This window comes from Thermoanaerobacterium sp. R66, assembly GCF_028895185.1.
In the GTDB taxonomy this organism is placed as follows: domain Bacteria; phylum Bacillota; class Thermoanaerobacteria; order Thermoanaerobacterales; family Thermoanaerobacteraceae; genus Thermoanaerobacterium.
The window spans coordinates 115,343-576,715 of sequence record NZ_JAEUWW010000001.1 but is presented as its reverse complement, the minus strand read 5'-3'; the positions used below and the strand labels follow the sequence as shown (position 1 = coordinate 576,715).

Genomic DNA, 461,373 nt, shown 5'->3' with positions numbered 1-461,373 from the left:
CTTCTCTCTTCCTTGACAGAATTTTTGATTTGGTCAGGGTAGTCTGCCGCTTTTGTGCCTGCCCGCCTTGAATACTTAAAGACATGCATCTTGCTAAATTGTATGTCTTTTACAAAATTATAAGTTTCATTAAACTCCTTCTCAGTCTCTCCTGGAAACCCTACCATTACATCAGTTGTTATCGCCACGTCCTTGATGTACTTTCTTACTCTCTCTATGATCGCTTTGTATTCGCTTGTTGTGTATCTTCTACCCATTCTTTTAAGAACACTGTCCGAACCGCTTTGCAACGAAATATGATAATGTCTGCAAAATTTAGGCAAAAGAGAAACTTCTCTTACGAAATCTTCGGTTAAAAATGTAGGCTCAATTGAACTTAAGCGTATTCTTTCAATGCCTTCGATTTCGTGTATCATCTTTATTATATCAAGCAAATCTGCATTTTCCAAGTCTTTGCCATATGATGCAACGTGTATACCTGTCAATACTACTTCTTTATAGCCATTATCCTTAAGTCTTTTAACTTCATCCAATATGTCATTGGGCTTTCTGCTTCTTATAGGCCCTCTGGCATACGGTATAATACAATAAGTGCAGTATTGATTACATCCATCCTGTATCTTTAAATACGCCCGCGTATGACCTTCTTGGGCCGATATTTTAAGTTCTTCGAATTTTCTATCTTTAAATATATCTTCAACGGCATTTACCTTATTAGCATTTGCCGCTTTCTCTACTAATTTAACTATTTCCCCTTTGTTTTTAGTGCCTAAAACAACATTGACTTCGGGTATATTTAAGACTTCATTTGAAGCCACTTGCGAATAACAGCCAACCACAGCTACTACAGAATCTGGATTGATTTTTTTAGCCTTTCTTATTTCCTGTCTTGATTTCATATCACCTCGACCAGTCACAGTGCATGTATTTATGACATACACATCGGCATATTCATCAAACCCTACAACATCATATCCTGAACTCTTGAAAATCTCAGCCATGGCTTCCGTTTCATATTGATTTACTTTACAACCTAAGGTAAAAAATGACACAATTTTTTTGCGGCCATATATATCATAAAATTCATCAGCGTCTAAAGCTATGTTTGCCTTTGCCACTTCGTAATATTCCTCCCATATTGTTTGTTATAAAGCTCAAGATTTATTATAACATTTAACGAAATATAAAAAAATAAGCCTCGAAAATATTTAAGAGGCAAAGTAAAAATCGTCTATCCTAAATCTCCCAACTCGTACAAAATTATAGAACCAGCCACAATACCGGCCGTTTCTGTCCTTAAAATCCTTGGACCCAATGTGACAATCACAGCACCATTTTCAGTCGCCATGGCTACTTCACTGGGCGAGAAGCCACCTTCAGGCCCGATAAAAATGCAAATATTTTTTGCACCATTATTCTCCTTTAAAACATCTTTTAATCTAACATTGGTCTCTCTTTCATATGGCATTACACATAAATCAAACTCATGGATGTAATTCACAGCAATATTAAAACTTATCGGCTCCAACACTTCTGGCACTATCAATCTTCCAGATTGCTTTGATGCTTCTTGAGAAATTTTATTCCACCTGTTTATTTTGTTTCCTATGCTTTTTTCTTTAATCTTTATAATAGAATATTCGGTTTCAACAGGCACAATCTTTTTTATTCCAATTTCTGTGCATTTCTGAACAATCAAATCCATTTTGTCAGACTTTGGCAGTCCTTGAAATAAAGTCACATTTATAGAACTTTCTACGACTTGATGCAACTCATCGACTATCTTTAATAAAACAGATGTGCTTTCTATAGAGAGAATAGAAGCATTGTACTGTTTTACTCCATTAGAAACCACCAAATCAGTTCCAATCTTTAGCCTTAATACATCCTTTATATGATGAACATCATCACCATATATCCTGACTATGCCATCTTTTATATCCTCATCTTTTATAAAAAGTCTTCTCACGGCACTCACTTTTTCCTTGATAATATTGCAACCCATTCCCCATCTTCTTTAACCTCAATAACGTCAAAATATTCGGAAATAGCATTTAAAACATCATCTTTACGATCTTTAATTATTCCGCTTGATATGAACAAACCATTTTCTTTAAGTTTTTCGTGTATATCAAAAGTAGCTTTTATTATTATATCAGCTATAATATTTGCGACTATTAAATCCGCCTCACCATTTAGCTCTTTTAAAAGATCGCTTTTCAAAACCTCGATATTATCCAGTTTGTTTAATTTTACATTTAGAGAAGCCACTTTTAATGCAACTTCGTCAACATCAACTGCAAAAACTTTTTTTGCACCTAACTTAGAGCTGACAATTGACAATATACCTGTACCGCATCCAACATCAAACACGGTATCGCCACTTTTAACATTGTCTTCTAAAAATTCTATGCACATTTTTGTAGTCTCATGACTGCCTGTGCCAAAAGCCATGCCTGGATCTAACTCAACTACTATCTCATTTTCTTCTGGGTTATAATCTTCCCATGATGGTTTTATGACAACACGCTTGCCAATCTTAAAAGTCTTATAATACTTTTTCCAACTGTTTGCCCAATCTTCATCATCGACTTCAGCCGTTTCAAACGTAAAATCTCCAATGTCCAAATTATATTCTTTAAGTCCTGTTATTCTATCCTTGATTATGCTTAATTTGTCAATTGTACTTGGGGTAAGAGGGAAATAAGCTGATATTACAACCTTATCACTATCTACAATCATATCAGGATCTACATAATCCCATTCATTGCTATCATTTAATATCTTCAAATCATTGGGATCTTCTATGACAACACCGCCCGCACCAACTTCATGCATTATATTTGTTATAGCTTCCTCAGCTTCCACTGAAGTCGTAATTTTAACTTCAAGCCATTTCAATCATATCACCCTTTTTTTTATGCTCCAAAAGCATCTTTTACTTTTTGAAAAAATGATTTACTACCGCTATCATTGCTAAGTTTGTCAAACTCCCTCAATAGCTCTTTTTGCCTTTCCGTCAATTTCTTAGGAACATCGATATATACCTCTACAAATTCGTCACCACGTCCTCTTCCATTGATATGAGGTATTCCTTTGTTCCTAAGCCTAAACACCGTTCCAGTCTGAGTTCCAGGCGGAATATTGTATATAGCTTTGCCATCAAGAGTAGGAACTTCTATCTCTGCACCAAGTGCAGCATCTACAAAACTTATAGGCATTTTAAGCAAGACATTAAATCCATCACGCTTGAATATCTTATGAGGTTTTATGCTTATTACAATAAAAAGATCTCCATTAGCTCCTCCTCTTTCTCCTGGTTCACCTTCACCTCTTAATGATACCATTTGTCCTTCATCAATTCCAGCAGGTATATTAACCTTGAGTTTCCTTAGTTTTCTTATCCTTCCAGTTCCATGACACTTTGAACATGGATCTTTGACTATCTTGCCTTCTCCATGACACCTAGGACACGTTCTTACATTGACTATCCTGCCAAACGGCGTATTTTGCGTTATTCTGACCTCACCTGTACCATGACATTCGGGGCATGCCTCTACTTTCGTTCCTGGATTTGCACCTGAACCATTGCATCTATCGCATTTTTCATACCTTTCAACTTCAATCTCTTTCTCGACGCCAAATGCAGCTTCCTCAAAAGACAAACTCAAATTAATCCTTATGTCATTTCCTTTTTGAGGGCCAGTTTTTCTTCTGGTACTGCCTCCAAACATATCACCAAATATATCACCAAAAATGTCGCCAAAGCCGCCAAAATCAAATCCACCTTGGCCAAAACCACCAAAGCCACCAAAATCTCCTTGGTTGAAACCACCTTGATTAAATGCTGCATCGCCAAATTGATCATACTGAGCTTTTTTCTGAGGATCAGACAAAATTTGATATGCTTCATTTATTTCTTTAAACTTTTGTTCTGCCTCTTTATTGCCAGGATTTAAGTCAGGATGATACTTCTTTGCAAGAGTTCTATAAGCCTTCTTTATATCTTCATCACTGGCATTTTTATCAAGGCCTAATATTGCATAATAATCTTTTGCCATACACATCACCTGCCTTTCTCAACATGAATGAGAACCAGGATTGCCCTGGTTCTTATTTATTATCTTTGTTGTCATCTTCCATCCTATAGTCTGCTTCATATACATTCTCTTTATTAGATGCTCCATCACTGCCACTATTATAGCTATTTGTCTGACCTGTGCCGCCTGCTTGTTGATATATGCGGGAAGATACGTTATAAAATGCTTGTGACAATTTTTCTGAAGCACTTTTTATAGCGTTAATATCGCTACCTTCAAGAGCTTTTCTTACATTTTCTATCTCTTTATTTATATCATCTTTTTCTTGTTGTGTCATCTTGTCCGCCAAATCTTTCATGGTCTTTTCGGCTTGGTATATCAATGAATCTGCATTGTTTCTTACTTCTATCTCTTCTTTTCTCCTTCTGTCTTCTTCTTCATGCTGTTTCGCTTCATTCATCATTCTGTTTATCTCTTCTTCGCTTAAGTTAGAAGAAGAAGTGATCGTTATGTTCTGAGATTTTCCTGTACCCAAATCTTTTGCAGAAACATGGACAATGCCATTAGCATCAATGTCAAATGTAACTTCTATCTGAGGCACTCCTCTTGGAGCAGGTGGAATTCCAGTCAATGTGAATCTTCCAAGTGTCTTGTTGTCGCGAGCCATAGGTCTTTCACCTTGCAGAACGTGTATCTCAACAGATGTCTGCCCATCTGCCGCAGTCGAGAATATCTGGCTCTTCTTTGTAGGAATTGTAGTATTCCTCTCAATTAATTTTGTGAATACACCACCAAGTGTTTCAATGCCAAGAGAAAGCGGTGTGACATCCAATAGTAAGACGTCTTTAACTTCGCCTCCTAATACACCACCTTGAATTGCGGCCCCAATTGCAACACATTCATCTGGGTTTATGCCTTTGTGCGGTTCTTTGCCCATTATCCTTTTTACTGTCTCTTGAACGAATGGTATTCTCGTCGAACCACCGACTAATATCACTTTATCAATGTCTGAAGGGCTAAGTTTCGCATCGCTTAATGCACGGTTTACTGGTTCAACAGTAGATTGCACCAAATCATTGATAAGTTCCTCAAATTTTGCTCTTGTAAGATTTACATCTATGTGCTTAGGGCCTGTAGCATCAGCTGTTATAAAAGGCAAGTTTATGTTAGCTGTCATAGCAGAAGAAAGTTCTATCTTCGCCTTTTCTGCTGCATCTTTAAGCCTTTGCATTGCCATCTTGTCGTTTCTCAAGTCGATCCCATACTCTTTTTTGAAGTTGTCTGCCAACCAATCCATGATCCTCTGGTCAAAATCATCACCGCCTAAGTGGTTATTACCACTTGTAGCCAATACTTCGAATACTCCATCGCCTATCTCAAGTATGGATACATCGAATGTGCCACCACCTAAATCGTACACCATTATCTTTTGATTGCCTTGCTTATCAAGCCCATATGCCAATGAAGCCGCAGTAGGCTCGTTTATAATTCTCTTTACATCAAGTCCAGCTATCCTACCTGCATCTTTAGTTGCCTGCCTTTGGCTGTCATTGAAATACGCAGGAACTGTTATTACAGCTTCTGTAACCTTCTCCCCTAAGTACGCTTCAGCATCAGCCTTTAATTTCTGCAGTATCATAGCTGAAATCTCTTGCGGTGTATAATCCTTTCCATCAATAGTTACTTTGTAGTCAGAACCCATATGTCTTTTTATAGACATAACTGTCCTTTCAGGGTTTGTGATAGCTTGCCTTTTTGCAACTTGACCTACTAATCTTTCACCTTCTTTTGTAAATGCTACAACAGATGGAGTTGTCCTGGCTCCCTCTGAGTTTGGTATAACTACCGGCTGTCCTCCTTCCATCACAGCTACGCACGAAAAAGTTGTGCCAAGATCAATTCCTATAATTTTTCCCATGATCTACTCCTCCTATTCCTATACTTTATTTTGCTACTTTGACCATACTTGGTCTTATTACTTTATTATTAAACATGTATCCTTTTTGAAAAACTTCAATTATCTCATTTTCCTTCTTATCCTCTACCTCTTCCTGCATAACAGCATGATGTTTGTATGGATCAAAGATTTGACCTAAAGACTCTATCTCTTTAACACCCAGTTTTTCCAAAACACCTTTAAACTGCCTGTATATTAAATTGACACCTTCTTTAAAGGAAGCTATTTCTTCACTGTCACCATGAGATGCTTCGAGAGCTCTCTCAAAATTATCTACAACAGGCAGTATTTCCAAAATCACTTGCTCTTTGCCATACTCAACCAGATCAGCTTTTTCCTTTTCTGTTCTTTTTCTGTAATTTTCAAATTCTGCTTTCAACCTCTGGGCCATCTCTAAGTATTCATTGGCTTCGTCTTCTTTCTGCTTAAGCTTATTTTTCAATTCTTCAATTTCTCCTTCGTCAATTTTTTCTTCACCCTGATCAGAATTTTCTGTACCGATACTGCCTTCACTGTCATCTTGAGGTCGGTCAGCATCAGATACATTGTCTTTTAAATCTTCGTCTAAATTGTTTTTGCTTTCCATTGTATCTTTTTCTCTGTCCAATTGTTTCACCTCTTATTTTCTTGATATATATATGATAAGACTTTTGACAATTCATTTGACATAGTATTTATTTCATTTATAAGCCTCTTGTAATTCATCCTTGTAGGTCCAATAATGCCAAAAGTTCCCACAACCTCACCGTTTATCTTATAAGTAGATTTGATTATGCTTAAATCCCACATCTCTTCAAACTTGCTTTCACTTCCAATAGTAACATCGATGGAATCATCTAAAGGCTCCAACACTGAATTCATAATGTCTTTATTGTCAATTAGATCGAAAAACATCTTGGCTTTTAACAGATCCTTGTACTCAGGAAAGTTGAGAATATTTGAAATACCTTCCGAATACAAGTCTGTTTCATCCATTTGCTTTAAACCATTTATGATAGTATCTGTAATCTTGTCTATGATTCCGATAGCACTGCCAGACTCTTTTTTTATCTCATCTCTCAATGTCTGATCCATTTCTCTTTTTCTTTTTCCTATCATTTTATTGTTGATTAGGTTGTTTAAAAACTCAAACAAATTATTGTCAATATTGTCCTTTAAACTTATCAAATAGTTTTTCATAATACCTGATTCTGTCATAACAAGAAGTATCAATTTGTTTGCATCAACAGGCAATATCTGTATTCGCTTAATCGTGTTTTCATCAATTCGAGGCATTTTAACCACTATAGTATGGTTAGTAACGGTAGATAATAGCCTGGCATACTTTTTCACTATATCATCTATCTCAGCAAACACCTCATCAATTGTCTCTACTTCATCGTCACGGCTCTCATTCAAATAATGTTCTAATATATTATTAACGTAAAATCTATATCCTTTGTCAGATGGTATTCTACCTGCAGATGTATGAGGTTGTTCAAGGTACCCCATCTCTTCAAGGTCAGCCATCTCATTTCTGATCGTTGCCGAACTTACACCAAGGTTATATCGTTTTGCGATTGTCCTAGATCCAATTGGTTCTGCCGTCAAAATATAGTCGTTAATCACAGCTTCTAAAATCTTTTTCTTCCTATCATCTAACGGCATATTCACCACCCCAAGTTCTATTGTTAGCACTCTTAGCTTGAGAGTGCTAATTACGATTTAAAAATACCACTATTGTGGATATTTGTCAATACTTTAAAACAAAAAATCCTCAAACACATTATTGGATATATCCACACCTTTTGATGTTAATTTAAGGACATCTCCTTCTTTAACTAATAAGCCTAATTCCATATTTTTATAAATAGCATCTTTAAACACAGAAAACATGCTTTTCCCAAATCTCTCTTTAAAGTCATTATCATTTACTCCATCCATCATCCTAAGGCCTAAAAACATAAACTCGGACATTTGATCTTCTAAAGACAGCTCATCAACATCGTCAACCGCATGTCCATCATTATAAATCATGTCTATGTACTTTTTAACATTTTTTATATTGCCAAATCGCTTATTTCCTACAAATGAATACGCACCAGGTCCAAAGCCCAAATAGTGTAAATCCATCCAATACAGCTTGTTGTGTCGGCATTCAAATCCAGGCAATGCGTAATTCGAAATTTCATAATGTCTGTATCCACTATTCTCTAAAAGCTCTGCACCATAGTGGAACATCATCAATTCGTATTCATCATCAGCAAGCTTAACTTCATTTCTTTCATACATATCGTAAAGCATCGTTCCTTTTTCTAATATAAGTCCATAACAAGAAATGTGTGATGGCTTTAATGCAATTACGTTTGTCAATGTTTCTTTAAAATCTTCAAAAGTCTGATTTGGCAGCGCATACATTATATCTATGTTTATGTTGTCAAAATATTTAGATGCCAAACCATAATTTTCAATAAAATCACTTACTGTATGTATTCTGCCGATAGCTTTTAATAAATTGTTTTGCCAAGACTGCAAGCCTATGCTTATTCTATTTACACCTGCTTTTTTATATGACTTAAGTTTTTCTTCATCTATTAAGCCAGGATTTAATTCAATCGTGATCTCTGCATCTTTGCTTAAGCTGTAGTTTTCGTAGATTTCACTCAATATTTCTTCGATGTATGAAGGAGGCAAGACATTCGGCGTACCTCCTCCTATATACACAGAAGTGTATATATCTTTAAGCTCCTCTTTTCTCGTTTTAATCTCCTTTATTATTGCTTCTTTAAACGAAAAAAAACTATCTTCCATGTTTGCATAAGAATTAAAATCACAATAATAGCATTTTTTCTTGCAAAACGGAATATGAACGTATATACCAGATCTAATCATTGTCATCATCAAGCTTTAAGATTGACATAAATGCCTCTTGCGGAATCTCAACCTTCCCTATTTGTCTCATTCTCTTTTTGCCCTCTTTTTGCTTTTCTAACAATTTTTTCTTTCGCGTAACATCTCCGCCATAGCACTTTGCCAAAACGTTCTTCCTCAATGCTTTGACAGTTTCCCTTGCTATTATTTTTGAACCTATAGCGGCTTGTATAGGAATCTCAAAAAGATGGCGCGGTATATTTTCTTTTAACCTTTCTGTCATCTTTCTGGCTCTTTCATAAGCCTTATCCTTATGGACTATCATAGACAAAGCATCCACTATCTCACCATTTATAAGTATATCCAATTTCACAAGATCTGATGTCTTGTAGCCTTTTAGCTCATAATCTAATGAAGCATACCCTTTTGTCCTGGATTTTAAAGCATCAAAAAAATCATATATTATTTCGTTTAACGGAATATCGTATTTAATAAGCACTCTAGTAGGCTCAAGGTAATCCATTCCTTGATAAACGCCCCTTCTATCTTGACAGAGCTCCATTATGGGTCCTACGTACTCTGTAGGAGACATTATTGTAGCAGTAATTATAGGTTCTTCTATATGATCGATCAACGTGGGCTCCGGCAAATTTGCTGGATTATCCAGTTCAATTACTTCTCCGTTTGTCTTGTAGACCTTATAGATAACGCCAGGTGCAGTAGTCACCAAATTTAGATTATATTCCCTCTCCAACCTCTCCTGTATTATGTCCATGTGCAAAAGACCTAAAAAACCGCATCTAAAGCCAAATCCAAGAGCTGCAGATGTATCTGGCTCAAATGTCAATGACGCATCGTTTAATTGCAGTTTCATAAGTGCATCTTTTAGATTTTCATAGTCCTCGCCCTCCGCTGGATATATTCCACAAAAAACCATTGGTGTGACTTTTTTATATCCAGGCAAAGGTTCAGATGCCGGAAATTGTGCATTTGTTATGGTATCTCCTACACGAGTATCGCTGACATTTTTTATGCTGGCAGCCACATACCCAACATCACCAACAGAAAGAAAATCGACCGGACTTAAATTAGGCCTAAATATGCCTACTTCTGTCACTTCAAATTCTTTCCCGGTGGACATCATTCTTATCTTATCGCCTTGCTTTAATGTGCCGTCAAAAACCCTTATAAAACTTATAGCACCCTTATAATTGTCGTAAAACGAATCAAATATCAATGCTTTAAGCGGTTTTTCTTGGTCTCCTGATGGTGGCGGTATCCTCTTTACTATTGCTTCCAAAACATCTTCAATACCTATGCCTTCTTTCGCAGATATAAGCAAAGAATCTTCGGCATCGATGCCAATAACATCTTCGATCTCTTTTTTTACAAAATCAGGATCTGCAGATGGAAGATCTATCTTGTTTATAACAGGCACGATTTCAAGATCGTGCTCTAATGCCAGATACAAATTTGCCAGCGTTTGGGCTTCTATCCCTTGCGTTGCATCAACAACCAACAAAGCGCCTTCACATGCCGCAATACTCCTCGAGACTTCATACGTAAAGTCAACATGTCCAGGAGTATCTATAAGATTCAATTCATACTCCTCTCCATCATTTGCTTTGTATATGAGGCGGACTGGCTGAAGCTTTATGGTTATACCTCTTTCCCTTTCCAAATCCATGCTGTCTAAAACCTGCTCTTCCATTTCTCTTTCTGTCAATACACCAGTCTTCTCAATCAATCTATCCGCCAGAGTAGATTTACCATGGTCTATATGGGCTATAATGCAAAAATTCCTCTTGTTTTCTTTTCTAACTTTAGACATTTCAAACCTCCTTCACATATATTAATATTATAGCATAAAAAATTACTTGTACAGAGATTTGAAAAGACCATCAACACCTTTTAATGGCACATGACTATGTTGTCCCAAAAAAGTTATGTTGAGAAAATCTTTGCTTATAGCAATCTTAAATATGCTTTGACTTGCAATACCTGTTGTCAAAGCATTAAACGTGTAATCCACTTGAAATATGCATAACATGATAAAAATTATGTAGATGGATATGAATAAGTATAGCATTCTCAGCTTTCTAAGCCTTTCTTTTTTCTCTTTTACCCTGCTCAAACTTTCATTTCCTCCTAAGTTCATCGTACAAAAAATCCAATTCTTTTATCATCTTTTCTTTCGAAAAATTGCTTAAAATATATTCTTTGCCTTTTTTTGAAAATTTATTTCTCAAATCTTCATTTAATACAAGAACTTCAATAGCATTGGCCAAATCTTTAGGAGCCTCAGATTTTACGATGATTCCATTTTCATCATTTTTAACTATCTCAGGTATTCCTCCAACATCTGTAGCAATGACAGGTACACCTAACGCCATAGCCTCAGCAACCGATATACCAAAGCCTTCGCTGTGAGACGGCAATACAAAGATATCTATGCTGCTTAAAAAATTGAATATATCTTCTATAAACCCCAAAAATTCCACATTATCAAGCTTTAAATCCCTCGCCATATCTTTAAGATGTTCCATATATGGTCCATCACCTGCTATAAAGACAAATGCTTTAACTTTTCCCCTAAGTATATTCAATGATTCAATAAGATCTTGAACACCTTTTGACGGTATAAGCCTTGCAACACAACCGATTATAAGAGTATCTGAAGCTATGTCGTATTTTTCTCTCAATTTTAAAGGCTCTTTAATGAATTGTGGCACATCAATGCCGTTGTACACTATACGCACTTTATCAGACGGTATGCTTTCTTCATCTACAATGGCATTTTTAAGAGCGTAAGACACTGCAACTACTGCATCTGTCTTTTTATTTAAATACTTATTGATTGTCAGATAAAAATACTTTTTTATCTTATTCATATTTTTGTAATTAGGAAAATTGTGTACTGTCACAGCGATCTTTAAATTGTATCCCAGTGAAGCCAGTCTTCCAACTAAGGATGCTTTTGCTCCATGAAAATGAATAATATGTGGTCTAAAATCATCTATAATAGCTCTAAGCTTCTTTATCGCAGCAAAATCTTTCTTAAAATTTATTCCATCGCAAATATCAACACGATAAACAGATACACCATCTTCTATCAAGTCATCCGTTGTTTTTTTGTCAAAAGAACAGCCAACAGCTAATTGATACTTGTCTTTATCAAGTCCATTAAGAATCGACAGCAGATGCTTCTTCATGCCGCCTTCTGCTTCCCTTACAACATGTAAAACTCTTATTTTTTCCAATCTATTTCACTCCTTTATAAATTTATTTTCATCAATGATAATGTCAATAAGCATTGGCACAGCATAGACCATCGTTGTAGCCGCCGCAACAACACCTGAATCGTTAAAAACTAAAGCAAAAATACTTCCTACTACGGTGGATAAAAAGCTTATGTATACAAATTTTCGCTCGTTAAGAATCTTCTTTAAAGCGCCAACTGGTTTATAAAAAAGTACAAAGAGTACCAACACCAGCGTAACTAAAGCCCTGCTCCAGACAGAATACTTGAAAAGCTTCAAATTCATGCTAATCTTTCTTGCAAATATCTGAATAAGAGGGTAAATCCCATTATTTTTCACTAAATTGAATGTCTGCCCTATGTGCGTTTGCTCTGATACAGGTCTTAAAGAGTCAACATAAAACAGCAAAAATAATAATACAACGATACTTCCACCTACAAACAAAATATTTTTAATGTTAAGTTTTTTGCCAAATAAGTACATTGACGCAACTGAAAATGCTGCAAATGCGGCTATACCACCGCCTACATTTGTTCCCAAAGACGGCGATGCTATAAAGTAGAGGACAATAATGTAAATCAATATATTTGCAAATATTAGATATCTTTTGTCAATATTCCTAAATGTCTCAAATGACAAAAGTGGGAAGCACAAAACGGCTCCTATGAAAATCCCCATGTACTCATTTCCGATACCGTAGAATCTGGCACCTGCGATTACATCGTAACTTAAAAATGAATTTTTCAAAAGATTATATCCTGTAAGCATGTCCAGCATCAATATAGCAGCAGTGAAGGCTGCAATTAAAAAGTATCTAAAACTGCTTTTTTTGGCTAACTTATATGTAACCAATGTAAAGACCGCCGAAACAACAACAATGCCTAAAACGCTATTTACGATGTTTGTATAATCAAATAGAGGCAAAAGCAAGAAACTTATAGGCATAATCGGTATTAAAAGCAAAAAAGGTTTTACTAAAGTGGAGTATTCTTTGAAGAACAGCAGTATCACCAAAGACAAAATCAGTATAAATATTTGCAACATCACATAAGTTTTTAAAAAGTACGGTCTATACGTATAGTTAAATGTAAGTTGCTTTTCTAAATTTTCAAGCTTCATTAAATCTCCATTGACATCTGATGAATACAAATTATGTCCAGTTACAAACGCAGGTACATCTAAGCCAAAATACGTTAATATAGTTGGAAGCAAATCTGTATTTGTAACAACACCCATCCTTTTCGTCGTATCAGATGTTATAAGCTTACCTTTTGCAATACCATTTCCATACATTACAACAGGCGCCAAAAAATCATTTTGACCCATTTTTTGAGAAGGCGGCAAAGGAGTGACAATCATAAAAAGAGTGTTTCCACTATCAGAACGTAAAATTTTCCCGATGAATTCATCAGCATTCCTTAGTGCTTTTTCTTTGTTCTCTTTATTTATCTTATCTAATCCGCTGTTTTGGTAATCATTTGCTCTTGCAGTGTCGCCTAAATCAAATATGGTTAGAGCCACATTATCTTTAATATTTAGATACTCCTTGTACATGGTATCATAATCTGTCGATAAGCCATAAGGCATCAATTGATCCCTTTTATTCGTCATATAACTGACATCTCCATAAGGCACGATGCCTCTGTAATTCATACCTATTAAAGGAGCATATCTTTTGTAATCAACATCTGTATCTTCATTGCCAAAAACAGCCACATTAAGCCCACTATCCTTAAATTTATCCCCTAATAAGCCAGGCCTTATAATATGATTTCTTTTAGAGTTGTTTCTGATTATCTGGGCTATATCTAGATTTAAAATTTGTCCTTCCGAAGGAATTTTCCCTGTATTCCTCTCATAAATTGTGGACGCCAATTCATGGTTGTATGTTTCCCATGTGTTGAAATTCAAAGAAGCACCATTAGAACCAACAGCACGAGTGCCTGTACCAAGTGTCATAAAAACACTTTCCAAGGATCTGCCACCATCAGCATTGACAGTCATAAGGCCATAAGTACCATTTTCTATCATCTTGTTAATATTTTTTAAATTAACATTTAAAAAATCATCGATAGCAACTCTATTTAATATAAATACTACGGCCTTTTTCCCATCCTGTGCAGTTTGTGCATAAGAAAAAGAAATTGCACTCAAAAAGAAAAGCAAAACTAAAAAAAATAAAACAAACTTGTTTTTCATCGTTACCTCCTAAATAACAGTTTTATACATAAATCATAATTATATACAGTATAATAAGCCTATTTTTATCTAAATATAAAACTAGATTGGGGGCATCAAAATTGAAAAAATCATTTAAATTCATTTGTATATATTGTACCATATCTTTGGTACTATTATCCACAATTTTACCGTTGATATTAAGCAATAATAAGGCATTTTCAGCAACAGACAATCCATTAAAAGGCAAAATCATACTAATCGATCCTGGCCATGGAGGAATAGATGGTGGCACAAACTCTGGAAATATACTTGAAAAAAACATCAATTTAGAAGCATCATTGATCTTAAAAGCAGAATTGATAAATCGCGGAGCAAAAGTAATGATGACAAGAGATAAGGATGTTTCTTTAGAAAATCTATGTAAAGACAATGACTACAGACATAGGCGAGATTTGAAAGCAAGAGTAAATATGATAAACAACTATAATATAGATGCATATATTAGCATACACGTCAACGCTGTCAACAATGCTCCGTATGTAAAAGGTCCAATGGTTTTTTACTCAAATACTAATATAAACAGTAAAACATTGGCATCATATGTGCAAGATTCTTTAAATACCTTTGCTGGAACAAATAGAAATCCAAATGTTGCAGACTACTTTTTGCTGACAAATGCAAAAAAGACAGGAATCTTAGTAGAACTGGGCTTTATCACAAACAATGACGACAAAAACCTACTCGTCAAAAAAGACTATTTAAAGAAACTATCAACTGGCATTGTAATTGGCTTAGAAAAATACTTTAAAAACAAATAATGAGGCAAAACCTCATTATTTGGCAAGTCCATCATCTTTCAGCACTAAATAAATTGCTTTAGCTAGGTATGGAGTGGAATTTAAAGCCTCCTCCAAAGTATTGTAATTGCTGCCTAATTCAATAAGTATGCCTTTCTCTGAAAAGTGTTGGTTGTATTCAGCGTATTGATGAATCTCTATTCCTAACGATATACCTGGATATAATTCATTCAGTTTATCGCTAATCTGTTTCGCAAACTCGTAATTCTTTTTCCAGTCTTCATTCATATCTGCAGTCCTTCGAGAGCCAATTATGAACATTATTTTTGCAACTGTCTGTCCGTTTATTTCCATCGTATATTTTTTTCTGTAATCTTGATTTGGTAAGCTGCTTAAAACAGGTATTGTATCAACCCCTGGCTGCATTACACTTCCATATCCATCACGGTGCAAATCAATAGTCACCTTGATAGAAGGATATTCCTCCAAATATTTTTTTACTGATAAAGAAGAATTGTAGTATGACTGATCGTAATTGTAATCGTGTATTGTTCGATCATGCAAAACGCTAACACCATAATCTTTAGTCAAATATTCTGTCAAACTGTCTCCTACTCTTACCATATTGTAATTTAGATTATTTGTTCTATCATATCCATATGCAGCTACATATTTGTTTTTTAAAGTCGCAACGTACGATTCCATCGTATGTGTATGGTAAAGCAATATAAGTGGTTTGCCAGTATCAACGTTACTGACATTTGTCACACTTGTATTCGTCTCACTTTCTTTTGATGCTTCATTTGCAACTTCGTTATTTTTATTTTGATTAGCATTGCGATTGTCTGCAACTTGCGTATTAGATGTATTATCTTTTTCTCCTTTGTCTATTTGAGCAATAATGGGAATTTGATACTTTAATATTTTAAGAGGATCTCTTTGATTTAGATTAAACATTGAAGCCATAGTCAAATCTCTATCGTAAAATCCTTCAGCTTTATAGCCAACATCAACAGTTGGCATCGTATAATTTAAAGCAGTTATAAACATGCCATTAATGCTATTGTACTCTTCGGCAAAAGTCTCTGTTTCAAAATTTATATTGGCAGCTTCTATGTCATTTGTCATAAGCCATCTATAAAATAAAATATTAAAAAGCAATAAAATCACAAAAGACACCTTTTTAAGGCGATAATACCTTAACGAACTTCTGTACAATGAAAGCACCTCTCTTTGGTTTTATACTATAAATTATTCACAAGAGAAGTGCTTTATTACTAATTTAATGTACAAGTTGGTTCATCTCATCTACTGTCAAATTTGGTTGTAAAGCTAAATTAATTCCTCTTGACAAAATAGATGAAATATTTTTAATAAGAAGATCAATCTCCTTTGGCGTAACTATGAGGTTTTCTTCTGGACTTAATACCTCTTTTATTAAAGCGTATTTATCTTCATCATTCATGTTTTTCAATACATCGTATAAAGGGCTACCGCTTTCAACATTGTTTTTTAACGCACTTTCAAGATGTTCTATAGCATCATTAGCAATTGTAGCTGCATCTACTACGGTTGGAACACCTATTGCAATAACAGGAACACCTAAGCTTTCCATGTTGATAGCAGATCTTTTATTACCTATTCCCGATCCAGGGCTAATGCCTGTATTTGAAATCTGTATTGTTGTAGCAAGCCTTTCAACTCTCCTCGATGCAAGAGCATCTATTGTGATGACTAAATCAGGTTTTATCTTATCAACAACGCTTTTAACGATTTCTGCCGTCTCAATGCCTGTTATACCTAATACACCGGGAGCCATGGCGCTTACAGCACATATATTTTCACCAAACTGCAGAGGTGCTAATTCTTTCAAGTGGCGAGTCACAACAATATTTTCAATTGCTTTTGGTCCAAGTGCATCTGGCGTCACATTCCAATTGCCTAAACCTATTACAAGGACTTTCATATTGACATTAACATTAGAGATTTTCTTTATTACATCGGCAAGTTTTTGTGCTACTTTGCCTTCAAGTTCAATATCCCTGTACCTTAAATCAGGAGCTTCTATAGTTATATAATCTCCTATAGGTTTTCCCATCGTTTTAGCACCGTCATCGTCCAAAATGGTTACTTTAACTATTTTTATGTTGTCATCTTGGCTTTCATCTACTAAAACGCCTGGGATCTCTCCCGCATGTCCACCTTTATACATTTCACGGGCCTCAACAGCAAGATCTGTCCTTATATTGAACATAATCTCACCTCAATTCTGTGGGTATAAAAGCATCAACAAGCCCGATTACAAAAGCAGCTATTATTGAACCCAATATAGTAGCATGTATTGTTGGAACTATAAATTGAGATACGTATATTACTATTGCTGCAACTATGAAGCCAACAACACCTCTACTTCTAGGAGAAATATTTTGACCAAGCATTGCCTCAACTATATATCCCAGCAATGCAATCACAATTGCTGATATCAAAGCACCCCAAAATCCAGCCACACTAAATCCTGGGACAAGATAACCTACGATCATTAAAACAATCGCTGAAACTACAAATCTAATTATCGCTTTTAACATAAAATCACCTCCTAAAAATATAATTGACATTTTAAAAAATATTATTCGCATAAGGTTGTACTAAACTGCTTTCCTGAATTGTATTGCAAAAAATGCTTTTTCGTGGTAAAATTACTTTTGATTGATTTGAGGAGGTGAATGGTTTGGCAAACATAAAATCAGCTAAAAAAAGAATACTTGTAACAAAAAGAAGGACATTGGAGAATAAAATAGTAAAATCAAAAGTTAGAACAGCTATTTCTAAATTCGAAAAGAGTTTAGCAGAAGGTAACATAGATAATACAAAAGCAGCTTTAATTAATGCCATAAGAGAACTTGATAAAGCATATTCAAAAGGCACATTGCACAAAAATACAGTTGCAAGAAAGAAATCAAGATTATATGCAAAATTTAATGCATTAAATGCTTAAAAAGCGTACGACGTACGCTTTTTTAATTGCAAAGCTTTCTTATCAATGATTCCAAAGCTAAATTGCCATCATAACTTGACTTTAATTCCCTGTCACATTTTACGCACAGTTTGTATGCATTTAAAAGCTCTTTTTCTTTAAAACACTTTGATTGCTGTATAATATCATTAATTGAAAAATAAGGTATTCCTAAGCTTTGCTGCAGTTCCTTTTTATCAATTTTTTTCATCAACAGATATTTAGCTTTTATGAGAATTCGAAACTGTCGTGCGATCATAGCTAATATCCCAATCGGATTTTCTTCATTCGAAATCATTTTGTTCAATATGTATATAGCTACTTTTTCCTGTCTTAAACCTATTGCGTTTACCAATTTGAATACATTCTCAGCAGTTGATGCTGACATAACGTCTTTCACATCATCTATAAGCACTTCTTTGCCATCACTGTAAGACACAATTTTTTTGATTTCATTTAAAAGGGTATATAAGTCCACACCTACGCTTCTAACAATATATTCTGCGACAGGTTTTTTTATGACCTTTCCATAGGTTCTTACGAAAAATCCTACATAATTGACTGCTTCATCAAATTTTAAATGTTCGAAATTTACGATAGCACCATGTTTACTTATTGCTTTGAATATTCTTTTTCTTGTGTCGATTTTATCCTTAAACACAAACGCAATACAACTATCTGTGTTTCCACCTTCAATCCGCTTGATTATAGCATCAACGGTGTCATCATTTATCTTTTTTAAAACATCATCATCTTTTATTAAAACAAACCTATGTTCCGACATAAATGGAAGAGTTTCTAAACTGTCTATTATATTTTTATCATTAGCATCTTCAATTATGGTGTAATTCATGATTTCAGTTCCTTCAGCTATTAGCTTGTTTTTTAATTTTTTAATAGCTTCATCGATCAAAAATCTTTCCTCACCGTAAAAAACATAAGCAGGCAAAAAGCCTTTGTTTGTAATCTCAAGAAATTCTTTGTAATTCACTGTCATCAGTCCTCGATCATTTTTTTGACATGTATAAATGTGCCATTCGTTTCAACGATAATAGCACCATCTTTATCTGTCCTGAAAAGTTGTGATTTGCTTTTTAAATATTTTACTACTTCTCCATCTGGCTGTCCATAATTATTTTTACCTACCATTATCACGCTGATTTTAGGATTTACCTCGTCCACAAATTTTTTTTGCGATGACGTATTAGATCCATGATGTGGAACTTTTAATATATCTGATGATATATTATCATCTAATAGCGCATTTTCCGCTTCTTTCTCTATATCTCCAGTGAATAAGATGCTTACATTTTTATATATCATTTTAAAAACCAGCGCATTATTATTTATGGGATTCTCAGCAATCACGTAAGAATCGGGGCTTAAAATATCATATTTTATTCCAGATATCTCAACCCAATCGCCTTTCGACAATTGAAAAACTGGTATTTGCTTTTTGCTGGCAATAGCCATTAATTTTTTAAAATTTTCGCTATCCGCCACTTGTCTGCCAATAAATATCCTTTTCACATCTACATCGTTTAAAATCGACAATATGCCACCTACATGATCATAATCTGTATGAGATATAAACACCGCATCTAACGATGTAGCATTCTTATAAAGCAAAAATGGCATCAATATATCTTGTCCAACATCAAAGGAAGAATTGCCGTATTCAGGTCTTCCCCCGCCATCTATCAGTATGCTTTTGCCATCCGGAGTCATTAAAAAGGTGCTATCACCTTGTCCAACATCGAGAAAAATTATTTCAAGGTTTTTAGGTGTAAATGAATTTATAGCAAACACTGCCATCAAAAGAAACAGCATCGTTGAAACAACACTGATTTTAATTTTTCTGCTGAGATTGCTGGTCAATAAAATCAGTACAGCATAATAACATAACATCATGTAAACTGGCGGTTGAGATACGCTTATAGATGCATGCGGTATCTGGGAGAAAATCCTTGTAAGATGCAAAACAATCTCTACTACCGGTATATTTATAAGATTTAAAGGAATAGAAAGGGGCATATATATAAGACCTAAAATTGCAGACAAAAACCCCAACACTACAGCAACGCTTACAATCGGTACAATCAATATATTTGGCAATAGTGAAATAATCGAAATACTGTGAAAAAAATATACAATGATAGGGATTGTGCCAATTTGTGCTGCTAAAGTGACGGAAAGAGCTTCTTTCATTTTTTCACTTTTTATATTTATTATATCTTTTATCGGCTTATACAAAAGCAAAATAGACAATGTCGCTATAAACGATAGCTGAAACCCAATGTCAAACAACATCAAAGGGTTGAAAAATAGTATCATAGTTGCTGCAAAAGATATGGCATTAATAGGATTATTGTCTCTTCCGATTGACACAGCAATCAAAGCCATGCAAGCCATTATGACAGCTCTTACGGCTGATGGTGGTGCGCCTGTAATAAAGGTATATATTAAAAGCAGTGGAATTATTATAAAAGGAGAATATCTCCTAATGTGTAAAATATTCAAGACAAACATCATAAATAAAGTCAATATTCCAAAGTTAAATCCTGACACCGCAATTATATGTGTAAGACCTGTAACCCTAAAAGAACTAAGTACATCTTCTTCAATATTGTATTGACCCAGTATGACAGATGAGATAAAATCAGCATCATTTTTGGGCATCGAATTAGAAAAAATCTTTATTATTTTTTCTCTTGTTTCTCTGATTATTTTATCTATATGGCTGTCTGCATCGCTTTTTATGATTTTTACAGAATAACCATTTACATTCATCAAAGCTTTGATGCCGCTTTTTTTAAGATAAAGCCTATAATCAAATCCACCAGGGTTTCTCTCGCCTTGAGGCAGCTCTATTATTCCTCTTACCTCGGTTAAATCGCCTTCTTTAGGATAAGTACCACCATACTGCGTTACTAAAATCTTATCTTTGTTTTTAGGACTTAAAACGTATTTTGCAAATCCATCTTTCAAAATGACATTTGAAACAACTCCATCAAATGAAACCAATCTGTTGCTTAAATCATCGTACACACCTTTTGAATATAGTGCATTTTCTCCTAAAGTCAATCCTAAAACAAATACTGCCAGAAGCAACAAGTAAATAGCATTTTTTTTGGACAGATATATGTATATGCCGGCAAAAAGAACAACTAAAAATGTTAAAAACAAAAGCACAATATTTATCTCGAGAAACCTGCTTATTATGATGCCTACAGATAATAATACTGCTATGTACAAAAATGGCTTATCCATATCAATTATACGCAATATACTTCAAAAGGCTTGGCTATACTTGCATCATTTATCACTTCTGACACTTCTTTTTCATATTCTTCTATAGAGTGTTGTGGCCAAAGGTGTGTAACGACAAGCTTTTTGCAATGAGCAGCCTTTGAAATCTCTGCTGCCTGTTTTGCAGTAAGGTGTGGGCCTTTCTCGCCATTTAGTAAATTGCCATCGCACAAGAATAAATCGGCATTATTTGCAAAAGAAACAAGCTTATCATTGTAAATCGTATCACTGCTAAAGACAAAGGTTTTATCTCCATTATTGAATTTTACGGCAAATGTCTTAACAGGATGAACCATTTCTTTAAATGTTATAGTAAAATTTTCAATATCAAGTTTCAATGTCTCATCTATGTGTTTGATTTTAAACACATCATTAAATCCTAATTCTTCAATAACTTTTGAAGGTTCATCTGGGCAATACACGTTTACAGGTTCATTTATATAACCTTTTTTCATCATTATATCCAACGCATATCTTAAAACCAGCATATCTGCCATGTGGTCTGAATGCAAATGGGTTAATATTATGTATTTTAGATCTTTTAAATCATGATACTTTTGGTATCTGCTGATAATACCGCTACCACAATCTACAAGCACATTTACACCATTATCTTCCACCAAATAACCTGAACAAGCTCCATCTGCACCCGGATAAGGTCCATGCGAGCCAAGAATTGTCAATTTCACTTTAATCATCTCCTATCTAATAGCAGGCAATCTTTTAATATACTCATACAAGTCTTTATAATTTCCATGTTCAAATGCTGAAATGTCTTTTGATGTTCTATTAATCAAAAACTCATCCAATAGATATGTCTTAAAGCCAATAGTCCCAGCTATTACATCTTCATCAACATCATTGCCAATCATGATGCAATGTTGAGGCTTTTTCTCGAGTCTTTCTACGATTTCCTTGTAATATTGTATGTAAGGCTTGCAAAAGTGCATGTGCTCATAAGATGTGATAAAGCTAAAGTACTTATGGTCAATTCCGGCCCATCTCAATCTCTCTTTTATGGCTATACCTGGAAAAATCGGATTTGTTGCGAGCACAACATCATATCCTTTATCAACCAGCAGTTCTACACAGGCCTTAGCGTACTCGTTTTTACATACATTAGCTCCAAGGTTCTTATAGTCATTTTCATAGAAATCATTAAAAATCTCCATGATTTTATCTTTTGGGTATTCCACTAACTTCAAAAACGAATCAAAAAAGGCTTCTTCATTTGTCTTATCAGGATCCAAATTGTTTATCATGTCCATGCTGGCTGAATAAAGAGCTTTTTGGAAGTAATACTTATCGAAATAATCTGAGATTTTATTTGAAATAGCTTCAAAATACTCCATGATCATTTTGTCCGTGTCAACAGGAAGTAAAGTGCCATCAAGGTCAAACATCACTGTATCAATCATATTTCTTTCACCTCAATGCAATTCTCATATAAAATAATACATTTTTAAAAAGAAAAAAGCAAGGATATCTAACCTCGCTTTATATCTTTAAAGTATTTAACTTTTGACAACGAACCTACAAGCACAGAACCAATGATTACGCTTCCTATCCCTTGAAGTATATTTCCTGGAACATCAGCAAGAGCAGCTTTTGAACCGTACATAAAAGCACCACCAATATAATACCCAAGCACCATCCACAATGCAGCTAATGCAAAAACAGCTACTTGCACAATAAAACTAAAACTTTTATCTTCTTTTTTCAATAAAACAGCCACAATAAACCCTTCCAATCCTTTTATGGCCAATGTCCATGGGGCCCATAAAGCATATCCTGAAAGAAGATCAGCTAATGCCGAACCAATGCCTCCAGATACGAAACCTGCAAGAGGTCCCAAAATAGTAGCAGAAAGAAAAATAAAAGAATCGCCTATATTTATATATCCTTTCGTGTATGGCGTCGGTATTTGTATTACCATAGTACCAACAGCAATAAGAGCCGTCATAAGTGCGATGTAAACAAGTCTTTTTAAGCTATTTTCTTTCACACTCGATACCTCCCATATTTTTTAAAATTATTATAACATACAATTGTTATAATTCAATAAATACAATATACAAACAATTTATAATTTCTTATAACATGAAACTTTTGACATTAGGCGCAATATGTAATATAATAATATTACGGTTTACGAAATATTAGGGAGGCTGATATAATGGATGCCGAAATAAACTTATTAGAATATTTACTTCGGGAAATCAATCACAGAATGAATCTTGTGACTAGAAATTACTTAAACAATAAAGAAATTACCATGTCTCGGTTTTGGGTCTTAAACAAATTAAGCCAAGATGAAGCAATAACTATGAAACAACTACAGTCGCAACTTTTACTGTCTTCCAGCACACTGACAGGGCTAATCGACAATCTCGTTGCTGATGATTTGGTATACAGGTGGAGAGATGATAAGGATAGACGCCTTGTGTTTTTAAAGCTTACAGAAAAAGGTGCTGTGCTTCTAAACGAAATTTTAGAATACCGCACAAAGATGCTAAAAAAAATAGTCGATATGTGTGATGACAGTATAGACATTGGTACATTGAACAAAAATCTCAAAACCCTATTAAACGCATCAGGTGATGCTGCAATATTTTAAAAAATTTCAAGAAGGTGATTTTATGGACTTTGCAATCGAAATAAAAAATTTAAAGAAAAGATTTAAAGATTTTGAAGCAGTAGGTGGAATCACGTTTGACGTCAGAAAAGGAGAAATATTTGGCTTATTAGGTCCCAACGGTGCAGGAAAAACTACTACCATAAGAATGATAACAACATTGATGCCACCTACTTCTGGCAAAATACTTGTTGCCGGTTTCGATGCAAAAAAATACAGTGCAACAATAAGAAGATACATTGGATATGTGCCACAAGCTCTTTCTGCAGACTCCACCTTAACTGGATATGAAAATATGCTATTTGTGGCTAAGCTTTTAAGGCTTAACAAAAAAGAAAGAGAAGAAAGAATTGATTACATTCTTGACATTTTAAATTTGAATGATGCCAGAAACCGCTTAGTCAAACAGTATTCAGGTGGAATGATAAGAAGACTGGAAATAGGCCAAGCAATAATACACAAACCTGAAGTCTTAATACTTGATGAACCGACAGTGGGACTTGATCCTGTAGCAAGGCAAAATGTTTGGAACGTAATAGATACTTTACGAAAAGAAACCGGTCTTACAATTTTAATTACTACCCATTACATGGAAGAAGCAGAAGCTATATGTGGAAGAATAGCAATAATGAACAGTGGCAAAATTGCTGCCTTAGGAACTCCTGATGAATTAAAATTAAAAACCGGAAATCCAAACGCAACATTGGACGATGTATTTACATTTTTCACAGGAAATCAATTAGAGTCTGGAGGGAATTATCGTGAAACAAGTCAATTACGTAAAAGAATCCAAAGATTCAGTTAAGATGAGTTCTCCTATAAAAACAATTTTAGACTATATTTTGAATTCTTTTACAATCGCAGAAATAGAGATACGAAAACTGAAACATGATCCAACCGAATTACTTACAAGAGCAGTCCAACCAGTTTTATGGCTTCTTATCTTTGGTCAGGCATTTTCTAGAATACGAGCCATACCTACAGGAAATGTCAACTATCAGACATTTATGGCTCCAGGCATTTTAGCTCAATCAATGATGTTCATATCCATATTTTATGGTTTAAGCATAATTTGGGATAAAGATCAAGGAATACTTCAAAAGCTTATAGCAATGCCTGTTCCTCGAGCAGCTTTTGTCACAGGAAAAGCCTTTGGAGCAGGAGTCAGAGCAATAAGTCAAGTAATAATAATATTGTTTTTGGCGTTTTTGCTAAGACTTGACATAAAGTGGAGCATTTTAAACATAGTTATGAGCATATTGACAATTGTTTTGGGTGCCGCATTTTTTTCTTCTTTGTCAATGGCTTTAGCAGCCATAGTAAAAAGCAGGGAAAGATTTATGGGAATAGGACAGGTTATAACAATGCCATTATTTTTTGCCAGCAATGCAATCTATCCAATACAAATAATGCCACATTGGCTTCAAATAGTAGCGAGAATCAATCCTTTAAGTTACGTTGTTGAACTTTTGCGAGGATATCTAATAAATGGCAGTGTATCACAAGCAGGCATTTCATGGATGATACTTATATCTGCCACTGTCATAATTCAGATAATATCAGCAATTTTATATCCCCACATAGTAACATAAAATCGCTTTACACTTGATATGCCATGGTAGAGTAGCAAAATGCTACTCCATCATGCAGCATATCCTGCAAAGCGATTTTTATTTATCTATTTTTAAATAATGTGGCTTTTACTATCTCCATAATTACTAAAGGCAAAAGCGATAGCGCAATTACTACATCCCAATCGTATATGTTTATATTTTTTATATCAAAAATTGTATTCAATGGAGTCAATATGACTACAAGCTGAAGGAATATGGAAACCAATAGTGCAAGCACCATGTATTTATTTTTAAATAAGCCCACCTTAAAAACTGATTTAATTGATCTTGCATTCATCGCTTGTGAAAGCTGTGAAAAAGTCAAAACGGCAAATGCCATAGTTCTTGCATTAGTGATATTTTCCCTAAGCCCCAGCAGAAATGCTATAAAAGATACTAAACCTATCATGATTCCTTCGATTGGTATTCTGTACATAAGTCCATCTGAAAAGATGTTTTCATCCTTTGGTCTTGGTTTCTTAGACATTATATCTTTTTCAGCAGGTTCCACACCTAAAGCAAGAGCAGGTAGGCTATCTGTCACTAAATTCACCCACAATATATGAATGGGCTTAAGAGGCATTGGCATACCAGCCAATGTGGCAACCAAGAGAACAAGTATTTCGCCAATATTGCACGATAAAAGGTAATGTATAGATTTTTTTATATTCTCGTAAATGGTCCTTCCTTCTTCTACAGCAGCTACAATAGTTGCGAAATTATCATCTGTAAGCACCATATCAGCAGAATCTTTTGCTACATCTGTGCCTGTAATACCCATTGCAGCACCTATATCAGCCTGCTTTAGCGCCGGAGCATCATTTACACCATCGCCAGTCATAGCCACCACCGCATTGTTTTTCTGCCAAGCTTTTACTATCCTCATCTTATGCTCCGGAGAAACTCTTGCATACACTGATATGTTTTTTACCTTTTCGTAAAGCTCATCGTCTGTCATGGCTTCTAACTCTCTGCCATCTACAGACATATCATCTTTATCTAAAATGCCTAAATCTCTTGCAATAGCTACAGCGGTAATCTTATGGTCACCTGTTATCATGACAGGCTTTATACCAGCATTTTTGCATATTCTAACAGAATCTCTGACTTCATCTCTCGGCGGATCTATCATTCCTAAAAGTCCAACAAATACAAGATCTCGCTCAACATCCTGGCTTTCCAATCTTTCTGGTATATTATCAATATCTTTAAAAGATATGGCCAAAACTCTTAAAGCATCTTTCCCCATATTTTCATTTTCAATTCTAATCTTTGCCTTATCGTCATCGCTCAATTCTAATATTTTGCCATCTTTTAATATGTATCTACACCTTTCAATGACACTGTCAAATGCTCCTTTTGTTATAACCTTATAATTTTTATCATTTGATTTGTGGATGGTAGTCATCATTTTTCGTTCAGAATCAAATGGAATTTCGGCAACTCGCGGAAATTCTCTTTCTAATTCCGATTTTTTGGATACATATTTTTCACACGCTGATACTATAGCGACTTCAGTTGGATCTCCAAAGCTTTTACCTGACTCATCAATAAATGCATCTGTACAAAGTACCCCCTGCTCCAAAATAAATCCTGCTTTGCTGTCATATCTTTTAGTTAAGTCTATCTCTTTAAAATCAACAAAAACTTTCACTACAGTCATCTTGTTTTGAGTCAAAGTGCCTGTTTTATCAGAACATATCACATTTGCACTGCCTAATGTCTCCACCGCAGGAAGCCTTCTTAATATAGCATTTCTCTTTATCATCTTCTGTACGCCTAATGCCAAAGTGATAGTGACTATTGCTGGCAGTCCTTCAGGAATTGCAGCAACAGCAAGGCTTACAGATGTCATAAACATGTCAAATACCGGCCTTTTTTCCATAACACCTATCCCAAATATTATGCCACAAATGATAAGTGCTCCTGTACCCAGATATTTCCCCAGTTGCTCTAACTTTATCTGAAGAGGCGTCATCGTCGTCTCATCATCGTCTAACATCTTCGCTATTTTTCCCATCTCTGTGCTCATACCTGTCTCAGTCACCACAAATGATCCTCTCCCATAAGTTACAACTGTACCCATGTACACCATGTTGTGTCTATCGCCAATATTGAGATTTTTGTCTTTTAACTTGTCAGAAGTCTTTTCTGATGGAACAGATTCACCTGTAAGAGCTGACTCATCTATCTTCAGATTTGCAGACTCTATTATCCTTCCATCAGCAGGCACAAAATTTCCTGCTTCTAAAAACACTACATCACCTGGAACAATATACTGTGACTCTATCTCTACAACTTTTCCATCCCTTAATACACGGGACACTGGTGCAGACAATTTTTTAAGTGCTTCGAGAGACTTCTCAGCATTATTTTCTTGTATCATCCCTAAAAAAGCATTTAACAAGATTATGAATAAAATTATTACTGCATCTGTAATTTCACCCAGAAAAAACGAAACAATAGATGCAATTATCAAAATAATCACCATGTAATCTTTAAATTGGTCCAAAAACATGGACAAAATGGTTCGTTTTTTCTTTTCACTTAAAATGTTGGCACCATACTTTTCTAACCTCTCTTTAGCATTTTTTGATGAAAGCCCCTCCTCAGCATCCACATTTAATTCATTTAAAACCTCTTCTACATCATAAATCCAGCTTTCCTTCATCTTATTCCTCCTTGTTTCTTAATTTATGGTATAAATAAAGACCTTTATTTTGTATTATTCCACAAAATAAAGGTCTCACTCGCAAATTTGCTTAACCAGCCGGGTGTTTCTCACCGTACTGACGACTGATTAACGAAGAGTTACTCCCCTTTAGATTATTATAGCATATTTATTGGACAATATCACCATTTGTGCGATATTTTTTCGATTTTGTAGTACAGTATAGCACGATTAGATCGTCGAGTTTACGGCTTAGGTCAAGAATCATCTCGTATTTTACTTCTTCTTGCTTTATCAAATCATCAAGTTCATCTCGTAAATTGCTAATCTGCTCTTCCAATACAGATATCTTATTGTACATCATTAGTTCCCCTTTTCTAAAAATCGCATATACAATTTTATCATTAGGAACCAAAAAATTCAATAGGATAATGTAGAAATTTCATCTAATTTTTTCCACTAATTTTGACAATTTCTTATATATATCTACTATATCCCGTCCATATTCTATCTCCCAATCTTCACATCCCTCGCTAACTGTCAAAATTTCGCCATTATTAATGCATCTTAATATGTCATCATTTGAAATTTTTTGCTTGATTTTTTCCAACAAATCTTTTAACGATGACATTTCAATGTTTTCCATTTTAGCTCAACTCCTATAGAATATTCTAACTATAGTTATATATTCTATAAATGTTATTATTTTCCTGCATGTTTCTTAAATTTTTTTTAATATTTTGATATCAAGTTAACTGCTTTGTCTAACGCCAATCCCACTTTCTCCACTTTGCCACTTCCTTGGCATGTTTTTTGATTGCCTCCACCACTTCCCTCTATGACATCCAATATCTCTTTGAAAAATGAATTAATATCTATATCGACATCATCTGATCTTGATATGACAATATTACCGCAACCCATAGTGCTACACAAAATACAAATAATCCCCTTTTCTTTGGTAATTATCTGAGACAAAGCTCGCAGTTCTTTCATGTCTCTATCATTAAAAATTTTTGTCACCAACTTAAAGTTTTTTAAATTTACTGATTCTGCGACTAATTTTTCAGCTTCATATTGAAGTATATTATCTCTCATTCTGTTTAATTCCTTTTTTAGCTCTTTATTTTCATCCAATAATTTATGGACTTTTTCTAAGATTTCTTCTTCCTTTGCAGACAGCGTTGTTGTTAAACTATTTATGCAATTATTTTTCTTAAAATAATCATTAAGCGCCCTAAAGCCACAGACAAATTCAATTCTTAAGCCCTTTTTCGTTCTTTCAAATTTTTTTATCTTTACAACCCCTATTTCGCCCAAATTTTTCACGTGAGTACCACCACATGGTGAATAGTCAAAGTCTTTAATTTCTACTATTCTTATATTTTCGTCAACTTTAGGCTTTTTTCTTAAGGGTAATTTTTTCAAATCATCGTCTTTTACAAAGTACGAAATAACAGGTAAATTTAAATATATAAGCCTATTTGTTTCAATCTCGACTTTTTTAAGGTTATCTTCGCTTAGATCGCTGTTGGTCAATGTAATATGTGAGCTATCATCTCCAATGCTAAAGCTTTCTGTTTCTGCATTAAATAACTTATAAAATACTGCTGACAAAAGGTGCTGACCGCTATGCTGTTGCATATTGTCAAATCTCTTTTCCCAATCTATCTCACAACTTACCAAATCATTTTTAGGAGGCGTCTTCAAGGCATGGATGACTTTATCATCTCTTAAAAAGACATTTTCAACTTTTATGCCGTCAATAAATCCGCTATCTGCTGGTTGTCCACCGCTTTCAGGATAAAAATACGTCTTATCAAGTATAACTTCACAATATTCATTAGTATCATTAATATCAATGACTTTTGCAATAAATGAGCTTTTATAACTGTCATAATAGTACAATTTATCCATCTCATATCCTCCTTAAAGTTTAAAACGCATGGACTAGCCATGCGTTTTTTTAATATACCTTTGTTCCATACAAGGTTCTCACATTTTTAAATTCCTCAATGATCTTTTTCGTAATCTCGCCAGGCTTACCGTCACCGATGACTCTCTTGTCAACTTCAGTAACAGGAATTGCTTCCGCTGCAGTACCAGTCAAGAAACATTCATCTGCAGTGTACACATTAAAAAGTGAAAAATACTTTTCCACAACTGGTATTCCAAGTTTATTTGCTATATCTATGACAGTAGCTCTTGTAATGCCACCTAAAGCTCCAGCCGCAGATGGTGGTGTGTATAAAATACCGTCAGATACAATAAAAACATTGTCACCTGTACATTCCGCAACATACCCTTCTAAGTTTAATAAAAGAGCTTCTGGATATCCCGCTTTCACGGCTTCAATCTTTGCCAATATATTGTTAAGATAATTTAGAGATTTAATCTGTGGGTCTAATGTTTGAATGGAGTTGCGCCTAAACGTAGATGTGATAATTTTTAGTCCATTTTGGTACATCTCATCGGGATATAATGTAATCTTATCTGCAATGATAACTACTGTAGGCTTTGAACATTTATAAGGATCAAGCCCTAAATCGCCTTTCCCTCTTGAAACAACTAATCTTATGTATGCGTCTTTTAAGTTGTTTCTCCTTACAGTTTCTAAGACCTTATCGGCCATTTCTTCTTTAGAATATGGTACATCTAAAAGAAGTGCCTTAGCCATGTTGTAAAGTCTCTTTAAGTGATCATCCAATTTGAAAACAACACCATCATACGCCCTTATACCTTCAAAAACACCATCGCCATAAAGAAATCCATGGTCAAAAACCGAAACAGCTGCTTTTTCACTGTCTACAAAATCACCATTTAGAAAAACTACAGGCATTATGACTCCTCCTAATCTATCTAAAATATATTATTGTAGATTATACCACTTTGAAATTTTTAAGTCAATTAAACAAAAAGCCCCGAAAGGGACTTTTCGTTAATCTTATTCAGCTTTAATAGCTCCTGTTGGACATACTGGTTCACATGCACCACAATCTATACATGTATCAGCATCCACTTCGTATTTTCCTGTGCCTTCGTGAATAGCATCTACAGGGCATTCTGCAGCGCAAGCACCACAGCTTATGCATTCGTCTGTAATGATATGTGCCATTGTCATATCCCCCCTTTTATGTATACAGTATATAACTTCAAAGGATATTATATAGCATTTATATTAATATGTAAACACTTAAGGCAAGTTGATTTTTTATAAATTTTTTTAACACCCCCTTGTCAAAAATAAAAACCCATGCTATAATAAGTTCTGTCAGTTGATGCCGAATGGTGTAACGGTAGCACCGGTGACTCTGGATCATCTAGTCTAGGTTCGAATCCTAGTTCGGCAGCCAATATTTGGCCTTATCGTCTAGTGGCCTAGGACATCGCCCTCTCACGGCGAAGACAGGGGTTCGACTCCCCTTAAGGCTACTTCTAAAAGCACCGCTTTAAAAAGCGGTGCTTTTCTTACGTTTAACGCTAAGTAAATTTTAGAAGCAAAAACACCATTTATTGCATTTGACTATATACAACGCAATAAATGGTGTTTTACAGTTAAAAATCACTTTTCGCTTAAAAATTTGTGTATTGAAGCTGCAGCTTTTTTACCAGCTCCCATTGCAAGTATTACTGTTGCCGCACCTGTGACAGCATCACCACCTGCAAAAACTCCTCTGCGGCTTGTCTCCAATGTTTCTTCGTTGACTATTATTCCGCCCCATCTTTGCTTTTCTAAACCTTCTGTTGTTGATGTTATAAGCGGATTTGGACTTTGTCCTATTGCTACAATAACCGTATCTACATCTATTATGTGTTCAGAGCCTTTTTCTTCTACAGGTCTTCTTCTTCCTGATTCATCTACTTCGCCTAAAACCATGTTCACACATTCGATTCCTTTTACATTGCCACTTTCATCACCAATGATTCTTACAGGGTTTGTCAATAACTTAAATATGATTCCTTCTTCTTTTGCATGGTGTATTTCCTCAAGCCTTGCAGGCATTTCTTCTTCAGACCTTCTATATACGATGTACACTTCTTCTGCTCCCATGCGCTTTGCAGATCTTGCTGCATCCATCGCCACGTTTCCGCCGCCAACAACGGCAACTTTCTTGCCTACTTTCACAGGAGTAGGACTGTTAGGGAAATCATAAGCTTTCATTAAATTAATCCTGGTCAAAAATTCATTTGCCGAGTAAACTCCGTTTAAGTTTTCTCCGGGTATACCCATAAATTTTGGCAATCCTGCGCCTGTTCCGATGAACACTGCTTCATACCCCATATCGAATAAATCATCGATTGTAAGTATCTTGCCTATGACCATGTTTGTCTCTATTTTTACTCCCAATTTTTTCAACGAATCAATTTCCTTTTGCACTATTTCTTTTGGAAGCCTAAACTCAGGAATGCCATACATTAAAACACCGCCTGGTGTATGAAATGCTTCAAAGATGGTTGTGTCATATCCCATTTTTGCAAGATCACCTGCACATGATAGTCCTGCAGGCCCAGATCCTATAACAGCAACTTTTCTGCCATTTGTCACTGTTTTCTCTATTTTATCTTCTTTATTTTTCATATGCCAATCTGCTGCAAATCTCTCCAGTCTGCCGATGGCTACAGGCTCTCCTTTTTTGCCTCTTGTGCATACTGATTCACACTGGCTTTCCTGTGGACATACTCTTCCGCATATTGCAGGTAAATTATTCGTTTCTTTTATCTTTTGATATGCTCCTTCAAAGTCCCTATTTGCTATCAGTTTGATGAACTCAGGTATTTTTACGTGAACAGGGCAACCTTCTACACATGGCTGATTCTTGCATTGAATACATCTTTCTGCTTCCTCAACAGCCATGTTTTCTTCATATCCTAATGCAACTTCTTTGAAATTTTTGTTTCGCTGATTTGGCTCCTGCTCAAGCATTGGTACTTTTTTTAGCGACATGTTAGCCATTTAAGATGCCTCCTAACTTGCATTCATGTTCATAATTTTCTAATACTTTCTTCTCCATATCTTTATACATGTTCTGCCTTCTCATTGCTTCATCGAAGTCTACTTTAAGACCGTCAAATGCTGGACCATCGACACAAGCAAATTTTGTCTCTCCGCCAACTGTAACTCTGCATCCCCCACACATTCCTGTTCCGTCTACCATTATAGGGTTCATGCTGACCATAGTTGGTATGTTGTATTCTTTAGTTATATTGCATACCATCTTCATCATTATCAGTGGCCCAATTGCAATTACTTCATCGTATTTGTTGCCTTTTTCTATCAACTCTTTTAATACATCTGTTACAAATCCTTTACGGCCTTTAGTACCGTCATCTGTCGTTATATAAAGGTTTTCACTAACTTTTTTCATTTCGTCTTCTAATATTACGTATTCTGCGCTTCTGCCACCTATTATGCTATCTACTGAAACTTTCATCTCATTTAGCATTTTTACTTTTGGATAAAGCGGCGCGACTCCAACACCACCACCGATTGCCAAAACTCGCTTCGTATCTTTTGAAAATTCAACAGGTTTTCCCAAAGGTCCTACAAAGTCATGCAATCTATCTCCAACATCTAACGTACCTAATTTCTTGGTGCTCATTCCGACTTCTTGAAATATTATAGTAATCGTGCCTTTCTCCCTATCATAATCTGCTATTGTCAAGGGTATGCGTTCACCCTTTTCATCTACTCTCACTATGACAAACTGGCCGGGTTTTGCCTTTTTTGCCATCAAAGGAGCATTTATAACCATCATTTTGACAGTGGGATTCAATTGCCTCTTCTCTAAAATTTCGTTCATTGCTTTCGCACCTCCAAAGTTTAGTAATAAATTATGTCTGGCTTTATACCAGACATAATTTTTCACTTAATGATATATTATATATTTATATAACTAATGTCAAATATTTTTACATTAAAAACAACGAATTGTCTAATCATTTAACAAAATCGTAATAAATTTAACAAAACAAGACATTTTTTTATCAAAGTTAAAGAGATTCTAAATAAATCTTTTCAATGACAGATTCAGTAGCTTCAACAGGTGCAATAGATAACAATCCATCCAGGGAAGGAGTTGTTTTAGCAAGTTTCACAAGATTAGGAATATCATCTTTCGTAAACCCAAAATCAGATAACTTTTGAGTGCACCCCACATTAAAAAGCCATTCCTGAACTTTTTCTGCAACATGCTCCGCCTCAGCAGGCAGTCCTTTTAAACCAGGAACTATAGGACTATATACATCAGCCAACACTTCTGCTGTAGCTGGATAAATAGCTTTTACAACTGCTGGCAATATTGCTCCAAGTCCTAACCCGTGAGCGATTTCAGGTTTTACAGCACTTAAAGGATGTTCTAAAGCGTGAGTAAGATGTAAAAGGCCATTGTCAAAAGATATACCAGCTAATGCAGAAGCATACAGAAGGTAATATCTTGCCACTATATTTAAAGGATCATTTACAGCAGCAGGAAGATAACGAACAATCAATCTTACTGTTTCCTTAGCCGTAAGAATGCTATATGGAGATGCAACAAGTGTTGTAGCGGCTTCCGTAATGTGATTTAAAGCATCAACGGTAACTGCTATCGTCTGCTTTTTGTCAAGCTTTGTCATAAGCGAAGGATCGTCTATAGCATACATGGGGTATAAGCAATCATAAGCTATAGCTGGCTTATAATTTTTCTCAGGTATAGTAGCTACTGCAAATCTGTCTACCTCTGTTCCTGTACCATGTGTAAGATTTATAGCTATGATGGGAACAGCCTTGTCAGGAATAAATTTTTGCTCATAAAGTTCTCTTGCATTTTTATCAGTATATTTTAAAAGCACAGCCACGCTTTTTGCAGTATCTATCGGACTACCACCGCCAATTCCAATTACGGCTTTCGCTCCAGATTCACGTCCAATTTTGGCTGCTTCGTCTATCATGTCAACAGTAGGATTTGGGCCAACTTTATCGTAAAGTGAATATTTTAAATCAAGATCATCTAATACAGGTTTTACGACATCCCAAGCTCCGCTAGTCTTATATGAGCCTTTTCCTGTTATAAAAATAACATTATTAATGCCATTAATTTTTAGATTTTCTAATATATCCTTTATCTTATGTATACTGCCAACGCCAAAATAAGTCGTATTTTTACAGCGAAGTTCAAAAATTTTGTTAGGATTCACCTTTGTTTCCCACATTTTTATAACCTCCTATTAGTTAAATTTATAACAAATTTCATATTATATTATAGTACCTTTCCATCGAATAGTCAAATTCAAATCAAAAATATCAAAAATTCTTTATCAAAAAAACATAGCTATTAATGCTATGTTTTTTTGATAAAATTCTATATTCTGCTTATTTTAATGTTTTGTTGTAATTTTCAAGTGCACTATTGACACTCTTTTCGGCATCATCGAGAGATTGTTTTGGTGTAGCCTGATTATTTAAAACTTTTTCTATATTCTGCTCTATTATTTGCCTTGCCTCAGGGAAAACTCCTATTAATGCTCCTTGTGTTGCTCTATTTATAGGTGTCGAATGAAGCTGTTCGATTGCTGTTTTAAATTGCGGATACTTTTCCAAATGTGCACTCATTTCATGTAAATCATAAGCTTCCTTTGTCACTGGAAAATATCCTGTGTTTTCATTCCAAAACATTTGTTCTCCTGGAGAAACCATAAATTTTACAAATTCCCACGCTGCTTTTTGGTATTCTTTCGGCTTATTGTTAAGTATCCACAGCGATGCACCACCAATTATTACTCCGCCATCTTTACTATCATTTAATGCTGGTAAATACGCTGTTCCAACTTCAAATTTATTTCCTACACCGTCCAATATTGATTTCAATGAAGCTGTTGATTCTATAATCATAGCAGTTCGACCTGCAATAAATGCATTTTTAGTATCGTCTGTTTTTCTTCCAAAATTACCCGCAACGCCTTCATCAACAAGCCTCTTCCACCAGTTAATGATATTTAAGCCTGCATCATTGTTAAATGCTACTGCTGTCGCTACCCTATCTCTGCCATTGCCATTATTGGCATACAATGCACCTTGTTTTGCCATGAACTGTTCAAAAAACCAACCATATATCGCCATTGAATATCCGTATTGTGTAACTTTGCCAGATGCGTCTTTTTTCACAAGTTTCTTACCGTATTCTTCTATCTCATTAAAATTATTAGGAGGACTATTAGGATCAAGACCAGCTTCTTTAAATGCATTTTTATTGTAATACAATATTGGTGTTGAAGAATTGAATGGCATAGAATACAACTTGCTATTGACTGTATAATAACTTAAAAGATTTGGTTCGAGTTTAGATGTATCAAATTTGTCTTCATCGATAAATTCTTGTACAGGCGTTGTCCAACCACTGTCAATCATGAATTTAGTTCCTATATCATACACTTGCATAATATCTGGTCCTGATTTTGACTGTTCTGATGTTTTCAATTTGTTTAACGCATCATCGTAGGTTCCCTGATATTGAGCAGTAACTTTGATATTAGGATGTGTTTTATTAAAGTCGTCTACCATCTTGTTTATTGCTTCTCCCCCTTTTCCACCCATTGAGTGCCAGAATGTTATCTCTATAACTTTGTCTTTATTTTGTTGGATATTGGATGATGTCAATGGTTTTGTGCCATTGGAACATGCTGTGGCTGAAAATAATACACTTCCAATTAATGCGATAGATAAAATTTTTTTCAGTCGTTTCATTTTTAAAATCATTCCTTTCTTTTAATGATTTATTTAGCCTTTCAATGCACCGGCGTTTAAGCCATCTACAAGCTGCTTTTGTCCAAAAATAAATATCATGATAGAAGGAATCAAAATCATGATTACGCCAGCCATGATAAGCCCAAACGATTGTGAGTCTGACCATTGTAACATGCTTATGCCTATTTGTACTGTCCTCATATCATCAGTATTAGTTATCAAAAGCGGCCACATGTACTGATTCCACGTAATCAAAAAAGAATATACAGCCAAAGAACCAATTGCCGGCCTTGAAAGAGGCATCACCACTTTTATTAAAAATCCAAATCTCGTACAACCATCCAGCTGAGCAGCTTCATAATAATCTTTTGGAATAGTTAAATAAAACTGTCTCAATAAAAATATTCCTAATGCTGAGCTTAAATATGGTAAGATGAGCCCTGCATAAGTATTTAATAGTCCCAACTGCCGTATAGTAAGATAATTTGCTATTATTATAGCTTCCGCCGGTATCATCATAGTCGATAGAAATATGGCAAAAATTATATTTTCCCCTTTAAACTCGTAAAATGTAAATGCATATGCAGCTAAACTTGATGTCAATATTTGGCCTATAGTGATGATTATCGAATCAATAAAGCTATTTGATATAAACCGCAGTATCGGAACTGATTTAAGTGCCTCAATATAATTGCCTAAATAAAATGAATCTGGTATTAATCTTGGTGGATATTGAAAAGCTTCACTATCAGGCATAAAGCTTACAGATATGGCATAAATAATAGGAAATACCACAACAAATATTAGAATAATGTTAACTAAATATAGCAAAACTCTCTTAATTAACCACCTCACATAGTCTGTCATTTATAAAACACCTTCTTTTCACTTGAAGCAAATTGTAATAATGTGAATATTAAAAGCAGTATAAAAAGGATTATCGATTCCGCCGCTCCATTTCCATATCTGAAATTAAAAAACGCATCTCTATATATCGAATAAACCATGACGTTAGTAGAATTGACTGGTCCGCCTTGTGTCATAATATTTATTACTCCAAATTCTTGAAAGGCGTTTATAAAATCAACAGTAATTAGGAAAAACAATGTAGGAGAAAGCATTGGTATAGTTATCTTAATATGCTGTACAAAAATGTTGGCTCCGTCAATCTGAGCACTTTCATAAAGGTCTTTCGATATACTTTTCAATCCTGCAAGCATAAAAATGAAATTTATCCCTACATTAAGCCATACATTTACTATTGATACTGAAATCATTCCGTATTTTACATCGGTTAGCCATCCTATACCGTGTATCCCAAAAAAACTGAGTATGTAGTTGATAAATCCTATACTGGGATTAAATAATAGCATCCATATTACTGCGGCTGATGCCGACGATATAGCAATAGGCAATGTGTATATTGTCCTAATAACTTCAATACCTTTAAGTCTTAGATTAGCAAAAACAGACAAAATGAATGCAACAATCATTTCTAAAGGAACAGTCATAGTTACAAATTTTAATGTTAAATAAATGCTATTTAAATAATCAGCAGATTTAAAAATGTTTATATAATTTTGTAATCCAATAAATTTGCCTAAGTTCCCTTGTGGATCTGTTAAAAACAAACTTATGTAAACAGTCTTTATAAATGGATAAAAAACAAATGTCGCAAAAACTATAGCAGATGGTAAAAGGTATAAATACGGTTCAATGTTGTTTTTGAATTTTATTACATCATCTTTTAGGTCACTATTATCCTCTATTGCATTACTAAAGTTTGCAATTGATTCCGTTCTCTCCACTTCGACACCTCCTCATACATTTTTGATACATCTACATTCCATAATCTTGGAGTGCCTGTTGAAACAGCAATCGCGCCATTTAACAAAGCATTTATCATTTGTTCACTTGTTTTAATTAGCCCTCCACTTATGACAGGCTCATTTGTATTTTCAGTAAATTCTCGAATTACATTCGGCATTAAAGCTGGCATAAGTTCAACAAAATCAGGTTGTGTTTCTTTCGAAATCTCTATCGCTTTTTTCAATGCATCTGTATCTATCATAAAACATCTTTGAATTGTCAACATATTAAGTTTTTTTGCAATCTTTATAAGACTGTTTTTTGTGGTAATTATCCCATCTGGCTTTACATAATTAGCTACAAATTCAAGCCCCTCTTTATCGAAACTTATACCTCCAATTTTCTCTATGTGAACAAATGTAAACATATCATTTGATTTAAAAAAGTCTACATACTTTTTTATTACAGCAATATTTCCTGTAAGTAAGAAAACACCACTTAAGTTTTTATTAACTGCTCTTTCAATATGTCTTTCTTCTTTGACGGCAGCGATCATTTTTTTGCTGTCAAGCCTTCTCAAGAACTCATCTTTCTTCAATACTTCACCTCCTCACATCTAAATATCAGTAAATATCAAAAAGAGAAACCATTATAGATTAACAATTAATCTATAAAATTGTTAATCACATTAACGGTTTCTCTTCATCTCCAACCTAAAAATTTATATCTACTTGTCAACATCTATATTACAAGAAAATTGTTATGTCCATATTAAATACATGTAACGTTTATGTTAATTTCTTAAAATATTCTCTATAAGTTCAACGTCAAAACCCGCATCTATGTAACCTTGCTTTATTACATTGTAATACCTTTTGCTAGGTTTTCCTACATCATTTCCCGGATTCATTATATATGTCATGGCTTTTATTGATTTGCCTTCGCAAATTGCTTCTACAATCTCTTTCCTATAAAGATACGGATAATCTTCATATTTATCCAAAGCATCCTCGTCTTTCTTTCCTATTTCCCACAAAAGAGACGGTACAAAACTGCCATTTGACGGTTCAATTGTGGCATAAGCAAAACCGTCTTTACCTTTGAATACCAGTTTCCAATTTTCGATTATGGCAGGGCCAATTAATTGTGCATTTGGACATCTTTTCATCATTTCCGTAAAATTCATATTACTGCCATAAGCCAAATAAAGCTTTCCCATAGGTTCATCTCCTAATTAAGTTTACCGTAAAAGTTATATTTAAGCAAAAGTAAGAGAACAGAATATCCTCTTACTTTTGTTTAATGCTTTCAATATACTTTATCGCTTTTTCTATCCTTTCAACAGTCTTCTCTTTGCCCAATAGCTCCATTATATCAAACAAACCTGGTCCAAACGTTCTGCCAGATATAGCAAGCCTTGTTGGATGAAACAAATCACCGCTTTTTATGTTCAGCCTTTCTATCAAATCACGGTAGGCATTTTCAGTTTCAATCAAATTAAAATCATCTACTGCCTTAAGTGCTTTGATGGCTTCTCTAAGTATGTTTTCGACTCCATCTTTTTCAAAATACTTTTTAACGCCTTTTTCATCGTATAAAAAGTCATCTTTGAAGTAGTATGACATAGCATCTGCTATTTCACTTAAAGTCTTTTCTCTTTCTCTTACAGCACTTACAATCTTTTTTATATAATCATAATCGTATTCATCGCCTATTAATCCTTTGCTAATCAAAAACGGTATAACTTCTTTTGTCAATCTATCTATATCGCAATCCCTTATGTAAATGCCATTTAACCAAGTAAGCTTTTTTGTATCATATATAGCCGGATTTTTAGATACTCTGTCTAAAGTAAATTCTCTTACACTTTTTTCTGTAGTAAACACTTCTTCGCCATCTGACGGCACCCATCCTAAAAGCGTGATATAGTTTATGATTGCCTCAGGCAAGTATCCTAAATCTCTAAACTCCTGTACAGACGTAGCCCCATGTCTTTTGCTGAGTTTACTTCTATCAGGCGCCAATATCATCGAAACGTGTGCAAATTCTGGTTTTTCAAACCCTAATGCTTCGTATATGAGGATCTGCTTTGGAGTGTTTGATAAATGCTCCTCTCCTCTTATTATATGGCTTATCTTCATTTCATAATCATCTATTACCGTCGCGAAATTATATGTAGGCATATTATCTGACTTCATTATGATAAAATCGTCAAACGTTGAATTGTCAAACTCAACATCACCTCTGATTATATCGTGCACTACCGTTTTTCCTTCCTTTGGCACTTTCAGACGTACGACGTATTTTTTGCCTTCATGTATGTACTTTTTTACTTCCTCAGACGATAAATTCCTACATTTACCTGTATACATAGGTGGTTTTCCAGCCTTTTGCGCTTCGCTTCTCATTATATCAAGCTCTTCTTTTGTACAAAAACAATAATAAGCTTTGCCTTGTCTTACCAGCTCATCAGCATACTTTTTATACAGCTCAAGTCTTTTTGACTGGTATACAGGCCCTTCATCCCAATCGATGCCAAGCCACTTAAGTCCGTCTAATATGGCCTTCATTGAGTCACCAGTTGAACGCTCTAAATCTGTATCATCAACTCTTAAAATTAACTTTCCATTGTTGTGCCTTGCAAAAAGCCAATTAAATAACGCTGTTCTGGCACCGCCAATATGTAAATTGCCTGTTGGGCTTGGTGCAAACCTAACTCTTACCTCGTTCATATAAACATCCCTTTCCTGCTGTCTATTGGATTTAAAACTAATTTAGATTATACTTTAATATATAATATTTTTCAACAATTGCACATAATATATGGTTACACGACATTAATATTTTAAGGAGGCGCAAAATGAAGGATATAATCGTAAATTTGTTAAAAGAACGTGGAGTAGATATTGAAGACATGGCTAAACTTGTATTAGAGCTTCAAAAAAAATACTATGACTTAACTATGGATGAAGCGATAGAAAGCTTAAATGCAGTTTTAGACAAGAGAGAAGTTCAAAATGCCGTATTGACAGGCATAACCCTTGACAAACTTGCAGAGAAAAACATGCTTGAAGAACCACTTCTATCAATTCTTAAAAGAGATGAACCGCTGTATGGCATTGATGAAATCTTAGCCTTAAGCATCACCAACATCTACGGATCCATTGGACTTACTAACTATGGCTATTTAGATAAAGTAAAACTCGGCATAATAGGAACATTGAATGAACATAAAGACGAAAGGTGCAATACATTTATAGATGATTTAGTGGCTGCAATAGTTGCTGCAGCATGTTCCAGAATAGCTCACTCCATCAAAAGCGGAAAATAGATTAAAAAGGGGCTTATTAAAAATGCCCCTTCATTTTACCTTTTTTCAAAAAGTTCTCTTGGTATATGGCAATAACCATTTGGATTTTTCTTAAGGTACTTCTGGTGATATTCCTCAGCGTCGTAAAAATTTTTAAGCGGTTCAATTTCAGTCACTATTGGCTTTTCATACTTTTTCTGCTCTTCTTCCTTAGACCGTAATATCACATTAAGATCACCATCATCTATGTAGTAAATCCCCGTACGGTACTGCGTACCTATGTCATTGCCTTGCCTATTCTTAAGTGTAGGATCTACGATCTTCCAATAACTTCTCAGTAAATCTTCTAACGATATAATACTTTCATCGTATTTTATATAACAGGCTTCAGCAAAACCTGTCGTATTTGTGCAGACTTCTTCGTATGTTGGGTTTTCCTTGTTTCCATTTGCATATCCAACTTTCGTCTCAATTACCCCGTCTATGGTGTCAAAGTAGGCTTGGACACCCCAAAAACATCCACCTGCTAAAACTATTTCTTTCATAGCTACTCCTCCTCATAAGAATCTAATATAAGTCTAACATACTAAATAGCCAAAGAAAAATATTTTTATTTTATTCTTGACAATGTAAACTTCACTTCACCCGCATTTGTCTCAACACTCACTAATTTATATTGTTTTAATGGACTTTCAAAATCCAAAACAGTATTGTAGTTTTTTATAAGATTGTTTAAGTCTTCCCCCGTTATCTCCACACCTTTTACATTAATTGACGTAACTTTGAAATCAATTTTTCCATCATTCACCTCAAAATTTCCATATAAAGTGTATTTATCCCCATCAGATAAAGTAAATCCGCTATCATCGAATATGATCTTTACATTTTTTAATACATCATTATAATTGTCAATCATATTGCTTATTGATTCATCGCTAAATGATGCTGATACCGAATCAATTTGAATATCGAAGTTATCAGGCTGAAGGCTGTTCCAAGGCAGCTTTGAAAAATTATTTAGCAAAAAATCAAGAGATGGTATGCCGCTTTCCACCGACGCGCTTATGTCTAATATTCTTTGGTAATCACTAATTTGCTTTTTGATATTGTCAAGCATTGCACTTTTTTCGCTTTCTAATTTATTTAAAGTCAAAATCGCATTTTTTTGTTCTTCTATTTTTTTCCTCAATTCATCTCTCTGATGGCTTAATGCCTCTTCTTCAGTTTTTTTATTTTTTAAGAGGTGATTTATGTGATCTAATTTGTTGTAAAAGTAATTAGTAATTATATCTATGTATATCAATCTGTGCAAAAGCTCTGATGCGTTGTTTGACATCAGTAAAAGAGATAATATGGTGTTTGTACCATTCATATACAAAAACCTAAACCAACTTTTTATATTATTTCTCTCATTCACGATTTCTCTGCTTATGCCTGATATCTCTTTTTCCATTGAGTCGATTTGTTTTGTGGTATCTGCGATTTCAGAATTGAGTTTTTCCAATAAATTTGATGCTCTTACTTTTTCCATGTCTAAATTAAATAGCTCAATTATGATTTTTTGTTCCTCAACCTGAGCATTTTTTAAATCTGATGCAGGGTCAGAATAAATCGTTTTAATATTTGAAAACAGCAATAGAAATATCAAAAGTATTGACACGTATTTCTTCATAATTTCTCCCCATTATGTTCTATATGGAACAAATTTACATTTCAATCAACTGTTATCTTATCTTTTATTTGTTCAAAAAGCTTTGGCCCAATCCTTGAAACATTCATAATATCCTCTATTCTTTGAAAATTACCATGTTGCTCTCTAAAATCTATTATGCGCTGTGCAGTGACTTCGCCAATTCCCGGCAGCGTATCAAGATCTTCTTTTGTAGCAGTATTAATATTTATCTTTCCATTTGTTGCATTGGAACTGCTGGATTTATCGTTAGAAGCATAATTTTCTCCTATTTTCGGCACTTTTATCATCTGCTCATCTTTTAACTTTTCGGCTAAATTTATATCTGAAAGATCTGCACCATCCAAAGCTCCTCCTGCCATTTTTATAGCATCATCGATTCTATCGCCTTCTCTCATAGTGTATACTCCAGGCGATTTGACAAGACCGGTTACATACACTTTTATTTCTTTGGACTTTTCATTTTCTATTGTTTCACCTGTATTGGAATTGTTTATTAAATTCTTATCGCTTTTAATGTTGACAATATCATCATTCTTTTGAGCTTTACTTTTTTCAAAGATAAAGTATCCTGTCAATAATGAAGCTATTATCAATAAAACGATAATTCCATATTGTTGACTTTTGGTTAATTTAAACATACTCCACCTCTTTCGATTTTGCTATATAAATATTTCTACATTTTTATATAAATTCCTTTTTAAATTTCATATTTTTTTGATATACTAAAATTATAAGCATATATGGAGGCAAAAGCATGAAAAGAATAGTTTCTATTATTACGGTTATTATATTTTTGATTAATTTTATACCAAAAGTATACGGAATGGAAAATCCGCCGCAAATTGTAGGGCCTACAGCGGTACTTATGGATTTCACTACTGGTCAAGTCCTTTATGACAAAAATATGAATCAAAGAATGTATCCTGCCAGCACGACAAAAATTTTAACGGCGATTATCGCCATTGAAAAAGGAAAATTAAGTGATGTAGTAACTGTAAATGATGATGTTAAAAATATCGATGGAAATTCTATCTACCTTGTACCAGGAGAAAAGCTTACATTAGAGCAATTGCTTTATGCTATGCTTTTAGAGTCTGCTAATGATGCTGCAATTGCAGTAGCTGACCACATTGGCGGCAGCATACAGGGTTTTGCAAATTTGATGAATGATAAGGCAAAAGAAATTGGTGCTAAAGACAGCCATTTTGTCAATCCAAATGGATTGCCAAATACTGATCATTATTCGACACCATATGATATGGCATTAATAGCAAGGTATGCGATGGAAAATGCTACATTTAGAAAAATTGTAAGCACTATACATTACCAGATACCGCCAACCAACAAATTTGATAAACCGAGAGATCTCTGGATAAGTAATAGATTGATAAAACCCACAAGCTTTCATTACGACGGGGCAGATGGGGTAAAAACCGGTTACACTATTGCCGCTAACCAAGTTTTTGTAGGATCTGCCACAAGAAATGGCCACAGATTGATATCTGTAATCATGGGTGATGAAGGCACAAATATATGGACAGATACAATAAAATTATTGAACTATGGTTTTAATAATTTTGACCTTGTAAATCCTTTAGAGAAAAATTCAATCGTAACATACGCAGACATTGGAAAGGTAAAGTTTAAATTGCCTCTTATTGCAAAAGACTCATTCTACTATGTAGTGCCAAAAGGACAAGAAAACAATATTAAGTCATCTATTTCGGTCGATAAAAATATAAATGCACCTGTAAAAAAAGGGACTACGTTAGGCATGATTAATTTCACACTAAACGGAAAACCTATTGGAAGCATACCACTTATAGCAGATGAGTCGGTTTATAAAAATTACTTAGGAACATACTACAATGGAAATAAAACTACTGTAATTAAAGATTACAGCACAATCAGATCTTACGCTGAACTTTTACTTGGGTTGGCAATAGTGATGATATCAATTCTGCTATGGCTTAAAAAGAGGGCGAGAAATAAATTTATCTTCATAAAATAAAAAGGGTGAACAACCCTTTTTTTATCTATAAAACAATTTTGCAATCGATGGTTTTTTTATGCTTACTGCTTTATGAGGACACAGCTCTTGACAGCAAAAACACCTAATACATGTTTTAAGATCTACAACTGGTTTATTTCCAACCATTTTTAGCGCTTTAGGAGGACAATTTGACACACATATTCCACAACTTTTGCATATATCATGATGAAAAATCGGATACGGCTTTACATGTCTATCTAAATATCTCGATAAAAATGGGGGAATCTTTTCAGTCACGCTAAATCCTCTTAGTGTCGGTATGTCAAAATCATCTATTGTCACATCTTCTATATTCATACCTGCGATTATTATATCTTCCATACGACCCAAGCCACGCCTTTGCGCCATAAAAACTGTCGGCACATCTTGATGTTTTAAACCGATGATTGACGTAGCTACTGTATCAAGGGCAAAAACATCATCCGATGAAATAATTAATCCGACTTTTTTTGGATGTCCAGCAGACGGACCATTTCCTTCCATAGCAACTACAGCATCCATTATCGCCAATACTGGCTTTAAAATTGTATTTATGTCTATCAACATGTCTGAAAAATCTTTCACATCCGGCATTGAAAGGTGATAACCAGCTTTTACAAGACCTGGTATAGCACCAAACTGGTTCTTCACAGCTCCCGTGTAAACCGTCAAACCATGTGTCTTCAATTTTGGCATTGACACAATAGCATCACATTCCATAAGGGCTTTCATAAAAGTAACTTGTTTGATAATCTTTCCGGACGGTATTTTTACTTCTACTTCTTCTGTGTCATAATTTAATTCAGCACCAGTTCTTGCTGCAACATCTGCCATGCCTGTCGATTCATAAATCGACTTTAAAGCTCTATAAGAAAAAGGCCCTGCTGGACTATCACCTATGACAGGTATAGCTCCAATTGCTTTAATAGCATTTGCAACTGCTTCAACTATTGAAGGATGTGTCGTTACAGCATCATCAGGTCTGTTTTTCTTTAGAAGGTTTGCTTTAAGAAAGACTCTCTGTCCTTTTTTTATGTACTTTTCAATCCCACCTAAGTTTTTAAAGGAATTTTCCAATGCAACCTTTACATCATTTTGAGAATAAGAAGGACAATTTTCAATAGACACGGTATACAAGATATACGCCACCTTTAAAAATATATTTTAGACCAAAATATTAAAGGAATGCAGCTTATGCACATTCCCATAATCAATTTTAATATTTGCCAAGGTCATCCCCTACTCTTATCTCATCAAGGTAATTGTATATGGTATATCTGGATACGCACAGTATTTTTGCAACATAGTCTATCGCACCTCTTATCAAGAAAGTGCCTTTAGCATCTAACATCTTAACCATATTGACCTTTTCCTCTTTAGACATAAAGTTGACAGGTTTACCGTAATTCTCTATCGTAGTGTTTACAATGTTCTCCAGCACTTCGTTTACGCTTCCTCCATAAGGCTCAACCGGAGCTTCTTCCCCATCGCTTATCTCACAGAGATCTTCTAACGTATTCTTAACCATTATATATTCTGAAATGTCGATATTTATGCACAAACATCCTATCGGTTTTCCAGCATCATCTTTAATGTATACAATGGTAGACTTTAGTATCTTTCCATCTCTTCCCTTAGTTTTGAAATTGACTTCGTTGTCAGTTTTATTTGCCTTAAGCGATTTTAGAATAGCTTCTGGTATAGGGTTTCCAATCTCTCTGCCTGTAATATGTCCATTTCCAACAGCAATTGCAGAACTTTGCAAATTTGAAAAATCGTAAAGAACGACTTCACAATTCTTGCCAAACGTTTTGGCGATGCCATCTACAACTGGTATAAAATTTTTTAATAGTGGATGTACTTTTGTAGGCACTTATATCCCCCCTAAAACTTCAAATATAAATTAAACTAATTTAAAGATTAAATAATTTATTGAATACAAGATTACAAAAAAACCTCCCTGCCTTCTCTGCAGGCCACGGAGGTTTATATTAAATTCATTATACTAATCTGATAAAGCATTGTCAAGAGCTATTTCTTTGGCATCACCCCAAAGCCTTTCCAATGAGTAAAAGTTTCTTTCATCTTTAGTAAAAATATGAACTACAATGCTACCGTAATCCATCAGTATCCACGTAGCCGAATTGTAACCTTCTATGTGATTTACATATACACCATCTTCAGCAAGTTTTTCTGAAATTTCATCACATAAAGATTTTACATGAGTTGTAGATGTACCACTGGCAATCACAAAATAATCGGCAACTGTAGTAAGCTCTCCCACATATAGTCCTTTAATATCAAGTGCTTTTTTATCATCCAGTATTTTTAAAATTTTTAATGTTAGCTCAGTGCTTTTCTTATCCAATGTAATACCTCCGAACATAAAATTTTATCAAATATACTTTGTCTTTATTATCATATCATTGCGAGCAATTACTGTTTTCTGGTATAAAAGCTGTCCTTTCTCGATCACATATTTTATTGTTTCGTCTAATGCCATAATTACTGCTTCATCAAGGTTTTTATATGCCATCTCTCTCAAGTTTTCTACTCCATCAAAATTCCTGTTTGGCTCTATATAATCAGCTAAAAATATTATCTTATCCAAAAGCGTCATATCTCTATCTCCGGTAGTATGAAGCATTATGGCGCGTTTTATTTCATCGTCATGTATGCCAAAGTAGTCTTCTATCATATATCCTCCTACAGGTCCGTGAAGCAATGTTGGCGATTTTTCTAAGACGTCATCTATTTGAATTCCGTACTTGTTTGCTAAGGCAACAAGCTCATCTTCTCTTAAATTTTTTGCGCAGTCATGAAGTAATCCTGCAATTTTTGCCTTTTCCACATCTATGCCGTATCTTACAGCCAATTTTTCAGACGTCTCCATAACACCTAATGAATGATTAAATCGCTCATCACTTAATAATTTTTTCAATTTATCAGCAAAAAATTCAAAATCCACACTATCAACCTTTCTTATAAAGTCCAGCTTTTTCAATGTACCTTTCTACAGACTCTGGCAGCAAATACTTGATTGGTCTGCCTTCAGATACCCTATTGCGTATGTCTGTGGATGATATGGCTAATGACGGTACAGTTACCTGAAATATATCTTTATTGTATATTCTCTTGATGTAATCAATCTTTTCGCTTATGCTATCGCCAGCATAACCCGGCCTTGTGGCAGCGACAAAATTGCACATCTTTAAAAGCTCTTCAGCGTTTTTCCATGTCAAAATTTCTAGTATGGCATCAGCACCTGTTATGAAAAATATCTGTGTTTCTTCTCCGTATATTTTTTTAAACTCTTTCAGAGTATCAATAGTATACGTGTACCCTTCCCTCTCTATTTCAATAGCAGATACTTCAAAATACGGATTTGTAACGGTAGCAAGGATAGTCATCAAATACCTTATTCTCTTATCAGTAATGTTTCTTTTGACTTTATGTGGCGGATTGCCTGACGGGACAAATATAACTTTGTCCAAATTAAATTGATCTCTGACAGCCTCCGCTGTGACAAGGTGGCCAAAATGTATTGGATCAAAAGTACCACCCATAATGCCAATCCTTTGTAAGTTGTTAGTCATCTAAATATCCTCCACTTGAAATTCAAAAACAATTTTCATACGTAAATTATACAATAATAAACTTTTAGAGACAATATTAGATAAACAGCATATCTTTTATTCATAATACTCGAATTCAAAATCCCTCACATTTATTGCATCTCCATCTTTAAATCCTTTCTCTTTAAGCATATCTATCACACCGGACTTTTTTAATATCATTTCAAAATATCTAAGTGAATTTTCATCTTGAAGGTTTACTCTTTTCAACAATCTATCTATTTTCGTTCCACTTAAATAGTAAACACCATTTTTTACTTCGATTTCAACAGTTTCTTCTTCCTTTGGCATATTGTAGATAATGACGTCTTCTGTATTTTCCTCAACATCTACCTTAAACTTGTCAAGCATCTCTATCGTCTTATCAAGAAGTCCGTCAATACCATCACCTGTCATAGCAGATATTTTAAAGACATCATATCCAAGATTTTTCATCTTTGCAATGATATCATTTAAATTAATCGATGACGGATCAACTGCATCTATTTTATTTAAAACAGCAATTTGCGGAATTTCTTTTAATCTGTCGCTGTACAAATACATTTCATCATTTATTTTCTTAAAATCGTCTATAGGATCCGACATCGGATCTGATACATCCACAATGTGCAATATCAACTTTGTCCTCTCAATATGCTTTAAAAAATCATATCCAAGACCTTCACCTTTATGGGCGCCTTCAATAAGTCCTGGTATATCAGCCATGACAAAGGACTTTCCTTTATGGTATACGACACCTAAATTGGGATATAAGGTCGTAAATGGGTAATTTGCTATTTTAGGCCTTGCATTTGTACATGAAGCAAGCAATGTGGACTTTCCAGCATTAGGAAACCCTACAAGACCTACATCTGCTAATAACTTTAGCTCCAATCTCACATAAAGCTCTTTGCCTTCCTCACCGCTTTCTGCAAATCTTGGAGTTTTTAAAGTTGCTGAAGCAAATTTTGCATTCCCTCTTCCGCCTCTGCCACCTCTCAACACTATCGCTTTTTGCCCAGGTTTTGCAAGATCTGCTATCAACTCATTGGTGTCATCCCTTATTATTTGAGTTCCAACAGGAACTTTAATATATAGATCATCACCATCTTTGCCATATTTGTTATTTCCGCTGCCATTCTCACCACTTTCTGCAACGTATTTCCTTTTGTATTTAAAGTCCATCAAAGTAGAAATATTAGGATCGGTAATAAATATCACATCACCGCCTTTTCCTCCATCACCACCGTCAGGACCACCATACGCTACATATTTTTCTCTTCTAAATGATATAACACCATTTCCACCATTTCCCGACTTTATATAAATTTTCGCACTGTCTATAAACACATCATCACCCACTTTAAATTTATTTCTCTTCTATCTTATTTTTAATAAAATTCATGATACTATCCATATCGCTATTAAATACATTGCGCTCATTGTTGCACTCATCAATGATTTTTTGAATGTAGTCATAAATCTTATCAGACTTACCAAGCTGTGCATATCCTAGCAAAACTTGAAGGTCATTTATGTACTCATGCCTTTTTAAATTTATGTATTTTATCAAAAATTCATCTTCCCGTTTAGACATCTGCATCAGCTCCTTAAGCTAAATTTCGATTTACCTATATTATACCATACATTCCACCACAAAAAAGAAAATCCCGGCTTATGCCAGGACTTCTTTCCTTTTCTCATATACGCTTACCTGTTTTTTGTCTTTGCCTTTTCTCTCAAATGTTACATATCCGTCAATTAATGCAAACAGAGTGTCATCTTTTCCTCTGCCCACATTAGCACCTGGATGAATCTTTGTACCTCTCTGCCTTACAAGAATATTTCCTGCTAAGACAAACTGTCCATCAGCTCTTTTTACACCAAGCCTTTTTGCCTCGCTATCACGTCCATTACGGGTACTTCCCATACCTTTTTTATGAGCAAATAACTGCAGCTTCATCCATCACACCTCCTATCAAAGACCTTTACGTACGCTGGATAGTCTCTTTCAATGTCTTTAAGCCCTAGCACCATCGCATCTACAATGGCACAAGACTTTATAACATCTTCACCAGCACCGTAATCTTCTATTTCAACATACATATAGCCATCTTTTACTTTCTTCTTTAAAGATACTGTGTCAATTGATTCCAATCCAAGGACAGCCGTCTGTGCCACTGCCGTAACACCGGCACATACTATGTCCCTATCATAGACATCATAACCAGCATGTCCTTTAATTTCAAATTTTTTTACTTTATCATCATTTCTATATATACTGACTTTAATCATTTTTACATGATCTTCTCAATCTGAACTTTTGTATATGGCTGACGATGACCATGTTTCTTTCTTTCATTCTTCTTTGGCTTGTACTTAAAAACGATTATCTTCTCACCTTTACCATGTTCAAGAACTTTTGCTTCCACCTTAGCATCTTTAACATATGGCTTCCCGAAATTAACGGTTCCATCGTCCTTTGCCACAGCCAAAACCTTATCAAAGGAATATACGCTGCCAGCTTCACAATCAAGCTTCTCAATATTGAGTATATCGCCTTCTTGAACCCTGTACTGTTTGCCACCAGTCTCTATAATTGCGTACATTAGGGCACCTCCTCTTTACCAGTCTCGCCGGAAACCAAGGTACTTCAATCGAAGTATTTAAACCCGTTCCGAGCGGCTACAAAGTGTATTCTAACACAACAACATGAAAATGTCAATTACAACTGATAATCTACGTAAAATTCATCAGTATCAAGCTTGCTGTTGCAGATGGTGCTTATTTCCACACCGTATTTTCCCATGTACTTTTCTATTATATTGCTTTTCTCAATTATGTTTTGTACTCTGCGATTTGAAGTTATAGTTATTTTTTTAGCATTTGTATTCCTTAAGATTCTCTCTATAGAGCGATTTATTCTAAGTTGCATCATATCGCTTGACACGATACACCCTGTGCCTTTGCAGCAATCGCACTTCTCTTGCAAATATTCGCTTACGTTTGACCTGACTCTCTTTCTCGTCATCTCTACTAATCCTAAACGTGTAAAGCCAAGTACGCTGCACTTTGATCTATCGCTTTTTAAAGATTCTTCAAAAACCTTTAAAAGTTTCTGACGGTCATTGTCGCTATCCATGTCGATAAAATCTACAACAATGATGCCACCAATATCCCTTAGTCTTAATTGCAATGCAATTTCCTTCGCAGCCTCTATGTTCGTTTTTAAAATTGTCTCCTGCAGTGAAGACTTGCCTGTGTATTTGCCTGTATTAACATCTATTACAGTCAATGCTTCTGTCTCATCAATTATTATGAAGCCACCGCTTTTAAGCCAAACCTTTTTGCTTAAAAGTCTTTCTACTTGTTTCTCAATCCCATATAGGCCTACTAAATCTCCATCCTCATATTTTACTGAAATTTTTAAACCTTCCTTTTTTATATAATCAAAAATCCTTTTGTATTCTTCAGCATCATTTACAATTATTTCATCCACCATTAATGATGACAAATCCCTTATGTACTTTGTGATGAAATTTTCTTCTTCGTAAATTAATCCAGGTGAACCGGCAACTTTAGATTTATTCAATATATCTTCATACAATTTGCACAAATCAGCTATGTCCCTTTCAAACTCCTCTTCTCCAACATGTTGCGCTGCCGTTCTGATTATTATGCCTACATTATCCGGCTTGACTCTTTTTGCAATATTTATCAGTTCCATTCGCTTTTTCTCATCTTCTATCCTGTGAGAAATGCCAACATGATCAGAATCAGGCATAAGCACTACATACTTTCCTGGCAGCGATATATTTGTCGTAACTCTCGGATTCTTAAGTCCTATAGAATCTTTTAAGACTTGAACAATTATATCTTGTCCAGGTTTCACATATTTAGTTATTGAGGAACTTGATTCAGGAATTCCTTTAACATCATTCACAAATAGGTACGCATTTTTATCTATTCCTATATCAATGAAAGCACTTTGCATACCTTTTATAGTATTTTTTACTTTTCCTTTGTAAATATTTCCTACTATGCTTTTTTTATCAGAATTCTCAACATGATATTCAATTAACAAGCCATCTTCCAAATATGCCACTTGATAAAATTTATCGCTTATATCAAACAAAATTCTCTTCAAGCAAAACACCTCAATTTAAAATAAGGTTTCTTCTGTCTACTAAGACTCTCTCCACATCAAAAACATGCCCTAAAAAATCATCAAGAGCTTTTATAACATATATAGGTCCTGGAGAACCTTCAGAAATCTTTAGCTTAACGTATAGAGTGATTTTGCTGCCTTTTGAATCAAGCATTTTAAGATCCAAAATGTAATTTTTTAAGTCAATGACCTTACTGCCACTTTTTGACTCTTTTTCTATAAATATCTCACTTCTGCCTAAAAATCTTGTAATTTCAAAAGCAAGGTTAGTCACACGACTCATCAAATATACATCTACAGTGTACTCAGCTTCTTTCACCTTGTTTGACAGCAAATCCTTATCATCGACAATATAGCAATCGATGATCTCTAAACCATCAGGCAATGCTTTGTTTAAATCGTCTTTAAATCTTTTAGGATCAATTTCGCCTTCTACCACTACATCGAAATAGTCCCCATGAGTTGTGGCACCCATGCTAAGCGCTGGCCCAAAAGATATCAATGGATGTGGATTGAACCCTTTTGACAGTGAAAATTTTATTTGCGCCCTTCTCATAGCCCTTTCTATAGTCCTCATAAGGTCTAAATGAGAAATGTACTTTAAATCCCCATCTTTTTTAAATTTAGCTCTAAGCTTCAAAGCATACAACTCCTTCATCAAGATCTTTTATACCACATCCTGTGCAATGCAACCTGCAATCGCCTGTAAGTTTTCCTTCAATGGCTTTTTTGTATTCCCTTTTAAGATAATCTTTCCTTACGCCTACGTCCACAATATCCCAAGGAAAAACTTCATCAAAATCCCTATTTTTATAAGCGTAAAATTTAGGATCCACTCCGACGCTCTCAAATGCTTCCAGCCATTTATCAAATTTAAACTGCTCATCCCAACCATCAAACTTACATCCACTTTCCCATGCTTTAATAATTGCTTGTCCTACTTTTCTATCTCCTTTAGAAATTACAGCTTCTAAAAAGCTCATATTTGGTTCATGCCAGTTGTAACTGAATATTTTTCCTCTAAGAAGCTCTTTTAAATAATTTTGTTTATTTATTATAGAGTCCATATCGTCTTGAGGATACCATTGAAATGGTGTAAATGGCTTTGGCACGAAAGTTGAAGTGCTTACAGTTATCTTAAGACCCTTTGTGCTGCCATTCACATCTTTGTATACATCAGCTACTAAATGAGCGAGATCTGATATGCCTTTTACATCTTCCATCGTCTCAGTTGGAAGACCTAACATAAAGTACAACTTTACGCTTTTCCACCCTGCCTTAAATGCTTCTTTAGTAGAATTTACCAAATCTTCTTCAGTTACGCCCTTATTAATGACATCTCTAAGTCTTTGTGTTCCAGCTTCAGGTGCAAGTGTAAGACCAGTCTTTCTGACTTTTTGAATCTCATTTAAGAGATTGACAGAAAAAGCATCTATCCTGGTAGATGGCAACGCTACACCAGTTCCCATATCTTTGTACTTCTCTATAAGATCATATACTAAACTTTCTATCTGCGAATAATCGCATGTACTCAAAGAAGTCAATGAAATTTCTTCATATCCAGTTGATTTTATCAATTTATCAGCTAACTTCAACAATGTTTCTTTTGACCTTTCCCTTACAGGCCTGTAAATCATACCTGCTTGGCAGAACCTGCAGCCTCTTGTACAGCCTCTAAAAACCTCCAGAACGATTCTGTCGTGGACAATATTTATAAACGGTACAATCTGTTTGTCTGGATGGTATGTCTTATCTAAGTCTTTCACAATTCTCCTCTTTATTACCGCAGGTACGCCTTCTTCAATAGGCTTTATGCTTTTGATAGTATTATCATCATTGTACGTTTCTACATATAATGATGGGGCGTAAACACCTTGAATTTTAGATGCTCGCCTTAAAAAATCTTCTTTCGGTACATTGTCCTTTTTACAAGATGCTACCAAATCTAAGATTTCATTTATGATTTCCTCTCCGTCACCTATGACAAACAAATCAACAACATCAGACAATGGTGCAGGATTAACTGCACAAGGTCCACCTGCTATAATCAGAGGATATCCTTTCCTATCCTTGCTTCTTATTGGAATTTTAGATAAATCAAGCATGTTCAATATGTTTGTGTAGCTTAATTCATACTGCAAAGTAAACCCTATTACATCAAACATATTAAGCGGCGTTTTTGTCTCAAGTGAAAAAAGGGGTACGTCCTTTTCTCTCATTAGGTTTTCCATGTCCACCCATGGTGCAAATACCCTTTCACAATATGTGTCATCTCGTTCATTCATCAAACTATAAAGTATTTTAAGTCCAAGGTGGGACATGCCAACTTCATACACATCGGGAAAAGCAAATGCAAACCTTATTTTAACTTTATTTGCATCTTTAATCACAGAATTTATTTCACCACCAGTGTATCTGGCAGGTTTGTTCACTTTCATCAGCAAATCATCTATCTTGTTTTTTAAATCTGACATTGTTACCTCCTATTTTACCTTGCTTAAGATTTCGCCAATGGGTAAGTAAAGTCCATTTTCAATGGCAAAATCAAAAAGCTCTGTCTCTGTAAGTCTTTTTTTCTCTTTCAAATTTTTATCCAACACAACTATTATATGATATTTTAAGGGCAAAAAACAATTGATTATTTTGATTAATTTTTGATCATCCATTACTGCAATCGTCCTGACATTCATAATTCCTCTTTTAAATAATTCTTCTTTTTTGTATATTAAATCTCTCAAGTTAAAATACTGAGATAGTTTTCGTTCATTTCTGGCAGATATTATGAGAAATACAGCCATAGTAATCAATACATAATTTTTATTCCCATTTACAAACATAAGTATACTGCCGTACATGAGCAATAAAGATAACACGTATGAAATCTTGACTGCTACGTTATTAGCTCTGGTTAGACCTATGAAGTTGGACAAAACAGACTTTAAAGCTCTTCCTCCATCTAAAGGCACACCAGGCAGAAGATTAAATGCACACATCAGAACATTTATCCTTATAAGGTAGTCCAATTGAGTACCTATGGTTTGGCTTACTATTATAAGCATCATGATAAAAACGGCATTTGACAAAGGTCCCGCTAATGCGATGATGATTTCCAGATCAGGCCTTATAAAAATCTCACTATCGAAAACAGCCGCTCCGCCAAAAGGGAATATTTCTATCTGAATCATATTTATGTTCAACTTTTTCGCCACCCAATAGTGGCTTGCTTCATGTATGGCTACAGTCAAGATTATATCAACAAGTTCAATGTAGAGACCGGACAGTACAAGAAGCAATATAAAAACCCACGTAAATGGGTTTATCTTTACTTTAACATCGTCAATTTTCATTTTTGACATCACTTATTGCTGAATTAAAATCTATTTTTGATTGTGGATCTATCGGCTTTCCGTTTTCCCATATTTCAAAATGCATTGGAGTACCTTTGTTGCTGCTAACGTCAACTTTTCCAATTGTCTGACCTTTAAGCACTTTATCTCCAACTTTCACGTCTACTTCAGAAAGGTATGCGTAAACAGAGCGGACGTCCCCATCGTGCTTTATTACAACCACTTTACCCCAATCAGGGTTAGAATTATCCGCTATCATGACTTCTCCATCCAATACAGCAACTACTGGCTCATCGCTGGATACGCTTATGTCAATTCCATCGTTTTTCACTTCTTTTGAAGTAGAAGAATCTACTTTTGTGCCAAATGTGGATACCACAACTCCATCAACAGGTCTTACCATTCCACTACTTACAACTTGAGCTGTAGTATTTTTTGAATCATCCGTTTTGTTTGAAAACACTTTTACAACGTCGTCTTTTAGCGAAGGTATACTGCTCATTACCAGTTTAAGCCCTTTTTTAGTATTTTCATAGTTAGAATTATAATTAAGGACTGATTTCACTTCGTCTACAGTTTTATTTGTAGCTGGAACATTTATGGCCTTAAAAAGCATGACTACTCCCAAAATCAAAAGACAAACTATCAATTGGTTTTCCAGAAGGCCAAAATACTTTTTAAAATTGCTGATGCGATTTTTTGAATAGCTAACAGATTGCCATTTGTTAGGTTTCATAAGATAAACCTCCTTTGCTATATTTATATTACATAGAAAGGAGGTTTATGATTGTTTTATTTAACCGCATCTCTCCATTCCAAAAATCCTGCATCTAAACCTTTTATCAACACTTCCGCGGTAGCCAAATTTGTCGCAAGAGGTATGGAGTGAACGTCGCAAACCCTTAAAAGAGCCAGTATATCAGGCTCATGGGGCTGTGCAGTTAATGGATCTCTTAAGAATATGACTAAGTCCATATTGTTTTCTGCAATCATTGCGCCAATCTGCTGATCACCACCCATAGGGCCTGGCAAGAATTTATTGACTTTGATGCCAGTAGCTTCCTCTACCAGTTGACCTGTAGCACCTGTAGCGTATATGTTGCATTTTTTTAATATTTCTTTGTAGGCAATGGCAAAATCTACCATTATAGATTTTTTCATGTCGTGCGCAATAAGAGCTATATTCAATCATATCATCCTCTCATTTAAAAATTGATCTTTCGCCTTCGCATTCCAATATTTAGCAATAGTCCAATAGCAATCATATTCGCAACCAGTGAACTACCACCATAGCTCATAAAGGGAAGCGGAATTCCTGTAATTGGCATAATTCCTACAGTCATACCAATGTTTTCAAATATGTGAAATGTAAACATGGAAATTATTCCTACAGCTATCAAGTAACCGTACTTGTCCTTTGCCATAACCGCAATTCTAAAGCATCTATAAAGCATATAAGCGTACAACAGTATCAAAGCTGTAGCACCAATGAAGCCTAATTCTTCTCCTACAACCGAAAAAATGAAATCAGTCCAAGCTTCTGGTAGATAGTAAAGCTGCGTCTGACTACCGTTGTAAAGGCCTTTCCCCCAAAACATACCGGAGCCTATGGCTATCTTAGATTGTATTACATGGTATCCTGACCCCATCGGATCAAGATTTGGGTTTATAAACGATAAAAGTCTGTTTCTCTGATAAGGCTTTAAAATCTTGTACGCTACAGGCATCATAGCCATACCCATCGCAATAAGCCCAGCAAACACCTTTGGTTTTACACCAGAAATAAAAAGCATCCCTATAAAAATAGCTAAGAAAACCAGCGCAGTACCGAGATCCGGCTGTAGCATTACAATTACAAAAGGAATGAGAACGTGAATAAGTGGATTCACCAGATCTTTGAAAGTCTTGATTTCACCCATCTCATTAAATAAGTTTGCTAATGTCAACACCAGCGCTATTTTCGAAAACTCTGACGGCTGAATATCAATTGGCCCTATGTGAATCCAGCTCTGAGCACCGTTACTTACTTTACCGATAAAAAGAACGGAAATAAGGACTAATATATTTAATACGTAGATTACCTTTGAGAGCCTGGCAATCTGATTGTAATCAAAAAGCGTTATGGCAAATAAGAATGCCAATCCAAATAAAACAGCTACAATCTGAACAATCACATTTTTGTATGAACCAGTCTCAACCGCATGTGAGGCACTAGAAATGACTACAGCGCTAAATGCGCATATCAATAAAACAGTAATCAGCAAAGCAAGATCAAAATTCTTCCACAACTTCTTGTTAAACATCAACTTCTATTTCCCTTCTATAGTGAGTATTCATTACTACAATAGTATTATATCATACAACATATCATTTAACTATACATTTGATTATGGATATAATTTCACCAAATTTAAAATAACCGGCTTTTCACCGGTTATCTTAAATTTTTTTTCATCTTTTTTATAGGAATATTTGCATGCAATGCTGGAACAAACGTATCATCTGTCTTTCTTTCTTTTGTTATTTCAACATTCAAGCCATCCTCATCTATCTCAACATAATTTGATATTACATTCATTATCTCGCCTTTTACCATCTCTAAAAATTTTGGAGAGACATCGGCTCTGTCATGAACAAGCAATAACTGCAATCTTTCCTTTGCTACGTTTTTACTGTTGCTTTTTCCTCCAAACGATTTGAATAAGTCCATCCATTACACCTCCTGAAACTACCTATTGGATGAAATTTTAAATAAACTTTTCAATCTGTCGATTAAACCATAATTTGTGTCTAAGTTTATTATAGGAACATCTTCTCCAACCAATCTTTGCGTCAGATTTCTGTAAGCCTGTCCAGCCAACGATTTTTCATCTACAACTATTGGCTCTCCCTTGTTTGTAGATATGACTATATTTTCATCATCAGGAATAACGCCTAATAGATCTATTGCCAATATATCCATGATGTCATCAATGTTCATCATGTCGCCTCTTTTTACCATGTCCATCTTTATCCTGTTTATGATAAGCATGTGATCTCTTACATCAGAGGCTTCCAAAAGGCCTATGATTCTATCAGCATCTCTTACCGCTGATACTTCTGGCGTTGTAACAACTAATGCCCTGTCAGCACCAGCTATAGCATTTTTAAAGCCTTGCTCAATACCTGCAGGACAATCAATTAAAATGTAGTCGAAATCTTGCCTCAGCTCATCCGTAATTGCGCGCATCTGCTCTGGATTTACGGCTGTTTTATCTCTTGTCTGCGCCGCTGGCAATAAGTAAAGCCCATCAAACCTTTTGTCTTTTATAAGCGCTTGTTTTAAGCGGCATTGGCCTTCTACTACATCAACTAAGTCGTACACTATCCTATTTTCCAATCCCATAACTACATCAAGATTTCTAAGACCTATATCTGTATCTACTAATGCTGTTTTAAATCCTTTCATCGATAGATATGTACCAATATTAGCTGTTGTTGTAGTTTTTCCAACTCCGCCTTTCCCAGACGTTATTACTATGACTTCGCTCATTTCCTTCACTCCATTTCTCATTTCTTCTAATTGTTTATTTTACTATATTTTTCCATACAAGTAAAGTGGTTTAACTATTATCTTATTTTTTTTAACTAAAGCAATTTCTGGATACAATGCCTCAATATCATTATCGGGTGAACGTGAAATAATGTTAGATATTCGAAGCTGCATCGCGTTTATCTTAGACGCCGCAATTATTGAATCAAGATTTCCAGACATACCTGCATGTGCGATTCCTCTCAAAGTCCCCATAATTATTATGTTGCCTGACGCTTGTACAATTCCACCAGGGTTCACATCACCTAATATAACTAAATTTCCGTAATACTTAACAACTTGACCTGATCTTACAGTGCCATTGTAAAATTTCGTCATACCTTCTTCCAAACCATCAAATATATCATTTTCACTTGTAACATTTTTTAGATGCCTTTCCTGAATCTTTTTAAACCTTACATTTACACCGTAATTTTCTAAAACAAAGTCCTTTAATTCATCTAAACTTTTTTCATCTACGCTCAAATTTCGAAATTTTACCGTAAGCTGTGCACCTTTAAAAAATGTCAGTGACCGCTCTATGCGATTTATTATCTTTTCTTTTAAGGCATCTATATCAGAAACATCTGTTGCTATTATCACAAGTCCATCTTTTGAACCATGGATCTTTACATAATCATTTAACATTGTTTGCCCTCCCAATACAGTCTTAATTATAATATTCTCCACAACTTAAGTTTTTCCTTCTTAAAAAAACAAAAGAGGACAAAAAATCCTCTTTAATGATTAATGATTGCTGGCATTTGTATTTGACGCTGTATTATTATTTGAATTTGTAAAGCCAAAATAAGCATCCATTATGTCTCTACCTACCTGAGCTGTATATGCGCCAGAACCCCCCTGGTATATAAGTGCTGTTACCAAAATCTGCGGCTTGTCGTATGGCGCAAAGCCAACAAACCATGCATAGTTCTGCATGACTTTCGTACCATGTGAACCTACTTCAGCAGTACCAGTCTTGCCACCAACAGGTATTGGAAAATTAGCAAATGCTGCACTGGCAGTACCGCCTTCTTCTGTGGCACCTTTCATTCCCAACTTTATAGCATCCAAGTATTTCTGAGGTATGTTTATCTTGTCTAATACCTCAGGCTTTTCCTTTTCGATTACCTTCCCATCAGGGGAGACAATTTTGTCGACCAAATGCAATCTGTATCTTGTTCCTCCGTTTAACAATGTTGATAAATAACTTGCAATCTCTATAGGCGTAAATTGATTGCTACCTTGACCTATGGATGCGTTGGTAGTATCTACCAAAGTCCACTTAGTCGCATCCATCAACTGCCATATGGTCATCTGCAATTTAGGATCTGTTATTCCCATCTTCTTAAGCTGTAAAAATGTGGAGTAATCGCTAAAATTGCCTTTGTCAATTAAGCTTACTATCTTATCGTACTGTTCCTGTGTTATCTTGCCATTTGGATTTGAGTCAGATTTAACCATCGATTTTAAAATCGACAAATTGTAATCTCTTTTAAATTTCTTACTGGAAATTATTCCAGTCGTTTCATAGAGTTCTATGCCCGTCTTTTGATCTAAGCCCAGCATGTGAGCATACTCATCAATTTTGTCTATACCCATTCTGCGGCCCATCTCGTAAAAATACGTGTCTGTAGAATACTTTATTGCGTCTGATACATTTACTGCACCTTGCGTCCTTCCGTATTCGCCGTACAGCCAGTTTTCTTGGCCTGTAGGAGCATATATACCTGTATCAACATACTTTTCATTTACAGTCGTTACACCAGATTCCAAGGCTGCCAACGCTGTTACCATTTTAAATGTTGAACCAGGAGGTGCTGCACCTTGTGTGGCGTAATTAAATATAGGACTTGGGTCAATAGTGGCATTCCTCGGCTTGAACAGTTCATTTACAATGCTGCTGGGCGGATTGCCTGAAGCAAATATATTTGGATCATAACCTGGCACACTGGCAAGAGCTAAAATTTCACCTGTATTTATATCTGTAACGACTACTGCACCGATATTTGCCGGTAGGTATTCACCATGTGGACCTCTTTTAGTTTGCCTTATGCTTTCCATGGTCCTCTGCAATGATTCTTCGGCAACCTGCTGCAACTTTTCATCTATCGTAAGGTACACAGTATCTCCAGGTTTAGGACTGATCTCATCTAATTTTTTTATCAATCTGCCATAATTGTCTACTTCCACTTGCTGTTTACCGTCAGTTCCCCTTAGGTACTTCTCCAAATAGCTTTCAAGTCCATAATGCCCAACAAGATCTGTTATTTGATAGCCTTCTTGGCTGTATTTTTTCCATTCCTCAGCAGTCATGCGGCCTATATATCCTAATGTCTGCGACAACAGCGTCTTAAATGGGTATAACCTTATTGGCTTAACTTCTATTATGACTCCAGGCAAATCCAAATGATTTTCCTCAATCTCTGCCACCGTCTGTTGGTTGGCATCGGTAGCTATCTCTACAGGCTTGTACTGTGTATACCCTTGTTCTAACATCAGCTCTTGAACAGCCATTATGCCTCGAATATCCTGTGGAGACAGCGATTTTGATATTTTGAATTTATTTATCAACATCTGCCATGCTTCACTGGCTGTAGCATTTGAAGGAATGTTGTTATTTTTCTTCCACTGCAATTCCCTTTGTCTTAAAACCGATTGTGACACATTGCTTTCATCAGGATTTTGAAAATTGAAATAAGGATTGTTGTTGCTGTCTAAAAATATAGGCAAATCGTCTTTATACTTTACACCATTTTTATTGAGAATGTTTAGCAATTTTAAAATGACATCATTTAGATTAACTCCTTTAGCATCGCTTCTTAGAAGCTCTACAGAATAGCTGGGCCTGTTTGTAGCAAGCTTTACTCCGTTTCTATCTACTATATCTCCTCGAGGTGCTGTGATGATTATGGATCTTATGGCATTGCCTAATGACTGCTCTTTGTAGTAGTCACCTTTTATAAGCTGCAGATAAACTAATCTTCCTATAAGGGTAACAAGCATCAAAGCTATTACCCATCCTAATACATTGAACCGTTTTTTCAAACCTTCATTCAATTTGACCACCTAAACTTTAAAAAAAAATTTTTTCGATTTTACAAAACTATTAAACCGCACTATATACCTGTATATGAAAATAGTTATTATGGAATTGTAAACCGACTGAATTATTACTACATTTAACAAATACGATGGATTTAACTCATATTTCATGAGGAGCATGGAAAAAATCATGATAAGATTGTAAAGGATCGTTCCTAAAAATACAAATACGAAAGCTACAAATGTACTTTCTCTAAAGACATTTTTGCTAAGTATACCTGTCAAATACGCCACAATAAGAAGCGAAATTGTCACAAAGCCAATAGCGTTGTTAAAAAGCACATCTACTAAAATTCCACCAAAAAGGCTTAAAGTGATGCTTTCACCAGTGCCATTTAAAAGAGAAAAAGCAATAACTAAAATTAATAAGGCGTCAGGTTTAACGCCTAATATAGCAATGTACTTCATCAACGTAGCTTGAAGAATTATTGCAAGTATAATTAAAAGGTATTTATAAATGCTCCTCATTTTAACCTCCGTAAACCTTCCAAATGTCCTAATCAGTTTCCAGTCGTCTTCATGTTTGTCACAACCTGCACAAATTCCAATCTTTCAAAATCGGCCTCTGGCTTTATAACTGCCTGTTTCAAAAGAGAACCTTCATCTTTTTCTACTTTTTCCACCTTGCCTATTATAAGCCCTCTCGGAAACATGCTCATATCGGATGTTGTTATAACATCGCCTTTTTCTATTTTAGAATCTATTGGTATATATATCATGTTTAGATTTCCATTAGAATCTCCCCTGACGATGCCGTTGTCCCTTGTCCTTACGTCTAAAGCACTTACCGAACTATCCACATCAATTATAGATAAAACTTTCGACCAATTATTGCCGACATCTGTGACTATGCCAACCAAATTGCCTTTCTCATCCAAAACTGCCATTTTAGGCTTTATTCCATTGTCTGAGCCGACATCAATATTAAATGTATTAAACCAGTTTCCAGGATTTTTGCTTATTATATTGGCAGGCTTTGTCGTTATATTCGTATTATTATCTTTAAAATTAAGCATGTCTCTCAATCTATTGTTTTCGTTTATATACTCCTGAAGCATGATGTCATTTTTGCTCAACTTAATTACTTCTTTTTCTAATTCAGCATTTTTTGCTCTAAGTGTTCCAATCTCTTTTATTGAAGTGAAAAAGTTGGAAATACTGTTACCTATTGAATTAAAGGCCTTTTCCACAGGAGATAAAATACCGCCTATAGCTGATTCAATAGGTGTCACATTGCGTCCACCGCCATAAGTATATGCCATGGCGGATATAAGTGCCACGGCTATAACTATAACAAATATAAATTGTTTATTTTTGAGAAATCGTGGCACTTTACCACTCCTCTCAGTTTAACTTGCTGGTAGGCGTTAAAACCCTTTTAAACAGAGAACTTTCTTCTAAAATCTTCCCTGTTCCTAATGCAACACAATCCAATGGCTGATCGGCAATTTGAATCGGCATACCTGTCTCTTGCCTTATAAGCCTGTCTATGCCGCTTAATAAAGCGCCACCGCCTGTAAGCATTATACCTCTATCCATAATATCTGCAGCCAACTCTGGCGGAGTTTTTTCAAGTGTCAATTTGATAGCATCTAATATGCTGGAAACAGGATCTTTTAATGCTTCTAAGATTTCTGTCGATGTAATTTTTAATGTCTTTGGAAGCCCTGATACCAAATCTCTTCCTCTTATGTCCATTGATTCTTCTTTCGCCTTTGGAAAAGCTGATCCTATTTGAATCTTCACTTCTTCTGCCGTTCTCTCACCTATCATCAAGTTGTACTCTCTCTTAATGTAGTTTATTATTGCCTCATCCATCTCATCTCCGCCGACCCGCAGTGACTTGCTGGTGACTATTCCACCTAAAGATATGATAGCTACATCAGTAGTACCACCACCTATATCTACAACCATGCTTCCTGTAGGTTCTTCTACAGGCAAACCAGCACCAATAGCTGCTGCCATCGGTTCTTCCACTGTATGAGCTTCTTTTGCACCTGCCTGCAGAGATGCTTCTATTACGGCCCTCTTTTCAACTTCTGTAACACCGGATGGAATTCCAACTATTACTCTAGGTCTAAATAAGCCCTTCCTCGGATTTACTTTGCCAATAAAATGATCCAGCATCATCTTTGTTATGTCAAAATCTGCGATTACGCCATCTCTCATGGGCCTTATGGCTACGATATTCCCCGGTGTTCTTCCAACCATTTTTTTAGCTTCTTCACCTACAGCCAAAACTGTATGCGTGTCATTTTTTATAGCTACCACAGACGGCTCTCTTAATACAATTCCCTTTCCTTGAACATAAACAAGTGTTGTTGCAGTTCCAAGATCAATACCTATATCCCTAGAAAATCCTTTCATCCTTTTTATAACTCCTTCCTTATTTATCAAAATCATAATAGCCTTTTTCTTTTAAACTTATACCTATTCCATCACCAATAATAATGTGATCTAATACTTTTATTCCTATTAAATTGCCACCTTTATAAATCCTATCTGATACTTCTACATCTTCTCTACTGGGAGTGGGATCACCGCTTGGATGATTGTGAACCATTATTATAGAAGACGCTGACCTTTCGATAGCAGCTTTAAATACCTCTCGCGGATGAACTATAGAAGTATTTAAACTCCCTATTGAAACAGTGTCAACAGCAATTACCTTATTTTTTACATTAAGCAAAACAACTTTAAAGTGCTCTTTATTTAAGTATCTCATTTCATCCATAAGCAAACTTATCACGTCGTCAGGTTTCTTTATGATATAACCGTCACTGTAGCCTGCAAGGGCTATCCTTCGCCCCAGCTCAATAGCAGCCTTAATTTTTGCGGCTTTTGCCAATCCTATGCCTTTTATCTCTGAAAGCCTTTCGACACCTGTGTCTAACAGATATTTAAGCCCGTGGCCTTCGCTTAAAAGCCTTTGTGACAGCATTATAGCACTTTCATCTTTATTTCCCGTCCCTATAATTATAGCCATTAGTTCGGCATTTGACAATACAGATGGCCCGTACTTTATAAGTCTTTCTCGTGGTCTATCATCTTCTGGCAAATCTTTAATCGTTACGCGAGATTCCTCTCCCATACATTACCCCCCTAAAGCAAATGCACGTTAAATTCTCTCGATAAAATATCATGTAACTTCGATATAGGAAGCCCTACTACATTGTAGTAGTCGCCATTTATCTTATCAACAATAAGCGAGCCATAACCTTGTATGGCATATGAACCTGCTTTATCAATGTACTCACCTTTTTCTATATAACTAAAGATCATTTCATCGCTTAAACTTTTGATGTAAACATCTGTCTTTTCATATTCTGTAACTATTTTATTCTGTTTCAATGATATGACTGTAACACCAGTATAGACTTGATGCCATCGCCCTGACAACACCTTTAGCATATTAAATGCATCACTTTTATCTTTAGGTTTACCAAGGACAATTCCATCAGCAAAAACTACTGTATCAGCTCCTATAATTAAAAAATCACCACTTAATTTTTCTGCGACGAATGATGCTTTTTTTATGGATAAATCCATGACAATCTTCTCTGGTTCTTTTTCATCTGTCACTTCTTCTACGTCACTTATCATTACAGAAAAATCCACACCAATATTTGATAGTATTTCTTTTCTCCTGGGTGAACCAGATGCAAGTACAATTTCCATATCTGCATACTCCACTTTCAGTTTTATCTGTTATCTTATCTTGTAATACGAAAATATAGCAATTATAAGTCCTATTACAGTTCCCAAGTTGAACCTAAAAGCCAACAGGAACGATACTTTTATAAAATTTAGGTCGATATTTATTGGACTGTTCATTCCTATCATCTGTTGGTACGAAAAAGCATGAACGTACTTAGCAAGAAAGTCTCCAACAAATCCACCAAAAAGAAGACCTACTAAAAGCAAAAAGCACAACGTACCAATTCCCTTGCTTCTCTTCATCTTCCCACTCCTTCTGTTTATTTTATCCCAAATCACTTGTTTTAAAACTTTTCCTTTTAATTATAACATAAATATCTTGTATTTCGACATAATCTAATCTTTTTTTAATATGTTATTTATGGCAAAAAAAATCTCCCTAAAGGGAGATTTTTAATCATTCATGGGATAAAGATCTTTCTTGCTATAGGTTGTATGAAGCAAATGATGCGATTTTTCCCCCAATGGGCTTATTAAGAATTCTTCGTACAACTTTGTTATCATTGGATTTTTGTGAGACTTTCTAATCGGCAAGTCTTTATCTGCTTCATATATAGCTTTTAATCTACTTTTCCTTACCAAATCTTTTTCATTTGGATTGTGTATAGGCTGTCCACCGCCCATTATGCAGCCGCCAGGACATCCCATGACTTCTATGAAATGATACTCTGCTTCGCCACTCTTTATCTTATCTAAGAGTTTCTTAGCATTTCCTGTACCATTTGCTACAGCTATTTTTATTTCTTTTCCGCCTATATCAATCTTTGCTTCTTTTATTCCTTCTAATCCTCTTACTTCTTCGTACTCAAAATTCTCAATATCCTTGCCTTCAACTATATCTGCAACAGTTCTTAAAGCCGCTTCCATAACACCGCCTGTAGCGCCAAATATGACACCAGCACCAGATGATTCGCCAAGCGGATTGTCGTATTCGCTGTCAGGCAAATTGACAAAGTCTATACCCGACTGTTTTATCATGCGAGCAAGCTCTCTCGTCGTCAAAACAGCATCCACATCTTTCATGCCGTCTACTATCATTTGAGGTCTGTCTATCTCATACTTCTTGGCAGTGCACGGCATAATTGATACGACGAAGATATCCTTTGGATCTATACCTTCTTTTTCTGCAAAATAACTCTTTATTATTGCACCCATCATCATGTGAGGTGATTTGCAAGTGGAAAGATTGTCTATAAATTCAGGATAATACCTCTCACAATAGTTTATCCATCCAGGGCTACAGGATGTTATCATAGGAAGCTTGCCACCTTCGTTAAGCCTCTTTAAAAGTTCATTGCCTTCTTCTATTATAGTTAAATCTGCAGCAAAGTCTGTGTCAAATACTTTGTCAAATCCAAGCCTTTTTAAAGCTGACACCATTTTACCTGTGACTATTGAACCATAAGGCATTCCAAACTCTTCGCCAAGTGCAACTCTCACAGCAGGCGCTGTCTGAACCACAACGTATTTCTTCTCATCCAAAAGCGCATCGTAAACCATCTTCGTATGGTCTTTTTCGTAAATCGCTCCAACAGGGCATGCCTCTATACACTGTCCACAGCTAATACATGGTGATTCATTTAGACCTCTGCCAAATGACGGTGCAACGATAGTCTTAAATCCTCTGTTGACCATGCCTATGGCGAAAACATTCTGCACATTGTTGCATGTAGCAACACACCTTCTGCACAATACACATTTATTAGGATCTCTTACGATGGAAGGTGACGACTCATCTTTTTGATATTTTATATTTTCGCCCATAAACCTTATTTCATCTATGCCAAACTTTCTGCTTAAATCTTGCAATTCGCAGTTTCCGCTTCTTACACATGTAAGACAGCTTCTGTCGTGTGCAGACAGTATAAGCTCTAAATTAGATCTCCTTGCCTCTCTTACACGAGGAGTATTCGTGTATATTTCCATTCCGTCGCTTACAGGATAGACACAAGATGCCTGTAAATTTCTAACGCCTTTTATCTCAACAACGCATAGCCTGCAAGCACCTATTTCGTTTATCTCTTCAAGGTAGCATAATGTCGGAATCTCGATGTTTGCGTATTTTGCAGCTTGCAATACTGTATAGTTAGCAGGTACTTCTGCAGGAATTCCATCAATAGTTATTCGAACTTTATCCATGTTTTGCACTCCTTTCATTACTATTTCTTGTATATAGCATCAAACGGACATTTATCCATACATGTTCCACATTTTATGCATTTATCTTGATCTATTACATGAGGCTGCTTTATTTTTCCAGATATAGCGTTTGTAGGACAATTCTTAGCGCATATGCCGCATCCTTTACATTTATCTGGATCAATTCTAAATTTCAGAAGTGCCTGGCAAACACCTGCAGGACATCTTTTCTCCTTTATATGTGCCTCATATTCATCTCTAAAATATCTTATAGTAGAAAGAACAGGGTTAGGAGCTGTTTGGCCTAATCCACACAAAGAAGACGCCTTAATGGAATTAGCAAGAGTTTCAAGTTTCTCAATATCTCCTTCTTCGCCTTTTCCTGATGTTATCTTATTAAGCAGTTCCAACATTCTTCTCGTACCTATGCGGCATGGTGAGCATTTGCCACATGACTCATCAACAGTAAATTCCAAGAAGAATTTTGCGATATCAACCATACAGTTGTCTTCGTCCATTACGATAAGTCCACCTGAACCCATCATGGAACCAATATTAAGAAGTGAATCATAGTCTATAGGTGTATCTAAATGCTCTGCAGGAATACATCCACCAGATGGTCCACCAGTCTGGGCTGCCTTAAATTTCTTGCCATTTGGTATTCCTCCACCTATTTCAAATATGATCTCTCTTAGCGTTGTACCCATCGGTATTTCTACCAGACCAGTATTGTTGATCTTTCCACCAAGAGCAAATACCTTTGTGCCTTTAGACTTTTCAGTGCCTATACTTGCAAACCATTCAGCACCATTTAATATGATTGCAGGAATATTTGCATAAGTTTCAACGTTATTTATAATAGTCGGTTTTTCCCACACGCCTTTTACAGCAGGAAATGGAGGTCTTGGCCTTGGCTCACCGCGTTTTCCCATGACAGAATTTAAAAGTGCAGTCTCTTCACCGCAGACAAAAGCACCTGCTCCAAGCCTTATCTCTATATCAAAGTCAAACCCAGTATTGAAAATATTTTTACCTAAAAGTCCGTACTCTCTTGCTTGATCTATAGCAATTTGAAGCCTCTTTACTGCAAGAGGATATTCAGCCCTTACATAAATATAACCATGGTTAGCACCAATTGCATATCCTGCTATAGCCATAGCTTCCAAAACGCTGTGAGGATCTCCCTCTAATACGCTTCTATCCATGAAGGCACCAGGATCACCTTCGTCAGCATTGCAAACGACGTACTTAGGCGTCTCTTTTTGGTTGTAAGCAAATTCCCACTTTATACCTGTAGGGAAGCCACCGCCACCTCTACCTCTTAATCCTGACTTTTTGATTTCCGCTATAACTTGCTCTGGAGTCATCTCAGTCAACACTTTTGCCAATGCTTTATAGCCATCAAATGCAATTGCCTCTTTTATATCCTCTGGGTTTATAAGTCCACAGTTTCTTAAAGCAACTCTCTGCTGTTTCTTGAAAAATGCTGTTTCCTCTAAAGGCTTAATTCCTTCCTCTGTGACGCTTTCTCCGTAAAGATACTTTTTAACAACTCTTCCTTTTAAAAGGTGTTCTTCCACGATTTCTGGAACATATTCTTCTTTGACGCGGCTGTAAAACACGCCTTCTGGATACACGACAACAACCGGACCCAATTCGCACAGTCCAAAGCATCCAGTTCTTACAACCTGAACCTCTTTGTCTAAACCTTTATTTGTAATCTCTTCTTCAAAGCATTTTGCTATTCTATCTGAATTTGACGATGTACATCCAGTACCACCGCACACCATAACATGTGATCTATATAACATCTACAGCCCTCCTTTATTCAACACTACTAATAGTCCATTCTTTAATCGGATGTCCATTAACTACATGTTCCGCAACTATCTGCCTTGCCTTGTTTTCATCAACCTTTATATACGTAACTTTTTCTTGTCCCGGAACATAAACATCCACCATAGGTTCATATTTGCACATGCCAATACAACCAGTCTCAGCAACAACCACATCCGTAATATTTCTTTTGCCAAGCTCATCCAATATAGCCATCATAACAGGCCTTGCACCAGCGGCTATGCCGCATGTAGCCATGCCGACAGTGATCCTTATGCCATTCCGATCTTTACGAAGATTTACCTTTTCCAATGTCTCTTTTCTTATCTTTTCTAATTCCTCTATAGATTTCATATTTACACCTCCATGACACAATTTATGTTTTCTTCAAGATACTCAATTAACCACTGCAATACAGAAGGCTCTGTAATCTTTACGCCGTTTAGCAATTTTTTAATATCCAAAGTATTAAATGAAAATTTTCTACCATCTGATATAATTTCAAACAAAACGTCAACATCACTATCAGAGACTATAAGCGAAATTAAAGTAGAAGGTATATCGCCAATTGGAATCAAATCGATACTTGAAAGTTTAAAAGTCCCTTCCACATAAGTGCCAACGCCCTTTTGAGACTTTATTTTTGCATCTCCGCCGCATTGAAGGGCTAATTCTTTAAAAAATGGCAAACCTAATCCGACTTTTCGCTCTTTCCTCGTTGTTGTAAATGGATCAAAAGCTTTCTCTAAAAGTTCTTCGTCCATTCCACATCCGTCGTCTTCAATGCTTAAACGCATAAAATCCTTTTTATGATCAATTTCTAACTTGATCGATATATTTTTTGCACCGGCTTTTATGCTATTTTGAGCAATATCTAAAATGTAAAGCGACAACTCTTTCATATCTAGTCAAATTTCTTCAATATATCTTCAACATCATCAGGTGTCAATCTGCCAAAAACTTCTCCGTTTATCATCATTACAGGTGCAAGACCGCAAGCGCCTAAACAACGAGTGGCTTCAAGAGAAAACTTGCCATCACCTGTCACATCACCTACGCTTATGCCAAGCTTCTCTTTTAATTTGTCAAGAACCATCGCGGAACCTTTTACGTAACAAGCAGTACCAAGGCAAACACCGATTTTGTACTTCCCGGACGGTTTTAATGTGAAGCGGGAGTAAAAAGTCGCAATGCCAAATATCTCTGTCAACGGTACATTCATTTCTTCTGAAATAAATTGCTGAACCTCTATAGGCAAATAGCCAAATATTTCTTGAGCTTCATTCATGACAGCAATTAAAGAACCGTCTGTATCTTTCAACTGGTCTATAACTTTTTTTAACTTGTTTATATTTTCTTCACTGAATTTTTCGTAGATTGCCTGCATCTAATACCCTCCTTTTAAAAAAATCTTTAAAATTGCAAAATAGGACATAATTATTATACCATATGTTAATTATTTTTTTAACAGGTAAAAATAAAAATTTTTTTATTTTCTGATAAATCCCGACTAATTTGATATGTTTTCTTTACTTGCACATCCAGTCAACTACCATATCCAAGTCATCTAAATCAAAGCAATTTACCCTTTCGCTTATATGTCCTAAATGATGAGCATCAGAAGAAGTGAGCACTTTATACTTTTTTATACATTCATCTACAATGCGATTGTCAATCGATGTCGAAGACACTTCGACAGTTTTAAGATTTGGTATATCTGGTATAAAACCGAGATTTGAAATGATGCTGTAAGAAGTGCGATTTATGTGAGCAGGCACAACAGCACCAATGCCATCCATCATTCTAAAGATTTCATCAACAGAAAAGCTGCTGGAAGATAGAAGCAGCTTTTCTGCTTCATCCACAATATTGTCGTCTTTATCCATAATCAATTGATTTCCAAAAAGATATTTGTTATTTTTTACGCAGTCTAAGCTGTTATAAATCATTTCGCCAAAATTCAAACAGTCAAGAATATCAAAAAAATAACATAACACATGAACTTCTTCCTTTGTCTGAACTTCTATGCCTGGTATAAACTTTATTCCCTTTTGCCGGCATAATTCATGGACGGCTTCTACATTTTTAGTTGAATTGTGATCTGTCAAAGATATTACATCAAGCCCTTTTATTAAAGCCATATTGACGATATTATTAGGCGTCATATCATCGTCGGCACATGGCGATAATGATGAATGAATATGCAAGTCATAGTAAAACTTCATTTAATCATCTCGCTCAATTTAATCGCTGCTTCATATGAACTGCCATTAAACGCTATAACAGGTATGTTCTCATCATCAGCCTTTTCTTTAGCATTTTCATCAAGTTTTTCGCCTTCACAGATGATGATGCAGCTTATCTCTGTCATAACAGCAACCGCAATCACATTCACATGCGTCTGAATCGTCACCCATGCACTTCCACTTTTCACATGTGACATAACAAAGCTTAATAAATCACACACATAGACATTGCTTACTTCCTTTTCTATGCCTCCCTCACCCGCTACCAAGGTAAATTCATGGCTTAATATATCCTTTACTTTCAAGGTTTTACCTCCTTATCACTGCCTATTACAGGCGGAATTTTAATAGAAAGCTTGTTTATTTCTTCTGCCAGTATTTTTATCCTGTCTTTTAGTTTAAAGATACAGTCATATTCGCTGGCAAATCCTTTTACTATATCTTCTGCAAGAGCTCTACACCCAGGGGAGCCACAAGAACCGCAATCAAGTCCTGGCAAACTTTTGTAGATTTCATCAATTGAGTTCATCATGTCAATAGCTTTGTCTATGTCTTCATCTAAATTTAAGACATCGCTTTTTTTAAGTTTGACATTTAGCATAAACTCATTAAAATCAACTTCTATATATTTTTTTGTAGCTTCATCCTTGTTTAATTTTTCTTTCAATTTCATTATCCTGTTTCTAGCAACAAAATTATTTGCGACAGTCAAAGGTCCTCCTACACATCCACCAACACAAGCAAGACCTTCAAAAAAATCAATGTCGTCTAATTTTCCTAATTCAATATCCTCCAATACACCTATGACATTTTGAATTCCATCTACAAAAAGACAATTTTCCAATGATGTACCGTACGATTCACCGCCAGCATTTGCCCATCCGACGCCTATCATCGATGAAGTATGATCGATTTTCTTCTCAACAAATTTTCTTTTGTCTAATATCATGCTGTAGACATCCCTCATAGAGAAAACACCATTTATATACGACTTTTCAATGCCTATAGGATTTTTTACGCTAGTGACTTTTGCAGCACACGGCGATACGAAAAACACCCCTATTTCTTCATCTTTTAACCCTGTTTTCTTTTTAGCTTCATCTCTGGCAATCTTCCCAGCCACCTCAACAGGCGGCATTATGTCTAAAATGTTATCCATCAGCGAAGGAAATCTCTGTTGAATAAGCCGGACAATAGCAGGACATGCGGATGATATAATAGGTCTTTTGTAATCTTTCGTCTTTACTATATTCCTCGTTATATACGATACGATGTCAGCAGCATAAGCAACCTCAAAAACTTCGTCAAACCCGCATGACTGCAAAGATGTCAGTATGTCACCTATTGTCATGTCTTTAAATTGTCCGTAAAGAGAAGGCGCAGGAAGAGCGATTTTATACTTGTAATTTTCCATCATGCCTATATCATCTGTCACCACGACTTTAGCATGATAAGGACACACCCTTACGCACTCTCCACAGTCAATACATTTCTCTTTTATTATCTTTGCCTTTCCGTCTCTTACACGTATCGCCTCAGTAGGACATCTTTTTATACAATTGGTACAACCTTTGCATCTATCTCTATCAAGAGTCACAGAATGAAAATACATTGAAAACAACCACCTTAGAATTTAAAAATTAATCGTCATTACGATCTTCGTTCCGCTTTCATCGTGATTAACTATTTCCATAGTGTCGGCATTTCGCTTCATGTTTGGAAGACCCATTCCTGCGCCAAATCCCATCTCAATCACCTCTTTTGGCGCTGTGGAATATCCTTCTTTCATAGCCAGCTCTAAATCTTTTATGCCAGGACCTGTATCCTCAGCAATTATCACAATCTTGTCAGAATATATTTCAAAATGCATTTTGCCTCCGTAAGAATGAATGACTATATTCATCTCGGCTTCATAAGCTGCAATTGATGCCCTTCTAACTATGTCAGACGGTATTGAAAGCATAAGCAGCGTCTTTCGGAACTTGCTTGACGATTCTCCTGCGGATGAAAAATCTCTTGCTTTGACATCAAAATCCATTGTATACGGCTTCACGATTAAAATTCACTCCCACAATTAAGTCCATTTTTATATAAAAGACCACAAGCGATAAAAAGCGGATAATCTGTCTTCATAATTACTATCGATGCGGAATCTGCCATTTTTAAGATCTCAGGTCCAGGCTTTTTACCTCTCACAAAGACGATGCACACTATATCGCCTAAGACCTCCGCTGTCCTAACAACTTGAACATTTGTAAGTCCTGTTAAAAGCAGAGATTTTTCATCTTTTGAAGCCAAAACATCGCTCATCAAGTCTGCACCACATGCCGTGTTTACTTCTTCAGATAATCTATCATGGCCGCAAAGCACTTCCGCATTTAATATTTCTTTCACTTCCTCAAGTTTCATACTACACTCCCCTATTTTAAAGAACTCATGCTGTCATAATACTGTTTTATGGAATCCATAAGAAGCTTCTGAGTTAACCTGTAAGCATTTCCGTCATTTAATTCAAACGATGTCTTTATATCACCAAAATTGTTTAAAATTTGACTATTAATCACCCTTGTATCATCTAAAATCTTTTTTAAATTTTCATCTATATTTATATTATAAGTCATATTGCTATACTTTTTAAAGTACTTTTCTGTATCGTCAATATCTTTTTCGCTGACAGTTCCAAAAGCTATTTTATACGAAAGCTGTGATAAATGTGACAAACTGTTTAAAAAAACATTTAACCTATCAATTACTTCCTTTACATTCTTTTCTGAATTTTTTTCATAATATACCTGATAAACAGGTCCATAGTACAAAGCCACAGATGAATTAATGCCACTTTTATTAAGCTTTAAGCTGAAATCATCGGCATCTTTTTTGTCCATAAATTGTCCCAAACACAAAATATAATTTTCACCATCTTTAAGGATTTCTCCGTAGATTCCTTTCATGGTAAGCAAATTCAAATTATATGAAGCATCTTTTTCATCGCTGTACTGGCCTATTTTTACAACGTAATAATTAAGCTGTGGCACTTTCACAGAATAAGAATAAACATTTTTTTCAGACAGCTTAGCCAGATATGGCTTTATAGCATACTGAGAAATTGCAAATCCTATTCCGATAGATGCTACTATTGATAAAGCCAATAGCAATATAACCCTTTTAAAACCTAATCTTGCATTTTTCTTGTTTTCTTCGTCTGTATACACATAAATCACCTAATTATATATTCTACACCGATCACTAAAATCCTTTTTACAAATCATTCATTATTTGAGACTATATTCTCATTTTTTAAAACGAAAAAGGATTTTTAAATTTTATGTCGAATTATAAAAAATATGAGGAGGTTTTTGAAAATGGACTATGTAGATTCGATCATCGAAAGCAGATTTAGCGATATACAATCGCGATTGCCTGTAAAAATAAACCTCGTGGATAAAAGCAATTCATTTCAGAACATCTTAAATGAATTGATAAGCGAAGGCACTGCTTCAACTGAAGATATAAAATCAGAAACAATTGATTTTAATAATAAAACGCCAGATATGACTGGCGTATCAAAAGACAAAATAGAAAGCTATATAGATGAGGCTTCAAAAAAATACGGCGTCAGCAAGGATTTGATAGATGCTGTCATAAAAGCCGAATCAGACTACAATCCTTATGCTGTATCAAGCGCAGGTGCAATGGGCCTAATGCAGTTAATGCCGTCAACAGCTCAGTATTTAGGTGTGACAAATCCTTTTAACCCAGAAGAAAATATCGATGGTGGGACAAAACTGCTGAGCCAATTGCTTAATAAATACAACAATACTGCATTGGCTTTAGCAGCATACAACGCAGGAGAAGAATCCGTAAATAAATACAACGGCATACCACCCTATGAAGAAACCGTAAACTACATAAGCAAAATATTGAATGACACATCCGATGGTTCAAAATAAGTATGACCACCCGTAAAACGGGTGGTTTGCTCTGGTGTCGTTACTTTTTTGCTTTTTCGTTCTACTACAAAAATTTTTCTTTTAGCCATTATAACTATTATATTCTAATATATTCTAATCTGTTTTTTATTTTTGTCTGTTTGTTTTTAATATCTATATTATAAGAAAGTTATACGTCAAAAATTATAAAATTTACGCAATTCCGATTTGATAAGTTCTTTAATGTCCTCATTTACATCTACTAAAGGCAATCTTACTTTGCCACCTAAATTTAGACCTAATATATCCAATGCCGCTTTGATTGGTGCAGGATTAGGGGCTTTAAACATGCTCTTTTGAAGTGTATATATATCAAATTGAATCTCTCTTGCCCCTATTATGTCTCCAGCTTTATATTTATTTATCATTTCTTTTATTTTTTTGCCAGCAACATGTCCTGTCGCAGCAACCGCACCATTACCTCCAAGACATAGATTAATAAAGATATTAGTATCTTCGCCTGTCAAAATAGAAAATTCTTTTTTTAATTTACTTCGACATACCCTTATCATCTCAGAAGTATTTGTAATATCGTTAAAACAATCTTTTATACCAATTACATTGTCAATATTTGCTACCTTAATAATTGTATCAATACTCATATTAACTGCTGTCCTAAATGGTATATTATAAATCATAATTGGTAAATTTGTGTGTTTAGCTACAGCCTTAAAAAATTGATAAATACCATCCTGATCTGGTCTAATATAATATGGAACAACTATTAACAGACCATCGGCTCCAATATTTTCAGCATATTTAGTCAAACTTATTGTTTCATCTAAGTTTGCACCCCCAGCACCGACAAAAATAGGTACTCTTTTATCAGCTTGTTTTACTGCTCTTTCTATAACTAATTCCTTTTCAAGATGTGATAATGATGTCGATTCCCCAGTTGTTCCAATTGGAATTATAGCATCTGCACATTGTTCTTCTATTAAGTAATCAACGAGTTTGTCAAATTTTTTAAAGTCGACTTTACTCAGATCATCAGTAAATGGTGTAATACATGGAATAACTAATCCTTCCAACTTATGAATATTACTCAATTACCACACACTCCTTGTTAAACTTTATTAAACTTGTGCATACCTCAAGAGCTTTAATTTAAGCCGTTTTATGATATACTTTTTTCATATCACAATAAAAATTTTTATTTGATGTGTAGTCTGTCTACCTTATTAAACATTAAATGAAAAAAATCCTACGTATATAACTTCAACAAGTTTTAATATTATTGACCTTCTTATCTTTTAGACTATTATTCTCATCATGATAGTTATAAATCATAAACGCTGAAAAATTTAGAAAAATTTCCGTCCTCATTGATTATCTTAATATATTCTTAATAGTCCTCTCAATGTATATGCAGAAATTTCTAGTAAACAATTATATGATTGGCTAAATTCACTTTGAGTACAGACAAAAAAATCTGTCAGGATTTTTAAAGAAAAATTAAGATATCAGATTAAACCACTCTTATTCATGTAAAGTGTCACAATTAAAAGCAAAAAACACTTTGGAATTTGCAATTATTGATTGCACATCAAAAGTATTACGATTACAAAAAACAATTATAGCGACAGTAAGAATATCCTTTAAAACATTACTCAATACATTAAAAAATACGTTATGTCGAATCGTTTTAACTATCAACGTTTCTATAATAGAGATTACATCATTTAGAATAAATTGTCAATCATTTTTTGAATCAAATTTTAAATTAAAATTAAAACCACAAATTGTAATATTAAAAGAATTAATAAGCAAAAACGCCCACAAAGCTGAATATATAAATGTAAAATCGCAAACATAATAAAAAAGGGGTCATACCCCTTTTATTGTTTATATTTAGCATTTTTATACCTTTGTTGCGAGCTTAATATCTTTTTTCTAAGTCTTATACTTTTAGGCGTAACTTCCACAAGCTCATCATTAGCGATGAATTCCAAAGCCTCTTCAAGAGACATCTCTCTTATAGGTGAAAGTCTTAATGCCTCATCTGCAGTAGCAGAGCGCAAATTAGTAACATGCTTTTTCTTACATACATTGACATCTATATCGTCACTTCTGGAGTTTTCACCAACTATCATGCCTTCGTACACTTCGACGCCTGGACCTACAAAAAGAGTTCCTCTTTCTTGTGCATTGTAAAGTCCATAAGTCGTTGTAGTGCCAGCTTCAAAAGCCACTAAAGACCCTCTCGATCTTGTAGGTATATCCCCTTTGTACGGTTCATAGTCATAGATTATAGATGTCATTATCCCATTTCCCTTGGTATCAGTAAGAAATTCAGAGCGATATCCTATGAGGCCTCTTGTCGGTATCTTAAATTTCAGCCTTAATGTACCAGGTTTTAAAGTGTGCATATCCATAAGCTCTCCTTTTCTTGAGCCCATCTTTTCCATGACTACACCCATGTAATCTTCTGGTATGTCAATAGTAACAAGCTCAATAGGTTCGTGCTTGACACCATTTATCTCCTTTATAATCACAGATGGCTTAGATACCTGAAGCTCATATCCTTCACGCCTCATAGTCTCTATCAAAATGGATAAATGCAGCTCGCCACGTCCAGACACCTTAAATGCTTCTGTCGTTTCTGTCTCCTCAACCCTTAATGCTACATTCGTTTCAAGCTCTTTAAAAAGCCTTTCTCTTAAATGCCTTGATGTTACGTATTTGCCTTCTCTACCTGCAAACGGACTCGTATTTACGCCAAATGTCATGGAAATGGTTGGCTCTTCTATTTCAACAAAATCTACAGCCTCTGGCTTTTCTGGGTCGGCTATCGTCTCTCCAATCTCAATGTCGCTTATGCCTGATACAGCTACTATATCACCTAATTTAGCATCATCAACCTGCACCCTTTTCAAACCTTCATATTGATACAGATTGCTTAATTTAACATTTTGCAAAGACCCATCTCTCTTGCATATTGCCACATTTTCACCTGATACGATTTTACCTCTAACCACTTTTCCAATGGCGATTCTTCCAATGTAATCATCATAGTCAAGTGTGGTAACAATAAGCTGCAGTGGATCATCTATATTACCTTCTGGCGCCGGAATCTCTTTTAAGATAGTATCAAAAAGAGGACGCAAATCTACTGATTCATCCTTTAAACTTAACTTAGCAATGCCTTCTCTGGCAGAAGCATATACTACAGGAAAATCAATCTGATCATCATCAGCACCCAATTCAATAAAAAGATCAAGGACTTCATCGATGACTTCCTCTGGCCTTGCATCAGGTCTATCGATTTTGTTCACAACTACTATAGGTTTTAAATTAAGCTCTAAAGCCTTGCTTAATACAAATCTGGTCTGAGGCATTGGTCCTTCGAAAGCATCTACAAGCAATAATACACCATCAACCATTTTTAGTACCCGTTCTACCTCGCCGCCAAAATCAGCATGTCCAGGCGTATCGACTATGTTTATCTTTACACCATTGTACCTTATGGCAGTATTCTTCGAAAGAATAGTTATTCCTCTTTCTCTTTCCAATTCATTTGAATCCATTACTCTTTCTTCGACTTTCTCATTCTGTCTAAAAATGCCACTTTGCTTAAGCATTCCATCTACTAAAGTTGTTTTCCCATGATCAACATGCGCTATTATAGCTACATTCCTTATATCGTCCCTTACAAACCCCATTTAGGTTAACTCCTTCCATACAAATGCAAATTTTATACAATATATAATGATATATTAATATGCTTAAATAGTCAACAAACTATAAATATCACCTAAAAATGCATCAAAAAAAGACACATGAAAGTGCCTTTTTGTCTTTATGCATATTTACTGTATAACTCTTCTGGCTGTAGCATAATGAGCGCTGTAGTAGTCTTCATACAAAGAGCTTATCATGACTTTTCCAGCACCAGATGAAGCGTGCATAAACTGTCCATTTCCTATGTATATCCCAGCATGGTTTATTATGCTGCTCCCTAATGTCTTAAAAAACACCAAATCTCCAGGCTGCAAATTAGCTTTGTCAACGTACGTACCTACTGTAGCTTGATCATCAGCTACCCTCGGCAAAGTAATTCCGACGCTTTTAAAGACGTATTGAGTAAAACCGGAACAATCAAAACCCGATGGAGATTCACCACCGTAAACATACCTCGTTCCTAAAAACTCTTTTCCAAAGTCAATAAGCCTCGAGGCAATGCTTCTATCAACATCACCCCTTGACACCGTACTTGAAGACCTTAATGAAAGGTACTTGCCGTATATCCAGCCTACAGTTCCATCTGAAAGCTTTATGTTGTACCAGCCATTATCCTGTCCAATCACTGTAACCACATCGCTATAGTTTAACTGTGTAATAACCTTTGACGACAAGCTTCCGCCATTTCTGACATTTACACCGTTTCCAATGACAACGCCACTTCCCAGATCTGCTGCATAAATATGTGTAAGCATCGAAGAACCCACCATCGTCATACCGAAAACGGATACACCAAAAATAAATTTACCTAATTTGCTATTCATAGCTAATCTCCTTCCTTTTGCCTCCGGAGTTAGTTGACGGGTGCGGGATAGAAGGTACCCCTACTGCATATGGCAGATTAACCCCAAACATGAAAAATCCTCCGTACCTAAATAGGATTCGGCAAGATTGCTAATATGTACAAGTTTCTTTTATTTTATCAAAAACGATTAATAAAGTCAATGTTTTCATAATAATTTTTTAAGATTTTTTTAATAAACTCTTAATATATTTTATAAAAAATTTATAAATTTGTTACAATCTCTATAAACAAGCGGCTTATTGTAGTATAATTTTACTTGATGTACGAAAAGGAGGATATAAATGAGCCAAATAGTCATACTTCAAAAAATCGCAATAAGCATCATCATAATATTTTTTGGTTACGCAGTAAAGAAAATGAAATTTTTACCTGCGGAAACAGGAAAAGTCCTGAATAGTTTTATAATCTACATAACATTGCCTGCCAGCATCGCAAAAGTTTTCTTGACTACAAAAGTAAATACAAACTTATTCGTTTTGACATTATCAGGCTTTGCTTTTGGTTTCATCACTTTTATTATAGGCTTTTTAGCCTTTAGAAACGCAAATTTAAAAAGAGAAACAAAAGGTACTTTGATCATATCTCTCTGCGGATACAACATAGGTCTTTTTGCTTTCCCGTTTGTCCAACAAATCTATGGCAACAATGGTCTTTTGCACATCGCAATGTTTGACATGGGAAATTCATTTAATGTCTTTGGAATCGCATATATCGCTGCATACGCATTTTCTCAGAGTGATAAATTAGATCTGAAAAAAGTATTTAAAAAGATCTTGTACTTTGTACCTTTTGACACTTATATAATAGCCTTCCTTTTGAATGTCATGGGTGTTAAATTCCCAAGTTTAATCGTCAACCTGGCAGAGCAAATTTCGATGCCGAATACAACATTAGCTTTGTTTGTAATAGGGTATTTTCTTGATTTTAATTTAGAAAAGGATGAAATTTTATCACTAGTTAAAGGACTTGCCATAAAATATGCGCCAGGCATAGCACTGTTTTTTGTCTTGCCTATGTTTTTCAATACTGCATCGATGACAATTAAAGCTATAATGTTAGGGACCATCATGCCGACAGCGCTTGTAGCAGTCATATATTCTGATGAGAGAAATCTAAACACCAAACTGGCATCGATCTTTATAACGACAACGACGATTGTTGCGATTGTATTCATGTCAATTATAATGGTAAAATGGCATTAAAAAAAGCCTTTTGAAAGGCTTTTTTTATGTAAAATATTTATTTTCATTTTGGTGCGGAGGGCGGGACTTGAACCCGCACGGAAAACTCCATACGCCCCTCAAACGTACGCGTCTGCCTATTCCGCCACCCCCGCGTCACAATATCGTCAGCACATTAGTCATTATATAATGTTTTTTTGTTTGTGTCAATACCTTTTTGCATAAATTGCGATTCAGTAAGTATTATATAGACAAATATGAATTCATGCCTGTCTATATTATCCTTTTTAATTTTGCATTCTCTATCCTTCCAGGAATTCGGCCTCTTTTTGCAATAGGTTCTCCTTCTACTTCTTTAATATCCATCGTCATGTCTATAGGAGATGCATCTGATATATAGCTGCCAACGCCAAATGCATCTGCACCGCTTAATGCAAGCTCTTTTATCCTTTCTGGTGTAAGCCCACCAGACACAATGATCTTGACATTGTCAAATCCTTTTTGATTAAGCCTCTGCCTAAGCTCATACACAAGACTTGCCGTTACGCCTCCTCTCTCAGACGGCGTATCCAATCTTATGCCATACAACCTATCTCCTAAAAATTCAGCCACCCTCAATGATTCTTCAATTTCATCTTTAAATGTATCTACTAAAATAGTTATTTTCTCATCTTTAGGCGTTATCTCACTGTAAGCTTTAGCTATAGTAAGAGTGTCGCCAGCTATCAGAAAAGCCGCATGTGGTACTGTCCCCTTTGGCTCGCGTCCTAAAAGCTTCGCGCCTAATATGCAACTGGCATCATCAGCGCCACCTATTAGTGCTGCCCTTTCCATGACAGGAGCCACTGCAGGATGCACATGTCTTGCACCAAAACAAAGTAAAGGCTTGTCTGGAATAACTTCTTTAAGCTCTCTTGCTGCAGTAGCCCATCCGCATGAACTTGCCAACATACCCAATATCACAGTTTCATACGTACCAAACTCGCTGTACGGTCCAATGATTCTCATAACAGTCTCTTTTGGTTCAAAAGTCTCTCCTTCATCTATAGACCACACTTCAATGTTTTTATCTTTTAAGACATTTTTTACTTCAGGCAACCCTGCAAAAACACCACTTTTTCTTGCAAATATCTCTGCCGTAACGACTTTCCCGTCTATTCCTAAATGCTTTAAAATATCTTGCGTCCTTAGAAAATAAACGTCTGTAGTCGCGCCATTTTTTATTTCGTCATGTGTGGCAGAAAAAAATTCCCTATCGCTACTCACCTTAACTTCCCTTAAGTCTTCAAGATGCTTTATAATTTTCATATGTATTCTTCTCCCTCTCTATAATCTAAATATCCTAAGTAAGATTGTCGTAATGCCAAGGGCTATCATTGGTCCAACCGGTGCTCCCTTAAAGAAGCTTACACCAATCACAGTACCCAGCAAAACACCTACAACACCATTTGTATCTACTTTCATGGCATTAAGGCCTATAGATGCCAATACAGCTACAATTATCCCAGCAATAACTGTAATAACCCCTTCCATGCTTTTTGCAGCATTTAAAAAATCATCAACTGATACTTTGCTCATTGCAAGAGGTGACAAGGCTCCCATAGTCAATACTATTATACCAAGATTCATGCCATTTTTCGATACAAATTGATTAATTATTTCCAAGTTCATAAGTTTAATAAAAAGAAGCATTAGAATAGCAGCCGCAACATTGTTGTTTTTTCCTATAATGCTGAAAAACAACATGATGGATAGAATCAAAACCCCAAAATCCATTTATGATCCCTCGCAACATAATGTTGTGCAATGTTTCAAACTATCTGTATAAATTTGTGTAAATCTTATAATACTTAAGCACCTTTTTAATGTACTTATCCGTCTCTGAAAAAGGCACTTTCTTGAGATTGCTGCCATTTTCCGAGTACCTCTTGTCCTTTAACCAATTTGAAACATTGCCACTTCCTCCATTATATGCGGCTACTGCCAAAGTGACATCATTATTAAATTGTTTTAAAAGGTATTTTAGATACCATGTTCCTATATTTATATTGTAATCTGGATTAAAAAGCATATTAACGCTAAAATTTTTAATGCCTATGTAATTAGCAACCCAAGTTCCTGTCTCAGGTATCACTTGCATAAGGCCTATAGCCCCTTTGCTTGAAACGCTGTCAGGATTAAAATTGCTTTCTGCCTTTATCATGGCAAAAATCAAATTAGGGTCTACTCCATACTGATTTGAATAGAAGTACACCTGTTGACTGTATTTTTTAGGATATAATTGCTTTAGAAACCAATTTGTCTTAACTCCATATACCGTCAAGACAGTAATCGCTGCTACTATCACCAATATGACTTTTTTAAACTTCAATATAATACCTCCAGATGTTCTATTTTGAAAAGCGCCCCCACAACAGCTCAACTTGTCTTTTTATGGCATTAAAATCCTTGCAGTTATTAATTATAAAATCTGCGTACTTCATTTTGTCCTCTATAGACATCTGGCTTTTAATACGGTTCAGTGCGTCTTTATAGCTTAAATTGTCTCTTTTCATAAGCCTTCTAATCTGTGTCTTTTTATCAACAACCACAAGCCATACTTCATCTACCATATTAAAAAGCTTCATCTCAATTAACAATGCTGCATCAAGCACGATGGCTTTCTCTTTGCCTTTTTTTCTCTCTTCCTCTATTATATCTTTTATCCTTTTTATTATTTCCGGATGCGTAATTTCATTTAATTTATTCAATTTTTCTTTATCAGCAAAAACAAGGTTACCCAGTTTTCTCCGGTCTATCTCGCCATCTTTTCGCAAAATTTCTCTTCCAAACACACTTACTAATATATTATATGTGTCAGTACCCTTTATCATAATCTCTCTTGAAACTACATCCGCATCAATTATTACTGCTCCAAGGCTTTTTAATATGGATGAAACGGTGCTTTTCCCTGACGCTATTCCGCCTGTCAATCCGATTACCCTCACCATCGCACCTCCAATCTATATAATTTAAAAGTGTCCAAAAGACACTTTTATTTTGCATCATACCAATTTTTCCCTTGCCCTATATCTACGACCAAAGGAACTCTTAACTTTATGACATTTTCCATTATCGATTTTAAAAGCTCCTTGACTATTTCAACTTCATCAGGATGTGTGTCAATTATAAGCTCATCGTGCACCTGAAGAATGAGTCGCGATTTCAATCCTCTTTCCTTTAATTCATTGTACACTTTAACCATCGACATCTTTATTATATCCGCAGCACTGCCTTGAATAGGTGTATTCATCGCCATTCTCTCACCAAAAGACCTTTGGTTAAAATTTTTTGAATTGATTTCCGGTATGTATCTTCTCCTATTTAAGATTGTCGTAACATACCCATTTTCCTTTGCAAATTTGACTATTGAGTCGATGTAATTTTTGACGCCCTTGTACCTATCAAAATAATTATCTATGTATTCTTTCGCTTCTTTTCGCGATATCTTTAAGTCTTTAGACAAGCCGTAATCGCTTATACCATATACAATACCAAAATTGACAGCTTTTGCTCGCCTTCTCATTTCATTTGTCACTTCTTCTTTTGAAACCTTAAAAACTTCTGATGCCGTCCTCAAATGTATATCCTCATTGTTCAAAAATGACTCAATAAGTTTTTCGTCCTCAGAAAGGTGTGCAAGAACCCTAAGCTCAATTTGAGAATAATCAGCAGATATTATAAGCCCATCTTCATGGCTCGATACAAATGCCTTTCTTATTCTTCTGCCAAACTCTTCTCTTACAGGTATGTTCTGCAAATTAGGCTCTGTTGAACTAATTCTCCCTGTCGCAGCAACAGTTTGTTTGAACGTAGAATGAACCCTGTTATTTTCATCCATGATAGGAATGAAGCCATCTATGTACGTAGATTTAAGCTTCATAAGCTGTCTATATTCTATTATTTCTCCTACTATTTCGCTATATGGTATAAGCTCTGCAAGAACTTCCATATCAGTTGAATACCCTGTTTTAGTCTTTTTTATTGCTGGCAAATTTAATTTGTCAAACAAAAATTCTGACAACTGCTTTGTAGAATTAATATTAAATTCGTATCCAGCAACATCGTAAATATCTTTTACAATTTTATCTGTCTTTTCATCTATTTCTTTAGAAATACTTCTAAGTACATCCTTATCTAAAGTAAAGCCGTATACCTCCATAGATTTTAACACTTCAATAAGCGGAATTTCAACATTATTTAAAAGATCTTCCATATCCATCTCTCTTATAAACAACATGAGCTTATCTTTTAACTTGGATAAGTTTGATGCAATTGAACACATATAATCGATTAAAAGCCTTTTGTCAATATCGTCATAGTTCTTTTTATTTCTGCCCTTACCCACTATGTCATCTATGCTTTGCAAATCCTCTTTCAAGTATTTTTTCAATACCCGACTTATGTCATAATTTGACTCAGACGGATTTAAAAGATATGTCATTATGGCCGTATCGTAAATCTTGCAATTAATTTCAATGCCGCAGTATGAAATGTTCACCAAAAAATCTTTTAGATCGTGTCCTATCAAAGTAAGTTTCTCGTTATTAAGCAATTTAAAATTGTCATAATCATCAATCTCTACAAAAAATGATTCATCACCACAAGCAAACGATACTGCTTTTATCTTTCCCTCATATATGAACGGATACAGTGACAAAACATCAAACTTTTCCAAAGCATTTTTAACGTATGTAAAATCTCTCACAGGCCATTCTCTAATATCCTTTGCATCACGACTATCGTCCTTTAAATCTGCAATGAGGCTTGAAAATTCCAACTTTTCAAACATCTCTTTAAGCTTATTAACATCGTAATTTTTTACCACATATTCATTCAAATCAATATCAATAGGAACATTTCTCTCAATCGTAGCAAGCCGTTTGCTTAAAGCAGCTAATTCTGCATTATTTTCTATATTTTCCTTTACTTTCCCTTTTAACTTATCTGTATTCATTAATAAATTTTCAATTGATCCAAATTCCTTAATAAGCTTTATGGCCGTCTTTTCCCCTATATTTGGTACACCGGGAATATTGTCTGATTTATCTCCCATAAGCCCTTTTAGATCTATGAATTGAAGTGGCGTTACTTCGTACTTTTCAAAAACTGCCTTCTCATCATACTCGTCCATCTGTGTTATGCCTTTTTTGCATATTTTTACTTTTACGTTTGTCGATACAAGCTGAAGCGCATCTCTATCGCCTGTGACGATAAGCACATCCATCCCACTCTCCGATGCAATGTTTGATACTGTTCCGATGATGTCGTCCGCTTCAAATCCCTCTATCTCGATGGTTTTTATATTAAACGCACTTATCACATCTTTCAGAGTATCCACCTGCTCTACAAGCTCCTCTGGCATCGACTGACGAGTTCCTTTATAAGCACTGTACTCCTTGTGCCTAAATGTAGGGGCCTTTTTATCAAAAGCTATTGCTATGTAGTCAGGCTTCTCCTCATTCAGCAATTTAAGAAGCATCATTGAAAAACCGTATATTGCATTTGTATGCATTCCTTCACTATTCATCAAATCAGGCAGAGCAAAATATGCCCTGTACATCAAGCTATTACCATCTATGATCAAAAATTTCGACATACACTCACTCCTATTTAACTTCTTGTAATCTAATATACCGCAAAAAAAAGAGGATGTAAATTGTCCATGATTATTTTTTGAACAATCTATATCCTTTATATGCAAGATATATAAGTATTGCAAATGGCAATAGGTATATAATAATCACAATTACATACTTTATAAATTCGAAAAATACATTGAGGCTTTTTGCTCCTGCATTTAAAACATCTTTAAAAAAACTTTCATCAAAGATTTTACCTATCGCAGATTGAGGGACAACTGACAGGAAAGTTAAATTAATAGTGCTCATGTTTGTCATGCTATCCCACAGCTTTATCTGACTTTTGTACGAATCAATCTGGGTCTGCACATCATTTAATTTGTCTTCAATCTGCAGTATGTCTGAAATATTTGAAGCTTTTTTCATCAAGCTTTGTAGGCTTTCCTCTTGTATCTCTAAATTTTTTATTCGTGCTTGAACATCGTAATATTGCTCTGTAATATCGCTGCTGTTTATCCTTATTGTCTTGACATGGCCTAAAGACTTAATGTTTGATATGGCATACTCAAAATCATCAGCAGGAATCTTTAGCACGATGTTGACTGTCTTTTGTCCATTTTCTGAAGTATTTTCACTTGTACTTTCAATATACCCGTTGTACTGTTTGCTTATGTTTAAAATCTTGTCATAACCTTCATCTACTGAATTCGTCTCAATGGATATCACAGCATCTTTTGTTATTTTTCTCTCGTAGCCTGAGTCTAAGCCCCTATTTATCTGATTTAAACCGTTGTAAACATCATTTTTCAGATTTGGCGCAGCTTCCTTTCCGCCTGTAGAAGCCTCCGTTGAATAATTTGCAGCACTTTTCGTGTTTAAAGATGTCTCAGATGATCCTTTAAAAGCTCTATCATTTATATTATTCATCAAAAAATTAAATCCAAATGACAATACAAATATTGAAGTGATAACGGCAGCAGCAATTGCAAAAATCCCTTTCGGAGACCTTCGACGGTTATGCATGATATCCAATTTTTTCTTTTCTTCAACCAATTTACTATGCAATGTTTCGCCAAAATTATCTGGCAACTCTAAAGGAGGCATATTTTCCAAAAGCCTTTTTGTATATAGAAGCTCGTTGTACTCCAATCGGCATTTTTCGCATGAATCTAAATGTACCTGTATACTATTCATCGACTTTTCCTTTAGTTCTTCATCTATATATAGATTTAATAGCTTTTTGACTGTATAGCATTGCATCACACTTGCCTCCTTTCCTCAAAAACATTTATAAAGCCCGGAATCTTTTTGAGATTTTCTTTCAGGGCGCTTCTGGCTCTTGATATCCTGGACTTTACCGTGCCAATGTTTGAATTTGTTATCTTTGCTATTTCGTTATATGTAAGCCCTTCTATATCTCTAAGTATTATTGCGATCTTGTGATCATTTTTAAGCTTATTCAATTCATTCATGATTATTTCTCTGGTCATCTTGTCATCGAAAATATCTTCAGGCGTTTTAAAATCACCTATGTCATCCAATTGCTCTTCAACACTCTTTCTCTTCCTAATAAAATCAAGAGAAGTATTTACAGCGATCCTGTATAGCCACGTCTTAAACTCGCTTTTCCCTTTAAACTTTTTTATGTTTACAAACGCTTTGATAAACGTCTCCTGTGTTAAATCTAACGCATCTTCCTTGCTTCCAACGATCCTGTATATGACATTGTAAATGTAATTCTGATAAGATACTATAACATTTTCAAATGATTCAATATCTCCTTCCTGCGCTTTAAAAAGGAGCTGTCTTTCATCCAACAATAAAACCTCCCCTCGATATGATTTGACGAAAAAAGCAGTGATAAGTTCCAAACGATCTGTCATTTTTATTCTAACAGATTTATTAATAAGCACAAAAAAAGCGCTAATCGCGCTTAATGTATATTTTATTTGATGATGAATCTATAATGATATTTAACCCATATAAACTTTTCAAATCTTTTTGGTTTATGTACGATTTGCTTTCGTATATTTTGTATTTAATACTTTTGCCATCTACAGTAACTCCCTTTTGCGAATCCCATTCCACTGTATGTCCTGCTGCAGTAAAAAATTCTTTGATTGGAATGTAAATATCTCTATTTTGATAATCTACATAATTAGTAGTGGACAAAAACTTGCCATCATAGTAAATCACATTGCCAATCATTTTAATCGTATTTGTATCATTGTCTACAACGAACTTTAAACCCGTCAAGTTTGCTATATCATCAATGTTTACATAGCTTACATTGTCTACTGAAACAGATTTTAAATCCTTAATTTTCTCGTCATCAATGTTTAAATAACCTTTTAGATCACCCACATCCATATAAAACTGGCCATCCTGGGATCTGTACACATCGCTACTGACAAGCTCGTTGCTTTTGACAACTTTATATCCTTCCGAAAACACCAATGGGTCTTTCACATTTATGTATTTGTACAATTTCTCAAATGTATCATAGCTTACTTTTATACCGTAATTTTGCAATTGGCTTTTAATGGATTGTCTCGTATTTAAGCCTTTCTTATAAAAGTCTGGATACACAAATAACGCTTTGCCACCAGTTGGAGAAGTCTTTATAAACATCGTTTGATATACGATATTTACAATGTCGCCGTAGTTTACCATATCAAAAAGTTCTTCAACATCTGCCTCATACATCCTTATACATCCCGATGATGCCAAAGTACCTATAGATGAAGGCATGTTATTTCCATGTATTCCATAATCACTGTAAAAGCCCATCCACCTGTATCCCAAAGGATTGTCAGGTCCTGATGGTATCACTTCACCAGTCCACGGCGATATCCATTTAGGATTGACTTGCTTATTTATGATTCTGTATGTTCCCAATGGTGATGTAGAAACGATTTTGCCAACTGCTATTGGATAAAGTTTTGACATCATTTGTGATACAAAATAAATAGTCCTTGACGGTATATTGACTGTTATATTATTTGTAAAACCGTAAGATGTTGTTGTATTAAAAGCCAAAACAATAAAAATTACAAATACTATGACAAATCTGTTTTTTGCTTGCAATGGTTGCACCTCTTTTCACAAATTTTATCGATATAAAGCACATGCTCTTAAAGGCGCGCTTAATACTTTATCTATGATAAAATTTGTGAAAATATGAATCACATTTTTTTGTCTATTTCTTTCTTTAATATCTTCAAATTTGGTGCTGAAAAGACAACGTTACTTGCATATCTGTCAAACAACAAAAAGTAATAAATTTTAATGGGTGATTTTAATTTCACTTCTAATAAATCTTTTTTCGAAATGATCAAACTGCAAACATCGTTCTTTACGTTAATACCTCTTTTATAATTGGTTATTTTCTCTACCTCATTTATTTCAGCAATGTTGTCGTATCTTATTCTGGTAAACCCCATGATGCCCAATGATACGACAAAATAATCTTCAAGTAAAATGACTTGAGAAATCCCGATAGAAAATAGTGCAACTGATAATGCCATAGACAAGACTATGTAAAGTATCCACCACAATACAGACAGCTCCACATTGATACCTTTCATGTTGACATCTACAAAGACGAGGACAAACAATATAGCTACACTTAATAAAGTGATAAATGTAACAAAATACAAAAATAGTCTTTCAAATCTATTTAACATGTAATACTTCATGGCTTTCCTCCAGAATAATTTTTGATAAATGAAATTTTACATCATGTATAACCAAAATTCAAGTTAATAAAACGCATGATAATTACAAATAATAAAAAGTAAGTCTAGAATGAATTGTATAATGGAGGTATTGCTTTGGAAAAAGGAAATCTATCTGTTAACGAACTTGTATTAGTAGGAGTAGGTGGAATACTGGGAGCGGGATTTTTTTTAGCAAGCGGCATAGCGATTCATACGGCAGGGCCAATAGTCCTCTTGGATTATCTGATTTCAGCTTTTATAATGTCTGAAGTCTTTTGTGCCCTTTCTGAAATGATCGTCGCAAACCCTGTTGACGGCTCTTTCAGGGTATATGCTGAAGAAGCCTTAGGCGACATAGGCGGATTTTTAAGTGGATGGGTCTACTGGACAGCAGGTGTATTCATCATGTCTAGCGAAGTTACGGCATCAGCAATCTTTACTAAGTTTTGGTTCCCCAAAGTTCCACTGTGGATATTCGCACTAATTTATTCCATCATGGTAATCTGTGTAAACGCATTAGGCACAAAAAATTTTGGCACTGTAGAAGCTTGGTTTTCAACTATAAAAATATCTGCTTTATTCATAATTACTATCATCGGCGTATTCGCACTTTTCGGAGCATTTGGCAATAAAGGCAATATTGGCTTTAAAAACTACTACATCAATGGAGGCATCTTGCCAAATGGCATTAAAGGATTTTTAGGTGCGATGCTTATGTCTTTAATACCATTTGGTGGTATAGAAGTCACCGCCATGACAGCATCAAAAACGAAAAAGCCAAAAAAATATGTGCCTATAGCGAGAAGGTACATCGTGCTTTTCTTATCGATATTGTATCTATCATCTATCGCCGTGCTTTTAGGGGTAATCCCATGGTATGAAGTGTCCACAAAAGAAAGCCCCTTTATCAAGCTACTTTCTTTCACAAAGATACCATATATCGATTCAATTATGAATTTCATCATACTTACAGCGGCACTGACTACTATGAATGGAGCCATGTACGGAGTGACGCAAGTCATGTATTCTTTAGGAAAAGGAAGATTTGCGCCGACTTTTTTAAGCAAGCTAAGTAAAAGAGATGTACCTATCTACGCCCTCTTGATAAGCAGTTTCGGACTTCTTGTTGCCGTCGTGCTTTCATACATCCTTCCTAAAGATGTTTACGAATATATAACGAGCGCAACAGGATTCATACAATTTTTTAACTGGATCATCATCTTGTACACTTTTATCAAATACAGGCCTATGCTTAAAAAGAAAAACCCGGATTACTTTGAATGCCAAAGGCGCGGGTTTCCATTAAGACCATGGCTCACCATAATTTTATTGGCAGCCGTCCTATTATCGACGCTAACCGTTCCAAAACAGGCAATAGGTTTTTTCGGCGGGCTTATACTGCTTATTGCCATATTTATCTTTTACTTAATAGCAAAAAAGCTGAATTTATTTGATAAATGGTAAAATATCGGAAATCCGATAGTTTTACCATTATTTTTTAAATATAAATAAAAGTCCAAATGCTATAAGGAGCACCGGCCAAAAAATCCTCAAATCAAACCATGGCATAAATATCCTGATGAGAAGAAATAATCCCAAAGCGATCAAAATCCATCCAAATACTTCACTGCTTTTCCTGCCTGAAGAAATCTTTGGCCTTTCAACTTCATGGTCATTATTGTTTCCAACATTATAATCATCATCTTTTTGCTGATATGGATTTTCCGGAACGACGATCCAGGCAATTATATAAAGTAAAACGCCAGAACCTCCCACCAAGGCAATCAAAGCCCATATAAGCCTCACTATCGTCACATCTATATCGAAATACTCTGCTATGCCACCACACACGCCTCCCAAGATAACCTGGTTTCTCGAGCGGTACAATCTTTTATCCATGCTGAGACCTCCTTAAATATCTTAAATTAATTTACTTTGTCAACATTAGGTGAACTTACTCCATCCTGTAAATGATTGTAAATCTTTCAAATCTTCGTTAAAAATCTAGCACCCCCTATTTGCTACATTTGACGATTTATTAATCATTGTTAATTAAATACAAACACTTACTATAAATTATACTCAATGCAATGTCTTTTTGGAAGCAAAATTTTGCAAATCGTCATAAATCACAAAGGATATATAATAGCGTATTATGAAATATAATATTTCGGGAGGTATTGTTATGGATAATAAATGGTATTTTGATATTGCACCAGGTGCTATAGATGATCTGAGAGAACACATATCTCAGATCACGACGCTTATACCTTTCTGGTACGGCGTTAAGCCAGACGGCACACTGGCAGATATGTCATCACAAGACGTCAAAAATATAGCATCTCAGAATAATTTGCCTATATTTCCTATTGTGCATAACTACTCTGATCCAAAGAAATCACAGCTTATACATGACTTAATATCTAATGCTTCTTTAAGAAACATATTAGTAAATAACATAGTAAACATGGCATTATTAAATAACTATCCAGGAATAAATATAGATTTTGAGTTTGTACCACCAGAAGACAGAAGCAATCTTAACGCATTTATGGAAGAGCTTTATAATGCCTTAAAAAGTATTGGCAAAATTGTCACGATTTCATTGCCGGCAGAAACAGAGGACAACCCAAGGCATCCTTTCTCAGGCGCATTTCAATACACTGTCTTAAGCCAATTTACAGATCAAGCATACGTATTAGCATACGATGAACACTTCTCGAAGCCTGGACCTATTGCATCAATAGGGTTTGTCCGCGGTGTATTAGATTACGCTGCAAAATCTATTGAACCTAAAAAAATTTGGCTTGGCATGGCAGTCTACGGCTACGACTGGGCAGAAGGCTCAAACTACCCAAGGACATTATCTTACTTTCAAGCCATAGAGACAGCTAAAAATCTCGGCGTCAAAATCGAATACGACGAGACGGCTCAAGAATCCACGTATACTTATACAGTGGACTCCATAAAACACACCGTATGGTTTGAAGATGCCAGAAGTTTTCAGGCAAAACTGCCATTAGTAACTCAATACGGCATATCAGGTATAGCTGTCTGGAGGCTTGGTCAAGAAGACCCTAACGTTTGGAATATTTTAAGCAGAATTTAATATTTTTGGGGAACTTTTTTTGCGGATAAAACGTCTAATAAGTTGATATAGAATACTAAGAATAAAGAGGAGGTTTATTCATGAAAAAGCTCTTTGCTATTTTAATTGCTGCTATGTTTATCTTAATAACAGCTGTTCCTCATGCCGTATTGGCCCAGACAAACAGCAAAATTGAGCTTAAGCAGGCCATTGAAATTGCCAAAGAAAAGTTAAATTTACCAACAGATGGGTACAGCTTTAACTCCAATTACAATGAAGGTGATGGCAACAAAACATGGTATTTAACATGGACATCCAGCACAAATGGCAACATCACTGTAAATATAAACGCAGACACGGGAGAGATAACAGGCTACAGCTTTTATAAGCCTGACAACAGTCCAAATAGCGTCATACCTAAATACTCAAGGGATGATGCCAAAAAAGTGGCAGTCGACTTTTTAAACAAAGTTATCCCAGAAAAATTTAAGGAAACGAAAGAGCAGGAAAGCGACGATTACCTGGACCTAAGCCCAAAAATCGCCTACAGTAACGCGTATTCTTTCAATTTTGCACAAGTGGTAAATGGAATCACTTTTCAAGGAAATCACATAGTAATAGAAGTAAACAAAAACACTTTAGAAGTTCAGTCTTACTACTTGACGTGGAATGACAATTACAACTTCCCCGATCCTAAATTAGCTATTTCAAAAGATAAAGCAATAGAAATATACAAAAGCAACAACAGCCTTAGATTGCAGTACAATGTGGTCTACAAAGATGTTTACAGAAACAACGACCCAAAACCACAAGCAATATTAGTTTACGCACTTGTAAACAATCAGCCTATTGATGCCATTAGCGGAGCAATCTTACCACAAAATTATTACGGTCCCTTAGCCGATGGAACAGGTGGTATGGCTACAAAATCAGCTAATTCGCAACCGGTCTTGTCTCCTGAAGAACAAAAAGCCGTAGACGACATTTCAAAATATATCTCAAAAGACAAGGCCATTCAAATGGCAAAAGAAAAACTTCCATTTACAATAGGATCTCAATACAGCCTTACATCTTCCAATCTTTTCAAAAATAGCTCAAACTCTGACAGCGCAATTTGGGATTTTGCTTGGTCATACTCTGATGGAAGCAACTACAACTATATAACGGCTTCAGTTGATGCTACAACAGGTGAATTAATGACATTTACAAGAAGCGACAGCAGTGAAAATAATATTCAAGGGAAAACGCCGAAGTACACGAAAGATCAGTTAAAAGACATAGCCGAGGAATACTTAAACAAGATACTGCCAGATAAATTTAAACAAATGGAATATCAAGACGTTCCAACATCTCCTTATGATAATTCTCCGTATATGTCATTCAATTACGTATATACGGCAAATGGCATACAATGTCCTTTTGATTCAATATATATAGGTGTCAATAAGTACACTGGTGACATAGTATCATACAATTATAGCTGGATAAATGTAAATTTGCCAGACAGTAAAAACATAATAAGCCTTGATGACGCATACGACTCTTTGTTTAAAAATAGCGACTTACAGCTTACCTACATCATCTACTACGCACCAGACAAAGTATATGATACACCTCCACAAGATGTAAAACTTGTATATCAACTGAGCAACTTCAATGGATTAATAGACGCAAATACGGGAGATTATGTCGATTTCTCAGGAAATCCAATTAAAAAGGATAAAAGCAATCAATTTACAGATATAGCTGGAAATTGGGCAGAGAAAGACATACTACTTCTATTACAGTACGGCATAGTAGATGGAAAAGATGGCAAGTACATGCCAAATGACTATATACTGCAAAAAGATTTTATAAAGATGCTGGTAAAATCCTATCAGCCAAATAGCATAATAATACCTCTTAGCTCCAACGATGATGAAAACTACGATAATTACTACAACGTAGCAATTAACAACAAAATCATCACAGAAAGCGAGATAAAACCTGATTCTAAAGTAACTCGGCAAGAAGCATCAAAATTCATCGTAAGAAGTCTTGGCTTAAAATATGTCGCTGACATAAATAGCATCTACACATTAGATTTCTTAAAAGATGCCAATAGCGTAGACAGTTCTTTAAAAGGATACGTGGCAATCGCTTATGGACTGGATTTGATGAAGGGCAATAATGGATACTTTAATCCAAACGGCGATCTTACAAGAGCTGAAACAGCGTCAATATTAGTCAGATATTTGAAAATAGAAAAATAGTATAAAGGGCGCTCACTTGAAGCGCCCTTTATACTTCATTAGTCTCATGGCATTTAACGTGACTATAAATACACTTGCTTCATGTACAAACATCCCAGATGCCAAAAATACATCACCATAAATAACACCTAATAGAAGTGATAATACTACAAATACCGAAAAGTATATATTTTGCTTCATATTTCTTAACGCAGCCCTGCTTAAACCTACGGCAAAAGCTAATTTCTTTAGATTGTCATCTGTAAGTGTAATGTTTGAAACATCGTTAGCCACATCCGTTCCACCTAACCCCATTGATATGCCTACATCGGCGTATGCCAGCGATGGAGCATCATTTACACCATCGCCTACCATTGCAACAATTCCTTCTTTTTTCAAGGATTTTAATATCTTTAACTTTTCATCAGGCAAAAGTTCAGAAAAATACTCGTCCAAATCAAGTTGTTCTTTCACTTGCCTTGCAGTCCTTTCATTATCTCCTGTAAGCATGACAGTCTTTTTAATCCCCAATTTTTTAAGCTCTTTTATAGCATCAATAGAAGAACCTTTCACTTTATCAGAGATAGAAATTATGCCGATAGCACCGCCATTCTTAGCCACAACAATAGGTGTTCTGCCCAAACTCTCTTCTCTTTCCATGTGATCTTTGATGCCATCAATGTTTACTCCATTATTTAACATCAATTTTCGATTTCCTGCATAATACATATCACTATTTATCTTGCCTTTTACTCCCTCACCAGTGACTGAAACAAAATCATTCACGTCAAAAATTTCCTCATCGGTAATATACGATGTAATAGCTTTTGCAATCGGATGTTCCGATCTTATCTCCAAGCTTTTAGCGATCTTTAAAAGTTCATCTCTATTTGCTCCAGCCGATATGACATTTACAACGAAAGGCTTTCCTTCCGTCAATGTACCTGTCTTATCAAAAGCCATTATATCTACTTTGCCAAGGTTTTCAAGATATTCTCCACCTTTAATTATGACACCGTGCTTAGCTGCATTTCCTATAGCAGATACTACGGATATAGGTGTGGATATGACCAAAGCGCCAGGGCAAGCTATCACAAGAAATGTAAGCGCCATCATCAGATCCCTTTTTACCAAAAAAGTAATGATCGATGCTAATATGACTGAAGGAGTATAATATTTTGAAAATTTTTCGATGAATTTTTGAGTAGGCGCTTTTTCTCCTTGCGCTTCTTCAACAAGATATAAAATTTTAGAGAAAGTCGTATCCTCGCCAGAATTAGCTGTTTCTACTTCAATATAACCATTTTCATTTATAGTGCCACTGTACACAAAACTTCCAACATTTACATCTACCGGCATAGATTCACCTGTTATAGCAGACTGATTTACCGATGCATTCCCTTTTACGACAAAGCCATCTACAGGTATTTTCTCTCCAGATTTTACAGCTACTATATCTTTAACTTTTACATCATCTGCAGGCACATCTTCCACAATACCATCTTTCACAACATGGGCCATCTTTGGTGCCATATCGATCAAATATTTAAGAGCATTTCTCGTCTTTTGAAGGGTATATGATTCTAAAAAGCCTCCAAGCGAAAACAGAAATGTCACTGCTGCAGCTTCCCAATATTCACCAATTATTATTGCCCCTATTGCTGCAATAGATACAAGCAAATTTATGCTTATGATCTTGTACTTTAAAGATAATAAAGCGCTTTTTAAAACCTTGTATCCAGAAACAACCGCTGAAGTTAACATCAATATATTTGACACAATTTTATAATCAAAAAGTTTAAATCCCCAGCTTAAGATTATCAAAATTGCAGCTAACAAAAGTGGAAATAGTTTCTTACCCTTCATGTATACTAATTTGCACCTCCTTTTTAAAAATAAGTCGAGCATAAGCCCGACATTATAGTTAAATCTTAGATATTGTATCCAAAATCTTTTATGACCTTCTTTATATCGTCAAGTGTTATGACTTCATCGTCAAACTTTACCTTAACAGAGCCAGTTGTAAAAATCACTTTGGCTTCTTTTACACCTTTTTGCGCGGCTAAAGCCTGTTCGATTTTTTTGCTGCAATCCGGGCAGCTAAGTCCTTCAACGGTAAATTTTACTTCTTTCATCATTAAAATCATCTCCTCTTAATTTTTATTACACATTAATAATAAAACTTTTCCTCAAAATTTTATGTGATCCTGATCAAATTTCTTTGAAATCATCAATATCTTTAATTAGTATTTCCCTATTTGATAAAAACTCTATTAGCCCTTCATGTTCTAATTCTCTTAATTTTCTGCTGACGGTCTCCCTGGTGGTACCGGCTAAATTCGCCAGATCTTCTCTGCTTAAATAAAGTCTTAATTTAATACCATTTGCATCATTAATACCATCTTTTTTTGCAAGCCTATAAATGATAGACATCAGGCGCTTTTTAACATCTTCTATGGTGAGATCTTTAAGAAGCAACTCAAGGCTTTGAAGCCTTTCATTCAAGTAATTCATGATTTTAAAGGCTATATCTGGATTTTTCGATATTATCTTCACAAAGTCATCTTTTGACAAAATGCACATACTTACATTTTCCATGGCTTCAGCGTAAAATGTGGACTTTTGCTCTTTAAATATACTATTTTCTCCAAAAGTATCACCATCTTTTAAAATATACAATATCTGTTCTTTGCCATCTGAATTTATCTTGTAAATTTTTATCTTCCCGCTGTGAATTATGTATATTTGCTCTAAAATGTCGCCTTCATTTAGTATGATGTCTCCCTTTTTATAAAAACATTCCTTTGTCAGATCGGATATGACTTTTAATTCTTCGTCATTTAGTTCATTAAAAATATGTACCACCTGAGCACAATATTTACATTCCATACCAACACCTCCACATTTAGTATAACAAAATCAAGATAAAATTCTGTGATTATAATCAATTTTCATAAAAAAATCGCTCTTAAATTCCAGAGCGACTTAATAAATTATTACTTTTTATATATTGCCCGTTCTCCGCCGATTAACTTAGGCCGCGTCTTAGCAGCCACTATCGTAGCATCGCCTATTTTACTGTGCTTTAACCTAACTGGAACAACCACAGGCCTTAAGTGCATGCCAATTAATACAAGTCCTATGTCAAGCCCCGCATGTCCTAATCCCTTCAAGCTCTCCACCATAACTGGTCTTTCAAATACGCTGTAAGAATAAGTCTGCAATGAACCACCTGCATGTACCTGAGGGATCACAGATACTTCATCAAGATTGTACTTTATCATAGCTTCTTCTTCCACAAGAAGGGCCCTATTTAAATGTTCGCATCCTTGTACAGCCAAATACAAATTTCTCTTTTTTACAGATTCCAATATCGGGTCAACAATCGCTTTTGCTATATCAAGACTTCCAGACGTTCCAACTTTTCGGCCTATGACCTCACTCGTGCTGCCACCTAATACAAAAAGACCACCGCTTTTTACATCGGCTATATCTAAAAGCTCTTCAATGACTTCCTTCGTCTCAATCTTTATTTCGTTTATATCCAAGTAAAACACCTCCGTTACATTTCCACGTTTTAATTTATTGTATCACAGTATACATCAAAATCATATAATATTGGCAGAAAAAGTTTAACGGGAGGTAAGATAATTGAAAAGGTTGATACCTAAAAAGTATAACTTAGTGTTAAATGGCATATCGCAAAAGGCGTTGCAAGAACATTATAAACTGTATGAAGGATACGTGTCGAAGACAAATGAAATTTGGGAGAAACTAACCACATCTGATAGAGAAAAAGCAAATGCAACATACAGTGAATACAGAGAACTTAAGTTGGAAGAAACGTATGCATTAGATGGCGTAAAACTTCACGAACTTTACTTTGAAAATCTTGGTGGAACTGGTGGTCCTGCAACAGGAATAATCGCATCTATGATAAAATGCGATTTCGTATCTTATGAAAACTGGCTTAACGACTTTAAAGCATGTGCACTATCGTCAAGGGGCTGGACAGTTCTTTGCTTTGACCCAATTGACTTAAAGCTTCACAATTATTTGCAGGATCTTCACAATCATGGCATCATTTCAAGGTCGATTCCACTTTTAATAATCGATACTTATGAACATGCATATTTCATAGATTATGGAACAGACAAAAAAGGATACATTGACGCTTTCATGAACAATGTCAAATGGGATGAAGTAAATAAACGTGTATACAATTGGATCGATACAAAGAAAATTTAGCAGGATTCAAAATTTCATCCTGCTAAATTTTCCTTAGGCAGTATTATCGTACTAGAACTATATTCATCAAATTTTAATCAAAACATTGTCAGCTATGCTATATCCTGTTTCAAGAGCCTTTTCATTTAATTTCACTGTGTCTTTTGGGACTTTTTGAATAATAGCCTTTATAAGCGATTCTTGCGACACGATATTGGTAAGCTTAGCAACAACCCCAAGCAAAACTATGTTTGCCGTAAAAAGGCTCCCCACTCTGTTTTTTGCAGTTTCTATTATAGGAAGTGAAAAAACTTTATTCATTGCATTATCATCTACAACAACCGAATTATCGGTTATTACAATTCCATCGCTTTTTAAATCTTTTTTGTACATATTGTATGCTTTTTGGGACATCGCTGCCAATATATCTGGTCTTTGCACTTTTGGGTAATCTATAATATCATCGCTTATTATTACCTCAGACTTGCTTGCACCACCTCTTGCTTCAGGGCCATACGACTGCGTCTCTACACTGTTCTTTCCATCTAATAATGCAGCTTCTGCTAATATTATGCCTGCCAAAATTATTCCTTGTCCTCCTGTACCTGCAAATCTCATTTCAAATTTATTTATCATCACTGTTCACCTTCAATGAATTAATCATTTTATCATATTTTTCAGTAAATTCCGGCTCGTCTATGTTTAAAAATTCTCCTATCAAGAATTTATCTGAAAGCTCTTCTTTTAAAAATTTTTTCATATTGTCGACTGAAACAGCGTGCTCTTTTTGCCACTTTAACATCTCTTTACCATCGCCTTTCTTGTTTTTTCTTCCATAATACGTAGGGCACATGGTAATCGCCTCAATAAACGAAAAACCTCTATGCATAATTCCCTTTTCTATTAATTTGATTAATTGCTGCACATGGTACGAAGTGCTTCTGGCGACATATGTGGCTCCTGCGGCCATTGCAAGCTTACACATATCGAAATCTTTATCTATGTTTCCATAAGGCGTAGTTGTAGATTTATCCATAGATGGTGTAGATGGAGAATACTGCCCACCTGTCATTCCATAAATGCTATTATTAAACATTATGGTAGTCAAATCTATATTTCGCCTACATGCGTGGATGAAATGATTACCACCTATCGCAGCACAATCTCCATCGCCAGTAATGACTATAACTGTGAGAGATGGATTAGCCACCTTTATGCCAGTAGCAAATGCCAATGCTCTACCATGTGTAGTATGAAGCGTATTAAAATTAAGATATCCCGAAGCTCTCGATGAACATCCAATGCCTGATACAATACAGACTTTATCGCGATCTAAGTTTAAATTGTCAATTGCTCTTACAATTGCTGATGTTATTATTCCATTGCCACATCCTGGACACCATATAGTAGGCAATGTATCGGTCCTATAATATTTTTTAATGAGTTCAGATGCCATCATAAAGACTCCTTTACCTTTTCATATATATATTGTGGCGTTAGATATTCTCCATTAAATTTATTTACTTTAATCACTTTTCCAAAGCCTTTGACTAAGCGGTCGATCTCCAAATATAGTTGTCCATTATTCATTTCAACTACAAAAATATATTTGAATTTTTCACTTATTTCTTTGAAATGTGCTTCAGGAAAAGGCCAAATCGTTATTGGTTTAAAAAAAGATGCATTAATCCCTGCTTCGCCAAGCATTTTCATTGATTCCTTGCACGCTCTTGCAGAAGAACCGTAAGATACAATAAGCACATCACTATCTTTTCTTATTTTCTCATCGTAAACGCAGATATCATCCCTGTTATTTTCAATCTTGCCTAAAAGCCTCCTCATTAATCTTTCGTTTACATCAGTACTATTTGTAGGATATCCTTTTTCATCATGGGCAAGCCCTGTCACATGATATTTATACCCCAACCCAAATGGTATAAAAGGTGAAACACCATTTAATACATTTTTATAAGGTATATATTCATTTACATCAGGTAAATTAAATTTCTCATTTGTGACATTTGGGTCGTCCTCGATTTCGATTCTTTCCCTCACATGGCCTATGACTTCGTCTAACAACAAAATAACAGGTGTCCTGTATTTATATGTAAGATTAAATGCTTTAATCGTTATTTCGTACGCCTCTTTTACTGATGAAGGCGACATGACTATTATGGGATGGTCTCCATGGGTCCCCCATCTCGACTGCATCACATCGCCTTGTGATGGCATTGTTGGCATTCCTGTGCTAGGCCCGCACCTCTGCACATCGACAATGACACATGGGATCTCTGCCATAGACGCAAAGCCAATATTCTCCTGTTTCAATGAAAATCCTGGACCAGACGTTGCTGTCATGGCTTTTGCTCCTGCTAGCGATGCACCAATGACAGCAGCCATGCTGCTTAATTCATCTTCCATTTGTATAAACTTGCCACCGATTAACGGAAGCTTTTCTGAGCAAAGTTCTGCGATTTCTGTAGAGGGAGTAATTGGATAACCTGCAAAAAAATTTAAACCTGCCTTTATAGCAGCATCTACAACTGCTTCATTTCCTTGCATCAATTTTACCGTCATCATCTATCACCTCTAAATAAATTGCATAATCTGGGCATCTTAGCTCACAAAGGCCACAGGATGTACACTTTTCTGGATTAATTAGTGAAACTTTATTATCCTTCATGGTTAAAGCATTTGTAGGGCAAAATTCTACGCAAATTCCGCACCCTTTGCACCAGCTTTCGTTTATACATATTTTTTTATTTTTCACAATATCACCTTCGAAAATCTAATGAATTTACCCTTGCTTAACTTATCAAAATGCAATTTATTGTCAGTCTGAATAAAATTTAATTAACTCCCAGTATTGTTAACATCATTCCACCTGCTATGGCAGTGCCAAAAACACCTGCTAAGTTAGGACCCATGGCAAACATGATTAAAAAATTATATGGATTTTCTTTAATAGCAACATAGTGTGAAACGCGAGCTGCTATTGGTACAGATGCAATACCTGCCGATCCTATTAGAGGATTTATCTTTCCTCCAGATAATTTATTTAAAAGTTTTGCGCCTAAAATGCCTCCAGCCGTTCCTGTCATAAACGCAACAAGCCCTAAAACTATTATTTCTAAAGTCTTAATTGTAAGAAAAGTGTCAGCTCTCATTGTTGAACCGATAGATATGCCTAATAGTATTGTTATGACATTCATCAATTCTCCGCTGGCAGTTTTAGCCAATCTATCCACGACACCCGACTCTTTTAATAAGTTCCCCAGCATCATCATCGTAATAAGCGGTGCTATTGGCGGCAATAGCATATCTATCAATACGGTAATAACAATAGGAAAAACAATCTTTTCCGTCTTCGAAACTTCTCTCGGTTGTTTCATAATAATTCTTCTTTCTTCTTTTGTAGTTAAAAGCTTCATAATAGGCGGTTGAATAAGCGGCATCAATGCCATATATGAATATGCTGCAACAGATATTTGTGCCATCAGATTAGGGGCAAGTTTTTGTGTGACGTAAATTGCCATAGGCCCATCTGCCCCACCTATTATTCCTATTGCCGCTGATTGCTGAATGGAAAACCCTAAAATTTTCGCCCCTATCAATGCGATAAATATTCCTATATGAGCAAATGCACCAAGTATTACAAGGCTTGGATTTGCAATCATTGGTCCAAAGTCAGTCATGGCTCCGACACCTAAAAATATAAGTGGCGGATATATGATCTTTTTAACGCCAAGGTAAAATATTCCAATAAGCCCATTTGGCAGAAGCAAATTAGTAGATGGTATGTTTGCAACAATGCATCCAAACCCTATCGGAAGCAATAGATATGGCTCGTATTTTTTGACAATGGAAAGCGAAATAAAAGCTATTCCTAAAGCTATCAATATTGCATTTCCTAATGTCAAATGAACTAAACCTGTTGATTTAAACATTTCCTTTATAATGTCTAAAATAATCATGTTTTATCTCCTACTTTTTAAGTATTTAGATATTTTATTTAAAAAAGGAAATAGCCTTAATATGCCATCAATCAAAAATAGAAATACTATTAATAAAATCATATCAAGCAAAGACAAGTAAATTGCACCTAATACTGTATTTCCTACCAATTGACTGTCCCCCTCAGCTTACAAATTTAAGTCATGTCACCTCTGACATAGTTCTAATAACACGCCGTTAGTGCTTTTAGGATGTACAAACGCTATCTTTGAACCTCCTGCACCAGTCTTAGGTGCCTCATCAATTAATCTAATGCCTTTAGATTTTAATTTTTCTAAGGACTCCTCAATATCATCCACTTCCAAAGCTATATGCTGGATTCCTTCTCCTTTTTTCTCAATAAATTTTGCTACAGGGCTATCAGACGATGTAGCCTCTAATAGTTCTATATCAATATCTCCAATTTTTATAAAAGCGGTTCTTAGATTTTCAGAACTTAAAGTTTCAATTCCAACAACTTTTTGTCCTAAAACGTCCTCATAAAATTTGGATGCCTCTTCTATGCTTTTTACTGCTATACCTATATGATCAATTTTTTTTATCATTTGAAGCCCCCCCTTTGAGATTTTTGTATATACCTTCTGCGATCATGTATGGATTTGTCAATCCAGTATATTCTGCATTAATCAATTCTTTGATGCTTTCCTGACTTATTTTCTCGTTTAAAGCTTTCATAAAATTGTCTATTAGTATCTCTAAAACTTCCCATCTTAAATTTTTAAGCCGCCTTTCTTCAAGACCACCTGTTTTTTCGAGATAATATCGATGCTCCATTATTTTAGAAAGAAGCGTATTACAGCCTTTGCCATACAATGCGGAAACCTCTAATACAGGCGGTCTCCAATCAGATTTATCATTTAAATCCAGCATAAAATTAATTTCTGCTGCCGTTTTATCGGCTCCTTCTCTATCTGATTTATTGACTACAAATATATCGCCAATCTCCATTATCCCAGATTTAATAGCTTGTATATCATCACCCATACCTGGAGATAAAACCATCACATTTGTATCTGAAGTTTTCACGATGTCAATTTCTGATTGACCCACTCCAGATGTCTCCACAATAATATAATCCATACCGACAATATCCAATATGTGAATCGCTGCTCTTGTTGCTTTCGCTAATCCACCAAGCTTGCCTCTCGTTCCCATGCTCCTCATATATACATTTTTATTAAGCGCTATATCGCTCATTCTAACCCTATCCCCAAGTATAGCTCCACCAGAGAAAAAGCTGGTAGGGTCTACTGCAAGAACTCCAACTGAATAATTATCTTTTAGAAGAAATTTTGCTATTTCATTTGTAAGAGTGCTTTTTCCTACACCTGGAGGTCCGGTTATACCGATTACATAAGCTTTTCCAGCCTTATTATAGAGATTTTTGATTATCTCATAGACTTTTTCATCACCACTTTCTGCCATGGTTATAGCTTTGGCTATGGCTCTCTTGTCTTTCTTTAATAGCAAGTTTTCTAAATCTATATCTCTCATTTTTAAGCCTCTTTTCATCAAGCTTAAATTTATTAGACTTTCACATTTTCTATTACATATTCAACAGCCTTTGATGTTGGTGTACCTGGTGTAAATATTTCCTTTATACCTAAAGACTTTAGAAATGGTATGTCTTCATCAGGAATTATGCCGCCAGCAATTACCATAATTTCCTCTGCTGCCCTATCCTTTAGCAAATTCATTATTTTAGGAAACAATGTGTTGTGAGCACCAGATAAAATGCTTAATGCGATGACATCAACATCTTCTTGGATTGCTGCTTCTACAATCTGTTCGGGTGTCTGCCTCAATCCTGTATATATGACTTCCATCCCAGCATCTTTAAATGCCCTTGCAATCACTTTTGCACCTCTGTCATGTCCATCAAGACCTGGCTTAGCCACAAGAACTCTAATTGGCCTTTTCATTTTCTCACCCCTTATAAGACTATGTTCTCTCTGTATTCTCCAAACACAGATCGTAGCACATCGCATATCTCGCCAAGTGTTGCATACGCTCTAACTGCATCTATTATTTGAGGCATAATGTTTTCTTGACTACAAGCAGCCTCTTTAAGGTCTGATAATCTTCTCTTTACTTCTTCATTATCTCTTTCAGCCCTAAGTTTTTTTAGCTTTTCTTTTTGCATCTCTCCAACTTGAGGATCAACTTTAAGCAAGTTGCCGTAGTATTTTTCTTCAGTTTTAAACTTGTTCAAGCCTACTATAATCCTCTCACCTTTTTCAATCTCCTTTTGATACCTGTACGCGCTATCTTGTATTTCCTTTTGAATAAATCCACTCTTTATTGCACAGGCAGCACCGCCAAGCTCATCAATTTTTTTTATGTATTGTAAAGCTTTCTCCTCTATTTGATTCGTTAAATACTCTACGTAGTAACTGCCTGCCAGCGGATCAGGTGTATCACATACGCCGCTTTCGTATGCTATTATCTGCTGAGTCCTTAATGCAATCTTCACCGAATCTTCTGATGGCAGCGCCAATGCTTCATCGCGGCTATTCGTGTGAAGTGATTGAGTTCCTCCTAACACTGCAGCCAATGCCTGCAGCGCAACTCTTACAATATTATTATCAGGTTGCTGAGCAGTTAACGTAGAACCGCCAGTCTGTGTATGAAATCTAAGCATCATTGATTTTGGATTTTTAGCATTGAATCTTTCCTTCATTATCCTTGCCCACATCCTTCTGGCAGCTCTGAATTTCGCCACCTCTTCTAATAAATCATTGTGAGCGCTAAAGAAAAATGAAAGCCTCGGTGCAAAGTCATCAACATCAAGTCCCGCTTTTAATGCGGCATTTACGTATTCTATCCCGTTTGCCAATGTAAAAGCTACCTCTTGCACCGCCGTAGCTCCAGCTTCCCTTATGTGATAACCACTTATACTTATCGTGTTCCACTTTGGAATGTATTTGGAACAATATTTGAATATGTCTGTTGTAATCCTTAATGAAGGTTCAATTGGAAAAATGTATGTTCCACGAGCAATGTACTCTTTCAATATATCGTTTTGAATAGTTCCTTCCAATTTGTCTAAAGGAACTCCTTGCTTTTCTGCAACAACGATGTACATTGCTAAAAGAACTGCTGCAGGGGCATTTATCGTCATGGATGTGCTGACTCTATCGAGAGGTATTCCGTCAAACAAAATTTCCATATCTAAAAGGGAATCTACAGCAACACCAACTTTACCTACTTCACCTTCAGCCATCGGATGATCCGAATCATATCCTATCTGCGTCGGTAAATCGAATGCTATGCTTAACCCTGTCTGTCCCTGCGAAAGTAAGTATTTATACCTTTCATTTGATTCCTTAGCAGTACCAAATCCAGCATACTGCCTCATAGTCCAGAACTTTCCTCGGTACATGGTTGGCTGAACACCACGGGTAAATGGATATTGGCCCGGAAAGCCTAAATCATTTAAATAGTCCAAATCAACTACATCATCAGGCGTATATATGCTTTTTATTTCTACACCTGATGAAGTCATAAACTTCTCTTTTCGTTCTGGATATTTTTCTTTGACTTTGTTGGCACATTGATATAACCATTTGTTGCTTTCCTCTTTTATCTTATCGATATACTCTTCATCTTTCATTTGAAAATTCCCCCATCAATACCGCAATCATCATACCCAACCACGCATTTCCATAGCTTCATATATTCTATTTAGAGATGTAATATATGCACCTGTGCGCATGTCTACTTTGTAGGTTTTTGAAGTTTCGTAAACTTTTTTAAATGCCTCTATCATAATCTTCCGCTGCCTATCTTCAACTTCCTCCAATGTCCAATAATAATTGTCCAGATTTTGAACCCATTCAAAATATGAAACCGTCACACCACCCGCATTTGCTAAAATGTCTGGTACCACAAATATACCTCTTTCATATAAAATTTTATCTGCTTCAGGTGTTGTGGGACCATTCGCTCCTTCGCATATTATCTTCGTCTTTATTGATCTTGCAATATCTGTAGTTATCTGATTCTCCAAAGCTGCCGGCACAAATATATCTGTTTCAAGTTCAAACAATTTATCTTTTGTTATTTGTTCAGCATCGTCAAATCCTGCCACACTTCCATTTTCTTTTACATATTCAATTAATTCATTAACATCTATTCCTTCTTCTTTGTATATACCGCCCCTTGAATCAGACACCGCTATAATCTTGGCACCCAGTTTTTGAAGGTTAATTGCTGAATAGCTGCCCACATTTCCAAAACCTTGAATGCTTACAGTACAATTTTTTATATTCAAACCTAAATATTTAGTTGCTTCATAAGCCATTAGCGCAACTCCATAGCCGGTAGCCTGTGTTCTTCCGAGAGAACCTCCACATATAATCGGCTTTCCAGTAATAATTCCAGGGCTATTTTTCCCTGACAATTTGCTGTATTCGTCCATCATCCACGCCATAATTTGCTCATTTGTATTTACATCTGGTGCTGGTATGTCTTTATCAGGTCCAATGATGCTGTATATTTCTCTTATATAGCCTCTGCTTAATCTTTCTAACTCACTTTTAGACAATGTGCTTGGATCTACTATTACTCCTCCTTTGGCTCCCCCAAATGGGATACCTACAACACTGCATTTAAAGCTCATCCAAATTGAAAGTGCCTTTACCTCATCAATATTTACATCTGGATGAAATCTAATTCCTCCCTTTGTTGGACCAACAGCATCATTATGCTGTGCTCTATAGCCTTTGAAGATCCTTATCGTACCATCATCCATCCTTACTGGTATAGAGACTTCCAAAAATCTTATAGGCTCTTTCAATATTTGATAAGCAGAATCACTGACTTTTAATAGCTTACAGGCATTTTCTATCTCTTTCTGAGCATTTGTCAATGGATTTAAACATTCGCTTTTCATATTGTTAGATCTCCTTTCATAAGAAAAAAATTATTATGTTGTAATTTATCCATCAAATTTTTAAATATTGTAATTTTTGCATCATATATTTGCATAAAACATATCATAAATCCTGTAATTACAGGTTTATGATATGTTTTATATACTATTTGACTATTCTTAAGTTTCTTTTACAGGACTATCGTTAACTACATTCTTACTTTTCTCGTATCTTCTAAACATTAGTAAAGCTACAACTGTGAAAAACAATGGTCCAGCAATCATCCAAAGTGTTGAAGCTATATCTTTTGAAAATGCTGGTTCGATTATAGTGAAAATATTTGCAAATCCTACTGTGACTGACGTTAATACAGTCGCAATTATTACAGATGTTCTGCTTTTAAAGATTTCAAACGGTCTATTGATCTTTTTGTTATTTTTAAATGACGGATATGCTAAGCACAAAAATACATACGGCAATGTCATTGCTACATTCGTCATTAGCACTATGCGAGCAAAGAAAACTTTTGCTATGTCTCCTCCAAATGATATGAGGAACAACATAACAGCAACTAACAGACATTGTATCCACATTGCATATTTCGGAACACCTTTATCATCTATTTCTGCTGTCTTTCCAGGCCATAATTCAGCAGGTGTGCCTTCAATCAGTTGTCTTAATGGGGCATAGCTAAGTGTAAAGAATGCACCCATTAATGATAAGAACACAGATAACGCTACTATTCTAGCAGACCAATTTCCAATGATTATTGCTGTGCTTTTGCTTGCGCCTAAGCTTAATCCAATTTGATATCCAAAATTATTCATTATTACATACTGGGCATTTGCCATATTGACATTGTTAGACGCTAAAACACTATTCCACTTTGTAAATATTCCAACCAGGAATATTCCTAAAGAATACCCGATTGCGATTATTATAGCTGAAAACAATACGCCTTTAGGAAATGTCTTCTCTGCATTTTCCGTTTGATCTACGACACCGCCAACTACCTCTGTTCCTCCATACGCAAATATTGCAAATACTATGAATGACAAAACTGCAATCGGTGATAAATATGACGGATTCGGTGAAACTGTGAAGGATTTTAAAGATGTAATGGGCTCAGCTAATTTTCCTCCATTTGCTATCAATACAACAATTGAACCAAGTAAGAATATGACGTTTATAGCTAATACTGATGTTCCACCGATTGAAGCAATTTTCGATACCCAATTTAAACCTTTACTTGCTACATAAGTAATCAATATGATAAGCAATATTCCCATTAATCCAATAACTTGAGTAGAATTTAGTCCAAACAATCTAAGAGAAGAAGTTCTATCAGTTCCAAAAATTATATTTGAGATGTTTATAAAAATCGTTGAACAAATGCTGACCATCCATACAACATATGATGCATACCACATGAAAGTACCTACAAAAGCGTATTTAGGGCCAACCGATCTTTCCATCCACGTGTATATCCCGCCGCTTTCTTCTTTAAAAGCCGCGCCAAATTCCGCCATCATAAAAGCATAAGGCAAGAAAAATGTTATTCCTGATAAAATGTACCACGGTATTGCACTGTATCCCATCAAATAAAATGCTCTTGGCATATTGTTGAAACCAAAAACAGATGTGAAAATCATCAAGATAAGTGGCACCAGTGTCAACTTTTTCTTTGATTCATCGTTCATAATAACACTCCTTTCCTTTTGATTAAACTTTTATTTTATTTATTAAAATTTTTTAATTCAACTAAATTATAATACCTTCCCCGGCTAATTGCAATACTATTTTGAATTGAATTATTAATTTTAATTTATGCAATTTTCTGTCTAAACTATCTAACCTTAATGGAATTTTTGTGATATGAAAAATATCTTCCTTGATTGCTTGAATAAGTTGTAATAGAAAATTTCAATAAGTTTTTAGATAAAGAGAAGATAAATAAAAATAAATTGTTAGGAAAGGATATATAACGTTCATCATATATCCTTTCCAGAATATTTACCATCTATTCTGACAATATTTCTATTGGATCCACATATTCAAGTCCATGAGCTTCTGCTACTGCCTTATACGTCACATTACCATTTATAACATTAAGTCCTCTCATAAGCGATTTATTCTCTAATAGCGCTTTCTTATAACCTTTATCTGCAATCTGCAATGCGTATGGCAAAGTAACATTTGTCAATGCAAATGTAGATGTCCTCGGAACTACACCGGGTATATTTGGAACAGAATAATGCACCACATCGTATTTTATAAAGTATGGATTGTCATGAGATGTTATTCTGTCCATCGTTTCGACAGAACCACCTTGGTCTATAGCTACATCGACGATTACAGATCCTTTTCTCATGTTCTTTACCATTTCTTCTGTTATTATTTTTGGTGTCTTAGCCCCCGGAATAAGCACCGCTCCTATTACTAAATCAGCTTCTTCAGTACATTTAGCTATATTATAACTGTTTGACATAAGAGTCGTTACTTTTCCTCCAAAAACGTCATCTAAGTATGCAAGCCTTGAAGCATTTACATCAAGTATTGTAACATTAGCTCCCATTCCAACTGCAATCTTTGCTGCATTTAGTCCTACCGTTCCACCACCGACTATGACAACATTCGCCTTTTCAACACCTGGAACACCGCTTAGTAGAACTCCTCTGCCATTATTTTTGCTAAGCAACAAATAAGCACCTATCGTAACTGATAGTCTGCCTGCCACTTCACTCATAGGACTTAATAGCGGTAGCATTCCATCATCTGTCTGAACTGTTTCATATGCTATACCTACTACTTTTTTCTTTAAAAGCGCTTCTGTTTGCTGTCTATCTGGAGCTAAATGTAAATAGGTAAACAAAATCTGTCCTTCTTTAAAATAATCATACTCGGAAGGTTGTGGTTCCTTGACCTTTAATATCATATCAGATTCATTAAAAACGTCTTCAGCCCTGTTAATGATTTCAGCTCCAGCCTTTTTATATTCTTCGTTAGTTATCCCACTGATTAAACCAGCATTATTTTCAATTAATACTCTATGTCCTTTACTGCAAAATGCATGAACACCGGCAGGTGTAATAGCAACTCTTCCTTCTTCTTCTTTTATTTCTTTTGGTACTCCGATTATCATTGTGATCGCTCCTTTGTAATATATTTTATTAAAATCATTCTAATCCGACAGCTTTTAAACCATCGGATTAGAATGATTTTTTACCCATTCACAGCTAATTAGTCTTTTTGCTATCTCTCACTGTATATCCGTATAGGTAAATTCCTAACAAGACAAACATCAAAAGTGAAATCCATGAAGCAAATTCTCCGCTATTTGTAAACCAATTAGCACCAAAACCTATATTTATTTTAAGGCCTGCAAATATGGCTATTACTAATCCCATCAAAGCATCTCCAGCGACTAATCCTGAAGAAATCAATATACCTTTTTCAGTCTTTTCTTTATACATCTTTTCATCATTCTTGTATTTCCTGTCAATTATCCATCTGATGATTCCTCCAACCATAACAGCCGCACTTAACTCAAATGGCAAATAAAGTCCAAGTGCAAATGGCAATACCGGAATATGCATCATCTCTATCATTATTCCCATAAAGACACCAGCAATGATTAATATCCATGGAAGGTGTCCTGTCATTATTCCTTTTACAACCATTGACATTATAGTTGCTTGTGGCGCAGCAACATATTTTGAACCAATTCCATAAGAATTATTAAGCATAATAAGCACTAATCCCGCGAAAATTGATGATGCAACTATTCCTGTGTAAAGGTATGACTCTACCTTTTTAGGCGATCCACCTATAATGTAGCACGTTTTTAAAGACTGTGCATTGCAGCCTGCCGTTGCTGCTGCAATACAAACTATGCCTCCAATCGTAATTGCCAATATCATACCACTGTCTCCGACAATGCCTGTAAGCTTTAAAATAGACGTAACAACAAGCAATGTAGCTATTGTCATACCTGACACTGGGTTATTGGATTCACCAACAATTCCTGTCATTCTCGCTGAGACAACAGCGAAGAAGAAAGAAAATAATATCGTTAAAAGACTTCCTATAAATGTCATCTTAAACATAGGCAGAAGCCATGTTAAAAGGAATAGAAAAATCGAACCAATAATCACTATATTTATCGATATATCGCTGTCAGTTCTTTTTTGACCTTTGGCACTCGTTCCAAACCCAGATAATGAGTCTTTAAACGCCTTTATAAGTGTAGGGAATGTCTTGAATAAAGTAATAAATCCTCCTGCCAATACTCCACCAGCACCTATATACCTTATATAGCTGCCCCATATTTGAGAAGCTGACATATCTTTTATAAGGGTTGTGGCTGGATATATTGGACTTGTAAGACCATCTCCAAAAAATTTTATCAATGGTATAAGACCAAGCCATGCCAATATACCACCTGCCAGCATGTATGAAGAAATCTCTATTCCAACTATGAAGCCAACTCCTAATAACGATGCTAACACATTTATTCCAACTTGAGTCCCTTTAAACCAATTTAGATTCCATGCAGGCTCTTCTGACCATATAGAAAAACCGCCTGATAGAAGTTTGTATATGCCACCTGTAAGCATACCGGACAAAACCGTCATAAATCCCGAACCGCCTTGATTGCTTGTTACAAGGACTTCAGAAGCTGCCATTCCTTCTGGATACAGAAGTTTCCCGTGTTCTTCAACCGTTAAATACCTTCTTAAAGGTACGACGAATAATACGCCAAACAATCCACCGATTAATACCGCAAATATTATTCTTTCAAGCGTAAACTCATTTTTAAAGCCCCAAATAGCTATAGCTGGAAAAGAAAACAAAAGTCCAGCAGCAACACTTTCACCCGTTGCAGCTATTGCTGTAGCCATATTAGCTTCTAATATGCTATTTCTTCTAAAAATCGTCTTTAATATACCAGTAGACAAAACAGCAGCAGGAATCGCTGCACTTATAGTCATTCCAGTTTTAAGACCTAAATAAGTATTAGCTGCCGCGAAAACAATCGCAAATATCACACCTATAACTAAACTTAAAAACGTAGATTCTGGAAGAACCTCTTCCGCTGGAACAAATGGCACATACTTGTCGCCACTTATACCGCCATAAGCGCCATCTGATAACTTTCTTCCATGTTCAGCTTTTCCACTTGCCATATCTCTTCTCCTTTCGTCCTATAGTTTAAATGACATTTAATTTAAGCTTTTTATCGCTTTAATCACCTCCTCCAACATTTTAACTAATATTAAAATATTTTAATAGTATAAAGTAATAAAATGTTTTGGCATTGTTTTAAACTCTTTGTAAAACGATACATCGTTTTCCACTTTTATTATATTCGACGCACATTTCAAAAATCCTTCAAAAATGCAAAATATGCTTCATGAATATTTTCACTGCATTTCTTTCATTCATAATATAGTGTTTATTTCTTACTGAAAGCATCTATAAGTTCTGCTCCTTTTTCTAAGGCTTTTTCATTTATTGACACAAGATGCTCTTTACTTGGTCCTAAAACTTCTACAAGTGCCTTTAATGTAGATTCAATTTTTGTAATATTCGTTGCTTTTATTAGAGCTCCTAAAATCACCATATTCGCAATTTTTAAATTTCCTATTTCATTTGCAATGTCATTTGCCGCGATTTCGTAAACTTCTATATCATTTCTTTTCGCTTTCTCTTTAATCAGCGATGTATTTATAAAAAGCTTTCCACCAGGCACAACATATTTTTCATACTTCTCTAAAGAAGGCCTATTCATAGCAACAACTACAGTTGCCTCGTTTATTATGGGTGAACCTACTGGTTCATCAGATATGGTAACATGGCAGTTGGCTGTGCCTCCTCTCATCTCTGGTCCATACGACGGCAGCCACGATACGTTTTTTCCATCCATCATTCCTGCGTATGACATTATAAGCCCCATCGACATGATGCCCTGTCCGCCAAATCCTGCAAATATTATCTTTTCATTCATTTTATTTTTCCTCCTCTAAGGTGTTTTTGTATACACCTAATGGATAGTATTGCTCCATCTTGTCTTTTATCCATTTTAATGCTTCGTTTGGTGACATGCCCCAATTTGTTGGACAGCTTGACAGGACTTCTATCATTGAAAATCCTTTTTTGTCTATTTGGGCTTTAAATGCGTTTTTGATTGCTTTTTTGGCATTTAATACGTGTTTTACGTCATACACTGATACTCTTTCGATGTATGCTGCTCCTTCTAATGTTGATAGCATTTCACACATTTTTATTGGGTATCCGTTTGTTTCTGGTTTTCTTCCGTATGGGGTTGTGAGGGTTTCTTGCCCTATCAGTGATGTTGGTGCCATTTGGCCTCCTGTCATGCCGTATATGGCGTTGTTTATGAATATTACTGTTATGTTTTCTCCTCTTGCTGCTGCATGTACTGTTTCTGCTGTTCCTATTGCTGCTAAGTCTCCATCTCCTTGGTATGTGAATACTATTTTGTCGGGGTGTACTCTTTTTATGCCTGTTGCTACTGCTGGTGCTCTTCCATGGGCTGCTTCTTGCATGTCGCAGTTGAAGTATTCGTAAGCGAATACGGCGCATCCTACTGGTGCTACGCCTATTGCTTTGTCTAATACTCCTAATTCTTCCATTGCTTCTGCTACAAGTCTATGGACTATGCCGTGTGTGCAGCCTGGACAGTAGTGAAATGGCGCGTCTGTTAGTCCTTTTGTTTTTTGAAATACTACTGCCATTATTTTTTCCCCCTTATTTTCTTGATTTCTTCTAATATGGCCATGGGTTCCGGTACCATTCCTCCTACTCTTCCGTAGAAGTGGACTTCTTTTTGTCCGTTGACTGCTAATTTTACGTCTTCTACCATCTGTCCCATGCTCATTTCTATGGTTAGGTAGGCTTTTACGTGGTCTTTCGTTTTTTTGAATGGTTCTTCTGGAAATGGCCATAGTGATATGGGCCTTATTAAGCCTACTTTGATGTTTTCTCTTTTTGCTAATTCGATTACGTTTTTGGCGACTCTTGCTATTGTGCCGTATGCTACAAGTATTATTTCTGCTTCTTCGCAGTTTGTCATTTCGTATCGTACTTCTTCTTTTGCTGCTTTTTCGTATTTTTTGAATATTTCTATGTTGTGTTTTTCTAATACTTGTGGGTCTAATTCTAATGAGTTTATGATGTTTCTTTTGTTTCTTGTTCCCATGCCTGTTGTGGCCCATGGTTTTTCTTCTATTTTGTTTTCTTCTTTTTTTAGGATGTCAAAGTCTACTGGTTCCATCATTTGGCCTAACATGCCGTCTCCTAATATCATTACAGGGTTTCTGTATTTGTCAGCTATGTGGAATGCTTGTTGTACTAGTTCTGCCATTTCTTGTATTGTTGATGGTGCCAAGACTATGAGTTTGTAGTCTCCATGTCCTCCGCCTTTTGTGGCTTGAAAGTAGTCTGATTGGGACGGCTGTATTCCTCCTAATCCTGGTCCCCCTCTCATTATGTTGGCTATTACGCATGGTACTTCTGCTCCTGCTATATATGATATTCCTTCTTGCATCAGGCTTATTCCCGGGCTTGATGATGTTATAAGGACTCTTGCTCCTGCTCCTCCTGCTCCATATACCATGTTTATTGCTGATACTTCGCTTTCTGCTTGTAAGAATACTCCTCCTACTTCTGGCATTCTTTTTGCCATGTACGCTGTTACTTCGTTTTGTGGTGTTATTGGATATCCGAAATAATGCCTGCAGCCGGCTTGTATTGCAGCTTCAGCCAGTGCTTCGTTTCCTTTCATGAGTACTTTTGCCATATCTATCCCCCTCTTATTTTATAACTGTTATGACTGTGTCTGGACACATTATTGCGCAGAATCCGCAGCTTATGCATTTTTCTATATTTTCTTCTTTTATCATGGCAGGGTGGTACCCTTTTACGTTTAATTTGTCTTTGTCCATTTCTATTATGTGTTTTGGACATGCTTCAACGCATAGTTCGCAGCTTTTGCACAAGTTTTCGTTAAATATGACTTGCTTCAATCTCATCATCTCCATCATATTTATATTACCTCATTCATAGACTTTTGCTTCTTCTTCACCGTTTAAGACACGGTATGCACCTTCAGCAAGTGCTTGCATCTCATCTTCTCCTGGATAGACATACACAGGAGCGATAAAATTAACTCGACTTGAAATGTGCTTTACAAAATCTTCATTGTATGCTATGCCGCCTGTTATACCTATAGCATCCACTTCTCCATTTAAAGCTACAGCCATCGCTCCAATCTCTTTTGCTGTCTTATACGCCATTGCATCAAGTATTAATTCCGCACTCTTATTGCCATTTTCTATCATTCTGTATACTTCTTTCACGTCATTTGTGTTAAGATGTGCTACTAAACCGCCGCCACCTAATATCTTCTTTTTCATTTCTTCAAAAGTATATCTGCCACTGTAGCACAATCTCACAAGTTCCAATGATGGAAGTCCTCCTGCTCTCTCTGGTGAAAATGGCCCTTCTCCATTTAAAGCATCATTTACATCTATTACATAACCATGTCTATGAGCTCCAACCGAAATTCCTCCGCCTAAATGTGCAATTATAAGGTTGACATCCTCGTATTTCTTTTTTAAATCAGAAGATAAACGCCTTCCAATGGCTTTTTGATTTAATGCATGAAATATGCTGGATTTTTGGATTTCAGGCATTCCCGTTATTCTGGCGACATCGTCTAATTCATCTACGACAACTGGATCAACAATAAATGCAGGTATACCGTGATTTTTAGCTAATTCGTATGCAATAATTCCTCCAAGGTTTGAGGCATGTTCACCTCTTTTAGCTTCTTTTAAATCTGATATCATCCTTTCGTTTACAATGTAAGTACCACTTTTTATCGGCTTTAATAGACCGCCTCTTCCGACAATTGCATTCAATTTTTCCATGGAAAAATTCTTTCTATGAAGCATTTCTAAAATAGCGTTTTTTCTAAATTCCAACTGTTCAAATATAGTTTTATATTGACTAAGCTCAGGAACGCTATGTCTCAATATTTCTGTAAACAAAACTTTTTTATCTTCAAAAACTGAAATCTTTGTTGATGTAGAACCAGGATTTATTGCAAGAATTAAAAACAAAAGAATTCCCTCCATAAGCTTAAACTTTTTTTATGAAATTATCTCTAATTCCCGCTATAGTTTTAATTCTTTCTTCAGCTACCATATCGGCAGCAATACAAGTTGGAATATTTTCTTCCTTTGATTTTTGTATGACTTTTTTTACATTGTCATATACCATAGAAACTTTTCTCATTGCCCGTTCTTTGTTATAACCAGATGGATGTAATTCCTCAGCTACATTTATAACACCACCTGCATTGATAATAAAATCAGGTACATAGAGTATTCCTTTTTCTTGTAGGATTTCTCCATGTTTTTCTTCCTTCAATTGATTGTTTGAAGACCCTGCGACAATTTTACATTTTAGATGCGGTATTGTCTCATCATTTATTACAGCACCAAGTGCACATGGTGCAAATATGTCACAATCAACACCGTATATATCATCAGGTTTTACATACTCAGCATTAAATTCACTGACGGCTCTTTTTACATTATCTTCAAAAATATCTGTGATTATTAATCTCGCTCCTGCTTCATGCAAGTATTTTGCTAAATTATATCCAACATTCCCAACACCTTGAATAGCAACTGTTTTACCGCTTAATTCAGTTGTTCCAAACACTTCTTCACAAGCTGCTTGAATGCCTCTAAACACCCCGTATGCTGTAAAAGGAGACGGATCACCACTTTTCTCAGCAAGTCCCGCAACATAATTTGTCTCCATACTTATATAATCCATGTCTTTCATATTTGTCCCAACATCTTCGGCGGTTATATACCTTCCATTAAGCCCATCTATAAACCTGCCTAAGCTTCTAAATAATGCTTCACTTTTATCCTTTCTTGGATTTCCAATTACAACAGTTTTTGCGCCACCAAGATTTAGACCAGCAGCCGCATTCTTGTAAGTCATGCCTCTTGCAAGCCTTAATGCATCATTTATCGCGTCTTCTTCTGTATCATAAGTCCACATCCTGCATCCACCTAATGCAGGACCCAATGTTGTATCATGTATTGCTATCACAGCTTTTAGATCAGATGTTTTATCATAACACAATACAACGTTTTCATAGTCAAACTCTCTCATTGTTCTGAATAATTCCATAAAAACACTCCTCTTTTTAATATTTTAGGCAATTATATGTTTTTATCTGATGCCACAATTGAAGCAAGCAATATTGAATTAAATTTAGATTCTTTAGAGTCAGATCTTGATGTTAAAATAACCGGTTTTTTTGCTCCAACAATTATTCCCGCTATTCTTTTATTCGCAATAAATGTGATAGCCTTGTAAAGCATATTGCCAGCTTCTATATCAGGTGCGATGAGAATATCGGCATTACCTGCAACAGTGCTATTTATACCTTTGTGGTAAGCCGACTCAATAGAAAGCGCATTATCTAATGCCAACGGTCCATCTACTATCACGCCTTTAAACTGACCTCTATCGCTCATCTTTGCCAAAATTGCAGCATCAATTGTCGCCTGCATAGCTGGATTTACCATCTCTACAGCAGCAAGTACAGCTACCTTTGGATCGCTTATTCCTATCTTTTTCGCCACGTAAGCTGCATTGTATATTATGTCGATCTTTGCTTTTAAATCAGGTGATATATTCATTGCTGCATCACTTAAAAGCATTAATCTATTAAATGGAGATTCAAAAACAGCTACATGACTTAATAACCTATCTGATCTTAGATCAAATTCCTTGTCTAAAACGGCTTTTAATATTACCGATGTTGGCACTAATCCCTTCATAATCATGTCTGCTTGCCCATCACTTACAAGCTTTACTACCGCTTCACACGCTTTTACATCATCTTTTACATCTATAATCTCATGATCTCTTAAAGGCATCGATATAGAAAGTGCAAGTTTCTCTATCTCTGACTTATCCCCTACTAAAACAGATTTTATTATTCCTTTTTCGTAAGCATCTTTCACAGCTAAAAGCACATCGACATCAGCCGCTTGTGCAACAGCCACGATTTTAGGATTCAAATCTTTAACTAATTCATACATTTCTTTAAAACTTTTCACCGAAAGCACCTTCCATATTTTCTTATCTTATATTTTGAAATAGTGAGAAAAATTATTATTTTATAAAAGTTTATTGCTTAAAATTTTTTAATGCTTACAATTTATATTTAATATATTCTCCATTTATTCTAAAATTCCTTCTTAGTTTCACAAAATTTTTTTGACCTTTATAATGCAAAAATGGGATTCCATCTCATGGTACGTCACCACCATTTAACGTATCAATGTCATCATTTAAAGTAATGTATCTCACACCGTGGAAAAACTTTTTCCAAATACCTTCTATTTCAATATAATCTCTCTAAAGACAAGAAAGGTCTTTAGTGCCTATGCATAATTTGCTTTAATAAATCATTTAAGCTTTTCCCTTTTTCATTAAAAATCCTTTAAACAACAAAATTATCATCATACATCTTATCTGATTTTTTTCTTTCTATCCAATTGAACTGCTTTCTTTAAATTTATCTTATACAATATATGAATCAATAATTTTTTAATTTCGGAAAGAGCTTCCGTAATTCTGTCTCTTTCATAATGTTGAAAAAAATCGTCAATCGTGTTATCATAATAAGCGGTATATACCCACCCGGGTATATAGGGTTTATTAGCAATAAGGAGGATACGTCATGAAAAGCAAAGATAAAATAGCAATAATGCCATGTGCAGGTATCGGGCAAATTTTTGGGCAAATAACAAGGGAAGTTGGATACAATCTTGTTGATGATTTATACCCTGAAAACACAGTTTTAGTGTGTCCACCAGCTTTAGCAGTAGATATTCAGGAAGATATAGATTTTATAAACGAATATCCTGTATTGGTTTTAAATGGATGTAAAGATCGATGCGCGACAAAATTGATTTTGCAAAAAGGCGGCCAAGTCGAAGCAGAAGTTTATCTTCCTGACATACTGAAGAAAGAAAAGATCTCGCTGAAAGATGAGAAAAGAGGAAGATTAGGTGAAAAATCTAAATTGGCCATTCAAAAAATGACTGAAGATGCCAGTAAGTTGGTAAAAAATCTTTTAATTAGGTAGATAAATAGGCATAGCAAACTAAGTTTATTCATTAGTTTCTATGCTTATTTTTTTATTTTCAAATTTTAAATACATTGAATGTTACATAGAATTATTTATTTTATTTGTACATATTATTTACTATAAATGATAGGCAGGGAGGGATATTTTTTGCTATTTAAAGGGTATCATAAAATAGCAATTCCTATTTTGTTGTTAATAGCCACAAGCATCTGGGGAATATTGTTTTTCAATAAAACATTATCTACTGTAGCAGACAACAAAGAAGAAATAAAGCCCTTTTTAGATGCTTTCTTTGAGTCAAGAGGAAGCGTACTTTTAAGCGGAAATATTAAAGACATAGAAAAATATTACGATGTTGCTAACACAAATGGCAAATGGGCTCTTGAACATGAAAAAAGAAGAATTGATTACGTAAAAGGATGGTCTGAAAAAAGAAATCTTAAATTCGTAGAAGCACAATCAATTTACAGAATCAAAAGTTTGAAAGTTGGCGAACAGTCTATATGGCTCTATTTGGTAGAGACGATGAAGATGGGCTACGAGTACAATGTAAAGCCTGGCTTGATAAATTACATGGGGCTGGGGATTCGGCATTCCATTCAGTTGGTTAAAATCAACGGCAACTGGGTGATACGCCGCGATTGGTACTACGATCCATTAGATGAAGATTCAGCATTTATAGATATTAGCCCTGCTGACGGAATAGCCACAGAAATATCGCCAACCAATACCACTCCTGCAGGTGATAGTCAAAATCAGAAAAAAGGAAATTACGATAGAGAAGGCGCTGTAAGGTATGCTGATACATACGCTGGTGCTGCATGGGGTAGCGGAAATAACTATGAATACAACAAAAAATACAGAGATTATAATGGCGTTGGTGGCGACTGCACAAATTTTGCTTCACAAGTCTTGCATGAAGGTGGTGGACTAAAGATGGACTACATCTGGAACTTTAATGGCCGTGACTCTAGTACAGCATGGGCACAAGCTCCTGCACTCTTTAACTACCTTATATACAATGGAAAAGGAAGGCTTATTGCGCAAGGTACATACATAGACATGGTAAAACCATCGGATTCACACCCTGCAGGAGCGATACGGGAACTAAAAAAAGGTGATCTCATTTGCTATGAAGAAAAAGGTACAATTGTTCATTTTGGCGTTGTAACAGGTTTTGATTCTTACGGAATTCCTGTTGTAAACACACATACATCTGACAGATACCATGTTCCATTTGATTTAGGATGGGATAAAAAGGTTATTTATAGATTCATTCACATAAATGATTAAAGAGAGGCGAAATCCTCTCTTTAATCATTTATGTCTGATCAAGGCTCGTAAGAACATCATCAAAAACGTCTATCCTGCATTTTTGATTTTTTACATCCCAATGTGTACATATTTCGCAGCTTCTTGATGATGAGTTTGCCATGGATATCATTGAAGCCTTGCCTAAAGAATCATCATAGCTAAAATCAGGACACGCTTCACCCACCGCTTTTAACTGATCTTTATTAGCCATCTGTATCACCGCCTGTACTTCTTTTTATTGCACTTTCTATGTCTTCTGGTGTCATCCCAGTTGCATCAATTATTGGCGATTTTGTATACGTATTTTCAAATCCAACCATGTCTTTGTGCTGTCCTGTTATTACTATTGCATCATAATCATTGACGTTAATACCGCTTAAATTGCTATCTTGCTCAAGATTTACTACATCATATCCTTTACCAGTAAGGTATCTTTTTACATTTGAAAGCTCTCTTTCAACGGCTATCTTTTTCCCCATTAAAAACACCTCCAATAGCGAATACATAATTATTATTAGTTTAATGTACCTTTTTATTCGCATAGGAGGACTATTAAAAGCGATAAAAACATTAAAAATGCTGATGCCATCAATAGCACTTTTCCCCATTGTGTCATATAAATAAAATCATATCTTTTTTCAGGAAGTTCAAGGTTTCTAAATATTCTACTTATAGTCCTCATATCGTTAAACCAATATGATACATACAAAAAACCTCCAATAAGCCCCACAACACATCCGACAATAAAAAAATAATTGCTGTAACTTACATACGTAGAATGTATTCCATTTAAGGCAATATTTATAACAACAGTAATAAAAGATAAAATTATACCAAGTAAAATACCTTTCAAGCTAACAACTCCTAAATATCTTAGTATCTACCTTTTTCTCTTTTGAATAATTATATCATATTTTTCTCGAAGATTATTACCTCATTTAATCTTTAACAAATGTATAAGTCAAATCGAATTTATTTATATACCAAATAATATCTTATGATTCTATCAGCGTATTCTGCTCTTTTATCCCATGAATTTTCTCGCGCTACTTCCATAAGCTTTTCCTTTTTCACGACGCTAACATTTTCGATGGCTTTTTTTATCAAATATGCAAATTCTTCCTTATCATTGGCAGAGTAAATGCCATCGCATTTTATGATAGATGGCAATTTGGAAGAAACGATTTGTTTTCCGGCGCTTAAATATTCATACATTTTTATTGGATCGGCACCTTCAGTCATTGTTGTAACTTTAAAAGGAATTATAGTCACATCAAAATACTGTAAATAATTTGGTAGGACGTCATATTTTTTCTCTCCTAAATAAAAAATATTCTTTCTAATAGGCACTTTTTTTGTATTCAAATTAGGACCAATGTACACGAAATTATACTCAGGACATTTTAAAGCAATATAATCCACTAAATCCCAATCTATCCACGTCGCCAATGCTCCTATATATCCAACTATAGGTTTATCACCAGGTAAATCAATAGGTCTTTCTGAAAAAATTTTGCTTGCTTTCTTAAAATGTTCAAAATCCGCACCGTTTGGCAGCAAAAATGTCCTTTTATTGACTTTAATATTTATATTAAATAGTTTTTCAGATGAAGCAAATACTATGTTGGCAGCTTTCTGCACTTCTTCAAAATTAAGCTTCCATTCTGTAAATTCTTCTGAAGGATAATCTATAGAATCAAATATCACATATTTTTTCTTGAACATTTTTAGAAAATTGTAATTTGGAGGATATGATATCCATACTATAGGAATTTCTCTAAATTTTACACTACCAATATCTACACCATTTACAATGTATAAATTTTTCCTTACCTCTATTATCCCTCTATTGTAGCTGTCATCAAAAGATTTATTAACGTAGTAAACTGTATAATTCCTTTCAGACATACGACTCAATAGCTGCTGTGGCCTCTGATAAAGCCAGTTAAAATTAATAGTAGGTGGGTATATAATCGTCGCCATGCAAATACCTCCTGTGAAATTTTTATTTTGTACTCATAATATTCAAAAAAACTATATTTCGCTAATTTTAAAAACCCTCAAATTGATTGTTAATTTATTATCATAGCAGGAATTTTGAACTTTATGTAGAATATAGTTAATTGGCTATTTTATGAAGGAGGTGTTACTGGATTAAATGCATATAAAAAATAAAGATGAGTACATAAACATAATGGTTGTACCAAATTCTAAAAAAGACATAAAAAGCTTTAAAATAAAAAGATCTGCTTTAAAAGCTTATATATTTGCAGCGGCAGTGCTTTTGATAGGCTTGTTTTCAACCTTTTTTTATTTTGCAGGGAGATATGCATATCTTTACGCCGCAGTTCATGAAAAAGACAAGATAATTGCAGAAAAAAATCAAAAAATAGCAGAAATGCAGGACTTAAACCAATCTCAAGACAAAAAGATCGCCATGCTTAATGATAATGCTAAGAAGTTAAGTGACAAGATGAAAAGTCTTGACGAGTTAGAGCAAAAAGTCAGGCGAATGGTAGGACTAAGTTCACCAGAAACGAGCCGTGGCGGCATAACACGTGATTCAAGGGATTTAACTTTAGATGAAAAAACCACAAATGAGCTTTCAAGCGAAATAGATAATAAAACATATGAATACAAAACTCTGATAGATGATATAAGCAAAAGATTGGATTATCTCGCATCGCTGCCATCATCATATCCTGTTGTAGGACCTATAACATCACCATTCGGAAGTCGCACATCCCCTTATGGCGAAAGCTCGGAGTTTCACCCTGGAATAGACATTGCCGTAGGATACGGTACACCTGTTAAAGCGGCGGGCAAAGGCATTGTAACTTATGCAGGATGGCTTTCCGGATATGGAAATGTAGTCATGATAAATCACGGTTATGGAATCACTTCTGTCTACGGTCATAATTCTCAACTGTTAGTAAGAGTGGGACAAACTGTAAACAGGGGTGATGTCATAGCAAAATCAGGTAGCACAGGTCGCAGCACGGGGCCACACGTGCATTTTGAAATAAGGCTAAATGGCAATCCAGTCGATCCTTTGAAATATCTTAGCAAGTGACGTATGATAGTTGCCAAAACCCAAAAGGAGGTGTACTATGTTTCAAAGAAAAGATGCTAATACATTTGATGTAAATACTGATAAGATCGATACAATAATTGGCAAAAACACAAAAATAGAAGGAAACATTTCTTCTCAGGGCACTATGAGAATCGACGGATTAGTTACTGGAAAAGTTGAAGTAGAAGGCAATTTAATTGTCGGTGAAAATTCAAAAATAGAAGCTGATATAAAAGCTGATAATATTTCAGTTTCTGGAGAGATAGTTGGAAATCTTACAATAAAAAATCAAGTGCAGATAACATCCACTGGAAAAGTATACGGTGACATAGAGGTTCAAAATCTCATTATTGACGAAGGCGCAATATTTGATGGAAAATGCAAAATGAATAAAAAAGCAGAAAAGAATGCCGAAACTCAACAAAAGAAAAAAGATGTAAAATAAGGAGCTAAAGCTCCTTATTTTTTTAGAAGTCTATGAAGTATCGCTGTAGCTTCTGCCCGCGTCGCAAAATTTTTCGGCATAAAGTGATATGTATCGTATCCAGATATAATCCCCCTATTTGACAAAGCGATGATATCGTATTTGGCAAAACTGTTGTTTATGTCAATAAATGAACTATTGGAATACGGTTTGTAACCGTAAGCTTTAGCAATTATAGCGGCGATTTCTTCTCTTGTTATGTAGTTATTAGGCCTAAAGCTGCCATCGTCGTAACCACTTACTATTCCAAGTTTTTTCGCTGTCGCTATGGCATCTCTTGCAAAACTCTGCTGCGTATCCCAAAATCCTTCACCAAGCTCTTCACTAATTCCCATTACTCTTAAAAGCAATGTAACAAATTCTGCTCTTGTTATGTAATTATTAGGTCTATATGTACCATCACCATACCCGGAGACATATTTAAGCATCGCCATATCGTTGATATCATCCCTCGCCCAGCTTGCAAATATGTCTCCAAAATAATCAACTGTATTGCCTTCAATAGCTGCCCAAAAATCCTGGCTTTCGTAACCAAGCCTCCAGAAAGATATGCTGTTTATCCCCACTGATGAAAGATAATCTAATTTTAGCTTAAAACTATAAGAATTTTCAAACCATACTGTGTGCTTTACTCCATTTTTGTAGTATATATAATATGGTTCTTTATATACATTATCCCATAAGGCATTGCCACCATACATACCAATCAAATTTTTTACATCGTCTTCCGTAACGGAAGTCGTTCCAGTTGAAGACCAGTCATATCCATATGCCGGAAGTCCCATAACTATTTTATCCTTATCAATCGTCGATAAAGCATAGTTAGTTACATTTTGAAGCCAATCAAACGAGCAAATTGGGCCGCTGCTTCCACCTGACCAATGTTGATCATAAGCCATTATGATAATTTTATCAGCTATTTTAGATATTGCCGCATAATCAAAACCTCCCGCCCAAAAACTCGATGGACTATCCGCAGTCATGGCAGGTATAGCAACAGTAAGCATCAAATTATCAGCGGCCAATTTTGATTTCAAATCTGATAAAAATTGATTGTAGTTTTGTCTGTCGTTGTATCCAACATTTTCAAAATCAATATTAACTCCTTTGTACCCTCCGTTTTTTACTGCACCTACAATGTTATCAATCAAATTATTTCTTGCAGATACATTATTTAAAACGGAATGTATCAGGCTATTGTCGAATGTACCTCCACTCATGTTGTGAATAAGTAAAAGAGGTGTCACGTTGTCTTTTAATGCTTCATCTTTTATCACATCATTTTCAGTACCGTTTAGATTTCCATTTTCATCAATTCCGTAAGTAAACGTTATTACATAATTGATATTTGATTCATTTTGTATAAAAGAGTCGTAAGAACTATTATCTGCATCGTAATCATGTGTCGCATAAGCATACACAATCCTCTCTGATGCGCTGGTTTTAGCGAAATTAAATAAAAACAAAGATAGAACTATAAAAGCTGCTATAAGCATAAAAAAAGCTTTTTTTATACGCATGCCAAAATCCCCCTTGTGCATTTTCAATATATATGATAACATTGGCAAGCATATATCTTCAACCGTATAAATTTCCCACAAAAGTAAATGAGGCCCATAAAGGCCTCATTTATCCTTGAAACATATTTCTGGTATTAACGATATCCTGTTGATTTGCATTGCTTACAGGATACCACCCTTTTTGTTTCATCAAATTGAATATCTCATAGTGGACATCATGTTCTTCATTTAGTATATTCTTAATGCTAGAATATACATTTTGATTTGCACTTTCTATACAAGCACTGTTGTAAGATTGTAGTAAGAGTATTTCTGACTTTAAACAGTCTGCAGTTATATCTTTATCCGTAAGAGTTGATGTTTGAGATGTGCTTGCTGTGTAAGTTTGATTCTTACCGCTTGCACTGCTTAGATTCTGCATCGTTGCATTGTCGATCGCCCTGCTTATGCTACCTGCCGGCGAATAATCATTAGGCATACCTGTAGCATTTATGCTGCCAGTTGCAGTAGCATTTGTCGACACATTTTTTAAATTGGAATTTGTATATGAATCTATCTGTTTGCTAATACTGCCACCTGACATATCCGGCATAGCTGCTGAATTCATGGCAGTAGTATTTACCTTTGCACTTTTTCTACCCATCTATATCACTCCTATTTCAATAAATTTAATAAAGAGTTGTAATGATTTTGATGCACGTTTATATTTTTTTGAAACACATTTTTAAGCTGTGGATCTGTCACTTGATTCACAGCCGTCTGATACTTCTTTATTATCAATTGCTCTGATGCAAGTTCATCCGAAATATATCCAAGTTCTTTTTGAGTTAATGCCATATTTTTACCTCCTCCTCAGTTATTTTTGCATATTTATTATTTGTAGTTGCTTTTTTTTAATTCAAAAAAAAGCGCATTAAAGCGCTTTTAAACGATTGGAATATATTCACTATTTCCCGCCTCATCAATATCTTTAATGACTTCTTCAATAGTTAGTATGCCTTTTCTTATTTTATCTACTTCACACGACGCGTAGCTTAATCTTATATGCGAATCATCTATTTTATTAGAAAAGAATATACTTCCTGGAACAATAGAAACATTTCTTTCAATACATTTTAAATATATCATTTTTGCAGAAATACTCTCTTTCAATTTTATCCAAAAATAAAACCCTCCATCTGGAATATTAATCTCAAAATAGCTATTGTCAAGCAAAAGGCGTTTCATCTCATCAAACCTATTCTTCATGGTATTTTTAAATACTTCTACATGTTTTTCCCACATTCCTTCTTTCAAATAGATCTCAAATGCTCTTTGCATCAAACCGGATGTTGATAAATCCGTAACATATTTTGCTTCAGCAAAAGAATTTATAAGATTTTTAGGAGATAATATAAACCCTAATCTCAATCCCGGCATATATATCTTAGAAAAACTTTTTATATATATTACCCTATCGTATTTGTCATAGGCTTTTAATGGCAAATGCTTATTATTGCTGAAATTTAACTCATTTGAAAAATCGTCTTCCACAATATAAGTATCATACTTGTATGCAATCTCGATGAGTTTTTTCATCTTTTCCACGCTGTACGAAATTCCAGTTGGATTTTGAAAAACCGGCATTGTGTAAATCAATTTTGGTTTGAAAATCTTCAGTTTCTCCTCCAACATATCTACATTAATTCCATCCTTCTCAAGTTCTATATCTACAATTTCGGCTCCTCTTGATTTAAAAGATGCTATAGCCCATGAATACGTAGGTGACTCAACAAAAACACAATCACCAAAATTTATCAACGCTTTTGATACAACATCTATCCCCTGTTGTCCGCCTGAGATAATTTGTACATCTTCGTAATCGATGATTACCTCATCTTTCTTTATGAACTCTGCAATGACTTTTCTAAGTGGCATGTACCCCTTTGTATCTTGATATTCAAATGCGTATCCACCATCTCTCTCCAAAACTTTGTTTATAATTACTTTAAAATCTTCAACCGGAAACAGCTCAGGGTTTGGAGACGATGAAGAAAAATTTATCATGTTTTTATTTACAAGTATCTGTCCATGTTCCAAAGCTTTTATATCTTCGATAGGCATTTCTGATTGTCTAACAGTTTCAGATACATACGTTCCACTACCGACTCTTTTTTCTATATACCCATTTGCCTCAAGTAGCCTATATGCATTTATGACAGTAACATTGTTTACACCCAACTCTTTAGCTAATGAACGTATGGTTGGCAATTTGTAACCTGGTGGGATACTGCCATTTTCAATGTATTTTTTAAATTGATTAAAAATCTGTATATAAAGTGGAGTAGACTTATTTTTATCTACTGAAAAATTCACCATCTTCAACACCTCTCAATTTGTTTCGATACAATTTAATGATAACATAAATAATAACGATTTTGTACAAACTAATTTGCAAGAAAAAAACTGTAAAGAAGGTGAAAAAAATGTTCTTATTATTAAAAGGTGCAAAAGTTTATGCACCAAAATACATCGGCAAAATGGACTTACTTACATGTAACGAAAGGATTGTCAAAATAGCGAAAGACATCGATATAAGAGATTTTCCCGAACTTTCAACCATCGACTTAAGCGGGCATATAATTGTGCCTGGTTTTATTGATCAACATGTGCATATTGCAGGCGGCGGTGGCGAAGGAGGTCCTGCAACAAGAACCCCTGAGATAAAGCTAACAGAACTCACAAAAGCTGGAATCACAACAGTTGTGGGGCTTTTAGGTGCAGATGGCATAACAAGAAGCATGACAGAATTGCTGGCAAAAGCAAGGGCATTGGAGGAAGAAGGCCTTACCACGTATATATACACAGGTGCTTATGAGCTTCCTACGAGAACACTTACTAATAGCGTCAGATCTGACGTAGCGATAATTGATAAAGTGTTAGGCACTGGCGAAATTGCCATTTCTGATCACAGATCAGCTCAGCCAACAGTACAAGATCTAACAAAACTTGCAGCAGAAGCCAGAGTCGGTGGGCTCTTAGGAAATAAACCAGGAATTGTACATTTGCACGTCGGCGATGGCATAAGAGGTCTTACACCTATTATAGACATCGTCAAAAATACTGAAATACCAATCACACAGTTTATTCCAACTCATGTAAATAGAAATGGTCATCTTTTTTCACAAGCAATGGAATTTTTAAAGATGGGAGGCCGTATCGACTTAACATCAGATATAAAACCTGATGAAAACTCCAAAACTGCACTTAAGCCAATAGATGCAGTAAGAAAGATTGTAGAAAACAATCTACCGTTAGATAACGTGACCATGAGCTCTGACAGCAATGGAAGCATACCTGTATTTGATGAAAACAAAAAACTTATTAAAGTAATGGTTGGCAGTACAATGACACTTTACAGAGATTTAAAAGAAATAATTGCAAATGGTGTCTTGCCACTTGAAGCTGCCATAAAAATAATAACCGAAAATGTGGCCAAAGTGCTTCTTTTATACCCTAAAAAGGGCTGCATAAAAGAAAATTCTGATGCCGATTTTGTAGTTCTGGACAGAAATTTAAACATTTCATCAGTCATAGCAAAAGGCAAATTTATGATTAAATTCAATGAAATCGTAAAAAAAGGTACATTCGAGTAAAAGGACATTTTTTTGAAAATGTCCTTTTATCATGCTTATCAAAAATCAATGATTCCTCTTCAATACATCATCAGCAATATCCATCATTAAGCTTTTCTGCTCACAATCTGGTATCACTTCCAAATACTTGATAGCTTTTTTTACATATTTAAGAGCAAGTTCTTTTGCATAGTCTATGCCACCACTCAACTTTACTTCTTTTATTATGCGGTTTACATCTCTTCTACTTAAATCTCTCTTCCTCAAAATCCCCTCAATTACCTTCTTGCGATCCGTTTTAAGCGCATAGATAAGAGGCAACGTGTATATTCCGTTTAATAGATCACTGCCTAAAGGCTTTCCTACAACTCTTTCTACACCTTCGTAATCAAGAATATCATCGACAATCTGAAATGCCGTACCTATTTCTAAACCAAAATGCCTCATGGCTCTTATCATTTCTTTTGGAAGTCCTGCCTGCGATGCACCAGATTCACAGCTAATTGCAAATAATAAAGCAGTTTTTCTATAAATTCTTTTTAGATATTTTTTAATGCTCAAATCCAAATTATATCTATTATCAAATTGTTCAATTTCTCCCTCACAAATAGCCTTAACGCCCTTCGCAATTAATTTTAAATTTTCTTTTGAAATAATATCAGCTATCAAATTAAATGCTTGGCTAAATAAAAAATCGCCAGTAAAAACCGCTGTTTCTTTACCATATTTGCTTTGAACCGATTTTTGTCCACGCCTCATCTTTGAATCATCAATGATATCGTCATGTATAAGCGTGGCCATGTGCATTATCTCTATAGAAGCTGCTATTGGAATGATTTTCTCCTCACTGTATTCGCCCATTCTGGCAATAGCGATTACAAGAAGTGGCCTTATCCTTTTGCCCCCAGACAAAACCAAATCGTCAATCGCTTTTTTTATAGTTGGAGAGTTAGTCTTGACATTTGCCAAAATAAATTCATCTATCTTTTTCATATCTTCTTTTATAAACTCATATTTGTCAAACAAAACAAACACCTACCACTTAGAATCGTATTTAAAATTTTTGATGTATTTTTTAAAATAATTAGCCACAAGTCCTGTAAAGACGCCCATTATGATTCCAGCAATCATAAGCACAGGTAAATAGGAGAATATAAGAAAATTGTTTATAATTAATGCCGCAACAAATAGCTGACCTACATTGTGGGCAACAGAACCAAAAACACTTACACCAACTAAGCTAAAGTATTTACTGTATCTCTTGTAAACAAAAAACATAATACATGCACTCAAAATACCACCGGATACACTGTACAAAAATGACGTTAAATTTCCAACAAGCAATTGTGCCAACAATGTCCTCAGAATGACCACAATGAGGGATTCTTTAAATCCAAACATCAATATCGTTACTAAAGTAACTATATTAGCAAGCCCGATCTTTATCCCTGGAACAGGGATAGGGACGGGAATAAAGCTTTCAACTATATTCAGCACCAATGCCTGTGAAATCAATATAGAAACATATACAATTTTCTTAGCAGACAGTTTTATGCCCTCCAATCCTATAAAACACATCATAATTATTATATTTGTTTTTTAACATTTAATCAACTGATATCATTTACTAAAAATTTTTGTTTGTTAAATAATTATGCTATAATCAAGATGGAGATAAATTATAACAGGAGGTTTTTATATGGGTACTAAAGTAATAGTGTTAGGCGGAGGATTCGGAGGAGCTACTGCTGCACAAAAACTTGATAAATATTTGCTTAACAACGATGTGGAAATAATGCTTATCGAAAAAAATGATAGTCAGACATACCTTACAGAGCTACATGAAGTAGCTGGAAATAGGATAAAACCTGAAGGTGTAAAAGTTTCATTAAAAGAGGCATTGGAGTACACACGCGTTAAGATTGTACAAGATGAAATAACCAAAGTTGACATAGAAAACAAGAAGTTGTACTCAGAAACATCTGAATACGATTATGATTACCTTATAATAGCTTGTGGAAGTGAACCAGCCTATTTTGGAATTCCTGGCATGAAAGAGCACGCTTTTACATTATGGTCTTTAAAAGACGCTGAAAAAATAAACAAGCACATTCGCGAAATGTTTAAAAAGGCACAATATGAAACTGACAAGCAAAAGAGAGCGAAAATGCTTACATTCATAGTCGGTGGCGGCGGTTTTACCGGAGTTGAAATGATAGGTGAACTCATGGAATGGGTAGATAGGCTGTGTAAAGAATACAAAATCCCAAGAAATGAAGTTAAACTATCTCTTGTGGAAGCATTGCCTAAAATATTACCTACAGTCAGCAGAGAAAATCTAGTTCAAAAAGTAGTAAATTTCCTCAACAAAAACGGAGTAGAAGTCAAGACAAATTCCATGATCACCAGCGTTACACCAGATGGCATCACATTAAAAACAGGAGAAGAAATTCCTACAAAAACGCTAATTTGGACAGGCGGCATTCAAGGAAATAGCTTCGTTTCAAATATTGGGCTTAATACAGATAAAAAAGGAAGAATCGTAGTAAATAAATACATGGAATCATCTAATCCGTACGTATATGCCATCGGCGACAGCGCCTCATATGTAGGAGAAGATGGAAAACCTATGCCTGCCTTGGTGGAATCTGCTTTGCAGTCTGCAGATGCCGCCGCATACAATATTGCCGCTTCCATTAAAAATACGCCAAAGAAAGAACTTAAACTAAATCTTCACGGAAATATGGTATCCGTAGGAAGAAGGTTTGCGATTGCCGAACTATCTGGCATAGGTGGACTCTCCGGATACCCAGCTACATTTATGAAGCACATTGTAAATATGCATTATCTATTTGGCTTAAGTGGTCTCGGCATGTGTGCTCAATATATAAGAGATCAGTTTATAGATGTGCCTGATAAAGGCAAATTAAGCATAATTGAAAACCATGTAGCTGTTACTACAAACATGTTTTGGCTATCACTTATGAGGGTTTTCTTAGGTTTAATGTGGATCATAAGTGGTATCCAACATATACAAGAAGGATGGCTGTCATCAGTTAAATTATCTGCTGGTGCGTCTTCAGCTCCGATGCAAAATGTACCTGCCTGGTATGGCTGGTTTATGGAAAAATTCATATTTCCTCATGCTATATTCTTCCAGTCACTAATAACATTGTCTGAAATAGGCATTGGTCTTTTGCTTGTTGCAGGACTATTTACGTTTATTGCTGCACTTGGAACCATATTCCTTCATATTAATTTCTATCTATCAGGTATGGCGACATTCAACAACTGGTGGTACGTCATAACTGCCATAGCCATAATGGGCGGCGCTGGAAGAGCATTTGGTCTCGACTACTATGTAATGCCTTGGCTTTCAAAAGTATTAAAGCACTGGGTTAGAAGGAAAAAACTAAAACTTAATGTATTTTAATAAAGGCTGTAGGATTTCTCCTATAGCCTTTTTGCTATTAAAAACATATTTGTGCTTAAGCTTTTTTTACGAGTATTTAGTTAATATCCTCTCTGCTATGACTTCCATAGGAAGAGTTGAGTCCATGCTCATCTTCCTCATCAGTGTGTAAGCTTCATCTTCATCTAATTTTTTTACTTTCATTAAAAGACCTTTAGCTTTCTCTATTTTCTTGCGGGCTTCTATTTGCTTTTTTAAGCTTTCTATCTCATTTTTTAAAGATAAATATTTTTTGTGATTTTCTATAACAAATTCAGTCAAACTTAATAACACTGCTTTATCGATTGGTTTTAGCAAATAAGCAAATACCGAATAGTTTTTTACTTCCTCGATAAAGCCCCTTTGAATGGTCTGCGTCATCAATATGACAGGTGCCACATTGTCGCTATCTATAATATGCGCTACTTCATAAGCATTCATTCCCACAATACCCATATCTACCAAAACAAGATCAGGCATCAAGGAGCGAGACAGCCTAATTGCGCTTCCACCATCTCTCGCTTCATAGACTAGATGTCCACTGGACAAAAGCATTCCTTTAAGTGTGCTTCTGCTGTAGTCATTGCTATCAGCTATTATGATGCGCCACTGACTCATGAAAACACCTACCTTAAAACTTAGTAAGGTATTGGTCTATCTCCCACCTTGTGACGTAAGTCCTGTAGGAATCCCACTCAGACCATTTTGCCTCAACATATTTATTGTATATATGCTCACCCAATGCATTTTTTATAACCTCATCTTCTTCTAAGATGACTAAGGCTTCTTCTAAAGATTCAGGTAATTTTTCTATATTCAATTCGCTTAATTCACTTTCACTCATTTCGTAAATATTTTTATCAACTGGCAACGGCGGCATTATCTTATTTTTTATGCCATCAAGTCCTGCAGCTAAAGAACAAGCTAATGCTAAGTACGGATTATTGGAAGGATCAGGTGATCTAAGCTCTATCCTTGTTGAATTTCCTCTTTTAGCAGGTATCCGTATGAGGGGACTTCTATTTCTTCCAGACCACGCAATGTATACAGGAGCTTCAAAGCCTGATACAAGCCTTTTGTATGAATTTACTGTAGGATTTGTTATGGACGTTAGCGCTTTTGCATGTTTCAAAAGGCCTCCAATGTAGTAATAGCAATCTTTGCTAAGGCCCATCTGGTCGCTTGGATCGTAAAATGCATTTTCACCGTTTTTCATGAGTGACTGATTCAAATGCATACCAGAACCTGCAATGCCGTACACAGGTTTAGGCATGAACGTCGCATGAAGTCCGTGCTTTTGCGCTATTATCCTTACTACCATTTTAAATGTCATGACATTATCTGCCGTTGCAAGCGCATCATCATATTTAAAATCTATTTCATGCTGCCCCGGTCCTACTTCATGGTGTGATGCCTCTATTGCAAATCCCATTTCTTTTAGTGTAGAAACCATTTCCTTTCGAGCGCTTTCTCCTAAATCAACTGGTGCCATATCAAAATATCCTGCTGCATCCTGAGTGATTGTAGTAGGATTTCCTTTTTCATCTGTCAAAAACAGATAAAATTCACATTCTGGTCCCACATTCATAGTGTAGCCTAATTTTTTTGCTTCTTCTAAATTTTTCTTAAGAATATACCTTGGATCACCTTCAAAAGGCGTACCATCAGGATTGTATATATCGCAAATAAGCCTTGCCTCCACACCACTTGTTGTCCTCCATGGGAATATTACAAATGTATCGGTATCTGGCCTTAAATACATATCAGATTCTTCGATTCTGACGAATCCGTCTATTGATGATCCGTCAAACATTATTTCGTTATTTAAAGCCTTATCAAGTTCTTCAATAGGAATCGAGACATTTTTCATGACGCCAAAGATGTCGCTAAACTGCAAATGAATGAACTCAACACCACGTTCTTTAGAAATCCTCAATACGTCTTCTGCACTGTATTTGTTTCCCATAGCAATCCTCCTTAAATTAAAAATAGGTGTACTCAATTAAGGACTCTATCTTCCTTCATTGAGGACACCATTGCCCATCTAAAAGTATGACTTTACAAAATTATAACACATGAAATTCAACATAACAATATCATTCGTCCTTTTTTTCAAGCTCAATATCTATTCCATCTATAACACCAGATATGAGATTGAAAATCCATGTCCCAAAAGCGCTAATTAGCGCCAGCATCACCCCATAAATTATGCCAAATATGAGTCCTCCAAATACACCTAAACCAAAGAATCTAGCATCTCCTATACTCCCGAATAGACCCCCAATTAAACCTAAAACAGCTCCAATTATAACACCGTATAACAATGTGAACTTAAAGACAGAAAAAACAGACACTTTTTTGATTTTATAATTCCACATACGCACTCTCCTTTCATGTAGCCTTTAGCTACTACGTTATAATTATATTATACCATAATTTTCTTATGCAAGTACAAAAATTTACAACCTTACAAATTTTAAAAAAATTATCTGTTCATTAAATTAAAACATCCTGGCAATACTATCTATTGAGGTGATTCTATGAAAAAATATCGTAAAATTGTCTGTCTATTATTGATATTTATTTCAGTATTTCAGCTTTCTGCTTGCAAGAATAAACAAAAAAAGCCCATTCCGCAGAAAAAAACCAGCACGACTCAAAAAATGTCTACACCGAAAGAGCTTGCCAAAATCGAAAGCGACATCGACACAATAATAAAAGAAGCTAAAAAACTTAAAGAATCCCAAAGTGGTAAAAGCGCTCAACAATCAACCACAACATTAGCGCCTCAGGATAAAAAGCAAAGTTCATCAAAAAGCCAAGGAGGCGGAAAATCTAATGAAAAAGGTGCTAATAAAAAACAGCAAAAACAGTCACCAGAAGAAAAATCGTGGAGCACAATAGATAAAACTGTAAAAGATATACATACAAATTGGAATGTTTTAAGCCCTATTGCTACAAAAGCTGGAGCCAGTACCGATTTGCTGAACAATGTAGGCACAGCGATAAATATTCTAACGACAAAGTCTTCCAGTAAATCATTAGATGAGACAATGATCGCTGCAAATAATGTCTACAAATTTGTGCCTGAAATCGAAAATTACTTTAAGACGACATCACCTCCTGACATTAAAAAGCTCAGATTTTACAGCAGAGACATTGAGTTTAATTCAACTTTAGGCAAGTGGGCTATTGCACTAAAAGATATAAATGAGATAAAAGCGATTTGGAAAAACATAAGGATAAAATTGCCTAAAGACGCTAAAAACGCATCAGATAAATTTGATGCAGGTCTTAGTGAATTAGAAAAAGCTGTACAATCAAAAGACAGCACTATCACCAAAATCAAAACAAGCGTTTTAGAGACAGATATTAAATCGCTTGAAAAAGCATCAAAGTCGCAAAAATAACCTCTTTTAGGGGTTATTTTTGTATAACCTTATTTTATTGACTTCATATAATAATAATGATATATTTTAAATAACAAAATTACTTTATTGCACTATATCATTGAATTTTTATTTTTAAGGAGGATAATAATGGGAGTCAATGTAGCAATCGTAGGTGCAACAGGCCTCGTAGGAAGAACGTTCATTAAAGTTTTAGAAGAGAGAAATTTCCCGGTGGACAATTTATATTTGTTTGCCTCAAAAAGAACTGCCGGCCAAAAGCTTACATTTAAAGGAAATGAATACACTGTAGAAGAATTGACAGAAAAAAGCTTTGATAGAGATATAAAGATAGCATTATTTTCAGCAGGCGCTACAGTAAGTAAAATGTACGCTCCTATAGCAGCAGAAAAAGGAGTAACAGTCGTTGACAACTCCAGCGCATGGCGAATGGATGATAATGTACCACTGGTAGTTCCTGAAGTAAATCCACAAGATATTAAATGGAATAAAGGCATAATAGCAAATCCTAATTGTTCAACGATTCAAATGGTGGTCCCGCTAAAGCCCCTTCATGACAGATACAAAATAAAGAGAATTGTCGTCTCAACATATCAAGCAGTATCTGGTGCAGGCAAAAAAGGCGTTGATGACCTTGAAAGAACATTAAATGGCGAAAAAAATCAATGTTTCCCTTACCCTATAGCAAATAACTGTATTCCTCATATAGATGTATTTTTACCTGATGGATATACAAAAGAGGAGCTTAAAATGATCAATGAGACAAAAAAGATAATGGGTGACAATTCTATAAAGGTATCACCTACGACGGTTAGAGTGCCCGTTAAGAATTCACACAGTGAAAGCGTCAATATTGAATTTGAAAAACCTTATCAAATGGAAGACTTAAAGAACATTTTAAAAAATGCTCCTGGAGTAGTTTTAATGGACGATCCAGAAAATAACATATACCCAGTTGCGACAATCGCAACAGGTCACGATGAAGTATTTGTGGGTAGATTAAGACGTGATGAAACAGTATACAGCGGATTAAATATGTGGATTGTTGCAGATAATATCAGAAAAGGCGCCGCATCTAATGCTGTGCAAATTGCTGAGCTTTTGATTAAATGATGTCTTTATGATCTGAGAAAGGATGGTTAATAATGCCAGTATTTAAGGGTTCAGGTGTTGCCCTCGTTACTCCATTCACTGAAGATGGAGTTAATTTTAATAAGTTAGAGGAACTTTTAGAATGGCATATAAAAGAAGGTACAGATGCCATAATAATATGTGGCACAACTGGTGAATCGTCAACGATGACAGATAAAGAAAGAATGGATACAATTAAATTTGCAGTTGATAAAGTAAATGGTCGCATCCCGGTCATAGCTGGGACTGGCAGCAATGATACGCGTCACAGCATTGAACTAAGTAAATATGCTTCATCTGTCGGTGCTGATGCTCTGCTTGTCATAACACCATACTACAATAAGACTACTCAAGCAGGACTTGTCAAACATTTTACAGAAATCGCCAAAAATGTCGATAAGCCAATAATAATATACAATGTTCCAAGTAGAACAGGAATGAACGTGAAACCAGAAACATACTTAGAAATATGCAAATACGTTGACAATGTTGTTGGTGTAAAAGAGGCCAGTAGCGATATAGTTCAGATAGCTGAGATAGCCAGGATAATGGGCGATAAATTTGAAATATATTCAGGAAACGACGATCAAGTCGTGCCGATACTTTCATTAGGAGGCATAGGTGTAATTTCTGTCACCGCAAATATCGTGCCTCAAAAAATACACGAAATGGTAATGCTATTTTTGAATGGAGATATAGAAGCCGCAAGAAAGTTGCAATTGGAATTAAATCCTTTAAATAGCGTCATGTTCATAGAAACTAATCCAATTCCAGTCAAGACGGCAATGAATTTAATGGGTTTCAATGTCGGACCATTGAGGCTTCCTTTAGTCGATATGTCCGAAAAGAATTTAAATGCACTGAAAACTACGTTAAAAGAATTTGGACTGATATGAGGAGGCTGTATTAATGATAAGAGTGATAATAAATGGTTGCTGTGGAAAAATGGGCAAAGTAATCGCAAGCATGGCTTCACAGAATCAAGACTTTGAAGTTGTTGCTGGAATCGATCAAAATCAGTGTCAATGCGGATTTCCCGTCTACAAAAGCCTTGATGAAGTAGATGTGGATGCCGATGTAGTGATAGATTTTTCATATCACACCGCTGTGCCGCAATTGTTAAAAGCCGCTGTAAGCAAAAATTTACCTGTTGTCGTTGCAACAACAGGGCTTGACGAAGAAGAAATTAACTCTTTAAAAGAAGCATCTAACCATATTCCTGTGTTTAGGTCTGCTAACATGTCATTAGGCATCAATGTACTTATAAGTTTAGTCAAAGAAGCCGCAAGAGTTTTAAGTGATAATTTTGACATAGAAATACTTGAAATGCACCACAATATGAAAAAAGATTCGCCAAGCGGAACAGCTTTGCTTATTGCGGATGCCATCAACAGCGTTTTAGGTGATAGAATGGAATATATGTATGGAAGACACTCAAATGTAGATAAGCGAGATAAAAATGAAATAGGAATCCATGCTTTAAGGGGTGGCACCGTAGTAGGCGAACATGAAGTGATTTTCGCTGGTCACGACGAAATCATTAAAATCAGCCATTCTGCAAGATCAAGAGAAATATTTGGGAATGGCGCGCTTTTAGCCGCTAAGTTTTTAATAAATCAAAAACCTGGACTTTACGACATGGAATCACTTGTCAAGAAAGGATGATGACTTTTGAATTCAAAAGATGAATTGACAAATCCTTATGAAATAGCAAAATTCATAAAGGAATCTAAAAAATCAACACCAGTAAAAGCCTATATAAACGGAAACATAGATGTAGACGAAAAGATATTTAAAGTTTTTGGCACTGACAATTTTAAAATAATTTTTGGAGAATTAGAAGATGTTAAAAAACTTTTAGATGAAAACAAAGACAAGATTAAGGATTATCACCTTGAATACGATAGGCGAAATTCAGCGATACCATTACTAGATATAAAAGACTTAAATGCCCGTATCGAACCAGGCGCCATCATAAGAGATAGAGTAAAAATAGGAAAAAATGCAGTAATCATGATGGGTGCTATCATAAATATAGGTGCTGAAATTGGTGAAAATACAATGATAGACATGAATGCCGTTATCGGTGCAAGAGGAATAATCGGGAAAAATGTCCATGTTGGCGCTGGTGCAGTCATAGCAGGCGTGCTGGAGCCACCAAGCAGTATACCTGTTATAGTTGAAGATAATGTGCTTATAGGAGCTAATGCCGTCCTTCTAGAAGGTGTCAGAGTTGGTCACGATGCTGTTGTGGCAGCAGGGTCTGTCGTCACAGAAGACGTACCGCCAAACACTGTCGTAGCTGGCGTCCCTGCTAAAATTGTCAAAATCAAAGACGAAAAGACCAGAGAAAAAACTAAACTATTGGACGATTTAAGAGGTTAAAAAAACCCGGCTTAGCCGGGTTTTAAAATTCTATTCCATATCTAGCGGAAATACCTTTTTCAAAAGGATGTTTAACTAACTTCATCTCTGTCACAAGATCTGCATTATCAATAAGCTCTTTAGGAGCATTTCTGCCTGTTAAAATCATCTCCATTGTATCTGGCTTTTCCTTCATGAGTTTAAGCACATCTTCCACAGAAAAAATATTGTTCTGTATTACCCCCATTATTTCATCTAATATAAGCATATCGCACTCTTCATTTTTAATGACATTTTCTATAAATTTATAAGCCTCATGCATCTCATCTCTAAGTACATTTTTTTCGTTCTCATCCATCTGAAAGAAGAATTTTTCACTTGACTGAAATCTAAAAACCTTGAAATTATCTATGTTTTTTAAAACATAAAGCTCTCCCGTATCTCTCCCTTTTAAAAATTGAACCATATATACCTTAAAGTCTCTGCCTAAAGCTCTTATGCCAAGGCCTATAGCAGCAGTCGTCTTGCCTTTTCCATCGCCTGTGTATATTTGGATCAAACCGTTTTTCAACGACAATCTCTCCTTTTGTATGTAAAATATCTATTGCTGTGTCAAAATCAAATCCTCTTTATTGACTTTTTCCATTTTTGTTATGGATACTTCATAGGCTGTTCTCGTTATAATCTCGTTATTATCTCCTTTTTTTTGATATTCTCTGCTTTGTACCCTTCCCCACAATTTTATGCGATCGCCTACTTTCAGCTTTTCGCAAAATCTGGCATTTCTCCCCCATGCGATTACTGGAATATAGTCTGACTTGCTGTATGGTCTATTGACAGCCACAAGCAAATCTGATATTTCTCTCCCAAATGGTGTTGTTCTATAAACAGGCTCTTTACATATAAATCCGTCCAAAAAAATCTCATTAGGATTTTTAATGCTTTCATCATCACTTACGACTATAATATCCCTTGCAAAAATAGTCAATATCAGCCTATTTTTACCACCATTTGGCGATTGCCTATTATAAGATCTAAGCTGTCCTTCTATTTTCACTTTAGTGCCTGGAGTTAAGTTTATGCCTTCAAATAGTCTATTTGAAATAGTAATCGGAAGCATATCTTTTGCGTCACTTAGTCTTGGCACTTCAAGCGTAAAATTATAAAACTGCTCCCCATAAAGCTCGTGACTAAACTCCAATTCGCTTACAATTTTACCAGATACATTAACCATATTATTCCCCAATATATTACCTGCCATCTGTTTACTCTCCCTTCCATCATGTGTATCTTCTTAAAATATAGATATTAACAAAGAAGAGCATTTATGACAGGTTTATTAAAATATTTAATCGTTTTACATAAATAAACTTCATTGAACCACCCAACCTCAATACGAAGTATTGCAAAAAATTTGATATTATTTTTCTCAACATTATCAAAATAATATCATTAATTTTATTTTTTTGCAATTATTATTGCATAACTTAATAAAATTTTATTGTTCTTTATGTTGCCTGCCCTCATGATCAATATAGTAATTTTCTTTATATATCAACTGACTTATAGGAACTATTTGATATCCATTTTCTTTCAGTTTATCAATGATGTACGGTATCGCCTCAGGTGTAAATTGACCATTATTGTGAAATAGAATAATGGAACCTTTTTTAACGTTCGGCAATACCCTGTTTATTATCGCTTCCGTATCAAGGCCTCTCCAGTCAAGCGAATCTACATCCCATTGTATAGTATAATATCCTAAACTCTTTGCTGTCTCAATGACTCTATCGTTGTAGTCACCGTATGGAGGTCTAAATAAATAAGGCTTTTGTCCAGTGATCTTTACAAGTTTCTCCTCACAAGCTTTTATCTCATTTGCCATTTCCGAATCGCTTAACTGCGTCATGTGTGGATGTGTATTGCTGTGGTTTTCCACATCATGACCTTCTTCATAAATTTTTTTTACAAGTTCAGGATATTTATCAATCCAAAGCCCCGTCAAAAAAAATGTGGCCTTTACATTTTTATCTTTTAATATCTGCAGAAGTCTTTCTGTCTTATCACTGCCCCATGATGCGTCAAACGATATGGCAACCCTTTTATCAGGAATATCAACACTGTAAATCGGAAGCTGTCTGTTTATATTAAATAGCGTACTTATAACAGATGGAACACCGTAATTTGTGTATAAAATAGATATAAATGCTAGTACGAAAACCGCTAACAAGTTTATGATGACGCTTTTTTTGATATAATATATCTTCACAAAAAATAACCTCCCAACTACGAATCTATAATAAATTTATTCCTTTGGGAGGTTATTATTACTATTTTATAGTAAGTTTAATATTGGCAATGGATCGCTTAAGTCCTTTAAGACAATATCTGCCCCTTTCACTGTTTCATAATTGCCAACTCCAATAGACACCATTCCTGCTCTATTTATGGCTTCAATACCAGCTTTAGAATCCTCTATTCCTATACATAATTTAGGTTCAACGTCAATTCCTGCGGCAGCGTTTAAGAAAATTTCCGGATCTGGTTTGCCATTTTTTATTTTTTCTGCATCCACAATGTAGTCAAATGTCTCAATAAGGCCAAGATTTGAAAGAACGGTTTTTGCATTCTTGCTTACAGAAGCCACAGCTATTTTTATTCCTCTATCTTTTAATTCTTTTATTAAGTCTACTACACCAGGAAGTAAATCCTTAGGTGTCATTCTCTTTATCATCTCTTTGTAGTATTCATTTTTTTTATCTGCCAGATAATACTTTTCTTCTTCACTAAAGAATTTATCGCTTTTTTTCAAAATTATCTCCAATGACTCAATTCTGCTAATGCCTTTCAAATTTTCATTTATTTCTCTGTCAAAATATACATTTAATTCATCAGCCAACTTTTTCCATGCCAAATAGTGGTATTCAGCAGTATCCGTAATCACACCATCTAAATCAAATATCACGCCTTTATGTTTAACACTTTTGTTTATCAACTTTTTTCACCTCTTTTTCAACTTTATCACCATTCAAAAGCGTTATTTCTTCATCGTAAACATGAATTTTCAACATCTCACCTTCAAGCAATAAAAATGACGCTTTTTCTTGGGTAATGCTCACATGTATTTTACAATTTTTATATCTAATGTTGTACGATAAAGACTTCCAACTTTTAGGTATATTAGGCATAAAATGAAGTCCATCAGGATATGTCATCATTCCACCAAATCCACTTATGATTGCGCTCCAAGCACCAGCCATGCAAGCAGTGTGTATCCCATCTTTCACATTCCCATTGTAATCATCAAGATCCATTCTTGCCGTCATCATAAAATATTCATAGGCTTTATCATAATATCCGATCTCATTTGCAAGAATACTAAATATGGCTGGTGAAAGCGATGAATCATGAGTCGTTATTGGCTCATAGTAATCGTAATTTCGTTTAATTTCATCAATGCTAAATAATTCTCTTCTTAGGTACATAAGCAATAGGACATCAGGTTGTTTGCATATCTGATATCTGTATATATTTAAATAGTGCCTGTGAAGCAAAAGCGGCTTTTCATCTTCTAAATCTTTAGCATTCAATCTCTCTTTATAAAGAAAGCTATCATCCTGTGGAATAATTCCAAAATCATCTGAATAAGGCAAATACATGTTCTGTGCTGCGTAATTCCATTCATTTAGCTCTTCATCAGCAAGTCCAATCTTTTCTTTAATGTTAGCATAATATTCCGGAGCTTTTTTAGCCATTTCCTTGGCAACAAAGTATGCGTACTCTAAGTTCATTTGTGCCATATAGTTTGTATACGCATTATTGTCAACCAATGCCGTATATTCATCAGGTCCTGTTACGCAATTCAAGCAAAATTTATTATTTTTCAAAGGAATATATGCACCTATGCTTATCCATAGCCTTGCAGTTTCAAAAACAATCTCCGCACCGTACTTGTACAAAAATTCGTAATCTAAAGTTGCTTCAACGTATTTTTTTATAGCCAAAACTATATCAGAGTTTATGTGATATTGAGCTGTTCCAGCGGGAAAATAAGATGAACATTCCGGTCCATCTATCGTCCTCCAGGGATAAAGGGCACCTTTATATCCCAATTCCTTCGCCCTTTTTCTGGCCGCATCTAACAATTTGTATCGAAACATTACAAAGTTTTTGGCGATCTCTGGTTTTGTGTAGAGAAAAAATGGCATGATATAGACATCAGAGTCCCAAAAATAGTGTCCTTCATATCCTTCACCAGTAAGACCTTTGGCACATATATTCGCAATATCATTTTTGGCTACAGACTGCAACAATTGAAATTCGTTGTACCTTATGCCTTGTTGCATAGAAATATCGCCGTCTATTTCCACATCTGCATCCGTCCAAAATTCATTTAAATAATCAAACTGCTCCTTAAAGATGATATTTACTCCATCCGATTTAGCATTTATGACCTCATGGACCGAACTATCAATAAGCTTATCCTCTAAACATTCTCTTGATGTATAGTACGAAATAAACTTATCAAGCTGAAAAATTTTATCTTTTTCAGCATCAATAGAGAATTCAAAACCTATTTTATCATCTGAGTTGTAATTTTTAAGTTCATAATGGCAATCAGTTTTTACATCATGGTTTACAGAACAAATGTATTTTAGCTTACTTCTTTTTGTAGTTTGCATTAACCATCCCATATATCCATCAATGTGACTGTCAATGGTATTTACGACTTTTCCTCTCATGTTGTTTCCTACTCGCATGTCATCTGTCTCATTCCCGTAATATACATTTCCATCAATTTCGGAAATCAATTTTATCTTCCCACTAAAATTTAACGGTCTAAAGCTAAAAACTATAACACCTAAATGTTGCCTTTTAAAAGAGATCAATCTTTTTACAGTTATATCCAGCTTTTTCCCTTTTTCAGTCTCCCAAACAATCTTTCGCTCTGTAAAACCTTCCTTCATATTCAGTGTTCTTTCGTATTGAATTAGATTGCCTTTCAACAAGTCAAATGGCTCATCATCTACTAACAATTTTACAATTTTGCTATCAGCAACATTTACCATTGCTTCACCGTAAGTTGGAAAACCATATCCGCCTTCTGCATAATTGATATCATAGATTTCATAAAATCCGTTAATGTATGTTGCATTAAATGATGTACCATTAGGACCTGAATAACCTTCTTCAAATGTGCCTCTCATACCAAAATACCCATTTCCTAAAGAAAAAATAGTTTCATTGCGATAATTTGTTTCTATATGGAATTTGCTTTCTATTATCTTCCATTCATCATAAGGATATATTGATTTTTTCATCTGAACCTCCACGCTTTCTAAATAAAGTCGACAAACCTATTTTATTGCACCAGCCATGACACCTTTAATGATGTATTTTTGTGAGAACAGGTAAAATATAATTACCGGTATTATCGTCAGCACTAAACCTGCTAATGCCAAATTCCACTCTATAGTAAATTCTCCAAAGAAGAAAAACGTCGACAGCGGAATAGTCCTAAGGTTAGGACTGCGCAATACCAACGACGGAAGCAAATAGTCATTCCAAAGTGATATAACATTCAATATAGCTACAGTCACAATAATAGGCTTAAGATTAGGAAAAACTATTCTCCAAAACAATTGAAACTTATTGCATCCATCAATCGTAGCAGCTTCCTCCATTTCAAGCGGAACATTTTTAATAAATCCATGAAACAAAAATGTAGACATGCCTATGCCAAAACCTATATTCATAAAGATAAGCCCATATCTCGTATCAATCAGCGAAAAATTCGTCCCCGAAATCTGCCATTTACTTAAATACTGCACTAATGGTATCATGACAGATTGAAATGGTATCAGCATTGTTGCAACAAATGTATAAAATATAATATTGGAAATAGTCGTTTTATTCCTTTCGAGAACCCATGCCGCCATCGATGACAGCACGATTATAAACACAACACTTGTAACTGTTATAAACAAAGAATTGCCCAAAGCAGTCAAAAAATCCATCTTTTGTATTGCCTGAATATAATATGTGAAATTTAAGGCCTTAGGTAGACTTAATTCACTTGTAAATATTTCTTTTCTATCTTTAAAAGAATTAATAATCATAATATAAACAGGAAATATAACAAATAGTGTCAATACCCAACCGAATATTTCTAAAATAGTCATATTCTTCTTGGCTTTTTCCATCACATCTCAACCTCTCTTTTCTTTGTTAAATACACCTGAACAAGTGTAATAGCCATGATTACGACAAAAAATACAACAGCTTTTGATTGAGCTATGGCATATTGATTGTGCTTATATGCCGTTTGCACAATATTCATCGTCAATAATTCTGTCGTACCATAAGGTCCGCCGTTTGTAAGCGATAAATTTGTATCATATTGCTTAAATGAATTTGACAAAGTTATAAAAAGGCTTATGGTAAAAGAAGGAACAGTAAGTGGTAGTATGATGTTAAATAGCCTTCTCACAGGTCCTGCACCATCAATAAGAGATGCTTCGATTATGTCTGGATTAATGCTTTCCAATCCTGCAATATATATGATCATTACGTATCCTGACATTTGCCATGCTGATACAATCACAATGCTCCAAAAGGCCATATTAGGATCATTTATCCAATTAAAGAATATATTTGAGGCGTGTAACACAGTCCCCAACTGAACAAACAGTTTTGTAAATATAAATTGCCATATAAATCCTAATATCAAGCCACCTATTAAATTAGGCATAAAGAAAATCGATCTTAAAATATTTCTAGTCTTCATTTTTCTTGTCACAAGAAGCGCTAAAGAGAAACCAATTATATTAGAAACTATTACCATAATAATCGCATATTTAAAAGTCAATAAAAATGCACTTAAAAAATTCTGATCTCTAAACACCTTTAAATAGTTGCTAAATGCTACAAATTTTGAACCAAAAAACGAAAAACCATCCCAATCTGTAAAAGAATAAATTATACCTAATATAAAAGGAATTATTACTACATTTATAAAGATAAATAGTGATGGTATTAAAAATAGCCAAAACGTCAATGTATTGCTATTTTTTTTCATATTTTCACTCCTATCGTATACACATTGATTTAAATTAGGACATACTTCTCGACCATGTGCAAAAGAAGTATGTCCTATAAGCTAATTACTTGCCAGCATCTTGAACCCAAACATTTGTCAATTCTGATAAGAATTGATCATCATTTTTTATAAGTCCAGCATAATACTTTTGAATGACATTAGAACCATCAACATCTATTCCATTAGGGAAATAATTGTTGTACACCCATGGAATGATTTGACCTTTATCAACATACTGAGCAACTTCCGCTGCCAGTGGAGCCTTTGGAGCCTTTACTCCTTTGTATGCTGGAATAAACTTCAAAGTATCTGCAGAATATTCTTGTCCTTTATCGCTTGTAATCAACCAATCCAAAAATTCAATTGCAGCTTTTTGTTGTTCTGGCGTTGCATATTTATTTACACGCCATGCAGTAGCAGTACCAACAGCTAATTTTGTATTTCCACCTGTCGGGAATGGAATAATTCCATATTCAAAATTTGGTTTATCTTGATCCAAGACTGATTGTACCCAGTCACCTTGGTGTATCATAGCATATTTGCCACTTGCAAATCCCGCCACTTGATCATCGTATGAATCAAGTGCATTGTTTGTATATGGTTTTATCTTATCCATATCTTTTATCCATTGCACTACACTCGGTATGTCTTTCATAGTAATTTGCCCTTTGTCAAGTTTCTCTATATCTGTCTTGTAATTTGGATCAACTGCAAAAGCCCAGTTAAAAGGATGTATAAATGAGAAATATGTCTCTTTCGCAAAAGCAATAGGTTTAACAACTCCATTTAATTTTGACAATTTTTCACACGCATTAACTAATGCATCGATGCTTGTTATTGATGCTGGATCTATGTTTGCTTCTTTAAACAAATTTTTATTGTAAATCAAACCATAGCCTTCAACTGCTGAAGGAAGACCATATAACTTGCCATCAACAGTAACATCGTCCTTTACTCCATCTGCCAACATTTCAGCCGCTTTTGAATTTTTTATTTCAGCCATATATGGTTGAAATTTAGGAGTATCTGGTCCTGCAATAGTAAATATCGTAGGTGCTTTTTCTGGTGATGCAGAAAACTGCGATTGTAATACAGTAGCAAAATTATCTCCTGAAGTACCTAAAAGTTTCACTTCTACTTTATCCTGTGATTTGTTGTAGTCATCAATTATAGTTTGGAGATCAGACTGTATCTCGGTTTTGCTTTGCATCACTGTTATGGTTATCTTGCTATTTTGGCTGGAAGCTGTTCCATTTTGACTAGTTTTGCTATTATTGCTTGATGAACATCCTGTCACTAAGGCAATTATTAAGATCGTCGAAATTAATAAACTTAATATTTTTTTCATACAAACGCTCCTCCTATTTTTTAATTTTTATGATGATTGTAAAATCACAATTGAAGTTTTTTTAGCACCTCCTTTTAGTTTTTCCAAGATGAGCAATATCGACTTATTATACATAAAGTAAAAATTTGACTTAAATTCAGCAAGCATTGATACAACAAATATTCTATTAAAAAATATATTTAACAATTTTAATGTTTTACTTGATTGCTTGCCATATTTAAGCTTAATAAAGCATAACTGTAACCGCTTACAGTTTCTTGACAAATAAAAGCTACAGTTTTTATATCATCCAATCTAAAATAGACTGTCAATAAACACAATCTGTAACCGCTTACAGTTATATTGTAACATCTTTTTTAAAAATAATCAATAGTTTTTAAATTATTTTTTTAATTTTTTTGTGCATTTCTTTAAATGCAGGACTGGCGAATAATCAATCTGTGCTTTAAAATAACTCTCTTTTCAGATATTTTTTTATTGTCTATTATCTTTATCAACATGCGAGCTGCAACAGCGCCAATATCGTACATAGGCTGCGCAACAGTAGTTAAAGCTGGCCTCGTCACCTCTGCCAAGTCGAGATTATCAAATCCTATTATCGAAACATCGTCCGGACATCTTAGACCAGCATCATAAATGGCATTAATAGCACCCATAGCCATTACATCACTGAAGGCAAAGATAGCATCTGGTTTAACACTGCCTTTTAGCATTTCTTTTGCAGCTATATAGCCACCTTTTGCTTTAAAATTACTTTCTTTTATCAACTCATCATATACTTTAAGACCAGCTTCTTTCATAGCATCGAGAAATCCGTAAAGCCTATCAACACTATCAACAGTTTCTTTCATACCGTTCAAATCGCCATGGATGACACCTATTTTTTTGTGACCTTGCGATATCAAATATTTTGTAGCGTCATAAGCAGCTTTTTTATTGTCTATTACTACATACGGCACATCATAATTCGTCGCTCTTCCAGCTAATACTAACGGTATTTTTCTGTCTTTGAAAATATCATATATTTCATCCGAAAAATAATCGCTATGGAATATTATGCCATCCACCCATCTGCTTTTCAACATATCAATGTACTGTATTTCTTTATCTCTGGAGTTATCGGCATTGCAAAGAATTATATTGTACTTATATATATTGCATACATCTTCTATTCCGCGAACAACTTCACTATAATACGGGTTAGATATGTCAGGAACTATTAAACCTATAGTGTTTGTCTTCTTCATGGCCAAACTGCGAGCCAATATGCTTGGCTCATAGCCAAGCTCTTTTGCCGCTTTCAATACACTTTCCCTTGCCTTTTCGCTGACGTATGGACTATTATTAAAAACTCTTGAAACAGTTGCTGTTGAAACGTTCGCCAGTTTTGCTACATCATCTATATTTGCCATACAGACCACACATTCCCTTCGCAATTAACTTAGAGTCATAATGCATATAAAATAGTAACCGCTTACAATTATATCACATTCATTTTAATACATCAACACAAATCATTTAAGACCTGTTGTAGAAATCCCTTTGACAAATTGTTTTTGGAATACGAGAAATATAAGTATCATCGGCAACGTCAAAAGTATAGCGCCTGCCATTACTTGATTCCAAAATTGATAATACTGTCCGTAGAATGAATTTAATCCAACTGGCAGTGTGTACATATTATCGCTGGACGTCAAAAGACTTGGCCACAAAAAACTATTCCAATTGCCTGTAAACATGAATATAAACTGTGTTGTAAGAGCAGGCTTCGACAATGGTAAAACTATTTGCAGAAAAATCCTAAATCTAGACAATCCATCTATCGTTGCAGCTTCTTCCATCTCTTTCGGAATAGATAAAAAGAATTGTCTCATTAAAAATATTCCAAAACTGCTGGTTAAAAACGGTATAGTAAGCCCCCAATAAGTATTCACCCATCCTAATTTGCTTAATAAAATATACGTTGGCACCATTACAACCTGTCCAGGCACCATCATAAGCGCCAACACAATAATGAATAGGAAATTACGTCCTGCAAAATTAATTCTGGCAAGAGCGTATCCAGCCATTGAATTAAACAATAAATTTCCAAATGTAACTGCGATAGCAACAATCAAACTATTAAAGAACCACTTCAGAAATGGAAACTGACTTATAATCATGTTATAGTTACCAAACGTTAAATTCCTCAAATTAACGCTTAAACTATCTATTTCGCTTGTAGGTTTAAGCGAAGTTATTATAGACCAAATGAAAGGCCCTAATGTGATTGCAGCATAGACTATGGCTATCAAATAGAGAATAAATCTGAATGCTTTAGACATAATATATTTACCTCCTAATACATTTCTTCTTTAAATAATATTCTTTGCAATAGTGTTAAAAGCAAAATAATTAGAAATAGTACAAAAGCCATAGCTGATGCGTAACCCATGTTAAAATCTTTAAACCCTGTTTTATATATGTCAAGAACCACCGTCATCGTCGCATCAAGAGGTCCTCCACTTCCTCCTGACACAACGTACGCCTGATCAAAAATTTGAAAAGTGCCTATCAATGAGACTACAAGGTTAAAGAATACAACGTGTCTCAACAATGGAAGAGTTATATTTACAAATCTTTGAAATTTATTTGCGCCATCTACTTCTGCCGCCTCATACAATTCTGCAGGAATGTCTTGAAGCCCTGCCAAGAATATTACCATATAGTTTCCAACTGATGACCAAATAGCCATCATCATGATTGACGGCAAAGCAAAATTGACATTGTTAAACCATGCTTGACCATGTATACCGATTTTTGACAAGATTATATTGACCAATCCATCTGCTTTAAATAAATACAAAAAAATAACTGACACAGCAACTGTCGATGTCACAGTAGGTATATAATACGCAACTCTAAAAAAGGTTTTTCCTTTAATGTCTGAATCAACGACTAATGCAAGGATTAATGCTATAAATAATTGCGTAGGTACCACAAACAATGAATATATCGTTGTATTAAGCAAAGCCCTTTTAAATGTTTGATCATTTAACAATCCTATATAATTTTTAAACCCTATCCAGTGGCTTGATAAAGGATTTAAGTATGAAAAATTTTTAAAGCTTATTATAAATGCATAAATTAATGGTCCAATAATAAATACAGAAATAGAAATAACAAAAGGCATCATAAAGGCATATCCCGAAATAGCTTCGTTTATATATCTTTTCTTTGAAATTGAATGAGCTTTCATACTGAGACTCTTCCTTTCAATCCATTAATTGCAAAAAATCAAACATCAAAATCTTTATGCAGCACCATTAAGGTGCTGCATAGCATCATTGTCCAAGCTGCTTCTGTGCATTATCAAGTGCTTCTTGAGCATTATTTGCCTGCTTCATTATAAGCGAATCTGAAGCTTTATTTGCTGCATCAGATACTTTTGTACCAAGAAGTCCAAACTGCCATGGGTATGAATAAGCTGCGCCATCGATAAATGCCACTCTATCTGGATATTTTGCTCTAAATCCTTCTTCCATAGACTTCCTTGATGGAAGGGCAAGACCTGAATCAACCACAAATTGTTGCCCTTCTTTTCCAGTTAAAAACTCCAATAATTTAAATGCATCATCTTTATTTTTGCTGTTTTTATTCATTACATAAGCAACAGTAAAAGCTAATGTTGCCTTTTGTTTGCCTCCAGGAAGCTCAGCTATTCCGTAATTGAGGTTTGGATCTTTATCCTTTAAAAATGGTATCATCCATCCTCCTTCAATGGCCATTGCAGCTTTTTTAGCAGCAAATACATCGCCATTCCACCCTCCACCTAAATTCTGTGGTGTATCCGCCACTTTATCTTTAGTAATAAGCCCTGTGTAAAAGTCAAGTGCTTGAGCATTTTCTGGAAGATTTAAAGTTACCTTTCCATCTTTATATACTGAGCCACCATTTTGAAGCATAAAAGCTTCGAACCTTGCAAGATCTGACGACAAAACCAAGCCTTTTACCCCATTCTTGGTCAATTTTTGAGCATCTGCTTTTAATTCATCCCATGTCTTTGGAGGTTCACTTATACCTGCAGCATTAAACATGTCTTTATTATAGAAAAGCGCTAATGTGTTATAATCCTTTGGAAGACCATATGTTTTTCCTTCCCACTGAAATGCTGAAAGCAACGATGGTTCGAAATCATTTACATCTACGTTGTACTTTTTGATATAATCATCTAATGGTTCTAAAACACCTGACGACATAAGCTGCGGCGCCGGCATGCTATCAAGATAGAAAATGTCCGGAGCTACATTCGCAGCAATTTCTGTTTGCAATTTTTGCATGTAATCGCCTACTATTGTTTCAATTTGCACATTAATATTAGGATATTTTTGCTTAAACGCAGCTAACTGATCATTTACAATTTTTGTTTCAGCAGGTGAAGAAGACCACATGCCAAGTTTTAAAGTTACAGGTTTTGCAGTGTCTTGTTTTTGAACAGAGCTAGTTTCATTATTGCTGCTATTGGAAGCAGTGTTTTGCTTTGTCGAGCATCCGGAAAGCAATGCGGCTATCAAAAGTATTGTAACGACAAAAATGCTTATAAATTTTTTACCCATTTTATTTTCTCCTCTCTTGATAAATTATGATTTTAAGCAAACTAAATATTCACCAATTTAAAGTAATCCTGAATCCCCCCTTATTCACAGTTATTTATCTTTATAGGCAAAGCAGCAATTTCTGCTTATGCCTATTGCACATCTAATTAACTTCAATATCTTTTCCTTTTATTTTTACTTTTACCTTTCTTCCGTTGCCTTCAAGAAGTTTTACATCTACATTATCTTTATAAATATTGATTTGAAGCAGATTGCCTTTCCAATAGACTTGATATGATAATTTATTCCATTTTTCTGGCAACCATGGATTGATATTCAAAACGCCCTCTTTATCAATGTTCAAACCGCCAAATCCAAATACAGCAACCTGCCATGTGCCTCCGGCAGAAGCGGCATGGAGACCCTCTTTTGTGTTGCCTTGATTATCTACAAGGTCCACATTAGCACTCCTTATAAATGAATAATACGCGTTCTTATAATCACCAACTTTTAAACCCATGATAGAATACATACTTGGACCTAACGAAGATTTATGCATCGTCCTCTTTTGATAGTATTCATAGTTTATCCTTTTCGTCTCATAGTCAAATTCTTCACCTAATAAGAGCATAAGCATCACTACATCAGCCTGTTTTACAAGTTGCGTGTCATTTAATTTTGTGACATCTACGTCATCAGGCCATATCGGCATATTATTCTCATCAAACTTATCTATTACGTAATCTTTTCTCTTGAAATAGCCTTCAAACTGCTCTAAGATCTTTTTTTCTCTATCAAACGGTATATAAATTTTAGAAATAATACCTTTCCAGTTTTTCAGTTCATCTTCTGTTAAACAAATCTTAGATGACAACATTTCATATGTTGATGGATAGTCCTTTTTCAAAATTTCAACGAATTCAATTGCTTTTTGAATATTCCACCTCGCAAGATAATTAGTATATGAATTATTATTTACATGCTCGTGAAACTCATCAGGGCCAATCACATCATTTATTTCATACCTATCTAACGAATCATTGTACTCGCATCTTGATACCCAAAACCTGGCAGTTTCTAATATCATTTCTATCCCGTATTCAAGCATAAAATCTATATCATCTGTGGCTCTGTAGTACTCAAAAACAGCGAAAGCAATATCGGCAGTTATGTGGTATTCTATATCTCCAGTCCATATCCTTACAGGATTGCCTTTATAATCAACACCCCATTGTGGTGTCTCTTCATTTCCTGTGTCAGCAGATTCCCATGGATATTGAGCCCCTTTATATCCATTTCGTATGGCATTTTGTCTTGCCGCATCCAAAAGATTGTATCTATACATAAGAAGTGTTTTAGCTGCTTTTGGATACACGTATATAAAAAATGGAAGCATAAATATTTCTGTATCCCAAAAAACATGGCCTTTGTATCCTTCCCCGTGGAGAGCTTTTGCTGCAATGCTTACCCTATGGTCACTTTCGTTAACAGAGCTCATCAGATGAAATACATTGAACCTCAAAGCCTTATCTGCCTCATTATCACCATCTATCTTAATGTCCGCAACATTCCAAAGCTTTTCGTATATTTCAATGTGCTTTAGAAGTTCATTATCTATACCCTCTGAAGCAAAATTGTAAACATCTTTCTCAACTTTGCTTTTAATCTTTTCCTTTGCTATATCCCTTGATGTGTAAATTGAAACAAATTTGTCTACTTCGACAGTTTTATTTTCAGCCACATCAAACTCATAGTATTCTGAAGATATTTCACCTAACGGAGCAAATCTTTTATGCTTTACAATATTATCTCCATCATCGCTGCGATAAATTTTTACATAGAAGCCTGTTCCAATTCTTGCATCATCATCTCTTGTGGCTGTTTCAAGATAACAACCACCATTGACAAAGTCAGTATTTTCAACAACACGTAAATGTTTTGTTTTATGTGCTGGATTTTCTTTTGAATTTAACACAGATCCATCAATTATGCTTTCTACAGCAATGGTACCACTATAATTCACAGGTGTTATAAATAGCTTTATAGCAGCACGATGAACGTTATGTTTGCTTAAAAATCTGTACCCTTCTATATGGGTAATCATTCCAGAATCATCTTTTAATGTAATGCCTCTAAACAGGATTCCATGTTTCATATCTAAAATTCTGATAAAATCTAAGATTTCACATTTATCAGGATTTAAATTTTTTCCATTAACATATATCTTTATGCCAACCCAATTTTGTACATTGACCAATTCCCTTACTTGAGCTTCTGACTTATCAAAAATTCCAGCAATAAAGTTACCTGGGCACTCATCATCAGCGCCTTCTTCAAAACTTCCTCTTACTCCCATATATCCATTTGCAAGAGTAAAATTTGTTTCATACCTTTGATTTAATTTTTTGTCATATCGGTCCTGCGAAATAAGCCATTTATCATCGCTTAACAACTTATTTATATCGTCAATAAATGTGTATCTAGTCACACGTATACCTCCTGCCAAATAATGTATCCGAAACGTTTTGGTGACTTCCTAAAAAAATTATATTTTTTTTGCAGATTGCCGAATAACAAGCCTATGGGGTACTACGATATGTTTTGGTTTTTCACCTTTTATTATCGACACAAGATGTCTGGCCGCCATATAACCTATTTTATAATTTTCCTGCCTTATTGTTGTCAAACCTGGAGTTATCAGTGATGATAATTCAATGTCGTCAAAACCAACTATAGATATATCGTCAGGAACACGCATGCCAAGATCTTGTGCAGCCTTTAATGAACCTATAGCCATCAAATCTGAAGCGTGAAAAACTGCAGTGATTTCTGGATTTTCAAAAATCATCTTTCTGAAACAATTATATCCTCCATCTTGAGTAAAATCATCAAAAACAACATATTCGTCTTTATAAGGAATATTGTTTTTGTAAAGCGCTTTTTTATATCCTTCCAACCTTTCAAAACTCACTGCAGCATCATTATGCCCGTTTATAAAACCGATATTCTTATGCCCCAATTTTACTAAATAGCTTGTTGCCTCAAAAGCAGCTTGCACATTATCTGAACTGACATAGCCTACTTTATCATTTAATATAGGAATATCTATCAACACAGTTGGAATATCTGTGTTTTTTATCTCCTCTATATACGGATCGCTTAATTTTAAACCCTCCACAATAGCGCCATCAACTTTCCTGTCATTGCATAATTTTTCATAAGGCGTCACATCTTGTGAAGCCGGATCAACCGTATACAATATAAGGTCGTATTTATCTTTTCTTAAACCCGCCTTTATACCTGCCAATATCTCCAGAAAAAACGGATGGTACGCACCTGGTTTAATAAGTTCTGAAACAACCAGACCTACTGTGTGAGTCTTATTGGTCACTAATCCTCTTGCAATAGAATTAGGAGAGTAGTTTAACTCCTCAGCTATTTTCTTGATTTTTTCTCTTGTTTCTTCACTTACATCCGGATATCCGTTTAAAGCTCTGGAAACCGTAGTTACAGAAACACCTGCGTATTTTGCAATATCTTTTATAGTAACTGCCATTACATATCCACCTTTTCCAAAACGTTTTGGTTTAATTTTATTGTATACCATTTCTTTTTATATGTCAAGTGAACGTGACTTAAATTTTTTAATACAATTCCAATTGTCAAAAGCAATTATTTACCTTTCGACAATTGAAATATTTGTTTTTTCAATTCTCTCTCATCGATACTGCCATCTGCAATGCGTCAACAGGTTTGAAATTGTAATTTATATAGTATACACTTGATTCTTTTGTCCAGTAAATGTTAGTTGTAGTTTTATTTTTAGATACATTTACAACAATCAAGCCTTTGTTTAGCGGAACAGGTAAATTGTAATTTTGTAAATATTTTACCATCTGCTTTGCCAAATCGATCTGAGGCTTGTCAGGTGAATTAACTTCAACAGTCCATCTGCCCTCTCTCCATTGTACGCTGTACTTACCTTTCCCTTGATAAACCTCTCCCCATATAAAATCTTTATAATCAAGCTTTTGACTCTGTTTATCGACTATAAAACCATTATTCTGCCGAATCGCATTTACATAATTTTCCGCATCAATATCTGAGGCGAAAAGAAAACCTCCAAAATCGCCCAAAATATCGTTAGCATCAATATTGGCCGAATCTATCTTAGTATTTTTTAAATCATATGTTTTATCAGATATAATCAAATCAACATTGTAGCTATCGTTAAACTTCCCCATTTCAGGCACAGCAGTTACATACATATTTTTTTTATCCTCTGGCAAAGGCACAACCGTAGGAGCATAAATCTTAATTATTGCATTGCTTTCAATGTCCTTTAAAGCATCTATGATAATCGGATTTACATATTCAATATTTTTTTGATTATTGTCCTTTCTTATAGGATACTGCTGCTGCCACGTTTGCCCCCCATCAAGTGTGTTTAATATTAGCCCATTGCCATTTTTCGTCGATGCAATCCAACCATTGTAAGTATCTACGAACGTCATTGGAATAGGCCCTTCAATTATGCTTTCTAAGTCAAATTGCGGAACAGGATAACTGCTCCACGTATTTCCGCCATCGGTAGTTCTCGATATCAAAATCTTGTCACTGTCATTTTTCGGATTTAGCCCAATGGCAAAAGCAGTTTCTTTATCAACAATATCTATCGAGCTTAAATATGAACCTAAAAAATTATTGGTTTTATGACTACCGTAAAAACTACTAAAATTTTTTTCTTCAGCCAAAGCAGTCCAATTTTTCCCACCATCTGAAGTTTTTAAGACTAAATATGGCTGTTCCTCTGCCGATGTCCATTTTCCTCTATAAACGGCCCATATATTGTTTACATCTAATGCATAGATCTCTACGGTCCATTGTCCTTGCAAATATGGATTGTAAACAAAATTCCACGAAATTCCACCATCTCTTGTATAATATATACTATTATTGTACGATGCAAATCCATGGTATTGATCGACAAAATCATAGGAATCAATTTTTATTTTAGTGTTTATACTTTCCCACGTCTGTCCTCCGTCGTTAGTAATATAAAGTTTACCTTCGTGGGTACCATAGCCTCTATCCACCGTTACAAACTTTATGTTTTCAATATTCACATTCATTTTAGGCAATTCAATCCACGTCTTACCACCATCTGTAGTCTTCAAAATAGATCTGTCAGATGATATGGCCCAACCATAAATAGAATTGGCAAAATCAAATCCTATTATATTAAAAGAGCCCGTATGTTCAACTGTCCAGTTTTTACCTCCATCATTTGTAGACAAAATAATTCCTTGTCCACCAGCCCATCCATCTTTTCCATTTATAAAGTAAATCGCCTGAAGACCAAATTTGGGCGCATTGTTTAGATTATAGCTAAATTCAACATTTCTATTGATTTTATACGTAGTATCGTTAATGCCATTTTCCTGATTTTTGTTTATGCCACAACCAGTCAAGAAAAATATTAATATTACAAATAGCACTGCAAATCTATACGATAATCGCCACATAGTCGTGACTCCCCTTTTTATCTTTCTAAATAAATTTTAGCAGACATTTAAAAGGATTTTATAAAAAAATTATTAAATTTTAATGCCGTACGGGCATACCCTAATACATATTCCGCAAACAGACCCTCGTCCTATGTGTTTAAAATTTTTGTTCATGTACTCACTGCATGCATGTGCATCAACAATTTCCTTTCTATCCATTCCAACTTTCCACAATCTGCCGTGCAGTGCCATTGCTGGACAACTTGTTACGCACAAATTGCAATCACCGCATCTGCTTTCAGTAACAGGAATACCTGGATTTAAATTAAAATCAGTCAATACCGTGCCTAACCTTACTCTTGGCCCATATTTTTCAGTGACCAAAAGTCCATTTTTCCCGATCCATCCCAATCCAGCCATTGTTGCAGCAGTTTTATGCTGAAATAACCCTCTGTACTCTCCAAGTTCTTTTATGGACTGAGATGCAGGCACAGCCAATGCATTGTAGCCCCATTCCTCCAGCAAAAGCACAGTTTTTAATGTGATTTGGTCTATCAATGTATTCACAGAACGGTAGTGATGAAAATACGTATAAGTTGGTTTATCATCAATTTCATTAATTATCCTATCCGACAATTTTATTAAAACAGTTATACCATATTTTAAATCTTGCAAACTTTCAGGAAGCACATCACCAAGATAAGAGAATCCAACATCCGATGCACCCCATTCTTTAATTTTTTCTAAAATAATCATTTGTTTGTCCATTCACATCACCTTTTTAGTTTTATTCCAAAATAATTTTAACATATTGTTGTTAAGTAAAAAAAGAATAAATCATATATTTTTACGCAAAATTAGATATGGGAATAATTTTGAGGAGGTAAAAACATGGCAAGAGGAAGTTGGAATGATAAACCAAAAGTAGTGCCTGAAGCACATCAAGCACTGGATAATTTAAAATACGAAGTAGCAAAAGAATTAGGTTTGCCCGTAAAACAAGGATCTGAAGATTATTGGGGCACACTTACATCTCGCGATTGCGGTGCTGTCGGAGGACATATGCTAAAAAGAATGGTACACTACGCTGAATCCGCCATGTCAAATGGTGTTAGCATAAGCGGCGAAAAGACGACAAAAATTGGAAATGGTGCAGCAGGCAGTGAAGCAGAATACATGAACAAATGATGCTTTGGAGAGTATTTAAAATACTCTCTTTTTTTAATATATATTTTGTGGTAGAATATAAATAGCATACAACATGTTGTGAGAGGTGTGAAAGTTGAGTTATGAGATTCAAGAATTAGCAGAAAACAAATTGATAATTTTGTACATTTTAAATAGAATAGATATGCCTATTACAGGTGAACAGATAAACAGAATAATTTCTGATAACAACCTTATGAATTATTTCTATCTTCAGCAATACCTAAACGAATTAGAAGAAAGCAATTTTGTAGATCTTAGGGAAAATAAATACGTATTAACTGAGTTTGGTTTAAATGCATTAAAGTTATTCTTTAAGCACATTCAGGAAGAAACTAGAAAAAAAATAGATGAATACATAGTTATAAATAAGGAAAAATTCAGACAAGAATCACAGTATGTAGCCACATATTATAAGAAGTCTGACAGAGAATACATCGCAAATTTACAAGTTGTAGAAAACGACATTGTCCTTATAGAGATAAATCTAAATTTAGTCAATGCACAACAAGCAAAGATCGTTTGTGATAACTGGAAGCAAAAATCAAATGACGTATATAATTATATTGTAAAAGCCCTTACGCCTCAAAAATGAGACCATCGGGCTCTTTTCCAACTTCTATCTTTCTTTCAATTTTGAGATTTTCTATATCTACTAAAATCAACTTATTTTCACCAGAAATTGTTATTAATGCATGATTCTTAAATACCCTTACATAAACCGGCATATAACCACAAAAAAGTTCTGTACGTTTTTTTGTATGCAAATCAATTTTCATCAAGGTATTAGAGCATGAATTTACAACAAGTATATACTTTTTGAAAAATGCAACAGATATTGGTAATTTCCCACATTTAATATCATCGGCAAATGTATCATTAATTATGTCATATACGGATATTGAACCATCAAGTCCCGTCTCTAAATATGAGTTTGCCACGAATAAAAATTTTTCATCGTCTGATAAGCACATTCCAAATGGCTTTGACTTAACAGACAATGTTTTTTCTACATGTAGATCAATTGGATCTATCAATGAAATTGAATCAGAATTTGTATTTGATACAAAAATTTTATTATGCTTTTCGCTATATACTATAGATTGTGGCTGAAATCCCACATTAACCTGCTCTACTATCTTACCTACCATTATGTCAAATACGCTCAGGCAATCTGCATCACCATTTAAAACATATATACGATTATTTAAAATCATACCATCGTTGGGAGAAGGTCCAATATATACAGTATCATGCAATCGAAAGTCATCAATGCCAATAATACTCATCGAATCATCAAACACATTTAGAGAATAAAGTTCTTTTCTTCTGCTATCAATAAGCAATCTATGGGGTCCTTTTTGCGGTATGTGGAATTTATCACTCTTATAAATAAAATCATCATTAATCAATTTAAGAAATGACTTTGTGTGATTGTCGCTTATATAGCTTATGGTGTCATCACCTTTGTTGGCAACGAATATTTTCAATGTTCATCCCCCCATGCATATGCTAATTTATAATATGCACAGAAGGCATTAATGTCACAAAAATGGTCGGGGCAACAGGATTTGAACCTGCGACCTCACGGTCCCGAACCGCGCGCGCTACCTCTGCGCCATGCCCCGACGCATCTACAATTTTATCATAAACAAATTATTATATCAAGTACAATTTAAGAATTCGAATTCTCATCTTATCAAATATCTATGATCTTTTTATATAAGTCCTTTATATCGTACTTTATATGTTCGTCTCTGGCAATTCTCAAAAGCCTTAAGTATTCTTCCCTTGCAAAATCATATTTTAATTGTGCAAGCTTTGTTTTAAGGTAGTTGTCTTTTTCCACCCTTTCAAGGTATAATTCGCTTTCTTTAAGCCTCTTTAGTGCATTGTCTATCTCCTGTAAAAGATCTGCACTATTATATTCCATACAACCACCTTCTAGAGACTGTAGTTTTTTATATTATATTATAGTCTTTATTATTTTATTACCTTTTTTAAATATGTTCTGACATGCCCTATCATATAAAGTGAACCGCAAAAAAGTATCAAATCTTTTTCACCGGCTTTTTTCAATGCTTCATTAATAGCATCATCTATGCTTTCAAAATATAATGGATTCACGTCTTTGATTTTTTCAGCTAATTCTTCTGCCGTATAAGCTCTGTCGCTTACAGGTTTTGTCGTTATCACAATATCTGCCAGAGGCACTATTAACTTAAGCATTTTGTCTGTGTCTTTGTCCTTCAACATGCCAATGACAAGCACCAATCTTTCATAAGAAAACAGATTTAAAGCTTCTTTTAATACCGACATTCCTTGAGGATTGTGGGCACCGTCTATCACGATAAATGGGCATCTGCTTAATACTTCGATTCTGCCAGGCCATCTTGTATCAGCAAGCCCTACTCTTATAGCATCTTCACTTATAGTTATACCTTGAGATCTAAGTTTTTCTACAGCCATTAAAGCCAATGAAGCATTGTAAATCTGGTGTTTGCCAATTATACATATCTTAAGATTTTTATAATCTCTGTAATTAAAAATCTGATATTCGCTGTTGGACTCTATTATTTCGACATCATCGATATCTAAAATATCCAAAGACGCTTTTTTAAGGTTTGCCACTCTTTCAATCACTTGCAATGCTTCATTTTTTTGGTAAAAGCTTACTACAATCCCATTTTCTTTTATTATTCCAGCTTTCTCATAGGCTATCTTTTCTAAAGTATCTCCTAATTTGTCCATATGGTCATAATCTATTGTCGAAATCACAGAAACCAAAGAATTGTCAATGACATTAGTCGCATCAAAGCGTCCACCTAATCCTACTTCCAGCACCACAAAATCGACATTTTCATCGCGAAAATACTTAAATGCAATTGCAGTAATCAATTCAAATTCTGTCGGATGATGATACCCGTCAGCCAACAGCCTGTCAACAACATCTTTTACATATTCAACGTAATCTGTCAATTTATCCTTTGGAATATTTTCATTGTTTATCCTCATTCTTTCTTCAAATTCTTCCAAATATGGAGAGGTGTAAAGTCCTACTTTATATCCAGCATTGATTAAGATGCTATTTATAAAGGCACATATAGAACCCTTTCCATTTGTACCTGCTACATGAATAAATTTAAGATTTTTTTGAGGATTTCCCATATATTCAAGAAGACGCCTTATGTTATCAAGCCCTAATTTTATGCCAAATTTATTAGTGTTGTGAATGTATTCTATTGCATCACTGTATTTCACATTATCATCCTCCGAAATTCAAAACCCCAGACAAGACATCAATTGTCTGGGGATGTTTTATAAAAATAATCCCATCATTATTTCATCTACGTATTCATTCCCGATTTTAAATTGTTTCTTTCTGCGTCCTTCTTCTTCAAAGCCGTATTTCTGATATAGATGGATGGCATTGGCATTAGAGCTAAATACACTTAAACACAGCTTTGAATAACTTCTCTTTTTGGCCCAATCAATAGCGTATTCAAATAGCTTCGAACCAATGCCTATATTCCTGTATTTAGCATCTACGCTTATGCCAATCTCACCTACGTGTTGAACTTTAGAAGATCTGCCGCCATAATATCTAAAAAGCGTAAGGCAACCAACTATTTGTCCACCATAATCAGCAACCAAAATCAAGTCTTTCCCACGATCAAGCCGCTTTATCATCTGTCTTTCCTCTTCTTCCGTCCATCCCGGCTCTTCTGAGACCATGTATATCTTCTCTTTTCCAACACTCTCGATTAGTTTCACTATTCCTTTGGCATCTTTGATATTTGCTTCTCGTATTGTTAAAGTCGGACTTTTTTCTATCCTTTTGAATAGTGTAAACACCATATTACCTCCTTTAGAGGCATCAAAATCATTTCATCAAATACTCAATACGCTCATCAAGATTTTTAAGCATTTCACTGTATTTTTCGTACTTTTCTCTTTCAGCGTCTACAACATGCTTTGGTGCCTTACCTATAAACTTTTCATTTTTAAGCATACCTTCAGCTCTCTTTATCTCGCTTAAAACTCTCTCTCTTTCAGATCTAAGCCTTTCTATCTCGTCTTTTATATCGATTAAATCTTCAAGAGGCATTACGACTAATGCGCCTTCAATTGACCCTGACATGGCTTTTTGAGGCAACATATCTTTATCTTTAATATACATCACTTCGCTGGCACCAGCAAGTTTAGTAATATAATTCTCTCCATCTTTAAATATTTTTATAACATCCTCTTTGTCTGTATTGATTATAACCCTCGCCTTTTTTGACGGTGTTACAGAAGCCTCTGCCCTTAGATTTCTTATTGTCTTTATTGCGTCCATTATTAATATAACATCTTTTGCCTCTTTTTCAAAGATCAAATCTTCTCTGTATTCAGGCCATTTGCTAAGCATAATCGTATCGCCTTCATGTGGTATATTTTTAAATATCTCTTCTGTTATAAACGGCATAAAAGGATGCAACAATCTCAATGTATTATCAAGCACATATCTTAATACAGACTTCGTTATCTTCTTTGCTTCCAAATCATCGCCATAAAGGACAGGTTTGCTAAGCTCTATATACCAATCGCAGAACTCACTCCAGAGAAAATCGTACAATTTTCCGGCGGCTATCCCTAATTCGTACTTCTCCAAGTTTTCTGTTACTTCTTTTATTACATCATTCAGCCTTGTTAAAATCCATTTGTCAGCAATGTTGAGATTTTCCAAGTAAAGCGTCGTATCGTCACTTGTAAGGTTAAGCATCACATACCTTGATGCATTCCAAAGCTTGTTGGCAAAATTTCTACTGGCTTCCACTTTATCATCGCTAAATCTCATATCGTTTCCTGGAGCATTGCCAGTTATAAGCGTAAATCTCAACGTATCAGCACCGTACTTGTCTATTATTTCCAGAGGATCAATGCCATTACCTAAAGATTTGCTCATTTTCCTTCCTTGCGAATCCCTTACAAGGCCGTGTATCAAAACTCGTCTGAAAGGCACCTCTTTCATGAATTCTAAGCTCATGAAAATCATCCTGGCCACCCAGAAGAATATTATGTCATATCCAGTCACCAGCACATCGGTTGGGAAGAAGTATTTTAAGTCTTCAGTATCATCAGGCCAACCCATAGTTGAGAAAGGCCATAATGCTGAACTAAACCATGTATCAAGCACGTCTTCATCTTGATGTATGTTTTTGCTACCGCATTTTTCGCAACATACAGGATCGTTTTTAGAAACATTCACATGCCCACAATCATCGCAATACCATGCAGGTATCCTATGACCCCACCACAGCTGCCTTGATATGCACCAATCCTTGATGTTTTCCAACCAATTAAAATATATCTTTTCAAATCTTTCAGGTATGAATTCTATTTTCCCTGTCCTTACAGCTTCAAGTGCTGGCTTTGCAAGTGGTTCCATCTTGACAAACCACTGCTTCGATAAAAATGGCTCAACCGTTGTGTGGCATCTATAACAATGGCCTACACTATGATTTAGATCTTCTATCTTTACCAAAAGTCCCATATCTTTTAGCTTTTCGACTATCTTCTTTCGCGCCTCATATCTATCCAGTCCAGAGTATTCTCCACCATTTTCATTTATCGATGCGTCTTCATTCATTATATTTATGAAATCAAGGCCATGTCTCATTCCTATTTCAAAATCATTTGGATCATGCGCAGGAGTAACTTTTACAGCTCCTGTTCCAAATGTAGGATCTACGTAATCATCCCCTACGACCGGAATTTCCCTCTCAACAATTGGCAGTATAAGAACTTTGCCTATAAACTGTTTGTACCTTTCATCATTCGGATTGACAGCTACCGCCACATCTCCTAACATTGTCTCAGGCCTTGTAGTAGCTATTGTTATGTATCCCTCTTCACCTTTTACAGGATACTTTATGTACCAAAGATGTCCTGACTCATCTTCATGCTCTACTTCCGCATCTGACAATGCAGTTTTGCAACTGGGGCACCAGTTTATTATTCTGTCGCCACGATAAATAAGACCTTTCTCGTAAAGGGAAACAAAGACTTCTCTTACGGCTTTCGACAGCGCTTCATCCATTGTAAACCTCTTTCTCGTCCAATCGCATGAAGAGCCTAATTTTTTAAGCTGATCTAAAATCCTGTTTTCATACTTTTCCTTCCATTGCCATGCTCTCTCTAAAAATATTTCTCTCCCTATATCTCTTTTGGTAAGCCCTGTTTCTTCTCTGATTTGGTCGAGAACTTTAACTTCTGTAGCGATGCTGGCATGGTCTGAGCCTGGTATCCATAAAGTGACAAAGCCCTGCATTCTTTTCCACCTGATTATTATGTCCTGCATCGTATTGTCTAAAGCGTGACCCATGTGCAATTGCCCTGTGATATTTGGAGGTGGTATTACAATAGTAAATGGCTTCTTGTTTAAATCAATCTTTGGCGTAAAATAACCTTTTTCCATCCATTCTTTGTATATTCTATCCTCAAATTCTTTAGGATTGTACGTCTTAGAAATTTCCATCTTTATCTCCTTTCGATTTTATGTTTTGATAAAATAAAAAAACCTTTCCCAAAAGGGCGAAGGTTTTCCGCGGTACCACCTTATTTTATAACTTAAGCTGTATCGGGCATACCCGTTTAAGCCTACTTATGTTTCAGCCTACTTGCTCCAGTGCTACCTTCAATGTACTCAACAATAAGGAAACCTTTCAGCCTTGGGAATCCATCTCTTTTATCTGGTACACTTACTCCTCACTATCATAGCAAAATATTTTATTAATATTAATATATACATTAACTTACAAATTGTCAATATCACTTATTTGTCAACCATATCAAAATATTTAGTTGACAAATAAGTGCCGTATTTTGTATAATACAGATAAATTACGTTGGAGGTGAATCTTTTGAACTACCATTTAAAAAAATTGACATTATCATCTATGTTTGCATCAATCACTGTAGTACTAAGCTTCATAAGCATACCACTTCCTTTTTCGCCTGTGCCAATAACAGGTCAAACACTGGCATTAATGTTGTCTGGAAGCCTTTTGGACCCAATAACAGCTTTTTTAAGCATGGCTATCTATCTTGCACTCGGTGCAATAGGAATACCTGTTTTTGCAGGATTTCACGGTGGTATAGGAATACTCTTAGGTCCGACAGGTGGATATTTATTGGCTATGCCAATCGCATCATTTGTCACATCTACAATATTAAAAACTGAAAAGATAAACTTTTTAAAGCTGATTATTTCTAATATAATCGGTGGCATAGTGATAGTCTATCTTTTGGGAGTTCTGCAATTAAGCATTGTAGCACAATTAAATTTAAAAAAAGCAGTTCTATTAGGTGCACTGCCTTACATACCAGGTGATTTCATAAAAGTTTTACTATCTTCATACTTGGCGTTAAAATTGATGCCAATATTAAAAAAAACACATAAAAACTGAAAGGTAGCACTTTCAGTTTTTATGTGCCATCATATTGACGCAAAATCTTTAGAACATCCTGCACAGAAAGTCCTGTTTTTTCAGCTATTTTTTTTACATCATCTGACTCGATATGAGATTTTAAAAATTTGCCATTCAGATAACCCATTTTGACTCTTACATCTCCAAATGGAGTCCTAACGACTTTAAAATCTCTATCAAGAGCATATCTATCAACTTTATACTGCCTTAAGCCAAATGTAGATGTTTCTTCGAAAATTACTTTTCTTAAGTTCTCTAAATTTTCTTCCTTGCAAAGCACAGAAAGCATATTAGCAGGTCTTTGTTTTTTCATAAATATTGGAGTAATATAGACATCCAACGCTCCGTTTTTTAGAAGTCTATCAAATATGTACTGATAATACTCCGGACTCATGTCATCGATATTTGTCTCAAGGATATAAATGTTTTCTACTTTTTTTTTAGTTCTACAGTACCTACAATCGTCCTTAATACGTTTGGCACTTCAAAATCTTTATGTCCTGCGCCGTATCCTATAGATTCAAATTCACATTCCGGTATCGCTCCAAACTCATGAGCCAATGTTTTAGCTATTGCCGCACCTGTAGGCGTCACAAGCTCACCACATACTCCGTTGTCGTAGACAGGTATGCCTTTTAACAATTCTGCCGTAGCTGGTGCCGGAACAGGTATTAAGCCATGCTGGCTTTTCACAAACCCAGACCCTAAAGGCAGCTTCGAAAAGATGATTTTATCAGGTCTTATCATGTCTACAAGCACAGATGTCCCAACTATATCAATGATGGAATCTACTGCTCCTACTTCATGAAAGTGAACTTCATGAGGCGGCAAGCCATGGATTTTTCCCTCAGCATCTGCTAAATTGCGAAATATTTTAAGGCTCATCCCTTTTACATCATCATTTAGCAAACTGCCATTTATTATGTCCTCAATGTCCTTCATAGTCCTGTGATGGTGATGTCCTTCATCAAAGTCGACTTTAAAGGTATTTGCAGTTATCCCATTCTTCGTAGTTGTTCCAATTTTTAAGCTGTATCCGCTTAATGAAAGCTTATTAAGCTCCTCTTTAAATTTATCTACATCTATGCCATGTCCTAAAAGAGAGGAAATTGTCATATCGCCTGAAATTCCCGCAAAACAATCAAAGTACAAAAGCTTCATAATAGCACTCTCCTATCTTATTTATTAGACTTGCAGAATACGCTGCGCCAAACCCATTGTCAATGTTGACTACGCTGACACCACTGGAACATGAGTTAAGCATAGCGAGAAGCGCCGAAAGCCCGTGAAAATTAGCGCCATATCCAACACTTGTCGGCACTGCAATGATTGGACATGCAACAAGTCCGCCTACAACTGTAGGCAAAGCACCTTCCATACCTGCAATACATATTATGACTCTAAAGCTCCTTAGTTCATCAATTTTGCTTATCAATCTGTGTATTCCAGCCACACCTACATCATATATACGTTTTACGGAATTACCCATAAGTTCAGCAGTTACAGCCGCTTCTTCCGCCACAGGAAGATCTGATGTGCCTGCTGCAACAACTCCTATTACACCCTTTGTCTTTTTTACCTCATCTGTTCTAATTGATATTATCCTTGCTACATCGTAATAAACAGCTTTATCACATACTTGTCTTACTGCCTCAAAATGATCTAAAGATGCTCTTGTACCTAATACATTGCTGCCTTTTTCATACATTCTTACTGCTATTTCTCTCACTTGTTCAGGAGTTTTTCCTTCACAGTATATAACTTCAGGGTATCCACGCCTTACTTCTCTATTGTAATCTATCTTTGCAAAACCCAAATCCTCGTAAGGAAGTTTTTTTAATGCCTCAACGGCATCTTCCAGCTTAATCAAACCATTATCATATTTCTCAAGTACATCTTTTATGTAATTATCGTACATCATTTATCAGCTCCGCCACAGCTTCATTCATGCTTCCAGTTCTATATCCTTCAAGATCCAGTGCTACATATTTAAAGCCTATCTCTTTCAATTTTGAAACTACATTTTTTCTCACAGACTCATCCAGCATTATGTCAATCTGTCTTGGATCAAGCTCTATTCTGGCAATATCCCCATGATGTCTTACTCTAAAACCAACAAAGCCTAATTTTAAAAGATATTCTTCTGCTTTATCCACCATTGACAATTTTTCATCTGTTATTTCTTCTCCATAAGGAAAACGAGATGAAAGGCATGCATAAGCAGGTTTGTTCCATGTTGGAAGCCCTAAAATTTTAGACATCTCTCTTATATCGTTTTTTGTAAATCCACACTCTAATAAAGGGCTTTTCACGCCTAATTCCCTTGCAGCTCGTCTTCCTGGCCTGAAATCTCCTGTGTCATCATAATTTGTACCATCCAAAACATGCTCAATACCTTCTTCTTCTGCCACATTCTTTAACTTTGAAAATAGTTCACTTTTACAATAATAGCACCTGTCTATAGGATTTTTTGAAAATCCCTCTATCTCCAGCTCCTCAGACCTTATGACTCTATGCCTTATACCAATTTCTTTTGCCAATTCCTGCGCTTCTTTAAATTCTCTTTGCGGATATGTAGAAGATGTAGCAGTAATAGCTACACATCTATCCTTAAGCACATCATAACAGACTTTTGCAAGAAAAGTGCTATCAACTCCCCCTGAAAAAGCTACGACAGCACTTCCAAGTTTCTCTATGTACTTCTTTAAATTTTCGTATTTTTCTTCCAGTTTCATAGCCATACCCCCTCAAAAAAATATAACACAAAAAACTCGAAAAACAAAACTTTCGAATTAGATTTGTCTCATTGCTTTTTATTGTAAAGCCTAAATTCTATTGAATAAATAAAAAAGGCTACAAGTGCCAATAGCAAGGCTATTATCATAAGTGTAAGACCATAAGGCCAATCAAATATTGAAAAAATTATAGCTACATAAAAAAGAAGTGTTGCAGTTTTTCCAAATCTATTAGCAGGTATTGTAATATCTTTTCTTTTATACAAAATAAATGCACCTATTATCATTGTCACTTCTTTTATAATTACAATCAAAATAATGAAGAATGGTATTATTCCCTTGATCCAAAGGCTAAACAGAACAGTTATAATCATCAACTTATCCGCCAATGGATCCATCAATATACCTACTTTCGTTATCTGGTTGTAATGGCGAGCAATATACCCATCAAGCACATCAGTAAGTCCAGATATCAAGAATACTGCTGCGGCATAAATATTTCCATTGTATATGTAAAAAAAACTGTAAACAAAAACAGGTATAAGTACAAATCTAATCAACGTCAATGTATTCGGTATGTTCATAAAAGCACCTCTTAAATAAATATCGCTTGTATTGTATTATATTATTTATTTGACAAAAAGTAAATAAAGGCCTTCAAGGCCTTCACACAATTTTACCGTTTAATCCTATTTCAAAAACAAACTCATTATCGCACTTTTTACCATCGTTCATTTTTTCTATATATTTTTTCAAGATATCAGCTTTAGCGTGAACTTCTAATATCCTGAATTTCTTCAAAAGAGCTATGCTTTTTACTATAGAATTCATAGCATCGCTAATAACATCATCGCTTACATTTTCACAATCGTCGATGTAAACATACATGCTGCATCTTTTAAGCTGCCAGTTGATATTGTAAAGTCCACAAAAACCTATATTTTCTCCTTCATTTGTTTGCAGTATAAATATTTTTCTGTTTTTCCCGAAGGGAATATTCAATACATTTTCACTTTTTCTTGACACCTTAAACATGTCTATCAAAAATTTCACTACATCAACATCTTTAAGCCATATAGAAAATGACTTTTTGTCCCTCTTTTCCACATCTCTCAAAAATATCTTTTCAGCTTTCACTTTAACACCACCTATATATTATTATTCTTTATAAATTTTAAAAATCCTTCTTTCTAAAAGAAAATAATTTTCGACAAAGATGATTTTAAAAAATTTTATAAACTACTCACTTGATGTTGAAGGAAGATTTACAAACTTGTAGAATATATATATCGAGGTGATAAAATGCAAGCAGCCATAATAAAGGATATTCAGCTTATATCAAATCCAATTTTAGATTATTTTTTTATATGTATAACAATGATGGGAAGCTCATTATTTTATTTTTTAGCACTGCCTTTATTTTATTGGTGCATTGATAAAAGATTCGGGCTTAAATTAGGGTTAGTGCTTTTGTCATCTATATACGTCAATACAGTAATAAAAAACGTAACAATGGTTCAAAGGCCAATTGGATACCCTGGTATCAGATCGATTTTCACACAATACGCTGGCGGATATTCATTTCCCAGTGGCCATGCACAAGGTACAACTACGTTTTGGGGCACAATGATGTTTAAATACAATAAGAAAATCACAAAAATTTTAGGCGTAGCTGCAATAATATTAGTCTCCATATCGCGGTTGTACCTTGGCGTTCACTGGCCTGTCGATATAGTTGGTGGAATTTTAATCGCTTTGTTAGTGATAATAGTCGCGGAACTTGTAGACAGTATAATAATCGAAGGCAAGTATGATATAAAGCTTATATATAAGATAATTCTTTCATTAATTGTGCCTTTAGGATTGATAATTTTGTTTCCATACAATGAAAACTTCGAATACATGGCATTATCATCTGGTACAATGATAGGATATTTTATTGACCAACATTACTTTAAATTCACCGTAAATAATACGGTTAAAGGTCAAATAGCAAAGTTGATAATTGGTTTGTCAATTTTTGCTGTGATATTAAGCACTTTAAAATATTTGCTGCCTTATACAGAAATTTTCAATGCATTTAGATATTTCATTGGAGGGTTATGGATTTCAATTGGAGCACCACTTCTATTCAATAAACTCAAGCTTAACAAAAAAACCTTATAATACTTGGATTTCCAAGTATTATATTTTTTCTAATATCTCCTTGGCATCTTTTGATGAAATTAAAAATTCTTTTAAATCAAGCCCAGAATCAATAGCTTTCTTTACTTTTGTAGAATAGCTTATATCGCCTATGAGAATTGCTCCTATTAATTTATTTTCTTTAACAAACAATTTATAATAAGTATTTCCATCTTTATATCTGTAGGATACAGCAGCTTCATCAAAAATATCTCCCGATGAAAAAACATCCACACCAGTTACCTTCAAAGTGCTTGACGGAGGTACTTCTTTGTATACCGTCTTAATACCAACAGCGTTTAAGCCTGCCGTCCTTCCTTGAGCCAAAGCGACAGTCCAGAGGCCATATATTTTGCCGTTGTGCTCAGCGACATCACCTGCTGCATATACATCGTCAACATTTGTCTTCATAAAATCATCAACTACAATTCCTTTATTGATTTTAATGCCTGAATCCTTAATTGCATCCAAGTTTGGCCTTACGCCTGCTGAAAATATCACAAAATCGGCATCAATTTTAATTCCATTTTTAAGCATAACACCGTCAACTGGATCACCAATTATCTCCTCTACTTCTGCACCTAATACAAGATTTATACCGCTATTCTCAATGATCTTTTCAATAATCCTCGATCCTTCTTCGTCAGACTGTTTAGGTAGCAGCCTTGGAAAAAATTCTATAACTGTCATGTCGTAACCAGTTTGCCTTAATGACCAGGCCGCTTCAAGTCCTAACAATCCACCTCCCACTACTACACCTCGTTTTTTGCCATTTATATACTCGTTTAATTTTTCCACATCGTCAAGGCTTCTCACTGCGTAAACACCTTTTTTATCGTTTCCTTTAACTGGTGGAACAAAACTATGACTTCCAGATGCGACTATGAGAACATCATATGTTAAAATGCTGCCGTCATCCAACTTCACAATTTTTTTATCTGTATCTACCGATAGCACATTTCTCTTAAGCAAAACGTCTATATTGTTATCTTCATACCATTGATCAGGCTTTACATATAATTTTCCCAAATCAAATTGTTGGCCAAGTAAATGTGACAATTTCACCCTGTAATACGTGTTGTATTTTTCCCTTGAGATCATCGTAATCTTTGATTCACCATTGTTCTTTCTGATATTTTCAGCAGCTTGAAGTGCAGCAATTCCGTTTCCAATGATTACGAACTTCATCATCATCAGTCCTTTCTATGTAAAAAGTTTAGCTCCGTGTTATATGCGTGATGCATATAACACTTTTATGTTATACAAGCGATGAAGCAAATATTCTTCCAAAATCTCTGCACCTTTCAATATCGTCATCGCTTGGAATAAAATTAACTTTAAGACCCGGTTCAACCAAATTAAGTTTAAGACCTTTTAGCCTTTCTTCCATCAATGGTATTGCCTCGCCACTCCATCCATAAGAACCGAAAACTGCAGCAGGCTTATTTTTATTCTTTATTGGATTTATTCTATCTATGACATTCCATATAGGTTCAACAGCATCACCAGTAATTGTAGGAGAACCAAACAAAAGTCCATCTGCTTTTTCAAGCTTATCTCTAACATCATCTAAATCAACAGCTTTTGCGTTGTATATTTCAACATCTATGACACCAGAATCTTTTATGCCATTGCCAATCTCCTCAGCCATTTTTCTCGTGTTTCCGTATGCAGAAACATAGTATATAAGCACTTTCTTTTTTTGAGCTACATCTTCTTTGCTCCACTTCTCATAATCCTGCAAATACTTATCGATATTTTCCCTCAGCACAGGTCCATGTCCTACTGCTATTACATCAAGAGGAATATCCTTAATTTTTTCCAATGCCTCCAAAACCTTTGGCTTAAATGGGCTTATGATGGAATCAAAATAAAGCTTGTAAGCTTCTTTAAAATCATCTTCAAGATCGTTAAAAAGATGTTTAGGTGTATAATGGCAGCCAAAAGCATCGCATGTAAATAAAATTCTTTCTTCCTCCAGATAAGTAAACATTGTGTCAGGCCAATGAAGAAACGGTGCCATGATGAATTTTAATGTCTTACCGCCTAAATCAATAGAGTCACCATCATTTACTATTCTAAACTTAAAATCGCGGTTTATCTGTCCTTTCAAAAAAGTTATAGCCGTCCTGCTACCAATGACTTCCGCGTTTACCGCCTCTTTGAGAAGTTTCGGCAATGCACCAGAATGATCAGGTTCTGTATGGTCTACAATGATATAATCAATGTCTTTTAAATTTACAAGGCTTTTTATCTTATCGACGTACTCATCGTAAAATGGCTCTTTTACCGTTTCAATCAATGCGATTTTTTCTTTTCCTTTTACAAGATATGAATTGTAAGATGTTCCCCATGGTGTTCTCCATACTATATCAAAATACTCAAGCTCAGGATCTAAAACTCCCACCCAGTAAACATCATTTTTTATTTTAACGACTTTATCCATGATATCACCCCGTAAATAATAATTATTATCAATTAATATTTTATTTCCTTAACTTAATTATACCACTTGCTGCCAATATTGCAATAGTTAAAAAAATAATTTTTCAAAATTTAACATGTAATGCACCGCAAAAAAATAAAAACCTCAAAAGAGGTTTTCATCAAACGCGATTTACATTGACTTTGTATGTTTATCAGCTACTTTGCTTGCTCCGTATGAATCAGGTTTTACCTGTGCATCAAAGCCACAGCCAGTAACCATACCAACTACTTCTTTTATAATGTCTTTTGTCATGCCGTTCTCGCCAACATCAAGATGTATCTCTATATTAAAATCTTTCTTACCCATTTTTTCAAATTTTGATGACAATATATTTGCAAGCTCTATGCTGTAATTAGCCTCCATAAAAATCCTTTGCCTTAGAGATGGAATTTTTTTATGTTGAAACTTCCTGTAGTAATACCTGGCACCTTTTCCTTCGCGATATATGATTACTGCAGAAACAAAGCATATGACTTTGCCAGGTTGTGAATCAGTCCCTATCATAAGCTTGTACTTAGAATTTTTATCGCTTTTTATAAACTCCACAATATCATTAAACATCTTATCAATATCCAAAACACCTTTTGTCGGATTTACAAAATTCAAGGCTATCCATCTCCTTTGATTCGCATAAGAATCCTTTTAATATATTATACACTATTTTCGTTCCTTCTGTGTTAAATTTTCATTAAACAATTAATTTTGTGACAAAGAGAATCAAATGAGATGCCGGTACAAAGACTATTTGCGCCAATAGCGTACCTATTATTTTTCCGAATACTAATAATATCACCATTGTATTTACATCTTGCTGTGTCCTTTTCCCAGCCAGTGCTTGATCTGTAATAAGTGCTGCAACAGGATCGACAATGACTGTCAAAAGGATTGTAGCAAAGCCATTGACTATCCCAGAAAGCAGACTTGCTGTAGTTCTAAATTCTGGCAGCAATGCGCCCGCATACAATGACGATATAATGCCTGTTGTGTATATAGAAGTTATTATCACATTGTAAACCAGAAAGCTCTTAGGTATTTTCGTCTCTTTAATGCCTTTTAACATGCTAAACTTGGGTAAAACTATCTTAGCCCTTATTTTCTTTATGCTGCTCCACTTTAAAGACATGAGTACAAGTTTCGGCACAGATCCAGCTTTCTCCATTCCGTTTATGGCAGACGAAAACACTGAAACAAACGTAGGCATTAACGGTGCGCCTATGACAGCACCTAATGTGGCCGACAACAATACAAATCTCATATCAATGCTTAAAGCTGAAACCATCTTGTATTTTATGGATATATCAACGAGACTTCCTAAAAATGGTCCTTGAATCATGTTTGACAACCTTGAAATTACAGCCATTATATTGAACAATGATAATGAAACTGCCAGCTTTCTGGTCCTTACACCTGATGGCCTTATAGAATACGATAATGTATCGATCAAATTTATTATCATTGTGAAAAAGCAAACGATTAATAGCCTCTTTACATCTACCATCTGCACACATCCTAAGCTAAAATATACAAGTTAAATTATAGACATATTTGACAAAAAAAGCAATACATGACCATGATTCTGAAAGTCACACTTCATTTCGTTTTTGTGTAAAAACTGTGTTATAATTTTTTATGTCAAAACCACTATAAAAACCGCAAGAAAGGAAACGGCGTATATGGAAAAACTTCGCACTAATAAATGGATAATCTTATCTGCTGTGCTTATAGGTACCGTAATGGGACCTATAGACGGCAGTGTAACAAACATAGCAATGCCACAACTGGCAAAAATATTTCACACAGATATTACCACAACCAGTTGGATTTCCATGACATACTTATTAATGCTTTCAAGTCTAATGCTGACATTTGGCAGGCTTGGAGACATGGTAGGTTATAAAAAGCTGTATCAGTACGGTTTAATAACTTTTTCCGTCACTTCCGCCATATTAAGTATGTCAAACAATATTTACATGCTTATCATTGTAAGAGCTTTTCAAGCTGTAGGTGCCGGTATGCTTATGTCAATGGCTCCAGCTATAATAACTGCTACATTCCCTCCCAGCGAAAGAGGAAAAGCATTAGGCTTTAATGCAATGGCCGTATCTATAGGGCTTTCGATAGGACCCACATTAGGCGGTTTCTTGCTTACATACTTAGGCTGGAGATCAATATTTTATATAAACATACCAATAGGCATAATCGGCTTTATATGGGCTCAAATAGTAGTTCCAGATAATAAAGGAGTGCCAGAGAAATTTGACCCATTTGGCGCATTATCGGCATTTATCTTTCTTACCGCACTTCTCCTATTTATATCTGAAGGCGGCACTTGGGGCTGGACGTCTATTCTAAGCATTATATCTCTATTAACATTTATAACATTTTTTATAGCATTTATAATAATAGAATACAAAGTAGAGTTTCCAATGTTGGACTTAAGCCTATTTAAAATAAGGTTATTTACATTTGGAAACTTAAGTACACTAATAAATTTTATGGCGCAAAACACCATGACATTCTTGACACCTTTTCTCTTACAGAAAATCGGATATTCTACAGACTTATCCGGTATCATAATGACGTCTTTTCCTCTTATAATGCTTGTTGTCGCACCATTAAGTGGCATTTTATCTGATAGATATGGAGCACAAATTTTATCTACTATTGGCGCTTTGATTACAGCCATTGCACTTTTCTCTATGTCAACGCTGACATTACATTCATCGATGGCATCAATAATGTTAAGATTAGGTATTTTCGGCGTTGGCAACGGAATCTTCCAAACGCCTAACAACAGCTCTATAATGGGCAGTGTATCAAGAAATAGACTCGGCATCGCATCTGCCTTCTTAGCCACAATGAGAAATGCAGGAATGGTTCTCGGTATAGCAATGGGAAGTGCAATATTTACCAACAGGCAGATGTTTTATGAATCAATAAAAATAAACAATAGCAGTGCGTTTTTATTTGGATTGAGAGACGCATATATAGTAGCAGGAATATTTTCCATAATCTGTGCATTAACATCCCTTGTTAGGGATAAAATTAATAAAAAGAATAATTTAGAAAAGGATGGAATGTAAATGGAAAAGACATTTGCTATGGTAAAGCCAGACGGTGTAAAGCGCGGGCTCATAGGCGAGATATTAAAAAGGTACGAAAGCAAAGGACTTAATCTTGTGGCTGCAAAAGTTATATGGCCTTCTTTGGAACTCCTTCAAAAGCATTATGAGGAGCACAAAGACAAACCATTTTATGCTGACTTAATTCAATATATGATGTCTGGACCTGTCTTCGCCATGGTCTTAGAAGGTGATAATGCTGTTAAAATAGTAAGGCTCTTAAACGGTCCTACAAAAATTGAAGATGCTCAACCAGGTACAATACGAGGGGATTTTTGCACAAATACGACATTCAATATAGTGCACGGCTCTGACAGCTTAGAAAGTGCAAAAAGAGAAATACTTTTATGGTTTCCAGAATACGCGAATAAAATTTAGGACAAGTAAATAAACTCTAATAGAAGAAAAATTCTATTGGAGGAGTATTCAATGATCAAAGTATACAGCAAAACCAACAAGTATGGAATCATATATGGAAAGATAGACGACTACAATTGGTATGCTTTAGTGCAAGCTGATGTCGTCGATTACGGAATAAATCCGGAGACATTGTCAAAAGGTGCTGGAAGGGTTTCAAGGCTTTTTATATACAAAGACATTGAAAGAGATGAATTAAATCAAAGCACAATATCAAAATCCATCATTGCAGACTACAGGCATAAATGGAATTTCATAAATGACGATAAGAAAGACGTAGTAAAAAAACTTGTAAACTACTTAGAACTTAGATATTCTTTGAAAGTTTTAAAAGAGGCGAAGTAACTTACTTCGCCTCTTTTTTAGGAAGTACAAAGGCAGTATACAGATTATTAAAGACAAATTCTATAGATGAAAAAAATACTACTACCAACCAATCAAACCAAGTCAAAGGTACAGTCCTAAAAACAGCGCTTAAAAATGGTATGTATATAGTTGAGAGAAAAAGCAAGAATGATGCAGTAACTGCAACTACTAAATATTTGTTAGTAAATAAGCCTAACTCAAATATCAAATGCCTCTCTGATCTACATTCAAACGAATGTATAAGCTCTACCATGACTAAAGTCGAAAACGCAATCGTTCTTGCTCTGTCCAATGTGCCGTAAGTCAATGCAAATATGTACGATGACAAGGTGCAAACAGCCATTAAAGTTCCAACGATGCCTATTCTTATTCCAAGGCCGTTTGCAAAGATGCTTTCATCTGCCTTTCTCGGTTTTAAATTCATTATGTCTTTATCAGCAGGATCAAGCCCCAACGCTAATGCGGGTAGCCCGTCTGTCACAAGATTTACCATCAAAATTTGTATAGGAACAAGCGGAAGCTCTAAAGATGACAAAGCAGCTAAAAACATCGTTATTACTTCTCCAATGTTGCATGACAATAAATATCTTATAAATTTTCTTATGTTGTCGTATATAATCCTCCCTTCTTCAATTGCCGCTACAATGGTAGCAAAATTGTCATCAGTCAAAATCATAGAAGATGCCTCTTTCGCTACATCTGTACCGCTTTTCCCCATAGAAATGCCAATATCAGCCTCTTTAATGGCAGGTGCATCATTTACACCATCGCCAGTCATGGCTACAACATATCCCCTGCTTTTTAAAGCTCTTACAATCCTCAATTTATGTTTTGGAGAAACTCTCGCGTAAACCGTCGTATTCTCTACCGCTTCATTAAGTTTCTTATCATCTAATCTATCTATCTCCTCTCCTGTCATGATGTTATCAGTTTTTGAGTGTATATTTAATTCATCTGCAATAGCTGCAGCAGTTAACTTATGATCCCCTGTTATCATTATAGGTTTAATGCCTGCCAATTTACATTTTAATACAGCATCGTATGCTTCTTTTCTTGGTGGATCTATCATTCCTTCTAATCCGACAAAGACCAAATCCCTCTCAATAACTGATGGATCACTGTATCTAACTCCTTTAGGAAGCCTCCTATAGGCAAATGCCAACACCCTAAGAGCATCCTTACTGAACTTTTCATTCGCCTCAAGTATTTTCTTTTTTTCAAAAGAGCTGAGTGGAACCTCCCTTCCATCCCTTAAAACCTTAGTGCATAGTTCGACTACAACATCTGGGGCACCCTTCGTAAATGCATACATCAAGCCATTTTCCTCAACTACGACGCTCATCCTTTTTCTGTCTGAATCAAATGGAATTTCTTCAATTCGTTTCATCTTTTTTTCTACGTATTCTTTAGATACGCCTCCTAAAACTGAAGCATACATGATGGCAGCTTCTGTAGGATCACCAACGTATTTAACATCTTCTACAACTTCATTTCTTACTTTGATCTTTTCTATTTTTACATCTGCATTATTACACATATATCCTATTTCTAGTAGCCTTTTTAATGCGGGATCGTAAATAGGCTCTACTTTTATACTATTTATTGTAAATTTAACGTTGTTTGACTTTCCTTCAATTTCTACAACACCATCATTTACAAAAATCTTTTTAACTGTCATTTTGTTTTCCGTCAAAGTGCCTGTTTTATCAGTGCAGATGACATTTGTACATCCAAGGGTCTCTACAGCCGGCAGTTTCCTGACAATCGCATTTCGCTTTAACATTCTTTGAACTCCTATTGCAAGGGACACTGTAACAACAGCAGGAAGACCTTCAGGTATGGCAGCTACTGCAAGACTGACTCCAGACAAAAACATGTAATAGATAGACTCGCCTCTAATGATTCCCATAACTACCACAAGAGCACAAATTAATAAAGAACCTGTTACAAGGATCTTCCCTAATTTATCAAGCCTTCTTTGAAGTGGCGTCATACTGTCGTCAATATCCTTAATCATCCCTGCAATTTTTCCCATTTCAGTCCTCATACCTACATCAACAACTAAAGCTTTGCAGCGTCCGCTTGTGACTACAGTACCCATGTATATAAAGCTATTTTTTGGCGCCACCTTCCTGTTTCCTATTTCGACAGGTTCTTTTGTTACAGGAATAGACTCACCTGTTAAAATAGATTCATCAAGCCTTAAGTTATAAGCTTCAAATACGATAGCATCTGCTGGAACTTTGTCGCCTGCTTCAAGCAATATTACATCATCGACTGTTATCTCTTCTGAAGGTATTTCTTTTACAGCACCATCCCTTAAAACCTTTGAAGATGGTGCAGAAAGTTTTTTCAGAGCATCCAGCGACTGTTCGGTCCTGTATTCTTGCACAAAACCAAGAATTGCGTTAAGGATTATAATAACCGTAATCGTCACAGCATCGGCTATTTCTCCCATTAGAGCAGAAATCAACGTTGCAACTAACAAAACCATCACAATAAAATCTTTAAATTGATCTAAAAAAATATCGAAAGCAGTCAATTTTCTACCTTCATCAAGAACATTAGGACCGTATTTCAATAATCTCTTACGTGCTTCTTGTTCGCTTAACCCATTTTTGATAAATTCATTATTAAAGAAGTAAATTGTACTATTTTCTGGTTTTTTTGTCTGAAACATTTGTATCCCCCTTTGTACATTTCTCCTCATATAAAAATATGAGGTCACATGTAAAAACATGACCTCATATTTTTAGGCTTTGCCATTCATCTCTTGCAAAATCAACTATCATAGAATAATTGCTTCTCAATGGATGATTTATTACCTTGTTAAACCATTTTAGAGCTTCATCTCTATTGCCTAATATCTTGTTTAACTCACCTATCAAATATATAAGCTGTATCTCGCCTTCAAATGAATCATTTCCTTCATATGCTTTCTCATATTTGTCTAATGAAATCTTTAAGAACTTTATTTTATTTGCAGTATCTCCTAATATGTCGTATATCCAACTTATCCTCAAGCATGTCTTAGCAAATATTATATCTTTATCGTTTTTTATCTCTGAACAATATAAAGACAAAAGATACGATTCTAAAGCTTTTTTAGGAGTCCTTTCACCAGAAAACTTTCTTTTCGTCCAATTTGTAGTGATTCTTGAGAGAACCTCCTTTCTACTTTCTTCATTAATATTGTTAAAAGATTCGTTTAATGCAGCATAACCGCAATTGGGACATACAATAGGATCATAAAAAAAAGGCTCTATTCCTTCATATTTTGTATACAGATCCTTTCTGATTTCCACAACTCTTAAATGAGACATTCTAACTTTAGTATAAGTAAATTCTCTGCCACAAACTGGGCATTTTGTCTTTGCATCGTACAAAAAAGAGTTCATGTTTTCACTCCTGTCTATAAAGTCTGCAGCAACACTATTTATCCAATATATATTTCGAAACACAAGCAAAAAACATTAGCAAAATAGCTCATTTACATCATTTTTTCTTAATCAAACCATGCGTTATCCCAATCAGCATCACAATTCCAGCATAACCTGCAATCGGATACATGTAGTGCACTAATTTTGAAAATCCAAACCCGCTTAATATAAGTCCTACGCCACCTGTTATTATTGTGCAGACCTTATACAATGTGCTTTTAACATCGGTCAATCTCGCCACAAAACCATAAAGATTTCCAACAGCAGTCGTATAAATTTCTGCAATCAAAATAAAACTGTATATTAGCTTTAGCAACGTTGAAAACTTTCCGGCGATATAAAGCATAGGTATTTGATAATTTGAAACTTTAGGCATGTTCAAAAGAATGGCCACCAAGATCATCGTAGCACCGGCCCACAAGCCTAAACCTCCAAATAAAGCACCTAATTTTAAATCCGATTTATTCGTTGTTTGATTCCCAAGAGGTGCTAATATCGCTACAGACATCAATAAATTATATGAAGCGTAGATAACCCCTGATATAAAAAAATTTTTAACTGCTGCATCAAATGGCATTGATATACGACTTAACACAAAAATATCTGGTGTATAAAAAAGAGCTAATGCACTTATCAAAAATACTCCCAGCAATAAAATCGGCACCACAAAAGAAATAGCAGAAATAACACCTGCTATTCCTGTCAACACTGTCATAACAGATATCACAGCCATCAAAACAGCTCCAAACTGAGATGGTAGCCCAAACTGTTCTTTAAAAATCGCTGCCGTACCTGCCAGCATTGCCGTAAAAGCTCCAAATAAAAAAAATATGATTATATAATCCATTATTTTGCCAAAAAAAGGGCCTCCAACATCCATAATAACCTCATAATGTGAAGAAGCATTAAGCCTATTGCCCAATAATAAAATAAAATACCCATATACGATAAACATAATGGCTGCGGCAAAAAGACCCACGAATCCTTTAACACCGTGGTATCCAAAGAATTGCAGTACTTCCTGTCCAGACGCAAATCCAGCCCCCACCACAGTACCTATATATGTTGCAGCAATTGAAAATACCGACAATCCTTTATTCTTCAAGATTGCGCCTCCTAAATGATTTTTCATTAATATATATATTCTCCTAAACGATTTTTATTTATAATCACTTTTAATATTATGAAACTCTCTATAAAATCTTTCAATAACAATAAAAATCCCATCTTAACAAAGCGGGATTTTTATTGTTTAACTCTATTATTTTTTTTCAACTTTGGCACTGGTACTTTTCCAATATTCTGCAAAAAATACCACAAACACACTTACCATAAGACCTAATATAAAGGCAATTGCTATATTTAATGATTTCTTCGGCGATACAGGTTTATCAGGAACGATGGCTTTTGATGTAACCATTATGCCTTGCTCACCTAAGTTAGATGCTTTTACAAGTTGAAGCATGTTGTACTTTTCCATCATTATATCTCTTGTATTCTTTAAAAGATTCAATTTAGTTTGATTTTGTTCATATTCAGTCTTGTTTGCTGGATTTATACTGTTTAATTCATTTGTGGCCGCTTCGATCTTTGAATTTTGAAGATTTATGAGGTTCTCTATCGTGGCTATAAGTTTATCTGTCTGCCTATTGTTTCTTGATACTATGTAAGATTTAAAATTTGCTGCAATAGCATCAGCTATTTTAGCCGCTAATTTGGGATCTTTCTCTTTTACAGTAATTGTTATTAAATTAGTGTTATCAATTGTTTGCACGTCAATTTCATTTTTGAAATTATCAAGCGTGTATCTTTTAGGGTCAAGCTTTAATTGTTTAATCGTGTTTAACAATACTTGTGGATTCGTGACCTCTTCTTTATATGTATTTACTGTCATATCTTGATACTTTAAAATAGACGATAATAAATACGATAAATCTTTATCCGCCGTATCGCTTTGTATCATTGACCCATCACTGCTATTTTGATTAGGCAAAACAACTGTTGTATTTGAACCAAAAAATCCTGTCTGTGGCGTTATATCTGACACACTTAAAGTCGTAGTTGCTTCATAAGTTGGTTTTATCACAAAAAAGCTCAATAAACCAGCTATCAATACAGATACAATAGTTATCAAAGCCATAGTCTTTCGCCATTTCCATATAATCTCCAATAATTCTCTCAAAGAAATTTCTTCTTCCATCTTATTCCTCCTATATTGTTATTTATTTTTCACTGTATGTAGCTACCTCTTCGGCAATAGCTGCAATTTCTTTCAAGTATTTTCTAAATTCATCTTTCAAATCATCTCTCTTTAAGGCGTACTCTACCGTCGCTTTCAAGTACCCCATCTTGTCTCCTACGTCGTACCTTTTCCCTTCAAAATTATATGCATATATGGCTTCATACTCCAATAACACTTTAAGCGCATCAGTAAGCTGTATCTCTCCACCTGCTCCAGGCTTTACATCTTTCAATATTTCAAATATCCTTGGCGATATTATGTACCTTCCTAATATCGCCATGTTTGATGGCGCTTCATCTATTCTTGGCTTCTCTATAAGGTTGTTTACTCTATACAGCCTATCGTCAATCATATTGGCATCTACTATGCCGTATTTGTCTACTTCACTCTTTGGCACTTCTTGTACGCCTATTATAGAGCAGTTGTACCTTTCGTATTGTTCTATCATCTGTTTTAATACGGGTACTTCTGCATCAACTATGTCATCACCTAATAAAACTGCAAATGGCTCATCTCCTACAAATGCTCTGGCACAGTAAATAGCATGGCCTAATCCCTTTGGCTCTTTCTGCCTTATATAATGTATGTCAACCATATTTGTTATGTCTTCAACGAGGCTTAAAAGATTTTCTTTGCCTTTCTTCTTAAGCTCCAATTCCAATTCTATCGATTTGTCGAAATGGTCCTCTATCGCTCTTTTATTTCTTCCTGTTATTATAAGTATATCCTCTATGCCTGAGTTTACAGCTTCTTCAACTATATACTGAATCGTAGGCTTGTCTACTATTGGCAGCATTTCCTTTGGCTGTGCTTTTGTTGCAGGCAAAAACCTTGTCCCAAGTCCTGCCGCAGGTATTATAGCTTTTCTTATTTTCATGCGTATTCCTCCATCACATCACGAAACTTCTGATAGCTTATCTTCGTTTTTATCTAAATTTTCCACAATTCGGATGCCTAAATCAACCAGGTTGACATTTCCAGATACATTTAGCCTAACTTTTACCCTTCCTTTCCGTTTGTCGATTTTTTCGATAAGACCTTCAAATCCTTTAAGCGGTCCATCGATGATTTTTACCTTTCCGCCTACTTTTATGCCTGTCGAAAATCCGACTATATCGGAGTCTCCTATAAGTGCCAGTATGATATTTATTTCTTCTTCTCTTACCTCAGCAGGCTCAATCCCATCTTTTAAAAATTTTAAAAAGCGAGGTAATCTTTTAATATCATTGTAAAGTTCGTGGCTCATGCACGTCTTTATAAATACGTAACCTGGAAATAAAAACTTTATTTTCTCTACACGGTTCTTGCCTTTTCTTTCAATTATTGCCCTTTTAGGTATCAACACTCTAATAGATTTTCTTTTCAATTTACAAAATAGCAATTCAATCAACCTTTTTACTTTCAGTTCATCTCCCGTTCTAGTATATATGACATACCATTTTTCATCATCTTCCACATATGCTGCCTCCTTTTGATGTGTTTTTAAGATGTATTCGACATGAGACATTAAAAATCCTTCTTTAGTGACCGTTTACAACAAAAAAAATCATAAAATTTTTCCAACACAAAAGGGACGTGATATTTTTCACAGTCCCTTCGTACATTTCTATTTAAGCTCAACACCGTATTCTTTTAGCACACCTGCAAGCTCATCTTTTATCTCTTCAAGCCTTTTCTCAGTATCAGCTTCACACCTTACAATCAATTCAGGGCCTGTATTAGATGCTCTAACAAGCCCCCATCCGCCATTAAACATGACTCTTGCACCGTCAATGTCTATTAAATCGTACCCTTTTTCTCTAAAATGTTCCGTCACACCCTTTACAACGTCAAATTTCTTATCATCATCGCAGTGCAATCTCAATTCAGGCGTTGACGGATATTTTGGCACATCAGAAAGAAGCTCTGACAATGTCTTATCCGTATTAGAAAGTATTCTTAAAAGCCTTGCTGCAGCATACGCCGCGTCATCATAACCATAATACTCATCAGCAAAGAACATGTGGCCTGACATCTCACCTGTAAAGACAGCATTGATTTCTTTCATCTTTGCCTTTATAAGGCTGTGACCAGTTTTATAAAAGATCGGATTTCCACCAAGTTTCTTTATTTCTTCAGGCAATGCCTTTGAACATTTAACTTCAACAATAGCATCTGCGCCAGGGTGCTTTTTCATTATTTCTCTCCAGTAAAGCACCATCAGCATATCGCCCCATATTATATTGCCTTTTTCGTCAACGACGCCAATTCTATCTCCGTCACCGTCAAAAGCTATGCCAACGTCTGCGCCAAGTCTTTTAACCTCACTTATCAAGTCTTTCAGATTGTCTGCGTTCACTGGATCAGGAAAATGGTTTGGAAATGTTGGATCTGATTCGCAGTACAGTGGGTATACTTCGCACCCCAGCCCGTATATGATATCAGGATATATGTTTGAACATGTACCGTTTCCACAGTCTACAACAACTTTAAGCTTTTTATCGCCAAGTTTTACCTTATCCTGAATCATCTTTATGTAGCTTTGTATAGGATATGCGTATTTCAAAGAACCTATCCCCGTCTTGAAATCGCCTTTTTCCGCAATATGATAGAGCTTCTTAAGCTCATCACCATATATAGTTGATGGTCCAAATGCAACTTTAAATCCGTTAAACTGCGGTGGATTGTGGCTTGCCGTTATCATAAGCCCTGCATCGTAATTGTATAGTATTCGGGAATAGTAAAAAGCAGGCGTCGACAGAACACCGATATCCAACACATTGCAGCCTGTAGATGTAAGTCCATTTACTACTGCATTTCTTATAGGCTTTGATGATATCCTGTTGTCTCTGCCTACAATCACATCTTTTATGCCTTTTTCATTTTGAATATATGTACCGAAGGCTTTACCAATAAGCTCTGCTGTTTCTTCGGTAAGGTCATCATTCCATACACCGCGTATATCGTACATCCTGAACATATTTTGATTTAGAGCCATAAAACTCCCTCCTTTAAAATTAGCGTTTCATAATATATTATATACTAAATTATTACATTCACAAGCCGCATCAATAAAATTCTGTCAAATTAACAATTGCGTTTTAAATATTTCTTATATTATTGACAATACATCTTCAATGATATCATCGAGAATAAGCTCTTGATAACCAGTTTTTTTCAATATCTTCATCTTGTCAGTCAAAGGCTTTAATTGAGCCGTATCGATTTTATCTAGCATTTTAAGCCTTGATTCCGTCAATGTCTTATCTGACAAGGCTTTTATGTAGTCCTCAACATCATACCTCCAAAAATGAAATCTGTCAGGATATCTTTTAAAAAGTCTTTGGGCTATTTGTATACCTTCAGGGTCAAAATCACCTGAATAATATATGTCTGTGCCATTTTTATACAGCATATCTAAGAGGACAAGCAGAGATAATCTAGGTTGGCCATATGCGCATACAAGCGGAATAGGTTTCTTAATAAAATCGCATACGGACAAAAAAACACCTGGATTTTCTAATACAAATACCTTTTTTGATGGGCTCTCGACCATATCCAGCGCGCTCAAATTGTAAAGCGGTACTTGCAAAACTTCATTGCACTCATACGCAGCTTTAAATACCTTGTTACACTCGTCTACACTATAAGCCAAAAGTCCTTTAAGCGTCACGAAATTCGATATCTCGTCAATCACTATGCCAGCCCTATATAAAAGCTCAGCAATCTCTTCCGAATTTTTTATATCATTGACTCCGAAAATCGTAGCCAGTGAATTTATGAACATTTTACCACAGTCAGTATTTACATCGAATCTATGTGGATCTCTAGTGATGTACGATGAAAATACTGGTAACCTTAATTTCTGTCCTTCATAAACTGGAAGTTTATTCAGTGCATCACATACGTATTTTATATCTCTTTTAAGCAACATGCGATCATTGTCATATCTTTGGTTTATCGTTCTTACTCCTACAGCTTTATTTTCATAAACAGATTTCAACCATTGCCAGCACTTTGTCCCTTCATACTCGGATAAAAACCTGTTGAAGAACTTTTCTTTTTCATTTTCATACTGATACATGTCCTCTTTTTTACTGGTCATCTTTTCATCAAAATACGATTCTAATATATCAATCAAACTGTATTTTTCAAATCTCGTATTTAAAAATGTCTCTGCAAATTTATTTACATCAATACTTATCGATTTTCGTTTGCTAAAGTCCTTCTTAAAATGGTTAGACAATACTACTTTCTCAGAATTTGTCAAATCATCAAGTTTAATTACACCGCCTATTCTTCCTATGCTTTTATATTTATCCCTAATAGCTTTAAATATCCTTTCATACCCTTTGTTTTTTCTAAAAAATGCTATATCATCGGCTTTCATCTACTCACCTACTTTTGTAAATGCAACCTCATCGTATGAAAAATCATCTGCTGTTTTAACACTTTTTTCAATTCCAGTAACTAAATGCCTAACCTTTCCATCCCATTTATATCTTACCAGCGACACATAACTTGCATTTTTAGGTCTTATAAGCTCGTATATAGATAGCTCTGGCACTGTATCGTAATCGCCCCACAGTACTTGAGAGTTCATGATGAAATTCAATCCCAAGTCTTCTATAAGCTTAAACATATCTCTTATATTGTTATCATCCACCCCTGCAAAAGCTTCATCAAGCGATATAATCTTTGGAGCTTGTGATGACGCTGATTGATACATGGAGTACACGGCTGAGAAAAGAGGTATATACATAGCCATGGCTTTCTCTCCACCGCTGAACTTGTAAAAGGCATTGTTTGTAAGTTCTTTGCGATTTTCCCCTTCTTTTTTGAAATATAACTTAAACTCAAACCAATCTCTATAGTCGAGAATACTTTTCATAATCTGGTGGAATGTATCAGTGCTGCTGTTTTCTTCATATATTTTCTTTGCACTTTCAACCTTTGATCTAAAATGATTTACTACTAAATTAAAATCTTCTTCTTTCATCATATCTGCGTCAAGCTTTAAAAGCTCCACAAGCTCCCTTGTATTAAGTTCTTGCTCGTTTGTAGCAGCTTTTGGCTTCCATTCCAATTGAAACTTAAGACCGCTTGAAGTATCTCGCTGTGACATTAACTCATTCATCTTTTTTACCCATTCTTCTGCCTTAAAGATTCTGCTTCTTATTTTGCGCCCTACATTGTGCATGATTATGTCCTCAAAAAGCTGCCTATCTTTTTCTTTCATAAGGTTTTCGTTTATCTTTATATCTTCATCTATCATGTTATAAAGTCCATAAAGGGATATCTTTTTGTCATTTACTTTCGCTGTTATTTGATATCTTCTTAAATCTTTATATATTTCTTGATAATCATTAATATCCAAATCACTTTGTCCATTTTCAACCACATCTAACGAAAGCCCAAATTCCACAAGCTCATTTATACAGACATAAAACGCATTTCTAATCTTTTCTGTGACACTATCTTTATCAAACTTTGCAAACATTTCTTTGTACTGTGATTGAATAGTCTTAGCTGCTTTATAAACGTCGTCTATATCTTTAATCTCATCAACGAATCCAAATATTATCTCATCTTTTAACCCTTTATGGTATATGTTCAAAATGTCATGGTTTTTCCTTATTTCCTCTCTCAATCTTTCATACTCTTTTTCTTGTAGGACTACTCTCTCTTTAAGCGCAGCAGTTTTAGCAGTTAAATCATTTATTTCCTTTGGTATATCTTCAATCCTTTTTATGCACTGTGAAAGCTCCTTTTGAAGGTCCTCTATACCAAGTTTTTCAATGGTTTCTTTTAATACATTGATCTTTTCTATGCTGTTTTTTATCTTCGTATCTAATACATCAATCTCAAAATTGTAATTATCAATGTCATACTCGATATCTTGTTTCTGCATTTTTCTAGTCTCTACACTTCTTAAGACAGTAATATAGCTATTGTAGTTTATCTGTAATTTCTGCAGGAGATTTTTGTACTCATCTAACTGTTCTAAAGCACTTTCGTAAGATTTGGCGTCTGCATGAATGCCAATTCCCGACGTCAACTTTCTAACAATTGCTTTCTTTTCTTGAAGCACATCAAAAAGCTTCTTAGCAGCAATTATTGCGTCGTTTAATCTATTTTCAGTAAACTTTTGATTAGATTGGGCTTCTTTCAATTCCTTTAACGCTTCTTCCAAATCATCTTTTCCTGGGAAATTTTTATATTCTACGTCTAAATCACTTAGCTGAGATTTTATTAACAATTGTCTATCATTTAATTCTCTTATCTCATCCTTTATGATGCTTATTTCCTTAGCTATGGATGATATCATCTCATCTTTAAAACGCCGTCTCGACTCAAAACCTATATACCTTGACTTTACATTCCCTGCAGCTTTTCCCTTTAAAACTCCTATTCCATACGTGCCATCATCATTTATATATGTTGCATTCTCTTCCTCATAGATAAATACATTGCTTAAAGCATCTGAAATTTCGTCTAATCCGACACCGCTATTTGAATCGACAACATTAAAATACTGCAATACATTAAGCTTCATGTTAAAAGTCCCCGGAACGATATACTTATCTGCCATGTCCTTATCCATTTTCATTGCTCTGTCTAAATCGCTTCTTGACACAATAAGTGCATCCAAGATTCCCATGTCTATAAGAGCTGATTCAATATTTCCCTTTGTATCATCATCAATATCATTTTTAAAATCAATCGCTTTATAAAGTGGTACATATGCAATTCCCGCTTTATCCAGTCTTTTTCTGTTTTCTAAAACTTGTTCACTGCGCTCTGGCTCAGGATCCTCCGTCTCTTTCCATTTTCTTAATTCCTCTTCTTTTTCATCCAGCTTAGAATTTTTTAAGTCCAATTCATTTTTAACTTTAATCAAGTCCATCTGAAACTTCTCTCTGATATCCTCGTATGGCTTCCTTACAAATGAAATAAGATCTTCATAAGTACTTGTTTTCCCGTATGATAGCACTATTCTGGAAAGTTCTTCGATTTTTTCTCTATTAAGCTTCAAAAATTTATTCGTATCTGACCAATCGTAAATTTTATCAATAAACCTGTTCTTTTCTTCATCAAACAAAATCTCAATTTCATTGATTTTTCGCTTTAAATGCTCATTTGCCTTTCTCAATCTATCTTCTTCCAACAATGCTTCATTGTATTTTTTGTTTGCATCTGCCTCCTCATTGATAGCATCTAATGCCTTTCTCACTTTTCCTGTATACTCTTTTAGTGAATTGTTCCAAAAGTCAAAGTCAAAATCTTTACCATAAGACTTTTTTAATTCTTCTTCTGAAAAGCTGTGCTCATCAAAATTGACTTCTTCAGATATAGAAGCCATATCTAAAAGATTTTCTCTTATTCTTTCATCAATACTATATTCTCTACCGTAAAGCTCCTTTAGTTCTTCTTCTATTTGGAAATATCTCTCTTGTTTCTTTTTAAGCTGAACCTCTTTTAAATCCTTGTCTTTTCTATATTGTTTCAAAATATTTTCTTCTTCAACAAGCTCTCTTTGTGTATTAAAAGCATCATTTTTTCTTAGTTGAATTTCTTTATTTTTCAAAGCTTGGAGCTCGCTTTCAAGTTCTGATATCCTATTTTCACCATAGAAAACATCTTGATTATTTTTTTCAATACTTTGCAACAATTCATCGCTTTGTTTTTGCACTTTGGAAAGCTCATTTTTCTGCGTCAGAAGCTTTTCTGCTTTGTAATAAAGCATAAATCTATTGTACCTATCGTATTCATTTTTAAGCTTCTTTAAAGATTTCATGTTTTTATTCAGCGAATCCAAATGCAGCTTTATTTGATCCATGTTTTCTATCGTTTCAGACATAGGTCTTAAATCGTCATCTGTCAAAGTTGAAAGAGACGCATTCAATATGTCGTAAATACGGCTTGGCCTTAAATCATTGGAAAGCTTTGGACTCCTAAGCTGTATTAAAAGCTTTATAAGTTCATCATAGTCATCAATGCTTGAAAAGCCAAATATATTTTTATTTACTAATTCCATGTATTCTCTTTGTGTGTCAACTACTTCTCCGCCACTTCCAATGCAATTTTTAAGCTCTTTTTTGGATAGAGGTATTTTGACTCTTTTCCCATCTATTCCTGTCTCTAACTTGTAAAGCAATATGTCAATGCCTATACGCCGTCCATCTTTAATGATAAATCCCCAAAAATCCATACTTTGATGTCTTTTTGCTTTAAGGCCTATGCCTATAGAGATATAATTATCTTTATTTTCCCTCTTAAATTCCATATAAAGATAGCCAGTTCTCTCGTCAATTCCATTTACATCTTCTTCACCTAAAAGATAATCCTCAAGCCTTCTGGCTCTTGAGCCAAATGAATCCAGTCTTTCAGGGCTTTTATTGCCATCTAAAAGAAGAGGTATGAAGCTCTGCATAGTTACAGATTTTCCTGAACCATTGGAACCTCTTAGAAGAAGCCTCCCTCCAGAAAATTCAAACACTTCATCATCATAGTACCAAAAATTAAGAAGACCAGCTCTGCTAATTACCCATCTATCATTCATTTTGAATTGCTCCTTTAAAATCATTTCGATATTCACCAATAAACTTTCCTAAGATCGGCATCAAAGTATATGAGTGTGTATCCTCATTGTATATCGCCATTTTCCAGCTTTTCATAAACTCTGTAATTTCATCAAATAATTTTTCATCACTCATATCAGTGTAAATCTTGCTCCATCCGCTTTTAAACCTACTCTTTACATCTGATACGATGCTCATAAATTGTCCCTCTGTAATTTCAATACAATCATCTATTCCTACATTTAAACTGCCAGAATCTATCATATCTCTTAAGACATAGGCTATTTGAAGCACTATATCAGATATATTTTTATTGTCTGGAAAGTAAGATGAAGCATATTTATTCTCATCAAAAATTATGTATGCAGACGTTTTGTGAATGTGCAATTTTGCATCGAGATAATCGTCAAAATCTTTTTCTAATGTATTTCTGTAGTTTTTTATATAGATAAAATCTTGATCGTCGGTTCCCTCATAGTAGACGGCTGGAGATAGAAGCAGTTTTCTGTAAACTCTATGCCTTCTCTCAAGGACTTTGTTGTCCTCATACCTGTCGTCTTTCATAAAATCTTCCAACGTCATCTCTTCATTTATTTCGCTGCTCATAATTCTCATAAAGTACCTTGAAAGCCCCGTATTTTCATATAAAACCTCTACATCACGACTATCGGCAAATCTTTCATGCTCTCCATCATCCACTTTTATCATTTTCAGCTTTTCTGCAAAATTGAGTACCCTCACGAGGGATTTTCTATGCTTAAATAAGGTCCAGTCAACACTTTCCATGCCTTCGTACTGCATCTCGATATACTCCGTTATATTTGAAAGTATAAATTGATCACCTATGCCCATGTCCTCTAAAAATGCAAGGAGAAGACATAGAAACGCATAATCCATCGGGCTCTGAAATTCTTCAATTCCCATCCACTCCTCAGCATCACCAGGTATTTTCTCCAACTTTATAATAATCGGATTCACAATAAGACGATATCCTAACTTATCCTCTACAAATGATCTTAATTTTTTCTCATTGTCACGTATTCTATTAAACATTTCTGTATCTTCTTTTGTAACCCAAAAGTTTTCTAAAAGGACTTTAAGTTCTTCCAACTAAAAACACCACCGTATCAATTTAAAAACTCAATCGTTACATCAGGCATTTCAAGAATCCCATCTGTACATTTTAGAACTATCGTCTTGTTCCTTGAAATGTTGACTTTGTATGTCCTTCCATCTTCTGACTTTGCTATATTTTTAGGCTGACTTAAGGATTTGCTTATCCAATTTAAAAGGGTTGTCCTTATAAAAGGCTTAATTATTGGTAACTCTTTTAAAACTATCTTTCCGTCAATAATATACTTTGATATTTCCTCAATCTCACTGTGTCTTTCTTCAAGGTACTGCTTTAAGCACATCTCTTTTTCTTCTGCCCTATCTATTATAGCATTTGTCTTTGTGGATTGTGTATAGCTTCTGGTCTTAGGCCTTATAGAGAATTTACACGGTACGTCATCCCACACGCTTTCATTTATGCTTTCAGTCCCTTTGTCAAAATCGCCGTACAAATGTCTCGTGTGAAAAACTCCAAAAACAACTGATGAAAGCTTATGTGCATAAGTTATATCATCAGTGTTTGCAAATATCTTAGAAAGCTTTATATACTCACTTTTCCTGCTGGCAGTCTTTAACCTGTTTTCAGAGATTCTGGCCGCATACATCGTGATCTTTCTTATTATCTCATTTGATATTTCAAGAAGCCTGTACGCTTCACTATCTTCATCGCCATTTCCTCTAAACCAAAATACTATGTTGTCCCACTTGCTCAATATATTTTCTTTAATGTCGTTTATATCAAAATCTTTATCCAACCTCGGTATGTTCTCCTCATAAATAAGCAATTTTTCTACAATACCATCTAACGACTTTTTATCAATCTTATTTAAAAGCGATACGATAACTTGAGAAAACCTCTGCAAATCCTTTATATATCCTCTTAAATACTCAGTAAGCTTGTCTTTGTATATCAAGAAAGCGTCAGTTTTCATGAGTTCATCTGCATTTGAACTTTGCAAGCTGGCAATGTAGTCTATGGCGTTATGATAAATATTTTCAAAATCTGAAGTAAAATCTTTCCACCATCTGTATACAACTTCTAAGTCATCGCTTTTAGATATATCATCAATTTTCTTTAAGTTTTCATACAATCTTTGGAATAAAGATGGCTCTAAAGAACCACCATAGCCTTTTATTTTTTCTAGATTAATTGTCATCCTTTCTATTTCTATCGAATACTCGCTAAGCATGTATCTAAATTTTTTATTTTTAAATTCTTCTGCAGATTGAGCTCTTCCAGTATCCTGCTCAGCTATCAAGTTTTTCCACTCAGTCAGCGACTTTAAATCCTGCTCACACTTATCCAATGTATAGTCGTAGAACAAATCAAAACCTTTTACATAATTATACACATCCTCTTTAGTTAGCCAGTATCTAAGCCGCTCATAATTTTGGTAAAAATATCGCATGATGAGGCGATACCTTGATGCATTATCAGCAGTAAGGTATCTTGCCTCATCAATAGGTTTTATGACATTAAAATTTATTTTATCAGACATAATTTTTCACCTTTAAAATGTACTGCCATTGTATCCCCAATTTTCACCGGCAAATTCTTGAATAACTATGTACACATTGTCCTTAGGATATTTTAAATTACTTTCAAAAATATCGCAGATTCTGGCTGAAATCTTCTCCTTTTGTTCTCTTGTAAGCTTTCCTATTAACTGTATCTCAACGATTGCACCCTTATCTAAAGGTTCTCCGTGAAAGTATATGTCGTCACCTTCTGCAAATCTCACCATAAGCCAATTTTCGCTTTTACCGGCTACATCCATCATCATAGATGCAAACTCTGTCTTTAAAGTATTTTTCAAGTTGTCACTTAATTTTTCCTTTGTTATTGAATTAATTATAGGCATGCAGATACACTCCTTTACATATAGAAATTTAATAACTTATTAACAATTATAAATTAATGTGCAGAATTCATCAATAAAAATAGAAAATATTGTGCTATCATTGAAATCTTCATCAAATGATAGCACAATACCATTCATTAATCAATCTCTGGACTTTTTAATGACTGCACCATATCGACTTTCTTAAGCTGGAAGTGCACTACGACGCTTACGAGAATAGAAAATCCCATTGTGATAAGTGCAGAATACAAAAAGCTCATCGGTTCAATATTCCTTCCAAACATCAATATATCAACTTCTACGGTTGACATGAGATACCTGTGTAGAAAGATGCCCATCACAAACCCTAATAAAATTCCTATGATTGTCAAGATAAAATTCTCTCTCATGACGTACAGAGAAACTTCTTCATCGTAAAATCCCAAAACTTTCATCGTGGCAAGTTCTCTTATCCTTTCGGTTATATTGATATTTGTCAGATTGTAAAGAACCACAAAAGCAAGCGTACCTGCAGATACAATCAAGACTAATACGACTGACAACAAATTGTTTACGACGTCCTGAAACGTCTTTTTAACAGATGAAATAAAATTGACCGTCATTACAGCTTTTGACTTCAATATCTTTTGAGATATTTCATCTTCTTTTGTACTTGAACTATCATTGAGCTTCGACAGTATCTCGTTTGATGACATCTTCTTATTAAATAATTTCTCATACAAAGATGAGCTCATATAAACGTAATGTTGTAAATAATTCTCTGCTATGCCATCAATTTTAACTTTCACTTTTCCTCCACTGCCTGTATCCAAGTACATATAGTCGCCATTTCTTACTTTAAGCATATTAGAAAGTTTTTCCGTTATTACAACTCCATCATCTTTTAGAGGTATCTCTGCACCTGTATTTCTATTTCTCAAGACTATAAAATCTCTAAACTTGTTTTTATCTCCTGTAACGACGAGAAATGCGGTCTTTTTCACATTTCCTTTTATAACATCGACGCTGGATTGATTAAGCATAATGCTTTCTTTTATATTTTTGTCACTATTTATAGCATTTGTAAGCTCATTTAGATCTTCTTTAGAAGCGTCACTTTTAAAGGTCGTTATCATCTGATATTTGAAGATTTCATTGAACTGCTTAGAAACAATGATATTTATTGAGTCTCTTATTCCAAATCCAGTAAGCAGCAGTGCAGTGCATCCACCTATTCCTATTACAGTCATTAAAAATCTTCTTTTGTATCTAAATATGTTTCTGGCAGTCACTTTCTGCATAAAATCCAGTCGAGACCAAATAAATCTCATGTTTTCCAGTAGAACCCTTTTACCTGCTATAGGCGCTTTAAGTCTCATTAGCGATGCAGGGACTTCTCTCAGATCATTAAAACACACAAGCGCTGCAACAGCCGTAGTGGAAACAAGTGCAGCAAAAATCCCCACAAAAGCATAATATGAATTAAATTCTGTAATCACAGGTGGCAGTGTATACATCATCCCGTACGCATTGAAAATTATCCTCGGCAATATGTTGAAACCCAAAAGCAAACCAGCAAATCCGCCTAATATTGTGGCAACAGATGAATAAATGACAAATTTGAGCATTATGGAAAGTCTGCCATAACCTAAAGCTTTTAAAATTCCCATCTGGGTCCTCTGTTCTTCCACCATCCTGGTCATAGAAGTTAAACTTACTAAAGCCGCAACCAAGAAAAAGATGGTCGGAAATACATTGCCTAATGCTTTTATCCTGTCTGCTTCGTCCCCGTACTCCACATAACCTATGTTAGATTTTCTATCTAATATATACCATGTAGGCTTTTTTAAATCTTTAAGTTTCTCTTCCGAGAATGCAATTTTGGCTTTTGCTTCACTTATCTCTTTATCGAATTCTGCTTTATTAGCCTCATATTTCTTATAATTATCATTAAGCTTTAAGAAGGCATCATTTAGCTGTTTTGCTGCATTATCTATTTGCATTTGACCTTGAATCTTGGCTTTGCTTAAAGCCAATTCCTGTTCTTTTATGTTTTCCTGTGAAGCAGCTAATTGTGCTTTGGCACTTTCAAGCTGCGATCTCTTTTCACTTAATTGCGCCATATTCTCATCTAATGCTTTTTTGCTGGCATTAAGTTCATCTATTTGTTTTGATACACTTGCGATTTGTGCATTTAATTCATCTACCTTTGGTTTTAGCTGATCTTTCAAAGATGGGTTATTGCTTATCTCAAAATTCAATTGATTTAGGGAACTATTAAGTTCGTCGTACGTCGAACTTAATTTTTTCATGTTTTCATCGTAATTTAATTCTTTTTCTTTTGCCTGTATCTCAGCTTCTGCATTGTTTAATTCTATCTCATTTTGTGATATATTGGCTTGAGAATTAGCAATCTGATTTTTCCCATCGTCAATTTTTTTCTGGTTTAAAGCCATTTGCTCATTAAAACTGGCTTGTTTTTTGTTTAACTGGATTTGAGAATTTTGAAGTGTAATTTTTGTCTCATCAAGCTTTGCTTTAGCATCAGCCAATTCTTTATTGTATTTAGCTTCTTTGTCTTCAAGCTCTTTCTTGGCATCATCGATTTCCTTTTGTGCTTTACTTCTAATTTCTTCATATCTAACTTCGCTTCGGATTTTACTTAATTTTATTAAATCATCTTTTACAGGTTGAATGAAATTGTAGTATTCATCTGAAATTGTGGAAAATTTTTTTGCACCATCTACCAACACATCTATTTCAGTGTAGGCATCCATTGAAAAATCAGAATTAGGTACCATCATAAAAGCCTGTATCTGGCCATTTCCCACATTGCTGGAACCTCTATCTCTTGATATATAATAAGGCGTTTCGACTACACCTACTATCTTGAATTTTTTGTTTTTTATATTGTCTTGATTTTGAGAATCCAAATTTATAGTTACAGTATCGCCTATTGAAAATCCTAAATCTTTAAGGAATTTTGTCTCCACCACACACTCAGAATTGTTTTCAGGAAACCTGCCTTCTAAAAGTTTAGGTTTATTTACATAATTTTTATCATTCTTAATTTTAACTGGATCTACACTTATGACTTTTACTACAAACCCCTTATTATTTTTATCAACAACAGCATCAACTGTGTAAAATGGGTATGCCGATAGTACACCTTTTACAGATTTAATGCTATTCAAATCATCACTTGTAAGACCCATTGTAGATAAAATTTGTACATCAAACAAATTATAATCAGCAGCGTATTTTGAGGCAGTAAGCTTCATGTCTTGGCTGGCAGCTTTTATTCCACCAAAAACACCTACTCCCATCAACACGATGAAAAACAATGATAAAAATCTTTTTCTCGTATTAGATATTTCTCTAAATATGTCTTTCATCAAAGATTTTCCCATTTACCATTCTATCCTTTCTATAGGCACTGGAGAATCATTAATAGACATCTTATCTATGCTGCCATTTCTAAGGCTTATAACTTTATCCGCCATTGGTGCAATCGCTTTATTGTGGGTTATTATTATGATGGTCATTCCTAATCTCCTGCATGTATCGTGTAATAGCTTTAAAATTGCCCTGCCAGTCTTATAGTCTAATGCCCCTGTTGGTTCATCACATAATAACAATTTAGGGTTTTTAGCCAATGCTCTGGCTATAGCCACCCTTTGCTGCTCACCACCTGATAATTGGGAAGGAAAATTATTTAACCTTTCAGAAAGTCCTACATCTCTAAGCACTTCTACAGGATCCATTGGATTATCGCAGATGTCCGTTGCCAGTTCTACATTCTCTAAAGCAGTAAGATTGGGGACCAGATTGTAAAATTGAAACACAAACCCAATATCTTTTCTGCGGTAAGTCGTCAATTGTCGCTGATTGTACTTGCTTATGTCATTTCCATCTACAATTATTTCACCCTCATCACAAGTATCCATTCCACCAAGCATATTAAGAACTGTCGTCTTACCTGCCCCACTCTCACCTACTATAACTGTAAATTCCCCTTTATCTATATTGAAACTTACTCCAGATACGGCAGTAATGGTTATTTCTCCCATCCTATACCTTTTTACAAGGTTTTTAACTTCTACAAAGCTTCCCATTAACATCTACTCCCGTTTATATGATTAAACAACTGTTTAAAATACTTGTTTTAAGTTTAGCACAATAAAACTATTTAATCAATATTCTATGTCTAAAAAGCAAAAAAATGACAATAGAACATTTACCTTAAAATACTTTCTATTAAAAGCACTAAGTACTGTCTTAATTCTTCAGAATCGCTTATATTTAAAATGCTTTTTTCATCACCGTAAATACTCACTACAACGTGATTTATGACAGTACCCAAAATTCCTGAAAAAAGCTGCAGATATTTGAAATTTAAAACTCTACTGTCTTCTATTTTTGTTATGTCTTTAATAATATTTTCAACTATCTTTTGTACTTCATCATTAAAATATATCTTTTTAATTATTACAGGATTGTAGCTTTTATCATCATGTGTCAGTTTAACAATTATAGAAATCAATGCCGGATATTTGTACATGTACTCTATTAAATTTAGTGCCCACTTAAAAATCCTGTTTTGAGGTGTCAAAGTTGTATCCAATAAAATATCATAACCTGATTTTAAAAGTTTCTCTGCGTAGTAGTTCTCTACTTCTTTTAGCAGGTTATTCTTATTGCCGAAGTAGTAATTTATGGACGCGACATTAACACCAGCCTTTTCGGTAATCTCTCTGATTGTAGCCTCTCCTTTCATGCCTACTATATCAATCGTCGCATTTAAAATCTTTTCTTTTGTTTCCAATTGTTCCCCATTCATCAGTATTCACTCTTTCTCTAAAATCTAAAAATATAGTATCATAATGTAAAACTGTGTTCAATAATTTATATAGTTCCAAAAATTACTTCAAAATAAAGTAAAAGTTGTAAATCCATTTTTGTAATATGGACTTACAACCTTTTTCGTATGACGATTAATCCTGTTCACCATATACACTATTTGTCACCGTATCATCAGAACCATAGACATCTTGCGATACAGTGTCATTTGTCTGTCCATAAACGCTTTGCGATACTGTACTACCTTGTTGATTTCCATCTTCTATATCGACATCGCCTGTTTTATCGTCATAATTGATATTTACTCCAAGTGTTTCTGCTATAAACCTTATGGGCACAAAAGTCCTATTGCTTATTTCCATTGCTGGCATGCTTAAAGTCACTTCGCTGCCGTTGACATACACTTTTGATCCATTTAAGTCAAATACAATTGTCGTACCACCTTTTGTTATAGTAACAGTATTTGTTGCAGCATCCCAATTTACATTTGCTCCTAAGCTTTCAACAACAGCTCTGACTGGAATAAGCATGGTACCGCTTTTGATTACAGGAGGAACATCAAACTTGATTTCTCTACCTTTTGCTCTGACTTTTCCATGATAAAACGTGTAATTTACTTCTTTACTTTTACCAAAAGATACTTCTTCTCTACTTTCACTTTTTACAGTTATTGCACTTTCCTGTCTTAAAGCATTTCTGTGGTTTTCCCTCGGTTTTGCCGCAACAAGCGATACAGAACCTATAACAATCGCCGCTGAAAGTGCAAACGCCACTATCTTTTTCACACTATCACCTCCTCTAATTTAATATTCGGTTAAAAAATTTTTTTCTTAAGCCGTAAAAAATCATCCACCATGTCGTCTTACTATCGACATTAGTGGATGATTTTAAATAAATGTTATTTCAATAACTTCGTCTCACCAGAATCTATCTTCACTGCTTCACCGTCTACTCCAATCCATACAGGTATTGCTGATGGATTATATACAATGCTGCCATCAGCGCTAAATTTTAAGCTTTTTAGTGCATTTATATAATTCACAATTTCAATATTTGTAGCGTACCAAACATCTTCGTCAAATGATGCCATCTTGCAAAATTCTTCTATCAAATCCCAATTGCCATTTCTCTCAAATTCGAAGCTGTGTCCCCAAACATAGAATAAAGGCATTTGCTCCCACGCTGGCACATTTTTAAAGTCATTAAGCTTTCCTATTACATTTTGATCATGGTGACACGTTGGATGCCACTCTAAAAAGTCATTTGGTATTCTAAAGCTTCTTGTAGAATTAACAGTCCTTGAATACTCAATTCCAAATGATTTAAGCTCTTTTGTCAAAGCATGACTGTAATCGCCAAATGGATATGCCATACCTCGTACCTGATAGCCCACCAATGCCTCAAGATTCTTTCTATCTTCCATTATTTGATACACCAATTCTTCCTTTGATATTAAGGTAAGGTACGGGTGGTCTACTGTATGGACAGCAACTTCATGTCCTTCATATAGTTTCTTTATTTCTTCTTTTGATACATAAGGTTCAGAGTCAAACATACCTGAATTAAGATTGAACGTCCCTTTTATGCCGTATTTGTTGAAGATCTCAACCAATTTTCTGTCGTAAACCTGTCCATCGTCATAGCTCATAGTCAATGCTTTTCTTTTGCCGTTAGGGTAATAATCAAAGCGTATTCTCACTTTCATTATCTCCTTTTCAAAATTTCTATCCTAAGCAACCTCTGTATATAATTTTACCCCTTTACAGCTCCTACTACAAGGCTCTTTTGCACCTGTTCGCTAAGCAAGACATATATTAAAATTGTAGGAATCGTAGCGATTACAAGTCCAGCACCTATAGGACCCCATTCCGTCTGGTATTGTCCAGATAGGGACATTATACCGACTGTCAATGTCTTTATGGCATCGCTGTTTATAAAAGTATTCGCAAACATAAGCTCATTCCACGTCGACAAATAGGTAAAAATCGCTATTGTCGCCAATGCAGGCCTTATAAGCGGCAGTATGATGTAATAAAACGACTTATATATGCTGCATCCATCTAAAAAAGCAGATTCTTCAAGTTCTTTTGGTATCGTATAGAGAAATCCAGTCAAAATAAATATGCCCATCGGTATAGCAAATGCCACATAAGGTATCACTAACGATGCATACGTGTTAAGCAAGTTCAAATCTTTCAATATTATAAAGAGTGGAAGCAGTGTAGCGTGTATCGGCACCATCATACCCGTCAAAAATATGGTTAAAACCAATTTGCTGTACTTCCATTTCATCCTTACGATGGCATAAGCACTTGTTGCAACTAAAACACTTGATATTACTATGGTCAAAATAGTGACAATAGAGCTATTTATAAAGTACCTGCCTACATTGCCGCTGGACAATGCTTCAGAATAGTTTGACCACTGCCATATACGTGGAAAACCTAAAATATTGCCGCCAAAAATTTCAGTATTGTTTTTAACAGAAAACAAAAACAGCCAAAACAATGGGTATAGCTGTATTATAGCCCAGATAACAAGCATAGCTTCCAATAGGTAAAAACCAATTTTTTTCCCACCGCTTTTATTTTTCTTGTTTGCTACATTCTCCATTTTCACACCACCTTTAATATGCTTCATCTTTTCCAAATAGTTTTTGTATGATAACTGTTCCAATCAGTGATTCCAATATGATAAATATCGCCATAGCACTACCATAACCATACTGATATCTAAAGAATATCATGTTGTACATAAGTGTTGATGGCACTTCACTGGCATGAAGCGGTCCACCATTTGTCAAAACGTATATTAAATCAAAAGCTTTAAAAGAACCAATGACAGCAAATATGACGCAGACTTTTAGTATCGGCTTCATAAGTGGTATTGTTATCCTGAATGCAATCTGCGATTCTGTGGCGCCATCAATTTTAGCAGCTTCGTATATATCAGTAGGTATAGACTTTGCCGATGCATACATAAGTAGCATGTGATAGCCAATGTACTGCCACAGTATAGGTACAAATACTGCCCCAAGGGCCGTCTTAGTATTTCCCAACCATTGATTTGTAAGTGATTGCAGCCCTATCTTAGTCAGTATAAAATTCAAAAGCCCGTAATTAGGATTGTATATTTTCATCCAAAGTTGTCCTATGACGACAGTGGACAAAATGACCGGAATGAAGTAAACAGTCCTGTAAAACTTCTCGCCTTTAATCCCTCTTGAGAGAATAAGAGCCAATAAAAGAGAAATAGGTAGCTGAATGAAAACAGATAACACAGCTAAAATAAATGAATTTTTCACTGAGATAATAAATCCATCTGTATTGTTTATAAATAGGTTCTTATAATTTTGAAGCCCAATAAATACCCCTTTGCTGAATCCATCCCATTTTAGCAAACTGTAGTAGAAAGAAAAAAATATAGGAAGCAGTACGATGACTAAAAAGACTAAAAACGCCGGAAACACAAAGAGGAATATAGCCTTTTTATCGCTTAAGATTTTTTCCATAGGAAACCTCCTAACAAAAATGATAGAAACAAATAATAGTAACTAATCATTGTATAGCTAAACAATTTCCTGCTAATTATGGATTAATTAGCAGGAAATTGAAAATATCATTATTTTCCGTTTATCTTTTGTTGCATCTGTTTTGCATAGTCCTGTGGCGTAATCTGTTTTGCAAACAATTGTGCTACTAAATCTTTATGAATCTGTGCAGCATCGCCATTAAGATAAATATCCCAAGCAGGAACACTGCCTTTAGCATTTGCAACGATATTATTCATAATCTGAATCTCTAATGGATCAACTTTTGATTGATCTACACTATCGTATTTCCACTCTGGCAAGCCAGCAGCTATCAAATACTCCATGTCTGATAGTTGTTTTGCAAGGTATTTTGCGGCTTTGACAGCTTCATCTTTATGTTTTGAATTTGCACTAACCATTAATGCTCCAACTGAACCTCCAATATACTCTGTAGGATCGCCTTTGCCGCCTTCAATTGTCGGGAATCTTACTGCTTCAATCTTGCCTTTTACAAGAGATGATGGGTCTGAATCGAATGCCGCTGCATCGAAATTTCCTCCAAAGTACATAGCAGCTTTTCCTTGATTGAATTCTGCTGTGGCTTCATCCCTCGTAAGCCCCATAAATCCAGAATCAAATGCACCTGCATTAACCATGTCTTGAAGCTTCTGAGCTGCATCTACAAATGCTTGGTTGTCAAATGATGCTTTGCCGTTTAAAGCATCTCTCGTAAGCTGCACACCGCCTTCGCGAAGCGCTATCATATCATAGTACCACATTCCAGGCCATTCATCTTTCTCACCTAAAGCAAATGGTGTTATGCCTTTCGACTTAAACGTCTTTATGGCATCAATAAGTTCGCTAAATGTTGTAGGAACCTTTACATTGTATTTATCAAAAAGCTCTTTGTTTATATAAAGTACACTTGCTTGTTGATCAAATGGGATACCATATATTTTGCCATCATACGTAACATTATCAAAAGCACCTGGTAACAATTGATCTTTTGTTCCATCATTTAAATAGCTATCTAATTGGAGAATTTTGCCTGATTCTACAAAAGGTTGTGAAAATCCTCCAGCCCACGTCTCAAAAATATCTGGTGCTTCGTTTGCTGCTATTGCAGTCTTTATCTTCGTCTTGTAGGCATCATTTTCTGTTACGCTTTCTACAATCTGTACGTTTGGATTTTCTTTATTCCACTGATCGATGATCTCCTTAACTTTTGTTTTTGCTGGTTCACCAGTATATAGATTCCAGAACGTAAGCGTTATCTTTTCAGATGAACCTGATGACTTCGATGAATTAGAAGCATTAGAGTTATTTGAGTTGTTTGAGCTAGTACCACATGCTGATGCTGAAATAATCAGTACAACCGATAGTAATACTAGTATGAGTTTTTTAAATCTTTTCATTGCCACGCATCCTTTCTAAATTTGTTATTGTAATGTTTACATCTTTCACTTATATGATAAAGCATCATTAAACTTTATTGAATACAAATTTTTTACCACAATCTTTAATTTATTTACCTATTCATTTTTCATGCATATTTTAAAATACCGCAAAGCAGCTAAAACGCTTTGCGGTATACATCATTTTATTTTCCATTGATTTTTTCTTGCATCTGTTTAGCGTAATCCTGTGGAGTAATTTGTTTTGCAAATAATTGTGCTACCAAATCTTTATGTGTCTGTGCTTGATCCCCTTCAAGGTACAGATCCCACGCAAGGACGCTGTCTTTAGAATTCGCCACGATGTTATTCATTATCTGTATCTCTAAAGGATCGACTTTTGACTGATCTACACTATCGTATTTCCATGTAGGCAAAGCAGCTCCAACTTTGTAAAACTCAAGAGACATATTCTCAGCCAAATATTTTGCAGCCTTTACAGCCTCGTCTTTATATTTAGTATTGGCATTTACAAGTAAAACATCGCTGCCACCGCCAATGTATTCAGTCGGATCTCCTTTACCTCCCTCGATGGTAGGAAATCTTACAGCTTCAACCTTGCCTTTAACTAATGAAGAATCTACTTCAAATGAAGCTGCATCAAAATTTCCTCCGAAGTACATAGCAGCCTTGCCTTGATTGAATTCTGCTGTCGCTTCATCTCTTGTAAGACCCATGACACCTTGGTCAAACGCACCAGCATTTACCATCTCTTGTAGCTTTTCTGCCGCATCAACGAATGCCTGATCTTCAAAAGAAGCTTTTCCATTTAGCGCATCTCTGGAAAGCTGTGCGCCAGCTTCCCGAAGCGCTATCATGTCATAGTACCACATTCCAGGCCATTCATCTTTCTCACCTAAAGCAAATGGTGTTATACCTTTCGACTTAAATGTCTTTATAGCGTCGATAAGTTCGCTAAATGTTGTAGGTATCTTTACATTGTACTTGTCAAAAAGCTCTTTGTTTACATAGAGTACGCTGGCTTGCTGTGCAAATGTCAGACCGTAAACCTTTCCATTATACGTAATATTATTGAGCGCTCCAGGCAACATCTTATCTTTTGTACCATCATTTAAATAATCGTCAAGAGCCAATATCTTTCCTGCATCAACAAATGGCTTTGAAAATCCTCCACCCCAAGCATATATAATATCAGGAGCTTCATTTGCTGCTATTGCAGTCTTTATCTTCGTCTTATACGCATCATTCTCAGTTATACTTTGCTCTATCTGCACATTAGGATTCTCTTGATTCCATTTGTCTACTATATTTTTGACTATGGTCTTTTGCGGGTCGTTAGTGAAGATATTCCAGAATGTAAGCGTTATCTTTTGAGTTGTACCAGATGAATTTGAAGACTTAGATGCATTAGAATTACTTGAACCTTTTGAACCTGTACTACATGCTGATGTGCTGACTATCAACATAATTGATAGTAAAACCAGCATGATTTTTTTAAACACCTTCATGCCTTCACATCCTTTCTATTACTTTGATTAAATTGTTTACAATAATATAATAAAATACCATATATTTAGAATGAATATAAATTTTTTACTACAATCTTAAATATTTTTACTTGTTTAATACAAAGATAGCCCATCGTCAAATACGACAAAAAAGTGCTTTAATATTATGTTAGTCTTATATACATAATTTATTGACTTATCTAATGTATGAGAGTAAATTTTATTTATAAACAATTACATATCATTGGAGGGATTATAATGAGCCTAAATACTTCAGATGAATTAAACCACCGCAAAGGAATCGTTAAAATAAGGCTAACTAAAAAAGACGGTTCACCTATAAAAGACGCTGAAGTCACTGTGTCGCAAGTGAAGCATAAATTTTTATTTGGATGCGGAGCATTCGATTCTCTTCCACTTGCCAATGGTGAATTAGAAGAAAACGATAAAGAAAAAATTGAGGAACGTTTTGAAAAATTTTTCGATGTATTTAATTATGCCACGATTCCCTTTTATTGGGGTAGATTTGAACCTGAAAAAGGAAAGCCAGATACAAATAGACTCAAAAAAGCATCAGAGTGGCTTGTATCAAAAGGCTGCATTGTAAAAGGGCATCCACTTTGCTGGCATACCGTAACAGCACCTTGGCTCTTAGATATGAGCAATGAAGACATATTAAAAGCTCAGCTTGAGCGCATAAAACGTGAAGTAAGCGATTTTAAAGGATTAGTTGACATATGGGATGTAATAAATGAAGTCGTCATCATGCCTATTTTTGATAAGTACGACAATGGAATAACCAGGATATGCAAAGAATTAGGCCGCATTCGCCTTGTAAAAGAAGTTTTTAATGAAGCAAAAAAGGCTAATCCTGATGCAGTTTTACTTATAAATGACTTTAATACATCAATTTCATACGAAATACTCATAGAAGGATGCCTTGAAGCTGGAATCCCTATTGATGCCATAGGAATTCAGTCACACATGCATCAAGGATATTGGGGCGTCGAGAAGACTTTAGAAGTACTTGAGAGATTTTCCCATTTCAACATTCCATTGCATTTTACAGAAAATACGTTGTTATCCGGACATTTGATGCCACCCGAGATAGAGGATTTAAATGACTACCAAATAAGTGATTGGCCGTCAACACCTGATGGTGAAGAACGACAAGCAATGGAAATTGTAAAGCATTATAAGACTCTTTTTGTGCATCCAATGGTAGAATCAATCACATGGTGGAATTTTTGTGATGAAAATGCATGGCTTGGTGCACCTGCAGGTCTTCTTAGACGTGACAATTCATGCAAACCATCATACTATGAATTAAAAAAGCTTATAAAAGATGAATGGTGGACGCATCCTACACGACTTGTCACAAGCAATACAGGCGAATTCGAATTCACAGGCTTTTTAGGAGAATATGAATTAATCGTCGGCAATAGAAAATTTCACTTTAACCTCGATAAAAGAAGCACATCAATAGAAATTACAGTCTAAGTTAATACAAAGCAAAAGACAGAAGGAATAATTTTTCCCTCTGTCTTTTTGCTTACAGATTATTTGTTTTTTCTAATAAACTGTATACGATAGCCGCTGCTTCCGCTCTCGTAGCATTTCCTTTAGGTGCAAATACGTTGTTGGGCTCTCCATTTACTATCCCTAATTTTGCTGCGTTTGCCACTACATTTCTTGCCCAGTCGCTTATGGATTTGTCATCGCTAAATGATGTGGCACCTAAGTTTTCTTCTTTGTACTGTGTCAGCATCTCGTATGCCCTCATGGCTATTGCTGTCATCTCTTCTCTTGTTATGCTGTCATTTGGCCTTGCGTTCTTTCCATCACCTTCTATTAATCCTGCTTTGTGTGCTGCCTCTATTGCGTTTGCATACCAGTCTCCACTCTTTACATCGCTAAATTCTCCATTGTATGCTTCTTCTTTTATGTTTAATAGCCTCAGTATCATTGCTGTGAATTCTGCTCTCGTTACTGTCTTGTTTGGTTCATACTGAGTATCTGTCATTCCTTCTACTATGTGCCTTGATGCTAATACTTCTATTACATCTTTCGCCCAATTGTCTTTTATGTCATTAAATGTCACACCTTTTTTTAGGACACCAGATGGCTTACCTGTCAGCATCAAGTTTCCAAACCCAGAAGTATCTTGCCATGAATTTCCGCTTGGATCACACCATGTGACAATACCTGTCCTCTTACCATTCTCATCTGCATCATTAACTTGCAAGTCAAATCCTATGACAGTGCCATTTGACGGAGTGATACTCGTCCAAGGGATAGCTTCTTCTACAATATATCCACTTTCTGTAAGGCTAGTTGCCGACTTAAAACCATTTGAATTAGTGCTTGCACCAAAACTTTGTTCATTGTCATAGTTAACTCTAAACTGTCCATCATCACTTTCATAATAAGTTGTTTTATCATTATTCTGATCTACAAAAACTTCTACAGAATCTTGTTCATATGGATTAACACTAGATTTATTCAAATTTGGATCTGTAACAACTGCCAAAACACAAAGGTACTTATCGTCCCACATCATTTTTGCTGTCGCAGTAGCACCATTTGAGCCTAAAACCCATGTATTTGTTGTAATAGGTTCAATATTATTCCAAATATCATCTACTTTGCCATCAATAACAGGAGTACCATATATAGCTGTTGCTATTTGTGCAGATTTTGACAACACTAGATCTCCAAAATACGATGTATTAGTATCTTGACTGTTTGTATAATCATTCCAAACTGTTATTGCATCTATATTGCCACTACCTTCATCATCATTTATTCTAATATCAAATCCAATTTTACTATTGACTGCAGGACTTATATCTTCAATTGGAATGGCTATCTGTGCTACGTATCCATAATTATTAGATGTTACATATTTTGTAATATTTGAACTCCCTGTACCAGCCCTTTTAATTGTATAATGTTCATCATCAGTTTCATAAGAAGTAGATTTATTGTCATTCTTGTCTACAAAAATCTCAATACCATCATTATTAGATGGAGTATTATCTGAAATTTGTATTAGTAAATATAAGTTTTTAGTATCCCACATAGATTTAACAGTAGCAGTTGCACCAACAACACCTTTAACATAAGTATTTGCATAAAATGGTTTTACAAGTTTCCAAGAACTATCAATATTTGCTCCAATCGTAGGTGATCCTTCTAAAGCTTTTGCAGATTGAATATCGGGTATAGCTTTGCTTGGATCTACTACTGCCCAAAATGCTGGCTTCGCCTGCAACTTTGAATCAAAAAGCAGTGGAGCATTTGGTTTACTAAGCCAAGTCACATCATCCGAAACTCCCCAAAAAACTACAGCAGTTATATATTGTTTTTCAGCTTTAAATAAATCAAACAATTGTTTATACAATCTCGCTTGTTTAAGCAGTGCTTCATTCGATACATTACCGTTCATATTCATATCTAATTCGGTTACCTGTATTTCCACACCTAATGAAGCAAGTTTTTCTATAGAAGCTTTTATATTGTCTATATTTGAATTTATATTTATGTGCATTTGCATGCCTATTCCACTTATCGGCACACCTTCACTTTTTAACTTTTTCACTAAGTCATACATAGCCTGTGTTTTAACACCATTATTTTCGATGTTGTAATCATTAATAAACAATTTCATAGATGGATCTGCTTCATGCGCATATTCAAAAGCTTTTTCTATATAATCAGGTCCTATAATTTGTAACCACTTAGAATTTCTTAAATTGCCATTGTCATCAATAACCTCATTTACTACATCCCATCCAATTATTGGATTCTGAGAACCATATTTTGTTTTAAAATGGTCTAACACAGTTGTTATGTGAGTTTTTAATCTTTGAAGTAGTAAATCCCTTGAAGCTGGTTTAGACGGATCAGATGGATCCTGGAAAAACCAATCCGGAACCTGATTATGCCAAAGCAATGTATGACCTCTCATCTTCATATTATGTGCTATTGCATAATCAACAATCTTATCAGCATTATCAAAAGTAAAGTTTCCTTCTGTAGGCTGCAAGCTTTCCGGTTTCATGGCATTTTCTGCAACAAGCATATTAAAATGTTTAGCCGTCAATTGAGCATGTGGATCCGTATCATTTAATCTGCTTGGATCAACCGCAACACCGATCGGGAAATAATCTTTGAATGCTGAATATAAATCCGGAATATCATTTTGTATTGTAATTTGATTATTTGAAATTTCACCTATTACAGAAAAATCATCAATGTAAAACTCTAAAGTAGGATTTTGAGATTCTACATAGATGCTAATGCCGCTGTAATCTGCATCAGGTAAAGTAAAATTGCCTTTTATTTCTGTCCATTCGCCTTTATTGACATTAGCAAAATCATCAACTTGTATATAATCATCTTTGTCAGAAGTCGCTTTGACAGTAGCCTTAATTTGCTCTGTATCGTTGCCATCAACAAATTTCACCCAAAAATCCACATTGTATTGCTGCCCTGGAACTATTTTACCAGTCAAATCATAACTAGGTCCATTCCAATTAGCTGTCCTCCCTGTCGTCAATAAGCTATAATCCCCACTATGAGCTACTCCATACACTGCTTTAACAACAGACGAACCTGTTCCAACCCATCCAGAAGTATTTCCATTTTCAAAAGTTCCATTTGCAATTACGTTCCCGGTTTCGAAGTCTCCATTAGAAACCAGATTTGTATTATTTGTATTAATATCATCCGCAAATGCTCTTATGTGTGGGAAAAACAATGATGTCCCAAAAATCATTATGAAAACTGTAATAATAGATACAACTTTATTTACAATACTCTTCATTCTTACTTCCTCCCTCATTAAAGTTAATTATTGAAAAATTTATTTACTATCACCTCGCAATTTGCATGACTTTGTCTAAATAAATATTTTTAAATACCCCCTTTCATCATTTATATAAATCAAAAACATATTAACCCTTAACACTGCCAATAGTTAAACCCTTCACAAAATACTTCTGCAAGAATGGATAAACCATCATAATTGGAACAACCGCTACTATCGTCATAGCTGCTCTTATGCTTTCTGGGGTAACTGTATTGGAATTGTTTCTTAGTCCCATATCAAATGATGCTTGCTGTGTAAACTGCTGAGTCGACTGCAAAACTTTCTGCAATTCATACTGTAATGTGCTTAAATTTGGATTCATTGAACAAAAAAGCATTGTATCAAACCATGAATTCCATTGTCCAACTGCAACAAAAAGCGTTATCGTCGCTAATACTGGTACACTAAGTGGAAATATGATAGAAAATATTATTCTTAGTTCGCTTGCACCATCTAATTTCGCTGATTCTACAAGACTAGCTGGTAAACCATCAATATAGCTTCTTACAACCATTATATTCCATGCACTTACTATCCCTGGCAAGATGTAAACCCAAAAATTGTTCATAAGATGTAAGTCTCTGATCAACAAGTAATATGGAATTAAGCCACTTGTAAAATACATTGAATAAGTAAAAATTTTCGAAACGATTCCTCTTAAAACAAAATCCCTTCTGCTTATGGCATATGCGACTATTATGCTTGCAATAACATTTAAAACAGAACCTATGATAGCTCTTAATGCAGAGATTATCGTTGCATTGTAAATCTCAGAATCATTTAAAATTGAAACGTAATTAAAAGTCGTAAATTTCCTTGGAAACAGATAAATTCCACCTCTCACTGTATCTATAGCATCGTTAAATGAAACTGCTAATACATGTACAAATGGATACAGGGTGACTATTATTACAATCGTGAGAATAATGTAATTGATTGTGTCAAATACAATGTCTTCTGTACTCAACCTTATTCTATTATTTCTAGCCACTTTATAACCTCCTGAAATTTTGTAAATTAGATTAAAATGCACTTTCACCACTAAGTGCCTTCGATATTCTATTTGCTAATGTAACCATTGCTAAAGAAACAACTGAGTTAAATATACCGGCTGCTGTCGCAAATGAAAATCTCCCCATTGGTATACCATAATTGTATACATACAATTCCAATGTCTGTGAGTAGTCTATAACCATCGGATTTGATAATAGAAATACTTGTTCAAATCCTGCGTTTAATATCCATCCTGCATTTAATATTAAAAGTATTTTTATGGTTGGCACTATTGATGGTAATGTTATGGAGAAAATCCTTCTTATTCTGCCTGCTCCATCTATACTTGCCGCCTCATATAACTCACTGTCTATGGCAGTCATTGCCGCCAGGTAAATTATTGAATTCCATCCAACTTCTTTCCACATATCTGAAAGCGCCATCAAGGGCCAGAAAAGATGTGGAACTCCTATAAAGTTTATAGACTGCTTTATAATGTGAAATTTTAGAAGTAGTTGATTTATAACTCCATCTGGTGATAAGACATCAAGGACGATACTTGCTGCAACAACCCATGAAACGAAATGAGGCAAATATGATATAGTTTGCACCGTCTTTTTGAATTTCACATTTCTAACTTCATTTATCAGAATCGCCAATGTTATTGAAGAAAAAAATCCAAGAAAATATTTTAAAATACTAATTCCTAACGTATTTCGTATTGATTGATAAAAAGTTGGATCTTCAAACAACATTTTGAAATTTTCAAGTCCGACCCAAGGAGATTGGTTTATTCCAACAGCTGGATTAAAATTTTTAAATGCTATTATCCATCCCCACAACGGCACATAGCTAAATATAATCAGCAATACAAGAAACGGTATTACAATCAATACCAGTTCCTTTTGCTGAGCTAATTTTCTAAAAAACTTCTTTCTCTTGTCTTTTTTATCATTTACCATCTTTTCTTCTGATAAAACTTCTACTCTAGCATCTGTAACAGCCATGTTCAATCCTCCAAATAATATTTTAAGCGTAATGAAGTACGAAAATCGTACTTCATTACAAGATTTTTTAATTATTTTAATTATATTGATTTATTATTTCGCGCCCCAATGCTGTATTCTCCAATCAATTTGCTTCTGGATATATGGCACTTCAAGATCGTAATTGGCTTTCTGCATTTCAGAAACGTACTCTTTCCAAATGCTTTCAAACTGATCTGGTTTTGCTGGTATCATTTGTGCTACATATTTTCTTGTAAGGTCAGATGCTTTTTGGTTTGCAATCTTAATCTGCTGTTCACTATCCGGTATGCTTATATCGTATACAAAGCCATAAGGTGTTTCAATTGGTGGTGCCATCATTTGCGACAAATTGGTTATATTATATGCTTTTAATACTTCTTGTTCGTATGGTTTGTATGAACTTGCTATATATTCTGGAGTATCTTGCGGTGATGCAAAATTTCCATCTGCAAGTTTTTCACCGTCATTTGGATGTGGGAAATACCAATATTGTCCGATTCCTTCTTGTTTAGTATAATTGCTATCTTTATATTGAGTTAATTGGTCTGGTGTCATGTACATCTTTCCGTCTTTTACTGAATAATCTTTGCCTTCGATGCCCCAGTTTTCAAGCTTCAAAGCTTCATCGCTGCACATAGCATCTAAGAATTTGAATGCAGCAACAGGATCTTTGCAGCTCTTTGTTATAACAATGCCTGCACTATTTCCTGTCATATTCATGCTATTATAGTCTTCTTTTGTAACACCATCGAAGGTAACAGGCAAAGCAAAAGGTACTCTGTCATAAAGTTTTTGCTGTTCGAGTGAATTAATTGCATTTTGGATATCCCAACGTTGATCGTAAAATCCTAAAACTCTTCCTGATGAAATCAAAGATAGATATGAATCATAATTTCTAGTAAACATCTGCTTATCAAGTATGCCTTTGTTCCATTCTTCGTTCAACTTTTTATAATAATCATGTGCCCATTGGCTTATTGCAAATGGATGTGCTTTATTGTTTTCATCAACCCATACATCGCCTGTATTTGCATTCCCAGCTAAGTAACTTGGAACACCAGTTAACGTAAATATCTTCCAACTGTCAGTAAGAGCAGTAAATCCTACTACTGGCTGTCCATTATATGTCGGATGCTTTTTAACATAATCTTCGATTATATTAAAATACTGATCAAGCGTTAATTTCTTAGGCCATCCAGCATCTCTTAAAACCTCTAATGGAAGATAGAAACCAGAATATGGATATAGGTATTGTGCTTTTCTTGCCGGTGTCAAATAATAAATATGTCCATCTTTTGGGTCTCTCATCTTGTTTAAATCTTCTTGAGAATACCATCTTTTAATGTTTGTTCCGTATTTGTCGATCAAATCATCAAGAGGCACTAGATCATTAGCTTCTCTAAAAAGTTCAAATGTGTTATTACTTGCCACAATTAAATCAGGCAAATCGCCACCACTTATCATAAGTGTCGCTTTTGATGTCTCATCTGTGCCAACAAGATAACTTACTTGTAAATTAACACCTGTTAAATCAGAAAGCTTTTTCCAGACAGGTGTCTTTGTATAGTCGTATGGCGTAGCTGTTGATGTATCATAGAAAAGTGTGAATGTCTTCTTTTCTTTAGTATTATTGCTAGATGTGTTTTTGCTTGTATTATTGCTGGTTGTTTTTGTGTTACTGCAGCCTGTCAAGAGAGCTGAGATAACCATTACAATCGTCAGAATTAAAATAAATAATTTTTTCCCTTTCATCATTTCCCCTCCCGTAAATGTTGAAAAATTTAGAAAAGACTGAAGATACTCTCTATATTATCACCACCTCCGTATAGTTCAAATATATTTTTTATATATGAGTAGAGAAATATTTTTAAATAATCAAACAAGTGTTTAAATATTTACAACATATCTACCCATATATACCATCATTTTGCACTTAACGTTTACTAGTGTTGTCAAATAAACCTTCGTATTGAATAAAGGAACTTAAAAGAAATTAAATAAAACAAATGAATATAAATGAATAAAAATGAATTATTGTTGATACTTGTTTTTATTTCTAACTCTTACTTATAAGAGAATTATATATCAAAAAATTTTTAAAAAAATAGAATTTTTTTACCTGATTCTTTAATTTTTTTACTTTGTCTAATCAACAAATAAACTGGTTACTTTTTTTCTAAAGATGTGATAAAATATAGATAAAGTATTTTGTTTAAATGTCACAAAAGTGATGTTATATAATTTTATGTCATTCAATGCATTAAAAAAATTAGCTCCAAAGGAGTAAATAAGATGTTTGACAAGGTAATTAAAAAGTTTGGAGATCTAAGTATATCCTCTAAAATAGTGTTGTATTACTTGTTTGTGCTTATTATTTCGATTTCTTTTCTTTCGATTGCATACCAAGAGATAAATAATAATATTACCAGCAACAAGGTTATGCAAGTTTCAAATGAAATTGTCTCTAATATTAATTCCAACATAGAGTCTTTAATAAACACCGTAGACAATCAGTCTAAAATATTAATATCTAGCCAAATTCTGCAGTCAGCATTGGCAAATGGAAATGCAGGCAACTATGCAAGCTATATACAGCCAATGAGCAAATATTTGTCAGATTTTTTAAACTTTAATGACTTTATTTCGTCTATATATATTTTTGACAACTTAGGAAACGAATACTTTGTTGATAATGTCTCTTTTAAAAGCATCAGTTTGTCTACAATAAAGACAGCTAAATGGTATGACAGGCTTGTAAGTTTAAGTGGAAAATATATACTAGAAGCAAATGATGGAAATCTCATAGATCAAAGCAATGGCAATAAAGGATATGTATCATTTATAAGAGTCATAAACGATATAAATAGTCAGAAGCCAGCCGGAATCATGATAATAAATATTTCTGAATCTTATTTGTACAAGTATATAAATAGTTCAATAAATACCTATACGTCTGGCATAATAATAAGAGATGAAAATGGCAATACAATAATTAAGCCGACAAACATCAGCAAAAATTTAAACAGTGAAATATATACATTCATCAGTCCAAATGGCTCAACAGTTAGAAAGATAGATGGTAAAGTCTATATAATATCAGACTTGAAAAATGACTTCGGCTGGAATATCATCAGCATAACGCCGTTTAATGAACTTAATAGCCAATTTTGGATCTACAACATAATACTTCTTTTTGTCATAGTCATAAACATAGTATTGCTTTTGCTGGGGCTTCTCTTTATATCGCTTTTTATATCACAACCTATAGTAAAGTTAGTAAACTCCATGAAAGGCATAAAAGACGGTAAATTTGAAAAAGTAGACATCGCCACAGGAAACGACGAGATAGGTATGTTAAAAGACGTGTACAACAAGATGATCGATGAAATAAAAAAGCTAATCGGCGATATAATAAATGAGCAGAAGATGAAAAGAAAGCTAGAACTGGAAGTAATGCAATCGCAGATAAAGCCTCATTTCCTGTTTAATTCTTTTGATGCAATAAGTGCGTTGATTTTGATGAATGACACGAAAAACGCCAGTAAAATTGTGAAAGCCTTAGGAAAGTTTTATAGATCTTTTTTGATGAACGGCAATGAAGAAATAACGATAAAAGATGAATTAGAAATAATAGATAATTATCTTACAATTCAAAAGATACGCTTTGGCAATAAATTTGACGTTATAAAAGAAATTGACGATAGAACATTGCCTTATAAAATACCTAAGCTGATACTTCAGCCTTTAGTAGAAAATGCATTAAACCACGGCGTAAGAGGAAAAGACGGGCAAGGCATAATAACAATAAAATCTCTTTACGCTTCAAATCAAATAACCCTTATTGTCTCTGACAATGGAAAAGGCATGAGTGAAGAAAAGCTAAAGGAAATAGAATCTGGTCAATCAAAAGGAGTTGGGCTCAGATCTACAATTGAAAGGCTAAAAATCTACTACAATTACAACGATGTTGTGAAGATTCAAAGTAAACCAGACGAAGGAACAACTATTGTAATAACTATTCCAATAAATGAGGAGGACTAAGATGTCTGAAAATAACATTAAGGTATTTATAATAGATGATGAATATTTGGAAAGAAGTCTTTTGAAGCAATGCATAAATTGGGAATCGTTAGGAATGGAGATTGTGGGAGAAGCTTCAAATGCAAATGAAGGCATAAAATTAATCGATGAATTAAAACCAGATATCGTCTTTACCGATATAAAAATGCCCGGTATAGACGGCATCGAATTTAGTGAATTTATTTTAAAGAGACACCCATCATTAATAATTATAGTCCTTACAGGCTACAATGATTTTAATTACGCTCAAAAATCTGTAAAATTAGGTATCTTTGATTTTTTGCTTAAACCTATTGACGAAAATGAAGTCTTAAACACAGTAAAAAAAGTGAAATCGTACATTGAAGAAAAGAAAAAAGAAAAGAGAGAACTTGAAGATTTAAAAAAGCAATTATATGAAAACCTACCTTATCTAAGAGAGCGTTTTTTGAATGAGCTGATTACTAGTAATTTATCTGAAAATTCAATAAATGAAAAGCTTGATTTCTTTAAATTTCACTTTAAAAATGGAAATTTTCAAATTGCTGCAATAGAAATCGTAAATTCAACGAACATGAGTGAAGAATCTCGCTTGATTCAAAATTTTAAAGTCAGTAACTATATCAAAAGCTATTTCAAAAAGTTAAAAAATATCATTGTATTCTCTGATCAGATGAATAGAATCGTCATCCTAAGCAACGATGAAAAGATAGATCTATATAAAATTTGCATGCGTCTTAAAAACAAAATAAATAAAGAGCTTGATTGTACTTTAAATATCGGCATCGGCAACATAAAAGAACACATCGGCGAAATTAGAACGTCCTACATGGAAGCCATCGATGCATTAAATTATCACATTGCAGTTGGAAATAACAATATAATACATTATAGAGATGTCCAATTTAAAGAAAGTAAATCGGAAAGCGACACAATGCATCTTTTAAATGAATTAAAATTTTATCTGAAATCCGGATTAGAAGACGATGCGATAAATACTGTAAAAGAAGTTTTTTCTTTGATCGATGTTAAAAGTGAAAACGCACTTAAGTTAATACACGTAAGTGCATTAAACATTATTTCGGTCTGTTTCTCAGTCTCTCTCGAATTAAAAGAGAATTTTGACGATATATATTTATCCGAAATAAACACCTACAACAAGATAGTGAATATAGAGACGCTGCCTGAGATGGTAGAATTCTTATCGTCCATAGTAATAAACACAATAAAGGCTGTCAATAAAGAACAGATTAGCAACATAAACAATTTGATTGATGATGTTAAAAAGTTCATAGATGAAAATCTTAGCGACAGCAATTTGTCACTATCATTCGTAGCAAAGCATTTTTATTTAAATCCCAGCTATTTAAGCCGGACATTCAAAAAGGAAACAGGCATAAACTTCATAGAATACTTGACAAATAAGCGAATGGAAAAGGCAATAAGCCTTATTAAAGAGAAGAACATGAAGTCATTTGAAATCGCCAATGCCGTAGGCATACAAGACCCAAACTACTTCTCATCGTGTTTTAAAAAATACACAGGCTTAAACGTAAGCGAATATAAAAAATTGATAAAAAATACAATTTAAGGAGATGCATAAGCATCTCCTTATGAATTTATCTCCAATATAAACTGCATCGCTAAATCTCCAAACCCTCTCATAGGCTCATGCCCATAATCAGGATACACTTTTATATCCTTTTTTGATTTTATGTTATTGTAGGCTGCAAAAACAGTAGACGGTGGACACACCTGATCCATAAGTCCAACGCACATTAAGACGTCGCCTTTTATCCTTTTTGCAAGATTTTTAACGTCTATATATCCAAGCTTAGTAAATACTTCATTCTCCCTTTCATGCCTTGGATCAAAAAGCCTAAAATAGTCTGTAATCTCTTGGTATGCGTTTTTTGCAAGGTCTAAATCCCATACTCTCTTATAATCAGATAAGAAAGGATATTCAGATACTACCTTGCGTATCCTTGGCTCCAATGCAGCACATGCCAACGACAAACCTCCACCCTGAGAAGGTCCCATGACTGCAACCCTATCTTCATCAACTTCTGGCATGTCCATAACTATTCCAGCCAATTGAGCAGTATCTAAGAAAATATGCCTAAAAAGCATATTGTCAGCATCATCGTCTAACCCTCTTATAATATGCCCATTTAGAGTATTTCCCTTTACACCGCCTACATCTTGAGACTGCCCTCCTTGACCTCTTGCGTCCATAGCCACAACAGTAAAACCTGCCGCCACATAATTTAATTTGTCATTCCAGTCACCTGAATTTGATGAATATCCATGAAATCTTATCAGCGCTGGATGCTTTCCTTCTGTCTTAGGCTTTATATACTTTGCATGGATTCTTGCACCACGCACACCTGTAAAGTACAAATCGTAGCACTCTGCAAAAGGCACTTGAAAGCTACTTTTTTTGAGTTCAATCTTAGGATCAATTGACCTCATCTCATCTAAAGCCCTCTCCCAATACTCGTCGAAATCTTCAGGGCATGGATTTGTACCAGTGTATTCTTTTAGTTTTTGCAATGGCATGTCAAAAAGCCCCATATCGATCCCTCCAAATGCATTTCAATATCCATTTATCTTGCTGTCATCAAGTCCTATATATGTGCTTGATTCGTCAATCCTTTCTGTCAACTCATACAGCACAACCGCATTTTTCCCTAATTTAAACTTTAGATTTAAGTATCCGTCATTGGTAACAGCATAACTTGTCATTATCTCCGGCTTTGCAATTTCTCTAAGCGTATTTATCTCTTTTTTGCTGGGATACCTTGGTCTACCCATGTGTATCCACGTCCCCCATGGATTGCCATGTTCTTCATCTATTAACTGCCTCTTAATAAATACGTCTCTAAATCCAACTGGTACCTCAATTTCATATTCTTTATCTGGATTTTCAGTCTTATCCATAACTTCATTCCACGCTATAAGTGCGACAGAGCCATCATCTCTCCTCGTCACAAGCATGTGCTCATCTCTATAAAGTATTTCTTCTCCCATGGCATTAAAGAATTTAAATGTGTAAAAGGTAGGTTTTGGTATCATATTCAATGCCACAAGTCCAAATCCTCCATGAAACTGTGATCTGGGCACATCTCTTTCTTCGAAAACGTCGCTAAACGTCCAGTAAGAGAATGAATCGACGTAATCTCCGCCTTCGCTTAAAATCCTGGCAATATAGGCAGCATTAAATGGCGTATCGTGTACAGGATTTTGAGGGCTGTAAGATGTGTTGTATTCTGTTATATGGAATGGAAGGTTCGGAAAATGTGAGTTTCTTATGATCTCTCTCACTGTTTTAAATTCATTTAGCATGTATTCCGATGGCATAATCTCTTGATATATAAGGTGTGGCGTATATTCACCTTGTTTGGATGTATACGCATGTCGCGACACAAAATCTACAGGAACATTTTCTTCATAGCAGAAATTCAAAAAGTCTTCTATCCAATAGTCAGCACCACCGCATATAGCAGGTCCTCCGACTTGCAAATTCTCATTTACTTCTTTTATCGCCTTTGCAGTAACCTTGTACAGCTTAAAATACTCCTTCTCATCAGCATCCTTCCAAAATCCTTTTAAGTTTGGCTCATTCCATATTTCAAATGGCCATTTTACCACTTCGTCTATGCCATACCTTGATATGAAATGCGAAACAACAGCTTTTATAAGGTTTTCCCACTTTTCATAATCCTTGGGAGGGGTAACATTACCCTCCCAATAAAAAACTGTCTGTGTACCAGATGCTAATCTTTTAGGCATAAATCCGATTTCCACAAATGGCCTTATACCCATTTCTAAAAATGAGTCGAAAATCCTATCTATATAAGTAAAATTGTAAAAAGGCTTTATTTCATCGCCTACCACATCTTCTCTGTATATTCCTACATCGTCACACAAAAGGCCATGTCCTCTTATATACTTAAAATCTATGTTTTCTTTCACAAATTTTAATGTATCAACGTACTCCTTTTGAAGTGCAAGGCCAAGCCTGCCTGTCCCTACGCAATATCTCCACCTATCAGAAAACTTCTTATTAGAGAAATCTGGTACTTTCACTTTAATCATGCTAAGACCCCCAAAGTCTATTTCATCCACAATACACTTGTTACAAGTCTCGGATACAAGCGACTTCCTCTTGGTGTACCTGTATCGCTGTTTACTTGATCTGTTGCACAATCTTCGCTGCAAGACACCTGTTGCCACATTGCGTGTACCCTATCCCACTCAATTTCTTTATCGCCAAAGTCTATATTAAGCACATCTTTTATCACATATTGACACAAGAAAATTTTGCTGTTCCACGTATTCTTGCTGGTTGACGAAAGCTTCCAACCGCCAGACACTTCATCTATGCATATACCTGGCTTCATAATCGTCATTACATGCTTCTTTAAAACTTTTATAAGCTCGCCAAATACACCATCTTCACTTACAAAGTCAGTATATCCTACAACATATGGATATACCAATGCTTCTACAGCAGGTATTATTCTGGATGTATTGCCTTTTTCAAACACTGCAGGTATATACTGATTGTCTTCGTCAAATTTTCCGACGATAGTATTGGCAGCCTGTTTTGCCTTTTCTAAAGCTTTTTCTGCCTTTTCACCAAGATCATTTTCTTTAAACAAGCCGTGTAACATCACGTAAGCTGCCCATGTCTTTACCCCAAGGTATAGATTATTTCTCGCTTGTCCTAAGCTTTCGTCAAGGCTATCGTAAGTCGTTATTTCCGATCCTGTCTCGCACCTTGAACTATCAACATCCATTATACCATCATTATTTTTATCTCTTGCCACAAGAGAATCGAAACAATCTTCAAATACCCCAATGTTTTTCTTTAACCATTCTTTATCATTCATTTTTATTGCATAGACAGAACCTGTCAAAACCCAATTCAAAAGCTCCTCATGGGTCATGTAGCTGAAACACCCAGTCAGATTTGGAAGCTCATACGATGAATAACCTTCTTTGAAAAAACCATCTGCAACGCCCATATCATGCGTAAATGCAAGACCTGCTTGATCTCTGTAACTGTACTTTTCATAGTACAGATCCAACGTGTTTGTGATCGTCCAAGGATGAAATCTCATTTCCCAGAAGACATGGTCAACTGTCAAATCAAACGTATTTATCATAATGTATTCGCCCTCGTTTACTACCCAAAGAGGCATACCATCATCCCGCTTTAAAAGTTCTGTGCTGGCATAATAACTGTGGGCTGCATGTGCCAACAAAAACTGCCTGTATTCATTTAAGCCACTTTTCTTAAGCTCTTCATCTCTTTCTCTTGCTAAGTTTAAGTAATAATCTTGATTGTCAAGTCCAAATGATAATACTTCTTCCAGCGACTTGAAAACAGATGTATAGTAAAATTCAGTATCGATTCCTGTCGTGATGACGCCGCTTTGATACGTTGCCAATGCCACAGTATATGTCCTTTTCTCCCCTCTAGGCACTTTAAATATCAAAGATGGTGCTCTGCCAAGCCCATGATTTTGATAGTTGTCATTTGCCCATGAAGTCAAAATATCAAGCCTTGAAAGCTCTCTTACATCATCGCTCTTTTTGACAGCAAAACCGTATTTTCTACCGTACACTCCTCCCAAGTACTTTCCATCCGTAAGCTCGGATAATATCCTTTTTGGGCCTTCAAAGCCAAATATCATTTCAGCATCCTTATCGCTTCCAGTATTATCCATCGTCAACTGTATAAAAATTACAGGTGCCAGTGCAAGTTTCTTTTCATCTTCATTCATCAAAGAAGGATCTTTTACGTATCCAAACGGAGTAATGATAGAAAATTTAAAATCTCCCGCTGTCCAAGTATCTGATGCCCAACCTAACTCTCTCTCTATCTCATCTTCGCCAAAGACTTTTATATTCTTTTCTTTCTTGCTTGTAGAGACTTCTCCTGTAAACTCTTCTTCTGCATTTTTTGTATCATCTTTAATAAATGGCAATAAGCTTATAACACCATCTCTTTTGTATCCAATGTAGACATTGTTTTCAGGCGGCCGAACATCATTTAATACGACGCCGCCACCTTTACCACATTTACCAATTACAAAACTTGAGAAAGCACCAAATGCGCTGTGGTGCGCATAAAAAGATTTACTTATCATTTAAAACACCTCTTCTTAAAATTATAAATTTCATTCAACCTTTATAGCTTTTGTTTGAGCTTCTAACGCCAACTCTATAGCTTTAAAAATGTGCTCCTGCGTCATGGCATTTTCCGTCCTGTTTAATGAGTCCAGTATCAAGTCACCAAAGAAAGGAAATCCTACCTTCCCCTTTACATCTATCAAAAATTCACCATCTTTGTTTACTAAGTACACATGATCTGGAGCATTTTCTCTGGCAACATCGATATACTTTCTTAGCTCTATGTAGCCTTCTGTGCCTAATATAAACAGCCTTCCATCGCCCCATGTGCCAAGTCCCTCAGGTGTAAACCAATCAAGCCTGAAATAACCTGTTGCACCATTATCTCCAATTAGCGTTACGTCGCCAAAATCTTCAAATGTAGGATATTGCTTGTGATTGTAATTTGCTACTTTTGATGATTGGACTTTTGCGTCTTTTGCATCTGTATAATACAAAAACTGCTCTATCTGATGACTGCCTATGTCACATAGTATGCCTCCAAATTTGTCTTTTTCGTAAAACCAATCTGGCCTTCCTTTTCCTTCTCTGTGTGGTCCCATCCCTAATACTTGTATTACTCTGCCTATTGCTCCTTTTTCTATTAACTGTCCAGCATAAACTGATGCTTCATTGTGAAGCCTCTCTCCATAGTACACGGCATATTTTTTATTTGTCTTTTTGACTTTTTCTTTTGCTTTTTCTAATTGCTGCCATGTCGTCATTGGAGGTTTATCTGCAAAGTAGTCTTTTCCTGCATCCATTGCTTTTAATCCTATGTCACATCTTTCTGATGGTATTGCTGCACTTGCTACTAATCTTACTTCACTGTCCATCAGTATTTCATCTTCACTGCGAGCTTTTTTAGCAGTAGGAAATGCTTTTATGAATTTTTCTACTTTCTCTGGATCTTTGTCGTAGACCCACTTTACTTCAGCACCAGCTTCTACTAGTCCTTTTGTCATGCCATATATGTGCCCATGATCTAATCCAATGGCTGCAAATTTAAATTCTCCTTCACTGCAGACTTTTTTAGCTTTGCTTTCAGGCATATAGTACATACCGTTTTCTTTGCTCATTTGGTGTTCCTCCTTTATTTACTTTATTTCCCTTCCAAATGTTATGCGTTCGTCGTTGAAATTTTCTACAAACGTTTTTTTCTCATAAAAATGAGGCACTCTTGCCATTATGCCATCTACTGTATAGAATGGATCATCTTTTTCAAGTGGCAATTTGACAGCTTCTTTTGTTGTAGCTGCTTTGTATATGGCAGTTATAAGCTCTATAGCATTTCTTCCATCGCTACCACTTACCAAGATTTCATGGTTTGATTCTAACGCTTTTAATACATCGTCAATCTGTGGAGTGTGCCCGCTGTACTTTGTCACATCAAGACTGTCGTAGTATCTTTGTATTTTCTTTTCCAGTTCTTCGTCTTCTCCAGATGGAAAACCATTACTGGATGCTGTAGATGCATATACTTTCCATGGCACTGATATCCTGGCCTTTTTCCCTTGAAGCACAATTTGTTGCTCTTCTCCATGATGAACAACTGAACTGGTTATCTGGGCTAATGCATTGCTTTTGTACTTAAGTATGGCTATTGATATGTCTTCAACTTCGGCGTTATCATGTGCCACATTGCTCATTACAGCCTGCACTTCTTCAGGCATCCCCAAAAGCCATATAAGCATGTCTATATGGTGTATTGCATGATTTAGTGTGCAACCACCACCTTCTTTTTCCCATGTGCCTCTCCACCACAGATCGTAGTATGAATGACCTCTCCACCAAAATGAGTCAACTTGTGCATGTACTATATCCCCCGCTAAGCCTGACTCTACGATCTTTTTTAGTTTCATGAATTGAGTCCTGAAGCGATTCTGCGCTATTACCGACAAGAGTTTTTTGTTTTTCCTTGATGCCTCAATCATCCTGTCGCATTCTTCTAATGATGATGCCATCGGTTTTTCTACGATTACATTCTTTCCAGCATTTAAACTTTCCACTGCAATGACTGCATGTGTATAAGGTGGCGTGCATATGTCCACCAGATCAATATCTTCTCTTTTCAATATTTCTTTGTAATCGCTGTACAAAGTGGCATCATCTAAGCCAAACCGCTTCTTTTTTTCATAAGCTTTGTCTTCGTAGATATCGGCTATGGCGACGATCTTACACCTGTCTTTAAACTCTAAAAAGCCTTGTATGTGGGCAGATGAAATATTACCTGCCCCAATTATGGCTATATTAATCATAATAAACTTCCTCCAATCAATCAACTAAGTTATTAATCTAAATTTTTCGATTTTCACTGTATTTCTGCCTCAATCTCCCTCTAAAGCAGCTATTCATAAATTTTCCTTCCATATTCATCTTTTATTCCAGTCTTCCTGTAAAAATAAGTGTTTACAACATCTCTCCACTCTTTAGCATCAACTACCTGTATGTCAAACTTCTCTAACACAACTTCATATACCTCATCGTCTATTTTCCCTTTCAATTTTATCCAAGCATCCCTCATTTTTTCTGCTCGCTCTACACCTTCAAAATGTGTATCGTATATGTGTTGGATAACCGTCTTACCTGATTTTAGCTTGTGGCCGTAAGGCACATGGTGGAAAAATAGCAAAAGCTCATCAGGACATGTATCAATATTTTCGTACATCTTTGCAACAGGCTCTTTGTACTGGGCTGTGTAACCTGTACCTGTTGCTACAGTCCTATCGACGCCTATACCCCTAAAATCTGCATAATGATACGTGCCCCAATGAGAATACTCATATCCGTCAACATTAGGGCCGTAATGATGGCCTGGGTTTACCATCCATCCTATCCCAAGAGGGCTTGTGTATTCCTCATATATCTCTCTCGATTCCAAAAGCATCGGTACGACTGTATTCAAAACATCTTCATCACATCCAAATGTAAGTCTCACCCATTCCTCAGCAATCTCTCTTGATGAAAGATCTGGATTCCACGCAAGTCTTCCAAAGCCATAAAGATTTGATTGCGCAAGAGGATGTCCTGTCCAGCACTCACTATCTCCTACATTTGCCACCCCCACAATTCCACCGTGCTTTGAACCAAACAAGCTGCCGCTTACGACTTTCTTTACAAACGAGCCTTCTCCTTTCGCAAATGTATCAAAGTCTAAAGCTTCCTTCCAAAGTGGCACAAGGTAACATAAATGTTTCTGTTGTCCAGTGTACTCTTGAGTAATCTGAAACTCCATAAAAACATTTGTCTTCTCCATTGCACCAAATAATGGTGTAATCGGTTCTCTGATTTGAAAATCCATCGGTCCATTTTTAACTTGCAAAACCACGTTATCCATAAATTTCCCATCTAATGGCTTGAAATTGTCATAGGCAGCTTTTGCTCTGTCTGTAGAGCGGTCTCTCCAGTCCACCATGCAGTTGTATACAAAAGTCCTCCAAATGACAATGCCGCCATAGGGTTTTAGTGCTTCAGCCAACATATTTGCACCATCGGCGTGATTACGGCCATATGTGAATGGTCCAGGTCTAAACTCTGAATCAGCCTTCACCAAAAATCCACCGAAGTCAGGAATATAACTGTATATTTTTGATGCTACATCTTTCCACCACTTCTTAACTTCATCGTCAAGTGGATCTGCAGTAGAAAGACCACCTATCTCGACTGGGGAAGCAAAATTTATGCTTAAGTACGTCTTTATGCCGTAATCTCTAAATACATCTGCTATCTTCGCCACATCAGGCAAAAATTCATCTGTAATAAGCTTAGTCTCTTGTTGATGGACATTGACATTATTTATTACGACTCCATTTACCGCAATAGACGCAAGTAGCCTTGCATAATCTTTTATCCTGGAAAGGTCTTGGACTATGCAATTATCTTTAAAGAAGATAGATTTTCCCGCATATCCTCTTTCAATATTGCCATCCATATTATCCCAATGATTTAATATCCTAAAATCATTTTGAGGATTGTCAATGCACGATGCATCTTCCAGATTTTTACCGCTAAATATAGATCTTATGAGGTGAAAAACACCATATAAAACGCCTTTTTCGCTTCCACCGATTATAGACAGTACATTGTGATTATCCTTTTTTACAACATTTAATGCAAAGCCTTCACTTTTAAGTTCTCTTTCTAAATCCACTTTTAATCCTTCTGCCTTAAAATCATCCAGTGTGCCTATAAAAATGCAATTTGACTTTGGTATATTTTCGATTATTTCTATGTCGACATCTTTAATATTCGATAAAGCTTTTTTTAGCTCATTAACCGCATTACTAATAATCCTATTATTGCCTTTAACAACAATATATTTAAAATAATCCTCATATCCATCAGGCACTTTTTCATCGCAAAGTTCATACCTAAGCCAACAGTCATACATTCTGCCAACAAATTTCTTATCGCTAATCATAATATCACTCTCCACAAGTCAATTATATAATATAATACCATTATTTTGAACATTTAATCAAATTTACCTTACTAACATTTTTCCCTTTGAAGGCGTAAGCCATCAAAGGGAAAATAGAATAAACATCATCCATTATTTGTTTTTGCTGCTTTTGTATACATCGTTTGTAAGTTTAACTAATTGATCTACACCTTTAGCATTGACCTGTTGTACATAGCTATTCCAGTCTTTGTCGATAGATGCAACACCTGTTATGAATTTCAACATCATCTGTTCTACATAGTCAGAAATTGGCTGGCTAAGCATATTAGCTTGCTCTCTCTGGCTTTCAGTAAACGGCACAGGCGGTGCAACTGGTAACAGTTTTCTTTGAGTATTCACTTGGTTTTCAAAATTTGCTACTTCTGGAGTCATCATTGATTCAGCAAGATCTTTTGGTCCACCATACAATAAGCAGAACACACCACCAGAAAAGCCGTAATCCTTCTGCAGATTCTTTGTACCACTTGGGTTCAGATTCATATAATTTACGTCAGGCATAAGCTGGAACTTGCCATTGACTTTCTGATACGTTACGCCTTCAACGCCCCACTTTGTAAGGGTCTCACCTGCTTCGCTGTACCACAACCAGTCTACGAACTTAAGAAGTTGTGGGAAGTTTGGATCGTCTTTAGCTTTTGCTGAAATCATTATACCGTTTTCAAGACGGTTGCCTGCAATAACTCCACCTTTTGGTCCTGCCAATGGCAAAATCTGTGTCACTTTAAAGTTACCTTTTCCTAATGTCTGATTCATCTGATTGATCATATTCTGGATTTCCTGCGTATTTGTCATGATGACAAATGACTTACCTGTTACAAACTTCTGTACTGCTTGATCGTCTGTCTGTGTGAAGCTGGCTGGATCAAGAAGCCCTTCTTTTACAAGTCTATTGAAGTACGTCAATGTATCCTTGTATTCTTGTGAAGTTGGATAGAATTCCCAATCATCCTTTGCGCTGTTGTACAAAACAGTTGAAGTCTGTGTCCAATCAAATAGTCCATCGCTACCTGCAATCGGCACACCAAATGTCGGCAGTGCTTCACCTATTAAAGCTTTACCTTGCCATCTATCTGACAATGGATATGTGTTCGGATATATCTCTTTTAATTTTTTCAATGCTGATTCCAATTCATCCCATGTGTTTGGAATCGGTATATTGTTTTTCTCAAATATATCTTGTCTTATTGCCAACGAGTACTGCATTGTATAAGTTTGATGCAACATTGGCAAAACGTAGAACTTTCCGTCAGCTTGCTTTAATGAATTGATGTCATTTTGAAGTCCCCATTCTTTTACTTCTCTTGAGAAATTAGGCATTTGATTTATATAGTCGCTTATAGGAAGTATAGCACCTGATGAAACAAATGGTATTTCTTGCCCGGGATATGTCTTTGGTATTATCTCTGGCGCCTGTCCTGAGCTAATAAGAAGGCTTCTCTTTTGAGCATAATCGCTCATTGGCACTATAGTAAGCTTTAGCGTGACATTAGTAGCATCTTTTATGGCTTTCCACAAAAGCCAGTCTGATTTATAAGGATAATTTGGATGGTCGCTATACAGCATTGTAAATTCCAATGGCTTATCTGATTTAAAATGTAAGTTTTGTGGATCGTTATTATTTGTGGCAGTCTGAGTTTGTTTGCTTGTATTGTTGCTGCTGGATGAAGAATTTTTATTTCCGCAGCCTGATAGCAAAACACCTACAGCCAAAACTACAACTAGCAAAAACGACAACAATCTTTTTGCATTTTTACTCATATGAAATATCCTCCTCTTAATTAATTAAATCAAAAGCTTATGATTATAAAAATTTATTTTTTATGTGACCACCACCCCCTTAAAAATCATCTCAGATAGTCCCTCCTTTTTATTGAATTTAATATGATGCCTTTTAGCCTTTTAATGAGCCAATCATTACGCCTTGAACAAAGTACTTTTGTATAAATGGATATACCATCATTATTGGTATTGAAGTCAATATGACGCTGGCTGATTTTAAAGTCGCAGATATTTGAGCCAATTCACTTTGGTCAGATGTGCTGCTAACTGCCGTCTGCTGTGCACCTGCTAAAATATTTCTCAAGTACAATGCGACAGGAAATTTTGAGCTATCATCAAGGTATATAAATGGTCCAAACCAGTTGTTCCAAACACCTACTGCGTAGAAAAGCGCCATAACGTACATTATAGGTTTTGAAAGCGGAAGTATTATTTTAAGAAGGATGCCGTATGTGCTCATTCCATCAACTTCTGCAGCTTCCTCTAACTCCGCTGGTATTCCTTCGAAGAACGTCTTCATAACCATTACGTTAAACGTGCTGACCGCTCCTGGTAGCACGACACCCCATATAGTGTTTCTCATGCCTAAAGCGTTTACTAAAAGGTAAGTCGGTATAAGTCCACCGCTGAAAAACATAGTAAATACCACAAAGCCTAAAATAATTCCTCTACCTTTTAATCGCTTTTTAGACAACGGATACGCTAAAAGCGTCGACAAAAATAATGAAACAAGCGTACCTACAACAGTGTAAATAATCGTATTTTTATAGCTGGTCCAGAATTCTTTTTCCGCCAAAAGAACTTGATACGTCTTTAATGTAAAACCTTTTGGATATAAAGACACCAAACCTGCATAAACGTATTTTTCGCCGCTTAAAGACACACTTAATAGATACCAGAAAGGATACAATGTCACCAATATTACTAAAATCATTATTATCGTATTTACTACTTTAAATATTTTATATTGCTTTGACTCTTTCATCTATCATCACTTCCCTTACCATAGACTGGATTCTGTGAATTTTCTTGACAAGTAGTTTGCAGTGTAAACTAATGTAAGACCTATAACTGCTTCAAACATGCCTATTGCTGCGGCATAGCTAAAGTTATTTGATACAAGTCCCATTCTGTATAGATACGTAGATATGACATCCGCCGTAGAATACGTCAGAGGATTATACAGAAGCAGTATCTTTTCAAATCCTACTGACAAAAGTCCGCCAATGTTTAGTATCAAAAGTATCATTATCGTAGGCAATATACCTGGAATAGTCACATATATTGTCTGCTGCCATCTGCTGGCACCATCTATTATAGCCGCCTCGTACAATTCCGGGTTAATATTTGTCAGCGCTGCAAGGTACAGTATAGCGCCCCAGCCCATGCCTTGCCAAATGCCTGAGACGATGTATATAGTCCTAAACCATTGCGGTTCTGCCAAAAAGTTGATAGTATGCCCAATGTAATGTTTTACAATCATATTGATAACGCCTGATGATGGATCAAGTATCTGCATTATCATGTCTGCCACAACAACCGTCGATATGAAGTATGGCAAATATGATACTGTTTGTGTAAATCTCTTAAACCAATTGCTTTTGATCTCATTCAAAAGCAAAGCAAAGATTATCGGAAATGGAAAGCTTATTACCAAATACTCAACACTCAAAATTATCGTATTTCTAAAAACCTGCCAAAACGATGGATCATGTATAAACATGTCAAAATACCTAAGTCCGACCCATTCTGTACCGTAAACAGGTCCACCCGGAACAAATCTCCTAAAAGCGATAATATTGCCGTACATAGGCACATATCTAAATATGATGTAATATGCTATGGGTAGTATAAGTAGGCTATATAATTGCCAGTCTTTTTTAATAGCTTTTAACGTCTTCTTAAAATCCCTATTTTTCCCTTGTTTAGCCTCCTTACCCCCACCTTTATTAACCAATGCAGAATCCATATGCTTTTTCTCCTTTCCCAGTAAAACAGAAATTACTTTGAATTTGGTCTTTAATACTGTCAACTGTTTTCTTATAATAGTTCATTTAGACATCTTATTTATAGCCTCCCAAAGCCCATTCAAATACGTCACACCTAAAGCTCTGTCGTAAAGTCCATATCCCGGTCTTGCCTTTTCATCCCATATCATCCTGCCGTGGTCCGGTCTTATATATCCTTCAAAACCTATATCATAATAAGCTTTCATGATTTCAAACATATCAAACGATCCTTCACTTGATAAATGCGCTGATTCGTAAAATTTCCTCTCGCCTATAAACCTTATATTCCTTACATGGCCAAAATGAATCCTTCCCATCTTGCCAAAATGCCTTATAAGCTCTGGTATATTGTTTTCAGGATTTGAACCTAATGAGCCACTGCAAAGCGTCAATCCATTGTAAGGACTGTCTACAAGGTTTACAATCCTTTCAAGATTTTCTTTACAAGTGACTATCCTTGGCAGTCCAAATAATGACCATGGTGGATCATCTGGATGTATAGCCATCTTTACATCGTATTTTTCACATGTTGGTATTACATTCTCCAAGAAGTACTTAAGATTTTCAAATAACTTTTCTTCATCAACATCTTTGTACATGTCAAACAGCATCTTCAATTCTTTTAAGCGGTCAAGTTCCCAACCTGGAAGTATAAAGCCATTTGAGCCATTGTCCATGTCTTCAATGAGCTTAAGCGGATCTTTTCCTTTTAACATATCTTCATCGTATGACATTACATATGATCCATCAGGTAATTTTTCATTCAGATTTGTGCGTATCCAGTCGAAAACAGGCATGAAGTTGTAACATACGACTTTTATCCCTAACTTGCCAAGATTTTTTATTGTTTTCTTGTAATTTTCAATGTATCTATCTCTTGTCGGAAGCCCTAACTTGATGTCTTCATGAACATTTACACTTTCTATCACCTCCAGTTTAAGGCCGTAGGACTCAACTTTTGTCTTTAATTCACTTATTTTTTCAATCGGCCAAGTTTCTCCTACGGGTACATCGTATAAAGCCCCTACAATCCCATAGACACCTGGTATTTGGCGAATCTGCTGAAGTGTCACACTGTCATCTTTTTCGCCAAACCATCTAAAAGTCATCTTCATATATCTTACTCCCTTATTGTAGATTTTTATTGCAATGTAATTTATTGCTTAAAATACTCTGGATATTTTTCTTTCAAAAGCACTACATCTCTGTCTATCATCGTCAAGTGTTCACTTATTATCTTTAATCCTTTTTCTTCATCTTTCTCCTTTATGGCACTTACAATATTTTTGTGATCGCTTATGATAGCATCCCAATCAGTATCAGACGACAATCTCAATGTCCTTATCCTGTCATAATCGCCGCTTATAAACCTTATGGCTGACCAAATCCTATCCATTTTACATCCTCTGTATATAAGCTCGTGCATCTCGTTGTCTAAGTCAAAAATGGTAATATAATTTTCTTTCATGACACAAAATTCTTGTTGGTTTATATTCGCTTCAAGCTGAAACAAGATGTCATCTGGAAATTCTCTACAAGCCTGTCTCACGATTTCTTTTTCAAGATTTACCCTCATGAATTTTGCTTCTTGAGCACGTTTTATATCTATCAAAGAAACAAACGTGCCTTTTTGTGGGTAAATTTCAATCAGTTCTTCATTTGCCAGCCTCGTAAATGCTTCTCTAATAGGCGTCCTGCTGGTTTCAAATGCATTAGCTATATCATTCTCTGATATAACCTCTCCAGGCTTTAGATTGATGTCGATTATATTCTTTCTAATCATTCTGTAGATGTAATCTTTTTTTGACTCATACGTATTGTTTTCCAAAAGCTCTAATCCCATCGCTTCACATCCCCTATTTTAATACTTGTATTCTTGTATACTAGCATATTAATATTCATATCCTTATATATTCGACATCATTTTTAAAATTCCTTCTTTTTTTATTTAATTTTTCTTCCGTTTAAAAAATTCATAGGGGACATAAAGCGTAATGAGTCAAGTAAAAATCACTTTAAATTTTTGAACTTGTATACTAGTATATTAATATATTGCTTTTATATTATAATATATTCTACGTAAATTTCAAAAATCCTTCTTGTTTTAAAAAAATTTTTTCTGGAAAAATAAAACAGAATTAAGGTTAAAAAAATAAGGCACAAGAGAGTTTTCACTTGTGTCTTGATGGTTAAACTAAAATGTAAAAACAGATTTTAGATCAATGATGAGATCTTCAAAAATTGAAACTTTAATTTTATCTTCATCAGAATATATCCCAGGCCTTCCATACCTTTTATCGTCATCTAACGTAAAAACAGTTACAATCTTGTTATCCGGTTCTACTATCCAGTACTCTTTTACTCCTGCCATCTCATATAGATTAAATTTTTTAATTTTATCATTTCTGGCTGTAGAAGGTGAAACAATCTCTACAACTAAGTCCGGTGCGCCTTTGTACCCTTCATCATCTAATTTCGACTTATCACACACTACTACAATATCAGGTTCTACAACCGTTTCTATGTCATCATCATTTTCGTTTGCTTTAGGAAGTCTCACTCCAAACGGAGCACTATAGACTTTACATGATTTATCTTTCAGATACACAGAAAAAATAGTTAATATCTCTCTTAAGATCTCTTGATGTATTCTTGAAGGCGGAGCCATGGGAAATGGATTCCCATTTATTAACTCCCAGCGTCTATCATCTTTCCATTTTTTATAATCGCGATACGTATACGTCTTATTTTCATCAGGTAAAGCCATAATTTTTTCCCTCCATCCTTTATAAAACTTAGAAGCATCATATTTTATTTCATAGTTTTAAGTTGTTACAAATTGGTACATTTGCATCAGCTTTTTATTACATTATTGCTTATTATATTCAAGTAAATACATAAGGAAAAAAGGCTGTGACATTTTACATAATGTAAAAAAGACAACCTCCATTGAAATATCAATATATGTATAAAAGTTTATTTATTTTTTTCAATCATCTCTTCTACTTCTTTTGCTCCTTCTTCATACAGTTTTTCTTCATCTGGAGATAATTCCTTCAAAAGCCTCAAAAATTCTCCAGCATGCACTCTTTCTTCGTTTGCTATATCTACTAAAACATCCTTTGCTAATTTATTGTCTGTAGACTCTGCTAGCTGCATGTATAACTGTATAGCCTCATACTCTGCTGCCACCATAAATCGTATAGCTCTTATAAGCTCTTCGTGAGTCATTTTGTTTTTATTTGCAAGTCCAGCAAATGGAGTACCAAAATCAGGCATACTATAGCCCCCTTTTTATTATTATTTGTTATTATTTGATTGTAAGTTCATTATATCACAAAATTAGGAATTTACCGAATTACCATATTTTATTTATAGACCTTTTTCGACTTATCCAAAACCTCAAGCAAAATAAGGGCTACGATGCTTCCTGTCACTGTATTTATTAAAAATGGAGTTACAAAGAAAAATGCTCCCACATCTTTACCAATGATGTATTTGGCTATTGGAAATGCCACAAGACCTCCTATTATCCCTGTACCAAAAACCTCCCCTAATGCAGCTAAAATCTTTTTCCCTGTCAATTTATATAAAATTCCTGCCAATAAAGCGCCAATCATGCTACCGGGAAAAGCCAATAGTGTTCCAGTGCCCATTATGTTTCTGATTATGGATATTGAAAACGCAATTAGTACTGCATATCCTGGGCCAAGTATCACTGCAGATATGACATTAATTATATGCTGTATAGGGGTCGTTTTCGAAACACCTACAGGGAAAAATACAAAATTTGCAAAGACTACGCCGATTGCAATCAGCATAGCTGAATAAGTAATCTTTTTTATATTCATTTACAATCCTCCCAATTTTTAAAAATCCTACTTTAACAGGCTTATATCTTCTCCTGTAATAACTTTATTCATGTTTCTCACAGCACACATATTTCCACACATTGTACATGTTTCACTATCATGTGGTAGAGATTCACTCCTGTACCTTCTCGCCTTTTCAGGATCTATAGCTAATCTAAACATTTCATCCCAATCAAGCTTTCTCCTGGCATAAGACATATCATTATCCCATTTTTCTGCATTGCGTATACCTTTTGCCAGATCTGCTGCATGGGCAGCTATTTTAGAAGCAATGATGCCTTCCTTCATGTCTTCAATCGTTGGAAGTCTCAGATGTTCCGCTGGTGTTACATAACACAGGAAATCCGCTCCACTTGCTGCAGCAATTGCACCACCAATTGCACTTGTAATATGATCATATCCAGGTGCAATATCTGTTACGATTGGCCCAATACATAAAACGGCGCACCATGACATAGCTTTTTCTCCAACAAAACATTTGCTTCGATTTCATTTAGCCTCATATGACCAGGTCCCTCAATAATCACTTGAACATTCTTTTCATAAGCTCTTTTCGCTAATTCTCCAAGGGTTATAAGTTCTTTTATTTGGCATGCATCTGTGGAATCATTTATGCAGCCTGGCCTCAATGCATCGCCAAGGCTTATCGTTACATCGTACTCAGCACATATGTCAAGAATATCATCAAAATACTCATAAAAAGGATTTTCCTTATCATTTAATTCCATCCACGTATATAACAAAGAGCCTCCACGAGAAACGATATTTAGAAGTCTTTCATTTCTTTTGAAAATTTCCGCCGTCTCTCTGTTGATGCCTGCATGGATAGTCATAAAATCAACACCGTCTTGTGCATGCCTTTCGACGATCTTTATAAATTCTGAAGGAGTAATGTCTTTTAAATCTTTGTCATAATATCCTACAGCATCATATACTGGAACAGTACCTATCATGGCTGTAGAAATACCTATCAATCTGTTTCTAAATTCGAAAGTTTTGCCATATGAACTTAAATCCATGATAGACTCTGCTTTCATTTCTATCGCCTTTTTTGCCTTTTCTAATTCTGCATCCACATTGTTGCAGTCCCTTGATACACCTAAGTTTACGTTTATTTTTGTTCTAAGCCCTGTCCCTACGCCTTCTGGACTAAGTGCTTCATGGTTTTTATTTGCTGGTATGACTACTTCACCAGAAGCTACCTTGCTCAGCAATAAATCCACTTCAATGTCTTCTTTTGCTGCCACAACATTCATCTCTTCTGTAATAATTCCTTTTTTTGCCGCATCTAATTGTGTAGTGTAATTCATCGCAGTCATCCTTTCATAAATTATTTTGTTTTGATACTTGTAAAATGAAGGGAGGAAGAAGGTTATATTCGAAAATATTGAATAAAAAAAGCCTTACCGCATGGTAAAGCTTTATAATCGAAAGCTTGCTTCCCTACGGTAGTATTAACTACATCAGGTTCTAAGGGTCAGGTTTTACCTTCTCAACCAAAATGGTTCCCCCGCAAACTAATTTTACAAGTATTAAATTTAATCTAATTATACTTTAAAACTCTAAAATTGTAAAGGTAATCGGGATTAAAAATCTAATTATTTAATATCACAAACAGGCTTAACATTTATGTTTGACCTGTATTCAGTTTCTGTCCAAAATATTCTATCTGCAACCATAGCTTCAGGGTTTAATTCTACACCCTTTAATATAAGCTCTTTAAATTTATTGTATCCAGCCCTGTCTATCAAGTGACCTCCATGGAGATATACTGGTTTATGATTCAATACTTCCGCAGAGAAATCTTGCCAATTTTTAAGTATGCCCAGCACTACATCTTCTGTTACCCAATTTAAGAAAATCTTTCCCATGCGAGGTGTCTGTTTTCCGGTTCTGCCACCAATGAGGACTCTGTAGAATTTCTTAGGATTTCTAGACCAAGCACCTGTGGGACATACAAGTGCACACTCACCACAGCCAACACAGCAGCACGAATCTTTCTCGATTTTTCCATTTACCATGTATAAAACACCTGTAGCATGTTGTTTACACGCCTCGATACATTTCTTACATCCTATACAACGATCGTAATCATATTCTGTTTTTGTAATGCCTATAATTCCAAAATCGTTGAAATGAGCCTTTGCACAGTCATTAGGACATCCGGCTATGCTTACTTTTATATGATAATCACTTGGAAAGATGATTTTTTCAATTTTTCTTGCAAGTGATGTTGTGTCTATATTTGCCTTTATGCAATGTTTATTTCCTATGCAAGCCATAATGTTTCTAGAACCTATCGTTGGATATCCATTGTCATCTACTTCCATGTCAACACCACAAAGGTCTACTTCTATCTCTTTAATAAACGTCTTTATATACTTATTGACTTCATCGATATATTCATACTTTATTCCAGGTATTGATAAAGTTTGTCTAACGCCAAGATGAAATTGTCCATTTCCCCATGTTTTTGCAATATGTTCTACATATGACAAATATTTAGCATCCATTACACCGCCTGGAACGCGCATCTGCACCATGAATTCACCGCGGACTTTCGATTGCCTGTAACAATTTCTGCGGACTTTTTTTACATCTATATCATAGTTCATTACATACACCTCCACATTTAATCAAGTAAATCCTTCGCTTTTGTGTAGTTAAACACAGGACCTTCGAGGCAAACATACGTCTCGTTTATCTTGCAGTGACCACATTTTCCAATTCCGCAAGACATTTTTCTCTCAAAGGAAACCCAAATTTTATCTTCTGGTACCCCATTTTTCAATAATTCTAATGCTGTAAAATGCATCATTACTGGCGGACCAACGACAATGACATTGTAATCATCAAAGCTATCAAATGGTATTTTACTTATATGCTCTGTCACCAAGCCAACTTCAAATCCATCGACTTTTTTCTTATCAAGAGTATATATAGTGTTAAATTTTGTCTTAAAATTATTTAAATCTTCTTTAAATAAGACGCTGTTTTCATCTTTAAATCCTGCTATAAAGTGTAGCGATTTTATTTCTTCCGAATTATCATAAAAATACTTAAGTAAGCTTCTAACAGGCGATACACCTGTACCACCAGCTATAACAACTAAGTCTTTTCCTTTATATTTGTTAACAGGGAATGAATTACCATAAGGTCCTCTCATGAATATCTTATCGCCAGGAGATAAGTTAAATATCTCATTTGTTACTTTTCCTACTTTTCTTATAGTAAATTCCATCCAATTGTCACCCATAGCGCTTATCGATATAGGTGCTTCACCTATCTTGGGAATGGAAATCTGAAAGAACTGCCCATGCTCTGCTTTTACATCAACTTCAACTCTAAATGTGTATTCCAAATTCGTCTCATGAACTATTTCAAGTATCTTATATGGCTTAGGCATGAAAATATTATTCATTTATGCTGCCTCCTTTACCCGACTTCAACTTTTCAACTTCATCGTATAAGCGATTTATCGTTGTCGAAAAGGATATTAACTCTGGACATCTTTCATCACAGCGACCACAACCGACACACATGTTTTCCGTTTTAAAGCGAGCTTTATAATCATATACTTTATGAAGTGTACGGAATCTCATCCTTTCACCGGCAGTTTTTCTAAATACATGACCACCCGCCATCTCTGTAAAATCCTTGTGCATACAGCTTGCCTGCACTCTTCTTCTTTCGCCAACATTTGCATTTTCACTGTAAATTAAATCAACTGTATTAAAACAGCTACATGTTATGCAAGCAGCAGTACAAGCACCGCAGCTTATACAGCGGGAATTAAAGCTTTCCCACATGTCAAGATCATATACTTTTTTAAGTAGATCTGTATTATCTATTTCTGGAACATGGACAACCTTCGGATTTGATTTTACGAATTCAGGCTTAAAATCTATTTCTTTCTTATCTTTAAATATGTCAATAAATTCATCATCTTTAACTTCAACCATTACATTATCATTATTAAATCTTATCGCTAGACTATAGTTATCTGTTTTATTGGAGTTCATGGAAACGCAGAAGCAGGTATCCCAGCCATCTTTACATTCCATCAAAACGAATTTTACTTTTTCACGGAGTCTTTTGTAATAAATATCTTCTGTATCACCATTTTGGAGGAAAATCGTATCAAGTCTTCTTATGCCATTTATATCACAAGCTCTTACAAATAATAGTATTTTTTTATCAAATACCTTGCTTTCTCTGTACTCATCCTCTGTAAAATAAAACAAAGCTTGTGTTATTGGATATATAACTTCTTTTGGTGAAAAATCGGATTTTTCATCGTATACAATGTCCTTCAAAGATTTTATCTCATCGTATCTTATAAGATCTGTGTCAGAATACCGGCCACGCTTTTCAAAACGTTTCGGTGCATAAATTTTATAATCTTTCTTCAGTAGATTTAAAATATCGTCAAAATCTTTATTCTCAATTAGATATCCCAAGTTCTCTCCTCCTTTGAAAATTGAAAATTATTTAACATATTTTGATATAATTATAACATCAAATATTTAACGAGTATAATAATAAAAATTTATAGAAACCATAACAGGAACTTATATGTCGGATATCTCTTTAGCTGTTTAAAAGCTTACATAAGCTGAAATTTTCACCGTACTTGCATTCATTATAGAATAGTAGTATCATTATGTTGTACCCCATCATAGAGGGGGGTATATATTATTTCATTTTTAGGAGTGATAGTATGGCTATAGGTGTTAAATTAGTTAGCAAGGAAGAGGCAAACCCAGAAGTACAGCAAATATTCGAGCAAATAGAAAATCAGATGGGGTTTGTTCCTCCAACAATGCGAGCAATGGCAAATAAACCAGAATATTTAAAGCTATTCCTTCAAAAATCTCAAGTGGCAATGGGACCGGGGAAAATCGACTCTAAAACAAAACTTTTTGTCGCTTTAACCGTGTCAATTCTAAACAATTGTGAGATGTGCATAACCACATACACCAAAAAATTAAAAGAAGCAGGCGTAACCGATGAAGAAATAGTTGAGCTTTTATCAGTAATCGATCTAATGAGCGGTTTAAACCACTTCAACAATGGGCTTATGATAAAACCAACCGAATAAATAAAGTGCGCTTTCACCAAAAAAGGCTTTCCTTCTCCTATGACAAAAGGAAAGCCTTTCAATCTATTAGCATTCTAAAATACATATACAATAATGCAGGTGCTTCCCGTAAAAAGCCGTATACCTCTTCATAAAAATAACTTTTTACAAATACTCCTGAATAGCTTGCATTTATGCCTACTTCTTTTGCAATCATGCTTGCCCTTTTCAGGTGAAATTTGTTTGATACAATTATTGCTGTCTTTAGCGATTTTCCATCCATAATTTTCTTAGAATTTTCAAGGTTTTGTAATGTTGAATACGATCCGTCATCCATTAATACAACATTATCAGTTATACCATTTTTCAAAAGATATTCCTTCCCTGCTTCTGCCTCAGATATATCCTCGCCAGGTCCTTTACCACCAGATACAATAATGTACTTACCAAGTCCCTCTTTATAAAGTTTTATAGCTTCATTTAATCTTTCCTTAAAAAAAGGACTGGGATTTTTCCCGTAAACTGCACATCCAAGGACAATAATAGCATTAGATTTTACCGGTTTTGCATTATATGCAAATGTAATCACCTGTAACTCTGCAATAATATTTAAAAGCACGACAAAAGTTATTAGCAATGCAGTAAGTTTTATAAGAAGTTTCATCATATAACACCAGAATTATTCTTAATTTCTATATTTGACTTTTTACAATTTAATCTTACTATTTTCCAGTAAAATAATCAATTAATCTTCAATTCCATTCTTCTATTTCTTGTCGTCATACCTAAATTTTCGTAAAACTTTATCGCATCGCTGTTGAATTCCCATACAGTTAATTCAAGTGCATCATAACCTGATTTTTTTGCATAATCAACAATATGCTTAAATAACATTCTCCCTACGCCTTTTCTTCTATGAGTGGAACTAACACATAAATCATCTATATAGACAAATTTTCTCTCTTTAAGAATTGGAATATTTCTCGCAGTCATTATTTCTATAATGTTGTAAGCTATTATTTCATTATTGCAATCTTCAGCCACAAAAACTTTCGTTTTACCGTCACTTAATATTTCCTTAAACCTTTCTTCCGTAAATGGGTTCTCCACATCAGCATACACATCCCGCCTATTTTTAACATGTAAACTATGCACTTCTTTAACAAGAATACTTATAGATTCATAATCATTAAATAATGCTTCTCTTATTTTTATGTTCATTATACAATCACCTGGATTTATATTATAATTATAGGGCATTCCATTTTTATACCAAATAATATCAATTTCTTCACATGATTTACCTAATTTGATAAATGCTCCATACTTATAACCAAACCCGTCACCATGGGTATATTTCTTTAACTTCTGATCATCGAATTTATCATCTTTTTCATTAGAGTATTGTTTTTTAACTTCAATTGCAAGTAAATTATTATTAGAATTCCGCTTGTGTATTATTATATCAGGATAAACACTACATTCTAAATAATCTTCATTATCTTCTTCTAAAAATTTTTTAATTTTCTCTTTAAATGGTGCTTTAATTTCAGATAACATTTTCTCCACTTCTTCTTGAGTTAAATTTTATATTCTTTTTATCTCTAAAATCTCTATTATATTCGCAATCAACATCATAATCAGTAAAAAGCATCTGTAAATACATAGCTAATCTATGTGTTATAGTACGTTCATTAACGTTTATTTCTAATAAATATGAATCTTTTATATATAAATAGTTTAATTGCCATTTTTAATAATATTTCTATCTCAACCTTCCCCAACCTTTAACAGCCCTTTTGCAATAAAAAATTTATAACTTATGCTAATGAAATAAATTTATTATTACCGCAAACGATATCAAAATTTGTTTTCAATATCGCAAAAATCAAAAAATTTTTAATGTTTTATAAAATTTGTCAAAGTAATTATTTAGAAGGATTTTCGCCTTTTATTTTAATATTCCTACCATAAATTTGATATTTTATCAATTTACTTATATAAATATTTTCGTTTTTTAGAACTCCATATACCAAAAAACTCATCTTCACTTATTATTGCCATAAAAGGCGGCAACGTAAAATCAATAATGACCTTAATAACTGAATCAAAACTCATTTCAAATCTCAATACTTTTTTGCAGAAGTTGATCCATCGTTTTTGAATTGCATCATCATTAGCTAATTGTGATATTATAGCAACAGAATCTTTTTCATATGGTGTACCACGATTAGAAAGAGTTTCGTAAATAGCCTCTTGTAATTTTCTACCCTCAAAATCAAATGTCGTCGCTAAATAATAAATATCATAAAAATCCTTCATACGCCCTGTAGCTTTCATTAATGATATAATAGCATCTAATTTCTCAGCCACAGTAGACTCTAACGAATATGTTAATACTTCAGGCCTTTCAAACCCAGAAAGAAGGACCGGCAGTTTTCTTTCCACCACTGAAGGAACTATAATATCTCCAACTCCAAAATCAATACTAAAAGGTGTCTTAGTATTTCCAATTAAACCCATTAGATTAACTCGAATACCATGATACTCCTTTATTTCGCTAATTACTTCTAACCCTCGGATCTCAAATCTAATAAAGTCATTTTGGCTAGGTGTAGAAATGATTTCGCGGACAAGCATCTCTACCGAATGTATATCATTTGAATAGTTCTTTAAAAGATAATCTGCATCAACTGTCGGTCTAGTAGTAAATTCACTAATTGTATATAAAAGAAAACCGCCTTTGAGAATCAGATTATCTTTGTATTTCGATTGTGACAACCTACGTATAAACTCTTCTTGGCAAAAAAGATTTAACAGCTGTTGAAGTTGAATTCCCTTTTCTTTTGATTTATTTTTTAACCTAGCCAAAATTGATGCAGCGATATCAGCCATTATATCCACACTCCTATATAGGTCTGAACCTTATTTTTGATATTAAACAATTCAGCGTATTCAAACAGCTTTCTTATATTTTTCTTTTGGTCTTTTACATAGCGCTGGACTGCATTGCTAAATACTTCTTTTTCAAGCTTATTTTCATAGCGAAGAACATCACATATAGTCCTATCACGGTCAAAAATTTTTATAGTGACACCCTCAACTTGTATTGTATCAACTCCAATCTTTAAAAATTTTGGTTCAAGATAATAAGGCTCTATTGGAGGGTATTCAATTTTATATTGGCTTTTTTCGCTGTCTTTATCAACTGCTATTTGCCATGCTGAGGGTATTCTATCAGTATAGCCATAATAAATAAGTGCGCTTTCCAAAAAAATAACTGCATTAGGAAATAGCCTAGCTATAATGACTTCATCTGGATTGATACTATTTGATAGTTCATAATAGCCACGTTTGATTTTTTTAATTATATTTTTTTCAAGAAGCTTTTTTATTTTGCGGCTTGAAATTCCAAGAGCATTAAGCTCTGAAGTTTTAAGCACGCCACCACGTTTATTAAATTCCTTTTGAATAACATCTATATTAATCATTTTTGCACCTCAACATACGCTTATTAATATACAAAGCGGGTATTTTAGTGCAATTTTAACACATTTTTTAGAAAATTTCAAGATTAATATATTAAAAAATTTAGGAAATAAAACTGCTGCTCCGCTTTACTTTCATCGTATGAAGTCAAATTACCCAGTTTTGCCCAGCCTATACCTACGTATGAATTCGACTTCATATCCTCCCAATAGCTATTGCCATTATCACCTGTGCCAATCCTAAAATAATTTACAGGCGGTCCAAACAATGCACACATTGAATTCATTAAATATATTATATCCCTGATTTAATTGTTCAAGAGGCAATAGTTTTTTATCTGTCAGGAGTTTGTCACAAGTCTTCTTTATTTCTTCTATCACATGATCATCCACTAAAATACCTCCATTTCAATCATATGTAATTTTTTGTTACTCTCCTGAAAGGTTCCATATCCATATAGCCATCGCCAGAAGGAATGGCATGACTAAAAAACTTGGCTTGTATCAATAGAGTAGACACAAGCCCAACTTCTTCACCAATATTTACAATTATTTTACTAATAATACATGCATAAACAACTACTTTGTGTCCTTTTAGTTTCCTTACAAACTTTGCCTAATTTAATAAACATTCCATAGTTAGCAACTTAATTATAGAATAAACTAATCTTTTTATTTACCTCCTCAATATCAAATTCTTTGTACCCTTGATTTTCTCCCCAAGCCATCATATTTTCATATTCCGGATTGTTTTTATCAGAAATTATTTCTAAAAATTCATCATAGCCATATTCACCGCCTACATCTTCTGGTGGGGCATTTCCTTCCCCATCAATACAGACAGCATAATTTTTATCATAATTGTCAATGATCTTTTGAACTTCAATATAATGCTGCCAATTGTCTCCAAAGTCATAAACATACATCAACCTTTTATATTGCGGAATATATTTTGATAACTTAATACCTTTTTCAAAAATCATTTCTATGTCGCTCTCGTTCGGATAATCAAAAGCTTCTTCATCGCTGACTAAATTTACAATCGCCTTATATCCATCTTTACTGTAAGAAGGATAATTGATAAATGAGACATCCTGTCGTTCATTGCCATAAATGAAAAATTCATGAAGATGATAATCCTGCCAGCCAAAAGCAGCCTGAAGTACTTTGTGAAGCTGTGTAAATGTAGTATTTATAGGAACAACAAGCCTGCGCCAAATATTATGATTTTCTATCTCAAGTGTTACTTTTAACTCTACTGCCCTACATTTAAAAATGGGTCTACCAACAAAATCTTCTAAATCTTTAAACATTTCTTTACTTGGAGATGTATATCCTTCTTCCTGTTTGCCTACCCAATAACGGCTTGCTACTTTGCTTACAAAAGTTTGATAAACTGTATTGTCCAAAAGCAAATCTTCATATAAGTACACCACATTACAAGCAGCATTCATTTTCCCTACATAAATACTATTTTTTGTTTTTCCGTATACAACTTTTCCCGCCTGTCTTATATACTCTTCAACAATTTCTTCATCAATACACTCATCTAATAACACCAGACGAATAGCATTTAAAATAACTTCATCAAGTCTTTTAAAATCCTTTGCCTTAAGTCCATATAAAACAACCACATACCTGTTTTTATCATTTACAAGAACTATTGTTTTTCTTCGATTCAATGTAATCAAATTCGCATGCCAAGAAAATAACAAATTTTCTTCTTCATGCGTAACGGGTTTTCTCTCCAGCACATCTAACAACTTTTTTGTACATTGTATTAACATAACCTATCACACCTTATACATGATCATTTTCAATAATACATAAAATCGTGGTCATAGTCAAACAAAAACAGTAATTTAACATAATTGTTTTTAAAACTATAAGCAAATTCCTTATTTCCTGTTTATTTTTTATTTGCTTCATTATTCTTTTTCTGCTGCATTAATTTAAAAATATTTACCATAGGCAATTTTACTGGTGGATTTATTCCAGAAAGAGATGTAACAGTTAAAATATATGCCCGCGATAACTGAGAAAGTGTCGTTAAGCCATTTAACTCCAGCATGTCAAGAAAATCCTCTTGTTTTAACTTTTGAGTATTTCCAACAAATACGCCTTCCATAGTTAAATTAATTTTAAGCAATTTTGAACAAATATTTAAGTTAAGCATTTTAATCCTATTAAAATTCCTTTAAAAAATGAAGAAGTTATTATAGAAGATACATCATTAGAAGACATTTTAATTTAGCACCCCATCTTATTAGAATATCATAGTTTACAACAATATATTTTTTTAAACAAATTTAAAACCTGTTTCTTCATCATATAATTTAGATACATCTTTTGGTGAAATCCACCGTAGTGAACTCTTTACCCCATTTCTGATTTCAAAATTCTGCAACAAATTGCTTTCAACTTTTCGTTCTTTAACTTGTATTATATAATCATTCACTTTTGCCGTAATATTCCTTAATAACGCCTTGCGTTCAAATGAATTGTAATGTGCATAATCACCTCGTTCTAAAATAATATTTTCATATTCATTAGCTAAAATAGTAGCATTTTCATCCTTCTCCACATACACATCGCATATGAACGACAAATCCTCTATTAACCTAAATTCTGATATCTTATTAAAATCTAATTTCAATATGCCTTCATTCCATATATTTTTCGATTCTTGAGGTATGCCTAAACTTAATATTTTGTCATAATACCTATCTATAATTTTATTATATTGCCATTCGTAAATTTCTTTATATTCTCTCAACAGTTCCATTGTTAACTTCCTATTAAAAAGGTGATATATATAATCACTATCATGAGCTAATTTCACAATGTAAACTGGCAAGTGTTCGCCTTTTTGACTATTCCTATTCACACGGCCAGCCGTCTGTACCAATGAATCTAATGGAGCAAAATCTCTAAAAGCCATGTCAAAATCTAAATCTACTCCTGCTTCTATGGTCTGAGTAGAAACCAGAATAACGGATTTATTAGCTCTCAATAGCTTGTCAACTTCCTGAATAACCGACATCCTCTTTTTTGGTATTATGTTAGTCGATAAATAATACACAGGAGTATCAATACCTCGTCCTTTGAGTTCTGACTTTAATGCATAATATACCTCTATGCTTCTTTTTATAGTATTTACAACTATGACAGCCGATTTACGTGGATTCCATTTTTCAATAAAAAATTCTACAAATTTGTCCGTATTCATTTCTTCTTCCAAAACTGGTACAAATTTAGTCCTTTTCAATTGAGCAAAGTATGTCTCTGAAGAAGGAAACAAATCAATTGTTTTCTTACTACTATATTCATGACTATTCAGTAACCGATCACCAAATTCCAATATCTTCGGCTGAGTAGCTGTCATAAGTATGAATCGAGTACCATAATATTCAGATATTTTCTGCAAAGTAGCACCAACAAGAGGCATATATTTCTCTGGTATTGCTTGTACTTCATCCAATATTACGATACTTCCCGCCAATTTATTAAGTTTTTTTAGTGCACTGTTTCTACCTGTGAATATGGATTGAAATAATTGGACAAATGTTGTTAAAATTACATCTCCTTCCCAAGCTTCTATCTCAAGTAAAGCTTTGCTTATCGGTATATTTTCGCTAGATTTTATATTAGATGCAATATCAGCCAATCTATGATGCACAACCAAACTTGCCTGATCTCCTATAACATTTTCATACTCTTTACGTGTCTGTTCGATAATATTGATAAATGGAATAGCAGTTATTATTTTTGGAACATATTCTTCTATATCTTGTATTCTTTGCTGTAATCTTAAAGCACATTGTAAAGAAGATAAAGTTTTACCAATTCCGGTAGGAGCAGTAATAATGAAAAATCTGCTGTTTTTTATCTGTTCATCTGTTAAATTATCTACATTATTCATCATCTCTCTACGAGCATTTTCTCTTTTTAAAAGCAATGTTTTATCAGCACTACCCTTATCCTTAAATGCCAAATACTTGGCAACTCTACTATGTGAAATAGACTTTCCTGACCTATGTACGAGCTCAGCCGAATCTAGTTTGTCGCTATCTACAAGCAATGAAAACATATATATAAGAAAAAAATACCATTGTTCATCAGCAAATCGTCCCATTTTTAAAAGTTGAGGCATATTCATAAAATATTTGTTTCCCTTTAATCTCTCTAAATCAAGATATGTTGAAAAATCAAGATCCTTTAAATTCGGAGCAATACTTGATAAATCATCTAAAATCTGATGTTGATTTTCGAATAGATTCTGCCTTATTACATTAAGCTCTTGCCACATTACATCTTGACCTTCAATGGTAAACAACCGTTCCAATGTCAAAGAGTTGTGGTGCATTCGCACAACAATATAGCACAGATACATAAGTATATACATTAAATTCTCATTCTTGCATATCATTTTAATTTTATCAAATAAAAATAAATAAGAAAAGCAAGCAGAAATATGAGCATGATTTTTATAGGAACCTTTGTAATTACCTATTAAATATTCTTGAAAAAATTTCGAGTATTTACCTATATCATGGAAAAAGCCAATATTATATGCTAAGCATTTTATTATATCAATGTCCATATCTTTAAATTTTACTACATTGGGCACTATTTCCGTACACATCTCTGCAACGGCTTTCAGATGTTCATTTAATGGTTGTCCATATCTTTTATCTTTATCAAAGTGAGCAAGATATTCCATAAAACCACTACCTTTTACAATTTACTTACTGCATCCACATAATGTTTAATCCATTATCTAATTTTACATATTGCTTAGCCGTTACTTTTATAGGGCTTCCTTCAATATTTATTAAAATATTTTTAAGTCCACGTTCTGTAATTTTTCTACCTTTAGTAAACTCCAATGGCACTTCTTCTTTTATTAACCTATACCATCTATCTGTCATATTTTGCAACTTTATATCATCTACATATTCCATCGGTATGGCAGAATACATGTCAACAACATCTGATTTATATACTTCTTCTGCTTCATATACGCCTTTCTTTTCTATCCATCCCAAATTAAAAGCAGTACCAAGTGCCACTGATATACCTTGGGTATAGTACATTGGCATATCATTTACTATCCATTCTAATTTCTCCATAATATTATTATCAAAATGGTGTATCCATATTTGATAGCTTACATATCCAGTTCGTATATTAAGCGGTATAACAAGCTCTGTAGCCGCCTGACTGTGATTCTCAGCCGAGCCATTTAAATCGTTTTTGCTCTTTATCATAAGATGATTAAGCTTTTGCATACATTTTTTTATTGGCATTTGACAGGCTACGGCAATTTTACAATTATCTATAGAAAATGTCTCATAATACGTATCTCTTTCCATGCCTAATAGACCAGCCAATATACCAGATATTGTAGTTCTAGGAGGTAAAAAATATGAAAGGGCCGAAGCATTGGAATGTACTTTCCTAAAATGCGCCATTTTACCATTTACTGAAAATGATACTACTTTCATAATCTAACCAACCACCTTATTGGAAATAGGAGCCAATAAATCAACTTCTTTATATAAAGGCATATTTACAAGAGATTTACTGGTATCGATATATGGATATACCCAGCCAATTACTTCATCTACATATCCCTTTTGTTTCATTTTTTCTATAACGTTTTTAAGATCTTTAAAATCTATTTTGACATCATTAAGTGATCTTATAGGTTTATCATCAGGATAAGAAACCTCTAAAAGTCGTCTCAAATCTCCTAGAAATACATCAAAATCAGGTTTATACACTACTTCAATGTAAAACAAAGGCTGTTGCCCTTGCTTACTATCTGTCTGATTAGCCATAATACCCTGCACTAAAGCTTTTCTAAATATAGAGGCATCATCTTCTGTCATCCCGGTATATTTTGCGCTATACTTATTCATAGTGCCATAGTGAGCAACTAATGCATAATATATCTTATTTTTTTTACCAAACGTAGAACTGTCATCATTCATTATAGAAGTTATAGAATTAGATTTAACTTCTTCTACTGGATGAAGAGAATATCCCCAATTCATTTGTACTGGCCCAGTATATGATTTTGATACATTTTCTACTGCCATTGCGCTTCCAAATAGTCTTATATCTATTAACGATTGTTTTACTATCTCTGTCAACAAAATATTATTAAACTTGATAAAATCATAATTCTTTTTATTCTTTGATTTGGGCTTTTTCGAGTCATATTCCGCTTTATAATTATCACAATTTTTTCCGAATATTTGTTCCCACTTTTGCTTTATCATATCATTTTGCTTAAAAAGAGTATCCATTTTATCTTTGTTGCTAAGCCACTTATTCATTATATTCTCAAACATAGTCTCCATGGTAACTTTTGTATCATCTAATGTATCAACAAATATCTCATATCCTTTATTCTTAAGGAAATCTCTACAGTCTCTCTTACGTCGTTCATCGCTTACTAAAAGAGTTGCTGTTTCATAGTCCATCCTAGGTTTGTTTTCATGGTCGGGATCCCCATTAGGATTTGTCATATTTGCTTCAAAGCCAAATAAAAAATCTCTATTTTTATTTAAAATATTCAATCATTATCTTCCTTTCCTATTATAATTTCTTCTCTTTCTATTTCCTGCTCTTCTTCTGTAGCATCAGGCATACTGTTACTTATCATATACGCATATCCAGACATTATATAAAAAACATTAGCATGTCCATTTAATTTCCATGAGTCTTTTTCTTTTATGCATCCATAATAATAATGAAATCTGTTCATTACTGCCTCAGTAAAAATATTTAGCCTTTTATACTGCCTAAGCTTTTCTACCACTTCATTGTAAAGCTTATAGACCTCAACATCAGTCATACCTTGAAACTGAATCTTTTTAAGGATTGGTTTTGTTTTATGTTCTTTTGCCATCTGATATATCGCTACTCGTTTTATTAATACACCCAAATAAAATAATGCTTTAGCTTCATTAGTATATTGCTGAATAGCAAGAAAATTTTCCATATCGTTTATAGAATTATTCACATTTTCTAATGCGGTCTTTACGCTTTGCATATTGCTCACCTCCTTTTTCTCATCATGGCAAGCTTTATCATTTATCAAAATATTCAGTTGCCTACACACATTAAATAAGATTAAATAACCTATTATTAAATTTCTTATGAAATAGTCGTCTGCATAATCTTTATAATTTTTCTTATATTCAGCTAGACCCATATTGAAATAATTTTTTACTTCATCCTTTTTAAGCTGATTTAATCCCTTATCAAGGCCTTCACACGCATAGCTAAATAACTCATTCATATCAATCTGTTCACCGCATAATAATGCTTTGTAAAGTGATAATACCTTACCTGTCCATTTATTGCTATTCTTATCTTGATATACTGGAATTAAGCTATAAATACTAGCAAAAGACATGTATTTTATATGTTGCCGCATCATACTGACATTATGGCCAATGAGCTCCATTATCTTTTTAAAACGTACTGTAGGTACATCTTCTATAGTCTGCAATACACTAAATGATGTACCATCTGTTCTATATACTACAAAGTTCAGACTATAATAAACAATTTCATCTACACTGGCAAGCGCTTCAATGCTTTGAAGCCAATTATTTGCATTATCTTCTTTTAAAGCAAGATCTACTTCTCTTTTTAGCTTATATAAGAAATTGTAATCAAAATCTTTAATTAATCCTTCAGGCAATATAAAAACATCCTCGCCCGCTATCTTGCCTCTAAACATTTTTTGAATTTTCTTATCCCCATTAAGAAGATCTAAATAACAATCATGACATATGGAATATGTATTTTCATAGTTGAAATTATCAAGGATTTGAGATGTATTCTTAGTTGTTATTTCAAATAACTTGTTTATCCCTTTTCTATCAAAATTTTTTATATAATCTTCGGTTTTAACATCATCTTTTTCCTTATGGCATATATAGCACACCTTTTTACTTTGCAAAGAAGGAGTGAAACTTTGCTTTTCAATATTTTTATCTAACTTTACCAGTTTTATATATTCAGGATATTCAGATAAGACAGCACGTTGCTCATCTTCCTGTAGGACTACAGGTACAACTAATAGAAGCCGGTTTTTTTTGTTTTTTTCTCCAATTCCTGTTCTAATAAATTGTTCAGGAGATACAACTTTATCACCATCTTCAGTGGACTTTGATAATGTTATTTTAGCCTTGTTTGTATTTTCAGTAAGACCTTTAATCAAATAATTGTCTGGCAATAAAAACATCTTATAATTTATACTGCCAGCCCCTTTCTTTTTACTTAAAGTGACTAACCCACTATCCTCCATCTTTTTAATAATCAAAGCCATTTTTTCACTCTGCATACCGTATTTACAAAGCATATTGTATAAATCACTTATAGCACTAGTTAAAAGATAATGTAAAGATTCAGCATCCCTATTAAGGTAATACTGAAAACCACTGCCTGAATTATTTCCAAAATATAAGAATTGCTTCGCGGTATCATCCCTCACAGGTTCTCCTGATTCAAAATAAATTTTTTTATTTTGAATATCAAATATCATATATACTACATATCCTTGTTCATCATTTTTTATTCTAGGCAATTCTTCTATAAGACATTCAATATCGTCTGATCTATATTTTCCTAAAGTTGCAGTAATAGCAGTTAGATTCATATTATTACCTCATTCCATTAACATAATTTAATACATACTGGTCTTTAAATTAGTCAAATGCATATTTTAACTTTTATTTTATCAAATGTTATGGACATGATGTGGCACTTTATTTATAAAAAGAAATTAAAATCAGTACATCATCACCAGCTTATTGCACAAAATCTCTCTTCATCTTAACATTTTCTATTTACAAATTAAGTTTGTAATCTTAAAAATCTCCAATTGAAAAATGACCATACTTCCAGGTCAAATATTGTAAAAGAGAACTGGGAAAATATATACGATCTGCATACTTATCTTTTTGATAAGATTTGATTCTTTTTTGAATAAATTCATCTATTTCACTAAGTGTTAAAATTATCCAGGGACCATCAATTTGTTTTTCTGTTACTGCCAACTTAGCTATAATCCACGAATTAATCGTTATATATTTTTCATTGTATAACTTTTTTGCGATACTACTAACTTCTTTTTTAGGAAAAATTCCAAACCGATAAAGAGCACTTTCTAGCCTTTTAAAAAGAAAAGACTTCTGTAAACAGCATTTCCTTAAATCTTTTGACGACTTTACTTCAGTAATAAAAGCCAAGTTAAATTTATCAATGTCTATACCCCAATCATAAAATTTTTCTTTGTCCCAATCTTGGTCTTGTCCACCAACTTTCTCATAAACATCCAAAAATCTAATTGCCAACAAATCAGAATCTGCTGAACCTCTTTGATTTCCATTTCCTAAATTATGTAAGACAAAGTTTTGCAATAATAAAAAGCCATTAAAGCGAAGATACCAATATGCCAATTCTTCAGCAAAATTATTCATCTATTACACCATCCTATAAGCTTTAAAAAGTTAACACGTATAAAATTTGTCTATATAATCTTAGTGTTTTAAAACCACGTTGAGTAGATATTCTTTTATAAATTCATTTGATTCGTTCATCATCAAATCCATATTCGTCATGTATTACTTTCAAAAAATTGAACGCTGAGTCTATCTCCTCATCAGTATAATTTTTGTCAGATTTTACGATTTTTATCTTATTAACAATTTTATCTCTTGGATATCCTTCATGTTCAAAATATATAATTGTTGAAACCAATTCCAAAAATCTGGATTTTTGATTGTTTAATTTTTCAATTAAATCCTTATATTTGTCAAGATTATACTGTATATCTATTTCTTTTTTTAATTTATATCTATACTTTGGAAATAACCCACTATCATTTTTCTCTTCCTCAATTATATTCATCATCTTAAGCTCTTCCAGCTCAATTGTCAAAGTATCCGAATATGGACCATAATAATGAAAATAAAAATTCTCCACAAAATTTGCTCCTAAGCTTTTTAGTATATATACTATTTTTTGAATCTTTTTACGGCCATCAATTTCTCCGGCGATACTTAATAACTCAATAATATTAGCATATTCATTCAATGTATCACTCATTTTAATTCCTCCAAATATTTAATTATATCATCACTTATATTTACGCCATCATAATTATATCTCGGAAAATATAGATAATATTTAATCTTTTGGCTGCCTGATATAGCTTTTATTGATTCAGAAAATCTAGTAATAGATTTATTTTTGCCCATACTATTAATTAATATAGGTGGTTTTTCTCCCTCCTCCCCTTCAACATAATAATCATATATCACATTACTAGGTCTATCAAGGGCAAGATAATATTCAGCATCCATATTTTGATTTTTTAGTATTTCTCTTATTGCATCTAAACTAAAAGGAAAAGATTGCTCAATTTCATAGGCCTTATATAAATCTCTATACAAATATTTACAGCATAAATCTCTTAATATCTTGTCTCGTGAATTTTTCCATGATAATATCGCATATAAAATAACACTATCGTTCAATTGTATATATTCTTCTACATTTATTTTCTCATTTTTAAAAATTGGAATCAATAAATCTATTTTAATATCCAGTAAATTTTGCTCATATAAGTATTTTGCTCTTTTTAAAATATTTTGAAGCAACAATTCATATCCTCTTGTAGTTTTATGGTAGTATACCTGCCAATACATATAATGTCTAGCAAGTACATATTGCTCTACGGCATACAATCCCTTATAATCTATAACTATATTATCATCACACACTAACATAGATTTTATAATCATATCTACATCAAACAGCCCATACTTTACACCTACATAATAACTATCCCGTAATAAATAATCCATTCTGTCTACATCCAATTGGCTTGATAACAAATAACTAACAAATTTATGCTCATACTCTTTTTTAATTACTTCAGCGACCTTTTGAGGAAAATCACTATTAACAGTTTTTAATATCCTATTTACCTCAGTATCACCAAGTATAATGTCAATTGTCCATTGTTCATGATTTGTACTCATTACTTTCTCAAATACATGAGAAAATGGTCCATGACCAATATCATGTAATAAAGCCGCAGCTAATCCTATTTTCCTCGTCTCTTCGTCTATATTAATTACATTTTTCAATTGTCCTAACGCTTTATCCATTAGATACATAGTACCTATAGAATGTGAAAATCTAGTATGATTGGCACCATAATATGTAACCTCTGATGTTCCAAGCTGCTTTACCTGTTTTAATCTTTGAAACTCTTTACTATTTATCAAATCTAAGATCCAAGTTTCATTAATTATAATAAAATTATATATTGGATCTCTAAAATATTTTTTCATAATGGTACTCCTCACTATTATATCGTTTTATTTCACTAAATCATAAATATAATCTTAAAAAAATATCAAGCCTTTCATATTAATAATTATTAAAAACTCATAATAGCGTAATCAACAAATTTTCCCTTTTATAGTTATAAAATTTTAAATCTTGATTTTTATAATTTTTCGGCATTTAACATTTTTATTACAAAAAAATTGTCATAAATTATTGAAAATTACAGTTTCTTATAATTTATTTCTACAGCATTTTTATCTTCAATCGGTAAATTTTCTAATTCTGATTTTTGAAATTCACTATGATAATACATATTTTTAAGCTATTGCAATACTTCTTTCATGTTTTGTGCTTTATCTTTTGAGCATATACAAAAGTTCATCTTCTATATCTATAATAATTACATTACCATTCTCAGCCTTTTTGTGCAACAGAACAGTCTACTTGTGCTTTTATCTTATTTATTTAAAAGTTCTTTGATAAAGTCTATTACATAGATCCTCTTTAATTTGTCATGGCAATACTGATTCGTATAGTTGCGTAAGCATCCATAGCAGCTTGTATCAGCTCTTTCTCCACCACATTCGCAATTTAAAACAAGATCTAATGTCCTATTTAAGACTCTTATAAGGTTTTTTCTATTAGCAATCCTTTTTACTTGTCCTGCTCCGCCTGGGACATCATCAAATAACACAATAGCAGGACTAAAAGAATCTTTAGAATACGCATATAAAGTACCATCAATATCTTGGCGCTCAATCTCAAGTTCCCGACAAGCTCCTTCAATCAAACCATACAATAATGACTCCCAAAATCCTTCTTGTGAATTAGAATAATCCATGATCTTCAGCATTAATATATCCGTTTTAAATTCATATCCGAGGGAATAACGCGATAATTTGCCTTTGCAATTTTTGCCCATTGGAGTTTTATGTGACTTTATAGGACTGCCAGTATTAATTTCTGCATAACCGCAACTTTCGCATACCTTAAAGCCTCTCTTACCTGCGCTGTTTATCACTGCTAGCTTCCCATCACCAGCTTTTACATTAATACGAAAACCACCTATCTCATAATCATAATTTTCCTCTATTTTTTCACCTTCATCTGCAAAGTACTTCCTTGTACTGTATGTCCTTTCAGGTTTTACCAATGTTGGCTTTTGAGGCTTTCCTGCTATAAATCCAAACTCTGGTGTGATAAATATTCCGCGGTTATTTCCAATCTTACGCCCACAAACTTTGCAAGTATCAAGATCATTTTGATTATCTGCAATATTGCTATAATAATTTCCACAATAATCACAAATAGCATAATTATATTTGACTGGTTCTCTATCTGGCAATTTTTTAATGTATCTACTAGTCCACAATTTTCCTCCAGCGACAATCTGACTTTCTGGAGCATACTCCGACAGAGCTATTTTTAAATCCCTAGTAAGTTCCAATCCTTTTGCTTCATCACCATGATGATCGACTTTCAGTTCTACAACATCCACAGGAAATCCATACTTAGGAATGACATTATTTTGCGATAAATAATTGAGAATATATCTTCGTTCTAAAGTATTTATCATTCTGTTAATTTCCGATGCCTTTGAATAATCTTTAGCATTTACGCATTCCTTTTCAATATTTCTCAATTCATTAAGATCATTTAATAAATTTGCCTCTGCTTTTTTCAATACGCCTTCTTTATCATCAAGCAAACCATAAACCCATTTCCAATCATTTATACCAAGTACATCATGTAAATCAGCCGGCACAATTCTCAAAAGACTTTCTTTCAATTCTATTGGTTTTTCCGCCAAAAAATTACTTATTATCGTCGTAATAGGTGTTCCATCTTCTACAAAAAATTTATTAACTTCCCCAAAAAAATTTCGATTTAATTTCCAAAACATTGCTAATGCAACGGCATAAATGTGTCTTTTTATAATCTTTTCATTTTTAATCTCAATGTGAGGTGTTTGAACCTTTCCATTGACAATATTTAACGGATCTAAATAATAGGTAAAATCATGCGATCGCCTTTGTGCAAACGTAAGTACAAATGCTGTCGCACTAGTCCTCCTACCTGCACGTCCTGCTCTCTGCACATAATTAGCAGGCGTCGGAGGTACATTTCTCATAAACACCGTCTCTAAATCTCCTACATCAACGCCTAATTCAAATGTAGTAGAACTACTTAAAACATTGATCTCACCTTTTTCAAATTTTCTTTGAATTTCTGCTGCTGTTTCGGTGGTAAGCTGTGCAGTATGCTCACTTGTCTTTAGTTTCAACGGAAGTATATCTGTATAAAGCTTCCTATAATGATTATCCTTAAATATATTCTTTGGATCGCATTCAATTAAATGGCCATCACACCTATAGGTGGGACAAACTCCTAAAACGTTGTGTAACGTAAGTCTATTGCATTTAGTACATCTGTACCATTTTATTGACTCATCTATTATAGAAGGTACAATTTTCCAATAATCTAAATTTAACCTATATACTTGTCCAATACCATTACGCTCAAAATGATTTGATAGATATTTACTCCAAAGCGATTTATTATTTGCCAATAATTTATCCCAAAGTATTTTTAAAAATTTTTCTATTTCACCGCGGTTAATATCCTTCCCCTTTGCTCTAAAAAAGCGCATCAGAAAATCAAGGCGCGTATTGTTCCTCATAGCATTGTTTCTTCCTTTAGAATAAGGTATCCAGCTATATATATAACCAGGTACCGCATAATTATTTTTAAAATAAAATTCTCTATTTAATGGTGCAAAAAATTGGTCTTTGGGGCTTACACTGTCAGGAAAGCAAATAGCGCCGTTTTTCCTTATGCTATCTAAAAGAACCATCATCAAACCAGACATCTCATCATCCGTTAGGTTCCATGGATCAGTTTTAAATCCTCTTGCAAAATGTATATCGGGTGGTACGTCAGGGATAAACCCTAAAAGTCCAAGGGACTCCAAACTGTTTGAACCGCCCCTTCCCATAAACTCGTAAAGCACCCATTTCCAAGCTTCTTCTTCCAATTGTTGTTGACTTAAATCAAAAATCTTTAAATCGCTTAAAAATCTTTTTAAATATAGAGCTAAATCCTCTATCCTCCATTCATTATTAATAGCTTTGTCCTTATATTTTTCCAATGTCATAATGATAAGGCGTCTTTGTAAAATTTGATTATAAGACGTTTGTAAATACGTAGAAAAAAACGCTGCATCCTGTCTACTATCAGAGAATATAAGCATTCTACGGTTGCTCTCAGTTACATCACTTTCTGATATATCATCATCCCACAATGAATCTTCATTTTTATCGCCATCTTTTTTATCAATATCTTCATCCGGAATCTCTTGGTAAAGAGCCGTTGATAAAACACTTGTAGCAGCTTCACTTCCTATGACAAATCTTCTTGCTACCGAGCCTATCGTATTCATCATTCCACAAGCTGGGCATTTATGCAACAAACCTTTTTTGCTATCGCTTTTTACAACACGAACTTCATATTCTTTACCACAATGACAAAAATCACCTGTTTCATTTATCTCTCTTATAGCTCCACACTTACCGCAAAGCACATATTCTTTTTCTGAAAAATCTACATCTTCACCAGATGAAACTATCTCATCTTCGTTTTCCGGTACAAGTTCTTTGTTTTCAATCAGTAAAAAATATTCTAGATTGCTATTATCTTCTAAATAATGATATCCAGGTTGTTTTAAAATTTTCATGTTGTTTTTTCTATCAATTTCGCCTATTAAATATATAGAATTACACTGAAAACAAGTTGCAATTTCAAAAACTCTGTATCCCTGTCCTTTTTCATCTTCTATCCATTCATGCCTTTCTAAATATAAATGTCTTTCAGGAAAAAGAGAAATAAAGCCTCCTTCAAGGGCACGCACAAAAAGATGATACCTTGCAGGAAGCAAAGGCTGTTCATTTATACCCATTTTTGCGTTATTTGCCAAGTGGACTAATGAAACTAAAAGTTGCTGCCTATTGCTTTCATCTTCAAACAAGATATCAGCAATTTTCGATAAATACTGAGGCTTTTCTTCTAACTTAGTTTGCAGTGTAATTAATCGACTATCAGAACTTAATGCAATATAAATGAACTTTCTCCAATCTCCATCTGATTTTTCCTTGGCCTCATCTAAAACATCAACAGGTATACCTGCTTTCAGCCCTTCTTCAATTAATCTTTCAATTTTATTTGCATCATTTCTTTCAACTATTTCAGACCATATATTGTAAATACTAGAATCAGGTTTATATCGACTTTCTTTAGAAATAACAAGTCTCTTTTTAGTTCCTATCACAACATCTTGATGTTTTGGATCACCTTTAATCCACTGAAACTCCTCTCCAAATAGTCTTTCTGCAAATTCTGTAACACCTTTATAGTCATTTTCGCTCTCACCAACAAGTGTTGCACTTGTGCCTATACACTTTAGCACACCATGTTGGCTCTTTACTACCCTATCTTTAAGTCGTCTTAAGAGCATGGCCAATTCAATACCTTTTGCTCCAGAATATATATGTATTTCATCGATAACAATAAATTTCCACCTATTTGCATATTCGCCATCAAAGAACACATTATCGTTAGGCCTAAGGAGCAAATACTCCAGCATAGCATAGTTAGTAAGCAAAATATTTGGCGGTGTATTCTGCATCCTTTCCCTTGACAATATTTCATTTGGCAACAATTCTTCTTCTGAATACAACTTTTTAAATTGTTCTACAGCACGTTTTTCCTCTATTTCAGTTTCACCTGTATAACTTCCAAATGTAATGTCGGGGTAATTTTTGAGAAGTCTGCGCAGCCTCTTTAATTGATCATTTGCAAGGGCGTTCATGGGATATAATAGTAAAGCTCTAACTCCTGGCCCTAAATCTCCATTTTCTTTTTCTCTAAATAAATGATTTAGAATAGGTATTAAAAAAGTCTCAGTTTTACCACTTCCTGTACCCGTTGCAACGATTAGATTTCTTTTGTCCTTAACTAATTTATAAATTGCATTTTTCTGATGTAAATACAAATTGCGAGCTAATGGAAGCTCATCAGTACAAAGTTTTCTAAATTCACTTGATAAAATATCTTCTTTAATTAAATCTTCTATAGAGCTGCCACTTTCAAAAGGTGGTGTCGCTTCTAATATTGGTCCTTTCGAAAATTTATCTATTTTCCTTAGCTCTTCCTTCAATTGTTTTTGTAAATTTGCATCATTAAATGAAAATGTAGTCCCAAGATAACTCAAATATCTATTTACAATTCTTTCAGTTGCAGAAAGCGGGTCTAGTCTTGCCACTTTATCATCCCCTCCTTATATTTACAAAAATACCATCTGGTAGTATCACATTGTCTTTGCATTCAAGATGGGCTATCTCCGAAAACAATACTTTACACCTTTTGCAATACGTATATCCATCTTTATCTCTATCTATCAAAAAAGGAAGTTTTGTAAAATATTTTGGATCTAATATAAAATAAAAACTTACTGGATTGTACTCAACAGAAATAATGTTACCATTATCATCAAATGTATATATATTTCCCGTAAGCCTTTCCTCACCTTCAAATTCAGAATACATCTTAATGTCATCAATCCAATATTTTCTTTCAGATATGATCTTCTCTCCACCAACATCAAATGCGATTATATCTAACCCATTTTTTATAACATTTTGCAATATCTCATCTTTGTCACCTAATATCACATCTAAGCAATTCTCATGGTCTTTATTTGGCAATAAAACCTCATTATCATCGCTCCAAGGATCATCAACATCAAATTGTAATCTATATAAACCAGCCGGAAGATTTTTTATATCATCAGATATTTCTATTTGTGATGTACCATTTGCAATATTATACTGAATCATGCCTCTATCTTCCTCACTTAAAGGCCATAATCGAATAACTCTGTTAGATTCCCTTCCAAGGTCACTCCACTTTATCTTAATTATCCTTCTACCATTGTATATCATGTCATTGAATGTAACATCTTTTACCTGCCAATACAGACGAATACGACAAATCAAAATTGGAGAAATATCTTTGTCTTCAAATGAAATTACCAAATCCTGAAGTATTTTATTTAAACTTCTTATGCTGTCACTTAACTTACGCAAATCAAATATTATTTCACCTTTTCTCATATTTGGTACAATTGTTTGAACATTGTCATCTAATATTAATTTAGCTTTCGGATAAATTGATTGAGGTATCTTTATATACAAATCTCCTATATCTTCAAACCATATTTCTCCAATACTGCTTTGCCACATTTCGCCACTGTTAGTTCTCCAATAAACCTTTGGAATATCAATAGATAAATAAATATCGATTTTTATATCTAAAAAATATTGCAATAACAAATCTATTTTTTCATTTGATGTATCAAATTCTACGTAAATTTTCTCCCCTTCGCTTTTAACACTGATATCCGCATAATTAAGAACTTTCAATGGATATTTTGAACTTAAGTATAAGATTCCTAATTGTCTTTTTCCGCTTTCATAAGGAGGATACAACTTTTTATCAAACAATATGTTTAAATCAGGTAAAACGACAATATCATCAGTCCAAATAACATTTCCCTTATAAATCAGCGACACTTTACACTTGCCGTAAACATCATGGCAAATAGCACTTAAATTAATTAAAACAGCACTCCCATTCCCTGTAATATCTAAACCTTCAAGTGATTTAAAAGTGGCATTACCTTGATAATCAAATCGTAAGCCGTAATAAGATATATCATCAATTGCAGGAAAAACTAAATCAGGCAATTCACCATTACACACCATAATCCCTTCAGAATATGCACCATCTATCACATTTCCATTCAAAAGATGCGGATTTATATTTATTTTTTTCTTATAAATATACTGCCTTCCTTTACTTTCAATGACAAACGCATCGTTTTCTTCTAAATCAATATAGACAAATTCATACGATGACCAATCACCACTCATTCTTTCCCTTTCTTTTACAATCTCATTCGGAATGAACTTGCATCCTTTTGGAGCAACAACATATAATCCGTCATCAGGTAGATACAAAAGATTTTCTATAAGATACTTTTCATTTGTAAAAAACATAAATTTATCATCATCTATACCATTTACTTTCCACTCAAAGATTTTGTCGTCAATTGATAATTTAAAATTATAATGTTTAAAAGGTCCAACGTTAAAACGAGCTGGCAAAGTACAATATTGCTTGTCATTAATCTTTCTTATATCCAACTTAACTTCTATTCTTTTATCATTTTCTTCACATAAAGTAAAAATAGCATTTACATGATTTTCAATTGATTGTTGCGGTACACAAACTGTAATCTCTCTATTTATGGTATCTAATTCTACTGACGGTTTATGTATCGGTACCCTAGTAACTTCTTTTTCTTTTCTTTTCCTTTCATCTGTAAGTAAAGCCTTGCCACTTTCATGCCACCAATCAATCATAGATTTCTTTATTCTAGTTGGTAACAAGATATCAATGGTATCTTCTTTTCCGTTTTCCAAATTTTGAATCAGTAAAAGAGACTCAAATATAAACTGATCTGCTACATCTCCTCCTTGACAAATAAAGACACGTGAAGATTCATTTATAAAATATAAAGGATTTGTATAATTTTTAGATTTATCTTCAATTTTTTTCTTCTTCTCACGAACTTTTTCTAGCTCTTTTTCTACTTCGTCTACATTGGAATACTTCAATTTAAGTGGCAAATTTTTTAATAGTATTTTTACATCGTAATAAGAGACAATTTCAGATTTAATTGACTTTACCTTATTCCTTAAATTTCTCTGCTTATCTAATTCCTCTTTTCCATCCTCTAATCTACCCTTCCCTAAAATGACCAAATTCTTCTTATACGTTGCAATCTCATTGTTTACTTCTTCTAATTTTTTTTCTAACTCTGTTACAACATTATCTGTAGAGACATCACTTATTGATGCTGCAGCTTCTCTTTCCGTCTCAACTATTTCTTTAAAAGTAGCCTCAAAAATTTTTTTCTTTTTTAAAAGATCTTGAAGATAAATTAATCTATCGATATATCTCTCATCTAAGGTTTTAAAAAAATCATCCTTTATTGAAAGGTTTTTAAACATATTAGCTAATCTTCTTTTATCGTCATTCATCATCATATACTCTTTATGCATAAAAATCCTAAAAATAAGTCCTATAAAGCCCAAAAATTTCTTTTCATTATTTTTAATGCTTCTAACAAGATTTCTTACATCATCAAAAGAAATATTTAAAACAGCATTTATAGATTTATCATCAAAATAATCAAATAATTCATTTTCTATAATATTTATTTGATTATCTAATTCTTTACATTTATTTTCCAAATCAATGCGTTTTTTATATATGCCACGGAGTTCATCCAATTTCATTTTTAATCTTTTTCTTTCAGCTTCTTTTTCATCAAGCCATCCATCGGAAATTTGCAACAAATCCTTTATATAATGTGATTTTTTTATCAGCCTTCTTAATTTAATGAGATCGTAAAGCTTTTTAAAATTTAAAAACACATCCTTTGCAATCAGCAATTCTTCTTCTTTTTCATTAAGGCTGCGTATCATATCTTCTTTTTCTACATACAGCCTATATTCTTTTCTCCAATTTGAAACAATGTGCCTAATTTCATCAAAATTAATATTTAAACCTGCTTCTTCTCTTTCTCGGTATATCCGAAGTATGATATTTGAAAAATAGTCGTTAAGATAATAATTGGGAATAAAGCCATGAGCAAGTATTGGCATAATATAGCGAAGTTTATCCTTAAAAACTATCAACTTATATTTTTTGACAGTCTTTAGAAAAATCTCACCTAGACATTTCTGTAACTGGATTTTATCTGATGATATATTTAATATATCATAAACATGCGACCAAAAATCGCCATCTTTATAGTATAAAATACCTATCCAAACTAGAAAAATTGATACAGTTAATGACTCTGAATTTTCAAAGGAAGACTTGATTACTTCTTTTGAAATTAAATCAGCTATATGACTTATCTCATCGTTATTAAGCTCAATATAGCCTAAAATGCCTTTTACTGAAGACTGATTAAGCAAATTTTCAAAATATCTATCGCTTTCTTCAAGAGAAGCACAGTCAATCACCCCATACATCACACCTCCCATAATTAAAAAGTTATAGATTAATAAATTTTACTATTGACAATATTCCGACATATTTCGTTAAAAAATATATTACAAATACTCGCTCTTTTTCTCCTTTAGCTCTTTCAATACTTCTTTCACATTTTGTGCTTTATCTTTTGAGCATATTAAAAGTGCGTCTTCTGTGTCTACGATTATTACATCTTCTATACCAAGTGTTGCAATGAGTTTATCGCTTCCTGTTATGATGCATTTCTTTGTGTCTACGCTTACGACATTGCCTTTTATGACGTTGCCGTTGTCGTCTTTTTCGTACAATCTCTCCATTGATGTCCAGCTTCCTACATCATCCCAACCGAAATCTCCCGGCACTACATATACATTTTTGGCCTTTTCCATTATGCTGTAGTCTAACGATATGCTTTCAAGCTTTGAGTATTCCTCGTATAAGATTTTTTCTATCTCATCTGAATCAAAGTTTTCCTTTATAACATTTAATGCACTGTATAATTGTGGCATATATTCTTTTATCGCATTTAGTATTGCAGATGTCTTCCATATGAACATGCCGCTATTCCACAGGTAATCTCCACTCTCGGCATATTTTACTGCTGTATCATAATCCGGCTTTTCTACGAATCTTTCTACTTTATGTACAGGATTGTTATAAAATATCTCATTTGTAATCTTCTTAAAGTTTATATATCCATATCCTGTCTCTGGATGCTGCGGCTTTATGCCTATTGTGACAAGATTGTCTCCTGCTTTTGCTTTTTCTATTGCTATTTTCTATACTCCTAAATAGGTTTCTTCATCTTTTATTACGTGATCTGATGGCACTACTACCATGATAGAATCTCTATCAAGCCTTTCTGTATGCAACGCTGCAAGACCTATAAATTCAGGCTCATCTTATATTGCTTAATATAATGCAAGAATAATTTGGCTACCATTTACAACACGAAAAATATACGCTGAATAAATTTTATCATATGCAATAATACTAGTCGTAATATAAATAATTCATTTGCATCAAATAATTAATAACAAAATATTAACTAATAAATTTATTTTTGATATATCTAACCATATTTTCCACAAATTTAATAGAGTCCAAAGCTGAATTAAATATTGTAAATAATGAATAAAAAAATACAAAACTAAAAATTATTGGTATGTATTTTATCTGAACATAATTATTATTTTTTATTATATTATAATTCGTATAAGTATATAAAAATATCGTAATAATCAAAGTAATAAAAGTAACTTTTAGAGAATATCTGAAATTATGTAATAAATTTATAAAATCATTATCTTCTTCAAGCAATTTTATAAAGTCGTCATTCCAAGAAGAAATTATTATAGCCAATGCAGCAAAAAAAATCGTAAATAAAATTGAAAGTACTGTAACTCCTGTATTATATATATCTTTCAAAAATGTACCATTTAAATTTCCTTTTAATATAAATAATAAAAATAATGATATTATTAGTGAAAAAATAAAATCCCAACAAAATATAATTGCTTTAATCTTTATCATTTTTAATTCTCTTCAATACCTCATAAAATTTTCCTTTAATATTATTAAACATTATTAATGGATTTTTATCTTCTAATGTTTTTGCTGTCATAGGCATTCTATCTGTACTAACAATAAATTCTTCATTATTTTTAATCCCCTTTAAAGTAGCTCTACCATATCCATCACTCGCCATTATTATATCTCCATATGGTTCTCCATTTGGTTTTAATATTAAACCTTTTTTGCTTTTATATATTTGTTTATAATATTCAGCCTCCATATTATGTAGTTTATCATCTGTTCTTTTCCATATACTTCGTGAACTCGGATTTGATGGTTTCAGACTAATTATTAAAGTAAATATTTTATCAAAACTTTCAATAGCTTCTGATATTGATATTTCACTATTTATAAAATCCATATCAGCTTCAATAAACATATTATCATTATTATATATTATTAATTGCGGAAAAATTTCTATAAACTGTTTATATCCAATTTTTCCTTCTATAGGGTGATAAGCAACAATACCACTATCTGGATGAATAAAAAAAATACTCGTTGCTATGACTCTATTTTCTATCATTGTTTTTGATAATTTTCTATTTACTGTGTCAACAATATCTTCATCTTTCTCTTCTTTAAATTTAACTAATTGCCCAAAAATAATTTTAAGATTTTCATTTTCTAACTCATTTATATTAAAGAATCCCCATTCACAATTTCTCTTTGTATATATTTTGCCCTTCTTAAATGTATTTTGTAAATAATCATATTTACTTGTAATTATCCCAATTATGTGTAACCTTGCAAAATAAAATTGTATTTCATTAGCCTTCAAAATTATCACCCATTTTATAAATAAAGATAAAGCTATCTAATAGTTTTTAATTATTTATTTATCATTGCTTAAATATCCTGTTACAATATATTTCGTCATGTTTTCTAAAAAATTAAACAAGAAAGTTCGACTCAATGTTATAATATGCTTTTAAACTGCAATTTTTATCATGACCTTTGCAATATAAAGCCTGTTAACATAATTTTAGCTTTTAATTTAATTTATTTTGTGCAATATATTCTGTAATTTTATTTTCGAGTTCTTCTATTTTTATTAAATGTTCATTTTCTTTTATAATTTATTTATTAATATTTCAATCACTTTTTGTATGCATTCTGCAAATGTACTATATCCAATTCCATTTTCATTACCAACAACATACTTTTTGATTAAAAGAAATTTTTTCAAATACCTCAGGTTCCATACGCCTTAAATTATAAATATAATTTTTCATTTTTTCATATTCTTCTTTTGTAGTTCTTTCTGGTTACCTTACTTTCTCACTCATTATCCTAAATAAATCTCTTTATTTTAAAGAAAATCTACTCATTCTAAAATAATTTTCTTCGCATTTATTTATTATATATGTTAATTCTTCAAAATACCTTGGATATTTTATTCCGAATTTATATATACATAAATTATATTATCTAAATCAAACTTAACACCTACCTAATAGGTTTTTTCAGTTCAGCATTACTATTTTAAATTAAAAAAAATAAATAAATATTTTTCCTAATTCGCTTTTGTTACCATATCTTCTTTTATACTTTATTTCTCCTTGCAATACTCAATCATCTCTTTTTAAACCCTGTTCAAGCTGATATTCCCCCGGCCAAGTGCCTCCAAAGCTTTTTTATTATCAATATAAATATGTACTATATTTCTTTTGCAAGGCTAGCATAAATAGGTTTTAAAGAAGTATTCATGATTTTATTCATGATGTTAACAAGTTCATTTATAGTTGTAGGTTTGTTTGTACTTATATTTATAATCTCATTATCTCCTTTTGGTCCTGCTTTATCCCATATACATTATTTTTCATATCTTTCTTATCCTAATATATTAAATATCTTAATTTTCTCAAACATCATGCATAAAATATAGATTTTATAATATAATATTTATGAAAATAATATAGTGAGGAGGTGCTATATATGGGAACAGTTGTTTTCATATATACCGCCTCTATCGAAATCTATATATTTTTGATAATTATAGATTTGTGATAGAGGCACAAAGGCTTGATTAATTTTCAAGCCTTGTGCCTCAAAATAAAATAATAATAACGGATAAAAAACAATTTACAAGCTAATGTTAATTAAAATGTTCACCTTCAAATACGTCTTCTTTCATGCATTATTGCTTATTAATTTTAATTCTTATAAATACTATAAATTCATTCATATAGACAATTATCATAAATTATTATTATTCACATTTGTGACAACAACTTCTTCTAAAGTCTCAAGATCTGGTGAGTTATATTCTGGTACAATCGATTTTATAAATTCTTTTATCTCATATGTATCCATATCATCTATTTTTGATTTGTATTTTTCTAAAGTTAAGACTAAACCATCATAGTCGCTGAAACCTGGCTTTTCAATGAAGATTTTATCATGTTTTGTTGATGTATATTTGTCATCTGTCATAAGCAATTCTTCAAATAACTTTTCACCAGGTCTTAGACCTGTAATTTTAATAGAAATATCCACATCTGGTTCAAAACCAGATAAGCGTATTAAATCCCTTGCAAGATCTATAATCTTTACAGGCTCACCCATGTCAAGTACAAATATCTCTCCACCATTTGCCATAGCACCTGCCTGTATAACTAATTGAACCGCTTCTGGAATTGTCATAAAATATCTTTTTACATCTTCATGTGTAACTGTTACAGGTCCACCTTCTGCTATTTGTTTTTTAAACAATGGTATTACGCTGCCATTACTGCCTAAAACATTACCGAACCTAACCGCAACAAATTCTGTTTCACTCACCTTATCAAATGATTGAATTATCATCTCACAAATCCTCTTAGTTGCACCCATTACGCTTGTAGGATTAACAGCTTTATCTGTCGAAATCATGACAAAGCGCTTAACACCATATGCATTTGCACATCTTACAAGATTTAATGTTCCATAAACATTGTTTTTAACAGCTTCATGTGGACTATCTTCCATCAATGGAACGTGTTTATGTGCAGCAGCGTGAAAAACAATTTCAGGTTTATATTCTTTAAATATGATATTTAACTTTTTCTCATCTCTTATGCTAGCTACAAGACATGTCATTCTTAGATCTGGATATTTTCTTAATAATTCCTGTTGTATTTCATACATATTGTTTTCATATATATCAAGAATTATAAGATGGAATGGATTGAACTTCGCTATTTGCCTGCATAATTCTGAACCTATCGATCCACCTCCACCCGTTACCATTACCTTCTTATCTTTTATATAACTGCTTATTTCGTCTAAATCTATCTTTATTGGATCTCTTCCTAATAAGTCATTTATATCCACATCCCGTAACTGATTAACAGATACTTTGCCATTTACTAGTTCATATATTCCTGGAAGAGTTTTTACTTTCATATGTAATTCACTTAGACTATCAATTACTTTTCTCAATACCGTCCTTGACGCAGAAGGAATCGCATATATCACTTCATCAATTTCATTTTCCTTGACTGCTTTAACTATATCATCGAGTGTACCTACAATAGGGACACCTTCCATACTCCTATATATCTTTGATCTATCATCGTCAAGAATCGCTACTGGCTTTAATCCTATTTCAGGGTGTGCTCTTAATTCTCTTATTAACATTTGCCCAGCACTTCCAGCACCTATAATAAGCGTATTTCTAAATACTATATTTTTTATTTTTACTTTAGAATTGCTCATTATATATCTATAAAACAACCTGCTGGAAATAATCAATATAATATTTAAAAGCCAGCTTAATGGGTAAATAGACCTTGGCAAATGTATCTGCAATAAAAATAATATAAGCGATGATCCAGCACTTCCTATTGTTATAACAACCATCAAGTCTATCAAATCTTTTAAATTAACATACCGCCATATCTTATGGTACTGCTTAAAAAATATAAATGTAACTATGTTTGCTAATGTAAAAATTATAAATGATTGCTTATATAATGTAAAGTAAGGCTCTACTATACGATAATCAAATCTTAAGAAAAAGGCCATAAAAAAAGCAATATTGATCAACAATGCATCTATAAGGATAAGTAGATACTTTCTTATATTCTTTTCCATAATAATGTCCCTTCTTTTTCAAATATTTTAAAAGCTAATTTTGATAACTATATTTCTATAGCATATATTCTACATAAAATATTAAATTCCTTTCCATAAAAAAAAAACTTTCATCTATATCATTTCATTACTTTTTATAAACCTAGATCTCTTTACTTTTCTAATCTCTCTTTCCAACTTGTCTCGCATCTTATTAAATCTATATTCCCATTTTCTTTTTTCTTCTTTCGACGTGGTATCTCGGCTTAAGTCCTCTTGGTATGCTGGAATCATTTCAACCTTGCCCTTTTCATTTTCATATCCAATCAACGACAGTCCAAGAAGAGCATCAGCAAACTCATTTTCAATAAAAGTAACCTTAATTTTTCCCCCAATCAATTCAGGGCTATTTTAAGCGATAAATTTTAACTCCAGTTTTTTGTTCAAACTCCTTGTCCTTATTTACATCAACCATTTTATGAAATGGTGACATATCTGTAGATGTAATAAGAAAAACATTATCATTAAATTCTTTACTAGCTATTAATAACTCATTTATTTGATAAACTGCTGTTGGATCAAAATAATCTTCTATATGAACAATGTTCATAAAATCACCTTTATATCATCATTATTTTCAATATAAAAATATTGCTAATAGACAAGAATCTTTTTTAATAAATTTAAATAATCATTGTATCTTTCACTTCTATCATAAATTGTATTTGCTAGTCTAATGCAATGTTCCATATATATTGATTTTCCATTTTCTTTTATTATTTGCAAAGCATTTAATAATTCATTTAAATTTCCCTTTTCAACAACCATCCCACAACTTTCATCTATGCATTCCACACTTCCGCCTGTATTAAAAGTAATAACTGGAGTACCACATGCTAAAGCCTCTAAATTGGTTGTTGGAAAATTATCTTCTAACGTGGTATTAACAAAAACATCAGCTGCTGAATATATTTCTGCAAGTTCCCTAACATTATTTGTTCTTTTTATGCCAATAATATTTTGGGGAAGGCTTTTTAATTGTTTGTCATTTAATCCAACTAAAACTATTTTGCTATTATTGTCAATTAGTTTTGATAATTCAAGAAAATATTTTAAGCCTTTTCTCTCATCCCATATACTCGCCACACCTAAAATTATAAATTTATCTTCTAAATTATATTTCGCTCTGAAGTCACTTTCAGTCGGCTTAAATATGTTTAAATCTATTCCATTATTGATTACCTTAACATTATATCCCCTTAAAAATGATTTTTTTACTAAACCAGCAAGCCATTTTGAAGGTGTAACAATAGTCATATTCTTTATACCAGTAAATAATTCTTTTTTCTTTTCGTAATTTGATTTTGAACTATCTATAAATATACTCTTTGGGTATCTATTTTTTTGTGGGCAATTATTACATCCTTTTCCCCACTTGTCACATCCAACATAGTCAAAATACGCACAGTGCCCAGTAAAAGCCCAGCAATCATGAAGTGTCCAAACAACTGGCTTATTTGCTTCTCTTAAGTAATCAAACAATAGTTCTATGTTTATGTAATAGCCATGAATATTATGAAGATGTATGACATCAGGATCATATTCTTTAGCTTTTTTAATGAATTGCCTTGTAGCTTTTTTGGATCCAAATCCGTGTCTATCTAATAGCCTTGTTTTTACAACGTGCATATAAGTATCCAAATTTGTACCTATCTTAATAGTCTTTATATCTTCAGGTGCTGTTCCTCTACCATATGCAATTAAACAATCATGACCTTGTTCTTCTAATATTCTATATATATCTGTGACTATTCTACCAGTACTGCCATAACCACAAACAGAATTTATCTGTAAAACTTTCATTCAGTTTTTCCCCCACACCACTCTATTCACATAATCAGTATAAGATAATATTATTCTAAGCACTTTTTCAGATACATTAGGCTTACTATAATCAGCTACTCTTCTTAAAGTGTCTTTTTGCTGTGTCTCCAATATTTCTAGCCCTTGTAATATTCTTTCTTTCTCAAGTCCCACCATCATAACTGATGCTTCTTCCATTGCCTCTGGTCTTTCGTGAGCTTCTCTAATATTAAGTGCCTTAAAACCAAGTATTGAAGATTCTTCACTTATTGTTCCACTATCGCTTAAAACTGCCTTTGAATTAATTTGAAGTTTAACATAATCGTTGAATCCTAGAGGCTTCATAAGTGATATCAATGGATTAAATTCTATTTCTTTTGATTCAATCATTTTTCTTGTCCTTGGATGTGTACTAAATATAATTGGCAATTTATAAACATCCGCAATTGTATTTAAACTATCTACTAAATTTAAAAAATTCTTCTCTGAATTTATGTTTTCTTCCCTATGTGCTGATACCACAAAATATTGTCCTTCTTCTAAATTTAATCTTTCTAGGACATTTGATTTTTCAATATCTTCTTTTCTTGAATTTAAGACTTCAAACATTGGACTTCCAGTTTTTATTATTCTATCTGGTGGAAAGCCTTCTCTTATTAAATATTCTCTTGCAATATCACTATAGGTTAAGTTTATATCCGATATATGATCTACTATTTTTCTATTAGTTTCTTCAGGTACTCTTTGGTCAAAACATCTATTTCCAGCTTCCATATGAAATATTGGTATATGCCTTCTTTTAGCCGCTATAGCAGTAAGACAACTGTTTGTATCTCCAAGCACCAAAAAAGCATCTGGTTTCACTTCTTCTAAAATAGGATCTATTTTTATTAGAATGTTTCCTATAGTTTCTATTGCTGCTCCAGTAGCAGCATTTAGAAAATAATCTGGTTTTTTTAATTTGAAATCTTTAAAAAATACTTCATTTAATTCATAGTCATAGTTCTGACCAGTATGTACTAATATATGTTCAATTGCCTCTGATTCTTCTAATTTGTTTATAACAGCAGATAATCTTATAATCTCAGGTCTTGTTCCAACTACCGTCATTACTTTTAGCTTCTTCATCAATTAAACCTCCAAATAATATGTATCTGGCTTTTCAGGATTAAACGCTTCATTAGCCCACATAATAGTTACCAAATCTGTATCTCCAACATTTTCGATTGAGTGGGTATAACCTGTAGGTATATCTACAACTTGTAGTTTTTCTCCACTAACTTTGTATTCTATAATTTCGTCCGAATCTACTTTCCTAAAACGAATTATTCCTTTACCACTTACTACTAAGAATTTCTCATTTTTTGTATGGTGCCAGTGATTCCCTTTAGTAATTCCCGGTTTTGTTATATTTATTGAAAGTTGTCCTCTATCTGGAGTCCTTATAAACTCTGTAAATGAACCTCTATCATCACAGTGCATATTTAAATCATACGAAAACTCATTTTCCGGCAAAAAGCTTAAATATGTGCTATAAAGTTTTTTAATTAATTCATTATCCATGTTAGGAATACTCAAATCTTTTCTGCTTTTTTTAAAGCTTTTTATTGTTTCTGCTAAATCTCCTAATTTAATCTTATGTACTACTGGAACATAGCAATATTCTCCATTTCTAGTTTCTTTGCCTTCTAATGCTCTTATAAATTCATCTAAAACATCATCTATATAGCATAAAGTAAGTTCTGTCTCAGGATCATTAATTTGTATATCTAAACCTCTTGCTATGTTATAGCAATATGTTGCTACAACTGAATTATAATTAGGTCTGCTCCACTTCCCAAAAAGATTTGGTAATCTATATACTAAAACTTTTGCTCCTGTTTCTTTGCTATAGTTAAATAATAATTCTTCTCCTGCTCTCTTACTTTTGCCATAAGGATTGTCCCTTTCAGCTTGAATAGATGAAGTAATTAAAACTGGTGATTCATTATTGTGCTTTTTTAATAACTTTAAAAGTTCTGATGTGAATACAAAATTACCTTCCATAAATTCTTTTTCATCTTTAGGTCTATTAACCCCTGCTAAATGAAATACAAATTCACAATCTTTTGTGTACTCATCAAGCAGTAATTTATCTGTATCTCTATCAAATTCATATATATCTTTATATCCTCTATTATTAAGCTCTGCTACGAGATTTTTGCCAATAAAACCTCTTGCACCTGTAACAAGAATTTTCATGGCTATTCCTGCCTTTCAATTATGATAATTTATTAGCTGCCGCTTCTTTGGCAGCGTGCCACTTTTCTAATTCTTCTTTAATATAATCAAGTTTTAATAGTTTTTCTTTAATTTGTTCTACATTTAAAATTTCTGTGTTATTTGAATTGTATTCTATTTCCGTCGAGAGCTTTACATCTCCTTCAACAAAATACTTATCATAATTTAAATCTCTATTGTCTGCAGGAACCCTAAAGTAATTCCCTAAATCCTCTGCATGTAAGTATTCTTCTTTTGTTAATAGTGTTTCATATAATTTTTCACCATGGCGTGTACCAATTATTTTTATTTCATTATCCGCATCAAATAATTCTTTAATTGCTTGTGCTAAATCACCTATAGTTGATGCCGGAGATTTTTGAACCATTATGTCTCCACTTTGTGCATGCTGAAAAGCAAATATGACTAGTTCTACAGCTTCATCAAGACTCATTAAAAATCTTGTCATTTTAGGGTTAGTTACTGTTATTGGCTGTCCACTTTTAATTTGTTCAACAAATAAAGGAATAACAGATCCACGAGATGCCATAACATTGCCATATCTTGTGCCACAAATAACCGTTCTATCCGGTGATACAGTTCTGGACTTTGCAATAAGCACTTTTTCCATCATAGCTTTTGAAATGCCCATCGCATTTATTGGATAAGCTGCCTTGTCTGTAGATAAACATATAACCTTTTTAACACCATATTCTATGGCTGCTGTTAGAACATTATCTGTTCCTATAACATTAGTCTTTACGGCTTCAAGTGGGAAAAATTCACATGATGGTACTTGTTTCAATGCTGCTGCATGAAATATATAATCTACTCCATGCATTGCATTTTTTACAGAAGCTATATCTCTAACATCACCTATATAAAATTTAATCTTATCATTTTTATATAACTTTCGCATATCATCTTGCTTTTTCTCGTCACGAGAAAAAATACGAATTTCTTTTATATCAGTATTTAAAAATCTCTTAAGTACAGCATTTCCAAAAGAACCAGTACCTCCTGTTATTAATAAAGTTTTATTTTTGAACATTTTTAAGCCTCCATATTTGTTAATTCATGTTCTAATATAGACATAAATCTTTCTTTACTATAGTTTTCAAAATAATATTTTCTAGCATTCATTGCCATATTATCTTTTTTATCATCATTGCAAAATTCTAATATCAAATCAGCTAACCCTTTATGATCTTCCGCTTTACAACATAAACCGCAGCCAGCTTGTTCTATAACACGTTTCGTTTCTCCATTAATAGAACCAATAATAGGTTTTCCTGCTGCCATATAAGTTTGAACTTTTCCTGGTAATGTATATGATAAAATCTTATTATCTTTTAATGTTACTAGCATGGCATCAGCCATTCCATAGAATTCCGGCATCTCATCAAGTGGACGTCTGCCATAGAAAATTACATTAGAAAGTTTTAAATGGTTAGCAAGTTGCTTGCAATCATCTAACTTTGAACCATCGCCAACTATATGAAACAATATATTAGAATATTTTCGTAACTCATTAGCTGCTTTAATTATTGTTTCAACACTTTGCATATCACCAATATTGCCTGCAAAGACAAAATTATATTGCTTACTATCATCTTGAACCGCACTATAACCAGATGACTCATTTTCGTTTTGAATAAACAAATCTTCTGCATATTGTGGTAAGTGTTTTATCTCGATATTAGTTATTTCAAGTACATCTTTAAAATAATCTTTAAACATGCTGGAAGTAACCAATATGGTATCCGCTGAATTATAAATCCATTTTGAAATATTATAAAATATTTTATAAATTATTGAATCTTCTTTAATTCCTCCTGCTGCTAAACTGTCAGGCCATAAGTCTAAACAATAGAGTAACATCTTTTTATGATGCTTTTTTTTATATGCTATGGCCGGAATTCCCATCATAACAGGTGAAAGCTGATTTACTAAGATAACATCAAATTCTTCCTTTATAAATAATGCCTTTAAAGTTGCTGATATAGTATAACTAAAATAATTTAAAAATAATTTTAGCTTACTTTTTCCCCTGCCTATTTCAAAACATCTTATAACTTTAACACCATTTATTATTTCATTCCTTTTCTTCCCATGACGATAATCATCAAGTATATAACCCTCTGGATAATTAGGAAGACCTGTCAAAACAGTTACATTATGACCACTTTTTACAAGGCTTTCACATATGTCTGTTATTCTAAATGGCTCAGGATAATAATACTGGCATACAACTAATATATTCATATCAATTATGCACCTACATTACTCTTAACTGTTTTTAAATATTCATCAACTTCTATTTTCAAACCTTCTTCAAATGTCATTGGTCTATATCCAAAGTCTCTTTTTGCAGCATCATGAGGAAAACTTCTATCTTCGCCCATACGCTGTACTTTTTCTATATAATCTACTTTTCCAAAAGTACATAATTTAAGGCATCTTGCCAAAAATACTCCTAACCCTAAAGGTACACTAATAAAAACTGTTCTCTTATTTAAATTTTTACTAATTAAATTAAACATCTCCAACATTGATATTGGTTTTTCACCAGATAATATATAATCACCATTCATTATATTTGAACTTGTAAGTACCTGATAATAAGCCTTACCAAGATCTCGCCCATTAACAGGTTTAAGTAAGTTTTTCCCATGATCAATAACTGGAAATAATTTTAGTTTATCAACCATCTTTATAAAAACGATCATATTCTTGCCATTTATGTATCCATAAATCATTGTAGGTCTAAGATATATAAGACCAATTGATGAGTTACTTTGCTTGATAATTTTATCAATAGTTTGTTCAATTTCTTTATATTCCTTTGATGCACTTTTATACTTTGAATAAATACCTGTTGTGTGAACTAATATTGCTCTCTTCACATTATACTTTACTGCCGCTTTAATTATGTTGACTGAATAAAAAATAGAAGCTATATGTATTACAGTATCTACACCAGCCATAGCTTTGTCAATAAATTCTTGATCGTTTAAGTTACCAACAACTTTTTCAATATTAAGTCCACTGCTATCTATTAATGAAGTGTCAGATGTTTCTCTAACAATGCAACGGATAGGACCTTCATATTTATTTTTAATAAGTTCCTTCAAGAAATATTTCCCACTATGACCTGTAATGCCCGTAACTAATAGCATTTTTTCACCTCAACTATGTAGACTTGCTAGCTGATTTTTCATTATCAACTTTTAATCTTCCAGTCCCGCCTTCAACAACTCCATCACTCTTAATAACACTTATGATTGTTTTAAAGAAGCACTTTACATCCATCCAAAAACTCAAATTTTCAACATACTCTCCATCTAGTTGTGCCTTAATTTCAATGGGCAGTTCATCTCTACCATTTATCTGTGCCCAACCAGTAAGGCCTGGTCTAATATCATTAGCACCATACTTATCTCTTTCTTCTATTAAATCATATTGATTCCATAAAGCAGGACGAGGTCCAATAATACTCATTTCACCTTTTAAAATATTTATCATCTGCGGTAACTCATCTAAGCTTGTTTTCCTAAGAAACTTTCCAACTTTAGTAATCCACTGGTCAGGATTTTCTAACATATGTGTTGGTATATCCTTGGGAGTATCCACTCTCATTGTTCTAAATTTTAATATATTAAAATAACTTTTATGAATTCCGACTCTTTTCTGTTTAAATAGTACTGGGCCTTTAGAATCAATTTTAATTGCTATTATTAAAATCAAAAATATTGGAGAAAATAAAATTAGCCCTAATAACGAAAGAACTATATCCATCAATCTTTTTATTTTTAAATAAGTCATTCTATCACCCCCAATAAGGCTGGAAAATATAACATCAAGTTGTTGAATAGCACAAATATATAACTTTTTAATTAAATTCAATTATCCGAAATAGCACATTTCGACCTATCTTCGCACCAAATAATCTCAGTATAAAACGCCTAAACCCATACATATTGTGAATGGAATATCTAAATATTGTTCCTTGAATAAACCACCAAAGTAATATATACAAATTAGGTCTTCCTCTTGAATACCAAGATTGATCATATTTGCTTAAATCAATTTTACTTTGCATAATGTCACCCTAACGCTTTAAATATTGTTTAAAAATGCTATCAAGTCCATTAATAAATATATCAGATGTATAATTTTCTAAATACAATTTTCTACTATTATTAGACATGTTTAATAATAAACCTTTTTTATTAGCTAAAATCATTATTTTCTCAGTTATTTCCTCAGGTTTTTGTTTATGTACTATAAAGCCATTATACCCATCTATCACCATATCTGCAATACATCCTGTATCCGTTGATATTATAGGCAAGCCGGCAGCCATAGCTTCAATAATCGAAATAGGCTGCCCTTCATTTGGATAATAAGTTGGTAAAATAAATATATCACTATTTAATAATAAATCTTTTTCTGGACTTGTGCCAATAGAGTAAACACAAAAAGTTTAATTTTTTATGCCATTTAAAGAGCAGTTTCATAAACCTCTTGTGGGGTCTTGTAATTAATAGCGCTATGAATCCTTCTTCGGTTGTACCAAGATTCGATATATTCAAAGACTGCTCTTCGAGCTTCATTAAAATCATAGTATTTGTGATGATTAATTTCTTCCTTCTTTAATACAGAATGAAATGATTCTATACAAGCATTGTCATATGGATTGCCTTTCCTGCTGAAGGAATGAACTATGCCTTTAGAGGATAGATAGTCCTCAAACTTTAAGCTTGTATACTGCGTCCCAAGATCGCTATGCAAGATAATGCCTTTTGCGTCTTTAACATTAAGACAGGCATTTTCTACCGCCTTAATTGCTAATTCTGTGGTCATAGAAGTACCATATGCATACCCTATAATTTTTTTGCTATAAAGATCCATAACAGAAGCAAGATAAGTCCATCCATCTTTAATTGTATAAATATATGTAATATCGGTATACCATTTTTCGTTAATATTTGAAGCATTAAAATCTCTATTGATAATATTTGCCTTTTCCTCTAAGCTTGGCTTTGAATAATAAGGACGAAATTTCTTTACCACGATAGAGTAAAGTCCCATAGAAGACATATAGCGCTGTACTCTTTTGAGAGAAATATGTTTTCCACGGCTTTCTAAAGCCTTTTGGATTTTAGGAGCACCATAACGATATTTGCTTTCGAAATAAATTGTACGAATCTCTTGTTTAAGTTTATTTGCTTCTTTCTGTCGTTTTGAGGGTATCTCAAATAAAGCCTTGTAATAGGTACCCCTTGGAAATTTTAGGACTTTGCATATAAGTTTGACAGTATATTTTGCTTTAAACTTTTTAATGAAACCAACAATTTCATCTATCGTTTTCTTGCGAATATGGCGGTAGCTTTTTTTAATATCTCATTCTCCATTTCAAGTTCGGCAATGCGCTTCTTCATTGCCTGATATTCTTTAGCAGTTATTTCTTCATTATCTGATATTTGGACAAGAGAAAACTGCTTTATCCACTTATATATAGTTACTGTTGTTACACCATATTTACGACTTAGCTCTAATACTGACTGACCAGATTGATATAATTCAGTAATTTGTTGTTTAAATTCTTCAGAGTATCGAATACCGTTTTTGGACATTGTTTAACACACACCCTTCTTAGATACATTTTACTGTGTTAAACTTTTCGTGTCCACAATTATATACTAACACCAGAAATAATCTTTTTCTATTCAACAGGTTTAAACAAGTATTGGAAACCATTTTGGTGCATTGTTTAATCAACGCTTTTCGTAAATGCATTTTACTTTATTATACTTTTTCGTCCATACTTATATATTGACATCAATCTTTTTATCATATTTTAATTTGTAAATAAAATCAAATAGCATATAAATAATTCCTAATAAAAGAACACCGCGTAAAATTGTAATGGGTGAATACAGATACCATCTAAATGTGGTAGACACGAAATATACGGTTAGACAATTAATAAAGCCACCGTTTTTTGATAATTTACTTTTAATAATGATTGTGTACAAATTTATAAACAAAGCTGAAATAATCACACCTATCCAACCACAATAAAAATAAAAATAATATGGTAATAATCCCCCATTATAATGAACATAAAAATTTCTTGTATAAATAGGCAAACTGCTATTTTCAATCTTACTTCCAAAGAATATTGAAAGAATAAATTGTTTTAATAATTCAATTTGTGTATTTAGAGAAATTTTATCTTTTACTTTTAAAAATGTTAATGAAGTAAAATATGCCGAATAGGAAGTATCTAATGTACCCATTTTTAATTTAATATTTTCAATAACCATTTTTATTTTATCATATGATAGGTTAATGGATGCTCTTTGCATTCCTATTAACGACATAAAAATAAATCCAATTATTAAAAGTGGAATTATATTATTTATTTTTGTTTTGTAAGAATAAAACATTAAAAAATATAAAACTAGAAGTTCTAATCCAATTATTCTTCCACCAAAAATAAAATTTTGTAATATAAACAAAACTAGCAAAACTGATAATATCGCTCTTGATGGCTTAAAATTTCCTACAAAATGAAAACCTATTATGAAAAATATAATGCTATATTCATATATTGGAGTTGGACTACCCCTTACACCGAGTGTAGCCGGTCTTTTATATTGAAAAATTAATATATAAAGCAAAATAAAACTAATAAGAAATGTCATAATAAAAACATTGCTATATTTTTCTTTAATATAAGAATATTTGCCAAAATATGTTTGTTTAATATCTATAGGTGAAAAAATTACTAAAAGCAAAGTAAATAAAAACAGAATATTTAAACCCAAATACGACACAGGATCATTTGCAAATGATGTGAAATAACTATTAACTGGTATTTTAATATAATCTACCATAATAATACTATAGTTAAAATATGCAATTAAAGCATATATTATAAATAATCCAATATTATTCTTATATTTAATAGCGAGATATATTGATAAAAAAAGTGTAGACAATGCAATCAATTGCATACTTATTTTTTGATCATTCATAATAATACTGAATAAAAAAACACATAAAGAAATCAGAATTACTAGATATTCAAAAGCTGCTTTTGTACTTATTGAAAAATGTTTTCTTGAAAATTTCGAATTTAACATCTTTATCTCAATTTCCCTTTTAATATTAAAATTCATTCATAAATCACCACTTATTTAAATTAATTACTAAAAATAACAAAATAAATTGTGTAAATAAAACAGACATAAAATTTTTTAACTTTTATGCCACTCTCTTATTTGCACATTGCTTAATTTATACCCTTCCATAAATACATTTTACTTATAGAACCATTCCCAAATATTGAATTTGCATGCTTTATTACTAAACTTTTTAATAAAAATTTAGCTGGGTTTTCTGCTTCATCTACTTTTTTCGGTGATATTCCATCAAAAATAATTATGTATGGCTTATTATAAAATCTGCAAAGCAAACTTAATAAAATATACGTAGGTTGCTCATAGCCACCAATAACTATAATATCATTATTTTTTACAATATTAATCAAACCATAACTCAACCACCACCTGCTAAAGCAGGTGGGTTGGATATGCCGCTTAAGCAGCTTAAAACTCGCCTAAAGTAAAATTATCATTCTTTTGATTTTCTTCTATGTCTTGATTTTGTATATATTCTATTATCACTTCATCTGTTACATTGCCACTACTTGCTGCAAAGTATCCTCGTGCCCACAAATGTTGTCCCCAAAATTGTTTGTTAAGCTCCTTATTTTCCATCAGCAGCTTTCTTGAACTGTATCCTTTTATATATTGTACTAACTTACTTACTGACAAATGTGGTGGTGCTGACACTAGTATGTGTATATGATCTTTTGACACATGCCCTGATAATATTTCTACTTCGTTATTTTTGCATACCATTCTTATTAGTTCTCTTGTTCTTTCTGCTATTCTCCCAACCAATACCGGTTTTCTGTATTTTGTTATCCATACTATATGATATTTTAGGTCATATGTAGCATGCGACGACTTTCTATAATTTTGCATATTTATCACCTCTAGTTTATTTTTTACTAGAAGTGAATATTTATTTTGTTGACCTAAAGGTTTCAGCTTAAGCTGAGAGATTTAACCCCATTATACAGACATTAATATAACCGAATTTTTTGAATATTTTATAACCATTAAGAATTTTTTCATTTACACCTTGAATTGCTTCAACATTCCATTTTCTGCCTATAATATCCTTATTAGTATAATATACATTTATATTGATATTTGGTATCTTTGTAAATTCTTCAATTTGTAATTTTCTATAAGGAGATCTTATATTGGTTATAATTGCGATATCCATTTTGTTCAATCCTTTTTTATATATAATAAAGGAAACTGTTTTATGTTAACATTTGGAAGATTTTTTATCAATATATATTTAATTTCAGAGATAAAAATATAGACTCTGGATTTTCAAAAGCTTTAATCTATATATTTTTCTCAAGTCATCATTATTTCTTAACATATGATATAAGTTCTATTTGACAATTTGATTAGATACTATACTTAATTTCTATAACTATACATTACTCTTTTCACTTTTGTCCATAATAGGCATTTTCTCCATGCTTTCTAAAAAAATGTTTATCTAAAAGAACATTAGAAACTCGTAATTTATTTTTATTCAATGCTTCTGTATAATAAGCCATCTTTGCACATTCCTCCATTATCACAGCATTTTGAACAGCCTCTGCAGCATCCTTTCCCCACGTAAATGGACCATGGAAAGCTACAAGAACCCCTGGCAAATAAAGTGGATTTTTATTTTTAAAAGTCTCAACAATAACAAGTCCCGTATTTCGTTCATAATTTTTTTCAATTTCTTCTTTAAACAATTCCCGTGTACAAGGTATAGCTCCATAAAAATAATCAGCATGTGTTGTTCCATAGCAAGGTATGCTTCTCTTTGCTTGTGCCCATATGGTTGCCCATGTTGAATGAGTATGAACAATACCTCCTATTTGGATAAATGATTTATATAGTTCCAAATGAGTAGCTGTATCAGAAGAAGGACGATATTTACTTTCAATTTGCCTTCCTTCTAAATCCATAACAACTAAATCTTCAGGTTTTAATAAATCATAATCTACACCACTTGGCTTAATTACAAATAATCCTTTATCCCTATCAATTCCGCTCACATTACCCCATGTATATTTAACTAGACCTCTTTTTGGTAATTCCATATTAGCTTCATAAACTTTTTGTTTTAGTTCTTCTAACATATCTATTCACCTAACTCTAATTTCTTGTTTGTACTTGCTTAAGAATTTCAATGGTTCTTATTAAACCATTCTTCAGATCATATTTAGCACTCCATCCTAAACTCTTTAATTTTGAATTATCAAGAATTGCTTTTGTGGCTTTTGAAAATCCTATTGACTCTATCTCATCCGGTAATCTAAAAATCACTCTTCTGTCAGAAAGCCTAGCAATTGTTTCTGCCAGTTCTCTTAAAGTTATATCGGAGTTCTCATCTGAAACATTATACGCCTCTCCAGATCTTCCATTTAATAAAATTGTTAATATTGCTGATACAGCATCAGATACATAACAAAATGAATAATATTGTTCCCCTTTACTTTTTAAAATTATATCTTCATTATAAACTGCATTTCGAATAAATTGCGCAATTGCTTTACTATCACTTGAAAGCATTGTTGGTCCATAGATTCTTGAAAGTCGTGGAATAACAATTTCTATACCATGAGACTTCATAAATGCATTGCAAAGTGCTTCTCCAGCTCTTTTGCTCTCAGGATACCCTGCTCTAAGTGTATTACAATCAATATATCCACAATACAATTCATCAAATTTTTCAACATCTCCACGATTTTCTCCATATATTTCAACACTAGACACAAAAACAAATCTCCATACGTTATGCTTTGATGCATAATCTAATAAATTATATGTTCCCAATATATTTGTCGTTATTGTACCAATTGGATCTGATGCATATGCAATAGGGTGAGTATTGCTTGCAGCATGAATAATAATATCAATATCTCCTAATTCAGGAAGCTCTTTGTTAACATCATGTTGCAATATATGAAAATATGGATTCCCATAATGCGTTTTAAATCTTTTCTCTAAAGATATTTTATTTCTACTCATAGCAAAAACATCAATATCTAAACTATATAGATCATTGCAAAGCATTAATACATCTACTAAAAATGAGCCAATCATCCCTGACGCGCCTGTAACTAGAATGCTACTGCCTTTAATTTTCTCAAATTGAATATTACTATTCAATACAGATTTCAAATCTTCTCTATAAATGCTATTATTATAATACATATTTACACCTACTTAAGCCAATCAGATTTTTTAACAGATAGAAGTGCTTTAAATATCTCAATGTCATCAGTGGTTGTAAGTTTTATATTTTTTTCAGATCCCGCTGAAAAATATACTTTTTCTCCTAACTCAATCATCAAAGTACAAGAAGCTACTGAATTTGTTATCCCTTTTTTCTTTGCTTCCTCGTGTGCCCACACAAGTTTTCCAAGAGGAAAAGCTTGTGGTGTCTGAGTTCTCATTAATTTATCACGATCATAAATAGAGTTTGATGTTTTCTTATTATCAGTCTCTAACATTGCCTCAGCACACGGAATTGCTGCCACAGCAGAACCATATAATCTACATTTTGCTATACAATCAGAAATTATTTCTTCTGAAACCATTGGTCGAATTGCATCATGAACCAAAACAATATCATCATTACTAAACTTTTCTTTAATAGCAAAAACCCCATTTCTTATTGAAGCTTGACCATTTTCTCCTCCAGAGACCACACCAACTAATTTCGTTATATTAAACTGCTTTGCATAGGCTATCAATATTTCATGCCAACCATCTAGGCAAACTACTTGAATCGCGTCAATATCAGGATGCTTCTGGAACGCCTCTAATGTATATATAATTACAGGTTTATCATATACATTAATAAACTGTTTAGGAATATCTTGATGCATTCTTTGGCCATTACCACCAGCAATTATTAATGCTATATTCATTTATCTTTACCCCCACATATATTTTTAGTGATTTTATTTATTTTGAATTATATAAAATATTATTTAATATACGCTCTAAAAACATGATGAGTTACTTGTTTTTCGACAGGAGGCAAATCCATATAATTACCATATATACTTGTTAACCACTGGTGATATCCTCTTGGAACACTATACTCTTTATCTTCAAATTTCATTTTGATTGTTTCGTTAAATATACTCTTATCAACAATCTCACTTTCACCATATCCCCAAACAATCACTCCAGCTTTATTTGTTTCATAATTTATATAAGTAGTTGCTAATTCTGTAATATTTTTTGCTATAGTATTTGTTTTCTTATATTTAAATATAAATTTGCCAAGATATAAAATAATATTTTTGTAAAATACTCTTTCCTTATTTATTTTAATTAACTTTAACATTAATATGTTTCTTTGCAAAAGAATTTTTTCCAATAATTTTTTTTGTTTATTTTTACTATCAGGTAAATTATCAATAGGAAAGACATCAATATTTATACCTATATTATAAGGCATATTATCAGTATCTTCATCTATAATACTATTTTCATATGAAACTTTTGCAAATGGATATGGATACCAATCTGTATTGTTAGGTTCATAAACCTTATATAAAGTATTATATCTATTAAAATTATTAATAAAATATTCATAATCATTCCTTAATAAAGCTATATCAATATCATCATCCCATGGAATATATCCTTGATGACGTACAGCTCCAATTAAAGTTCCACCACATAAAAAATATTTAATACCATGATTATCGCAAAATTCTGTAACCACATTAAGTATATCAATTTGTATCTTTCTTAGTTCAGATAAGTTAATTTCTTGCATAATATGCCTCCGTCTATATACTGCCAAATTTACAATTTATAATGAATTTATGTAAATATGTAAATAACATAATAAAAATATTATATCAGTAGCAAGTAATTTATAATTTAAATTAAGATTTTAATAATTCATCCACAACATCTGTTTTTTTATGCCATATTAATTTGATATTTCTTGTTCCATCTTTTTCTATTTCACTTTTTATTTCATGTACTGCCTTTGGTATCTTATTATTATCTTCTCCAAAAAACAAAAGAATGCCGTATTTATAGTTATTATATTGTATAAAATCTTTAATTTTATTATAATCTTTTATAATATCATGTGTTTTGGCCATAATTGATTTAACTTCAACAATAGCCAAATTATAATTACTACCGGGTATATGAATAATAAAATCAGGAATTTTATTCAACTCATCTTTTGTATAAACACCTCTCTTATCTTCTTCACCGAATAAAACATAGTTTCTATTATGTATTTTATTCAGTTGACATCTTAATTGGTGGTATAATTCATAACAATAAACTCGTTCCCTATGTATAATTACTTCTTTATTTTCGTTATTAAAAATGGGTATATTAATATATATACTTTTTATTTTTCGTAACGCTATTTTAAAGTTAAAATAAAAATCTTTAAAATCCTCTTCTAAATTATTTTCATCCATTTTCCTCTCCATAATTATCCGAAATTATGATTTCGTATAATTCTTTTAATATTTTTATAAAAAAATAAAAGGCTCAATAACCTTTATCGATCTAATTATCATTAAAGTATTTATCTAGGTCTTCTATCTTTTTTATATCAAAAATATTCTCACCTATCTTTTCTAATTTATCTATATTTAATTCGTACATTCTTTTTACATACAACTCCGGTATTTTGTTAAATTTTTTATTTAAAAGTTTAATAATCAATTCAGCCTTACCTTCAGCTTTACCTTCAGCTTTACCTTCAGCCTTTCCTTCGGCTTTTCCTTCTTGTATCAACATTTCGGCTATCTTAGTCATTCTTATCACTCCTTTCAATTTATTTTTATATTCCTCGGTCAGAAATTTATCGCTTATTCCTATCAATGCACCGATTATATATGTTTTTTCATCTTCATCTTCTATCTTTTTCGCAAGTTCTACTGCATCTATTGCCATCTCATCACTGCCTTTTTTACTTCCCATCAGCGGCAAAAATATCAAGTTCAATTTATCTATATCTGTTAGTTGTAATTTCCTATCAATTTTTTCGTTTAATTCTTTATATATTTTGTCGCCATCATATTTTGATAAAAACACTTGATCTACTTTATATATTATTGATCCAATGTCTAATCTGTTAATCGCTTCTTCTATTTTACCAGAATATATTACAACAGTTCTTATTTTTCTCTCATATTTGCCATAAAGCCTTGCATCATACTGCAAAAATCTTTTTATATCAGCTTTTTTATTTGTCGTTTGAAATTCCATGTGCAACAATGAGTCATCTTCTAAAAGAAATATAAAATCTAGCCTATCCTCTTTGACTTCAATTACCGGCAAATCCGCCGGTATAACTGTTACTATTTTAGGTACATTTATCCCGTAAAACTTAAGCGATTTATCTTTAAACTCTTGTGCCATTGATTTTAATATTATATCGTTATTCTGATAAGATATGTCTAAATTATTATCCTTCACTCTTTTTCTCCTCTTATCAATAATGTTAATTTACAATATATTTCTCTATATCTTCTATCTTATTAATTTCAAATATGTTGTCTGCTATTTGAAGCAATGTCTTCTCATCCGCATCTTCAATTAACTTTATATATTTCTCAGGTATATTATTAAATTTCTTCTTCAACAATCTTATAACGAGATTCTCCATACCTTTCTCAATACCTTTCTCAATACCTTTTTCCATACCTTTTTCCATACTCTTTCTTAATTCTTCCTCAGTATATATTTTGAAGTTTGCTTCCTTTAGGTTGTTTATTACATATTTCATCTGTTCCTCATTTAATCTGTCTGCATACATCTTAATCACCTCCGAAACTTTACTCGGATCTATTCTAAATGCCGCTTCAATTAACCTTATTTTATTGTCGTATTCTTTTGTTCCATTTATATCGGATAATATTTTCTCTATCGCATTTTTGAAATAAATGTTATTTGATAAAACCATCAAAGGATAATTTTCTTCTACATTATCTAACTCAGACAATACTATTATCTGCACCGGTATCCATTCATTGTCTATATAATAAATGCCATTATCAGAATTGTCTAATTTAATTTTACGTTCTGCTAAAAATGATATGAGTTTTTTGGGAAGATTGCTACATACAAATGTCAATGTTAATTCATCTATCTTTATGTCATCAACTTCTTTTCGTGATTTATCGTAAGCATTCATTATTGATTTATATAGATATACATAACCTAAACCTTTAAAATAATCATCTATTGATATATAATCATCTGGAGATTTATACTCTATTATATTGTATCTTTTAAATATTTGCCCTACTCTTTTATTTATTTTCCCGTCTTTTTCTTTCTTTATTATTATGACATCTATTCTTAATGGCTCTTTTGATAGATATTCTTCTTGTTTTATTTCTACTTTTTCATCTTTTAGCTCTTCTCTTATGGCTGTTACAAAATCACTGTGCCAATCATTCATTTTATTTCTTTCTCCTTAAATTATATCACATTTTCCTTAAAACAGACATAGCTTCGCCATACGGACACCAGTGAATTAAATTCACCGCCTCCGCTTATACATGGGAATATTACCACCATCAATATTCATGGGTGCCGAAACAACCTCATGAATATTGATGGATAATATTACTACTTTACAATATAGATTTATTCGACATAAAACTTAAAAATCCTTCTTTATTTATCAAATTTTTTAATATTTGCGGCAAGACATGATCCGCTCCACCTAAAGTTTTTCTAATTCCTTCAATTTGCCATGGATATTCATGCATAAAAAAATAAAAGGCTTAATTACCTTTATCGATCTAATTATCATTAAAGTATTTATCTAGGTCTTCTATCTTTTTTATATCAAATATATTCTCACCTATCTTTTCTAATTTATCTATATTTAACTCGTACATTCTTTTTACATACAACTCTGGTATTTTGTTAAATTTTTTATTTAAAAGTTTAATAATCAATTCAGCCTTACCTTCAACTTTACCTTCAGCTTTGCCTTCAGCTTTACCTTCTTGTATCAACATTTCGGCTATCTTAGTCATTTTTATCGCTCCTTTCAATTTATTTTTATATTCCTCAGTCAGAAATTTATCGCTTATTCCTATCAATGCACCGATTATATATGTCTTTTCATCTTCATCTTCTATTTTTTTCGCCAGTTCTACCGCATCTATTGCCATCTCATCACTGCTTTTTTTGCTTCCCATCAGCGGCAAAAATATTAAGTTCAATTTATCTATATCTGTTAGTTGTAATTTCCTATCAATTTTTTCGTTTAATTCTTTGTATATTTTGTCGCCATCATATTTTGCTAAAAATACTTGATCTACTTTATATATTATTGATCCAATGTCTAATCTGTTAATCGCTTCTTCTATTTTACCAGAATATATTACAACAGTTCTTATTTTTCTCTCATATTTGCCATAAAGCCTTGCATCATACTGCAAAAATCTTTTTATATCAGCTTTTTTATTTGTCGTTTGAAATTCCATGTGCAACAATGAGTCATCTTCTAAAAGAAATATAAAATCTAGCCTATCCTCTTTGACTTCAATTACCGGCAAATCCGCCGGTATAACTGTTACTATTTTAGGTACATTTATCCCGTAAAACTTAAGCGATTTATCTTTAAACTCTTGTGCCATTGATTTTAATATTATATCGTTATTCTGATAAGATATGTCTAAATTATTATCCTTCACTCTTTTTCTCCTCTTATCAATAATGTTAATTTACAATATATTTCTCTATATCTTCTATCTTATTAATTTCAAATATGTTGTCTGCTATTTGAAGCAATGTCTTCTCATCCGCATCTTCAATTAACTTTATATATTTCTCAGGTATATTATTAAATTTCTTCTTCAACAATCTTATAACGAGATTCTCCATACCTTTCTCAATACCTTTCTCAATACCTTTTTCCATACCTTTTTCCATACCTTTTTCCATACTCTTTCTTAATTCTTCCTCAGTATATATTTTGAAGTTTGCTTCCTTTAGGTTGTTTATTACATATTTCATCTGTTCCTCATTTAATCTGTCTGCATACATCTTAATCACCTCCGAAACTTTACTCGGATCTATTCTAAATGCCGCTTCAATTAACCTTATTTTATTGTCGTATTCTTTTGTTCCATTTATATCGGATAATATTTTCTCTATCGCATTTTTGAAATAAATGTTATTTGATAAAACCATCAAAGGATAATTTTTCTCTACGTTTTCTAACTCTGACAATACTATTATCTGCACCGGTATCCATTCATTGTCTATATAATAAATGCCATTATCAGAATTATCTAATCTAATTTTATGTTCTTCTAAAAATGACATGAGTTTTTTCGGCTATGCCAATCATTCATTTTATTTCTTTCTCCTTAAATTATATCACATTTCCCTTAAAACAGGTATAGCTTCGCCATACGGACACCAGTGAATTAAATTCACTGCCTCCGCTCATAAAGCTTCTATGATCACCAGTAATATTTATGAGTGCCGAAACATCAGCATAAATGTTACTGGATATTATTACTACTTTCTATTTATTCGACATAAACTAAAAAAAATCCTTCTTTATTTATCAAATTTTTTAACAAAAGCTTGAAGTATGCAAAATATAAAGTAAGGCTGCATCTAATGCAGCCCCAAAAAATACTTGTAAAAGCTTAAATCGTTGGTCAGCTCTGGATGAAATGAAGTCGCAAAAAGGTTGCCTTCCCTTGCAGCCACTATTTTCCCATTGTATCTAGATAGCACCTTTACATTTTCTCCCACATCTTCAATATAAGGCGCTCTTATAAACACTGCATCTATTTTATCTTTTGATACATCAGGCATACTAAGTTTTGCAGTAAAGCTATCAAGCTGACTTCCATAGGCATTTCTCCGCACCTTTATGTCCATAATACCAAGATGAACTTTATCATCATTTACGATGTGTTTAGCCATCAGTATCATGCCTGCGCATGTTCCCCATATAGGCACACCCGATCTGTAAAGATCTATTATGGTATCTTTTAAGTCAAAGTCATTAAGCATTTTTCCTATGGCAGTGCTTTCCCCGCCAGGTAGTATAAGTGCATCTATGTTTTTCAAAGTTTCTTTATCTTTTGCCTCTACTGGTATTATACTGTCTAATCTTTTCAGTTTATTTATATGTTCTTCTACAGAACCTTGTATAGCAAGAACACCAACACGCATTTTACCAACCCCTAGTTGCATATAGATCTTTTTCTGAAAGATCCCTTATATCTATGCTATTCATTGCTTCTCCTAATCCTTCCGATACTTCTGCTATTATCTCTGGTTTGTCGTAATATGTGGTAGCTTTTACAATTGCTTCAGCACGCTTTTGAGGGTTCTCTGATTTAAATATCCCTGAGCCTACAAAGACTCCATCTGCTCCAAGCTGCATCATAAGCGCAGCGTCTGCCGGTGTTGCAATGCCACCTGCTGCAAAATTTACAACTGGCAGTTTTCCGTTTTCTGCTACATATTTTACTAATTCATAAGGTGCCTGCAATTCCTTTGCTGCCGTCATAAGCTCTTCTTCGCTTAAAGTCGTAAGCTTTTTGATTTCAGCATTGATAGTCCTCATATGCCTTACTGCTTCAACAACATTTCCTGTGCCTGCTTCACCTTTAGTTCTTATCATTGAAGCACCTTCGCCAATTCTCCTTAATGCTTCACCTAAGTTTCTTGCACCGCAAACAAATGGAACTTTAAACTGCCATTTGTTTATGTGATATGATTCATCTGCAGGTGTCAGCACTTCACTCTCATCGATGTAATCTATCTTCAAAGCTTCCAAAACCTGTGCTTCCACAAAATGTCCTATCCTGACTTTTGCCATAACAGGTATTGACACAGCTTCTTTTATCGCTTTTATGATTTTGGGATCTGACATCCTTGCTACGCCGCCATGTGCCCTTATATCAGCAGGTACCCTTTCAAGTGCCATTACCGCAACAGCACCAGCTTTTTCTGCAATTACAGCCTGTTCAGGCGTCGTAACATCCATTATGACTCCACCTTTTAACATCTGTGCCAAGTTTTTGTTTAACTCATATCTTTCATTCATTGTACTTATTCCCCCTATTTTTATATAACAATTTTATTAATTTATATCAATTGTATCTATTTAATAAGAACATGTCAATCAGTACAATATGGATACAAAAAAAGATACACATATGTGTACCTTAATATTTATAACTTCTTATTTCAAACTTTCAGTGAACCTACTCCATCCTATAGAGGGTGGAGCTTCCTACTTCATAGACCGTTGCCTACTGCTATTCACAGCAGGTCTTACACAATCTTCATAGGCGTAACTTCGGGAGGAACCTTCCCTACAAAATTATTACTCTTATGCTGCTATGCCTAATTGTTTTAATCCTTCATATAGTACATTTATTGCTGCATTTACATCTCTGTCTATCTCTAATCCGCACTCGCATTTGTGTATTCTTACTGATAAGTCTTTTTCTACTATTTTCCCGCATCTTGAACATCTTTGTGATGTATATGCTGGATCTACTTTTACGAAGATTTTTCCCTCTTTTTCTGCTTTATACTGGAGATATTTGTCTAACATTCCCCATCCTGCATTTGCTATCGATTTTGCAAGTTTATGATTTTTCATCATATTTTTTACTTGCAAATCTTCAACGCATATGATGTCATTATGTTTTACTATGTTATAGCTTATCTTATGTAGATAGTCCCTTCTTTGATTCGCTATTTTTTCATGAAGTTTCGCTAATCTTTTCTTTTGCTTTTCTCTGTTTTTGCTTCCTTTCTTTTTTCTTGATAATTGTCTTTGCAGTCTTTTTAGTTTCTTCTCTGATTTTTGTAGCCATTTAGGATTTGAGTATAACTCTCCATCTGATGTTGCAGCTATTGAGTTTATTCCTTTGTCTACTCCTATTGCTTTTTCTCTTATGACTGTTTTTTCTTTTTCTTCTTCTACTTCAACTGACAGATTTATATACCACTTTCCTGCATGGTATTTTATGTTTATTGTTTTGACTTTTGTTGGATCAAAGTTTCTATGTGCTTTGATTTTTATATGCCCTATATTTTTTATGTATACATATCCTTCTTTCCCAAAGTTTCTTTTTGTTTCGCATTGTGGAAGTGTTATTGATGTGTAGTGATATTTATCTTTGAATTTAGGATATTTGGCTCTTTTGTCAAAGAAGTTTTTATATGCTCTATCTAATCTTCTCAACACATCCTGTAATATTTGCGACTGTACTAATTTGTATTCTGGATGTTCTTTTTTATATTTTGGAAGCATGTTCTGCTGTTCTTTATATGTAAGTCCTTTGCCATATTGTTTGTAATGTTTTATTCTTTGATCCAGTGAATAGTTGTATAATTTGCGACATAAATACAATGTATAAAAAAGCTTTTCTTCTTGTTCTTTTGTGGGTTCTATGAAAAAATGCTGACATGTCATCATCTTTTCTCACCTTGGCTTTCTATATACTGTTTTATAACTTCTATAGGTGCACTACCAGTTGTAAGAAGACAGTAACTTCTTGACCAAAAATATTCTTTCCAAAGTTTTTGTTTTATCTGCGGATATTCTTTTTTTATGAGTCTAGATGATGCACTTTTATAAGCATTTATGAATTTTGATATTTCAGAATTAGGTTCTGCTTTGAAAAGTATGTGTACATGGTCTTTATCGTGATTCCATTCTTGCAGTGATATATTATAATTGGATGATATATTCTCAAATATCTCCTTTAATCTATTTGATATGTTATCGTCTATTACTTTTCTTCTGTATTTTACAACCATTATAAGATGATAATACAATAAGAATACTGAATGATTATTATTATCTAATATTAGCATTATATCACCACTTTGCTTTTTACTTCTGATAATATTATAACATATAATGTTATGGAAAACAATAGAAATTCACCTCCCACCTATAGATGATGGGAGACTTTTTTCAAGCTTTTGTTAAAAATCTGGCCTGTAAATTATCAAAATAAATTCCTCTCCCTGTTCCATAAGTAATGGCTCTCTTGCCCCTAATTCATTCATTTTTTTAAGTATCATTGGAATACCTCTTCCAAGTTGATCAATGTACCTCATGTTTTCCATGTATTTAACAAGGAAAGGATTCCGCGCATACGATACTCCTATTTTCATTTTCTCTATTGTCACTGTATTTGGCAGTCTTCCTGGACTCCTGAACTCTATACGATCATTATACATAAGAACTCTTATTTTTGAACCGCTGATACTATAATTTCTATGAACCAGAGAATTTACAATAGCTTCTCTCATGACAATAATAGGGTATTCTTCTCTTTCTTCTCTTTTTAATCCATTAATCACTGACGGGGTAAGCATATTATTCTTAATCACAACCATTAACTGCTCTGCTACATCTTGTATTCTTCCTGTTATTATTTTTTTATCGATTAATTCATCTGTAATTTCATTACCATTAAAATGAGCAAAACTTACTCCATTCTGTGGAAGGTACTTTTCTGGATTTTTGCCGAATACCAATAGCCCTCCAACAGTACAAACCTTTTTCCCATCATATTCTTTTAGTATATCTGCATTTAAAAGTATCCTTTCAACCGATTCCCTGGACTCTTCAAATAAATCAAATGTATTATATTTCATAAAATAGTCTCTAATTATATCAATGTTTAAATCATTAATCGATGTCCCTTCCACCGGTGATATGTCATAATGAAGACTTCCGCTTGTTTCAAAGAGCCGTAGCAATTCTTCTTTTGATGCAATTCTCTTTGTAGTACCTACTCGTATATAGTATTTATGGTCAGATGTATAATATGGCTTATTAAGTCCCTTAGGGACAGTAATAATTGCTATTGTCTTGCCATCTACTTTTATACTTTCATATAAAGGAATAACATTTGGAATACAGTTATTTCTGCATATATTCATTACCGTTTCTTCTAACTTACTGTCTTTTATCCCTTTTATATTTCCTTCGTCATCAACTCCAATAAGAATTATACCACCTTCTGAATTTGAAAAAGCAACAATTTCTTCGGCAAGATCTTTGGCTTTAATTTCCTCTTCTTTAAACTCTATATAAGAATTTTCGCCATTTTGTATTATGTTTTTTACTTCCTCTACAGTCATATAAAAGCCTCCCGATATTAACATATGTTAAATCTTATTAGCTTATCTATATTATAACATTTTCACATTACGAAAAAAGCATTTATATTAAAAAATAATATGGATACAAAAAAAGGATACATCACTGTATCCCCTTCAATACTTCTTTTGAATTTTGTATTATTTGCTTTGTAACATCCGTCATGGGTTTTGGCTCTTCTGACTTTGAATTAGCCTTATTAAACAAGTTTTCAACATCTACAGCCTTTTCAAGATATTCTTTCGCTTTTGCTTTATCATTGTTTTGCAGGTAAAACATCCCTACTTTATTATAAGCATCTGCCAATTGTTGATAATTTTCTGGTCTTAAAGGCTGTACATCGACGGCTTTTTTAACATACTTAAGCCCATTATCTATCTGCCCATGTGATAGATAGAATGCTCCAAGCTGTGCTAAAAGCTGAGAATTAAACGGCTCTAAATCAACCGCTTTTTGTTCTTGGGTCATTGCCTCTTGATACGTTGCCACATCTTTAGTTTGATCTGCTATACTTGCCAATGTCTGGCCGTAAGACATCCTGTACTTTGCATTCCACGGATCATAAGAAACAGCGCTTTTGTAATACTGCATAGCCTGAGGAACATTGTTAGTCTTTGCAAATTGGTCTCCTTTCTCTGCATATCTCAATGCAGTGGAAAGTGAAAAAGACATAAACATGACAACTACGCCAACTATCAAAATGCCAAAACTGTAGAATCCACTGTACGATTTTCTCCCTTTCGCGGCAGCTATATTTTTATGTACCTTACCTAAGCTCATGCTGTTTATTATACCGACAAGGGAATATAAGGCTATTGTCACAGCAGACAGCGAAAGGTCAAAATCCATAGCGGCATGAGCATATATGCTCAATATGCCCGCTGTTGCCGCAGCCAATAAAACACGCTCCTCTACGTCCAGCTCAGCCTTATAAAGCTTGATAACTGACAATATCAATGTAACCAAGAAGAATATCATGGCTAAAGCTCCGACTAAACCAGTATCAAGCAAAACCTGCATGAAGTAATTATGTGTCTGTGTCGTCCAATACAGGTATGACTGATATTTGAAGTAAAGTGATGCCCAAGCACCTCCACCTGCACCAAAAAGCGGATAATCTTTAAAAATCTTAAATCCGTCTTTGTAAAACTGCATTCGCTCAGAACTGCTGTGGCTTGTCAAGCTTATGTCTTGTATCCTTGATGCCACATTTTCAGGCAAGTATTTATATTTAAGCATTATATTTTGAACAGCATTCGGGTCATTCTTAGGATAGATGTACGCCTTGTCAAATGTCACAGAGGTACCTTTAAAGTAGTTTGTAAAAGTAATAGCTAATCTTTTCGTATCTTTCAAAGTAGAGAATTCTATCGTCTTTTCACCACTGAAAGTCTCTTTATCGTACACATCTTTTATCTTTGTAGGCTGATCAAGATCATTTCTGCTTTCTATGGTAATGTCGTACGCCCAATCCTTATTATCACTATTCTTTGACATGACATCGTATTTCAACACATATATTCTATCTGCATCGACATCGACAAACCTTGTGACGCTTTTGCCGCTATCCGCCTCGTTTTGGCTATGACTTAGCGTAAGTGGTACTTCTGTCGTCAATACCATATAACCTGATACGATTGATAGCACACCAACAATGACGATTATGGATATACCTATTTTTAGGCTTATCTTGTTTACCGTTTCTACCAAAAAACTTACAATGTATGTAAATAACAATGATAAGATACATCCCACAAGTATCCACATAACCAAATTGTGAGGCTTAGGTCCATTTACGACAGAATTAAATTTAAGTATTGGCAATGCTGACGCTACGATTATACCTATCAGGTAAATGAATGGCTCTACCCTTTTTCCTTTTGGCATCATTATTATAAGGAACAAAAACAGAAACGGAAACATCACCCAAGCGCCTCTGGATAATGTAAAAACATAAGCATAAAGCTGCATAAAAACTTCTACACCGTAAAGTGCTTTTAAATACCTGTTTTCCGTGTACGATATGAGTGCAAAATTCACAAACAAAAATGCCATCAAAAACGATGCAGCAGTATTGGCGTATTGAAATGTGGAATTAATCCTTCCTCCAACCCATGAGCCATTGTAGTTTACATATCCCGCTGCAGACAAAAGGCCTACTAAAGCTACTCCAAATGAGCTTAAAACGAGCACATTCAAAAGTATCCATATCTTTTTCTTGTCATTGGCAAGTCTGCTGACCAAAAAGTATACAAACACATAATCGACGTACTTTAATACTTCTCCTATTGCAGACCTTATATTTACAGCAAAAAACGTAGAGATGAGATATGCTCCTATTATTGATATTGCGGCATAATCCAATCTTTCAGAGATTATAGGCTCTTTTTTTATAATCTTCATCAATGACCATATTACGACCACAACTGAAGTAATACATATAGTAGGTAAAAACTCATTGTCAAAGTACATGCCGCGGAAATACGGCGGTAAAGCTATAAGAAGAAGCAACGATATATAAAATACAATATTCATCACGTTTGTGTAATTTGTGCTTCTTTTAGAAACATTAATGGTGACCTTGTTCTTTTTTGCTGCTTTTTGTGCCATATCGATTCTCCTTTATATATTTTATAAAAATGCACAAATAATCATATTCGACAAAAAAACTTAATTTCCTTCTTTTGAAATCATTTAACAAAATACAGCGTGAAAAAAACTTCATCTTTATCCAATCACCATTTCCAATTGATAGAATATAATAAACTGAAATCAAATTAAATAGGAGGTATCCACATGAGAGGCAGAAAATTACTTGTTTTCACCCTTATACTCATATTTGTACTTACATCTTTCTTATTCACCGGTTGCAAAGTAAAAGAGCAAAAGCTTACAAAGATAAACTTTATTGAAACCGTACATTCGATTTTTTACGCGCCATATTATGTAGCCGTCAACAAGGGCTTTTTCAAAGAAGAAGGCCTGCAATTAGAGATAACAACCGCACAAGGCTCCGACAAAGCTGCAACGGCAGTTGTATCAGGTCAGGCTGACATCGGACTACAAGGTCCAGAGACCACCGTCTACGTGTACAAGGAAGGAAAACAGGATTACCTCGTAAATTTTGCACAGCTTACTAAGAAAGATGGTTCTTTCTTAGTTGGGAAAAAACCAGAGCCTAATTTCAAGTGGGAAAATCTAAAGGGTAAAAAGATAATAGGTGGAAGACCTGGTGGAATGCCAGAAATGACTCTTGAATATATACTGAAAGAGCATGGTATAGACCCTAAAAAAGATGTAAATCTCGTGACAAATCTTCAGTTCACAGCGACAGCAGGTGCTTTCATGAGATCAGACGCAGACTACGTAGCGCTATTTGAGCCAACTGCATCGCAAGTGGAAAGCGAAAAAGGTGGATACATCGTGGCATCTGTAGGTGCCGCTGGACACGATGTGCCTTATACAACATTTAACGCAAGAAAAAGCTATATAAAAGAGCATCCTGATATCATCCAGCACTTTACAAATGCAGTCTACAAAGGCATGCTGTACGTGCAGTCTCATTCATCAAAACAAGTGGCTGAAGACATAAAGTCATTTTTCCCAGATACTGATATTGATATAATCGCAAAGGTAATCGACAGGTATAAAAGCATAGACGCATGGGGCACCACGCCACAGATGAAGCCATCAGATTTTGATGCTCTTCAGAATGTCTTATTAAACGCAGGTGAAATCGACAGCAAAGTAGATCCAAACGCTTTAATCGACAACACTTTTGCAGACAAGGCTGTCGCAACAATAAAGAAATAATAAATTGGGGACAACCGAAAGATTGTCCCCTGTAAGCATGCTCAAAATATGACAGGAGGTGCATCTGGTGAGGAAAGTAATGGTTGAGCTTTCAAACATATCTTTAAACTATCATACGATAAAAGGCGAGACGGAAGCTATAAAAGACGTAACATTTAACGTATATGAAGGAGAATTCGTAGGCGTCATAGGCCCTTCTGGATGCGGTAAATCCACGCTTTTGTCTATCATTGCTGGTCTTTTAAAGCCGTCAAATGGAAGTATCGTTGTAAACGGAAAAGTAGGATACATGCTTCAAAAAGACCATCTTTTTGAGTGGAGAAACATCATGCAAAACGTCCTTTTAGGCCTTGAGATACAAGGCGCTATAAATGAAAACTCTATAAAAAACGTAGAAGATTTATTAGAAAGATATGGATTATCAGAATTTAAGTACCATTATCCTAATCAAATATCCGGCGGAATGAGACAGAGAGCAGCGCTAATTAGGACATTGGCCTTAAAGCCTGATATCATGCTTCTCGACGAGGCTTTCTCGGCCCTTGACTATCAAACGAGGCTCGCCATATCTGATGAAGTGTGGACTATTTTGAAAAATGTCAAAAAGACAGCAGTAATAGTAACCCACGATATTTCCGAAGCCATAGCAATGTGTGACAGGATTGTAGTCTTGTCCAAAAGGCCTGCAGTCGTAAAAAACATATATGAGATACATCTTACGTGTGATGACCGATCACCTATAGGATGCAGAAAAGCACCTGAATTTAAAGAATACTTCAACGAAATATGGAAGGAGCTTGATGTGCATGTATGAAGTATCGCAAAACATGTCAAAGGAACATGTAGAATTTCTAAAGAAAGTGAAAAGAAAAGAGACCGCCATCAAAATCACTCAATTATCCATACTCATTGCTTTTTTCGCCTTATGGGAAATAGCAGGAAGGCTAAAGCTTATAGATCCGTTTCTATTTAGCCAACCTTCTCGCATGATAAAGACCATCATAAACTTAAGTGAAGACGGCTCACTTTTTACGCATATATGGGTCACATTAAGCGAAACACTTATCGGATTTGCCCTCGGAACAGTTTCTGGCATAGTGATAGCTATACTGCTTTGGTGGTCTGACTTTGCCTCAAAAGTCGCAGAACCGTATTTGATCGTCTTAAACAGCCTCCCTAAAATCGCCTTAGGGCCAATATTTATAGTCTGGATGGGAAATGGCGAAGCACCAATTATAACGATGGGTTTGGCAATATCGCTGATTGTGACAATTATAAGCCTCGAGACAGGTTTTAAACAAGTAGACGAAGATAAGATAAAACTTCTAAAGACATTTGGAGCCACCAAATTTCAAATACTGACAAAATGTATACTTCCTGCCAGCATACCAACTATCATGTCTGCCATAAAAATCAACATGGGCTTGTCTTGGGTCGGTGTCATAACAGGAGAGTTTTTGGTATCAAAAGCAGGATTGGGATACCTTATCGTCTATGGAGGGCAAGTATTCAAATTAGACATAGTAATGACAAGCGTCCTTATACTGTCTATCCTGGCCGCGCTTATGTACCTGCTATTAGTCTACATCGAAAAGAAAATCATCAAGTGGCAGTAGTTTATATTATGCACCGCTTATGCTGGTGTATTTTTTTTTATTATGTGCTAAAATATCTTTATGAAAATAATTCGAGGTGATACTAAATGAAGATAGCATTGGCACAATTAAATCCAACTGTCGGCGATATAAAAAACAATTGTGAAAAGATAATCATGAATATAAAAGAGGCTAAAAAAGTCAACATGGATCTCATCGTCTTTCCTGAATTGTCTATAATCGGATATCCCCCAAAGGACTTGTTATACAACCCTGATTTTTTAGAAACTGCAGATAGAGCTCTTAATGATATGATATTGCCTGAAACAGAAGGCATCGGCGTCATTGTAGGAACCGTTACAAGAGATGATGAGAAAGACTATTTGCTTCATAACTCAGCGCTTCTCCTTTACAATGGCAAAATAGTAGGACAAGCAGATAAGACCCTTTTGCCAAATTACGATGTATTTGATGAGCAAAGGTATTTTGAGCCAGCTAAAAAGCGTGCTTGCATAGACTTTAAAGGAATGCGGCTTGCAGTTAATATATGTGAAGACATCTGGAACGACAAGGATTTCTGGGAGAGGCCAAGGTACGATATTGACGTATTAGAAGAACAGTACAGCTTAAATCCAGACATTTTTATAAATATTTCTGCATCACCATATAACCTTGGAAAGCATGAATTAAAGGTCAAAATGGTAAAGCAAATATCAAAAAAATACAAGCTGCCTCTTATATATGTAAACCAAGTAGGCGGCAATGATGAGCTGATTTTTGATGGAAATAGTTTCGTAATAAATTCAAATGGCGAAAGAGTATCAAACCTTAAGGCTTTTTGCGAAGATCTCGCTTTTATCGATACTGATGAGCTTGAATATCTTTCACCTCTAGAAGATGTAAAAGAAGACATATCGTGGGTACACGATGCACTGATTTTAGGACTTAAAGACTACTTCAGGAAAACCGGCTTTAAAAAAGCAGTGGTAGGCTTAAGCGGCGGAATTGACTCTGCTGTCACATGCGCCCTTGCAGTAAAGGCTTTAGGGCGTGAAAATGTACTTGGAGTTTCTATGCCATCTCGGTATTCCTCAGAAGGCAGCAAAGATGATGCAAGAGACCTTGCTCAAAACTTAAATATCGAATACCGAGTAATACCTATTGAAGATGTCTTTAAAAGCTATATATCAATTTTTAATAGAAATGGCGATGCTGTAGGTGACCTTGCAGAAGAAAATCTGCAGGCAAGAATAAGAGGAAATTATCTAATGTTCATATCAAATAGAGAAGGGCACATGGTGTTGACAACAGGAAACAAGTCAGAAATAGCCGTAGGATACTGCACACTGTATGGTGACATGAGCGGCGGACTTGCTGTAATATCTGATGTTCCAAAGACAATGGTGTATGAGCTTGCAAAGTATATAAATAAGGAAAAAACAATAATTCCAATATCCACTATAGAAAAGGCTCCATCAGCCGAACTTAGGCCAAATCAAAAAGACACAGATTCTCTACCACCGTACGAGATACTTGACGATATATTAAAGCTGTACATAGAAGAAGATAAATCGATAAGTGAGATCGTATCAAGAGGCTATGATGAAGCATTGGTAAAAGATGTGATAAGGAAGGTGAATAATGCTGAATACAAGAGAAAGCAAGCAGCGCCAGGTCTTAAAGTCACCACAAAAGCATTTGGCGTAGGAAGGCGAATGCCAATTGCACAACGTTTCAGACCATGATTTAAGGGAGGCTTAAATATTGTCTAAAAATTTAAAAAGCGATATAATGCTACTTTTAGTAACTGTCATCTGGGGGTCTACATTTGTCGTAGTAAAAAATGCTACAAGCATATTGCCAGTTTATAATTTTTTGTTTTTAAGATTTCTCATAGCACTTATCGTGCTTGTCATAATGTTTGGCAAGAGGCTGCTTCACATTGATAAAAAGACATTTGCAGTCTCTATCATTGTAGGCATAATGCTTTTTTTAGGTTATGCTTTTCAGACATTAGGCTTAAAATACACGACCGCATCGAAGTCTGGCTTTATTACTGGATTTAATGTGGTATTAGTTCCTATATTAGAATCAATCTTTTTAAAAGCCAAATTGTCAAAGACATCATGGTTAAGCGTATTATTAGCACTTGCTGGGTTATTTCTCATGACGGCCAATATTGACTTAAAAATTAACTTTGGAGACTTTCTCACCCTCCTTTGTGCCGTATCTTTTGCTTTTCAGGTAGTCTTGATAGCAAAATACGCGCCATCAGTAGATACCGTATCATTTGCAATAATTCAGATATTCGTCGTAACACTATTAAGTGGTATTCTTTCATTTGTATACGAGAAACCTATAATACCAACTGATAAAACCGTTTGGTTTGCCCTAATATTGACAGGCATATTTGCAACGGCGTTTGCATTGGCAGTTCAAAATACGATGCAGGCAAATACATCTGCCACACATGCTGCCATCATATTCTCTTTAGAGCCTGTTTTTTCAGCCATAACTGCTTATTTAGTATCTGGAGAAATCATGACATTGCGATCCATCATAGGAGGATTTCTCATGCTAATAAGCATGATTCTATCTGAAATGCCGTCTAAAGATAATTTAAGGGCTTAAAAAGCCCTTTTTTAATATGGTTTTATTATTTCACCCGACTTTGCATCTATTAAGCTTGATTCAACAGGATCGTCCACTGTGTACACCGGTATTATGCCATTTGCAGTTTTGTAGTATTTCAGTGAAAAATTGCATAATTTCAGGTATTTAGTTGTAACATCATCTTGTTTCATAATGTTGACAGGCTTTGGATAAGGTATATCGTAGTTTTTGTAAGTATACGCAGATACATTTCCATCTCCATCAACATCTACTGTTATGCCATTGTTTATAAAAGGTATGTTGTAATGTTTTAGTGGGAAGACAAAGTGGTATCCATAGATATTGCTATTCATATTATTAGCATCATTAAATCCAAAATCAATATACGGCAATACTTCTTTGAAATTTTCTCTTACAAATGATTCTGCTTTATTAAGAGCTGTTTCCCGGGAAATTGATGAATTAAAATCGCTTTTAGTGCTTTTTAAAATATCAACTACATTTCCCGTATCTGCATTTACAGCGACGTGCAAATATCCTACTCCATTTAATTTGTTCCATGAGAATGTCCATACTTTTAAATTAAGCCCACCGTATTTTTCCATGTAAGCTGTATCTTTTAATTCATAATCGCTTCCTGCATATTTTGCTGCTACCTTAAATGCTTCATCTTTGTCTACAGATACTTTGCTTAATACAATCTCCATATCCATTTTAATATCTGCATTGCTTGGAGCACTTAGCTTTACTGCGTTTCCATTTATATCTATTATATCGCCTGTATAAGCATTTATCATGTATTGAGGCGATGGTGAAACATATACAAGTTTTACATCGCCTTTATTTCTACTGTAAATTACCGTATAGACCAATCTAGGTTTTAGATATTCTTTAAAAAGCTTTGTAGCCTCATTTATATCGATCACGTTTTTTAGTGTAGGCAAGTCCCCATCTGTCCAATCATATGTGTAATGAGTGACTAAACCTGTTTTTTTATCTACAGAAACATTTATTGTGTCGTACAAAAACACAATGCCATTTTCTTCTCTTTTCCATTTAAAGCTATATTCATTGTAACTGTCGTTTTTGTAATTTGCATCATACTTGTATTTGCCCAAGTTCTTAGGATTTACTCTGTCCAAAAATTCCTCTGCTATCTTTTTTGCATCGCTTCGCTTTATATTCTTGTTGCCTTTAAAATCAGTGATAAAATTGTACCTTATTATTTCACCTGTCTTAGCATCTACAGTGACAGTTGTATTCTCAAAAACGTCGTTCTTTGTGTAGCTTAAGATCCATACAGAGTCTTTATTTGTAAATTCTCTGTATTGAATATTCTCACTGTCGTACTTTATGACTCCTAATTTTTCCTTCACTATAGATATGGCTTCTTCTTTTGAAATAACAGGTGAATTTTCTGCTGCATAAACATTAAATATTCCTGTCAAAATTATGAATGCAAATACAAAAGCTATTAATTTTTTCATATAAAAACACCTCCACTATTTTCTCCTATTTAGATTTTGGTCTAAATAGGATGTTTTTATACACAATGGTGGAGGTAACTTTTATATATTTTTGTATTTTTTTGCAATTGTCATTCTCACTAAAGCACGCCTCAATGCTGCTTTAGCGAGAAGATACTCTTTCTGACTCTTCTTTTGCCTTAGCCTTTCTTCGGCTCTCTCTTTAGCTGCTTCAGCCCTTTTTATGTCTATCTCCTCAGGCCATTCTGCAGCATTAGCCAGTATTACGACATTGTCCTGCTTTACTTCCATAAAGCCATTTGAAATGCTGGCTTCTTTCCATTCGTTGTCGTTTTTTATTTTAAGCGTGCCAATTCCTAATGCGACAGTCATCGGAATGTGGCCTTTTTGAACTCCTACTTCACCAGCACTTGTAGTAACAATGATTTCCTCCACATCGCCATCGTAAAATTTGCGATATGGAGTCAATACTTCGAGGTGATACTTATTGTCCATGTTATGCACCTCACTTCATTTCTTCGGCCTTTTTGTACACTTCGTCGATGTTTCCTACCATGAAAAATGCTGCTTCAGGTATGTCGTCCATTTCACCGTTGACGATCTTCTTAAATCCTTCTATTGTCTCCTTCAATGGTACATATTTACCTGGTATGCCTGTGAATGTTTCAGCAACAAAGAAAGGCTGTGATAAAAACCTCTGTATCTTCCTTGCTCTGTACACTGTAAGCTTGTCTTCATCTGACAATTCATCCATGCCAAGTATTGCTATTATATCTTGAAGCTCTTTGTACTTCTGAAGTATTTCCTGAACACGCCTTGCAACAGTGTAATGTTCTTCACCAACTATATTTGGCTCCAATATTCTTGACGTGGAATCTAATGGATCAACTGCTGGGTATATGCCCATCTCAACAATGCTTCTTGACAAAACCGTAGTTGCATCAAGATGTGTAAATGTAGTTGCAGGTGCAGGGTCTGTCAAATCGTCTGCAGGCACATAAACAGCCTGTACAGATGTTATTGATCCGCTTCTCGTGGAAGTTATCCTCTCTTGAAGTGCGCCCAACTCTGTTGCAAGTGTAGGCTGATAACCAACTGCAGACGGCATTCTGCCAAGAAGTGCGGATACTTCTGAACCTGCTTGAACAAACCTGAAAATATTGTCGATAAACAAAAGCACGTCCTGATGTTTTTCATCCCTAAAATATTCAGCCATAGTGAGACCTGTAAGAGCGACTCTCATTCTGGCTCCTGGTGGCTCATTCATCTGTCCAAAGACAAACGCTGTCTTATCAATGACGCCAGATTCCTTCATTTCATGCCACAAATCATTGCCTTCACGTGTTCTTTCACCGACACCTGTAAAAATGGAATACCCACCGTGCTCCGTCGCTATATTTCTTATGAGCTCTTCGATTAAAACCGTCTTGCCAACACCAGCACCGCCAAACAAGCCTATCTTACCGCCTTTTGCATAAGGTGTAAGGAGATCTATGACTTTTATGCCGGTCTCCAAGATTTCTGTCACTGGACTTTGCTCTTCGAAGCTGGGGGCATCTCTGTGTATAGGCATGTACTTGTCTGCTTTTACTTCGCCAAGTTCGTCCATCGTCTTGCCTAACACATTAAACATCCTGCCAAGCGTTCCTTCGCCTACCGGTACGGAAATTGGCCCGCCTGTATCAAAACATTCCATCCCTCTCTTTAGTCCATCTGTAGATGACATTGCAACACACCTTACGGTGTTATCGCCTGTATGCTGAGATACTTCTACAATTATCTCATCACCTTTAAATGGGATTCTTATGGCATTGTTGATTGGCGGCAATTCTTCGTCGAAACGTATATCAACAACCGGTCCTATTACCTGTGTTATATAACCCTTATTCATATTAGCCTCCATTCAATTTAAAAATTTTTCAAAGCCTTTAAACGGATGAACCTCCGATTATCTCCGAAAGCTCCTGCGTTATAGAAGCCTGCCTCAATCTATTGTACTCTAATGTGTACTTCGCAATCATCTTGTCAGCATTTGATGTAGCTCCATCCATCGCAACCATCCGCGAAAAATGTTCAGATGCAAAAGCATTTACCAAAAAGCTGTACACCAAGCCTTTGATGTACTCAGGAACCAAAAGGTTAAAAACTTTTGTAGGCGATGGATCGTATATCATATCGCTTAAAATTTTGACATCTTTATCGCTGTTAAAATTCTTTATATCTAAAGGCAAGATTTTTACCGTTTTTACAATCTGCCTTAATCCCGCCATCTCAGTATAAACAGCGTAAATATCGTCTATTATTCCTCTGTCGTATATATCAACTAATAAATCAGATATTTCACCTGCTGCTGATGTGGTAGGATTTTGAGCTGTGTATAAAAATTCCACATCCACATTGTAGCCTTTCTCAAGAAAATAACTGCGACCCACTTCACCAATTACCATTAAATTTTGCGTATCACCATCTATGACTTCTTCTGCTTTTTTTATGACATTGTGATTGTATCCACCGCATAAGCCTTTGTCACCAGTTATGACGATGACTGCCTTTTTCCTTGTGCCTTTTGCTTCATGCTGTCTTTCAAAATAATGTGAAGTTGCTTCACCGCTATGAATGAGTATATCTTCCATAGTTGATTGTATCTTTTCATAGTAAGGTCTCACGTTATCCAGCATTGCTTTTGCTTTTCTAAACTTTGCGGCTGATATGAGATTCATAGCTCTTGTTATTTTGCGGGTCTCTTTTACACTTTTTATCCTAAGCTGAATGTCTCGCTTTCCCATTATGCATCACCTTTCGATGCGTATTTGCTCTTGTACTCCTCAATAGCCGCCTTCAACTTTTCAATAGTATCATCTTCTAATTTTCCTGTCTCCCGTATAGTTTTCTTTATATCTGGATGATTTATGTCAATAAACTCCAACAAGTCTTTTATAAACTTCTTAACATCTTGAAGCTCTACATCCATAAGGTATTTATTCATTACTGTGTATATCATTATAACCTGATCTTCCATTGAAATAGGCTGATACCTTGGCTGCTTTGTTATCTCAACAATTCTTTCACCTTGTCTTAGCAAATCAAGAGTAGATTTATCAAGATCAGATCCGAACTGTGCAAAAACCTCTAACTCCCTGTACTGCGACAATTCCAATCTCATTCTTCCAGATACTTTTTTCATGGCTTTTTTCTGAGCAGCACCACCCACACGTGATACCGAAAGACCTACATTTATGGCAGGCCTTATACCTGAATAGAAAAGCTCCGACTCCAGATAAATCTGACCATCTGTTATTGATATGACGTTTGTAGGGATGTATGCTGAAATATCGCCTGCAAGTGTTTCTATTATCGGCAATGCCGTAATCGAGCCACCACCCATGTCATCGGATAGCTTAGCCGAACGCTCCAAAAGCCTTGAATGGAGGTAGAATACATCTCCAGGATATGCCTCTCTTCCTGGTGGTCTTCTCAAAAGAAGCGAAATCGTCCTATATGCCACAGCATGTTTTGAAAGGTCATCGTAGACTATAAGGACATCTTTCTTGTCATACATAAAGTGCTCTGCCATAGCACAACCTGCATATGGTGCCAAATATTGAAGCGCTGCTGAATCACTAGCAGTTGACGCCACTACTGTGGTGTATGACATAGCTCCAAACTTTTCTAATGTATTTACAAGTCCAGCAATAGTAGAAGCTTTTTGGCCAATTGCGACGTATATACAGTAGACATCTTTATCCTTTTGATTTATTATAGTATCTACTGCTATAGCAGTCTTTCCTGTCTGTCTATCTCCTATTATAAGTTCCCTCTGCCCTCTACCTATAGGAATCATGGCATCAATTGCCAAGATACCTGTCTGCAACGGCGTATCAACAGACTTTCTCTTTATTATGGGTGGCGCTGGATACTCCACAGGCCTTGTGCCATCGCTTTTTACAGGGCCTTTCCCATCCAAAGGCTGTCCTAATGGATTTACAACTCTGCCTAAAAGGCCGTATCCAACAGGCACTTCCACAACTTTTCCTGTTCTTTTTACCATTGTACCTTCTTTTATGGACTCAGGCTCTCCTAAGACAATTACGCCTACGCTATCTTCTTCAAGGTTCATAACCATGCCGTATACACCACTCTCAAACTCTACCATTTCACCGTATATGGCTTCGTCAAGACCGTATATTTTCGCTATACCATCTCCGGCTGTTATAACGCGTCCTACATCTTCTGTTTTAATGGCAAAATCAAAATTCTTTATTTTGTCTTCAAGAATTGATGTGATTTCTTCAGGTTTTATATCCATATATTCACCTTCTATTTTTAAAGTCTTTTCAGCTTGCACTTACTAGATTTTTAAGCATAGTTTCAAGTTTTCCTTTTATAGAGCCATCAATGACTTTATTACCTATTAAAATCTTCAATCCACCAAGTATAGACTCATCAACTGTAGGATTCAAATTGACTGTTTTTTTGAAACTCGACTCCAATCTGCTCTTAATATCGTCAAGCGTCTTTGAGTCAAGCGGGTGTGCAGAAATTAATGTGGCATTTATGGTACCTTTGTAATCTAAATACAATTTCTCATATTCATTAAAAATCTCCTGAAAGATGTGTTCCCTGTGTTTTGATATGATAAGCTTTATAAAATTTATGACTTCTTTATCATAACCATTTAAGATGTCATCTATCAAGCTCATCTTTTGCTTGATGTAGATGCCTCTCGTTGTAATAATTTTGTATATTTGTCTATTTTTTAACATTTCAGATATGCTTTTAAGCTCACTGTAGTATTTTTCTATGCTGTCATTTTCTATGGCTGCGTTAAAAAGAGCACGTGCATATTTTTTTGCTATTACTTGTTCCAAGATGCACCTGCCTCCTTAACCACCTCGTTGATGATCTTATCATCATCGATGTTGATATTGCCAATAGCCTTTGATGCAGCTTCTATTATAAGGTGCGACAAGCTAACCCTAAGATCGTGCATAGCTTTTATCTTCTCAGTTTCAGCTTCTTCTTTTGCCCTTTCTATTATGGCTTTTGCTTCTATGTTAGCCTCTTCTATAATCTTTTCTGCCTTTTCTTTTGCATACTTTTCTGCCCTGTCGATGATGGCCTTTCCTTCATCATCTGCTTTTTTTAATATTTCTTCGTATTGTGCTTTTAATTCATTAGCTTCATGAACCTTTCTATCTGCTTCGTCCAGAGAATTCTTTATCCTCTGTGACCTTTCTTCCATGAATTGTGTAACTGGTTTAAACAAAAACTTTCTCAATATCAAGTACAAGACGACAAGATTTATGATGGTGAAAATAAAAGTATACGGATTTATAAGGCTCAATTTATTACCTTCTTTCGTATCATTATGGTTTCATGAAGAATATTATCAAAAAGGCAACTAAAAGACCATAAATAGCTGTTGCTTCAGACAAAGCACCTCCAAGGAGTAAAAACTGCATTACACTGCCTCTTGATTCTGGCTGTCTTGATACAGCTTCAACCGCCTTTCCTGTAGCAATACCTATACCTATTCCTGCACCAATACCTGAAATCGCAGCTATTCCTGCTCCTATAGCCAATAAATTCATTTTCATCTCTCCTTTAAATTAATTTTAATTATATTTTTTGCTAAGATATTTCAATTATCAGCTAAATCACTTTAAATTAAATTATATTACTATTCAACTGCTTCTTCAATATAAAGCATCGTCAAAAATACAAACACCACCATCTGCAATGCACCATCGAATAAGTCAAAGTATATGCTGAATATGGCTGGTACGACTATTGGTACTACTTTGCTTATTAAGCCCATGATTATAAAGGCTGCTATGATGTTGCCAAACAACCTGGCTGCAAGTGACAGTGGTCTTGTAAACATATCAAGAATTTTCATCGGGAAAAAGAATGGCATCGGTTCAAAAAATGATTTTGCATAGCCTTTCAATCCTTTGGCTTTAATCGACGCGATTATGACGACTATGATAGACATGATTGCCAAAGCTGAGGTTGCGCTTAAGTCTTTCGTAGGAGGTGTCAAACCAAATAAATCGATAGTGTTTGCAAGTATCAGATACAAGGCAACAGTCCCTAAGTACGGCGCAAATGATGCCCAGTACTCTCCTAATGCATCTTTTGTGAAAGAGTTTAATGCATCTATGATGGTCTCGACAAAATTCTGCACGCCAGTAGGAACTTGATTCCAACCTCTTGTGACGATGAGAGAAGCTATCGTCAATATGGCCATTATTATCCACGTAACTACGACTGTAGTTGTAACAGGTATGCCTCCAAGTATGGGGATCGTAAACACTACCGATTGTCCTATTTCCACTTATATCACCCCTTTCGCTCATTGATAAATACAATTATAATACTTCACGATGTAAATTTCAAATCCTATTTTCATGCAATAATTTAAAATGAATTTTTTCTCTTTATCATTATTCGCCTATTTACTTATATATGCTTAATCAAAACAAAAATTCTGGCTTTTTCGCCTCAATCATTATATCGTCAATCATTTTATATACTTTAATATTTATTGTTATTAAAAACAATAATTTTATTAAAAATTTTACTCAATTATCGTTCCATTGGCTTCAACAATTGAATCTAAGTAGGTGTAGACATCATCTACACCTGTCTTTTTTAGTGAAGAAAATGGTATGATCTTCTCCTTATCAACCGAAAGCGTATCAGATATGACTTTCAAAGACATCTGCATCTCATATCTTTTCAACTTGTCTGACTTTGTAGCAACTACTTGAAAATTTATATTTCTATTTTTTAAGTAGTTAACCATTAAAACATCGTCGTCTGTAGGTTTATGCCTTATATCAACCAACATTATAGCACCTACCAAACATGCTGATGTGTTTAAGTAGGTTTCAATATTTTTAGACCACTGTTTTTTCATCTCTTTCGATACTTCTGCATAGCCATAACCCGGAAGATCAACTAAGTAGAAAGAATTGTTCACAAGATAGAAATTAATACCTTGTGTCTTTCCAGGTTTCTGGCTTACCCTTGCAAAATTGTTTCTGTTTACTATTGCATTTATAAAAGACGACTTTCCTACGTTGGACCTACCTATTACTGCAATTTGCTTAAGTCCATCATTCGGATACTGTGTCTTGTTGTATGCTGAAATCTTAAGTTCGATAGACTTTACCTTCATATTTGTTCATCACCTACTAACGACAATTTTAAGACCTCGTCTATGTTTGATACAAACTTAAATTCCATTTTCTTCTTGACGCTTTGCGGTATCTCATCTAAATCTCTTTTGTTGTCTTCTGGCGCAATTACTTTAAAAATGCCTGCCCTATGCGCCGCCAACACTTTTTCTTTTAAGCCACCTATCGGCAAAACCTTACCAGTAAGAGTTATCTCACCTGTCATGGCAATATCGCCTTTTACAGGAACTTTCTTTATTGCAGATACCATAGCAGTTACCATTGTTACGCCTGCTGATGGACCATCTTTTGGTATCGCACCTTCAGGCACATGTATGTGAATGTCTAAATTTTTGTAAAAATCGTTATCTATACCCAAAGCATCTGCATTTGATCTTATGTAGCTAAAACCTGCTTGCGCTGATTCTTTCATCACGTCTCCCAACTGACCTGTCAGTGTAAGTTTCCCGCTTCCAGGCATCGTGGTCGCTTCAACTGTAAGCGTGTCACCGCCAACTCTCGTCCACGCAAGTCCTGTCACCATGCCTACTTTATCTTTTAGATTGGCCTTGTCTACCCTGTATATTGGCTTTCCAAGGTATTTTTGCAGATTTTTCTTTCCTACTTTTATAGACTTTTCTTTATTTTCTACTATAGCTTTTATGGATTTTCGCACGACTTTTGCAATGTTTTGCTCAAGCGACCTTACGCCAGCTTCTCTGGTGTACTCAGAGATTATGCCTACAATTGCCGAATCTTGTATCTTTATGATATCTTCATTAGCACCATGCTCTTTTAGAATTTTTGGAATCAAATACTCTTTAGCTATATTCAACTTTTCTTCTTCAGTATATCCAGAAATGTATATGACTTCCATTCTATCCAAAAGTGGAGCCGGTATCGTATCAAGTGTATTTGCTGTAGTCACAAATAACACTTTCGACAAATCGAATGGCAAATCTATATAATGATCTCTGTACGTGGAATTCTGCTCTGGATCCAAAACTTCCAGCATGGCCGATGCCGGATCACCTCTAAAATCAGAGCTCATTTTATCGATCTCATCAAGAAGAAACACTGGATTCTTTGAACCAGCGATTTTCAAAGAATTTATTATGCCGCCTGGTATAGCGCCGACGTACGTCCTTCTATGCCCTCTTATCTCGGCTTCATCTCTCACGCCGCCTAGAGACATCCTTACAAATTTTCTGTTCATGGCTCTTGCAATTGACTTTCCTAAAGAAGTCTTACCTACTCCTGGAGGCCCTACAAGGCACAAAATCGGGCTTTTCATCTTCTCGTGGAAACTTCTCACTGCCAAAAACTCTAAAATCCTCTCTTTGACTTTTTTCAATCCATAGTGGTCTTCATTTAATATTTTCTCAGCTCTTTTTATATCAAGCACATCTTTCGTTTCTTCATTCCACGGCAGGTCTAAAAGCCAATCGATGTACGTCCTTATGACAGAGCCCTCTTGATAGCCTGGTCCCATTCTGCTTAACCTTCTTAATTCTTCTCTCGCTTTTTCTTTTACATAATCTGGCAAATCCTTTGATTCGATTTTTTCTTCATACTCGTCTATTTCTTGATCAATCTCGTCAGCTTCGCCAAGTTCTGCCCTTATTGCCTTTAATTGCTCTCTTAAATAGTACTCTCTTTGGCTTTTGTCTATCTGCTTGTGAACCATCATGTTGATCTTTTTCTCAATTTCCAGTATATCAAGCTCTTTTAAGATAAATCCTAATAATTTTTCCAACCTCTCTTTTGGATCAAAGCACTCCAAAAGCTCTTGATTCTTGTCTTGACTTAAGCTTAAATGTTCTGCTATTACATCAGCTAACCGCCCAGGTTCTTCGATCGTCACGACATTATAAATGCTATCCAACGGTATTTTTGATGAAATGCTTATATACTCTTCAAAAGCCGATGTTACACTTCTCATCAGCGCTTCTAATTCGCTGTCTTTCTCTACCTCTGAATCTATCTTCTCTAAAACTTCCACTTCATAAAAACTTTCGTCGCTAATAAGATTTTTTAATTCTGCTCTGGAGATGCCTTCCACCAGAACTCTTACGACTTCTCCTGGAAGTCTAAGCATCTGTTTTACTTTTGTTATTGTGCCTACTCTATATATATCATCTATTGAAGGTTCGTCTATATCAGCTTGTTTTTGCGTAACCAAAAAGACAAGTTGATTTCTAAGCATTGCTTCTTCAATAGCTTTAACGGATTTTCCCCTTCCTACATCAAAGTGCATGACCATGTACGGGAACACTGTTATGCCTCTTAATGGAACCATCGGTAATATGTATTTCTTGTCCATAAAGTCACCTCTTTTGCCTATTTGCCCTATGATAAATATATTATACATTAAAACATCCTAATCTCAAAAGCTATGAAATCACACTTTTCAAATCATCTGCAGTTATTTCATCTCTCCCATGCTTTAGCGCTTTAATAGCCAGATGCTGAAGCATACCTATAGCATCTTCTCCATTTTTCGCAGCATCAGCAATTTTTATACACACTTCATCATCTACATAAAACATTCCCTTGTTGGCAGCATTTTTGATTATATCTGCCAATACTCTTTTATCGTATTCCTTAAATTGAATGATTTCGCATAAATCTAACAATTCATCTGGTAAAAGTGCAAAATCATCTACATTAACAGCAAGACAAAAATCTGCCGGAAGTCCCTCTTCTAAAAAACGTTTCACATGATCTGGAGCATTTAAAATCAAGCTGTCTTCATAGTACACTTTTTTCGATTTCATCGCATCTAAAAGTTTCAAAATGTTATCCGACGTCAAATTTTCTAAACTATCAATGTAGAGAATCCCCTTATTTGCCCTTGTGACAAGCCCCATCTTTATCTTTTTTACTTTATAAAAACCAAAATCAGTTTCATATGCGTATCCAAACAATGAATTGCCAATAAAGATATCGCTGTTTTTTCTATCAGGATAGTATTCTACAAACTCTCCACTTTTAAAGAAGCTTTCTTCACTACTTTTAATCTCCTTAAAGCACGTTCTTAAAATATCTTTTTTCCACGAACCGCCTGGACCAGTTAACACCATGCTTTTAGGATTTTGGCTACGCAAATTATTTAATATTTTTAGTACAGCTTCATCTTGTCCTAAAATATCATCAACCTTTTGCACCCGGCATTTTTCTTTAAGAGGTTCATCAAGATGCATTTGAATGAATTTTTGCCTCTCTTCATATGGCATCGCAGTATTTTGTGTCATAAAAAACCTCCTTCTACATCTGATATTATGTGATAGAAGGAGGTTTTTATATACTTACTAACTACGATACAGACTCAGATTTCTTGACTCTCTTTTTTGTCTTTTGGGACTCTGAGTAAACAATCGTAGGTGGAGCATTGTTTAAGACTGTTTCTTCCGTTATGATGCACTTCTCGATATTATCGCTGGATGGTATCTCATACATCACATCAAGCATAAGCTCTTCAAGTATTGATCTTAATCCTCTCGCACCAGTCTTCCTGTCTATTGCCTTTTGAGCAATAACGCTTAAGGCTTTTTTGTCAAATTCAAGTTTCACGCCATCTAGCTCAAACAGCTTTTCATACTGTTTTGTAAGTGCATTTTTAGGCTCTGTCAGTATTCGTATCAAAGCATCTTTATCAAGAGAATCAAGTGTCACAACAATCGGAAGCCTTCCGATAAACTCTGGAATAAGGCCAAATTTCAAGAGATCTTCAGGCATGATATTCTTTAAGATTTCGCCTATCTTCTTCTCCTGTTTACTTTGAATCTCTGATCCAAAACCTAATGACTTTTTGCCTATCCTGGATTCTATTATCTTTTCAATGCCATCAAATGCACCGCCAACGATGAACAAGATGTTCGTAGTATCGATCTGTATGAATTCTTGATGAGGGTGTTTTCGTCCACCTTGAGGTGGAACATTTGCCACAGTACCTTCCAAAATCTTTAAAAGTGCTTGCTGTACACCTTCGCCAGAGACATCCCTCGTAATCGACGGATTCTCTGATTTTCTGGCTATCTTATCAACCTCATCAATGTATACAATGCCTTTTTCTGCCTTTTCTATGTCATAATCTGCCGCCTGTATAAGCTTAAGAAGGATGTTCTCCACATCTTCGCCTACATAACCCGCTTCCGTAAGTGATGTAGCATCTGCTATTGCAAACGGCACATTAAGCATCCTTGCTAATGTCTGCGCAAGAAGCGTCTTACCAGAACCAGTAGGACCTAACATTAGGATATTGCTTTTTTGAAGCTCTACATCGTCAGATTTTACTCTGCTATTGATTCTCTTGTAATGATTGTAAACCGCTACTGCTAACGCTTTTTTTGCCTTGTCTTGACCTATTACATATTGGTCAAGAAACTCTTTTATCTCCTTTGGCTTCGGAAGTTCACCTATCTCTACATCGATGTTTTCTTCAAATTCTTCATCGATGATTTCTTGGCACAGCTCTATACATTCGTCACAGATATATACGCCTGGACCGGCAACTAATCTTTTTACCTGATCCTGTGACTTCCCGCAAAAAGAGCACTTCAACTGTTTTTGATTATCATATTTAGCCATTTTTTCACCTCTTCCGGGGCCTATTTTCTCTTAACTAATATCTCATCAATGAGCCCATAAGCTTTTGCTTCTTCTGGGTCCATGAAAAAGTCCCTTTCTGTATCTCTTTCAATTTTTTCTAATGGTTGTCCAGTCCTCTCAGACAATATCTTATTTAGTTTTTGCTTCATTTTTATGATTCTCTCAGCGTGAATCTTTATGTCTGTAGCTTGACCCTGCGTGCCGCCTAATGGCTGATGTATCATTATCTCGCTGTTTGGAAGAGAAAATCTCTTGCCTTTTGCACCTGCAGCAAGCAAGAATGCACCTGCCGATGCTGCCATGCCAACGCACATCGTGACAACATCAGGTTTTATATACTGCATAGTATCGTATATGGCAAACGCAGATGTTATGGAACCACCAGGGCTATTTATATAAAGCCAAATATCCTTATCAGGATCTTCTCCCTCTAAAAACAAAAGCTGAGCAACGACGAGGCTTGCAGTTACGTCGTTTATCTCTTCTCCTAAGAAGACTATCCTGTCTTTTAAAAGCCTTGAGTATATGTCGTAAGAGCGCTCTCCTCTATTTGTTTGCTCTACAACTATAGGCACTAAGCTCATAATATCACTCCTCTTTATCTATAATTTTACTATTCTCAAAAATAAAGTCAATCGTCTTAAAGTAGACTATATCGTCTTTTATATTGTTTATCTGCGACTCAGTCAGCTCTTTCTTCAAATCTTCTAATTTTACATTGTAATTTGTTGCCATTTCACTAAGTCTTTTATCTACTTCTTCATCTGTTGCAGTTATATTCTCTATTTTCCCTATCTTATCGATGACTAACTGTGTCTTAACTCTCAAAGCCGCATCATCGTGCATTTCTTTCCTCAAGTCTTCTTTTGTCTTTCCTGTTATCTCTAAGTATTTATCAAGATCCAATCCTTGATATCTCAGATTGTAATCAAGGTCTCTTAAAGATATATCAATTTGTCTATCTACCATTATTTCTGGTATGTCAACTTTAGAATTTTCCACAACTGCCTTTACTGCATTTTCTTTCATTTCCTCTTTAGCGCTTAAATCATACTGTTCTTGCAATTCTCTCTTTATGTCTTCTTTCAATTCATCTAAAGTGTCAAACTCGCTTACGTCTTTTGCAAAATCGTCATTTAACTCTGGCAATTCTTTGTGCTTTATTGAAAATATTTTTACTTTAAATACTACATCTTTTCCTTTTAACTCCTCAGCTCTGTAATCTTCAGGGAATTTTACATTTACGTCAAACTCCTCATTGACGTTGTGTCCAACTATTTGCTCTTCAAATCCAGGAATAAATGTCTTAGAGCCTAACTCCAATGAATAATTGTCACTTTTGCCTCCTTCAAATGGCACACCATCTAAAAATCCTTCAAAGCTTATGTCAACTATATCACCCATCTGAGCTGCTCTGTCTTCCACTGGTACTACTCTCGCATTCCTCTCTCTCATCTGTTCAAGTCTATTATCAATATCTTCGTCTTTAACATTATACTCTACTTTTTTAACTTCTATACCCTTGTATTGTCCAAGCTCTACATCAGGCAATACTGGCACTACTGCCTCTATGATTAAATCTTGGCCTTTTCCAATCTGTAAAATGTCAATTGTTGGGTTGTCTATAGGTTCCAGTTTTAAAGAGTCAATAGCTTCTTGATATGCATCTGGAAATACGTGCTCTATAGCGTCTTCATAAAGCACACCTTCACCGTAGTACTTCTCTACGATAATCCTCGGAGCCTTTCCGCGCCTAAAACCTGGTATGTTAAATCTACCTACATTTTTTTTGTATGAAAAGTTTAATCCTTCTTCAAATTTTTCCTTTGGAATATTTAACTCGATTGTTGCAACACTGTTCTCTATTTTTTTAAGATTACTGCTCATTAAGTAAATCCTCCTATTCATTTGTTTGCGTTAATAACTTCTATTTATTATATCATAAAAATTATTTTAAGCAAATGTCTCTGCTTTATTTCAGAGATTTCGCATCAAAATTCCAGCAAAAAATTTATCTTTACAAGAATTTTTATATTTTACATCTAGTTGAATATATGGTAATAGTAAATCCATTTAGATGCTAAAAAAGTTGTACTTTCCCCTTACCCCATGAATTTTAATAATGAATTTCCAGTTTTGTTTCAAATTATGTCTTCACAAACAGTGGATTACTCCATCCAGTTTCTATGATAAATATCTCATCTTTTATATCTTCAATAATATCTATTTGAAGCATATGCTTTTCCCTAAAATTTCTTATACACCTGAAGAAATATAATTGCATCAAATTAAATGCTATTATTATAAACATTAACACAGTTTCTACACCCTCAGGACTGTGCAGAAAACAGTGATTTAAATGCCATTCTGTTTTTAGTTGATGAAAAGCATTGTTTTCAATTTCCCATCTTTTATGTATTATTTTCCATAGGGTTTCTACTGAAGTAACTTTAGAGGTAGTTATTATCCATGATTCTTTTATTTCTACTTTGCCTGAGCTATGTATTTCTTCTATAAATTTTATAAACCTTACTTCTATGTCGGAATTAGGCATTTGAAAATTGTCTTCGTCCCAGGCCTTTATTTTAATATAATTATTACTTTTTTTCTTAACAGTCCATTCTTTATCTGCTTTTCGACACTTGAATAAACCAAGTGCATCCTTAACTATATTAAGTCTTTCATCTTTAACCCTTACTACTGCATCCATCCCTATTGATAATACTTCTTTAATCCAAGTAGATTTGCAATATAATGCATCAGCTACTATAATGTCTGCAAAATGATGAAATTCTTTATGCAATTTTCTAATTAGACGCTTGCCTGCTGTGATTTCTCCTTCGTCTTTATCTGAAGCATCTCTTTTAGGTTCAAGCATTTCCTGACCTATGATAAGATGTGGATCAGAACCTACAGTTGCACATATTACTGACCTATGAAAGTAATGAGTAATCCCGTCCTTTTGGACTCGTGTAAGACAATTATCACAGCACTTATTAGTGCTTTCAAATAACTCTACACCATCTATTGCAACGACTTTTAGTCCATCTATAGTTCCTTTTCTAAAAACCTTATTTTTTGTACTTGTCTTGATTATACTATTATTAAGTTCATTTAAGCCATCTAAATCAAAATTACTTAAAACACGCCTAATAGTGTCAATACGAGGAATTTTAGTCTTTTTAGGTAATACTTTTTTAAATTTACCTTTTTTAAGCCAATGTTCCAACCTATTAAAACTCCTTATTTGAAGTATAAATCCAAATAATACTACAAAGGTAACTGTTGAAATTTTTACTGAAGATTTTGCTCTTTTATCTTTTAGGGTATTGATTTTTTCTCCAAGATGGTATATCTTAGAGAAGTAGATAAGCATTTGTTTTAAATAACTTTTGTTCATTTTATCAGCATCCTTTCTATTTAGGTTATCGCAAAACATATTATAGAAAGGATGCTTTTATTTTGCAAATTTTTTCTTTCAATTTCCAGTAAAAAACGGAAAATCACATATTTCTAGCTGCTCTTAGTTAAATTTTATAAATCAACGTGTCTATCACTCTAAAAATTTTTAAATGCGAAATCTCTGGCTTTATTTTATCATTTTCTAACATAAATGAAACTATTTTTACGCGTCTTTAAAGCGCAATTCTTTTGTCATCATATCATATCCGACAACGCTATTTTCAAATACATCCTTAGCATACTTTAGATATTTGTCTGGATTTTTTAATGATGGACTAAAATGAGTCAGCCAAAGCTCTTTCACGTTGGCTTCTTTTGCCGCTAAAGCTGTCTCTAAAAACGTGGAATGGTACTTTTTTATCGCTTTTTCTTCATCTAACGGATCGCCGTACATCCCTTCCCCAATGAAAAGATCGCTATTCTCAGCAAGTTTTATAAGGTCTTTTGTAGGACGAGTATCAGTAGAATAACTTACCTTTAAGCCTTTTCTGTCTTCACCTAACACCATTTGAGGCGTGAAGATTACACCGCCGTCTTTTATAATGCTTTCGCCATGCTGAAGTCTATGCCAGTACTCTAATGGTATGTTTAATTCCTTTGCTTTTTTCGCATCAAATTTTGGAAGCCTTTTAACTTCGAAGCTGTAAGCAAGGCACAACGATGTATGTTGAACTGCGACATTCTTTACTGTTATTTCTCCGACATTTAAGGAATCTCCATCTTTTAATTCAGTATATTCAATTTCAAACGGTATCTCCACAAAAAGAACATTTAAAAGATTTTTCAATACGTCTATTCCCTCAGGGCCCATTAAATTAAGCTTATTTTTCCGTTCTTGGTTTATCATCTGATATATTATGCCAGGAAGCCCCATAATATGGTCTGCATGGTAATGCGTGAAAAATATCGTATCTATATTTAAAAAGCCCCACCCTAATTTTTGAAGTGGAACTTGCGTACCTTCACCGCAGTCCACCAATATAGAAACACCGCCATACCTCAATATGAGTGAAGATAGATTTCTGCCAGGTACAGGCATCATACCTCCTGTACCCAATAAGCATACGTCAAACATATAAAGTCCTCCGAATCGTCAAAAGTCAATCATTGTAAAGGCTTCTTAAGAGCTTTATTTCCTCTCCGTAGCCTTCAAGGTCATTAGGCGTCTCCAATATGAATGGCAGGTGTTTTAAGCTCGGATGATTTATGACTCTTGCTATAGCATCTATTCCTATATAACCTTTGCCGATCTTCTCATGCCTGTCTTTATGACTACCAATCGGATTTTTGCTGTCATTTAAGTGTATAGCAAAAAGTTTATCTAACCCTATGATCTTGTCAAATTCCTCTAATACGCCGTCAAGATTATTTACTATATCATAACCTGCATCATAAACATGGCATGTATCAAAGCACACACCCATTTTCTCTTGCAATTCTACTCTATCTAAAATCTGTTTTAATTCTTGAAATGTCTTTCCTATTTCTGAGCCTTTTCCTGCCATAGTCTCTAAAAGCACGATTGTAGACTGATTTGGCTTTAATATTTGATTTAACATATTTACCGTATACTCTATCCCTGCATCAACGCCTTGCTTCACATGGCTCCCTGGATGAAAATCGTAAAGATTGCCTGGAAGATATTCCATCCGCATAAGATCGTCTGCCATGACTTCTTTAGCAAACTCTCTCGTCCTATCGTCAGGTGATGACGGATTTAGAGTATATGGTGCATGCGCGACAACTTTAGAAAAATTATTTTTATTCGCAATTTCTACAAATGAATTGCAGTCATTTTCATCTATATCCTTTGCCTTGCTTCCCCTTGGGTTTCTCGTAAAAAATTGCAACGTATTGGCATCAAGCTTTAACGCTTCTTCCGCCATAGCCTTATATCCATTTGAAACCGATAAGTGACATCCTATATATAACATAAATTTCCTCCTAAAACACATTCAAAAGACAGAAGTCTTTTTCTTCATTATAATATATGACTGCAATTTCTCCAAATAAAAAAACTCTAAAATAACTGTATTTACAGCAAGCCAGTGTTAAAATCTGTATCTTAAAAAACTTTCTACAAAGTAATCAATAACTTTTAATTTTCCTTTGACTTGTAGCTTTATACCGGTTTTCTTACACAAATCGTCTAATAAATTGAATACATAGTCATCTCTTACAACGATAGTATCAGGTTTACCATAATTTAAAATATAATTAACCGTCATACTAAATATGCTTTCTATTTCGTTATCGTCTGGGAAAATAAAATCCTGATCTACTATAAGTCCTGATGTGCTTTCTGCCAAAATACATAATCTTTCCATGACAGGAACATCGTATTTTTCATCTCTTATAGCACCAGTCAAATAAGCTATGTCAATTTCTATTTTGCTTTTATTGGCTTCTTGTCTATTAATCCTTTCTACAAGCAATTCATCCTGTAAAACAAGCTGTGGATAGTCAGGCTCAGGTAAAAGAATTGGCGCTTCTTGATTAGTCCACAAGTTTTTCGCTTTATTGTACATGCGAAATAGAGTATTGCCTTTTTCAAAATTGACTTTCACATTTCCATCAACATAATCTTTAAGCGCTTCAAATAATTGCTTAAATATTTCCGTTTCCAACAATACTTCTTCTTTATCTAATAAATATGGTACATAACCTTTTTTAAACGAATGAAAATAAATCCAGTTGTTTTTGCCGCGAAATTTAAGCTCCAAATCTTTTACAAGCTTTAACTCTTCCTTTGTCAATTCTTCCCTATTCCCAAAGTGGCACATAAGCACATTATCGTCTTGAAACCTTATTTTTTGTATATTAGGCACATCATCTCTTTTAGCCATCGTGTAAAAATTGTTCATTGCATCAAATCCCACATAAGTGCCAATACCGAAAAATTCTCCAGCTTTTCCCATTATACTGCAATAGACAGGTTCATCCGCACCAGGCAGTAATATTGTTATTATATCCATATCATATAAATGCTCCCATGGCTTTAACTCTTTTATTTTAATCGCAATATCGTACAACTCTTTCCATTCATCTAAAGTAGCTTCATTTCTCATTATTCTTAAACCTCCATAGTTTTTAATCAAATTCTATTTTGTATTTTTTAATAATTCCTTAGCCTTATTTATTCCTGCATCAGTAATTGCAACAGATTTTGATCTGTGTCCACCGCTAATTAAGTCATCATCAGCAAGCTCATCCAATATGCCAAAGTCATATCCTTTCCAGCTTCTTCGATATTTCATATCTAATAATTCCTCTTCCCACGATGTTAAGTACAGTAAAATCAATGTCAACTCTTTTATTTTTTCACGTAAATCACTGTTCATAAAATCAAATCTCCTTTTATTAATTTTCCGACTTTTTTAATTCTTTTTCTTTCTCAACCAACAATCGTTCATACACATCAATCTTATAGTTTAAACGCTCTAAAGTTTTACTCATGTCTTCTATTTTTTTTATTAGATAATTGCGTTGTTCAATTAAGAGTTCTTTTCTAGCCTCAATAGTTTCGTCACCTTTTTCCACCAGCGAAACATATTCAATTAATACTTCAATTGAAAGACCTGCATTCCTCATACATTTGATAAATTCAACCCACTTACAGTCTTCTTCCGTATAATCCCTGTTTCCACTTTTATTGCGGTTCACAGGAGGAATCAATCCAATCCGTTCATAATAGCGAAGTGTATCTTGTGATATATCGTATTTTTCACTTACTTCTGCAATCGTCATAAATTTTTACCTCCTAATAACCAACATTATATCATATTATAATGTTTAAAGTCAGTCTGTAATGCAAAAAAGCTGAATGATAATTAATCAGTCATTCAGCTTTTTCATTTTTTCCTTGTATGATTCTGCATTGAAACAAACTTTGTCCAACCGTTCTTCTCGGCAGCAAGCTACATATTGTAAAACTGGTAGCCGTACATTGCTGAAGCGCCAAGAGCTCTCACTTTTCCTGCCTTGACAAGACTGTCAAATGCCTCCATTGTTTCTGATTAGGACAAGTATATTCAATATCATACTAAGGATAAACATTCGCTCTGATGACATAAAATTCATTCATCACAAGCATTCCATCAAAATTTCATAAATTTCATCCCGACTCAGTTCACGTGGATTGCATTTTATAATATTGCAAGTATCGGCTACTTTGCGCAGCACATCCGGTGTAATCTCCACTTTAGATTTCAATTGCCCCATTTTTGTTGGCAATCCGCACTCCCTGATAAAGTCGGCCAAAGCGTCAATACCTGCCTTAGCATTATCAACATTAAACACGATCTTTGCAAACCGGGTAAATTTTTCCTCCGCATCTTTCACGATATGGCGATAGTAGGCAGGGTGAATAACAGCCAGCCCTTGACCATGGTTACAATCGGTAAAAGCTCCAAGCTGATGCTCAATCTGATGAACCTGAAAATCTGTAAGACGGCCCACCTTGAGAATACCGTTTTCCGCCATAGCAGAATCCCACATCAGATTACCACGTGCTTGCATATCATTGATGTCTATAAGCAGACGACGCATATTGATTACCGTATTCCGCATAATCGCCAATGCCACATCGTCGGACACATTGTCCCTGTCAGAGCGTCCAAAGTAGGTTTCCATGGCATGGCTCAGCGTATCAAAAGCGCCAGAAAACACCTGCATAGGTGGCACGGACTTGGTATATTCCGGGTCGAGGATTGCAAAGCGTGGTGGAGCGGAAAACAGTCCTGTTTTGATTTTCTTTTCTTGGTTGGTAATTACTGCACCGCCATTCATTTCTGCACCGGTACCGGAGGCAGTAACAATCGCTCCCATAGGAATCGGCTGGACGGAAGGAAGCTGGTGTCGCTCTATCTCCATTTCCCATAAGTCATCGTCTATCATTGCCTGTGCTGCGATAATCTTACAGCAGTCAATGACCGAGCCACCTCCAACAGCCAGAATGAAATCAATCTTTTCTTTTTTTGCCAGTGCAGCACCCTCCTGCACCTTTGTGTAAGTTGGATTCGGCATGATGCCGGAGAATTCTGTCACAGTTTTTCCAGCATCTTTCAGAATGCCTATCAGTTCTTCATAAATGCCGTTTTTCTTAATAGAACCGCCACCATAGGCAAGCATGACATTTCTTCCGTAAGCTGAAAGTGCCTTTGCCAGATATTCTTTTGCAGCACCTTTGCCAAAATAAACCTTTGTTGCATACTCAAAAACAAAATTTTCCATCGATAATAACCTCCATCATTTAATCTTCCTATTAAATGCTAAACTCACTTTTGTCCATTTATATATTCTTACATAGCGATCACATTCATTTCTCTTTTTAATTTTTTCATCGAATAAAATTGGTAGCAATCCGCTGCTCTTTTTCTGGCAATCCAAACTTTTCTTTCCCTAATGCAATGCTCTTGATTAAAAATGCCATATTTTTGCCTAGTGTGCGCATTGTTTGTAGTCCTTCTTCGTCTTTTCGGACATCATCTGGCGTATATCCATGAACACTGTTCCAATATTGACTTGAAGCAATTGGCATACCTGAAATTGTAAAATATTTATTGATTTCATCAAAAGTTGCTGAGCATCCGCCTCTCCTGGCCGAAACAACTGCGGCTCCTACCTTCATGGTTTTATCAAACGGCACACTATAAAAAAGACGGTCTAAAAAAGATATAAGCGTTCCATTTGCCGAGGCATAATATATAGGCGATCCAATTACAATGCCATCCGCTTGCTCAAACTTAGGTGCTATTTCATTTACAATATCATCAAAAACGCATTTGCCTACAGTTTTGCATTTGCGGCATCCGATACATCCTCTGATGTCCTTATTCCCCACATGGATAATTTCTGTTTCAATTCCTTGCTCTGTCAAAGTTTTTGCTACTTCACTCAAAGCCGTATATGTACATCCTTTATTGTTTGGACTTCCATTAATTAACAATACTTTCACATTATTTCCTCCTAATCCTATTAATCTTTTTTGCTATATCCTTTGTGTTTCCCGTGCATAAAGTTATATTGCAATACCTGCTTTAATAGCTTATCTCTTTAATGAACAAATCCATTTTACGACTTCAGGATCCCTGTGTGAAAAGAATGCACTTTCTTTCTTATCCAATGCTGCAATTTTATCCATATCTTCTGCAGAAAGTTCAAAATCAAATATGTTGAAATTTTCAATAATCCTTTCCTTTCGCACTGATTTTGGAATTGCAACAACTCCCCTTTGTACAAGCCAACGCAATATAATTTGAGCAACTGATCTACCGTGCTTTTGGGCCAGCGATACCAGCACTTCATTTTGAAACATGTTGTTTCTGCCCTCGGCAAAAGGACCCCATGATTCTATTTGTACCTTGTATTCTTTCATTATTTTTTGACTGTCAATTTGCTGGCAGAATGGATGCGTTTCTACTTGATTTACCGCAGGAAGTATTTCATTATTGAGGATTAAATCAACAAGCCTGTCTGGGTAAAAGTTGCTTACTCCAATTGCTCTGACTTTCCCCTCACGGTACAGCTCCTCCATAGCACGCCATGAGCCATAGACATCGCCAAACGGTTGATGAATCAAATAAAGGTCAAGATAATCAAGCTGAAGATTTTTAAGCGATTTTTCAAAAGCTTTTTTGGTTTTTTCATAACCAGCATCCTGAACCCAAAGTTTTGTAGTAATGAAAAGTTCTTCTCTCGGAACACCACTCTTTTTTATTGCTTTTCCTACAGCTTCTTCATTGCCGTATGATGCAGCAGTATCAATAAGACGATACCCTGCTTCAATTGCATCCAAAACACAACGTTCACACTCATTAGCATCATTTATTTGATAAACGCCAAATCCTAAGATCGGCATTTCTACACCATTATTTAAAACTACTTTTTGCATACAAATGCTCCTTTCACATACATTAATTTAAAATCGAGAATTAAAGCGCACCGACTATTTTGTGCGGAACATACAGTTCCTCAAGGTAGGCAATATCGTCATCCGTAAGTTTTACATTGAGAGCCCCTACAGCGTCGTCTAAATACTTTGCCTTTGTTACACCGATAATTGGCGCTGTAACTCCCTTAGCAAAATGCCATGCAAGAGAAATCTGCGTCATTGTTACATCATACTTCTTGGCAAGTTCATTTACGCGAAGTACTATTCCATAGTCTGTCTCTTGGGTACTATCGTACTTCGAAACTGCAATTTTATCTGTCTGGCTACGTTTCGTATCTGCCTTCCATTCAAGACGTGAAAGCCTTCCAGCAGCAAGTGGACTGTATGGGGTAAGTGCAACATTCATTTGCTTGCAAATCGGAATAAGTTCCCGCTCATCCTCACGGTAAAGCAGATTATAGTGATTCTGCATTGAAACAAACTTTGTCCAACCGTTCTTCTCGGCAGCAAGCTGCATATTGTAAAACTGGTAGCTGTACATTGCTGAAGCGCCAAGAGTTCTCACTTTTCCTGCCTTGACAAGACTGTCAAATGCCTCCATCGTTTCCTCTATCGGTGTGTCATAATCGAATCGATGAATAATGTAAAGATCAACGTAATCTGTACCCAACCGTTTTAGTGAGCCATCAATCTCACGAAGTATCGCTTTTTTTGAAAGTTTGCCTTCGTTAAAATAAACCTTAGTAGCTATAACTACTTTATCACGAGCTATATTGTTCTTTATGGCACGGCCAAGATATTCTTCACTGGTACCGCTAGAATATACATTTGCAGTGTCAAAAAAATTTATGCCAAGATCAAGAGCATGTTTGATTATTGCTTCACTATCTTCAGCGTTTAGTGTCCATGCATGAAAATTACTTGACGTGTCACCAAAGCTCATGCAACCTACGCAAATACGAGAAACAAGAATATCAGAATTTCCTAGTTTTAAATATTCCATTTTACTTTTCCTCCTCAAAATTATTTATGAATTTTTGCAGCCATTTCTCAATCTCAGGCTGAGCTGAATGTACATTGCTACCTTTTATAGCAAGCCCTTTTTCAAGCCTTGCATTTGGACAAGTCTTTCTTATATCCCTTTCGCTGTGTCCCAAACCACTTCCTTCATGTGTACAGACCGGGAGAATGGTTTTTTCGGTAAAGTCATATTTCTCAAGAAAAGTAAATACAGGCATAGGCATAGTTCCCCACCAATTGGGATAGCATAATATGATAATTTCATAGTCGTCAATATTATCAAGATATTCTGAAAGCTCAGGTCTTGCATTATCACGTAATTCTTGCTGAGCAACTTTTGTAGCTTCTGTATAATCATCAGGATATTTTTTTACCGTGTTAATGCGGAACAGTTCACCGCCGGTTATTTTCTGAATCATTTTAGCTACAACTTCCGTATTTCCAACCGACAAATTCACAATGCGACCACTGACATAATTGCCTCCCTCTCTTGAAAAATAGGCTATTAAAATTTTTTTGTCATTAAATTTATTCATTTCTACTCACATCCTCAAAACAATACTTTAATCGTATAATTATGTATTACTATCATGATAAGCCTTTGAGTTAACTCTAAGTCAAGAGGTTTTCAACAAATATTCTTTGAGTTATCATAAAAAAATAATTTTTATGATATGTTATATACCTAGTTTTTTGTGCATGTCCCACACTCATTGTAGGAAACATATCTAATGAAATTTTGATCACATATACTGTACGATTGTAAAAATAAAATTGTTCGATTATTGTTGATAATTTTAATCTTATTTTTGTATAATAATATTAGGAAATTGAAATAATAAATTTTGTACAAGGAGGTATCACTATGCAAATAACAGCAACCGAATTTAAGAACAATATTGGAAAGTATCTCGCCCTTGCCTCCAAAGAGGACATATATATCACAAAAAACGGCAAAGCCATTGCCAAGCTTACAAACACAAAACAGGACAAAGTTGAAATGGCAAAATCCTTGTTTGGTATACTGCCTGCCGATGCTTCTTTGGAGCAGGCGAGAGAGGAGCGCTTGAGCCGTCATGAACGTATTAATTGATACCAACGTCGTGCTGGACGCCATGCTTTCCCGCTCGCCTTTCGCTGAAGACGCGCAAAAATTGTTTATTATGGCCGCCGAGGAAAAAATCAACGTGCATATAACCGCAAGCTCCATTACGGATATCTATTACCTTCTACACAAATATCTGCACGACAAGAAGCGGTGCAAGCAGGAAATATATAAAATCATAAAAATCTTCAACATCCTTGACGTCACTGGCTCCGACTGTGAGAAGGCGCTTGAGCTGCCCATGGAAGATTATGAGGATGCCTTGCTTGCCGCATGCGCCAAGCGCAGGAAAATGGAATGCATCATTACCCGGAACATTAAGGACTTCGTCAACTCGCCAGTCAGAGCTGTATTACCCGGCGACTTTCTGAAAAGCATATAAGACTTCAGCCATCTAGCTCACCGGATGGCTTTTCCTTCCCAACATTTAGGATCACAAACAACCATTCGTCGATTCCAATCATAGTCTGCATTTAATGCATTCAGAAACAAACACTTTATTTAAAAATTTCAAAGTAATTTGTCATATTCTTCATCGGTAACCGGTTCACACCATTCAGTGTTTGCTCCTTCCGTCGGAACCGTTAATGATAGATGTGCAAACCCTTCATCCTTGACAGCGCCGTGCCAATGCTTAATCTCCGGTGGTATATATACTACATCGCCGCTTTTTAATAGTCGTGCATCTTTCCCAGCTTCTTGATATAAGCCATGCCCACCAACACACATAAGTATCTGACCACAGCCATGATGTATATGCCAATTGTTTCGGCATCCAGGTTCGAACGTAACATTATGAATATTTACTTCTTTATCATTTAAGAGGCTTAATAGCTCTTTCCAGTAAAATATTGTGCAAATGCTACATTTCTCACCTAATGGAAAATCAGATATCTTTTCTAATTCATTTCTATCATAATAAAATTCACTCCATTCTAGACCAAACCTCTCCAAAAAGAACATCATCGTTTAATTCAGCAAATTTTGGGGCAAATGAGCCAAGGGCATCTCTGCCTGCCGTCTGTTTTTTCATCGTAAAACTTCCCTCCTAAATACTTTTATATTTTCTTAATTATTTTTTGCAGGTGCTCCGCCTACAAAAACATTTATAGGTACATCATTTGTTACATGTTAATATCATGATAATCCTTTGAGTCAACTCTAAGTCAAGATGTTTTTCATTTTTTTAAACGCCTCAAGAAATTATTAAAATCTTGTAGCCATCTTCTATGAAAATTATGAAAATTATTTTGTTGTGATAATCTCTTAATAGTGAATAATCATAAAAAAATAAAGCACCCATTTTAGAGTGCCTATTGCTTATATTCTCTAATCCCTAATTTTTCTTTAAGAGCTTCTTGAAGCACCTGTGAAAAGTTTATTTTGCTTCTTTCGGCGATACTATTGAGCCATGATGGTATTGTCAGTGTTTTCTTTACATAAACAGTTTTAATATTACTTCTATAGTATGGCATCCATACTTCTATCGGAACAACAATTTGATTATCTTCTACTTTTATTTTAGAAATAGGAGTTGGTTCTGGTATAACATCTCCATCATCTTCCATACCTGAAATATGAAGTGCCATAGCCTCTTTTGCATTTCTTACAGCTTCTTCTTCATTATCTCCACATGTAAAACAGCCAGGTAAATCGGGAAAACTGACAGAAATACCGTCAGATGCATAATCAAATATAGCAGGATAAATATATGTTTCTTTCATCTAAAAGCCTCCTTTTGGCTTGTTTTCAGGGAGGGGGGGCAAAACTCACTCAAGTTTAAGTCCTACCTGATCCAAAATACTTTTTGCAGTTTTAAAAGGATAAAAAAACAGATGAATCAATGTAAATTTTTTAGTTTATTTCCACAGGACCTGGAGATACACATAAAAATACATGGTTTCTCTGTATCTCCACCACCAAAAAGCACATTTTCGGCAAATGGCAAATCACGGAAAAAACCTGTATTTAAATCATTTTTTAGGTGCTTATTTGTTTTTTACATTTGTCAACAGCGCCACCGTCTCCACATGATGTGTGTGAGGAAACATGTCAACGCATTTTACTTTTTCCACTTTGTACTGTCTTTCAGTAAGCATCTTTAAATCTCTCGCCAGGGACACAGGATTGCAAGATACGTAGATTATTTTTTCTGGGTTCAACTTTATGATGTCCATTATAGCTTTTGGGTTTACTCCTGGTCTTGGAGGATCTAGCACAACCACATCTGGCTTTTCGTTTATTTCCCTTATCTTTTGTGCGACATCGCCTGCTATAAACTGTATATTACTAAGCCCATTTAATCGCGCATTTTCACGTGCAGCATCGACAGCTTCTTCGACAAGTTCTATGCCTACTACTTTTTTAGCTAATGGAGCCATTATTATCCCTATAGTCCCAGTACCGCAATACAAGTCAAATAAAACTTTATTGGATATTTCACCTGCGAATTCCCTTGCTATGCTGTAGAGCTTCTCTGCACCTTTTGAATTAGTCTGAAAAAATGAAAATGCGCTTATCTTAAATTTAAGACCAAGTATTTCTTCCATTATATAGTCTCTGCCGTACAAAACTGTAAGTTTTTCACACTTAACTGCATCAGAATAGCTATCATTTACAGTGTGCAATATGCCTACAAGTTTACCATTTAATTTTATACTTCTAAGTTCATCTATTAGTTTACTAAAATCGTGTTCTATCTTGGATGTTGTAATTATATTTATGAGGATTTCACCTGTATTTGTTGCTTTTCTAATGACTAAGTTTCTCATATAACCTTCGTGTGTCTTTATATTATAATATGGTAAACCTTGCTGCCTTGTATAATTTAAAACATTTTTTAAACATGCAATAAAATCGCTGTCTACAATCCTGCAGTCATCCGTCGTTATAATATCGTAATACCTGCCTTTTACATGAAGTCCCAATTGTGCCGCGCCATTGTCATCTTTTCCAAAAGTGTACTCCATCTTGTTTCTGTACGAAAAAACATCTGGACTCCCTACAATTCCTAAAAATTCAAAATCTTTTACGCCTGCTTCATCAAGAAGCTTTTTTACATAATCTTCTTTTAACCTTAATTGATTCTCATAATTTATATTTAAATATGCACAGCCACCACATTTGCCAAAGTGTTTGCATACATTATCATGTTCTAAAGGTGATCTCTCGAGTATCTCTACGATATCTGCTTCAATTTCTTTGCCTTTTACTTTTTTTATTCTTCCCCTTACTTTCTGTCCCTTAACGGCGCCTCTCACTTTAATGATATTTTCATCCAAATGTGATAATCCATAACCATCTAAATTCATATCATCTATATAAATCATTACCTCATCGTTTTTCTTCATATCGCATTACTCCTAACCTAATTTATATACAATATATATACCATACAAAGCAGAATACGTCAAAACAACCTGCATCCGCATATTATCACACAAATATATATTTTTGAATATTATATATCGAAAACATTAAATGGGGGTTTTATATATGTATGAGTATAATGGATTTTATATACAAAGCTATGACGTAGGTCAAAAAGGTTTAGCTGAAGCGTATATTCCAATGCAAAGATATGTATCATCATATCCTCCTGAACAAGGTTTAAAGCGCGGAACTATCTTCCCAGAATTAGATAAACCTTACATGGAAGAAAAAATGAGGGGGTACTAACAATGGACGCGAATCAAGTAGCTCTCATCAAAAGAATAATGGAACTGGATTTTGCTTGTATCGATTTAAATCTATACCTTGACACACATCCTGATGACCAAAAAGCACTTAGAGACTACAACTACTATAGCCAGCAGTCAAGATCTCTAAAGGCGCAATATGAGCAGCTTTACGGTCCATTGATGTCTTTTGGCGAAACACCTTCACAATGCAACAGGTTTAAATGGGTAGATGATCCATGGCCATGGGAAATCCAATATTAAAGAGGTGATATTATGTGGGTGTATGAAAAGAAGTTAGAATACCCTGCCAATGTATGTAAACCAGACATTAAAATGGCCAAATTTTTAATTGCACAGTATGGTGGACCGGATGGTGAATTAGCGGCGGCATTGAGATACCAAACTCAAAGATACACAATGCCTACAGGCCAAGCAAAGGGAACATTGACAGACATATCCACAGAAGAATTCGGGCACTTGGAAATAATTGCCACATTGGTCTTTAAGTTACTGAAAGGTGTGCCAGTAGAGGAGCTTAAAAAGGAAGGCCTTGGAGAACAGTACACAGAACACGATAGAGCTCTTTTCTACAGCGATACGACAGGTATGCTATGGAGTGCTGCATATATCCAAGCAAAAGGCGACGTAATCGCAGATCTTCACGAAGACATGGCAGCAGAAGAAAAGGCGAGGGCAACGTATGAACACCTTATAAATCTAACTGACGATCCTTGTGTAAAAGATACATTAAGGTTTTTAAGAGAAAGGGAAATTGTACACTTCCAGAGATTCGGAGAGACTTTGGATCTGGTGCAAGAACATCTAAGAAGCAAAAAAATATTTTAAAAAAGCCGGCTATACCGGCTTTTTGTCTGCTCAATTCGTATTTAATTCACTAAACACTTTATCTGCTATCCTTACAGCTTCTTGCGCGTTGGCTCCGTAGTAATCGGCTCCAATCTTCAATGCATAATCTTTTGTAAGGACAGCACCGCCTACCATTATCTTTAGGTCCTTTATGTTTCTCAACACTTCAATGGTCTTTTCCATATTATTTAACGTAGTCGTCATCAGTGCACTAAGCCCTACAAGCTTCGCATTTGTCCTTTTTACTTCATCTACAATTATAGATGGTTTAACATCTTTCCCAAGATCTATAACTTCATAGCCATAATTTTCAAGCAGTACTTTTACTATATTTTTACCTATATCGTGTATGTCGCCTTCAACTGTTGCCAGTATTATTTTACCCTTAGAGCCCATACCTTTAGGCATCTTTTCCTTTAAAACTTTAAAAGCACTTTCAACGACTTCTGCTGAATTTAAAAGCTGTGGAAGAAAATATATCCCTTTGTCATACTTATCTCCTACATCTTTAAGCGCAGGTATTATCGTATTATCTACTATGCTTAATGGTTCTAATCCTTCATTAAGTATTTCCATCACTAATCTATCTATATCAGCCTTTTTGCCATCTAATATATTTCTGTAAAGCATCTCGCTTGCATTACTATCTGTTTTTTTCCCTACAGATAATACTTGCGTCTTATTTATCCCATCATCTTTCTTATATGTATTTATGTATCTTTCGCATCTTTTATCCCTTGATGATAAGACCATCGAAGCGTTCAATATATCCATTGTTATCTTATCATTTGGATTGACTATAACAGCATCTAAGCCGTATGATATCGCCATCGCAAGAAATGCAGTATTTATAAGTTGCCGCTCAGGCAATCCATAAGATACGTTGCTAAGTCCTATGACCGTACTTACTCCAAGCTTAGACTTAACAAGATTGATGGCTTTTAATGTTTCTATTGCTGCTGTCTGCTCAGATGACACTGTAAGTGCGATACAGTCAATTATTATATCTTCTTTTGGTATTCCATACTCTAAAGCGGCTTTTACAATCTTCTCAGCGTTTCTAAGCCTTTCATCTGCATTTTTAGGAAGACCGTCATCACTTATTGTAAGTCCTATAACACTTGTGCCGTATTTTTTGACAATAGGCAATACTTCTTGTAAACTTTTCTCTTTTGCACTGACAGAATTTATAATAGGCTTACCTCTGACTATCCTTACCGCTTTTTCAATCGCCTTTACATTGCTACTATCTATCTGCAATGGCACATTGACGATGTTCTGTACCTGCGAAACGATTTTAGGCATCAATTCCTCTTCGTTTATGCCAGGCACACCAATATTCACGTCAAGTACGCTTGCGCCAAGTTTTTCCTGCGATACAGCTTCATCGTAGATCAGATTATAATTGCCTTCTTTGATAGCTGCACTCAATTTCTTCTTTCCTGTAGGATTTATCCTTTCGCCGATTACACACACAGGATAATCGCTGCCTATGAAAACAGTCTTTGTATTTGATGAAACTGCTGTGTATTCTTTCACGGCAGTTTTTTTCTCTGTATCATGTATCTCAGCTTTCAAAAGCTTAATAAATTCTGGAGTCGTCCCACAACAACCACCAACAATAGATGCCCCGCATTCTAAAAGCTTTTTTGTCTCGACGGCAAATTTCTCTTTCGTAATGTCGTAAAGAGTCAATCCATCCTCTAAATGAGGCATTCCTGCATTTGGCTGCGCCAAAATTGGTATCCTTGAAACTTCAGCCATCTTCTTCACTATGTCTGCCATCATGTCAGGTCCCGTAGAGCAATTGACACCTATGGCATCAAGGCCAAGCCCTTGAAGACTTACTACTGCTGTAACAGGGTCTGTCCCCATAAGCGTCCTTCCATCTTCTTGAAACGTCATGGTACAAATTACCTTTAAATTAGTATTCTCCTTTACAGCAAGAATAGCCGCCTTCGCTTCTAATATATCTGACATAGTCTCAATAAGTGCCAAATCAGCACCGGCTTTTTCCCCTTCTACAGCAACCTCTGCAAAGGCACTATAAGCCTCGTCAAATGTCAGCTTGCCAAAAGGTTCCATCAGTTCGCCAATAGGCCCTATAGAAAGAGCAACGGCTTTATTACCAGCAGCTTTTCTGGCTATCTGTACTGCGCTTTTGACTATTTCAGGCAATTTATCTGAAAGATTGTAAGATTTTAATTTTATCCTATTGGCGCCAAATGTATTTGTCTCAATAACATCTGCCCCTGCATCAATATACGACTTGTGGATTTCGTACACAATATCCGGATGTAAGAGATTGTAATATTCAGGGCATTCTCCTGTTTTAAGTCCTTTTTTCTGAAGCATAGTGCCCATTGCTCCGTCAAAGACGATTATGCTATTCTTTAAATTCTTAAAAATATCCAATTGCAACATCTCCTTATGATGACTACAATACTTCTTCTATATCATTTTGTCTCATGTTCTTTACGCCATTTACAATGTCAACAACTATATCTGTCTTGCCAAGTGGCATGATATGAACACCACCCACTTTATTTTTTATCTTGTTTATAAACTCTATTGCAATTTTTGTCCCTTCACCTTTTTCACCGTTTTTCAACCTGTCTATTATTTTTTCAGGTATCTCGATGCCAGGCACCTTTTCGTTCAAGTTAACAGCCATCTTATAGCTTTTAAGGGGTAGCACCCCTACTAAAACCGGAATATCAAATTGCTCTACGGCATCAAGAAATCTGTATAAAATCTCATCATCGTAGACAGGCTGAGTCTGTATGAAAGATGCTCCACATTCTATTTTCGTCCTTAATTTTTCTATTGATTCAGGTCTTAAATCATTTGGATTTGCTGTTGTCCCTATGCAGAAATTTGTAGATGATTCCAACTTATTTCCGTTGTAGTCAAAGCCATCATTTAGCGACTTTGCTATCTTCACAAGACCTACAGAATCTACGTCGTACACGCCTGTTGCCTGTGGCACATCACCTCGTTTTGGATCGTCTCCTGTAAGGGCAAGGATATTTCTGACTCCAAGAGCATACGCACCCAAAAGCTCTGCTTGAAGGCCAATAAGATTTCTGTCCCTACACGTTAAGTGAAATATGGTTTCTATATTTAGATGATTTTGCAAAAGATGTGCCAATGCAATAGGGCTCATTCTCATATTTGCCATAGGACAATCAGTTATATTTAATGCATCTGCTATTCCATATAATTTTTTCGCTTCTTCAATAGAATTCGAAATATCAGCTCCTTTTGGCGTCGATATCTCCACGGTTATGACAAATTGCTTATTTTTAAGTTTCTGGCACAAATTTTCAGAATTTCGCAAAACGACCCCTCCTTAAAATAAAAAAACTCTTCGCCAAAAGAAGAGATATTTTTGCTCCCATCTTTCAGCGATATGCTGCTGGAATTGGCACCGTGATATCCGGTTGCCGAGCTTCATAGGGCCAGTCCCTCCGCTACTCTTGATAAGAGTTTACTATATTAATTTATTAAATTATATGATACCGTCCTCTGGTACAATTGTCAATGAAATATTTGTTGAAATGTTAAAATTACTTAGGCTTTTTGCTTAGATATTTTAATTTTTGATAAAATGCAAATCATATATATGAGGTGATTTTATGAGGTACAGAAAAATTGTAGAACCAGTAGTAGCAATAGCATCTGGCCCTGATGAGATACAAAACTTAAATACCGCTTTAAACTTATTACCTTTGCAAAATCTAATCGAAACGGGTAATACCGTTGTAATAACGCCAAATTTCGTTAAAAGCAAGCCTCCTCAAAGCGGTACGATAGTAGGACCAGATACATTGAGAGCCCTTATAAGATACGTAAAGTCTAAAAATCCTGGCAGGATTGTGATTGCCGCCGGCTCTGGTGGAGATCCTACGCCTAAAGTTTTATCTGACAATGGATTTGATAAAGTCATTTCAGAAGAAGGCGTAGAATTTGTAGATCTAAATTACGGTCCTTACGTAGAATTGCTGCTGGACGACTGTCTTTTAAAATCAACAAAAGTAAATGAACTTTATGAAAAAATGGATGTACTAATTTCATTCACTCAAATGAAAATGCACGAAGAAGCTACAGTATCGCTTGGAATAAAAAACATAGCTTTAAGCTGGCCTCCCGCAGAAATACACGGATTTCCCAAAAAAAATTTAGGCATACACGATGACCTTCACAATTTCATAAGGGCCATGGCTGAAAAAATATCTATAGATCTTACAATATTAAGCGGTCAAGAAGCGATGATAGGCACAGGGCCATCAGAAGGAAAGCCTATCAATGCAAACATGATAATAGCAGGAACAGATCCTGTAGCAACAGATACAGTAGGTGCCAGAATGTTTGGACTTATGCCTCAAGGCGTCAACTACTTGTTTCAATGTGCTAAAAGAGGTGTAGGCACAGGTGAGCTTAAAAATGTCACTATCAAAGGCATACCATTGCAACAAGCTGAACTGAATTTCTCTACGCAGGCGTATGGCTATGGCATCGCCTTAGATTCAAGCGGAATAAAGCAGATGGTGCCAGGAAAAGTCTAAAGATAAGGGTTTACTTCCCTTATCTTTATTTTTCAAAGATGCTTTTTAGGTATTCAATGCCTTCTTTTAAATCATCAATATCCTTATAGTTGTTTCTGTAGACTTCCATTATGATAGATCCATTGTAATCCAATTTTTTTAACTCTCTATTAAGCTTTGCAAAGTCAAAACTTCCTCTGCCTGGAAGGTACAAACTGCCGCAATCATCGTAATCGCATAAATGGACATTAACGAGTTTATCTCCCATTGATTTTAAGTATTCAAATGGATCTTTCTTGCTTTTCATCGCCTGCTTTATATCCAATGTAAAATAAACATTTCTGCTTTTCACAGCCTGTCTTATGAATGTAGCGAATTCTGGATATGCAAACCAACACCAATAGACATTTTCCCAAGAAAATTTAACCCCATATTCTCCTGATGTATCAGCTATATAATCCACATATTTCGCAATCTTGTCAAAATCAATATTAGGCGTCGTATCTTTTTTAACAGCAGGTCCGTGAAAAACGTATATTTTTGCCTTAAGTATCTTTGCTGCTTTCAAGACTTTAATAAGCATCTTTGAGGCATCGTTCCTTTGCCTTTCAGTTGCTGAAAAAAGCTGCGGTTCAAACTGAGTGCCTATAGCATGTATTGAATTAACTTCAATGCCGTATCTATCTAAATCATCCCTCATAGCTTTGCAATAATCTTCATCATATTCGCTGTAAGATTCCAAAAAAACTTCTACACTCTTTATGCCCATTTTAGCTATTATAGGAATCGTTTCCTCTGTAAGATAGTCAGGATAAAAACAAGCCGTCGATATGCCAACTTCCATTTCATCACCATCCAAAAACAATTCTCATATATAATATTATACATGAAATCATTCTGACAAAAAAAGATATGCCAATCGGCATATCTTTCATAACTATCTCTTTAGCCTCTTTTCCAATTCTTCTTTCTCTTTTTCATAACCTGGTTTGCCTAAAAGTGCAAACATGTTTTTCTTGTACGCTTCAACGCCTGGTTGATCAAACGGATTAACGCCATTTAAATAACCGCTTATGCCACAAGCCATCTCAAAGAAGTATACAAGGTATCCAAAATTGTAAGCCGATATCTCAGGCACATTCACAATCAGGTTAGGCACTCCGCCGTCATTGTGAGCAAGCACCGTACCTTCAAAAGCTTTCTTGTTTACGAAATCAACTGTCTTGCCTGTCAAGAAATTAAGCCCGTCAATGTTATCTTTATCTTCATTTATAGTTATTTCTTTAAGTGGTCTTTCAACATTTATGACAGTCTCAAACATTATCCTGCTGCCATCTTGAATGAATTGTCCCATTGAGTGCAAATCTGTAGAAAAATCAACTGAAGCAGGATATATTCCTTTGTGATCTTTTCCTTCACTTTCACCAAAAAGCTGTTTCCACCACTCTGAAAAATAGTGAAGCCTTGGCTCATAGTTGACTAAAATTTCAACTGATTTTCCTTTTCTGTAAAGAGCATTTCTTACAATAGCATACTGCATACTTAAATTTTCTTTGATGTCCGGCTTTTTGAAGACTATAGATGCATCGTATGCACCTTTCATCATTTCATCGATATTTATTCCTGCAGCCGCTATAGGAAGCAGACCTACAGCCGTCAAAACCGAGTATCTTCCACCTACATCGTCAGGAATCACAAAAGTCTCGTATCCTTCTTCGTCAGCCAGTTTTTTAAGGGCACCTTTTTGCCTGTCTGTCGTAACATATATCCTTGACTTTGCTTCTTCTTTTCCGTATTTTTTCTCCAGGAAATCTCTGAAAACTCTAAAAGCTATAGCTGGTTCTGTAGTAGTGCCAGATTTCGATATTACATTTATAGAAACATCTTTTCCTTCTAATATTTCTAATAAATCTTGAAGATATGTAGAGCTTATGCTGTTTCCTGCAAAGTATATCTCTGGCGCTTTTCTAACAGATTGCGGTAAAACATTGTAAAATGAGTGTGTAAGCATCTCAATCGCTGCTCTTGCACCTAAATATGAACCACCAATACCGATAACCACAAGTACATCTGAATCTGATTTTATCTTCTCTGCAGCTTTTTTAATGCGAGCAAATTCTTCCTTATCATAATCTTTAGGCAAATCAACCCATCCAAGGAAATCGCTTCCCTGAGCTGTCTTGTTAAGCACCATATCTAATGATAGAAGCGCTTGCTTCTCAAGATATGATATTTCGTGCTCATTGACAAAGTTTAGCGCATTTGAATAATCAAAGTTCAATACATTTGTCATATGTAAACCTCCAATCTTTTTTTACATCTCATATTTTATACCATATAATACATATTATCAAGCTTTAGCTTAGAAACATATCGTTTGCAATCATCTTGCCTGTCTGTGTCTTAAAATTTTTCTCAATAATACTTGCCACATTTTCTTTATCCTTGTACAATTCGTCTTCTTCGATGTTGACTAAAAGATCTGATTCCCATATTATCTGAAAATCGATTCCATCATTTTTAGACGCCGTATGGTGTCCACCTATAATGTATGCAACTCTATCTATAATATCCTCATCTTCATTATTTTTTAGCATTATTTCTCTTGCAATCGGTGGCCCTTCTATCTCCTGATATTTGCCAGATGAGCTGCCATACTTCTCCTCAGCCTTTTTGATGCCAATATCGTGCAAAATTGCACTTATGTATATGACCTTTTTCATCTTTTCATCTGCAATATTCTCACCGTAAACAATCCTGTCAGCATAATTAAGCACTTTCAATGCGTGATTTATCCTCTTTAAGTCAATGCCATAATATTCTTTAAGCTCAATGATGTATTTAAGCCTTGACATAAAATCATCTCCCATAAATTTAATTGAATTCAATTAATTAGTATTTACACCTGCAGAACCGTGATTCTGTTTTTTCTTGTAAAGATAATATGCTGATGCAATTATCACAGCTGACACTATTGGCTCTATATCTACACACTGGCACTCAACGTCAAAACCATCGAATGTGCCGCCTAATCTGCCTGTTGCGGTAGACCCTTGAAAATTTATGAGAACGTCAAATCCATCAACAATGCCTCCGCATCTGCCATAAACTGTATTCCCTTCATGTTTCAGTTTCAGGTCATGCCCATCAATACTACCGCCAATCCTGGCATCTACAAAATCACTTCCGATATTGCCAGATATGTCTTTTCCAAAAATCGCTCCCCCAAATCTTCCATTGATAGTACCATCAGTCAAAGAATACTTTATGTTTATATCATCACCAATGACAGAACCTCCAATTCTTCCATTAACATTTCCATCTTCTAACAGCGCATATATGTCATATCCTGCAAATACACCGCCGATTCTACCTTCAATGCTACCCATCACATATCTCCCCCTTATCTTACTATTATTTTTGCATAATGATAGTTTATCGTCAATAAATATTTTATAAATTTTGAAATCAAATTTATTGTGGTTATAATATAGATGGAGGTGTTTTAAATGGATGCAATAGAAGTATTAAAACAAAGAAGAGCTGTCAGAACTTTTGAAGATAAGCCAATACCAAAAAATATTTTAGAGGACATAATCGATTGCGGAAGATTGGCTCCGTCAGGAAACAACGCTCAACCATGGCATTTTGTGGTTGTCACTGATAAAGAGACTCTAAAGTTTATATCAGAGAAGGCTACATACGGCAAATTTATAAAAGATGCGGCAGCATGTGTCGTAGTATACTGCGAGAAAGACAATAGACATCATCTGGAAGACGGAGCAGCCGCAACAGAAAACATAATGTTAGCAGCAAAGGCACACGGCATTTCTTCATGCTGGGTCGCTGGATATGACCGCAGTTACGAAAATGACATTAATGAGCGGCTAAACGTTCCTTCTAATCTAAGGATGATTTCCATCATCCCATTAGGATACAGTCAAGACAATCCGGCCCCAAGAAACAAAAAATCATTGCAAGATGTAATCCATTGGGAGAAGTTTTAAAAAAATCGGCTTAATGCCGGGTTTTTGCATATTTTTTAGTTCTTTGATAAAAAATATACTTGAGAAAATACTTGATAAATTTTATTCCATACTGTATAATTTGGATGTAGTTAATTGATAATGATTATCATTATAAAATGGAGGTGAGCAGTTGTCAAGAGTAGTAACACCAAAGCATAGAATGTGCAGAATTGTAGGACATCCCCTATGCGGTAGCCCAAAGTGTCCTTCGTTAAAGCGGCCGTACGCTCCTGGACAGCATGGGCTAGCTAGAGGCAAAAAGCTTTCTGAATACGGTAGAAGACTCCTTGAAAAACAAAAACTCAAATCAATCTATAACGTCAAGGAAAGACAGTATAGAAGGTATTTTGAAAAAGCACTAAAAAGCAAGGAACCGACAAGTGAAAAACTTCTTTCACTTCTTGAAAGGCGCCTTGACAATATTGTATACAGGATGGGCTTTGCTCCTACAATATACTCTGCACGTCAGCTCGTTTCGCATGGCCATATATTAGTAAATGGCAAAAAAGTGAATATCCCATCTTATGAGGTAAATGTCGGAGACATCGTCTCTGTTAACGAAAAAAGTAAAAATATACCTATTATAAAACAAAGCATAGGCAGAAATAATATTCCACCATATATCAATGTCGATGTAGATAAAATGGAAGGCAAATTAATTAAACTACCAAGAAGAAGTGAAATTCCTGTAGAAATTGATGACCATTTATTAGTAGAGTTTTATTAAGCCTGGTGACAGTCCAGGCTTTAATTCTTTTAAAATTTTTTTATAAGTGATAAAATTAAATTGTAGAATATTTTGTGAAAGAAGGGGTAATATTGGAAACTGCAGTTGAACGGTTTTTAAGGTACGTAAAATATGAAACGACATCTGATGAAAACTCTTCGAAATGCCCAAGCACGGAAGGCCAGATGGCTTTTGCAAAAGTCTTATCTGACGAATTGAAATTCATAGGGCTTGAAGACGTTTCTGTTGATGAAAATGGCTATGTAATGGGCGTGATACCATCAAACATTGATAAAAATGTGCCTGTTGTGGGATTTATAGCTCATATGGATACAAGTCCTGATATGTCAGGAAAAAATGCAAATCCTCAGATTATAGAAAGCTATGATGGAAATGATATAGTTCTAAATAGAGATCTTAATGTAGTCTTGTCGCCAAATGATTTTCCTGAATTAAAGCAGTACATAGGAAAAACTTTGATTACAACAGATGGGACGACTCTATTAGGCGCTGATGACAAAGCAGGCATTGCAGAGATCATCACAGCTTGTGAATATCTTATTTCGCACCCTGAAATAAAACATGGCACGATAAAAATAAGCTTTACGCCAGACGAGGAAATTGGAAGAGGTGCTGATAAATTTGATGTAGAAAAATTTGGAGCAGATTTTGCATATACAATCGATGGTGAAAGCATTGGACAGTTAGAGTACGAGAATTTTAACGCTGCTTCAGCCAAAATAACAATACACGGTAGAAACGTCCATCCAGGTATGGCAAAGGGTAAGATGAAAAATTCAGTATTGATCGGGGTAGAACTTGCTTCCATGCTTCCACTTGAGGAAACACCTGCTAATACGGAAGGATATGAAGGCTTCTATCATCTGACCAATTTTGATGGAAACGTAGAAGAAACCCACATGCAATACATAATAAGGGATTTCGACAAAGAAAACTTTGAAAACCGAAAAAATTATCTGATAAATTTGATCAACAACTTAAATGAAAAATACGGCGAAAATACTGTTGAAATAGATTTAAAAGATCAATACTACAACATGAGAGAAATAATAGAAAAAGATATGAGGATAGTCGATATTGCAGTAAAGGCCATGGAACTATCTGATGTTAAGCCTAATATTTCCCCAATAAGAGGAGGAACAGACGGTGCAAGGCTTTCTTACATGGGCCTTCCTACTCCCAATATCTTCACTGGCGGTCACAATTTCCATGGCAGATACGAATACATACCTGCTTTTGCTATCGAAAAAGCTGTGGAAGTAATATTGAATATTGTAAAACTTGTAGCGGAAGTATAATTTTAAAGGGCCAATAACTGGCCCTTTTAGCTTAATTTCTCTTTTAAAAAAGCTACAGACTCATCTATGGCTCTTTTCTCCCAATCAAGCCTATTAAACGTATGGTCTGAACCATCTATTGATACTCTATGACCTTTTTCTTTGTAAACCGTCTTTAAAATTTCCTCAGATACGGTGTATGGAACAGCTTCATCTTTAGTCCCATGAATTATAAGTACATCTTTGTCATATCCTCTTGCAGATTGGAAAATATCGATGTCAATTATATCGGATACGAATCCCTTCCCTAAGGCAAGACCTCCTATGTCCACAAATCCATGTTGGCTAAGCAAATTTCCGGCTTCGCTTTGAGATTGGAGTATAATTATATCTCTCATGTTGAAAGCAGGGGCCCATAACACTAATGACTTGACGATGTCTTTGCGCTCATTTGCAATAATCGCAGCTATCGCACCACCCATGCTAAGTCCTAATATTCCTATATTATCAACATCTGTAGCCGGGTGATTTTTGACAAATTCTAAGATATGCCTTGCATCTTCTACTTCACCGCTGAATGTCATATCCATAAAATCTCCGTCACTTTCTCCAGAACCATAAAAATCAAATCTGACGCTGCCAATGCCTACCTTCTCCAGCTCTCTCGACAATTTTACAAATATGAAATGGGACTCTACTTTGTTGCCAGTAAAGCCGTGAAATATAGCTACCATTGGTACTTTTCCGCTTGCACTATCAGGAATGTGCATCATACCTCTCAATGTCTTAGATCCATACGTAAGCTCAACTGACTTTTGCATAATATCACCTCTCTTTTTTCTAAATTATACCATAAATTATATAAAATTTAAAATTTCATCAATGCTTACAATGTTAACTTCATTGCAAAACAAATCACTTTCAGCACATACAGCCATTTTATAGTCATCATCTACGCAAAACTGTTTAAAATGATATTTATTATCTTTCTCGCTTAAAAGCTTAATTTCATCGCCAATCTTTATGGTGAAAGAACTTAACGGTATATGAAGCCCCACTCCTAACATCTTTACATAGCTTTCCTTTAAAGTCCAAAGAGTAAAAAAATAGTCTATTTTATCCGGTGCCCTCAACATGTCTTCAAACTCATCACAGGAAAAAAACCGTTTAGCCACATTCAAGTTAACATCTCTAATTTTTTCAATGTCTAAGCCAAGGTTTTTTCTATCAACGGCTACAGATACCCATTGATATGAATGGGATATGCTGAAAAATATGCTTTTGTCTTTCAAAAAAGGCTTCCCATATTCATTATTATAAATTACAATATCCTCATTATTTAATCCAAATTTTTCAATCAATATAATCTTAAGCATTACATTTGCCAAAAGCGTCCTTACAGCATCTTCACGCTTTTTAATCTTGCTTATCCTTCGTCTCTTTTCTTCTGAGACAAAAGCTAACAATTTACTGTATTCATATTCTTCGATATTTCTCGTTACTTTTACAGCGTATACATCTACCATTAAAAATTCCTCCAAAAACTATCAAGATGAAATCCCAAATTGCATTTATTCACCTTTGTATATGGAAACCATTCTTTAGGAAATATCCTAATGTAATTTTTTTGCAAAAATCTTTCATCTATAAGTAAAATTATACCTTTATCTTCCTCAGTTCTTATGACACGCCCTGCTGACTGCATGACTTTGTTAAAACCAGGATAAAGGTAAGCAAATTCATAGCCCAGTCCATATTTCCTTTCAAAATACTCTCTAATAATATCCCTTTCAAGGCATATCTGCGGTATGCCTACACCAATTATTATAACACCTATCAAGCGGTCTTTTGTTAAATCAATGCCTTCCGAAAAAACTCCACCCAGTACACAAAAGGCCAAAACACCATTTTGACTGTCTTCAAACATTCTCAAAAAATCATCTTTCTCGTTTTCTTTCATTGTACTTTCCTGTTTAAGTAAATAGCCAGTAGCCCTCTCCTTGTAAATCTCGTACGCCATGTTTAAATATTCATAAGATGGAAAATACACAATATAATTTCCGCTTCTCTTTGATACTGCTGTATGTATATACTCAACTATTTCTTCCAAGGTTTTCTTTCTATCCTTGTATTTTGTAGACACATCATTCGCAATAAGTACCATCCTGTTTTTAGTATCAAATGGCGAATCAAGGCAAACACCATAATCTTCTCGACTACCACCTAATAAAGACATATAATACTTTATAGGAATAAGCGTTGCAGAAAAAAACACAGTACTTCGCACTTTTTCAAGTATTTCACTAAGCAACTTGGAAGGATCTAAGCAAAATAATTTGACTTTCACATCATCGCCTTTTTTCTCAACATAAGTCGTATATGACTCATCATACATATCAGAAACCTTCAAGTATCTAATCACTTCAAAATACAGATCAATGATTGCATCTTTAACAATCGGCTTTATTTCATTTAAAAGAAACAACTCCGCTTCCCTTATAAATTGTCTTAAATATCCATTTAGATCGCTAAACATCTCATTAGTCACAAGATAGCTATTTTCGTTACACTGCTTCTTCAATTTGAGAAACGCTGAATTGATTTTTGACAATGCCCTTTCAAGCTTGATGCTTTTACCTTTAATCTCCTTCTTTAACGACAAAAAATCTTTTTTGTATAATTCCGCTGAAAACATCTCCCTTGATCTATCCACTAAATTGTGGGCTTCATCCACAAGAAGTGTAAAATCAGTTTTGTCTTGAAAGAACCTTTTAAGTCCAACGTTTGGATCAAAGACATAATTGTAATCACAGATTACGACTTCTGCCCACAAAGACAAATCAAGTGATAGCTCAAAGGGGCATACAATATGTTTTTGGGCGTATTCCTCAATTTTTGCACGATTAAAATTGTCTTCATTTAAAAATATATCCATTATAGCATCGTTTATCCTATCAAAGTGACCTTTTGCATACACACATGCTTCAGGCGTACATTCGTTTTTTTCATTAAAGCATATTTTCTCCTTAGCAGTTAAAACCAATGTCTTTACTTTAAGCCCTTTGCCTCTCAGCGTATTGAATGTCTCCTCTGCCACCGTTCTGGCTATCGTCTTTGCTGTAAGATAAAATATCTTTGAAGTTAACCCTTTTTTCATCGCCTTCAAAGATGGGAATATTGTAGATATGGTTTTCCCTATCCCTGTTGGAGCTTGAACAAAAAGTTTTTTCCCACTTTCAATCGATTTGTAGACAGATGCCATAAGTTTTTTTTGCCCTTTTCGGAAATCTTTATATGGAAAATCAATTTTTTCTATAGAGCTGTTTCTTTCCTTTATCCAATTGTATGACATGCTTGCCCAATTGCAATACTTCTTAACAAGGTCATCAAAAAAAGTTTTTAACTCATCTATAGAATATGTATATCTAAAATATTTAATCTCATCATTGTCGACTTGATAATACGTAAGTTGAACGCCTATGGTATTCAAGCCATTTTGAACTGAATAAATGTATGCATAACATTTTGCCTGTGCTAAATGCAAAGGATTATAGCCTTCATCTATTTCATCTAAATTAGCACTCGTAGTCTTTATCTCATCAATTACCACATTGTCGTCATCTACAATGATGCCATCCGCACGACCCTCTATAGCAATGATAAACTCATCAAATTCTCTTTCATACCTTAACGTTACTTCCTTTTTGTAATTCTCGCCTTTGGAACTTTGAATTTTCTTGTGAATTTTTGTCCCTTCCAATGCCCTTAAATTGCTGCTGCCTAAAAACTCATTGTTTAAATCTCCACACCTCAATATAAATTCAACCAAATCTCTGACCGAAATCTTTATCTTTTCCTTAACCATCGCATCAAGTCCTTTAACACATCTATGGAAGTAGAAAATTTCTCGAATTGAATTATAACATAAATTCATTTAAGATGGTATAATATATGAGTAAATACGCATAGAAAGGGCTGTTCTTTTGATGGAAATACCAGCAGAACTTTTAAATGGCATAGAAGAAGAATCAAGCAGAATACCCGTAAATAGATTGATTTCTTTAGTTTCTGACATTTCTAATCGATACAGAAATACTGATGACAAATACATTTCTACATACGAAGAAGCCGTTGCATACATTTCATACAGGATGCCTGCTACATTTGGCGCTATATATGCAGTTTTAAAAGATATAAAAGATATATGCAGTAATATTAATCCAAAATCAATTTTGGATGTAGGCGCAGGCCCAGGTACTGCAATGTGGGCAGCAACCTCAATATGGAATGATGTTGAACAAATAACGCTTTTGGAAAAAAACAAGAACATGATAAAAATTGGCAAAAACCTGTCAGCAAATTCAAACAATAACTCTATTAAGAATTCCATTTGGATGGAAGTAGACTTGGAAAATTTGTCTGTATTGTCTAAACACGATATGGTAATTGCTTCGTACTCCATAGGTGAAATGAATGATGATGTACAGAGAGAAATAATAAAAAAACTGTGGGAAAGTGCTAATGACATGCTGATCATCATAGAGCCAGGAACTAAAATCGGTTTTTCTAATATAAAAAGAGCACGGGAAATTTTAGTATCCTTTGGTGCCCATGTAATATCCCCGTGTTCTCACGCTAATGGATGTCCAATAAATGATGATGACTGGTGTCACTTTTCATCCCGCATACAACGGGCAAGCATACACAGAAAAGTCAAAAACGGACAACTTTCGTATGAAGATGAAAAATTCTCATACATCTGTGTATCAAAGAAGCCTTGCAAAACGATAAAAGGCAGAATCATAAGGCACCCACAGATAAGAAAAGGCCACATAATACTGGATTTGTGCACAAATGATGGCATCAAGAAAGTCACAGTCAAAAAAAGCGATGGAGATATTTATAAGAAAGCCAGAAATATGAAATGGGGTTCTGTTTTTGAATGAATTTTAGGCTTGGTGTCAAATAACTAACTGTTTTTTCCGTTATTGCGTCCTCATCTGTTATACTGCTGCACAATAATGGAGAATTAACATCATATAAAGTCATATTGCCATCGACGACACTACTACTGTAATTTGCATAGCAATAAACGCACCCATGCATACACGTATTATAAGCTCCTATATCTACACTAGCAGCACAACCACATGCTTTTCTTTGATTTTTGTCTTTCCCATCTTTGACTTTGCGACCGGAAATTTCCTCAATCAAATGGGGATCGATGCATCTTCCATGCTCTATTCCAAATTGAGACAAATCTATTTCTTCTGCGCACGTTTCAATTTTGATAGAACATGCCTCCGCAATTTCTCCAAGCCTCCTGCCTATCCTTACTTTATCTTCATCGCTAATCTCAAAAGCGCCTATCTTCTCAAGGCCTTTCTTTGCTTTAGGGTAAAAATCCACAAAGCTTATGATACACTTTGATGTGTAACCTTGAAGCTTCGATGATAATACTTCAAAATATTTATAGTGGTACTCCTCGTTAACAGCTTTGGTTATGATGATGGGGTCATACCTCCAGATGACCCTATTTGGTCCTATTTTGTCTGACAATTTTTTAAATGTATCGATTATTCTCGATTTCTTTGGGGCATTTTTCTCAATCTTATCATCATAAGGATTCAATGTAAACTGAAAATAGTACGGATATCTATCAATAATTTGAAGATTATCAATCATATTTGCAGGATTTTTGCTCCAAAACACAAAACAATCTACAGCGTCAAGTGTTAAAGGTATCTTACTTACTTGACGATAATTAAATGGGTTTCTGACTAAAACATAACCTTCTTTGACTCTACTGTAAAACCAATCACTATAAAATGCAGGTATGTCTGTCCTTCTGCTGACACTTATTATCATGTATTATCCTTCCTTTTTATAAAGACCACTAACAAATTGCGTACAAACTTGTGTTTTTATCTTGTACAAAAATTATACTTTTCATTATGATCTTTGTCAATTTAAAATATCTTCTCAAATCATGAAATCCATGTAATAAGTCAGTCTTTAAATAGTTATCTTTCTTACCGACCGTTAGTCTATAAAAACTTATTAAAGAAAATACTTGACTTTAGTGTTAATATAATACTATATGGTAAGTACAGTATGGTAGGATAATTTCCATTTAACAAAGATAATAGGAGGACTGCCAAATGGATGCAATAGAATTGTTGAAAAATAGAAAAAGCTGTAGAAATTTTTCAGATATCCCTATCGACGATGACGTTTTAAATGACATATTAGAAGTTGGTTTAAATGCTGCCAGCGGAGGCAATACTCAACCATGTACCATAATTAAGATAAGGGACAAAAATAAAAAATCAAAACTTAAAGATCTGCTTGGCCAAAATTTCATTGAAAAATCTGATACTGTTTTAGTATTTCTTTTGGATTTTTACAAGCAGAAAAGATGGTGTGAAATAAATGTAGCGCCTTACGGGAGAAACAGATCGTTTTTAGAATTTATCATCTCTTTACAGGATGTAATGTGTGTTGCACAAAGCATTGAATGTGCATGTACTTTAAAAGGTATAGGCAGTGTTTATTTGGGTACGCCAAATTTACGCTATGAAGAAATGAAAGATCTTTTAGAATTGCCAGAGCTCACTATACCTGTTCTCGCTATGTGCCTTGGAAATATAAAAGGTACACTAAATACGAGAAGAAAGCTTCAAAAAGGTGCAGTCATTTTTGACGAGAAGTACAATAAATTAAGCGATGATGAAATCGAAAGATATTATAGAGAAAAATATCAAAACAACAACACGTTCATCAATGACAAAAACAGCTATTTGATAGATGAGCTTTATAATATCGCTTCAATGGTTAATGGAAAAGACTTTGCAGACAAAGTAAAAGCAAATGTTGAAAAAAACGGCTACATAAATCCAGCACAAAAATTATTCGGTCTTCATTACAATCCTATAGAAATGATAGGCATGAATCAATGGATATGGAACTTTTTCAAAGAACAAGGCTTTGATTTTTTAGATGAAACATTTCACATTAATAGACTGGATGTAAAATAATTACATTTTTTCTATTATAGCATCTTATTCTCAATATATTAATCTACTTCATTTCAAATGGGTGGGGAAGAAAACATCTTCCCCACTATAAAATTTCTACGTATCCATCCGTTCCATTAACTCGTATTCTTCGCCCATCTTTAATAAGCTTCGTAGCATTTTCTACACCTACAACCGCAGGCAAGCCGTATTCTCTTGCAATAACAGAACCGTGGGTCATCATTCCACCTACTTCTGTTACCAAGCCTTTTATAGATACAAATACTGGCGTCCAACTTGGATCAGTGTAAGCAGTGACCAAAATATCTCCTTCCTTTAGATCAGCATCTTCCATTTTTAAAATAACACGCGCTCGACCCTCAATGATACCAGATGAAGCTGGTATACCAGCCAGTGCATTTTTAGGAATTTTAGCAGTATCATATTCACCTGATATAACCTCACCTTCAGAGGTCATTATACGGGATGGTATTAATCCCTCAAATAACTTATATTCCTCTTTTCTCTTCTCTATGATATTGTAATCAAGGCGATTTGTACGAACGGTTTCCCAGAGTTCATCAAAAGACAGATAATAAATATCTTCCTTCTCACGGATAACTCCATTTTGCACGAGCTGGGCGACATCCATCAGCAAAGCTTGCTTGATGATCCAGAAACACTTCATCATCAAGTGCTTCGGGTACTCCCGATATCCAATAAAATTACGCAAAATGCTTATCATTTTCTTTGTCTTTTTTGCCTTTTGTTTCCCACCAGGCAATTTTTCTAAACGAGTCAGGAGTTCTTGTTCCTTCTGTTCTGCTTCCATTAAGCCCTGTTCAAATATAGCTTTATGAGCACCCGGCTCAAAGTTCTTGGTGTTGCTAAGAATCATAGGGATAAGGGCGGTCGGCTTTTCATTGAACCGAGGCCTGGTGATATCGATCTCACCTGGACAGCGAAATCCATATTTTTCAAGATATGCCCGTATGGATTTACCTACAACATTGCCATCTTCCAACATTGCCATGTCCTGAAAAAAAGTCTCATCATTTGCGTGTTTTAAATAATCCATGACTGACGGATATTGACGGACGATGTCTGCTACATCAAGCAGCTCCAGCCCCATTTCAGAGGTAATGTTGTTGGCTACCGATCGAGAAAGTGAATCTGCCGCCTTTCTTTCACCCAGCCATTTTTCCATTTTCTTGTTAATCCAACTAGTTGCATATATTCCGAGAAAAACCACGCCCATACCTTGCGACATGACTTCTTTTATTTGTTTAATCGCCTTTAAAATGAAGTCAAACAGTTCGTCTCCGGACAGGTTTGAGATCCTTTGCTGTAGTTCTCTAACAACTGCCTCATTCCGGGACATCAGGGTTCGAACAATGGACACGTCGTTGCTGCGATACAGCTTGATAAACTGAATGGGTATCGACCATGAGAAATACCCCTTCATACTAAAGGCCTTTACACCATGTGCCAATGATTTCATGAATTCTTTTCGCTTTATTATATTCATGATCGCACTGTGCATGAGAGGATCCATACCGCGCGTGGCTGCGACCACGGTCTTTCGTCCCGTGAAGGAAGCCAAATCGGGCGCGATATCGAAGTACAGCCTCCCTCCGATTTCAATCAGTGGAAACTCGTCGGACAATATCTTAAAAAGGGATAATCCCAATGGTTTCATAGCATCAGTCATCATCTGCTGATGACCAAAAGACATATACACATGGTTTTTCCCATCCTGTACGTCTGGAATAGTGTATAAAGTGGTTATGGGACGGCTCTGGACAATAAAGAATTTATTTTCACGCAGGCACCATTCGATATCCTGTGGACAACCAAAATAAGCCTCAATTGTTCTGCCAATTTTTTCAAGTTGCAATATTTGTTCGTCTGTAAGTGTCTGCATATTCTGTCGTTCGGTCTCGATCTGATGTTTTTCCGTACCTCCATCTTTTATAGGATAAACAGCCAATTTCTTGATTGAAATTTTTCTATCAACTATCCTGCTTTCCCGTACTTTATAGTTATCCGCATTTACCAGCCCAGAAACCAGCGCTTCACCAAGCCCAAAACTTGCATCGATAGATAAAACTTTTCTATTTCCAGTAATAGGATCGGCAGTAAACATGATCCCAGACGCCTCTGGAAAGACCATCTTCTGGATAATCACAGCCAGATAAACCTTACGATGATCAAAACCATTTCGAATACGATAGGTCACAGCACGATCTGTAAACAGCGATGCCCAGCATTTGCGAATATGCTTAATAATATCTTCCTTCCCAATAATATTTAAATACGTATCTTGCTGACCTGCAAATGAGGCTGTCAGCAGATCCTCCGCTGTGGCGCTGGAACGCACAGCATAGGTATTTTTCTCCCCAAGCTGTTCAAGATAACCGGCAATCTCATTGTCTATTGCCTTAGGTATAAATATTCCTTCGATGACTTTGCGGATTTTAGCACTGATTTCACCGATGCCTTTCCTGTCATCTGCTTTTAGAAGTGACAATTGGTCCAACAGTAAACGAAGCCCCTCATTAGCCTCAATAATTTCTTTATACGCTTCGGTGGTAACACAAAAGCCCTCTGGCACTTGTATCCCATCGATTCTTGACAATTCTCCAAGGTTTGCACCTTTGCCACCGACAAGTGCAAGTTTGGTTTTATCGATTTCTTGAAAACTTAGGACATATGGATTCATACATATTCTCCCTTCTATCTGAACATATCTTAATTTAACAAATCAGTTTTGAGCAAATCGAGTGTATTCCTCTTTATAAAAATTCTTTTTAAAAAGATCTATATATCCATAAAACTCATGACATAATACATCAAGATCAATATCATTTGCAGGTAATTTACTTAAATACCCATCTGTTAATAGGGTGAATATTTTCATAATCATTTTTGGATCAATATCATCTTTAAATTTTGAAGTATCGACGCCAAAAGCAATTTTATTTCTCAAATTTTCAAGTTCTTTATTAGATAAAATAGCCTTTATATCGTCCTTTACCTCGTCATCATTTTCAAAATATGCACTCTTTAAAAAAGAAGGCATAGAAGGATATTTTTTTAAAATAGAAATTTCTATTTCTGTAACATGCTTAATTCTGTCAAAGAAATCAGTAATAGTGTCATCGAATTTTTCATTTATTTCATTCAGAAAAATATTGCCACACAATTCTAGCAAATATAAGTATAAGGCTTTTTTCGATCCAAAATAATGAAATATCAATGCTTTTGAAACTTTAGCAACATTGGCAATATCATTTATTGATGTTTTTTTATATCCGTTAACAGCAAAGCATGTCATAGCAGCATCGATTATTTTTCGTCGTTTTTCCACAGGTAAATCTAATAATTTATCCAAAAGCATCACCTCACAAATGTATTGACCAAATCGGTTAATAATATTATAACATCATTAACCGATTTGGTCAATAACATAAAATTCACTCATATAACACAATTTTTATGAGAATCACTTACATGGCAGCGTCCATCAAATTACTTCCATCAAAATGCTTAAAGTTAACCACCTGATTTAATAACATTTCTCATAACAATATAAAAAACCTGCCTCTAAAAAGCAGGTTTAAATACACATAGTTTATAAAACAATACAGAGCCTATATGTATCTCCACTACAATAAAATATATTACCAAATGAAAGGTATCAACTTTTTTGTCTTTTTAGCATAAATCTTGTATCTATCACCAAATGCTTCAATTAACATTTCTTCTTCCGTCTTTATTCTATAAATATATGTCGGTAAAATACATGCAGAAATTATTATGATACTAATAATATTACCCATAGAAATACTCGCACCAATAAAGAGCAAAATAGTTCCTAAATATCCAGGATGCCTAATATATTTGTAAATTCCATTTGATACAACTACATGGTTTTCAGTTATTTTCAATGTCCTTGTGTAGAATCTTCCAAGTGTAATGAAAGCCGTTATCCTTATGATAAGACCTGTAAGGATAATAACAAGACCAACGAAATTAAATCGTAAGCCAGAATTAATAAATCCAATTTTATAATAGTTAAATAATGGTGTAATTATTAATAGCAATATTGCCACGAGAAAAGAAAGTCCTATAATATCAGTAGTTCTTTTATCGTGCTTAGATTTTTCAAGTGTCTTAGCATCATTATCTTTGCGAAGTCTTCTTTCAATGAAAAAAAAGAAAATGATAAATACATATACAAGTAGATAAATAATTATCAAAGTAATTCCTCCCCTTATTTTTTAATTTTTTTGATTTTATTTAGTTCATCTACAAATGCTGGCTTATTTTTGTATAAAGCAATTAGCTTATCAACTATTTCCTCCATATTTTTATTGCCTGCTATCTTTTTATACTTTTTAACAACTTCACATACTTTTTTATACTCTTTTCTATTAGATGATGAATTTGCAACTGCCATTATATGCTTTTTATATACCTCAATCACCTCATCCTTAAACTTTTCTTGCAACATTTCAGCATATCCTTCTATGATACTTGGATTTTCTTTTACAAACTCCATTATCTCATCAAGATCTTTTTCTTCCACTATAAGCTTAAGATAAATATTCCTACTGACCCATCCATCATTCTTTCTTAATTCTTGTTTTAAGTTATTGTAAAATTCTGCCTTATCACCTGTAATTAGTTCTTTAAGTTCATTGTAATATTCAAAGTTGCCTTCAAAAAGAAGTTCTTTGGCTAACTTTTTTTGTTCTTCTTTTAGAGAAAGTTTTTTATATGCTTCATATCTTATTTTCTTCCATTTTAATACCAATCCTGCATATTTTTTGTCTTTCTTTTCGCCTTCTAAAGCTAATTCTATAACTTTATTAAACTTTTTTTCTTTCATAAACTTACTTATGAGTAACTCCCTAAATGAGGTATAATTTAAATTTTTTTCTATAAACTCTAAAGCTTCTTCATAAGTACCATAAGTATCAATTATTTCAAATAATATTTGCAGCATCTTCTCATTGCTGTATCTTTTATACTCATCACCCGAATTCATGGCAATAATAGACTTTATTTTCGCTATAAGCTCATTCCTTAGCTTTTCGATATCTGCAAATTCAAGACATAATCTAAGAAGATCAATTTTATAATCATTCCATTCGTCGAAAATTTCGTTGTCAATTTGCCTAAGCAATTTATTAAATATCTCCTCTTTTAAATCATCATCTAAATAACTACCATCTGTTACTATATCTCCTATTAAGTCTATAGTTTCAGATACAAGGAAACCTATTTCGCCATTGGAATCATCAGCGTATTGAAAAATTCTTATAGACTCGTTAAGCAGAAGAAATGCAATATCCAAAGTTAATAATATATCATCGGTATTCCTTGCTTTTCGCAATATATCTTCCATATCATTTACAAAGCTATAAGTTTCTCTATACGATACAAAACCTTCTCTACCTGTATATTTTTCCACATTTGATTTCAAGCTATTCCTTATCTATCAACACTACGCATTCTGTATGGATCGAGTTGATGGAATTGATGTCTGTGGGCCATTTTTTATAGTATCTGTTCGAAGGAACATATCAATGGGTTTTTCGGCCATTTTTGAAAAAACGTCGTTCGGGGAAACATGTCCAATGAACTTACTACTACGCTTTGAGTCCTTAAAGCAATTGATATATTTCATTTATAATGTTGATTGTAAATATCAGTTGCTTGAAATAATTATCCATGTAAATTCCGTTTCAACTTGATTTAAAAGCTTTAGTTTAGAGTAATTTGGTAAATCATACAAACTCACACCAGATAATCACTTTTTTCATATTGTTTATACATCACAACTTTTCGCCAATCCTGTTTAAAGAAAAATCATCACTCTTTTTGCACACAATATGCAATTGAAATGGTGGTTTTATCTTATGTGAGCTCAATTTATACGATGCTACTATTATGTCTAACAGCTCCTGCTTGGTCAGTAGTTTGTCTTCAAAACGTGTAATTCCCGATCCCAATATAGGAATACACACATCTTTTTGCCCATAATACTTATCAATCTCATTCCACAGTATTGATAGGCAATCAAGGAATTCTTCACGTGAGAAAAAACATCCTCGTCCATCCTCGTCTAATTTAGCAAATGCCATCAATAGGTCATCACCGTTTGGCACCAATCTTCCTGACTCATACCTCACTTTGCCTTGATATCTTGACTTCCCCTTAGCTGGCTTTAGCTGAGCTTTTTCAATCAAAGCTTGCATGTTATGTATTGGATTTGCTGTAAGGTATTGTCCACAGATAGAACTGCGTTTAACATCCGAAGGCTCATCTCCTACACTCGTTGTGAAACATTCGTCAAAATTAATAACTCTTTTACAGTTTTCTTTCTTAAGTATGTCCCCATATTCAATCACAATGCTATAACCGTGTCCTTTTATGCAAATGCTCCTTCTAACACAACGATAAATAGCATGAGCTATTACTACTATGACGAATATAGTAATAAAAGTCAAAAGACGGTTTAATATTACATTCACTTTGTTGGAAGCATCCTTTATCAGTTTGCATCCTTCAAAACTCGCTTCAGGGACAAACGTAAAAACCATAGAAATTATACTCAATGCCCAAGTGAAACTTATTTTTAAGAACTTATTCATATCCAAGCACCTGTTTTACGTAAGCATAATTGCCAACTTTCTCACCATAATTATTCTTTATCCAAAAAGGCTGCGCATCCGATTCATAATCTGCCATATAAGAAGGAAGCCAGTTTGTTTCCTTTTGTAACGAGTTATAAACAACAATGATGGGCTTTTTACGTTTTTTTGCTTGTTCAAACTCGTGCCGGAGATAAGAATACGCATTTATGTTACCAACATCATCATCTGCTCCGGGAGAACAAGTCATAGATACCTTACAAGGCTTGGAACCATTAATATTTTGCTTATATGGAGTACAACTGCAATTTATCTGGTCTTTTGTCGCTCGAGAACAACTGCTGCCCGCTGTACGTGATGCTGTCTTATCGCCAATTACAATAATAACAGCGGAAGATGCATTTATCTGTCGATTAAACTCTTGTTTCAAGTCACAAGGTCGACAATCGGGATCATTTGAAACGCTACCTGAAACCACTTTAGACATATCTATGAAGTCTACTTTATGCAGATTATCAGTGCCCCATTTATTGAGTGTTTCAACAACATTACGGTCGCCGCTATCTTCTGAATAATCTGCACTAATATAAACTCGTTTGCTCATAATATTTACCCCCTATAATACTAACTTGTTGCTGTAATATTCAGATTTCCAATATATCCATAATGTACACTTAACATATGTCTAGCAATAATACACCACAATATATATAATACCACTTTTTATTAAACTTTTCTACAACACGCTCTATTTCAGCGACTGCCGATAAAATCGTCATCATCAGCTTGCCGCTACCTGTGGATGAATCCAGCCGGTCCTCTGCGCAAATAAGATTTACGTTATATTCTTGTAACTTTTGTAGGGAATTTAATACGTCGGCTGCATTTCTATCAAAACGTGATAATTTAAAAACCATTACATAATCAACGTTAAGTTTGCCTGACTCGATGTCTTCAATCATGTGGATAAAATCGTCCCGCCCAGCTATACTTTTGCCAGACCTACCTTCATCTTTATAAACATTAACTATCTCTATATCGTAGGCTCTGGCATATCTCTCGATTGACGCAAGCTGTGCATCAATCGAGTAGCCTTCGACTTGCATACTTGTCGATACTCGCAAATATGTAACTACTTTTTTCTTTACTTCTTTTTCAACCATATAGCCACCGTCCTTCGGAAGTAGTATATCACACAGAAAAATTGTGGGCAAATAAAAAAGACTACCTTCATTGGTAGTCCGTTGAAAACATCTATTCAAATTATTTACCGGCTTTATCTTTGTTCTTATCATCTATTGCGTTAATAACCGACTGTCCGTATTTTTCAATCATATTCGTTAAATGAATTGTGAATTTTCTTTTTATCTTTTCTTGATTCATATATGTAACCTCCCAATCACTTTTGAGAGGATTTATGCAATGCACACATTTGCACAGATAAAACCTCAAAAATTTATGATAAAATAGTATCGGCTCACACTGCGTAAGGAGGTGATTGATTGCGTAAGCAGCAAATAAAGCAGCTTACGAGGGCGGAAAAGCGTAAGCTTATCGAAGACAGACTGCGTATTACTCCCGAATTATCAGATAGAGCAATAGCAATGATGTTGGGGGTTTCTCCAACAACTGTCGGCTCTGTAAGACGGGAATTATCGGATAAAACTGTCCAAAATGGACAGTCGGACACAAATGATTATAACTGGACTAAACACCCTTATCTTTTAGCACATCCGGAGATTTTAGAAAATATTTCGGAAAGAAGTTTGAGAGCACTAAAAGCCCCCGGTGTATTGGACCTGATGGCACAGCGGGGAAGTAAATCTCCCCGATACTGTCAAAGGCTTTTGTATCAGATGCGTAAGGCGAATAAAACTGCCTCCGTTAAAATTACGGAGGACGACGTCAAGGTGTTCGTTGACGATATATGGGACAGGCCTACCTCAAATAAAGGACGAATCCGTTGATTTAGTTTTTGTTAACCCGCGCCTTACGACGGACGAGCTGTCAAAGAACTATACCGTCATATTGCGTCTGTTGCCGGACGAATATTAAAAGAAAGCGGCTCACTCGTAGTCATGTGCGGTGGAGCACACCTTGATATAGCCATGAAAGAACTTACATCGGATAAAAGACTTCGATTTAATTGGGATTTAGCTTACATTTGTAAAAGAGAATCGCCTCTGATACATGCGAGAAAAGTTGTAACTGCCTATAAGCACGTGATATGGCTTGTAAAAGGGATTTGCGAAGGTGAACTGGTTTACGATGTTATAGAAGCTCCCCCGGACGATGGGACGGATATAACCTATCATCGCTGGGGGGGCAGAGCGTAGAAGGGATTAAAGATATACTGCGTAGGTTAAGTAAGAACGGAGACGTCGAATGCGACCCTATGTGCGGAGGTGGCTCGACTGTCATAGCCACCCTGGAATTAGGTGGTCGTAAGATCATAGCTTGCGATGTGGCCGAAGACGCAATTAAGGTTACGAAGAAAAGAGTGCGTCAGTTCTTCGAGAACGCCGATAAAACCTGACGTCGTAGGCCTACGACGCCCTCTGCGTAAGCCACTCCTTCCTCCAACTCACACTCATGTCACCTACACATGCATTGGTCGCATTATAAAATATTGCAAGGCCTAGTTTGTTTTCATATTGAGAATAAAAATCTATAAAAATTTAAAACTCGTTTATAAAGAATGAGGTTGATTATTAATATGTTTACCTTTGAATATGAATTCATTGATGATAATGCAGATGATTACGGAAAAAATGAGGTCTTTGTAACTACCAAAACAAAAATCGGCCTAATCATTTGCATAATCGTTTGTATGCGTCCGTCTGGAAAATCCCGTAATTGAGGGATTTTCCAGCAACTTGATGTTCAAACATTTTACGGACGACATTAATCGTAGCTTCACCTTACAGATGGTGTAGATTCTCACATCGTATGGAACGCTGCAAGATGTCCGATAAAACCTTGCGTGACAGGCTTACGCATCCATCTGTGTAAACTACTCCTGTGTTTCCACACATTCACTCCAGCATCCACACCTGCATTATACCCATTATAAATATTTGCAAGGCATAATTTAGTTTCCGATACGCAATAAGATCAAAAAAACTCATCTATTGCATATAAGTTTTTAAGTTATTATTTATCATATGATAAACAAACCAGCAATTTGTCATACTGTATTTTTTATCGAAGTTACTTTTAGCTTACTAATTTTAGTGGTTACGATAGTCAGAAATCCTTTTGCTATCGGATAAAATTAGATGTCGTTAAGATGCAAACGAAAAAGCTATCGACCTTACAACACTCATATAAAGAGTGTTGCGTAAATATGGTCGGTGTCCTGAAACGCAATGTGCTAAGGCCTCTTGACACTACCTCGTCGTCCAGATGAATAATCCTGTTTTTTGGTGCATCAGTGCTTGCGCAAACACTTAAGAGAAAACTTGCCAATAAAACCGGTATTAGCTTTCTCATGATATATCTCTCCCATGTCCTATCGTAGTCATCGCTTGCGCATAAACTGCTGAAACACTGTTTGTACGCTTCAAATCGCTTTACAATCGCTTTGAGATTTTACTCTTGAAGTTTTGGTCGACTCAGTGTATAAAAACCTTTTGAAGGGCTGCTTACGCTCGAAAAATAATGGTTAAAAAACACCCCTTAGCAAAATTGACTGCTAAGTGGTGTTTTTATGACTTTAAAAAGATTAAACCTCAATAAAAATTCACAATTCACTTTATAATTCTTATATGCTTATTGTTTTTATCGCAGCGCATATTAAAAGCCCTACTTTACTACTACTTTCTCTTCTATAAATTCTTCGAAACTATCTATATCTTCAAATCCTACTTCAGTACCTAAAGCCTCAAAGTGTTTCTTTCCGCATTCAATTTTAGCTCTTTCCGTTGGTCTTAGGGCATCAAACATAGTATCAGCTTTGGTTTCTAGTACAAAGTATAACTTATCTTTACCGTCCGCATCGATTAGTACAGCCCAGTCAGGATTATAGCTGCCTAGTGGAGTGGGTATAGTAAACCAACCGGGAAGCTTTGCATACAACTTAACTTTGCTATTGTTTTCAAAGCTTCTAGCAAATTTCTCTTCGTTGGCGCTATCATATACAACATATTCGTATACTGACTTTTTACTTTCCATCATGTTTTTGGACAAGTAGCCGATAAGTTCCTCACTTTCAAAAAGTTCTTGTGCATAATATTCGTCGTTACCAATCTTTGTGTATTTAATGCCATCAACTATCATTAACCTCATTTTAGCAGTGATAATTTGCGCTACTTGCTCCATATATTTTTGAGGGTTCTTCTTAAAAAGGTGGAGAGTATTGCTTCTTATTAGTATCTCCACAATAGTTTTTCTTGTCAAATTGGTTTCATTCTGGAGATAGGCAATGATATCAGGTAGATTTTCCTGTTGGTTATCCAAAGCAACAGCATATCTATCTGATTCTTCCGCAACGACCCCACCGGCACTAATATCAAGTCCTGCTTTCATATATATAAGCTTTGGAGAACTTACAAATAAGCTTTTCTGCATCTCTCTACAACATTCATCAATTAGCTTTCCACTATCAAAATCTACAGAATAGGTAGTTTTGTATTTTATCCTATCCCATAGCTCTTTAAACTCAGGGTCAAGATAGACCTGCTTATTAAGCTTAATAGCTTTTTTATCACTATTGTTCTTGATATTAAGTCCGCTACACACTTTTCTGGCAAGAGCCGTAATCTCTGTCTTTACATGTTCATATTCTTCCGGTACATTTAGCTTGTTATCTTTTATATCAATTTTCAGCTTATCCTGCACTTTACCTGTTTCATCAATATAGCCATTATCTAAAAATGCTTTGAATATAGCCTCAGAAGCTTCCTGTCCTAAATACTTTATACTTCCATCCTCTTGCTTTACCGGAATATTAGCAAATAAATGAGTTTCAATAATGCCAAATCGTATGCCGCTTTCAGTTTCGTATTCTTTCTGGAGCTTAGCTGCAAATTCCTCATAGCTTTCATTAGCGATAACCGTCAGTGTGTTTACAAAAGAACCATACTGACGTTCTCCTTCCTGACTAACACAAAGACGCAAGCCACGACCAATCTCTTGACGCTTTTTGACCTCGCTCTGCGTTTCATTTAGGGTACATATCTGGAACACATTGGGGTTATCCCAGCCTTCACGTAATGCTGAGTGTGAGAAGATAAATCTAAGTTTAGTATCAAAGGATAAAAGACGCTCCTTGTCTTTCATAATCAAGTTATAAGTATCTTCATCATCTTGCGTAGAACCACTGGTATCTTTTAAGACACCTTTTTTATCTGCTGAAAAATAGCCATTGTGGACTTCTTCTGCATCAGTATCTAAATCAATATCTTTAAACAGCGTATTATACTTAGGCTGTCTTATGAGGTCGTTATAATGTTTTTCAAAGAGCTTTGCATAGATACCCTTTTGAGGATTCCCATTTTCATCATAGTAACGATAATTTGCCACACGGTCTATAAAGAACAGGCTCAAGACTTTTATTCCTAGCTTATTTAATACCAGTTCCTTATCTAGGTGCTCCTCAATAGTCTTTCTAATCATCTGTTCTTTAATGGCCAGGTCGTCCACATCTCCTATAGGTTTTCCTATACGTAGAATATCCGGCTTGCTTGTAAAGGCGACATATTCATTCCCAACTTCGCAATAAATCTCGCTAACAATATATCCTTCATATACATCACGTCCTCCGGATTTTTCATAAAGGTCATCTCCACGCTTAACTGTTACTGGTCTCCGTTCGACCACACCTTTTTTATTTTTGACGTCCATCTCTATTCTTGCAGTTATAGGAGATTTTTTATTGTCTACAAATAAAAGCTTCAAATATGCTTTATTGTGGTAGTCTTTAGTTGTAAACCCAGCAACTTCTATCTGCTTAACCAGACCTAAATTATAGCTGTCTACTGCATCCAGCTTATAAACCAGATTGTGCCTTTCCACATGAGTTGCTGAGTAACGTAATATACATAAAGGATTAAGGGACTTAATTGCCTCTTTGGCTTTAGGAGTCGTGTCTACCGATTGCGGCTCGTCTATAATAACGATGGGTCTGGTCTCCTGAATAAGCTCAATTGGCTTCATACCGTTTAATCTGTCATTTGTCCTATGAATAATATTGGCTTTAGTTTCTTTAGTAGGGTCTGTAAAACTTTTTCTAAAAGCGTCAATATTTATAACCATAATCTCAATATTATCGCTCACCGCAAAACTTCTTACCTGTTCCAGCTTGCTGCTGTCATATATGAAGTAGTGATAAATTGTATTATCATATAATTCCTTAAAGTGTTCCTCTGTAATTTGTAAGGTTTTATACACACCTTCTTTAATGGCAATGCTCGGAACAACAATAATAAACTTGGAAAACCCATAGTTTTTATGGAGTTCAAAGATTGTCCTTAAGTAGACATAGGTCTTACCTGTACCGGTTTCCATCTCTATATCAAAGTCATATTCTCCAGCTTTCAGGAATTTTGTTTGTGGTAGGCCATTTCTAAGCTGGACTTCTTGCAAATTTTTAAGTATCTCTTCTTCATCCAGTTCAAGCCTATTGCCTATACCGTTTTCTGTATCAAACAGGCCTATTTGTCCATTATAAGCAGATACAGTAAAATTGGTTTGCATAGGTGTTTGGCCCCTAAACAAATCCACAACGGAAGCTATGGCCTGCTGTTGGTATCCTAAGTTTTTTTCAAATTTTAGCTTCATTTGGACCATACCTCCCTATATAGTTATAAATTCCTCAATTCCGCCGGATTTAAGTATTTCCTTGATATTGGTCTTATTGCTATCTGATTTGAATCCATTATCCTTAAATACAACTCTGCTGCTTTCAGGTGATAATTCTTTTACTTTTGCTAAAATACCACTAGCAACCTCTGTTGTAATTTCGTCATAAAGACAAATCATAAGCATACCAAAACCAATAGAATAAACTTTCTTACCGGCAATTGTAAACTCATCAACTGGATAAGTCAGGTCAAGGCCATATTTGAGCATTATCTCATAAACAACATCAAGTTCCGTCCTGCCGTCTACAAAATTGTCTATATAATCCATTAAAGAATACTCTAAATTATCATAATCTGGCTGCCATTTTCGTATATTAGAGGTATCAAGCTTAAACACCTTAAAGCCAATATCAAGGTTTTCTATATTCTCTTTATCTTTATATTCTTCTTTGATTTTTTCACCAGCACGGCGGATACGCTCTTTACCTATCTCACTGATATTCTTATAGCCGGCTTTGTAGGCTTCGCTATTTTCATCCGTAGGCTCTGGAAGCTGTACCATAATAAATCTACGATTGCCACCGTCTTCGGCATTAAGCTGCATTACAGCATGGGCTGTAGTTGCTGAGCCAGAAAAAAAGTCAAGAATTATTGAATTCTCATTCTTTGGTGTAGCTCTTATTAGAGCTTTAAGTAGATTAGTTGACTTAGGATAGTCAAAGTACTTTCGCCCATCAAATAACTGTTTTAACTCTGTATCTCCATTCGAAATATTCGTGATAATATCCTTAAGAACAGTTGTTTTGAAATCTCTGATTTTCGTATATATCTCATAGCTACCAGACCTTGTCTTTAACACAATCAAATTATAACTTTCGTTAACTATTTTTTGGCGTGACCATCTCCAAGCATGATATTTGTGTGTACCATCATCGTTCTTGTGTGGCTCTATTTCTATAAATCCAGCCTTATTTAAACCTATGTCATCAGGTATCAGTTCTCCAGTATCTGGATTATAGTAAATAGAGAACACAAGATTTGGTCTTGTTTCCTCATTAAACATGCGGTTATGGTTATAAAGTGTGTCTCCAACTGCAAACTCGCCTCGTTCATCTGTTCGTATATCTTTATTGAATCCTTTATAAGCGTCAGGCATTGCCTCTTTTGCAAACTTAATAGGAATTGTAAAGGTAGAAAGATTGTTAATATCCTTAGCGTAGACTAATATAAATTCGTAGGTTTTAGCCGCTCCGCATCCTGAAATTTGTCTACCAGTAATATTGTTTATCCACGCAATCTTGTTAACAAAATTATCTTCCCCAAACACCTCATTACAAATTTTCTTAAGATTATCCACTTCATTATCATCAATGCTAATAAAAATAACCCCATCATCAGTCAGCAAATTCCTAGCCAATCTCAATCTTGGATACATCATATTAAGCCAGTCAGTATGGTATCGACCACTGGTTTCTGTATTTGTGCTTATTGGCTTACCATTGCCATCTACTTGTCCTGTAATTCTCTTGTAGTTTTCAATGTTATCATGAAAATCGTCCTTATAAACAAAGTCTTTTCCCGTGTTGTAGGGCGGGTCTATGTATATCATTTTAATCTTTCCATAGTAGCTTTTTTGCAAAAGCTTTAATACTTCCAGATTATCGCCTTCTATGTAAAGGTTCTGTGTCGTATCCCAGTTTTTACTTTCTTCTTTACATGGTCTTAAAGTTCCCAGTGAAGGTGTTTGGGATAAACGCAGGGCACGCCCTTTACCGTTCCAAGTGAAGTTGTAGCGTTCGTTACTATCATCTACATATTCCCCTAGAATTTGTTTCAGCTTTTCAAAATCTACCTTTCCCTCTGTAACAACTTCAGGGAACATAGTCATTAACTTCTTGATATTTTCTTCTGCTATGTCAGGGGTTTTGCCCGTAAGTGTTGTTTCTATCATTCGTTATCTCCTCCAAGTAATTTATTTTTACTCTGTTCTAGCCTCTTAATCTCTATATTTAGCTCCATCTTGCAATTAAACTGAGTTTCCTTTTTTAGTTTAGACCTCAGACTTATTATTTTTTGTTCTATGTCTTCTATCTTAGCCGTAAGCTCTCTTGCCTCCGTACCTGTTATAGTGTCATCCATCGGCATAATAGTTGATAGGTTATAAACACTGATAGCATCTACAATATCACTATAAAGTGTATAAAAATTTGTAAACCTCATTTGCTTTATATCAAGCTTAGAGAATAAAGCACTATCGCTCTCTAACCAGTCAGTAGAGATAAATTCCTCAACGGTATTCTTACTGCTGTCACTTTGGCTTGTCCTCTGGTGAGCCACATAAAACCGTCTTTTATCTTCCAGCTTAAAAATCAGCAACATAGGGTAGGGGATAGTCCTCATAATAATCTCTGCTATTCTGTTAAGCCCATAATCTTTATTTACAATAACTTCTATAACTTCAATCTCCGGATATTCCCGCACTTCATCCTTATAGGCCGGTATGTTTATTGTTTCAGGTTTAAGGCAGTAGAGCCATACTATCTTGTTTATGATATCTGTAAACAAATACTTATCACTGGAAGACAAATTAGCATTTTCATAAAACAGCTTTTTATATATAGTGCTACCGATAAAGCAGCTATCAGGGATGTTTAAAAAACTATAATCATCCATAGCTACTCCCCCTAACCCTTTATGACTAAAAATGTAATTAGTTCAAAATCCTCAATACCATCAAAGATTCTTTTCGGCATGATGGTACCTCCTTTGCTAAAAAGGCTGGCCACTCCAATCTCCTGCTTCTTGCCTATAATGTTTTCAATAGAAGCTTCCAACAAATCTGAATAATGTTTCATTTTACGGCCATCATTGGTCTCTTTATTAAATTCCTCTGCCAACTCTTTAAATACTTCTTTTTGTCCGGAACATAGCTTTTTATAATAATCCAATATCTTCTTGGCTTGAAGGAAGGATAGCTTTACTTCCCCATCATCTGCGATATAAACCATATAGTAGGGAAATAAAGGGTTCTGCTCTTTGCTTTGCTGTTTCCCTTTGACTTGTCTAATGGTAAAAATCACTCCTGGCTTTATAATATCTTTTACGCTTTCGTCTATCTTTGCAACTGCATACATTCCATTTGGCGCCTCATCTAAAAGCTTTCTATTGGTTTTCATATATTCCATAAGCTCAATCTTAAAATCATTAAAGGTCAGGTCTGTTATCGATATACCTCCCGATATATCTTCTAAGTCCACAACTTTTTTCTGCAGCCTTTCAAGCTGCTTCTTACGGTATTCAAGGTCTCTCATCTCTTTGCTAGAGTCTGTTTCTATAATATTCTCCTCCCCTGTGGCAGACACATCCAATAAAACCATCCTGCCTCTGACACGCTGCTGGAGGTTTATGTATTCATCCAAGTCCTTGGTAGCCCAAAAGTTTACTAATTTGACAGATTGGTTAATTGAACCTATACGGTCTATACGCCCGAATCGTTGTATAATTCTAACCGGATTCCAATGAATATCGTAATTTATCAAATAATCGCAGTCTTGTAGGTTCTGGCCTTCAGATACACAATCCGTAGCAATAAGTATATCTATATACTCATTAACTTCAGGATATATCTTGGAACACTCCTTTGAGATAGGAGAGAACAAGGTCAATATAGTATTTATATCTGACATCTTAATCGATTTTCTCAATTCTTTTGGTATAGGTAAATTAGAATGATTATCACCACTTCCTGTTACAATAGCAGAATAAATACCTTTCTTAGCAAAATAATCGGCCAAATTCTCATATAAATATCTGGCTGTATCAGCAAAAGCAGTAAATACGATAACCTTTTTGTTCCCAGGGTTTATTGGATTTTGTATTTTGTTTTCTATAAGGGTTTTAAGTTCAATTAACTTAGCGTCTCTTTCTGGCGTAACAATCATAGCTTCCAATAAAATGGTTTCCAGCTTGTCCTTATCTGCCAGTAGGTCTTGTTTCCACTTAATAAGGTCCATATCTTGGAGCAATACCTTTACATTGTTGCCGAACATGAGGCTTTCAAGCTCTGGGTCGTCTATATCAATATCATTGATATCCAATTCCGCATCATAGTCAAATTGCCTTTGTTCTATAGCTTCCAGTGCCTTATCTATTTTATGGAGAATGTTCTCAACAGTTATTGAAAATGAGTTGATGGAGCTTTCCAATCTTTTTAAAATATTTACACGCATAAGTCCAACTAGACTTTGCTCCCTATCTATCTGCTTAAAGATGCTTTTATTTGAGCCTACTACCATATCGTATTTTTCTTCATAAGCAGCTCTTTTTTCAGGAAGTACATAGGCCAAAGGTGAATAGATACACAAGGTAAGTTTTTTTATAAGTCTATTGATATCTTCTATAGGCGGGAATTCGCCTTTGGCATCAATTGCAGGATATCTGTTCTCAGGTGGTAGTCTGGTGGGAAACTTTCCTATCCCCTCTAAGTTATAATATTTTTCTATATGCTTTCTGGAACGGGCAATAGTTACCGTATCCAGGAGCTTAAAATAATCTGTATCCATCATATTGACAAATGTTTCAGTTGTTCTTTCATCTTCAGGCAGTTCAGACCATCTATTGAATACGGTTTGTGCTTTTCGAAGAATAAATTCAATACTATCCAGACCCACATCCTTGAAGGCATCATCCCTGCCCTCAGTTATAAAAGCGATTTGATTCTTGATATCATTCATCCGGTTGTTCACAGGGGTTGCTGACAACATAAGCACCTTTGTTTTAACGCCGGATTTTATAATATCATTCATCAAGCGCTGATAACGAGTTATACGTCCTTTTACCGGTGGATTATTCCTGAAGTTGTGGCTCTCATCTATTACGACAAGGTCATAGTTTGACCAGTTTAAAGTAGCAAGGTTAATCTCACCGGAATAGCCACTTGTCCTACTAAGGTCAGTGTGGTTTAGAACATCGTAATTAAACCTGTCCGCAGCAAAAATATTGCGTTTATCATTTTGAGTATAAATGGTCCAGTTTTCACGAAGTTTCTTGGGCACTAGTACAAGAACCCTGTCGTTTCTGAGTTCGTAGTATTTAATTACAGCCAGTGCAGTAAAAGTTTTTCCAAGTCCCACACTGTCAGCTATGATGCAGCCATTGTACTTCTCAAGCTTGTTAATTGCTCCCATAACAGCATCTTTCTGGAATTTATATAGTTTATTCCAGATTAGGGTCTCCTTAAAGCCTGTACGGCTTTTAACAATATTATCTTCGGTTAGCTCATCAAGATAATCATAGAATATATTGTAAAGAGTAACAAAGTAGATGAACTCAGGAGTATTTTCTTTATAAAGGATTCGTATTTGCTCAAGAACTTTTTCTTTAACATCTTGAACAGCAGTATCATCCTCCCACAATTCATTAAAGGCTTGTAAAAAACCAATAGTATACTCTTTACCATACAAGCACACGTTACTGTCTAATCTATTGGATGAAGTGATGCCTAGACCATCAGTAGTAAAGTCCACAGTGCCATTTATCGACACATTATCTTCCGGATTTTCTATATAAACCAGCCTTGGCTGAGCAGGATTTGGCCATCTCAAAGATTTTATTTCTGCTTTCTTTTCTAGCCACTGAGCACATTCCTTGGCTATAGCCGCCTGCTTCATTTCATTCCTTAACTTTATTTCAAATTCATTGCCAGATATCTTTTTTTCAGTATTACGCACTATGTAATATTCCCTATAAAGTTCTTGGTCCTTGCGTACAAAAGTAGGCTCGGTAAAAATGAACCTCATGCTATCTATCTTACTTAGTTCCTTTTTAAGTTCTTCATAAGCATAGATGGTAAAGTAAGCTGATATAATTGATAACTTTGAACCTTTTCGTAATTCCGCCTTTAACTCATCTATAACCCTATACTTTTTATTATCTAAAACCTTAGGTGGTCTCATATAATCAATCCCCCGACACTAATTTATCAACCTCTCCATTCGCTGTTTTTTTCTTAGACTTACGTCTGTCTGCAGGTTTTTCCGCATCTTTGGGTATAACCCAAACATCACTAAGCTTGAAGGCTCCTGGTATTCTGCCTTCTTCACAAAGTATCTGAACTCTCCGTCTTGAAATATTCCACTTCTCAGCTACTTCCTTTGCTGATAAATAATCCATTATAAACACCTCCATCAAGGAAGTCCATGAATTCATTATATTCCAACGTGCGAACAATTGCAAGAATTGGCTAGTTTTTGTTCCAAAGGTTTCTATTTGCTTTAAGTAGGTCATGGGCAACAAAGGTGAACTTAAATTGTTACGCTCAGGAATTTTATATAGATTTTATGATAAAGCGGTAAAAGAGCTAAATACCGCAGGAAGCCCGATGGCACCGAATAAAATGCTTGACTAAAGGTTAATGGTCAAGTTATAACTGTATCTACAGATATTCGTAAAAGTATGTTTTATTTGCGGATATTCGTAAATAGGCCGATATATCTTTTACGAATAAAGCAAAAGTATATTTTTGATTATTCGTTAAAGTTTGATTTTGCGAATAAAAAAGGAGGTGCTGACTATGCGACGCATATATGGTTATGCCAGAGTAAGCAGCACAGAGCAACATTTAGACCGTCAGCTAGAAGCTCTAATGGCTTACGGAGTTGAGGACCGCTACATAATCACAGACAAATGCTCTGGCAAAGATTTTGAATGTCCCGGTTACCAAGTCTTAAAAAATCAACTTTTGAGGTCCGGAGATACTCTAGTCATCAAAGAATTAGACAGGCTCGGACGTAACTATGAGCAGGTAAAGACTGAATGGCACGACTTACAACAGATGGGTGTGGATATTGTAGTCCTCGATATGCCCATAGTCTCCACAGCCGATAAAAGTGACCTCGAGAAGAAGCTCATTGCTAACATCGTTTTTGAATTGTTAGCTTACTTATCTGAAAAAGAAAGGCTTAAAATTAAGACTCGCCAAGCCGAAGGTATAGCATCAGCCAAAGCAAAAGGAGTCAAATTTGGCAGGCCTAGAATTGAAGCTCCTGACGGCTTTGTGGAGGAATTGCAAAAATGGAAGTCCGGAAAACAGACCGCCACAGAGACAATGAAAAAGTTAAACTTGAAACGAACAACATTCTATAAACTTGTAAAGGAGGGAAACTTCGTATGATGCTTATTTGTCCGAATTGCTTTGAAATATTCCCAGAGCTTTGGCCCATACCTTGCCCTAAATGCAAGACAAAAGCTGTTCCAACTGACCTTTCAATAATCGGTGTAGTCGAAAGACTGATAAAACTTGGGTTTAATGTAAGCTACTCATGCTGCTACACTGACGATGAAAATGTAGGAAAAACGACTAAAATTCGTATCGAATTTACTAAAAATTACCCACCGACACTTTTTCAGGACTTACCTTACGACTGGTTCGTGTATGAGGATGTGGACATTGCTAGTGAAACATACAAGAGATTTACAGCTTTAGGTTGTGCTTACTGGCATCCAAGGAAGATTGCAGCGATGATGTGGTTGACTTTGACCGCCGAGTTATTATAATGAATCTAGAGGAATGGCTCGATAATAGAGACCCTGATGCATACAGAGCTTTATTGACTCTTTATGGGTGCGGATAAAAAGAAACCTCCTTGACGGATAAAACCGTCAAAGAGGACTTTAATCAATAACCTTGAAGTATTTAAGGGCGTCTATTATAGCATCTTCTTTATAAGGTGGAACTGAATAGTAGTGGTGTTTTCTTTTCTCTACTGCGTTGGGAGCTGGGTATGTAGGCAAACCCAGCTTTCTTTTTACCTCTGCTATGTAAGCAGTGTGCACTCTAAATCCGTAATGCTCCTCAACATATCGTTGTATCAACTTGTATGTAACTCGGTCAGGCATCCTCTGTCTATTGCCAGTAAAATCTATCTTTACGCAGATAAAATCATCTGGAGTTTTTGTGGGACAGCAGAACAACCGTCTCCACGTGATAAGTATATGGAAACATGTCGACTGGTTGCACTTTTTTTGTTTTATATCTATTGTCTTCAAAAATCCTCAAATCCCTTGCCAATGTAGTCGGGTTGCAGGAAACGTAAATTATTTTTTCAGGATTCATCTTTATCGATGCTTCTACAACATCTTTGTCTAATCCTTTCCTCGGAGGATCAAACACTACGATATCTGGCTTTAAACCTTTATTACATAGTTCTTTCATGACATCTTCTGCTTTTCCAGCGATGAATTCTACATTATTTACTCTATTTATGGCTGCATTTCGCCTCGCATCTTCTACAGCATCTGGTATTACCTCTATTCCGTACACTTTTCTCGCATGTTCTGCAAAAAATATCGATATCGTGCCTATGCCACAGTACACATCAAAGACGGTTTCATCGCCTTTTAAATCTGCATATTCCAACGCTTTCTCATACAATACTTTGGTTTGAACCGGATTTACTTGAAAGAACGACAAAGGAGATATTTCAAATTTTTTATACCCAATAAAATCAGTAATATAATCATTACCATATATGACAATATTTTTGTTACCCATGACTTGTTTTCCATTGCTTTTATTTACATTTAAAACAACACTTTTTAAGTTTTCAATATTTCCTTTAAGCCGACTTACAAGTTCTTTCTTGTATGGAATGTCTCTGCCATTTGCCACAATGATAACCATGACTTCTTTTGTTGCAAAACCAATCTTTGTTATCACATGCCTTAAAATCCCTTTTTCAGTTTTTTTGTCGTAAACTGCAATCTTATAGTCGTTTGCCCATTCTACAACGGTTTTCATCACATCGACACTGACGCTATTTTGAATCATGCAGGAATCTATGCCGATCACTTCATGTGATTTAGATGCGTAAAATCCACCTTCTACCATGCCATTTCTAAAGCTCAATGGATATTCCGCTTTATCCCTGTAATGCAGTGGGTCAGACATGCCTATCGTATCAAATACAGAAGCATCAATTTTCCCAATTCTTTTCAAGCTTTCTTCAACAATATGTTTTTTAAATTCTAACTGTCCGCTGTATGTTAAATGTTGAAGCATACAACCTCCACATTTATCAGCATATTGGCATTTAGGCATAATTCTTTCCTGTGATGGCTCTAATATTTCTTCTACATGTGCATTTAAATAATTTTTATGTTTTTCATCAATTTTGGCTAAGACCTTCTCTCCTTTTAAAGCGCCTTTTACAAAAACAGCAATTCCATCTAATCTTCCGACGCCCTGGCCCTCATGCGCCATATTGTCAATGAATACTTCGTATATATCGCCAATGTTTAAATTTTGCAAGAATTATCACTCCAAATTAATATTTTCACATACACAATTATACTCTATTTAAACAATGAAAAACAGATTTCCCGGATATAGTCACCCGGAAAATCTGTGTATCACTTCGAAGCATACCTTTTATAAACTATGTCTGGCATGTCAAGCACTTTATGTTCTATATTCGATGCAAACAATATTACGTATTCGGCATGTGCCCAATTAAGCGGTGATGCTGAATCTGTAGGAAGCCCAGTATCTTCCCATACTTGCTCAGATATTATGCCGCTTTCATTTGCAAAGTTCTCCATGGCTTTTACATAAGATGTCGCATCTTTTCCTGCAGCAATCTCGTACATGCCTCTCTCACCTGTAAGCAGTGGCCACAATCTTCCCTTCCCTGTCCCGTGATATAGTTCTGTCTTAGACATCTCACCATATCCATCATGATTATACCTGTACCATGACGGTCCTTTCGGCGTATCGACTTTTATTGTTTCATCTACAACTTTCAGCGTATTTAGTATTTTAGGGTCATCTGCTGATTTTACTCCAAGCCTTACAAGCTCCAGAAAACTTGGATCCACGATTTCTTTTTGATCGTATACACCACCGCCATTTGCTATGCTTATCATGAAATCAGCATTTGGATCTGGAAGTCCTGCTATCCTTATATAGTATTGACCATCTCCCAATGGACCATTTTCTGTGTAAGTTAGGCTGTCAATAAGCTTTTGCCAGTTGTCCGCCTTTTCTTGATACTTTTTAGCAGATTCAAAATCCTTATTTTCTTCAGCTATATAGGCAGCACACGTAAGTCCTGCTACTTCTGAAGCCAGCGTCGCTGGTGAATATCCGCCTATTTCTTCCCATCTTTCCTGTCCCGTCTTAGGGCCTATTTTCACAATGAAATCTGCCAAAGGTTTAATAAGGCTTTCATAGAGATCGTATCTTTTAAGCCTGTAACTTAATATTATTGGATCCGCCTGCTCATCAAGCTGTATGCCTGTCCAATAAGGCTTTCCATTTATCCATGTATTTTGTGGAATCATTCCATTGTCTTTCACTACTTTGACTAGATAATCCAGCGCTCTGTTTGCCGAATCAGTATCGCCAGCAACAATAAATGCATTCGCCACATGATACAGATCTCTTGACCATACAAGATGGTAACCACCGATATTGTCATCTTCTTGGCCATCACCCCATGGGATTGATAGCGATGCTATATAAGCACCCTTGTTTGTCTTGTCTTCACTGGCTTTTAATATCATCATGCTATTGAAATACAGTGAATTTGCTTTTCCGCCAAAATCATTAAGGCTATTGCAATACTTCTCCCATTCGTCTATATACGCCTTCTTTAAACTACCATAATCACCATTTAAAGTTTCCATGTTTGTCCTTACTGCCTCGTTTTCACTTTGTCCGAAAGACAATACGATTTCAAATTGAGTATTTTTCTTAAGATCTATCTCAGCACCTTCTATGATGTTGCCTCTTGCACTATCGTAATTGTAAGTCATTTGCATGTTTTTATAAAGATCGGTCTCAATGTCATTTACTTTATAATACCCTATCGAATACTTTTTCCAGCCTATATCAGACGACAATGCAGTATAAATCCCATCTCTTTCAGCAATTAACGCAACATTGCAATTTGCCTTGACTGCGTATCCTTCATTGTATTTGCCCTGATTTTTTACATGAGGATCACACATTACATAAAGCTTGTAATCATCAACATTGCCTTTTAAGGCTTCAAATTTCGTCTTAATTATGAGAGAATTTCGCTTTACATCAGTAAATACTTCTTTAGTTATCTTATATCTCCCATCTTTATCTGTGTTAATGATTTTATATCCCAACGATTTTTCAGTGAACTTTTCTACTTTGGTCATTGTGTCTTTTGTCTCATCAGAGACAAACGTTTTTCCATCTGTCACAAAAAATTTAATATCTTTTACGTCAGCAGTATCTATAGTGGGATAGTAAACCTCAGATATTGCTCCGTCTGAAAGGGTAAACCACACTTTGGAAGTATAATTGTTTGCAGTGCCTACACCTTGTTTCTGAGCTTTTGCCCATGTATCGGCCTCTCCCGGACCATTTATTGCTTGCATATTATTTAATCTTTCAATTTTCATACTTGATATATTATTGTTTCCACATCCACTTAGCACACTGGATGCAAGAAATAATACAGGTAGGTATTTTATAAGTTTTCTATTCAATTTCATCGCCTCCAATACTATTTTACATTATATCTGAGGTTTGTGCAACCGATTTTATATAAAGGCAAAAAAATAGGGCGAATGCCGCCCATTGATATAATCGGTTACCAATACCATTATAACCAATTTATTGAATTATATTCAAACTTTATACACCTTCAAAGCATTTATTCAACATTTCGTAAACATGCGGCAAAGCCTTTTTTATATTTACAGGTTTCCTGTCAAGTGTCGTAAATGGATGTTCTGTCATGCCTTGTGCCAAAAGCTTATTTCCATCTTCTTTCATTATATCGTACTCAAATCTTATCCTTGAGCCTTTCAATAAACCTATTTTTGTCTTTATAATTATTACATCATCATATTCTGCAGGCCAAAAGTATTTGCAACTGGCTTCTATCACCGGAAGCATTATATTGTTCTGTTCTAATTCTCGATAAGTCATGCCTAAAGATCTGAAAAATTCTGTCCTGCCTATTTCAAACCAGTTTAAATAATTTGCATGATACACTATGCCCATCTTATCTGTTTCGCCATATCTTACCCTTACTTTTACGTCGTAAGTATACATGTATTATCACCTCAAAAAATAAAGACAAGAAGATGACTTCCTGTCCTATTTTATATTCACTATGCCTTTGTAGACCAATCCTCTGGCAGTATCGAGAGTTACCGTCATTCCATCTTTAAGCTTTGAAGTTACTCCTTCACAGCCTACAATGACAGGTAATCCATAGTTCAATCCAACTATTGCAGCATGGGACGTTAGTCCACCTTCTTCTGTTATGATAGCTGAAGCCTTCTCAATTATAGGCATATAATCCCTTTCAGTTTTTTGAGCAACGATGATGTCTCCTTCTCTGAACTTATCTTTGTCCTTGTATGGATCTCTTATGATGGAAACAACACCACTTATTGATTTAGTACCTATGCCTGTACCTTTTACTATTACATCTCCCACAATATGAACCTTCAACATATTTGTTGTCCCTGTAGTCGCGACAGGTATTCCTGCCGATATTACTACAATATCGCCATTTCGAATTAATCCTTCATTTAAAGCCGTATTTACTGATACTTCTATCATTTCATCTGTAGAATTGACTTCCTGTGATATCAATGGATGTACACCCCACACGATGCTAAGCCTTCTCGCAACATCTTTGTTTGGCGTCACTGCTATTATAGGTGCTGACGGTCTATACTTAGACACCATTCTCGCAGTATAACCTGATATTGTAGATGTAATAATGGCAGTTGCACCTATATCTCTCGCGGTAGTACACGTAGCATGGCTTATGGCATTTGTCATAGAAATATTGTAATCCACATTTTTATCTAAATTTTCTTTGTAATTTATATACGTCTCAATTTTTTCAGCTATCTTTGACATCGTCTTAAAAGCCTCTACAGGATATTTGCCTTGCGCTGTTTCACCAGACAACATTATCGCATCAGTGCCATCCAATATAGCATTGGCTACATCTGTTACTTCTGCCCTTGTTGGCCTTGGATTTCTTATCATAGAGTCAAGCATCTGTGTAGCAGTAACTACTGGTTTACCTGCTTTGTTGCATTTTTCAATTATCCTTTTCTGAACGATAGGTATCTCCTCTATAGGAATTTCGACACCCAAATCGCCGCGGGCTACCATTATGCCATCAGAGACTTTGATTATTTCATCAATATTTTCTACACCTTCGCGATTTTCAATTTTTGATATGATAAGTATATGGCCAGCGTCATTGTCTTCTAACAATCTCCTTATGGCAATTACATCTGCTGCTTTTCTGACAAAAGACGCTGCAATCATGTCGATTCCTTTTTTTATTCCAAACTCTATATCATCCACGTCTTTTTGCGTTATGGCAGGCAAATTAAGCTTTGTACCAGGTACATTTACACCTTTGTGGTCACCTATTGTACCAGAATTCTCCACAGTGCATACTATATCTTCACCTTTTACGTCATTGACTTTCAATGATACTAATCCGTCATCAATCAATATGCGAGAACCTCTCTCCACATCTTGAGGAAGCCCCTTATATGAAACAGAACAAATAGTGTTATCTCCTTCAATTTCCCTTGATGTTATCGTAAATGTCTGGCCTTCTTTAAGCTCTGCAACACCGCCTTTAAATTTGCCAGTCCTTATTTCAGGCCCTTTTGTATCAAGCATAATTGCAATAGGCAGCTTAAGTTCTTCTCTAATCTTTATAATATTGTCTATTCTGCTTCCATGCTCTTCATGATCCCCATGTGAAAAATTCAACCTGCAAATATTAAGGCCGCTTTCTATAAGCTCTTTCAATATCTCATATTTTTCACTGGCAGGACCAATCGTGCATATTATCTTAGTTCTACGCATATCTTCACTCCTTAAATTGATAATATTTTGCTGAGTTCATAAAGCTTTAAATTAAACTCTTTTTTCATTGCCAAAGCAGTGTCTATATCATCATCCACAATCTGGTTATTTCTTATGCTTATTATTCTTTGAGATTTGTTTTCTAATAGAAGCTCTACAGCTCTTGATCCCATTTGGCTTGCGATAACTCTGTCCATGACAGTAGGTGCGCCACCCCTTTGTATGTGGCCCAAAGTCGTATGCCTTAAATCAAGCTTAGGAAGTCTCTCTTGAATCATCTTTGATAACTCCAGACCGCTCATTACGCCTTCTGCCAGTACAATTATGTGATGCAGCTTGCCCCTCTTTATGCCGTACGAAATTTTTTCGCACACTTCATCTATGTCAAATTTGACTTCCGGTATTATTATAATCTCTGCTCCTCCAGCAAGTCCTGCATAAAGCGCTATGTACCCAGCATTTCTTCCCATTACCTCTATGATATTTGCTCTTTCATGTGACGTTGCCGTGTCTCTAATCTTGTTGATGGCATCTATAGCCGTATTGCAAGCTGTATCAAAACCGATTGTATAATCTGTACACGGTATGTCATTGTCGATAGTGCCTGGAATACCGATCGTATTAACACCATGTTCATTGCTTAAAAGCTGTGCACCTCTAAAAGAGCCATCTCCGCCTATGACCACAAGCCCCTCAATATTGTGCTTTCTCAATACCTCTGCAGCCTTGGCTCTTCCTTCTTTTGTCTTAAATTCTGCACTTCTGGCTGTACGAAGTATTGTACCGCCTCTTTGAATTATGTCACCTACTGATGACAATGTCATGTCTTCTATCTCGTCGTCTATAAGCCCCTGATAGCCTCTCATGATGCCTTTTACTGTCAGCCCGTTATATATGCCGCATCTTACCACTGCCCTTATGGCAGCATTCATGCCTGGTGCATCTCCACCACTTGTTAAAACTCCTATTGTTCTCATAATATATCCTCCTTACCAACCGGGTCATTATATGTCCCATTTTATTAAAAGTCCCCCTTATAAGGGGTAATTAAAGACCATATTCAATAATAATATTCTGTGCATCCTGAGCTTCTGAATTAGGAACCATAACTTCACAGTAGCCGTCGTTATTGTCTACATTTTTTTTCAATGGTTTTAATTTCACTAAAAAGCCTTCTTTTGTCAGCACATCTTTGACCTTTTCTGCAACTTCCATGCTGTGCGCCATATATATAACAGTCCACATAAAAAGGCCTCCTTGAATATTCTAACTACTATTTTAATTTATTTTTTGTATAATATCAATATATATTTACACGTTATACAATTTTAACATTTTCTTCTCCCAGTACACTTGCAAGTTCGTCCAAAAGCTCATTTGCACCATTTACCCAAAGATCTTTTTGAGCTGCCAGATTTTTATTTGCATATCTTATAAAAACAGGAATGTTTCCTCTGTATTTGACTAAAATTCCTTTAATCTTTTCCACATCCTTTTGTTCCTTCACATTAAGCCACAATTTTTCTCGTATCATGTGTGTAAGCGGCTTAACTTCATCGCATAAAATCTTTGGCTCTTCATCTTCCCTTAAACTTACTTTGCCTTTTACTACAACAGGCAAATCTTCACTTAAAAATTTTGAGTATCTTTCGTACACAGCAGGAAATACGATGACTTCGATGGTACCGTACAGATCTGCAAGATTTACAAAAGCCATCATATTATTGTTTTTTGTAAACTTTATTTTCTTGCTTTCTACAATCCCTACCAAAACAACATCTTGATCATCAAAGGCCGTTTTTTTTGCAAATGAGTCATCGCTATTTTTCAAGTCCCTCGTTGTACAATTTGCTATTCTTCGTATATCGTCTTGATATTCATCAAGTGGATGTCCGCTAATATAAAGCCCCATAGTTTCTTTTTCCATAGAAAGTATTACGTCTTTAGAAAATTCTTTGATGTCTGGAAGCGAATAATCGATTTTATAGCTTTCCGCATCGCTTTCAAATAATGATATCTGCCCTTTTATATTCCTCTCTCTGCTTCTATGAATGCTTTCCATTATGCCTTCGTAAACTGCTAATAATTGAGATCTGTAGACGCCAAATGAATCAAATGCACCAGCTTTTATGAGACTTTCAACGGCTTTCTTGTTTAATTGCATTTCGTCTATTCTCTCAAAGAAATCTATGATAGATGTATATCTGCCGTTTTTCTTTCTGTCCTCTACAATTTCTAATGTAGCGTTTAAGCCGACGTTTTTAACAGCAGCAAGACCAAATCTGATTTTGCCATTGGCGACGGTAAAGTAGGAATAGCTTTCGTTTATATCCGGTGGCAAAACTTGTATACCCATCTTTTTTAGAACTTGTACATAGAAAGCCACTTTATCCGTATTGTCAACAAAGCTATTAAGCAATGCAGCCATGAATTCAACAGGATAGTATCTCTTTAAATACGCCGTTTGAAAAGCCACAACAGCATAAGCTGCAGCGTGAGATTTATTGAATGCATAATTGGCAAAATCAATCATTTCGTCAAAAAGCCTGTTGGCCGTATCTTCATCAACACCTTTGTTTACAGCTCCTGGTACGATGTAATTGCCATTTTCATCTTTGATTCCATAGATGAAGTTCTTCCTCTCTTCCTCCATAACCTTCATTTTCTTCTTCGCCATGGCACGGCGAACCAAGTCAGACCTTCCCAACGAGTACCCTGCCAAATCCCTCACTATCTGCATAACTTGCTCCTGATAAACCATGCAGCCATAAGTGACATCAAGAATTGGCCTTAGAAGCGGATGTTCATATTTTATGTTTTCAGGGTGATTTTTATTTTCTATGTATCTGGGTATTTGATCCATTGGACCAGGTCTATAAAGCGATATACCTGCTATTACATCTTCCAGCTTTTCTGGCTTTAGCTCTGTCATAAACTGTTTCATTCCAGATGATTCTAATTGAAATACACCTTCAGTATCGCCTCTGCTTATTAATGCATAAACTTCTTTATCTTCAAAGTCAATATTGTCTATGTCAACATCTATCCCTCTGGTCTCTTTTACAATATCTAAAGTGTCTCTTATGACAGTAAGTGTCCTTAAACCCAAAAAATCCATCTTTAAAAGGCCTAATTCTTCCAAAGTCGTCATCGTAAACTGCGTGACAATAGAACCTTCATTTTTCTGCAATGGAACGTATTTTACCAGCGGTTCGCTTGATATAACTACGCCTGCAGCATGCGTTGAAGCATGACGTGGAAGTCCTTCAAGAGATCTTGAAATATCAATCAACTGCCTAATCTTTTCGTCATTTTCGTACTTATCTTTTAACTCTGGATTTAATTCAATTGCTTTATCTATAGTCATTCCAAGTTCGAAAGGTATCATTTTCGCAATGACATCAACTTCAGCGTAAGGAAAGTTTAAAGCACGGCCAACATCTCTTATGGCAGCCCTTGCAGCCATCGTACCAAATGTTATTATTTGAGCCACTCTGTCTTCTCCATACTTTTTGACTACATAATCAATTACCTCTTGTCTTCTTTCATAGCAAAAATCAGAGTCTATATCTGGCATGCTTACTCTTTCAGGGTTTAAAAATCTTTCAAAAAGGAGATTGTACTTTATAGGATCAATCTTTGTTATGCCGAGGCAGTATGCCACAAGGCTCCCAGCAGCCGAGCCTCTCCCAGGACCAGTCATTATTCCATTGTCGCGGGCAAATTTAATAAAATCCCACACGATTAAGAAGTAATCAACATATCCCATTTTTTCTATTACAGAAAGCTCGTAGTTTAACCTTTCTATCACTTCATCGGTTGGATTTGGATACCTTTTATACAACCCATCCATGCAAAGTTTTCTCAAGTATTCATCTGACTTCATGCCATCTGGCACTTCATACTTTGGAAGCTTAGTCTTATTAAATTCAAATTCCAGATTGCACATATCGGCAATTTTTACGGTATTCTCCAAAGCTTCCTTGCAATACGAAAACATATCATACATCTCATCAGGGGATTTTAGATAAAATTGATCTGTCGGAAATGACATCCTATCAGCATCATCCATGTTCTTGCCTGTCTGAATGCACAAAAGGACTTCATGTGCCAAATGATCCTCTTTATTAAGATAATGAACATCATTTGTGGCCGCAAGAGGTATGTTTAGCTCTTTTGAAAGTTTTATCAATTCCGCATTTACTTTTTCCTGCTGGCTTAAACCATGGTATTGAAGCTCAAGATAAAAATTGCCTGTCCCAAAAATGGAGTTATAAAAAATAGCAGTCTCTTTAGCTTTTTCATATTCATCAGAAAGGAGATACGATGGTATTTCGCCGCCAAGACATGAGCTAAGCGCTATTAAGCCTTCGCTGTGTTCTTTTAAGTATTGATGATCAACCCTCGGCTTATAGTAAAAACCATCGATAGATGCCTTTGAGACAATTTTCATCAAATTTTCATATCCAGTCATGTTTTTGCACAGCAAAATCAGATGATAATTTAAATTATCTATGCCGTATTCTTTATCGTACAAAGACCTTGGAGAAACGTAAATTTCACACCCAATTATAGGTTTTACACCATAAGATACGGCCTCTTTGTAAAAATCTATGGCACCGTACATGACGCCGTGGTCCGTAATAGCTATGGAATTCATTCCAAGCTCTTTCGTCCTCTTTATAAGCTCTTTTATCCTACATGAACCATCGAGAAGGCTGTATTCGCTGTGAACGTGCAAATGTACAAACATTACAATCACCTTAAAAAAGTTTTTTGTTCTTTAAAAGCCTCAAAGACATCAGTGCTTTTGCAATCATTGTTTCTTCGTATAAAACTGATATCTCAACTTTGCAGAAATTGCCGCTATAATCTATGATAGCAGTATTTACTTCAATCGTCTTTTCTGTCTGTAGAGGCCTTATAAAATAAACTAAAAAGTTATCTACAACAGCATCAAATCTTTTATTTCTCGTCACTGACGATATGCCGCATTCGCTCATAAGCATCATGAGGGCGCTGCTACTGACCGTTCCTAATTGATTTACCATGTTTTGCGGTATCGTTCCATAAAATTTCATCCCATCTTGTGTTTTCTCAGCATGAAAGTCTTTTAACAATGTATCATTGATGGTTTCCTCAATCTGAGGCTGTTTTGCCATGTATTGAAGGGCTTTTATCACGTCTTCTCTACTTATGATGCCAACAAGTTCTTTATTGTTAGTAACAGGCAAAACTTCTATATTCCACCATATCATTAGATGGGCCGCAAACGCTACAGTCGTAGTTTCAGTGACATATATTGGATTTCTGGCCATTATATCTCCTATTTTATCATCATCGTCAGCTTTAGCTATTTCTCTGGAGGTAACTATTCCAACTAAAGTACCGCTTTCATCTACAACAGGATACCTCGTATGGCTTGTCTTATTTAATAGTGCCTTCCAATCATTTACTGTCTGATTTGTCGTCATGTAGATGGGGTTAGTTGACATGATATTGCTTACAAGCAGTATTCTTTTCTTTGTCATCCTCTCGTTTACTGCCTTATTGATCAAGGTTGCCACGGTAAAGGTATCATACGTAGTTGAGATCAATGGCAATGAAAGCTTATCTGCCAAAGTTTTAACTTCTATTTTAGCATCAAATCCACCTGTTATAAGGACGGCAGCACCTGCTTTTAATGCTGCCATCTGTGCATTATCTCTATTGCCAAGTATAATAAGATCACCTGGTTGAATGTATTTTACCATTTCTTCCGTTGTCATGGCACCTATCAAAAACTTGTTAAGCTCTATATTGAGCCCATTCTCTCCTCCTAAGACAGTCCCATCCACGACATTTTTTATTTCCTCGTACGTCAGTCTGTCAAACAGTTTATTCTTAGGCTTCGTCCTTATGGTACCTGCTCTCGGAATAGTTGTCACAATGTACATGCTTTCTGCATCTTTTATGGCTTTATACGCAGTGCCTTCGCTTATCTTCAAAGCCTGTGCCAAACTTCTTACTGATATTTTCGTTCCTTCTGGCAGGCTTTTAAGATACTCCAGCACCCTCTCATTTTTAGTCATAAAAAAATCATCCTTCATGCAAAAAAGGTTTCCTAAGAAACCTTTTTAGATTATTCTTCTCCAAATTTTGAATCAATTAAATCAACAAGTGTCTTAATTGCTTCTTGCTCGTCGCTGCCATCAGCGATAAGTTTCACTGTATTCCCCTGTGCAACTCCTAATGACATAATACCCATGATGCTTTTCGCATTTACCTTCTTATTTTCCTTTTCCACCCAAATCTGTGATGAAAATTTGCTTGCCGCTTGTACAAACAAAGCTGCTGGTCTCACATGAAGACCTGTCTTATTTTTAATTTCTACTGTCTTTTCAGTCATAATTATTGACTCTCCTCTCTTTTAATTTTGATACAATTTCTTCAATTTTTCTTAATCTATGATTGACTCCTGATTTTCCAACAGGAGGATCTAGCATTTGACCTAATTCTTTAAGGCTTATATCTGGATATTTAAGCCTTTTTTCTGCAATCTCTTTTAAATTATCCGGGAGGTAATTAAGCCCTACGCTATTCTTTATATAATTTATATTCTCTATCTGCCTCAATGATGCATTTATGGTCTTTGTAAGATTGGCAGTCTCACAATTAACAAGCCTGTTTACATTATTCCTTATGTCTTTATATACGCGTATATTTTCCAAGTTCAATAAGGAATTATGTGCCCCCATTATGTTTAGGACATCTACTATTTGTTCTCCCTCTTTTAAGTATACTACATAATTATTTTTTCTTGCAATAATTTTTGAATGCAAATGATAATTATTTATTAATTTGCTTAAATCCTTAGCATGATCTAAATTGTGCGTTATAAATTCCAAATGGTACGCCTTTTCCGGATCGCTGATCGAACCACCTCCAAGAAAAGCACCTCTAATATATGCCTTCTTGCAACACTTTTTGCTGACAATGCTTTTGTCTATGCCATAATTTAACTTACTGCCTTCACCGTCATACTTTAGAAGTCCAACCTTTCTCAATATGTTCTCGGCTGCATCTTTGTCAGAGACTAAAATCAAATAGCTTAAGGATTTTTTTAGCTGGCTATTTCTCCTCACCATCACCTCTGCTACAACATTGAATATATCTTTTAAAAGCTTAAATACTAATCTTGCCACAGAAGCATTTTCAGTTACAAGGCTTAAACTAATTCTCTGATGACCATATATAGATATTGAGCCTATTGTTCTTATCAAAGCAGCAAGTTCAGCCAATTTGCAACAGCTATCATCGGGGTATATTCTCGATAACTCGTTTTTTGTGATAGACGAAAAGGACATATAAATCACCTCGCAGGGTCCTATATCTATTATACTACATAATTTTAAAAAAACTCCTATAAATTTTTTATAGGAGTTTGAAAATAATTTAAAAATCTAACTTTTTTCTTTCCCATTCTAAATAATCTTTCGAGGTTTTCCAGTCAGATATTTCTCTTGATGAAAGCCAATCTTTGAATTCTTTATAGTCTTTCCACTCTTCATATTCTCCAAGTTCATTTAATCTTTTTGCAGCTAAAAACCTAAAAATATCAAGGCTTCCATACAGCTTTTCGTACTCTTTATAGTAGTGATAATCTCTTCCGTATCTCCCATTTGCCTCCATAATCTCACCCCAATTACAATATGGAAAGATGGCATTTAGCCATATTTTAATATATACTGCATAATATTCACAAATCTCAAATAAGGTTACTTAGCATACCTTGGTTATGAAATTTTGTGCAACCCATTGCATTGCTAATTTTTTAATATTATAATATACTTAAAAGTTTTATAAGGAGGTATAAAATGGACAGAGGAAAACTTCCAAGAGTAGCATACTTTTGCATGGAATACGGACTTCATTCGGATTTTAAACTTTACGCTGGAGGCCTTGGAATCTTAGCAGGTGATCATTTGAAAGCCGCAAAAGAACTTGGCATGCCTCTTGTAGGCATCGGCATCCTATGGAAACAAGGTTATACAGAACAACACATAGGCGAAGACGGTTATCCTTATGATGCATATCATAACTACAAATACGATTTTCTAAAAGATACAGGTGTAAAAGTAAAAGTTAAAATTAGAAATCAAGATGTATACTGTAAAGTCTGGCTTGTAGATAGCTTTGACAATGCACCACTGTATCTTTTAGATACAGACATACCCGAGAATGGAGATAGATGGATAACAGGACAACTTTACGGATGGTTTGGCGAAGAAAGAGTTGCACAGGAAATCGTGCTTGGAATCGGTGGCGTAAGGGCTTTAAGAGCGTTGGGAATTGACGTCGATGTCTATCACTTTAATGAAGGTCATGCAACATTAGCAGCATTAGAACTCATACGGGAGAAAATGGAAAATAAAAATATGACGTTTAATGAAGCTTGGAATGCAACACGTCAAGAAGTTGTATTTACAACACATACACCTGTAATTGAAGGAAACGAATCTCACAACATAGAGCTTCTCATGTACATGGGTGCAAACAACGGTCTAACAATTGAGCAAATGGCTCAAATAGGCGGAGTTCCTTTTAATATGACTGTTGCGGGGCTAAGGCTTTCACGAATTGCAAACGGTGTGGCAAAATTACACGGACAAACCGCAAATAAAATGTGGGCACATGTTGATAATGCAGCTCCAATCATATCAATTACAAACGGTATTGATAGAAAAACATGGGTAGATAGTAGAATCACGGAAGCGTACAATAAAGGTGAAAATCTCCTGAAAACACATAATATAATAAAGCAAGAATTAATTGATTTTGTATATGATCGCACTGGTGTAAAACTTGATTCTGATAAATTATTAATAGGCTTTTCAAGAAGAGCTGCTCCTTACAAGAGAAGTGACTTTATTTTCACAAATGATGAAGTTATAGGTGAATACTTAAAATCAAGAAAAATACAAATGGTGTTTTCCGGAAAAGGACATCCTTTAGACGATGTTGGAAAAAAAATCGTAGCAAAACTAATTGAAATGACCAAAAAATACCCAGAAAGTGTCGTATTTCTTCCAGATTACGATATGACAATAGGCAAAATGTTGACAAGAGGTTCAGACGTTTGGCTTAACAATCCTCGAAGGCCAAAGGAAGCAAGTGGTACATCTGGCATGAAAGCTGCTATGAACGGTGTATTAAACTTAAGTATTTTAGATGGTTGGTGGCCTGAAGCTTGCATTGACGGTTTAAATGGCTGGCAATTTGGCGATGGATTTGAATCTGATGATGTGGAAATTTTAGATAAACATGACCTAGAAGCTTTGTACAATGTATTGTTAAATAAAGTTGTACCAACATATTACAACGATAAAGCAAAATGGGAAAATATGATGAGAGAAAGCATTAAAACAACCTATGATGCCTTTTCAGCAAATAGAATGCTTAAAGAATACTACGAATTAATGTATGTAAAACATTAAATATCCCATGATTTAAGCCGGACAAATAGTCCGGCTTTATTCCATAAAGATTAACTTAAAATATTCATTAATTTATTTCAAAATATAGGCACAGTTTGGCTCTAATGATATAATTTTACCCTTTATTTTTATCTTACCCATTCCTAAAATATCTATCTTCCCTTGTACACCATTTAATAATATTGAATGCTCTTTGCTGCTATTATTTATTATTACAATAATCGATTTACCTTTGTATTCCCTTTTGAAACTTATAATTCCATCTCTCGCATAAAGTGTCTTGTATGTTCCATATCTTAGTTCTTCATTTTCCTTTCTCAAAGAAATAAGCTTTTTATAAAAATTAAATAACTTTAAGTTTTGTTTTTCTTCATTCCAAATCATACATCTTCTACAATCAGGATCATAACCACCAACCATACCAACTTCATCTCCATAATATATATATGGAACTCCAATATATGTAAATTGAAAAACCAATGCCAGCTTCATCCGCATTACCATGCCATTACACATTGTCAAAAATCTCTCTGTATCATGGCTTCCTATTAGGTTTAGCATAGCCCTATTAACACCATCCATATGCCTCATCAATTGTTCAGTCATAATAGTATTAAATCGTTTTGCATCTATATTTCTCTTTGCAAAAAAGTCAACAAGAGCATTCTTAAAAGGATAATTCATGACACTATCAAACTGGTCACCATAAAGCCAAGGCGATGCATCATGCATAACCTCACCGACAATTATAGCATCATGCTTGGCTTTTTTCACAATCTCCCTAAATCTTCTCCAAAAATGATGGTCTATTTCATTTGCAACGTCAAGCCTCCAACCGTCGATGTCAACTTCTTTAATCCAATATTCGGCAACATTAAGCAAATACTCCTGTACATCAGGATTTTTAGTCATAAGCTTCGGCATTCTCCATTCATGATCCGCAAAAGCTTCGTATGTTGGAACAGGTGTTGTTTTTATAGGCCACTCATAAACATTAAACCAGTCCCAATATTTTGAATCTCTCCCATTCTTAATCACGTCTTGAAATGCAAAAAAGTCATAGCCACAATGGTTGAAGACAGCATCAAAAATAACTCTTATCCCATTTTTGTGACATTTATCAATTAATTCTTTAGCCTTATTAGTATCACCAAAATGAGGATCTATTTTATAATAATCTGATGTATTGTATTTATGTGTTGACGGTGACAAAAATATTGGCGTCATGTATATTGCATTAATTCCCAGATCCTTAAGGTATTCAATTTTATCAATAATCCCTTGAATATCTCCTCCAAAAAATAGGGAATATTTGATATACAATGCAATCGCTTGTCCATTTTGGCGCAAAAAAAACATCCATATCACATATGTAAGGAAACTGGAAAAATCCATGAAAACTTTTTTCTGGCCTCTTCGTATAAAAACCTGATTCTGTATAGAAGACTTTTTCATTCATCTTAGATATTAGGTAAAAAAAGTATACAAATTTTTTGTTTAATTTAAGAGTCGTTTCATAATAATCGAATAAATCATTTGATTGAGTTAAAAACATCTCTTTTACTTTGAACTTACCCATCCAATCATACCTGTCACGATAAAAAATGTAGCATTTTTTCATGTCTGAAGAAGCAGTTCTCAAGACTATATGAAGCTCATCCTTATTTAAAGGATATGCAAACGGAACATCACTTTTATGATATACAGCTTGTCTTATCATACAATACCCCTTTCTCATTTTTCAAGTTTTACAGTCACTGGTGCTGGAATATCAATGTGTGGTATTTCTTTGCCATCTACCGTTATTTTAGCATCTGGCGGATTACCCATCAAGATTTCTATGCTGTTTTTGACATCAAAAGTTTTTATCATGCCTGATGTCATCAAATACTGATAGATATTGACACCATCCACTTTCACACTAACCCAACATTTTTGTCCAGGTACAGATAGATCGACTTTGTATGAATCAGCGACAGGTGAAACTTTATAATCGAATTCGCTTTTTGTGCTGTTTACCAAGTTAAACGTAGTTGTCTTCTCGTTATTGCTATAAACATCATTTGAAGTAATATTATTTTTATTTTGATTTTGTGACTTATGCGTAGTGTTATTCGTGCTTTGCTCTGTACTTGGAAGAGGCGCCAGTCCTTTATTTATCTGGCTTACCATGTAATATATGCCAAAGGCAAAAAGGCACACCACTAAAACCCCTATAAATGGCTTTATAAACCTTCTAAGGAGTGCCGATAGATCAAAAGAGCTTTCTTCTTCTAAAGGTGTAGTCACATATTGTACTACATCATCCTTTTCTTTAGGTTCCTCAAAAAGATAGCTATATTTTTTTAACAGTTCACCAGCATCTAAACCTACAGCCTCTGCATAGCTTTTAACAAACCCTTTTGCATAAACTAAAGCTGGTATTACATTAAAGTCACCATCTTCTATAGCTTTCAAATATCTCGTACGAATTTTCGTAATCTCCTGAAGATCGTCAAGTGTCATGCCTTTTTTTAATCTCGCATTTTTAAGTACATCACCAAGTTCATTCATAAAATCACCTCATCGTCGATCTTCCATAAAAAATAATCTATTTATATACAAATATAAGTATACCAATAATTTATAATTTTTTCGATATCCAGATAAAAAATTTAATATTTTTTTATATTTTTCAATCTCCGTCTCTCCAATAAATCTTTAAACGCTTCTAATCTCGTCTGATACCCTGCTTCACCGGTTTTTTCATCGTAGCTTAGTGACATAACCGGTATGTTTTTATCACTGCTTACTTTGGCGATTATTCCCTGTGCGACAATTTCAGGCGTACAAGTAAAAGGAAAAATCTGTATTATTCCATCGTAATTTTTTTCTGCATATTTTACAGTATTTGCAACTGTATTTAAACCATGACCACCAATATCCCTTTCTAAATACCCATGCGCATATTTTTTAAATTCCATTCTTTGAGGCAATTTAAAAGCACTGTTTATTAAATAATCAGAGAGAAAATCAGTTTTAGTAACTTCTATGCCTAATTCATTCAACGATCTTAAAATATCTAAATTAGAAAAAGGTTCAAGCATAAGATATATTTCCCCTACTAAAGCGACTTTAAGCTGAATTTCCCTTTTTATGGTTGCATTTTGTTTCAACTTTTCCAAGCCTTCTTTGTAAATGCTATCTAGCTCTTTTTTGTTTTTCGCATTTTTTATTTTTTCCATGTAGTCTTCAAAAATTTTAGTCGTAATTCCTATTTCATTCTCATGTGCTCTTAAGATTAAAAGCTTTTTTTCAAACTTATCAGCAATTATCATTTTTTGAACAGCGAAAATAAAAGCCTTCAAAGCATCTTTCCAATATACGTCTGGAAAATACGATGAAAGTTCTTTTAAAAAATCAACTAACCTTCCATGAGGCGGATCTAATATTATCATGTTAAACTTATACCCTAAATCTATCAATGTTTCTTTTTGTGCTTGCCCATAATAGCCAAACCTGCAAGGTCCTATGCCACCCAACATTATTATAGTATCAGCACCGTTTTCAAGTGCTTCTATAAAATTCCCCAGATTTATCTTATATGGAAGACAGACAAACTCAGGTGAATATTTTACTCCAATTGACAGGGTTTTATTAGTCACAGGTGGCGGCTCCACAACTTCTACATTGATTCCTTCAAACATCGTCTTTAATATCATATTTAACGAACCCATATGTGGATATGTTATTTTCATGCCATAATCTCTCCTTTGCGCCATCTTAATAAATCAATAAATGCTTCTAACCTAGTATTTAAACCTGCCTCACCAGTATGTTCATCAATGGTTATGGACATAAATGGAATCTTGCCATCTCTTTTATAATCTCTTTCTAAAAGATCTTCAGTAATAGAGTCTGGTCCACATCCAAATGCTGAAACAGAAATTACACCATCCACGTCTTCACTCTCGATAAAATATTTACCTGCACCTAAAATATCCCTTCCATAATTCCAAAATAAATCTTTTTGAAGTTTGCTGGCGCCCTTTTCAATTTTATCTCTTTCTATCATATTTGTCGTAAGCACATAAGCTCCCATATTCTTAAGTCTATTTATCAACCCCATAGATAAATAATCATCCATTATGTCGTAGGAATGAGCTAATAAGGCTATTTTTAAATCCCCTTTTGTATTTGCGTCTAATTTTTTCCCTTCCATAATTTTTATTGCTTCTGTATTTGAAAATCCTTCTCTAATAATGCATTCAAAAGTCCTTTGCCTTTTTAAAGATTTTTCGTATGCGTCTTTAATTTTACTTGTGCCATCAACAAACAGTTTGCCAACTCTCAAAATTTCTCTTTCCATAAACTCTTCTCCACGATAGTAATCAATCTTCATATCTATTATTTGTGGCAAATCAGAAATCAGATTTCTCACTAAGTCAGGCAAACCTAAAAATTTTGAGCAGAGATATCTACGCCTTTCTACGCTTATGACTCTTGGAACAAATATATAATCAACACCCTTTTCCTTCAAATCAATCACATGACCCATAAATGTCTTGACAGGAAGGCAGGTTTCATCCACGCAAGTCTTGATGCCATCATCAATTATTTTTTTACATGTATCACTGGAAGTAACCACTTCAGCACCCAGTTCTTCAAAAAATGTTTTCCACATAGGATAAAAGTTGTAGTATAAAAGCCCTTTTGGAATACCAACTTTTTTACTCATCTCTTACCTCCAAGTATTTTAATAAAATCAAAACACTATTATTTTTAACATTAAACAACCATAATATACAAAAAAACACCGGAATGTATTCCAGTGTTTACAATTTGTTCCATGTGTAACATTTTATCCTTTTACAGCACCAGCTGCAAGTCCCTGCTGCAAATACCTCTGCAACGCCATAAATATGATTACAAGAGGCAATGATGCTATAACAGACGCTGCCGCAAATAATGTCCAATGGGCTGAAAATTGATTTGTAATAAATCTTTGCAGTCCAAGTGCTACAGTATAACTCTCAGGTGATTTCAGTACAGCACTCGATAATATAAATTCGCTATATGTCCCTATAAAGCTAAACAAAAATATTACAACAAGCATAGGTGCAGTAAGTGGCAATATTATCCTAATAAATATTTGCCAATATGATGCACCATCAACCAGTGCCGCTTCATCAAGTTCTTTTGGCAATCCATCTATATACCCCTTTAGAAGCCATATATTAAAAGCACTACCACCTGCAAGCACCAAAACAAATACATATAAATTATCGAGCAAATCTAATTTTGCCAAAATTCCATATATCGCTGGCAAAGACATAAATGTCGGAAACATCTGTAAAATCAAAAGGGTCATTAATCCATTTTTTCTTCCAACGAATTTCATTCTGCTAAATGCATATGAGGAAGTAGATGTTAAAATAGATTGTATGATCGCCACACCAAAGCACAAAATCATGCTGTTTTTTATCCATGTTAATAGTTGTGTTTTCTGAAACAAGTCTATATAATTTTGAAAGCTTATTTGCTTTGGAAAAATCGTACCAGAGAAGAAAGCATCACCTGTCCCTAACGAAGCACCTACAACCCATGCTACAGGGAAAAGAATTATTACAATAAAAATCCAGATTATAACTCTGCTAACCCACAAAGTAACTTTCTCATTTGGACGCATTTTTCGATCTTCTTTTAATTTCTTTTTATTCATATTTGCATTAGCTGAATCCATCAATCTAGTCCACCTCCTCAAATGCATGCGTCATCCTCATATTTACATAGCTTAATGTCCCAATTATCAAAAATATAATTATTGACAATGCTGATGCTAAATCGTATCTATTAAATTGCATAGTCATTTTATAAGCCGCACTTACAAGTAAATCTGTAGTACCAGCAAAAGCTGTATCTGTTCTTGGAGGACCTCCACCAGTTATCAAAAACACAGAACCAAAATTATTAAAATTAAAAGCAAATGATGAGATAATAAGTGGCAACGCCGATGACATAAGCATAGGAAGTGTTATAAGTCTTAACTTTTGAAACCAAGTAGCACCATCCAAATCTGCTACTTCATATAATTCTGGTGGTATAGCTTGTAATCCACCCAAAGATGCATTCATCATAAAGGGATATCCCATCCACGCACTGGCAATTATTATTCCCACTCTTGCCCAGAATGGATCCGTAAGCCAAGGTATTTTTGAAATATGCAAGTAACTTAACAAAGTATTTATTCCACCATAATCTTGATTGTATAGACCCTGCCAAGCTAATATTGCAATTGTTGATGGCAATGCCCATGGAATTATGAGTATGGCTCTATAAATATTCGTTTCCCACATATTTTTGTTGTTGAGTAAAACCGCTAAAAATAAACCTATAACATAATTAGCCAATGTTGCTATCGCTGCAAAAACCACCGTCCATAAAAGCACTGGCAAAAAAACCGTTCTTAACGGACCATTGATAATATCTATAAAGTTTTTAAATCCTACAAACTGATATTGTTTAAAATGATTTAAGCTGAAGTTAGTAAACGCAATATATATAGTATATGCAATAGGTAAGAAACTTAATACCGTCATTGATAATATTGCAGGTGACAAAAACGCATAAGGTGTCAATTTGTCCCGAATTTTTGTTCCTGTCTTCATAAAATGTCCTCCTCTAAAATAATTGGAAAGGGGCACTTAGCCCCTTTATTTATTGCTGAGTAGCAATACCTTGCTTTATCTGATTGACCATATCATCTGCGGCCTTATCAGGAGTAGCCTTACCTGATGTTACAAGCTGCAGTGCATTACCAGCCGGTGTCCAAACTGCTGTCATAGCAGGAATGTTTGGCATAGGAATAGCATTCTTAGCTTGTTCAGCAAATGCATTTAAAATATCATTGTTTTTAACCTCATCATTGTTTAACACAGAATTGAGAACTGGGATTCTATTACCTGTTTCAAAAAGAGGCAATGCTGTGTTTTGAGCAAGATATTTTAATAAATCCCATGCTTCTTGTTGATGTTTAGAATTAGCGCTTACAAAAGCTGCCTGTACACCAGCAAATGAAGGCATCGGCTTTCCATCGACTGTTGGCAATGGAGCTACTTTAAAAGGAACATTTGCTTTCTTAAACCCATCAACATCCCATGGACCACTTATATAAAGTCCTATCTTTCCGTTTTGGAAATTGCCTTTAGCTATATCGCCTTTAATATCGGCAGTCATAAACTTATAAGTTTTTACAAAATCCCTTATCAAAGACAAACCTTTTTTCGCACCATCATTATTCAACCCTATATCATTTGGATCGAGAGCGCCTCCATTATTTTTAAATACATAACCACCATAAGCAGCCATAAATGCAAAGCTATAGTAGAAATTATTTATATCATACTGGAATCCAACTTGCTGCCCAAGCTTAATCAAGTCGTCAAGTGTAGCTGGAGGAGTTTGAACTTTGCTTGTATTGTAGAAAAGTCCGTATGTCTCCATTGATAATGGTATTGCGTACATTTTCCCATCATATGAAACTGCATCTATGCTCATCGGGACGTAATCAGATTTATTAATTACTCCATCAGGTACTTCCGCTAAAAGCCCAGCCTTTTGGAATGTTCCAAGATTATCATGGGGCAATCCAAACATAATATCAGGCCCTTTACCGCTCTGAGCTGCCGTAGAAAACGCCTGGAAATCACTCTGATCAGCCAATACTTTTACTTTATTGCCTGTCTCTTGAGCCCATTTGTTAGCGATTTCTTGTACCTTAGCTATTTCAGGATCTGTCAAATGTGACCATACTGTTAATTCAACTGGCTCCTTTTTTTGCTGCGTTTGAGCAGTGTTATTAGAACTATTATCTGAAGACTTTGATTCATTTGTCTTGCTGCTTCCACATCCGGTTAAAGCAACTGATAATAGCAATACCATGGCAGTAAGTATTGCAAAAATTTTTGTGTACTTTTTCATGTAAATCCTCCTCACAAAATAAAATTTTATGATTTTTTTGGGTATATCCCAAAATTTTATTTCAAACTTCAATATAAGTTTTTATTACAATGTTTACATGTGTAGTTATTGCATATCTGTCACTTCTTTACATAGATTTTCTACATATCAGTTCTACAACCAAATAAAACGACAACGCACTTTATCTTTCTTCAACATAATGACAAATTGATGTACATTAACTAAAAATGCTGTAGACAAACTTCACAATCATAATCTTTTACTAGCATCATCCCCTTGATGATTACTATTAAATTACAGCAATCGCTTTCTTTGACGCTATTTTTAAAAGCGCCTGACTGCAAATAAAACTTGCAATCGCTTGCGCCACATCTAATATAATTGTATCTCCAGATTCAAATATTGTCAATATACAATTCGAGTGTGTCAATAAAAAAGATTTTTTAAACAGCTTAACAATAAATCCACTCAATTTTTACCTTGCAAAAGTAAATTTACTTTTAATATTATTATACAAAGTTGCAGCTATTTTTACTACTTATAGCTTTTTTAATGAAAAGCAAATTTTAAATATATTAAACCTCTTGAAAAAATCGCATCTAGATGACATTTGTACCTTACTATTGACAGTATACCTTTTACTCTATTTATTATCTTTTTCTGTTAATATATTTCTTAAATTTTATAAAAAAAACACTGGAATATATTCCAGTGTTTCCAGTGCACTCTATGCGTAACATTTTATTGATTAATTTTGCCATGTAATGGTGACACTACCAGTCCCAGATGTCGGCACAGTATAAGTATGATTCGAACCACCTTCCCAAATTATATTTCCTGAATTATCAATTTTTACAGCTTTAAATTGTATCTGCTCGCCAGGTAATAAATTAATCGTTATTGTCCAAGTAGGATAATTAGGGCATGATGCAGGACCACGAGCATAGGTTGTATTCCAATTTCCGAGATCGGATGTACTACCAACAATATATATATTTTGTCCATAATAAGTTGTCGCATTGTTTATTGTAAATGTAACTGGTATCGTACCGTCAGGCGTTAGTGTAACTATATTAATTACAAAAGGAGCCATCTCTGATGTCACAGATCCATCACTATTTACAATATTTGAAAGTCTTAAGAGCGTAAATCCAGAAAAATTATATCCTGTTAATTCGTTTGCACAATTCACATAAGCTTGATTGTTGTTGGATATAGCCAAAGCATTTTCTCCATTGTGGACTATACCTTTATTATTAGCAAGATTAGCTACATAATGTACTAACGTCATAGGTGCAGAATAATATGGACTTACATACGCATTAGAATCATCCATTTCAAGACAGGTAAATGTCATAGCAAGATTAGATGCCTTAAATTGATCGAGTAATGTACTATAATTATAATAACCGGCACAATATTCTGCAGCATGTGGCATAGTGGGACTATTATATAGCCAATGCACTCCAGCTATTTTTGCTCCTATTGGAACATTAAATACTGGATCAAAGCAGCTATGAGCTACAGAAGCAATATTAGCTAACTCATTAGTCAAAACACTTTGATACCATGTCAAAAAATCATTGCCATAAGTAGTTTTATAACCATTTGTAAAGAAATTATCACCATCTGTAGGTGGACTAATTTGAGAGAAATCAGTTAGACTTGTACCCCATGCACTATTAACTGCTGCTATAGTTCCATATTTAGACTTCATAGCATTCTGAAAACTTGTTATAGCCGCCTTACTATAACACTGCAATGAACCGCGTCCAGGATATGTCCATCCATGTGAAGGATTATACGAAGGATATCTTAATTCTCCAGAGGGGCCTCCAGATATATATATTTTTGCAATTATATCTTTATAGCTGCTAAAATTTGATGCAAAAGATGAGTAAAATTCATTATAGAGTTGAGTTAAACCAGAATACCATGGACTTACTGCTTCATTATCCCAATTCCCAGCTTCATCTTTATACTGCATATTATCCTGAGTATCTTTTGTCCATACCCACGACGGAATAGGTATATTCACTGTATCACCAACATTACCTCCACAGGCATGCGTTGACATTATTGGAACCCACTTCAATCCCGCAGCGCGTACGGTATCAGCATATGTCTTATAATAACTCCAGTCAAATTGATTTTCACCTGCATTTTCAACATAGCCCCACCAAATATCTGTTGTTATACCGTAAACACCATTATTCTTTAAAGTTATCAATTGATTTTTGAATGCATTAAAATCTGTGACTTTTTCTAATGGTCCCATTACAAAAACTTTGAAATTTGGTGCTACGCTTGCATTAGCAGTCACTATAGAAGATACAAAAATTAATGATGCCATTAACAATGTCAAAAACAATTTTCGACCCAACCTTTTAAAATTTCCAATCATTTATTTTTATTTTCCCTCCCATCATACCATAAAAATAATATAAGTACTATTTTTTGCTGCCAAAAACTTTAATAAGATCTTACTTTACCAATAGCTCCCACCTCCTTCAATAATCATATTCAATTTCTATCAAATATCTATTTTAATATCACCTCCTAAACTATAATTTTGCTTTACCTACTGTTTAACAGCACCAGCTATTATAGCTGTGACCAATTTTCTCTGTGCCAAGAAGTAGAAAATTACAACGGGTAAAATTGCTATAGTTAATCCTGCCATACCGAGATTCCATTGCTTTGTGTATTGACTAAAGAAGTAAAAAATCATTAATGGGAGAGTCCTGGAACCCACTTTGTTTATGACTAAAGATGGCAATAAGTAGTCATTCCATATCCACATGATATCCAATACAGCCAAAGTAATCGTAGTAGGATTTAATAAAGGCAATATGATATTCCAGTAAATTCTAAATCTACTACAACCATCTATTAATGCTGCTTCATCTAAAGATGTCGGTATTCCTTTTAATGCACCATAGTATAAAAACACTCCTAAGCTTGAACCAAATCCCAAGTACATAAATACAAGCCCTGACCTTGTAAGAAAATGAAATTTTCCAAATTCCGCTACTAATGGAATCATAACTGATTGAAACGGGATCAACATAGCCACTGTAAAAATCATATATATAATCACACTGCTTTTTCTTTTTACCCTTTGAAGTGCATAAGCCGTCATAGATGAAAATATTGCAATAATCAAAATGCTAAAAACAGTTATTATTAATGTATTTGAAAATGCTTCACTTAAATTTAAATTTGCGGCTGCCGTTTTATAATTATCCAGCATCAAACTTTTTGGAAGTGACAATGTATTTGTAAACAGCTCTAATTTTGTCTTAAAAGAGTTGACAAGTATTATATAAAAAGGAGATATCCATAAAAGCGAAAGCACAATTCCTAAAAATGTCAATAAATATTTTTGAACATGAACTTTTCTCATCACATCTCAACCTCTCTTTTCTGTGTCAAGTAAACTTGAATGACAGAAATAACAGCAATTATTAAGAACATTATTACCGCTTTTGCCTGTCCTACAGCCATTTCCTGAGCTGAAAAAGCCGTTTGGTATATATTAAGTGTTATCATTTGTGTGGTATTGCCAGGCGCTCCAGCAGTTAATGATAAGTTTTGATCAAATAGTTTAAATGAATTTGAAAGCGTAATAAACAAACTCACTGTAAACGCTGGCGCTATAAGCGGAAATACGACATTCCTAAATTGTTGCCATGAATTTGCGCCATCAATCTTTGAAGCTTCTATTAAATCAGTAGGAATGCTTTCAATATATGCTATATAAATCACCATAACATAGCCTATCATTTGCCATGATGTCACAATCACAAGCCCCCAAAAGCCAGTATTAGTTGTGGATAACCAGCCTCCAAGCCATCCAATATGTGTAGCGTCTGAAATTGTTTGAAACACATCCACAAAAATGAAATTCCATATAAATCCTAATATGAGTCCACCTATTAGATTAGGCAAATAAAATGCTGTACGCATGAAATTTCTGGCAAATATTTTTCTTGTTACAAGCATGGCAAGACTCAAGCCTACCACATTTATAATCACAATGCACGCGACTGCAAATTTAGCTGTAAAAATTATTGAATTCCAAAACTCAGCATCGTCTCTAAGTGTCATGAAATTTTTTAATCCAATAAATACAGGTTGATTTATTCCATTCCAATCTGTAAATGAATAATATATTCCTATAATAAATGGTATTAATACGACAATAATAAGTGACAATAGTGTTGGAGCTATAAAAAGCCAATACCAAATCCCGTTTTTAAAAAATTTCGCTTTTTTTGCCATTGTATTACCTTCCTTCTTGTTCATATTTGCAAAGTGGGAGAATACAATTATACTCTCCCACTACAATTTTTAATTATTTTCTCGCATCTGCCCAGGCCTGTTTAGCATGTGAAATCACTTTATCCCAACTTAATGAACCATTCACATAAAGCTGTATATCAGCACCAAGGACATTTTGACCCCAATTGTTTGGATACCCCATGAATACCCATCCATATGTCTTGCCTTGACTTGCTGCCACAAAAAGCTGCATTCCAAGTGGATCAGATATGCTATTTGAATTGTACCCAGTATATGCTGGGACAAACTTAAACTGCTGAGTAACTATCTGTTTTCCTTCATCTGATGTGTACAGCCAATCTAAGAAATCTTTAGCAGCTTTTTGAACATCTGCTGGTTTGTCGCTGTTAACTGCCCAATACATTGGGACACCTTCGGGATATGAGTCTTCTTTATATCCTGGAACAGGATATGGCAACATGCCAATATCATTTTGTGCAAAGTTCTTATCAAGTGACTCTAATGTAGGATATACCCAGTTACCTTGCTGAATCATCGCAACTTTTCCAGTTCCAAAAAGCTTTTCAACTTGCGTGCTGTAGTCAAGACTTGCTGTAGGTTGTACTGAATACTTATTCTGAAGATCAATCATCTGCTTCATTGCATCGCCATATTTGAAGTCTACTGTCTTAGAATTAAATGCTTTCATGACATCTCCATCAAATTCTGGTGACAAGAATGCATTAGATAGATGGAGTCCAGTAACCCAAGTTTCTTTTGCTGGGAATGCGAAAACAGCTTCGATGCCTAACTCTTTCTTCTTTGAATCCAAAGTTTTTACAGCATTCACCAATGCATCAAAAGTTTTAATGCTGGATGGATCAATACCTGCTTTGCTGAATATCTGTTTGTTGTAGATTAATCCATATCCCTCTAAATCAAATGGTAAACCATAAATTTTACCGTCCTGCGTCACACCAGTAAGAGTACCAGGAAGAGCGGCTTTTGCAGCTTTTGTATCTGACAAATCAGCTAATTTTGGCTTCCATGTAGCAACATCCTGTGGTCCACCTACATTGTATATTGCTGGCTCTGAACCCGAATTGAATTTAGCTTTTAATGCAGCACCGTAATCTTGTCCTCCGCCTACAGTTTCTAAATTGATTTTAACATTAGGGTTTTCTTTCATGTAAGTATTTATAGCATTTTGAAGGGCATCTTTTATTTCAACTTTAAATTGGAAAATATCTAATGTTACAGGTTGGCTTGTAGTCTCAGTCTTATTTTGAGTTGAACTATTTTCTGAAGTTTTGCTTTGATCAGATTTTGTACTATTTCCGCATCCTGTTATAAGCACTGAAAATGCCATTAAAAGCACTAAAAGCAGCACAATTACTTTTGAGGTTTTCCTCATAATCAAAATCCTCCTCTTCAATAAGCCAATTTTTTTCTATTGACTTATGCGATTTTTAATTATAAAATTTACACATCTGAATAAGTTTAATCGCCATATAACTTTTAATTTTAAGCTTCTCGCTTTTTATTTTTTATTTTGTATATAAGCGTTTTCATGTGATTATCAAAAATTATGGACCATACCCCCTTTTATTTATAATTTCCATTAGAAAACTCGCGAAAAATTTGCAACCGGTTGCGCTTGTTTAATTATATTTTATATCCTTTGAGCACAAAAGTCAATAGATTTATTTATTAAATTACAACAAATTTTTATCACTCAATTAGTCCCATTAGTATCTCTGAAAGCTTTTGCTCATCATGCCTTATATAATTGTTTCTTATTGCTAACACATCTTTTTCGATGACTTTTATTCCCTTTTGCTTAAAGCTTTCTACATCATAACTTACAGGTTGCGACATGTCTTCTTTATATCTATCTTTGTACTCATAAGGAATTTCACCATTATTTACGATGACATAGTCAAGAGATTTTAACCCATGCAGAAAAAGCGCATCAACGTGTGCATTGGCATCGTAGCCAATTGTCTCACCAGGCTGTGTCATTATATTGCACACATATACCTTAATTGCTTTTGAATCTTCTATTGCTTCACACACATCATTGACTAATAGATTTGGTATTATACTGGTGTATAAACTCCCAGGGCCTAATATAATTTCATCAGCATCCATGATATCTGTTAAGGCTTCTTTTACTGGTTTTGCATCTTTCGGCTCCAAAAATATTCTTTCTATCGGGCTTTTTTCTTTCATTTGAAGTTTCGGTATTAAAGACTCTCCATCTATGACTATACCGTTTTTTAACTTAGCTTTTAGTTTGACATCATCCAATGTGACAGGCAAAACCTTTCCTGACACAGCTAAAACTTCACTCATTTTCTTTACAGCTTCTTCAAAACTATTTGATATGCCATTCATAGCAGCTAAAAAAAGATTTCCAAAGCTTTGCCCTTTAAGCATACCATCAGTAAACCTGTATTGTAAAAGCTTTTCCATTGTAGGTTCAGTATTTGCTAACGCCAGTATACAGTTTCTTATATCACCAGGCGGCAACATGCCTAAATCCTCTCTTAATACACCAGAACCTCCTCCATCATCTGCAACTGTTACAATTGCAGTAATGTTATGGGTGTACTTCTTAAGTCCTCTAAGCATTGTTGATAATCCTGTACCACCACCAATAACCACGACTTTTGGCCCATTTAAGTAAGCAAAATTCTTCATACGAGCAACCCCTTTGCAATAAGTCATATAAATGAAAATATCACTTATTCTTCTCTAATATCCCTATGATTTATTATAGCTGTGTAATCCCTTTTTCTAAGCAGATCGTACAGTGCATTTGCAATAGTCACAGATCTATGCTTACCGCCTGTGCACCCAACAGCTATTACAAGCTGTGACTTTCCTTCCCTTATATAAAATGGCAGTAAAAACTCTATCATGTCTTCCAACTTGTTTAAAAATTGTTTTGCTTCTTCCCACTTCATGACATAATCCATTACTTTTTTATCATTTCCTGTAAGTGGTCTAAGTTCATCTATATAATAAGGATTCGGCAAAAACCTCACATCGAATACAAGATCGGCATCAAGTGGTATACCGTATTTAAATCCAAATGACATTACATTTACAATTAAACCTTTGAATTTTCTTCCTTCGATGAAAATATTGTACAATTCTTGTTTAAGCTGAGCTGCAGTTAAATTCGTCGTGTCAATGATGCTGTTTGCCATTTTTCTTATTTCCGCAAGTTTTTGCCTTTCGTCTTTTATTCCGTTTATTATTGAGCCACCATCTGTGAGTGGATGTCGTCTCCTTGTTTCCTTAAATCTCTTTATCAAAGCTTCATCTGAAGCCTCCAAAAAGATTATTTCATAATCATACTTATTTTTCTTTAAATAGTCTATAGCAGAAAAAATATCTTTAAATAGTTGTCCACCTCTAAGATCCATACCGAGCGCTACTTTATCTATGTCTTTAGAACCATAAAAGAGATCAGCCAACTTCGGTATCAACGCTGGAGGAAAATTGTCAATGCAAAAGAATCCAATGTCCTCCATAGATTTCAATGCTTGGCTTTTCCCGGCGCCCGAAAGACCGGTAATTATCACAAATCTCATTTGTATCACTCCTTAGCATTTATTATATCATTTGTTGTAAGACCTGCTTTTTTCGCAATTTCGATTCCTCTCGCAAAATCGCCAACTCTCGATGGTGTGTGTGCATCGCTGTCAATTACGAATTTTGCACCAACAGATTTTGCTATTTTTATGTATTCTACAGTCATATATCCGTGGCTTGAGTTTATCTCAAGAACCGTTCCTCTTGCTTTAGCCGCCAAAGCAAGTCTTTTAGTATCTATATCGATTTTTGCTCCAGGATGTGTAATTATATTTATATCGTATTTATTTATGGCTTTTATCATCGCATCTGTGTTCTGTTCTCTAACGACGGGTTTTAAAGATATAAAATATTTGCTGGCTGCATTTTTCCCAAACAAATTGACAAGGTTATAGAAATCAAATGGCGAAACACCTGTGTGATAACCCATAAGCAGTATATCTATATATTTTAAAAGCTCATCATCGACATCAATATCACCATTTAAACTTATAAGATTTGCTTCTACTCCCATTAAAACCTTTATATCATGAAATTTATCGTTCACTCTATCTATTTCGTCTCTTATTTTCCTGTAATTGCGACTTCTTATGCCAAAAAATATATGCCTCGGTCCATGATCAGTGATAGCAATTTCTTTAAGTCCTTTTTGTATCGCAGCTTTTACATTGTCTTCGATTGTACCTTTTCCATGACTAAATACAGTGTGTGTGTGATAATCAGCAAAAATTTCCATCATTGAATTACCTTTCACCAATTATTTTTACTTCCGTCTCCAGATCTACGCCAAATTTATCTTTGACTGTTTTTTTTATATGTGCGATTAGATTTAAAACGTCGTCTGCAGTCGCATTGCCTCTATTTATTATAAAACCACAATGTTTTTCAGACACTTGTGCACCACCGATTGCATACCCTTGAAGTCCAGCATCCTGAATCAATTTCCCTGCATAAAATCCTTCTGGCCTTTTAAATACACTTCCAGCGCTTGGATATTCCAATGGTTGCTTCACTTTCCTTAATCCGTTCAATTCATCCATTTTTGCCTTTATATCCTTATAATTTCCTTTTTTAAGGTGAATCCACGCTCTTATTGCAATCAGATTATCTGACTGTATTAAACTGCTTCTATATCCAAACCTCATATTGCCATTTTTCACTTCATATATAGAACCATCTTTATCGATAACCTCTACTTTTTCAACTACATCTTTTATTTCAGGGCCGTAAGCACCAGCATTCATAGTTATAGCACCACCTAATGTGCCTGGTATCCCGCTGGCAAATTCAAAGCCTGTAAGCTCATTGTCAAGAGCGGTATTGGCAATTACTGAAAGCAATGCACCAGCCTCCGACACAATTATCTCACCGTCTACAGAAATTTTCCTAATAGCAGTCAGTTTTATAACCACGCCCCTTATTCCCTTATCTGAGACTATGATATTTGTTCCGTTACCAAGTATAAAATAAGGTATATTTTCAGCTTTTATTAAACCCATAACTTTTATCAGTTCATCCACGCTTTGAGGTATAATCAGTACGTCCGCCGGACCACCAATCCTAAAAGATGTATGCCTTGACATAGGTTCATTTATATATATATTCTCATCCGAAACCACTTTCCTTAATGTTTCTACAATCTTTTCCAATATATCAACTCCCTACATGTATTTACAGGAAACCTTCATTCAGTAATATTTTATCAACTATTATCATGTTTAATTCCATTTTGTTTTCCATTTAAGAGTATAACACTTTTTTTAAACATAAAAAAGACAAAAAAATAGAAGGCCTGTAAGCCTTCATCAAACATTGTAACATACTTTAAATCTTTTACTAATGCAGCCCTCAGAGTCATAAACACTAACAACAGCCGTACATTTCTTAATCTTAATCTCACAATTGCAATCCCTACAAAAATATAGGTTATTGCCTATCTTGCCCACATTAGTGCTTTTGCAATTTGGGCATTCCATATAACTCACCTCACTACTTAGCTGATCTGAACCTCCTCAGCCTTAAGGCGTTTGATACAACTGATACTGAGCTAAATGCCATTGCACCCCCTGCAATAGCTGGATTCAAAAGACCTGCTGCAGCAAATGGTATTCCTATCGTGTTGTAAATAAAAGCCCAAAACAGATTCTGGTAGATATTTCTCATAGTAGCTCTGCTTAATTTTATGGCTGTCACCAAACTCATGAGACTGCCACTTATAAGTGTAATGTCTGATGTTTCTATAGCCACGTCTGTCCCTGTGCCTATAGCAATACCTAAATCTGACTGTGCTAATGCTGGAGCGTCATTTATCCCATCTCCAACCATTGCAACTATTTTACCCTGTTTTTGTAATTTTATGACTTCTTCCGCCTTTTTTTCTGGCAAAACTTCTGCTAACACGTGTGCAATACCTACTTGCTTTGCAATGGCCTCAGCAGTTTTTGCGTTGTCACCAGTTATCATGTATACATCTATGTTTAAAGCTTTTAATTCTTGTATAGCCTTTGCTGAATCTTCCTTAGGCACATCCGCAACCGCTATTACACCCAAAACTTTACCTTCAGATGATAAAATCATAACGGTTTTGCCTTCGCTCTCAAGATCTTCTAAATAATGTTTTATGTCAGATATATCTACACTTTGCCTATCCATCAACCTTCTATTGCCAATATAATATTCTTTTTCGTTAATTATAGCACAAATACCGTAGCCTGGTATAGTCTCAAATTTGCTCGGATCTGGCAATTTTTCGCATTTTTCCTTTGATTTATTCACAATTGCTTTACCAAGCGGATGCTCAGAATTTTTTTCAGCTATTCCACCAATATACAGCAAATCATCCTCTTTCAATTGGCTGAAGGAAATGACATCAGTGACTACTGGTTCGCCTTTTGTAATAGTACCAGTTTTGTCTAATACAATAGCATTAATCTCTTTTGCTCTTTGCAAATATTCCCCACCTTTTATAAGTATGCCATTTTCTGCTCCTTTGCCTGTACCTACCATAACAGAGGTTGGTGTTGCAAGGCCTAATGCACAAGGACATGCAATTACAAGCACAGATACAGCACTTATTACACCTGCATTAAGATTTCCTAAAACAAGATACCATATCAAAAATGTGATTACTGCTATTCCTATAACCACAGGTACAAAAACTCCTGACACTTTATCGGCAATCTCTTGGATAGGCGCTTTTGAGCCCTGTGCATCCTCAACCATCTTTATTATCTGTGATAAGACAGTATCTTTCCCAACCTTAGTCGCTTTAAACTTAAATGTGCCCGTTTTATTTATTGTAGCACCTATTACTTCGTCATTGACATTTTTATCAACAGGAATAGACTCTCCTGTTATCATAGATTCATCTATAGCAGAACTTCCTTCTACAATTACACCGTCTACAGGTATTTTTTCACCCGGCCTTACTATAACTACATCTCCGACTTTTACTTCTTCAATAGGTATGTCTATTTCTTCTCCGTTTCTTAAGACTCTTGCAGTTTTCGCCTGAAGTCCCATAAGTTTTTTTATTGCTTCAGATGTTTTACCTTTTGCTATAGCTTCAAGCAGCTTACCAAGAGTTATAAGCGTTATGATAACTGCCGGCGCTTCAAAGTACAAGTAATTGTGTATCTCTGACATAGGTTTTGTAAATACATTATACAAGCTATAAAAATATGCTGCAGTTGTTCCCATTGCAATTAATGTATCCATATTTGCTGACAGATTTTTTAAATTATGCCAAGCTCCTTTATAGTATCTATATCCAATAATAAATTGGACTGGAAATGATATTATTATTTGCGCCCACGGATTATCCAAAATCCCTGCAGAAAAACCGAATATCCTTCCAAACATTGATATAAGTAATGGGATTGTCAATATAGAAGAAATTGTAACTAGCCTTTTTAATGTTTTAACTTCCCTTTCTCTCTCTTCTTTCTCTGTATCCATTCCTATGCCAGTTTTTTCTTTTGCATCATAGCCGATATTTCTAACAGCTTTTATCATTGCTGCTACATCTACTTTGCTTGAATCAAATTCAACTGTTGCCGTTTCAGTTGCAAAATTAACCGTAGCCCTATTTACGCCTTGTAAATTGTTTAATGCTTTTTCTATCTTTGCGGCACAAGATGCACACGACATACCTATTAGTATTAGTTCTACTTTATCTTTAATGACTCCATATCCTAAGTCCTCAATTTTTTTTGTCATATCATCTATGTTAACTTTAGTCGGGTCATATACAACTGTTGCCTTTTCTATCGCTAAGTTGACATTTGCTTCATCAACACCATCCATATTTTTAAGGCCTTTTTCTATCTTGGCTGCACATGATGCGCATGACATACCTGATATTTTTAAAGTAGCTTTTTCTGGCATATAGTTCATCTCCTTAATTTATTATTGAATTAAAGCCTGGTTAATGGCATATAATATCATTTCTCTTGAAGGTATACCTGAATATCCATCTATAGTTTTATATACCCTACAACCATAAAGAGGTTCATCATTCCTTCTCTCTTTTTCAATATCTTCTCCGTTGATATGAATTGATGGCGAACCTAAAAATTTATATCTATATGCATCTTCCTGAGATTCTATTTTTATTATGTCTATATCATTCTTTAATATTTTTTTCTGATAAAACCTCCTTTAACAATTTTAATGCTGAATCTGAATTAAGACATCCTTCGAAGTATAAAAAGCTTATCTGCATATTCCCACCTCCTAAAAATTTATCACATTACATGAACACTTAATATACCCCCTATAGGTATCTTTAATGTTATTATATAATTCCGATATGTTTATGTCAATATTATTTTGATAACTTTTCATAAGTTTATGCATAACTACATCCTATATGCAAATAATAATTTTGATTAAAATCAATTGGAGGTGTTTTTAATGAATGCAGAAAGCGTAGTAAAATGCGGTGTTAACACATGCACATATTGGAAAGATATGAGATGCCATGCACAATCAATCGAAGTAAATCCAAAGACCCCGACAGCAAAGACCAGCGCAGAAACTGAATGTACAACATTTAAGTCAAGATAGCAAATAGTCTATCTTCTATTATTTTTACTGTTAAAAGAAAGCGGATATACAGCGCTTTCTTTTATTCACTTAATTTTCTGCAAAACTTCCTATTATCAGTTTATCACCTTAATATACTATACCATCAACATCGGTATTGCTTTTACTAAATGATACAACTATTTTGTTTGGGAGACAAACAATTGATTGGTATGACTCTTTTATCCATCCCGTTTTTGAACATATGCCCTGCGGGCATATTTTTTTATCCATTGGAAGCATTCTTACCATGCCATTTTTCGTCTCTATAATGCCTGTTGCTTTGCCAAACTTAAACTTTATATATTGGGGTTGCGACTTACGATTTACTATTACTGTTTTTACTAATTTCCCATTTACCTTAATTTCTACATTATTCATAGTAGTGATTTTATTAGCCATTATTTTCGGTAAAAGAAATAAGCTAGAGGCAGAAATTATTAAAAGAAATACTATTAAAAATTTATCATATTTAGTCACTATCTCTACGCTCCTTAATCCCATACTTCTCCATCCTATAAATCAGTGTATGCCTTGTAAGCCCAAGAAGTTTTGCTGCTTTTGTCTGGTTATAGCCCGTTCTCTCAAGTGCCTGTTCTATTAGATTTTTCTCAAGTTCATCGATTGAAATCCCATTTGGAGGTAAGACAATTTTATCAACATCTTTTATCATTTTGTTTGATCCAAGTGGTAGATCTTCCTTCTTTATAACAGATCCATGATTTAAAATCAGCATTCTCTCAACTAAATTTTCAAGCTCTCTAATGTTCCCTGGCCAAGAATACTCCATTAAAAACTTCATTGCAGATTTGTCTATTTTAAATTTTTCAAGTCTTAGATTCTTACTATATTTATCTAAGAAATAATCAATAAGAATTGGAATATCCTCGACTCTTTCTCTTAAAGGTGGCAATTGTATCGGAACTACATTTAATCTATAAAACAAATCCTCTCTGAAAGCACCTGCTTTAACCATATTTTCAAGATTCTTATTTGTTGCAGCAATAACCCTTACATCAGCTTTTAAAATCTCAATGCCTCCAAGCCTTTCAAATTCCTTCTCCTGGAGAATTCTCAGCATTTTAACCTGAATAGAGGGTGATATTTCGCCTATTTCATCAAGAAATATGGTGCCGCCGTTAGCCCTTTCAAATCTGCCAGGTTTACGCGATAGTGCACCTGTAAATGCACCTTTCTCATAGCCAAATAATTCGCTTTCAAGTAAATTCTCCGGTAATGCCGCACAATTGACCTTTATATATGGCCCATCTTTTCTTTTGCTTAAATTGTGTATTGCCTTTGCAATGAGCTCTTTACCTGTACCGCTTTCACCAAGTAATAAAACAGTCGCATCTGTTGGTGCAACTTTTTTAACTATATTTAAAACATCTTTGAGTTTAGAACTTTCACCTATTATATCAAATTCTTTGCCATTTAGTTCTTCTCGCAAAAACTTCACTTCTTCTTTTAAATTTGTAATCTCCAGTGCTTTTCCTATTGTTAGCTTCAGTTCGTTAATGTCAAAGGGTTTTTGAATATAATCTACAGCACCAAGTTTTATCGCTTGTATAGCGGTATCTATTTCACCATACGCTGTTATGACAATTACAGGTATATCTTTGTCCTTTTCTCTAATTGTTTTTAAAACATCTATGCCATTTACCTCAGGCATCTTTATATCAAGTATAATGAGATCATATATACTGCTTTCAAATTTATTTAAAGCTACTGCACCATTTTCAGCTTCATCAATTACATATCCATCATTAAAAAGTGCTTTTTTCAAAGCCCATCTCATATTTTTCTCATCATCTGCAACTAAAATATGTCTCATTTTAACCTGCATTCCTTTCTTTTTATCGAACAATTATTCTTAAAGAAGTGGTAACCTTACCAAAACCTTCGTCCCTACGCCAACGATACTTGATAATGATATATAACCACCATGTTCCTCTATTATTCTATGAGTTATGGATAATCCAAGGCCGGTTCCCTCACTTTTAGTTGTGAAAAAAGGATTAAATACTTTATCTATTTTATCATCTTCGATGCCAATTCCTGTATCTTCAAAATAGATGTTTAAAAATTCGCTGTCCTTATTGCCATATAAATGTAATATTCCACCAGTACTCATGGCCTGTATTGAATTAATCATTATATTTATAAATGCTTGTTTTATTAATGTATCATCGACAAGTACTTCAACATCAGGCAATCTATCAAATATTATTTGAACATTACTTTTTATGGAGTATTTATTTATAATATTAATAGTTTCTTCTAAAACATTATTAATATTTTTGCTTACTTTATTAATAGACTCTGGCTTTGCAAAATTTAGCAACCCTTTAATTACATTGTCCGCTCTATCAACTTCCCCAATTATTATCTCAAGACCTTCTTTATCGTCTTGTTTTGATTCAGATAAAATTGTCTGTGCGATTGTCTTAATAATACCAAGAGGGTTTCTTATTTCATGAGCAATGCCCGCTGACATTTCTCCAAGCGCTGAAAGCCTATCAGCTCTTCTCATTATTTTCTCCATTTCCTTAACTTCCTTTAAATCCTCAAAAACCAATACAGCACCGTCAAATTTCATCTCACTTTTTAACGGATATATGTGTAATCTGACGGGTTTCTTATTGTTTAAAAGTGTTTCAATGTCAAATTCAAATCCTCTTATTAAATTTTTATTTTTTAGAACTTCATCAATTTTTCTTTTCAAAACCTCGCCATTTCGAATAATTTTGTATATAAATGCACCAATTATGTCAGAATTAATATCCATTAAATCTTTCGCATATCCATTTATAGCAGTTATAGTATAAGCTTTGTCGACTGCTACAACACCATTAACGATTGACTCTAAAATATTATTTAAATAGTCTTCAATATAAGCTGTTTTCCTAAGCTGGCTTTCGAGAAGCTTTTTTTCTTTATATTCTTTTTCTACAAGAGTACCTGTTATAATACCTATAGCAAAAAACAACCCAACTTCTATAAATTGATTTACAATATCAATTGTGAATTTGCCCATATAAATCATTAGATGTGGTGAATAAAGTACTGCTACAACTGAAGATTCTGTAAGCCCTCCCTTTAATCTATATTTAAAAGCTGAATAAACAATCGGTATAAAATATAATAAAGTATAAAACTCATGATATCCTATTGCTGTTGCTTTAGTAAAGTAATGCAAAAAGGCAATTGCCATTGTCATTACTGCAATAAAAATTTTATCACTGCTATAAACCAAATTTAAAACACCTACTTCAATGATTTACTACAATATGGACAATAAGACCATCTTGCATTTACTATTTTACCACAACTTTTGCAATTTACCATTAATCTCGATTTACATACAGCACAAAATATATCATTTTCTCCTACTTTGCTATTGCAATTAGGGCATCGCGCATCTTTTTTATTGTTATTATCTTCATCAAATAATATTAAGCTTAAAAATATTACGGCTACTATAAATATTAATAACATAATTATCACCTCTTTAGACTTCTACCACAATAAGGACATGTGATCCAGTCCTTTTCAATTTTATTCCCGCACACTTTACAGTAATATCTATTTTTTAAATACTTCTTAACACCATAAACAGTTATTACAATAATCGTCAAAATACCTGCCAATATAAATAAATCCATAAAATTGTAGATACCAGACCCACATGATAAATACCAATTATTTAACCAGTTTCTCATAATTAATCACCCTTTAAAAAATTTGGATCTATAACAATAGATCCTAGATTGTATGTGAAGGTGTACATTAATAATCTCATGCAATTTTTATGCCAATTTAATGAAGTTTACTATTGCTGAAAGTAATAAATGTAGAAACACCTATGGCTTCTGATGCGAAATAAACTGTAGAGCTAATCAAATAAAATTGGCACGATTTTTGCAGTAGACGTGAATAAAGGAGGAATACAAGTATGAAAAAAATTTTAATCATTCTTTTAGCAACTGTTATTATTGTATCGGCAATATCAATTCCAATAATCTTAAAAGGAGGTGCTGGAAAAAACACAACTGCTGTACCAAATGGTACATATAACAACAATGTAGCAGAAAATTCAAACATAAAAACAAATAATGAAGGTAGTATTTCCATAGATGTAATGTTTCTAAATCCAAATAAACAAGGTGATAAAATACTTAAATTTCAGGTGATGTTAAACAATCATTCGATGGATTTATCAGATCTTAATTTATCAAAATCCGTAGAATTAGTAAATGATAAAGGATTATCAATAAAAGATGGATTCAATTGGAAAGAAGAAGGTTCCGGTCATCATGTATCAGGCATATTAAGTGTTGAAAATAACATCAATGGAAAAAAAATCCTTGATAACTCAACAAAATCGATAAAATTAGTCATAAAAAATATAGGCGGTGCGAATACAAGAGAGTTTGTATGGCAGTCTAATGAGCTTAGATGAGGTGATTTTAATGTACTTTATAGCTTTTATAGCAGGTATAATATCATTTATATCGCCATGTATTATTCCAATGATAACTGTTTATTTTACAACAATAACAGGTTTATCAATTGAAGAGCTTAAAAATATAAAAGACAAAAAAATTAAATTAAATGTCATATCAAGCACATTTGCATTTATTCTTGCATTTACAATTGTTTTTACAATTGCAGGCGGTACAGCAGGATGGATTGCATCATTATTTAAAAACTACTTATATTTACTAAATATTATAGGCGGTATTTTCGTGATTTTGTTCGGCCTAAACCTACTTGGGGTTATAAATATCAATTTCAAAAGCATAAATCTACCTGAAAATAAGATATTTGGAATTAAAACTGGAACTTTCAAAGCTTTTTTGATAGGTCTGTTTTTCGCATTTGCATGCTCTCATTGCATAGGTCCTATTTTATATTCGATATTAATATATGCGGGAAGTACCGGTTCTGCTGCATCAGGAATGCTCATCATGTTTATATTCTCTATAGGTCTTGCAGTGCCATATATACTTGTTGGATTATTTATGGATAAAATACTTTTTGGATTAACTAAGATTAGTAAATATATGAGAACAATATCAAATATTTTGGGTACAATTATGATTATATTCGGAATCCTTCTTTTAACTGATAGATACTCTTATATAGTTGGTATTCTTAATAAGATAATACCTTATAAGCTTCCCTTTGGAATGTAAATTTAATATTTTATAAAATAAGGATAAATTATAAAAGGTGGGATAACATGAGTACTATATTATATATATTATTATTCATCGGGATAATGTATTTAATGAATAAAGGCGGCATGGGATGTTGCGGCGGTCACAACCATAATGATCACACTTATGAGAAAAATGGAAATATGGAACATCATCATGGAGATAATAACATGAATAATATAGAAATGGTAAAAGATCCTGTCTGTGGCATGCACATACCCGCTGATAAAGCCATAACAAAAGTTATAAATGGAAAAAGATATTATTTCTGTAGTGAAACCTGTGCAAAGGAATTTGAAAACAAATAAGTCGCACAATAATGGCTGTTGATATAATTCAACAGCTTTTAATATATTACTTACCAAATCCGAAAATAGTATAAGCATTTATTGATACTATCGTTAATAATGCATTTTAAGATTTAAGGTATAATATTACATGAAGGAGTTGATTCAATATGGGAAGCTCAGCGAATAGAACTGAAATTATTAAAAGAAGATATGAAAGAATTGCAAAATATTATGATCTGATGGAAAGCCTTATGGAGTCTTCAGGCGGTAAAAAGTGGAGAAAGATGCTTTGGTCCGAGGTTTCAGGAAACACTATACTTGAAGCAGGTATTGGCACTGGCAGTAATATTTTATATTATCCTGAAGGTAAAAACATTTATGGTATTGATTTTTCACCTAAAATGGTAGAAATAGCAAAAGATAAAGCCAAAAGGTATGGCAAAGATGTCGATATTAGAGTAATGGATATAGAAAACCTTGAGTTTAATGATAATACATTTGATGCTATCGTAACAAGCTGTGTGTTTTGTTCTGTGCCGGATCCTATAAAAGGATTAAAAGAGCTAAAAAGAGTATTAAAAAATGATGGGAAGCTTTTTATGCTTGAGCACGTAAGAAGCAAAAAACTAATCTTAGGTACACTAATGGATATCCTCAATCCTCTTACAGTAAACACATGGGGTGCAAACATAAATAGAGATACTGTAAAAAATTTGAAGATTTCAGGATTTAAAATACTTAAAGAAGAAAATCTGGCTCTTGACATAATGAAACTTATAATTGCAGGCAAATAAAAAAGTCGATATGTGAAATAAAAAATTTCTATAAAAAATTTCTCAATCTTCATAAGATCTTTATAATTGCATTGTATAATAAAATCACAATAAAAAAAACAAGGAGGAATTTTAAATGAGAAAGAAAGTTATAGCTATATTTGCAGGTGTGCTAATAATAGGTGCTATAGCATTTACGCAAATACCTGCATTAAGAGCAAAAGCCGATACAATTAATAACGGCTATGGTTTTAACATGATGGGTTCAAATTTCAACTATAATGCGATGTATAACTACATGAAAGGCCTGACAGCAAAAGATGTGCAAAATATGATGGGTGGAAATATAGATGAAAAAGATGCACAAAATATGTTAAATGCATGCACAAATTCATTAAAAAATGAAATTAATGGACAGCAAAAGTAATTTAATTTAGGAGCCAAATGGCTCCTTTTTATACATAGTTAATTCGCATCTATAATCATATCTGAAATAATGTAAAAATTCCCAAAGAACATACAAGTACATATATTATTACGAGTATGGTTTTTTCCCAATTTTTCAATTTATACTTTTCAGGTAATGCCTTCCATCCAAGCGCTATCAAAAATCCGAGAACAATTGGCAAAAGCAATGAATTCATTATTTCAACTGAAATTGTCAATGTAACAAGGGGTACTCCTGATAAGACGATAATGGCGGAAATAATGATACCTGCAGCATATAAACCGTAAAATATTGGAGCTTCTTTCCATGATGAATTAAGGCTTCGCTTAAAATCCATAACTTCACCTAGAGACCATGAAGTTGCCAATGAAACAACGACAGCTGCTATCAAAGAAGCACCAATAATACCAGCCGAAAATAGAATTTTACCACCAACCTGACCTACAAATGGTATAAGTGAATCAGCAATCTGCTGAATATTCGTAAGTGAAACATTTGGATTTATCCGTCCAATAGTTGCTGCCGTTAATATAAGTACAACCGCCATAATTATCTGAGTTACAACTGAACCGACAGCAGTGTCAATGCGGCTAAATCTTATTGATTTTTCAGTTAATTTTTTATCTATCACAGCACCTTGTTGATAAAATATCATCCAAGGCATTATTACGGCTCCAACATTTGCTGCTATAAGAAGTCTATAAGATTCATCGTAGAAAGGCTTCTGTCCGATAATCCCATTTATTATTGATGAAGTATCGGGATGTGCCAGTATAACCGCTGGTATAAAGCTTAATTCAAATAGTCCAATAAATATAGCTATGCGTTCAACAATAGTATAACGTCCAAAGCCTGTTATTAATATTAAAGAAATTGATGCAAGAGATATGCTTATCCACTTTGGTATACCAAACAATAAGCCAACACTAGCAATACCAGAAAATTCTGTAACTAAAGCACCTATAGCAGAAACCACAAGTGTTAAAACTGAAAACCATGCCCAACCTGCACCAAACTTTTCCTTGATCAATTCACCATGACCTTTACCCGTTGTTATCCCAATACGTGTTGTAAGTTCCTGCACAAAATACAGAATTGGTATAAGCAAAAATTGCAGCCACAACAAGCTATAACCCCATCTAGCACCTGACTGTGCCGATGTTATAATAGATCCTGCATCAGTATCTGCTAACATAACAGTGAGTCCTGGGCCTATTGTTGCAAGTAGTAATAAAATAGCAGATTTTTTCTTTTTTGATCCTTCAAGTTTTTTGGATAGTGTAAGTTCATTTTCATTTAATGACATATAAGCACCCTTTCTATATTAGTTTTTCTGAAACTTGGTACAACATGAGAAATGTGAATTTTGTTGACTTTTACAGTCTTCTTGTGATTTTGAAATTCATTCTCAATTAGATTATATAATATATTTCCTTATACTGCAATAATAAATAGAACCCTTTTAGAGTTCTATTTATTCATACCCTTTATATCAAATTTTAGGTCATTTAGCCTCTCTCTTTGCTTTAATGATTTTAATTCAAGGATTTTAAGATTTAATTCATTTTTAAGTTCGTCCATATCAGAAATATCTTTGTCAAGATCTTGTTTTCTCTTTTCAAGAGTCGATATTTTACTCTCAATTTCTATTTTTTCCTTAATATAATCTTTTGTTGAAGCCTCGTCTACAGAAATCATCGTTTCTGCAGCTTTCTCGAGGCTTTCAGATTTTCTTTTCAAATTCTCAATCTCTGATAATAAATCATTTTTTATCTTCTCTGATTCTTCTTTGGCCTTATCAATTTGATTTAATTTATCATAATATTTTTTTAATTCGGGATCCATATCTTTGTATTCACGATTTAATTTCTTTTGGCTATTTATCTCAATTCTCATTAAATCGTCCATTGTTAGATTGCCAATTGCAGCTTCCTTCCTCAATCTTTGGTAGTATTCAGTATCTATTTTACCCTCTGCGTACAATCTATCTATTACAGTTATCATCTCATCGTATTTGTCATATTCGTAATGTCTTTCATGATAGAATCCTTTATTTCCGCAGCATCCAAAATCATCAATTAAGTCAAAGAACCTATAAAAACCTCTTCCGCCGCATCCCATTATAACTCACTCCTTAATTGCTTGATTTTTTGCAGCTACTCTCTTTTTAAGTTCTTCAAATTCTTCTCCAGCTCTTTTTTGCTTTTCAATTTCTTTTAATTCTTTTTCTACTTTATCTTCATCATCTAATATGTTATCAAGCATGCCTGCATCAACCATATAATCAATAGCTTGTGATTTTGCATATTTTTCTTTAATTTTTTCTTCTGCATTTCTTATTCTTTCACCTAAATCAGTTGTATCATTTGCAATACCTGTCAACGTTTCTTTTATCATTACCTGTGCATCCGATACTTTTTTCATAGTAATAAGTTCTTCTTTTTTGCTCTGTAATTTTATTAAATTGTCTTCCATTTGTTCCTTACTTTTTTCTATATTCTTAAGCTGCTCCTCTATGCTTTTTATCTGTGATTCAAGATTTGTCTTTTTTTCTATTAAATCATTTTTATTTTGTATTGATGCTTTTGCTAAATCCTCTCTACCGCTTTCTAAAGCTAATTCAGCATTTTTCTCGTATTCTGATATTTTAATATTGATGTCGCTTAATTCATTTTCTAATTTTTTCTTTAATGTTGCCACATCTAGCATAGATTTCTTTATTTTAGATAAATTTTCTCTCATCTCTACTAATGAGTAATTTAAAGTGTCTTCAGGATCCTCCATCTTTTCTACTATGTCATTTGCCTTAGCTTTAAAAATATTAGATATGCGTTTTACTAAACTCATAATTAATCTCTCCTTTACAATTTTATATTCTAATATTACCTCAGAAATGTGAAGATCTTGTGAAACCTTAACTATTATTTTAATTTCAATTATAGAAAATTTATGTGCAAAATTAACATACAATTAAATTAGATGTTAGTGCGATTTTTCTGCTTATTACACGTGTTTCCTGTCATAAAATCAATCTGTCTCTATTATATAAACATATTAAACCATATATAATAGCACCGGTTATCAATGTTATTTTAAAGCCAAATATCATAGATATTATTACAGATAGAATCGAACCGATTACTGACATTGCACCGTTGATACCCCAAGCAATCGGTATAACATTCTTATCACCCGTACCTAATAATCTGATTCCCCTTGGGAATGGCATACCCATAAAAAAGCCTGGTATCATAACTAATATTGATGAAATGATTATTTTATTTATCAAATTGTAACTGAAAGTATATTTAAATATTACGTCTAATATCTCCACAAAAACTATGCTTATTACCGCTACAATAAATGGTGGCATATATATTTTTTTATCTTTATTAAATGTACTATTATTGCCTAGTATAGAGCCAATACCACTTCCAACTAATAACGCGGCAAGGACATAGGTAAATGATGTTATTGGATGTCCCAAATACAAAATGAATTTTTGTATCAATGATATCTCAATAAGCATATAGGCTGTTCCTAAAGCGCCAAAATAAATTAGCGCCTTCGCAGTGTTTTTTTGCTTTAACATAGGTCTAAACAATAAATATATACCTAACAGAACTACTAAGAGAAGTATTATTAACAGCATTAATGCATTGTTGTTAAAATTGTAAAAATATGGCTTATCGTCTGTGGCTGGTTTAATAATAAATGGAAAACCTCTTAAAAAGTTATTAAACGTTAAATGCCCTTTTTCAAGATGAAAAAGAGGACCAACTTCAAATGAATTTGGGATATATAAAGGTTTATTGTTCCCAGCCATTGCTTCCATCTCAAGTCTGTTACTCTCATCTATTGTAAATGGCTTATTTTTAATGATTACCAATGGACTATCTATTTGTGAATTGCCACCATGATTGTGAGTCATTGTAGAATCTTTGTTTATAACCGCTATATATTTTGTGGCTTCTTCTACTGAAACACCGTTTCTGCTTAATGCACCAATCGCTGTTGCTACAATTTTACTCATATCCTCTTCATCATGAGCTAAAAATACTAACTTGCCATTTTGTGATAAATGATCTATATAAGCTTTTAATGCCTCAACGGTATATATATAATTTTCGTTGAGAGCGTATCCAGTTTGTAAAGCTGAACTAGTCATTACCATAGATAAATAGATAATATCATATTTGTTTTTTGATCTATTAATAAAATATCTACCATCTTCACCATAAATCTTAACATTAGCTTTATTATAAATATCACCATTAAAATCTTTGAAATGCCTAACAGCATCTATAGTAGATGTATTGATTTCAACACCTATTATATTTTTGCTTTTTCCAGCAAGAGCGTACAATATGTCCCTACCTCCGCCAGGGCCAATTATTAATACATTATCTTTTTTGCCAAATGTATATGGTAAATATTCTACATCTTTTTTATATATGTCTAAACTGCCATCTTTACCATCAAATTTATACATAGGAGAGCTTGCCGTTCCATCAATTGTTACAATCATCTCGTTCGGATCGTTGTCGACTCTTATAACATCCGTTCTTGAAAAAGCATTCCATTTAGTGTATACAATCTCTGCTTTATCTCCCGAACTAATTATGCTACCAAATGTTTTTAATTTACTTGTAATTATGCTGCCAAAGTTTTTCTCCAACGCACTAATATAATTTTGCGGCACAAAAATTGACACAACAAACATACCTAACACTGCATATGCAATTATGTATTTCTTAGATAAAAAATTTACAAAGAATATTACAGCAATAGATGAGATTATAGATATCAATATGATTGATTTTATAACACCTAAATAATTAAGTGAAAATAAAACTAAAATACTGCCAAGTCCAGAACCAATCAAATCTGCAAAATACAATTTATTGCTTATATCACTAAATTCACTATAAATTGATGATAAAATATAACCACCTATTATAAAAGGTACCATCGCAGGTATAATATATACTAATATATTGATAGAAAACGGTAATATATAAAATAATCCTAGAACAAATATATATGAAATTGGCATCAATACTATCTTCTTAATTAAGTTGTCCTTTAAAAATTGATTATTTGTCTTATTGTTTTTTAATTGTCTATATGCAATTATTCCTCCAATACCGAGTCCTAAAATTGAAAATGAGGTTATTATAAATGTGTAATGATATGTAAAAATAGCAGAAATAACCCTTGTCAATATTACTTGATATATAAACATTGATATGGATAAAAAACTAATTCCAAACAAAAGCAATAATTTGCTTTTTCCCTTCTCTTGAATCATCTAACCCATCCTTTGCTGTTATTTATAATAATCTTATTATTTCTTTATCTTACATATGGTTCTGGATCAACTGGTGTACCGTTTATCCTAACTTCAAAATGAAGGTTAACACCTGTAACAAGTCCAGTACTCCCAAGTTTTACAACAGGTTCGCCTTTTTTTACACTTTTACCTTTTGAAACTAATATAGAGGAATTATGTGCATACAATGTAGATATACCTCCACCGTGATCGATTATCACAGAATTTCCATAACCTGATATCCATCCGGTATATATGACTGTCCCATCACCAGCTGCAACACCAATTGTTCCATATGGTGCAGGTATATCTATACCTGTATGTAACTTCTTTGTCTTGTAAACAGGATGTATTCTATATCCAAATGGTGAACTTATACTGTAATATCCTGGTACAGGCCATACCAACTTTCCATTGGCATATTTTACATTGCTATTATTCGTGTTTGTCGAACCAATTTGAGCTCTTATGATATCCATTACCTGCTTTGATGCAGTTTCTAGATCTTCAAGATCTTCCTCATATTTTTTTTGTTGTCTTTCAAGGTCTCTCAAGACACCACTTCTTGATACCATGGCAACTTGTATCCTTTTCTTTCTCTCTTCCACTTGAGCTGTAACATATTGCAAATTATTTTTTTCTTCTTTTAAGACTTCTTCTTTTTTCGCTATTAAATTTTTAGTGTTTTTTATTTCATTTAAAATTCTTATATCAAAAGCCATTAATTTTTTTATATTATCAAGTCGTGATATAAAATCGATAAAATTTTTTGAACCCAATAAAACTTCAATATATCCTGCATCACCACTCATATATATTGCTCTTATCCTCTCTTTATACAAACTCTTACGAGAGTCATATCTTTTTTGAGCTATATCTAGTTCTTTCTGTGTCTCACTTATTTTTTGCTCAATTGAGTATAATTTCCTCTGATTTTCAATCAATTCTTTTTGAGTTTCTGATAGCTGTTTGTCGATGTCTAATAGTTCTTTTTTTACAGATTGCTGTTTTTGATAATTTTCACTCAATTTTTTTTGAGTTTGTTGTTTTTGAATGCTTAAGTCTTCAAGTCTCTTTTTATTGTCAGTTAAATTAGATGAATATCCATAATTAAAAACAGATGCAAAAATAAAAATGATAATTAGAAAAATAGTCATCTTACGTTTCATCAATATCCCCCTAAGAAATCTATATATAATCGACATACCTGGTATGAATTTCACCAGGTATGTTACAATACCTATTCTGTTGCGTCATCCTCAGGTTTTTCGATTTGCCTATTGCCTTTATCTTGTTCATGGCTGTGATTATGACTATGCATACCTTTCATCATAAATAAATGCATTAATGGGCACAACAGTAGAAACAAAAACGGTAAAATAGTTGTTAAAAACTTCATCTGTGACACTCCTTTCATAAAATTTTTATTCAACTAATGAATATAGTAAAAGAAAACCGTCGATATTGCCATTAACAAAACTACCACCGCAATATCTAAAAAACCTTTTTTACTTTGTACCGGCATCTCATCTTTCTCAATAGTATTGTATTTTTTAATATAATGTGCCGCTATCAAAGCTGCAGCGATAAATATAGCACTAGCAAGATGAGCGATTGTAAATGGTGGTAAAATCATAGGATTTCCGGCTCTAAAAAATTCTACAATAGATCTATTTATATTGAAGAAAATAACATATATGATAAATAATTGTCCATTGTATTTTATTTTGTCCCTTTTTCTCCAAAGCACAAAAAACATAATATAGTCAAGTAAAAACTCATAAACTTGTACAGGATGCAATAATTGTCCATTTACTTTTATTCCCCATGGCCATGGACGTGCCATTGCATACCCAAATATGTCGCATCCTATTCTTCCGATTGCTTGTCCTATAGCAAGCCCTGGCGACGCTAAATCTGCAATTTTCCAGAAATTTAATTTATATTTTCTAACATACCATATACTAAATAAAATCCCGGCAACTAAACTACCATGAATAGCCATCCCACCATCATGTATTTTTAATATTTCAAGTGGATGTGTCAGGAAAAAATATGGTCGATATGTCAAAACGAATCCAAGCCTTCCCCCTATTATACCAACTATTATAAGGTACACGAGAAATTCTGAAACTTTGTCAACATCAAGGCCTTTTCTTTTGGCTTCTTTTAATGCCAAAATATACCCTGTGCCAACACCTATCGCTATCATTATTCCAAATAGATATATAGTGAAACCGCCAATATTAAACAAAGGTACTGTCATGAAAAATCTCCTCTCATATTAACTTTCATACTCATTCTTCAAAAAGATATATAAATTACTGTATCAATTGCTACAACAGTGTGCTAAAAGGCACTAATTCTCTGCTTTAAAAAATTTTATAAAAGATTGTCTTTATGTTTTACACCGATATATTGCTATTACCGCCATAGCATCCATATATTATAACCTCCGTTCCACATCTATCACTAACGCACGATATAATAAAAAATGATATAAGGTCTAAAATTAACTCAAGAAAAAGATACACTATAATAAAACCTTAGTACCATCTAGAAATTTATAATGCAAAAATCATGCCAAATAAAAAGGGTCTGAAAAATATCAAATCTCTAAATAAATTAGAGAATGATAGTTCAAACCCAAGTAAAAATTAATCAAATAGAAATTTATAATGCATTTTAGTAGATCATGTACGTCAGACCAAATTAACAGCAACCATGATGACTGTGCCCACCATGATGTCCTCCATCACTTTCATTTTTTACATATTTTTCTGGATTCTTTTCAAATTCTGCTTTACAACTTTTCGAACAGAAAAAATATTCCTTTCCATTGAATGTTGTTTTAGCTGCAGCATTATCCTCTTTAACATCCATTCCACACACTGGATCCTTAGCCATTTTTCACACCTCCTTTGATACATTATACCTATACTGGGTTTATGTTTATATGATATCATTTAATTACACAAAAGTCAATCGGAATATACATATTTATGTGCTTCTATTATTAATTTAAATATTATTGCCATAACATTATATTAAACAAATATCTAGTAAATTATTTTAAAAATGTCAAAAGCCCTCTTCTATTGTGAAGAGAGCTCTATAATAATTATTCTGCTGCTTTTTTAAGTGCTTGGTCAAGGTCATACAATATGTCGTCGATGTCTTCTATGCCTATTGAAAGTCTTATTTGGTCTGGGGTTACACCTGCTAATGACAATTCTTCTTCGTTTAATTGCGAATGTGTCGTGCTTGCTGGATGAATTACCAAAGACTTTGCGTCACCAACATTAGCCAGCAATGAGAATAATTCAAGGCTGTTTATGAATTTGATTCCAGCATTTATTCCACCTTTTATTCCAAATGTCAATATTGATCCAGCGCCTTTCGGTAGGTATTTCTTTGCAAGCTCATGATATTTATTTTCTTTAAGTCCAGGATAGTTTACCCACGTCACATTTGGATTGCTTGCTAAGAATTCTGCTACTTTTTGTGCATTTTCCACATGTCTTTGGACTCTTAATGACAAAGTCTCTAATCCTTGTAAAAATAAAAATGCATTGAAGGGGCTTAAAGATGCACCAGTGTCTCTTAAAAGCTGTACTCTCAATTTTGTGATATATGCAGCAGGTCCAAATGATTCAACATATTTAATCCCATGATAGCTGGGATCTGGCTCTATAAATTCAGGGAACCTTCCGCTTCCTGCCCAATCAAACTTTCCTGAATCTACTATTACTCCGCCTATTGATGTCCCGTGGCCTCCTATAAATTTTGTCGCTGAATGTACTACTATATCTGCGCCATATTCAAACGGACGGAAAAGATATGGTGTTGCAAATGTGTTGTCTACAATTAGCGGTATTTTATTCTCATGCGCTATTTTTGCTATAGCCTCGAAATCAGGTATATTTATCCCGGGATTTCCTATTGTCTCTATATATAATGCCTTTGTTCTGTCTGTTATTGCTTTTCTGAAATTTTCAGGATCATCTGGATCTACAAATGTCGTTTTAATGCCAAGTTTAGGCAATGTTAAAGCAAATAGATTGTATGTTCCACCATATAATGTGCTTGCAGATACTATTTCATCACCTGCACCTGCTATATTTAATATAGAGTATGTTATAGCTGCAGCACCAGATGCTGTTGCAACTGCCCCTACTCCTCCTTCAAGTGCGGCAATTCTCTGTTCAAATACATCATTTGTCGGATTCATAATTCTTGTATATATGTTTCCTGCCTCTTTAAGATTGAATAATGCTGCTGCTTGATCAGTATCTTTAAAAACATATGATGTTGTCTGATAGATTGGAACAGCCCTTGAACCTGTCGTTGGATCCGGTTTTTGCCCCGCATGTACCTGCAATGTGTCAAATTTTAATTTTCTTTCTTCACTCATCTAAATCTCTCCTCTTCATAATTTTAGTTTAAAAAAATTAAAAGTTATTCTTATAATTCACCTCTTTTCGTTATTTTTAGAATATTAAAAGCCCTCTTCGATGTAGAAGAGGGCTAAATTTACGCCGCTCCTCTCATCTCTCAGGTTTCCCTGCAGGATTTGGCACCAGACGCATAATATATGCCGGTTGCCGGGTTTCATCGGGCCAGTCCCTCCACCACTCTTGATAAGAGGTTCGATATTTTCTTTATATTGCTAATTATATTAACACTTTAAATCAATAATGTCAATAGGTATTCTTGGACATTTATCAGGTTGAAATTTAAAATCTATATAAATTTTCACTAAAATACCTATCAGATCTATCAGGAAATACTACAACTATATTTTTTGGTTCCTTTTGCTTATTAGCCTGTTTTATAGCCGCAGCAAAGGCAGCGCCCGATGATGATCCTACAAATAATCCTTCTCTTTTTGCAAGTTCCTTAACATAATAAAAGGCTTCATCATCAGTTACCTTTTCGACATCATCTATTAAGCTTACATCCATAGTATCAGGTATAAAATCATTACCTATGCCCTCTATTTTATAGCACTTTACTAAATCTCCTCCACCAATTATTGAACCAATAGGATCAGCAAGCACGCCTTTTACTTTAGGATTTTTCTCTTTTAAATACCTAACTACACCTGTGAACGTTCCACCAGTACCTGCTCCAGCAATAAACACATCTACATTTCCATCCAAAGCATCATATATCTCTGGTCCTGTTGTTTCATAATGAGCCTTTACATTTGCCATATTTTTAAACTGGTTTGGAATATATGAGTCCTTAATCTCCTTTGCTAATTCATATGCTTTATCCATCGCTCCTTTCATTCCAAGCTCTTTAGGCGTATTTACTATTTCAGCACCCAAAGCTTTCATTAGTATCTGTTTTTCTACTGAAAATTTAGTTGGTACAACAAATATGACTTTATAACCTTTATTCAATGCTGCAAGTGCAAGGCCAATGCCCGTATTCCCAGCAGTAGGCTCTATTATAGTAGAACCTTTTTTTATTAACCCTTTATCTTCAGCATCTTTTATCATGTAATAGCACGTTCTATCTTTTACAGAACCACCAGGGTTCATGTTTTCTAGCTTGGCAAAGATGTTTACATATGGAGGTATATCAAAATGAGTTATTTTTAGAAGTGGTGTCTTGCCAATTAAATCACTGATTCCCTCTGCATATTTCATGATTTCAACTCCTTATTGCATTTTTTAAATCATCAATTAAATCCAGATAATTCTCAAGTCCAACTGATAGTCTTACTAACTTATCGGTTATGCCAAGCTTCAATCTCTGTTCCTCTGGTATAGACGCATGTGTCATTTTTGCTGGATATGAAATTAGGCTTTCATATCCGCCTAGGCTTTCCGCAAGTGTAATAAGTTTTACATTGTTTAATAATTTTAATGCCATATCTTTGTTTTTTAACTCAAATGAAATCACGCCTCCAAAGCCATCCATCTGCTCTTTTGCAATATCGTATCCTGGATGTGTATGTAAACCAGGATAATAAACTTTTTCAACTTCAGGTTGTTCCAAAAGCCAATTTGCAATTTCTTTGGCATTTTTCTCATGTCTTTCCATTCTAACGCTAAGTGTTTTTATTCCCCTAATCACAAGGTAAGAATCCTGTGGTCCTAAAATGCCACCAACTGCATTTTGCAGAAAATGAATTTTATGAGCTAATTCTTCACTATTAACAACGACAAGGCCTGCTACAACATCGCTATGGCCTCCAAGGTATTTTGTTGCACTATGAACAACTATGTCTGCACCTAATTCAATGGGTCTTTGGAAATATGGTGTCATAAAAGTATTATCAACTATCGAAAGTATGCTATATTCTTTAGCTATTCTTGAAATTTCTCTGATATTTGTAATTGTCATAAGAGGATTTGTAGGTGTTTCATAAAATATTGCCTTTGTATTTTTTGTTATACTATTTACAACATTATCTTTTAAAGACGTGTCTACAAATTTTGAAACTATGCCAAGCCTTTTAAAAACTTTCTCAAGTACCCTGAATGTTCCTCCATAAACATTATTTGAAACTATTACCTCGTCACCAGCATTAAAAAGCATCAAAACTGTCGATATTGCTGCCATGCCAGATGCAAAGGCAAAACCACCCTTTCCACCCTCTAGATCATTAATAAGCTTTTCTAATGATTCTCGTGTTGGATTACCTGTTCTTGAATATTCATAACCTCTATCTTTTCCTACGGCATCCTGTTTAAACGTCGATGTTTGGTATATAGGTGTTGATACTGCACCTGTTTTTTCATCACCAAATATACCACCATGAATTAATTTTGTCTCCTTTCTCATCCTAAATCCTCCTTATTCTTTAATTCCTTTTGCTATAAATATTCCTGTTTTTGCCATCTCTCCTTTAGATGACTTTGCAGTTGCATAAAGTCCTGTTTCTTTTACAAGTATTTCTTTAAAGTTACTATGAATAAGCCATTTTTCTATATCTTCTAAATTAAATCCAAGCCATCTGTCGTACATTTCGAATCTTGCCCACTCACTACTGTGCTTCATAACATCTGTTATGATCAACATTCCGCCTGGCCTTAAAATCCTGTGTATTTCCATGATGCCTTTAAACGGATTTTCTACATGATGTAATACCATGTTTGAAAAAACTACATCGATAGAATCATCAATTATTGGTATTTGCTCCATACTTCCTTTTAAAAAAATTATGTTATTAATGCCAGCATTCTCAGCAGTTTGTTTTGCATATTTAAGCATTTCATCTGAAACGTCGATCCCAACAACTTCTCTTGCATATTTTGATAATTCCAAAGCCATAAATCCTGACCCTGTACCAATATCTGCAACAATTAAACCGCCTTTATTTTTTATGTTAGATCTTTCAATTGCAATATTTCGAATATCATCATCGAAGTATTTTTTCCTAATCTCATCCCATTCTCCCGCTATACTGTCAAAATATTCTATATAGTTCATATAGCACCTCCTAATTTATAGTATTCCGATATGATTACTTGGTTATAATTAAAATACCATTCTTCTTCTAAAATGTCAATAAAAAAATTGCTTTTTTTAAAGATTTCTTCAATAAAAACATGGACTTCTCAAACTAAAAATTAATCCCCCTCCTGTAATAAAGAGGGGGATTAATTTAAGATTTATTAAAAATTTTATTTAGCTCATCAGCATCATAAGTATTTATCACGTCTTTGGCCTCAAGCCAACCCTTTCGCGCAATTCCAATGCCAAATATTATATCATCAAGTCCTTCTATCCTATGTGCATCCGGGCAAATTGCAAATTTTACACCTTTTTCTTTTGCATATTTTATATATCTCCAATCAATGTCCAATCTGTATGGACTTGCATTTATTTCAATTATCTTGCCATACTCAGCAGAAACATCAATAATTTTATATATATCAATGTCATAGCCATCTCTTGCAAGAAGAAGTCTTCCGGTCAAATGTCCAATAATTTTCGTGTATTTATTTTTTATAGCATTTATTATTCTTTTTGTCATATCTTCTTTGCTCATTTTAAAGTTGGAATGAACAGATGCAATGACAAAGTCAAATCTTTTTAAAATATCCTCATCATAATCAAGTGAACCGTCTTTTAATATATCGGATTCTATACCTTTTAATATCTTTATATCACTGTATTTGTTGTTCAACTCATCTATTTCATCTAGCTGTCTTAAAACATCTTCCTCTTTAAGTCCTCCTGCATAAAAGGCAGACTTACTGTGATCCGTAATGCCGATAACTTTATAGCCACGATCTCTTGCCGCATTGACCATCTCAGAAAGTGTATTTGCACCATCGCTGTACATCGTATGTACATGAAAAACCCCTTTGATGTCTTTTCCCTCTATTAATACTGGAAGTAGCCCTTTTTCCGCTGCTTCAATTTCACCCATATTTTCACGAAGTTCTGGAGGAATATACGATAAATTGAGACTGTTAAATATCTCTTCTTCATCACGGCATTTAATAGGCAGTTCATCTTTAAATAGACCATATTCGTTCATCTTTATTCCCATTTGCTTTGCCCTATGCCTCATAGCTGTATTGTGCTCTTTGCTACCGGTAAAATGGTGCAATGCATATGGATATTCTTCATCTTTAACAACCCTTAAGTCTACATTTATGCCAGATTTCAATATTATGCTGGTCTTAGTTTCACCCTTAGCGACAATATCCCTTATACCTTCATATTTTGTAAATACATCCATAAGCTTCTCAGGATTATCACACGTAGCAAGAATATCTATGTCTTTCACTATCTCTTTTCTTCGCCTTAAACTTCCAGCAATCTCGCATCTTATTGTCAACCCGCTATCCATAAGATATTGTTTTAATGACGAAGCCTCTAAATATGCATCCATAAATAAATGCTTGCCACTAAACTGTTTTATAAATTGTATACCTTCAAGGATTTTTTTCTGCGTCTTTTCACCAAATCCAGGCAATTCTACAAGTCTATTTTCAATACAGGCATATTCCAGCTCGCCAACCGTCTTTATATCAAGTTTGTCATACAATGTTTTTATCTTTTTAGGTCCAAGACCTGGTATTTTTAACATCTCAATGAGGCCCTCAGGTATCGATGCTTTAAGATTTTCGTAGTATTCAAGTCTACCTGTAGTAATAAGCTCTGTAAGCTTTTTATTAAGAGCATCACCTATACCCTTTACATCTTTTAATCTATCTTCTTTTATTAATTTTTCTATATCGTCATCAAGGACTTCTATTGTACGAGCAGCATTATAATACGCTCTCGACTTAAAAGGATTTTCACCCTTTAATTCCAATAAAAGCCCTATTTCGTTAAGTATATTGACAACAGTTCTCTTATCCACACTCATCACATCTCTATATATTTATTTACTGCGTCGATAAATTTATAGACATCATTTATTTTATCTGTTATAAATGTCTTTACATAACTCCATTTTGTTTTTCCTTCTTTCTTGCCTTATTTTATATATGTCTAAAACTACTTCTCTAAAATCTTCAGCTTCCATAGATACGTTAAGCATATAATTTAAATAAAAATTTTCATCGTTTACTACTATCTTTTTACCTCTTAATGCTTCCCATGCGATTATAGCATTTGCAATGTTTAGCACTACGAGATCGACATCTTTTGTGAGCAAATCTTCTAAATCGTTCCACAACTCAAATACCAACTTTTCATCATAATTTTTAAAATATACCGCAATATCTATATCAGACTCTTTCATGCTCTTTCCTTTTGCAACAGAGCCAAATAAAAAAGCCATAATAATATCTTCTCTATCTTTGAAAAATTCTTTGAGTATTAATAAATAATTCATAAATATCACCCAACCTAAATAATTGCCGATGTATTCTTAATATATTATATCATTTTAACTGTAAAGCAAAAATAATAAAGTATGGTTCATGTGTAAACCATACTTTGATTTATAGTTTGTTTACTTTTCTATTCTAAAGATAGTTATAAAAATTAAAGCCAATATTGAGCATACTCCATCACTTACAACTTTGACATTGTTTTGCATTATTGGCAAAATCGGAGAGCCCAAAAGTTCTCATTTAGAATGTATTATAAACTTTTTGAGTTTTTGGTGTAAAAGTCAGGATATTATACCATTTAATTTCTCTACATATTAAAGTATTTTGTTCAATCTTGGTACAATGATGTGGAAAGGTATCTTTCCCCTGTATCAGGAAGCAATACGACTATCGTCTTGCCTTTGTTTTCTGGTCTCTTTGCAATCTGAGTCGCTGCGAATGCGGCTGCACCTGATGATATTCCAACTAATAATCCTTCAGATTTTGCCAATGCTCTTGATGTCTCAAATGCTTCATTGTTTTTAACTTGGTATATTTCATCAATGATTTCTCTATTCAAAACATCAGGTACAAATCCTGCACCTATACCTTGTATCTTATGTGGACCAGGTCTTCCACCTGATAGAACTGGAGAATCAGCAGGCTCAACTGCTACAATCTTTACATCAGGTTTCCTTGATTTCAAAACCTCACCGACACCTGTAATTGTCCCACCTGTGCCAATGCCTGCAACAAATATATCTACATTGCCATCAGTGTCTCTCCATATTTCTTCTGCTGTCGTCTTTCTGTGTATTTCTGGATTGACAGGATTTTTGAACTGTTGCGGTATAAATGCATTTCCGTACTGCTTTGCCAGCTCCTCAGCCTTTTTTACAGCTCCAGACATGCCTTCTGGGCCAGGCGTCAATACTATTTCAGCGCCAAGCGCTTTAAGCAAATTTCTCCTTTCAATGCTCATAGTCTCAGGCATAGTCAATATTAATCTGTATTTCTTAGCCGCTGCAACAAAAGCCAGCGCTATTCCTGTATTGCCACTGGTTGGCTCAATAATAACAGTGTCTTTGTTTATAAGCCCCTTTTCTTCTGCATCTTTGATCATAGCATATCCGATTCTGTCCTTTACGCTGCTTAATGGATTAAAATACTCTAATTTTGCTATAAGCTTTGCTTCAAGATTATTTTCTTTATTGTAGTTTGATAATTCCAATAGCGGCGTATTGCCTATTAAATCCGTAAGGCTTTTTGCAATCTTTGACATTATATCCTCTCCTTTAAATTATACTATTCCGATTGGATTTTATGTAATTATTATATAGCAAAAAAAGCTTTTTGTAAATAACATTTTTTTAACTTTATTATACAGCAAATATAAAAAAATAACCGCATTAGCGGTTAAACATACATGAAAATATTAAGCTTCATATCCTGCGTCAATAATCGCTTTTTTCATGTCATCTATAGTAACTTTTTTAGGGTCGTATGTTACAGTGACATTAGCCTTATCCAAGTCTACTGTCGCTTTTGATACTCCATCAAGACCTTTTAATGCTTTCTCTACAGTCATTTTGCAATGGTTGCATGACATGCCTCTGACATCAATCGTGACAGTTTCACCTTTTGAACCAAACAAACCCATATTTAATCTCTCCTTTCATATACTCATAAGGGGTATTACCTATAAATAGTTTAATTTAACTACAGTTTAAAGTCAATTACTTCATGACACGTTTTTTTCTACTTTAATTTTCGTCTTAGAAGTCATTACCCGCAGTGAATACATTGGAACTTTTAATTTAAAATTCTTATATGTATTATCACCCATCATTATATCTACAAAGTATGATAGCACATTAGGAAAATATCTTACTGATTTTTCTATGAAATCCATGTTATTGTACGTAAATTGCGCTAATCTATATGCCCAACCAACATCTGGCACAACTTCTCTATTGAGTCTAAGAGTGTATTCATCCAATCCACATTCTCCACTGAAATGCTTTTTTAGAACATCAAATGATATGTCTGCAGTAAGCAAAGCATTGTATATTCCTTCGCCTGTAAATGGATCAGCAAGCCTTGTAGCATCTCCAATCAATATTATTCTATCGTTATTAAATACACCATCGCTCCCATCAGGAAACGACAACTGATGCCCGTAAATTTTGCAGTCTTTTATATTTCCGTCCACATTTTCCTCTATCATTTTAGATAACATTTCTTTTATGTCTGAAACTTTGTTTAAAAAAGTCCCGACACCAATAGACAATCTATCACCTTTAGGGAATACCCATCCATACCCATATCTTATTGCGTTGAAATCCACCACAACTTTTCCTTTTAATCCATCGATTAAGCTATTATCGACGTATACTTCACCTTCAAGTGCTATGCCTTTTTTGCCATTTATTAAGTTCGCTTTATGTGCCACATTGCTGTTTATTCCGTCTGCACCTACTAAAACCTTTGTCTCATATTCACTCCTGTCTGTCACAACGACAAGTCCCTTATCATGCTGATAAAAGTCATAAAATAATTCACCATCATGTATTTCACACCCATAATAAGCTGCTTTATCTATTAAATATTTGTCAAATTTAGTCCTATCTACCTGATATATTATAGGCTCACCAGTCTGCAAAACAGTCTGTTTGCCGTTAGGAAATTTAAAGATAATTTCATTGGTAATATCTTCTACGTATTGGCTTATATCAATATCTAATAATTTGTAACACCTTTTCGTTATTCCGCCACCGCAGGCTTTGTACCTTGGAAAAACATGCTTTTCTATCAACAATACCTTATATCCTTCTTTAGACAGCTTTCTTCCTAATGTAGATCCTGCAGGTCCTCCACCTATTATTATTGCATCATACATTTCTTTCACCTCTAAATTCAATTATAATTGCAAAACATACTAAATAAAAGCCACAAATTGGATTATTTTAAGCTATTCATAAACAAACAGTTGTCAATATAAGAATTAGCGAAAAGTGTCCTTCATATTATTGACATCAAACTTCAATAAATATATAATTATTTTAACAATTTAATATCGTAAATCAAAACTCATCAAGAGTGGTGGAGGGACTGGCCCTGTGAAACCCGGCAACCGTCATATTTTATGAAAATGGTGCTAATTCCTGCAAAGCTTATAGCTTTGGGAGATGAGTAGATGTGATTATCTACGCCTCATCTCTGAGGCGTTTTATTTTTTACATTGAAGGAGGTTTGCAAATGCCCATCAATATACCAAATGGCCTACCTGCCATCGATATTTTAGCTAAAGAAAATATATTCGTAATGGCTGAAGAAAGGGCAATTCATCAAGATATACGCCCTCTTAAGATCGCCATCTTAAACTTGATGCCTACAAAAAGTGTGACAGAAACACAGCTATTAAGGCTACTTAGCAACAATCCACTGCAAATCGATCTAAAATTTCTCTATGCAGCATCACACAAATCTAAAAACACTGCGCCAGAGTATTTAGAAGCTTTTTACAAAACATTTGATGACGTAAAACATGAAAAATTTGACGGTCTCATAATAACCGGAGCACCAGTGGAAACTTTGGACTTTTCAGATGTTGATTATTGGCATGAGCTTGAAGAAATAATGGAATGGAGCAAACACAATGTATTTTCAACATTTCACATTTGCTGGGGTGCTCAAGCTGGTCTTTATTACCATTATAGGATTCCTAAATACCCACTGAAAGAAAAAATGTTTGGCGTATTTTTGCATAAGGTTTCCAAAAAAAATGTCGACTTATTAAGGGGATTTGACGACGAATTTTATGCGCCCCATTCAAGATACACGGAAGTCAGAAAAGAAGATATAGAGCTTGTAGATGACCTTGAAATACTTTCTGAATCAGATGAGGCAGGCGTATACATAGTTGCATCAAAATCTGGCAGGCAGATATTTGTGACAGGTCACTCTGAATACGATCCTTTGACTCTAAAATCTGAATACGAAAGAGATTTAAAAAAAGGCATTCCTATAAAAATACCAAAACACTATTTCCCGGGAGATGACCCTAACAATGAGCCAATTGTAAAATGGAGAAGCCATGCAAATCTATTGTTTTCTAACTGGTTAAATTACTATGTATACCAAAAAACACCATACGATGTGAATTCAATTGAATAAATATGATTTATGCAGGTTATAAAACTTGATTTTATATCCTGCATTTTTTATATCATTTTTGCAAAATTATTCATTGACTTTTTCACTTTCCTGTGCTAATTTAATTATGCTATTTCAAAAATTTATAGAAAGGAATTGTACTATATGGACAAAACACAAAAGCTCAAAAAAGACATTGGCCTATTTATCGCCACAGCACTTGTGACAGGTAACATGATGGGTTCCGGCATATTCATGCTTCCTGCTACACTTGCATCTAAATCAGGTCCTGGCGCAACAATACTGGCATGGCTTGTTACAGGCATCGGATCAATATTGTTGGCATTATCATTTGCAAATTTAGGTTCAAGGATTCCAAAAGCCGGTGGCCCGTATGAATACTCAAAATTAGCTTTTGGAGACTTTATAGGTTTTATCAATGCGTGGTTATACTGGAATGGTTCATGGATCGGAAACGCTGCCGTTGTCATTGCAGTTGCCAGTTACTCAAGCGCTTTATTCCCGATTTTATCGCAAAATCATTTAGCCGCTTTTCTGTACACCAGTGGAATCTTATGGATTTTTACGATAATCAATATAATAGGTGTAAAAAAGGCTGGCTCAACTCAAACAACAATAACTGTGTTTGAAGTATGTCTTTTTTTATTCTTCATAATCGTATCAGCAGTACATTTCAAGTCAAGCAATGTAATGCCATTGTTCCCTGCAGGAAAAGGCATGAATACTTTGTCTGCAGCAGCAACTTCAACGCTGTGGGCGTTTGTAGGACTTGAAACTGCGTCAATAACCGCTGAAGAAATTAAAAACCCTGAAAGAAACGTAAAGTTAAGCACCATATTCGGAATATTAATAGCTGTAGTGATGTACCTTGCCATAAACCTTTCGGCAATGGGTGCAATGCCACAAAGCCAGCTTGCAAAAAGTGCTTCTCCAATAGCCGACATCCTCAAACAGTTTTTAGGAAAAAACATTGCGAATGTCATAATAGTAGGCTCTGTCGTAAGTGTGCTTGGCACAACTGTCGGATGGCTTTTATCTACAGCTCGTGTGGCTTATGCGGCTGGTAAAGACAGTCTATTTCCAGAGATTTTTTCAAAAGTACATCCTAAATACAAGACTCCTCACGTATCATTGATCATAGGATCGGTGCTTGTAAATCTGCTATTGCTGATGAACTATACAAAATCTCTGGTTTCTGCGTTTAATTTTATAATACTGCTGGCAACTTTGTCTTTCCTACCTGTGTACGCTTTTACAGCCGCATCTGAAATGATGCTTCTTATAAAAAGAGACAAAAACGTCAGCGTATTAGGCTTTATAAAGAATTCCATTATTCCACTTTTAGGCTTTGCATACGCCATGTGGACAATATACGGGTCTGGAGCCGAGACTGTCATGTACGGATTTATAATGCTTATGTGCGGCATACCCTTCTATATATACATGAAGTACAAAAATAACTCAAAGCTAAACGAGATTCGAAAAGTCTTAGAATAATTACAGGCTGCAAAATGCAGCCTTTTTACATCGTTTTAATTTTCTTCTTTTACCGCATTTGCTATAAGTGAAGCAAAATACTTCGCACCACTGGGCTCTAAGTGAACCGCATCGGGTGAAAAGAATGAATCATGTCCATAGCTGGCTTTATACCAATCAATTAAAGTAGTGTGGGGATATTCTGAAGACACTTTTGACAACGTCTCATTGACGATGCTTTCCCAAGGGCGTGGGACGCGGACATTTACCAATATTACGCGTTTTACAGGTTCTGCGCTCTTTAAAAGCGATAAAAGCTGGTCTTCAGTGAAAGGCCCATTTGTCCCCAACTCAACTATCAATGTGTCTATTTTTCCTTTCGCTTTGAGGTTTTTCACGACATCTTTTGCTTGATACATTTGTCTTCCTACTTTGCCATCAATCGTGATTCCCGGCAACATCTCTTCCAAGTAAGGCTTTGTATCTATCAATATTGAGTCACCTATGATGGTTATGCCTTTTCCATCCTGTACAGGGCTGGTTGTGGAATCACCGCTATTTGATACTGCTGAGTTTGAATTTCCGCCTTTATACGGATAGTACTTAATATCTCTCCTATTATCTGGCAAATTATCATTGTAGTCCTGCACATCACTGCTAATATTGCTACTACTTCCTACATAAGATGGTGAATCTGATGCAATATTTGATGAACCTGAATTTAATGCAACTGATGCGCTGGCCGGTATGATTCCACTCATACCTGCAATAAAAGTGCTCATTAAGCATACGGATAATGAAACTAAAGCAGATGTTTTAAGTGTAGGTAGTATTTTCCCTTTTTCAAACCTCAATGATTTTAAGTCGTTTATGATTTTTTTAAGTGCGCCGTGTCTTATTGGATCCTCCACGTATTTCCATGAAAAGGCAGAAATAACAATGATCATAAATACCTGCAGCAGCGCCCGAATAGGATCAAAGCCTTTCGTGTCCACAGTTGGTGTCGTCAAAATAAGCACCGGAAAGTACCAAAGATATACTCCGTACGACCTTGCCCCCAACCATCTTAATGGAGCGCATCCTAATATTTTTCCCAACAAGCTTTTAGGATGTGCTGACACAGCTACCACCACAGCAGTTATTACAGATAGCAAATACATACCACCTCTATATACAAACGGATCGTATTGATTGACGTACATAAGCATAGCAAAAATCGAAACTATTGCCAAAAAGCCAATCATATCATAAATCAATACTTTTCTTTTAGCTTCATTGCTGGAAAATTTGTTGCTGGGTAGAATCAAGGCTAAAGCTGAGCCTAAAAGAAGCCCAAAAGCGCGCGTATCAGTGCCATAATATACACGGCTGGGATCCATTCCTGGAATGTACATCATACCCATTGCCAAAGCAGAAAGCGCAGAAAGCAGCAAAGTGATAACAAAGATATACTTTTTCTTCTTTATATATTTAAATGCCGCAATCAATGCTAACGGCCAAATAAGGTAAAACTGTCCTTCAACAGCCAGTGACCATAGATTGCCAAACGTCGATTGTGGTCCAAACTTAGCAAAGTAAGATACTTTATGAAATATAAGCCACCAATTGTTGACATAAAGCAAACTTGTTATAGCGTCGCCTTTAATAGATGAAAGCCTTGAAGCATCGAAAAGCGTAACATAAGAGACGACTACAATTACCATAATAAAAAGAGCTGGAAACAACCTCAACATTCTGCGCTTCCAAAAATTTTTTAAATCAACTTTATTGTTTTTCTCCCATTCTGATGCAATTATATTTGTTATCAAGTACCCTGACAACACAAAAAATATGCTGACGCCAAAAAAACCACCCTGCAAAAAAGTCAGATTAAGATGATATCCAATGACAGCAAGCACAGCTAAAGCCCGCAGCCCATCAAGTCCTGCCATGTATCTTGCGTTTTCGTTTAAAGGTTTTGGCACTGAAATCCCCTCCTAAGATCCCTCACAATAAAAAGCAATTTGCAACAAAATTCTTCATCATTCATCTAAAACAGCCATTTTTCTATAAATCCATTATATATTATCAATATTACAAAAGCATTACAACTGATAAATAAAATATAAATATCTTATAAATATTTATTAATAAAAAGAGCCCTTTATACGTTAAAGAGCTCTTTAAAACTTTTTATTTTATTCTTCCAGCAGTTCTTTTACGATATTTATGCCATTAAGCTTCATGTGGTATAGAAACATAGTATGCGTTAAGTCACCATCGTGTGGAACTATTTTAAGCCTTTCCGCTGTCTTCACGCTTATATCGTAAGTCTCAACACAATTTTCAGGCACAATCACATTGGCGCTTAAATTATTGGCGTTTGCAATCATCTTTATAGAAATCGCTGTCTGATATACACACAAATCAGTGCAATTTCCTACGATAATAAATGTAGATTTGCCTCCTTTTATCATATCAAATATCTTTCTCAAGAACTTATTTCCATCACCATCTTCTCCGCCGAAAAACACATTTAACGAATTTTTCTCGTACACATTTGGCTTGTCCTTGACTACCTCTAAAAGCTCCTCTACGATACGGCTTTCATCTGTTCCTTTGATACAGTGCTCTGGATAAGCAGCAAATTCTGTTGCACCTTTCGCATGGGCATCATTTACAAACATCACGTTCTTTATGCTCATCCTGTACGAAGCTTTAATGAGGCTCTTTATATGTTCTATAATCCCTCCTATTCGAGGACTTGACAAAGCCCCACTTTTGCAAAAACCGTTTATCATGTCAACGACGATAATCGACACATTGTCAGCACTTCCAGCATCTTTTATGACGGTGCTTAACTTCATGTCATCTAAATTGCTATAAAAATCAAACAAATAATTTAAAAAAGGTCTTGTATTGTACAAAAAGCTATCAAAATTCATTTTCACAGCCTCCTTTCATCTTATTTTTATTGTATACCATTTAATCTATGCAGTAAAATGTCTCGCGGGAAGATCCCACAAGCTTGCCATCCTGATTGTATGCATCACATACTGCAACAGCAGTCGTCTTGCCCATGTGGATGATCTTCCCTATTGCCTTGATTCTGTCTTTGGCTTTTAAGGGCTTTATATAGTTTATATTCATCTCCAGAGTCACCATGTTTTTCCTCATCGTCTTTGCGGCAATTCCCATAGCTGTATCCATGAGAGAAAAAAGTACACCTCCGTGAGCAATCTTAAAGATATTTAGATGTTTCTCGGAAATCGTCATTTCCATCGTCACTCTACCACTGCCAAGCTCAGCAATCTCCATGCCAATTAAATTGTGAAACTGAGCTTTTTGATTCAACACGATAATTTCTTTGAACAATTCTTCATTTATGCCGAGATTTTTAGCTTCCAAGTATACATCATCCTTTCAAGCCATTTTACATAATTATATCATTTTTTATCAAAAATCTTAATCTATCCAAAGCCCTGTCTTTAAGTTTAACAACACTCTGGTAACCTACTCCCAATTCTTTTGATATTTCAACGAGTGTTTTTCTTTCAAAAAAGTAAAGCAATATTATGTTTTTCTGCTTTGCGGTAAGGCCATTCAAAGCTTCCTTTAAATCATTTCTCATGATATCATTAAAAAATTTTTCTTCCGGAGTAAGTTCATCGGCTACCATCAAATCGATGATTTCATCTTCATCATCATCTGCCTTTGCATTCAAAGAGAGAAAAGATTTTTTCTTTCTGTAGGCATTTAAAAAGTAAAATTTAAGCTGCATACTTCCATATGCTATGAATTCTTTGCCTTTTTTCTCATCAAACTGATAGATAGCAGCAATAAGCACTTCTCTTCCGTCCTGAAGCATATCATCAAAACTGTCGTATGGAAACTTTTTTGCTAATTTTATCAAAAGAGGATGAAACTTTTTTAAAATCTCATAGACAGAATCTTTATCACCACTTTTAGCCTTAAAGCACAGTTCATTATAACTTATCATCTACTACACACCTCACATAAAGTGAGGACCGGTCCCTTTCAGTGCAGCACTGTGCTTTAATTATATTAAACGAACAAATGTTTTGGTAATTGCGAGTTATAAAAAGTCATCGCAGAAAATTTATAATAATCAGTTATTTGTGATATTACTTGTCAGCAAAACAAAGATTTCCATTTAAGACTTTATTGAATTTCTAAAAATAAAAGAGGCGCATATGTTAAATCAAAAAACATATACGCCTCTATATAGATGCTCTCTTTTAACCTTAATAATACCTTCTTGCACCAATATAATACGTCCTAAACCAACCGCTAAAATCCGCAATAGCAGCCTTACCAAGTGAATCGCTCATGTGTATTAAGCGGTTATCACCTATGTATATGCCTTCATGCGTAGGGCCACCGCCTGATGTAGAGAAAAACAATATATCGCCTGGCTGAAGATCAGATAAGCTTACAGCTCTACCACCTGCATACTGGTCATACGTAGTTCTACCAATGCTTTTTCCAGCCTGCCTAAACACGTATTGAACAAATCCAGAGCAATCAAAACCTGCAGGTGTAGTACCACCAAAAACATAGGGCACTCCAAGATATCTTTCTGCAATGCTTACTACGTCAAAATTTGATGGGCGCTCATAGCCACCCCTTGATGAAACGCCAGTTACAGTCGTCCTATTTAATACAGCCTCTGTAGCTGGTCCTACAATTCCATCCGGAGATAGTCCGTACCTTCTCTGCAGTGCGATCACTGCGTTCTTTGTCATACTACCAAATATTCCGTCAATACCACCTGTGCTATAGCCAAGCCTGTTTAACGTTTGCTGCAAGCTAACCACCGCTTGTCCTCTTGAACCATATTTCAAAAGCTCCATTGCAAATGCACTTGGCGCTTGCATAAGTGTTATTGACACTACTGCTGTTGCCACTATTTTTTTGTAATTCAACTCATTCATCCTCTCTTTATGCCTACGAGGTTAGTTGACGGGTTCGGTAAAGAGCAACCCTACCGCATACGCGGATTCACCCCAAAGATATCCCCCGCTCTTTCGATTAGGCATATTTTATTTTATTTTAATAAATTTAATAAAAAATTTATATTTTTAATAATTAATTAATATTATATAGGCAAATTGTATCAAAGTCAACCACATTCCATAAATTACCTGAAGATTGTGAGTTTCTCATGGTTATACTAATTAATGAATATTGAAAGAAGGTGAAAAAATGCGTTCAATGTGGAAAGGTGCCATTAGTTTCGGCCTTGTCAGCATCCCCATAAAACTGTATGCAGCCACAGAAGACAACTCTATACATTTTAGACAGCTTCACAAAGACTGCAAATCACCCATAAAATACGAGAAGATCTGCCCTGTGTGCAATAAAGAAGTTTCTGATGAAGAAATCGTAAAAGGTTACGAATATGAACCAGGAAAATTTGTCATCATAGATGAAGAAGACTTAGAGAGAATTCCAAAGTCAACAGTTAAAACGATAGATATTATCGATTTTACAGATTTAAGTCAAATAGATCCCATATATTTCGATAAGACATACTACATCGCACCAGATGAAATAGGTGCAAAACCATACGTACTTTTAAGAGATTCTATGAAGAAATTAAACCGTGTAGCAGTTGCAAGAGTCGTCATACGATCAAGACAAGATTTAGCCTGCATAAGAGTTTTCAATGACAACTATATGGTAATGGAAACAATGCACTTCCCTGATGAAATAAGAAGCACAAACGAACTTCCACCTATCCGTAATGTAGATCTTCACGAAAATGAGGTGAAAATGGCTATAAAGCTTGTAGATACTCTGACATCTGATTTTTCTCCCGAAAAGTACGATGACAACTACAGAAAAGCCCTGATCGAAATAATCGAGTCGAAAATTCAAGATAGAAAAATTGAAATACCTGAATCGCCAAAGGAAGAAAATGTCCTGGACCTTGTAAGCGCATTAAAAGCCAGCATCGAATCAGTAAAAGAAGAAAACACGGCAAAAAAATCAAAAAAGAAAAAAGGTGCATAAAGATGTCCCTGATGGATGAAAAAATCCCTCCTATGCTGGCTGTATCAGGAAATGTATTTGACGATCCAAATTGGGTATATGAAATCAAATGGGATGGTTCAAGGACAATAGCATTTCTTTCATCTTATACAAAACTTCAAGACCGAAGGCTTGTAGATATAAGCCACCAATTCCCAGAACTTATAGATGTAAATAAATGTCTAAAATCAAATGAAGCCATACTTGACGGCGAACTAATCGTTATAAAAGACAATAAACCAAGCTACAGAAACATAATGATGCGAAAACACCAGCAAAACAAACTAAAAATTGAACTTTTAAGTAAATCCAATCCCGCAATATTTATAACATGGGATGTAATATATGTTGATGGAAAAGAACTATTAAACTACCCACTTATTAAGCGCAAAGAAATCTTAAGTAAAATCGTCAGTGAAAGCAATCTAATAAGGATATCTGATTATATTTTTGAACACGGCAAAACTTTATTTGCGGAAACTGGTAAAAAACAATTGGAAGGAGTAATGGCTAAAAAGGCAGACTCAAAATATTACTTAGGAAAAAGAAGTAATCTATGGCAAAAATTCAAACATCACATAGTACTAAACGCTGTAATATTGGGTTATAAGGTAGATAAAACGGCGTTAGTCTTGGGCCTTTACAACGAGGATGACAAACTTGTGCACATTGGAAATGTAGAATCTGGAATATCGCAAAAAGAATTATCATCGTTCTTAGAGGTTGCCAATGATCTGAAGGTCAACCCTGAATTTTACGGTCTTGCCATTAACAATGTTCAATGGATAATGCCTTTTATTGTATGTAAGGTTAAATTCATGGAATGGTCAGAAAATTTCAAAATGAGAGCACCATCTTTCTTAGAATTTGCTTTAGATGTAAAACCCATCGAATGCAGATTCATGTAAACTAATTGAAATGTGCACATTATTGATTTAAAATAAAATTATAAACGTACAAGGGGGATACTTTCAATTGGCATCAATAAATAAAAAGCGCATTTTGCTGGTACTAATTACATTTTTATTTTTAATCGCATGTCTTTTAGCACGATTAATATGGCTACAGATTGTAATGGCTCCAAAGTATTCGCTGGCCGTCAAAAATCAAACCACATCCAAGATAGTACTAAAGCCAGAAAGAGGAATTATTTACGATGCAAATGGAAATATCCTGGCCACTAATGTAAGCGGCGGCGATGTATATGCTGCGCCTAAAAATATAACACACCCAGATGCAGTCGCAGACAAATTGTACAGCTTATTAGGCATGAAAAAAGATTCACTGTATAAGCTTCTAAGCAATAAAAATTCTGAGTGGACTGTCCTTAAAAAAAATGTCTCACTGGACAATGTAAACAAGATAAAAAAGTTAAACCTTGCAGGCATATACGTAGAAGATACCAGCATTAGAAGCTATCCTGACGGCAGTCTATTGTCACAGACATTAGGATTCACTGGTGTAGACGGAAATGGTCTATACGGTTTAGAATACTCATTTGATAAATATTTAAAAGGAACATCGGGATTAGAAGTAGCCACAACTGATGAAGTAGGTCATGTAATAGGACTTCCCGAAAAATTGTACGAACCAGAAAAAGGCGATGACTTAGTCCTTACTGTCGATTCGGTTATTCAAGGATATGCAGAAACGGCCATAGAAAAAGCTTATGAAACTTACAGTCCAGCTAACGGCATTTCAGCAATCGTGATGAATCCGAAGACTGGCGATATCTTAGCCATGGCAAATATTCCTGATTTTGATCCAAACGAGCCAAATAAGGTCAGCTCCATCGACACATGGTCAAATCCTGCTGTGTCTTATCTGTACGAACCAGGATCAGTATTTAAAGTAGTAACAGCATCTGCTGCATTAGAAGAATCTTTAGTCACGCCAAATGAGCAATTTTACGATCCAGGTTACTACATAGTATCAGGCCACAGGATAAATAGCTGGACAAAATTAGGAAATATCGATTTTTCACAAGCAGTTGCAATGTCCAGCGATACAGTATTCATGAAGATAATCGTAGAACGGCTTAAATTAAATACATTGTACAAGTACATAAATGCCTTTGGATTTGGAAGCCCAACCGGAATACAGCTTCCTGGGGAAGCGTCTGGCATGATAATACCAGAGAAAAACGTTCATCCTGTAGACCTTGCATCCATGTCTTTTGGACAAGGCATAGCAGTAACACCACTTCAAATGATAGATGCTTTTTCAGCAACTATAAATGGTGGATACTTGATGAAGCCAAATATAGTAAAAGAAATAAAATCAGGTGATAAAGTCATAAAAGAATTTAAACCTCAAGTCATAAGACAAGTTATATCGCAGGACACGTCAAACACAATGAAAGAACTGCTTAAAAAAGTCGTCGATGAGGGTACAGGAACAGCATGTCAAATACCTGGCTTTACTGTAGGAGGAAAATCAGGCACAACTGAAAATTACTCACCCGGTAAATACACAGCATCTTTCGCTGCATTTGCACCTGTGGACAACCCTCAAGTAGCCGTCTTAGTGGTCATAAGAAATCCTACTAAAAATGGCCATATGGGTGGCGAAATTGCAGCACCTGTTGTAAAAGACATACTCTCAAACACATTAAGATATCTAATGATAAAAAAATAGCCGTACATCTTAAAGTGTGCGGCTATTTAATATACTACGTCGTCTACTTCTCCTTTTTTGCCACCTGTAACTCTCACCACTACTCTATTAGGGAGACATACTATCTGCTGGCCTTCTTTTTCTATCCAGCCTGTTTTGACACATATCTGATCTGGACAATTGGCTTCTTCCATTCTTACCTTACCATCTTTTATCTCAACCACATTTAAATGCTGGCCATTGTGAATTGTCACTGTTTTATCAACATTTAAAGGCAATTCTTGGTACTTAGAACCATTTACTTCAATTACAACATCTGTGCCAGTTCTTGATAGCGCCTTGTCATAAGTAAAATAGGCAGAAGCAAAAGAAATAATCAAAAGCACTCCTATTAAAATCTTATCACCTATTTTCATACAGCTTAAACCTCGAATCTGTTATCTTTAATTTACCTTTAAGTCCTGATGTTGCATATACCTTATAGTCCGGTGTAACAAAAATCGCATCAACACCAGGCATGCTCTCTATCAATTTCATCCCTTTATCAACACCTAAAATAAAGGTGATTGTAGATAACGCATCAGCATCAATAGATTTAATATTAGTAGAAACTATTGTTGTACTGACGACGCCGCTTTCTGCAGGATACCCTGTAAAAGGATTTAATATGTGATGGTATCTTTTTCCGTTTTGAATAAAATATCTTTCATAATTGCCAGATGTGTCAATAAGCATATCTTTGCCTGAAACAATGGCGAAATACGTACCTTTATCTCCAAAAGGATTCTGTATGCCTATATTCCAATTGGAGCCATCTGGCTTTGAACCATAAAGGTATACGCTGCTGCCGCCTAAATTTATAAGCGCGTGCTTTACACCATTTTCTTTCATGATATTTTCCAGTTCATCAGCAGCAAAGCCTTTAGCAATTCCTCCCAAATCGATTGCCATGCCTTTTCTGCTTAATTTAACTTCATCGTTCTTTTCGTCCAGCAAGACGTCTTTGTAGTTTATGTATTTCATGACATCCTTAATTTGGCTTTCCGTCGGAACATGGGCATGATCAGTGCCGATACCCCATAAATTCACCAACGGAGCGATAGTTATATCGAAATATCCACCACTTATTTTGCTGTACTTTAAAGCCGTCTTTATGACGTAAAATGTCTCTGGATTTACTTTCACATACTTTACACCAGCATTGTCGTTTATCTTTTGTATGTCGCTACCGCTTTTCTGGCTGCTCATAAGGTTGTCGATTTCTTTCAATTTGTTCATGGACTCGTCAACTGCTTTTTTGGCATTTCTGCCGTATGCAGTAACTTGCATGACAGTATCCATCATAAAATCAGTACGTGTATACTGTTGATCGTTGTTGCCACACCCTACAACGGATACAGAGATAAGCATTGTCACAATAATTGCTACAAATTTTTTTATAAAATGATTCATCATCTAAACAATCCTCTCAATTAAGTTAAATTCGCCTCTTTTATTATAAATTTTTTTTCTAAATTCTTCAAGCAAAATAGCATTAGCATTCATTTCAAGCTCTATAAACTTGTAAGATTCATTTTTTACGTATATAATCTTATTGTAAGGGGGAAATTAGCGGAATGATAAAATTCATGATAAAAATTTACATACTTTACTTAGTCTTAGTAGCACTGCTTCCTACCATGCTGGGCCGTATTTTCCATTATAATGTCATATATACAAGCAGAAAAAAGAAAGTGCCATGGATAGCGATTACTTTTGATGACGGCCCAGATCCCGAGTACACGCCTACACTTTTGTCCCTTCTGGATAAATACAATGTTAAAGCGTGCTTTTTTTTGTTGGCAGACAAAGTTGAGAAGTATCCAGATTTAGCCAAAGAAATCGTAAATAGAGGTCATGAGATAGGCATACACGGTTATAAGCATCACATAAACTGGTTTTTAGGACCTATTGCTACGTACAAGGAATTATTAAAATCGGTTGAAATTATCTCTCAGATTACCGGAAAGTATCCTTCATATTATAGACCACCATGGGGATTGTTTACAACTTTTATCTACCGGTACTCAAAAAAATTAGGCATCAAAATAATTTTATGGAGTTACATGAGCTGGGATTGGAAAGTAAAAGACCCAAATCTGATAGTAAATCGCGTATTAAACAAAGTAAAGGGCGGAAACATTTTAATATTTCACGACAGCAGCGACAACATAGGGTCAGACAAAGAAGCTCCTGAGACAATGCTTATAGCTCTTGATAAGATAATAAGTGGAATAAAAGAGAAGAACTTAGAGATTGTAGACATAAATAAATTTATCTTTTCGTAAACGGGGTAATCATTATGAAGAAGATTTTTATGTACATTTGGTCTTTGTGGGAACTTGTATTTGCAAAATTAAATAATATCCATACAGTAGGTGGAGACGACTCTGAAATAAGAATCGCATTAAAAAAATACAGAGGTAAGAGGATCGTGCTGAAAGATGGCACAGTTTTAGATAGAGGCGATAAATTTGCTGAGCTTCACTTAAACAATAAAGTCCTTACAGAAATAACCTCCAGCAGCAGTTCACCTATTGCTATTGGCATCATAGCACTAAAAAGGTTTAAAAAATCTTTAAAAGCATTAAAAGCTTACATCAATGAAAATCATGATTTCGAAGATGTAAATGTATTTATGGGATACACACTTTTCAATCAAGGTGTGGAAATGCTTGGCTTTGAAGTAATGGACATGAAATCACCTCTTGAAAGATTCATAATAACCCATTATGAAAGCTTTCTTTTGGGCATATTTCACCCTGAAGGATTTAAGCGGCTTCGCAACAATAAATTCACGGCAAAGATGGTTTTGATTACGAAAAAGACGATAAACAGCCGCTACTAATTTAATGCTTTTTGGATTTTTTCCAAAATCATTTTCTCGCTTTCTTTATTTTTTAATCCATCTATTAATGCTTTATTAAACATGATATTTTTGTCATGCCAATTCTTCGGTATATTATCAGTGTATTTCACTGCCATGTCAATTTTTTTCATAATTTCGTCGGTTATAGGTACATCCTTTATGACTGGTATAAACCCTATTTTCTCTACGCTTTCTTGAGAATCTGCAATAAATTTTACAAATTTAAACGCCATATCCAATTTCTTTTTGTCGCTCTGCTTTGTAATGCCGTAACCGTAAATTTTTGGAGATATTGTGATAGGCACATCGCCATCTCCTTCTGGATACAACGCAATATCAAACTGAAAAAGTTTATTCTTATTTTCAAGATATTTGAGGTATTGGACTTTGTAACTTTCATCGACCAAGACAGCGCTTTCTTTATTGACTGTAAAACTATCCCACACTTTGCTGTAATCACCACCAAAAGACACAGGATCTATCGCACTTTTTGCGTACAATTCTATCAATTTTTTAATGCCAGACTCCGCCTGCAGCCCCTTAAAGGAAACTATCCCTTTATCGTTGATTATATTTAAACCGTCTGCCATCAAAAACCCCCAAAGATTATAGCTTCTTTCCATATACATAGTTATTCCATAGAAATCCTTTTTTTCTTTTTTGCCTTCTTGATATGTAAGCTTAGCCATATCATCTAGAAACTCTTCGTAGCTCCACTCTCCATTTTGAGGAACTTCCACTTCTTTTTTGCTGAACAAATCGCTGTTTATGTAAAGGACACTTGTGTACATCCCTAAAGGAATGCCATAAACACTATTATTATACATAAATCCATTGAGGACATCTTCTTTTAATGAATTCTTATAACTTTTACCAAAAAATTTGTCAAGTGGCTCTAATTTATCATTGTAAATAAATGGACTGTCTGAAGTTATAGGGATTATATCAGGTTTATCCGTGCCAATTATATCATTGACATCATAATAAAAATTTCCATTTCTAATTGGCTCAAATTCAATTATAACCCCTGGATGCAAATATTCGAAATCCTGTATCTTTTTCTTTATAAAATTAAAACCAATAGGATCATCAGTTGACCAATGGGGAAAATCGCAAAATGTAATTATCCCCCTGTAATCTTCATCATCTGTCTGTGTAAAGTTTATTTTGCCTGTTTCATACAAGTACATGTAATATGGCCATGTGACTAAAAAAACAACAATCAATAAAATTAAAAAAAGAGCAAAAGGCTTTTTCATAAGATTCACCTCTTACTCTATCTATATTCACATTAAACATTCCATATCACTCTTTATTTTTACTAAGTTCACTTATTTCTTTTTCTAATGCATCCATCCTGGCTTTTAAATCTTGTGCTTCTTTTAAGGCTGCATCCCTTTGATTCTGCAGCTCTTCTATGATGCTTTTTGCAATCTCATCGCTATCACTTCTCATTTTTGACAACTGCTCCTCTTTGTATTTTACAGCATCTTTTGCTATGCCATCGATGTTCTGTTTCGCTGCATCTGCTAAATTCTTCATCTTTTCAGACAATGTCATTGCACCAGAGACAGCACCAACAGCTACTGGCTTCAAAGCCCTTTTTATATTTGGACCTATAGATGCAAGTATAAAAGCAGCACTTATCCCCAATAAAAAACCTTTTGTAGTATTTGTACCCATAAAATTGCCTAACATTTTAAATCTCATCGATACATTATCTTGCCATGTAAGCTCATTGTTGCGAGTCTTACCAAAAAAATCATAAGCTCTCTTAAAGCTGTTTTGATGTGATTTCTCATCAGACAAGATTTTCTTAAAGATATTTCTCACGTAAGGATTGCGAATCTTGTCTAAATCAGCCATGTACTGTTCAATCGCCAGCGATTCACTGCTTATGCCATCTGATAAAACTTTCATTAAGCTTTCCTTATTTTCCATATATATTTTGCTCCTTCCATAATGTGTAATATAAGCTAACGTTAGTTATATTATCCATTATGGAAGGTTTTATACGTCCTACTGATCTTCAGGTTCATCTTCCATTTTTTTGTTTTCTTGGTTGACTCTGCTGTCAATGTACTTCTCAAACACACCTCTATCATATACGTTTATGGCAAGCCCAACTAAGCTAAATCCGATGACAATAAGCGGAATGAACGCAAATAAAATGCAAAGTCCAAACAATAATAAGCTTAATAGCACTATGCCTATCGTCTGAGGCAACTTTATGATTGAAAATATCAAAGCATTTTTATATATATGCTTTATCTTTAAATCATACGTAACCATCAAAGGATAAATATACACATTCATGAGAACAAGTATAAAGCCAATAAATATGGTAATATAGCTGCCCGCAATTTTTATAAAGCCTGTACTGTATGAAGAATAAATTTTGTAATTATTGATTAATATAAAAGCTGCTAAAGCGTTTATCAACGTAATTATAAAGCTTTGCTTGAAATTCTTAACAAACCCGTCTTTGAAATCATTCCAAAGCCATACATTTCTATTAAGTGCATGATTCCTAAGCACATTATTGAATCCAGCCAAAGCAGGTCCTATCGTCACGATAGGTATGCACGACACAATCAATAAAAGATTAAGGCTTATAAGTTGCCAGAAGTTGTTTTTTAAAATGTCAAGAAACAAAGACATACCCTTCTTAGGAATATCATCAGCTTTTAAATCGGGTCTATATGGATCGCCATAGTACATTCTATTAAAAAAATTTCCAAACATCGTTTACCTCTCCTATATCAGTCTATAATTCAATTATAAATGGTATGCTGAGAATTTTCAATGACAAAAAAATATTAGATAGCATTACAAAATACTATCTAATATTATATTTGATATACCCATCAAGGCTGTATTATAATCTGGATTTGAAAAGGCAATGCTGCAGGATGAATAATTTGCTTCAAAAGATCTCTTTTTAATAGTCTCCAATACAACGTCTTCTATAAACTTTCGACCTCTTACTATCCCACCTGATATAAGCACTAGCTCAGGGCTAAAGACATTGACTATATTTGCAATGCCTATGCCTAAGTAAATGGCGATTTTGTTTAACTCAGATAAAGCAACTTCATCCCCTTCTTCCGCGGCTTTGTACACAAATCTGGTTGTTATATTTTCCAAGTCTCCGTTGACGTATTCAGACACAAGAGAATAAGATCCCTCTTTTATTCTTTTTACCACATTGTTTACCAATGCTTTCTCAGATGCCAAAGCTTCAAAACATCCGTAATTGCCGCAACTGCATTTAGGACCGGCAACGTCGATTGTAGTATGTCCTATCTCACCAGCCATGTCGTTAATTCCTCTGTATATTTTGCCATCCAATATTATTGTTGAACCTATTCCATGTCCTACTTTTAAAAACACAACATTGCCGACATTTTTAGCAATTCCGTTGTAGAATTCCCCTAAAGCCATGGCTCTGACGTCATTTTCAACAAACGTAGGAATTCCAAATTCTTTTTCTATCATGTCCTTTATAGGCACATTTCTCCACCCTATATTAGGAGAAAATACGGATATACCTTCGCTTGACTTTACAGGACCTCTAACTACTATGCCGATCCCAGCTATCTCTTTCTTTGAAATATCTTTTAAATGCCTTATTCTATCGAATAAAAGCTTGAATATGCTTTCCGAATCTTCCTTTTTTATGTTGTCAACTTTTGATTCTTTTATGGTAAGTTCAGCGTCCAACAGGTACTCTTCCATTATATCTGTCCCGATTATTATAACGATTATATCAAAAGCTTCATTGTTTATCTTCAATATGACAGGCGGCCTTCCACCGCTGGATTCTCCTAATTTGTCTTCTTTCACAAGTCCGTCCTCTAAAAGCTTGTTTATGATATTCGTAACTGTAGGTGGCGTCAAATTCGTTATCTTTGCTATTTCAGACCTTGATACGTATTTGTTGTGACGTATCACATTCAATATGAGACTTTCATTCATGCCCTTTAATAATTTGTAACTTACTGGAATCAAATCTGCCAAAATTACCACCTCTATTTATCGCCAAATCCATAAGGATTTGATTTATGCCATTTCCACGCAGACTCTATAATCTCCTCAAGTGAATTGTGCTTAGGATTCCAGCCTAACTCATTTATAATCTTTTCCGATGATGCTACCAATTTTGCAGGATCTCCCGGTCGCCTTGCGGCAATTTTCGCTGGTATAGGATGTCCGGTCACCTTTCTTGCTGTTTCAACCACTTCCTTGACTGTAAACCCTTCTCCATTTCCCAGGTTGTATATTGCACTACTGCTATCCCTTCTTAGCTTATCTAATGCCAAGATGTGGGCATCAGCAAGGTCTGTAACGTGTATATAATCTCTTACACAAGTACCATCTTTTGTGTCGTAGTCATCACCGTAGATTTCTATGAACTCTCTTTTCCCTAATGGCACTTGCAATATTAGCGGTATAAGATGTGTTTCAGGATTATGATCTTCTCCTATGACTCCACTTTCATCGGCGCCAGCCACATTAAAATACCTAAGCACAACATGCTTTATCCCATAAGCATTGTCACACCACTTTAGCATCTTTTCCACAGCCAATTTAGTTTCGCCATAAGGATTCGTAGGAAATGTCTTGTCATCTTCTTTTATCGGTATTCTTTCAGGCTCTCCATATGTGGCAGCAGTTGATGAAAAAACTATCTTCCTAACGCCGTATTTAACCATTTTTTTTAATAAGCACATCGTCCCATACACATTGTTTTCATAATAGTCCAGAGGTTTACCGACGCTTTCTCCCACCAGAGAAAATGCCGCAAAATCTATGACAGCTTCTATGTCATTTTCTTCAAAAACTTTGTCCAAAAATTCGCTATCTCTAAGATCGCCAACGTAAAGCTTGCCTCCAATTACCGCTTTTTCATGGCCTGTTATGAGATTGTCAACTACTATTACATCTTCTCCTCTTTTAAAAAGCTCATAGGCAGTATGACTGCCAATGTATCCAGCGCCACCGCACACTAAAATAGACATACAATATATACCCCTTTCTATTTTATTTCTTTTGCTCCGTCTCCTACACCCGTCACATACATTGATGGCTCATAACCTATTCTTTCTTTGTATCCTTTCGTCACTTCTCTAATGAAGTCTTCTACAAATTCTTCTTTGACGATGCTGACGGTACATCCACCAAATCCTGCGCCTGTCATTCTTGAGCCTAAAACGTAATCTAATTTAAGCGCTTCATCGACTAAAGCATCCAATTCCTTGCCGGTAACTTCATAGTCATCCCTTAACGAATTGTGAGATTGTACCATCAGTTGACCAAATCGTTTAATGTCATTATTTTTTAACGCTTCAATAGCATCTAAAACTCTCTCATCTTCTGTCACAACGTGTCTTGCCCTCTTTATTAATACATCATCCGGTATCAAGTATTTGTATCTATCGAATTCTTCCAGTGTAACCTGCCCAAGATTGTCTACATCCAATTCTTTCTTAAGGTAGCTTAATGCAGCCTCACACTGACTCCTTCTCTCGTTGTACTTAGAATCTTGAAGCCCCCTTCGCTTGTTTGTATTCGATATAACTATCCTATAACCATCTAATTTAAGTGGAACGTATTTATAATCAATTGTATCACATTTTAAAAATATAGCATAGTCAGCTTTGCCCATTCCTACAGCAAATTGATCCATTATACCGCAATTGACGCCGACAAAATTATTTTCAGCTTTTTGACACATTTTAACTAATTCAACTCTATCAATTCCCAAATTTAAAATTTCATTCATAGCCACACCAGTCACAAGTTCTATGGATGCAGAAGAAGAAAGTCCTGCTCCATTTGGTATGTTCCCTTCGTATAGCGCTTCAAACCCTCTTAGCTTATAGCCTTCATCTTGCAAAACTTTTAAGACGCCCTTTGGATAATTTGCCCAGTCATCTTTTCTGTCATAAACTAATTCGTTTATATCTGCTTCAACTTTTAGGTCGAAGTTTAAAGATGAAAGGCATATCTTTTCATCATCCCTCATTCTTATCGCCATAAACGTCCCAAAATCAAGGGCACATGGAAATACGTATCCACCATTGTAATCTGTGTGTTCCCCTATTAAATTTACTCTACCTGGCGAATAGAATAGCCTTACTCCCTCGCTACTGCCATAGATTCTTTTAAATTCTTCTACAACCTTTGTTGCCATTTAATTCCTCTCCTTTATTAAATTTTTTTAAAATGTATGCTGCTTAAAAACTTGTCAAATGCCTCTTTTCCTTTTTCATCACGTTTAAAGACGCCTGCATCCAGCAATACTTTTAGGAATATTTCCCCTACTTCATCTTTTACTACAACTTCTGCCTCTTCCTTTTTGAGATTCACACCGTATTTACTGACAAGCTCATCAATCCATGGTACATGTTTAAAAAGCGGATCACCTTCAGAAATCTCATCTTTATCGTATTTTCTATCACCTGATAATATCATTTCTATTTCATCAAGTTCTTTTTTTAGCCTTCCAGGAAGAACAGCAAGACCCATCACTTCAATCAGCCCTATATTTTCCTTCTTTACATGGTGAAGTTCCTCATGTGGGTGAAAAATACCATAAGGGTATTCATCGGTAGTCCTGTTGTTCCTCAAGACTAAATCCATCTCATACATGCCCTCATCGTTTTTCCTTGCAATAGGTGTTATGGTATTGTGGGGTACTTTTTCACCACCAATTGTGCTGTAAGCAATTATATCAACAGATGGATCGCTGTAATCTCTCCACTCTCTTAAAATTATGGATGACGCCTCAATCAATTCATCTCTATTTTTGCTTGAAAGCCTTATTACTGATAAAGGCCACTTTAAGATTCCAGCGTCCACATCTTTAAACATTTCACTTTTATAACGTTCTTCTACCTTTGCTTCCTCCATAGGAAATACATGACGACCACCTTGAAAGTGCTCATGTGATAAGATAGAACCACCTACTATCGGCAAATCAGCATTAGAACCAATAAAATAATGTGGAAATTGGTCTATGAAGTCCAGCAATCTGATAAACGTCTTTTCTGATATTTGCATCGGCACATGTTTTTCGTAAAGCAATATACAATGTTCGTTGTAGTATACATAAGGTGAATACTGAAAATACCATTGCTCTCCCGCAACAGTGACAGGTATTACCCTGTGATTTTGTCTTGCTGGATGGTTCAAATTGCCGCTAAAACCTACATTTTCGATACACAAAAGGCATTTGGGATAATTTGTCTCTTTTAATGCTTTGGCTGCTGCTATGTCTTTTGGGTCCTTTTCAGGCTTTGATAGATTGATTGTAATCTCTAAACTGCCGTATTCTGTATCTGTCCTCCAATATTTATTTTTCGCTATCCTATCCATCCGGATATAATATGAATCTTTTGATAAGCTGTAAAAATAGTCTGTGGCTTTTTCAATGCCTAATGACCTTTTTATGTCATCAAACTTTTTTATCACTTCAGACTGCCTCGGCATCAACAAGCCCATGATCCGCGTATCAAAAAGATCTCTGTTTGTAATCGTATTTTCCTTGATAAAACCTTTCTCGTATGCATAATCTAAAAGAGGATTGAGAATCTCATGTGGATCATCTAAATCAACATCATTTATAATACCATCGTACGGCTCTTGTATCTCAAATAAGTCCAGCAGTGAATTGCGGCATTTGATATAGTCTGTACTTTCTATTATGCCATGCTTTAAGGCATATAAAAGCAGTTCTTCGATTTTTAGCGAAGCAGTAGTAACATCCATTTCACACATTCCTTTCACATTCATTGTCATCTTAATAACATGATACTACATTCTTTAACTTTTTTCAATATTTTAATAAAGTTAATTTACACTAAAAAAAGCCCAACGTTTAGTTGGGTTTTATGAAAATTCCTATTTGATAATTTTATTTGCTTGCTTCAAGTACAGTTGTATTCTATAATGTTTATAGAGGGCATTATTAAATGTAATATATCCGTCATAATATCTATTTAGACTGTCAAATAATAATAGTGATTATGAAAAATAGCAGGTGATTAAATGAATATTCAAAATAAAGACGAGCTAGAAATTATTAAAAATCTAATACTCAGTAATATTGATGCTGATAAAATATATCTTTTTGGCTCATATGCTTATGGAACACCATCAGAAGAAAGTGATTATGACATATTTGTAATTATACCTGACAACAGCATTCGACCAATAGAAGCTATGCAGCTTTTAGGCGATTTATTATATAAAGTTCAGACAAGACCTGTTGATCTAATTGTGACTAAATCAAGCGATTTTAATAGTCGCAGACGCTTACCTACGCTTGAAAGAAAAATTGCAAGAGATGGGATATTATTATATGAAAAAAATAGACATAGTAAAAGAATGGCTTGACTTTTCAAATAAGGACTTCTCTAGCG

General features: G+C 34.6%; 438 protein-coding genes, 4 tRNA genes, 2 pseudogenes and 6 riboswitches (2 of these 450 only partly in view). Of the genes and pseudogenes, 72 read left to right on the top strand and 372 right to left on the bottom strand.

Annotated features, from left to right (window positions below; translation table 11 throughout):
* From mtaB to JJQ93_RS02635, 12 genes are all read right to left on the bottom strand, one after another.
* Positions 1 to 1,118, bottom strand: partial view of a tRNA (N(6)-L-threonylcarbamoyladenosine(37)-C(2))-methylthiotransferase MtaB gene (mtaB, locus tag JJQ93_RS02690; RefSeq protein ID WP_274892663.1) — the 5' portion only. It extends 256 nt beyond the left edge of the window; the window shows 1,118 of its 1,374 coding nt (coding positions 1-1,118); the start codon lies at positions 1,116 to 1,118; its stop codon lies off the left edge, out of view.
* 113 nt (positions 1,119 to 1,231) lie between these two features.
* Complete coding sequence (locus tag JJQ93_RS02685) at positions 1,232 to 1,969, bottom strand: 16S rRNA (uracil(1498)-N(3))-methyltransferase (RefSeq protein ID WP_274892662.1); 738 nt, start codon at positions 1,967 to 1,969, stop codon at positions 1,232 to 1,234.
* Positions 1,970 to 1,974: 5 nt separating this feature from the next.
* On the bottom strand, positions 1,975 to 2,901 hold the full coding sequence (gene prmA, locus JJQ93_RS02680) for a 50S ribosomal protein L11 methyltransferase (RefSeq protein ID WP_274892661.1): 927 nt from the start codon (positions 2,899 to 2,901) through the stop codon (positions 1,975 to 1,977).
* Positions 2,902 to 2,918: 17 nt separating this feature from the next.
* Positions 2,919 to 4,061 carry a molecular chaperone DnaJ gene (dnaJ, locus tag JJQ93_RS02675; protein ID WP_350494216.1) on the bottom strand — a complete coding sequence of 381 codons (1,143 nt, stop codon included), beginning with the start codon at positions 4,059 to 4,061 and terminating at the stop codon, positions 2,919 to 2,921.
* Positions 4,062 to 4,113: 52 nt separating this feature from the next.
* Complete coding sequence (dnaK, locus tag JJQ93_RS02670; protein ID WP_274892660.1) at positions 4,114 to 5,958, bottom strand: molecular chaperone DnaK; 1,845 nt, start codon at positions 5,956 to 5,958, stop codon at positions 4,114 to 4,116.
* A 25-nt stretch (positions 5,959 to 5,983) separates the two neighbouring features.
* Positions 5,984 to 6,583, bottom strand: coding sequence for a nucleotide exchange factor GrpE (gene grpE / locus JJQ93_RS02665; protein ID WP_274894037.1), 600 nt, complete (start codon positions 6,581 to 6,583; stop codon positions 5,984 to 5,986).
* 26 nt (positions 6,584 to 6,609) lie between these two features.
* A complete protein-coding gene (gene hrcA, locus JJQ93_RS02660; protein WP_274892659.1) occupies positions 6,610 to 7,644 on the bottom strand; it encodes a heat-inducible transcriptional repressor HrcA in 1,035 nt (344 codons plus the stop codon).
* Between the two features lie 93 nt (positions 7,645 to 7,737).
* Positions 7,738 to 8,874 carry a radical SAM family heme chaperone HemW gene (hemW, locus tag JJQ93_RS02655; RefSeq protein ID WP_503010257.1) on the bottom strand — a complete coding sequence of 379 codons (1,137 nt, stop codon included), beginning with the start codon at positions 8,872 to 8,874 and terminating at the stop codon, positions 7,738 to 7,740.
* Positions 8,861 to 10,678: a translation elongation factor 4 gene (gene lepA, locus JJQ93_RS02650; RefSeq protein WP_274892658.1), complete on the bottom strand. Its 1,818-nt coding sequence runs from the start codon at positions 10,676 to 10,678 to the stop codon at positions 8,861 to 8,863. Before lepA ends, hemW begins: the two co-directional genes overlap by 14 nt.
* Positions 10,679 to 10,720: 42 nt before the next feature.
* A complete protein-coding gene (locus JJQ93_RS02645; RefSeq protein WP_274892657.1) occupies positions 10,721 to 10,981 on the bottom strand; it encodes a hypothetical protein in 261 nt (86 codons plus the stop codon).
* A 4-nt stretch (positions 10,982 to 10,985) separates the two neighbouring features.
* Complete coding sequence (locus JJQ93_RS02640; protein WP_274892656.1) at positions 10,986 to 12,107, bottom strand: glycosyltransferase family 4 protein; 1,122 nt, start codon at positions 12,105 to 12,107, stop codon at positions 10,986 to 10,988.
* A gap of 6 nt (positions 12,108 to 12,113) precedes the next feature.
* Positions 12,114 to 14,306, bottom strand: a complete 2,193-nt coding sequence (locus tag JJQ93_RS02635; RefSeq protein ID WP_274892655.1) for a hypothetical protein — start codon at positions 14,304 to 14,306, stop codon at positions 12,114 to 12,116.
* 101 nt (positions 14,307 to 14,407) lie between these two features.
* On the opposite strand from JJQ93_RS02635, the gene JJQ93_RS02630 reads away from it, so the two are divergent.
* Complete coding sequence (locus JJQ93_RS02630) at positions 14,408 to 15,106, top strand: N-acetylmuramoyl-L-alanine amidase family protein (RefSeq protein WP_274892654.1); 699 nt, start codon at positions 14,408 to 14,410, stop codon at positions 15,104 to 15,106.
* Between the two features lie 15 nt (positions 15,107 to 15,121).
* Here JJQ93_RS02630 and spoIIP read toward each other — a convergent pair whose 3' ends face one another.
* The 3 genes from spoIIP to JJQ93_RS02615 all read right to left on the bottom strand — a co-directional run bounded on the left by spoIIP (position 15,122) and on the right by JJQ93_RS02615 (position 17,670).
* Entirely contained in the window at positions 15,122 to 16,303 is a 1,182-nt protein-coding gene (gene spoIIP / locus JJQ93_RS02625) for a stage II sporulation protein P (RefSeq protein WP_274892653.1), read from the bottom strand.
* A 64-nt stretch (positions 16,304 to 16,367) separates the two neighbouring features.
* On the bottom strand, positions 16,368 to 17,339 hold the full coding sequence (gene gpr, locus JJQ93_RS02620) for a GPR endopeptidase (RefSeq protein ID WP_085112621.1): 972 nt from the start codon (positions 17,337 to 17,339) through the stop codon (positions 16,368 to 16,370).
* Between the two features lie 4 nt (positions 17,340 to 17,343).
* Positions 17,344 to 17,670 (bottom strand): phage holin family protein, encoded by a 327-nt coding sequence (locus tag JJQ93_RS02615; protein WP_014758917.1) that lies wholly within the window; start codon positions 17,668 to 17,670, stop codon positions 17,344 to 17,346.
* A gap of 143 nt (positions 17,671 to 17,813) precedes the next feature.
* On the opposite strand from JJQ93_RS02615, the gene rpsT reads away from it, so the two are divergent.
* Entirely contained in the window at positions 17,814 to 18,080 is a 267-nt protein-coding gene (rpsT, locus tag JJQ93_RS02610) for a 30S ribosomal protein S20 (RefSeq protein WP_013788292.1), read from the top strand.
* A 22-nt stretch (positions 18,081 to 18,102) separates the two neighbouring features.
* On the opposite strand, the gene holA is transcribed toward rpsT, so the two are convergent.
* The 5 genes from holA to JJQ93_RS02585 all read right to left on the bottom strand — a co-directional run bounded on the left by holA (position 18,103) and on the right by JJQ93_RS02585 (position 23,412).
* Positions 18,103 to 19,095, bottom strand: a complete 993-nt coding sequence (gene holA / locus JJQ93_RS02605) for a DNA polymerase III subunit delta (RefSeq protein WP_085112623.1) — start codon at positions 19,093 to 19,095, stop codon at positions 18,103 to 18,105.
* Positions 19,095 to 21,368, bottom strand: coding sequence for a DNA internalization-related competence protein ComEC/Rec2 (locus JJQ93_RS02600; RefSeq protein WP_274892652.1), 2,274 nt, complete (start codon positions 21,366 to 21,368; stop codon positions 19,095 to 19,097). Before JJQ93_RS02600 ends, holA begins: the two co-directional genes overlap by 1 nt.
* Before the next feature lie 5 nt (positions 21,369 to 21,373).
* Entirely contained in the window at positions 21,374 to 22,105 is a 732-nt protein-coding gene (locus JJQ93_RS02595) for an MBL fold metallo-hydrolase (protein ID WP_274892650.1), read from the bottom strand.
* A gap of 3 nt (positions 22,106 to 22,108) precedes the next feature.
* Complete coding sequence (locus JJQ93_RS02590) at positions 22,109 to 22,825, bottom strand: HAD family hydrolase (protein ID WP_085112625.1); 717 nt, start codon at positions 22,823 to 22,825, stop codon at positions 22,109 to 22,111.
* Between the two features lie 68 nt (positions 22,826 to 22,893).
* Complete coding sequence (locus JJQ93_RS02585) at positions 22,894 to 23,412, bottom strand: ECF transporter S component (RefSeq protein WP_274892649.1); 519 nt, start codon at positions 23,410 to 23,412, stop codon at positions 22,894 to 22,896.
* 171 nt (positions 23,413 to 23,583) lie between these two features.
* Here JJQ93_RS02585 and JJQ93_RS02580 point away from each other — a divergent pair, with 171 nt between their 5' ends.
* The 3 genes from JJQ93_RS02580 to JJQ93_RS02570 are packed head-to-tail and all read left to right on the top strand — an operon-like array spanning position 23,584 to position 25,634.
* On the top strand, positions 23,584 to 24,024 hold the full coding sequence (locus tag JJQ93_RS02580; RefSeq protein WP_085112627.1) for a MarR family winged helix-turn-helix transcriptional regulator: 441 nt from the start codon (positions 23,584 to 23,586) through the stop codon (positions 24,022 to 24,024).
* A 22-nt stretch (positions 24,025 to 24,046) separates the two neighbouring features.
* Complete coding sequence (locus JJQ93_RS02575; RefSeq protein WP_085112628.1) at positions 24,047 to 24,847, top strand: ABC transporter ATP-binding protein; 801 nt, start codon at positions 24,047 to 24,049, stop codon at positions 24,845 to 24,847.
* On the top strand, positions 24,804 to 25,634 hold the full coding sequence (locus JJQ93_RS02570) for an ABC transporter permease (RefSeq protein WP_274892648.1): 831 nt from the start codon (positions 24,804 to 24,806) through the stop codon (positions 25,632 to 25,634). The genes JJQ93_RS02575 and JJQ93_RS02570 overlap by 44 nt, the downstream gene beginning before the upstream one ends.
* Before the next feature lie 82 nt (positions 25,635 to 25,716).
* Here JJQ93_RS02570 and JJQ93_RS02565 read toward each other — a convergent pair whose 3' ends face one another.
* The 6 genes from JJQ93_RS02565 to fdxA all read right to left on the bottom strand — a co-directional run bounded on the left by JJQ93_RS02565 (position 25,717) and on the right by fdxA (position 31,441).
* Positions 25,717 to 28,326 (bottom strand): calcium-translocating P-type ATPase, SERCA-type, encoded by a 2,610-nt coding sequence (locus JJQ93_RS02565; protein ID WP_274892647.1) that lies wholly within the window; start codon positions 28,324 to 28,326, stop codon positions 25,717 to 25,719.
* Between the two features lie 169 nt (positions 28,327 to 28,495).
* Complete coding sequence (locus JJQ93_RS02560) at positions 28,496 to 28,687, bottom strand: aspartyl-phosphate phosphatase Spo0E family protein (RefSeq protein ID WP_231560511.1); 192 nt, start codon at positions 28,685 to 28,687, stop codon at positions 28,496 to 28,498.
* 81 nt (positions 28,688 to 28,768) lie between these two features.
* Complete coding sequence (locus JJQ93_RS02555) at positions 28,769 to 28,972, bottom strand: hypothetical protein (RefSeq protein WP_085112631.1); 204 nt, start codon at positions 28,970 to 28,972, stop codon at positions 28,769 to 28,771.
* A gap of 86 nt (positions 28,973 to 29,058) precedes the next feature.
* On the bottom strand, positions 29,059 to 30,243 hold the full coding sequence (locus JJQ93_RS02550) for an alanyl-tRNA editing protein (RefSeq protein WP_085112632.1): 1,185 nt from the start codon (positions 30,241 to 30,243) through the stop codon (positions 29,059 to 29,061).
* Between the two features lie 49 nt (positions 30,244 to 30,292).
* Complete coding sequence (gene ilvE / locus JJQ93_RS02545) at positions 30,293 to 31,165, bottom strand: branched-chain-amino-acid transaminase (RefSeq protein WP_085112633.1); 873 nt, start codon at positions 31,163 to 31,165, stop codon at positions 30,293 to 30,295.
* A gap of 105 nt (positions 31,166 to 31,270) precedes the next feature.
* Entirely contained in the window at positions 31,271 to 31,441 is a 171-nt protein-coding gene (gene fdxA / locus JJQ93_RS02540) for a 4Fe-4S ferredoxin (RefSeq protein WP_013788306.1), read from the bottom strand.
* Positions 31,442 to 31,605: 164 nt separating this feature from the next.
* Between fdxA and JJQ93_RS02535 the strand changes: the two genes are divergently transcribed.
* Together JJQ93_RS02535 and JJQ93_RS02530 are read left to right on the top strand one after the other, a co-directional pair.
* Positions 31,606 to 31,679, top strand: a tRNA-Gln gene (locus JJQ93_RS02535).
* Positions 31,680 to 31,685: 6 nt separating this feature from the next.
* Positions 31,686 to 31,758: transfer RNA gene (locus tag JJQ93_RS02530), tRNA-Glu, on the top strand.
* Positions 31,759 to 31,888: 130 nt separating this feature from the next.
* Here the strand turns inward: JJQ93_RS02530 and gltA are convergent.
* From gltA to gltX, 9 genes are all read right to left on the bottom strand, one after another.
* Positions 31,889 to 33,271: an NADPH-dependent glutamate synthase gene (gene gltA, locus JJQ93_RS02525; RefSeq protein WP_274894035.1), complete on the bottom strand. Its 1,383-nt coding sequence runs from the start codon at positions 33,269 to 33,271 to the stop codon at positions 31,889 to 31,891.
* Position 33,272: 1 nt separating this feature from the next.
* On the bottom strand, positions 33,273 to 34,127 hold the full coding sequence (locus JJQ93_RS02520; RefSeq protein WP_274892645.1) for a sulfide/dihydroorotate dehydrogenase-like FAD/NAD-binding protein: 855 nt from the start codon (positions 34,125 to 34,127) through the stop codon (positions 33,273 to 33,275).
* A 190-nt stretch (positions 34,128 to 34,317) separates the two neighbouring features.
* Positions 34,318 to 35,517: an iron-containing alcohol dehydrogenase gene (locus JJQ93_RS02515; protein ID WP_274892644.1), complete on the bottom strand. Its 1,200-nt coding sequence runs from the start codon at positions 35,515 to 35,517 to the stop codon at positions 34,318 to 34,320.
* 160 nt (positions 35,518 to 35,677) lie between these two features.
* The gene (locus tag JJQ93_RS02510; RefSeq protein WP_274892643.1) at positions 35,678 to 37,048 is read right to left on the bottom strand and encodes an ABC transporter substrate-binding protein; all 1,371 of its coding nucleotides are present in this window, start codon (positions 37,046 to 37,048) and stop codon (positions 35,678 to 35,680) included.
* A gap of 33 nt (positions 37,049 to 37,081) precedes the next feature.
* Complete coding sequence (locus tag JJQ93_RS02505) at positions 37,082 to 37,915, bottom strand: carbohydrate ABC transporter permease (protein ID WP_274892642.1); 834 nt, start codon at positions 37,913 to 37,915, stop codon at positions 37,082 to 37,084.
* A complete protein-coding gene (locus JJQ93_RS02500) occupies positions 37,912 to 38,856 on the bottom strand; it encodes a carbohydrate ABC transporter permease (RefSeq protein WP_274892641.1) in 945 nt (314 codons plus the stop codon). Before JJQ93_RS02500 ends, JJQ93_RS02505 begins: the two co-directional genes overlap by 4 nt.
* Complete coding sequence (locus tag JJQ93_RS02495) at positions 38,814 to 39,455, bottom strand: glycerol-3-phosphate responsive antiterminator (RefSeq protein WP_274892640.1); 642 nt, start codon at positions 39,453 to 39,455, stop codon at positions 38,814 to 38,816. The genes JJQ93_RS02500 and JJQ93_RS02495 overlap by 43 nt, the downstream gene beginning before the upstream one ends.
* A 195-nt stretch (positions 39,456 to 39,650) precedes the next feature.
* Positions 39,651 to 40,076, bottom strand: a complete 426-nt coding sequence (locus JJQ93_RS02490) for a gamma-glutamylcyclotransferase family protein (RefSeq protein ID WP_274892639.1) — start codon at positions 40,074 to 40,076, stop codon at positions 39,651 to 39,653.
* 70 nt (positions 40,077 to 40,146) lie between these two features.
* Positions 40,147 to 41,589, bottom strand: a complete 1,443-nt coding sequence (gene gltX / locus JJQ93_RS02485; protein ID WP_274892638.1) for a glutamate--tRNA ligase — start codon at positions 41,587 to 41,589, stop codon at positions 40,147 to 40,149.
* Between the two features lie 128 nt (positions 41,590 to 41,717).
* On the opposite strand from gltX, the gene JJQ93_RS02480 reads away from it, so the two are divergent.
* Positions 41,718 to 42,188 carry a phosphatidylglycerophosphatase A family protein gene (locus JJQ93_RS02480; protein ID WP_013788315.1) on the top strand — a complete coding sequence of 157 codons (471 nt, stop codon included), beginning with the start codon at positions 41,718 to 41,720 and terminating at the stop codon, positions 42,186 to 42,188.
* Between the two features lie 35 nt (positions 42,189 to 42,223).
* On the opposite strand, the gene msrA is transcribed toward JJQ93_RS02480, so the two are convergent.
* The 3 genes from msrA to JJQ93_RS02465 all read right to left on the bottom strand — a co-directional run bounded on the left by msrA (position 42,224) and on the right by JJQ93_RS02465 (position 44,498).
* Positions 42,224 to 42,712 (bottom strand): peptide-methionine (S)-S-oxide reductase MsrA, encoded by a 489-nt coding sequence (gene msrA / locus JJQ93_RS02475; RefSeq protein WP_274892637.1) that lies wholly within the window; start codon positions 42,710 to 42,712, stop codon positions 42,224 to 42,226.
* A 65-nt stretch (positions 42,713 to 42,777) separates the two neighbouring features.
* On the bottom strand, positions 42,778 to 43,839 hold the full coding sequence (locus tag JJQ93_RS02470) for a coiled-coil domain-containing protein (RefSeq protein WP_274892636.1): 1,062 nt from the start codon (positions 43,837 to 43,839) through the stop codon (positions 42,778 to 42,780).
* 41 nt (positions 43,840 to 43,880) lie between these two features.
* Entirely contained in the window at positions 43,881 to 44,498 is a 618-nt protein-coding gene (locus tag JJQ93_RS02465; protein ID WP_274892635.1) for a ComEA family DNA-binding protein, read from the bottom strand.
* Positions 44,499 to 44,614: 116 nt separating this feature from the next.
* On the opposite strand from JJQ93_RS02465, the gene JJQ93_RS02460 reads away from it, so the two are divergent.
* Positions 44,615 to 45,871 carry a D-alanyl-D-alanine carboxypeptidase family protein gene (locus JJQ93_RS02460; RefSeq protein ID WP_274892634.1) on the top strand — a complete coding sequence of 419 codons (1,257 nt, stop codon included), beginning with the start codon at positions 44,615 to 44,617 and terminating at the stop codon, positions 45,869 to 45,871.
* 21 nt (positions 45,872 to 45,892) lie between these two features.
* On the opposite strand, the gene JJQ93_RS02455 is transcribed toward JJQ93_RS02460, so the two are convergent.
* From JJQ93_RS02455 to JJQ93_RS02270, 38 genes are all read right to left on the bottom strand, one after another.
* Positions 45,893 to 47,020: a DUF362 domain-containing protein gene (locus JJQ93_RS02455; protein ID WP_274894034.1), complete on the bottom strand. Its 1,128-nt coding sequence runs from the start codon at positions 47,018 to 47,020 to the stop codon at positions 45,893 to 45,895.
* Positions 47,021 to 47,108: 88 nt separating this feature from the next.
* A complete protein-coding gene (locus tag JJQ93_RS02450; protein WP_274892633.1) occupies positions 47,109 to 47,765 on the bottom strand; it encodes a helix-turn-helix transcriptional regulator in 657 nt (218 codons plus the stop codon).
* A 132-nt stretch (positions 47,766 to 47,897) separates the two neighbouring features.
* Complete coding sequence (gene rsfS / locus JJQ93_RS02445; RefSeq protein ID WP_085112644.1) at positions 47,898 to 48,278, bottom strand: ribosome silencing factor; 381 nt, start codon at positions 48,276 to 48,278, stop codon at positions 47,898 to 47,900.
* Positions 48,279 to 48,287: 9 nt separating this feature from the next.
* A complete protein-coding gene (gene yqeK / locus JJQ93_RS02440; RefSeq protein ID WP_274892632.1) occupies positions 48,288 to 48,860 on the bottom strand; it encodes a bis(5'-nucleosyl)-tetraphosphatase (symmetrical) YqeK in 573 nt (190 codons plus the stop codon).
* 4 nt (positions 48,861 to 48,864) lie between these two features.
* Positions 48,865 to 49,488: a nicotinate-nucleotide adenylyltransferase gene (nadD, locus tag JJQ93_RS02435; RefSeq protein ID WP_085112645.1), complete on the bottom strand. Its 624-nt coding sequence runs from the start codon at positions 49,486 to 49,488 to the stop codon at positions 48,865 to 48,867.
* A gap of 96 nt (positions 49,489 to 49,584) precedes the next feature.
* Positions 49,585 to 50,856, bottom strand: coding sequence for a GTPase ObgE (obgE, locus tag JJQ93_RS02430; protein WP_085112712.1), 1,272 nt, complete (start codon positions 50,854 to 50,856; stop codon positions 49,585 to 49,587).
* 19 nt (positions 50,857 to 50,875) lie between these two features.
* Positions 50,876 to 51,103 carry a Spo0B domain-containing protein gene (locus JJQ93_RS02425; RefSeq protein ID WP_085112646.1) on the bottom strand — a complete coding sequence of 76 codons (228 nt, stop codon included), beginning with the start codon at positions 51,101 to 51,103 and terminating at the stop codon, positions 50,876 to 50,878.
* A 78-nt stretch (positions 51,104 to 51,181) separates the two neighbouring features.
* Positions 51,182 to 51,469, bottom strand: a complete 288-nt coding sequence (rpmA, locus tag JJQ93_RS02420; protein WP_013788327.1) for a 50S ribosomal protein L27 — start codon at positions 51,467 to 51,469, stop codon at positions 51,182 to 51,184.
* The gene (locus tag JJQ93_RS02415; protein ID WP_085112647.1) at positions 51,466 to 51,801 is read right to left on the bottom strand and encodes a ribosomal-processing cysteine protease Prp; all 336 of its coding nucleotides are present in this window, start codon (positions 51,799 to 51,801) and stop codon (positions 51,466 to 51,468) included. Before JJQ93_RS02415 ends, rpmA begins: the two co-directional genes overlap by 4 nt.
* A gap of 2 nt (positions 51,802 to 51,803) precedes the next feature.
* Complete coding sequence (gene rplU / locus JJQ93_RS02410; RefSeq protein WP_085112648.1) at positions 51,804 to 52,115, bottom strand: 50S ribosomal protein L21; 312 nt, start codon at positions 52,113 to 52,115, stop codon at positions 51,804 to 51,806.
* Between the two features lie 116 nt (positions 52,116 to 52,231).
* On the bottom strand, positions 52,232 to 53,653 hold the full coding sequence (locus JJQ93_RS02405) for an Rne/Rng family ribonuclease (protein ID WP_085112649.1): 1,422 nt from the start codon (positions 53,651 to 53,653) through the stop codon (positions 52,232 to 52,234).
* A 10-nt stretch (positions 53,654 to 53,663) separates the two neighbouring features.
* Entirely contained in the window at positions 53,664 to 54,332 is a 669-nt protein-coding gene (locus JJQ93_RS02400; RefSeq protein ID WP_274892631.1) for a TIGR03936 family radical SAM-associated protein, read from the bottom strand.
* A complete protein-coding gene (locus JJQ93_RS02395) occupies positions 54,304 to 56,148 on the bottom strand; it encodes a TIGR03960 family B12-binding radical SAM protein (protein WP_085112651.1) in 1,845 nt (614 codons plus the stop codon). The genes JJQ93_RS02400 and JJQ93_RS02395 overlap by 29 nt, the downstream gene beginning before the upstream one ends.
* A 9-nt stretch (positions 56,149 to 56,157) precedes the next feature.
* Positions 56,158 to 57,021: a M50 family metallopeptidase gene (locus tag JJQ93_RS02390; RefSeq protein WP_085112652.1), complete on the bottom strand. Its 864-nt coding sequence runs from the start codon at positions 57,019 to 57,021 to the stop codon at positions 56,158 to 56,160.
* Positions 57,011 to 57,757 carry a M23 family metallopeptidase gene (locus JJQ93_RS02385; RefSeq protein WP_085112653.1) on the bottom strand — a complete coding sequence of 249 codons (747 nt, stop codon included), beginning with the start codon at positions 57,755 to 57,757 and terminating at the stop codon, positions 57,011 to 57,013. The genes JJQ93_RS02390 and JJQ93_RS02385 overlap by 11 nt, the downstream gene beginning before the upstream one ends.
* Positions 57,758 to 57,813: 56 nt before the next feature.
* Positions 57,814 to 58,209 (bottom strand): methylglyoxal synthase, encoded by a 396-nt coding sequence (gene mgsA / locus JJQ93_RS02380; protein WP_013788335.1) that lies wholly within the window; start codon positions 58,207 to 58,209, stop codon positions 57,814 to 57,816.
* Between the two features lie 17 nt (positions 58,210 to 58,226).
* On the bottom strand, positions 58,227 to 59,324 hold the full coding sequence (gene rodA, locus JJQ93_RS02375; RefSeq protein WP_085112654.1) for a rod shape-determining protein RodA: 1,098 nt from the start codon (positions 59,322 to 59,324) through the stop codon (positions 58,227 to 58,229).
* A 131-nt stretch (positions 59,325 to 59,455) separates the two neighbouring features.
* A complete protein-coding gene (gene minE / locus JJQ93_RS02370; protein ID WP_013788337.1) occupies positions 59,456 to 59,731 on the bottom strand; it encodes a cell division topological specificity factor MinE in 276 nt (91 codons plus the stop codon).
* Between the two features lie 18 nt (positions 59,732 to 59,749).
* Entirely contained in the window at positions 59,750 to 60,553 is an 804-nt protein-coding gene (gene minD, locus JJQ93_RS02365) for a septum site-determining protein MinD (RefSeq protein WP_085112655.1), read from the bottom strand.
* A gap of 42 nt (positions 60,554 to 60,595) precedes the next feature.
* The gene (gene minC, locus JJQ93_RS02360) at positions 60,596 to 61,240 is read right to left on the bottom strand and encodes a septum site-determining protein MinC (RefSeq protein WP_274892629.1); all 645 of its coding nucleotides are present in this window, start codon (positions 61,238 to 61,240) and stop codon (positions 60,596 to 60,598) included.
* Between the two features lie 99 nt (positions 61,241 to 61,339).
* Positions 61,340 to 63,652 carry a penicillin-binding protein 2 gene (locus JJQ93_RS02355; protein ID WP_085112657.1) on the bottom strand — a complete coding sequence of 771 codons (2,313 nt, stop codon included), beginning with the start codon at positions 63,650 to 63,652 and terminating at the stop codon, positions 61,340 to 61,342.
* Between the two features lie 9 nt (positions 63,653 to 63,661).
* On the bottom strand, positions 63,662 to 64,165 hold the full coding sequence (gene mreD / locus JJQ93_RS02350; protein WP_085112658.1) for a rod shape-determining protein MreD: 504 nt from the start codon (positions 64,163 to 64,165) through the stop codon (positions 63,662 to 63,664).
* A gap of 32 nt (positions 64,166 to 64,197) precedes the next feature.
* Positions 64,198 to 65,028 (bottom strand): rod shape-determining protein MreC, encoded by an 831-nt coding sequence (mreC, locus tag JJQ93_RS02345; RefSeq protein WP_085112659.1) that lies wholly within the window; start codon positions 65,026 to 65,028, stop codon positions 64,198 to 64,200.
* Positions 65,029 to 65,041: 13 nt separating this feature from the next.
* Complete coding sequence (locus tag JJQ93_RS02340; protein WP_038069099.1) at positions 65,042 to 66,064, bottom strand: rod shape-determining protein; 1,023 nt, start codon at positions 66,062 to 66,064, stop codon at positions 65,042 to 65,044.
* A gap of 19 nt (positions 66,065 to 66,083) precedes the next feature.
* Positions 66,084 to 66,788 (bottom strand): RadC family protein, encoded by a 705-nt coding sequence (gene radC, locus JJQ93_RS02335; protein WP_085112660.1) that lies wholly within the window; start codon positions 66,786 to 66,788, stop codon positions 66,084 to 66,086.
* An 11-nt stretch (positions 66,789 to 66,799) separates the two neighbouring features.
* Positions 66,800 to 67,375 (bottom strand): Maf family protein, encoded by a 576-nt coding sequence (locus tag JJQ93_RS02330; RefSeq protein ID WP_274892628.1) that lies wholly within the window; start codon positions 67,373 to 67,375, stop codon positions 66,800 to 66,802.
* A gap of 30 nt (positions 67,376 to 67,405) precedes the next feature.
* The gene (locus JJQ93_RS02325; RefSeq protein WP_085112662.1) at positions 67,406 to 67,657 is read right to left on the bottom strand and encodes a DUF4321 domain-containing protein; all 252 of its coding nucleotides are present in this window, start codon (positions 67,655 to 67,657) and stop codon (positions 67,406 to 67,408) included.
* Between the two features lie 150 nt (positions 67,658 to 67,807).
* A complete protein-coding gene (locus JJQ93_RS02320) occupies positions 67,808 to 69,553 on the bottom strand; it encodes an NADH-dependent [FeFe] hydrogenase, group A6 (protein ID WP_085112663.1) in 1,746 nt (581 codons plus the stop codon).
* A gap of 20 nt (positions 69,554 to 69,573) precedes the next feature.
* Positions 69,574 to 71,364, bottom strand: coding sequence for an NADH-quinone oxidoreductase subunit NuoF (gene nuoF, locus JJQ93_RS02315; protein ID WP_274892627.1), 1,791 nt, complete (start codon positions 71,362 to 71,364; stop codon positions 69,574 to 69,576).
* A 13-nt stretch (positions 71,365 to 71,377) separates the two neighbouring features.
* Positions 71,378 to 71,743 (bottom strand): (2Fe-2S) ferredoxin domain-containing protein, encoded by a 366-nt coding sequence (locus JJQ93_RS02310; protein WP_014758971.1) that lies wholly within the window; start codon positions 71,741 to 71,743, stop codon positions 71,378 to 71,380.
* A 2-nt stretch (positions 71,744 to 71,745) separates the two neighbouring features.
* Positions 71,746 to 72,291, bottom strand: coding sequence for an ATP-binding protein (locus JJQ93_RS02305; RefSeq protein WP_085112665.1), 546 nt, complete (start codon positions 72,289 to 72,291; stop codon positions 71,746 to 71,748).
* Positions 72,292 to 72,293: 2 nt separating this feature from the next.
* Positions 72,294 to 72,776 carry an NADH-quinone oxidoreductase subunit NuoE family protein gene (locus JJQ93_RS02300; protein ID WP_014758973.1) on the bottom strand — a complete coding sequence of 161 codons (483 nt, stop codon included), beginning with the start codon at positions 72,774 to 72,776 and terminating at the stop codon, positions 72,294 to 72,296.
* A 142-nt stretch (positions 72,777 to 72,918) separates the two neighbouring features.
* The gene (locus JJQ93_RS02295; protein WP_085112666.1) at positions 72,919 to 73,614 is read right to left on the bottom strand and encodes a PHP domain-containing protein; all 696 of its coding nucleotides are present in this window, start codon (positions 73,612 to 73,614) and stop codon (positions 72,919 to 72,921) included.
* Complete coding sequence (locus tag JJQ93_RS02290; protein WP_085112667.1) at positions 73,611 to 73,940, bottom strand: DRTGG domain-containing protein; 330 nt, start codon at positions 73,938 to 73,940, stop codon at positions 73,611 to 73,613. The genes JJQ93_RS02295 and JJQ93_RS02290 overlap by 4 nt, the downstream gene beginning before the upstream one ends.
* Positions 73,937 to 75,247, bottom strand: coding sequence for a [Fe-Fe] hydrogenase large subunit C-terminal domain-containing protein (locus JJQ93_RS02285; protein WP_085112668.1), 1,311 nt, complete (start codon positions 75,245 to 75,247; stop codon positions 73,937 to 73,939). Before JJQ93_RS02285 ends, JJQ93_RS02290 begins: the two co-directional genes overlap by 4 nt.
* 21 nt (positions 75,248 to 75,268) lie before the next feature.
* Positions 75,269 to 75,688 carry an ATP-binding protein gene (locus JJQ93_RS02280; protein WP_085112669.1) on the bottom strand — a complete coding sequence of 140 codons (420 nt, stop codon included), beginning with the start codon at positions 75,686 to 75,688 and terminating at the stop codon, positions 75,269 to 75,271.
* Positions 75,689 to 75,690: 2 nt separating this feature from the next.
* Entirely contained in the window at positions 75,691 to 76,044 is a 354-nt protein-coding gene (locus JJQ93_RS02275) for a DRTGG domain-containing protein (RefSeq protein WP_085112670.1), read from the bottom strand.
* 11 nt (positions 76,045 to 76,055) lie between these two features.
* Positions 76,056 to 76,856, bottom strand: coding sequence for an SPOR domain-containing protein (locus JJQ93_RS02270; RefSeq protein WP_274892625.1), 801 nt, complete (start codon positions 76,854 to 76,856; stop codon positions 76,056 to 76,058).
* Between the two features lie 141 nt (positions 76,857 to 76,997).
* Here JJQ93_RS02270 and JJQ93_RS02265 point away from each other — a divergent pair, with 141 nt between their 5' ends.
* The gene (locus JJQ93_RS02265) at positions 76,998 to 77,585 is read left to right on the top strand and encodes a lytic transglycosylase domain-containing protein (RefSeq protein WP_274892624.1); all 588 of its coding nucleotides are present in this window, start codon (positions 76,998 to 77,000) and stop codon (positions 77,583 to 77,585) included.
* A gap of 176 nt (positions 77,586 to 77,761) precedes the next feature.
* On the opposite strand, the gene dapA (JJQ93_RS02260) is transcribed toward JJQ93_RS02265, so the two are convergent.
* From dapA (JJQ93_RS02260) to JJQ93_RS02250, 3 genes are all read right to left on the bottom strand, one after another.
* Entirely contained in the window at positions 77,762 to 78,655 is an 894-nt protein-coding gene (dapA, locus tag JJQ93_RS02260; protein WP_274892623.1) for a 4-hydroxy-tetrahydrodipicolinate synthase, read from the bottom strand.
* Between the two features lie 807 nt (positions 78,656 to 79,462).
* Positions 79,463 to 81,286, bottom strand: a complete 1,824-nt coding sequence (gene typA, locus JJQ93_RS02255; protein WP_085112673.1) for a translational GTPase TypA — start codon at positions 81,284 to 81,286, stop codon at positions 79,463 to 79,465.
* Positions 81,287 to 81,433: 147 nt separating this feature from the next.
* Positions 81,434 to 82,129, bottom strand: a complete 696-nt coding sequence (locus JJQ93_RS02250) for a C40 family peptidase (RefSeq protein WP_274892622.1) — start codon at positions 82,127 to 82,129, stop codon at positions 81,434 to 81,436.
* A 3-nt stretch (positions 82,130 to 82,132) separates the two neighbouring features.
* Positions 82,133 to 82,263: riboswitch (cyclic di-AMP (ydaO/yuaA leader) on the bottom strand.
* Between the two features lie 188 nt (positions 82,264 to 82,451).
* Here JJQ93_RS02250 and JJQ93_RS02245 point away from each other — a divergent pair.
* Positions 82,452 to 83,372 carry an AEC family transporter gene (locus tag JJQ93_RS02245; protein WP_274892621.1) on the top strand — a complete coding sequence of 307 codons (921 nt, stop codon included), beginning with the start codon at positions 82,452 to 82,454 and terminating at the stop codon, positions 83,370 to 83,372.
* A 49-nt stretch (positions 83,373 to 83,421) separates the two neighbouring features.
* Here JJQ93_RS02245 and JJQ93_RS02240 read toward each other — a convergent pair.
* The 10 genes from JJQ93_RS02240 to JJQ93_RS02195 form a co-directional block, all read right to left on the bottom strand.
* Positions 83,422 to 83,506 (bottom strand) — tRNA-Leu (locus tag JJQ93_RS02240).
* Between the two features lie 118 nt (positions 83,507 to 83,624).
* Positions 83,625 to 84,659: a nicotinate phosphoribosyltransferase gene (locus tag JJQ93_RS02235; RefSeq protein WP_085112676.1), complete on the bottom strand. Its 1,035-nt coding sequence runs from the start codon at positions 84,657 to 84,659 to the stop codon at positions 83,625 to 83,627.
* 18 nt (positions 84,660 to 84,677) lie between these two features.
* Positions 84,678 to 85,127 (bottom strand): DUF441 domain-containing protein, encoded by a 450-nt coding sequence (locus JJQ93_RS02230; protein WP_085112677.1) that lies wholly within the window; start codon positions 85,125 to 85,127, stop codon positions 84,678 to 84,680.
* 40 nt (positions 85,128 to 85,167) lie between these two features.
* A complete protein-coding gene (locus tag JJQ93_RS02225) occupies positions 85,168 to 85,722 on the bottom strand; it encodes a lytic transglycosylase domain-containing protein (RefSeq protein ID WP_274892619.1) in 555 nt (184 codons plus the stop codon).
* A gap of 19 nt (positions 85,723 to 85,741) precedes the next feature.
* Positions 85,742 to 86,338 (bottom strand): dephospho-CoA kinase, encoded by a 597-nt coding sequence (gene coaE / locus JJQ93_RS02220; RefSeq protein WP_274892618.1) that lies wholly within the window; start codon positions 86,336 to 86,338, stop codon positions 85,742 to 85,744.
* A gap of 47 nt (positions 86,339 to 86,385) precedes the next feature.
* Positions 86,386 to 88,989 carry a DNA polymerase I gene (gene polA, locus JJQ93_RS02215; protein WP_274892617.1) on the bottom strand — a complete coding sequence of 868 codons (2,604 nt, stop codon included), beginning with the start codon at positions 88,987 to 88,989 and terminating at the stop codon, positions 86,386 to 86,388.
* 70 nt (positions 88,990 to 89,059) lie between these two features.
* Positions 89,060 to 90,232 (bottom strand): DUF4349 domain-containing protein, encoded by a 1,173-nt coding sequence (locus JJQ93_RS02210; RefSeq protein WP_274892616.1) that lies wholly within the window; start codon positions 90,230 to 90,232, stop codon positions 89,060 to 89,062.
* Entirely contained in the window at positions 90,232 to 90,789 is a 558-nt protein-coding gene (locus tag JJQ93_RS02205; protein ID WP_085112682.1) for an RNA polymerase sigma factor, read from the bottom strand. Before JJQ93_RS02205 ends, JJQ93_RS02210 begins: the two co-directional genes overlap by 1 nt.
* 106 nt (positions 90,790 to 90,895) lie before the next feature.
* Positions 90,896 to 92,068 (bottom strand): L,D-transpeptidase family protein, encoded by a 1,173-nt coding sequence (locus tag JJQ93_RS02200; RefSeq protein WP_274892615.1) that lies wholly within the window; start codon positions 92,066 to 92,068, stop codon positions 90,896 to 90,898.
* 89 nt (positions 92,069 to 92,157) lie between these two features.
* Positions 92,158 to 92,670 (bottom strand): hypothetical protein, encoded by a 513-nt coding sequence (locus tag JJQ93_RS02195; protein ID WP_274892614.1) that lies wholly within the window; start codon positions 92,668 to 92,670, stop codon positions 92,158 to 92,160.
* 135 nt (positions 92,671 to 92,805) lie between these two features.
* Here JJQ93_RS02195 and JJQ93_RS02190 point away from each other — a divergent pair, with 135 nt between their 5' ends.
* Complete coding sequence (locus JJQ93_RS02190) at positions 92,806 to 94,155, top strand: amino acid permease (RefSeq protein WP_274892613.1); 1,350 nt, start codon at positions 92,806 to 92,808, stop codon at positions 94,153 to 94,155.
* 27 nt (positions 94,156 to 94,182) lie between these two features.
* Here JJQ93_RS02190 and JJQ93_RS02185 read toward each other — a convergent pair whose 3' ends face one another.
* Positions 94,183 to 94,590, bottom strand: a complete 408-nt coding sequence (locus JJQ93_RS02185; protein ID WP_274892612.1) for a PspC domain-containing protein — start codon at positions 94,588 to 94,590, stop codon at positions 94,183 to 94,185.
* A gap of 286 nt (positions 94,591 to 94,876) precedes the next feature.
* Between JJQ93_RS02185 and JJQ93_RS02180 the strand changes: the two genes are divergently transcribed.
* Together JJQ93_RS02180 and JJQ93_RS02175 are read left to right on the top strand one after the other, a co-directional pair.
* On the top strand, positions 94,877 to 95,800 hold the full coding sequence (locus JJQ93_RS02180; RefSeq protein ID WP_274892611.1) for a glycosyl hydrolase family 18 protein: 924 nt from the start codon (positions 94,877 to 94,879) through the stop codon (positions 95,798 to 95,800).
* A gap of 80 nt (positions 95,801 to 95,880) precedes the next feature.
* On the top strand, positions 95,881 to 98,031 hold the full coding sequence (locus JJQ93_RS02175) for a YcdB/YcdC domain-containing protein (protein ID WP_274892610.1): 2,151 nt from the start codon (positions 95,881 to 95,883) through the stop codon (positions 98,029 to 98,031).
* Between the two features lie 12 nt (positions 98,032 to 98,043).
* Here JJQ93_RS02175 and JJQ93_RS02170 read toward each other — a convergent pair whose 3' ends face one another.
* The 4 genes from JJQ93_RS02170 to JJQ93_RS02155 all read right to left on the bottom strand — a co-directional run bounded on the left by JJQ93_RS02170 (position 98,044) and on the right by JJQ93_RS02155 (position 101,558).
* Positions 98,044 to 99,876, bottom strand: coding sequence for a heavy metal translocating P-type ATPase (locus tag JJQ93_RS02170; RefSeq protein WP_274892609.1), 1,833 nt, complete (start codon positions 99,874 to 99,876; stop codon positions 98,044 to 98,046).
* Between the two features lie 65 nt (positions 99,877 to 99,941).
* Entirely contained in the window at positions 99,942 to 100,148 is a 207-nt protein-coding gene (locus JJQ93_RS02165) for a heavy-metal-associated domain-containing protein (protein ID WP_274892608.1), read from the bottom strand.
* A 73-nt stretch (positions 100,149 to 100,221) separates the two neighbouring features.
* A complete protein-coding gene (locus JJQ93_RS02160) occupies positions 100,222 to 100,899 on the bottom strand; it encodes a Crp/Fnr family transcriptional regulator (protein ID WP_274892607.1) in 678 nt (225 codons plus the stop codon).
* 107 nt (positions 100,900 to 101,006) lie between these two features.
* Positions 101,007 to 101,558, bottom strand: coding sequence for a TIGR01440 family protein (locus tag JJQ93_RS02155; RefSeq protein ID WP_274892606.1), 552 nt, complete (start codon positions 101,556 to 101,558; stop codon positions 101,007 to 101,009).
* A 103-nt stretch (positions 101,559 to 101,661) separates the two neighbouring features.
* Here JJQ93_RS02155 and JJQ93_RS02150 point away from each other — a divergent pair, with 103 nt between their 5' ends.
* Positions 101,662 to 102,258 (top strand): superoxide dismutase, encoded by a 597-nt coding sequence (locus JJQ93_RS02150; protein ID WP_274892605.1) that lies wholly within the window; start codon positions 101,662 to 101,664, stop codon positions 102,256 to 102,258.
* A gap of 66 nt (positions 102,259 to 102,324) precedes the next feature.
* Here the strand turns inward: JJQ93_RS02150 and JJQ93_RS02145 are convergent, their stop codons facing one another.
* The 21 genes from JJQ93_RS02145 to ptb all read right to left on the bottom strand — a co-directional run bounded on the left by JJQ93_RS02145 (position 102,325) and on the right by ptb (position 122,299).
* Entirely contained in the window at positions 102,325 to 102,873 is a 549-nt protein-coding gene (locus JJQ93_RS02145; protein WP_274894033.1) for a 2-oxoacid:acceptor oxidoreductase family protein, read from the bottom strand.
* Positions 102,863 to 103,693 carry a 2-oxoacid:ferredoxin oxidoreductase subunit beta gene (locus JJQ93_RS02140; RefSeq protein ID WP_274892604.1) on the bottom strand — a complete coding sequence of 277 codons (831 nt, stop codon included), beginning with the start codon at positions 103,691 to 103,693 and terminating at the stop codon, positions 102,863 to 102,865. Before JJQ93_RS02140 ends, JJQ93_RS02145 begins: the two co-directional genes overlap by 11 nt.
* Positions 103,693 to 104,817: a 2-oxoacid:acceptor oxidoreductase subunit alpha gene (locus tag JJQ93_RS02135; protein ID WP_085112696.1), complete on the bottom strand. Its 1,125-nt coding sequence runs from the start codon at positions 104,815 to 104,817 to the stop codon at positions 103,693 to 103,695. The genes JJQ93_RS02140 and JJQ93_RS02135 overlap by 1 nt, the downstream gene beginning before the upstream one ends.
* Positions 104,786 to 105,010: an ATP-binding protein gene (locus JJQ93_RS02130; RefSeq protein WP_085112697.1), complete on the bottom strand. Its 225-nt coding sequence runs from the start codon at positions 105,008 to 105,010 to the stop codon at positions 104,786 to 104,788. Before JJQ93_RS02130 ends, JJQ93_RS02135 begins: the two co-directional genes overlap by 32 nt.
* Positions 105,011 to 105,086: 76 nt before the next feature.
* Positions 105,087 to 106,211 carry a sodium ion-translocating decarboxylase subunit beta gene (locus JJQ93_RS02125; protein ID WP_274892603.1) on the bottom strand — a complete coding sequence of 375 codons (1,125 nt, stop codon included), beginning with the start codon at positions 106,209 to 106,211 and terminating at the stop codon, positions 105,087 to 105,089.
* A gap of 3 nt (positions 106,212 to 106,214) precedes the next feature.
* Positions 106,215 to 106,361 carry a hypothetical protein gene (locus JJQ93_RS02120; RefSeq protein ID WP_274892602.1) on the bottom strand — a complete coding sequence of 49 codons (147 nt, stop codon included), beginning with the start codon at positions 106,359 to 106,361 and terminating at the stop codon, positions 106,215 to 106,217.
* A gap of 36 nt (positions 106,362 to 106,397) precedes the next feature.
* On the bottom strand, positions 106,398 to 106,796 hold the full coding sequence (gene mce / locus JJQ93_RS02115; protein WP_274892601.1) for a methylmalonyl-CoA epimerase: 399 nt from the start codon (positions 106,794 to 106,796) through the stop codon (positions 106,398 to 106,400).
* Positions 106,780 to 107,745: a methylmalonyl Co-A mutase-associated GTPase MeaB gene (gene meaB, locus JJQ93_RS02110; RefSeq protein ID WP_274892600.1), complete on the bottom strand. Its 966-nt coding sequence runs from the start codon at positions 107,743 to 107,745 to the stop codon at positions 106,780 to 106,782. The genes mce and meaB overlap by 17 nt, the downstream gene beginning before the upstream one ends.
* A gap of 32 nt (positions 107,746 to 107,777) precedes the next feature.
* Positions 107,778 to 108,173, bottom strand: coding sequence for a coenzyme B12-dependent isobutyryl CoA mutase small subunit (icmB, locus tag JJQ93_RS02105; RefSeq protein ID WP_274892599.1), 396 nt, complete (start codon positions 108,171 to 108,173; stop codon positions 107,778 to 107,780).
* An 11-nt stretch (positions 108,174 to 108,184) separates the two neighbouring features.
* Entirely contained in the window at positions 108,185 to 109,864 is a 1,680-nt protein-coding gene (locus tag JJQ93_RS02100; protein ID WP_274892597.1) for an acyl-CoA mutase large subunit family protein, read from the bottom strand.
* A gap of 30 nt (positions 109,865 to 109,894) precedes the next feature.
* Positions 109,895 to 111,145, bottom strand: coding sequence for a Glu/Leu/Phe/Val family dehydrogenase (locus tag JJQ93_RS02095; protein ID WP_274892596.1), 1,251 nt, complete (start codon positions 111,143 to 111,145; stop codon positions 109,895 to 109,897).
* A gap of 159 nt (positions 111,146 to 111,304) precedes the next feature.
* Complete coding sequence (gene yjeM, locus JJQ93_RS02090) at positions 111,305 to 112,825, bottom strand: glutamate/gamma-aminobutyrate family transporter YjeM (RefSeq protein ID WP_274892595.1); 1,521 nt, start codon at positions 112,823 to 112,825, stop codon at positions 111,305 to 111,307.
* Positions 112,826 to 113,145: 320 nt separating this feature from the next.
* Positions 113,146 to 114,267, bottom strand: coding sequence for an alanine dehydrogenase (gene ald / locus JJQ93_RS02085; RefSeq protein ID WP_274892594.1), 1,122 nt, complete (start codon positions 114,265 to 114,267; stop codon positions 113,146 to 113,148).
* A gap of 94 nt (positions 114,268 to 114,361) precedes the next feature.
* Positions 114,362 to 116,311 carry an OPT family oligopeptide transporter gene (locus JJQ93_RS02080; RefSeq protein ID WP_274892593.1) on the bottom strand — a complete coding sequence of 650 codons (1,950 nt, stop codon included), beginning with the start codon at positions 116,309 to 116,311 and terminating at the stop codon, positions 114,362 to 114,364.
* Positions 116,312 to 116,580: 269 nt separating this feature from the next.
* On the bottom strand, positions 116,581 to 117,132 hold the full coding sequence (locus JJQ93_RS02075) for a 2-oxoacid:ferredoxin oxidoreductase subunit gamma family protein (protein ID WP_274892592.1): 552 nt from the start codon (positions 117,130 to 117,132) through the stop codon (positions 116,581 to 116,583).
* Position 117,133: 1 nt separating this feature from the next.
* Positions 117,134 to 117,883 (bottom strand): thiamine pyrophosphate-dependent enzyme, encoded by a 750-nt coding sequence (locus tag JJQ93_RS02070; RefSeq protein WP_085113601.1) that lies wholly within the window; start codon positions 117,881 to 117,883, stop codon positions 117,134 to 117,136.
* Positions 117,883 to 118,947 (bottom strand): 3-methyl-2-oxobutanoate dehydrogenase subunit VorB, encoded by a 1,065-nt coding sequence (locus tag JJQ93_RS02065; protein ID WP_274892590.1) that lies wholly within the window; start codon positions 118,945 to 118,947, stop codon positions 117,883 to 117,885. Before JJQ93_RS02065 ends, JJQ93_RS02070 begins: the two co-directional genes overlap by 1 nt.
* Before the next feature lie 13 nt (positions 118,948 to 118,960).
* Complete coding sequence (locus JJQ93_RS02060; RefSeq protein ID WP_350494237.1) at positions 118,961 to 119,173, bottom strand: 4Fe-4S binding protein; 213 nt, start codon at positions 119,171 to 119,173, stop codon at positions 118,961 to 118,963.
* 30 nt (positions 119,174 to 119,203) lie between these two features.
* Entirely contained in the window at positions 119,204 to 120,277 is a 1,074-nt protein-coding gene (buk, locus tag JJQ93_RS02055; RefSeq protein ID WP_274894032.1) for a butyrate kinase, read from the bottom strand.
* A 13-nt stretch (positions 120,278 to 120,290) separates the two neighbouring features.
* Positions 120,291 to 121,361, bottom strand: coding sequence for a Glu/Leu/Phe/Val family dehydrogenase (locus JJQ93_RS02050; protein ID WP_274892588.1), 1,071 nt, complete (start codon positions 121,359 to 121,361; stop codon positions 120,291 to 120,293).
* A gap of 32 nt (positions 121,362 to 121,393) precedes the next feature.
* Positions 121,394 to 122,299, bottom strand: a complete 906-nt coding sequence (gene ptb, locus JJQ93_RS02045) for a phosphate butyryltransferase (RefSeq protein WP_274892587.1) — start codon at positions 122,297 to 122,299, stop codon at positions 121,394 to 121,396.
* Positions 122,300 to 122,925: 626 nt separating this feature from the next.
* On the opposite strand from ptb, the gene JJQ93_RS02040 reads away from it, so the two are divergent.
* Together JJQ93_RS02040 and JJQ93_RS02035 are read left to right on the top strand one after the other, a co-directional pair.
* The gene (locus JJQ93_RS02040; protein WP_274892586.1) at positions 122,926 to 123,333 is read left to right on the top strand and encodes a putative zinc-binding protein; all 408 of its coding nucleotides are present in this window, start codon (positions 122,926 to 122,928) and stop codon (positions 123,331 to 123,333) included.
* Between the two features lie 150 nt (positions 123,334 to 123,483).
* Positions 123,484 to 124,629, top strand: coding sequence for an amidase domain-containing protein (locus tag JJQ93_RS02035; RefSeq protein ID WP_274892585.1), 1,146 nt, complete (start codon positions 123,484 to 123,486; stop codon positions 124,627 to 124,629).
* Between the two features lie 28 nt (positions 124,630 to 124,657).
* Here the strand turns inward: JJQ93_RS02035 and JJQ93_RS02030 are convergent, their stop codons facing one another.
* From JJQ93_RS02030 to JJQ93_RS02015, 4 genes are all read right to left on the bottom strand, one after another.
* Positions 124,658 to 124,861 (bottom strand): hypothetical protein, encoded by a 204-nt coding sequence (locus JJQ93_RS02030; RefSeq protein ID WP_085112937.1) that lies wholly within the window; start codon positions 124,859 to 124,861, stop codon positions 124,658 to 124,660.
* Positions 124,854 to 125,129, bottom strand: a complete 276-nt coding sequence (locus JJQ93_RS02025; protein ID WP_274892584.1) for a YkuS family protein — start codon at positions 125,127 to 125,129, stop codon at positions 124,854 to 124,856. The genes JJQ93_RS02030 and JJQ93_RS02025 overlap by 8 nt, the downstream gene beginning before the upstream one ends.
* Before the next feature lie 53 nt (positions 125,130 to 125,182).
* Positions 125,183 to 125,503: a hypothetical protein gene (locus JJQ93_RS02020; RefSeq protein WP_274892583.1), complete on the bottom strand. Its 321-nt coding sequence runs from the start codon at positions 125,501 to 125,503 to the stop codon at positions 125,183 to 125,185.
* Between the two features lie 119 nt (positions 125,504 to 125,622).
* On the bottom strand, positions 125,623 to 126,633 hold the full coding sequence (locus tag JJQ93_RS02015) for a glycosyltransferase (RefSeq protein WP_274892582.1): 1,011 nt from the start codon (positions 126,631 to 126,633) through the stop codon (positions 125,623 to 125,625).
* A 175-nt stretch (positions 126,634 to 126,808) separates the two neighbouring features.
* Between JJQ93_RS02015 and JJQ93_RS02010 the strand changes: the two genes are divergently transcribed.
* Entirely contained in the window at positions 126,809 to 127,723 is a 915-nt protein-coding gene (locus JJQ93_RS02010) for a M23 family metallopeptidase (protein ID WP_085112941.1), read from the top strand.
* A gap of 37 nt (positions 127,724 to 127,760) precedes the next feature.
* Complete coding sequence (locus tag JJQ93_RS02005; protein WP_085112942.1) at positions 127,761 to 128,168, top strand: bactofilin family protein; 408 nt, start codon at positions 127,761 to 127,763, stop codon at positions 128,166 to 128,168.
* A 14-nt stretch (positions 128,169 to 128,182) separates the two neighbouring features.
* On the opposite strand, the gene JJQ93_RS02000 is transcribed toward JJQ93_RS02005, so the two are convergent.
* The 4 genes from JJQ93_RS02000 to pdxR all read right to left on the bottom strand — a co-directional run bounded on the left by JJQ93_RS02000 (position 128,183) and on the right by pdxR (position 132,085).
* Positions 128,183 to 129,727, bottom strand: coding sequence for an S-layer homology domain-containing protein (locus tag JJQ93_RS02000; RefSeq protein WP_274892581.1), 1,545 nt, complete (start codon positions 129,725 to 129,727; stop codon positions 128,183 to 128,185).
* A gap of 109 nt (positions 129,728 to 129,836) precedes the next feature.
* Positions 129,837 to 130,370 carry a spore coat protein gene (locus JJQ93_RS01995; protein WP_274892580.1) on the bottom strand — a complete coding sequence of 178 codons (534 nt, stop codon included), beginning with the start codon at positions 130,368 to 130,370 and terminating at the stop codon, positions 129,837 to 129,839.
* A gap of 11 nt (positions 130,371 to 130,381) precedes the next feature.
* The gene (locus tag JJQ93_RS01990; protein WP_013788410.1) at positions 130,382 to 130,564 is read right to left on the bottom strand and encodes a spore coat protein; all 183 of its coding nucleotides are present in this window, start codon (positions 130,562 to 130,564) and stop codon (positions 130,382 to 130,384) included.
* Between the two features lie 87 nt (positions 130,565 to 130,651).
* Positions 130,652 to 132,085, bottom strand: a complete 1,434-nt coding sequence (gene pdxR / locus JJQ93_RS01985) for a MocR-like pyridoxine biosynthesis transcription factor PdxR (protein ID WP_274892579.1) — start codon at positions 132,083 to 132,085, stop codon at positions 130,652 to 130,654.
* 107 nt (positions 132,086 to 132,192) lie between these two features.
* Here pdxR and iadA point away from each other — a divergent pair, with 107 nt between their 5' ends.
* Positions 132,193 to 133,362 carry a beta-aspartyl-peptidase gene (gene iadA / locus JJQ93_RS01980; protein ID WP_274892578.1) on the top strand — a complete coding sequence of 390 codons (1,170 nt, stop codon included), beginning with the start codon at positions 132,193 to 132,195 and terminating at the stop codon, positions 133,360 to 133,362.
* 45 nt (positions 133,363 to 133,407) lie between these two features.
* Here iadA and JJQ93_RS01975 read toward each other — a convergent pair whose 3' ends face one another.
* Entirely contained in the window at positions 133,408 to 134,376 is a 969-nt protein-coding gene (locus JJQ93_RS01975) for a polyprenyl synthetase family protein (RefSeq protein ID WP_274892577.1), read from the bottom strand.
* Complete coding sequence (locus JJQ93_RS01970) at positions 134,377 to 134,922, bottom strand: Gx transporter family protein (protein WP_085112947.1); 546 nt, start codon at positions 134,920 to 134,922, stop codon at positions 134,377 to 134,379.
* Positions 134,923 to 135,040: 118 nt separating this feature from the next.
* Here JJQ93_RS01970 and JJQ93_RS01965 point away from each other — a divergent pair, with 118 nt between their 5' ends.
* On the top strand, positions 135,041 to 136,774 hold the full coding sequence (locus JJQ93_RS01965; RefSeq protein WP_274892576.1) for an FAD-dependent oxidoreductase: 1,734 nt from the start codon (positions 135,041 to 135,043) through the stop codon (positions 136,772 to 136,774).
* 66 nt (positions 136,775 to 136,840) lie between these two features.
* Here JJQ93_RS01965 and JJQ93_RS01960 read toward each other — a convergent pair whose 3' ends face one another.
* The 3 genes from JJQ93_RS01960 to JJQ93_RS01950 all read right to left on the bottom strand — a co-directional run bounded on the left by JJQ93_RS01960 (position 136,841) and on the right by JJQ93_RS01950 (position 139,170).
* The gene (locus tag JJQ93_RS01960; protein WP_085112949.1) at positions 136,841 to 137,410 is read right to left on the bottom strand and encodes an ANTAR domain-containing response regulator; all 570 of its coding nucleotides are present in this window, start codon (positions 137,408 to 137,410) and stop codon (positions 136,841 to 136,843) included.
* Positions 137,411 to 137,423: 13 nt separating this feature from the next.
* Positions 137,424 to 138,758 (bottom strand): type I glutamate--ammonia ligase, encoded by a 1,335-nt coding sequence (glnA, locus tag JJQ93_RS01955; protein ID WP_085112950.1) that lies wholly within the window; start codon positions 138,756 to 138,758, stop codon positions 137,424 to 137,426.
* 130 nt (positions 138,759 to 138,888) lie between these two features.
* Positions 138,889 to 139,170: a hypothetical protein gene (locus JJQ93_RS01950; RefSeq protein ID WP_013788418.1), complete on the bottom strand. Its 282-nt coding sequence runs from the start codon at positions 139,168 to 139,170 to the stop codon at positions 138,889 to 138,891.
* 162 nt (positions 139,171 to 139,332) lie between these two features.
* Here JJQ93_RS01950 and JJQ93_RS01945 point away from each other — a divergent pair, with 162 nt between their 5' ends.
* The 5 genes from JJQ93_RS01945 to dapD all read left to right on the top strand — a co-directional run bounded on the left by JJQ93_RS01945 (position 139,333) and on the right by dapD (position 143,718).
* Positions 139,333 to 140,202 carry a hypothetical protein gene (locus tag JJQ93_RS01945; RefSeq protein WP_274892575.1) on the top strand — a complete coding sequence of 290 codons (870 nt, stop codon included), beginning with the start codon at positions 139,333 to 139,335 and terminating at the stop codon, positions 140,200 to 140,202.
* 129 nt (positions 140,203 to 140,331) lie between these two features.
* Positions 140,332 to 141,315: an aspartate-semialdehyde dehydrogenase gene (locus JJQ93_RS01940; RefSeq protein ID WP_085112952.1), complete on the top strand. Its 984-nt coding sequence runs from the start codon at positions 140,332 to 140,334 to the stop codon at positions 141,313 to 141,315.
* 32 nt (positions 141,316 to 141,347) lie between these two features.
* Entirely contained in the window at positions 141,348 to 142,229 is an 882-nt protein-coding gene (dapA, locus tag JJQ93_RS01935) for a 4-hydroxy-tetrahydrodipicolinate synthase (protein ID WP_013788421.1), read from the top strand.
* Between the two features lie 13 nt (positions 142,230 to 142,242).
* Positions 142,243 to 142,998 (top strand): 4-hydroxy-tetrahydrodipicolinate reductase, encoded by a 756-nt coding sequence (dapB, locus tag JJQ93_RS01930; protein WP_274892574.1) that lies wholly within the window; start codon positions 142,243 to 142,245, stop codon positions 142,996 to 142,998.
* A 6-nt stretch (positions 142,999 to 143,004) separates the two neighbouring features.
* Positions 143,005 to 143,718, top strand: a complete 714-nt coding sequence (dapD, locus tag JJQ93_RS01925; RefSeq protein WP_085112954.1) for a 2,3,4,5-tetrahydropyridine-2,6-dicarboxylate N-acetyltransferase — start codon at positions 143,005 to 143,007, stop codon at positions 143,716 to 143,718.
* A gap of 22 nt (positions 143,719 to 143,740) precedes the next feature.
* Here dapD and JJQ93_RS01920 read toward each other — a convergent pair whose 3' ends face one another.
* The 16 genes from JJQ93_RS01920 to JJQ93_RS01845 all read right to left on the bottom strand — a co-directional run bounded on the left by JJQ93_RS01920 (position 143,741) and on the right by JJQ93_RS01845 (position 162,993).
* Entirely contained in the window at positions 143,741 to 144,268 is a 528-nt protein-coding gene (locus tag JJQ93_RS01920) for a cob(I)yrinic acid a,c-diamide adenosyltransferase (RefSeq protein ID WP_013788424.1), read from the bottom strand.
* Between the two features lie 30 nt (positions 144,269 to 144,298).
* Entirely contained in the window at positions 144,299 to 144,958 is a 660-nt protein-coding gene (locus JJQ93_RS01915; protein WP_085112955.1) for a single-stranded DNA-binding protein, read from the bottom strand.
* Positions 144,959 to 145,195: 237 nt separating this feature from the next.
* The gene (locus JJQ93_RS01910; RefSeq protein ID WP_274892573.1) at positions 145,196 to 145,966 is read right to left on the bottom strand and encodes a polysaccharide deacetylase family protein; all 771 of its coding nucleotides are present in this window, start codon (positions 145,964 to 145,966) and stop codon (positions 145,196 to 145,198) included.
* A 66-nt stretch (positions 145,967 to 146,032) separates the two neighbouring features.
* Positions 146,033 to 146,692, bottom strand: a complete 660-nt coding sequence (pgmB, locus tag JJQ93_RS01905; protein WP_274892572.1) for a beta-phosphoglucomutase — start codon at positions 146,690 to 146,692, stop codon at positions 146,033 to 146,035.
* A complete protein-coding gene (locus tag JJQ93_RS01900) occupies positions 146,673 to 149,018 on the bottom strand; it encodes a glycoside hydrolase family 65 protein (RefSeq protein WP_284700566.1) in 2,346 nt (781 codons plus the stop codon). The genes pgmB and JJQ93_RS01900 overlap by 20 nt, the downstream gene beginning before the upstream one ends.
* A 36-nt stretch (positions 149,019 to 149,054) precedes the next feature.
* Positions 149,055 to 149,900: a carbohydrate ABC transporter permease gene (locus JJQ93_RS01895; protein WP_085112959.1), complete on the bottom strand. Its 846-nt coding sequence runs from the start codon at positions 149,898 to 149,900 to the stop codon at positions 149,055 to 149,057.
* Positions 149,900 to 150,775 carry a carbohydrate ABC transporter permease gene (locus JJQ93_RS01890; RefSeq protein WP_085112960.1) on the bottom strand — a complete coding sequence of 292 codons (876 nt, stop codon included), beginning with the start codon at positions 150,773 to 150,775 and terminating at the stop codon, positions 149,900 to 149,902. The genes JJQ93_RS01895 and JJQ93_RS01890 overlap by 1 nt, the downstream gene beginning before the upstream one ends.
* Positions 150,776 to 150,860: 85 nt before the next feature.
* Positions 150,861 to 152,144: an ABC transporter substrate-binding protein gene (locus JJQ93_RS01885; RefSeq protein ID WP_085112961.1), complete on the bottom strand. Its 1,284-nt coding sequence runs from the start codon at positions 152,142 to 152,144 to the stop codon at positions 150,861 to 150,863.
* A 410-nt stretch (positions 152,145 to 152,554) separates the two neighbouring features.
* Positions 152,555 to 153,556: a LacI family DNA-binding transcriptional regulator gene (locus JJQ93_RS01880; protein WP_274892569.1), complete on the bottom strand. Its 1,002-nt coding sequence runs from the start codon at positions 153,554 to 153,556 to the stop codon at positions 152,555 to 152,557.
* Between the two features lie 102 nt (positions 153,557 to 153,658).
* Complete coding sequence (locus JJQ93_RS01875) at positions 153,659 to 154,468, bottom strand: carbohydrate ABC transporter permease (RefSeq protein WP_085112963.1); 810 nt, start codon at positions 154,466 to 154,468, stop codon at positions 153,659 to 153,661.
* A gap of 14 nt (positions 154,469 to 154,482) precedes the next feature.
* Entirely contained in the window at positions 154,483 to 155,382 is a 900-nt protein-coding gene (locus tag JJQ93_RS01870) for a carbohydrate ABC transporter permease (RefSeq protein ID WP_274892568.1), read from the bottom strand.
* 85 nt (positions 155,383 to 155,467) lie between these two features.
* Entirely contained in the window at positions 155,468 to 156,739 is a 1,272-nt protein-coding gene (locus JJQ93_RS01865) for an ABC transporter substrate-binding protein (protein WP_274892567.1), read from the bottom strand.
* 142 nt (positions 156,740 to 156,881) lie between these two features.
* On the bottom strand, positions 156,882 to 159,206 hold the full coding sequence (locus tag JJQ93_RS01860) for a kojibiose phosphorylase (protein ID WP_274892566.1): 2,325 nt from the start codon (positions 159,204 to 159,206) through the stop codon (positions 156,882 to 156,884).
* A gap of 57 nt (positions 159,207 to 159,263) precedes the next feature.
* On the bottom strand, positions 159,264 to 160,274 hold the full coding sequence (locus tag JJQ93_RS01855; RefSeq protein ID WP_085112967.1) for a LacI family DNA-binding transcriptional regulator: 1,011 nt from the start codon (positions 160,272 to 160,274) through the stop codon (positions 159,264 to 159,266).
* 151 nt (positions 160,275 to 160,425) lie between these two features.
* Positions 160,426 to 162,243: a WD40/YVTN/BNR-like repeat-containing protein gene (locus JJQ93_RS01850; RefSeq protein ID WP_274892565.1), complete on the bottom strand. Its 1,818-nt coding sequence runs from the start codon at positions 162,241 to 162,243 to the stop codon at positions 160,426 to 160,428.
* 72 nt (positions 162,244 to 162,315) lie between these two features.
* Positions 162,316 to 162,993: a 4Fe-4S double cluster binding domain-containing protein gene (locus JJQ93_RS01845; RefSeq protein WP_274892564.1), complete on the bottom strand. Its 678-nt coding sequence runs from the start codon at positions 162,991 to 162,993 to the stop codon at positions 162,316 to 162,318.
* 123 nt (positions 162,994 to 163,116) lie between these two features.
* Here JJQ93_RS01845 and JJQ93_RS01840 point away from each other — a divergent pair, with 123 nt between their 5' ends.
* Together JJQ93_RS01840 and JJQ93_RS01835 are read left to right on the top strand one after the other, a co-directional pair.
* Positions 163,117 to 163,413 (top strand): alpha/beta-type small acid-soluble spore protein, encoded by a 297-nt coding sequence (locus JJQ93_RS01840; RefSeq protein ID WP_085112970.1) that lies wholly within the window; start codon positions 163,117 to 163,119, stop codon positions 163,411 to 163,413.
* 94 nt (positions 163,414 to 163,507) lie between these two features.
* Positions 163,508 to 164,026, top strand: a complete 519-nt coding sequence (locus tag JJQ93_RS01835; RefSeq protein ID WP_274892563.1) for a DUF4364 family protein — start codon at positions 163,508 to 163,510, stop codon at positions 164,024 to 164,026.
* On the opposite strand, the gene JJQ93_RS01830 is transcribed toward JJQ93_RS01835, so the two are convergent.
* The 6 genes from JJQ93_RS01830 to JJQ93_RS01805 all read right to left on the bottom strand — a co-directional run bounded on the left by JJQ93_RS01830 (position 164,010) and on the right by JJQ93_RS01805 (position 169,951).
* Positions 164,010 to 164,921, bottom strand: coding sequence for a YncE family protein (locus JJQ93_RS01830; RefSeq protein WP_274892562.1), 912 nt, complete (start codon positions 164,919 to 164,921; stop codon positions 164,010 to 164,012). The two genes, JJQ93_RS01835 and JJQ93_RS01830, sit on opposite strands and share 17 nt — an antisense overlap.
* Positions 164,922 to 164,984: 63 nt before the next feature.
* Positions 164,985 to 165,059: transfer RNA gene (locus JJQ93_RS01825), tRNA-Pro, on the bottom strand.
* Positions 165,060 to 165,130: 71 nt separating this feature from the next.
* On the bottom strand, positions 165,131 to 165,364 hold the full coding sequence (locus JJQ93_RS01820; RefSeq protein ID WP_013788445.1) for a hypothetical protein: 234 nt from the start codon (positions 165,362 to 165,364) through the stop codon (positions 165,131 to 165,133).
* Between the two features lie 50 nt (positions 165,365 to 165,414).
* On the bottom strand, positions 165,415 to 166,692 hold the full coding sequence (locus JJQ93_RS01815; protein ID WP_274892561.1) for a bifunctional folylpolyglutamate synthase/dihydrofolate synthase: 1,278 nt from the start codon (positions 166,690 to 166,692) through the stop codon (positions 165,415 to 165,417).
* 57 nt (positions 166,693 to 166,749) lie between these two features.
* The gene (locus JJQ93_RS01810; RefSeq protein WP_085112974.1) at positions 166,750 to 167,286 is read right to left on the bottom strand and encodes a GNAT family N-acetyltransferase; all 537 of its coding nucleotides are present in this window, start codon (positions 167,284 to 167,286) and stop codon (positions 166,750 to 166,752) included.
* A 28-nt stretch (positions 167,287 to 167,314) separates the two neighbouring features.
* Positions 167,315 to 169,951, bottom strand: coding sequence for a valine--tRNA ligase (locus tag JJQ93_RS01805; protein ID WP_274892560.1), 2,637 nt, complete (start codon positions 169,949 to 169,951; stop codon positions 167,315 to 167,317).
* A gap of 385 nt (positions 169,952 to 170,336) precedes the next feature.
* Here JJQ93_RS01805 and JJQ93_RS01800 point away from each other — a divergent pair, with 385 nt between their 5' ends.
* On the top strand, positions 170,337 to 170,882 hold the full coding sequence (locus JJQ93_RS01800; RefSeq protein WP_274892559.1) for a biotin transporter BioY: 546 nt from the start codon (positions 170,337 to 170,339) through the stop codon (positions 170,880 to 170,882).
* Positions 170,883 to 170,901: 19 nt separating this feature from the next.
* Here JJQ93_RS01800 and larC2 read toward each other — a convergent pair whose 3' ends face one another.
* From larC2 to JJQ93_RS01770, 6 genes are all read right to left on the bottom strand, one after another.
* Entirely contained in the window at positions 170,902 to 171,297 is a 396-nt protein-coding gene (larC2, locus tag JJQ93_RS01795; protein ID WP_274892558.1) for a nickel pincer cofactor biosynthesis protein LarC2, read from the bottom strand.
* A 35-nt stretch (positions 171,298 to 171,332) separates the two neighbouring features.
* Entirely contained in the window at positions 171,333 to 172,064 is a 732-nt protein-coding gene (larC, locus tag JJQ93_RS01790) for a nickel pincer cofactor biosynthesis protein LarC (RefSeq protein ID WP_274892557.1), read from the bottom strand.
* Entirely contained in the window at positions 172,045 to 172,824 is a 780-nt protein-coding gene (gene larB / locus JJQ93_RS01785) for a nickel pincer cofactor biosynthesis protein LarB (RefSeq protein ID WP_503009904.1), read from the bottom strand. Before larB ends, larC begins: the two co-directional genes overlap by 20 nt.
* Complete coding sequence (larE, locus tag JJQ93_RS01780; protein ID WP_274892556.1) at positions 172,811 to 173,638, bottom strand: ATP-dependent sacrificial sulfur transferase LarE; 828 nt, start codon at positions 173,636 to 173,638, stop codon at positions 172,811 to 172,813. Before larE ends, larB begins: the two co-directional genes overlap by 14 nt.
* 68 nt (positions 173,639 to 173,706) lie before the next feature.
* On the bottom strand, positions 173,707 to 174,222 hold the full coding sequence (locus JJQ93_RS01775) for a CDP-alcohol phosphatidyltransferase family protein (protein WP_085112980.1): 516 nt from the start codon (positions 174,220 to 174,222) through the stop codon (positions 173,707 to 173,709).
* A gap of 82 nt (positions 174,223 to 174,304) precedes the next feature.
* On the bottom strand, positions 174,305 to 174,775 hold the full coding sequence (locus JJQ93_RS01770; RefSeq protein WP_085112981.1) for a hypothetical protein: 471 nt from the start codon (positions 174,773 to 174,775) through the stop codon (positions 174,305 to 174,307).
* 165 nt (positions 174,776 to 174,940) lie between these two features.
* Between JJQ93_RS01770 and JJQ93_RS01765 the strand changes: the two genes are divergently transcribed.
* Positions 174,941 to 175,804, top strand: a complete 864-nt coding sequence (locus JJQ93_RS01765; protein ID WP_274892553.1) for a phosphatase PAP2 family protein — start codon at positions 174,941 to 174,943, stop codon at positions 175,802 to 175,804.
* An 18-nt stretch (positions 175,805 to 175,822) separates the two neighbouring features.
* On the opposite strand, the gene JJQ93_RS01760 is transcribed toward JJQ93_RS01765, so the two are convergent.
* From JJQ93_RS01760 to JJQ93_RS01745, 4 genes are all read right to left on the bottom strand, one after another.
* Positions 175,823 to 177,013, bottom strand: a complete 1,191-nt coding sequence (locus JJQ93_RS01760) for an NAD(P)/FAD-dependent oxidoreductase (protein WP_274892552.1) — start codon at positions 177,011 to 177,013, stop codon at positions 175,823 to 175,825.
* Positions 177,014 to 177,080: 67 nt separating this feature from the next.
* Positions 177,081 to 178,268 (bottom strand): FprA family A-type flavoprotein, encoded by a 1,188-nt coding sequence (locus tag JJQ93_RS01755; protein ID WP_274892551.1) that lies wholly within the window; start codon positions 178,266 to 178,268, stop codon positions 177,081 to 177,083.
* A gap of 171 nt (positions 178,269 to 178,439) precedes the next feature.
* Complete coding sequence (locus JJQ93_RS01750) at positions 178,440 to 178,916, bottom strand: ribonuclease H-like YkuK family protein (RefSeq protein WP_038069401.1); 477 nt, start codon at positions 178,914 to 178,916, stop codon at positions 178,440 to 178,442.
* A gap of 82 nt (positions 178,917 to 178,998) precedes the next feature.
* Positions 178,999 to 179,808, bottom strand: coding sequence for a lipid II flippase Amj family protein (locus JJQ93_RS01745; RefSeq protein WP_274892550.1), 810 nt, complete (start codon positions 179,806 to 179,808; stop codon positions 178,999 to 179,001).
* Between the two features lie 175 nt (positions 179,809 to 179,983).
* Here JJQ93_RS01745 and JJQ93_RS01740 point away from each other — a divergent pair, with 175 nt between their 5' ends.
* Genes JJQ93_RS01740 through JJQ93_RS01730 form a run of 3 tightly spaced genes read left to right on the top strand, consistent with a single transcriptional unit; the run spans position 179,984 to position 182,194 of the window.
* Complete coding sequence (locus tag JJQ93_RS01740) at positions 179,984 to 181,393, top strand: MFS transporter (RefSeq protein WP_274892549.1); 1,410 nt, start codon at positions 179,984 to 179,986, stop codon at positions 181,391 to 181,393.
* On the top strand, positions 181,394 to 181,810 hold the full coding sequence (ndk, locus tag JJQ93_RS01735) for a nucleoside-diphosphate kinase (RefSeq protein ID WP_085112987.1): 417 nt from the start codon (positions 181,394 to 181,396) through the stop codon (positions 181,808 to 181,810).
* Positions 181,811 to 181,861: 51 nt separating this feature from the next.
* A complete protein-coding gene (locus JJQ93_RS01730; RefSeq protein WP_085112988.1) occupies positions 181,862 to 182,194 on the top strand; it encodes a hypothetical protein in 333 nt (110 codons plus the stop codon).
* 1 nt (position 182,195) lies between these two features.
* On the opposite strand, the gene JJQ93_RS01725 is transcribed toward JJQ93_RS01730, so the two are convergent.
* The 21 genes from JJQ93_RS01725 to JJQ93_RS01625 all read right to left on the bottom strand — a co-directional run bounded on the left by JJQ93_RS01725 (position 182,196) and on the right by JJQ93_RS01625 (position 210,727).
* A complete protein-coding gene (locus JJQ93_RS01725) occupies positions 182,196 to 184,895 on the bottom strand; it encodes a calcium-translocating P-type ATPase, SERCA-type (RefSeq protein WP_274892548.1) in 2,700 nt (899 codons plus the stop codon).
* Between the two features lie 64 nt (positions 184,896 to 184,959).
* Positions 184,960 to 185,613, bottom strand: a complete 654-nt coding sequence (locus JJQ93_RS01720; RefSeq protein WP_274894029.1) for a DUF2225 domain-containing protein — start codon at positions 185,611 to 185,613, stop codon at positions 184,960 to 184,962.
* 97 nt (positions 185,614 to 185,710) lie between these two features.
* Positions 185,711 to 186,760: a YkvI family membrane protein gene (locus JJQ93_RS01715; protein ID WP_274892547.1), complete on the bottom strand. Its 1,050-nt coding sequence runs from the start codon at positions 186,758 to 186,760 to the stop codon at positions 185,711 to 185,713.
* 156 nt (positions 186,761 to 186,916) lie between these two features.
* On the bottom strand, positions 186,917 to 187,855 hold the full coding sequence (locus JJQ93_RS01710; protein ID WP_274892546.1) for a YveK family protein: 939 nt from the start codon (positions 187,853 to 187,855) through the stop codon (positions 186,917 to 186,919).
* A 22-nt stretch (positions 187,856 to 187,877) separates the two neighbouring features.
* Positions 187,878 to 188,774, bottom strand: a complete 897-nt coding sequence (galU, locus tag JJQ93_RS01705) for a UTP--glucose-1-phosphate uridylyltransferase GalU (protein WP_274892545.1) — start codon at positions 188,772 to 188,774, stop codon at positions 187,878 to 187,880.
* Positions 188,775 to 188,792: 18 nt separating this feature from the next.
* Complete coding sequence (gene loaP / locus JJQ93_RS01700; RefSeq protein ID WP_240495856.1) at positions 188,793 to 189,404, bottom strand: antiterminator LoaP; 612 nt, start codon at positions 189,402 to 189,404, stop codon at positions 188,793 to 188,795.
* A 99-nt stretch (positions 189,405 to 189,503) separates the two neighbouring features.
* Complete coding sequence (locus tag JJQ93_RS01695) at positions 189,504 to 190,874, bottom strand: phosphomannomutase/phosphoglucomutase (RefSeq protein WP_085112994.1); 1,371 nt, start codon at positions 190,872 to 190,874, stop codon at positions 189,504 to 189,506.
* Between the two features lie 114 nt (positions 190,875 to 190,988).
* Positions 190,989 to 192,266 (bottom strand): TIGR02679 family protein, encoded by a 1,278-nt coding sequence (locus tag JJQ93_RS01690; RefSeq protein WP_274892544.1) that lies wholly within the window; start codon positions 192,264 to 192,266, stop codon positions 190,989 to 190,991.
* On the bottom strand, positions 192,267 to 196,439 hold the full coding sequence (locus JJQ93_RS01685) for a TIGR02680 family protein (protein WP_274892543.1): 4,173 nt from the start codon (positions 196,437 to 196,439) through the stop codon (positions 192,267 to 192,269). It lies immediately after the preceding gene.
* Positions 196,432 to 197,568 (bottom strand): TIGR02678 family protein, encoded by a 1,137-nt coding sequence (locus JJQ93_RS01680; protein WP_274892542.1) that lies wholly within the window; start codon positions 197,566 to 197,568, stop codon positions 196,432 to 196,434. The genes JJQ93_RS01685 and JJQ93_RS01680 overlap by 8 nt, the downstream gene beginning before the upstream one ends.
* A 17-nt stretch (positions 197,569 to 197,585) precedes the next feature.
* Positions 197,586 to 199,070 (bottom strand): TIGR02677 family protein, encoded by a 1,485-nt coding sequence (locus JJQ93_RS01675; protein ID WP_274892541.1) that lies wholly within the window; start codon positions 199,068 to 199,070, stop codon positions 197,586 to 197,588.
* Positions 199,071 to 199,082: 12 nt separating this feature from the next.
* Positions 199,083 to 199,433, bottom strand: coding sequence for a phenylpyruvate tautomerase MIF-related protein (locus JJQ93_RS01670; protein WP_274892540.1), 351 nt, complete (start codon positions 199,431 to 199,433; stop codon positions 199,083 to 199,085).
* 137 nt (positions 199,434 to 199,570) lie between these two features.
* Positions 199,571 to 202,822, bottom strand: a complete 3,252-nt coding sequence (locus JJQ93_RS01665; protein WP_274892539.1) for an FtsX-like permease family protein — start codon at positions 202,820 to 202,822, stop codon at positions 199,571 to 199,573.
* On the bottom strand, positions 202,823 to 203,527 hold the full coding sequence (locus tag JJQ93_RS01660; protein WP_274892538.1) for an ABC transporter ATP-binding protein: 705 nt from the start codon (positions 203,525 to 203,527) through the stop codon (positions 202,823 to 202,825).
* A 122-nt stretch (positions 203,528 to 203,649) separates the two neighbouring features.
* Positions 203,650 to 204,252, bottom strand: a complete 603-nt coding sequence (locus JJQ93_RS01655; protein WP_085113001.1) for a TetR/AcrR family transcriptional regulator — start codon at positions 204,250 to 204,252, stop codon at positions 203,650 to 203,652.
* 154 nt (positions 204,253 to 204,406) lie between these two features.
* The gene (locus JJQ93_RS12995) at positions 204,407 to 205,057 is read right to left on the bottom strand and encodes a copper amine oxidase N-terminal domain-containing protein (RefSeq protein WP_085113002.1); all 651 of its coding nucleotides are present in this window, start codon (positions 205,055 to 205,057) and stop codon (positions 204,407 to 204,409) included.
* 113 nt (positions 205,058 to 205,170) lie between these two features.
* Positions 205,171 to 205,977: a polysaccharide deacetylase family protein gene (locus tag JJQ93_RS01645; protein ID WP_284700564.1), complete on the bottom strand. Its 807-nt coding sequence runs from the start codon at positions 205,975 to 205,977 to the stop codon at positions 205,171 to 205,173.
* Positions 205,978 to 206,024: 47 nt separating this feature from the next.
* A complete protein-coding gene (locus tag JJQ93_RS01640; protein ID WP_274892536.1) occupies positions 206,025 to 206,885 on the bottom strand; it encodes a carbohydrate ABC transporter permease in 861 nt (286 codons plus the stop codon).
* A gap of 13 nt (positions 206,886 to 206,898) precedes the next feature.
* Positions 206,899 to 207,783, bottom strand: coding sequence for a carbohydrate ABC transporter permease (locus tag JJQ93_RS01635; RefSeq protein ID WP_085113005.1), 885 nt, complete (start codon positions 207,781 to 207,783; stop codon positions 206,899 to 206,901).
* Positions 207,784 to 207,893: 110 nt separating this feature from the next.
* The gene (locus tag JJQ93_RS01630) at positions 207,894 to 209,219 is read right to left on the bottom strand and encodes a sugar ABC transporter substrate-binding protein (protein ID WP_085113006.1); all 1,326 of its coding nucleotides are present in this window, start codon (positions 209,217 to 209,219) and stop codon (positions 207,894 to 207,896) included.
* Positions 209,220 to 209,404: 185 nt separating this feature from the next.
* A complete protein-coding gene (locus JJQ93_RS01625; RefSeq protein WP_085113007.1) occupies positions 209,405 to 210,727 on the bottom strand; it encodes a sugar ABC transporter substrate-binding protein in 1,323 nt (440 codons plus the stop codon).
* 258 nt (positions 210,728 to 210,985) lie between these two features.
* Here JJQ93_RS01625 and JJQ93_RS01620 point away from each other — a divergent pair, with 258 nt between their 5' ends.
* Positions 210,986 to 212,227 carry an endo-1,4-beta-xylanase gene (locus tag JJQ93_RS01620; RefSeq protein ID WP_274892535.1) on the top strand — a complete coding sequence of 414 codons (1,242 nt, stop codon included), beginning with the start codon at positions 210,986 to 210,988 and terminating at the stop codon, positions 212,225 to 212,227.
* A 52-nt stretch (positions 212,228 to 212,279) separates the two neighbouring features.
* Here the strand turns inward: JJQ93_RS01620 and JJQ93_RS01610 are convergent, their stop codons facing one another.
* From JJQ93_RS01610 to JJQ93_RS01595, 4 genes are all read right to left on the bottom strand, one after another.
* On the bottom strand, positions 212,280 to 215,555 hold the full coding sequence (locus JJQ93_RS01610) for an endo-1,4-beta-xylanase (protein ID WP_350494215.1): 3,276 nt from the start codon (positions 215,553 to 215,555) through the stop codon (positions 212,280 to 212,282).
* A 130-nt stretch (positions 215,556 to 215,685) separates the two neighbouring features.
* The gene (locus JJQ93_RS01605) at positions 215,686 to 216,591 is read right to left on the bottom strand and encodes a carbohydrate ABC transporter permease (RefSeq protein WP_085113010.1); all 906 of its coding nucleotides are present in this window, start codon (positions 216,589 to 216,591) and stop codon (positions 215,686 to 215,688) included.
* Positions 216,592 to 216,622: 31 nt separating this feature from the next.
* Positions 216,623 to 217,600 (bottom strand): ABC transporter permease, encoded by a 978-nt coding sequence (locus tag JJQ93_RS01600; RefSeq protein WP_143588989.1) that lies wholly within the window; start codon positions 217,598 to 217,600, stop codon positions 216,623 to 216,625.
* Positions 217,601 to 217,693: 93 nt separating this feature from the next.
* Positions 217,694 to 219,373 carry an ABC transporter substrate-binding protein gene (locus JJQ93_RS01595; RefSeq protein ID WP_274892534.1) on the bottom strand — a complete coding sequence of 560 codons (1,680 nt, stop codon included), beginning with the start codon at positions 219,371 to 219,373 and terminating at the stop codon, positions 217,694 to 217,696.
* Between the two features lie 540 nt (positions 219,374 to 219,913).
* Here JJQ93_RS01595 and JJQ93_RS01590 point away from each other — a divergent pair.
* Together JJQ93_RS01590 and JJQ93_RS01585 are read left to right on the top strand one after the other, a co-directional pair.
* Complete coding sequence (locus JJQ93_RS01590; RefSeq protein ID WP_274892533.1) at positions 219,914 to 221,662, top strand: sensor histidine kinase; 1,749 nt, start codon at positions 219,914 to 219,916, stop codon at positions 221,660 to 221,662.
* 1 nt (position 221,663) lies between these two features.
* Positions 221,664 to 223,271 (top strand): response regulator, encoded by a 1,608-nt coding sequence (locus tag JJQ93_RS01585; RefSeq protein WP_085113013.1) that lies wholly within the window; start codon positions 221,664 to 221,666, stop codon positions 223,269 to 223,271.
* A 20-nt stretch (positions 223,272 to 223,291) separates the two neighbouring features.
* Here the strand turns inward: JJQ93_RS01585 and JJQ93_RS01580 are convergent, their stop codons facing one another.
* The 18 genes and pseudogenes from JJQ93_RS01580 to asrA form a co-directional block, all read right to left on the bottom strand.
* The gene (locus JJQ93_RS01580; RefSeq protein ID WP_085113014.1) at positions 223,292 to 224,254 is read right to left on the bottom strand and encodes an acetylxylan esterase; all 963 of its coding nucleotides are present in this window, start codon (positions 224,252 to 224,254) and stop codon (positions 223,292 to 223,294) included.
* Positions 224,255 to 224,275: 21 nt separating this feature from the next.
* Positions 224,276 to 225,778, bottom strand: a complete 1,503-nt coding sequence (locus tag JJQ93_RS01575) for a GH39 family glycosyl hydrolase (protein WP_085113015.1) — start codon at positions 225,776 to 225,778, stop codon at positions 224,276 to 224,278.
* A 17-nt stretch (positions 225,779 to 225,795) separates the two neighbouring features.
* Entirely contained in the window at positions 225,796 to 227,838 is a 2,043-nt protein-coding gene (locus JJQ93_RS01570) for a glycoside hydrolase family 52 protein (protein WP_274892532.1), read from the bottom strand.
* 30 nt (positions 227,839 to 227,868) lie between these two features.
* A complete protein-coding gene (locus tag JJQ93_RS01565; protein WP_274892530.1) occupies positions 227,869 to 228,939 on the bottom strand; it encodes a Gfo/Idh/MocA family protein in 1,071 nt (356 codons plus the stop codon).
* A gap of 18 nt (positions 228,940 to 228,957) precedes the next feature.
* The gene (locus tag JJQ93_RS01560) at positions 228,958 to 230,118 is read right to left on the bottom strand and encodes a Gfo/Idh/MocA family protein (protein ID WP_274892529.1); all 1,161 of its coding nucleotides are present in this window, start codon (positions 230,116 to 230,118) and stop codon (positions 228,958 to 228,960) included.
* 89 nt (positions 230,119 to 230,207) lie between these two features.
* Positions 230,208 to 232,280: an alpha-glucuronidase family glycosyl hydrolase gene (locus tag JJQ93_RS01555; protein ID WP_274892528.1), complete on the bottom strand. Its 2,073-nt coding sequence runs from the start codon at positions 232,278 to 232,280 to the stop codon at positions 230,208 to 230,210.
* 132 nt (positions 232,281 to 232,412) lie between these two features.
* The gene (locus JJQ93_RS01550) at positions 232,413 to 234,080 is read right to left on the bottom strand and encodes an ABC transporter substrate-binding protein (RefSeq protein WP_274892527.1); all 1,668 of its coding nucleotides are present in this window, start codon (positions 234,078 to 234,080) and stop codon (positions 232,413 to 232,415) included.
* 133 nt (positions 234,081 to 234,213) lie between these two features.
* Positions 234,214 to 235,086, bottom strand: coding sequence for a carbohydrate ABC transporter permease (locus JJQ93_RS01545; protein ID WP_014758324.1), 873 nt, complete (start codon positions 235,084 to 235,086; stop codon positions 234,214 to 234,216).
* 15 nt (positions 235,087 to 235,101) lie between these two features.
* A complete protein-coding gene (locus JJQ93_RS01540; protein WP_085113021.1) occupies positions 235,102 to 236,070 on the bottom strand; it encodes an ABC transporter permease in 969 nt (322 codons plus the stop codon).
* Positions 236,071 to 236,151: 81 nt separating this feature from the next.
* Positions 236,152 to 237,225 (bottom strand): mannonate dehydratase, encoded by a 1,074-nt coding sequence (uxuA, locus tag JJQ93_RS01535; RefSeq protein WP_274892522.1) that lies wholly within the window; start codon positions 237,223 to 237,225, stop codon positions 236,152 to 236,154.
* A gap of 41 nt (positions 237,226 to 237,266) precedes the next feature.
* Positions 237,267 to 237,953, bottom strand: coding sequence for a GntR family transcriptional regulator (locus JJQ93_RS01530; RefSeq protein ID WP_240495857.1), 687 nt, complete (start codon positions 237,951 to 237,953; stop codon positions 237,267 to 237,269).
* Positions 237,954 to 238,304: 351 nt separating this feature from the next.
* Entirely contained in the window at positions 238,305 to 238,877 is a 573-nt protein-coding gene (locus JJQ93_RS01525; RefSeq protein WP_085113023.1) for a Uma2 family endonuclease, read from the bottom strand.
* Positions 238,878 to 239,086: 209 nt separating this feature from the next.
* A complete protein-coding gene (gene encB, locus JJQ93_RS01520) occupies positions 239,087 to 239,389 on the bottom strand; it encodes an encapsulin nanocompartment ferritin-likeEncB family encapsulin nanocompartment ferritin-like cargo protein cargo protein (RefSeq protein ID WP_274892520.1) in 303 nt (100 codons plus the stop codon).
* Between the two features lie 89 nt (positions 239,390 to 239,478).
* Positions 239,479 to 239,961 (bottom strand): energy coupling factor transporter S component ThiW, encoded by a 483-nt coding sequence (gene thiW, locus JJQ93_RS01515; protein ID WP_274892519.1) that lies wholly within the window; start codon positions 239,959 to 239,961, stop codon positions 239,479 to 239,481.
* Positions 239,962 to 239,988: 27 nt separating this feature from the next.
* A pseudogene (gene thiC / locus JJQ93_RS01510) lies at positions 239,989 to 241,292 on the bottom strand (phosphomethylpyrimidine synthase ThiC).
* A gap of 112 nt (positions 241,293 to 241,404) precedes the next feature.
* Positions 241,405 to 241,504: riboswitch (TPP riboswitch) on the bottom strand.
* Positions 241,505 to 241,580: 76 nt separating this feature from the next.
* Positions 241,581 to 242,597: a sulfite reductase subunit C gene (gene asrC / locus JJQ93_RS01505; RefSeq protein ID WP_274892518.1), complete on the bottom strand. Its 1,017-nt coding sequence runs from the start codon at positions 242,595 to 242,597 to the stop codon at positions 241,581 to 241,583.
* Between the two features lie 17 nt (positions 242,598 to 242,614).
* Positions 242,615 to 243,403, bottom strand: a complete 789-nt coding sequence (gene asrB, locus JJQ93_RS01500) for an anaerobic sulfite reductase subunit AsrB (protein WP_274892517.1) — start codon at positions 243,401 to 243,403, stop codon at positions 242,615 to 242,617.
* A complete protein-coding gene (asrA, locus tag JJQ93_RS01495; protein ID WP_274892516.1) occupies positions 243,396 to 244,442 on the bottom strand; it encodes an anaerobic sulfite reductase subunit AsrA in 1,047 nt (348 codons plus the stop codon). Before asrA ends, asrB begins: the two co-directional genes overlap by 8 nt.
* A 260-nt stretch (positions 244,443 to 244,702) precedes the next feature.
* Here asrA and JJQ93_RS01490 point away from each other — a divergent pair, with 260 nt between their 5' ends.
* Positions 244,703 to 245,083 (top strand): carboxymuconolactone decarboxylase family protein, encoded by a 381-nt coding sequence (locus JJQ93_RS01490; RefSeq protein WP_085113030.1) that lies wholly within the window; start codon positions 244,703 to 244,705, stop codon positions 245,081 to 245,083.
* Positions 245,084 to 245,141: 58 nt separating this feature from the next.
* On the opposite strand, the gene JJQ93_RS01485 is transcribed toward JJQ93_RS01490, so the two are convergent.
* The 50 genes and pseudogenes from JJQ93_RS01485 to JJQ93_RS01240 all read right to left on the bottom strand — a co-directional run bounded on the left by JJQ93_RS01485 (position 245,142) and on the right by JJQ93_RS01240 (position 302,790).
* A complete protein-coding gene (locus JJQ93_RS01485; RefSeq protein ID WP_150201024.1) occupies positions 245,142 to 245,726 on the bottom strand; it encodes a YdcF family protein in 585 nt (194 codons plus the stop codon).
* A gap of 77 nt (positions 245,727 to 245,803) precedes the next feature.
* Complete coding sequence (locus tag JJQ93_RS01480) at positions 245,804 to 246,622, bottom strand: GNAT family N-acetyltransferase (protein WP_223814628.1); 819 nt, start codon at positions 246,620 to 246,622, stop codon at positions 245,804 to 245,806.
* Between the two features lie 432 nt (positions 246,623 to 247,054).
* The gene (locus JJQ93_RS01475) at positions 247,055 to 247,957 is read right to left on the bottom strand and encodes a nucleotidyl transferase AbiEii/AbiGii toxin family protein (protein ID WP_150201023.1); all 903 of its coding nucleotides are present in this window, start codon (positions 247,955 to 247,957) and stop codon (positions 247,055 to 247,057) included.
* Entirely contained in the window at positions 247,957 to 248,553 is a 597-nt protein-coding gene (locus tag JJQ93_RS01470) for a type IV toxin-antitoxin system AbiEi family antitoxin domain-containing protein (protein ID WP_150201022.1), read from the bottom strand. Before JJQ93_RS01470 ends, JJQ93_RS01475 begins: the two co-directional genes overlap by 1 nt.
* Positions 248,554 to 248,636: 83 nt before the next feature.
* On the bottom strand, positions 248,637 to 248,837 hold the full coding sequence (locus JJQ93_RS01465) for a hypothetical protein (RefSeq protein WP_150201021.1): 201 nt from the start codon (positions 248,835 to 248,837) through the stop codon (positions 248,637 to 248,639).
* Between the two features lie 360 nt (positions 248,838 to 249,197).
* On the bottom strand, positions 249,198 to 250,337 hold the full coding sequence (locus JJQ93_RS01460; RefSeq protein WP_150201020.1) for a plasmid pRiA4b ORF-3 family protein: 1,140 nt from the start codon (positions 250,335 to 250,337) through the stop codon (positions 249,198 to 249,200).
* A gap of 122 nt (positions 250,338 to 250,459) precedes the next feature.
* Positions 250,460 to 250,699 (bottom strand): hypothetical protein, encoded by a 240-nt coding sequence (locus JJQ93_RS01455; protein WP_274892512.1) that lies wholly within the window; start codon positions 250,697 to 250,699, stop codon positions 250,460 to 250,462.
* A 150-nt stretch (positions 250,700 to 250,849) separates the two neighbouring features.
* The gene (gene cas3 / locus JJQ93_RS01450; RefSeq protein ID WP_274892511.1) at positions 250,850 to 253,273 is read right to left on the bottom strand and encodes a CRISPR-associated helicase Cas3'; all 2,424 of its coding nucleotides are present in this window, start codon (positions 253,271 to 253,273) and stop codon (positions 250,850 to 250,852) included.
* Positions 253,274 to 253,298: 25 nt separating this feature from the next.
* Positions 253,299 to 254,057: a CRISPR-associated protein Cas5 gene (cas5, locus tag JJQ93_RS01445; RefSeq protein ID WP_150201016.1), complete on the bottom strand. Its 759-nt coding sequence runs from the start codon at positions 254,055 to 254,057 to the stop codon at positions 253,299 to 253,301.
* A gap of 3 nt (positions 254,058 to 254,060) precedes the next feature.
* On the bottom strand, positions 254,061 to 255,137 hold the full coding sequence (locus JJQ93_RS01440; RefSeq protein WP_150201015.1) for a CRISPR-associated protein: 1,077 nt from the start codon (positions 255,135 to 255,137) through the stop codon (positions 254,061 to 254,063).
* A complete protein-coding gene (locus JJQ93_RS01435) occupies positions 255,134 to 257,230 on the bottom strand; it encodes a TM1802 family CRISPR-associated protein (RefSeq protein WP_274892509.1) in 2,097 nt (698 codons plus the stop codon). The genes JJQ93_RS01440 and JJQ93_RS01435 overlap by 4 nt, the downstream gene beginning before the upstream one ends.
* Before the next feature lie 211 nt (positions 257,231 to 257,441).
* A complete protein-coding gene (locus tag JJQ93_RS01430) occupies positions 257,442 to 258,053 on the bottom strand; it encodes a hypothetical protein (protein WP_150201013.1) in 612 nt (203 codons plus the stop codon).
* Positions 258,054 to 258,156: 103 nt separating this feature from the next.
* Positions 258,157 to 258,681, bottom strand: coding sequence for a YwgA family protein (locus JJQ93_RS01425; protein WP_274892508.1), 525 nt, complete (start codon positions 258,679 to 258,681; stop codon positions 258,157 to 258,159).
* Positions 258,678 to 259,934, bottom strand: coding sequence for an HD domain-containing protein (locus tag JJQ93_RS01420; RefSeq protein ID WP_274892507.1), 1,257 nt, complete (start codon positions 259,932 to 259,934; stop codon positions 258,678 to 258,680). Before JJQ93_RS01420 ends, JJQ93_RS01425 begins: the two co-directional genes overlap by 4 nt.
* A 455-nt stretch (positions 259,935 to 260,389) precedes the next feature.
* Positions 260,390 to 265,249, bottom strand: coding sequence for a DEAD/DEAH box helicase (locus JJQ93_RS01415; protein ID WP_274892506.1), 4,860 nt, complete (start codon positions 265,247 to 265,249; stop codon positions 260,390 to 260,392).
* A gap of 4 nt (positions 265,250 to 265,253) precedes the next feature.
* On the bottom strand, positions 265,254 to 269,093 hold the full coding sequence (locus JJQ93_RS01410) for an HsdR family type I site-specific deoxyribonuclease (RefSeq protein WP_274892505.1): 3,840 nt from the start codon (positions 269,091 to 269,093) through the stop codon (positions 265,254 to 265,256).
* Positions 269,094 to 269,174: 81 nt separating this feature from the next.
* Positions 269,175 to 269,981: pseudogene (locus JJQ93_RS12990) on the bottom strand (mannose-1-phosphate guanylyltransferase); the annotation flags it as partial.
* Positions 269,982 to 270,138: 157 nt separating this feature from the next.
* Complete coding sequence (locus tag JJQ93_RS01400) at positions 270,139 to 270,627, bottom strand: hypothetical protein (RefSeq protein ID WP_274892504.1); 489 nt, start codon at positions 270,625 to 270,627, stop codon at positions 270,139 to 270,141.
* Entirely contained in the window at positions 270,614 to 271,450 is an 837-nt protein-coding gene (locus tag JJQ93_RS01395; protein WP_274892503.1) for a hypothetical protein, read from the bottom strand. Before JJQ93_RS01395 ends, JJQ93_RS01400 begins: the two co-directional genes overlap by 14 nt.
* Before the next feature lie 1,418 nt (positions 271,451 to 272,868).
* The gene (locus JJQ93_RS01390; RefSeq protein ID WP_274892502.1) at positions 272,869 to 274,746 is read right to left on the bottom strand and encodes a polysaccharide biosynthesis protein; all 1,878 of its coding nucleotides are present in this window, start codon (positions 274,744 to 274,746) and stop codon (positions 272,869 to 272,871) included.
* Between the two features lie 114 nt (positions 274,747 to 274,860).
* Positions 274,861 to 275,124 (bottom strand): hypothetical protein, encoded by a 264-nt coding sequence (locus tag JJQ93_RS01385; protein ID WP_274892501.1) that lies wholly within the window; start codon positions 275,122 to 275,124, stop codon positions 274,861 to 274,863.
* A 7-nt stretch (positions 275,125 to 275,131) separates the two neighbouring features.
* Complete coding sequence (locus JJQ93_RS01380) at positions 275,132 to 275,335, bottom strand: hypothetical protein (RefSeq protein WP_274892500.1); 204 nt, start codon at positions 275,333 to 275,335, stop codon at positions 275,132 to 275,134.
* A gap of 44 nt (positions 275,336 to 275,379) precedes the next feature.
* Positions 275,380 to 276,588, bottom strand: coding sequence for a glycosyltransferase (locus tag JJQ93_RS01375; protein WP_274892499.1), 1,209 nt, complete (start codon positions 276,586 to 276,588; stop codon positions 275,380 to 275,382).
* The gene (wecB, locus tag JJQ93_RS01370) at positions 276,589 to 277,716 is read right to left on the bottom strand and encodes a non-hydrolyzing UDP-N-acetylglucosamine 2-epimerase (protein WP_274892498.1); all 1,128 of its coding nucleotides are present in this window, start codon (positions 277,714 to 277,716) and stop codon (positions 276,589 to 276,591) included. It lies immediately after the preceding gene.
* 3 nt (positions 277,717 to 277,719) lie between these two features.
* Positions 277,720 to 278,829: a capsular polysaccharide biosynthesis protein CapF gene (locus JJQ93_RS01365; protein WP_274892497.1), complete on the bottom strand. Its 1,110-nt coding sequence runs from the start codon at positions 278,827 to 278,829 to the stop codon at positions 277,720 to 277,722.
* A 19-nt stretch (positions 278,830 to 278,848) separates the two neighbouring features.
* Positions 278,849 to 279,898 carry a nucleoside-diphosphate sugar epimerase/dehydratase gene (locus JJQ93_RS01360; protein ID WP_274892496.1) on the bottom strand — a complete coding sequence of 350 codons (1,050 nt, stop codon included), beginning with the start codon at positions 279,896 to 279,898 and terminating at the stop codon, positions 278,849 to 278,851.
* A gap of 2 nt (positions 279,899 to 279,900) precedes the next feature.
* Positions 279,901 to 281,112, bottom strand: coding sequence for a glycosyltransferase family 4 protein (locus tag JJQ93_RS01355; RefSeq protein WP_274892495.1), 1,212 nt, complete (start codon positions 281,110 to 281,112; stop codon positions 279,901 to 279,903).
* Positions 281,113 to 281,117: 5 nt separating this feature from the next.
* Positions 281,118 to 282,026, bottom strand: a complete 909-nt coding sequence (locus JJQ93_RS01350) for an SDR family oxidoreductase (protein WP_274892493.1) — start codon at positions 282,024 to 282,026, stop codon at positions 281,118 to 281,120.
* Positions 282,027 to 282,039: 13 nt separating this feature from the next.
* Positions 282,040 to 282,753 carry a sugar transferase gene (locus JJQ93_RS01345; RefSeq protein ID WP_274892491.1) on the bottom strand — a complete coding sequence of 238 codons (714 nt, stop codon included), beginning with the start codon at positions 282,751 to 282,753 and terminating at the stop codon, positions 282,040 to 282,042.
* A 205-nt stretch (positions 282,754 to 282,958) separates the two neighbouring features.
* Positions 282,959 to 283,315, bottom strand: a complete 357-nt coding sequence (locus JJQ93_RS01340; RefSeq protein ID WP_274894027.1) for a glycosyltransferase — start codon at positions 283,313 to 283,315, stop codon at positions 282,959 to 282,961.
* Between the two features lie 35 nt (positions 283,316 to 283,350).
* Positions 283,351 to 284,486, bottom strand: a protein-coding gene (locus JJQ93_RS01335) for an IS3 family transposase (protein ID WP_274892490.1) whose coding sequence is annotated in 2 segments (ribosomal slippage) — positions 283,351 to 284,240 and positions 284,240 to 284,486 — 1,137 coding nt in all. Because the reading frame shifts where the segments join, the coding sequence is not laid out codon by codon here.
* Positions 284,487 to 284,678: 192 nt separating this feature from the next.
* On the bottom strand, positions 284,679 to 286,037 hold the full coding sequence (locus JJQ93_RS01330; protein ID WP_274892489.1) for an O-antigen polymerase: 1,359 nt from the start codon (positions 286,035 to 286,037) through the stop codon (positions 284,679 to 284,681).
* 113 nt (positions 286,038 to 286,150) lie between these two features.
* The gene (locus tag JJQ93_RS01325; protein ID WP_274892488.1) at positions 286,151 to 286,408 is read right to left on the bottom strand and encodes a hypothetical protein; all 258 of its coding nucleotides are present in this window, start codon (positions 286,406 to 286,408) and stop codon (positions 286,151 to 286,153) included.
* Positions 286,409 to 286,466: 58 nt separating this feature from the next.
* Positions 286,467 to 286,907, bottom strand: a complete 441-nt coding sequence (tnpA, locus tag JJQ93_RS01320; RefSeq protein WP_274892487.1) for an IS200/IS605 family transposase — start codon at positions 286,905 to 286,907, stop codon at positions 286,467 to 286,469.
* A 67-nt stretch (positions 286,908 to 286,974) separates the two neighbouring features.
* Positions 286,975 to 287,214 (bottom strand): hypothetical protein, encoded by a 240-nt coding sequence (locus tag JJQ93_RS01315; protein WP_274892486.1) that lies wholly within the window; start codon positions 287,212 to 287,214, stop codon positions 286,975 to 286,977.
* A 235-nt stretch (positions 287,215 to 287,449) separates the two neighbouring features.
* Positions 287,450 to 288,139 (bottom strand): L-ribulose-5-phosphate 4-epimerase, encoded by a 690-nt coding sequence (locus JJQ93_RS01310; protein WP_274892485.1) that lies wholly within the window; start codon positions 288,137 to 288,139, stop codon positions 287,450 to 287,452.
* 16 nt (positions 288,140 to 288,155) lie between these two features.
* Positions 288,156 to 289,217, bottom strand: coding sequence for an NAD-dependent epimerase/dehydratase family protein (locus tag JJQ93_RS01305; protein ID WP_274892484.1), 1,062 nt, complete (start codon positions 289,215 to 289,217; stop codon positions 288,156 to 288,158).
* An 8-nt stretch (positions 289,218 to 289,225) separates the two neighbouring features.
* The gene (locus JJQ93_RS01300) at positions 289,226 to 289,936 is read right to left on the bottom strand and encodes an IspD/TarI family cytidylyltransferase (protein ID WP_274892483.1); all 711 of its coding nucleotides are present in this window, start codon (positions 289,934 to 289,936) and stop codon (positions 289,226 to 289,228) included.
* Between the two features lie 59 nt (positions 289,937 to 289,995).
* Positions 289,996 to 290,799, bottom strand: a complete 804-nt coding sequence (locus tag JJQ93_RS01295; RefSeq protein WP_274892482.1) for a LicD family protein — start codon at positions 290,797 to 290,799, stop codon at positions 289,996 to 289,998.
* A 112-nt stretch (positions 290,800 to 290,911) separates the two neighbouring features.
* A complete protein-coding gene (locus JJQ93_RS01290) occupies positions 290,912 to 291,469 on the bottom strand; it encodes a hypothetical protein (protein WP_274892481.1) in 558 nt (185 codons plus the stop codon).
* 91 nt (positions 291,470 to 291,560) lie between these two features.
* Entirely contained in the window at positions 291,561 to 292,475 is a 915-nt protein-coding gene (locus JJQ93_RS01285) for a DUF4351 domain-containing protein (protein WP_274892480.1), read from the bottom strand.
* A gap of 25 nt (positions 292,476 to 292,500) precedes the next feature.
* On the bottom strand, positions 292,501 to 293,463 hold the full coding sequence (locus JJQ93_RS01280; RefSeq protein WP_274892479.1) for a DUF4351 domain-containing protein: 963 nt from the start codon (positions 293,461 to 293,463) through the stop codon (positions 292,501 to 292,503).
* A 346-nt stretch (positions 293,464 to 293,809) separates the two neighbouring features.
* Positions 293,810 to 294,712 carry a DUF4351 domain-containing protein gene (locus tag JJQ93_RS01275; RefSeq protein ID WP_274892478.1) on the bottom strand — a complete coding sequence of 301 codons (903 nt, stop codon included), beginning with the start codon at positions 294,710 to 294,712 and terminating at the stop codon, positions 293,810 to 293,812.
* A 25-nt stretch (positions 294,713 to 294,737) separates the two neighbouring features.
* Positions 294,738 to 295,346 carry a DUF4351 domain-containing protein gene (locus tag JJQ93_RS01270; protein ID WP_274892477.1) on the bottom strand — a complete coding sequence of 203 codons (609 nt, stop codon included), beginning with the start codon at positions 295,344 to 295,346 and terminating at the stop codon, positions 294,738 to 294,740.
* 300 nt (positions 295,347 to 295,646) lie between these two features.
* Positions 295,647 to 296,213, bottom strand: a complete 567-nt coding sequence (gene pdxT / locus JJQ93_RS01265; protein ID WP_274892476.1) for a pyridoxal 5'-phosphate synthase glutaminase subunit PdxT — start codon at positions 296,211 to 296,213, stop codon at positions 295,647 to 295,649.
* Between the two features lies 1 nt (position 296,214).
* Entirely contained in the window at positions 296,215 to 297,093 is an 879-nt protein-coding gene (pdxS, locus tag JJQ93_RS01260; protein ID WP_085112832.1) for a pyridoxal 5'-phosphate synthase lyase subunit PdxS, read from the bottom strand.
* Between the two features lie 288 nt (positions 297,094 to 297,381).
* Positions 297,382 to 298,479, bottom strand: a complete 1,098-nt coding sequence (locus JJQ93_RS01255; protein ID WP_274892475.1) for an RNA-guided endonuclease InsQ/TnpB family protein — start codon at positions 298,477 to 298,479, stop codon at positions 297,382 to 297,384.
* Complete coding sequence (gene tnpA / locus JJQ93_RS01250; RefSeq protein ID WP_274892474.1) at positions 298,476 to 298,880, bottom strand: IS200/IS605 family transposase; 405 nt, start codon at positions 298,878 to 298,880, stop codon at positions 298,476 to 298,478. The genes JJQ93_RS01255 and tnpA (JJQ93_RS01250) overlap by 4 nt, the downstream gene beginning before the upstream one ends.
* 114 nt (positions 298,881 to 298,994) lie before the next feature.
* Positions 298,995 to 300,161: an RNA-binding domain-containing protein gene (locus tag JJQ93_RS01245; RefSeq protein ID WP_274892473.1), complete on the bottom strand. Its 1,167-nt coding sequence runs from the start codon at positions 300,159 to 300,161 to the stop codon at positions 298,995 to 298,997.
* Between the two features lie 121 nt (positions 300,162 to 300,282).
* Entirely contained in the window at positions 300,283 to 302,790 is a 2,508-nt protein-coding gene (locus JJQ93_RS01240; RefSeq protein ID WP_274892472.1) for an O-antigen ligase family protein, read from the bottom strand.
* 186 nt (positions 302,791 to 302,976) lie between these two features.
* Between JJQ93_RS01240 and JJQ93_RS01235 the strand changes: the two genes are divergently transcribed.
* The 5 genes from JJQ93_RS01235 to JJQ93_RS01215 all read left to right on the top strand — a co-directional run bounded on the left by JJQ93_RS01235 (position 302,977) and on the right by JJQ93_RS01215 (position 308,219).
* Positions 302,977 to 303,993, top strand: coding sequence for an ABC transporter substrate-binding protein (locus tag JJQ93_RS01235; RefSeq protein WP_274892471.1), 1,017 nt, complete (start codon positions 302,977 to 302,979; stop codon positions 303,991 to 303,993).
* Positions 303,994 to 304,060: 67 nt separating this feature from the next.
* Complete coding sequence (locus JJQ93_RS01230; RefSeq protein ID WP_274892470.1) at positions 304,061 to 304,807, top strand: ABC transporter ATP-binding protein; 747 nt, start codon at positions 304,061 to 304,063, stop codon at positions 304,805 to 304,807.
* Complete coding sequence (locus JJQ93_RS01225) at positions 304,800 to 305,609, top strand: ABC transporter permease (protein ID WP_274892469.1); 810 nt, start codon at positions 304,800 to 304,802, stop codon at positions 305,607 to 305,609. Before JJQ93_RS01230 ends, JJQ93_RS01225 begins: the two co-directional genes overlap by 8 nt.
* A gap of 86 nt (positions 305,610 to 305,695) precedes the next feature.
* Positions 305,696 to 307,333, top strand: coding sequence for an NAD+ synthase (locus tag JJQ93_RS01220; protein WP_274892468.1), 1,638 nt, complete (start codon positions 305,696 to 305,698; stop codon positions 307,331 to 307,333).
* Between the two features lie 19 nt (positions 307,334 to 307,352).
* On the top strand, positions 307,353 to 308,219 hold the full coding sequence (locus JJQ93_RS01215) for a DMT family transporter (RefSeq protein WP_274892467.1): 867 nt from the start codon (positions 307,353 to 307,355) through the stop codon (positions 308,217 to 308,219).
* 11 nt (positions 308,220 to 308,230) lie between these two features.
* Here JJQ93_RS01215 and JJQ93_RS01210 read toward each other — a convergent pair whose 3' ends face one another.
* The 26 genes from JJQ93_RS01210 to JJQ93_RS01085 form a co-directional block, all read right to left on the bottom strand.
* Positions 308,231 to 309,688, bottom strand: a complete 1,458-nt coding sequence (locus tag JJQ93_RS01210) for a YcdB/YcdC domain-containing protein (RefSeq protein WP_274892466.1) — start codon at positions 309,686 to 309,688, stop codon at positions 308,231 to 308,233.
* 81 nt (positions 309,689 to 309,769) lie between these two features.
* Entirely contained in the window at positions 309,770 to 310,183 is a 414-nt protein-coding gene (locus JJQ93_RS01205; RefSeq protein ID WP_014758304.1) for a F0F1 ATP synthase subunit epsilon, read from the bottom strand.
* 10 nt (positions 310,184 to 310,193) lie between these two features.
* A complete protein-coding gene (gene atpD, locus JJQ93_RS01200; protein ID WP_013788575.1) occupies positions 310,194 to 311,579 on the bottom strand; it encodes a F0F1 ATP synthase subunit beta in 1,386 nt (461 codons plus the stop codon).
* Positions 311,580 to 311,616: 37 nt separating this feature from the next.
* A complete protein-coding gene (gene atpG, locus JJQ93_RS01195) occupies positions 311,617 to 312,474 on the bottom strand; it encodes an ATP synthase F1 subunit gamma (RefSeq protein WP_085112840.1) in 858 nt (285 codons plus the stop codon).
* Positions 312,474 to 313,994 carry a F0F1 ATP synthase subunit alpha gene (gene atpA / locus JJQ93_RS01190; RefSeq protein WP_085112841.1) on the bottom strand — a complete coding sequence of 507 codons (1,521 nt, stop codon included), beginning with the start codon at positions 313,992 to 313,994 and terminating at the stop codon, positions 312,474 to 312,476. The genes atpG and atpA overlap by 1 nt, the downstream gene beginning before the upstream one ends.
* A 28-nt stretch (positions 313,995 to 314,022) precedes the next feature.
* The gene (atpH, locus tag JJQ93_RS01185) at positions 314,023 to 314,556 is read right to left on the bottom strand and encodes an ATP synthase F1 subunit delta (RefSeq protein WP_274892465.1); all 534 of its coding nucleotides are present in this window, start codon (positions 314,554 to 314,556) and stop codon (positions 314,023 to 314,025) included.
* Positions 314,544 to 315,032, bottom strand: a complete 489-nt coding sequence (gene atpF, locus JJQ93_RS01180) for a F0F1 ATP synthase subunit B (RefSeq protein WP_013788579.1) — start codon at positions 315,030 to 315,032, stop codon at positions 314,544 to 314,546. The genes atpH and atpF overlap by 13 nt, the downstream gene beginning before the upstream one ends.
* 22 nt (positions 315,033 to 315,054) lie before the next feature.
* Positions 315,055 to 315,279, bottom strand: a complete 225-nt coding sequence (atpE, locus tag JJQ93_RS01175; RefSeq protein WP_013788580.1) for an ATP synthase F0 subunit C — start codon at positions 315,277 to 315,279, stop codon at positions 315,055 to 315,057.
* Between the two features lie 89 nt (positions 315,280 to 315,368).
* On the bottom strand, positions 315,369 to 316,025 hold the full coding sequence (locus JJQ93_RS01170) for a F0F1 ATP synthase subunit A (RefSeq protein WP_274892464.1): 657 nt from the start codon (positions 316,023 to 316,025) through the stop codon (positions 315,369 to 315,371).
* A 243-nt stretch (positions 316,026 to 316,268) separates the two neighbouring features.
* Positions 316,269 to 316,871, bottom strand: coding sequence for a ribosome biogenesis GTP-binding protein YihA/YsxC (yihA, locus tag JJQ93_RS01165; RefSeq protein ID WP_085112844.1), 603 nt, complete (start codon positions 316,869 to 316,871; stop codon positions 316,269 to 316,271).
* A complete protein-coding gene (lon, locus tag JJQ93_RS01160; protein WP_274892463.1) occupies positions 316,868 to 319,192 on the bottom strand; it encodes an endopeptidase La in 2,325 nt (774 codons plus the stop codon). Before lon ends, yihA begins: the two co-directional genes overlap by 4 nt.
* A 70-nt stretch (positions 319,193 to 319,262) precedes the next feature.
* Positions 319,263 to 320,123 carry a sigma 54-interacting transcriptional regulator gene (locus tag JJQ93_RS01155; protein ID WP_085112845.1) on the bottom strand — a complete coding sequence of 287 codons (861 nt, stop codon included), beginning with the start codon at positions 320,121 to 320,123 and terminating at the stop codon, positions 319,263 to 319,265.
* 61 nt (positions 320,124 to 320,184) lie between these two features.
* Positions 320,185 to 321,459 carry an ATP-dependent Clp protease ATP-binding subunit ClpX gene (gene clpX, locus JJQ93_RS01150; protein WP_013788585.1) on the bottom strand — a complete coding sequence of 425 codons (1,275 nt, stop codon included), beginning with the start codon at positions 321,457 to 321,459 and terminating at the stop codon, positions 320,185 to 320,187.
* Between the two features lie 20 nt (positions 321,460 to 321,479).
* The gene (gene clpP, locus JJQ93_RS01145; RefSeq protein ID WP_045413442.1) at positions 321,480 to 322,064 is read right to left on the bottom strand and encodes an ATP-dependent Clp endopeptidase proteolytic subunit ClpP; all 585 of its coding nucleotides are present in this window, start codon (positions 322,062 to 322,064) and stop codon (positions 321,480 to 321,482) included.
* 4 nt (positions 322,065 to 322,068) lie between these two features.
* On the bottom strand, positions 322,069 to 323,367 hold the full coding sequence (gene tig / locus JJQ93_RS01140) for a trigger factor (protein WP_085112846.1): 1,299 nt from the start codon (positions 323,365 to 323,367) through the stop codon (positions 322,069 to 322,071).
* Positions 323,368 to 323,626: 259 nt separating this feature from the next.
* Positions 323,627 to 324,880: a transposase gene (locus JJQ93_RS01135; RefSeq protein ID WP_150201018.1), complete on the bottom strand. Its 1,254-nt coding sequence runs from the start codon at positions 324,878 to 324,880 to the stop codon at positions 323,627 to 323,629.
* Positions 324,881 to 325,105: 225 nt separating this feature from the next.
* Entirely contained in the window at positions 325,106 to 326,017 is a 912-nt protein-coding gene (locus JJQ93_RS01130; protein ID WP_274892461.1) for a ribonuclease Z, read from the bottom strand.
* A gap of 25 nt (positions 326,018 to 326,042) precedes the next feature.
* On the bottom strand, positions 326,043 to 326,876 hold the full coding sequence (locus JJQ93_RS01125; protein ID WP_085112848.1) for a deoxyribonuclease IV: 834 nt from the start codon (positions 326,874 to 326,876) through the stop codon (positions 326,043 to 326,045).
* Between the two features lie 117 nt (positions 326,877 to 326,993).
* Positions 326,994 to 328,010 (bottom strand): DUF7309 domain-containing protein, encoded by a 1,017-nt coding sequence (locus JJQ93_RS01120; RefSeq protein WP_274892460.1) that lies wholly within the window; start codon positions 328,008 to 328,010, stop codon positions 326,994 to 326,996.
* Between the two features lie 33 nt (positions 328,011 to 328,043).
* Positions 328,044 to 328,283, bottom strand: a complete 240-nt coding sequence (locus JJQ93_RS01115) for a DUF6429 family protein (protein ID WP_274892459.1) — start codon at positions 328,281 to 328,283, stop codon at positions 328,044 to 328,046.
* 19 nt (positions 328,284 to 328,302) lie between these two features.
* Positions 328,303 to 328,689: a MerR family transcriptional regulator gene (locus tag JJQ93_RS01110; protein WP_274892458.1), complete on the bottom strand. Its 387-nt coding sequence runs from the start codon at positions 328,687 to 328,689 to the stop codon at positions 328,303 to 328,305.
* Between the two features lie 336 nt (positions 328,690 to 329,025).
* Positions 329,026 to 330,174, bottom strand: a complete 1,149-nt coding sequence (locus JJQ93_RS01105; protein WP_274892457.1) for an iron-containing alcohol dehydrogenase — start codon at positions 330,172 to 330,174, stop codon at positions 329,026 to 329,028.
* 106 nt (positions 330,175 to 330,280) lie between these two features.
* Positions 330,281 to 330,898: a flavodoxin family protein gene (locus JJQ93_RS01100; protein WP_274892456.1), complete on the bottom strand. Its 618-nt coding sequence runs from the start codon at positions 330,896 to 330,898 to the stop codon at positions 330,281 to 330,283.
* A gap of 90 nt (positions 330,899 to 330,988) precedes the next feature.
* On the bottom strand, positions 330,989 to 331,834 hold the full coding sequence (locus JJQ93_RS01095) for an aldo/keto reductase (RefSeq protein WP_274892455.1): 846 nt from the start codon (positions 331,832 to 331,834) through the stop codon (positions 330,989 to 330,991).
* 40 nt (positions 331,835 to 331,874) lie between these two features.
* Positions 331,875 to 332,837, bottom strand: a complete 963-nt coding sequence (locus JJQ93_RS01090) for an aldo/keto reductase (protein WP_274892454.1) — start codon at positions 332,835 to 332,837, stop codon at positions 331,875 to 331,877.
* Between the two features lies 1 nt (position 332,838).
* A complete protein-coding gene (locus JJQ93_RS01085) occupies positions 332,839 to 333,390 on the bottom strand; it encodes a flavodoxin (protein WP_085112857.1) in 552 nt (183 codons plus the stop codon).
* Positions 333,391 to 333,719: 329 nt separating this feature from the next.
* Here JJQ93_RS01085 and JJQ93_RS01080 point away from each other — a divergent pair, with 329 nt between their 5' ends.
* Entirely contained in the window at positions 333,720 to 333,947 is a 228-nt protein-coding gene (locus tag JJQ93_RS01080) for a type II toxin-antitoxin system Phd/YefM family antitoxin (RefSeq protein WP_013297379.1), read from the top strand.
* A complete protein-coding gene (locus tag JJQ93_RS01075) occupies positions 333,931 to 334,341 on the top strand; it encodes a PIN domain-containing protein (protein WP_274892453.1) in 411 nt (136 codons plus the stop codon). The genes JJQ93_RS01080 and JJQ93_RS01075 overlap by 17 nt, the downstream gene beginning before the upstream one ends.
* A 128-nt stretch (positions 334,342 to 334,469) precedes the next feature.
* Here JJQ93_RS01075 and JJQ93_RS01070 read toward each other — a convergent pair whose 3' ends face one another.
* The 3 genes from JJQ93_RS01070 to rlmD (JJQ93_RS01060) all read right to left on the bottom strand — a co-directional run bounded on the left by JJQ93_RS01070 (position 334,470) and on the right by rlmD (JJQ93_RS01060) (position 337,309).
* Positions 334,470 to 334,913, bottom strand: coding sequence for a cupin domain-containing protein (locus JJQ93_RS01070; protein ID WP_274892452.1), 444 nt, complete (start codon positions 334,911 to 334,913; stop codon positions 334,470 to 334,472).
* A gap of 359 nt (positions 334,914 to 335,272) precedes the next feature.
* Positions 335,273 to 335,683, bottom strand: a complete 411-nt coding sequence (locus JJQ93_RS01065) for a type II toxin-antitoxin system HicB family antitoxin (RefSeq protein WP_274892451.1) — start codon at positions 335,681 to 335,683, stop codon at positions 335,273 to 335,275.
* A 264-nt stretch (positions 335,684 to 335,947) separates the two neighbouring features.
* The gene (gene rlmD / locus JJQ93_RS01060; RefSeq protein WP_274892450.1) at positions 335,948 to 337,309 is read right to left on the bottom strand and encodes a 23S rRNA (uracil(1939)-C(5))-methyltransferase RlmD; all 1,362 of its coding nucleotides are present in this window, start codon (positions 337,307 to 337,309) and stop codon (positions 335,948 to 335,950) included.
* 145 nt (positions 337,310 to 337,454) lie between these two features.
* Between rlmD (JJQ93_RS01060) and JJQ93_RS01055 the strand changes: the two genes are divergently transcribed.
* The 3 genes from JJQ93_RS01055 to JJQ93_RS01045 are packed head-to-tail and all read left to right on the top strand — an operon-like array spanning position 337,455 to position 338,485.
* Complete coding sequence (locus tag JJQ93_RS01055; protein ID WP_014758281.1) at positions 337,455 to 337,637, top strand: spore coat associated protein CotJA; 183 nt, start codon at positions 337,455 to 337,457, stop codon at positions 337,635 to 337,637.
* 2 nt (positions 337,638 to 337,639) lie between these two features.
* A complete protein-coding gene (locus JJQ93_RS01050; protein WP_014758280.1) occupies positions 337,640 to 337,900 on the top strand; it encodes a spore coat protein CotJB in 261 nt (86 codons plus the stop codon).
* A gap of 12 nt (positions 337,901 to 337,912) precedes the next feature.
* Positions 337,913 to 338,485, top strand: coding sequence for a manganese catalase family protein (locus JJQ93_RS01045; protein ID WP_274892449.1), 573 nt, complete (start codon positions 337,913 to 337,915; stop codon positions 338,483 to 338,485).
* A gap of 30 nt (positions 338,486 to 338,515) precedes the next feature.
* Here JJQ93_RS01045 and JJQ93_RS01040 read toward each other — a convergent pair whose 3' ends face one another.
* Positions 338,516 to 340,921, bottom strand: coding sequence for a homocysteine S-methyltransferase family protein (locus tag JJQ93_RS01040; protein ID WP_274892448.1), 2,406 nt, complete (start codon positions 340,919 to 340,921; stop codon positions 338,516 to 338,518).
* A 22-nt stretch (positions 340,922 to 340,943) separates the two neighbouring features.
* Positions 340,944 to 341,846 carry a methylenetetrahydrofolate reductase gene (locus tag JJQ93_RS01035; RefSeq protein WP_274892447.1) on the bottom strand — a complete coding sequence of 301 codons (903 nt, stop codon included), beginning with the start codon at positions 341,844 to 341,846 and terminating at the stop codon, positions 340,944 to 340,946.
* Positions 341,847 to 341,900: 54 nt separating this feature from the next.
* Positions 341,901 to 341,995: riboswitch (SAM riboswitch) on the bottom strand.
* A gap of 149 nt (positions 341,996 to 342,144) precedes the next feature.
* Between JJQ93_RS01035 and JJQ93_RS01030 the strand changes: the two genes are divergently transcribed.
* Positions 342,145 to 343,074: a DUF362 domain-containing protein gene (locus JJQ93_RS01030; protein WP_274892446.1), complete on the top strand. Its 930-nt coding sequence runs from the start codon at positions 342,145 to 342,147 to the stop codon at positions 343,072 to 343,074.
* 25 nt (positions 343,075 to 343,099) lie between these two features.
* Here JJQ93_RS01030 and JJQ93_RS01025 read toward each other — a convergent pair whose 3' ends face one another.
* The 4 genes from JJQ93_RS01025 to JJQ93_RS01010 form a co-directional block, all read right to left on the bottom strand.
* On the bottom strand, positions 343,100 to 343,912 hold the full coding sequence (locus tag JJQ93_RS01025) for a sugar phosphate isomerase/epimerase family protein (protein ID WP_274892445.1): 813 nt from the start codon (positions 343,910 to 343,912) through the stop codon (positions 343,100 to 343,102).
* Between the two features lie 78 nt (positions 343,913 to 343,990).
* Positions 343,991 to 345,346, bottom strand: a complete 1,356-nt coding sequence (locus JJQ93_RS01020) for a glucose-6-phosphate isomerase (protein ID WP_085112871.1) — start codon at positions 345,344 to 345,346, stop codon at positions 343,991 to 343,993.
* A 64-nt stretch (positions 345,347 to 345,410) separates the two neighbouring features.
* On the bottom strand, positions 345,411 to 345,908 hold the full coding sequence (locus JJQ93_RS01015; RefSeq protein ID WP_274892444.1) for an HD domain-containing protein: 498 nt from the start codon (positions 345,906 to 345,908) through the stop codon (positions 345,411 to 345,413).
* Positions 345,909 to 345,941: 33 nt separating this feature from the next.
* A complete protein-coding gene (locus JJQ93_RS01010; protein ID WP_274892443.1) occupies positions 345,942 to 346,442 on the bottom strand; it encodes a hypothetical protein in 501 nt (166 codons plus the stop codon).
* 120 nt (positions 346,443 to 346,562) lie between these two features.
* Here JJQ93_RS01010 and JJQ93_RS01005 point away from each other — a divergent pair, with 120 nt between their 5' ends.
* The 3 genes from JJQ93_RS01005 (at position 346,563) to pepT (ending at position 349,127) form a co-directional block, all read left to right on the top strand.
* The gene (locus JJQ93_RS01005; RefSeq protein ID WP_274892442.1) at positions 346,563 to 347,060 is read left to right on the top strand and encodes a nitroreductase family protein; all 498 of its coding nucleotides are present in this window, start codon (positions 346,563 to 346,565) and stop codon (positions 347,058 to 347,060) included.
* Positions 347,061 to 347,211: 151 nt separating this feature from the next.
* Entirely contained in the window at positions 347,212 to 347,808 is a 597-nt protein-coding gene (gene rpsD / locus JJQ93_RS01000) for a 30S ribosomal protein S4 (RefSeq protein ID WP_274892441.1), read from the top strand.
* 92 nt (positions 347,809 to 347,900) lie between these two features.
* Entirely contained in the window at positions 347,901 to 349,127 is a 1,227-nt protein-coding gene (pepT, locus tag JJQ93_RS00995; protein WP_274894026.1) for a peptidase T, read from the top strand.
* Positions 349,128 to 349,153: 26 nt separating this feature from the next.
* Here the strand turns inward: pepT and JJQ93_RS00990 are convergent, their stop codons facing one another.
* Genes JJQ93_RS00990 through JJQ93_RS00980 form a run of 3 tightly spaced genes read right to left on the bottom strand, consistent with a single transcriptional unit; the run spans position 349,154 to position 353,040 of the window.
* A complete protein-coding gene (locus tag JJQ93_RS00990) occupies positions 349,154 to 349,927 on the bottom strand; it encodes an alpha/beta hydrolase (protein ID WP_085112876.1) in 774 nt (257 codons plus the stop codon).
* Between the two features lie 36 nt (positions 349,928 to 349,963).
* Entirely contained in the window at positions 349,964 to 350,632 is a 669-nt protein-coding gene (locus tag JJQ93_RS00985) for a 4'-phosphopantetheinyl transferase family protein (RefSeq protein WP_274892439.1), read from the bottom strand.
* A complete protein-coding gene (locus tag JJQ93_RS00980; protein WP_274892438.1) occupies positions 350,632 to 353,040 on the bottom strand; it encodes a helicase C-terminal domain-containing protein in 2,409 nt (802 codons plus the stop codon). Before JJQ93_RS00980 ends, JJQ93_RS00985 begins: the two co-directional genes overlap by 1 nt.
* Positions 353,041 to 353,092: 52 nt before the next feature.
* On the opposite strand from JJQ93_RS00980, the gene JJQ93_RS00975 reads away from it, so the two are divergent.
* Positions 353,093 to 354,052 carry a small ribosomal subunit Rsm22 family protein gene (locus JJQ93_RS00975; protein ID WP_274892437.1) on the top strand — a complete coding sequence of 320 codons (960 nt, stop codon included), beginning with the start codon at positions 353,093 to 353,095 and terminating at the stop codon, positions 354,050 to 354,052.
* On the opposite strand, the gene JJQ93_RS00970 is transcribed toward JJQ93_RS00975, so the two are convergent.
* A complete protein-coding gene (locus tag JJQ93_RS00970) occupies positions 353,985 to 354,974 on the bottom strand; it encodes a DUF1848 domain-containing protein (RefSeq protein ID WP_274892436.1) in 990 nt (329 codons plus the stop codon). The two genes, JJQ93_RS00975 and JJQ93_RS00970, sit on opposite strands and share 68 nt — an antisense overlap.
* A gap of 293 nt (positions 354,975 to 355,267) precedes the next feature.
* Between JJQ93_RS00970 and JJQ93_RS00965 the strand changes: the two genes are divergently transcribed.
* The gene (locus JJQ93_RS00965) at positions 355,268 to 356,143 is read left to right on the top strand and encodes a nitroreductase family protein (protein WP_274892435.1); all 876 of its coding nucleotides are present in this window, start codon (positions 355,268 to 355,270) and stop codon (positions 356,141 to 356,143) included.
* An 85-nt stretch (positions 356,144 to 356,228) separates the two neighbouring features.
* Here JJQ93_RS00965 and ppsA read toward each other — a convergent pair whose 3' ends face one another.
* From ppsA to JJQ93_RS00930, 7 genes are all read right to left on the bottom strand, one after another.
* Entirely contained in the window at positions 356,229 to 358,844 is a 2,616-nt protein-coding gene (gene ppsA / locus JJQ93_RS00960) for a phosphoenolpyruvate synthase (protein WP_274892434.1), read from the bottom strand.
* Between the two features lie 42 nt (positions 358,845 to 358,886).
* Positions 358,887 to 359,516: a TetR/AcrR family transcriptional regulator gene (locus JJQ93_RS00955; RefSeq protein WP_274892433.1), complete on the bottom strand. Its 630-nt coding sequence runs from the start codon at positions 359,514 to 359,516 to the stop codon at positions 358,887 to 358,889.
* 289 nt (positions 359,517 to 359,805) lie between these two features.
* Positions 359,806 to 360,384 (bottom strand): methyltransferase family protein, encoded by a 579-nt coding sequence (locus JJQ93_RS00950; protein WP_274892432.1) that lies wholly within the window; start codon positions 360,382 to 360,384, stop codon positions 359,806 to 359,808.
* A 14-nt stretch (positions 360,385 to 360,398) separates the two neighbouring features.
* Positions 360,399 to 361,613 carry a hypothetical protein gene (locus JJQ93_RS00945; protein WP_274892431.1) on the bottom strand — a complete coding sequence of 405 codons (1,215 nt, stop codon included), beginning with the start codon at positions 361,611 to 361,613 and terminating at the stop codon, positions 360,399 to 360,401.
* A gap of 352 nt (positions 361,614 to 361,965) precedes the next feature.
* On the bottom strand, positions 361,966 to 362,784 hold the full coding sequence (locus JJQ93_RS00940; RefSeq protein WP_274892430.1) for a macro domain-containing protein: 819 nt from the start codon (positions 362,782 to 362,784) through the stop codon (positions 361,966 to 361,968).
* On the bottom strand, positions 362,777 to 363,388 hold the full coding sequence (locus JJQ93_RS00935; RefSeq protein ID WP_274892429.1) for a TIR domain-containing protein: 612 nt from the start codon (positions 363,386 to 363,388) through the stop codon (positions 362,777 to 362,779). The genes JJQ93_RS00940 and JJQ93_RS00935 overlap by 8 nt, the downstream gene beginning before the upstream one ends.
* Before the next feature lie 70 nt (positions 363,389 to 363,458).
* Complete coding sequence (locus JJQ93_RS00930; protein ID WP_274892428.1) at positions 363,459 to 363,998, bottom strand: recombinase family protein; 540 nt, start codon at positions 363,996 to 363,998, stop codon at positions 363,459 to 363,461.
* 288 nt (positions 363,999 to 364,286) lie between these two features.
* On the opposite strand from JJQ93_RS00930, the gene JJQ93_RS00925 reads away from it, so the two are divergent.
* Positions 364,287 to 364,751 (top strand): helix-turn-helix domain-containing protein, encoded by a 465-nt coding sequence (locus JJQ93_RS00925; protein WP_274892427.1) that lies wholly within the window; start codon positions 364,287 to 364,289, stop codon positions 364,749 to 364,751.
* A 1,837-nt stretch (positions 364,752 to 366,588) separates the two neighbouring features.
* Here the strand turns inward: JJQ93_RS00925 and JJQ93_RS00920 are convergent.
* The 5 genes from JJQ93_RS00920 to JJQ93_RS00900 are packed head-to-tail and all read right to left on the bottom strand — an operon-like array spanning position 366,589 to position 375,773.
* Positions 366,589 to 369,564, bottom strand: a complete 2,976-nt coding sequence (locus tag JJQ93_RS00920; RefSeq protein ID WP_274892426.1) for a type III restriction-modification system endonuclease — start codon at positions 369,562 to 369,564, stop codon at positions 366,589 to 366,591.
* A gap of 15 nt (positions 369,565 to 369,579) precedes the next feature.
* A complete protein-coding gene (locus JJQ93_RS00915) occupies positions 369,580 to 371,538 on the bottom strand; it encodes a site-specific DNA-methyltransferase (RefSeq protein WP_274892425.1) in 1,959 nt (652 codons plus the stop codon).
* Positions 371,535 to 372,260 carry a DUF4391 domain-containing protein gene (locus JJQ93_RS00910; protein ID WP_274892424.1) on the bottom strand — a complete coding sequence of 242 codons (726 nt, stop codon included), beginning with the start codon at positions 372,258 to 372,260 and terminating at the stop codon, positions 371,535 to 371,537. The genes JJQ93_RS00915 and JJQ93_RS00910 overlap by 4 nt, the downstream gene beginning before the upstream one ends.
* A gap of 11 nt (positions 372,261 to 372,271) precedes the next feature.
* On the bottom strand, positions 372,272 to 375,541 hold the full coding sequence (locus JJQ93_RS00905) for a helicase-related protein (protein WP_274892423.1): 3,270 nt from the start codon (positions 375,539 to 375,541) through the stop codon (positions 372,272 to 372,274).
* Positions 375,542 to 375,545: 4 nt separating this feature from the next.
* Entirely contained in the window at positions 375,546 to 375,773 is a 228-nt protein-coding gene (locus JJQ93_RS00900; protein ID WP_350494214.1) for a helix-turn-helix domain-containing protein, read from the bottom strand.
* Positions 375,774 to 376,158: 385 nt separating this feature from the next.
* Between JJQ93_RS00900 and JJQ93_RS00895 the strand changes: the two genes are divergently transcribed.
* Both JJQ93_RS00895 and JJQ93_RS00890 read left to right on the top strand, forming a co-directional pair.
* Positions 376,159 to 376,758 (top strand): recombinase family protein, encoded by a 600-nt coding sequence (locus JJQ93_RS00895; protein ID WP_274892422.1) that lies wholly within the window; start codon positions 376,159 to 376,161, stop codon positions 376,756 to 376,758.
* Entirely contained in the window at positions 376,758 to 377,141 is a 384-nt protein-coding gene (locus tag JJQ93_RS00890) for a hypothetical protein (RefSeq protein ID WP_274892421.1), read from the top strand. The genes JJQ93_RS00895 and JJQ93_RS00890 overlap by 1 nt, the downstream gene beginning before the upstream one ends.
* A 117-nt stretch (positions 377,142 to 377,258) precedes the next feature.
* Here JJQ93_RS00890 and JJQ93_RS00885 read toward each other — a convergent pair whose 3' ends face one another.
* From JJQ93_RS00885 to JJQ93_RS00830, 12 genes are all read right to left on the bottom strand, one after another.
* Positions 377,259 to 377,483: a hypothetical protein gene (locus tag JJQ93_RS00885; RefSeq protein ID WP_274892420.1), complete on the bottom strand. Its 225-nt coding sequence runs from the start codon at positions 377,481 to 377,483 to the stop codon at positions 377,259 to 377,261.
* A 43-nt stretch (positions 377,484 to 377,526) separates the two neighbouring features.
* Positions 377,527 to 378,894, bottom strand: a complete 1,368-nt coding sequence (rlmD, locus tag JJQ93_RS00880; RefSeq protein WP_274892419.1) for a 23S rRNA (uracil(1939)-C(5))-methyltransferase RlmD — start codon at positions 378,892 to 378,894, stop codon at positions 377,527 to 377,529.
* A gap of 101 nt (positions 378,895 to 378,995) precedes the next feature.
* Complete coding sequence (locus tag JJQ93_RS00875; RefSeq protein ID WP_274892418.1) at positions 378,996 to 381,107, bottom strand: glucan 1,4-alpha-glucosidase; 2,112 nt, start codon at positions 381,105 to 381,107, stop codon at positions 378,996 to 378,998.
* Between the two features lie 148 nt (positions 381,108 to 381,255).
* Positions 381,256 to 381,678 carry an acyl-CoA thioesterase gene (locus tag JJQ93_RS00870; RefSeq protein ID WP_014758245.1) on the bottom strand — a complete coding sequence of 141 codons (423 nt, stop codon included), beginning with the start codon at positions 381,676 to 381,678 and terminating at the stop codon, positions 381,256 to 381,258.
* 45 nt (positions 381,679 to 381,723) lie between these two features.
* Entirely contained in the window at positions 381,724 to 383,475 is a 1,752-nt protein-coding gene (pyk, locus tag JJQ93_RS00865; protein WP_274892417.1) for a pyruvate kinase, read from the bottom strand.
* Positions 383,476 to 383,486: 11 nt separating this feature from the next.
* Complete coding sequence (gene pfkA, locus JJQ93_RS00860) at positions 383,487 to 384,452, bottom strand: 6-phosphofructokinase (RefSeq protein WP_274892416.1); 966 nt, start codon at positions 384,450 to 384,452, stop codon at positions 383,487 to 383,489.
* Positions 384,453 to 384,522: 70 nt separating this feature from the next.
* Positions 384,523 to 384,720 carry a hypothetical protein gene (locus JJQ93_RS00855; RefSeq protein ID WP_013787433.1) on the bottom strand — a complete coding sequence of 66 codons (198 nt, stop codon included), beginning with the start codon at positions 384,718 to 384,720 and terminating at the stop codon, positions 384,523 to 384,525.
* Between the two features lie 73 nt (positions 384,721 to 384,793).
* Positions 384,794 to 388,228, bottom strand: coding sequence for a DNA polymerase III subunit alpha (locus tag JJQ93_RS00850; RefSeq protein WP_274892415.1), 3,435 nt, complete (start codon positions 388,226 to 388,228; stop codon positions 384,794 to 384,796).
* 10 nt (positions 388,229 to 388,238) lie between these two features.
* Positions 388,239 to 389,546: a DRTGG domain-containing protein gene (locus tag JJQ93_RS00845; RefSeq protein WP_274892414.1), complete on the bottom strand. Its 1,308-nt coding sequence runs from the start codon at positions 389,544 to 389,546 to the stop codon at positions 388,239 to 388,241.
* Positions 389,547 to 389,596: 50 nt separating this feature from the next.
* A complete protein-coding gene (locus JJQ93_RS00840; RefSeq protein ID WP_274892413.1) occupies positions 389,597 to 389,863 on the bottom strand; it encodes an HPr family phosphocarrier protein in 267 nt (88 codons plus the stop codon).
* Positions 389,856 to 390,821: a DNA-binding protein WhiA gene (whiA, locus tag JJQ93_RS00835; protein WP_014758239.1), complete on the bottom strand. Its 966-nt coding sequence runs from the start codon at positions 390,819 to 390,821 to the stop codon at positions 389,856 to 389,858. Before whiA ends, JJQ93_RS00840 begins: the two co-directional genes overlap by 8 nt.
* Before the next feature lie 88 nt (positions 390,822 to 390,909).
* The gene (locus tag JJQ93_RS00830) at positions 390,910 to 391,146 is read right to left on the bottom strand and encodes a hypothetical protein (protein ID WP_014758238.1); all 237 of its coding nucleotides are present in this window, start codon (positions 391,144 to 391,146) and stop codon (positions 390,910 to 390,912) included.
* 185 nt (positions 391,147 to 391,331) lie between these two features.
* Here JJQ93_RS00830 and glgP point away from each other — a divergent pair, with 185 nt between their 5' ends.
* Entirely contained in the window at positions 391,332 to 392,951 is a 1,620-nt protein-coding gene (gene glgP / locus JJQ93_RS00825; RefSeq protein ID WP_274892412.1) for an alpha-glucan family phosphorylase, read from the top strand.
* A gap of 72 nt (positions 392,952 to 393,023) precedes the next feature.
* On the opposite strand, the gene JJQ93_RS00820 is transcribed toward glgP, so the two are convergent.
* The 20 genes from JJQ93_RS00820 to JJQ93_RS13065 all read right to left on the bottom strand — a co-directional run bounded on the left by JJQ93_RS00820 (position 393,024) and on the right by JJQ93_RS13065 (position 413,405).
* On the bottom strand, positions 393,024 to 394,274 hold the full coding sequence (locus JJQ93_RS00820; protein ID WP_274892411.1) for a glycoside hydrolase family 13 protein: 1,251 nt from the start codon (positions 394,272 to 394,274) through the stop codon (positions 393,024 to 393,026).
* Positions 394,222 to 394,671 (bottom strand): alpha amylase N-terminal ig-like domain-containing protein, encoded by a 450-nt coding sequence (locus JJQ93_RS00815; protein WP_274892410.1) that lies wholly within the window; start codon positions 394,669 to 394,671, stop codon positions 394,222 to 394,224. Before JJQ93_RS00815 ends, JJQ93_RS00820 begins: the two co-directional genes overlap by 53 nt.
* Positions 394,672 to 394,685: 14 nt before the next feature.
* Positions 394,686 to 395,504: a helix-turn-helix domain-containing protein gene (locus JJQ93_RS00810; RefSeq protein WP_274892409.1), complete on the bottom strand. Its 819-nt coding sequence runs from the start codon at positions 395,502 to 395,504 to the stop codon at positions 394,686 to 394,688.
* 101 nt (positions 395,505 to 395,605) lie between these two features.
* Entirely contained in the window at positions 395,606 to 396,688 is a 1,083-nt protein-coding gene (locus tag JJQ93_RS00805; protein ID WP_085112898.1) for a 2-hydroxyacyl-CoA dehydratase, read from the bottom strand.
* Positions 396,685 to 397,668 carry an acyl-CoA dehydratase activase-related protein gene (locus JJQ93_RS00800; protein ID WP_085112899.1) on the bottom strand — a complete coding sequence of 328 codons (984 nt, stop codon included), beginning with the start codon at positions 397,666 to 397,668 and terminating at the stop codon, positions 396,685 to 396,687. The genes JJQ93_RS00805 and JJQ93_RS00800 overlap by 4 nt, the downstream gene beginning before the upstream one ends.
* 123 nt (positions 397,669 to 397,791) lie before the next feature.
* A complete protein-coding gene (locus JJQ93_RS00795; RefSeq protein WP_085112929.1) occupies positions 397,792 to 398,673 on the bottom strand; it encodes a sugar ABC transporter permease in 882 nt (293 codons plus the stop codon).
* A gap of 4 nt (positions 398,674 to 398,677) precedes the next feature.
* Complete coding sequence (locus JJQ93_RS00790) at positions 398,678 to 399,598, bottom strand: carbohydrate ABC transporter permease (protein WP_013787422.1); 921 nt, start codon at positions 399,596 to 399,598, stop codon at positions 398,678 to 398,680.
* A 49-nt stretch (positions 399,599 to 399,647) separates the two neighbouring features.
* Positions 399,648 to 400,910, bottom strand: a complete 1,263-nt coding sequence (locus tag JJQ93_RS00785) for a sugar ABC transporter substrate-binding protein (RefSeq protein ID WP_274892408.1) — start codon at positions 400,908 to 400,910, stop codon at positions 399,648 to 399,650.
* A 289-nt stretch (positions 400,911 to 401,199) separates the two neighbouring features.
* Complete coding sequence (locus tag JJQ93_RS00780; RefSeq protein WP_274892407.1) at positions 401,200 to 401,382, bottom strand: hypothetical protein; 183 nt, start codon at positions 401,380 to 401,382, stop codon at positions 401,200 to 401,202.
* A gap of 276 nt (positions 401,383 to 401,658) precedes the next feature.
* Positions 401,659 to 403,314, bottom strand: a complete 1,656-nt coding sequence (locus JJQ93_RS00775) for a family 14 glycosylhydrolase (protein ID WP_274892406.1) — start codon at positions 403,312 to 403,314, stop codon at positions 401,659 to 401,661.
* Positions 403,315 to 403,491: 177 nt separating this feature from the next.
* A complete protein-coding gene (locus JJQ93_RS00770) occupies positions 403,492 to 404,316 on the bottom strand; it encodes a carbohydrate ABC transporter permease (protein WP_274894024.1) in 825 nt (274 codons plus the stop codon).
* The gene (locus JJQ93_RS00765) at positions 404,316 to 405,218 is read right to left on the bottom strand and encodes a carbohydrate ABC transporter permease (protein WP_038070191.1); all 903 of its coding nucleotides are present in this window, start codon (positions 405,216 to 405,218) and stop codon (positions 404,316 to 404,318) included. Before JJQ93_RS00765 ends, JJQ93_RS00770 begins: the two co-directional genes overlap by 1 nt.
* Positions 405,219 to 405,267: 49 nt before the next feature.
* A complete protein-coding gene (locus JJQ93_RS00760; RefSeq protein ID WP_274892404.1) occupies positions 405,268 to 406,608 on the bottom strand; it encodes an ABC transporter substrate-binding protein in 1,341 nt (446 codons plus the stop codon).
* A 317-nt stretch (positions 406,609 to 406,925) separates the two neighbouring features.
* On the bottom strand, positions 406,926 to 407,897 hold the full coding sequence (gene mgfK / locus JJQ93_RS00755; protein ID WP_274892403.1) for a gluconeogenesis morphogenetic factor MgfK: 972 nt from the start codon (positions 407,895 to 407,897) through the stop codon (positions 406,926 to 406,928).
* A gap of 44 nt (positions 407,898 to 407,941) precedes the next feature.
* Complete coding sequence (gene rapZ, locus JJQ93_RS00750) at positions 407,942 to 408,796, bottom strand: RNase adapter RapZ (RefSeq protein ID WP_014758223.1); 855 nt, start codon at positions 408,794 to 408,796, stop codon at positions 407,942 to 407,944.
* Between the two features lie 5 nt (positions 408,797 to 408,801).
* The gene (locus tag JJQ93_RS00745; RefSeq protein ID WP_274894022.1) at positions 408,802 to 409,533 is read right to left on the bottom strand and encodes a PHP domain-containing protein; all 732 of its coding nucleotides are present in this window, start codon (positions 409,531 to 409,533) and stop codon (positions 408,802 to 408,804) included.
* Positions 409,534 to 409,540: 7 nt separating this feature from the next.
* The gene (gene murB / locus JJQ93_RS00740) at positions 409,541 to 410,446 is read right to left on the bottom strand and encodes a UDP-N-acetylmuramate dehydrogenase (RefSeq protein WP_274892401.1); all 906 of its coding nucleotides are present in this window, start codon (positions 410,444 to 410,446) and stop codon (positions 409,541 to 409,543) included.
* A gap of 156 nt (positions 410,447 to 410,602) precedes the next feature.
* A complete protein-coding gene (locus JJQ93_RS13070) occupies positions 410,603 to 410,773 on the bottom strand; it encodes a YrzR-like zinc ribbon domain (RefSeq protein WP_013297276.1) in 171 nt (56 codons plus the stop codon).
* A gap of 13 nt (positions 410,774 to 410,786) precedes the next feature.
* The gene (locus JJQ93_RS00735; RefSeq protein WP_274892400.1) at positions 410,787 to 413,183 is read right to left on the bottom strand and encodes a heavy metal translocating P-type ATPase; all 2,397 of its coding nucleotides are present in this window, start codon (positions 413,181 to 413,183) and stop codon (positions 410,787 to 410,789) included.
* A gap of 21 nt (positions 413,184 to 413,204) precedes the next feature.
* The gene (locus JJQ93_RS13065) at positions 413,205 to 413,405 is read right to left on the bottom strand and encodes a hypothetical protein (protein ID WP_503010256.1); all 201 of its coding nucleotides are present in this window, start codon (positions 413,403 to 413,405) and stop codon (positions 413,205 to 413,207) included.
* Positions 413,406 to 413,711: 306 nt separating this feature from the next.
* Between JJQ93_RS13065 and JJQ93_RS00730 the strand changes: the two genes are divergently transcribed.
* Positions 413,712 to 413,864, top strand: coding sequence for a DUF1540 domain-containing protein (locus JJQ93_RS00730; protein WP_013297273.1), 153 nt, complete (start codon positions 413,712 to 413,714; stop codon positions 413,862 to 413,864).
* Positions 413,865 to 413,972: 108 nt separating this feature from the next.
* On the opposite strand, the gene JJQ93_RS00725 is transcribed toward JJQ93_RS00730, so the two are convergent.
* From JJQ93_RS00725 to JJQ93_RS00705, 5 genes are read right to left on the bottom strand one after another with little or no spacing between them, the layout of a single operon-like run.
* On the bottom strand, positions 413,973 to 414,386 hold the full coding sequence (locus JJQ93_RS00725; RefSeq protein WP_094397670.1) for a NusG domain II-containing protein: 414 nt from the start codon (positions 414,384 to 414,386) through the stop codon (positions 413,973 to 413,975).
* Entirely contained in the window at positions 414,355 to 415,716 is a 1,362-nt protein-coding gene (locus JJQ93_RS00720; RefSeq protein WP_274892399.1) for a sigma-54-dependent transcriptional regulator, read from the bottom strand. Before JJQ93_RS00720 ends, JJQ93_RS00725 begins: the two co-directional genes overlap by 32 nt.
* A 39-nt stretch (positions 415,717 to 415,755) precedes the next feature.
* On the bottom strand, positions 415,756 to 417,096 hold the full coding sequence (locus JJQ93_RS00715; RefSeq protein WP_274892398.1) for a two-component system sensor histidine kinase NtrB: 1,341 nt from the start codon (positions 417,094 to 417,096) through the stop codon (positions 415,756 to 415,758).
* 53 nt (positions 417,097 to 417,149) lie between these two features.
* Positions 417,150 to 417,380 carry a zinc ribbon domain-containing protein gene (locus tag JJQ93_RS00710; protein WP_274892397.1) on the bottom strand — a complete coding sequence of 77 codons (231 nt, stop codon included), beginning with the start codon at positions 417,378 to 417,380 and terminating at the stop codon, positions 417,150 to 417,152.
* 5 nt (positions 417,381 to 417,385) lie between these two features.
* Positions 417,386 to 417,604: a zinc-ribbon domain-containing protein gene (locus JJQ93_RS00705; protein WP_274892396.1), complete on the bottom strand. Its 219-nt coding sequence runs from the start codon at positions 417,602 to 417,604 to the stop codon at positions 417,386 to 417,388.
* 233 nt (positions 417,605 to 417,837) lie between these two features.
* Between JJQ93_RS00705 and JJQ93_RS00700 the strand changes: the two genes are divergently transcribed.
* From JJQ93_RS00700 to JJQ93_RS00680, 5 genes are all read left to right on the top strand, one after another.
* Entirely contained in the window at positions 417,838 to 418,344 is a 507-nt protein-coding gene (locus JJQ93_RS00700) for a hypothetical protein (RefSeq protein WP_013297267.1), read from the top strand.
* Positions 418,331 to 419,080 (top strand): cytochrome c biogenesis CcdA family protein, encoded by a 750-nt coding sequence (locus tag JJQ93_RS00695; protein ID WP_274892395.1) that lies wholly within the window; start codon positions 418,331 to 418,333, stop codon positions 419,078 to 419,080. The genes JJQ93_RS00700 and JJQ93_RS00695 overlap by 14 nt, the downstream gene beginning before the upstream one ends.
* 47 nt (positions 419,081 to 419,127) lie before the next feature.
* Positions 419,128 to 419,412, top strand: coding sequence for a YHS domain-containing protein (locus JJQ93_RS00690; protein ID WP_274892394.1), 285 nt, complete (start codon positions 419,128 to 419,130; stop codon positions 419,410 to 419,412).
* Between the two features lie 149 nt (positions 419,413 to 419,561).
* Positions 419,562 to 420,188, top strand: coding sequence for a class I SAM-dependent methyltransferase (locus tag JJQ93_RS00685; protein WP_192401295.1), 627 nt, complete (start codon positions 419,562 to 419,564; stop codon positions 420,186 to 420,188).
* Between the two features lie 115 nt (positions 420,189 to 420,303).
* Positions 420,304 to 420,594: a hypothetical protein gene (locus JJQ93_RS00680; protein ID WP_013297263.1), complete on the top strand. Its 291-nt coding sequence runs from the start codon at positions 420,304 to 420,306 to the stop codon at positions 420,592 to 420,594.
* Positions 420,595 to 420,649: 55 nt separating this feature from the next.
* Here JJQ93_RS00680 and JJQ93_RS00675 read toward each other — a convergent pair whose 3' ends face one another.
* The 17 genes from JJQ93_RS00675 to JJQ93_RS00595 form a co-directional block, all read right to left on the bottom strand.
* A complete protein-coding gene (locus JJQ93_RS00675) occupies positions 420,650 to 421,921 on the bottom strand; it encodes an Nramp family divalent metal transporter (RefSeq protein ID WP_274892393.1) in 1,272 nt (423 codons plus the stop codon).
* 164 nt (positions 421,922 to 422,085) lie between these two features.
* Positions 422,086 to 422,736, bottom strand: a complete 651-nt coding sequence (locus JJQ93_RS00670) for a coiled-coil domain-containing protein (protein ID WP_274892392.1) — start codon at positions 422,734 to 422,736, stop codon at positions 422,086 to 422,088.
* A 6-nt stretch (positions 422,737 to 422,742) separates the two neighbouring features.
* Positions 422,743 to 423,462 (bottom strand): PspA/IM30 family protein, encoded by a 720-nt coding sequence (locus JJQ93_RS00665; RefSeq protein WP_094397663.1) that lies wholly within the window; start codon positions 423,460 to 423,462, stop codon positions 422,743 to 422,745.
* 172 nt (positions 423,463 to 423,634) lie between these two features.
* Entirely contained in the window at positions 423,635 to 425,926 is a 2,292-nt protein-coding gene (locus tag JJQ93_RS00660) for a spermine/spermidine synthase domain-containing protein (protein ID WP_274892391.1), read from the bottom strand.
* 44 nt (positions 425,927 to 425,970) lie between these two features.
* A complete protein-coding gene (locus JJQ93_RS00655) occupies positions 425,971 to 427,116 on the bottom strand; it encodes a murein hydrolase activator EnvC family protein (protein ID WP_013297258.1) in 1,146 nt (381 codons plus the stop codon).
* Positions 427,117 to 427,187: 71 nt separating this feature from the next.
* Positions 427,188 to 427,346, bottom strand: coding sequence for a DUF2933 domain-containing protein (locus tag JJQ93_RS00650; RefSeq protein ID WP_013297257.1), 159 nt, complete (start codon positions 427,344 to 427,346; stop codon positions 427,188 to 427,190).
* A gap of 33 nt (positions 427,347 to 427,379) precedes the next feature.
* Entirely contained in the window at positions 427,380 to 428,213 is an 834-nt protein-coding gene (gene lgt, locus JJQ93_RS00645; protein WP_274892390.1) for a prolipoprotein diacylglyceryl transferase, read from the bottom strand.
* A 446-nt stretch (positions 428,214 to 428,659) separates the two neighbouring features.
* Positions 428,660 to 428,854 carry a YHS domain-containing protein gene (locus JJQ93_RS00640; RefSeq protein WP_013297255.1) on the bottom strand — a complete coding sequence of 65 codons (195 nt, stop codon included), beginning with the start codon at positions 428,852 to 428,854 and terminating at the stop codon, positions 428,660 to 428,662.
* Between the two features lie 214 nt (positions 428,855 to 429,068).
* Positions 429,069 to 430,361 (bottom strand): homocysteine synthase, encoded by a 1,293-nt coding sequence (locus tag JJQ93_RS00635; protein ID WP_274892389.1) that lies wholly within the window; start codon positions 430,359 to 430,361, stop codon positions 429,069 to 429,071.
* 130 nt (positions 430,362 to 430,491) lie between these two features.
* Positions 430,492 to 430,594, bottom strand: a riboswitch (SAM riboswitch).
* 89 nt (positions 430,595 to 430,683) lie between these two features.
* Complete coding sequence (cysK, locus tag JJQ93_RS00630; protein ID WP_274892388.1) at positions 430,684 to 431,604, bottom strand: cysteine synthase A; 921 nt, start codon at positions 431,602 to 431,604, stop codon at positions 430,684 to 430,686.
* A gap of 4 nt (positions 431,605 to 431,608) precedes the next feature.
* The gene (locus tag JJQ93_RS00625; RefSeq protein ID WP_274892387.1) at positions 431,609 to 432,745 is read right to left on the bottom strand and encodes a bifunctional cystathionine gamma-lyase/homocysteine desulfhydrase; all 1,137 of its coding nucleotides are present in this window, start codon (positions 432,743 to 432,745) and stop codon (positions 431,609 to 431,611) included.
* A gap of 12 nt (positions 432,746 to 432,757) precedes the next feature.
* Positions 432,758 to 433,393 (bottom strand): class I SAM-dependent methyltransferase, encoded by a 636-nt coding sequence (locus JJQ93_RS00620; RefSeq protein WP_274892386.1) that lies wholly within the window; start codon positions 433,391 to 433,393, stop codon positions 432,758 to 432,760.
* A 175-nt stretch (positions 433,394 to 433,568) separates the two neighbouring features.
* On the bottom strand, positions 433,569 to 435,281 hold the full coding sequence (polX, locus tag JJQ93_RS00615) for a DNA polymerase/3'-5' exonuclease PolX (protein WP_274892385.1): 1,713 nt from the start codon (positions 435,279 to 435,281) through the stop codon (positions 433,569 to 433,571).
* A 60-nt stretch (positions 435,282 to 435,341) separates the two neighbouring features.
* Positions 435,342 to 435,758 (bottom strand): type VII toxin-antitoxin system MntA family adenylyltransferase antitoxin, encoded by a 417-nt coding sequence (gene mntA / locus JJQ93_RS00610; RefSeq protein ID WP_274892384.1) that lies wholly within the window; start codon positions 435,756 to 435,758, stop codon positions 435,342 to 435,344.
* 329 nt (positions 435,759 to 436,087) lie between these two features.
* Complete coding sequence (gene cysK / locus JJQ93_RS00605; RefSeq protein ID WP_274892383.1) at positions 436,088 to 437,020, bottom strand: cysteine synthase A; 933 nt, start codon at positions 437,018 to 437,020, stop codon at positions 436,088 to 436,090.
* 153 nt (positions 437,021 to 437,173) lie between these two features.
* Positions 437,174 to 437,398, bottom strand: a complete 225-nt coding sequence (copZ, locus tag JJQ93_RS00600) for a copper chaperone CopZ (protein WP_045411648.1) — start codon at positions 437,396 to 437,398, stop codon at positions 437,174 to 437,176.
* An 81-nt stretch (positions 437,399 to 437,479) separates the two neighbouring features.
* The gene (locus JJQ93_RS00595) at positions 437,480 to 438,637 is read right to left on the bottom strand and encodes a geranylgeranyl reductase family protein (RefSeq protein WP_274892382.1); all 1,158 of its coding nucleotides are present in this window, start codon (positions 438,635 to 438,637) and stop codon (positions 437,480 to 437,482) included.
* Between the two features lie 188 nt (positions 438,638 to 438,825).
* Positions 438,826 to 438,933: riboswitch (SAM riboswitch) on the top strand.
* Positions 438,934 to 438,996: 63 nt separating this feature from the next.
* Between JJQ93_RS00595 and metA the strand changes: the two genes are divergently transcribed.
* Entirely contained in the window at positions 438,997 to 439,914 is a 918-nt protein-coding gene (gene metA / locus JJQ93_RS00590; protein WP_085112240.1) for a homoserine O-acetyltransferase MetA, read from the top strand.
* A 144-nt stretch (positions 439,915 to 440,058) separates the two neighbouring features.
* Positions 440,059 to 441,411 carry an APC family permease gene (locus JJQ93_RS00585; RefSeq protein ID WP_274892381.1) on the top strand — a complete coding sequence of 451 codons (1,353 nt, stop codon included), beginning with the start codon at positions 440,059 to 440,061 and terminating at the stop codon, positions 441,409 to 441,411.
* A gap of 35 nt (positions 441,412 to 441,446) precedes the next feature.
* Here JJQ93_RS00585 and JJQ93_RS00580 read toward each other — a convergent pair whose 3' ends face one another.
* The 5 genes from JJQ93_RS00580 to JJQ93_RS00560 form a co-directional block, all read right to left on the bottom strand.
* The gene (locus JJQ93_RS00580) at positions 441,447 to 443,354 is read right to left on the bottom strand and encodes an acyltransferase family protein (RefSeq protein WP_274892380.1); all 1,908 of its coding nucleotides are present in this window, start codon (positions 443,352 to 443,354) and stop codon (positions 441,447 to 441,449) included.
* Between the two features lie 213 nt (positions 443,355 to 443,567).
* Positions 443,568 to 444,314 carry a cysteine hydrolase family protein gene (locus JJQ93_RS00575; RefSeq protein WP_274892379.1) on the bottom strand — a complete coding sequence of 249 codons (747 nt, stop codon included), beginning with the start codon at positions 444,312 to 444,314 and terminating at the stop codon, positions 443,568 to 443,570.
* A gap of 40 nt (positions 444,315 to 444,354) precedes the next feature.
* Positions 444,355 to 444,777, bottom strand: coding sequence for a PaaI family thioesterase (locus JJQ93_RS00570; protein WP_274892378.1), 423 nt, complete (start codon positions 444,775 to 444,777; stop codon positions 444,355 to 444,357).
* Between the two features lie 25 nt (positions 444,778 to 444,802).
* The gene (locus tag JJQ93_RS00565; protein WP_274892377.1) at positions 444,803 to 445,369 is read right to left on the bottom strand and encodes a sigma-70 family RNA polymerase sigma factor; all 567 of its coding nucleotides are present in this window, start codon (positions 445,367 to 445,369) and stop codon (positions 444,803 to 444,805) included.
* Between the two features lie 265 nt (positions 445,370 to 445,634).
* Positions 445,635 to 446,324 (bottom strand): C40 family peptidase, encoded by a 690-nt coding sequence (locus tag JJQ93_RS00560; RefSeq protein ID WP_274892376.1) that lies wholly within the window; start codon positions 446,322 to 446,324, stop codon positions 445,635 to 445,637.
* Positions 446,321 to 446,438, bottom strand: a riboswitch (cyclic di-AMP (ydaO/yuaA leader). Its footprint overlaps the gene before it by 4 nt.
* A gap of 157 nt (positions 446,439 to 446,595) precedes the next feature.
* On the opposite strand from JJQ93_RS00560, the gene ku reads away from it, so the two are divergent.
* The 3 genes from ku to JJQ93_RS00545 all read left to right on the top strand — a co-directional run bounded on the left by ku (position 446,596) and on the right by JJQ93_RS00545 (position 450,060).
* Positions 446,596 to 447,405: a non-homologous end joining protein Ku gene (gene ku, locus JJQ93_RS00555; RefSeq protein ID WP_085112247.1), complete on the top strand. Its 810-nt coding sequence runs from the start codon at positions 446,596 to 446,598 to the stop codon at positions 447,403 to 447,405.
* Positions 447,406 to 447,407: 2 nt separating this feature from the next.
* Positions 447,408 to 448,331: an ATP-dependent DNA ligase gene (locus tag JJQ93_RS00550; protein ID WP_350494213.1), complete on the top strand. Its 924-nt coding sequence runs from the start codon at positions 447,408 to 447,410 to the stop codon at positions 448,329 to 448,331.
* Positions 448,332 to 448,398: 67 nt separating this feature from the next.
* Positions 448,399 to 450,060, top strand: coding sequence for a peptidoglycan D,D-transpeptidase FtsI family protein (locus tag JJQ93_RS00545; protein ID WP_274892374.1), 1,662 nt, complete (start codon positions 448,399 to 448,401; stop codon positions 450,058 to 450,060).
* 26 nt (positions 450,061 to 450,086) lie between these two features.
* Here the strand turns inward: JJQ93_RS00545 and JJQ93_RS00540 are convergent, their stop codons facing one another.
* The gene (locus tag JJQ93_RS00540) at positions 450,087 to 450,455 is read right to left on the bottom strand and encodes a NusG domain II-containing protein (RefSeq protein WP_085112250.1); all 369 of its coding nucleotides are present in this window, start codon (positions 450,453 to 450,455) and stop codon (positions 450,087 to 450,089) included.
* Positions 450,442 to 451,491, bottom strand: coding sequence for an FAD:protein FMN transferase (locus JJQ93_RS00535; RefSeq protein ID WP_350494232.1), 1,050 nt, complete (start codon positions 451,489 to 451,491; stop codon positions 450,442 to 450,444). The genes JJQ93_RS00540 and JJQ93_RS00535 overlap by 14 nt, the downstream gene beginning before the upstream one ends.
* 164 nt (positions 451,492 to 451,655) lie before the next feature.
* Here JJQ93_RS00535 and JJQ93_RS00530 point away from each other — a divergent pair, with 164 nt between their 5' ends.
* The gene (locus tag JJQ93_RS00530) at positions 451,656 to 452,366 is read left to right on the top strand and encodes a polysaccharide deacetylase family protein (protein ID WP_085112251.1); all 711 of its coding nucleotides are present in this window, start codon (positions 451,656 to 451,658) and stop codon (positions 452,364 to 452,366) included.
* A gap of 14 nt (positions 452,367 to 452,380) precedes the next feature.
* Entirely contained in the window at positions 452,381 to 452,926 is a 546-nt protein-coding gene (locus JJQ93_RS00525; RefSeq protein ID WP_274892371.1) for a YkoP family protein, read from the top strand.
* On the opposite strand, the gene JJQ93_RS00520 is transcribed toward JJQ93_RS00525, so the two are convergent.
* The 7 genes from JJQ93_RS00520 to galT form a co-directional block, all read right to left on the bottom strand.
* Positions 452,923 to 454,206: an ABC transporter substrate-binding protein gene (locus JJQ93_RS00520; RefSeq protein ID WP_085112253.1), complete on the bottom strand. Its 1,284-nt coding sequence runs from the start codon at positions 454,204 to 454,206 to the stop codon at positions 452,923 to 452,925. The two genes, JJQ93_RS00525 and JJQ93_RS00520, sit on opposite strands and share 4 nt — an antisense overlap.
* 46 nt (positions 454,207 to 454,252) lie before the next feature.
* On the bottom strand, positions 454,253 to 454,888 hold the full coding sequence (locus JJQ93_RS00515) for a ferritin family protein (RefSeq protein ID WP_274892370.1): 636 nt from the start codon (positions 454,886 to 454,888) through the stop codon (positions 454,253 to 454,255).
* A gap of 78 nt (positions 454,889 to 454,966) precedes the next feature.
* Positions 454,967 to 455,692 carry a YesL family protein gene (locus JJQ93_RS00510; protein WP_274892369.1) on the bottom strand — a complete coding sequence of 242 codons (726 nt, stop codon included), beginning with the start codon at positions 455,690 to 455,692 and terminating at the stop codon, positions 454,967 to 454,969.
* Between the two features lie 84 nt (positions 455,693 to 455,776).
* A complete protein-coding gene (locus JJQ93_RS00505; RefSeq protein WP_085112256.1) occupies positions 455,777 to 456,967 on the bottom strand; it encodes an ROK family transcriptional regulator in 1,191 nt (396 codons plus the stop codon).
* An 11-nt stretch (positions 456,968 to 456,978) separates the two neighbouring features.
* Positions 456,979 to 457,968 carry a UDP-glucose 4-epimerase GalE gene (gene galE, locus JJQ93_RS00500; protein WP_274892367.1) on the bottom strand — a complete coding sequence of 330 codons (990 nt, stop codon included), beginning with the start codon at positions 457,966 to 457,968 and terminating at the stop codon, positions 456,979 to 456,981.
* Positions 457,969 to 457,985: 17 nt separating this feature from the next.
* Positions 457,986 to 459,143 carry a galactokinase gene (locus JJQ93_RS00495; protein WP_274892365.1) on the bottom strand — a complete coding sequence of 386 codons (1,158 nt, stop codon included), beginning with the start codon at positions 459,141 to 459,143 and terminating at the stop codon, positions 457,986 to 457,988.
* Between the two features lie 17 nt (positions 459,144 to 459,160).
* On the bottom strand, positions 459,161 to 460,720 hold the full coding sequence (galT, locus tag JJQ93_RS00490; protein ID WP_274894020.1) for a UDP-glucose--hexose-1-phosphate uridylyltransferase: 1,560 nt from the start codon (positions 460,718 to 460,720) through the stop codon (positions 459,161 to 459,163).
* 279 nt (positions 460,721 to 460,999) lie between these two features.
* Between galT and JJQ93_RS00485 the strand changes: the two genes are divergently transcribed.
* Together JJQ93_RS00485 and JJQ93_RS00480 are read left to right on the top strand one after the other, a co-directional pair.
* Positions 461,000 to 461,347, top strand: coding sequence for a nucleotidyltransferase domain-containing protein (locus JJQ93_RS00485; protein WP_274892364.1), 348 nt, complete (start codon positions 461,000 to 461,002; stop codon positions 461,345 to 461,347).
* On the top strand, positions 461,313 to 461,373 hold the beginning of the coding sequence (locus JJQ93_RS00480; RefSeq protein ID WP_045411606.1) for a HEPN domain-containing protein. 344 nt of this gene lie beyond the right edge of the window; 61 of the gene's 405 nt are visible here — the first part of the coding sequence; it begins with the start codon at positions 461,313 to 461,315; its stop codon lies off the right edge, out of view. The genes JJQ93_RS00485 and JJQ93_RS00480 overlap by 35 nt, the downstream gene beginning before the upstream one ends.

What these genes read in the sequence shown, in the direction of transcription:
- JJQ93_RS00980 (WP_274892438.1), bottom strand. Translation starts at nt 353,040, where the DNA reads ATGAATTTATGTTATAATTCAATTCGAGAAATTTTCTACTTCCATAGA.
- larB (WP_503009904.1), bottom strand. Translation starts at nt 172,824, where the DNA reads ATGATGTACGATAATTACATAAAAGATGTACTTGAGAAATATGATAAT.
- JJQ93_RS00685 (WP_192401295.1), top strand. Translation starts at nt 419,562, where the DNA reads ATGGGAAGCTCAGCGAATAGAACTGAAATTATTAAAAGAAGATATGAA.
- JJQ93_RS01540 (WP_085113021.1), bottom strand. Translation starts at nt 236,070, where the DNA reads ATGGATTCTGCATTGGTTAATAAAGGTGGGGGTAAGGAGGCTAAACAA.
- dnaK (WP_274892660.1), bottom strand. Translation starts at nt 5,958, where the DNA reads ATGGGAAAAATTATAGGAATTGATCTTGGCACAACTTTTTCGTGCGTA.
- JJQ93_RS01725 (WP_274892548.1), bottom strand. Translation starts at nt 184,895, where the DNA reads ATGTTTCAGACAAAAAAACCAGAAAATAGTACAATTTACTTCTTTAAT.
- JJQ93_RS00775 (WP_274892406.1), bottom strand. Translation starts at nt 403,314, where the DNA reads ATGATTGGAAATTTTAAAAGGTTGGGTCGAAAATTGTTTTTGACATTG.
- atpD (WP_013788575.1), bottom strand. Translation starts at nt 311,579, where the DNA reads ATGAATAAGGGTTATATAACACAGGTAATAGGACCGGTTGTTGATATA.
- JJQ93_RS02000 (WP_274892581.1), bottom strand. Translation starts at nt 129,727, where the DNA reads ATGCGTATAAAAAAAGCTTTTTTTATGCTTATAGCAGCTTTTATAGTT.
- JJQ93_RS01255 (WP_274892475.1), bottom strand. Translation starts at nt 298,479, where the DNA reads ATGATGACATGTCAGCATTTTTTCATAGAACCCACAAAAGAACAAGAA.
- JJQ93_RS01485 (WP_150201024.1), bottom strand. Translation starts at nt 245,726, where the DNA reads ATGAAACTTCTTATAAAACTTACTGCATTGCTAATAACTTTTGTCGTG.
- JJQ93_RS00815 (WP_274892410.1), bottom strand. Translation starts at nt 394,671, where the DNA reads ATGATAAGACAAGCTGTATATCATAAAAGTGATGTTCCGTTTGCATAT.
- JJQ93_RS02600 (WP_274892652.1), bottom strand. Translation starts at nt 21,368, where the DNA reads ATGGATAAGCCATTTTTGTACATAGCAGTATTATTATCTGTAGGCATC.
- minC (WP_274892629.1), bottom strand. Translation starts at nt 61,240, where the DNA reads ATGTTAAATGATTATGTAAAGATCCATGGTTCAAAAGATGGACTTGTG.
- JJQ93_RS01655 (WP_085113001.1), bottom strand. Translation starts at nt 204,252, where the DNA reads ATGAATGGGGAACAATTGGAAACAAAAGAAAAGATTTTAAATGCGACG.
- JJQ93_RS00515 (WP_274892370.1), bottom strand. Translation starts at nt 454,888, where the DNA reads ATGGAAAATAAGGAAAGCTTAATGAAAGTTTTATCAGATGGCATAAGC.
- JJQ93_RS02095 (WP_274892596.1), bottom strand. Translation starts at nt 111,145, where the DNA reads ATGAAAAGCGAATGTTTAAATCCATTGACAAATGCTCAGAAAGAGATA.
- JJQ93_RS01850 (WP_274892565.1), bottom strand. Translation starts at nt 162,243, where the DNA reads ATGTGGCGATTATCGTATAGATTTGCAGTGCTATTTGTAATATTAATA.
- JJQ93_RS02075 (WP_274892592.1), bottom strand. Translation starts at nt 117,132, where the DNA reads ATGAATGAAAAGATAATATTTGCAGGATTTGGCGGACAGGGCATCATG.
- JJQ93_RS00985 (WP_274892439.1), bottom strand. Translation starts at nt 350,632, where the DNA reads ATGGTAGATGTATACGCTGTAAAAGTAACGAGAAATATCGAAGAATAT.
- dnaJ (WP_350494216.1), bottom strand. Translation starts at nt 4,061, where the DNA reads ATGGCAAAAGATTATTATGCAATATTAGGCCTTGATAAAAATGCCAGT.
- JJQ93_RS01745 (WP_274892550.1), bottom strand. Translation starts at nt 179,808, where the DNA reads ATGGTAGATGTAAAGAGGCTATTAATCGTTTGCTTTTTCACAATGATA.
- JJQ93_RS01330 (WP_274892489.1), bottom strand. Translation starts at nt 286,037, where the DNA reads ATGAATTTTAATATTAAAAGGGAAATTGAGATAAAGATGTTAAATTCG.
- JJQ93_RS01375 (WP_274892499.1), bottom strand. Translation starts at nt 276,588, where the DNA reads ATGAAAGTTTTACAGATAAATTCTGTTTGTGGTTATGGCAGTACTGGT.
- JJQ93_RS02285 (WP_085112668.1), bottom strand. Translation starts at nt 75,247, where the DNA reads ATGTATTTTCATTCTGTGACTCTTGATAGAGATAGATGCAAAGGTTGT.
- JJQ93_RS02595 (WP_274892650.1), bottom strand. Translation starts at nt 22,105, where the DNA reads ATGATTAAAGTGAAATTGACAATTCTTGGCTCGCATGGACCTTATCCG.
- JJQ93_RS01050 (WP_014758280.1), top strand. Translation starts at nt 337,640, where the DNA reads ATGGACGCGAATCAAGTAGCTCTCATCAAAAGAATAATGGAACTGGAT.
- JJQ93_RS00870 (WP_014758245.1), bottom strand. Translation starts at nt 381,678, where the DNA reads ATGTATACTTACGACGTAAAAGTAAGGGTAAGATATGGCGAAACAGAT.
- holA (WP_085112623.1), bottom strand. Translation starts at nt 19,095, where the DNA reads ATGACAGTGAATTACAAAGAATTTCTTGAGATTACAAACAAAGGCTTT.
- JJQ93_RS01775 (WP_085112980.1), bottom strand. Translation starts at nt 174,222, where the DNA reads ATGAACATACCGAATACATTGACGTTGATTAGATTTGTACTTATACCT.
- JJQ93_RS00675 (WP_274892393.1), bottom strand. Translation starts at nt 421,921, where the DNA reads ATGTCATTAAATGAAAATGAACTTACACTATCCAAAAAACTTGAAGGA.
- ppsA (WP_274892434.1), bottom strand. Translation starts at nt 358,844, where the DNA reads ATGAATCCATATGTCCTAAGTTTTCAAGAAATCGATAAAACCAAACTT.
- pdxT (WP_274892476.1), bottom strand. Translation starts at nt 296,213, where the DNA reads ATGCGTGTTGGTGTTCTTGCTATACAAGGTTCTGTAGAAGAACATATA.
- JJQ93_RS00650 (WP_013297257.1), bottom strand. Translation starts at nt 427,346, where the DNA reads ATGAAGTTTTTAACAACTATTTTACCGTTTTTGTTTCTACTGTTGTGC.
- JJQ93_RS02195 (WP_274892614.1), bottom strand. Translation starts at nt 92,670, where the DNA reads ATGAAGTATTACATGTTAAATAGATTTGAAAGACTATTTTTGTATTTT.
- JJQ93_RS02310 (WP_014758971.1), bottom strand. Translation starts at nt 71,743, where the DNA reads ATGAAATCTATAGAGGAATTAGAAAAGATAAGAAAAGAGACATTGGAA.
- JJQ93_RS01950 (WP_013788418.1), bottom strand. Translation starts at nt 139,170, where the DNA reads ATGTGGAATTATAAAATCAAAAAAGTGTCTGTTTTTTCTGTCTTTAAG.
- JJQ93_RS00895 (WP_274892422.1), top strand. Translation starts at nt 376,159, where the DNA reads ATGCGACGCATATATGGTTATGCCAGAGTAAGCAGCACAGAGCAACAT.
- JJQ93_RS00785 (WP_274892408.1), bottom strand. Translation starts at nt 400,910, where the DNA reads ATGAAAAAGTACACAAAAATTTTTGCAATACTTACTGCCATGGTATTG.
- JJQ93_RS01865 (WP_274892567.1), bottom strand. Translation starts at nt 156,739, where the DNA reads ATGGGTAAAAAATTTATAAGCATTTTTGTCGTTACAATACTTTTGATA.
- JJQ93_RS01595 (WP_274892534.1), bottom strand. Translation starts at nt 219,373, where the DNA reads ATGAAAGGGAAAAAATTATTTATTTTAATTCTGACGATTGTAATGGTT.
- JJQ93_RS00530 (WP_085112251.1), top strand. Translation starts at nt 451,656, where the DNA reads ATGATAAAATTCATGATAAAAATTTACATACTTTACTTAGTCTTAGTA.
- JJQ93_RS00640 (WP_013297255.1), bottom strand. Translation starts at nt 428,854, where the DNA reads ATGGCTAAGGATCCAGTGTGTGGAATGGATGTTAAAGAGGATAATGCT.
- JJQ93_RS01090 (WP_274892454.1), bottom strand. Translation starts at nt 332,837, where the DNA reads ATGGAATATTTAAAACTAGGAAATTCTGATATTCTTGTTTCTCGTATT.
- typA (WP_085112673.1), bottom strand. Translation starts at nt 81,286, where the DNA reads ATGGGGTTTGTAAGGGACGATATAAGGAATGTAGCTATAATAGCGCAT.
- mreD (WP_085112658.1), bottom strand. Translation starts at nt 64,165, where the DNA reads ATGAGGAGCATTTATAAATACCTTTTAATTATACTTGCAATAATTCTT.
- JJQ93_RS01610 (WP_350494215.1), bottom strand. Translation starts at nt 215,555, where the DNA reads ATGAAGAGTATTGTAAATAAAGTTGTATCTATTATTACAGTTTTCATA.
- galE (WP_274892367.1), bottom strand. Translation starts at nt 457,968, where the DNA reads ATGTCTATTTTAGTGTGCGGTGGCGCTGGATACATTGGCAGTCATACT.
- rapZ (WP_014758223.1), bottom strand. Translation starts at nt 408,796, where the DNA reads ATGAGATTTGTGATAATTACCGGTCTTTCGGGCGCCGGGAAAAGCCAA.
- JJQ93_RS00900 (WP_350494214.1), bottom strand. Translation starts at nt 375,773, where the DNA reads ATGGAGGTGTTTATAATGGATTATTTATCAGCAAAGGAAGTAGCTGAG.
- JJQ93_RS01585 (WP_085113013.1), top strand. Translation starts at nt 221,664, where the DNA reads ATGTCTGAAAATAACATTAAGGTATTTATAATAGATGATGAATATTTG.
- JJQ93_RS00720 (WP_274892399.1), bottom strand. Translation starts at nt 415,716, where the DNA reads ATGAGACATATTTTAGTTGCAGATGATGAGAAAAATATGAGATGGGCT.
- uxuA (WP_274892522.1), bottom strand. Translation starts at nt 237,225, where the DNA reads ATGAAGATGACTTTTAGATGGTTTGGCGAAAAAGATGACAGTGTGACA.
- JJQ93_RS02010 (WP_085112941.1), top strand. Translation starts at nt 126,809, where the DNA reads ATGCATATAAAAAATAAAGATGAGTACATAAACATAATGGTTGTACCA.
- JJQ93_RS02575 (WP_085112628.1), top strand. Translation starts at nt 24,047, where the DNA reads ATGGACTTTGCAATCGAAATAAAAAATTTAAAGAAAAGATTTAAAGAT.
- JJQ93_RS00830 (WP_014758238.1), bottom strand. Translation starts at nt 391,146, where the DNA reads ATGGAGGCAAATGGGAGATACGGAAGAGATTATCACTACTATAAAGAG.
- rlmD (WP_274892450.1), bottom strand. Translation starts at nt 337,309, where the DNA reads ATGAAGAAAAACGATGAGGTAATGATTTATATAGATGATATGAATTTA.
- JJQ93_RS01965 (WP_274892576.1), top strand. Translation starts at nt 135,041, where the DNA reads ATGGGTACTAAAGTAATAGTGTTAGGCGGAGGATTCGGAGGAGCTACT.
- JJQ93_RS02140 (WP_274892604.1), bottom strand. Translation starts at nt 103,693, where the DNA reads ATGGCATCTGAACTCATTAAAAAATATTATAGGACCGATACATTGCCT.
- larE (WP_274892556.1), bottom strand. Translation starts at nt 173,638, where the DNA reads ATGAAACTGGAAGAAAAATACGAAAATTTAAAGAAGTACATAGAGAAA.
- pdxS (WP_085112832.1), bottom strand. Translation starts at nt 297,093, where the DNA reads ATGAATGAAAGATATGAGTTAAACAAAAACTTGGCACAGATGTTAAAA.
- JJQ93_RS01130 (WP_274892461.1), bottom strand. Translation starts at nt 326,017, where the DNA reads ATGTTTGACGTATGCTTATTGGGTACAGGAGGTATGATGCCTGTACCT.
- JJQ93_RS02165 (WP_274892608.1), bottom strand. Translation starts at nt 100,148, where the DNA reads ATGATGAAAGAAGTAAAATTTACCGTTGAAGGACTTAGCTGCCCGGAT.
- JJQ93_RS02185 (WP_274892612.1), bottom strand. Translation starts at nt 94,590, where the DNA reads ATGGATAAAAGATTGTACCGCTCGAGAAACCAGGTTATCTTGGGAGGC.
- mce (WP_274892601.1), bottom strand. Translation starts at nt 106,796, where the DNA reads ATGATAAAAAAAATTGATCATATAGGTATAGCAGTAAAAAGCATAGAA.
- JJQ93_RS02560 (WP_231560511.1), bottom strand. Translation starts at nt 28,687, where the DNA reads ATGTACAATAAGATATCTGTATTGGAAGAGCAGATTAGCAATTTACGA.
- JJQ93_RS02320 (WP_085112663.1), bottom strand. Translation starts at nt 69,553, where the DNA reads ATGGATAAAGTTCGAATAACTATTGATGGAATTCCTGCAGAAGTACCT.
- JJQ93_RS02465 (WP_274892635.1), bottom strand. Translation starts at nt 44,498, where the DNA reads ATGTTTAAATTAACCAAAAGTCAACAATATGGAATTATCGTTTTATTG.
- JJQ93_RS02460 (WP_274892634.1), top strand. Translation starts at nt 44,615, where the DNA reads ATGAAAAGAATAGTTTCTATTATTACGGTTATTATATTTTTGATTAAT.
- JJQ93_RS00620 (WP_274892386.1), bottom strand. Translation starts at nt 433,393, where the DNA reads ATGAACTATATAGAATATTTTGACAGTATAGCGGGAGAATGGGATGAG.
- JJQ93_RS00935 (WP_274892429.1), bottom strand. Translation starts at nt 363,388, where the DNA reads ATGAGCAAACGAGTTTATATTAGTGCAGATTATTCAGAAGATAGCGGC.
- JJQ93_RS01115 (WP_274892459.1), bottom strand. Translation starts at nt 328,283, where the DNA reads ATGAACAGTGATTTACGTGAAAAAATAAAAGAGTTGACATTGATTTTA.
- JJQ93_RS01055 (WP_014758281.1), top strand. Translation starts at nt 337,455, where the DNA reads ATGTATGAGTATAATGGATTTTATATACAAAGCTATGACGTAGGTCAA.
- JJQ93_RS02300 (WP_014758973.1), bottom strand. Translation starts at nt 72,776, where the DNA reads ATGCAGGCAATCTACGAAAAATTCAGTGAAGAAAATATAAACAAGTTA.
- JJQ93_RS01665 (WP_274892539.1), bottom strand. Translation starts at nt 202,822, where the DNA reads ATGGGAAAATCTTTGATGAAAGACATATTTAGAGAAATATCTAATACG.
- msrA (WP_274892637.1), bottom strand. Translation starts at nt 42,712, where the DNA reads ATGAAAGAAATAGTTTTAGCAGGTGGATGTTTTTGGGGTGTCCAAGCC.
- JJQ93_RS01580 (WP_085113014.1), bottom strand. Translation starts at nt 224,254, where the DNA reads ATGGGGCTTTTTGACATGCCATTGCAAAAACTAAAAGAATACACTGGT.
- JJQ93_RS02390 (WP_085112652.1), bottom strand. Translation starts at nt 57,021, where the DNA reads ATGAAAATTGACGATGTTAAAGTAAAGATAAACCCATTTACGTGGGTT.
- JJQ93_RS02295 (WP_085112666.1), bottom strand. Translation starts at nt 73,614, where the DNA reads ATGAAGTTTTACTATGACTTGCATATTCATTCATCATTATCGCCATGT.
- JJQ93_RS01885 (WP_085112961.1), bottom strand. Translation starts at nt 152,144, where the DNA reads ATGAAAAAAATATTAAGTTTATTAATTTCGACGATCTTAATAATTGCC.
- JJQ93_RS01630 (WP_085113006.1), bottom strand. Translation starts at nt 209,219, where the DNA reads ATGAAAAGATTTAAAAAACTCATACTAGTATTACTATCGGTTGTACTG.
- JJQ93_RS01760 (WP_274892552.1), bottom strand. Translation starts at nt 177,013, where the DNA reads ATGATGAAGTTCGTAATCATTGGAAACGGAATTGCTGCACTTCAAGCT.
- JJQ93_RS02635 (WP_274892655.1), bottom strand. Translation starts at nt 14,306, where the DNA reads ATGAAAAACAAGTTTGTTTTATTTTTTTTAGTTTTGCTTTTCTTTTTG.
- JJQ93_RS01295 (WP_274892482.1), bottom strand. Translation starts at nt 290,799, where the DNA reads ATGCAAGAAATTAACTTATCTGAACTAAGAAAGATACAAATTGATATA.
- JJQ93_RS00790 (WP_013787422.1), bottom strand. Translation starts at nt 399,598, where the DNA reads ATGAAGACAGGAACAAAAATTCGGGACAAATTGACACCTTATGCGTTT.
- JJQ93_RS01380 (WP_274892500.1), bottom strand. Translation starts at nt 275,335, where the DNA reads ATGAACATTGTTCATATAGAAGATTATTTTGATCCAACAGCAGTTTAT.
- JJQ93_RS01690 (WP_274892544.1), bottom strand. Translation starts at nt 192,266, where the DNA reads ATGAAAGCCGATGATATAGCATTTTTTAGAAAAAACAAAGGGTATGAA.
- JJQ93_RS01465 (WP_150201021.1), bottom strand. Translation starts at nt 248,837, where the DNA reads ATGAATTCAATGTGTGCATTGTTTGGACCGCCTGTAAATTATTTTAGG.
- JJQ93_RS02425 (WP_085112646.1), bottom strand. Translation starts at nt 51,103, where the DNA reads ATGTCTAAACGGGAAGATGAATTTTTGATAAAATACATAAATTTAAAA.
- yjeM (WP_274892595.1), bottom strand. Translation starts at nt 112,825, where the DNA reads ATGAACGATGAATCAAAGAAAAAGTTGACACTGGTGCCACTTATCTTG.
- JJQ93_RS01425 (WP_274892508.1), bottom strand. Translation starts at nt 258,681, where the DNA reads ATGAGTGATACATTGAATGAATATGCTAATATTATTGAGTTATTAAGT.
- JJQ93_RS01125 (WP_085112848.1), bottom strand. Translation starts at nt 326,876, where the DNA reads ATGTTATATATAGGATGTCACTTATCGGTTTCAAATGGATATAAGGCT.
- JJQ93_RS01755 (WP_274892551.1), bottom strand. Translation starts at nt 178,268, where the DNA reads ATGGATAAAGTCGTTAAAATAAAAAATGATGTTTACTGGGTGGGAGTT.
- JJQ93_RS01305 (WP_274892484.1), bottom strand. Translation starts at nt 289,217, where the DNA reads ATGTATTATAATAATAGCATTTATAGAGAAGATTTGAAATCTGTATTG.
- copZ (WP_045411648.1), bottom strand. Translation starts at nt 437,398, where the DNA reads ATGGGTTTGTTTGGTTCAAAAGGTGAAACTGTCACGATTGATGTCAGA.
- atpA (WP_085112841.1), bottom strand. Translation starts at nt 313,994, where the DNA reads ATGGATATAAAACCTGAAGAAATCACATCAATTCTTGAAGACAAAATA.
- JJQ93_RS02550 (WP_085112632.1), bottom strand. Translation starts at nt 30,243, where the DNA reads ATGGATAAATTGTACTATTATGACAGTTATAAAAGCTCATTTATTGCA.
- JJQ93_RS01045 (WP_274892449.1), top strand. Translation starts at nt 337,913, where the DNA reads ATGTGGGTGTATGAAAAGAAGTTAGAATACCCTGCCAATGTATGTAAA.
- JJQ93_RS01575 (WP_085113015.1), bottom strand. Translation starts at nt 225,778, where the DNA reads ATGATTAAAGTGAAAGTACCAGATTTCTCTAATAAGAAGTTTTCTGAT.
- rsfS (WP_085112644.1), bottom strand. Translation starts at nt 48,278, where the DNA reads ATGTTCGGAGGTATTACATTGGATAAGAAAAGCACTGAGCTAACATTA.
- JJQ93_RS01710 (WP_274892546.1), bottom strand. Translation starts at nt 187,855, where the DNA reads ATGGAAGAAGAAATTTCTTTGAGAGAATTATTGGAGATTATATGGAAA.
- JJQ93_RS01400 (WP_274892504.1), bottom strand. Translation starts at nt 270,627, where the DNA reads ATGATAAAGATTAAAGCAATTATATTTTGTTGGGATTTTATTTTTTCA.
- JJQ93_RS01855 (WP_085112967.1), bottom strand. Translation starts at nt 160,274, where the DNA reads ATGGCAGTTACTATAAAAGATATTGCAAAATACGCAGGTGTTTCTGTA.
- JJQ93_RS01105 (WP_274892457.1), bottom strand. Translation starts at nt 330,174, where the DNA reads ATGGAAAATTTTGTTTTTGAGTATGCAACAAAGGTTTATTTTGGCAAA.
- JJQ93_RS00795 (WP_085112929.1), bottom strand. Translation starts at nt 398,673, where the DNA reads ATGGATTCAGCTAATGCAAATATGAATAAAAAGAAATTAAAAGAAGAT.
- JJQ93_RS01110 (WP_274892458.1), bottom strand. Translation starts at nt 328,689, where the DNA reads ATGACGATTGCAGAAGTAAGTGAAAAATACGATATATCACAAGATACA.
- dapB (WP_274892574.1), top strand. Translation starts at nt 142,243, where the DNA reads ATGATAAGAGTGATAATAAATGGTTGCTGTGGAAAAATGGGCAAAGTA.
- JJQ93_RS01590 (WP_274892533.1), top strand. Translation starts at nt 219,914, where the DNA reads ATGTTTGACAAGGTAATTAAAAAGTTTGGAGATCTAAGTATATCCTCT.
- JJQ93_RS01685 (WP_274892543.1), bottom strand. Translation starts at nt 196,439, where the DNA reads ATGAATGATAGATGGGTAATTAGCAGAGCTGGTCTTCTTAATTTTTGG.
- JJQ93_RS01660 (WP_274892538.1), bottom strand. Translation starts at nt 203,527, where the DNA reads ATGGGAAGCTTTGTAGAAGTTAAAAACCTTGTAAAAAGGTATAGGATG.
- JJQ93_RS01620 (WP_274892535.1), top strand. Translation starts at nt 210,986, where the DNA reads ATGAGCCTAAATACTTCAGATGAATTAAACCACCGCAAAGGAATCGTT.
- yihA (WP_085112844.1), bottom strand. Translation starts at nt 316,871, where the DNA reads ATGAAGGTAAAGTCTATCGAACTTAAGATTTCAGCATACAACAAGACA.
- JJQ93_RS01900 (WP_284700566.1), bottom strand. Translation starts at nt 149,018, where the DNA reads ATGAAAAAATCAATATATCCTTATGATGAATGGAAGATAATAGAAAGC.
- larC2 (WP_274892558.1), bottom strand. Translation starts at nt 171,297, where the DNA reads ATGAGTCCGGAGTATTATCAGTACATATTTGATAGACTTCTAAAAAAC.
- JJQ93_RS00715 (WP_274892398.1), bottom strand. Translation starts at nt 417,096, where the DNA reads ATGGCAATTGCCTTTTTGCATTACTTTACTAAAGCAACAGCAATAGGA.
- JJQ93_RS01315 (WP_274892486.1), bottom strand. Translation starts at nt 287,214, where the DNA reads ATGGATATCGCAATTATAACCAATATAAGATCTCCTTATAGAAAATTA.
- JJQ93_RS00760 (WP_274892404.1), bottom strand. Translation starts at nt 406,608, where the DNA reads ATGAGGAAAACCTCAAAAGTAATTGTGCTGCTTTTAGTGCTTTTAATG.
- JJQ93_RS01560 (WP_274892529.1), bottom strand. Translation starts at nt 230,118, where the DNA reads ATGATTAATATAGCCATAATTGGGGCAGGTAATATTTCATCTGCCCAC.
- JJQ93_RS01420 (WP_274892507.1), bottom strand. Translation starts at nt 259,934, where the DNA reads ATGAAAAAATATTTTAGAGATCCAATATATAATTTTATTATAATTAAT.
- JJQ93_RS02275 (WP_085112670.1), bottom strand. Translation starts at nt 76,044, where the DNA reads ATGAAACTTGAGGAAGTGAAAGAAATATTAAATGCGGAAGTGCTTTGC.
- JJQ93_RS00710 (WP_274892397.1), bottom strand. Translation starts at nt 417,380, where the DNA reads ATGTTATTAATATTTATAGTAGCCGTAATATTTTTAAGCTTAATATTA.
- JJQ93_RS00625 (WP_274892387.1), bottom strand. Translation starts at nt 432,745, where the DNA reads ATGAGAAAGGAGACAAAATTAATTCATGGTGGTATATTTGGTGATGAA.
- JJQ93_RS00890 (WP_274892421.1), top strand. Translation starts at nt 376,758, where the DNA reads ATGCTTATTTGTCCGAATTGCTTTGAAATATTCCCAGAGCTTTGGCCC.
- JJQ93_RS02080 (WP_274892593.1), bottom strand. Translation starts at nt 116,311, where the DNA reads ATGGCAAGTGGAAAAGCTGAACATGGAAGAAAGTTATCAGATGGCGCT.
- JJQ93_RS01290 (WP_274892481.1), bottom strand. Translation starts at nt 291,469, where the DNA reads ATGGATGAAAATAATTTAGAAGAGGATTTTAAAGATTTTTATTTTAAC.
- JJQ93_RS02160 (WP_274892607.1), bottom strand. Translation starts at nt 100,899, where the DNA reads ATGGAATGTAAATATTGTGCTCAGGTGGTACATATTTTTAATGAACTA.
- JJQ93_RS01095 (WP_274892455.1), bottom strand. Translation starts at nt 331,834, where the DNA reads ATGCAAAAAGTAGTTTTAAATAATGGTGTAGAAATGCCGATCTTAGGA.
- tnpA (WP_274892474.1), bottom strand. Translation starts at nt 298,880, where the DNA reads ATGCTAATATTAGATAATAATAATCATTCAGTATTCTTATTGTATTAT.
- cysK (WP_274892383.1), bottom strand. Translation starts at nt 437,020, where the DNA reads ATGTCAAAGATTGCAAAAAGCCTTACGGATTTAATAGGCAATACGCCG.
- galU (WP_274892545.1), bottom strand. Translation starts at nt 188,774, where the DNA reads ATGAAAATAAGAAAAGCTATAATACCTGCGGCAGGACTTGGGACAAGG.
- JJQ93_RS01720 (WP_274894029.1), bottom strand. Translation starts at nt 185,613, where the DNA reads ATGAACTCTTTTTTGTACGATGCAAAGACAAAATGCCCAGTTTGTGGC.
- metA (WP_085112240.1), top strand. Translation starts at nt 438,997, where the DNA reads ATGCCCATCAATATACCAAATGGCCTACCTGCCATCGATATTTTAGCT.
- iadA (WP_274892578.1), top strand. Translation starts at nt 132,193, where the DNA reads ATGTTCTTATTATTAAAAGGTGCAAAAGTTTATGCACCAAAATACATC.
- grpE (WP_274894037.1), bottom strand. Translation starts at nt 6,583, where the DNA reads ATGGAAAGCAAAAACAATTTAGACGAAGATTTAAAAGACAATGTATCT.
- glnA (WP_085112950.1), bottom strand. Translation starts at nt 138,758, where the DNA reads ATGGGAAACAAATACAGTGCAGAAGACGTATTGAGGATTTCTAAAGAA.
- JJQ93_RS02340 (WP_038069099.1), bottom strand. Translation starts at nt 66,064, where the DNA reads ATGAAAGGATTTTCTAGGGATATAGGTATTGATCTTGGAACTGCAACA.
- JJQ93_RS01120 (WP_274892460.1), bottom strand. Translation starts at nt 328,010, where the DNA reads ATGAGAAATGAAGCTACTTTAGATGAATGGAAAGAGTTGTACGATATT.
- JJQ93_RS00770 (WP_274894024.1), bottom strand. Translation starts at nt 404,316, where the DNA reads ATGAGAAAAGTTCATGTTCAAAAATATTTATTGACATTTTTAGGAATT.
- JJQ93_RS00915 (WP_274892425.1), bottom strand. Translation starts at nt 371,538, where the DNA reads ATGATAGAAACAACACTTACGGGCAAAACCCCTGACATAGCAGAAGAA.
- JJQ93_RS01625 (WP_085113007.1), bottom strand. Translation starts at nt 210,727, where the DNA reads ATGAAGGTGTTTAAAAAAATCATGCTGGTTTTACTATCAATTATGTTG.
- JJQ93_RS02175 (WP_274892610.1), top strand. Translation starts at nt 95,881, where the DNA reads ATGAAAAAGCTCTTTGCTATTTTAATTGCTGCTATGTTTATCTTAATA.
- JJQ93_RS00840 (WP_274892413.1), bottom strand. Translation starts at nt 389,863, where the DNA reads ATGACTGAAAAGACAGTAGAAATTAAAAATAAGACAGGTCTTCATGTG.
- JJQ93_RS01990 (WP_013788410.1), bottom strand. Translation starts at nt 130,564, where the DNA reads ATGGCATTAACTCAAAAAGAACTTGGATATATTTCGGATGAACTTGCA.
- JJQ93_RS01565 (WP_274892530.1), bottom strand. Translation starts at nt 228,939, where the DNA reads ATGAGCAAAGAAAACGGTATGTACTATATGCCTGAAAGCAAAGCTAAA.
- JJQ93_RS01730 (WP_085112988.1), top strand. Translation starts at nt 181,862, where the DNA reads ATGATCAAAGTATACAGCAAAACCAACAAGTATGGAATCATATATGGA.
- minE (WP_013788337.1), bottom strand. Translation starts at nt 59,731, where the DNA reads ATGGACTTATTCAAATCGTTTGGAGGAAAAAGCAACAGTAAAAACGTA.
- icmB (WP_274892599.1), bottom strand. Translation starts at nt 108,173, where the DNA reads ATGAAAAGGCCAATTAGAGTTCTTGTGGCTAAGCCAGGTCTTGATGGA.
- pfkA (WP_274892416.1), bottom strand. Translation starts at nt 384,452, where the DNA reads ATGAGAACAATAGGAGTTTTAACAAGTGGTGGAGATGCACCAGGCATG.
- JJQ93_RS01670 (WP_274892540.1), bottom strand. Translation starts at nt 199,433, where the DNA reads ATGCCTATAATTAATTCAATAACAAAGGAAAAATTAAGTGACAACTTG.
- loaP (WP_240495856.1), bottom strand. Translation starts at nt 189,404, where the DNA reads ATGTCTCATGTCGAATACATCTTAAAAACACATCAAAAGGAGGCAGCA.
- JJQ93_RS02565 (WP_274892647.1), bottom strand. Translation starts at nt 28,326, where the DNA reads ATGAAGGAAAGCTGGATTTATGATGTAGAAGAGGTTTTAAATGAATTA.
- pdxR (WP_274892579.1), bottom strand. Translation starts at nt 132,085, where the DNA reads ATGGTGAATTTTTCAGTAGATAAAAATAAGTCTACTCCACTTTATATA.
- JJQ93_RS00885 (WP_274892420.1), bottom strand. Translation starts at nt 377,483, where the DNA reads ATGCCTGACCGAGTTACATACAAGTTGATACAACGATATGTTGAGGAG.
- JJQ93_RS00730 (WP_013297273.1), top strand. Translation starts at nt 413,712, where the DNA reads ATGAATGCAGAAAGCGTAGTAAAATGCGGTGTTAACACATGCACATAT.
- JJQ93_RS01600 (WP_143588989.1), bottom strand. Translation starts at nt 217,600, where the DNA reads ATGGCTGTTACAGATGCTAGAGTAGAAGTTTTATCAGAAGAAAAGATG.
- JJQ93_RS00700 (WP_013297267.1), top strand. Translation starts at nt 417,838, where the DNA reads ATGAAAAAAATTTTAATCATTCTTTTAGCAACTGTTATTATTGTATCG.
- JJQ93_RS00670 (WP_274892392.1), bottom strand. Translation starts at nt 422,736, where the DNA reads ATGGGATGCGGCGGAAGAGGTTTTTATAGGTTCTTTGACTTAATTGAT.
- thiW (WP_274892519.1), bottom strand. Translation starts at nt 239,961, where the DNA reads ATGAATATAAAAAAGATTACTTATTCAGCTATGCTGATTGCAATCGGC.
- JJQ93_RS02005 (WP_085112942.1), top strand. Translation starts at nt 127,761, where the DNA reads ATGTTTCAAAGAAAAGATGCTAATACATTTGATGTAAATACTGATAAG.
- wecB (WP_274892498.1), bottom strand. Translation starts at nt 277,716, where the DNA reads ATGAAGAAGCTAAAAGTAATGACGGTAGTTGGAACAAGACCTGAGATT.
- JJQ93_RS02100 (WP_274892597.1), bottom strand. Translation starts at nt 109,864, where the DNA reads ATGAAAGATGAAGAGTATATCGATAAGATAAAAGAGGAAAGCAACAAA.
- encB (WP_274892520.1), bottom strand. Translation starts at nt 239,389, where the DNA reads ATGCCTGATTTTGGTACTCCATTTGCTGGACTTGCAAATAAAAACAAA.
- JJQ93_RS02030 (WP_085112937.1), bottom strand. Translation starts at nt 124,861, where the DNA reads ATGGCTAATAAAGATCAGTTAAAAGCGGTGGGTGAAGCGTGTCCTGAT.
- JJQ93_RS00745 (WP_274894022.1), bottom strand. Translation starts at nt 409,533, where the DNA reads ATGGAAATTTTTGCTGATTATCACACACACACTGTATTTAGTCATGGA.
- JJQ93_RS01555 (WP_274892528.1), bottom strand. Translation starts at nt 232,280, where the DNA reads ATGATTAGCGATAAGAAATTTGTTGGCAGAATGTATGACTGTTGGCTT.
- JJQ93_RS00550 (WP_350494213.1), top strand. Translation starts at nt 447,408, where the DNA reads ATGTCCCTGATGGATGAAAAAATCCCTCCTATGCTGGCTGTATCAGGA.
- cas3 (WP_274892511.1), bottom strand. Translation starts at nt 253,273, where the DNA reads ATGGAATATCTTGCTCACTTTGATAAAGATAAAAGATATGGACAACCA.
- larC (WP_274892557.1), bottom strand. Translation starts at nt 172,064, where the DNA reads ATGAAGCTTTTGTACTTTGATTGTTTTGCGGGAATTTCAGGCGATATG.
- JJQ93_RS01545 (WP_014758324.1), bottom strand. Translation starts at nt 235,086, where the DNA reads ATGAAAGAGTCAAAGCAATATAAAATATTTAAAGTAGTAAATACGATA.
- JJQ93_RS00975 (WP_274892437.1), top strand. Translation starts at nt 353,093, where the DNA reads ATGGAAATACCAGCAGAACTTTTAAATGGCATAGAAGAAGAATCAAGC.
- lgt (WP_274892390.1), bottom strand. Translation starts at nt 428,213, where the DNA reads ATGACAGTACCTTTGTTTAATATTGGCGGTTTCACTATATATCTATTT.
- tig (WP_085112846.1), bottom strand. Translation starts at nt 323,367, where the DNA reads ATGAGCAGTAATCTTAAAAAAATAGAGAACAGTGTTGCAACAATCGAG.
- JJQ93_RS01135 (WP_150201018.1), bottom strand. Translation starts at nt 324,880, where the DNA reads ATGAACAAAAGTTATTTAAAACAAATGCTTATCTACTTCTCTAAGATA.
- ku (WP_085112247.1), top strand. Translation starts at nt 446,596, where the DNA reads ATGCGTTCAATGTGGAAAGGTGCCATTAGTTTCGGCCTTGTCAGCATC.
- JJQ93_RS00660 (WP_274892391.1), bottom strand. Translation starts at nt 425,926, where the DNA reads ATGATTCAAGAGAAGGGAAAAAGCAAATTATTGCTTTTGTTTGGAATT.
- lepA (WP_274892658.1), bottom strand. Translation starts at nt 10,678, where the DNA reads ATGTCTAAAGTTAGAAAAGAAAACAAGAGGAATTTTTGCATTATAGCC.
- JJQ93_RS13070 (WP_013297276.1), bottom strand. Translation starts at nt 410,773, where the DNA reads ATGGAATGCCCAAATTGCAAAAGCACTAATGTGGGCAAGATAGGCAAT.
- JJQ93_RS00560 (WP_274892376.1), bottom strand. Translation starts at nt 446,324, where the DNA reads ATGAATGAGTTGAATTACAAAAAAATAGTGGCAACAGCAGTAGTGTCA.
- JJQ93_RS00485 (WP_274892364.1), top strand. Translation starts at nt 461,000, where the DNA reads ATGAATATTCAAAATAAAGACGAGCTAGAAATTATTAAAAATCTAATA.
- JJQ93_RS01075 (WP_274892453.1), top strand. Translation starts at nt 333,931, where the DNA reads ATGAACGTATTAATTGATACCAACGTCGTGCTGGACGCCATGCTTTCC.
- JJQ93_RS02025 (WP_274892584.1), bottom strand. Translation starts at nt 125,129, where the DNA reads ATGGGGAAAAAGATAGCCGTTGAAAGAGAGCTTTCAAATGTAAAAAGA.
- JJQ93_RS00965 (WP_274892435.1), top strand. Translation starts at nt 355,268, where the DNA reads ATGGATGCAATAGAATTGTTGAAAAATAGAAAAAGCTGTAGAAATTTT.
- JJQ93_RS00905 (WP_274892423.1), bottom strand. Translation starts at nt 375,541, where the DNA reads ATGAGACCACCTAAGGTTTTAGATAATAAAAAGTATAGGGTTATAGAT.
- JJQ93_RS01085 (WP_085112857.1), bottom strand. Translation starts at nt 333,390, where the DNA reads ATGAATAAATTTAATGACAAAAAAATTTTAATAGCCTATTTTTCAAGA.
- JJQ93_RS01270 (WP_274892477.1), bottom strand. Translation starts at nt 295,346, where the DNA reads ATGTCATTTTTAGAAGAACATAAAATTAGATTAGATAATTCTGATAAT.
- atpE (WP_013788580.1), bottom strand. Translation starts at nt 315,279, where the DNA reads ATGAATTTATTGGCTATAGGAGCAGGAATAGCTGCGATTTCAGGTATT.
- JJQ93_RS00765 (WP_038070191.1), bottom strand. Translation starts at nt 405,218, where the DNA reads ATGAACAAGAAGGAAGGTAATACAATGGCAAAAAAAGCGAAATTTTTT.
- JJQ93_RS00655 (WP_013297258.1), bottom strand. Translation starts at nt 427,116, where the DNA reads ATGAAACGTAAGATGACTATTTTTCTAATTATCATTTTTATTTTTGCA.
- JJQ93_RS01870 (WP_274892568.1), bottom strand. Translation starts at nt 155,382, where the DNA reads ATGAAAGCTCATTCAATTTCAAAGAAAAGATATATAAACGAAGCTATT.
- fdxA (WP_013788306.1), bottom strand. Translation starts at nt 31,441, where the DNA reads ATGGCACATATCATTACAGACGAATGCATAAGCTGTGGTGCTTGCGCT.
- glgP (WP_274892412.1), top strand. Translation starts at nt 391,332, where the DNA reads ATGGACAGAGGAAAACTTCCAAGAGTAGCATACTTTTGCATGGAATAC.
- JJQ93_RS00990 (WP_085112876.1), bottom strand. Translation starts at nt 349,927, where the DNA reads ATGCAAAAGTCAGTTGAGCTTACGTATGGATCTAAGACATTGAGAGGT.
- ald (WP_274892594.1), bottom strand. Translation starts at nt 114,267, where the DNA reads ATGATAATCGGAGTACCAAAAGAAATAAAAGAAGAAGAAGGAAGAGTT.
- JJQ93_RS01995 (WP_274892580.1), bottom strand. Translation starts at nt 130,370, where the DNA reads ATGGGTAGAAAAAGTGCAAAGGTAAATACTACTGCCATGAATTCAGCA.
- JJQ93_RS00855 (WP_013787433.1), bottom strand. Translation starts at nt 384,720, where the DNA reads ATGTGGACTGTTATATATATGGCGCACAGCATGGAAGTTGCAGAAAAG.
- radC (WP_085112660.1), bottom strand. Translation starts at nt 66,788, where the DNA reads ATGGGAGAGGAATCTCGCGTAACGATTAAAGATTTGCCAGAAGATGAT.
- gltA (WP_274894035.1), bottom strand. Translation starts at nt 33,271, where the DNA reads ATGTCGCTAAAAAAAGTACCAATGCTTGAGCAGGAGCCAAATCAGCGA.
- JJQ93_RS01740 (WP_274892549.1), top strand. Translation starts at nt 179,984, where the DNA reads ATGGAAAAACTTCGCACTAATAAATGGATAATCTTATCTGCTGTGCTT.
- JJQ93_RS02015 (WP_274892582.1), bottom strand. Translation starts at nt 126,633, where the DNA reads ATGGCGACGATTATATACCCACCTACTATTAATTTTAACTGGCTTTAT.
- hemW (WP_503010257.1), bottom strand. Translation starts at nt 8,874, where the DNA reads ATGACAATGATTAGATCTGGTATATACGTTCATATTCCGTTTTGCAAG.
- JJQ93_RS01410 (WP_274892505.1), bottom strand. Translation starts at nt 269,093, where the DNA reads ATGTATGGGGTGATTGACTGTGCTTCTCTTGAAGAAAGCGATAGATAT.
- JJQ93_RS01240 (WP_274892472.1), bottom strand. Translation starts at nt 302,790, where the DNA reads ATGGCACAAAAAGCAGCAAAAAAGAACAAGGTCACCATTAATGTTTCT.
- JJQ93_RS02040 (WP_274892586.1), top strand. Translation starts at nt 122,926, where the DNA reads ATGAAAAGCAAAGATAAAATAGCAATAATGCCATGTGCAGGTATCGGG.
- JJQ93_RS00920 (WP_274892426.1), bottom strand. Translation starts at nt 369,564, where the DNA reads ATGAAGCTAAAATTTGAAAAAAACTTAGGATACCAACAGCAGGCCATA.
- JJQ93_RS01005 (WP_274892442.1), top strand. Translation starts at nt 346,563, where the DNA reads ATGGATGCAATAGAAGTATTAAAACAAAGAAGAGCTGTCAGAACTTTT.
- JJQ93_RS00695 (WP_274892395.1), top strand. Translation starts at nt 418,331, where the DNA reads ATGAGCTTAGATGAGGTGATTTTAATGTACTTTATAGCTTTTATAGCA.
- JJQ93_RS00565 (WP_274892377.1), bottom strand. Translation starts at nt 445,369, where the DNA reads ATGATAAGTTATAATGAACTGTGCTTTAAGGCTAAAAGTGGTGATAAA.
- JJQ93_RS00520 (WP_085112253.1), bottom strand. Translation starts at nt 454,206, where the DNA reads ATGAAAAAGCCTTTTGCTCTTTTTTTAATTTTATTGATTGTTGTTTTT.
- JJQ93_RS01525 (WP_085113023.1), bottom strand. Translation starts at nt 238,877, where the DNA reads ATGGCTTTACCTGATGAAAATAAGACGTATACGTATCGCGATTATAAA.
- JJQ93_RS00525 (WP_274892371.1), top strand. Translation starts at nt 452,381, where the DNA reads ATGAAGAAGATTTTTATGTACATTTGGTCTTTGTGGGAACTTGTATTT.
- JJQ93_RS01895 (WP_085112959.1), bottom strand. Translation starts at nt 149,900, where the DNA reads ATGGAAAAAGCCAAGAAGAATATGACTATTTTAGAAATATTCGGTTGG.
- JJQ93_RS01890 (WP_085112960.1), bottom strand. Translation starts at nt 150,775, where the DNA reads ATGAAAAAAAATAGCAATACATTGACGTTTTGGCTATTTTTAATACCA.
- JJQ93_RS00850 (WP_274892415.1), bottom strand. Translation starts at nt 388,228, where the DNA reads ATGTTTGTACATTTGCACGTTCACAGCGAATACAGCCTTCTCGATGGT.
- cas5 (WP_150201016.1), bottom strand. Translation starts at nt 254,057, where the DNA reads ATGAAAGTAGTATCATTTTCAGTAAATGGTAAAATGGCGCATTTTAGG.
- JJQ93_RS01350 (WP_274892493.1), bottom strand. Translation starts at nt 282,026, where the DNA reads ATGCTATTAGTTACGGGCATTACAGGTCATAGTGGGAAATATTTCTTG.
- JJQ93_RS01365 (WP_274892497.1), bottom strand. Translation starts at nt 278,829, where the DNA reads ATGAAAATTCTTGTTACAGGTGCAAGAGGTTTTATTGGCAAAAATCTC.
- meaB (WP_274892600.1), bottom strand. Translation starts at nt 107,745, where the DNA reads ATGAGAGATATAGATTTAGAAAACTTGCTATTAAAGAAAGACAAGAGA.
- dapA (WP_013788421.1), top strand. Translation starts at nt 141,348, where the DNA reads ATGCCAGTATTTAAGGGTTCAGGTGTTGCCCTCGTTACTCCATTCACT.
- JJQ93_RS01280 (WP_274892479.1), bottom strand. Translation starts at nt 293,463, where the DNA reads ATGAATGATTGGCACAGTGATTTTGTAACAGCCATAAGAGAAGAGCTA.
- JJQ93_RS00595 (WP_274892382.1), bottom strand. Translation starts at nt 438,637, where the DNA reads ATGTATGATGCAATAATAATAGGTGGAGGACCTGCAGGATCTACATTA.
- JJQ93_RS02050 (WP_274892588.1), bottom strand. Translation starts at nt 121,361, where the DNA reads ATGGAATTATTCAGAACAATGAGAGAGTTTGACTATGAAAACGTTGTA.
- clpX (WP_013788585.1), bottom strand. Translation starts at nt 321,459, where the DNA reads ATGGCTAAATATGATAATCAAAAACAGTTGAAGTGCTCTTTTTGCGGG.
- JJQ93_RS01235 (WP_274892471.1), top strand. Translation starts at nt 302,977, where the DNA reads ATGAGAGGCAGAAAATTACTTGTTTTCACCCTTATACTCATATTTGTA.
- lon (WP_274892463.1), bottom strand. Translation starts at nt 319,192, where the DNA reads ATGGACAAGAAATACATATTACCGATGGTTCCATTAAGAGGCATAACA.
- JJQ93_RS01030 (WP_274892446.1), top strand. Translation starts at nt 342,145, where the DNA reads ATGAGGTACAGAAAAATTGTAGAACCAGTAGTAGCAATAGCATCTGGC.
- mntA (WP_274892384.1), bottom strand. Translation starts at nt 435,758, where the DNA reads ATGAATTATTTATTAATACTCAAAGAATTTTTCAAAGATAGAGAAGAT.
- JJQ93_RS02505 (WP_274892642.1), bottom strand. Translation starts at nt 37,915, where the DNA reads ATGACAGACTATGTGAGGTGGTTAATTAAGAGAGTTTTGCTATATTTA.
- JJQ93_RS02580 (WP_085112627.1), top strand. Translation starts at nt 23,584, where the DNA reads ATGGATGCCGAAATAAACTTATTAGAATATTTACTTCGGGAAATCAAT.
- JJQ93_RS00810 (WP_274892409.1), bottom strand. Translation starts at nt 395,504, where the DNA reads ATGAATGAACTTGGTGATGTACTTAAAAATGCGAGATTAAAAAAAGGC.
- JJQ93_RS01065 (WP_274892451.1), bottom strand. Translation starts at nt 335,683, where the DNA reads ATGAAAGAAACATATATTTATCCTGCTATATTTGATTATGCATCTGAC.
- JJQ93_RS01460 (WP_150201020.1), bottom strand. Translation starts at nt 250,337, where the DNA reads ATGTTAATACAATGTACAAAAAAGTTGTTAGATGTGCTGGAGAGAAAA.
- JJQ93_RS02490 (WP_274892639.1), bottom strand. Translation starts at nt 40,076, where the DNA reads ATGGGAAAGCTTTATTTGGCTTATGGCAGTAATATGAATTTTACGGAA.
- JJQ93_RS02615 (WP_014758917.1), bottom strand. Translation starts at nt 17,670, where the DNA reads ATGTTAAAAGCGATAATTAGATTTGTAGTTTCAGCGATTGTTTTAATG.
- JJQ93_RS01530 (WP_240495857.1), bottom strand. Translation starts at nt 237,953, where the DNA reads ATGGGATTAGAGCTTTTGGAAAACAATACGTATGAGTCAAAAAAAGAT.
- JJQ93_RS01875 (WP_085112963.1), bottom strand. Translation starts at nt 154,468, where the DNA reads ATGTCTAAAGCATTCAGATTTATTCTCTATTTGATAGCCATAGTCTAT.
- ilvE (WP_085112633.1), bottom strand. Translation starts at nt 31,165, where the DNA reads ATGCCTGTAGTTTTTCTAAATGGTGATTTTGTAGACAGTGAAAAAGCA.
- JJQ93_RS02470 (WP_274892636.1), bottom strand. Translation starts at nt 43,839, where the DNA reads ATGAAGAAATACGTGTCAATACTTTTGATATTTCTATTGCTGTTTTCA.
- JJQ93_RS01015 (WP_274892444.1), bottom strand. Translation starts at nt 345,908, where the DNA reads ATGTCAAGGCTTAAATACATCATTGAGCTTAAAGAATATTATGGCATT.
- JJQ93_RS01945 (WP_274892575.1), top strand. Translation starts at nt 139,333, where the DNA reads ATGAAAAAATATCGTAAAATTGTCTGTCTATTATTGATATTTATTTCA.
- JJQ93_RS01880 (WP_274892569.1), bottom strand. Translation starts at nt 153,556, where the DNA reads ATGGCAAATATAGATGATGTAGCAAAACTGGCGAACGTTTCAACAGCA.
- JJQ93_RS01550 (WP_274892527.1), bottom strand. Translation starts at nt 234,080, where the DNA reads ATGAGTAAAAATGCAAAAAGATTGTTGTCGTTTTTGCTAGTTGTAGTT.
- clpP (WP_045413442.1), bottom strand. Translation starts at nt 322,064, where the DNA reads ATGAGCTTAGTGCCTATAGTTGTAGAGCAAACAAATAGAGGAGAGCGC.
- JJQ93_RS02070 (WP_085113601.1), bottom strand. Translation starts at nt 117,883, where the DNA reads ATGGCAGTAGTATTTCAAAAAACAAAAGGACTAACAGACGCGCCATTT.
- JJQ93_RS01470 (WP_150201022.1), bottom strand. Translation starts at nt 248,553, where the DNA reads ATGATTAATATAGATGTTATTCAAAAGGAATTTAATAAACGTGGTGGC.
- JJQ93_RS01480 (WP_223814628.1), bottom strand. Translation starts at nt 246,622, where the DNA reads ATGTTATCTGAAATTAAAGCACCATTTAAAGAGAAAATTAAAAAATTT.
- pyk (WP_274892417.1), bottom strand. Translation starts at nt 383,475, where the DNA reads ATGCGTAGAACTAAGATAATATGCACGATTGGTCCTGCCAGTGAAAAA.
- JJQ93_RS00585 (WP_274892381.1), top strand. Translation starts at nt 440,059, where the DNA reads ATGGACAAAACACAAAAGCTCAAAAAAGACATTGGCCTATTTATCGCC.
- JJQ93_RS01300 (WP_274892483.1), bottom strand. Translation starts at nt 289,936, where the DNA reads ATGAATATAGCATTAATAATTGCTGGTGGTAATGGCCAAAGAATGCAT.
- JJQ93_RS01845 (WP_274892564.1), bottom strand. Translation starts at nt 162,993, where the DNA reads ATGGACAAACAAATGATTATTTTAGAAAAAATTAAAGAATGGGGTGCA.
- JJQ93_RS00705 (WP_274892396.1), bottom strand. Translation starts at nt 417,604, where the DNA reads ATGAGAAACTGGTTAAATAATTGGTATTTATCATGTGGGTCTGGTATC.
- rplU (WP_085112648.1), bottom strand. Translation starts at nt 52,115, where the DNA reads ATGTACGCAATTATAGAGACTGGTGGCAAACAGTACAGGGTTCAAGAA.
- JJQ93_RS02135 (WP_085112696.1), bottom strand. Translation starts at nt 104,817, where the DNA reads ATGATGACGGTAAAATTGATGCAAGGAAATGAAGCAGTTGTAGATGCT.
- JJQ93_RS01310 (WP_274892485.1), bottom strand. Translation starts at nt 288,139, where the DNA reads ATGTTAGAAGAACTAAAACAAAAAGTTTATGAAGCTAATATGGAATTA.
- JJQ93_RS02515 (WP_274892644.1), bottom strand. Translation starts at nt 35,517, where the DNA reads ATGTGGGAAACAAAGGTGAATCCTAACAAAATTTTTGAACTTCGCTGT.
- cysK (WP_274892388.1), bottom strand. Translation starts at nt 431,604, where the DNA reads ATGAAATATGCAGAGGGAATCAGTGATTTAATTGGCAAGACACCACTT.
- minD (WP_085112655.1), bottom strand. Translation starts at nt 60,553, where the DNA reads ATGAGCGAAGTCATAGTAATAACGTCTGGGAAAGGCGGAGTTGGAAAA.
- JJQ93_RS00805 (WP_085112898.1), bottom strand. Translation starts at nt 396,688, where the DNA reads ATGAAAATAACATATCCACATATGGGTTCGTTAAATATGATATTAAAG.
- tnpA (WP_274892487.1), bottom strand. Translation starts at nt 286,907, where the DNA reads ATGCAAAATTATAGAAAGTCGTCGCATGCTACATATGACCTAAAATAT.
- JJQ93_RS01245 (WP_274892473.1), bottom strand. Translation starts at nt 300,161, where the DNA reads ATGACTGTAGAGGAAGTAAAAAACATAATACAAAATGGCGAAAATTCT.
- JJQ93_RS01970 (WP_085112947.1), bottom strand. Translation starts at nt 134,922, where the DNA reads ATGATGTGTTTTATAGGATTGGAGGGCATAAAACTGTCTGCTAAGAAA.
- JJQ93_RS00940 (WP_274892430.1), bottom strand. Translation starts at nt 362,784, where the DNA reads ATGAATAAGTTCTTAAAAATAAGTTTCACTTGGGCATTGAGTATAATT.
- asrC (WP_274892518.1), bottom strand. Translation starts at nt 242,597, where the DNA reads ATGAACTATGATATAGATGTAAAAAAAGTCCGCAGAAATTGTTACAGG.
- JJQ93_RS01805 (WP_274892560.1), bottom strand. Translation starts at nt 169,951, where the DNA reads ATGGAAATTTCTAAGACGTACAATCCTAAAGAATTTGAGGATAGAATA.
- JJQ93_RS01940 (WP_085112952.1), top strand. Translation starts at nt 140,332, where the DNA reads ATGGGAGTCAATGTAGCAATCGTAGGTGCAACAGGCCTCGTAGGAAGA.
- JJQ93_RS02400 (WP_274892631.1), bottom strand. Translation starts at nt 54,332, where the DNA reads ATGAAGGAGTTGTATGCTTTGAAGCTTAGAGCTAAATTTAAAAAAGAT.
- JJQ93_RS00690 (WP_274892394.1), top strand. Translation starts at nt 419,128, where the DNA reads ATGAGTACTATATTATATATATTATTATTCATCGGGATAATGTATTTA.
- JJQ93_RS01820 (WP_013788445.1), bottom strand. Translation starts at nt 165,364, where the DNA reads ATGGAATATAATAGTGCAGATCTTTTACAGGAGATAGACAATGCACTA.
- JJQ93_RS01640 (WP_274892536.1), bottom strand. Translation starts at nt 206,885, where the DNA reads ATGGAGAATGTAGCAAACAAGAAAAATAAAAGCGGTGGGAAAAAAATT.
- ndk (WP_085112987.1), top strand. Translation starts at nt 181,394, where the DNA reads ATGGAAAAGACATTTGCTATGGTAAAGCCAGACGGTGTAAAGCGCGGG.
- JJQ93_RS00725 (WP_094397670.1), bottom strand. Translation starts at nt 414,386, where the DNA reads ATGGGATTAAGGAGCGTAGAGATAGTGACTAAATATGATAAATTTTTA.
- JJQ93_RS02395 (WP_085112651.1), bottom strand. Translation starts at nt 56,148, where the DNA reads ATGTCAGATTTAAAAAACAAGATAGATGATTTGCTGATGAAAGTGAAC.
- JJQ93_RS01645 (WP_284700564.1), bottom strand. Translation starts at nt 205,977, where the DNA reads ATGAAAGTGAGAATACGCTTTGATTATTACCCTAACGGCAAAAGAAAA.
- JJQ93_RS01635 (WP_085113005.1), bottom strand. Translation starts at nt 207,783, where the DNA reads ATGGAAAAAATCTTAAGCGATAAAAAGGCTATATTCCTCTTTGTGTTT.
- JJQ93_RS01355 (WP_274892495.1), bottom strand. Translation starts at nt 281,112, where the DNA reads ATGAATATATTAGTTGTATGCCAGTATTATTATCCTGAGCCATTTAGA.
- JJQ93_RS01695 (WP_085112994.1), bottom strand. Translation starts at nt 190,874, where the DNA reads ATGGCTCTAAATCAAAATATGTTCAGGATGTACGATATACGCGGTGTA.
- JJQ93_RS02180 (WP_274892611.1), top strand. Translation starts at nt 94,877, where the DNA reads ATGGATAATAAATGGTATTTTGATATTGCACCAGGTGCTATAGATGAT.
- JJQ93_RS00495 (WP_274892365.1), bottom strand. Translation starts at nt 459,143, where the DNA reads ATGGCAACAAAGGTTGTAGAAGAATTTAAAAGAATCTATGGCAGTAGC.
- JJQ93_RS02305 (WP_085112665.1), bottom strand. Translation starts at nt 72,291, where the DNA reads ATGAAAGAGTTGTCGCTTTACATTTTAGATATTGCTCAAAATAGCATA.
- JJQ93_RS02415 (WP_085112647.1), bottom strand. Translation starts at nt 51,801, where the DNA reads ATGATTAAAGTCAGTATATATAGAAATGATGATAAAGTAAAAAAATTT.
- JJQ93_RS01360 (WP_274892496.1), bottom strand. Translation starts at nt 279,898, where the DNA reads ATGTTCAAAAATAAAACTTTATTAATAACAGGAGGTACTGGTTCTTTT.
- JJQ93_RS01675 (WP_274892541.1), bottom strand. Translation starts at nt 199,070, where the DNA reads ATGTCTGATAAAATAAATTTTAATGTCATAAAACCTATTGATGAGGCA.
- JJQ93_RS00910 (WP_274892424.1), bottom strand. Translation starts at nt 372,260, where the DNA reads ATGGATGATTATAGTTTTTTAAACATCCCTGATAGCTGCTTTATCGGT.
- JJQ93_RS00970 (WP_274892436.1), bottom strand. Translation starts at nt 354,974, where the DNA reads ATGATAATAAGTGTCAGCAGAAGGACAGACATACCTGCATTTTATAGT.
- rpmA (WP_013788327.1), bottom strand. Translation starts at nt 51,469, where the DNA reads ATGAAGCTGCAGTTATTTGCTCATAAAAAAGGTATGGGAAGTACCCGT.
- JJQ93_RS01765 (WP_274892553.1), top strand. Translation starts at nt 174,941, where the DNA reads ATGCAAGCAGCCATAATAAAGGATATTCAGCTTATATCAAATCCAATT.
- JJQ93_RS02210 (WP_274892616.1), bottom strand. Translation starts at nt 90,232, where the DNA reads ATGCAATGCTATACAGTCAAAAAGCTATTAAATCTATATATAGATGAA.
- JJQ93_RS01960 (WP_085112949.1), bottom strand. Translation starts at nt 137,410, where the DNA reads ATGAGTCAGTGGCGCATCATAATAGCTGATAGCAATGACTACAGCAGA.
- JJQ93_RS00540 (WP_085112250.1), bottom strand. Translation starts at nt 450,455, where the DNA reads ATGAAAATAGGTGATAAGATTTTAATAGGAGTGCTTTTGATTATTTCT.
- JJQ93_RS00635 (WP_274892389.1), bottom strand. Translation starts at nt 430,361, where the DNA reads ATGAGTGAAGAAAGAAAATTAAAATTTGACACATTGCAGGTACATGCG.
- JJQ93_RS01020 (WP_085112871.1), bottom strand. Translation starts at nt 345,346, where the DNA reads ATGACAAATGTATTGAACTTTGATTATTCAAATGCGCTAAACTTTGTC.
- rodA (WP_085112654.1), bottom strand. Translation starts at nt 59,324, where the DNA reads ATGTTTAACAAGAAGTTGTGGAAGAATTTTGATCTTGCTTTGCTGATT.
- JJQ93_RS01435 (WP_274892509.1), bottom strand. Translation starts at nt 257,230, where the DNA reads ATGAATCTAACTGCTATTACTGCAACTTTAGGAAAATATAGATCAGAC.
- JJQ93_RS02265 (WP_274892624.1), top strand. Translation starts at nt 76,998, where the DNA reads ATGGACTATGTAGATTCGATCATCGAAAGCAGATTTAGCGATATACAA.
- whiA (WP_014758239.1), bottom strand. Translation starts at nt 390,821, where the DNA reads ATGTCCTTTTCGTCTATCACAAAAAACGAGTTATCGAGAATATACCCC.
- JJQ93_RS02170 (WP_274892609.1), bottom strand. Translation starts at nt 99,876, where the DNA reads ATGAAGGGTAAGAAACTATTTCCACTTTTGTTAGCTGCAATTTTGATA.
- JJQ93_RS02555 (WP_085112631.1), bottom strand. Translation starts at nt 28,972, where the DNA reads ATGGAAAACATTGAAATGTCATCGTTAAAAGATTTGTTGGAAAAAATC.
- JJQ93_RS02145 (WP_274894033.1), bottom strand. Translation starts at nt 102,873, where the DNA reads ATGATAAATAAATTTGAAATGAGATTTGCAGGTACAGGAGGACAAGGA.
- JJQ93_RS00510 (WP_274892369.1), bottom strand. Translation starts at nt 455,692, where the DNA reads ATGTTTGGAAATTTTTTTAATAGAATGTACTATGGCGATCCATATAGA.
- JJQ93_RS01225 (WP_274892469.1), top strand. Translation starts at nt 304,800, where the DNA reads ATGTATGAAGTATCGCAAAACATGTCAAAGGAACATGTAGAATTTCTA.
- hrcA (WP_274892659.1), bottom strand. Translation starts at nt 7,644, where the DNA reads ATGCCGTTAGATGATAGGAAGAAAAAGATTTTAGAAGCTGTGATTAAC.
- JJQ93_RS02510 (WP_274892643.1), bottom strand. Translation starts at nt 37,048, where the DNA reads ATGAAACGACTGAAAAAAATTTTATCTATCGCATTAATTGGAAGTGTA.
- JJQ93_RS00575 (WP_274892379.1), bottom strand. Translation starts at nt 444,314, where the DNA reads ATGAATTTTGATAGCTTTTTGTACAATACAAGACCTTTTTTAAATTAT.
- mgfK (WP_274892403.1), bottom strand. Translation starts at nt 407,897, where the DNA reads ATGAAGAATTTTGCTTACTTAAATGGGCCAAAAGTCGTGGTTATTGGT.
- JJQ93_RS02235 (WP_085112676.1), bottom strand. Translation starts at nt 84,659, where the DNA reads ATGAAAATTATAAAGCATCTTGAAGACTTAAGGGAAGTTAAGGTGAGT.
- JJQ93_RS00735 (WP_274892400.1), bottom strand. Translation starts at nt 413,183, where the DNA reads ATGCCAGAAAAAGCTACTTTAAAAATATCAGGTATGTCATGCGCATCA.
- gltX (WP_274892638.1), bottom strand. Translation starts at nt 41,589, where the DNA reads ATGAACGAGGTAAGAGTTAGGTTTGCACCAAGCCCAACAGGCAATTTA.
- JJQ93_RS00800 (WP_085112899.1), bottom strand. Translation starts at nt 397,668, where the DNA reads ATGAGTAAAAAAGTTGGTATTCCAAAAGGGCTTTTATACTACAACTTT.
- asrB (WP_274892517.1), bottom strand. Translation starts at nt 243,403, where the DNA reads ATGAATAATATTTTCATGCCTAAGCCATATAAGATACTTGAAATAGTT.
- JJQ93_RS01220 (WP_274892468.1), top strand. Translation starts at nt 305,696, where the DNA reads ATGAAGATAGCATTGGCACAATTAAATCCAACTGTCGGCGATATAAAA.
- JJQ93_RS01840 (WP_085112970.1), top strand. Translation starts at nt 163,117, where the DNA reads ATGGCAAGAGGAAGTTGGAATGATAAACCAAAAGTAGTGCCTGAAGCA.
- nadD (WP_085112645.1), bottom strand. Translation starts at nt 49,488, where the DNA reads ATGACTAACAACTTACAAAGGATTGGCATTATGGGTGGTACTTTTGAT.
- JJQ93_RS00665 (WP_094397663.1), bottom strand. Translation starts at nt 423,462, where the DNA reads ATGAGTTTAGTAAAACGCATATCTAATATTTTTAAAGCTAAGGCAAAT.
- JJQ93_RS02480 (WP_013788315.1), top strand. Translation starts at nt 41,718, where the DNA reads ATGAAGGATATAATCGTAAATTTGTTAAAAGAACGTGGAGTAGATATT.
- atpG (WP_085112840.1), bottom strand. Translation starts at nt 312,474, where the DNA reads ATGGGAAAGCGAGACATTCAGCTTAGGATAAAAAGTGTAAAAGAGACC.
- JJQ93_RS02245 (WP_274892621.1), top strand. Translation starts at nt 82,452, where the DNA reads ATGAGCCAAATAGTCATACTTCAAAAAATCGCAATAAGCATCATCATA.
- polA (WP_274892617.1), bottom strand. Translation starts at nt 88,989, where the DNA reads ATGTCGAAATTTTTGATCATAGATGGTAATAGCTTGATGTACAGGGCA.
- JJQ93_RS02520 (WP_274892645.1), bottom strand. Translation starts at nt 34,127, where the DNA reads ATGAACGAAATTTTAGAGAAGAGGCAATTGAATCCCACTGTCAAAATG.
- JJQ93_RS00845 (WP_274892414.1), bottom strand. Translation starts at nt 389,546, where the DNA reads ATGACTAAAAATGAGAGGGTGCTGGAGTATCTTAAAAGCCTGCCAGAA.
- JJQ93_RS01010 (WP_274892443.1), bottom strand. Translation starts at nt 346,442, where the DNA reads ATGGGTAGCATTGAAGGTAGAATCGGCGGTGTATTTGCAGGATATGAC.
- JJQ93_RS02125 (WP_274892603.1), bottom strand. Translation starts at nt 106,211, where the DNA reads ATGATTATTTTAGACATTATAAAGGAAATGTTTAAATCAACAGGTTTA.
- JJQ93_RS01475 (WP_150201023.1), bottom strand. Translation starts at nt 247,957, where the DNA reads ATGGCTGATATCGCTGCATCAATTTTGGCTAGGTTAAAAAATAAATCA.
- JJQ93_RS02590 (WP_085112625.1), bottom strand. Translation starts at nt 22,825, where the DNA reads ATGATTGATACAGTGATGTTTGACCTTGATGGCACTTTACTTCCTGTT.
- JJQ93_RS01915 (WP_085112955.1), bottom strand. Translation starts at nt 144,958, where the DNA reads ATGGCAGGTAATATATTGGGGAATAATATGGTTAATGTATCTGGTAAA.
- JJQ93_RS02325 (WP_085112662.1), bottom strand. Translation starts at nt 67,657, where the DNA reads ATGAAGAGAAGCAAGGGAATTGGTACGTTGTGCTTTTTGCTTTTAGTA.
- JJQ93_RS01390 (WP_274892502.1), bottom strand. Translation starts at nt 274,746, where the DNA reads ATGGAAAAGAATATAAGAAAGTATCTACTTATCCTTATAGATGCATTG.
- JJQ93_RS01430 (WP_150201013.1), bottom strand. Translation starts at nt 258,053, where the DNA reads ATGAATAATTTTGCTGAAGAATTGGCATATTGGTATCTTCGCTTTAAT.
- JJQ93_RS02250 (WP_274892622.1), bottom strand. Translation starts at nt 82,129, where the DNA reads ATGAATAGCAAATTAGGTAAATTTATTTTTGGTGTATCCGTTTTCGGT.
- nuoF (WP_274892627.1), bottom strand. Translation starts at nt 71,364, where the DNA reads ATGTTATATAGATCACATGTTATGGTGTGCGGTGGTACTGGATGTACA.
- JJQ93_RS02385 (WP_085112653.1), bottom strand. Translation starts at nt 57,757, where the DNA reads ATGAAACCTAACAAATGGCAATCTGTTAGCTATTCAAAAAATCGCATC.
- JJQ93_RS01490 (WP_085113030.1), top strand. Translation starts at nt 244,703, where the DNA reads ATGGCTATAGGTGTTAAATTAGTTAGCAAGGAAGAGGCAAACCCAGAA.
- JJQ93_RS02230 (WP_085112677.1), bottom strand. Translation starts at nt 85,127, where the DNA reads ATGGATTTTGGGGTTTTGATTCTATCCATCATGTTGTTTTTCAGCATT.
- galT (WP_274894020.1), bottom strand. Translation starts at nt 460,720, where the DNA reads ATGGATGTTACTACTGCTTCGCTAAAAATCGAAGAACTGCTTTTATAT.
- JJQ93_RS00680 (WP_013297263.1), top strand. Translation starts at nt 420,304, where the DNA reads ATGAGAAAGAAAGTTATAGCTATATTTGCAGGTGTGCTAATAATAGGT.
- JJQ93_RS01210 (WP_274892466.1), bottom strand. Translation starts at nt 309,688, where the DNA reads ATGAAAAAATTAATAGCTTTTGTATTTGCATTCATAATTTTGACAGGA.
- JJQ93_RS02330 (WP_274892628.1), bottom strand. Translation starts at nt 67,375, where the DNA reads ATGGAAATTGTACTTGCATCTGGTTCACCCAGGAGAAAAGAAATACTA.
- gpr (WP_085112621.1), bottom strand. Translation starts at nt 17,339, where the DNA reads ATGTTCAATATAAGGACAGATCTTGCTGTTGAGGCCCGTGAAATGTAT.
- JJQ93_RS00535 (WP_350494232.1), bottom strand. Translation starts at nt 451,491, where the DNA reads ATGAATCATTTTATAAAAAAATTTGTAGCAATTATTGTGACAATGCTT.
- JJQ93_RS01570 (WP_274892532.1), bottom strand. Translation starts at nt 227,838, where the DNA reads ATGATAAGTAAATCTTTTTATGCGCACCACAGCGCATTTGGTGCTTTC.
- JJQ93_RS02065 (WP_274892590.1), bottom strand. Translation starts at nt 118,947, where the DNA reads ATGGCAAAAGTACTCATGAAAGGAAACGAAGCACTGGCTGAAGCTGCA.
- JJQ93_RS01205 (WP_014758304.1), bottom strand. Translation starts at nt 310,183, where the DNA reads ATGGACAATAAGTATCACCTCGAAGTATTGACTCCATATCGCAAATTT.
- JJQ93_RS01155 (WP_085112845.1), bottom strand. Translation starts at nt 320,123, where the DNA reads ATGACACAAAATACTGCGATGCCATATGAAGAGAGGCAAAAATTCATT.
- JJQ93_RS01080 (WP_013297379.1), top strand. Translation starts at nt 333,720, where the DNA reads ATGCAAATAACAGCAACCGAATTTAAGAACAATATTGGAAAGTATCTC.